The sequence below is a fragment of the Agrobacterium sp. OT33 genome (genome assembly GCF_017313365.1).
In the GTDB taxonomy this organism is placed as follows: domain Bacteria; phylum Pseudomonadota; class Alphaproteobacteria; order Rhizobiales; family Rhizobiaceae; genus Agrobacterium; species Agrobacterium rhizogenes_A.
Genome location: NZ_JAFLMZ010000005.1, coordinates 57,672 through 469,030 on the forward strand (window position 1 = coordinate 57,672; position 411,359 = coordinate 469,030).

The 411,359-nt window shown below is 60.4% G+C and carries 361 protein-coding genes (1 of these 361 only partly in view); 171 read left to right on the forward strand and 190 right to left on the reverse strand.

Features of this window, described 5'->3' with window-relative positions:
• The 4 genes from JZX88_RS13230 to JZX88_RS13245 form a co-directional block, all read right to left on the reverse strand.
• Window positions 1–163, reverse strand: the 5' portion of a protein-coding gene (locus tag JZX88_RS13230) for an LTA synthase family protein (protein ID WP_206913843.1). Its footprint begins 1,433 nt before the window's first position; only the first 163 of its 1,596 coding nucleotides appear in the window; it begins with the start codon at window positions 161–163; the stop codon falls past the left edge of the window.
• Window positions 164–224: 61 nt separating this feature from the next.
• Window positions 225–1,016, reverse strand: a complete 792-nt coding sequence (locus JZX88_RS13235) for an SDR family oxidoreductase (protein WP_206913844.1) — start codon at window positions 1,014–1,016, stop codon at window positions 225–227.
• A 13-nt stretch (window positions 1,017–1,029) separates the two neighbouring features.
• Window positions 1,030–2,400, reverse strand: coding sequence for an aminotransferase class I/II-fold pyridoxal phosphate-dependent enzyme (locus tag JZX88_RS13240; protein ID WP_206914045.1), 1,371 nt, complete (start codon window positions 2,398–2,400; stop codon window positions 1,030–1,032).
• Between the two features lie 38 nt (window positions 2,401–2,438).
• Window positions 2,439–9,881 (reverse strand): type I polyketide synthase, encoded by a 7,443-nt coding sequence (locus JZX88_RS13245; RefSeq protein ID WP_206913845.1) that lies wholly within the window; start codon window positions 9,879–9,881, stop codon window positions 2,439–2,441.
• Between the two features lie 252 nt (window positions 9,882–10,133).
• Here JZX88_RS13245 and JZX88_RS13250 point away from each other — a divergent pair, with 252 nt between their 5' ends.
• The 5 genes from JZX88_RS13250 (at window position 10,134) to JZX88_RS13270 (ending at window position 15,272) form a co-directional block, all read left to right on the forward strand.
• Entirely contained in the window at window positions 10,134–10,460 is a 327-nt protein-coding gene (locus tag JZX88_RS13250) for a hypothetical protein (protein ID WP_065116780.1), read from the forward strand.
• Between the two features lie 131 nt (window positions 10,461–10,591).
• Complete coding sequence (locus JZX88_RS13255) at window positions 10,592–11,755, forward strand: hypothetical protein (protein WP_206913846.1); 1,164 nt, start codon at window positions 10,592–10,594, stop codon at window positions 11,753–11,755.
• Between the two features lie 73 nt (window positions 11,756–11,828).
• Window positions 11,829–12,974: a DKNYY domain-containing protein gene (locus JZX88_RS13260; RefSeq protein WP_206913847.1), complete on the forward strand. Its 1,146-nt coding sequence runs from the start codon at window positions 11,829–11,831 to the stop codon at window positions 12,972–12,974.
• Window positions 12,975–13,070: 96 nt separating this feature from the next.
• Window positions 13,071–13,262: a hypothetical protein gene (locus JZX88_RS13265; protein WP_206913848.1), complete on the forward strand. Its 192-nt coding sequence runs from the start codon at window positions 13,071–13,073 to the stop codon at window positions 13,260–13,262.
• A gap of 75 nt (window positions 13,263–13,337) precedes the next feature.
• A complete protein-coding gene (locus JZX88_RS13270; protein WP_246753479.1) occupies window positions 13,338–15,272 on the forward strand; it encodes a DKNYY domain-containing protein in 1,935 nt (644 codons plus the stop codon).
• Between the two features lie 40 nt (window positions 15,273–15,312).
• Here the strand turns inward: JZX88_RS13270 and JZX88_RS13275 are convergent, their stop codons facing one another.
• The 3 genes from JZX88_RS13275 to JZX88_RS13285 form a co-directional block, all read right to left on the reverse strand.
• Window positions 15,313–16,242, reverse strand: coding sequence for a hypothetical protein (locus JZX88_RS13275; RefSeq protein WP_206913850.1), 930 nt, complete (start codon window positions 16,240–16,242; stop codon window positions 15,313–15,315).
• Between the two features lie 144 nt (window positions 16,243–16,386).
• A complete protein-coding gene (locus JZX88_RS13280; RefSeq protein ID WP_206913851.1) occupies window positions 16,387–16,692 on the reverse strand; it encodes a hypothetical protein in 306 nt (101 codons plus the stop codon).
• Window positions 16,689–17,285 (reverse strand): hypothetical protein, encoded by a 597-nt coding sequence (locus tag JZX88_RS13285; protein WP_206913852.1) that lies wholly within the window; start codon window positions 17,283–17,285, stop codon window positions 16,689–16,691. Before JZX88_RS13285 ends, JZX88_RS13280 begins: the two co-directional genes overlap by 4 nt.
• A 352-nt stretch (window positions 17,286–17,637) precedes the next feature.
• Here JZX88_RS13285 and JZX88_RS13290 point away from each other — a divergent pair, with 352 nt between their 5' ends.
• The 3 genes from JZX88_RS13290 (at window position 17,638) to JZX88_RS13300 (ending at window position 19,112) form a co-directional block, all read left to right on the forward strand.
• Complete coding sequence (locus tag JZX88_RS13290; RefSeq protein WP_142857991.1) at window positions 17,638–18,075, forward strand: curlin; 438 nt, start codon at window positions 17,638–17,640, stop codon at window positions 18,073–18,075.
• A 58-nt stretch (window positions 18,076–18,133) separates the two neighbouring features.
• The gene (csgH, locus tag JZX88_RS13295; RefSeq protein WP_206913853.1) at window positions 18,134–18,529 is read left to right on the forward strand and encodes a curli-like amyloid fiber formation chaperone CsgH; all 396 of its coding nucleotides are present in this window, start codon (window positions 18,134–18,136) and stop codon (window positions 18,527–18,529) included.
• A gap of 169 nt (window positions 18,530–18,698) precedes the next feature.
• A complete protein-coding gene (locus JZX88_RS13300) occupies window positions 18,699–19,112 on the forward strand; it encodes a curlin (RefSeq protein ID WP_206913854.1) in 414 nt (137 codons plus the stop codon).
• Between the two features lie 47 nt (window positions 19,113–19,159).
• Here the strand turns inward: JZX88_RS13300 and JZX88_RS13305 are convergent, their stop codons facing one another.
• The 8 genes from JZX88_RS13305 to JZX88_RS13340 all read right to left on the reverse strand — a co-directional run bounded on the left by JZX88_RS13305 (window position 19,160) and on the right by JZX88_RS13340 (window position 27,369).
• Window positions 19,160–20,155 carry a hypothetical protein gene (locus JZX88_RS13305; protein WP_206913855.1) on the reverse strand — a complete coding sequence of 332 codons (996 nt, stop codon included), beginning with the start codon at window positions 20,153–20,155 and terminating at the stop codon, window positions 19,160–19,162.
• Window positions 20,156–20,338: 183 nt separating this feature from the next.
• Window positions 20,339–21,208, reverse strand: a complete 870-nt coding sequence (locus JZX88_RS13310) for a sugar phosphate isomerase/epimerase family protein (protein WP_206913856.1) — start codon at window positions 21,206–21,208, stop codon at window positions 20,339–20,341.
• A gap of 22 nt (window positions 21,209–21,230) precedes the next feature.
• Window positions 21,231–21,902, reverse strand: a complete 672-nt coding sequence (locus JZX88_RS13315; RefSeq protein ID WP_206913857.1) for a nucleoside triphosphate hydrolase — start codon at window positions 21,900–21,902, stop codon at window positions 21,231–21,233.
• Window positions 21,903–21,931: 29 nt separating this feature from the next.
• Window positions 21,932–22,780, reverse strand: a complete 849-nt coding sequence (locus tag JZX88_RS13320) for a TIM barrel protein (RefSeq protein ID WP_206913858.1) — start codon at window positions 22,778–22,780, stop codon at window positions 21,932–21,934.
• A 1-nt stretch (window position 22,781) separates the two neighbouring features.
• Window positions 22,782–23,777: an ABC transporter permease gene (locus JZX88_RS13325; RefSeq protein ID WP_046801277.1), complete on the reverse strand. Its 996-nt coding sequence runs from the start codon at window positions 23,775–23,777 to the stop codon at window positions 22,782–22,784.
• Window positions 23,774–24,790 (reverse strand): ABC transporter permease, encoded by a 1,017-nt coding sequence (locus tag JZX88_RS13330; protein ID WP_142842016.1) that lies wholly within the window; start codon window positions 24,788–24,790, stop codon window positions 23,774–23,776. The genes JZX88_RS13325 and JZX88_RS13330 overlap by 4 nt, the downstream gene beginning before the upstream one ends.
• Entirely contained in the window at window positions 24,783–26,273 is a 1,491-nt protein-coding gene (locus JZX88_RS13335; protein ID WP_206913859.1) for a sugar ABC transporter ATP-binding protein, read from the reverse strand. The genes JZX88_RS13330 and JZX88_RS13335 overlap by 8 nt, the downstream gene beginning before the upstream one ends.
• Before the next feature lie 118 nt (window positions 26,274–26,391).
• A complete protein-coding gene (locus JZX88_RS13340) occupies window positions 26,392–27,369 on the reverse strand; it encodes a substrate-binding domain-containing protein (protein ID WP_046801275.1) in 978 nt (325 codons plus the stop codon).
• Between the two features lie 237 nt (window positions 27,370–27,606).
• Between JZX88_RS13340 and JZX88_RS13345 the strand changes: the two genes are divergently transcribed.
• The 5 genes from JZX88_RS13345 to JZX88_RS13365 all read left to right on the forward strand — a co-directional run bounded on the left by JZX88_RS13345 (window position 27,607) and on the right by JZX88_RS13365 (window position 34,324).
• Window positions 27,607–28,686, forward strand: a complete 1,080-nt coding sequence (locus JZX88_RS13345) for a LacI family DNA-binding transcriptional regulator (RefSeq protein WP_206913860.1) — start codon at window positions 27,607–27,609, stop codon at window positions 28,684–28,686.
• Between the two features lie 117 nt (window positions 28,687–28,803).
• Window positions 28,804–29,130, forward strand: coding sequence for a tetratricopeptide repeat protein (locus tag JZX88_RS13350; protein ID WP_206913861.1), 327 nt, complete (start codon window positions 28,804–28,806; stop codon window positions 29,128–29,130).
• A 164-nt stretch (window positions 29,131–29,294) separates the two neighbouring features.
• Entirely contained in the window at window positions 29,295–31,178 is a 1,884-nt protein-coding gene (locus JZX88_RS13355) for a sigma-54-dependent Fis family transcriptional regulator (protein WP_206913862.1), read from the forward strand.
• A gap of 156 nt (window positions 31,179–31,334) precedes the next feature.
• Complete coding sequence (locus JZX88_RS13360) at window positions 31,335–32,408, forward strand: 2,3-butanediol dehydrogenase (protein ID WP_206913863.1); 1,074 nt, start codon at window positions 31,335–31,337, stop codon at window positions 32,406–32,408.
• A gap of 113 nt (window positions 32,409–32,521) precedes the next feature.
• The gene (locus JZX88_RS13365; RefSeq protein WP_142857972.1) at window positions 32,522–34,324 is read left to right on the forward strand and encodes an NAD(P)/FAD-dependent oxidoreductase; all 1,803 of its coding nucleotides are present in this window, start codon (window positions 32,522–32,524) and stop codon (window positions 34,322–34,324) included.
• A gap of 114 nt (window positions 34,325–34,438) precedes the next feature.
• Here JZX88_RS13365 and JZX88_RS13370 read toward each other — a convergent pair whose 3' ends face one another.
• From JZX88_RS13370 to JZX88_RS13385, 4 genes are all read right to left on the reverse strand, one after another.
• Window positions 34,439–36,025, reverse strand: a complete 1,587-nt coding sequence (locus JZX88_RS13370; RefSeq protein WP_206913864.1) for an ABC-F family ATP-binding cassette domain-containing protein — start codon at window positions 36,023–36,025, stop codon at window positions 34,439–34,441.
• Window positions 36,026–36,205: 180 nt separating this feature from the next.
• On the reverse strand, window positions 36,206–37,996 hold the full coding sequence (locus JZX88_RS13375) for an ABC transporter ATP-binding protein (protein WP_206913865.1): 1,791 nt from the start codon (window positions 37,994–37,996) through the stop codon (window positions 36,206–36,208).
• Between the two features lie 462 nt (window positions 37,997–38,458).
• On the reverse strand, window positions 38,459–39,448 hold the full coding sequence (locus tag JZX88_RS13380) for a tripartite tricarboxylate transporter substrate binding protein (RefSeq protein WP_065116801.1): 990 nt from the start codon (window positions 39,446–39,448) through the stop codon (window positions 38,459–38,461).
• Window positions 39,449–39,624: 176 nt separating this feature from the next.
• Window positions 39,625–39,963 carry a GCG_CRPN prefix-to-repeats domain-containing protein gene (locus tag JZX88_RS13385; RefSeq protein WP_065116802.1) on the reverse strand — a complete coding sequence of 113 codons (339 nt, stop codon included), beginning with the start codon at window positions 39,961–39,963 and terminating at the stop codon, window positions 39,625–39,627.
• A gap of 185 nt (window positions 39,964–40,148) precedes the next feature.
• Between JZX88_RS13385 and JZX88_RS13390 the strand changes: the two genes are divergently transcribed.
• Complete coding sequence (locus JZX88_RS13390; RefSeq protein ID WP_142842009.1) at window positions 40,149–40,349, forward strand: hypothetical protein; 201 nt, start codon at window positions 40,149–40,151, stop codon at window positions 40,347–40,349.
• Between the two features lie 6 nt (window positions 40,350–40,355).
• Here JZX88_RS13390 and JZX88_RS13395 read toward each other — a convergent pair whose 3' ends face one another.
• The 4 genes from JZX88_RS13395 to JZX88_RS13410 all read right to left on the reverse strand — a co-directional run bounded on the left by JZX88_RS13395 (window position 40,356) and on the right by JZX88_RS13410 (window position 45,869).
• A complete protein-coding gene (locus JZX88_RS13395) occupies window positions 40,356–41,417 on the reverse strand; it encodes an ABC transporter ATP-binding protein (protein ID WP_206913866.1) in 1,062 nt (353 codons plus the stop codon).
• Window positions 41,414–43,645: an iron ABC transporter permease gene (locus JZX88_RS13400; protein WP_206913867.1), complete on the reverse strand. Its 2,232-nt coding sequence runs from the start codon at window positions 43,643–43,645 to the stop codon at window positions 41,414–41,416. Before JZX88_RS13400 ends, JZX88_RS13395 begins: the two co-directional genes overlap by 4 nt.
• Window positions 43,646–43,730: 85 nt before the next feature.
• On the reverse strand, window positions 43,731–44,756 hold the full coding sequence (locus tag JZX88_RS13405) for an ABC transporter substrate-binding protein (protein WP_046801267.1): 1,026 nt from the start codon (window positions 44,754–44,756) through the stop codon (window positions 43,731–43,733).
• Window positions 44,757–44,870: 114 nt separating this feature from the next.
• Complete coding sequence (locus JZX88_RS13410) at window positions 44,871–45,869, reverse strand: ABC transporter substrate-binding protein (RefSeq protein WP_206914046.1); 999 nt, start codon at window positions 45,867–45,869, stop codon at window positions 44,871–44,873.
• Between the two features lie 240 nt (window positions 45,870–46,109).
• On the opposite strand from JZX88_RS13410, the gene JZX88_RS13415 reads away from it, so the two are divergent.
• Together JZX88_RS13415 and JZX88_RS13420 are read left to right on the forward strand one after the other, a co-directional pair.
• Entirely contained in the window at window positions 46,110–46,856 is a 747-nt protein-coding gene (locus tag JZX88_RS13415; protein WP_046801265.1) for a response regulator transcription factor, read from the forward strand.
• The gene (locus tag JZX88_RS13420; RefSeq protein WP_206913868.1) at window positions 46,853–48,970 is read left to right on the forward strand and encodes an ATP-binding protein; all 2,118 of its coding nucleotides are present in this window, start codon (window positions 46,853–46,855) and stop codon (window positions 48,968–48,970) included. The genes JZX88_RS13415 and JZX88_RS13420 overlap by 4 nt, the downstream gene beginning before the upstream one ends.
• Window positions 48,971–48,994: 24 nt before the next feature.
• Here the strand turns inward: JZX88_RS13420 and JZX88_RS13425 are convergent, their stop codons facing one another.
• The 13 genes from JZX88_RS13425 to JZX88_RS13485 form a co-directional block, all read right to left on the reverse strand.
• The gene (locus tag JZX88_RS13425) at window positions 48,995–49,606 is read right to left on the reverse strand and encodes an ankyrin repeat domain-containing protein (protein ID WP_246753480.1); all 612 of its coding nucleotides are present in this window, start codon (window positions 49,604–49,606) and stop codon (window positions 48,995–48,997) included.
• A 125-nt stretch (window positions 49,607–49,731) separates the two neighbouring features.
• On the reverse strand, window positions 49,732–51,543 hold the full coding sequence (locus JZX88_RS13430; RefSeq protein WP_206913870.1) for an ABC transporter ATP-binding protein: 1,812 nt from the start codon (window positions 51,541–51,543) through the stop codon (window positions 49,732–49,734).
• 4 nt (window positions 51,544–51,547) lie between these two features.
• Window positions 51,548–53,332 carry a gamma-glutamyltransferase family protein gene (locus JZX88_RS13435; RefSeq protein WP_206913871.1) on the reverse strand — a complete coding sequence of 595 codons (1,785 nt, stop codon included), beginning with the start codon at window positions 53,330–53,332 and terminating at the stop codon, window positions 51,548–51,550.
• A gap of 21 nt (window positions 53,333–53,353) precedes the next feature.
• Entirely contained in the window at window positions 53,354–54,226 is an 873-nt protein-coding gene (locus tag JZX88_RS13440; RefSeq protein ID WP_206913872.1) for an ABC transporter permease, read from the reverse strand.
• 10 nt (window positions 54,227–54,236) lie between these two features.
• On the reverse strand, window positions 54,237–55,184 hold the full coding sequence (locus JZX88_RS13445; RefSeq protein ID WP_006311351.1) for an ABC transporter permease: 948 nt from the start codon (window positions 55,182–55,184) through the stop codon (window positions 54,237–54,239).
• Between the two features lie 67 nt (window positions 55,185–55,251).
• On the reverse strand, window positions 55,252–56,760 hold the full coding sequence (locus tag JZX88_RS13450; protein WP_174030039.1) for an ABC transporter substrate-binding protein: 1,509 nt from the start codon (window positions 56,758–56,760) through the stop codon (window positions 55,252–55,254).
• A gap of 79 nt (window positions 56,761–56,839) precedes the next feature.
• The gene (locus tag JZX88_RS13455; protein WP_174030037.1) at window positions 56,840–57,640 is read right to left on the reverse strand and encodes a FadR/GntR family transcriptional regulator; all 801 of its coding nucleotides are present in this window, start codon (window positions 57,638–57,640) and stop codon (window positions 56,840–56,842) included.
• 137 nt (window positions 57,641–57,777) lie between these two features.
• The gene (locus tag JZX88_RS13460; RefSeq protein WP_206913873.1) at window positions 57,778–58,644 is read right to left on the reverse strand and encodes an aldose 1-epimerase; all 867 of its coding nucleotides are present in this window, start codon (window positions 58,642–58,644) and stop codon (window positions 57,778–57,780) included.
• Complete coding sequence (locus JZX88_RS13465) at window positions 58,631–59,818, reverse strand: mandelate racemase/muconate lactonizing enzyme family protein (protein ID WP_206913874.1); 1,188 nt, start codon at window positions 59,816–59,818, stop codon at window positions 58,631–58,633. Before JZX88_RS13465 ends, JZX88_RS13460 begins: the two co-directional genes overlap by 14 nt.
• 43 nt (window positions 59,819–59,861) lie before the next feature.
• A complete protein-coding gene (locus JZX88_RS13470) occupies window positions 59,862–61,586 on the reverse strand; it encodes an ABC transporter ATP-binding protein (RefSeq protein ID WP_206913875.1) in 1,725 nt (574 codons plus the stop codon).
• Between the two features lie 8 nt (window positions 61,587–61,594).
• Window positions 61,595–62,719, reverse strand: coding sequence for an ABC transporter permease (locus tag JZX88_RS13475; RefSeq protein WP_110759621.1), 1,125 nt, complete (start codon window positions 62,717–62,719; stop codon window positions 61,595–61,597).
• 9 nt (window positions 62,720–62,728) lie between these two features.
• Window positions 62,729–63,715, reverse strand: coding sequence for an ABC transporter permease (locus tag JZX88_RS13480; protein ID WP_206913876.1), 987 nt, complete (start codon window positions 63,713–63,715; stop codon window positions 62,729–62,731).
• Between the two features lie 121 nt (window positions 63,716–63,836).
• Window positions 63,837–65,786 carry an ABC transporter substrate-binding protein gene (locus JZX88_RS13485; RefSeq protein WP_142857954.1) on the reverse strand — a complete coding sequence of 650 codons (1,950 nt, stop codon included), beginning with the start codon at window positions 65,784–65,786 and terminating at the stop codon, window positions 63,837–63,839.
• Between the two features lie 302 nt (window positions 65,787–66,088).
• Here JZX88_RS13485 and JZX88_RS13490 point away from each other — a divergent pair, with 302 nt between their 5' ends.
• From JZX88_RS13490 to JZX88_RS13500, 3 genes are read left to right on the forward strand one after another with little or no spacing between them, the layout of a single operon-like run.
• Window positions 66,089–66,808: a FadR/GntR family transcriptional regulator gene (locus JZX88_RS13490; RefSeq protein WP_065116820.1), complete on the forward strand. Its 720-nt coding sequence runs from the start codon at window positions 66,089–66,091 to the stop codon at window positions 66,806–66,808.
• Window positions 66,809–66,861: 53 nt separating this feature from the next.
• Complete coding sequence (locus tag JZX88_RS13495) at window positions 66,862–67,743, forward strand: SMP-30/gluconolactonase/LRE family protein (RefSeq protein ID WP_206913877.1); 882 nt, start codon at window positions 66,862–66,864, stop codon at window positions 67,741–67,743.
• Between the two features lie 29 nt (window positions 67,744–67,772).
• Window positions 67,773–68,669, forward strand: coding sequence for a dihydrodipicolinate synthase family protein (locus JZX88_RS13500; RefSeq protein WP_174033641.1), 897 nt, complete (start codon window positions 67,773–67,775; stop codon window positions 68,667–68,669).
• A gap of 208 nt (window positions 68,670–68,877) precedes the next feature.
• Here the strand turns inward: JZX88_RS13500 and JZX88_RS13505 are convergent, their stop codons facing one another.
• From JZX88_RS13505 to JZX88_RS13540, 8 genes are all read right to left on the reverse strand, one after another.
• Window positions 68,878–70,530 carry an OFA family MFS transporter gene (locus tag JZX88_RS13505; RefSeq protein ID WP_206913878.1) on the reverse strand — a complete coding sequence of 551 codons (1,653 nt, stop codon included), beginning with the start codon at window positions 70,528–70,530 and terminating at the stop codon, window positions 68,878–68,880.
• 114 nt (window positions 70,531–70,644) lie between these two features.
• Window positions 70,645–70,986, reverse strand: coding sequence for a formate dehydrogenase subunit delta (locus tag JZX88_RS13510; RefSeq protein ID WP_206913879.1), 342 nt, complete (start codon window positions 70,984–70,986; stop codon window positions 70,645–70,647).
• Between the two features lie 66 nt (window positions 70,987–71,052).
• Window positions 71,053–73,935, reverse strand: coding sequence for a formate dehydrogenase subunit alpha (gene fdhF / locus JZX88_RS13515; RefSeq protein WP_206913880.1), 2,883 nt, complete (start codon window positions 73,933–73,935; stop codon window positions 71,053–71,055).
• Between the two features lie 4 nt (window positions 73,936–73,939).
• Window positions 73,940–75,496, reverse strand: a complete 1,557-nt coding sequence (locus JZX88_RS13520; RefSeq protein ID WP_206913881.1) for an NADH-quinone oxidoreductase subunit NuoF — start codon at window positions 75,494–75,496, stop codon at window positions 73,940–73,942.
• Entirely contained in the window at window positions 75,493–75,972 is a 480-nt protein-coding gene (locus tag JZX88_RS13525) for a formate dehydrogenase subunit gamma (protein ID WP_065116827.1), read from the reverse strand. Before JZX88_RS13525 ends, JZX88_RS13520 begins: the two co-directional genes overlap by 4 nt.
• A 103-nt stretch (window positions 75,973–76,075) precedes the next feature.
• The gene (locus JZX88_RS13530; protein WP_174029995.1) at window positions 76,076–77,011 is read right to left on the reverse strand and encodes a LysR family transcriptional regulator; all 936 of its coding nucleotides are present in this window, start codon (window positions 77,009–77,011) and stop codon (window positions 76,076–76,078) included.
• A 108-nt stretch (window positions 77,012–77,119) separates the two neighbouring features.
• Entirely contained in the window at window positions 77,120–77,836 is a 717-nt protein-coding gene (locus JZX88_RS13535) for an aspartate/glutamate racemase family protein (protein WP_206913882.1), read from the reverse strand.
• 22 nt (window positions 77,837–77,858) lie between these two features.
• Complete coding sequence (locus JZX88_RS13540) at window positions 77,859–78,488, reverse strand: flavin reductase family protein (RefSeq protein ID WP_142857941.1); 630 nt, start codon at window positions 78,486–78,488, stop codon at window positions 77,859–77,861.
• A 130-nt stretch (window positions 78,489–78,618) separates the two neighbouring features.
• Between JZX88_RS13540 and JZX88_RS13545 the strand changes: the two genes are divergently transcribed.
• Entirely contained in the window at window positions 78,619–79,296 is a 678-nt protein-coding gene (locus JZX88_RS13545) for a GntR family transcriptional regulator (protein ID WP_065116831.1), read from the forward strand.
• 9 nt (window positions 79,297–79,305) lie between these two features.
• Here JZX88_RS13545 and JZX88_RS13550 read toward each other — a convergent pair whose 3' ends face one another.
• The 7 genes from JZX88_RS13550 to JZX88_RS13580 form a co-directional block, all read right to left on the reverse strand.
• Entirely contained in the window at window positions 79,306–80,313 is a 1,008-nt protein-coding gene (locus JZX88_RS13550; protein WP_206913883.1) for an ABC transporter ATP-binding protein, read from the reverse strand.
• On the reverse strand, window positions 80,310–81,293 hold the full coding sequence (locus JZX88_RS13555) for an ABC transporter ATP-binding protein (protein WP_206913884.1): 984 nt from the start codon (window positions 81,291–81,293) through the stop codon (window positions 80,310–80,312). Before JZX88_RS13555 ends, JZX88_RS13550 begins: the two co-directional genes overlap by 4 nt.
• Complete coding sequence (locus tag JZX88_RS13560) at window positions 81,286–82,779, reverse strand: amidohydrolase family protein (protein ID WP_206913885.1); 1,494 nt, start codon at window positions 82,777–82,779, stop codon at window positions 81,286–81,288. The genes JZX88_RS13555 and JZX88_RS13560 overlap by 8 nt, the downstream gene beginning before the upstream one ends.
• Complete coding sequence (locus JZX88_RS13565) at window positions 82,779–83,972, reverse strand: amidohydrolase family protein (RefSeq protein WP_206913886.1); 1,194 nt, start codon at window positions 83,970–83,972, stop codon at window positions 82,779–82,781. The genes JZX88_RS13560 and JZX88_RS13565 overlap by 1 nt, the downstream gene beginning before the upstream one ends.
• A 5-nt stretch (window positions 83,973–83,977) precedes the next feature.
• Entirely contained in the window at window positions 83,978–84,925 is a 948-nt protein-coding gene (locus JZX88_RS13570; RefSeq protein WP_206913887.1) for an ABC transporter permease, read from the reverse strand.
• Window positions 84,926–84,943: 18 nt separating this feature from the next.
• Window positions 84,944–85,912: an ABC transporter permease gene (locus JZX88_RS13575; RefSeq protein WP_142841969.1), complete on the reverse strand. Its 969-nt coding sequence runs from the start codon at window positions 85,910–85,912 to the stop codon at window positions 84,944–84,946.
• Between the two features lie 261 nt (window positions 85,913–86,173).
• Window positions 86,174–87,739, reverse strand: coding sequence for an ABC transporter substrate-binding protein (locus JZX88_RS13580; protein ID WP_206913888.1), 1,566 nt, complete (start codon window positions 87,737–87,739; stop codon window positions 86,174–86,176).
• 159 nt (window positions 87,740–87,898) lie between these two features.
• Here JZX88_RS13580 and JZX88_RS13585 point away from each other — a divergent pair, with 159 nt between their 5' ends.
• Window positions 87,899–89,413 carry an amidohydrolase family protein gene (locus tag JZX88_RS13585; RefSeq protein ID WP_206913889.1) on the forward strand — a complete coding sequence of 505 codons (1,515 nt, stop codon included), beginning with the start codon at window positions 87,899–87,901 and terminating at the stop codon, window positions 89,411–89,413.
• Window positions 89,414–89,609: 196 nt separating this feature from the next.
• Here the strand turns inward: JZX88_RS13585 and JZX88_RS13590 are convergent, their stop codons facing one another.
• The 7 genes from JZX88_RS13590 to JZX88_RS13620 form a co-directional block, all read right to left on the reverse strand.
• Complete coding sequence (locus JZX88_RS13590) at window positions 89,610–90,677, reverse strand: porin (protein WP_110759548.1); 1,068 nt, start codon at window positions 90,675–90,677, stop codon at window positions 89,610–89,612.
• Window positions 90,678–91,107: 430 nt separating this feature from the next.
• Window positions 91,108–93,282 (reverse strand): bifunctional diguanylate cyclase/phosphodiesterase, encoded by a 2,175-nt coding sequence (locus JZX88_RS13595; protein WP_206914047.1) that lies wholly within the window; start codon window positions 93,280–93,282, stop codon window positions 91,108–91,110.
• 232 nt (window positions 93,283–93,514) lie between these two features.
• Window positions 93,515–94,450 carry a 2-hydroxyacid dehydrogenase gene (locus tag JZX88_RS13600; protein ID WP_206913890.1) on the reverse strand — a complete coding sequence of 312 codons (936 nt, stop codon included), beginning with the start codon at window positions 94,448–94,450 and terminating at the stop codon, window positions 93,515–93,517.
• A 23-nt stretch (window positions 94,451–94,473) separates the two neighbouring features.
• Window positions 94,474–95,205, reverse strand: a complete 732-nt coding sequence (locus JZX88_RS13605; RefSeq protein ID WP_065116843.1) for an amino acid ABC transporter ATP-binding protein — start codon at window positions 95,203–95,205, stop codon at window positions 94,474–94,476.
• On the reverse strand, window positions 95,186–95,845 hold the full coding sequence (locus JZX88_RS13610) for an amino acid ABC transporter permease (RefSeq protein WP_065116844.1): 660 nt from the start codon (window positions 95,843–95,845) through the stop codon (window positions 95,186–95,188). The genes JZX88_RS13605 and JZX88_RS13610 overlap by 20 nt, the downstream gene beginning before the upstream one ends.
• On the reverse strand, window positions 95,842–96,546 hold the full coding sequence (locus JZX88_RS13615; RefSeq protein WP_142841963.1) for an amino acid ABC transporter permease: 705 nt from the start codon (window positions 96,544–96,546) through the stop codon (window positions 95,842–95,844). The genes JZX88_RS13610 and JZX88_RS13615 overlap by 4 nt, the downstream gene beginning before the upstream one ends.
• A 68-nt stretch (window positions 96,547–96,614) precedes the next feature.
• Window positions 96,615–97,418 (reverse strand): transporter substrate-binding domain-containing protein, encoded by an 804-nt coding sequence (locus JZX88_RS13620; RefSeq protein WP_110759544.1) that lies wholly within the window; start codon window positions 97,416–97,418, stop codon window positions 96,615–96,617.
• Window positions 97,419–97,714: 296 nt separating this feature from the next.
• Between JZX88_RS13620 and JZX88_RS13625 the strand changes: the two genes are divergently transcribed.
• Together JZX88_RS13625 and JZX88_RS13630 are read left to right on the forward strand one after the other, a co-directional pair.
• The gene (locus tag JZX88_RS13625; protein WP_003505663.1) at window positions 97,715–98,035 is read left to right on the forward strand and encodes a hypothetical protein; all 321 of its coding nucleotides are present in this window, start codon (window positions 97,715–97,717) and stop codon (window positions 98,033–98,035) included.
• 157 nt (window positions 98,036–98,192) lie between these two features.
• Window positions 98,193–99,215, forward strand: a complete 1,023-nt coding sequence (locus JZX88_RS13630; protein WP_174033616.1) for a LacI family DNA-binding transcriptional regulator — start codon at window positions 98,193–98,195, stop codon at window positions 99,213–99,215.
• A gap of 148 nt (window positions 99,216–99,363) precedes the next feature.
• Here the strand turns inward: JZX88_RS13630 and JZX88_RS13635 are convergent, their stop codons facing one another.
• The 7 genes from JZX88_RS13635 to JZX88_RS13665 all read right to left on the reverse strand — a co-directional run bounded on the left by JZX88_RS13635 (window position 99,364) and on the right by JZX88_RS13665 (window position 106,391).
• Window positions 99,364–100,392, reverse strand: coding sequence for a proline racemase family protein (locus tag JZX88_RS13635; RefSeq protein WP_206913891.1), 1,029 nt, complete (start codon window positions 100,390–100,392; stop codon window positions 99,364–99,366).
• A 10-nt stretch (window positions 100,393–100,402) separates the two neighbouring features.
• Window positions 100,403–102,112 carry an aconitase X gene (locus JZX88_RS13640; protein WP_206913892.1) on the reverse strand — a complete coding sequence of 570 codons (1,710 nt, stop codon included), beginning with the start codon at window positions 102,110–102,112 and terminating at the stop codon, window positions 100,403–100,405.
• Between the two features lie 112 nt (window positions 102,113–102,224).
• On the reverse strand, window positions 102,225–103,466 hold the full coding sequence (locus tag JZX88_RS13645) for an FAD-binding oxidoreductase (protein ID WP_206913893.1): 1,242 nt from the start codon (window positions 103,464–103,466) through the stop codon (window positions 102,225–102,227).
• Window positions 103,466–104,188, reverse strand: coding sequence for an amino acid ABC transporter ATP-binding protein (locus JZX88_RS13650; protein ID WP_110759535.1), 723 nt, complete (start codon window positions 104,186–104,188; stop codon window positions 103,466–103,468). The genes JZX88_RS13645 and JZX88_RS13650 overlap by 1 nt, the downstream gene beginning before the upstream one ends.
• Window positions 104,181–104,834 (reverse strand): amino acid ABC transporter permease, encoded by a 654-nt coding sequence (locus tag JZX88_RS13655; RefSeq protein ID WP_065116851.1) that lies wholly within the window; start codon window positions 104,832–104,834, stop codon window positions 104,181–104,183. The genes JZX88_RS13650 and JZX88_RS13655 overlap by 8 nt, the downstream gene beginning before the upstream one ends.
• Window positions 104,835–104,846: 12 nt before the next feature.
• Window positions 104,847–105,512, reverse strand: a complete 666-nt coding sequence (locus tag JZX88_RS13660) for an amino acid ABC transporter permease (protein ID WP_065116852.1) — start codon at window positions 105,510–105,512, stop codon at window positions 104,847–104,849.
• Window positions 105,513–105,584: 72 nt separating this feature from the next.
• Complete coding sequence (locus JZX88_RS13665) at window positions 105,585–106,391, reverse strand: transporter substrate-binding domain-containing protein (protein ID WP_142857917.1); 807 nt, start codon at window positions 106,389–106,391, stop codon at window positions 105,585–105,587.
• A gap of 372 nt (window positions 106,392–106,763) precedes the next feature.
• On the opposite strand from JZX88_RS13665, the gene JZX88_RS13670 reads away from it, so the two are divergent.
• Window positions 106,764–107,801, forward strand: a complete 1,038-nt coding sequence (locus JZX88_RS13670; RefSeq protein ID WP_206913894.1) for an Ldh family oxidoreductase — start codon at window positions 106,764–106,766, stop codon at window positions 107,799–107,801.
• 281 nt (window positions 107,802–108,082) lie between these two features.
• On the opposite strand, the gene JZX88_RS13675 is transcribed toward JZX88_RS13670, so the two are convergent.
• The 3 genes from JZX88_RS13675 to ftsZ all read right to left on the reverse strand — a co-directional run bounded on the left by JZX88_RS13675 (window position 108,083) and on the right by ftsZ (window position 111,208).
• Window positions 108,083–109,048 carry a dihydrodipicolinate synthase family protein gene (locus JZX88_RS13675; RefSeq protein ID WP_174029965.1) on the reverse strand — a complete coding sequence of 322 codons (966 nt, stop codon included), beginning with the start codon at window positions 109,046–109,048 and terminating at the stop codon, window positions 108,083–108,085.
• 108 nt (window positions 109,049–109,156) lie between these two features.
• Window positions 109,157–109,855: a GntR family transcriptional regulator gene (locus JZX88_RS13680; protein WP_065117103.1), complete on the reverse strand. Its 699-nt coding sequence runs from the start codon at window positions 109,853–109,855 to the stop codon at window positions 109,157–109,159.
• Window positions 109,856–110,245: 390 nt separating this feature from the next.
• Window positions 110,246–111,208 (reverse strand): cell division protein FtsZ, encoded by a 963-nt coding sequence (gene ftsZ / locus JZX88_RS13685; protein ID WP_003521714.1) that lies wholly within the window; start codon window positions 111,206–111,208, stop codon window positions 110,246–110,248.
• Between the two features lie 379 nt (window positions 111,209–111,587).
• Here ftsZ and JZX88_RS13690 point away from each other — a divergent pair, with 379 nt between their 5' ends.
• Window positions 111,588–112,031: a response regulator gene (locus JZX88_RS13690; protein ID WP_206913895.1), complete on the forward strand. Its 444-nt coding sequence runs from the start codon at window positions 111,588–111,590 to the stop codon at window positions 112,029–112,031.
• A 470-nt stretch (window positions 112,032–112,501) separates the two neighbouring features.
• Here the strand turns inward: JZX88_RS13690 and JZX88_RS13695 are convergent, their stop codons facing one another.
• The 9 genes from JZX88_RS13695 to JZX88_RS13735 form a co-directional block, all read right to left on the reverse strand.
• Window positions 112,502–112,648, reverse strand: coding sequence for a DUF1127 domain-containing protein (locus tag JZX88_RS13695; RefSeq protein WP_065116857.1), 147 nt, complete (start codon window positions 112,646–112,648; stop codon window positions 112,502–112,504).
• Window positions 112,649–112,857: 209 nt separating this feature from the next.
• A complete protein-coding gene (locus JZX88_RS13700) occupies window positions 112,858–113,460 on the reverse strand; it encodes a hypothetical protein (protein ID WP_065116859.1) in 603 nt (200 codons plus the stop codon).
• A 4-nt stretch (window positions 113,461–113,464) separates the two neighbouring features.
• Window positions 113,465–113,737, reverse strand: a complete 273-nt coding sequence (locus tag JZX88_RS13705; RefSeq protein ID WP_206914053.1) for a hypothetical protein — start codon at window positions 113,735–113,737, stop codon at window positions 113,465–113,467.
• Window positions 113,738–113,970: 233 nt separating this feature from the next.
• The gene (locus JZX88_RS13710; protein ID WP_206913896.1) at window positions 113,971–115,344 is read right to left on the reverse strand and encodes an alpha-glucosidase/alpha-galactosidase; all 1,374 of its coding nucleotides are present in this window, start codon (window positions 115,342–115,344) and stop codon (window positions 113,971–113,973) included.
• 22 nt (window positions 115,345–115,366) lie between these two features.
• Entirely contained in the window at window positions 115,367–117,034 is a 1,668-nt protein-coding gene (locus JZX88_RS13715; RefSeq protein WP_206913897.1) for an ABC transporter ATP-binding protein, read from the reverse strand.
• Window positions 117,035–117,046: 12 nt separating this feature from the next.
• The gene (locus tag JZX88_RS13720) at window positions 117,047–118,183 is read right to left on the reverse strand and encodes an ABC transporter permease (RefSeq protein WP_142857905.1); all 1,137 of its coding nucleotides are present in this window, start codon (window positions 118,181–118,183) and stop codon (window positions 117,047–117,049) included.
• A gap of 1 nt (window position 118,184) precedes the next feature.
• A complete protein-coding gene (locus tag JZX88_RS13725; protein WP_065116863.1) occupies window positions 118,185–119,192 on the reverse strand; it encodes an ABC transporter permease in 1,008 nt (335 codons plus the stop codon).
• 144 nt (window positions 119,193–119,336) lie between these two features.
• Entirely contained in the window at window positions 119,337–121,424 is a 2,088-nt protein-coding gene (locus JZX88_RS13730; RefSeq protein WP_206913898.1) for an ABC transporter substrate-binding protein, read from the reverse strand.
• A 104-nt stretch (window positions 121,425–121,528) separates the two neighbouring features.
• Window positions 121,529–122,995 (reverse strand): alpha-glucosidase/alpha-galactosidase, encoded by a 1,467-nt coding sequence (locus JZX88_RS13735; RefSeq protein WP_206913899.1) that lies wholly within the window; start codon window positions 122,993–122,995, stop codon window positions 121,529–121,531.
• Window positions 122,996–123,192: 197 nt separating this feature from the next.
• On the opposite strand from JZX88_RS13735, the gene JZX88_RS13740 reads away from it, so the two are divergent.
• Together JZX88_RS13740 and JZX88_RS13745 are read left to right on the forward strand one after the other, a co-directional pair.
• Complete coding sequence (locus JZX88_RS13740; protein WP_142857899.1) at window positions 123,193–124,086, forward strand: AraC family transcriptional regulator; 894 nt, start codon at window positions 123,193–123,195, stop codon at window positions 124,084–124,086.
• A gap of 73 nt (window positions 124,087–124,159) precedes the next feature.
• Entirely contained in the window at window positions 124,160–124,627 is a 468-nt protein-coding gene (locus JZX88_RS13745; RefSeq protein WP_206913900.1) for a hypothetical protein, read from the forward strand.
• A gap of 11 nt (window positions 124,628–124,638) precedes the next feature.
• Here the strand turns inward: JZX88_RS13745 and JZX88_RS13750 are convergent, their stop codons facing one another.
• The 3 genes from JZX88_RS13750 to JZX88_RS13760 are packed head-to-tail and all read right to left on the reverse strand — an operon-like array spanning window position 124,639 to window position 129,195.
• Window positions 124,639–125,550, reverse strand: coding sequence for an EamA family transporter (locus tag JZX88_RS13750; RefSeq protein ID WP_206913901.1), 912 nt, complete (start codon window positions 125,548–125,550; stop codon window positions 124,639–124,641).
• Window positions 125,547–127,949: a PIG-L family deacetylase gene (locus JZX88_RS13755; RefSeq protein WP_206913902.1), complete on the reverse strand. Its 2,403-nt coding sequence runs from the start codon at window positions 127,947–127,949 to the stop codon at window positions 125,547–125,549. Before JZX88_RS13755 ends, JZX88_RS13750 begins: the two co-directional genes overlap by 4 nt.
• 19 nt (window positions 127,950–127,968) lie before the next feature.
• Window positions 127,969–129,195 (reverse strand): ROK family transcriptional regulator, encoded by a 1,227-nt coding sequence (locus JZX88_RS13760; RefSeq protein WP_206913903.1) that lies wholly within the window; start codon window positions 129,193–129,195, stop codon window positions 127,969–127,971.
• Window positions 129,196–129,443: 248 nt separating this feature from the next.
• Here JZX88_RS13760 and JZX88_RS13765 point away from each other — a divergent pair, with 248 nt between their 5' ends.
• Genes JZX88_RS13765 through JZX88_RS13790 form a run of 6 tightly spaced genes read left to right on the forward strand, consistent with a single transcriptional unit; the run spans window position 129,444 to window position 135,956 of the window.
• On the forward strand, window positions 129,444–130,709 hold the full coding sequence (locus JZX88_RS13765; RefSeq protein WP_065116871.1) for an extracellular solute-binding protein: 1,266 nt from the start codon (window positions 129,444–129,446) through the stop codon (window positions 130,707–130,709).
• Window positions 130,710–130,726: 17 nt separating this feature from the next.
• Window positions 130,727–131,668 (forward strand): carbohydrate ABC transporter permease, encoded by a 942-nt coding sequence (locus JZX88_RS13770; RefSeq protein WP_065116872.1) that lies wholly within the window; start codon window positions 130,727–130,729, stop codon window positions 131,666–131,668.
• Window positions 131,665–132,507 carry a carbohydrate ABC transporter permease gene (locus JZX88_RS13775; protein ID WP_142857892.1) on the forward strand — a complete coding sequence of 281 codons (843 nt, stop codon included), beginning with the start codon at window positions 131,665–131,667 and terminating at the stop codon, window positions 132,505–132,507. The genes JZX88_RS13770 and JZX88_RS13775 overlap by 4 nt, the downstream gene beginning before the upstream one ends.
• Before the next feature lie 4 nt (window positions 132,508–132,511).
• The gene (gene argH, locus JZX88_RS13780) at window positions 132,512–134,026 is read left to right on the forward strand and encodes an argininosuccinate lyase (RefSeq protein ID WP_206913904.1); all 1,515 of its coding nucleotides are present in this window, start codon (window positions 132,512–132,514) and stop codon (window positions 134,024–134,026) included.
• Window positions 134,026–135,066 carry an ABC transporter ATP-binding protein gene (locus JZX88_RS13785; RefSeq protein ID WP_142857888.1) on the forward strand — a complete coding sequence of 347 codons (1,041 nt, stop codon included), beginning with the start codon at window positions 134,026–134,028 and terminating at the stop codon, window positions 135,064–135,066. The genes argH and JZX88_RS13785 overlap by 1 nt, the downstream gene beginning before the upstream one ends.
• Complete coding sequence (locus JZX88_RS13790) at window positions 135,063–135,956, forward strand: carbohydrate kinase family protein (protein ID WP_065116876.1); 894 nt, start codon at window positions 135,063–135,065, stop codon at window positions 135,954–135,956. The genes JZX88_RS13785 and JZX88_RS13790 overlap by 4 nt, the downstream gene beginning before the upstream one ends.
• 15 nt (window positions 135,957–135,971) lie before the next feature.
• Here JZX88_RS13790 and betC read toward each other — a convergent pair whose 3' ends face one another.
• Together betC and choX are read right to left on the reverse strand one after the other, a co-directional pair.
• Window positions 135,972–137,486: a choline-sulfatase gene (betC, locus tag JZX88_RS13795; RefSeq protein ID WP_065116877.1), complete on the reverse strand. Its 1,515-nt coding sequence runs from the start codon at window positions 137,484–137,486 to the stop codon at window positions 135,972–135,974.
• A 14-nt stretch (window positions 137,487–137,500) separates the two neighbouring features.
• On the reverse strand, window positions 137,501–138,454 hold the full coding sequence (gene choX / locus JZX88_RS13800; RefSeq protein ID WP_206913905.1) for a choline ABC transporter substrate-binding protein: 954 nt from the start codon (window positions 138,452–138,454) through the stop codon (window positions 137,501–137,503).
• A gap of 94 nt (window positions 138,455–138,548) precedes the next feature.
• On the opposite strand from choX, the gene JZX88_RS13805 reads away from it, so the two are divergent.
• Window positions 138,549–139,445, forward strand: coding sequence for a LysR family transcriptional regulator (locus JZX88_RS13805; RefSeq protein WP_065116879.1), 897 nt, complete (start codon window positions 138,549–138,551; stop codon window positions 139,443–139,445).
• Between the two features lie 30 nt (window positions 139,446–139,475).
• Here JZX88_RS13805 and JZX88_RS13810 read toward each other — a convergent pair whose 3' ends face one another.
• From JZX88_RS13810 to JZX88_RS13835, 6 genes are all read right to left on the reverse strand, one after another.
• Window positions 139,476–140,927 (reverse strand): aldehyde dehydrogenase, encoded by a 1,452-nt coding sequence (locus tag JZX88_RS13810; RefSeq protein WP_206913906.1) that lies wholly within the window; start codon window positions 140,925–140,927, stop codon window positions 139,476–139,478.
• A gap of 16 nt (window positions 140,928–140,943) precedes the next feature.
• On the reverse strand, window positions 140,944–141,666 hold the full coding sequence (locus JZX88_RS13815; protein WP_206913907.1) for an ABC transporter ATP-binding protein: 723 nt from the start codon (window positions 141,664–141,666) through the stop codon (window positions 140,944–140,946).
• Window positions 141,659–142,387, reverse strand: coding sequence for an ABC transporter ATP-binding protein (locus JZX88_RS13820; protein WP_206913908.1), 729 nt, complete (start codon window positions 142,385–142,387; stop codon window positions 141,659–141,661). Before JZX88_RS13820 ends, JZX88_RS13815 begins: the two co-directional genes overlap by 8 nt.
• Window positions 142,384–143,292 carry a branched-chain amino acid ABC transporter permease gene (locus JZX88_RS13825; protein ID WP_206913909.1) on the reverse strand — a complete coding sequence of 303 codons (909 nt, stop codon included), beginning with the start codon at window positions 143,290–143,292 and terminating at the stop codon, window positions 142,384–142,386. Before JZX88_RS13825 ends, JZX88_RS13820 begins: the two co-directional genes overlap by 4 nt.
• On the reverse strand, window positions 143,289–144,161 hold the full coding sequence (locus tag JZX88_RS13830) for a branched-chain amino acid ABC transporter permease (RefSeq protein WP_206913910.1): 873 nt from the start codon (window positions 144,159–144,161) through the stop codon (window positions 143,289–143,291). Before JZX88_RS13830 ends, JZX88_RS13825 begins: the two co-directional genes overlap by 4 nt.
• Window positions 144,162–144,231: 70 nt before the next feature.
• Entirely contained in the window at window positions 144,232–145,446 is a 1,215-nt protein-coding gene (locus tag JZX88_RS13835) for an amino acid ABC transporter substrate-binding protein (protein WP_206913911.1), read from the reverse strand.
• Window positions 145,447–145,580: 134 nt separating this feature from the next.
• Between JZX88_RS13835 and JZX88_RS13840 the strand changes: the two genes are divergently transcribed.
• The 3 genes from JZX88_RS13840 to JZX88_RS13850 all read left to right on the forward strand — a co-directional run bounded on the left by JZX88_RS13840 (window position 145,581) and on the right by JZX88_RS13850 (window position 147,201).
• Complete coding sequence (locus JZX88_RS13840) at window positions 145,581–146,453, forward strand: helix-turn-helix transcriptional regulator (protein WP_206913912.1); 873 nt, start codon at window positions 145,581–145,583, stop codon at window positions 146,451–146,453.
• A 162-nt stretch (window positions 146,454–146,615) separates the two neighbouring features.
• Complete coding sequence (locus tag JZX88_RS13845) at window positions 146,616–146,918, forward strand: type II toxin-antitoxin system RelE/ParE family toxin (protein WP_206913913.1); 303 nt, start codon at window positions 146,616–146,618, stop codon at window positions 146,916–146,918.
• Window positions 146,911–147,201, forward strand: coding sequence for an addiction module antidote protein (locus tag JZX88_RS13850; RefSeq protein WP_206913914.1), 291 nt, complete (start codon window positions 146,911–146,913; stop codon window positions 147,199–147,201). Before JZX88_RS13845 ends, JZX88_RS13850 begins: the two co-directional genes overlap by 8 nt.
• On the opposite strand, the gene JZX88_RS13855 is transcribed toward JZX88_RS13850, so the two are convergent.
• Genes JZX88_RS13855 through JZX88_RS13870 form a run of 4 tightly spaced genes read right to left on the reverse strand, consistent with a single transcriptional unit; the run spans window position 147,202 to window position 151,101 of the window.
• The gene (locus JZX88_RS13855; protein WP_206913915.1) at window positions 147,202–148,017 is read right to left on the reverse strand and encodes an ABC transporter ATP-binding protein; all 816 of its coding nucleotides are present in this window, start codon (window positions 148,015–148,017) and stop codon (window positions 147,202–147,204) included.
• Entirely contained in the window at window positions 148,014–149,054 is a 1,041-nt protein-coding gene (locus JZX88_RS13860) for an iron chelate uptake ABC transporter family permease subunit (RefSeq protein WP_206913916.1), read from the reverse strand. Before JZX88_RS13860 ends, JZX88_RS13855 begins: the two co-directional genes overlap by 4 nt.
• Window positions 149,051–150,094 carry an iron ABC transporter permease gene (locus JZX88_RS13865; protein ID WP_206913917.1) on the reverse strand — a complete coding sequence of 348 codons (1,044 nt, stop codon included), beginning with the start codon at window positions 150,092–150,094 and terminating at the stop codon, window positions 149,051–149,053. Before JZX88_RS13865 ends, JZX88_RS13860 begins: the two co-directional genes overlap by 4 nt.
• Window positions 150,091–151,101 (reverse strand): iron-siderophore ABC transporter substrate-binding protein, encoded by a 1,011-nt coding sequence (locus JZX88_RS13870; RefSeq protein ID WP_206913918.1) that lies wholly within the window; start codon window positions 151,099–151,101, stop codon window positions 150,091–150,093. Before JZX88_RS13870 ends, JZX88_RS13865 begins: the two co-directional genes overlap by 4 nt.
• 220 nt (window positions 151,102–151,321) lie before the next feature.
• On the opposite strand from JZX88_RS13870, the gene JZX88_RS13875 reads away from it, so the two are divergent.
• Window positions 151,322–153,442 (forward strand): TonB-dependent siderophore receptor, encoded by a 2,121-nt coding sequence (locus JZX88_RS13875; protein WP_206913919.1) that lies wholly within the window; start codon window positions 151,322–151,324, stop codon window positions 153,440–153,442.
• A gap of 201 nt (window positions 153,443–153,643) precedes the next feature.
• On the opposite strand, the gene JZX88_RS13880 is transcribed toward JZX88_RS13875, so the two are convergent.
• Window positions 153,644–154,537 (reverse strand): AraC family transcriptional regulator, encoded by an 894-nt coding sequence (locus tag JZX88_RS13880; RefSeq protein WP_201101294.1) that lies wholly within the window; start codon window positions 154,535–154,537, stop codon window positions 153,644–153,646.
• A 217-nt stretch (window positions 154,538–154,754) separates the two neighbouring features.
• On the opposite strand from JZX88_RS13880, the gene JZX88_RS13885 reads away from it, so the two are divergent.
• Window positions 154,755–154,931, forward strand: a complete 177-nt coding sequence (locus tag JZX88_RS13885; RefSeq protein ID WP_142857854.1) for a hypothetical protein — start codon at window positions 154,755–154,757, stop codon at window positions 154,929–154,931.
• 145 nt (window positions 154,932–155,076) lie between these two features.
• Here JZX88_RS13885 and katG read toward each other — a convergent pair whose 3' ends face one another.
• A complete protein-coding gene (gene katG / locus JZX88_RS13890) occupies window positions 155,077–157,248 on the reverse strand; it encodes a catalase/peroxidase HPI (protein WP_206913920.1) in 2,172 nt (723 codons plus the stop codon).
• A gap of 210 nt (window positions 157,249–157,458) precedes the next feature.
• On the opposite strand from katG, the gene JZX88_RS13895 reads away from it, so the two are divergent.
• The 7 genes from JZX88_RS13895 to JZX88_RS13925 all read left to right on the forward strand — a co-directional run bounded on the left by JZX88_RS13895 (window position 157,459) and on the right by JZX88_RS13925 (window position 164,087).
• Window positions 157,459–158,364 carry a hydrogen peroxide-inducible genes activator gene (locus JZX88_RS13895; protein WP_206913921.1) on the forward strand — a complete coding sequence of 302 codons (906 nt, stop codon included), beginning with the start codon at window positions 157,459–157,461 and terminating at the stop codon, window positions 158,362–158,364.
• Window positions 158,365–158,414: 50 nt separating this feature from the next.
• Complete coding sequence (locus JZX88_RS13900) at window positions 158,415–159,416, forward strand: LacI family DNA-binding transcriptional regulator (protein ID WP_206913922.1); 1,002 nt, start codon at window positions 158,415–158,417, stop codon at window positions 159,414–159,416.
• A 172-nt stretch (window positions 159,417–159,588) separates the two neighbouring features.
• Window positions 159,589–160,623, forward strand: coding sequence for a sterol desaturase family protein (locus JZX88_RS13905; protein WP_206913923.1), 1,035 nt, complete (start codon window positions 159,589–159,591; stop codon window positions 160,621–160,623).
• Window positions 160,620–160,931 carry a MocE family 2Fe-2S type ferredoxin gene (locus tag JZX88_RS13910; RefSeq protein WP_206913924.1) on the forward strand — a complete coding sequence of 104 codons (312 nt, stop codon included), beginning with the start codon at window positions 160,620–160,622 and terminating at the stop codon, window positions 160,929–160,931. The genes JZX88_RS13905 and JZX88_RS13910 overlap by 4 nt, the downstream gene beginning before the upstream one ends.
• A 75-nt stretch (window positions 160,932–161,006) precedes the next feature.
• Entirely contained in the window at window positions 161,007–161,951 is a 945-nt protein-coding gene (locus tag JZX88_RS13915; protein ID WP_206913925.1) for a substrate-binding domain-containing protein, read from the forward strand.
• Between the two features lie 58 nt (window positions 161,952–162,009).
• On the forward strand, window positions 162,010–163,215 hold the full coding sequence (locus JZX88_RS13920; protein ID WP_206913926.1) for an NAD(P)/FAD-dependent oxidoreductase: 1,206 nt from the start codon (window positions 162,010–162,012) through the stop codon (window positions 163,213–163,215).
• Window positions 163,215–164,087: a sugar phosphate isomerase/epimerase gene (locus JZX88_RS13925; protein WP_206913927.1), complete on the forward strand. Its 873-nt coding sequence runs from the start codon at window positions 163,215–163,217 to the stop codon at window positions 164,085–164,087. Before JZX88_RS13920 ends, JZX88_RS13925 begins: the two co-directional genes overlap by 1 nt.
• 2 nt (window positions 164,088–164,089) lie before the next feature.
• Here the strand turns inward: JZX88_RS13925 and JZX88_RS13930 are convergent, their stop codons facing one another.
• From JZX88_RS13930 to JZX88_RS13940, 3 genes are all read right to left on the reverse strand, one after another.
• On the reverse strand, window positions 164,090–164,968 hold the full coding sequence (locus JZX88_RS13930) for a DUF3313 domain-containing protein (protein WP_206913928.1): 879 nt from the start codon (window positions 164,966–164,968) through the stop codon (window positions 164,090–164,092).
• 104 nt (window positions 164,969–165,072) lie between these two features.
• Complete coding sequence (locus JZX88_RS13935) at window positions 165,073–166,410, reverse strand: HAMP domain-containing sensor histidine kinase (protein ID WP_110759465.1); 1,338 nt, start codon at window positions 166,408–166,410, stop codon at window positions 165,073–165,075.
• Window positions 166,407–167,081: a response regulator transcription factor gene (locus tag JZX88_RS13940; protein WP_065116902.1), complete on the reverse strand. Its 675-nt coding sequence runs from the start codon at window positions 167,079–167,081 to the stop codon at window positions 166,407–166,409. The genes JZX88_RS13935 and JZX88_RS13940 overlap by 4 nt, the downstream gene beginning before the upstream one ends.
• Before the next feature lie 186 nt (window positions 167,082–167,267).
• Between JZX88_RS13940 and JZX88_RS13945 the strand changes: the two genes are divergently transcribed.
• Window positions 167,268–168,416, forward strand: a complete 1,149-nt coding sequence (locus JZX88_RS13945) for an efflux RND transporter periplasmic adaptor subunit (protein WP_206913929.1) — start codon at window positions 167,268–167,270, stop codon at window positions 168,414–168,416.
• A gap of 1 nt (window position 168,417) precedes the next feature.
• Window positions 168,418–171,570, forward strand: a complete 3,153-nt coding sequence (locus JZX88_RS13950) for an efflux RND transporter permease subunit (protein ID WP_206913930.1) — start codon at window positions 168,418–168,420, stop codon at window positions 171,568–171,570.
• A gap of 290 nt (window positions 171,571–171,860) precedes the next feature.
• Here the strand turns inward: JZX88_RS13950 and JZX88_RS13955 are convergent, their stop codons facing one another.
• A complete protein-coding gene (locus tag JZX88_RS13955) occupies window positions 171,861–172,403 on the reverse strand; it encodes an NUDIX hydrolase (protein ID WP_065116905.1) in 543 nt (180 codons plus the stop codon).
• Between the two features lie 113 nt (window positions 172,404–172,516).
• On the opposite strand from JZX88_RS13955, the gene JZX88_RS13960 reads away from it, so the two are divergent.
• Both JZX88_RS13960 and JZX88_RS13965 read left to right on the forward strand, forming a co-directional pair.
• Entirely contained in the window at window positions 172,517–173,161 is a 645-nt protein-coding gene (locus JZX88_RS13960) for a DUF47 domain-containing protein (RefSeq protein ID WP_065116906.1), read from the forward strand.
• Window positions 173,161–174,165: an inorganic phosphate transporter gene (locus tag JZX88_RS13965; protein WP_065116907.1), complete on the forward strand. Its 1,005-nt coding sequence runs from the start codon at window positions 173,161–173,163 to the stop codon at window positions 174,163–174,165. The genes JZX88_RS13960 and JZX88_RS13965 overlap by 1 nt, the downstream gene beginning before the upstream one ends.
• 78 nt (window positions 174,166–174,243) lie before the next feature.
• Here the strand turns inward: JZX88_RS13965 and JZX88_RS13970 are convergent, their stop codons facing one another.
• The 5 genes from JZX88_RS13970 to JZX88_RS13990 form a co-directional block, all read right to left on the reverse strand.
• A complete protein-coding gene (locus tag JZX88_RS13970; RefSeq protein ID WP_065116908.1) occupies window positions 174,244–176,586 on the reverse strand; it encodes an EAL domain-containing protein in 2,343 nt (780 codons plus the stop codon).
• Window positions 176,587–176,778: 192 nt separating this feature from the next.
• Window positions 176,779–177,882, reverse strand: a complete 1,104-nt coding sequence (locus JZX88_RS13975) for a hypothetical protein (RefSeq protein WP_206913931.1) — start codon at window positions 177,880–177,882, stop codon at window positions 176,779–176,781.
• Window positions 177,883–178,208: 326 nt separating this feature from the next.
• Entirely contained in the window at window positions 178,209–179,795 is a 1,587-nt protein-coding gene (locus JZX88_RS13980; RefSeq protein WP_065116909.1) for an ABC transporter substrate-binding protein, read from the reverse strand.
• A gap of 77 nt (window positions 179,796–179,872) precedes the next feature.
• The gene (locus tag JZX88_RS13985) at window positions 179,873–180,853 is read right to left on the reverse strand and encodes a mannonate dehydratase (RefSeq protein ID WP_065116910.1); all 981 of its coding nucleotides are present in this window, start codon (window positions 180,851–180,853) and stop codon (window positions 179,873–179,875) included.
• 67 nt (window positions 180,854–180,920) lie between these two features.
• Window positions 180,921–181,634, reverse strand: a complete 714-nt coding sequence (locus JZX88_RS13990; RefSeq protein ID WP_077767880.1) for a FadR/GntR family transcriptional regulator — start codon at window positions 181,632–181,634, stop codon at window positions 180,921–180,923.
• A gap of 206 nt (window positions 181,635–181,840) precedes the next feature.
• Here JZX88_RS13990 and JZX88_RS13995 point away from each other — a divergent pair, with 206 nt between their 5' ends.
• From JZX88_RS13995 to JZX88_RS14010, 4 genes are read left to right on the forward strand one after another with little or no spacing between them, the layout of a single operon-like run.
• Window positions 181,841–182,869, forward strand: a complete 1,029-nt coding sequence (locus JZX88_RS13995; protein WP_065116911.1) for an ABC transporter permease — start codon at window positions 181,841–181,843, stop codon at window positions 182,867–182,869.
• Entirely contained in the window at window positions 182,866–183,765 is a 900-nt protein-coding gene (locus tag JZX88_RS14000) for an ABC transporter permease (RefSeq protein WP_065116912.1), read from the forward strand. The genes JZX88_RS13995 and JZX88_RS14000 overlap by 4 nt, the downstream gene beginning before the upstream one ends.
• A complete protein-coding gene (locus JZX88_RS14005; protein WP_142857822.1) occupies window positions 183,752–184,597 on the forward strand; it encodes an ABC transporter ATP-binding protein in 846 nt (281 codons plus the stop codon). The genes JZX88_RS14000 and JZX88_RS14005 overlap by 14 nt, the downstream gene beginning before the upstream one ends.
• Complete coding sequence (locus JZX88_RS14010) at window positions 184,594–185,331, forward strand: ABC transporter ATP-binding protein (protein ID WP_065116914.1); 738 nt, start codon at window positions 184,594–184,596, stop codon at window positions 185,329–185,331. Before JZX88_RS14005 ends, JZX88_RS14010 begins: the two co-directional genes overlap by 4 nt.
• Window positions 185,332–185,623: 292 nt before the next feature.
• Here the strand turns inward: JZX88_RS14010 and JZX88_RS14015 are convergent, their stop codons facing one another.
• Window positions 185,624–186,478 (reverse strand): glycosyl transferase, encoded by an 855-nt coding sequence (locus JZX88_RS14015; protein WP_206913932.1) that lies wholly within the window; start codon window positions 186,476–186,478, stop codon window positions 185,624–185,626.
• 303 nt (window positions 186,479–186,781) lie between these two features.
• Complete coding sequence (locus JZX88_RS14020; RefSeq protein ID WP_206913933.1) at window positions 186,782–187,519, reverse strand: prolyl oligopeptidase family serine peptidase; 738 nt, start codon at window positions 187,517–187,519, stop codon at window positions 186,782–186,784.
• Between the two features lie 389 nt (window positions 187,520–187,908).
• Between JZX88_RS14020 and JZX88_RS14025 the strand changes: the two genes are divergently transcribed.
• The gene (locus tag JZX88_RS14025; RefSeq protein WP_206913934.1) at window positions 187,909–189,975 is read left to right on the forward strand and encodes an ATP-dependent helicase; all 2,067 of its coding nucleotides are present in this window, start codon (window positions 187,909–187,911) and stop codon (window positions 189,973–189,975) included.
• Between the two features lie 47 nt (window positions 189,976–190,022).
• Here the strand turns inward: JZX88_RS14025 and JZX88_RS14030 are convergent, their stop codons facing one another.
• The gene (locus JZX88_RS14030) at window positions 190,023–192,194 is read right to left on the reverse strand and encodes a TonB-dependent siderophore receptor (RefSeq protein ID WP_206913935.1); all 2,172 of its coding nucleotides are present in this window, start codon (window positions 192,192–192,194) and stop codon (window positions 190,023–190,025) included.
• Window positions 192,195–192,464: 270 nt separating this feature from the next.
• Here JZX88_RS14030 and JZX88_RS14035 point away from each other — a divergent pair, with 270 nt between their 5' ends.
• From JZX88_RS14035 to JZX88_RS14080, 10 genes are all read left to right on the forward strand, one after another.
• Window positions 192,465–193,289, forward strand: coding sequence for an ABC transporter ATP-binding protein (locus JZX88_RS14035; RefSeq protein WP_246753481.1), 825 nt, complete (start codon window positions 192,465–192,467; stop codon window positions 193,287–193,289).
• Entirely contained in the window at window positions 193,286–194,329 is a 1,044-nt protein-coding gene (locus JZX88_RS14040) for an iron ABC transporter permease (protein WP_206913936.1), read from the forward strand. Before JZX88_RS14035 ends, JZX88_RS14040 begins: the two co-directional genes overlap by 4 nt.
• Window positions 194,326–195,366, forward strand: a complete 1,041-nt coding sequence (locus JZX88_RS14045; protein ID WP_206913937.1) for an iron ABC transporter permease — start codon at window positions 194,326–194,328, stop codon at window positions 195,364–195,366. Before JZX88_RS14040 ends, JZX88_RS14045 begins: the two co-directional genes overlap by 4 nt.
• A 7-nt stretch (window positions 195,367–195,373) precedes the next feature.
• Window positions 195,374–196,336 carry an ABC transporter substrate-binding protein gene (locus tag JZX88_RS14050; protein WP_206913938.1) on the forward strand — a complete coding sequence of 321 codons (963 nt, stop codon included), beginning with the start codon at window positions 195,374–195,376 and terminating at the stop codon, window positions 196,334–196,336.
• A 98-nt stretch (window positions 196,337–196,434) separates the two neighbouring features.
• Complete coding sequence (locus tag JZX88_RS14055; protein WP_110759671.1) at window positions 196,435–197,331, forward strand: MurR/RpiR family transcriptional regulator; 897 nt, start codon at window positions 196,435–196,437, stop codon at window positions 197,329–197,331.
• A 191-nt stretch (window positions 197,332–197,522) separates the two neighbouring features.
• On the forward strand, window positions 197,523–198,092 hold the full coding sequence (rfbC, locus tag JZX88_RS14060; protein WP_206913939.1) for a dTDP-4-dehydrorhamnose 3,5-epimerase: 570 nt from the start codon (window positions 197,523–197,525) through the stop codon (window positions 198,090–198,092).
• Between the two features lie 2 nt (window positions 198,093–198,094).
• On the forward strand, window positions 198,095–199,150 hold the full coding sequence (gene rfbB, locus JZX88_RS14065; RefSeq protein WP_206913940.1) for a dTDP-glucose 4,6-dehydratase: 1,056 nt from the start codon (window positions 198,095–198,097) through the stop codon (window positions 199,148–199,150).
• Window positions 199,151–199,154: 4 nt separating this feature from the next.
• Window positions 199,155–200,048: a dTDP-4-dehydrorhamnose reductase gene (rfbD, locus tag JZX88_RS14070; protein WP_206913941.1), complete on the forward strand. Its 894-nt coding sequence runs from the start codon at window positions 199,155–199,157 to the stop codon at window positions 200,046–200,048.
• The gene (gene rfbA / locus JZX88_RS14075; RefSeq protein WP_065116926.1) at window positions 200,045–200,911 is read left to right on the forward strand and encodes a glucose-1-phosphate thymidylyltransferase RfbA; all 867 of its coding nucleotides are present in this window, start codon (window positions 200,045–200,047) and stop codon (window positions 200,909–200,911) included. The genes rfbD and rfbA overlap by 4 nt, the downstream gene beginning before the upstream one ends.
• 126 nt (window positions 200,912–201,037) lie before the next feature.
• Entirely contained in the window at window positions 201,038–201,901 is an 864-nt protein-coding gene (locus JZX88_RS14080) for a glycosyltransferase family 2 protein (protein ID WP_206913942.1), read from the forward strand.
• Between the two features lie 9 nt (window positions 201,902–201,910).
• Here the strand turns inward: JZX88_RS14080 and JZX88_RS14085 are convergent, their stop codons facing one another.
• Complete coding sequence (locus JZX88_RS14085; RefSeq protein WP_206913943.1) at window positions 201,911–202,825, reverse strand: NAD-dependent epimerase/dehydratase family protein; 915 nt, start codon at window positions 202,823–202,825, stop codon at window positions 201,911–201,913.
• A 30-nt stretch (window positions 202,826–202,855) separates the two neighbouring features.
• On the reverse strand, window positions 202,856–205,906 hold the full coding sequence (locus JZX88_RS14090; protein ID WP_206913944.1) for a glycosyltransferase: 3,051 nt from the start codon (window positions 205,904–205,906) through the stop codon (window positions 202,856–202,858).
• Window positions 205,907–206,447: 541 nt separating this feature from the next.
• Between JZX88_RS14090 and JZX88_RS14095 the strand changes: the two genes are divergently transcribed.
• Window positions 206,448–208,211, forward strand: coding sequence for an ABC transporter ATP-binding protein (locus tag JZX88_RS14095; protein ID WP_206913945.1), 1,764 nt, complete (start codon window positions 206,448–206,450; stop codon window positions 208,209–208,211).
• Window positions 208,212–208,291: 80 nt separating this feature from the next.
• On the opposite strand, the gene JZX88_RS14100 is transcribed toward JZX88_RS14095, so the two are convergent.
• Both JZX88_RS14100 and JZX88_RS14105 read right to left on the reverse strand, forming a co-directional pair.
• Complete coding sequence (locus tag JZX88_RS14100; RefSeq protein ID WP_206913946.1) at window positions 208,292–209,062, reverse strand: IclR family transcriptional regulator; 771 nt, start codon at window positions 209,060–209,062, stop codon at window positions 208,292–208,294.
• A 114-nt stretch (window positions 209,063–209,176) separates the two neighbouring features.
• On the reverse strand, window positions 209,177–209,986 hold the full coding sequence (locus JZX88_RS14105; protein WP_206913947.1) for an ABC transporter ATP-binding protein: 810 nt from the start codon (window positions 209,984–209,986) through the stop codon (window positions 209,177–209,179).
• 128 nt (window positions 209,987–210,114) lie between these two features.
• Between JZX88_RS14105 and JZX88_RS14110 the strand changes: the two genes are divergently transcribed.
• The 6 genes from JZX88_RS14110 (at window position 210,115) to JZX88_RS14135 (ending at window position 215,113) form a co-directional block, all read left to right on the forward strand.
• Window positions 210,115–210,918 (forward strand): ABC transporter permease, encoded by an 804-nt coding sequence (locus tag JZX88_RS14110; RefSeq protein WP_065116932.1) that lies wholly within the window; start codon window positions 210,115–210,117, stop codon window positions 210,916–210,918.
• Between the two features lie 32 nt (window positions 210,919–210,950).
• Entirely contained in the window at window positions 210,951–211,940 is a 990-nt protein-coding gene (locus JZX88_RS14115) for an ABC transporter substrate-binding protein (RefSeq protein WP_206913948.1), read from the forward strand.
• 62 nt (window positions 211,941–212,002) lie between these two features.
• Window positions 212,003–212,752: an SDR family NAD(P)-dependent oxidoreductase gene (locus JZX88_RS14120; protein ID WP_065116934.1), complete on the forward strand. Its 750-nt coding sequence runs from the start codon at window positions 212,003–212,005 to the stop codon at window positions 212,750–212,752.
• An 8-nt stretch (window positions 212,753–212,760) separates the two neighbouring features.
• Complete coding sequence (locus JZX88_RS14125) at window positions 212,761–213,447, forward strand: DUF4286 family protein (protein WP_174029861.1); 687 nt, start codon at window positions 212,761–212,763, stop codon at window positions 213,445–213,447.
• 9 nt (window positions 213,448–213,456) lie between these two features.
• Window positions 213,457–214,305, forward strand: a complete 849-nt coding sequence (locus JZX88_RS14130; protein ID WP_206913949.1) for a fumarylacetoacetate hydrolase family protein — start codon at window positions 213,457–213,459, stop codon at window positions 214,303–214,305.
• A 22-nt stretch (window positions 214,306–214,327) separates the two neighbouring features.
• Entirely contained in the window at window positions 214,328–215,113 is a 786-nt protein-coding gene (locus tag JZX88_RS14135; protein WP_206913950.1) for a 2-keto-4-pentenoate hydratase, read from the forward strand.
• 78 nt (window positions 215,114–215,191) lie between these two features.
• Here JZX88_RS14135 and JZX88_RS14140 read toward each other — a convergent pair whose 3' ends face one another.
• Window positions 215,192–216,097 carry a LysR family transcriptional regulator gene (locus JZX88_RS14140; protein ID WP_206913951.1) on the reverse strand — a complete coding sequence of 302 codons (906 nt, stop codon included), beginning with the start codon at window positions 216,095–216,097 and terminating at the stop codon, window positions 215,192–215,194.
• A gap of 185 nt (window positions 216,098–216,282) precedes the next feature.
• On the opposite strand from JZX88_RS14140, the gene JZX88_RS14145 reads away from it, so the two are divergent.
• The gene (locus tag JZX88_RS14145) at window positions 216,283–217,338 is read left to right on the forward strand and encodes an aldo/keto reductase (RefSeq protein ID WP_206913952.1); all 1,056 of its coding nucleotides are present in this window, start codon (window positions 216,283–216,285) and stop codon (window positions 217,336–217,338) included.
• Window positions 217,339–217,387: 49 nt separating this feature from the next.
• On the opposite strand, the gene JZX88_RS14150 is transcribed toward JZX88_RS14145, so the two are convergent.
• On the reverse strand, window positions 217,388–218,338 hold the full coding sequence (locus JZX88_RS14150) for a bile acid:sodium symporter family protein (protein WP_206913953.1): 951 nt from the start codon (window positions 218,336–218,338) through the stop codon (window positions 217,388–217,390).
• Between the two features lie 334 nt (window positions 218,339–218,672).
• On the opposite strand from JZX88_RS14150, the gene JZX88_RS14155 reads away from it, so the two are divergent.
• The 3 genes from JZX88_RS14155 (at window position 218,673) to JZX88_RS14165 (ending at window position 220,296) form a co-directional block, all read left to right on the forward strand.
• The gene (locus tag JZX88_RS14155; protein ID WP_110760009.1) at window positions 218,673–219,272 is read left to right on the forward strand and encodes a superoxide dismutase; all 600 of its coding nucleotides are present in this window, start codon (window positions 218,673–218,675) and stop codon (window positions 219,270–219,272) included.
• A gap of 104 nt (window positions 219,273–219,376) precedes the next feature.
• Window positions 219,377–219,712: a ferredoxin FdxA gene (fdxA, locus tag JZX88_RS14160; RefSeq protein ID WP_065116941.1), complete on the forward strand. Its 336-nt coding sequence runs from the start codon at window positions 219,377–219,379 to the stop codon at window positions 219,710–219,712.
• A gap of 11 nt (window positions 219,713–219,723) precedes the next feature.
• Window positions 219,724–220,296 carry a flavin reductase family protein gene (locus JZX88_RS14165; RefSeq protein WP_206913954.1) on the forward strand — a complete coding sequence of 191 codons (573 nt, stop codon included), beginning with the start codon at window positions 219,724–219,726 and terminating at the stop codon, window positions 220,294–220,296.
• A 31-nt stretch (window positions 220,297–220,327) separates the two neighbouring features.
• Here JZX88_RS14165 and JZX88_RS14170 read toward each other — a convergent pair whose 3' ends face one another.
• Entirely contained in the window at window positions 220,328–221,257 is a 930-nt protein-coding gene (locus tag JZX88_RS14170) for an AraC family transcriptional regulator (protein ID WP_161991759.1), read from the reverse strand.
• Between the two features lie 93 nt (window positions 221,258–221,350).
• Here JZX88_RS14170 and JZX88_RS14175 point away from each other — a divergent pair, with 93 nt between their 5' ends.
• Window positions 221,351–222,100, forward strand: coding sequence for an SDR family oxidoreductase (locus JZX88_RS14175; protein ID WP_206913955.1), 750 nt, complete (start codon window positions 221,351–221,353; stop codon window positions 222,098–222,100).
• 63 nt (window positions 222,101–222,163) lie between these two features.
• Here JZX88_RS14175 and JZX88_RS14180 read toward each other — a convergent pair whose 3' ends face one another.
• The 6 genes from JZX88_RS14180 to JZX88_RS14205 form a co-directional block, all read right to left on the reverse strand.
• Window positions 222,164–222,958, reverse strand: coding sequence for an inositol monophosphatase family protein (locus JZX88_RS14180; RefSeq protein ID WP_206913956.1), 795 nt, complete (start codon window positions 222,956–222,958; stop codon window positions 222,164–222,166).
• A complete protein-coding gene (locus JZX88_RS14185; protein ID WP_206913957.1) occupies window positions 222,946–223,842 on the reverse strand; it encodes a glycerophosphodiester phosphodiesterase family protein in 897 nt (298 codons plus the stop codon). Before JZX88_RS14185 ends, JZX88_RS14180 begins: the two co-directional genes overlap by 13 nt.
• A 47-nt stretch (window positions 223,843–223,889) precedes the next feature.
• Complete coding sequence (locus JZX88_RS14190; protein WP_065116947.1) at window positions 223,890–224,756, reverse strand: ABC transporter permease; 867 nt, start codon at window positions 224,754–224,756, stop codon at window positions 223,890–223,892.
• A complete protein-coding gene (locus tag JZX88_RS14195; RefSeq protein WP_142858044.1) occupies window positions 224,753–225,607 on the reverse strand; it encodes an ABC transporter permease in 855 nt (284 codons plus the stop codon). The genes JZX88_RS14190 and JZX88_RS14195 overlap by 4 nt, the downstream gene beginning before the upstream one ends.
• Window positions 225,607–226,647 carry an ABC transporter ATP-binding protein gene (locus JZX88_RS14200; protein WP_206913958.1) on the reverse strand — a complete coding sequence of 347 codons (1,041 nt, stop codon included), beginning with the start codon at window positions 226,645–226,647 and terminating at the stop codon, window positions 225,607–225,609. Before JZX88_RS14200 ends, JZX88_RS14195 begins: the two co-directional genes overlap by 1 nt.
• An 83-nt stretch (window positions 226,648–226,730) precedes the next feature.
• Complete coding sequence (locus tag JZX88_RS14205) at window positions 226,731–227,960, reverse strand: extracellular solute-binding protein (protein ID WP_206913959.1); 1,230 nt, start codon at window positions 227,958–227,960, stop codon at window positions 226,731–226,733.
• A 145-nt stretch (window positions 227,961–228,105) separates the two neighbouring features.
• Between JZX88_RS14205 and JZX88_RS14210 the strand changes: the two genes are divergently transcribed.
• The 5 genes from JZX88_RS14210 to JZX88_RS14230 all read left to right on the forward strand — a co-directional run bounded on the left by JZX88_RS14210 (window position 228,106) and on the right by JZX88_RS14230 (window position 234,793).
• Window positions 228,106–229,254: an ROK family protein gene (locus JZX88_RS14210; RefSeq protein WP_206913960.1), complete on the forward strand. Its 1,149-nt coding sequence runs from the start codon at window positions 228,106–228,108 to the stop codon at window positions 229,252–229,254.
• A gap of 206 nt (window positions 229,255–229,460) precedes the next feature.
• Window positions 229,461–229,967: an RNA polymerase sigma factor gene (locus JZX88_RS14215; protein ID WP_174029833.1), complete on the forward strand. Its 507-nt coding sequence runs from the start codon at window positions 229,461–229,463 to the stop codon at window positions 229,965–229,967.
• 85 nt (window positions 229,968–230,052) lie between these two features.
• Window positions 230,053–231,021 (forward strand): FecR family protein, encoded by a 969-nt coding sequence (locus JZX88_RS14220; RefSeq protein ID WP_206913961.1) that lies wholly within the window; start codon window positions 230,053–230,055, stop codon window positions 231,019–231,021.
• 119 nt (window positions 231,022–231,140) lie between these two features.
• Window positions 231,141–233,570, forward strand: coding sequence for a TonB-dependent siderophore receptor (locus tag JZX88_RS14225; protein WP_206913962.1), 2,430 nt, complete (start codon window positions 231,141–231,143; stop codon window positions 233,568–233,570).
• Window positions 233,570–234,793 carry an MFS transporter gene (locus JZX88_RS14230; RefSeq protein WP_206913963.1) on the forward strand — a complete coding sequence of 408 codons (1,224 nt, stop codon included), beginning with the start codon at window positions 233,570–233,572 and terminating at the stop codon, window positions 234,791–234,793. The genes JZX88_RS14225 and JZX88_RS14230 overlap by 1 nt, the downstream gene beginning before the upstream one ends.
• A gap of 57 nt (window positions 234,794–234,850) precedes the next feature.
• Here the strand turns inward: JZX88_RS14230 and JZX88_RS26375 are convergent, their stop codons facing one another.
• Window positions 234,851–236,833, reverse strand: a complete 1,983-nt coding sequence (locus JZX88_RS26375; RefSeq protein ID WP_206913964.1) for a phosphatase PAP2 family protein — start codon at window positions 236,831–236,833, stop codon at window positions 234,851–234,853.
• Between the two features lie 233 nt (window positions 236,834–237,066).
• Window positions 237,067–238,347 (reverse strand): ABC transporter substrate-binding protein, encoded by a 1,281-nt coding sequence (locus JZX88_RS14240; protein ID WP_142857754.1) that lies wholly within the window; start codon window positions 238,345–238,347, stop codon window positions 237,067–237,069.
• Window positions 238,348–238,541: 194 nt separating this feature from the next.
• Here JZX88_RS14240 and JZX88_RS14245 point away from each other — a divergent pair, with 194 nt between their 5' ends.
• Genes JZX88_RS14245 through JZX88_RS14270 form a run of 6 tightly spaced genes read left to right on the forward strand, consistent with a single transcriptional unit; the run spans window position 238,542 to window position 246,676 of the window.
• Window positions 238,542–241,064: a hypothetical protein gene (locus JZX88_RS14245; protein WP_206913965.1), complete on the forward strand. Its 2,523-nt coding sequence runs from the start codon at window positions 238,542–238,544 to the stop codon at window positions 241,062–241,064.
• Between the two features lie 13 nt (window positions 241,065–241,077).
• Window positions 241,078–242,172 (forward strand): glycoside hydrolase family 88 protein, encoded by a 1,095-nt coding sequence (locus tag JZX88_RS14250; RefSeq protein ID WP_174029821.1) that lies wholly within the window; start codon window positions 241,078–241,080, stop codon window positions 242,170–242,172.
• Window positions 242,169–243,521: a glycoside hydrolase family 28 protein gene (locus JZX88_RS14255; RefSeq protein ID WP_206913966.1), complete on the forward strand. Its 1,353-nt coding sequence runs from the start codon at window positions 242,169–242,171 to the stop codon at window positions 243,519–243,521. The genes JZX88_RS14250 and JZX88_RS14255 overlap by 4 nt, the downstream gene beginning before the upstream one ends.
• Entirely contained in the window at window positions 243,521–244,627 is a 1,107-nt protein-coding gene (locus JZX88_RS14260; RefSeq protein WP_065116957.1) for an ABC transporter ATP-binding protein, read from the forward strand. Before JZX88_RS14255 ends, JZX88_RS14260 begins: the two co-directional genes overlap by 1 nt.
• Before the next feature lies 1 nt (window position 244,628).
• Window positions 244,629–245,624, forward strand: a complete 996-nt coding sequence (locus JZX88_RS14265) for a carbohydrate ABC transporter permease (protein ID WP_020808843.1) — start codon at window positions 244,629–244,631, stop codon at window positions 245,622–245,624.
• A 2-nt stretch (window positions 245,625–245,626) separates the two neighbouring features.
• Window positions 245,627–246,676, forward strand: coding sequence for a carbohydrate ABC transporter permease (locus JZX88_RS14270; RefSeq protein WP_110759992.1), 1,050 nt, complete (start codon window positions 245,627–245,629; stop codon window positions 246,674–246,676).
• A gap of 249 nt (window positions 246,677–246,925) precedes the next feature.
• Here JZX88_RS14270 and JZX88_RS14275 read toward each other — a convergent pair whose 3' ends face one another.
• The 10 genes from JZX88_RS14275 to JZX88_RS14320 all read right to left on the reverse strand — a co-directional run bounded on the left by JZX88_RS14275 (window position 246,926) and on the right by JZX88_RS14320 (window position 257,490).
• Window positions 246,926–247,972, reverse strand: a complete 1,047-nt coding sequence (locus JZX88_RS14275; protein ID WP_206913967.1) for a LacI family DNA-binding transcriptional regulator — start codon at window positions 247,970–247,972, stop codon at window positions 246,926–246,928.
• A 206-nt stretch (window positions 247,973–248,178) separates the two neighbouring features.
• On the reverse strand, window positions 248,179–248,964 hold the full coding sequence (locus JZX88_RS14280) for a TIM barrel protein (protein WP_206913968.1): 786 nt from the start codon (window positions 248,962–248,964) through the stop codon (window positions 248,179–248,181).
• An 8-nt stretch (window positions 248,965–248,972) separates the two neighbouring features.
• Window positions 248,973–249,983 (reverse strand): Gfo/Idh/MocA family protein, encoded by a 1,011-nt coding sequence (locus tag JZX88_RS14285; RefSeq protein ID WP_206913969.1) that lies wholly within the window; start codon window positions 249,981–249,983, stop codon window positions 248,973–248,975.
• Between the two features lie 10 nt (window positions 249,984–249,993).
• On the reverse strand, window positions 249,994–250,890 hold the full coding sequence (locus JZX88_RS14290; protein ID WP_065116962.1) for a sugar phosphate isomerase/epimerase family protein: 897 nt from the start codon (window positions 250,888–250,890) through the stop codon (window positions 249,994–249,996).
• 46 nt (window positions 250,891–250,936) lie between these two features.
• Window positions 250,937–251,845 carry a substrate-binding domain-containing protein gene (locus tag JZX88_RS14295; protein WP_206914049.1) on the reverse strand — a complete coding sequence of 303 codons (909 nt, stop codon included), beginning with the start codon at window positions 251,843–251,845 and terminating at the stop codon, window positions 250,937–250,939.
• Window positions 251,846–251,996: 151 nt separating this feature from the next.
• A complete protein-coding gene (locus JZX88_RS14300) occupies window positions 251,997–252,938 on the reverse strand; it encodes a sugar ABC transporter substrate-binding protein (RefSeq protein WP_142857734.1) in 942 nt (313 codons plus the stop codon).
• 282 nt (window positions 252,939–253,220) lie between these two features.
• Window positions 253,221–254,249, reverse strand: coding sequence for a LacI family DNA-binding transcriptional regulator (locus JZX88_RS14305; protein WP_142857732.1), 1,029 nt, complete (start codon window positions 254,247–254,249; stop codon window positions 253,221–253,223).
• Window positions 254,250–254,758: 509 nt separating this feature from the next.
• Entirely contained in the window at window positions 254,759–255,964 is a 1,206-nt protein-coding gene (gene pcaF / locus JZX88_RS14310; protein ID WP_206913970.1) for a 3-oxoadipyl-CoA thiolase, read from the reverse strand.
• A gap of 126 nt (window positions 255,965–256,090) precedes the next feature.
• Window positions 256,091–256,786, reverse strand: coding sequence for a CoA transferase subunit B (locus tag JZX88_RS14315; protein ID WP_206913971.1), 696 nt, complete (start codon window positions 256,784–256,786; stop codon window positions 256,091–256,093).
• Window positions 256,783–257,490, reverse strand: coding sequence for a 3-oxoacid CoA-transferase subunit A (locus tag JZX88_RS14320; protein ID WP_206913972.1), 708 nt, complete (start codon window positions 257,488–257,490; stop codon window positions 256,783–256,785). The genes JZX88_RS14315 and JZX88_RS14320 overlap by 4 nt, the downstream gene beginning before the upstream one ends.
• Window positions 257,491–257,629: 139 nt before the next feature.
• Between JZX88_RS14320 and JZX88_RS14325 the strand changes: the two genes are divergently transcribed.
• Complete coding sequence (locus JZX88_RS14325) at window positions 257,630–258,391, forward strand: IclR family transcriptional regulator (protein ID WP_142857725.1); 762 nt, start codon at window positions 257,630–257,632, stop codon at window positions 258,389–258,391.
• Here JZX88_RS14325 and JZX88_RS14330 read toward each other — a convergent pair.
• On the reverse strand, window positions 258,361–259,290 hold the full coding sequence (locus JZX88_RS14330; RefSeq protein ID WP_206913973.1) for a helix-turn-helix domain-containing protein: 930 nt from the start codon (window positions 259,288–259,290) through the stop codon (window positions 258,361–258,363). The two genes, JZX88_RS14325 and JZX88_RS14330, sit on opposite strands and share 31 nt — an antisense overlap.
• Window positions 259,291–259,407: 117 nt before the next feature.
• Here JZX88_RS14330 and pobA point away from each other — a divergent pair, with 117 nt between their 5' ends.
• Window positions 259,408–260,580 (forward strand): 4-hydroxybenzoate 3-monooxygenase, encoded by a 1,173-nt coding sequence (pobA, locus tag JZX88_RS14335; RefSeq protein WP_206913974.1) that lies wholly within the window; start codon window positions 259,408–259,410, stop codon window positions 260,578–260,580.
• Window positions 260,581–260,780: 200 nt separating this feature from the next.
• Here the strand turns inward: pobA and pcaQ are convergent, their stop codons facing one another.
• Window positions 260,781–261,722, reverse strand: coding sequence for a pca operon transcription factor PcaQ (gene pcaQ / locus JZX88_RS14340; RefSeq protein ID WP_206913975.1), 942 nt, complete (start codon window positions 261,720–261,722; stop codon window positions 260,781–260,783).
• Between the two features lie 94 nt (window positions 261,723–261,816).
• On the opposite strand from pcaQ, the gene pcaD reads away from it, so the two are divergent.
• From pcaD to aroQ, 12 genes are all read left to right on the forward strand, one after another.
• Window positions 261,817–262,614: a 3-oxoadipate enol-lactonase gene (gene pcaD / locus JZX88_RS14345; protein ID WP_206913976.1), complete on the forward strand. Its 798-nt coding sequence runs from the start codon at window positions 261,817–261,819 to the stop codon at window positions 262,612–262,614.
• 3 nt (window positions 262,615–262,617) lie between these two features.
• Complete coding sequence (pcaC, locus tag JZX88_RS14350) at window positions 262,618–263,052, forward strand: 4-carboxymuconolactone decarboxylase (RefSeq protein WP_206913977.1); 435 nt, start codon at window positions 262,618–262,620, stop codon at window positions 263,050–263,052.
• Window positions 263,049–263,789, forward strand: a complete 741-nt coding sequence (pcaH, locus tag JZX88_RS14355) for a protocatechuate 3,4-dioxygenase subunit beta (protein WP_077984025.1) — start codon at window positions 263,049–263,051, stop codon at window positions 263,787–263,789. Before pcaC ends, pcaH begins: the two co-directional genes overlap by 4 nt.
• Window positions 263,790–263,791: 2 nt before the next feature.
• Complete coding sequence (pcaG, locus tag JZX88_RS14360; RefSeq protein WP_174033426.1) at window positions 263,792–264,412, forward strand: protocatechuate 3,4-dioxygenase subunit alpha; 621 nt, start codon at window positions 263,792–263,794, stop codon at window positions 264,410–264,412.
• A 13-nt stretch (window positions 264,413–264,425) separates the two neighbouring features.
• Window positions 264,426–265,487 carry a 3-carboxy-cis,cis-muconate cycloisomerase gene (locus JZX88_RS14365; protein WP_206913978.1) on the forward strand — a complete coding sequence of 354 codons (1,062 nt, stop codon included), beginning with the start codon at window positions 264,426–264,428 and terminating at the stop codon, window positions 265,485–265,487.
• A 370-nt stretch (window positions 265,488–265,857) separates the two neighbouring features.
• Window positions 265,858–266,526 carry an amino acid ABC transporter permease gene (locus JZX88_RS14370; RefSeq protein ID WP_142857712.1) on the forward strand — a complete coding sequence of 223 codons (669 nt, stop codon included), beginning with the start codon at window positions 265,858–265,860 and terminating at the stop codon, window positions 266,524–266,526.
• Between the two features lie 10 nt (window positions 266,527–266,536).
• Window positions 266,537–267,187: an amino acid ABC transporter permease gene (locus JZX88_RS14375; RefSeq protein ID WP_065116979.1), complete on the forward strand. Its 651-nt coding sequence runs from the start codon at window positions 266,537–266,539 to the stop codon at window positions 267,185–267,187.
• Between the two features lie 39 nt (window positions 267,188–267,226).
• Window positions 267,227–268,066 carry a transporter substrate-binding domain-containing protein gene (locus tag JZX88_RS14380; RefSeq protein WP_206913979.1) on the forward strand — a complete coding sequence of 280 codons (840 nt, stop codon included), beginning with the start codon at window positions 267,227–267,229 and terminating at the stop codon, window positions 268,064–268,066.
• Window positions 268,067–268,101: 35 nt separating this feature from the next.
• Window positions 268,102–268,938, forward strand: coding sequence for a transporter substrate-binding domain-containing protein (locus JZX88_RS14385; RefSeq protein WP_206913980.1), 837 nt, complete (start codon window positions 268,102–268,104; stop codon window positions 268,936–268,938).
• Window positions 268,939–268,967: 29 nt separating this feature from the next.
• Window positions 268,968–269,726: an amino acid ABC transporter ATP-binding protein gene (locus JZX88_RS14390; protein ID WP_065117116.1), complete on the forward strand. Its 759-nt coding sequence runs from the start codon at window positions 268,968–268,970 to the stop codon at window positions 269,724–269,726.
• Window positions 269,727–269,796: 70 nt separating this feature from the next.
• Window positions 269,797–270,666: a shikimate dehydrogenase gene (locus tag JZX88_RS14395; protein WP_206913981.1), complete on the forward strand. Its 870-nt coding sequence runs from the start codon at window positions 269,797–269,799 to the stop codon at window positions 270,664–270,666.
• Entirely contained in the window at window positions 270,663–271,106 is a 444-nt protein-coding gene (gene aroQ, locus JZX88_RS14400; RefSeq protein ID WP_065116982.1) for a type II 3-dehydroquinate dehydratase, read from the forward strand. Before JZX88_RS14395 ends, aroQ begins: the two co-directional genes overlap by 4 nt.
• Here the strand turns inward: aroQ and JZX88_RS14405 are convergent.
• A complete protein-coding gene (locus JZX88_RS14405; RefSeq protein ID WP_065117118.1) occupies window positions 271,081–271,773 on the reverse strand; it encodes a TetR/AcrR family transcriptional regulator in 693 nt (230 codons plus the stop codon). The two genes, aroQ and JZX88_RS14405, sit on opposite strands and share 26 nt — an antisense overlap.
• Window positions 271,774–271,895: 122 nt before the next feature.
• Here JZX88_RS14405 and JZX88_RS14410 point away from each other — a divergent pair, with 122 nt between their 5' ends.
• Window positions 271,896–273,797, forward strand: coding sequence for a bifunctional sugar phosphate isomerase/epimerase/4-hydroxyphenylpyruvate dioxygenase family protein (locus JZX88_RS14410; protein WP_206914050.1), 1,902 nt, complete (start codon window positions 271,896–271,898; stop codon window positions 273,795–273,797).
• Between the two features lie 60 nt (window positions 273,798–273,857).
• On the opposite strand, the gene JZX88_RS14415 is transcribed toward JZX88_RS14410, so the two are convergent.
• Window positions 273,858–274,151 carry a putative quinol monooxygenase gene (locus JZX88_RS14415; RefSeq protein WP_174029786.1) on the reverse strand — a complete coding sequence of 98 codons (294 nt, stop codon included), beginning with the start codon at window positions 274,149–274,151 and terminating at the stop codon, window positions 273,858–273,860.
• A 404-nt stretch (window positions 274,152–274,555) separates the two neighbouring features.
• Here JZX88_RS14415 and JZX88_RS14420 point away from each other — a divergent pair, with 404 nt between their 5' ends.
• The 7 genes from JZX88_RS14420 (at window position 274,556) to JZX88_RS14450 (ending at window position 282,853) form a co-directional block, all read left to right on the forward strand.
• On the forward strand, window positions 274,556–274,693 hold the full coding sequence (locus tag JZX88_RS14420; RefSeq protein WP_206913982.1) for a hypothetical protein: 138 nt from the start codon (window positions 274,556–274,558) through the stop codon (window positions 274,691–274,693).
• A gap of 139 nt (window positions 274,694–274,832) precedes the next feature.
• Entirely contained in the window at window positions 274,833–276,653 is a 1,821-nt protein-coding gene (locus JZX88_RS14425; RefSeq protein WP_206913983.1) for an ABC transporter ATP-binding protein, read from the forward strand.
• 41 nt (window positions 276,654–276,694) lie between these two features.
• Window positions 276,695–278,230 carry an ABC transporter substrate-binding protein gene (locus JZX88_RS14430; RefSeq protein WP_174029782.1) on the forward strand — a complete coding sequence of 512 codons (1,536 nt, stop codon included), beginning with the start codon at window positions 276,695–276,697 and terminating at the stop codon, window positions 278,228–278,230.
• Window positions 278,231–278,307: 77 nt separating this feature from the next.
• Complete coding sequence (locus tag JZX88_RS14435; RefSeq protein WP_037092271.1) at window positions 278,308–279,231, forward strand: ABC transporter permease; 924 nt, start codon at window positions 278,308–278,310, stop codon at window positions 279,229–279,231.
• A gap of 6 nt (window positions 279,232–279,237) precedes the next feature.
• A complete protein-coding gene (locus JZX88_RS14440; RefSeq protein WP_206913984.1) occupies window positions 279,238–280,086 on the forward strand; it encodes an ABC transporter permease in 849 nt (282 codons plus the stop codon).
• Window positions 280,087–280,091: 5 nt separating this feature from the next.
• A complete protein-coding gene (locus JZX88_RS14445) occupies window positions 280,092–281,825 on the forward strand; it encodes a M14 family metallopeptidase (RefSeq protein WP_206913985.1) in 1,734 nt (577 codons plus the stop codon).
• 203 nt (window positions 281,826–282,028) lie between these two features.
• Window positions 282,029–282,853 (forward strand): AraC family transcriptional regulator, encoded by an 825-nt coding sequence (locus JZX88_RS14450; protein WP_110759970.1) that lies wholly within the window; start codon window positions 282,029–282,031, stop codon window positions 282,851–282,853.
• A 79-nt stretch (window positions 282,854–282,932) separates the two neighbouring features.
• Here JZX88_RS14450 and JZX88_RS14455 read toward each other — a convergent pair whose 3' ends face one another.
• Window positions 282,933–283,307, reverse strand: a complete 375-nt coding sequence (locus JZX88_RS14455; RefSeq protein ID WP_065116987.1) for a hypothetical protein — start codon at window positions 283,305–283,307, stop codon at window positions 282,933–282,935.
• Window positions 283,308–283,649: 342 nt separating this feature from the next.
• On the opposite strand from JZX88_RS14455, the gene JZX88_RS14460 reads away from it, so the two are divergent.
• The 11 genes from JZX88_RS14460 to JZX88_RS14510 all read left to right on the forward strand — a co-directional run bounded on the left by JZX88_RS14460 (window position 283,650) and on the right by JZX88_RS14510 (window position 296,563).
• Window positions 283,650–284,822, forward strand: coding sequence for an ABC transporter substrate-binding protein (locus JZX88_RS14460; RefSeq protein ID WP_065117121.1), 1,173 nt, complete (start codon window positions 283,650–283,652; stop codon window positions 284,820–284,822).
• Window positions 284,823–284,941: 119 nt separating this feature from the next.
• Complete coding sequence (locus JZX88_RS14465; protein ID WP_206913986.1) at window positions 284,942–285,805, forward strand: branched-chain amino acid ABC transporter permease; 864 nt, start codon at window positions 284,942–284,944, stop codon at window positions 285,803–285,805.
• Window position 285,806: 1 nt separating this feature from the next.
• Complete coding sequence (locus JZX88_RS14470; protein ID WP_206913987.1) at window positions 285,807–286,814, forward strand: branched-chain amino acid ABC transporter permease; 1,008 nt, start codon at window positions 285,807–285,809, stop codon at window positions 286,812–286,814.
• Window positions 286,811–287,575: an ABC transporter ATP-binding protein gene (locus JZX88_RS14475; protein WP_080842971.1), complete on the forward strand. Its 765-nt coding sequence runs from the start codon at window positions 286,811–286,813 to the stop codon at window positions 287,573–287,575. The genes JZX88_RS14470 and JZX88_RS14475 overlap by 4 nt, the downstream gene beginning before the upstream one ends.
• On the forward strand, window positions 287,556–288,272 hold the full coding sequence (locus JZX88_RS14480) for an ABC transporter ATP-binding protein (protein ID WP_206913988.1): 717 nt from the start codon (window positions 287,556–287,558) through the stop codon (window positions 288,270–288,272). The genes JZX88_RS14475 and JZX88_RS14480 overlap by 20 nt, the downstream gene beginning before the upstream one ends.
• 272 nt (window positions 288,273–288,544) lie before the next feature.
• A complete protein-coding gene (locus JZX88_RS14485) occupies window positions 288,545–289,360 on the forward strand; it encodes a MurR/RpiR family transcriptional regulator (protein ID WP_065116991.1) in 816 nt (271 codons plus the stop codon).
• Window positions 289,361–289,566: 206 nt separating this feature from the next.
• Window positions 289,567–291,483 (forward strand): 5-dehydro-2-deoxygluconokinase, encoded by a 1,917-nt coding sequence (gene iolC, locus JZX88_RS14490; RefSeq protein ID WP_206913989.1) that lies wholly within the window; start codon window positions 289,567–289,569, stop codon window positions 291,481–291,483.
• Window positions 291,480–293,306 carry a 3D-(3,5/4)-trihydroxycyclohexane-1,2-dione acylhydrolase (decyclizing) gene (gene iolD / locus JZX88_RS14495; protein WP_206913990.1) on the forward strand — a complete coding sequence of 609 codons (1,827 nt, stop codon included), beginning with the start codon at window positions 291,480–291,482 and terminating at the stop codon, window positions 293,304–293,306. Before iolC ends, iolD begins: the two co-directional genes overlap by 4 nt.
• Before the next feature lies 1 nt (window position 293,307).
• The gene (gene iolE / locus JZX88_RS14500; protein WP_206913991.1) at window positions 293,308–294,216 is read left to right on the forward strand and encodes a myo-inosose-2 dehydratase; all 909 of its coding nucleotides are present in this window, start codon (window positions 293,308–293,310) and stop codon (window positions 294,214–294,216) included.
• Between the two features lie 191 nt (window positions 294,217–294,407).
• On the forward strand, window positions 294,408–295,220 hold the full coding sequence (gene iolB / locus JZX88_RS14505) for a 5-deoxy-glucuronate isomerase (RefSeq protein WP_206913992.1): 813 nt from the start codon (window positions 294,408–294,410) through the stop codon (window positions 295,218–295,220).
• 215 nt (window positions 295,221–295,435) lie between these two features.
• Window positions 295,436–296,563, forward strand: a complete 1,128-nt coding sequence (locus tag JZX88_RS14510) for a Gfo/Idh/MocA family protein (protein WP_206913993.1) — start codon at window positions 295,436–295,438, stop codon at window positions 296,561–296,563.
• Between the two features lie 161 nt (window positions 296,564–296,724).
• Here JZX88_RS14510 and JZX88_RS14515 read toward each other — a convergent pair whose 3' ends face one another.
• From JZX88_RS14515 to JZX88_RS14525, 3 genes are all read right to left on the reverse strand, one after another.
• Window positions 296,725–297,687, reverse strand: a complete 963-nt coding sequence (locus JZX88_RS14515; protein WP_206913994.1) for a 2-hydroxyacid dehydrogenase — start codon at window positions 297,685–297,687, stop codon at window positions 296,725–296,727.
• 360 nt (window positions 297,688–298,047) lie between these two features.
• Complete coding sequence (locus JZX88_RS14520; RefSeq protein ID WP_065116998.1) at window positions 298,048–299,070, reverse strand: LacI family DNA-binding transcriptional regulator; 1,023 nt, start codon at window positions 299,068–299,070, stop codon at window positions 298,048–298,050.
• Window positions 299,071–299,203: 133 nt separating this feature from the next.
• Complete coding sequence (locus JZX88_RS14525) at window positions 299,204–299,713, reverse strand: MarR family winged helix-turn-helix transcriptional regulator (protein WP_206913995.1); 510 nt, start codon at window positions 299,711–299,713, stop codon at window positions 299,204–299,206.
• A 79-nt stretch (window positions 299,714–299,792) separates the two neighbouring features.
• Here JZX88_RS14525 and JZX88_RS14530 point away from each other — a divergent pair, with 79 nt between their 5' ends.
• The 3 genes from JZX88_RS14530 to JZX88_RS14540 all read left to right on the forward strand — a co-directional run bounded on the left by JZX88_RS14530 (window position 299,793) and on the right by JZX88_RS14540 (window position 303,317).
• The gene (locus tag JZX88_RS14530) at window positions 299,793–300,593 is read left to right on the forward strand and encodes a creatininase family protein (protein ID WP_206913996.1); all 801 of its coding nucleotides are present in this window, start codon (window positions 299,793–299,795) and stop codon (window positions 300,591–300,593) included.
• 113 nt (window positions 300,594–300,706) lie between these two features.
• Window positions 300,707–301,840 (forward strand): GTP-binding protein, encoded by a 1,134-nt coding sequence (locus JZX88_RS14535; protein WP_206913997.1) that lies wholly within the window; start codon window positions 300,707–300,709, stop codon window positions 301,838–301,840.
• Between the two features lie 484 nt (window positions 301,841–302,324).
• The gene (locus tag JZX88_RS14540; RefSeq protein WP_206913998.1) at window positions 302,325–303,317 is read left to right on the forward strand and encodes a WD40 repeat domain-containing protein; all 993 of its coding nucleotides are present in this window, start codon (window positions 302,325–302,327) and stop codon (window positions 303,315–303,317) included.
• Between the two features lie 228 nt (window positions 303,318–303,545).
• Here the strand turns inward: JZX88_RS14540 and JZX88_RS14545 are convergent, their stop codons facing one another.
• The 3 genes from JZX88_RS14545 to JZX88_RS14555 form a co-directional block, all read right to left on the reverse strand.
• Window positions 303,546–304,727, reverse strand: a complete 1,182-nt coding sequence (locus tag JZX88_RS14545) for an MFS transporter (RefSeq protein ID WP_206913999.1) — start codon at window positions 304,725–304,727, stop codon at window positions 303,546–303,548.
• A 205-nt stretch (window positions 304,728–304,932) separates the two neighbouring features.
• Window positions 304,933–305,580: an outer membrane protein gene (locus JZX88_RS14550; protein WP_065117004.1), complete on the reverse strand. Its 648-nt coding sequence runs from the start codon at window positions 305,578–305,580 to the stop codon at window positions 304,933–304,935.
• 532 nt (window positions 305,581–306,112) lie between these two features.
• The gene (locus tag JZX88_RS14555; RefSeq protein WP_065117005.1) at window positions 306,113–306,400 is read right to left on the reverse strand and encodes a hypothetical protein; all 288 of its coding nucleotides are present in this window, start codon (window positions 306,398–306,400) and stop codon (window positions 306,113–306,115) included.
• Window positions 306,401–306,669: 269 nt separating this feature from the next.
• Between JZX88_RS14555 and JZX88_RS14560 the strand changes: the two genes are divergently transcribed.
• The 3 genes from JZX88_RS14560 (at window position 306,670) to JZX88_RS14570 (ending at window position 309,654) form a co-directional block, all read left to right on the forward strand.
• Window positions 306,670–307,848 carry a hypothetical protein gene (locus JZX88_RS14560; protein ID WP_206914000.1) on the forward strand — a complete coding sequence of 393 codons (1,179 nt, stop codon included), beginning with the start codon at window positions 306,670–306,672 and terminating at the stop codon, window positions 307,846–307,848.
• A gap of 109 nt (window positions 307,849–307,957) precedes the next feature.
• Window positions 307,958–308,599: a DUF1007 family protein gene (locus tag JZX88_RS14565; protein WP_110759957.1), complete on the forward strand. Its 642-nt coding sequence runs from the start codon at window positions 307,958–307,960 to the stop codon at window positions 308,597–308,599.
• Window positions 308,593–309,654 carry a nickel/cobalt transporter gene (locus JZX88_RS14570; RefSeq protein WP_065117008.1) on the forward strand — a complete coding sequence of 354 codons (1,062 nt, stop codon included), beginning with the start codon at window positions 308,593–308,595 and terminating at the stop codon, window positions 309,652–309,654. The genes JZX88_RS14565 and JZX88_RS14570 overlap by 7 nt, the downstream gene beginning before the upstream one ends.
• An 85-nt stretch (window positions 309,655–309,739) precedes the next feature.
• Here JZX88_RS14570 and JZX88_RS14575 read toward each other — a convergent pair whose 3' ends face one another.
• The 4 genes from JZX88_RS14575 to JZX88_RS14590 form a co-directional block, all read right to left on the reverse strand.
• Window positions 309,740–309,967: a hypothetical protein gene (locus JZX88_RS14575; protein WP_110759956.1), complete on the reverse strand. Its 228-nt coding sequence runs from the start codon at window positions 309,965–309,967 to the stop codon at window positions 309,740–309,742.
• The gene (locus JZX88_RS14580; RefSeq protein ID WP_174029750.1) at window positions 309,954–310,646 is read right to left on the reverse strand and encodes a GNAT family N-acetyltransferase; all 693 of its coding nucleotides are present in this window, start codon (window positions 310,644–310,646) and stop codon (window positions 309,954–309,956) included. Before JZX88_RS14580 ends, JZX88_RS14575 begins: the two co-directional genes overlap by 14 nt.
• 294 nt (window positions 310,647–310,940) lie before the next feature.
• Window positions 310,941–311,636 (reverse strand): tellurite resistance TerB family protein, encoded by a 696-nt coding sequence (locus tag JZX88_RS14585; RefSeq protein ID WP_065117011.1) that lies wholly within the window; start codon window positions 311,634–311,636, stop codon window positions 310,941–310,943.
• A 109-nt stretch (window positions 311,637–311,745) separates the two neighbouring features.
• Window positions 311,746–312,384, reverse strand: a complete 639-nt coding sequence (locus JZX88_RS14590; RefSeq protein WP_065117012.1) for a 2-dehydro-3-deoxy-phosphogluconate aldolase — start codon at window positions 312,382–312,384, stop codon at window positions 311,746–311,748.
• A 172-nt stretch (window positions 312,385–312,556) separates the two neighbouring features.
• On the opposite strand from JZX88_RS14590, the gene JZX88_RS14595 reads away from it, so the two are divergent.
• The 3 genes from JZX88_RS14595 (at window position 312,557) to JZX88_RS14605 (ending at window position 314,980) form a co-directional block, all read left to right on the forward strand.
• Entirely contained in the window at window positions 312,557–313,045 is a 489-nt protein-coding gene (locus JZX88_RS14595; RefSeq protein WP_065117013.1) for a CYTH domain-containing protein, read from the forward strand.
• On the forward strand, window positions 313,029–313,937 hold the full coding sequence (locus JZX88_RS14600; RefSeq protein WP_174029746.1) for a CHAD domain-containing protein: 909 nt from the start codon (window positions 313,029–313,031) through the stop codon (window positions 313,935–313,937). Before JZX88_RS14595 ends, JZX88_RS14600 begins: the two co-directional genes overlap by 17 nt.
• 101 nt (window positions 313,938–314,038) lie before the next feature.
• Window positions 314,039–314,980 carry a rhodanese-related sulfurtransferase gene (locus tag JZX88_RS14605; protein WP_206914001.1) on the forward strand — a complete coding sequence of 314 codons (942 nt, stop codon included), beginning with the start codon at window positions 314,039–314,041 and terminating at the stop codon, window positions 314,978–314,980.
• Window positions 314,981–315,094: 114 nt separating this feature from the next.
• Here the strand turns inward: JZX88_RS14605 and JZX88_RS14610 are convergent, their stop codons facing one another.
• Window positions 315,095–317,338, reverse strand: a complete 2,244-nt coding sequence (locus tag JZX88_RS14610; RefSeq protein WP_206914002.1) for a bifunctional diguanylate cyclase/phosphodiesterase — start codon at window positions 317,336–317,338, stop codon at window positions 315,095–315,097.
• A 257-nt stretch (window positions 317,339–317,595) separates the two neighbouring features.
• Here JZX88_RS14610 and JZX88_RS14615 point away from each other — a divergent pair, with 257 nt between their 5' ends.
• Together JZX88_RS14615 and JZX88_RS14620 are read left to right on the forward strand one after the other, a co-directional pair.
• On the forward strand, window positions 317,596–317,919 hold the full coding sequence (locus JZX88_RS14615; protein ID WP_206914003.1) for a putative toxin-antitoxin system toxin component, PIN family: 324 nt from the start codon (window positions 317,596–317,598) through the stop codon (window positions 317,917–317,919).
• Window positions 317,920–318,028: 109 nt separating this feature from the next.
• Window positions 318,029–318,307, forward strand: coding sequence for a hypothetical protein (locus tag JZX88_RS14620; RefSeq protein WP_206914004.1), 279 nt, complete (start codon window positions 318,029–318,031; stop codon window positions 318,305–318,307).
• Between the two features lie 32 nt (window positions 318,308–318,339).
• Here the strand turns inward: JZX88_RS14620 and JZX88_RS14625 are convergent, their stop codons facing one another.
• The 9 genes from JZX88_RS14625 to odc2 form a co-directional block, all read right to left on the reverse strand.
• A complete protein-coding gene (locus tag JZX88_RS14625; RefSeq protein ID WP_110759951.1) occupies window positions 318,340–319,119 on the reverse strand; it encodes a MetQ/NlpA family ABC transporter substrate-binding protein in 780 nt (259 codons plus the stop codon).
• Window positions 319,120–319,152: 33 nt separating this feature from the next.
• The gene (locus JZX88_RS14630; protein ID WP_065117018.1) at window positions 319,153–319,821 is read right to left on the reverse strand and encodes a methionine ABC transporter permease; all 669 of its coding nucleotides are present in this window, start codon (window positions 319,819–319,821) and stop codon (window positions 319,153–319,155) included.
• Window positions 319,811–320,851, reverse strand: a complete 1,041-nt coding sequence (locus JZX88_RS14635; protein ID WP_371741141.1) for a methionine ABC transporter ATP-binding protein — start codon at window positions 320,849–320,851, stop codon at window positions 319,811–319,813. Before JZX88_RS14635 ends, JZX88_RS14630 begins: the two co-directional genes overlap by 11 nt.
• Window positions 320,852–321,221: 370 nt before the next feature.
• Entirely contained in the window at window positions 321,222–321,851 is a 630-nt protein-coding gene (locus JZX88_RS14640; protein ID WP_142857658.1) for an NAD(P)H-dependent oxidoreductase, read from the reverse strand.
• 301 nt (window positions 321,852–322,152) lie between these two features.
• Window positions 322,153–323,532 (reverse strand): GH1 family beta-glucosidase, encoded by a 1,380-nt coding sequence (locus JZX88_RS14645; RefSeq protein WP_206914006.1) that lies wholly within the window; start codon window positions 323,530–323,532, stop codon window positions 322,153–322,155.
• Window positions 323,533–324,095: 563 nt separating this feature from the next.
• Window positions 324,096–325,391: an MFS transporter gene (locus tag JZX88_RS14650; RefSeq protein WP_065117022.1), complete on the reverse strand. Its 1,296-nt coding sequence runs from the start codon at window positions 325,389–325,391 to the stop codon at window positions 324,096–324,098.
• Window positions 325,392–325,480: 89 nt separating this feature from the next.
• Complete coding sequence (locus JZX88_RS14655; protein ID WP_206914007.1) at window positions 325,481–325,882, reverse strand: MarR family winged helix-turn-helix transcriptional regulator; 402 nt, start codon at window positions 325,880–325,882, stop codon at window positions 325,481–325,483.
• A 475-nt stretch (window positions 325,883–326,357) separates the two neighbouring features.
• Window positions 326,358–326,927 carry a GNAT family N-acetyltransferase gene (locus JZX88_RS14660; RefSeq protein WP_065117025.1) on the reverse strand — a complete coding sequence of 190 codons (570 nt, stop codon included), beginning with the start codon at window positions 326,925–326,927 and terminating at the stop codon, window positions 326,358–326,360.
• A gap of 192 nt (window positions 326,928–327,119) precedes the next feature.
• Complete coding sequence (gene odc2 / locus JZX88_RS14665; protein WP_110759942.1) at window positions 327,120–328,253, reverse strand: ornithine/lysine decarboxylase; 1,134 nt, start codon at window positions 328,251–328,253, stop codon at window positions 327,120–327,122.
• Window positions 328,254–328,792: 539 nt separating this feature from the next.
• Here odc2 and JZX88_RS14670 point away from each other — a divergent pair.
• Window positions 328,793–329,686, forward strand: a complete 894-nt coding sequence (locus JZX88_RS14670; protein ID WP_065117027.1) for a LysR family transcriptional regulator — start codon at window positions 328,793–328,795, stop codon at window positions 329,684–329,686.
• Between the two features lie 253 nt (window positions 329,687–329,939).
• Here JZX88_RS14670 and JZX88_RS14675 read toward each other — a convergent pair whose 3' ends face one another.
• The 7 genes from JZX88_RS14675 to gap all read right to left on the reverse strand — a co-directional run bounded on the left by JZX88_RS14675 (window position 329,940) and on the right by gap (window position 340,206).
• Entirely contained in the window at window positions 329,940–330,893 is a 954-nt protein-coding gene (locus JZX88_RS14675) for a substrate-binding domain-containing protein (protein WP_065117028.1), read from the reverse strand.
• A gap of 72 nt (window positions 330,894–330,965) precedes the next feature.
• The gene (locus JZX88_RS14680) at window positions 330,966–331,967 is read right to left on the reverse strand and encodes an ABC transporter permease (RefSeq protein ID WP_206914008.1); all 1,002 of its coding nucleotides are present in this window, start codon (window positions 331,965–331,967) and stop codon (window positions 330,966–330,968) included.
• 52 nt (window positions 331,968–332,019) lie between these two features.
• A complete protein-coding gene (locus JZX88_RS14685; protein WP_206914009.1) occupies window positions 332,020–333,543 on the reverse strand; it encodes a sugar ABC transporter ATP-binding protein in 1,524 nt (507 codons plus the stop codon).
• 194 nt (window positions 333,544–333,737) lie between these two features.
• The gene (locus JZX88_RS14690) at window positions 333,738–334,361 is read right to left on the reverse strand and encodes a TetR family transcriptional regulator (protein WP_206914010.1); all 624 of its coding nucleotides are present in this window, start codon (window positions 334,359–334,361) and stop codon (window positions 333,738–333,740) included.
• Between the two features lie 104 nt (window positions 334,362–334,465).
• The gene (locus tag JZX88_RS14695) at window positions 334,466–337,600 is read right to left on the reverse strand and encodes an efflux RND transporter permease subunit (protein WP_110759937.1); all 3,135 of its coding nucleotides are present in this window, start codon (window positions 337,598–337,600) and stop codon (window positions 334,466–334,468) included.
• 11 nt (window positions 337,601–337,611) lie between these two features.
• Window positions 337,612–338,823, reverse strand: coding sequence for an efflux RND transporter periplasmic adaptor subunit (locus tag JZX88_RS14700; protein ID WP_077768025.1), 1,212 nt, complete (start codon window positions 338,821–338,823; stop codon window positions 337,612–337,614).
• A 375-nt stretch (window positions 338,824–339,198) separates the two neighbouring features.
• On the reverse strand, window positions 339,199–340,206 hold the full coding sequence (gap, locus tag JZX88_RS14705; protein WP_206914011.1) for a type I glyceraldehyde-3-phosphate dehydrogenase: 1,008 nt from the start codon (window positions 340,204–340,206) through the stop codon (window positions 339,199–339,201).
• Between the two features lie 177 nt (window positions 340,207–340,383).
• Here gap and JZX88_RS14710 point away from each other — a divergent pair, with 177 nt between their 5' ends.
• Window positions 340,384–341,013 carry a TetR/AcrR family transcriptional regulator gene (locus JZX88_RS14710; protein ID WP_206914012.1) on the forward strand — a complete coding sequence of 210 codons (630 nt, stop codon included), beginning with the start codon at window positions 340,384–340,386 and terminating at the stop codon, window positions 341,011–341,013.
• An 18-nt stretch (window positions 341,014–341,031) separates the two neighbouring features.
• Here JZX88_RS14710 and JZX88_RS14715 read toward each other — a convergent pair whose 3' ends face one another.
• From JZX88_RS14715 to JZX88_RS14725, 3 genes are all read right to left on the reverse strand, one after another.
• Complete coding sequence (locus JZX88_RS14715) at window positions 341,032–342,537, reverse strand: sensor domain-containing diguanylate cyclase (RefSeq protein WP_142857636.1); 1,506 nt, start codon at window positions 342,535–342,537, stop codon at window positions 341,032–341,034.
• Between the two features lie 167 nt (window positions 342,538–342,704).
• A complete protein-coding gene (locus tag JZX88_RS14720; RefSeq protein ID WP_206914013.1) occupies window positions 342,705–343,529 on the reverse strand; it encodes a bifunctional allantoicase/(S)-ureidoglycine aminohydrolase in 825 nt (274 codons plus the stop codon).
• 286 nt (window positions 343,530–343,815) lie between these two features.
• Window positions 343,816–344,862 (reverse strand): class I SAM-dependent methyltransferase, encoded by a 1,047-nt coding sequence (locus tag JZX88_RS14725; protein ID WP_161991754.1) that lies wholly within the window; start codon window positions 344,860–344,862, stop codon window positions 343,816–343,818.
• A gap of 316 nt (window positions 344,863–345,178) precedes the next feature.
• On the opposite strand from JZX88_RS14725, the gene JZX88_RS14730 reads away from it, so the two are divergent.
• Window positions 345,179–347,173: a bifunctional diguanylate cyclase/phosphodiesterase gene (locus JZX88_RS14730; protein WP_110759932.1), complete on the forward strand. Its 1,995-nt coding sequence runs from the start codon at window positions 345,179–345,181 to the stop codon at window positions 347,171–347,173.
• A gap of 18 nt (window positions 347,174–347,191) precedes the next feature.
• Here JZX88_RS14730 and JZX88_RS14735 read toward each other — a convergent pair whose 3' ends face one another.
• Complete coding sequence (locus JZX88_RS14735) at window positions 347,192–348,268, reverse strand: Ldh family oxidoreductase (RefSeq protein ID WP_206914014.1); 1,077 nt, start codon at window positions 348,266–348,268, stop codon at window positions 347,192–347,194.
• Window positions 348,269–348,359: 91 nt separating this feature from the next.
• Entirely contained in the window at window positions 348,360–351,083 is a 2,724-nt protein-coding gene (locus tag JZX88_RS14740; RefSeq protein ID WP_206914015.1) for a DNA translocase FtsK, read from the reverse strand.
• A 376-nt stretch (window positions 351,084–351,459) separates the two neighbouring features.
• Here JZX88_RS14740 and JZX88_RS14745 point away from each other — a divergent pair, with 376 nt between their 5' ends.
• The 10 genes from JZX88_RS14745 (at window position 351,460) to JZX88_RS14790 (ending at window position 359,187) form a co-directional block, all read left to right on the forward strand.
• A complete protein-coding gene (locus JZX88_RS14745; RefSeq protein ID WP_206914016.1) occupies window positions 351,460–353,067 on the forward strand; it encodes an ABC transporter substrate-binding protein in 1,608 nt (535 codons plus the stop codon).
• Window positions 353,068–353,076: 9 nt separating this feature from the next.
• The gene (locus JZX88_RS14750; RefSeq protein WP_206914017.1) at window positions 353,077–354,066 is read left to right on the forward strand and encodes an ABC transporter permease subunit; all 990 of its coding nucleotides are present in this window, start codon (window positions 353,077–353,079) and stop codon (window positions 354,064–354,066) included.
• Window positions 354,063–354,893 (forward strand): ABC transporter permease, encoded by an 831-nt coding sequence (locus JZX88_RS14755; RefSeq protein WP_206914018.1) that lies wholly within the window; start codon window positions 354,063–354,065, stop codon window positions 354,891–354,893. The genes JZX88_RS14750 and JZX88_RS14755 overlap by 4 nt, the downstream gene beginning before the upstream one ends.
• On the forward strand, window positions 354,890–355,693 hold the full coding sequence (locus JZX88_RS14760) for an ABC transporter ATP-binding protein (RefSeq protein ID WP_206914019.1): 804 nt from the start codon (window positions 354,890–354,892) through the stop codon (window positions 355,691–355,693). The genes JZX88_RS14755 and JZX88_RS14760 overlap by 4 nt, the downstream gene beginning before the upstream one ends.
• Window positions 355,690–356,475, forward strand: a complete 786-nt coding sequence (locus tag JZX88_RS14765; RefSeq protein WP_206914020.1) for an ABC transporter ATP-binding protein — start codon at window positions 355,690–355,692, stop codon at window positions 356,473–356,475. Before JZX88_RS14760 ends, JZX88_RS14765 begins: the two co-directional genes overlap by 4 nt.
• 3 nt (window positions 356,476–356,478) lie before the next feature.
• Window positions 356,479–357,597 (forward strand): alanine--glyoxylate aminotransferase family protein, encoded by a 1,119-nt coding sequence (locus tag JZX88_RS14770; protein ID WP_206914021.1) that lies wholly within the window; start codon window positions 356,479–356,481, stop codon window positions 357,595–357,597.
• Window positions 357,598–357,761: 164 nt separating this feature from the next.
• Entirely contained in the window at window positions 357,762–357,950 is a 189-nt protein-coding gene (locus JZX88_RS14775) for a hypothetical protein (RefSeq protein WP_065117047.1), read from the forward strand.
• A gap of 105 nt (window positions 357,951–358,055) precedes the next feature.
• Entirely contained in the window at window positions 358,056–358,502 is a 447-nt protein-coding gene (locus JZX88_RS14780) for a helix-turn-helix domain-containing protein (protein ID WP_236773684.1), read from the forward strand.
• A gap of 14 nt (window positions 358,503–358,516) precedes the next feature.
• Window positions 358,517–358,921 carry a VOC family protein gene (locus tag JZX88_RS14785; protein WP_004438893.1) on the forward strand — a complete coding sequence of 135 codons (405 nt, stop codon included), beginning with the start codon at window positions 358,517–358,519 and terminating at the stop codon, window positions 358,919–358,921.
• 56 nt (window positions 358,922–358,977) lie between these two features.
• Window positions 358,978–359,187: a hypothetical protein gene (locus JZX88_RS14790; RefSeq protein ID WP_371741143.1), complete on the forward strand. Its 210-nt coding sequence runs from the start codon at window positions 358,978–358,980 to the stop codon at window positions 359,185–359,187.
• Between the two features lie 165 nt (window positions 359,188–359,352).
• On the opposite strand, the gene JZX88_RS14795 is transcribed toward JZX88_RS14790, so the two are convergent.
• The gene (locus JZX88_RS14795; RefSeq protein WP_206914023.1) at window positions 359,353–361,164 is read right to left on the reverse strand and encodes an IlvD/Edd family dehydratase; all 1,812 of its coding nucleotides are present in this window, start codon (window positions 361,162–361,164) and stop codon (window positions 359,353–359,355) included.
• A gap of 522 nt (window positions 361,165–361,686) precedes the next feature.
• Here JZX88_RS14795 and ytfQ point away from each other — a divergent pair.
• The 5 genes from ytfQ to JZX88_RS14820 all read left to right on the forward strand — a co-directional run bounded on the left by ytfQ (window position 361,687) and on the right by JZX88_RS14820 (window position 367,144).
• Window positions 361,687–362,646 carry a galactofuranose ABC transporter, galactofuranose-binding protein YtfQ gene (gene ytfQ, locus JZX88_RS14800; RefSeq protein WP_065117051.1) on the forward strand — a complete coding sequence of 320 codons (960 nt, stop codon included), beginning with the start codon at window positions 361,687–361,689 and terminating at the stop codon, window positions 362,644–362,646.
• Window positions 362,647–362,847: 201 nt separating this feature from the next.
• Window positions 362,848–364,371, forward strand: coding sequence for a sugar ABC transporter ATP-binding protein (locus JZX88_RS14805; RefSeq protein WP_206914024.1), 1,524 nt, complete (start codon window positions 362,848–362,850; stop codon window positions 364,369–364,371).
• The gene (locus tag JZX88_RS14810; protein WP_174030143.1) at window positions 364,371–365,414 is read left to right on the forward strand and encodes an ABC transporter permease; all 1,044 of its coding nucleotides are present in this window, start codon (window positions 364,371–364,373) and stop codon (window positions 365,412–365,414) included. Before JZX88_RS14805 ends, JZX88_RS14810 begins: the two co-directional genes overlap by 1 nt.
• Window positions 365,411–366,391, forward strand: a complete 981-nt coding sequence (gene yjfF, locus JZX88_RS14815) for a galactofuranose ABC transporter, permease protein YjfF (protein WP_206914025.1) — start codon at window positions 365,411–365,413, stop codon at window positions 366,389–366,391. The genes JZX88_RS14810 and yjfF overlap by 4 nt, the downstream gene beginning before the upstream one ends.
• Window positions 366,392–366,409: 18 nt before the next feature.
• Window positions 366,410–367,144, forward strand: a complete 735-nt coding sequence (locus tag JZX88_RS14820; protein WP_065117054.1) for a FadR/GntR family transcriptional regulator — start codon at window positions 366,410–366,412, stop codon at window positions 367,142–367,144.
• 59 nt (window positions 367,145–367,203) lie between these two features.
• On the opposite strand, the gene JZX88_RS14825 is transcribed toward JZX88_RS14820, so the two are convergent.
• From JZX88_RS14825 to JZX88_RS14835, 3 genes are all read right to left on the reverse strand, one after another.
• On the reverse strand, window positions 367,204–367,641 hold the full coding sequence (locus JZX88_RS14825) for a YqaA family protein (protein ID WP_142857611.1): 438 nt from the start codon (window positions 367,639–367,641) through the stop codon (window positions 367,204–367,206).
• 96 nt (window positions 367,642–367,737) lie between these two features.
• Entirely contained in the window at window positions 367,738–368,007 is a 270-nt protein-coding gene (locus JZX88_RS14830; protein ID WP_065117056.1) for a hypothetical protein, read from the reverse strand.
• Window positions 368,004–369,110 carry a GTP-binding protein gene (locus JZX88_RS14835; protein WP_206914026.1) on the reverse strand — a complete coding sequence of 369 codons (1,107 nt, stop codon included), beginning with the start codon at window positions 369,108–369,110 and terminating at the stop codon, window positions 368,004–368,006. Before JZX88_RS14835 ends, JZX88_RS14830 begins: the two co-directional genes overlap by 4 nt.
• 350 nt (window positions 369,111–369,460) lie before the next feature.
• Between JZX88_RS14835 and ugpB the strand changes: the two genes are divergently transcribed.
• The 4 genes from ugpB (at window position 369,461) to JZX88_RS14855 (ending at window position 373,638) form a co-directional block, all read left to right on the forward strand.
• Window positions 369,461–370,771 (forward strand): sn-glycerol-3-phosphate ABC transporter substrate-binding protein UgpB, encoded by a 1,311-nt coding sequence (gene ugpB, locus JZX88_RS14840; protein WP_174030141.1) that lies wholly within the window; start codon window positions 369,461–369,463, stop codon window positions 370,769–370,771.
• Between the two features lie 69 nt (window positions 370,772–370,840).
• Window positions 370,841–371,722, forward strand: a complete 882-nt coding sequence (ugpA, locus tag JZX88_RS14845) for a sn-glycerol-3-phosphate ABC transporter permease UgpA (protein WP_065117059.1) — start codon at window positions 370,841–370,843, stop codon at window positions 371,720–371,722.
• Between the two features lie 9 nt (window positions 371,723–371,731).
• A complete protein-coding gene (gene ugpE / locus JZX88_RS14850) occupies window positions 371,732–372,580 on the forward strand; it encodes a sn-glycerol-3-phosphate ABC transporter permease UgpE (RefSeq protein WP_174029690.1) in 849 nt (282 codons plus the stop codon).
• Window positions 372,580–373,638 carry a sn-glycerol-3-phosphate import ATP-binding protein UgpC gene (locus JZX88_RS14855; RefSeq protein WP_206914027.1) on the forward strand — a complete coding sequence of 353 codons (1,059 nt, stop codon included), beginning with the start codon at window positions 372,580–372,582 and terminating at the stop codon, window positions 373,636–373,638. Before ugpE ends, JZX88_RS14855 begins: the two co-directional genes overlap by 1 nt.
• Window positions 373,639–373,709: 71 nt before the next feature.
• On the opposite strand, the gene JZX88_RS14860 is transcribed toward JZX88_RS14855, so the two are convergent.
• Window positions 373,710–374,153, reverse strand: a complete 444-nt coding sequence (locus tag JZX88_RS14860; protein WP_206914028.1) for a glyoxalase superfamily protein — start codon at window positions 374,151–374,153, stop codon at window positions 373,710–373,712.
• 211 nt (window positions 374,154–374,364) lie between these two features.
• Window positions 374,365–375,063, reverse strand: a complete 699-nt coding sequence (locus JZX88_RS14865; RefSeq protein ID WP_206914029.1) for an OmpW family protein — start codon at window positions 375,061–375,063, stop codon at window positions 374,365–374,367.
• A gap of 203 nt (window positions 375,064–375,266) precedes the next feature.
• Between JZX88_RS14865 and JZX88_RS14870 the strand changes: the two genes are divergently transcribed.
• Window positions 375,267–375,452 (forward strand): hypothetical protein, encoded by a 186-nt coding sequence (locus JZX88_RS14870; protein WP_206914030.1) that lies wholly within the window; start codon window positions 375,267–375,269, stop codon window positions 375,450–375,452.
• Here the strand turns inward: JZX88_RS14870 and xylA are convergent.
• The 5 genes from xylA to JZX88_RS14895 form a co-directional block, all read right to left on the reverse strand.
• Window positions 375,436–376,746, reverse strand: coding sequence for a xylose isomerase (xylA, locus tag JZX88_RS14875; RefSeq protein WP_065117063.1), 1,311 nt, complete (start codon window positions 376,744–376,746; stop codon window positions 375,436–375,438). The genes JZX88_RS14870 and xylA overlap by 17 nt on opposite strands.
• Before the next feature lie 236 nt (window positions 376,747–376,982).
• Window positions 376,983–378,437, reverse strand: a complete 1,455-nt coding sequence (gene xylB, locus JZX88_RS14880; RefSeq protein ID WP_206914051.1) for a xylulokinase — start codon at window positions 378,435–378,437, stop codon at window positions 376,983–376,985.
• A gap of 103 nt (window positions 378,438–378,540) precedes the next feature.
• A complete protein-coding gene (locus JZX88_RS14885) occupies window positions 378,541–379,563 on the reverse strand; it encodes a LacI family DNA-binding transcriptional regulator (RefSeq protein ID WP_206914031.1) in 1,023 nt (340 codons plus the stop codon).
• A gap of 358 nt (window positions 379,564–379,921) precedes the next feature.
• The gene (locus JZX88_RS14890; protein ID WP_110759911.1) at window positions 379,922–381,505 is read right to left on the reverse strand and encodes a DHA2 family efflux MFS transporter permease subunit; all 1,584 of its coding nucleotides are present in this window, start codon (window positions 381,503–381,505) and stop codon (window positions 379,922–379,924) included.
• Between the two features lie 21 nt (window positions 381,506–381,526).
• Window positions 381,527–382,738, reverse strand: a complete 1,212-nt coding sequence (locus JZX88_RS14895) for an HlyD family secretion protein (RefSeq protein WP_065117067.1) — start codon at window positions 382,736–382,738, stop codon at window positions 381,527–381,529.
• A 160-nt stretch (window positions 382,739–382,898) separates the two neighbouring features.
• Between JZX88_RS14895 and JZX88_RS14900 the strand changes: the two genes are divergently transcribed.
• The 7 genes from JZX88_RS14900 (at window position 382,899) to JZX88_RS14930 (ending at window position 392,450) form a co-directional block, all read left to right on the forward strand.
• Window positions 382,899–383,585 carry a TetR/AcrR family transcriptional regulator gene (locus JZX88_RS14900; RefSeq protein WP_065117068.1) on the forward strand — a complete coding sequence of 229 codons (687 nt, stop codon included), beginning with the start codon at window positions 382,899–382,901 and terminating at the stop codon, window positions 383,583–383,585.
• 162 nt (window positions 383,586–383,747) lie between these two features.
• The gene (locus JZX88_RS14905; protein WP_142857602.1) at window positions 383,748–384,494 is read left to right on the forward strand and encodes a TerC family protein; all 747 of its coding nucleotides are present in this window, start codon (window positions 383,748–383,750) and stop codon (window positions 384,492–384,494) included.
• Window positions 384,495–384,596: 102 nt separating this feature from the next.
• Entirely contained in the window at window positions 384,597–384,974 is a 378-nt protein-coding gene (locus tag JZX88_RS14910) for a hypothetical protein (RefSeq protein WP_246753482.1), read from the forward strand.
• Window positions 384,975–385,127: 153 nt separating this feature from the next.
• A complete protein-coding gene (locus JZX88_RS14915) occupies window positions 385,128–386,900 on the forward strand; it encodes an SLC13 family permease (protein ID WP_110759909.1) in 1,773 nt (590 codons plus the stop codon).
• 210 nt (window positions 386,901–387,110) lie between these two features.
• Window positions 387,111–388,568, forward strand: coding sequence for a glutamate--tRNA ligase (gene gltX / locus JZX88_RS14920; RefSeq protein ID WP_206914032.1), 1,458 nt, complete (start codon window positions 387,111–387,113; stop codon window positions 388,566–388,568).
• Window positions 388,569–388,820: 252 nt separating this feature from the next.
• The gene (lysS, locus tag JZX88_RS14925) at window positions 388,821–390,320 is read left to right on the forward strand and encodes a lysine--tRNA ligase (RefSeq protein ID WP_059759522.1); all 1,500 of its coding nucleotides are present in this window, start codon (window positions 388,821–388,823) and stop codon (window positions 390,318–390,320) included.
• A 390-nt stretch (window positions 390,321–390,710) separates the two neighbouring features.
• Window positions 390,711–392,450: a patatin-like phospholipase family protein gene (locus JZX88_RS14930; RefSeq protein WP_206914033.1), complete on the forward strand. Its 1,740-nt coding sequence runs from the start codon at window positions 390,711–390,713 to the stop codon at window positions 392,448–392,450.
• Between the two features lie 159 nt (window positions 392,451–392,609).
• On the opposite strand, the gene JZX88_RS14935 is transcribed toward JZX88_RS14930, so the two are convergent.
• Window positions 392,610–393,548, reverse strand: a complete 939-nt coding sequence (locus JZX88_RS14935) for a hypothetical protein (protein WP_246753483.1) — start codon at window positions 393,546–393,548, stop codon at window positions 392,610–392,612.
• Between the two features lie 285 nt (window positions 393,549–393,833).
• Between JZX88_RS14935 and JZX88_RS14940 the strand changes: the two genes are divergently transcribed.
• From JZX88_RS14940 to JZX88_RS14960, 5 genes are all read left to right on the forward strand, one after another.
• Complete coding sequence (locus tag JZX88_RS14940) at window positions 393,834–394,724, forward strand: metal ABC transporter substrate-binding protein (protein WP_161991751.1); 891 nt, start codon at window positions 393,834–393,836, stop codon at window positions 394,722–394,724.
• A complete protein-coding gene (locus JZX88_RS14945; RefSeq protein WP_305853124.1) occupies window positions 394,721–395,629 on the forward strand; it encodes a manganese/iron ABC transporter ATP-binding protein in 909 nt (302 codons plus the stop codon). The genes JZX88_RS14940 and JZX88_RS14945 overlap by 4 nt, the downstream gene beginning before the upstream one ends.
• Window positions 395,610–396,470 (forward strand): metal ABC transporter permease, encoded by an 861-nt coding sequence (locus JZX88_RS14950; protein WP_110759904.1) that lies wholly within the window; start codon window positions 395,610–395,612, stop codon window positions 396,468–396,470. Before JZX88_RS14945 ends, JZX88_RS14950 begins: the two co-directional genes overlap by 20 nt.
• Window positions 396,467–397,321: a metal ABC transporter permease gene (locus JZX88_RS14955; protein WP_206914035.1), complete on the forward strand. Its 855-nt coding sequence runs from the start codon at window positions 396,467–396,469 to the stop codon at window positions 397,319–397,321. The genes JZX88_RS14950 and JZX88_RS14955 overlap by 4 nt, the downstream gene beginning before the upstream one ends.
• Before the next feature lie 109 nt (window positions 397,322–397,430).
• Window positions 397,431–397,604, forward strand: coding sequence for a DUF1328 domain-containing protein (locus JZX88_RS14960; protein WP_003499086.1), 174 nt, complete (start codon window positions 397,431–397,433; stop codon window positions 397,602–397,604).
• A gap of 56 nt (window positions 397,605–397,660) precedes the next feature.
• On the opposite strand, the gene JZX88_RS14965 is transcribed toward JZX88_RS14960, so the two are convergent.
• On the reverse strand, window positions 397,661–398,392 hold the full coding sequence (locus JZX88_RS14965) for an SDR family oxidoreductase (RefSeq protein ID WP_206914036.1): 732 nt from the start codon (window positions 398,390–398,392) through the stop codon (window positions 397,661–397,663).
• A 202-nt stretch (window positions 398,393–398,594) separates the two neighbouring features.
• On the opposite strand from JZX88_RS14965, the gene JZX88_RS14970 reads away from it, so the two are divergent.
• Entirely contained in the window at window positions 398,595–399,362 is a 768-nt protein-coding gene (locus JZX88_RS14970; RefSeq protein ID WP_065117079.1) for an IclR family transcriptional regulator, read from the forward strand.
• 105 nt (window positions 399,363–399,467) lie between these two features.
• Here JZX88_RS14970 and tal read toward each other — a convergent pair whose 3' ends face one another.
• A complete protein-coding gene (gene tal, locus JZX88_RS14975) occupies window positions 399,468–400,433 on the reverse strand; it encodes a transaldolase (RefSeq protein ID WP_065117080.1) in 966 nt (321 codons plus the stop codon).
• Window positions 400,434–400,738: 305 nt separating this feature from the next.
• On the opposite strand from tal, the gene JZX88_RS14980 reads away from it, so the two are divergent.
• Window positions 400,739–401,725 carry a sugar-binding transcriptional regulator gene (locus JZX88_RS14980; protein ID WP_065117081.1) on the forward strand — a complete coding sequence of 329 codons (987 nt, stop codon included), beginning with the start codon at window positions 400,739–400,741 and terminating at the stop codon, window positions 401,723–401,725.
• Between the two features lie 235 nt (window positions 401,726–401,960).
• Here the strand turns inward: JZX88_RS14980 and JZX88_RS14985 are convergent, their stop codons facing one another.
• Together JZX88_RS14985 and JZX88_RS14990 are read right to left on the reverse strand one after the other, a co-directional pair.
• Complete coding sequence (locus tag JZX88_RS14985) at window positions 401,961–402,833, reverse strand: bifunctional helix-turn-helix domain-containing protein/methylated-DNA--[protein]-cysteine S-methyltransferase (RefSeq protein WP_174033312.1); 873 nt, start codon at window positions 402,831–402,833, stop codon at window positions 401,961–401,963.
• A 217-nt stretch (window positions 402,834–403,050) separates the two neighbouring features.
• Window positions 403,051–403,533 (reverse strand): DUF2244 domain-containing protein, encoded by a 483-nt coding sequence (locus JZX88_RS14990; RefSeq protein WP_003523126.1) that lies wholly within the window; start codon window positions 403,531–403,533, stop codon window positions 403,051–403,053.
• Between the two features lie 37 nt (window positions 403,534–403,570).
• Between JZX88_RS14990 and nth the strand changes: the two genes are divergently transcribed.
• Window positions 403,571–404,353 carry an endonuclease III gene (gene nth, locus JZX88_RS14995; protein ID WP_206914037.1) on the forward strand — a complete coding sequence of 261 codons (783 nt, stop codon included), beginning with the start codon at window positions 403,571–403,573 and terminating at the stop codon, window positions 404,351–404,353.
• Here the strand turns inward: nth and JZX88_RS15000 are convergent.
• Entirely contained in the window at window positions 404,315–405,052 is a 738-nt protein-coding gene (locus JZX88_RS15000; protein ID WP_206914038.1) for a sulfate transporter family protein, read from the reverse strand. The two genes, nth and JZX88_RS15000, sit on opposite strands and share 39 nt — an antisense overlap.
• A 301-nt stretch (window positions 405,053–405,353) precedes the next feature.
• Here JZX88_RS15000 and JZX88_RS15005 point away from each other — a divergent pair, with 301 nt between their 5' ends.
• Window positions 405,354–406,187, forward strand: coding sequence for a MurR/RpiR family transcriptional regulator (locus JZX88_RS15005; protein ID WP_110760012.1), 834 nt, complete (start codon window positions 405,354–405,356; stop codon window positions 406,185–406,187).
• A 117-nt stretch (window positions 406,188–406,304) separates the two neighbouring features.
• On the opposite strand, the gene JZX88_RS15010 is transcribed toward JZX88_RS15005, so the two are convergent.
• The 5 genes from JZX88_RS15010 to JZX88_RS15030 form a co-directional block, all read right to left on the reverse strand.
• Window positions 406,305–407,879: an FGGY-family carbohydrate kinase gene (locus tag JZX88_RS15010; protein ID WP_206914039.1), complete on the reverse strand. Its 1,575-nt coding sequence runs from the start codon at window positions 407,877–407,879 to the stop codon at window positions 406,305–406,307.
• Window positions 407,880–407,939: 60 nt separating this feature from the next.
• On the reverse strand, window positions 407,940–408,659 hold the full coding sequence (locus JZX88_RS15015) for an HAD family hydrolase (protein ID WP_206914040.1): 720 nt from the start codon (window positions 408,657–408,659) through the stop codon (window positions 407,940–407,942).
• 7 nt (window positions 408,660–408,666) lie between these two features.
• Window positions 408,667–410,151, reverse strand: coding sequence for a mannitol dehydrogenase family protein (locus tag JZX88_RS15020; protein WP_206914041.1), 1,485 nt, complete (start codon window positions 410,149–410,151; stop codon window positions 408,667–408,669).
• A gap of 57 nt (window positions 410,152–410,208) precedes the next feature.
• Complete coding sequence (locus JZX88_RS15025; protein WP_080820605.1) at window positions 410,209–410,985, reverse strand: L-iditol 2-dehydrogenase; 777 nt, start codon at window positions 410,983–410,985, stop codon at window positions 410,209–410,211.
• On the reverse strand, window positions 410,982–411,359 hold a 378-nt coding region (locus JZX88_RS15030; protein WP_206914042.1), incomplete at its 5' end, for a TOBE domain-containing protein. The genes JZX88_RS15025 and JZX88_RS15030, both read right to left, overlap by 4 nt.

Consider the following 411,359-nt stretch of genomic DNA (forward strand, 5'->3'; position numbering starts at 1 on the left):
TCTCGACAAGAAAACGACGACGACTCCGAACCTGAGAATATTTCCTGCGCGCTTCCGCGGGCAATGCGAAACGGTCTGTGGCATATACCACCAAAGCAGCCGCGGCAAAGCATAGCGATGTCAGCAGAAATGGATGATCTTGAGGCGTCAATGAAATGCCCATGAGAGATGTCGTTCGGTCATATCGGTGTCCCTGATTGCGAAAATAGTCACTGATTTTCCGGTCAGCATTTCGTTGCGTGAAGTGAAACAGACCGCTTCAGCTGCCAGTACAGCACAGGTTTGATGAAGCTGCCCAGCATAGCCAAAACCTTCAGCTTTAAACCAAAATGGACTTCCCGCCTGCGGCGGGAGATGCCGTCGAAAATCTGCCGGGCAACGGCTTCTACAGGCCAGGGACCTGTGTTTCCCATCAATGCCTTGGCGAGCGGCGGCCTCTTCGGCAGCTCATTCTGAAGCTGCGGCGTGCAGGTATCGGGCGGGAAACTTATGCCGATGTAGATTCCGGCACAGACCTCGCTGCGAAGGCTCTCGGCAAATGCGGCCAGGGCCGCTTTGGAGGCGCAATAGGCGGAATATCCCGGGATACCAATAAAAGCGGCGGCAGAGGAAATCATCATGATGTTTCCCCTGCCACGACTTTTCATCCCGGCGTAGATCGCTCTCACGGCATTGACCGTGCCTGAAAAATTGATGTCCATCTGCATTTCAAAGTGCGAAGGAACCAGTTCTTCAAAAAAAGCAGGCTCAACGACACCGGCCGACGTGATCAGTAGATCGCAAACACCGAACCCGCGCTCGCATTGTTCGAAAGCCTCGCGGAGTAGATCCATCCGCCTGACATCGGCCGAAACCGCATTCACCCTGCCCGGTCCAACCTGCCGCAGGTTTTCACAGGCGATGCGGAGCGCATTTTCATCTCTGGCGACGAGCGAAACGTCATAACCATTCAGGATGCACAGTCGGGCGATCTCCAATCCGATGCCACTCGAACCACCCGTAATGATCGCGTGCATATTCCACCCCGCCTCAACGATTTGCGACGATGCGCTGCAGCTCATCCAGATTCAGGGACGCGGCTGAGATGTTTTGTGCGACAAGCTCTTCGAGAAGCTTTGCAGTTGTTTCAACGGCACGGCAGATCTGCTCTTCCGTGTGTTCAGCCGTCAGAAAGAACCGGATTCTGGCCAGGCGTTCAGGCACGGCGGGATGAATAATGGGCAGCGCATTGATACCCGCTTCAAAAAGGCGATTGCTCAATTCCACAGCGCGCAAAGAATCACCGACAATGACCGGAACGACCGAAAAGCCGGCACTCGTACCCGTATCCAGTCCCCTGTTCTTCGCCGTATCGAGAAACAGCTGTCCGTTACGGTAAATCTGACGGACGCGCTGAGGCTCCTGCCGCAAGACAGCCAGGCTACCAATCGCTGCGGCCGCCAAAGGAGGGGCTAAGCCGACGCTGTAAACGAAACCGCCTGCGTGCCCTTTGAGAATTTCCACCAGAGCCCCGTTTCCGGCGATATAACCACCACAGCTCGATGATGTTTTCGACAGCGTTCCCATCCAGATGTCGATTTCCGTCGGGTCGATACCGAAGTGTTCAAACGTTCCCCGCCCCTGCGCTCCCAGCACACCAAGCGCATGCGCCTCATCAACCATCAGCCAGAAAGGATATTCATCGCGAAGACGCAGTATGGTCGGCAGATCGGCAATGTCACCGTCCATGGAGTAAACCCCCTCGACGATCACAAGGACATTTCGATAGTCCTGCGCGGCGCCGGAGAGGATGCGCTCCAGATCGGCCATGTCATTGTGCTTGAAAACCAACCGCTTCGCGCCGGATAACTGCGCACCCGTAAGCGCACTGTTGTGAATGAACTCATCATGAATGATGAGGTCCTGCGGCGTCATAAGGCAGCTTATGGCTGAAAGATTTGTCAGATACCCGCTTACAAAACAAACGGCTGCCTCAACGCCGTAATTTTCCGCAATGGATTTCTCCAGCTCGACATGCAACGGCCTCTCCCCGGCGACCAATCTGCTTGCCGAAGAGGAAACTCCAAACTGTTGAATGGCGCGTCTTACCGCCTCATGAACGTCCGGATGAGTGTTCGTTCCCAGATAATCATAGGACGCGAAATTGATCAGCTTTCGACCATCTATCATGGTCTCCGCTCCGGCAGCGATGTCATGCGAGCGATGGAAGGGGTTTTTCACGCCCGCAAATTTCGCAGCGGCCTTCTGTATCTGAAGGGACTTATAGGCAGGATGGTCTTCAAAAGCCCCACGCACCTTTTTCTGCGGCGGTGCATTTTTTTCCGTGGTTCTGAGATCGCGTTTCTTCTCGACCTTGCCACGCTGCTCACGCAGCTTCTCCAGCATCCCTGCCGAGAGCATCGGTTTGGCTCCACCACGACCTGAACCGTTTCGTGTGCTCACTGGACGGCCTCCGGAATCTTCTGAACACCATGCCTGTTTGCCAGCCCCTCCAGCAAATCATCAACGGCATCGTCGTTCGTATCCTGGGGTTGGCGACTCAGCAACTTTTCGCGAAGCTTCCCAACAATCGCACCAACCGTCGTGTTGTCGGAAATGCTGCTCAACGGGAGATCAATCCCGGTTTTCTGCTGAAAACTCGTACCCAGCTCCATAGCCATCAAACTATCCAGACCAATATCCCTGAGGACCTTGTCCGGGGTAATGTTGTTTTCAGCCATTTTAAGGATCGAGGCCAGTTCCGCCGCGATCAGCGAGTGCAGAATTACCTCCGCATCCTCAGCGGATTTATCGGCAACCATCGAATAGAGATCTATCTGCTCGCCAACGGCAACCTGCTCGTGCATCTGACTATTCGAAATTGCCGAAAACAAGGGTTGTTTCACGGTCTTCAAGGTTCCAGCCGCAGCCCAGTCGATGTCGGCAATCATCACCGTGGCACCGTCGACATCCGCCGGCATGACAACGAGATATTCCTCTACAAAACGCAAGGCGTCGCGCGCTTTCAGCGCCGTCTTGCCGATCCGCTTGGACAACAGCTCGTTCACCTGCGTATTGCGGGCCAGGAACCCCGTATCCGCTATCGCGCCGAAACCAACGGCCAGGGAGGGCTTGCCCCGCAGGCGACGGGCCCGTGCAAGGCCTTCCAGATACCCGTTTGCGGCGACATAGTTGGATTGCCCCGGGTTCCCGACCATCGTGGTTGCGGACGAAAACAGCAGGAAGAGATCAAGATCGTCTCCCTCGGTCAGCTTATCCAGAAGCACGGCACCTTCGACCTTGGTGTGCACCACAGGCCTGTTACGTTCGCGGCTGAGATTTGAAATCAACGCATCATCCAGCACCATAGCAGCGTGTACGATGCCCTTCAAAGGGGCCGCTTTTCGCAGATCCGCCAGCAAAGCACGAAGTTGCGTCTCATTGGTAACATCGCAGGCATGGACTGACGCCTCGATCCCCATCTCCTGCCAGCGTGCAATGGCATCGCGCGTATCGTCATCCAGAGTGCCGCTGCGCGTTGCGAGAGCCAGATGCGAAGCACCCTTCTCCGCCAGCCAATTGGCCGCCTCAAGTCCAAAACCGCCAATGCCGCCGATGACGAGATAGGTACCGGGCAAAACACGGAAATCGGGCCGACGCCCCTGCAACACGGCTTCTCTTCCGCGTGCCGGCGGCGTAACGAGAATCTTGCCGATATGACCGGCGCTTTGCATCAGCCTGAAAGCCGTGGAAATCTCGTCATGGGAAAAGGCTCGGTAAGGTAGCGGCTTCAGCGCGTTTTGCGCAAAAAGAGCCGAAATTTCCTCGAATATCTTCGAGGTGATATGCGGTGCCTCCACCAGCAGCTGATCGGCGTCGATGCCGAAATAGGAGATATTCTTGCGGAACGGTCGCAAGCCGATCTTGCGATCGGCATAATAGTCGCGTTTTCCAAGCTCCAGGAAGCGTCCGAACGGCTTCACCAGTTCCAGACTGCGTTCCATGGCCTCCTGGAAGAGAGAATTGATGACGACATCCACGCCCAGACCGTTTGTCACGCGCAGGACATCATTGAAAAACTCGAGGGAGCGAGAATCGAAGACAAAGTCGACGCCGAGGCTCGCCAGCAAATTCCGTTTTTCCACGGTGCCGGCCGTGGCGATAACCGTCGCACCCCTGAATTTCGCGATCTGCAAGGCAGCAAGTCCGACACCGCCCGCAGCACCATGGATGAGGACCGTCTCGCCGGCACGTAAACCCGCAAGCTGCACAAGCGCATAATAGGCCGTCAGGAATGTAACAGGCAGCGTCGCGGCCTCGACGAGTCCGATGGTGTCGGGAATACGCGTCACCCCCTTTTCAGGGACGACGACATGGGTCGAAAACGCATTCGGCCCGATGCCCATCACCCTGTCGCCCGGGCCGACATGATGCACATCGCTCCCAACCGACAGAACTGTTCCGGAAAACTCCATGCCGATCGTGGCGCCTGCAAAGCCGTCCTCGAGCGCCTCTTCCGGCAGCATCCCCATGGCCCACATGACATCGCGGAAGTTCAGGCCTGTTGCCGAAACTTCCACAACGACATCACCGGAGCCCGCGACCGGCAGGCTGTTCTCCTGCCACTCGATGGTCTCGATGCGGCCGACCGTGCGCTGTACGATCGAAGCAGCCTGGAATGTCTCTGTATGCTGCTTTGACCGTTTAAAGGGACCGGACACGACCCTTAGCGGCTGCCATGATCCATCGACGGCATCATGGAGCAGTTCGTTTTCACCCTGCGCCTGCAATGTCAGAAATTCGCGCCAGAGCTTCTCGGTCAGCGCGCCGCCGGCAACATCGATCGTAACGACGTCGATCTCGTCATATTCGTTTTGGAGAACCCGTGCGAAAGTCCAGACCGCGTGGGCAACCGGATCGACGCAGGTTCCATTCGTCGGCGCGCCGCCCGGAGCGACGATAATCAGCCGCGGCGGATATTTCCAGGCTCCCGCAGAGCAATGCCGCAGGGTTTCAGCCATGTCGCCCAGAAGACAGATATAGTCCTGAAGGCTCGACGAATGGGTCGCCGGCGCAGAATGATCCGGCAGAACCAGTATGATATCGAGCTCACCGGAGCCCAGTTCGGCCAGGGCATCCTGCAAAATCCCAGGGGTCAAATCCGGACCGCACTCAAGTTCGACGTGCTTGCCTGCCTGCAGATCAGGAAACGGCGTGTCTTTCGGCTTGATCGTCAAAAGGTTTTCACGCGCCTGCAACGGCCGGGATTCATTGATGCCGATTTCACCGCGAGCCGTCAGGATGGCCAGTGATCCATCCTCGAAATCCGCCCGAACAACGGCGCCATCGGCAAAACCGAGTTCGCCGATCCGGCCCAGCATCTCCTCATTGGAAAGCATTTTTCCAACCGGCAACTCCGACAGAACGCTCTGCCTGAACCACCCTTCTTTCAGCCCGAAGACGAAATCCGCAAGCGAAGCGTATTGATGCTCGACAAAACAAAGCTCGGCGCCCGCCTTTGCGATTGAAGTCAGTGCCGAATTCAACGCTTCGCTGTCTTGCAGACGTCCGAGGAGAAAACCGTTGGCACTGACGACAAAATCGACACATCGGCTCAAACCATCGGCATCACAATCCACGACATCGACCCGCGGATTTTTCGCAAAACCTGTCGCCAGATTGCTCTTCAGATTCTCGTCGTCTTCAACGATCACGAGCTTGGCGTCATAACGTTCGGCAAGGGCTGCAAGCCGCGTGCTGACAGCGACCGAAGTCGCACCTACTTCAGCGATCACCAGCCCCTGGCGATCCGGAGCAGCCTTCTCCAGGAAGGCTTCGACCAGATGGCACGCTTCATCAATGCGTTTGCGCGCAATCGCCGTTCCGTTCCGGAAATGATCGACAGTCGCTTCAGGAACGTCATAGCCCGCCAATTTCGCGCGGTCTCCATCTGCCAGCAACAGATCCAGACTGTTCATGGCAAAATGATAGGCGTCGTTGACGAGGATGGCCGCAGGGCTGATTTCGGGAGATTCCGCAATCAATTCGCGAATGATGTCGGCAAAAGCCGGCAGCCCCGGATCGGAAGCAAGCACCCAGCGTTCTTCTTCAAATGTCGCCAGCCCGCAATCCTCGAGAATGAAGAAACAGTTAGCGAGATAAGACCTGAACGACCGATGCTCATCCAGAACAGATGCATCAACACTGCCGAAAGCCTTCTGGACCTTTTGCGCTATGTCATAAGACGCGCGATAGACCGCGGCATCCAGCACAAGGACCGAGACGGCGGTTTCGGCCGCTTCGTACTGGGGAACGAGGCCAGGCAAAAGCGCATCCTGAGCCGAATTGCGCGAGCTGATTATCCGCTCATAGTGGAAAGAGACAGTTTCGAGGTTGTGATGCACTTTGAGGAATGTGCGTCTGAACCGGCAGTCATCCAGACTTGCAACGAGTTCACCGTTTTCGTCCATCAGTTCCACGCGAATTTTCAATGAAAACGGCGAGGCCCGCAATATCTCAATCTGCGCCGAACGTATGTCAGCCATATCCGTTCGCGATCGGATTGCGCCAAATCTGACCGGAATATAGGGCGCACCGGACAAGTCGCCCGTCAGATCGGCGAACAGGGCGACAAGACCATGAAACGCCGCGTCAATGGAAATCGGGTTGAGGTTGTAGGAAAGATAGGGATGGGCAGGTTTGCCCGCTTCGAAAAGTTGCACATGAAGCTTGCGATCAGGCAAGACACTAACATTTTCCAGAAGCCTGAAGTCAACGCCGTAATCCAGCCCGAACTGCCGCGCAGTCCTGTAGGCGGCTCCGCCGTCAATTGTCCGGGCTTTTGATATCTCGGCGCCCGATTGAGCAATCTGACGCGCAAACTCCGCGACCGGCCTGCGAATACGGCCTACGGCATGAACGCTCCAGTCGTCTTCGCTCAGATATTCGCGGGACCGAATTTCAATTTGGCCTGTTTCGGGCGAAATCACGGTGGAAAGTTCCGCCAATCTGTTTTCGTGCAGCTCCAGCGGTCGAATAATTTCCAGATTTCTTAATTCCACATCCGACGTCGCGAAAAATTGCCGTGCCGCCTGCACGGCGATTTCTATGAAAGCGCTGCCCGGCAGAATGGACTTCCCGTCAACAACGTGCTGCGCGAGGTCGGGAAACAGGTTCGCATCGATGTGGTTCTTCCACGATGCGGCATTGGGGTCCGTGCGCCATCCCAGCAATGTGTAAGCCGCGTCGGCATCGCCGCGACCGAACAGGTTTAGGTTATCGGAGGTGGCCTGCACTTGCAGGCGCTGCGGCTCAAAAGGCAGAGGTGGCAATGCGACATCGGCATGACGATGGCAAACATCATCCGTCCAGACCGAAGCGCCGCAGGATACGGCCTGCGCCACGATGTGAGGCAGAGGATTGGTGCTCAGCGCCGGTCGTGTCAATGTCGGCAGGATGGAAACCGACACACCCGCCTGACGGGTATTCTCCGCCAGATAGGAGGAAAGGATCGGGCGAGGACCGATTTCGATGAAGAGATTGCATCCCTGTTCAAGCGCTTCCGCCGTTGCGTCCGCAAAACGAACGGCATCCCGGACATTTCTCCACCAGTAAACAGCATCGAGCTTATCACCGCTTTCGATCGTCCCGGTAACGCTGGAGATGAACTTTATGTCGCCGGACCGGGGCTGGTAAGCCGGGATCTCGGCAAGAAAGGCATCCCGCTCACGATCAATGATCGGATGATGAAATGGATAATCGATATCCAGGATGTGGACGGGAATGTGCTCCTTGCGGCCAATATCCTTGAATGCTTTTATTTCAGCGACAGGACCGGAAATAGTGACCGAGGAGGACGTGTTGATCGCGCCGACCTCAATTCCCGACAGGCCATTCCTGCGTGCAACCTCTAGCGCCCTGTCCGCAGACAGAGCGACAGCAGCCATTTTACCTTCGCCGGCAAGCGCGTGCTGATGGCGCGATCGAACGGCAACAACCGCAACTGCGTGTTCAAGAGAAAGTACCCCCGCGCAATAGGCGGCCGCGATTTCACCAACCGAATGTCCGAACACCATCCAGGGCTTGATGTTTCGGCTGATCAAACGATCTGACAGGGTGGCCTGGATGGCAAACAGGAGGGCCTGGGCAATCCTCGTGTCCGGTAGCGAAGCGGCAAGATCCTGCGACACGAACAAGGACACCAGATCGACGTCAAACCACGGCTTGAAAGCCGCGCAAATCTCGTTGAAGCGATCGAAGAAATCGCGGTCGTATCGGTAGGCGTCCTGTGCCATGCCGATCCATTGCGAACCATTTCCGGAAAAGGCGAAGGCAATCCGGGTTTCTCCGGCAGGAGCTTCCCCAACGCGGCCCAAGCCGGTCGAGGATCCCGCCAGAAACTCCTCGGCACCTTTGCGAACGACATCGGGGTCTTCACTATCGACTGCGAAACGATGTTTATGGCGCGTTCTGTTCAGAGCCGATACGGCGACAAGTTCGTGGCGATCCGGACGGTCGCCTTTCAACTCCTGAACATAATTTTCAAGCAGCCCCTCAAGGGCTGACCGCGTTTGTGCACTCACCATAAAAGGCCCGGAAGGCAAGGTACCTGCATCAGAAACCGCTGCTTTTTCGGGATCAGCAAGTACGATATGCGCGTTGGTTCCACCGAACCCAAAGGAATTCACGCCGGCAAGGCGCCGCCGTTGTCCACGCGACAATGAGTGACCAGATCGATTGATCTCGACGTTCAACCCTTCGAAGTCAATTTCGGAATTCAACTCGGGGGCATGGAGCGAGGCAGGAAGAAAATCATGCTGAAGCGCGAGAGCGGCTTTTATCAGACCAAACATTCCTGAAGCGGGTTCCGAATGACCAACATTCGATTTTACGGATCCCACCAGCAGTCTCTGATTTCGTTTTTGCCCCAGTTCCGTTCCGATTGCCCACAATTCGGCCGGGTCTCCGACTTTCGTCCCCGTGCCGTGACCTTCGATAAAAGCGAGGTCATTTGGATCGAGATCATGACGCCGATAAACGTCACGCAGAAGCGATGCCTGCATCTCGCGCGATGGCAATGAAATGCCGTTTGTCCTCCCCGCAGAGTTCAATCCCGTCGCGAGGATAGTCGCATAACTACGGTCCCGGCTGGATCTCGTCCTTTCCGTTGTTCGCAGGACGACGACCCCTCCCCCCTCCGATCGGACATAACCCTGACCGCCCTCACCATAGGCCCGGCACAATCCTTCGGGAGACAGCATGCGCGCTTGTGAAAAGCCAACAAAGGAAAAGGGGTGCGCGAGAACATTCACGCCGCCGACAATCGCGGTGTCGATCTCACCGCTCTGGAGCGCACGGACGGCCTGGTCCAGTGCGACAAGGGAGGACGAACATGCCGTATCGATCGTCAGACTAGGCCCGTTCAATCCGAATACGTGCGAGATGCGGTTGGCAATAATCGACAGGGTATTGCCGGTCATAAAATACGGGCTGCCGGAAGCGGGGTCCTCGACAAACGTATTGCCGGAATCCAGGCTCGATGCGCCAATATAGACGCCAACGCGCTCCTGCTGCAGCATGGGAATGGTGAGGGAAGCATCCTCCAGGGCGCGCCACGCAAGTTGCAAAATCACGCGCTGCTGCGGATCCATATATGTGGCTTCGCGGGCAGTCAGATTGAAAACTGCGGGATCGAAATCATAGACATCCTCGATCACGCCGGCAGCGAACGTATATGCCTTTCCTGGTGTACCGGCGACGGGATGCCAGAAACGGGCATGACTCCACCTGTCTTCGGGAACGCTGGTTACAACACAACGCTCATCCTTCAACAATTGGAATAACTCGTCTACGTTCCGAGCTGACGGGGTGCGGACGGATCGCCCAATAATATCAACTGACATGCCTTACTCACAATCCTAGATAGCCTGAATGCAACAAAGCTCCCTGTTGATCAACCCAATATCAGCAAATTCACTGGTAATAAGGTATCCAATGTATATGACAGCAACGCCGCCCCGCAACTCACGCGGCATCCCTCCCGAAATACATCTGAAAATCAGCTTGTCCGGTCATCGGCCACGCCGCATCTCACTTGATTATAAGCTGTAAAGCACACCGACTTCACACTTTAAACAGCAAGAAGCGGGGAGAGAATGAACTGGAACTATCTGCAACAGCACTGGGATTGGGCGGGCCACATCGTCGAAGCCCTGTTTATGGCTGCGATTGTCGCCATGATCGTCCGGATTTTTCTTTCATGGCGCATATCGTGGATCGTCGGCCTGGCCTTCGCTGCCGGACATTTTCACGGCCGCGAAAAAAGAGACTACGAAGTGTCGGTCCACATGAAGCCGCCCCATCTGGAAGGGTATTACTTCTGGCGCTGGTCGTGGGACGGGGCGACGGATTTCTGGCCCACCGCGATCATCTGTTTTGCGCTTATTTTCGTCGTTGTGAAAAATTCCGCTGGACCTCGATGAGTTGCGTTCCTTTTTAGCGAGCACGCCGCAAGAATAAGAATTCATAGACTAAAATCGAAAGTTGTATCGTTCCAGCATTTATTGCACGGTGGGCAGAATTATCTCATTGCTGATTTTTGGCCGGGGAGCGGATGGTACGCGAAGAGATATGCCGTTCTTTTGCCTGTGCGATTGTCGTGGCGTCGGTCGTGGTTACGATATTCGCCGGAACAGGTTTTGCACAGGATAACAATGGCGCCGTTCAAAAAGCCGTCCCGGCGACGAGAACATTCGATTTCTCAGCGCCCGCCCTCAATCTTGAAGGCACGGTTCCCCAGGATGCTACGGTCGAAACCGTACCAATGAGCCCGACGGAACCTGGCACAATCGGAAATTTGAAGGTCATTGGAAAAATCAGTTCAGGTTCGTCCGACCCGAAAATCGAGACGACCTTTGTCGGCTACGATCTGCAGGCACCCTCGGCGGCGTTCCGGATTTGCACGTACCAGGCAGACACTGCCGGATACACAACACGCGCCTCAAAGGTCGCATCGGACCTGACAGAAGCCATGCTTCTGGGTACCAGGGATGAAAACGGAAAACCACATAGCGCGCTCATCAGCTATTGCTTTTCACGCGGAAAGCAGGTGCTGGGTATTAATTTCATTGCAGGTGTCAGCAACGCGGCGGATGCCGACGCCGCTTATGATCTGGTAGTTCGAGCTGACAAATACGCTGCTGCGTTCATTGGCAGTCTTTCATGGGAAAACGGCGAGGAATCGAGCTTTGGACAGGAGCTGCAATCGGTTCCTGTTCGGATAGGCAACCAGCAAGTCACACTCCACATCCCGAACCAGTGGGACATCCCGATCAACGATTTTCACGGCCCTCTGCCGGCCGAGCTGCATATGATCAGGCGCAAGGGTGGAAAAGATGTCGGTCTGGTGTGGCTCTTCGTTCAGGACATGAAGAAGAAACCCGACCTCGAAATGACCGGAGCGACAATCGTGAGGGATTACTTTGTCAGGCAGACACCCGACACACATCCTCCGGTACTGGTATCGAGCGAGGAGGACGCCACATTGGCGGAACAGGGGATTCCCGCACGCACCTTCCGGTTTTCAGTGGAAAACAAAAATGGTCAGGACAGCGGCGAAATCGAGGCGACCGTCATATGGCGGAATGGTCGCCTGCATGTCCTCACGCTCTGGTCAGCTTGGTCGTCCGTTGCCGATGAAAACACGTTCTTCTCGCGTCTTCCGGGTCTTACTGTCTACGATATCGTGCGGCAGGCCATGGTAACGACGCAGCAGTAAGATTCTGCGCGCCGGTTTGCGGGCAGGCAACCTGCGGCGCTCGGACAATGTCGATATAGGGAGTGCGGACGCATTGACTGAGCGATTTGATCATCAGGTTGGGTCCACTTCCGTACCCGTCATTCCCTATGACACATTCGAAGCCGCCGCTCTGTTCCTTGCAACGGGGCGCTCGCCGGAAGAGGTGCTGCCGAAACTCGGCCTGACAGCCACGGAATGGGATAGGCTGCATGACGCCTACAAGTGGTTTCCCTATTCCCTGGGGGACGATTCCAGACGACATTATTTCGGCGGGCTTGACGATGGCGCGATCTGCAGGCTTGTCCTGCCGCCGCGATGGCAGATGGAAGGCGGGGACAAGCCCGATCTGCGCTCGACAGCGTTTGTTCGCGACACCGTGCGCCACAATCCGTATATCGGACCGTTTATCGATTGCGGCTGGCCCTTGACATGGATCGCATCGCACCCCGAGGCGACGCTGTGCTCTTATACACACGATGGTCGCACCGTATATTTCAACGGCGAGCCGCTGGCTGACCGTAACGGTAACCGGATCAGAGTGGATGTTGCCAGCTTCAAGGCGGTCGGAGGGCGCTGGTTATACGACAAGGGCCATGTGTATGGCCAAGGCAGGTATGGCGTATATCACAGGGCCTACTGGTTTGTGGTCGAGGGGGCGGATGCCGCGACGTTCGAAGCGCTGAACCTGCGTTATGCCCTCGATAAAAATCAGGCCTATTACATTACCGGCAAGACACTCCGAACCAGAAGTCCCGGGGCTTTCGAGATCATACCCGATGTCAGGCTGAACTATCGTGACAACAGCTGCGACCTCCTTCACGATGACAGCCACACAGCACGGGACCGCGAGGCTGTCTACTTCTACGGTGCCCGCCTAGGGGGCGCAAAGCCCGAAGGGTTTCGACACCTGGGGCATGGCTACGCGAAGAACAATGAAAAGGTCTGGTATCTCGACGAAAAGAAACTCATCCAAGGCGCAGACGCCGCGACCTTCACAGTACCCGGCCCTGGAGAACCTGATGTGAAGGGCCTCACAAGCGGCCATTTCGTCACCGACCGCCATCGTCCGTATGTTCGCGGTGAAGCGCGTGACCCGATCGAGTGGTTCGAGGCCTGGCGATCGTTCTTCGAGGCGAGACCGGATATCAGGGACTGGTGGTGGCACAAGATCGAGAAGGCCTTTGCAGCTTCAAGATGAGTTCGGCGGATCAGCAGGAACCTTCCGCAATGGGGGACAATCAGCATCTCAGGATGGCTTTCGGATTCGACCAGAAGAACGCAGGAATGTGCATCAATGAAAATCAATATGACCAAGAGGGAAGCGATGTTCCTGTTTTTGCCCTTGTCAGCGCTGGCGACCACGGCCGTTTCCTGGTTGGCTGGCGTCTACAGCTTCTCCTGGTTTGTAGGTATTTTCGCTATTTTCGTTGGTGGGAGAATGTTCATACGCAACCACGTAACCATTACCGACAGAGACGAAAAATAAGGCAAGATAGACAGGCGGACTGGCTGGGAACCATGGCCGGCATTGACACCGTAGATCGGAGCGGACTTGAGCGAAATGAAGCTGACTGAACTTTTTCCCCTGCCCTATGCCCATTGGTATGCGGCCACTCTTTTTGCCGAAGCCGGATATGCTGCGTCGCAGATATTCGATCGTCTCAGCATCGACCCCGCGCGCTGGCAACGGTCCAGAGAGCGCTATGGCCAGCTCCATTACGCCAATACAAGTTGGGTCGCGGCTGCGTTCGGGCGGGACGGGCTTCCCGAACCCGAACAGGATCGGGCGCTTTTCCAGCATCTGACAGCGAATGACGGTATCGGCCAGCCCGTAACAGAACCCTTCGGCATGCGCAGGGAGCTTGCGGTTTTGCGGCGCGCAGTCGAAGCCAATCCCCGTATCGGTCCCTTCGCAAATGTCGACTGGATCGCGCATTATATCGGAGAAAGACGCTTCCCAACCATCCGCTATGTCCACAATGGCCATCAGGTCCATGTCGATGGCGCACCGATCCGCGACCGCAAGGGCGTCCCGCTGGCCGGGATCGACCCCTTCACCTTTCGACAGCTCGGTGACCGCTGGTTTTGCGACGACGGACATGTCTACGGCCAGGGCGAGACGCCAACGAAGCTCTTCTGGTTCATAGCCCGTGGCGCCGATCCGGACAGCTTCACCGTACTGAACCAACGTTATGGCGCCGACAGGGCCGCCGGTTACTACATTACCAACCTGCGCCTTCCCACCGAGGAGCCGGGTACATTCGGGATCGTCGGTTATTATTACGGCAGGGGCCAGAAACCGGGTATCCATATCGAAGAGAGCCACTACGCAAAAGACAGCCGCAAGGTCTATGCCTACGGCGTCGCGATCGAAGGCGCGGATGCAGCCAGTTTTCATTCCATCGGCGACGAAGGCAGATATTTCGCCGACAGCAAGCATATCTATTGGCAGAAGAGCCCCGTTCCCGATGCGGACCGCGAGAGCTTTGTCTGCGCATCAGAAGCGGGCCAATATCGCGCTTACGACAAAGAGAGGCCCTATTATGCCGGGCAACCTCAATCCGTTTCGGCTGAATTCGAGCCCTGGAGCGATTATTTCGAGGCGCATCCGGAGATCATCGACAGCTGGTGGCATCGGGAAAAGGCGCGGCGAGAAGCAAGCCCGGCCGTCGTGGATGAGCCGGTTTCGGTCGGCGGCCCCTATTATAGCGACGGAAGCAGGGTACTGGTGAGGCCACAACGCCCGCAGGACAGCGAATGGGTATCGCTCGATCATTTCGACCACGACAGTTTTCGACACATTATCGATGTATTCGGACGGGATCGACATGGTCTTCGCTATTTCTCACCCGGCCTCGAACGCTATGGGCATGAGCCTGTGAAGGGAGCCGACGCGGCAAGCTTCGAAAAGCTCGACGGACCCTGGTTCAAGGACAAGCGGCAGGCCTATTACATTGATAGCGACGCCCCGATGCCGGAGCTTGCCGTCGTCAAAGCCGATATGGCGAGCTTCGAGGTGCTGGGCGACGCCTATGCCCGCGATGCGAAAGGGCTGATCGTTGAAGGCGTGCGCAAGCGCGGCATCGATAATCCCGCCGCCGTGGAAGCACTCGGCCGCTCTTTCGCCCGAATGGGCGACATTCTGCTTTATCGCGGCAAGCCCGTCACCAGACCCGGCAAGGTCGACCCTGCCACGGCGCGCGGTGTCCATGACCAGCTTCTGATCGACGCAAAGGGCGAGATGCTGTTCGGCGGGAGCTACCGCAAGATGATTCCGGGAATTGACCCCGCCACGTTTAATTTCCTCAACCGTGTGTTCGCCGTGGATATGCGCCATCTTTACGCAGTGACCGATACGGGACTGCTGCGGATGCCGGATATCAATCCCAGCGAAGTCCAGGCTGCCGGCCTTTACGCTATCCGGGTCGGCAACACGAAGTTCCATATTTCCGGCGGCGCCATGCGGCAGTCTCCATTTGAGGAGATGAGCGGATAAATGGTCGCCACCCTGTCGGCCGATATTCCATGGCAGCCCTTCAATAATGGAGGGCAGCGCGTGTAGGGGCTATAGCCGTAAAGCGTGCGGCGCTGAAATCGTGAAGGCACCGGGGCGCGTCTTGCAACTTGTCGGCGCTAAGGCGAAAATCGCTCTTTGCAAGCCGGTAGAGACAACCACCTCGCGCAAACACCAGATCACCACCGTCCCACTCGGCCCAATCCGTTTCCGGCAGGTCAAGGAGCAGCATTCCGTCCCGATCAACCACGCGGCAATCCAGCCCGTACCACGCCTTCTGGCTGCGACCGATCGAGTGGAGAATCATCTGGAGCCGCCGGCCATTCGCGCCTACCTTTTCGAGAACACGTGATTTGCTGAAGCTGTAAAGGGCCGAGGCATTCAAACCATTGGTCTGACCCTCGCCATGTTCAGCCACCCGCCAGCCTTCGCGCTCACGCATATAGCCGTTGACGGGCTCGTCCTCTCCCCGGCCCGACCATTCTCCACACGGTTTGACGTGCATCCCCCGCTTCAGCCTGAATCCTTTGGCCAGCTGGAAGCTGGCATCATCGCCGATTGAATGATTGAGAAGCAGCGTTTTCTCGCTCTCGAAAATACCGCCGCCGCCCCAGGCGTCCCCCTTCGGCCACAGCGCCAGGGCCGTGAAAAATGGAGGCTTCGATATGGCCGTCCAGCTTCCGTATGGCGCGCGGTTGGTGGCAGCGAAATAGACCAGCAGCTCACCAGATGGAGAAAGATCGCAACGTCTTTCGTAAATCCGCCCTTTCAACCATTGCCCATGTTCAAACATATCGTTGCGCAGGTCCCAACGAATAAGCTGTACCTGACGGCTTGGCCCACGACGAAATATGACACCTGTTCTCGCTGACCGCGCCAGGATCGCATATAGTCTCGGCGCAGCGGGCACGCCGGCTTTCTCCGGAGCGGAACTACCTGTCTCGACGGTCAATGGAGCTGCACCCTTCCGACAATATTTCTGCCATTATAACTGCCTCGACACCGCCGTCGACCGCCGATGCCTCGACTGAACGCACAACTTCATCACGCCGGAAGCGGAATAGACAACGCTCTTACCCGAAACCTTGAATGCGGCTCAATTCAGCAGCACCAGGACCGTTCCTGCACAAAGGGAAAACAATCCGAGAGAAAGGCTGGGAATGATCAGCGCCGCACGTTGATGGCCTCGGATTTTCATCGCGATCGCGAGAATTTGCGCGACAATAAGCACAGGTATGCCTGCTCTGTAGGAGATGTCATAAAGCCCGAGGATCAGATTGCGTCGCGCCGGGTCGGATGGCCATTCCGCAAAACCAAGCGCCAGAGGCGACAAATACCAGACCGCGCTGAAGACAAAGGCAACAACCGTGGTAGCGAAGAGGAATACTGTCACCGACCTCATTTGCTGTCCTGAATAAAGGCCTCAATCGCGGCTTCCGACAACCCGATAATGCGGCCGGCAGCAAATCGCTGCACGGAAAAGGCGCTTTCGTCGCGGTTTTCGAAAGCCAGATCAAAAGTAGAAGAAAATATCCGTGCCCATCCCTCATCATACACGGTACCACCGACGTGGATTATGCTCATTGATGGCCAGTCGACCTGTTGTCGGGTCTCCGGGTCAATGACCATGGCACTGCCGACGCGAATCTCCCGTGTGACAAACATCCCAGACGCATGGCCTGAAACGGGTTCCAGCCTGAAACTATAGGTGCCGCCCTCGGGATAGACGAGTTCTACGATCGACGCCGGTGAAGAAACTTTAACCCGGAATTCTTTTTCGTAAGCGTTCGCACTGCCTTCGGTCTCCAGCAAGCGCCAGTCGCGGCCGGAAATCGGCCGGGCGGCAACGATAACTGCACCACCCTTTGTAAGCATCGGCTCGTCGACAGCGATACGCAAACGGGTCGATAGCTGCTGTTCGCCCGCATGGCCAATTGTGCTCAAGGCCGTAATCCCAGCAACCAAATGAACCAGGCCGATAAATACCTTGGACAATAAACCTCCCGGTCCCGTCAAAAGTGATCTAAGTCCGCTGCCATATAATCGTCGATCATTGACACCGCAGCAAGCCTGAAGAATTTCCCGGCTCATGCTGTGATCACCATGACAGACTGGTTGCGGCCAAAGGATCATGCATGGCATTCCGGCTGCTCTCCCACGCTGATTAAGGACGACCGAAAACAATCGACTGAACGTCACCTCAAACTGGCCCTTGAAAACCACGACGCAGGCGCCGCTCCCCCGCCAATGAACCCCGACTGAATAATCTCTTCAGCTTCCGTTCCAGCGGAACCGTCTAGAACAAAGACGTTCAACCGCGGTCTTATCCGCCTGAGGAGACACAGTCATGATCCGGAAGTCTTTCATTGCAAGTGCACTCGTCGCTCTCGTTGGCATCGCCGCCGCGGCACCCGCCATGGCCAATGATGTGCGCATCGAACAATATGGCTGGTCCAACTCTGCCGGTGGCGCGCAGGAAGGATATGGCAACCGGATCCGCACCTATCAGGACGGCGGTTATAACCGGATTGTCGGCCACCAATATGGTCGCCACAACCTTTCGGCAGTCGGTCAGGAGGGGCATGACAATTACGGCTCCTCCTATCAGAACGGCAGCCGCAACGTGGCGGGCATCGGGCAGTTCGGCTCCAGCCACACCACCATCCTTACCCAGGACGGCAATGGCAACATCGCCGCCGGTGTTCAGGTGGGCCGGGGCTGCAGCGCCAATGTGAGCCAGGGCGGCAACGACAATGTCGCGGCCTTTGTGCAGGCCTGCCCTTAAGCAGCCATGCGCGGTGATGTGAAACGTTGTTGAGATCAGATCATCTGGGAGACTTGCCATGCCCGATAACATCAGACATCCGCGCCGCCTGACGGCAGTCCTTGCGCTGGCACTGCTTCCTTTCGGTGCCGTCGCGGCCATATCGACCGCAAAAGATGCGACCGATGGGCAGTTTTGCGAGATCAAGGCAACACCGCAGGCCGGCATGATGAGGCTGGAGGCCCTTGCCAAGGGTGGCACCGGTGCCGGTGGAACCTACAACTTTCACGTCGAAAAATCAGGAAACGGCGGCCGCTCCGCCATCAATCAGGGTGGCGACTTCGAGGCCGCCGCCGGACGATCGCAACTGCTGAGCTCGGTGACGCTGGATGCAAAGGGAGCCCGCTACAGGGCGGTGCTGGATCTTGTGATCAATGGCAGAACTTTCAGTTGCAGCAGGCAGGCCGGCGACTAGCCTGCCGGCATGTCGTGGATTTCCCACCAGAGAGGGCGCCGGTTCAGGCGCCCTTTTTCTTGATCGTGCCGGAACGACTGAACAACGTGTGAATGGGCAATTCCGGTCGGGTTCAGTTGCGGGATGCGACAGTGGATCATCGGCACGGCGCTGACAGATGGAGATCAGGATGACCCGCAACATATTGAAACTTCTCACCGTCACTCTGCTTGTCGGCGCCCTTGCGCCCGTGGGATTTGCAGCGCCCGCCCATGCCGGGGGCCGGATCTCCTTCAACCTTGCGCCCGGTAACGCGGCAGATGGGGACCATCTTTCAACGGGGCTGCGCGCCTATTCGCTCTATCGTGGCTTAAAGGATGCCGACATCCGGCAGCTGGGCCGGGGCAATGCGGCGGGCATCGCCCAGAATGGCAGCGGCAATCTCGGCTTCATCCGGCAGCGGGGCGACGGTCACGCCGCAACCTTGCAGCAGAATGGCAACAACAATGCCTATGGCATTTTCCAGTATGGGCGCAACACGCAGACCAATGTGGTGCAGGATGGCGATAACGGCAGCGGCTTGACCTTCAGTTATGGCTGGTGAGGCAGCCCAAGGGCGGATTATCCCACCGTGTTTCGGCCGGAGCGGGCTCAATCCGCCAGGGTGGCCAGAACCTCTCCCTCTCTGCCCTGCACGAGGCTGCCGGGCGATACCGGTCGGGGATCGGCATCGGGCAGAGGCGGGCTGAGCAGCCAAGCCGCCGGATAATCTTTCCGAAGGTGCCGGGGATTATAGCGAACATGGGTTCCGGCCGCATGGCGGCGGGTTCCGAGCATTGCCTCCTTTGACAGGACAGCACCCTTGATCTCGTGGAGTTTTCGTTCGTCATCAAGGGCAATCGTCGCATCGGAGAGATCGAAATTGTCGACGTGAACGGTCCGGTCCCGTGGCGTATCGAGAACCCATCTGTCGAAATCGACGAAGCCGTCGATATAGACATTGCCGGTGGAAGCGCGCAGGGACGTTCCTTCCGGCAGGGTGATGCCATCAACGACATTGCCATCGGCAAGAATGCATCTGCTGAAGGCGGATATGCCGCCATCGGCCCGCAGATCGAATTCCACCGGTCGGGTCGCGTCGCAACGCCAGCCGCTCTGGGTGGTTACGCCATTACCGGTTATCCGCATGTTGTCGGGGGTGAAGCCGACGGTTTCGTAGTTGTCGTTGGTTTTTATCGCGATATAGCGGGCGATTTCGACGGCATCGATATCCGCAACGCGCACGGGATGCGGAAACACCGCGCGGCTGAAGGCATCCCTGTTATTGGCAATGGCCAGTTCGAGTTTCGTGCCTTCGGGCATATCGATCTGGCCAAGCCGGGTTGGTTCAAGCAGTTCCGGCCGGTAGTTTGCCGTCCTCTCCCTGTCATAGGCCCGCATCTCGAGCCAAAAACCGGCGATCTGCCACAGGGTGAAAACCGCGATGGCGGTCACCAGCCCATAGGGCAGGATCACCGGGCGCTTCCAGCGGCCGCTCGCGTATCGAATGAGCAGCCCCAGCGTCCAGACGGCCCAGACAAGGGTCGTGGCAAGAAGGAAGGCAACAAGAAGCACCGCTTCGACGGACGGGAGTGCGACAGGGATCATGCGAATAATGGCCTTGGGCGGATCGTTTCCGATCCAGGGGTGTCCCGGAGCTTTAGCGCATAAGAGGTGTTTTCTTCAACTCGCGGATTGCGATCTCTCCCAGCCGCCGGCGCTCATGCCTTATCCCTGCGAGACCAGGCGGCGCCATATGGCGGCCGCATGGTCAGCGCGACTTGACGGACATCAGCCGCCGAGGACGAAACGGGAGAATGCCAGGGAGTTGCGGGCGTCCTCGTCCATTCTGGCGATATCGGCGCCATTGCTCAGATCACGCCACACCTTGATATCAGAACCGATGGTGCCGCCGGTCTTGACGAAGGGTTCCATGACGACGGCACCGGTGTAATTGATATCACGCAGCGCAAGGCCGATTTCCTGCCAGGGCATCCTGCCTTTGCCCGGAACACGGCGATTGCTCTCGCCGGTGTGGAAGTGACCCAGCAGCGGGCCGGCCGTGCGGATGGCTTCGCCGAAACTGTCTTCCTCGATGTTCATGTGGAAGGTATCGAGCATGACCTTCACATTGTTCTTCCCGACATCCTTGACGAAGGCGACGCCTTCGGCCGCCGTGTTGAGCACGTGGTTTTCAAAACGGTTGAGGACTTCGATGCACAGGTTGATGCCGAGATCATTGGCGAAATCCGCAATGCCGTGAATGCCCTCGACACCACGCGCGTAATCGCCGGGCTTGTCGACCGGCTGCGAATAATCGATCGGCCAGTAGGAATGCAATGCGCCGCCGATGGTGCGGATGTCGAGCTTGGCGACATTGGTCAGCGTCCGTTCAAAAAACGCCTTGCCCGCTGCGCGCACGGCCGCATCTTCCGCCGACAGGTTCTTTGATTTCGACGGGCCGATGCCGGCGGTGAGGATGATGCCGTTATCCTTCGCGCTCTGCTTGATAGTGGCGAGTTCGGCGTCGCTGTATTCGTTGATATGGTGGGCGGCGACTTCGATGATATCGAAACCGAGTTTGGCGACCTTTTCGATATAGGGGCCGAACTTGGCGCTCCACTCATGTTCCCAGTAAGAATAATATATGCCGTGTTTCATGGGGATTTCTTTCATTTTTGTTTCAATTGGTTAGGATGTGCCCGCTTCCCGGATTGCCGATGCGAAGATCGGGTTCGGTGCTCGTCGAGATGATGAAACGGCCGTTCGGAAGATCGTTCTCCTCGACCTTCCGGTTGATCTCGTCCTCGGCAAGACCGAAGCCCAGCCAGCGGTTTCTCAGCCGCGCACGCAGATCGTCCTCGCCGACATCGACGAAAACCGTCAGATCGAAGATCGGCTTGAGGCGGTTCCACGGCGACTGGCCGGCGAGGAGATAGTTGCCTTCACAGACGATGATATCGACGGATTGCGGGATCAGCCGGCCGCCTGCGCGGGCGATTTCAATCGCCCGGTCAAAGACCGGAACGGCGATGACATCATCCTCATTGGCCTTGAGGCGCTCGAGCGTGTGCCGCAATCCGTGGGCATCGAACGTATCGATGGCACCCTTGAAGGGACGGCGGTTCATCTCTTCGAGCACGGCATCGTCATAGTGATAACCATCCATCGGGAAAAGCGCGGCGGGCTCGCCTCCGCCGGCGTTCAACACATCCACCACACCTTCGGCAATGGTCGATTTTCCCGATCCCGGGGCGCCGGCAATCGCGATCATCACACGTCGGCCCTTTGCCCTTTCCAGACGCTGGAGGGCCAAGCCCGCAATCTCGCGGGCATTATCGTCAATTGTGCTCAAGGTGTTCCTCGCCCCGATAATGATTGCGGTCAGAAAATCCGGTATTGGCTTGCCTTGTCGCGCAGGAAGGCCAGCCCCTTGTCGAGGACCTCGTCCGCGCCTGAAGCAACCGGCCGCCAGGTGGAAATCGCACCCGCCATCTCCTGCGGCATCGCGGCAAAGCTTTCGAGCGTCAGCACACCCTTGAAGCCAATCGCCGCGAGTGCGGCGAACACCGCGTCCCAGTCAACGTTGCCGAAACCCGGCGTGCCGCGGTCGCTTTCCGACATATGCATGTATTTCAGATGGTTACGGGCAACGATGATGCCATTGGCGATGCCCTTCTCTTCCATGTTCATGTGGAAGGTATCGAGATGGACAAAGATATTGTCGGCACCGATACGCTCAACCAGCGCCACGGCCTGCTCGGCTGAGTTGACCAGATGGTTTTCGTAGCGGTTGACGGCCTCGATCCCGAATTGCAGGCCAAGCGTCTTCGCGTGGCCGGCAGCCTGACATAGCGCGCGTGTCAGATTGTCGTATTCGGCCTGCGTCGGCGGAAAACCCGTGCGCTCGCTGGTGCCGCCATAGGTAACGCCGGTCAGCGCTTCCGCCCCCATTTCGGCGGCCTTGTCCAGCGCGGCCTTCAGATGCGCGACGGCTGCTTCCGGGCGGACGGAGGCCCAGGCGGGCTCCGGCAGAACCAGCGAGCAGACAGCCCGCAGACCGTATTTCTCCAGCAGGGCGCGGGTATGCGCCGTATCGACGGATGGGAGATCGACAAGCGGAATCTCGATGAAGTCCTGCCCGTAATCCGCAGCACCGGCAATGGCCCGCCTGGCGCTTTCGTGATCCCAGTTGAGGGACCACATCATTGCGTGAACACCGAAGCCTTGCACGTCATACCTTCTTTCTGAGAGATGCGAAGTAACCTGAAAACAGGCCGCGCGCCGCCATGACGACAATCATCAGCACACCCCACAGCGCCGTTGCCAGATGCTGGTTGGCGCCGAGAAGGTTGAGCCCGGACGACAGGAGCTGCAGCACGATCAGCGCGACGAAGACGGGCAGCACACGGCCGAAGCCACCGAATGGATTGATACCGCCGAGGAACGCCGCCAGCACCGTGATCAGCAGGTAGGATTCACCGTGTCCCACACGCACCGAGTTGAAGCGGGCAAGCATGATGATGCCGGCGACGGCACACATGAGACCCGAGAGCGTGTAGACGAGCACCTGGATCTTGCGGGTATTGAGACCGGAATAACGCGCCGCCTCGATATTGGAGCCGATCATCAGCAGACCGAAACCGAGCTTCGTGCGGGTCAGGAGCACATGCCACAGCCCGACGCAGGCGATGAAGATCAGCAGCGGAATGGGCAGCCCGAAAAGCGTGCCGTGACCGAGCGGCGCCATATAGGCCGGAAAACCGGATACATCGCCGCCACGCGTCAGGAACTCCCCGAGCCCGCGCAGGAAAATCATCATCGACAGGGTGACGAGGATCGGGTGCGCGCGGGTATAGGCAATCGCCGCGCCGGTCATGGCGCCGGCAGCACCACCGGTGGCAAGGGCGGCAAGGCAGGCGAGCAGGAAGGCGCTCGGCGGTGCGTCCACGCCGCCGTGGGCCTGCAGCACCCAGGCTGCCGCAAGCCCCGACAGATTGGCGGCAAAGGTGACGGAAAGATTGATACCGCCGGTCAGCAGCGGCAGCAGCATCGCCAGTGTCAAAAGACCGAGCTCCGGCAACTGAAAGGCGACCGAACCGAATGTGGCGAGCGACAGGAAATTATCCGCCAGCGTCCCGAAGATGAGCATGACCGCGACAAATGCAATCACCGGCCCGGCCATGTCGGCACCGAAAATCGCGTTGAATTTCCGAACGAAGCTGCTCATCGCTGCGCACTCCCCTTTTTAGCGGAGGTCCGCAAGGCTGCCGGCAGCAGCTTGTCGAACCGGGTGGAGGACAGCGTGATTGCGATGAGAATGATGGCGCCGACGATCATCTTGAATGCAAAGGGAGACACGCCCATCAGATTGAGGCCGTTCTGGGTGATGGACACCATCAACACCCCGAGCACGCAGCCGATGACCGAACCCTTGCCGCCGCCAAGCCGCGCGCCGCCAAGCACGGTGGCAGCAAGAACATCCAGCTCGCGGCCATAAAGCGCGTTGGGCACGACCTCCTGCGCGTAATGCGCCTGCATGAGCCCGGCAATGCCCGCCATCAGGCCGAGCCAGCCGAAGGAAATATAATGCATGGCGCCGATATTGATGCCGAAGCGGCGTGCGCCTTCCGGATTGTCACCGAAAGCATAAAGTTTGCGGCCGACCGTGGTGCGAGAAATCATGAACCAGGTAGCGAAGCAGCAGAGGATCATGACCACGACCGGCAATGTCAGCTCGACCCAGGAACCGTCCGGCATCTCGCGCTCATAAAACACCACGCGGGTCGAAAGCCATTCCGGCAGATCGTAGATCGACACGCCCTTGGTGAAGAACATCAGCAGGCCGAAGAAGATGTTGAAGGTGGAAATGGTCGCAACGATGGAAATGATATTGAGCCGCCAGACCAGAAAGGCGTTGACGAAGCCGAGACCAAGGCCGACGGCGCCGGCAATGATGAAACCTTCGGCCCAGTTGCCGCCGCCGAGCGCATTGAGCGCCAGCACCGTGACATATTGCACGACGGAAGCGGCAACGGCGAAGGAGATGTCGATACCGCCCGAAATCAGCACGACAAGCAGGCCGACCGCAAAGATGATGTTGACCGCCGAGACATTCAGCACATCGAAGGCATTGGAGATGGTGAGGAAACGGTCGGTTGCAAAAGACAGGCCCGTGCAGAGCAGCACCATGACCACAAGCAGCGTGAATTCGGTCGTATGTCCGAGGATGAGCCTACGCATAGATGGCGGACTCCAGTTCGGTAAGCGACACATGTCGCGGATCATGGGTGGCGTGGAACCGGCCTTCGACCATGTGAATGATCCTGTCCGTGTTGAAATAGACTTCCGGCGGTTCATCTGAGATGACGATGATCGACAGACCTTCGGCCGCGAGCTTGCGGACGATTTCGAAGATGCCGGCACGCGCGCCGACATCGACACCCACGGTCGGCGCATCCAGAATGAGGATTTTCGGCCCGATCGCCAGCCACTTGGCAATGGCGACACGCTGCTGGTTTCCGCCCGAAAGCGTGCGGATCGGGTCTTCCGGCAGGCCGATCTTGACACCGAGCGCTGAAATCCAGCGGGAAACCACATCCGCCTTTTTCGATGGCGAGATAAGGCCACCCGTCAGCAAACGGTCCAGCGAAGCCATGACGAGATTGTCGGCAATCGACTGGGGCTGATTGAGACCAAGCGCCAGCCGGTCTTCGGAAAGATAGGCGACGCCGGCCCGGATCGCATCCCGGTTGGAGTGGAAATTCACCTTCTTCCCATCGATCAGGATTTCACCCGATTGCGGCCGATGCATACCGAAAAGGGTCAAGGCCAGTTCGGTGCGCCCGGCTCCCAGCAGGCCGGTAATCCCCAGCGTTTCGCCCTGCCGCAGATCGAAAGACACATCTTCAAACTCACCGGCGCGCGTCAGTCCGCGCACGGAGAGAACAACGGGCTTGTCATCGTGATCGGCAGCTATGACGGCGCTGTCGAAATTGCGGCCGGTCATCAGTTCGGTCACCCGTGACTGGGTCATGCCTTCGACGGGAAAGACACCGACAAGCGACCCATCGCGCAGCACGGTGATGCGGTCTGAAATCTCAAGCACTTCCGCCAGCCGGTGCGAGACGAACACAACCGCAACACCGGAGGCGGAGAGATTGCGGACGATGTCGATCAGGTAGTCCGTTTCCGATTGCGTCAGCGACGCGGTGGGCTCGTCCATGAAAACGAGGCGCGCTTCCCCGACCAGTGCGCGGGCAATCGCCACGATCTGACGCTGGGCAATGGGCAGTTCCTTCAGCGGACGGTGAAGGTCGATCTCGACGCCGAGCCGGGCCAAAGCCTTCTCGGCCGCTTTTGCGATCGCGCCCTTGTCGACCAGCCCGTATCTGCCGTTCACCGCGTACTGAAAGCCGATATTTTCCGCCACCGACATTTCATCAAACAGCGCCAGATCCTGCCAGATCACCTGAATGCCAAGCGCTTGCGCAAGCGTCGGGGTCATTGCGGCTATCGGCTTGCCGTCGAAATACAGTTCAGCATCATTTTCCGGCGTATAAACGCCTGTTATGACCTTGATCAGCGTGCTTTTGCCACAGCCGTTTTCACCGGCCAGGCAATGCACTTCACCGGGATTGACCTCGAAAGAAACGCCTTTCAGGGCGCGCACGCCGCCAAAGGTGACTTTGACATTCTTGAGGGACAGGAGCGGTTCTGCGCTCATGATGGCGTATCTCTCCTTTCGCCGCGAAAATATCGCAGACGTGGCGCTCGGCATATTTCTTGGGATGGGCGTCGCGCGAGCATTCCGTCTCGCGCGACGCCTGCGGCTCCGGGGAGGATCAGAGGCCCATGGAAACGAGCTTGTCGATGCTTTCCTTGTCGATCTTCAAAAGCTGATCGACGACGATGGTGTTACCCTCGGGATTGATGGTGCCGAGACCTTCGATATTGTCACCGGCTTTGGGCGTTTCGCCCTTGGCGATACGGTCCGCGAGCGTGATGAAGACTTCACCGGCCTGTTTCGGGTTCCACATGAATCCACCCGTCAGCGCCCCCGATTTGATCAGCTTGGCGCCCTGCCCCGGCGAAAACGGGCCGATGACGAAGACCTTGCCATCCTTGCGCCGCTCTTCGACGGCACGCCCGGCACCGATCGGTCCCTGCGAACCGAAGGCGAGGAAACCGCTCAGGTCGGCATTGGCGGACATCAGATCGAGCGCCGTCGACCGGCTCTTGTCGAGATCTTCGGCGACGCCGTAGCGATCGCCGACGAGCTTCATGTCCGGATAATTGGCCTTGATATAGGCGATGGCGGCATCGGCCCAGGCATTGTGAAGCGGCACGGTGAGCGAACCGACGAAGACGGCATAAGAACCCTTGCCGCCCATCTTTTCCGCCAGAAGCTTGCCATGCGCTTCACCGAAGCCCTTGGCGGAAGCCAGTTCGAAATCCCAGTCGGCGCCAAGCTGTTTGGGCGATTCATGGGTGATGACCTTGATGCCGGCGGCCTGGGCCTTCTTCAGCACCGGTTCCAGCACCTTCGCATCATTCGGCACAACGCCAATGAAATCGACTTTCTGGGCGATCAGGTCCTCGATGGCACGAACCTGCAGGGCCGGGTCGGCGCTGGTCGGACCAACCATGAAACCGTCGACGCCGAGCTTCTTGCTCTGTTCCTTGATGCCAGCTTCCATGGCGTTGAACCACGGAATACCGCCGATCTTGACGACGACGCCAACCTTCGGCCCTTCGGCGAAGGCCGCGGATGAGAGCAGCGCAAGCGACAGGCCGAGCGCCGCAGCAATAATTTTCTTCATGATGTTCCTCCTCAAAAAATCGGCAAACGAAATCCGCCGCAGCCAGTTTTTCCCTACCGCGCTTCAAATCTCTCATCTCGCTTATTCGAGACTCTCCCTTGCCACTCCCATAGCAACCATCCTGCACAATCGATATTGCCAAACTGCACAATCGATGGTGCAATAACCATATCACGAAGCTCCCTTCCGTCAAGGGGATGCGTGCTCTAATAATCGGAATCAGCTGGGGAGATCGAAGTGACAGGCATAAGTTCCAAGAAAGCCACCATTTATGACTTGTCGCTCTTGTCTGGCGCATCAGCCTCGACAGTGAGCGCGGTGTTGAATGGATCGTGGCGCAAGCGGCGGATTTCGGAGGAAACCGCAGACAAGATTCTCTCGCTCGCCAAGGCACAGCGCTACACCACCAACCTGCAGGCCCGTGGCCTCAGGAGCTCAAAATCCGGTCTCGTCGGGCTTCTGGTGCCGGTTTATGACAACCGGTTCTTTTCATCCATGGCGCAGACCTTCGAGGGGCAGGCACGCAAACGCGGCCTGTCGCCGATGGTGGTTTCCGGGCGGCGCGACCCCGAGGAGGAACGTCGCACCGTCGAGACGCTGATCGCCTATTCGATTGATGCCCTGTTCATTGCCGGCGTCACCGATCCCGATGGCGTTCACCAGGTCTGCGCCCGCGCAGCCCTTCCCCACGTCAATATCGACCTGCCCGGCAAATTTGCGTCGTCCGTCATTTCCAACAACCGGCACGGCGCGGAAATCCTGACATCGGCAATCCTTGCCCATGCGGCAAAGGGTGGGTCGCTCGGTCCTGACGACGTCATCCTGTTCGGTGGTCATGACGACCACGCCAGCCGCGAGCGTATTGATGGCTTTCATGCCGCGAAAGCCGATTATTTCGGCGTGCAGAGTGGTGACGATATCGAGATCACCGGTTATTCGCCGCGCATGACGGAACTGGCCTTCGAACGCTTCTTCGAGCGCAGGGGCCGTCTTCCCCGCTGTTTCTTCGTCAATTCATCGATCAACTTCGAAGGGCTGCTTCGTTTCATGGGGCGTCACGACGGGGAAGCGTTTGGCGACATCGTCGTCGGCTGTTTTGACTACGACCCCTTCGCGTCATTTCTTCCTTTTCCCGTTTACATGATCAAACCCGATATTGCGCAAATGCTCGAAAAAGGGTTCGAACTGCTGGAAGAGAACCGCGCAGAGCCCGAAGTCACCATTATCGAACCGCAGCTCATTCCCCCGCGCACCGCCCTTGAAGGGCCGCTTGATGACATCTGGGATCCGGTCGCGGTACGCCGCATAGCAAGGTGAAACACTCCGCTCCATCAGCGGAGGATTCTTCCGCAGAGGCGCCAATCTTCGCTTGACCTCAACCGCGCTTGACGTCGTATCGATTTGCATGAAGCCCACCATTGCAATGGAATGACGATGATCGAAAAGCTCCTGAAGATGCTGGAAGACGGTAAAGATGCCCCTCTCCTGCGCTTTTCACTGGCAAAGGCCCAGATGGCCGCGCGGCAATTCGACGATGCGGCGCAGCATCTGCGCGAGGCGGTTCATCAGGACCCCGACTACTCGGCCGCCTGGGCGGCACTTGGCGAATGCCTTATGCATCTCGGAGATGACGACGGTGCGATTGCCGCGTGGACTGACGGCAGCGCGGTCGCCATGAGAAAAGGAGACATCCAGGCGAAACGGCAGATGGACGTCCGGCTTCGGCGTGCGCAATCACGGCGCCTCAACAATGCCAGCTAGGTCGCCACGCCGTCATGTCGCAGAAATGACGCACCTTCCGGCAGGCATAAATCCTTCCGTGCGACCTCTTCGCCGCCCGGTAGCCGGAAGATTGGCCAGTTTCCATAAAACTGGCTATGATCGCGGGAAAATCACGGGAGGCGGTCGTTGAGGGCCGGTGGTTTATGGGCTTTTCGGATCACGTCAGGGAAATCGAAAACGTTGGGCAAGGCCGAAATACCGGCCGGGATGCCGTCGTCCTTGAATCCTGGCGGCGCTGTCTGGAAACCTACCAACTCGATCCTGCCAAGGCCCGTGAGGCGGTCATCGTTTCCGCGACATGCCTGCGTGAGCATCGCCAGCAGGCCGAAGACCTCGTGCACATTGCCCGCTCTGGTCTGGAGCGGCTTTACCGGCAGGTGGCCGAGCAGAATTACGTTCTGCTGCTTTCCGACCGTCAGGGTGTCACGGTCGAATTCCTGGGCGACCCGTCATTCAACAATAATCTGCGCAAGGCCGGGCTATATCTCGGCTCGGAATGGTCGGAACCACGGGCCGGCACCTGCGCCGTCGGCGCCTGCATCGCCACCGGCGAAGCGCTGACCATCCACCAGACCGACCATTTCGATGTGACGCACACGCCACTCTCCTGCACCGCGGCACCCATTTACGATACGCAGGGTGCACTGACGGCAGTGCTCGACATTTCGCTGCTCAGTTCGCCGATCCTCAAGACAAGCCAGAACATGGCGCGCCATCTAGTCTCTTCCACCGTCCGCAGGATCGAGCTGGCCAACCTGATGGCCAGCAGCCGCCACGATCTGGTGCTGCGGTTTGCCGGCGCACCGGAATTTCTGGATGTCGATCCTGAAGCGGCGCTGGCGGTGGATGGTTCCGGCCGGATCACCGGCATGACGCACGGCGCCGCCCGCCTTCTTGCCGCATCTCGCGGGCTTGACTGGCGAATGCCGGAGCGTCTTCTCGGGCAGCGGGTGGAGGCGTTTTTCGAGGCGGACTTCGATGAACTTGCCTCCCTCACACGGTCAAGCCTTCCGCAGGACAGACGCATCATGGTGCGCGACGGAACGGTGCTTTATGCCCACGCAATCGAACCGCAGCACCGGCGGTCGGGCGTACCGCTTGCACGGGGCAAATCCCTGCCGGTGACGGAGCGGATCGGAGGCGACGGGCCGGCAATTCGAAGCCTCAGGCGGAAGGTGGAGAAACTCGCACCGGCGAAATTGCCGATCCTGCTGCAGGGACAGACCGGAACCGGCAAGGAACATTTGGCCCGCATCATTCATGACGCCAGCGGCGTTTCCGGCCGCTTCGTCGCGGTCAACTGCGCCGCCATTCCCGAACAGCTCATCGAAAGCGAATTGTTCGGATATCTGCCGGGTGCCTTCACGGGCGCTCTGGCGAAAGGCCGCAAGGGGCTGGTGGAAGAAGCGCAGGGCGGAACACTTTTTCTCGACGAAATCGGCGACATGCCCTTTGCCGCGCAAAGCCGGCTGTTGCGCGTTCTGGCGGAAGGCGAGATTCTTCCCGTCGGTGGCTCCACGCCGCAGAAGGTGGACTTCAGGGTTATTTCCGCCTCCCATCGTCCTCTTGGCGACATGGTGCTGGCCGGCGCGTTCCGTGAAGATCTCTATTACCGGCTAAACGCGGCAGTCCTGACGCTGCCGGCGCTCGGCGAGCGCGATGATTTTCCGTGGATTCTCGACAGGATACTTGAAAAACACGGAATGCCCGGTCGCCCGCTCACGCTTTCCGACGCTGCCCACGTGATAATCCGTCATCACCGCTGGCCGGGCAATATACGCGAGCTGGACAATGCGATCGCCTTTGCCGCAGCCCTTTGCGACAACGGGCTGATTACGGTGGAAGATCTTCCCGAACAGCTTGTCCCCGCCTCCTCAATGCCCATGATCGACAGCCGCGGTACCGATCTTCACGCACTGCTGGCCACCTGCAACGGCAATGTATCCGAGGCGGCCCGGCGGCTCGGTATCGATCGCACAACCCTGCATCGCCGCATGCGGCGCCTGGGGATGGGAAAACCTCACTGAATGTGAGGCACATGCCACAGCTGTAGCGCCACAGCTGTGGCGGAACGGGAAACAGGTGTTTCCGTAAAAGCCCGCGATTTCGGGGTTCCGGCGTAAAGGCCCTTCTGGCACGGGCATTGCTCCTTTTCTGGCATCGACAGCCATCGAGGAGGAAACATGCGCGCGCTCAGATTTCACGCAGCCAAGGATTTGCGGATCGAAGACATTCCCGAACCGAAGCAGCCGGGACCGGGACAGGTTCTGGTCCGCAACCGCTTCGTCGGCATCTGCGGAACGGATCTGCACGAATACAGCTATGGCCCGATCTTCATACCCACCGAGCCGCACCCTTTCACCGGCGCTCATGGCCCGCAGGTGCTGGGCCACGAGTTCGGCGGCATCGTTGAAGCCGTCGGCGAAGGCGTGACCTCGGTAAAGGTGGGGGATCGCGTATCAATCCAGCCGCTCGTGATGCCGCGATCCGGCGACTATTTCGCCGATCGTGGCCTTTTCCATCTCAGCACGCAACTTGCGCTGGTCGGCCTCAGCTGGGATGGCGGCGGTATGGCGCAGGCGGCGCTCGTGAACGAATACAATGTCCAGAAGATTCCCGACAGCATGACGGATGAAGAAGCGGCGCTGGTCGAGCCGTCAGCCGTCGCCGTTTATGCCTGCGACCGCGGCGGTGTTACCGCCGGCAACAGCGTGCTGGTGACGGGCGCTGGCCCGATCGGCATGCTGACCCTGCTGGCGGCCCGTGCGGCCGGGGCTGCGCAGCTTTTCGTCTCCGATCTCAACGATGCGCGTCTTGAACTTGCCCGCAGCGTCATTCCCGATGTGATCACGATCAACCCCAAACGCGACACTGTCGGCGATGTCGTCCGCTCGGCGACGGAAGGACATGTCGGCTGCGATGTGGCCATCGAATGTGTGGGGAATGAACATGCGCTCAAGGCTTGCGTCGATGCGGTGCGCAAGCAGGGCGTCGTGGTTCAGACCGGGCTGCATCCCCACGAAAACCCGGTCGACTGGTTTCAGGTGACATTCCGCGACCTGGAGATAAAGGGTTCCTGGGCCTATCCCACCCACTATTGGCCAAGGGTCATCCGCCTTATCGCATCCGGCCTGCTACCGGCGACGAAGATCGTCACCAGGCGCATCACGCTCGATACGGCGGTTACGGAGGGCTTCGACGCCCTTCTCGACCCCGCCGGCACGCATCTGAAAATCCTGATCGACCTTTCGAAATAGGCTTCGGCCTGCGCGTGCCGGGAAGAGGAGCCCGGCCTGTGCAGGCCCGCAAGTCTCGAAGCGGCGATGTCGCCGCTTCACGATCCAGACCAAGCACCATGGAGGAGATGAATATGCTTGATGTCAGCCCCGCGACAAAAATCGACACGGTTCTTTCCAAACTCGGCAAGGCGCTCGAAAGCGGCGACATAGACTCCGCCGTCAACCTGTTTCAGGCCGATTGCTATTGGCGCGATCTGGTGACGTTTACCTGGAACCTGAAGACGCTGGAAGGCCGGGAGCAGGTCCGCGACATGCTCGCAAGCCAGCTTTCCGCGATCAAACCCTCGGGTTTCGCACAGGATGTGAAGGAGCAGGCCTCGGAAGGAAACGGCGTCACGGAAGGCTGGTTCGAGTTTGAAACGGCGCTCGCCCGCGGTTATGGCCACATCCGCCTCAAGGACGGCCTGATCTGGACCTTGCTCACCACCATGAGCGAACTGAAGGGCCACGAAGAACCGAAGGGCATTCGCCGCCCGATGGGCGCGGAACACGGCCACGACCGCAACCGCCGGACCTGGAAGGAAAAACGCGAGAGCGAGGCCGCTGAACTCGGTTATTCGGAGCAGCCCTATGTCGTCATCATCGGCGGCGGACAGGGCGGCATCGCCCTTGGCGCGCGCCTCCGCCAGCTGGGTGTACCGACGATCATCATCGAGAAGAACGAAAGGCCGGGCGACAGCTGGCGCAAGCGCTACAAGTCGCTCTGCCTGCATGATCCGGTCTGGTACGATCACCTGCCCTATATTCCCTTCCCGGAAAACTGGCCCGTCTTCACGCCGAAGGACAAGGTGGGCGACTGGCTGGAAATGTATACGAGGGTGATGGAGCTGAACTACTGGGGCTCCACCACCTGCAAATCCGCGCAATATGACGAGGCGACGGGCGAATGGACCGTCGTGGTTGATCGTGCGGGCAAGGAGGTCGTATTGCGGCCGAAACAGCTGGTGCTGGCGACCGGCATGTCCGGCAAGGCCAATGTGCCGAAATTCCCCGGGCAGGATGTCTTCAAGGGCGACCAGCAGCATTCTTCGCAGCACCCGGGTCCGGACGCCTATGCCGGCAAGAAGGTGGTGGTGATCGGCTCCAACAACTCCGCCCATGATATATGCGCCGCACTCTGGGAGGCGGGCGCTGACGTCACCATGCTGCAACGCTCATCCACCCATATCGTGAAATCGGACTCGCTGATGGACATTGGCCTCGGCGATCTCTATTCCGAACGGGCGGTCGCAAGTGGCATGACGACACGCAAGGCCGACCTTATCTTCGCCTCCCTGCCCTACAGGATCATGCACGAATTCCAGGTTCCGGTTTACGACCGTATCCGCGAACAGGACGCCGATTTTTATGCGGCACTGGAGAAAGCCGGTTTCATGCTCGATTTCGGCGATGACGATTCCGGGCTCTTCATGAAATATCTGCGCCGTGGATCGGGTTATTACATCGATGTCGGCGCCTGTGACCTCGTGATCGACGGTTCGATCAAGCTGAAATCCGGCGTCGACGTCTCCCACCTCACCGAAAATGCCGTGGTCCTGAAAGACGGCACGGAACTGCCGGCCGATCTGGTGGTCTATGCAACCGGTTACGGTTCGATGAACGGCTGGGCGGCCGATCTGATTTCGCGCGAGGTGGCGGACAAGGTCGGCAAATGCTGGGGTCTTGGTTCCAACACAACCAAGGACCCAGGACCATGGGAAGGCGAACAGCGCAACATGTGGAAGCCGACACAACAGGAAGCCCTGTGGTTCCACGGCGGTAACCTGCACCAGTCCCGGCATTACTCGCAATATCTCTCACTTCAGCTGAAGGCGAGGCAAGCCGGCCTGAAAACCCCCGTATACGGTCTTCAAACACCACATCACCTGTCCTGATTCCACCCACAGGACCTTTGGGGCGAAGTCGTCCATATCAGGCGGCAGCGGCGATTTTATCGCCGCTGCCGCGCATGGCCCATCATTTCCAGCCTCCACATGGAAGAACAGACCTCACGGCCGCCCAAGGGTAAGCCGTCGGTCGATGCCAATCTTGCCGAGAAACGCTTCATCATGGCTGACAACCAGGAGCGCGCCGTCATAGGCCCGCAGGCCGGCCTCGACGGCCGCAATGGAATCGATATCCAGATGGTTCGTCGGTTCATCGAGGATCAGCAGTTGCGGCGGCTGCGGACCACAAAGAACGCAGGCGAGACCTGCGCGCAGCATCTGGCCACCCGAAAGCGTTCCGACAACCTGCAAGGCGGCGTCGGCACGAAACATGAAGCGGGCAAGCGCTGACCTGCAGGCATTCTCCCCGGCCTGCGGGTTGAGGTGAAGGAAATTGTCGCGGATCGACAGCTTCGGATCCAGCAGGCTGACCTGCTGGTCCAGAAAGACAGACCTCACACCGAGGTGGACCGTCCCTGACAATGGCGGCAGTTCCTTCCTGATCACGGAAAGCAGCGTGGTTTTTCCCGATCCGTTCGGGCCTGTCACGGCCACGCGCTGCGGGCCGGTGATTTCGAAGGACAGATCGGTAAATACGGGCTGTTTTCCCGAATATCCCGCGGTCAGGTTTTGCAGGCTCAGCACGGTCCTGGTCTTGTGCAACCCGCTGGGTGGCAGGGTGACAGTAAGGTCCTGAAGGACTTCGATCCGCTGTCGCGCCGTCTGCAAACCCTCGGTCGCTTCGGCTTTCAGGCGACTGGCGAGGTTGGCATTGTCGCCGCTGGTCTTCTCGGCTCGCCTTTTCATGCCGCCGGCGGCAATGCGGGGCATATCCCCCTTTGCCGCTTTGGCGGCGCCCTTTGCGTCGCGCCGGGCCTTGCGTTCCAGTGCCTCCTGCGACCGACGTTTTACCTCGGAAAGGCGCTTCTCGGCGCTGGCGAGATCCTGTTCGGCGGCGGCCAATTCCAGCGCCTTTTGCGCGCGGTAATGGCTCCAGTTGCCGCCATAACGGGTTGCGCCCAGCGTCGTCATTTCGACGATCGCATCAAGTGTATCGAGAAGTTCCCGATCATGGCTGACGACAATCGCTCCGCCACGCCACCCCCTCAGAAAATCGGCAACGAACAGACGACCGTCACGGTCGAGATTGTTGGTCGGTTCGTCGAGGATCAGGAAGTCCGGGGCGGCATGGATTTGGGCTGCAAGTGCCGCCCGTGTGCGCTGCCCGCCGGACAGTGCCGAAAGCAGCGTTGACGGCGAAGCGTCCAACCCGACCGCAGCCAGCGCATCGGCAATTTTTTCCTCCAGCATCCAGTCAACGTCGCCAAGCTCTTCGAGTGTGGCCAACCCCGCCTGGGCGCTGGAAAGAACCTTGAGCGCCGCACGCGCGTTGAAAAGATCCGCGACGGTCTCCCCCGGCATGACCTGCACGATTTGCCTGAGAACGCCGATTCTGCCGGAGACGGAGACCGTGCCGGAGAACGGCGACAATTCACCGGCAATCAGCTTCAGAAGCGTGGTCTTGCCGACGCCGTTGCGCCCGACAAGCCCGGCCCGTTCGGGACCGAAGCGAAGATTGATATTGGAAAAGAGCGGATGACCGTCAGGCGTGGACCATGAGAGGTCTGAAAGGGTGATGGAACAAGGCATGGATATGGTTTCCCCTGATGACAAGGCGTTGCGGCTTTGTGATCGGGTTGAAATCCATGGTTCACCATCCTGTTGGTATTGCGGAGAGAACGCTACTAATGAAAAAAAGCGGCGCGTTCGTGGCACTGGTTTGAAGTTGCGGATGAAACGCCGGAGGATGAACTCCGGCGTCTCGTTGTTTCAGGCCACCAGGCCCTTGGTCAGTTCCAGCGCCTGCCGCTCGAACAGCCGGCGGTAGATGCCGTCATTGAGGCGGATAAGCGCCTGATGGTCGCCTTCTTCGACAATCTTGCCCCTGTCGAACACCAGCAGCCGGTCCAGCGCCCTGACGGTGGAGAGCCGGTGCGCGATGACCAGCGTCGTGCGGCCAACCATCAGCCGTTCCATGGCCTGCTGGATCTGCACTTCGCTTTCGCTGTCGAGGCTCGAGGTGGCCTCGTCAAGGATCAGAACCGGCGCATCGGCGAGGAATGCACGGGCAATGGCGACGCGCTGGCGTTCCCCGCCCGAGAGCTTGACACCGCGTTCGCCGACCATGGTTTCATATCCTTTTGGAAGGGACATGATGAACTCATGGGCACTGGCCTGTTTTGCCGCCTGCTCGATTTCACGCCGCGAGGCACCCGGACGGCCATAGGCGATGTTTTCCGCCAGCGTGCGGTGGAACAGGATGGGCTCCTGCTGCACGATGGCGATCTGGCCGCGCAGGCTCGATTGCGTCACATCGGCAATATTCTGCCCGTCGATGCGAATTGCACCCGACCTGATGTCGTAGAGGCGCTGGATGAGCTTGACGAAGGTCGTCTTGCCCGAGCCGGAATGGCCGACCAGCCCCACACGTTCACCCGGCTTGATGGTGACCGAGAAGTCATCATAAAGCGGAGTGGGATGCGCGCCATATTGGAACGTGACGTGATCGAAGACGATCTCGCCCTTGCCGATGTCAAGCCGCGCGGCATCCGGCCTGTCTTCGACGCCAAGCGGCATCTTGTCCAGCAGCACCAGCTCTTCCATATCGTTGACGGCACGTTGCAGGTTGCGGATATCCTGCCCCACGTCACGCAGATAACCCTGCAGCACGAAGAACATGGCGAGCACAAAGGTGATATCACCCGGCGTCGCCAGCCCCTGTCGCCACATGATGAGGCCGGTGCCGAGAATGCCGGCCTGCATGGACACCATCATGAAGCTCTGAATGGTACCATTCAGCGTGCCGCGCCGCCATGTTCTGCGCGTGCGGTTATCCCATTTCACCAGCACATGACCCAGCCGCGTTTCCTCCCGCGTCTCGGCACCGAAGGCCTTGACGACCGAGTTGCAGCTGATGGCATCCGCCAGCGCGCCGCCAAGCCTTGTATCCCAGGCATTGGCAAGCCGCGCCGCAGGCGACACATAACCCATGGAAAGAGCCACGGTGACACCGACATAGATCAGCGAGCCCAGGCCGACGATGAGGCCCATGACCGGCCAGTAGCTGCCGAGCACGATGGTGGCGCCGACCAGCATCACCAGCGACGGCAGAAGGGCGATGAGCAGCAGGTCGTTCAGCGAATCCAGCGCCCACATGCCGCGCGTGATCTTGCGCACCGTGGAGCCGGCAAAGCTGTTGGCATGCCAGTCTGTGGAGAAACGCTGCACCTTGTGGAAGCCGTTATTGGTGACGTCAGCCATGGTTTTCAGCGTGAGCCTGATGATGCCGTTAAAGATGAACCAGCGCAGCACCACGCTGGTAAGACCAAGCGACACCACGATGACAAAGGCGTGCAGCGCCTTGTCCGCACCGTTGCCGCCGGCGATGGCATCAACGATCTGACCGGAAAAAACCGGTACCATGACTTCGGCCAGCGTGCTGGCAATGACCAGCACGATGATGAAACCCACCAGTGCCGGCCGGTGGCTCCAGTGGTGAAAAACAAAGCCGAGCACATGACGATAGGCATCGGCGCGGAAATCGAGCTTCTTGCGAGACATTTTAACCAGCACGGCGCCAGAAAATCGGCAACCGGTCCTCAAAACGGAAGTTGGATGGCACAGCCCGGACGGGAGACGGAATGATCCCGTCAGATCAATCGGGCCATGAAGGAAAAGCCGCATGTCGGGCGCGCGCAGGGCGGGCCGCGAATGGATATGACCTAGTGTCGGGTCATTCCCTGCGGGAGGATTTCGGTGAATGCTGGTGTCATGCAACGCCTCCCTTTGTTTGATCTGACGCGGTGATACGTTTTGTAGCTGAGTGATTTGAGCTTGCCAAGCCGATTTTTGCAACCTTGTGGCAAGTGATGCGGAAACGACACATTGGCCGATGCGACAGGCCCGTCTCAGGACGAGCCATGATGGCAGCTTCGGCTATGGGTATTCAGCAGCAGGTGATACTGCGCGCCCCAGAACGGCGCGCGCAGCACAGTATCAACGGACCGGGGTTATCGTTCCCGATCAGTCCATCTGGACATTTGCATCCTTGACCACCGGTTCCCATTTGGCGATTTCGGCGGCAACGTGGCTTTTCAGCTCATCGGGTGACGAAGCGACGATCTTGGCGCTGAACTCCGCCATGCGCGCGGCCACGTTCGGATCGGCAAGCGCTTTCTTGGCGGCGGCATTCAGCTTGTCGATCGCTTCGGCCGGTGTGCCTGCCGGCGCAAAGAGCGCATTCCAGGTATAGGTTTCATAACCCGGCACGGTCTCGGCAATGGTCGGCAGGTCCGGGAAGGATGAGGCACGCTCGGCCGTGGTTACGCCAAGTGCCCGCAACGTGCCGGACTTGATGTGGCCTGATGACGACGGCAGATTGTCGAACATGATCGAAATCTGGTTGCCGAGAAGATCGTTGAGCGCAGGACCAGCCCCCTTATAGGGAACATGCTGCATGCTGACACCAGCCATGCTCTTGAACAACTCGCCTGAAAGATGCAGCGGCGTGCCATTGCCGGAAGAGGCATAGGCATATTTGTCCGGCTCGGCCTTGAGAAGCGCAATCAGTTCCGCAACGCTGTTGACATTGAGCTTCGGATTGACCACCAGCACATTCGGCACCACCACCAGCAAGGACACCGGGGCGAAATCCTTTTCCGGATCGTAAGGCTTTGTTTTGAGGATGAGCGGGTTGAGCGCATGGGTCGCAACCGTGCCCATCAGGATCGTATAGCCGTCTGGCTCGGCCCGCGCGACACGGTCGGCACCGAGATTGCCACCGGCACCGGCAACATTTTCAACGACGATCTGATGGCCAAGCTCATCGCCCATCTTCTGCGCGATGACGCGCGCCACCACATCGGTGGAGCCGCCCGCCGCGAAAGGCACGACCAGTGTAATGGTCCGATCGGGAAAACCTTCGGCGCTCGCCGTCATTCCCAGCATGCAAAAAGAAGCTGCCGTGGCGGCAAGCTTCAACACCATACGCCGTTTCGAAAACCGGTAATTCATGAACCCTCCTTCAACATGGCCTCCCCGCCATGCCGGCATAGTAGCTCAAATGCCCTTGAGAGCAAGCCGTGGGCGCCGCGGCCGGGAAACCGGCGCCAGGAGGATATCAGACACACGGGCCTGAAGCCGCGCCCCAACGGGAAAGGCCCTCCCGGTTAAGGAAGGGCCTTATCTTGTTACCAGCGATAATAATCGCGACGGTCACGCCATTCACGGTGTTGCCGCCAGTCGCGGCGGTCTCGCCGTTCCCGCCATTCTCTGCGGGCCTGACGTTCGCGCCATTCGCGGCGACCTTCCCAGCGGTCGCGCCTGTCCCAGCCACGCTCGTAACGCGGCGGACCATTCGGACGGCAATATCCGCGCGGCGACAGATGAAAGCCGCGTCCGCAGGCATAGTCGACGGTCTGAACATTGGATGTCGCGGGTGCCGATGGCTGACCCACGGGCATGGCGTTCGCGCCGGTGCCGAACAGGGCGCTGAGAATCATTCCTGCGCCAAAAATCATCTTACGCATGTCATCTCCCTCCTTATGGGATGGGGGGATTTAGCGCTCCGGCGGGTGAACTGCGGCTGAATGAATCTGGGTGTTTTCGTGGCAGGAAATCGCACTTCATGGCGAGGATGAGGCCACGCAGCCTGACGCATGGTTGCAGCCGCGTGATTTTGGCCCTAGGTCTCAAGGCGACGGGGAGACAGCGATTGGACATCAATCAGGACGAAAAGCACGATCCGAAGCCAGCGGGCAGACGCCCGATCTGGCCATGGCTGCTGCTGGGGCTTTTCACGCTGCTCGGCATTCACCTCTATATGGAGGTGAATGCCGCAATCGACGATCTCGCCCGCACCTGGAGCGACCTCGTGCAGCTGTTCTGGTGGATCGTGCCCGATCCGCAGGACTGACGCCCGTCAGGCCTGGATCAGCGCAATGCCGCGGTTCTTAAATCCGAGGGTGACATCGCTTTGCGGCGGCAGGCTGGTCTCGACCGCATGGTCGACGATGAAGAGCGTGCCGATATCGGTCTCGACTTCATATTCGACATGACCACCGAGATAGGCGCTGTGCAGCACCCGGCCGGCAACCCCTTGCCCTCCCGGCTGGCCAATGGCAATCGAACCCGGGCGCACGGCAAGCTTGGCCGGACCGGGCCGGGCATTGCGCGCCGAAACGCGATGATCGATACCGCCGACGCGAATCAGCGCATCGGGCCCCTCAATGCTGATCACCTCGCAGCCAACGACATTCGCCTCGCCCATGAAGTCGGCGATGAAGGCGGAGGCCGGGGCTTCGTAAAGATCGCGCGGTGCACCCGACTGGGCGATCTCGCCATCCTTCATCACGATGATCCGGTCGGAAACCGCCAGCGCCTCATCCTGATCATGCGTCACATAAACGGCGGTAAAACCGAGCCGCTGCTGCAATTCGCGAATTTCGGTACGCACCCGGCGGCGAAGGCGGGCATCGAGGTTGGAAAGCGGCTCGTCCAGCAGCAGCACCTGCGGTTCCAGCACCAAAGCGCGGGCAACCGCGACGCGCTGCTGCTGGCCGCCGGAAAGTTCGGCGGGCAGGCGGTGGCCCATGCCGGCGAGGCCGACGAGCTTCAGCCCCTCTTCCGCCTTTTCCCGTGCTTCCGCCTTGCGCAATCCCGAGGATTGCAGGCCGTAGGCGACATTATCGAGCGCCGTCATGTGGGGGAAAAGCGCATAGGACTGGAAGACCATCGAGACATCGCGCTCATTGGCAGGCAGCATGGTCACATCCTTGTCGCCGATGAGGATGCGGCCGCTGGTCGGATGTTCAAGACCCGCCAGCATACGCAGCGTCGTCGTCTTGCCGCAACCGGAGGGACCGAGCAGGGTTACCAGCGTGCCGGGCTCGATGGTGAGCGACAGGTCGGGAATGGCGGTGAAGGCGCCGAAGGTCTTGCGGACATTCTGAAAGGTGACGGAGCCGGGTTTTACGGAAATCATGCGGTTTTCTCCTGGGCAAGAGGAACGGAGGAAGCGGATGGCAGGCCGGCGACGCGGTTTTCGCGCCGCAGGCGTCGCTCACCAACAATGAGCTGGAAGCCGGTAATGACGGTGATCATCACCACGATCAGCATCGAGGAATAGGCGATCGCCACACCATATTCGCCGTTCTCGACAAGGCCGACGATGTAGGACGTCGCCATGTTGTACTGGGCGCTGACGAGGAAGATGACGGCGCTGATAGAGGTGATGGCGCGCACGAAGGAATAGACCAGTGCGGCGGTGATCGCGGGTCTCAAGAGCGGCAGGATGACCTTGCGGATGGTGCGGAAACTATTGGCCCGCAGCGTCAGCGAGGCCTCGTCGAGGCTCTTGTCGAGCTGGCTCATCGCCGCGATGCCGCCGCGCACGCCAACCGGCATGTTGCGGAAGACGAAGCAGGCGATGAGGATGAGTGCCGAACCGGTCATTTCCACCGGCGGCAGGTTGAAGGCCATGATGTAGCTGACGCCGATGACCGTGCCGGGAATGGCAAAGCTCATCATCAGTGCGAATTCGAAGAGGTTCCGCCCGGCGAATTTCTGCCGCACGATGATATAGGCGGTCAGCAGGCCAACGGCAGCGGTGAGCGGCGCCGAAACCAGCGCGATCTCCATCGTCGTCCAGAACGAGTTCCAGGCAACGCCCGTCCAGGCAATAGAGCCGTTAGAGAAGCTGACGGAAAAGGCGCGGATGTAGTGATCGAAGGTCAGGGAATTATCGAGACCCCAGGTCTTCACGAAACCGCCGACAAGGATCATGCCATAAACGACGATGGTGAAGACCATCCACGGCACGACGATGGCGTGAACGCCGATGGACAGGCCGCGCGGCAGGGCGATATGCGCGCCGCTGTCGCCCTTGCCCGTCACCGTGGCGAAATTCTTGCCTGCCAGCCAGAAACGCTGGGCAAGGAAGGCCGAAAGCGTGAAGCACAGGAGGATGATCGCCAGAACCGCGGCGCGGGAGGGATCATTTTGGGAGCCGACGACGGCAAAGAAGATTTCCGTCGACAGCACGCCATGGGTGCCGCCAAGCACCAGCGGATTGCCGAAATCCGCCATGCTCTCGATGAAGCCGATCAGGAAGGCATTGGCGAGACCGGGCTTCATCAGCGGCAACGACACTCGCCAGAAGGTGCGCCAGCGGTCGGCACGCAACGTCTGCGAGGCTTCTTCCATCGACGGGCTGACACCTTCAACCACGCCGATCAGCACCAGAAACGAGATGGGCGTGAAAGAAAGAACCTGTGCGATCCAGATGCCGGTCATGCCATAAAGCCACCGACCCGGCTCGATGCCGAAAAGATAGGAAAGCCATTCGGTGACGACGCCGGCGCGGCCGAACAGCAGCGTCAGCGCAAGGCCGATGACAAAAGGCGGCGTGATGATCGGCAGAACGGTGAGAAGCCGCAGGCCTTTCTTGAAGGGAAAGCGCGTACGGGTGGCGATCAGCGCAAAGCCAAGCCCGAGCACGGTCGAGCCGAAGGCGGTCATAAGGGCCAGAAACAATGTGCGCCAGGCAACGCCGCAACGCTCTTCACCCGTGACGCAGCGAAGGCTCCAGATGCCGGGATCCTTGATATTGCGGATAAAGCCATCGGCATTGAAGGAGCCGTCGAAATCCTGAACGGAGGCGATCAGCATGCTGCCGATCGGATAAAAGACAAAAACCGCAACGAGGAACACCAGAACGGAAATGGCGCCGACGACAAAGGCGTCGCCTTTCATGACGCCACGTTCGGCAAGTCCGAAGGCAAAGAGAAGCACGAAGACGAATGACATGACGACGGCACCCGCCCCCATGGACGCCTGACCATCGGCAAGCATGCCGAAGAGGTTTTCACTCACCGTCCAGGTCCAGCCGGTAAAGCCGATCGCCAGCCCCTGCAAGGCAAGGAAAACGAGACCGGCAGCACCGATAAAGGCAAGCAACCCGCCCCGGCGCATCGGATCACGCATCGGCCGGACAAGGCATGCGGCGAGGAAGAAAAGAACGATGCCGACAAGCCATGGTTTTCCATAGGACAGTATCTGCAGCACGCCTGGCGCATTGCTGGCGGTGGAGAAAAATCCGGACAGCCAGCGGAAGCTGAAAAAGCCGCCTTCGATGCGATACCAGGGGAGAAGAATGAGGGCAAAAGCCCCGAGCGCCAGGACGATGTCCAGCCTGCGATTGCCACGTGTCATGGCCGACCTCGCTTATTTCATGCCGATGAAAGAGTGGCGGACACCCCGGCTTAAAAAGCCGGGATGCCTGTCGCCGGAGTTAAGATCAGTTGGCGACTGCACCAACTTCGCGGTCCCAGCGCTCCAGAAGCGCCTTGCGCTTGGCCGGGTCGCCATAGGTCTTGAAGTCGTAGTCGATGAGCTTGATGTCCTCGAACTTCGGCGCTTCCTTCGGCACTTCCGCCGTCTTGTTGGAGGGAAGCTGGAAGGACTTGGCGTCCTTCATGCGCGACTGCACTTCCGGCTTCAGCGCCCAGTCGTACCAGGTCTTGGCATTGTCGAGGTTACGTGCGCCCTTGATGATCGACATGGAGCCGATCTCGTAACCCGTGCCTTCGCAAGGCGCGATCGACTTGACGGGGAAGCCTTCCGCCGTCTGCGCCACCGCATCATGCATGAAGACGATGCCGAGCGCCGTCTCGCCACGCGCCGCCGCCTTGACCGGTGCGGAACCCGACTTGGTATATTGCGAGATGTTGACGTTGAGCTTCTTCAGATAGTCGATCGCCTGATCTTCACCCATGATCTGCGCGAGCGAGGCAAGCGCGGTATAGGCGGTGCCTGAAGAGTTCGGATTGGCGATCTGGATTTCGCCCTTCAGTTCCGGCGCCAGCAGGTCGGCCCAGCACTTCGGCTCCTTGTAACCCTTCGACTTGAAGATTTCCGTGTTGTAGCCCCAGCCCAGCGCACCGGCATAAACGCCGACAGTCCTGTAACCGGTGCTTTCGGCCTGTTTCACGGCCCAGTCCTGCAACTGGTCGAGCATCGGCGACTTGTATTCCAGCGTCAGGTTTTCCGAGGCCGCCTGCATATGCGGATCGCCGGTACCGGCCCACCAGATATCGGTCTTCGGGTTGCGGGCTTCCGCGCGCACCTTGGCATAGGTTTCACCAGAAGACAGGCGCACCATATTGACCTTGATATCGTGCGACTTTTCAAAATCGCCCTTCATCTGTTCGCAGATCACGACATCGGCCGAGCAGATGAGGTTCAGTTCGCCCGCCGCCTGCGCGGAAACGGCGCTCAGTGCCGTGCCGGCAAAAAGCAGGGTGGAAAGTATTGTCAGTCGCATGGTTATCCTCCTGTAGCTTGCGTCTGAATTCCTGGGCACGCGCGGACATGGCGCTGCCGGTCGCGGCGCTCTGCGGCGCGCACGCTGTCTTTTGGGATGTCGGTTTTCTGACCCCTACTGGGTCTGGCTCGGGTGGATTTCGCTGTCGAAGCGGCTCAATAACCGACTTCGCTCTTCAGGCTGGCCAAAAGTGGCAAAGTCGTAATCCACCATCTTGATCATCGATATATCGGGTGCCGTCAGCGGCAATGTCGCCCGGGCATTGGAAGGCACCTGGTTCTGGCCGGCCGCAGCCCCGGTCGCCTGCCCTTCCGGGCTCAGCGCAAATTCCACGAAATCCTGCGCAAGGGCCGTATTGCGGTTGCCCTTGACGATGCTAACCGCCCCGATCTCGTAACCGGTGCCTTCGCAGGGAGCGACGATGACCAGCGGAAATCCTTCGATCTTCTGGGTCACCGCGTCATGCATGAAGGAAATCCCGATCAGCACCTCGCCCCGTGCCGCCGCCTTGACGGGCGCTGCACCCACTTTGGTATAACCCACGACATTCTGGTTCAGTTTCGTCATGAAACCGAAGGCCTCCTCCTCGCCAAACAACTGGACCAGCGTGGCGAGCATGGTGAAGGCGGTGCCGGAATAGTTCGGATTGCCGGTCAGGATATGGCCGCGATAAATATCCTTGGCCAGATCCTTCCAGCATGTGGGCGCCGGCAGATTGTTTCTGGCGAGCAGTTCAGAATTATAGGCAAAGCCCAGCGCCCCGGCATAAATGCCGGCGGACCTTGATCCGGACATGGCATAAAAATTCTGCGCCCAGGGCAAGAGATCCCGAGGATGCAGCGGCTGATATTCGTCCAGCAGCCCTTCCGAGCCGGCCTGCAGATGGGTATCACCGGTGCCGCCCCACCAGACGTCGACTGTCGGGTGGGAGCGTTCGGCACGAATCTGGTCGAGAATTTCGCCTGTGCTCCTGCGAACCATCGAAATCTCAAGGCCGCTTTTTGCCTCGAAAGCCCGCTGCATGGCCACGCACCAGGCTTCGTCGACGCCGCACAGGACGTTCAACTTCGGCTCGGCCATGCCATGCCCTGCGCCGCACAGCCATAAAGCCATGCTCGCCGCAAGTGCGGTCAATCGTTTCACTTAAAGCCTCCCTGCCTGGAACCTCCCCGTTCCAGTCTCCACCAACAGCATGTCACATTCGGCCCGTACCGCAATCGAAGAATGGTTACCAATCTTTCACCGCACCGCCGAACAAGATTACAGATATTACAATTATGACAGGGGAGATAACCAGCGAGCCTTTGAAGATCGCCGCAGCCGCGCCTATGATGACGGCGGGAGGAAGATGCAGTGCTTAATCAGAAGGTTCGCATTCTGATCGTCGAGGACGATCCTGATATGGCCGAGCTTATCTCGGACCTCGTCGAGGCCGAGGGCTGGCTGCCCACCTGCGCCCGCTCCGCGGAGGAAGCGGACGAGATACTGGCGCGGGACAGGATGCAGCTGGTGCTCGTTGACCATAATCTGCCCGGCACATCCGGCCGCACCTTCGCCCAGCGGCTACGCGGCAAGGTCGATAGTGATATCGGCATTGTCATGGTCACAGCCGCCGGCAGCGCCGCCGACCGGGTTCTCGGTCTGGAAACCGCCGCCGACGATTATGTCGTCAAACCCTTCGAACCCATCGAACTGACGGCGCGGATCAAGGCCGTTCTGCGCCGGACGATCCCCTCGCTGAAACAGGAGAAGGACAGCGAGCGTGATCATGGCCGCACGGCGCTTCGCCTCGGTGACTGGGCGATCGATCTCGATGCCCGCCGGGCCGTCTGCCTCGCGGATCGCAGCCGCACGCTGACCAGCGCCGAATTCGCGCTGCTGGAAATTCTCGCCGAAACGCCCAACCAGCCCGTCAGCCGCTCGCAGATCCTCGACCGGCTGGGTTCGGAAAGCGACCGCTATATCGACCGCAATGTCGATGTGCTGGTGCTGCGGCTCAGGCGCAAGATCGAGATAAACCCCGACCTGCCGCGCCATATCAAGACACGGCGCGGCAAGGGATATGTGCTCCATACCGATGAGGGCGAGCTTTCCCCGTGATCAGCCGTTCCTTCCTTTCCTCGATTGCCTTTCGCCTGCCCTTTGCGATCGTCTTTACCTGCGTCCTCGTCTTCAGCCTGTCGGCCATCGCCATCTATGGCCTGCAGCGCGCCCGCGATGAGATGGCGGCCTATGGCTTGCAGGCCTTTTCCAGTCTCGCCAAGGCATCGCTGGTCTCGCGGCAGGTCTCCGATCTCGTCTCCAGCGCACCTTTCCTGATGAATGCCGCCTCACCCTATCGCGTTTCCAGCGAAAGCCGCTCCGTCGTCCAGCAGGTCGACCTGCTGCTGGAAATGACCGGGCCGGGCAGCGGCGAGCGGGCAGTGCGTGGCTTTGCGAGCGAACGCATCGTTGAACTGCTCCAGCTTATCCGGGCGCAGACGCTCGATCTTGCGAAGGATGCCGATGCCGCGCAGGCGCACAAGGCGGAAGCGGCGGCGGCACTGGGCGAAATCGCCACCGGTCAGGGCATCCTCGACCCGGAGCTGCGCCGGCGCATGAACGGCATCGTGCAGGCCGCCTCCGCATCCGACAGCCTTTTCCAGCTGGGCGAACTGCGCCGCCGCTACGTGGCGGAAACCACGGCGCGCCAGCAGGGTTATCCCGGCGAGCGCCTGCCCGTGGCCGAAATGCAGCCCTATGAGCGGGTCTTCGAAGCCCAGAGCCGTTATCTCCTCGAAATGTTCGCCATCCGCGCCTCGGTCTCCCGCCTTCACACCGTATCGCGCGATCTTTCCCATGTCACGGAAACCCAGGGCGATGCGGTTGCCCGCAGCCTGAACGAAGACCTGATCTCCACCTCCGATGCGCTCAGTCGCCTGCTGGTCATCGTGGCCGTCGCCTCCCTTCTGGTTCTGGTGGTGGCGATCCTCTCCATCCGCTCGGTGATGCGGGTGTCACGCGGGATCGCCGCGCTCTCCAACGGCATGAATGCGCTTGCCAAAGGCGAAAAGGATGTCGGCCCGCCCTCCTATAGCGGCTCGGAAACGGAGCTGATCCGCCTGCTCGATGCATTCCGCGCCTTTCATGACAGCGTCGACCGCGTCTCGCGCCTCAGGCGCACGGCGGAAGCGGCGGCCCGCACCATCCGCTCCACCTTCCGCAACATGAATGAGGGCATAGCGCTGTTTGATGCAACCGGCCGGCCGATCACCATGAACCGCCGCATCATCGAACTGGTTGGACGCTCCGGCTCGTCGCGCAAACTGCCGATCCGCCGGTTTGTCGAGCCGGTCCCGGAAATCGATCCGATGCTGCTGCCCTTCGAGAGCGAAAAGGGCGAACTGATGGAGCGCGCCGTCGTGCGCCACCGCACCACGGACGAGCGGGTGATCGAAGTATCGATGTCGCGCCAGCCGGATGGCGGCATCGTGTTGCTTGCCCGCGATGTCACAGCACTAGACCGGCAGGAGGCGGAAGCCGTAAAGGCCCAGCGGCTGGACGGCATCATGCGCATGACCCACCAGGTCAGCCATGAGGTGGGCAACATGATCGGCATCATCACCGGCAGCCTTGGCCTGCTGGAGCGCGAGGCGGGCTTCAACGACCGCCAGAACCGCCACATCGCCCGCATCCGCAAGGCGGCGGATCGCGGCCGGTCTCTCGCCAGCAGCATGTTGACCATCGGCAGCCAGCAGCCGATCCATCCAAGCTCAATCAATGTCGCCAACCTGCTGCGTGGCATGGCCGATATTCTCGAGATCGCGGTCGGCCCCAAATGCCGGATCGCGCTCAACCTCGATGACAATCTTCCCACAATCCCGCTCGACCCGGCGCTTTTCGAGCAATCCATCCTCAACCTCTGCCTCAATGCGGCGGCCGCCATGCCTGATGGCGGTCTGATCTCGATCGAGGCGGCCTGCGAGAAGGATGCACTGGTGATATCGGTCACCGACGAAGGCATTGGCATGACGCCGGAGGCGGTGGACAAGGCCTTTGAGCCCTATTTCACCACCCGTGGGGACCATGGCGGCGCGGGCCTTGGCCTTGCCATGGTCTATGGCTTCGTGCGCCAGAGCGGCGGCGAGGCGCATATCAGTTCGAAACCGGGTGAAGGGGCGAAGGTGCAGCTGACATTTCCGGCAGGCACCGGGCTGGCGCAGAGGTCGGCATAATACCGGCGTTACAAACCCGGGCGATCAGTCCTTCGCGCCGGCGGCCTCCAGCAGTGCAACGATTTCCGTCAGCCCTCTTCCGCGGGCATGGGCAAGCGCGGTCCTTCCATCAAAATCCTTCACCGCAACGTCAGCACCACCGGCAAGAAGCGACCGGACGATCCGCTGCGATACCGCGCCGCCATCTCTCAGGATTGTGACTTCAAGCAGGGCCGTCCACCCGAGCCGGTTGACGTGATCGACATCCACACCGGCTGCAAGCAGCATATCGACGGCTTCGGGATGTCCCTTTTCGGCAGCCGGAATGAGCGCCGTGCCGCCAAAGCGGTTGGTGCTTTCAAGATTTGCACCCTTTTTCAGGATCATCCGCAGAATTTCGGTTCTGCCCTGTGCACCCGCCACCAGAAAGGGGCTGTCTTCGATATTGTCGCGGGCATCGACATCGGCACCGGCCTCGATAAGCAGGCGTGCCGCCGGCACATCATTTTGCCACACCGCAACCAGCAGAGGCGTCTGGCCCTGCGCGTTCCGCTCTTCGGTGGCGCCACGGCTTTTCAGCAGTTGTTCAAGCCGCACGCGATCCTTCGCCGTTACCGCTTCCAGAACGGAAGCCTGAGCATTTGCGCCAAGGGTCATCATCAGCACTCCACATAAAACCAGTCGTCGCATCACCACCTCGAAAGAATGCCGGCACCGGTGGTGCGGGCAGCACCATTATTCCAGACGACCGGCATTCGCTTCAAGACCCGCTTTTTGCCGCCTCAGGCCACCTGCACGAAATGGCCGGGTGAAACGGTCCTGTAAGTGCGCTCCGGTGTTTCATAACCCATTGCCCGTATGGGGCTTTTCAGCTCGTCATTGGAAACGCTGCGTCTTATACCGCGCCGCGCCGGATCGGGCACCGGCACCGCCGCCATCAGCTTTTTCGTATAGGCATGTTGCGGATTGTCGAAGACCGCCGCCCGCGGGCCGATTTCGACGATCTCGCCGAGATACATCACCGCCACACGATGGCTGACGCGCTCCACCACTGCCATGTCATGCGAGATGAACAGGAAAGCGAGGTTGAGGCTCTGCTGCAGGTCGAGCAACAGGTTGCAGACCTGCGCCTTGATCGAGACATCGAGCGCCGAGACGCTTTCATCCGCAACGATGACCTTGGGATCAAGCGCAAGCGCCCGGGCAATGGCGATGCGCTGGCGCTGGCCGCCGGAAAACTCATGCGGGTAGCGGCCGGCCATATCGGCCGACAGGCCAACCTTTTCCAGGAGATCGGCGGTTTTTTCCTTCGCCTGTCTCGTGGTGCCCAGCCTGTGCTTGATGAACGGTTCGGAAATCGCCGTGCCCACCGTCATGCGCGGATTGAGCGACGAGAACGGGTCCTGAAAGATCATCTGGACGGATTTGCGCATGTTGCGCAGGCCGGTGGTATCGAGCCGCATTATATCGTAGCCATCGAGCGATACATCGCCGGACGACGGCTCCACGAGGCGCATGATCGAGCGGCCCGTGGTGGATTTTCCGCAGCCGGATTCACCGACCAGCGCAAGCGTCTCGCCCTGAAACAGATCGAAGGAGACGTTTTCGACGGCATGAACCGCACCCGTCTGCCGCGCCAGCAGGCCGGAGCGGATGGGAAAACGCGTGACAAGGTTCTTGACCGAGAGGACCGGCGTCTGCCCGCTCGCCACGGTCTCAGCCACCTCCTGAGGCTCGGTTGAAAGACCGGTTTTCATGTCGAGCACCGGAAAACGCGTCGGCCATTGCCGGTCGCGCATCGAGCCGAGCTTCGGCACCGCCGAAAGCAGCGCCCGCGTGTAGGGGTGCTTGCCGCGTTTGAATATCTCATCGGTCGGCCCGGTCTCGACCTCGTCGCCGCGATACATGACGATCGTCCGGTCGGCGATTTCGGCCACCACACCCATGTCGTGGGTGATGAAGAGGACCGACATGCCCTCCTCTTCCTGCAGCAGCTTGATGAGATCGAGGATCTGGCCCTGAATGGTGACGTCGAGCGCCGTCGTCGGCTCATCGGCGATCAGCAGCTTCGGCCGCGAGGCGAGCGCCATGGCAATCATTACCCGCTGGCGCATGCCACCGGAAAACTGGTGCGGATATTCGTCAAAACGGCTGGCCGCATTGGGAATACGCACCTTTTCCAGAAGCCGCACCGTCTCCGCCCGCGCCTCCTGTTTCGAAAGCCCCTTGTGCCTGATGAGGACTTCGGAAATCTGGCGGCCGATAGTGAAGATCGGATTGAGCGAGGTCATCGGCTCCTGAAAGATCATCGAAATATCGTTGCCGCGCACGCCGCGCATCTCCTTTTCGGAAAGCGCCAGCAGATTGCGCCCATTGAGCAGCACTTCGCCTTCGATCCGGCTGGAGGAAGGCGCAAGCAGACGCATGAGCGACAGGGAAGTGACGGACTTGCCGGAACCGGATTCGCCGACAATCGCAACGGTTTCACCGGGCGCAACATCGAAGGAGACGTTGCGCACGACGCTTTTCCATTCGTCATCAACGAGAAAGGACGTGGTCAGGTTACGGACGGAGAGGACGGGTTTTGTTTCCATGGTCTCACCGCCCCACCGCATAGGCCTGCATCAGCCGCGGCGTGGCGGCCGCCCGCAGCAGGCCGTCCGCATCCCGCCTTGCTGCTGTCAATCGCCCGACCGACCAGGCATCGGCAACCGTGACCCGGTGGCCGCGACGGCGAAGCTCATCGAGCGTCGCCTCACCCGCTGTGCTTTCCACCATGATTTCACCCGGCGAGCTGGTGCGCGGATAAAACGAGCCCGGAAAATGCGAGGTGTGGAACAAAGGCATGTCGATGGCCGCCTGCAGGTTCTTGCCGTGATGGGCATAACGCAGGAAGAAAGGCAGTTGCCACTGGTCCTGCTGATCGCCCCCCGGTGTGCCGAAGACCATCGAGGGCCGCCCCTGATGCAGCGCGAGCGAGGGCGTGAGCGTGGTGCGCGGGCGTTTGCCCGGCGCGAGCGAGGTCGGCAGGCCTTCCTTCAGCCAGAACATCTGGGCGCGGGAATTGAGTGCGAAACCGAGGCCCGGCACGACCGGCGACGATTGCAGCCAGCCACCCGACGGCGTGGTGGACACCATGTTGCCCCAGCGGTCGATGACGTCGATATGCACCGTGTCACCGCGCTTCTCCGTCAGGTGCGACATGGTCGGCTCGTAGACGGTGCCCTTGCCGCTCATCTCGGCCAGCATCGCCATGGTGGCGTCCACCTGATTTTCGTATCCGGGCACGGTGCCGGGGCGCAGCTCCAGCGAGGCCTCGCGGCCGATCAGCGCCCGGCGTCCGGCATTATAACCCTCGGAGAGAAGATATTCCGTTGGTATCTGACCAAATTCCGGGTCGCCGTAATAGACCTCACGGTCGGCAAAGGCGAGCTTCATGGCCTCAACGATGGTGTGGATGAAATCAGGCCCGGACGGGTCCATCGCTGCAATGTCGAAGCCCTTCAGAAGCGCAAGCGATTGCAGCAGAACCGGACCCTGTCCCCAGGCGGGCGTCTTGGCAATCGTCCAGTCGTGATAATCAAGCGTCTGTGGCGCTTCGACGGTCGCGCTCCAGCCGGCCATATCCTGCGCCGTCAGCACGCCCTTGTGCCGTGTGCCACTGGCATCCATGACTTCCGTCGTCTTTACGTAACTGTCGATAGCTTCCGCAACGAAACCCCGGTAGAAGGCATCGCGCGCCGCCTCGATCTGGTTTTCGCGGCCGGTGCGCGCTTCGGCTTCGGTGACGATCCGCTGATAGGTCGCAGCCAGAACCGGATTACGGAAATTGGCGTGAGGCTCGGGTGCGGCACCACCCGGCAGCCATGTCTCATGCGAGGTCGGCCATTCCTTCTCGAAGAAATCGGCCAGCCCCTTGATGGTGGCGGAGACACGCGGCAGCGTTGGATGCCCCTGCTCGGCATAATAGATGGCGGGTTCCAGCACGTCGCGCACGCTCATCGTGCCATAATCGCGCAGCATCAGCATCCAGCCGTCGAAGGCACCGGGGATGACGGTGGCCAGCAGCCCGTCGCCGGGGATCAGTTTCAGCCCTTCCGAAGTGTAATGTTCGATCGTCGCACCGCTCGGGGCCGGGCCCTGTGCGCAGATGACTTCGACCTTGTCCTTCTGCTTCGAATAAAACACGGCCGGCATATCCCCGCCCGGACCGCAGAGATGCGGCTCGACGATCTGCAGCACGAAACCGGTGGCGACGGCGGCGTCGAAAGCATTGCCGCCCTTTTCGAGGATGGCCATGCCAACGGCCGAGGCGATCCAGTGCGTTGAGGTGACGACGCCGAAGGTGCCAAGGATTTCAGGGCGTGTGGTGAATTCAGTCATTCCGATATTCCTTGTAAAAAATCATGCTTCGCGCGGATCGAGCGCGTCACGCAGGCCATCACCCAGAAGATTGAAACCGATGACGACGAGGAAGATGGCGATGCCGGGCCACATCGTCATCCATGGCGCCTGGCTGAGGAAATTCTTCGCGGTGTTCAGCATTGAACCCCAGGAGGGCGCCGGCGCCTGCTGGCCAAGACCGAGGAAGGAAAGGCTCGCCTCCGCGATGATTGCGGTCGCCACCGTCAGCGTCGCCTGCACGATGATAGGGGCAAAGACATTCGGCAGGATGTAACGGGTCATGATGTCGATATGGTTGAGGCCGATGGACCTCGCGCCTTCGACATAATCCTCCATCTTGACCGCCAGCACCTGCCCGCGCGTCAGCCGCACGAAGATCGGCATGGCGGAAAGGCCGATGGCGATCATCGCATTGGTGAGGCTCGGGCCGAGGAAGGCGGCGAGCGCGATCGCCATGATCAGGAAGGGCATGGCGAGCAGCGCTTCGGTGATGCGCGAGATGATCATATCCACCCAGCCGCCGAAATAGCCCGAAATCAGGCCGAAGGGCACGCCGATGACCACCGCGATCATCACCGAGACGACACCTGCCATCAGCGAGGCGCGCGCGCCATAGATCATGCGCGAAAGAATGTCGCGGCCGAGATCGTCGGTGCCGAGCCAGTGGGCCGCCGATGGCGCCTTGCGGATGGCCGACCAGCTGGTCGCAACCGGGTCGGCAATCGGCAGGATCGGCGCGGCTATGGCAAGCACGGCGAAGAACAGCACGATGATCATGCCAACAAGCGCCGACTTGTTGCGCTTCATTTTTTTCCAGGCGCGGCTTTCCTGCCGTGTCGCCGATACGGATAGGTTTTGATCGAGAACGGTCATGATATCAGCCTCAGATCGTCGCCCTGAGGCGGGGGTTGAGCAGGACATAGGCAATGTCGGCCAGAAGGTTCATGAGAATGAAACCAACTGCGGTGCAGAGCACGATGCCCTGTACGACGGCATAATCGCGGGTGAACACCGCATCGACCGTCATCTTGCCAAAGCCGGGAATGGTGAAAATCTGCTCCGTCAGGACCGCGCCGGCCAGCAACTCGCCGAAGAGCAGCGCCAGCAGCGTGATGACCGGCAGCAACGCGTTGCGGAAACTGTGCGACAGGATGATCTCGCGCGGCGAAAGCCCCTTGGCCCGGGCGGTGCGGATATAGTCGGAACTTAAAACCGCCACCATCGCCGAACGTGTATGACGCATCAGCGTTGCCGCAAGCGCGTTGCCCAGCACGAAAGCCGGCATGATCATCGTTTCGATGGAACGAACAGGGTCGACGAAGATCGATTCATAACCGGATGCCGGCAGCCAGCCGAGCTTCACCGACACCAGCAGGATCAGCATGATACCGAGCCAGAAATTCGGGATCGACAGGCCGGAAAGCGCCACGATATTGGCCGTGTAGTCGATCCACGTATTCTTCTTGACGGCGGCCAGGATGCCGATGGGAATGCCGATAACCATGGCAAAGAACATCGCCATGACAGCCAGCTGAATGGTGACCGGCAGCTTCTGGCCGATCAGTTCCAGCACCGGCTGGTTGGTGCGCAGCGAGATGCCGAAATCACCCGTCACCACGCCGCCCAGCCAGTTGAGATATTGCAGTGGAACGGGGTCATTGAGGCGATATTTTTCCCGCAGGAATTCAATCGTCGCGGGATCGCGTTCCTCACCCGCCATGGCAAGAACCGGATCGCCCGGCAGGAGTTTCTGCAGCGAGAAAACGAAGATGGAAATGATGAGAAGCGTCGGGATCGCGACCAGCAGTCGCTTGCCGATGTAAACAGGCATGGCATTGCCCCCGTTTGAGTCCGGTGCTGGGGGCCGCACGGCAAGCCGTGCGACCTGTTCAAAGCTGTCAGTCCTTGGAAACGCCGAGAAGGCGGATCATGCCATCGGGCGATGGCGCCCAGCCCTTGACCTTGTTGGAAATGGCATAGGCATAGGGCTGGTGGCCAAGATAGATGATCGGCATGTCATCGTTGAGGATGACGCTTGCGGCATCGTATTTTTCCTTGCGCACCGCATCTTCGGTCGAGGCGCGGGCCTCGTTCAGCAGCTTGTCGACTTCAGGATTGCAATATTTCACATCGTTGATGCCGCCCTTGCAGGTGACGAACTGGTGCAGGTTGCCATCGGGATCGATACGCCCCGACCAGTCGGAACGGCTGAGCTGGTAATTGCCCGCGGTCTGTTCGGACAGCAGCGTGGCAAATTCGGTCGCCTTCAGGGTGACGTTGAAACCGGCCTCGGCCACCATGGACTGGATGACCTGCATCATCTGCGTCTGCGTGGTGTTGTTGGCGTGCTGAAGCTCGACGTCGAGCTTCTCGTAACCCGCCTCCTTCATCAGCTGCTTGGCCTTGTCGATATCGCGCGGCGGTACCGGCAAGCTCTGGTTGAACCAGGGGCTCGTCGGCGGGAAGGCCTGATTGCCACCCTTGGAGGTGCCTTCAAAGACGATCTGGCCGATCGCCTCGCGGTCAATGGCATAGGAAAACGCCTGCCGCAGTCGCTTGTCCTTGCCGAGTGGATTATCCGCACGCGCGCCATTGTTCATGTTGACATACATGGCCATGTAACCCGGCCCGATTATATCGGCATAGGTCAGCTTGGCGTCGTTCCTGACGGATTCCGCATCGGACGCCGAAATGCGTTCGGCAATATCGAGGTCGCCGGCGCGAAGGTTTGCAAGCTTCACGGTTGTATCTGGGATCGGCAGATAGACGACCTTGTCGACGAGGACCTTGTCCTTGTCCCAATAGTCAGCGAATTTCTCGAGCACGATACGGTCCTGCTGGATACGCTCGACAAATTTGAACGGCCCGGCACAAACCGGTTTCGAACCAAAATTCGCGCCCAGTTCCTTGGCCGCCTTGGGTTCAACGATCATGCCGGCGCGGTCGGAAAGCTGCGCCAGCAGGGTAACGTCGGGCGTCTTCAGCGTGAATTTCACCTCCAGCGGTCCCGTCGCCTCAACCTTTTCGACCGAGGAGAGCTCGCTTTTGCGGCGCGATTCCGGCAGCGTCATATTGCGCTCGATGGTCGCGACCACGGCAGCCGCATCAAGCGTCTCGCCATTGTGGAATTTGACACCATCGCGGATTTTCATGGTCAGCACCTTGCCGCCTTCGGACCATGCCCATTCGGTGGCAAGCTGGGGCACGATCTTCATGTCCTGCGAGATGTCCACCAGCTTGTCGCACATCGCGGTGTAGACGATGCGGCCAACGAAGGTGCGCGATTGCGCAGGGTCGAGTACATCGGCATCGTCATTGAGGCCGATGCGCAATTCGGACGATAGCGCCGGTGCGGCGAGCAATACGCTGGCGAGCAGCGCCGCAGTCAGTGTCTGGATCTTTTTCATGTTCGTTCCTCTGGTCTGGTTATTTTGACTTTTTTGTCATTGGCCGCCCCTTCCGGGACGACAGTTTTCACCCGTGGCCTCAGGAGGCCTCGGTCAGCGAATTATCAGCCTCAGCCGCATTGCCCTCCCCGGTGTCTTCCTCCAGAAAGCCGAGCGAGGTGGCGCGGATCAGCCTTTCCTGATGCATGAGAAGATGCTGGCGCATGGCTTCACCGGCGCGCGCCGGATCGCGGTCGGCAATGGCTTCGACAATGGCCATATGCTGTTCGAAAGACGCCCTGCCATTCGTGCCGCTGCGCCGGGCAAGCTCGCGGATCGACTGCCATGCATCGTCCTGGCGAATGCGGTTGACGACATCGAAGATCGACAGGAAAAGCTTGTTGCCGGCGCTCTGGGCGATCTGGCGATGGAGCGAGCCATCCCATAATTCCTTGGCGTCGGCATCCGTGCTCTGGCCGGTCTTTTGAACAAGCGCACGCATGCGCTCCACCTCGGCCGGTTTGGCGCGCATGGCCGCAAGCTGCGCCAGCTGCGGTTCTATGCGCAGGCGCACTTCCATGATTTCCATGAAATCCGTTCCGGCGACCAGTTCCGTGACCTGGGCGGACCAATCATCCGGTTTTTCACCCACAAAGGTTCCGGCCCCCTGCCGCCGCCAGATCAGACCTTCGGCTTCCAGAACCTCCAGCGCCCGGCGGATCGAACGGCGGCCGACGTTAAAAGTCTCCGCAAAGGCCCGTTCCGTCGGCAGACGCCCATCCCTCGCGAGGTGATTCGCCTGAATATAGTCACGCAACCGCGCCAAGGCGTAGTTGGAATTGTCGTTAGGGCCTGCTGCCACGCCGCACCATTTGTCTGAACCAATCTGATATTGGTTCATTTGGTGAGAAATTTTTGCCGACGTCAAGCGCATTTTTGAGCGACGATTTTTCACGCTCAAAATATGGGCATGTGGCGTTTTTTTTTGAAAGTAAAGTGCGGCGCATGCGCATGACGTTTTCACGCGCCCTCTGCTCCTCAAGGCCCGATGGAAAGCTGGATGCGTCCCGACAGACGCTCGCCGGGCGGGATGATCCTGCCACCAAACACTTCCCGCTGCGTCTCAGGCAGGCCAAGCGCTCCGGCGGCCATGGACACTGGTTCTAGGCAAAGATAGCGGTCCATGCGGTGAACGGCGAGATGGCCGAAAACGGGATCGGCCTCGATCCGCAGCGAAAACCTGTCAAATTGCACATGCGCATTTGACCAGTCGGTGTAATGCAACGTGTATCCCGTTGCAGTGGGAATGGCGGCGTTGTGGCGAGGGACTGCCGGCTGGCCGGTCGGCACGTTCTGCGGGTCCAGCGGATATTGCAGCCTTGCGTCCGTGCGCGCGTCACAGCCAAGGCCGGCGGCCAGATAGGGATGCCAGCCCAGCGCCATCGGCGCGGGCACGTCCGCCAGATTGGTGATCGACAGGCCCACGGTGAGGCCGGCGTTTTCCAGCAGAAAAGACTGTTCGGCGCGGAAGGAAAAGGGCCATTCCCCGTCAGCCTCATAGTCAAGTAACAGCCGTACCCGATCTGAATCCAGGTCGGAAATCTCCCATGCGCGCCGGTGAGCAGGTCCATGCATGGCATCCGGCGCGAGCGCGGGATGTGGCAGGAGGTCATGGCGAACGCCGGTATGAACGAAGGAGCCGCCATAAAGCCGGTTGTGATAAGGAAACAGCGGGTATGCGCCGGCGCGCGGCCAGTTGAGCGGCTCGAAACCCTCCTCACCCGTCGGCACCAGAATATCGCCGTGGTCCGCATGGTGCAGATGGGTCATCCTGCCGCCCCATGCGGGTCGCAGGCGGGCCGAAAGAGGCCCGCAGCTTATCGCAACCGTTTCAGGCGAAGGCATAGGATCCGTCAGGACGTTTTGGTACCCGCCTCTGCCAGTGAACATAACCATCTTCCTGCATGGCTTTTTCATCCATCTCGACGCCCCAGCCGGGACGATCTGGCCTCAGTTCCAGATATCCGTCCTTCGGCAGATAGGGGTCAACGACATAACGGGTTTCATCCTCGCGTTTTTCCAGATCGGTGCCGCCATAAACGTAGCATTGCCCTTTCGGCAGCCGGTATTCGAGAATACGGAAATTCTGCTGGGCGGCGGAAAAATGCACGTTGACGGCGGTGGCGAGCGGCCCCATCGGGTTATGCGGCGCGATGCTGACAAAATGGGCTTCCGCAAGCGTAGCGATGCGGCGCATCTCCGAAATGCCGCCGACGACGCAGATGTCGGGCTGGATGATATCCGCACCCTTTACCTGAAGAAGACGCAGGAACTCATTGCGATTATAGAGGCTTTCGCCCGTTGCCAGCGTGCAGTTAAGCCCCTGTTTCAGGTCTCCCCACATCTCGATGTTTTCCGGACGCAAAGGCTCTTCGAAAAACAGCGGATCGTAAGGGGCAAGCGCGTTGCCAAGCTGGCGGGCGGCCGCGGGTTCGAAAATCTTGGCATGGGCGTCGAAGGCGATATCGTAATCGGGCCGCACGGTCTCGCGAAGCGAGCGGAAATATTCGGCCGAACTGCGCACCACCTCGCCCCAGCGATGGGCGTGGATATCGAGGCGCCACGGGCTGAGCTTGAAAGCCGTGAAGCCCCAGTCCTCGTTGAGACGGTCGAACTCCTCCTTCGCCGCAGGCGCATCCGGGGCCGTATAGACACCGGCATAGACCTTGATGCGGTCGCGCACTTCACCGCCCAGCAGTTTGTAGACCGGCACCCCCGCCGCCTTGGCGGCAAGGTCCCAGAGGCAATGGTCCAGCGCCGAGATGGCCGAAAGGCCGAGCGCGCCGGGCGGAAAACGGTTTTGCTGCAGAAGGAGATTGTAGAGATATTCAACCCGCGTCGGGTCCTGCCCGGCAAGGAAGCCGTAGAGGTAATCCAGAAACGGCGGCAGGGCGAGATCGGGGCCGTGATTGTAACATTCGCCCCAGCCGGTCAGACCGTCATCGGTATCGAGAGCGACGACAACGCGGGGGCGGTCCTTGTCGCGGGTGACGAATACCCGCATGCGATCGATTTTCATGCTTTAGTCTTCCTCATGAATGGCAGAACGAACAGGCCCGGCACTATCGCGCGACGGCCCCGTTCTTGACTTCGGATGGTTCGACGTAGCGGAATCTGCGGGTGCGATCCCGGTCGCGCGGGTCCGGGCGCGGAATGGCGGAAAGAAGCGCCTGCGTGTAGGGGTGATCCGGCGCGTTGCAGACCTTTTCCGCCTCTCCCATTTCCACCAGCTTGCCGCGATACATCACCCCGACGCGGTCGCACATGTAGCGGATGACGCCGATATCGTGGCTGATGAAGATGTAAGCGAGGCCAAGCTCGTCCTGCAGCCGCATGAGCAGATCGAGCACCTGGAACCGCACCGAAACATCCAGCGCCGAGGTCGCCTCGTCAGCCACGATGATGCGCGGCTTCAGCGTGATGGCGCGGGCGATGCCGATGCGCTGGCGCTGGCCGCCCGAAAAGGCGTGCGGGTATCGCTCACGCCCGGTCGGGTCGAGACCCACCTGCTCCATCAGCGCGCAAACGCGCTCATCCAGTTCCCTGCCCCTGGCAATGCCGTTGACCAGCAACGGCTCGCCGATCACCTGCGCCACCGTCATGCGCGGATTGAGTGAGCCGAACGGGTCCTGAAACACCATGCGCAATTCGCGCCGTGCGGCTTTCAGCTCGGCACCTTCGATTTTAGCCAAATCGACCACCGTGCCATCCGCCCGACGATAGCGCATTTCGCCGCCGGTCGGATCGTAAAGGCGCATGATGGAGCGGCCCATCGTGGTCTTGCCGGAACCGCTTTCGCCGACAATGCCGAGTGTCTCGCCGGGCAACAGCTTGATCGAGACGCCATCCAGCGCCTTCATCTCGCCGAAATGCATGGAGAGGTCGTTGACCTCGAGAATGGGCGCTGCGGCAAGATCGAGCGGCGGACGGGCAAGCCGGATTTCGGCTTTCTGCTCCAGTTTCAGCACCGAGCCGATCAACATGCGGGTATAGGGGTCCTGCGGATTGTGGAATATCTCATCGACGGTGCCATATTCCTTGGCGACGCCGTGATGCATGACCAGCACGTCATCGGCAATCTGCGCCACCACGCCCATATCGTGGGTGATGAACAGCACCGCCATGCCATGCGCCTTTTGCAGCCGCGATATCAGGTCGAGGATTTCGGCCTGCGTCGTCACATCGAGCGCCGTCGTCGGTTCGTCGGCGATCAGAAGCTGCGGTTTGCAGGCCAGCGCCATGGCGATCATGGCTCGCTGGCGCATGCCGCCCGAATATTGGAAGGCGTAACGATCCAGCGCCTTTTCAGGGTTAGGGATTTCCACCTGCCGCAACAGCTCGATGGCCTCGGCCCGCGCCTGCGCCTTGCTCATCTTCAGATGCAGCCGCAGCACCTCGGTGATCTGGTCACCCACGGTGTGCACGGGTGAAAGCGACGACATCGGCTCCTGAAAGATCATCGCGATATCTGCGCCGCGCACCGAGCGGATCGCCCGGCTACGCGGATCGAGCTTTGCCAGATCGAGAGACGTGCCATCGGCGCGGTTGAGGATGATCGACCCGGACGCAATGCGGCCGGGGCTGTCGATGATCTGCAGGATGGAGCGGGCGGTGACGGATTTGCCGGAACCGCTTTCGCCGACGACGCAGAGCGTCTTGCCGGGATCGATGGAGAAAGACAGATCGTTGACCGCCCGGAAAACGCCGTTTCTGACCGGAAATTCAGTGACCAGATTGCGGACTTCAAGCAGCGGCTTGGCTGGCTTCATGGAGAGAATGTCGCTCATCCGGGGCCTCACTTGTTATAGGGATCGGCTGCATCGCGCAGACCGTCGCCGAGCAGATTGAGCGCCATGACGGCAATGACGACCGCCACACCGGGCAGGAACAGCCAGGGTGCGGTTGCTATCGAGCGGATATTCTGCGCCTCGCGAAGCAAAACGCCCCAAGAAATCGTCGGCGGCTGGAGACCGAGACCGAGGAAGGACAGCGATGTTTCCGCAAGGATCATCGCCGGAACCGCAAGCGTGACCGAAGCGATGATATGGCTCGAAAAACTCGGCAGCATATGGCGGAAGATGATGCGCCCTTCCGGCACGCCATCCAGCCGCGCTGCAGCCACGAACTCTTCGGTCCTCAGTGACAGGAACCGGCCGCGCACGACACGGGCAAGCTGCGCCCAGCCGGTCAAAGACAGGATGATGGTGATCATCATATATTGCAGCGTGGCGGGCCAGCCCTGCGGCAGGGCGGCGGCCAGCGCCAGCCAGATGGGAATGGTGGGAAGCGAGAGCACGAAGTCGATCACGCGCTGCATGACGAAATCGATGCGGCCGCCGTAATAACCTGAAATGCCACCGAGAACGACGCCGAGCAGCAGCGAGAAGAACACGCCGACAAGGCCGATGGACAGGGAGACCTGCGCACCCTGCACCACGCGGCTGAAGACATCGCGCCCGAGACGATCCGCGCCGAAGAGGAAGAGCGGACGTGTTTTATCGGTGGAGGCCAGCAGATGGATATCCGTGGTGAACAGGCCGAACACGGAATATTCGTAACCGCGACCGAAAAACTGGACCGGGATTTTCTTGGCCGTATCTTCGACGAACACCGCCGCCAGTGTCTCGGGATTGCGGGTCAGCTTCAGCGGATAATAATGCAGTCCGAGCGAAAAACCGTCGGTCGTATCGATGAAGTGGACACGCTGCGGCGGGTGGAAGGTGGCGCGGGCATTCTGCAGCACCGGATCGTTGATGGCGAAGAAGCCGGGCACCAGCGCGACGATATACATGGCGATGGTGATGAACAGGGCGGCCATGGCCAGCTTGTGGCGCTTGAAGGCCCACCAGATGAGCTGCCACTGCGAGGCGACGGCGGCGCGGTCCTGCCGGGCATTGGTGGTCATGGTGATATCGCTCATGGCGCCCTCCTATTCGAGACGGATGCGCGGATCGACCAGCGCAAGCAGGATGTCGCTGATAAGCGAACCGATCAGCGTCAGCGCGCAGATTAACAGCACGAAAGCGCCGGCGAGATACATATCCTGCGCCATCAATGACTGCAGAAGCAGCGGTGCAGCCGTCGGCAGATTGAGGACGATGGCGACCACCACGGAACCCGAAATGAGATTGGGCAGCAGCCATGCGATGGTGGAGATGAACGGGTTGAGCGCAATTCTGAGCGGATATTTCGTCAGCAGCTTGAACTCCGACAAGCCTTTTGCCCGCGCGGTGGTGACATAGGGCTTGGGCAATTCATCCAGCATATTGGCGCGCATGACGCGGATCAGGCTTGCGGTGGATGACACGGCAAGGATCGTCACCGGCAGCCAGATATGGGCCATGAGGTCCATCATCTTGGCGATGCTCCACGAGGCGGTCTCGTATTCTGCGGAAAACAGGCCGCCGACATCGGCCCCGAACTCCACCGCCGCGACATACATCAGCACCAGCGCCAGCAGGAACGAGGGTATGGACAGGCCGAAGAAGGAAAAGGCGGTGAAGAGATAATCGCCGATCGAATATTTGCGCACGGCGGAGAAAACACCGATCGGAAGGGCGATGGCCCAGGTGGCGAGAAGGCTGGCGACGGCGAGAACCAGCGTCAGCGCCATGCGCTCCCAGATGAGGCCGGAAACCGGCTGCTGCCATTCGAACGAAATGCCGAAATCGCCGCGGCTGACGATGCCCCATATCCATTTCAGATATTGCACGATCATCGGGTCATCGAGGCCGAAGCGTTCGCGCAGCTGCGCCGCCGTATTGTGGTCGATGACCTCGTTGGAGGCCGCCAGGGTGGCGATATAGGTCGTCACATAGTCGCCGGGTGGCAGCTGGATCAGGACAAAAGCAAGGAAACTGACGGCAAACAGGGACGGTATCATCCACAGCAGGCGTTTTACGATAAAAAGCAGCATGTCGTTCTCGCAATCACATTGTGCCGCACGCGCCGCCTCCCACGAAGGAGACGGGCTGCGGGTGGTCGAAACAACCTGAGAAGCGTCGCCGCGTTACGGCAGCGACGCCCATGTGGCGATGTCAGCTTGTGAAGGTGAACTGTTGCGGCAGCGCCGGGCCGGGATTGGGCCATGTCCAGCTGTCGGGTTCCGTTTCCGGCACATTGCGCAGATTGTTGCGGATGATACCGAAACCACCCACGGCGAGGCAAAGACCGATCGTCTCGAACTCTTCCGCCGCAATGTCGAAGATCTCCTTCATCTTCTCACCGCGCTTGGCAAGGTCGGCCGTGGAGCGCGCCTCATCGAACAGCTTGAAGCGCTTCTTCTGGCTTTCCGGCGGCTCCTCGCCCTTCTGGCCATTCGAGGTGTACCAGAGCGCCCACGGAATGGCGTAACGCGACCCCTGCGGATGGAAGGCAAAGAAATCGCGCGGATCGAGCATCGGATCGAGACCGCCGGGACCGGGCCAGACCGCCGCATCATGGGCATTGTCATCGCCGCGTGTATAATAGAGCGCACGTTCGATGGTGTTGACCTTGATGTCGACGCCGATCTGCGCCCATTGCGCCTTCACCAGCTCCAGCGCATCGACCAGATCGGGATAGAGCGTCGGGATGACGTCGATCGAGAAGAAGACCGGCTGGCCGTCAGGCCGCAACCGCATGCCGTTGCCGTTCTTCTTGTCGTAACCGGCCTTGTCGAGAAGATCGTTCGCCTTGTCCGCATCGTATTCGGTGAATTGCCGCGCCAGCTTTTCATTGTACCAGGGATGTGTCGGGCGTGGCCCGGCCTGATATCCTTCGCTCTGCCCGAAATAAACGATGTCGATAATTTCCTGCCGGTTGAGCGCGATGGACAGCGCCTGACGGAACGACTTGTCGGCGAACATCTTGCGCATCGCCGGGTCTTTGTGGGTGATGTTCAGGTAGATCTGGCACTGCTGAGAAGCAGAAGGCACCAGCGTCAGCAGGCGGTAGTCCCCCTTTTTCATGTTCTGCGACAGGGTGGGCTTGTTGGCGAGAACGCTGATATGCCGCTCCTGAATGTCGATCTTGCCCGAAATCACGTTCAGCATCAGCGATTCGACATCCTGCGAAATGCCGAAGTTGATTTCATCGATATAGGGCAGCTGGTTGCCTTCGGTATCGACCTGCCAGAAGTAAGGGTTGCGGGTCATGACCACCCGTGTCGCGCCGCCGGAATAGGGTTCTTTCACCACCCAGGGGTCCAGCGTCGGCTTGTCGACATTCGACCAGCGGGATGGAATTTCGATATCGCCGCATTTGGCGCGGAACAGTTCCGTCCAGCTCGATACGCCCGCAGCCTTCACATCGGCATCCAGCGCCGTGTTGTATTTCGGCAGGAACTTGCTGCAATAATGCTTCGGAAACAGCGTCGGATGCTGGCCGAGCGGCGTGGCGAGGTTTTCCAGATAGAGCGCATTCGGCGCCGCGAATTTGAACTTTACCGTGAAATCGTCGATCTTTTCGACATCGACCGCCTCACCCGCAACGGAAAGCTGGGCTGGCGTGGCGCTGTAAAGCTCCTTGTTCTTGATGCAGTCCTCGATGGCGAATACCACGTCATCTGCCGTGAAGGGGTGGCCGTCCGACCATTTCGCACCCTCCAGCAAATGGAAGGTGAACTGCGAGGCATCGTCGTTGACCTCCCATTTCACCGCAAGGTTCGGCAGAACCTCGGTGAAATCCATGTTCCAGCGAACCAGCCCCTGATTGCCGACCATGCGCAGGATGCCGTTATGGTCCGACGAGCCGCGCAGGCCGCGGCGCAATGTGCCGCCATAGGTGCCGATCTTTTCATGGGGTGTCACCACCATCGGATTTTTCGGCAGACGTTCGGCCAAAGGCGGCAATTTGCCGTCCTTTACCAGCGCCTCCAGTTCCGGCGCCTGTTTGCCGGTGGCAGCCATGGCCGAGGTCCCGATGACGGAGAGGGCGGCGACGCCCCCAAGCCCCGCCATGAAGGTCCGGCGCGTCACGCCCAATGAAAATGCATCGCCATCGCGCATCGATTATCCTCCCAAAAAATCACCGGCAGCGAGACGGCTTTCACCGAACCGCAACGGCCCTCCCGGCCAGCCAGCACGCCGATCCTCCATCGGCAGGGGCAGACCATATGGGCGTTTTCAGATGATTACAAGTATTGACAGATTTTTACATATTTTTTATTCGTAGACCGGTTTTCAGGATCAGGCTTGAAGAAAAAATCGGTTAGGACAGCCCCCTCGCTCACAAAAACCCCGGTATTTCTGTTGCGATTGAAATGCAGGAAACCCATTAACTTCAGCGATTTGCAACGGAAGGGCTGCTGATGGACAATCAAACCGCATCTGCCGCCGCTCGAGGCGAGACCAGGCTGAGCGACATCATCTACGAAAAGATCATCGGCATGATTTCGGACGGGCGGTTTCCCGTGAACGAAAGGCTGCCATCGGAACAGAATCTGGCGTCGTTGTTCGGCGCATCCCGGCCGGTCGTTCGCGAAGCCCTGGAGCGGCTGCGAAACGACGGACTCATCGTCTCCCAGAAGGGGTCCGGCTCCTATGTGCGCCAGCAGCCGGATTCGTCCGTGTTGCAGCAGGTGCCTGTCGGCTCGCTTGCCGACGTGCAGCGTTTTTTCGAGTTCCGGTCCGGTCTTGAATCGTCGGCGGCCGAACTTGCGGCGCGCAACTGGCAGGCCGCCGACAAAACCCGCATCGAACAGGCCATTGCGGCGCTGGAACAGTGTCTGGAGCGCAACGATCTTGGTGCGGAGGAAGACTTCGCCCTGCATGAAGCCATTGCCAAAGCGAGCCATAACCAGTTCCACATCACCGTGCGGATCTGGTTCAAGCCGCATTTCGCGATCGGCCAGTCGGTGACACGCAGCCTCAGCCTCAAGCGCACGCCGCAACATGTGCGCGAGGTGCAGAACGAACATACCGCAATCGTGGAAGCGATTTTTGCGCGGCGGGAACAGGCTGCGCATGACGCGATGAAAGACCACATCCTGAAGGCCCGCGCCCGCATGTTTCAGGGCGTCGGCAGCTAGAACCTTTTCCGCATTTCAAAGGGCAAGCCATACAGGGCGATGGAGAATAATCAGTGAGCCAGCCGCGTATCATCGAACCGAGACTCCGCTCCCTCATCGACACGCCGTTGAAGGTCGGCGAATCACCGGCATGGGATGAACGGACCGGCAATCTGTGGTTCGTCGATATTCTCGCCCCCGCCATTTTCTGCCTGCATCCGGGCGGCAAGCTCGACAGATACGACATGCCCGCCCAGGTGGGGTGCCTCGGTCTTTGCGACAATGGCCTGATCGTGGCGGGCCTGAAGACCGGCGTGCATCTTCTTAATCCCGCAAGCGGAAAACTTGAACTTCTGTGCGACCCGGACGAAGGGCGGCCCGACAGCCGCCTCAACGACGGAAAGGTTGGCCCCGATGGCCATTTCTGGGTCGGGACCCGCGATGAGGCCGCCATACAGACAGGCAATGCGCGGCTCTATCGCGTCGCGCCGGATGGCGGCGTCGAACGCATCATCGATGGCGACATGTTCACGTCAAACGGGCTTGCCTGGAGCCCGGATGGCAGGCGCATGTATCATTCCGACAGCAGCGGGCTGATGTATCAGGCGTTCGATTTCGATGTCGCGACGGGCAGGCTCGGTCCGGCCGAACGTCTTCACGATTTCGCGCCGGACGAAGGCAGGCCGGATGGCGCGGCGACCGATTGCGAAGGCTGTTACTGGAGCGCCGGCGTTCAGGCCGGACGTCTCAACCGCTTTTTGCCGGACGGCGAACTGTTCGAGATCTACAGGCTGCCGTTCAAGGGGCCGACCATGCCGTGTTTCGGCGGCCCGGATCTCAAGACGATCTATCTGACAAGTCTCGTCACCGAGACGGACGGGATTTCCACGCCAGGCACGCTTGTTGCCTTTGATGCGCCTGTCGCGGGGGCAGCCGTACACAAGTTTTCCATCTGAAGACGCTTTCATCTCAAGGAAACCAGTTGATGACGACATTTGATTTTCGCCAGGCCCTGCACGGCATCTCCGGCGTTCCCGTAACAGCTTACGAGGCAGGCGGGGAAGTCGATATCGGTGTCACCACCGAGGTCTATGCCCGCGTTGCGCGGGCGGGTATCCACAACATCGTTGCCGCCGGCAATACGGGTGAATTCTACGCCCTGACGCCGGACGAGATTCTCAGCGTCTACGAAGCCGCGATAAGAGGCGTTGACGGCAAAGCCCCGGTCACGGCGGCGATTGGACGCTCGCAGCGCGAGGCACTCGCCATGGCACGCCGGGCAAGGGAGATGGGCGCATCCGCCGTCATGTCCCATCAGCCGGTAGACCCCTTTGCGGCACCGCAATCGCAGATCGACTATTTCATCGGCCTGGCTGACGGCAGCGAGCTGCCGCTGGTGGCCTATGTCCGCGCCGACGGTTTTTCGGTCGATGACATGGTGAGGCTTGCCAGCCACCCGAATGTCGCAGGCATCAAGTTCGCGACGACCGACATCATGCTTCTGTCGCGCGCCATTGCCGCTTCCGATCCGAAGGGTGCTCTTTATGTCTGCGGTCTCGCGGAAAGCTGGGCGCCCGCCTTTTCGGCGGTGGGCGCGCGCGGCTTCACGTCCGGCCTCGTCAACGTCGCTCCGCAATTCTCGCTGCAGGTTCATGAGGCCCTGACATCGGGCGATTTTTCAGCGGCACGCAAGATCGTTGAAAAGATCGAGCTCTTCGAACGGCTGCGGACGCGTTACCGCAACGGCGCCAACGTGACGGTGGTGAAGGAAGCCATGGAAATACTGGGCCTCAGGGTTGGCCCGGTTCGAGCCCCGGGACTTGCCCGTCTGGACGAACAGGATCGTCAAACGCTTGAAGGCCTGCTCGCCAGCTGGCGCTGACGGACGCATCGCCCGCAAGCCAGATGTTTTCGATGCTGGATTTGAACCTACCCTGAAAATCGAAGTTTTTTGCAAATATCGAGGGCGGCTCACCGGACATGGTCGAGCCGCCCCCTTTTATGACCTGATCAGGTGACATGCCGGCCATGAGCCGGCATGTGCTTCCCGCGTGGCGCACTGATCCGCGCCATCCGAACGGGATGGTCGCTCAGCCGAACAGCGCCAGACTGCTCTTCACCGTGACCCATACGCCCCAGAGGAGCGGAATGCCGACGGCAGCCCAGGCGAACGCCGCCTTGGTGTCCAGCCCGCCGCGCCCGATGCCGAAGGAGCCTGTCGGGCCGGCATTGGCGGCAGCGGTCTTCGCCTGAAGCGCCGCCACTTCCGCATCCGCCATGAACCATTTGTCCGATAGCGGCCTCACCAGCGCATTGGCCACGAGACCGAGCGCCAGCATACCAGCCAGGATATACATGGTGCTGGTATAGAGCGCCGGCCCGGGCGCGACACCCGCCGCGATCTGCGCCTCGCGGATATAGTTGACGACGACCGGCCCGGCGATGCCCGCTGTCGCCCATGCCGTCAGCAGGCGGCCGTGGATAGCACCCACGAACTGCGTGCCGAAGATATCGGCGAGATAGGCCGGAATGGTCGAAAAACCACCGCCATACATGGACAGGATGATGCCGAGCGCCAGAACGAAGAAGGCCTTGGACCCCATCGTCGCAAGCGTCGGCGCCGCCGCATAAAGAATGATGCCGAGAATAAAGAAGCAGAAATAGGTGTTCTTGCGGCCGATCCTGTCGGACATCGACGCCCAGAAGAAACGCCCGCCGATATTGAACAGCGAAAGCAGCCCGGTGAAACCGGCGGCAATGGCCGCGATCTGCGCCTTCTGCCCGGCATCAAGATCCGCAAAACCCACGCCCGGCAAGCCGATCAGCGAGCCCGCGAAGATTTCCTGCAGCATCGGCGAAGCCATGCCGATAACACCGATGCCGGCCGAGACGTTCAGGCACAGAACCGCCCAGATCAGCCAGAACTGCGGTGTCTTGTGCGCGTCGCGCAGATGCACGTGGCGATGGGTTATCATCGCGCTCTTGGCCGCCGGCGCCGTCCAGCCTTCCGGACGCCAGCCGGCCGGCGGAATGCGGTAACCGAAGGCACCGGCCATCATGAAGGCGAAATAGATCAGCGCCATGACGACGAAAGTCTGCCAGACGCCGACGGAAACATCCGTCTTGAAGGTGTTCATCAGGATATTGGCAAGCGGCGCACCGATCATCGCCCCACCGCCGAAGCCCATGATGGCCATGCCCGTCGCCATGCCGCGACGATCCGGGAACCATTTGATCAGCGTCGAGACCGGCGAGATATAACCAAGGCCGAGACCGATACCGCCGATGACACCCGCACCCACCCACATGAGCCATAATTGATGCGTCATGACGCCAAGTGCTGCAACCAGAATGCCGCCGCACCAGCAGCAGGCGGAAACGAAACCGGCCTTGCGTGGTCCCACCCGTTCCAGCCAGCCGCCCCAGATTGCCGCCGAGCAACCCAGAAGCACAAAAAACAGCGTATAGATCCAGCCAAGATCGGCCACGCGCCAGTTGCACTGCGTGGTAAACAAAGCGCCGACAAGGGTGAGACTGGAGCAACTGGGGTCCGTCGCCGGCAGGGCCTTGGACAAGGGCAGCCAGAAAACACTGAAGCCATAGGCCATGCCGATGCACAGATGAATGGCCAATGCTGCCGGCGGCACCAGCCAGCGGTTAAATCCGGGTTTTGCTATGATCCGTTCGCGGTCCAGAATTCCGGCCTGCACCGGTTCTCCCGCAGATACGCCTGCTACTGCCATCGACATTTCCTCCCTCGTGGATGTCTGGACAAATTTCATACGCCCCATATGGCAGGGCGAGACCGCCGAATGCTCTCCCATGCGGCAATAGGTAAAGGCGGCCCCTCGCCGCGTTCAGTGTCTGGTTTCGGGAATACTCGGTTCGGACAGGGACTCACCCGCGGCCGGCCCCTTGCCTCCGGGCGCACCGTTGGCATCCTCCCCAAGCCCCACCGCATCGGCGGTGGGTGTTCCGGGTCTCTTGATCTCCGCTGAGGCTGCAATCACCAGCGGCAGAAAATCGCCGGCTCCGGCATCCACGATCTCGAAAAACCGGCGGCGCATGCGCGGTTCCCAGAATTTATTGATGTGGGTGGCGACACCGTCAATGCGGACATCCTCCGGCTGAGACAGGAAAAAAGTCGCGATCTGGTTCGCCATTCTCACCAGTTTTTCGTCGGTGTGATTAAGCAACATACTGTTCCCCGCGCCGCCTGCCGGTCGGCGTCCATGTTTCAAGTGGCCGGGGCACCCCGGCCCCGATTATTCGGCTGCTTCCAGCTTTCCTGCGATCCGCCGCGACCGGCGGCCCAGCGCGTCATATTCCTCCTGCCATTCCGTCGGCCCGTTGGAAGGTGATATCTGCACGGCGGTCACCTTGTATTCGGGACAGTTGGTCGCCCAGTCGGAGAAGTCGGTGGTGATGACGTTCGCCTGCGTGCCAGGATGGTGGAAGGTCGTATAGACCACGCCCGGCGCTACGCGGTCGGTGATCAGCGCCCTCAGCGTCGTGTCTCCGGAGCGGCTGGCAAGCTTCACCCAGTCGCCATCCTTGACGCCGCGCTGTTCGGCATCATGCGGGTGGATTTCCAGCCGATCCTCCTCATGCCACACGACGTTTTCCGTGCGCCTCGTCTGCGCGCCGACATTGTATTGCGACAGGATGCGGCCGGTGGTGAGCAGCAGCGGGAAGCGCGGACCGGTACGTTCGTCCGTCGCCACATATTCGGTGCGGATGAACTTGCCCTTGCCGCGCACAAAACCGTCCACATGCATGATCGGAGACCCCTGCGGGAACTTCTCGTTGCAGGGCCACTGCACCGAACCGTTCCGCTCGAGATAATCATAGGAAACGCTGGCGAAACTCGGTGTCGTCGCCGCAATTTCATCCATGATTTCCGACGGATGTGCATAGTTCCATGAAAGCCCCATGGCCTGCGCCAGCTTCTGTGTCACCTCCCAGTCGGCAAAACCGTTCTTCGGCGACATGACCCGGCGCACGCGGTTGATGCGGCGTTCGGCGTTGGTGAAGGTGCCGTCCTTTTCGAGGAAGGTGGAACCGGGCAAAAAGACATGCGCATAATTCGCCGTCTCGTTCAGGAAGAGATCGTGCACCACAACACATTCCATGGCGGCAAGACCGGAGGACACGTGTTTCGTGTCCGGATCGGACTGGAGAATATCCTCGCCCTGAATGTAGATGCCCTTAAAGCTGCCATCCACGGCAGCGTCGAGCATGTTGGGAATACGCAGCCCCGGCTCGTTGTTAAGCTTCACGCCCCAGAGTTTCTCGAAGATGTCACGCGTGGCATCATCGGAAATATGCCGGTAACCCGGAAGCTCATGCGGGAACGAGCCCATGTCGCAGGAGCCCTGAACGTTGTTCTGCCCGCGCAGCGGATTGACGCCCACACCGGGGCGGCCAATATTGCCGGTTGCCATGGCCAGATTGGCAATCGCCATGACCGTGGTCGACCCCTGGCTGTGTTCGGTCACGCCAAGGCCGTAATAGATCGCACCATTGCCGCCCCGGGCATAAAGGCGGGCGGCCCCGCGCAGTTCTTCCGCCGGAACACCGGTGAAACTTTCGGTTTCTTCCGGGCTGTGCTGAGGCTCGGCAACGAAAGCAGCCCAATCCTCGAATTCCGACCAGTCGCAACGCTCGCGGATGAAGGCCTCGTTGAACAGGCCTTCGGTGACGATCACATGTGCAAGCGCCGTCAGCACCGCCACGTTGGTGCCAGGCTTCAACGGCAGGTGGAAGGACGCCTCCACATGCGGGCCGCGCACGAGATCGATACGGCGTGGATCGATGACGATCAGTTTTGCGCCCTGCCGCAGCCGCTTTTTCAGCCGGGAACCAAAGACCGGGTGCCCGTCCGTCGGATTGGCACCGATAACCACGACGACGTCGGAATGCTCCACGCTGTCGAAATTCTGCGTTCCCGCCGAGGTGCCGAAAGCCTGACCGAGACCATAGCCCGTGGGTGAGTGGCAGACGCGGGCACAGGTATCGACATTGTTGTTGCCGAAACCGGCACGGATGAGTTTCTGGACGAGGAAGGTTTCTTCGTTCGTGCAGCGGGATGAGGTGATGCCGCCGATGGATTCCCGGCCATATTGGCCCTGGATGCGCTGAAACTCCGACGCGACATGGGAGAAGGCCTCTTCCCAGCTGACTTCCCGCCATGGATCGCTGATCTTTTCGCGGATCATCGGGTTGAGGATACGGTCCCTGTGGGTTGCATAACCATAGGCGAAACGGCCCTTGACGCAGGAATGCCCGCGATTGGCCTGCCCGTCCTTCCACGGCACCATGCGCACCAGCTCTTCGCCGCGCATTTCCGCCTTGAAGGAACAGCCGACACCACAATAAGCACAGGTTGTGACCAGCGAATGTTCCGGCTGGCCGATCTCGATCACCGATTTTTCCGTCAGTGTCGCGGTGGGGCAGGCCTGCACGCAGGCGCCGCAGGAAACGCAGTCGGAATCAAGGAAGGCCTCATGCGCGCCGGGTGACACGCGGCTTTCAAAACCGCGCCCTTCGATCGTCAGTGCAAACGTGCCCTGCACTTCCTCGCAGGCGCGCACGCAACGCGAGCAGACGATGCATTTGGAAGGATCATAGGTGAAATAGGGATTGCTTTCGTCCTTCGGCATCCAGCGGGCATTGAGATCGCCATCACCGGTGCGTGCCTTGACGTGGTTGTCACCTTCATAACCGTAGCGAACATCGCGCAGGCCCACGGCACCCGCCATGTCCTGCAATTCGCAATCGCCATTGGCCGCGCAGGTCAGACAGTCGAGCGGGTGATCGGAAATATAAAGCTCCATCACACCCTTGCGAATCTGCTTCAGCCGCTCCGTCTGCGTATGCACGACAAGACCGGCGGCGACAGGCGTGGTGCAGGAGGCGGGAGTGCCGTTGCGGCCTTCCACCTCGATAAGACAGAGCCGGCAGGAGCCGAACGCATCCACCATATCGGTGGCGCAGAGTTTCGGCACGTCGATACCCGCTTCGCGTGAGGCGCGCATGATCGACGTTCCCGCCGGTACGGTGACCTGCCGCCCGTCGATGGTGAGCGTCACCATGTCCGTTGCGCGGGATTTCGGGGTTCCGTAGTCGAATTCAGAAACAAGAGCCATGGTCTTACTCCGCCGCTTCAACACGTGGGATGGGGGCAAAATCATCAGGGAAATGCCGGAGCGCGCTCATGACGGGATAGGGCGTAAAGCCGCCAAGCGCGCAAAGCGAACCGAACTTCATGGTCTCGCAGAGGTCTTCAAGGAGCGCCGTATTTTTCTCCCGCTCGATGCCGAGCGCGATCCTGTCGACCGTCTCGACGCCGCGCGTGGAGCCGATGCGACAGGGCGTGCACTTGCCGCAGCTTTCGACGGCGCAGAATTCCAGCGCGAACCGGGCCTGATGCAACATATCGGCGGTATCATCGAAAACCACGATGCCGGCATGTCCGATAAGGCCGCCAGCCGCCGTAAAGGCTTCATAGTCGAAGATCGTGTCGAACAGCGAAACCGGGAAATAAGCGCCGAGCGGACCACCCACCTGCACCGCCTTGACGGGACGGCCGGTGATCGTGCCGCCACCGATATCATTGACCAGCTGCCCGAGCGGCAGGCCGAAGGCGGTCTCGTAAAGCCCGCCATGCCGGATGTTTCCGGCAAGCTGGATGGGGATCGTGCCATGCGAACGGCCAACGCCGAAATCGCGGTAGAAAGCCGCACCCAGATCCATGATGACCGGAATGGAGGCCAGCGAAATCACATTGTTGACGACGGTGGGTTTTCCGAACAGGCCCTGCAGGGCAGGTAGTGGCGGCTTGGCGCGCACGGTGCCGCGCTTGCCTTCCAGACTATTGAGAAGCGATGTTTCCTCGCCGCAGACATAGGCGCCGGCACCCATGCGCACTTCGAGATCAAAGGCCCGCCCGGAACCGAGGACGGAAGGCCCAATGATACCATTGCGCCGGGCGATTTCGATCGCCTGCTCCATGACCTTGATCGCATGCGGATATTCCGAGCGCGTATAGATGAAGCCCTTCGTCGCGCCGACGGCGAGGCCGGCAATCGCCATGCCTTCGATCAGCACGAAGGGATCGCCTTCCATGATCATGCGGTCGGCGAAGGTGCCGCTATCGCCCTCGTCCGCATTGCAGACGATATATTTCTGGTCGGCCACCGCATCGGCAACGGTCTTCCATTTGATGCCCGTGGGGAAACCCGCGCCGCCGCGTCCGCGCAGGCCGCTTTCGGTCACCTGGGCGACGATGTCGAGCGGCGCCATGGCGACGGCTTTTTCGAGGCCTTTCATGCCCTGATAGGCGCGATAATCCTCCAGCGACAATGGATCGGTGACGCCGCAGCGCGCAAATGTCAGACGCGTCTGGCTTTTCAGGAACGGGATGTCCTTTGTCGGCCCGAGACAGAGGCGATGCTCGCCGCCAGTCAGAAAATCCGCATCGAAAAGCGAGGCGACATCGCCGGCCTTGACCGGCCCGTAGGCGATGCGGCCATGGTCGGTGCGCACTTCGACCAGTACTTCGAGCCAGAGCATGCCGCGCGAACCGTTGCGGACAACATGCACATCAAGATTGCGGCTGGCCGCTTCCCGGGCAATGGCGTCGGCCACGCGGTTTGCGCCAACGGCAAGCGCGGCGGAATCGCCGGGAACAAAAACGGTGACACTCATCGGCGCGCCTCCGTCAGGATGTCGCCAAGACAGTCCTCGTCAAGGCGGGCATGGACTTCGCCGTCCAGCATCAGGGCCGGCGCCTGCGCACAAAGCCCGAGACAGAAAACCGGTTCCAGCGTGACGGAACCGTCAGCGGCGGTTTCGTGCCAGTCAAGGCCGAGCCGGGACTTGATGGTATCCGCCAGAGGCTCGCCACCCATCGACTGGCAAGCCTCGGCGCGACAGAGCTTCAAGACATGTCGGCCAGAAGGATGATCACGAAAATCGGGATAGAAGGTTACGACGCCATGCACCTCCGCCCGCGACACGTTCAGTGCGGAGGCGATGATCTGCTTGGCGCTTTCAGGAATGTAGCCGAATTCTTCCTGAACCGCGTGCAGGATGGGCAGCATCGGCCCTTCGAGGTGAATAAAGTCGTCAATGACCGCGGAAACACGGGCCGCCTCATCTGCGGCAACCGCCTGGATATTCATAAGCCAGTCCTCCCAAACCGACAGGGGCAAGGATGGCGGGCGGGACATTTTCAGCCCTTTCGCAGCCCCTGCATTGGCGGCAAGAATGGCGAGAGCGGCAGGATCAGGTCAATAAGGTGTTTCCGTCGCTCGATAGGAATTTCCTATCAAAAGCCAGCTCCGCGGCGCGCTGCCGCGCCTCGTGAAGAAGCGCTGAAACCAGCGGCGTATGCGGTTCGCGGTAAGTCGCAATCAACCCCACGAGATGCTCGGCATCGGGCTCGATGATCGGGATCATTTTTATCTGTTTTGGAAATCCGAATGATTCCGCTATGTTACGCGGCATTATTGAAGCCCATTGTCCGGTTCGAATATGAGAAAAAAGCACGATCATCGAATTGGATTCGAGTGTTGGCTTCACCTCCACACCCGCTTCCGCCATGTGTTTGTTGATGATACGGCGGTTCTGCATGTCCGAAGTCAATAGGCATAGCCTAAGACCGGCAACCTGCCTCCAGGTAACGCTTTCCTGATCGGCCAAAGGTGTTCCGGCCGCTGCGATCAGGTGATATCGCTCCGAATAAAGCGGCACCGTCGTCACCCGCCCCAGCGGCTCATTGTCGAGATAGGTGATTCCCGCGTCGATCTCGAGATTCTCTATCTGCCCCAGCACCTGAAGCGAGGTGCGTGACGTTACCGAAAATGTCACGGCGGGATGGCGGGCCTGAAACGGCTCCGTCAATCGCGGCACCATGGCAAGCGCGGTGGGAATGACCGCAAGGCGGATATGGCCGGCCAGACCCTTGCGGGCGGCGCGCATTTCCTCACGCATGGTGCGCGTATCGGCAACGATGCGGCGCGCCCATTCCAGCACACGCTGGCCCTCCGGCGTCAGCCCCTGATAACGGGCGGCGCGCACCACCAGAACGACACCCAGCTGATCCTCCAGTTGCCGGATCGCCGCCGAGAGGCTGGGCTGCGAAATACCGCATTCCTCCGCGGCCCGCCCAAAATGCTCCGCGCGCGCCAATGCGATGAAAAATTCCAGCTTGTCGATCATGCGTCCTCCCCGCAGCGCGCGACCCTTGCGAAGGCGGCGCGCGGGAGAACACTAAAGCGAGGAGCGCAAGCCCGCAAATGGCTGCGGCCGTTTTCCCATAAATCAGGCTTAGGCGACGAGCTCTATTCCCTTGATACGCGGATAATCATAGGCGTTGACCTTCGAAGTGCTGTAACCGGCCCCCACCAGCGCCTCCGCCAGTTTCACCGCCGCCGTAACGCCGTCGATAACAGGCACGCCGGTTGCCTCGCGCAGCCTGTCGCACAGAGCCGACATGCCGGCGCATCCAAGGATGATCGCTTCCGCCGCATCCTCCTTCTTGGCCGCTTCGATCTCGCGGATCAGCATCAGTTCGGCGGCGAGAGGGTCTTCTTCGAGACCAAGCACCGGCAGATTGATGGCGCGAACCCTGCGGCAATGCCGCTCCGCCCCATAGTTGCCGACAAGGTCCTCGATGATGGGGATCGAACGCGGCAGGGTGGTGATGATGGAAAATCGGCGGCTGATCGTCATGGCCACCTGCACGGCGGCCTGGCAGATGCCGATGACCGGCCCGCGCGCGACTTCGCGGGCCGCATGCAGTCCCGGATCGTCAAAGCAGGCGATGACATAGGCGTTGACGCCCAGCTGTTCACCCTTGCGGATTTCCTGCAGCAGGCCCGGAACGGCCAGCGCCTCATCCGCTCCACCTTCGATACTGACGGGCGTATCGACGGGATTTGCAGCGGAAATTTTCGTATCCATGTGTTTGACGCGCAAGGCACTGTCGAGCGCCTGCGCCGTCATCGAGGCCGTAGAGTTCGGGTTGATCAGGCGAATATGCATCGGGGTAAGCCTTTCAGGACCTTCACGCGCCATCTGGCTTGATGAAGTCGGTAATCGCTGGCGCCTTGAGGACGAACTGGCGGTCCGAAGTAATGTAATTGTCGGCGTGAAGACGTGCGATCGGCTGGTAGCGGTCCGGATCGACATAACGCCCCTCTTCATCGAGGCAATCCTTGTGCACATGCATATGCACAACCTCACCCAGAACCAGCGTGCGGCGCGGATAATCGATCAGACGCTCCACCCGACACTCGAAGGCGCAGGGTGATTCCGCCGCAAAGCTTGCATCGATCTTGCTGCAGGGGGTCGCGGTCAGCCGCGCCATGGAAAGTTCGTCCACCTCGCTGTCGAAGCCGAGGCCGCAGACGAGCATCTGTTCCGACAGGGCCATGTCGACCATGTTGATGACGAATTCGCCGGTGCGGCGAATATTGACCATCGTGTCCTTCTCCTCGCCCGTCACCCGCGGCTGGATACCGAGGACGACGATCGGCGGATCATGGGAGAAAACGTTGAAAAAGCTCATCGGCGCCGCATTGTTGTGGCCGGCAGCCGAACGCGTCGTGACGAGCGCTATCGGCCGGGGACCGATAAAATTCGTCAGCAGACGGTAACGGCTCTGCGGCTCGAGCGTGGTGAAGTCGAATTCCATGACAACTGCCCTGTTTATAGTACACAATATTATTTCAGATTGTTGACAATCTTGCAACCAAAACTCTGTTGAAACGGTTGACTTTTTCCACCGCATCACGCTTCTCTACCCACAATGGAGAGCGAAACCGATGACCGAACAAAACGGCCAGTCCACGCAACAAATTGTCGAGAAAGTCTGGCTGTCGATCGCCGAACGACGGCTTCGCCCGGGCGTGCAGCTGAAGGAAGAACAGCTCGCCACGATTTTTGGCGTCAGCCGCGCGCGCATCCGCCAGGCGCTTTCCGTGCTGGAGCGCGACGGTCTCGTCACCATCGTTCCCAATCGCGGCGCCTTCGTTTCCAAACCCTCGGTCGAAGAGGCGAGAGACGTGTTCTTCGTGCGCCGCACGGTAGAACAATGCGTTGTTGAGCGGCTTTGCAAATCCACCACCAAGGCCGCGCTGAAGCGGCTTCGCGACCACGTCGAAAAGGAGCGCGTGGCCAACGCTCACAACATCACCACCGACATCATCAAGCTTTCCGGCGGCTTCCACCTGCTGCTTGCGGAAACGGTCGGTTCCGATTTCCTGTTCACCACCATGCGCGACCTCATTTCGCGTTCCTCCCTCATCACTGCCGTTTACCGCAACACGGACCGCTTTAACTGCGGGCCCGACGAACATGCGGAAATTGTCGACGCGATCGCCAATAACGACCCGGCGAGGGCCACGCATCTGATGACCCATCACCTCGAACATGTGGAAGCGGAACTCGACCTCAGCGAAATCCGCGACCTTTCCCATGATCTGCGGGCGGCACTCGCCTGACCTTGCGGGTCAGGCGCGCTCCCGTTCCTGCGTCAACACCTCTTCATCCTCCACCAGATGACATGCAACGCGTGTGCCGCCGGCAAGCGTGCGCACCTGCGGCACCTCCGCCGAACAGCGCGCCGTTGCAAGCGGGCAGCGCGGATGGAAGGTGCAGCCCGAGGGCGGCCTGAGCGGGCTTGGGACTTCGCCTGCCACCAGTTCCCGGTCGCGGCGCGGGGCCTCGATATTGGGAATGGTCTGCAGCAGAAGCTGCGTATAGGGGTGACGCGGGCGGGCGAACAGCTCCTCCGTATCGCCCTCCTCCACGATGCGACCGAGATACATCACAGCGATACGGTCCGACATGTGGCGAACCACGCTCATATCATGGCTGATGAAGAGATAAGTCAGCCCCAGCTCGTCCTGCAGCCGCCGCATCAGGTTCAGCACCTGCGCCTGCACCGATACATCAAGCGCGGATGTCGGTTCGTCACAGACCAGAAACTCCGGCTCGCTTGCCAGGGCACGGGCAATCGAAATACGCTGGCGCTGGCCGCCGGAAAATTCATGCGGGAATTTCTCGCCGTCGGAGGCAGAGAGGCCGACCGTTCGCAGCAGCTCTTCCACCCGCTCCATTGTCTCTGCCCGGGTGGGGCGCAGTTTCAGCTCGCGGATTGGCTCTGCAATGATGTTCTTCACCCGCCAGCGCGGATTGAGCGAGGCATAGGGATCCTGAAAGATCATCTGCGCCGAAAGCGGCGCATCCTTCCGCCCTTTGGCAAAACGAAATTCGCCGGCGCTTGGGCGGAACAGCCCCGTCACCAGCCGCGCGACGGTGGACTTGCCGCAGCCGCTTTCGCCGACAATGCTGAGACAGCCACCGGCTGGCACCGTAAAATCGATGTCGTTGACGGCCTGCACGAACTGACGGGGTTTGCGCTCGATGACACGGTTGAGCCACGGGGCGGAAACATCGAAGGTCTTGGTCAGACCCTTCACCGTCAGTGCGGGTGTTTTTGTCACCGAGGTTTTCATGCTGTTCCTCCTGCATTCATCCAGCAGGCGCTTGCGCTGCTGCCCTGCGTTTCCAGTTCCGGGCGCTCGCGAAGACAGCGGGGGCCGGCAAAGCCACAGCGCGGATTGAAGGCGCAGCCCGGCGGGATCGCATCAAGACGCGGCATCGCCCCGTCGATCTGGTTGAGCCGCTCCACCCGCGCGCCGAGCGAAGGGATGGAGGCCATCAGGCCCTGCGTATAGGGATGTTTCGGCACATGCAGAACCTGCTCGACCGGCCCGACCTCGATCAACCTGCCGGCATAAAGCACGGCAACGCGGTCGGCGGCTTCGGCGATGACGCCCATATCATGCGTGACCAGCATGACCGCCGTCTGCTTCTCCTTGCACAGCCTGCGCAGCAGCGAAATGATCTGCGCCTGGATCGACACGTCAAGCGCCGTGGTCGGCTCGTCGGCAATGATGAGCTTTGGCGAGGCGGCCAGCGCCAGTGCGATGACGACACGCTGGCGCATGCCGCCGGAGAACTGGTGCGGATAATGATCGACGCGATCTTCCGGAGACGGAATGCCGACATCTTTCAGGAGTTGAATCGCCCGCCCCCGCGCTTCTTTCCTGGAGAGCGGCAGATGCTGGCGGATCGTTTCGACCAGCTGTGCGCCAACCGTAAAGAGCGGGTTGAGCGAGGTGAGCGGATCCTGAAAGATCGCACCGATCTCGCGGCCGCGAATGCCCTCCATCGCCCTGTCGTCCAACTTGTCGATACGCCGCGACCCGAGCCATATCTCGCCCTCGGCGATGCGGCCGGGCTTTTCCAGCAAGCCCTGTATCGCAAGTCCGGTCATGGATTTTCCGGCACCGGATTCGCCGACGACGCCGAGGATTTCGCCGGGGCGGATCGACAGGCTGACATCCGAAAGGGCGGTCACCGTGCCTCTGCGGCCCGGAAACTCGACTTTCAGATTGCGAACGTCGATAACCGACTGGTTCATGTTATCCATTGGCGTCAACCTCCACCGGGTAGCTCGGGGGAAAAATTTCCGAAACGGGCGGATTGGCCCAGCTTCGTTCGGGATATTTCGCGATCAGCCCATCGAACTGCGCCTGCGCCTGAACGCGGGCTTGCTCCATGTCGATATTCGCGACCTGCCTTGAGCGCATTGACAGGCGGCCATCAACGAAGACCGCGCGTGTGATCTTGCCCGAACCGCCGGTAACGATGGTCGTAATCGGATCGACGCTCGGGGCCATGACGGTATCATCGAGATCAAAAACCGCGATATCGGCGCGGGCACCCTTTGAGAGATGTCCGAGATCGGTACGGCCCAGCGCCCTTGCGCCACCGATCGTGGCGGCGTCGAACAGATCGGCCGAACGGACCCTGTCGGGCACGCCATCACTGATGCGGCAGGTGATGAGCCCGACCAGAAGGTTCATCAGCATGTCGGCCGGTGCCGTGTCCGTGCCCATCGCGATGTTGATGCCACGCTGCCGGCACGACGAAAACGACGACAGCTTGCTGCCACCTCTGGCCGACACCAGCGGACAGTGGACGATGGAAACGCCATTTTCAGCGTAGAGCGCCAGATCTTCGTCCGTCGCATTGGTGGCGTGCGGCGCGACAAGGCGCTCACTGAGGAGACCGGCCTTGGCCAGCCACACGGGCGCCGTGGAGCCATGAAGGCTGCGGACGGTATCGACCTCCATCGTGCCCTGCGCCATGTGCAGACGGAACTTGCATCCAAGATCACGAGCGGCTGCATCGGTTCTTTGCAACAGGGCGAGCGTCGATGTCTCGACCCGATCCGGCGCGAGCATGCCGCGCACGAGATCACCATGCCGTCCGCTCTGTCTTTCGATGAAGGACACCGCATCCTTCAGCCCCTGAAAGCCGCGCTCTTCGTCAAAGACAGGCACCATGCGCCCCGGCTCTTCCAGCACCATGCCGCCGGAGCGGTATGCGGGGCTGAGATAGACGCGCAGGCCGAGTGCGCCGGCAGCATCGGCCGCAGCCTCGAATTCGGCAACGGTTTCGCCCCATTGCCGGTAGAACAGGGAAGCGATGGGCGCTGCCGTGGTGATGCCGTTGAGAAGCAGCTGGCCGAAAGCGAAACGCTTCTGGAAGGCCAGTTCCTCCTCGGAATACATCTCGTAAGGACCGGCCTCAACATAAGATCGCGGCCAGACCCGGCCCTTGGCCCAACCGGGGTAGTGATCGATCCCCAGGATCGTCGTATCGAGATCGGAAAGCGCATCGAGATCGATCAGGCCGGGGCTGATGAGGGCGTTGCCGAAATCGACGCGACGGGCGACCTCGCCGGGAAAACCGTGCCCGACGAAGAGAATCTCACCATTCTCGAAGACCACCTCGCCGTTTTTCAAGAGCCGGTGTGATCCGTCCTTGTGTCCGACAACCCAGCTTGCGGTAAGCAGCGTGCGACCCGACGGACGTTCGCCAAGCGCGAGAGATTGCAAAGCGGCGCTCATCACGGCGCCTCCACGATGGCTTTGCCGTTTCTGGCGGTGACGCGGCCGCCTTTGACGACGAGCGGCCGGGGCGCGATATCGACAACGGCATGGGCGAGCGTTTCGCCCGTAAGCAGCGTGAAATCCGCGGCGCGGCCTTCCTTCAGGCCATAATCACCAAGCCCCATGACATCGGCTCCGCCCTGCGATACCACATGCAGCACATGGGCAAGCTCGATATCCGAGCGCAGGCCGTTCTTCATGCCGATGATCTTTGCCCGGTCGAGCATGTCCGGCTGACCCCATGGCCCCCAGGTATCGCGAATGCCGTCGCAACCACCGCCGACACGCACGCCCGCTTCCTTCAGTCGCATGATCGACGGCACATTTACCGAAGGCGCACCGGTCGTCAGGATCGCCACGTCGAGCCTTGCAATCTCTTCGATCAGCTTGCCGACCCGCAGGTAATCATTCATTCCCAGTGCAAAGGCATGGCTGATCGCAACCTTGCCTTCCATACCATTGGCCCGGATACGCTCGAAGATCAGCTCCATGGTGAAGGCGCCGAGATCGGCAGCCTCATGCAGATGGATGTCGATCGGCACGCCGTGCTTGACCGCAAGCGCAAAGAGAATATCCAGCTGGCCTTTCGGATCGCGGTCGATGCCGCATGGATCGATGCCGCCAAGCACTTCGCAGCCCTGTTTCAGGGCCTCGTCCAGAAGCTCCACGGTGCCGGGCATGACCATGACGCCGGATTGCGGGAAGGCGACGACTTCGATGTCGATGATGCCCTTCAGCTTCTCGCGGGTCTCCCAGATGCCCTCCACAAGCGCCAGGCCATGGGTCGGGTCGATATCCACGTGGCTGCGAATATGGGTGCCGCCGTTGGCCGCAAGGCCGATGGCGTGGCGCATGGACTGGCGGTGCGGATCGATGCCGATCTGTGTCCGGTTTTCGCGTTCAAAGTCGATCCGCTGGCGCAGGATCGCGGCGCGATTATTAACATGCCAGGGCATGCCCCATGTCGTCTTGTCGAGATGGGTATGGGCATCGATAAGGCCGGGAACGGCAATCGCGCCATTTCCCTCTTCGACCGGCATGCCCGGCTCGGCCTCGAACTTTCCGAAACCGGCTATCTTTCCCTGCCTGATCAGAATGTCGCAGGTATCGCCCGCCATGGGCCTGATGTTGCGGAGCAGAAGATCGTGCATGGAACTCACCTCAGTTTCGGATTGAGCGCATCGCGCAGCCAGTCACCCAGAAGGTTGACGGTGACGACGAGCAGACAGAGCTGGAAAACGGGAAACAATACGATCCACCACGAACCCGAGAACAGGAACTGGTTGCCGATGCGGATCAGCGTTCCAAGCGAAGGCTGGCTGGGCGGCATGCCGATGCCGAGGAAGGACAGCGTCGCTTCGGTGAGGATCGCCATGCCGAAATTGAGCGTGGCGGCAACCATGATCGGTGTGAGCGTATTGGGCAGGATATGGTTGGCCATGATGCGACGGGCGGGAACGCCGATGAGTTTGGCCGCCTGCACATAATCCTTGCCGGTTTCGACGATGGCCTGCGCGCGCACGGTGCGCGCATATTGCACCCAGGCGGAAAGGGCGATGGCGAAAATGAGCACGGCGGATGCCCCCACCTCGCGCAGACTGTCCGGCAACATCTGCCGTACCACCGTCGAGACGAGGATGGCCACCAGAATTGTCGGGATGGAGAGTGTGATATCGCCGATCCGCATCAGGAGACTATCGGCAAAGCCGCCGAAATAACCCGCGACCAGTCCGGCCGTCATGCCGATGACCAGCGACAGCGCCACGGAAGCGACACCGATGACGATCGATATGCGGGTGCCGTAAAGAATGGCGGAGAGCATGTCCCGCCCCTGCGTGTCGGTGCCGAGCAGATAGGGCCATTCGCCGCCCTCCTGCCACACCGGTGGCAACTCGGCCTTCCACATGTCCAGTGAAGCGCCGTCATAGGGGTTTTGCGGCGCGATCAGCGGCGCGAATATGGCAGCGAGGATCAGGATTGAGAGGACCAGCGCACTGATCTTCGCCGATTTGCTGCGACTGAAGGACCAGTAGAGATCGCTGTCGCGCATACGGCTGAAAAGCGACCGGCGGGTGGGTTTTGCCATTTGTGGAAGGTCTGTCATGAAACCGGCTCCCTTCGGTTAACGCGCGGTGCGCAGACGCGGATCGATCACCGCATAGGCAATGTCGACGAACGTGTTGAGAACAACGAAGATGAAGGAAATGATGCAGAGATAGGCGGCCATGACGGGAATATCGAGAAACGTCACCGCCTGTATGAACAGCATGCCCATGCCCGGCCACTGGAACACCGTTTCCGTGATCAGCGCGAAGGCGATGAGCGAGCCGACATTCATCGTCGTCAGCGTCACGACAGGCATGAGACAGTTGCGAAGCGCATGGCGGAAATAGATACGCCAGCGGGGAATGCCGCGGGCCCGCGCAAACTTCACGAAATCGGAGCGCAGCACTTCCAGCATCTCGGCGCGAACCAGACGCATGACGAGCGTGATCTGATAAAGCGAAAGCGCAATGGCCGGCAAAATGATGGCTGCACGCCCGGAGGACGTCAGCAACCCGGTGGACCACCAGCCGATCTGCACCACATCTCCGCGACCGAAGGCCGGCGCCCAGCCAAGCGACACCGAAAAGACGAGAATGAGCAGAATACCGACAACGAAACTCGGCAGGGAGACGCCGACGATCGACAGGAACTGCAGGCCCTCCGTATACCACTTGCCGCGCCTGATTGCCGTCAGCACCCCAAGCGGCAGACCGACGACCAGCGACAGGACGGTGGCGACAAGAACAAGCTCCAGCGTTGCCGGAAACCTCTCCGCTATCAGCGGCAACACCTGCTGGCCGTTGCGATAGGAAACGCCGAAATTGCCCTCTGCCGCATCTTTCACAAACCGAAAATATTGCGTCGGCAGGCTGTCATTGAGGCCGAGGCGCTCACGCAGGGCCGCCCGATCCTCCTGCGAGGTCTGTTCGCCGACCATCAGCTCAACGGGATCACCCGCAAGCCGGAAAATCAGAAATGCGATAAGCGCGACGGAAAGCATGACGAGCACGGCATTTCCCAAACGCTTGATGATGAAAACCAGCATGGTTACCTCTCGGATGCGAACCCGCGCCACAAGGCGTGCCAGGTTCGACCATTCTCTTCCAGAGACAGGGTAGAGCTTTCGCAACGATGCGGCGATGCCGCGCGCCTGAACCCGTCACATTGTCGACAATTGCACCGGCGGAGGATCGCGTTTCGGCCGTCCCTGTTCGTGAGCATCACGGTTTCAACGGCTGAGGCGAGCTGCGCCGGAAAGGCTGGAAAGGCGTTCGGCGACAGGCCGACGCCCTTCCAGCGTTCTGCATTAGTTGTCGAGCTGTGTCAGCCAGTGACGCGGCTTGTTATCGGCACGGAAGTCGACGCTCTTGACCTTTCCGAGCATGGCCCATGCAATGGGCTGCTGATGCAGCGGAACAAGCATGGTTTCATCCTTGGCGATTTTCAACGCGGCTTCTTCAAGCGCAAGACGTTTGGTGTTGTCCTGTTCCTGCGCTGCCTGATCGACCAGCTTGTCGATCTCGGGGTTCGACCAGCCGCCATAATTGGAGACGCCCATCGCACCCTTGCGGGTCGACAGGATCTGCGACAGGAACGAGAAGGCATCGAGCGTCGGCTCGTTCGCCCAGCTGAGATTGAAGACATCGGCCTTGCCGCCATTGCGCTTGGGCGACTGCACGGAGCGCGGTGCAATGTCGATCGTCGGCTGGAAACCGCCGCGCTTCAGCATGTTGGCAACGCCGGAGCAGATATCTTCCTCGTTGATGCTTTCATCATTCATGCAGGTATAGGTGAAAGCGAGGTTCTTCATGCCCGCATCGGCAAGCAGCTTCTGTGCTTTTGCCGGATCGGCGGGCTCATAGGTATCGAGCGACTTGGCATAACCGGCGATTTCAGGCGCGATGAGCGAGCCTGAAGGTCTTGCAAGGCCGCGCATGACCTTCTTGTTGATGAGATCGCGATCAAGCGACGCCTCAAATGCCTGACGCACACGCAGGTCATTAAACGGGTTGGGCTTGCCGTCTTCCAGCTTTTCACGGCGGTTGAAACCGATGAACAGCGTGCGCAGTTCGGTGCGCTTCTTCACCGTGATATTGGCTGAGGATTCAAGCCGCGGCAGATCCTGGATCGGCGCCGAATCGATCAGGTCGATTTCGCCGGAAAGCAGCGCTGCAACACGGGTCGCGGCCGAGGCGATCGGCACGAATTCGATACGGTCGAGATTGTGTTTTTTCTGGTCCCACCAGCCGTCATTGGCAACAAGAACCGTCTTGCTATCGGGCACGCGGCTTTCGAGCTTGAACGGCCCGGTGCCATTGGTGTGCATCGTCGTATAACCGTCGACCTTGGAGGCGAAGTCGGTCGGCTTCTCGCTATTGTTATCTTTCAACCACTTGGCGTTGAAAATGAAGATATTGGTGATGTCGTTCAGGAAAAGCGAGGTCGGTGCGGTGACGTCGAGATCAACAGTGTAATCATCGACCTTCTTCACGCCGGCAAAGACCGGAATATTGCCGCGCAATGGCGAGGTGGCATCTGAAGCGCGCGTGAAGGAAGCGACCACATCATCAGCGGTGAAATCCGAGCCGTCATGGAACTTCACACCCTTGCGCAAGGTGAAGCGCCAGGTCTTTCCATCAACGAGTTTCCACTCCGTCGCCAGCGCTGGCTCGATCTTGAAGTCCGGCCCGTAACGGACAAGCCCTTCATAGATGTGGTTGAGGAAAGCGAGGTTGGAGGTGGAAGGCACCGAATACGGATCGAGCGAATAAAGATCGGCGCGGCTACCCCAGCGCAGGGTCTCTGCGCTTGCGGGAGCGGCAATGGCGGCGGCGGCCATGGCGGCCAGGACAAAACTTCTAATTCGGGACATTTGATCCCCCCTTTTTATAGGTCGTTGGAAAGCCGGCTGGCGGCTGAGCAAGCGGAGTATTGTTTTGCTGCGGCTTATTGTCAATAATATTGTTGACAATTATCGTATTCAAAATTTGGAAATTCTGGATACCGACTGCAAACATATGGGAGAAGGCGAATGGGAAATTATCTGCTGCTGCATGGCACGATCGTCACCGTGGATCGGGAAAGACGGATTATCGAGGATGGCGGCCTTGCCATTCAGGATGACCGCATCGTTGACATCGGCACGGCCGGGGAACTCGCCGCACGTCACTCCGACAAGCAGATCATCGAGTGCCGGGGCAAACTCATCATTCCCGGCCTGATCGATGCGCATGGCCATGCCGGGCATGCGCTGATCCGCAGCATTGCCGCCGATACCAACGCCATGTGGATGAAGGTGGTGACGCCGACCTATTATCATTATGTCACCCGCGATTACTGGTACGCCGACGGCCTGGTCTCCGGCATCGAGCGGCTACGCGCCGGTGTGACGACCGGTGCCAGCATCATCACCTCGATGCCGCGCGCCGACGATCCCGTCTTCGCCATCAACCATGCCCGCGCCTATGAGGAGATAGGCCTTCGCGAAATCATCTGTGTCGGCCCTTCCGGCCTGCCATGGCCACATGCGGTCACCCGATGGGAGAGCCGTTCGCCGGAGCGCCGCCATATCAGCTTCGAAGAGATGATCGAAGGCAGCGAGGCAACCATCGATGCCCTGCACGGCACGGCGGATGGCCGCATCAGTGTCTTCCTCACACCTTTCACCATCGTTCCGTCAGTGGAGCCCTCCAATGCTTCGACGCCAGATCAGGCGGTGAAACTGACGGAAAATGACCGGGTGCAGGCGCGCCGAATTCGTGAAACGGCACGAAAAACCGGCGTCAGGCTGCATTCGGACGCTTTTGCCGGACAGATCCGCATGGCGTATCAGGACAAGGAAAATGCGCTGCTTGGCCCTGATATCCATCTCCAGCATTGCTGGGGCATCTCGCATGACGAGATCGACATTCTGGCTGAAACCGGAACTCGCGTTACGCACGCACCGCCCGGCCGGGCAACGCCAATCATGGAAATGATGTCGAAAGGCATTCGTGTTGCCATCACCACCGACGGCGCAGCCCCTAGCCGCCATTTCGACATGTTGCAGACGGCGCGTCTGGCGCAATTCACTCAGCACCTGCTGCACAACCATGATCGTTACCTGCTGCCGCCCGGCAAGATATTCGAAATGATCACCATCGACGCCGCCCACGCCATCGGCATGGAGGACGAGATCGGCTCGCTGGAAGTCGGCAAAAAAGCCGACGTCGTCATCATCGACATGCGCAAACCGCATCTGATGCCGATGTGGATGCCGGTGCACCGGCTGGTGCATCAGGTATTGGGCAGCGATGTCGATACCGTCTTCGTGGACGGTAAAATGCTGATGGAAAACGGCCGGGTTCTAACGACGGATGTCGATGCGGCCATCTCCTTCGGGCAGCAAGAAGCGCTGGCCCTCGCCGCCCGCGCCGGTCTCGAAGCGCATATGCACGACCCGGGTTGGGGCCAACTGTTGCGGACCTTCGAAGAACCTGTCCACCCTCCCCGGCCACCGGAGCCGGCGGCTCACGGGCAACAAGGCGGCATCGGCCACGACGAATAATAAAGAGCCAGCATCCTTCCGATAGCGCAAGTGGAAGTGCCGGAAACCTTTCGCAGAAACAAAAACTCCCCGGCCTGGAGGGGTCCGGGGAGCGAAACTGGCATTCATTGCCAGAACTTTGACTGGAGCTAGTAACTCACCCGTTCGGAAACGGGGTGGATCTGAGTTGTCTAACCCGGTTTATGCTTTTTGGTTATTAGAACGCGCGCTGCAGGCGAACGAAACCGGTCCAGCTGTCGCCGCCGCCATTTACACCCTCGGTGCCGTCTACGTCCTGGTAGGTAACCGAAACGAGCGTGGAGAGACCGGAAGTGATCTTGTAGCCAGCAGCTACGCCAGCGCGCCATGCATTGCGATCGCCAACGAAGTCGTTGTTAGCGCCAAGGTCGATCTTGCCGAAGTACTGGAAGCCGGGGGTGATGGTCAGCTTGTCAGTTGCCTTGATGGAGTATTCGGCAGCAACCGTCCACTCGGACTCTTCGTAATAGTAGTTGGCGCCGGAAGCCCAGGCACCGGAGATACCGAGCGTGCCCGGACCGAGGTCAGCCGTGACGATTGCACGGATTGCACCGTTTTCCTGGTTCGTGTCGTAACCGCCGAGCAGGTTGGCCTTAACGCCACCGAAGTTGGCGCCGATGATAGCGCTTACGCCAATATCATTCGTCAGGGGCTTGAACGAAGAAGGCGCCTTGCGAACGCCGAGTTCGGAAGTGCCCTTACGGTCGCCTTCCAGTTCCTCAACGGCAGCGCCAACATAGAAGGAGCCGGCGTCGTAGGTGTAACGGATGGCGTTCAGACGGGTGCGGTTGGAGCTGAGCTGGTCATATTCGCCAGAGAGACCGTCATCCCACCAGTTGTAGTAATAACCGACCTTCAGGCCGCTCAGTTCGATGAAAGCCTGGTCGAGAATGGCACCCTTGCTGGTGTCGTTGTCGGCTTCGGCACGCAGACCGATGTAGCCGCGCAGAGCGCCGAGCTCGGTGTCGGTGCGGGTGTCGATGTTGAACTGACCGCGCGTGAACGAATCCCAGTCAGACGAACCGGACTTGTTGCGGCCGAAGTCGGTCTGGAAACGAACGTAACCGTCGAACTTCAGGCAGGTTTCGGTGCCGGGGATGTAGAAGAAACCCTTGCCGAAAGCGTCGCAGACGCGAACATATTCCATGGGCTCGGGCTCGGCAGCGACGATGGCGTCAGCGGCCTGTGCGCCGGATACTGCTGCGAGAGCCGCAGCGGAGCCGATCAGAAGGCTCTTGATGTTCATTTGTAATCTCCAGTCAAAAATTTTTCAACGAATGCGCAAATTTGAGGGCTGGTCTTTCCCTGCCGCCCGCTTCCCTGCGCTGATTCAGCAAATGACAGAAAGTGCCGCGGACTCGCAATTCAAATCGGCAAATTGCAAATACAATAAAAGTACACAATTGGATTAAGTAGTAATATTGCAACAAATCAATAGTTTAAAATATAATAATTTCGTTATTTATTTTCAATAAACAGAATTTATTACTCAATTAAAATAATCGACAATGCAAATTTTATTTATTACGAAAGAATATTATTGCCATAGAAAACGGCGCGCACGCCGCGCCGGCACCCGGAACGGTCAGGAAACAGGTCGGGATTGTTGGGAAAGTCCGGCCAGGAATATTTCCGAAGGCGGATAAGCCTCCGGAAAAAGACCCGCCAAAGCGGGCCTATTGCGGATCGATGGAGGAGCCGGTGGGGAAGGTCGTCATCTTCCCCAGCATGTCGCCGATCGCTTCCGCCTCCACCGCACGGCTGAAATAATAACCCTGCCCGTAGGGGCAGCCGGCAGCGCGCAGAAATGCCGCCTGCTCGGCGGTTTCCACGCCTTCGGCGATGACATCGATGCCAAGCGAGCCGGCAAGCTGGATCATGATCGAGACGATGGCGCTATCCTTGGTCTTTTCCGGCAGGTGGGTAAGGAACGAGCGGTCTATCTTCATGCAGGAAAGCGGGAAGGTCTTAAGCATGCCGAGGCAGGAATACCCCATGCCGAAATCATCCAGCGCCAGGCTGACACCCATCTGCTTGATGGCGCGCATGATCCGCACCGATGTTTCCACGTCCTGAATGATGAGCGTCTCGGTGATTTCGATTTCGAGCAGCGATGGCGAAAGGCCGGTTTCCCTGAGCACAGACCGGATCTGCTCCACAAGGCCGCCCTGAAACTGCCGGGGCGAGATATTGACCGCCATCTTGACGGGCGAAAGACCGGCCGCAACCCAGGCCTGAGCCTGCCGGCAGGCTTTTTGCAGGATTGTTTCCCCAAGTTCCACGATAAGGCCGGTTTCTTCCGCAAGGCCGATGAATTCCGAAGGCCCCAGCAGCCCCTCCACCGGGTGCTGCCAGCGCACCAGCGCCTCCACCCCGCTGATGCGGCCGCTGAGAAGGTCGACCTGCGGCTGGAAATGCAGGACAAATTCATCCCGCTCCACCGCCTTGCGCAATTCCTCTATGCGCGTGAATTTCTTCCTCAGGTCCTCCGCCATGCGCGGCGTGAAGGTGGCGATGCCGTCGCGGCCATTCCGTTTGGCCTCATACATGGCAAGATCGGCGGCGGCGACGATTTCCGCCGTGCTTTCCCCGTGTTCCGGAAAAAACGCCATGCCGATGCTGCAGGTGACCTTGATATCGTAATTGCCGATGCGCAACGGCTGCGAAACCGCCGCCCGGATACGCTGCAGACGGCTTTCGAAACCATCCTTCCGCCTTTCCAGGATGATGACGAATTCGTCTCCGCCCACCCGCAGCACGAGATCGTGGCGGCTGAGGCTGTGGGCGATGCGCTCCGCCGTTTTCGAAAGCAGCGCATCGCCGACGCTATGGCCGAGCGTATCGTTGATCTGCTTGAAATTGTCGAGGTCAAGAAAACCGATGCCGACTTTCCGCTTCGCCTTTGCCGCCGCTGCCAATATTTCGGGCAGCCGGGTATCGAGAAAACGGCGATTGGGTAGCCGGGTCAGCATGTCGTGATCGGCCAGAAAGGCGATATGTTCGGCTGCGCGCTTCCGGTCTATTGCCAGCCCCGCCATGCGTGCCGCAGCCCCGATGAACTCCACCAGCGCGGCATCCGGCTGCCGGCCCGCCAGCATGCACCAGACGAAACCATGCGCGCTGCCTTCGCTGGCGGGAATATCGAAGCTGAGAGCCGTATTGTCGGCTGGACAGCCAAGGGTGCCGGGATCGCCGACGGTGGAAATGAGCGCCGTCAGACCCGCATGCTGCGCCAATGCCGGCGAGGCATAGACGGAGGGCTCCCCTGCCGCCGCATCAAATACCCGGACAGCGCAGGCAAGCCCGGTCGCAAGGTTTTCAATGGCCTTGACGAATTCCTCGAGAAAGTCCTCGATCCGCGCCGCCGCAACAATCATTTCCAGAATACGCGCCTGCGCCTGCAGCAGCCTTTCCGAGGCCTTTTTCTGGGTTATGTCCCGGGAAGCGCCGACCACGCCGATGATCCTGCCGCTCTTGTCCCTCAGCGGCACGCGCGACATCATCAGCCAGCGGTCGATATCGCCGCGCATGGCGCGTTCCTCATAACCGAGATCCGGCTCGCCGGTGCGCATGACCCGCGCTTCGGTATCGGGAATGCCGGCACGCCGCGCAGCCTCGCCGTGAATGTCATAATCGGTGAGACCAATCAGCTCCTCGACGCTGTCGAAGCCGTTTTCGGTCACGATGGCGCGGTTTGCGAAAAGAAAGCGGCCTTCCAGATCCTTGGCATAGATGAAATCCGGCACATGGTCGATCATCGCTTCCAGAAGCACATGCCGATCGGACGGGTTGGTGTTTTCAGTCGTTGCAGGAGAGACAGACGGTGCTGCGCCGCGCTTCGTTCGCGACATCCGGTTCTGCACGGGTGTCTTCGGGCCTTTGGAACGCACCTCTCCGCCTCATCGCTTTATAAGGAAGCAGAATAGTAGGATTATACATATTATATAAATATGAACGGCAGGCCGGAATTAGGGGCGAATGGCTGCCCTTTTGCAGGCTAAATCAGGAACAGCCGACAGCACGAATCGAAACGGCGCGGATAAAAACCGCGCCGTCAGATTGAAGGCTTAGATGGAGGGGATGTCAGACCACCGGGGTCGGCAGCTCCTTGCCGGCAAAATGTGCGTCGAGATTGGCCAGAACGAGATCGGCCATGGCGCGCCGCGTCTGGTGCGTGCCGCTGCCGACATGTGGGGCAAGCGTGACGGTGTCGAAGGCGAAAAGCGCTTCCGGCACACGCGGTTCATCCTCGAAGACATCCAGCGCCGCGCCGCCGATCGTGCCGTTCGAAAGCGCCTCGACCAGCGCCTTTTCATCCACCAGCGAACCGCGCGCCACATTGACGAGCACACCCTGCGGTCCAAGCGCCTTCAGCACATCCGCATTGACGATATGGCGCGTTTCGGCGGTGGCAGCGGCTGCGATAATCAGCACGTCGCAATTGGCGGCCAGCGCTTCGATGCTGTCGTGATAATCATAGGCGACATCGCGGCGGTTTCTGGCGGTATAGGAAATCCGCGCATCGAAACCTTCAAGCCGCTTTGCGATTGCCTGGCCGATGCGGCCGAGGCCGAATATGCCGTAACGGCGGCCGGCAACGCGGGTGGAAAGCCCCATATCGCCCTTCAGCCATTGGCCTGTGCGTACATGCTGGTCCGCCTGCGGCAGCTTGCGCGCCTGCGCCAGAACCAGACCGAGCGCGAGGTCAGCGACATCGGCCGTCAACACGTCAGGCGTATTGGAAACGCGGAAACCGCGCCGTTTGGCATCAGTGAGATCGACCTTGTCGAAACCGACACCGTTGATGGCGACGATTTCAAGATTGGGGAGTGCAGCGCCAATATCCGCCGGCAGGCCGATATGGCCACCGGTGACGACGCCGCGGATCGCGCCGCCTTTTTCAGCAAGGAACGCCGCCTTGTCTGCCGCTCCGAACAGGCGATGCACGGTGAAGCGCTCGGCGAGTTCCTGTTCCAGTGCCGGGATGAGCGGGCACAGTTGCACAATTTCAGTGGTCATGGACTTTCCTTTGCGCCGGTGAACTACTTCACATCGGCCTTGACGAATTGCCGGAGTTCCGGCGTTTGCGGATTGGCGAAGAGTTCGGACGAGCGGCCCTGCTCCCAGATCTTGCCCTTGTGCATGAAGATGGTTTCGGTCGCCACGCGGCGCGCAAAGGCCATTTCGTGGGTCACGAGAATCATGGTCATGCCGCCCTTGGCGAGGTTTTCCATGACGGTCAGCACTTCCTCGGTCAGTTCAGGATCGAGCGCCGAGGTCACCTCGTCAAACAGCATCACCTTCGGCCGCATGGCGAGCGAGCGGGCAATCGCCACACGCTGCTGCTGGCCGCCGGACAGCTGGTCGGGATAGGAATCGAATTTCTCCGAAAGGCCGACGAGTTGCAGAACCTCGCGGGCGATATCCCTGGTTTCCGATTTCGCCACGTCCTTGACGATGCGCGGCGCGAGCATGATGTTCTCACCGACCGTCAGATGCGGGAAAAGATTGTAGCTCTGGAACACGATGCCGACATCGGTGCGCAGCTTGCGCAGCGCCTTGGCATCTTCGCCGATCGCATGGCCGGCGATTTCGATGCGGCCCGAATTGATCTTCTCCAACCCGTTCATGCAGCGCAGCAGCGTGCTCTTGCCCGAGCCCGAGCGGCCGATGAGGGCAAAGACTTCACCGCGACCAACCGTCAGCGACACGCCTTTGAGGACTTCCAGAGCGCCAAAGCTCTTGTGAACGTTTTCAACGATTACTTCCGGCATGAAGCCTCCTTTCCAGCCAACGCGACAGCTGGGACAACGGGTAGCAGACGATGAAATAAAGCACGGCCACCGCGACGAAGACGCGGAACGGCTGGAACGTGGCATTGTTGATGAGTTGCCCCGCTCTCGCCAGTTCGACGAAACCGATGATCGATGCGATGGACGTATTCTTGACGACCTGAACGGCAAAACCGACGGTCGGCGGCAGGGAAATGCGGATCGCCTGCGGCAGGATGACGTAGCGATATTGCTGGGCGCGGGTGAGCGCCAGCGATTCCGATGCTTCCCATTGCTGCTTCGGCACCGCCTGGATACAGCCGCGCCAGATTTCGGCGAGATAACCCGATGTATAGATGGTCATCGATGCGCCGGCGGCAAAGAGCGGCGGCAGTTCCAGCCCGGCAAGGCTGAGGCCGTAATAGGACAGGAACAGGATCATCAGCACCGGAATGCCCTGAATGACCTGGATATAGGTGCCGGCGGCAATGCGCAGCAGCTTGTTATCCGAGGTGCGGGCAAGAGCGATGAAAAAGCCGACGATACCACCGCCGATAAGCGCAATGATCGTCAGTAGCACGGTCCATTGCAGGGCGGTCAGCAGGAAGCCGAATTCGTTCCAGCCGAAAGTTCGAAGAGTCATGACTGCACCTCCGGCAAAGCGGTCATCGTCTTGCGGGCGACACGGCGGCCAAACAGCCACATGCCGATAAGGGCAAGGATAAGCCGCAGGCTGAGCGCCAGCGCCAGATAGATGAGCGTGACGACGATATAGACCTCGAAGGAGCGATAGGTCTGCGATTCCACGAAGGCTGCGGCAGCCGCAAGCTCATGGGTGGAAATGGCCGAACATATGCTCGATGCCAGCATCATCAGCACGAACTGGCTGCAGAGCGATGGATAGACCTTGGCGATGGCCGGCACGATGATGACGTGGCGATAGATCTGGTATCTGGTGAAACCAAGCGCTTCGCCCGCCTCGATCTGCGACTTGTGCACCGCCTCGATGCCGGCGCGGATGATTTCCGTCGAATAGGCCGCGAGATTGATCGTCATGCCGATCAGCGCCGCGGTATCCGCCCCGACGCGAAAGCCGAGACCCGGAAGGCCGAAATAGACGATGAAAAGCTGCACCAGGAACGGCGTGTTGCGGATCACCTCCACATAACCGTCCACGATGATGCGGACGATGCCGCCCTTGATGGAGCGCAGCGAGGCCAGAAGAATGCCGAAAGCGCAGCCGAGCACGATGGAGAGGACCGACAGCTTGATCGTCAGCCATATGCCGTTCAGAATTTCATTCTGATACTGGGCGAGCGCGCCGAATTGAAAAGTGTAGGACATGCGTCACTCCGTTGACATTTCCCGGTCCGCCGGAAATTTTTCTCCGGCGGACGCGTTGAAAGGCTCAATCAGAAGCTTGGCAATTGCGGCAGCGGACGACCGGTCCACTTCACCGAGATACGGTCGAGATCGCCCGACATCTTCATGAGGTAGATGGAGGTGTTCAGCCACTGGCGCAGCTCGAAATCCTCAAGCTTCGTCGCCATGGAATTGCCCTGCTGGAAGAAGGTGAAACCAACCTGCAGACCGGCTTCCGGGCGCTGTTTGATGATCGCTTCGCCAACCGTGGACGGCAGGGCGACAGCATCGACCTGGCCGGCAAGCAGTGCCTGGGCGCTGGTGGAATCGTCTTCGTAAACGACGATTTCGAGACCTTCGACATTGGCCTTGCGCAGCGCGGTTTCCTGCGAAGAGCCGCGATTGACCGAAACGCGCTTGCCCTTGAGGCTGTCGAGATTTTCGAACTTCTGGTCCTTGCCCGAGATGATGTCCATGTTGAAGGCGCTGTAAGGCTGCGTGAACATGACGGTCTTGGCGCGCTCGCCGGTCGGCGCAAGCGTTGCGACAAGGAAGTCGACCTTGCCGGTCTGAAGGGCCGGAATGCGCGCAGGCGGCGTCAGCGGCACAAGCTCAACCGGCAGCGACAGATAGGTGCCGATGAGGTTGGCGACATCCACGTCATAACCGGAAGGATTGCCCTTCTCGTCCACCATGCCCATCGGCGGAGCGCCGGTCAGAACACCGATCTTGACCTTGCCGCGCGCCGTGATCTCGCTGAGCGAGACAGCATGGGCGGATGTGCTGGCGGCGAGCGTTGCTGCGGCAACACCGACGGCAACGGTGATGTTCTTCAGAAATCTGGATATGCTCATGGTTTCTCCTCCAACCTTTTAAGTGGCTGCCCAAAGCGGAACAGCGATCTTGCACAAAGCGAAAAATGTTCTCGATAACATTTCACCGCGATTGACAAAAAACTCCTCCCAAGAAACCGCGAAAGCTCAAAACCATGTGAATTCTCCTTAAAATTCAACAATTTTGGCTGGTTATCGATTTTCCTCTTGTCGACACCGTTTCACGTTCTTGGCAGGATCAATAATGCATGTTATCGGTATCATTGCAAGTCCGATCTGCAGAACTGTTGCATCGGACATTCATTCGGGAGGAAACCATGTATACACGCTCGGCAATTTTCGAAGGCAGGATCCACCCCGGCCGGGAGGAGGAGTTTTTCCGCATCGTCGAGGAAAAACTCCTGCCGGTCTGGAAACGCATGCCGAATGCGCAGGCCGTGCGGGTGATGCGTACCGAGCGCACCGACCCGGACGCAGCCTCAATCATCATGGTGCAGGAAATCGACTATCCTTCGATGGAAGCCGTCGAGGAAGCGCTGGTCTCGCCGGTCCGGCTGGAAGGCCGGGTGCTGACGGATGAGATGATGAGCATGTGCGACGGACGTTTTTACCATCTGGTCTATAGCCGCGTCGCATAAATCCGGTGCACGCCGCATTGATCCGCAATCATACGGCGTGCTTTCCCTTGATATCTTCGTGTATGTCTTGTCCTGAAACGGTTCGAATTTAGGGAGACATGCTTTGGTGGAGCGCACGCCCTTGGCCGCAGCGTTAGTCACGTCAAAAAAAGCAACCATGAGCGACGTCTCGAAACTCGCGGGCGTCTCCAAGATGACCGTTTCGCGGGTGCTGGCCGATCCTGCCCTGGTGTCGGAAGAGACACGCCAGAAGGTCATGAAGGCCATCGAGAAGCTTGGCTATGTGCCGGATCGAATCGCCGGTTCGCTCTCTTCCCGGCGCACCAATTTCATCACCGCCATCCTGCCGACGCTCACCAACTCCAACTTCGCCGACAGTGCGCAGGGGCTGGCCAAGGCGCTGCGCGCGGCCGATTACCAGTTGCTGATCGGTTATACGATGTATGACCTGCAGGAAGAGGAGCGCGTCATCCGCACCATGATGGAGCGCCGCCCCGATGCCATCGTCGTCGCCGGCACGGTGCATACCAAGATGGCGAGCGAAGTTCTGATGCGCGCCGGCATTCCGATCGTGGAAATCTGGGATGTCCCTGAACACCCCATCGACCACGCGGTTGGCTTTTCCAACTACGAAGTGGGAAGAAACGCCGCCAAATATCTGATATCGCTTGGTTTAAAGCGCATAGGCGCACTCGGCTCCCGGGCTGACGGCGCCGTGAACGACTGGCGCGGCGAAAGCCGCCTTGTCGGGTTTGCGGCAGCGTTGCGCGAAGCCGGCATTTCCGACGATCTCATCATCCGCGAAGGCAGCGCGCCAGTCTCCTATGATCACGGGGCAAAGACGCTCGGCTCCCTGCTCGCAAAGGCGCCCGATGTCGAAGGCATTTTCGCCGTCTCCGATATTTCCGCCGTCGGCGCGCTGATGGAATGTCACCGCCGCGGCATTGCCGTGCCCGATCAGGTGTCCATCCTCGGTTTCGGCGATTTCGATATCAGCCGCCAATGTTACCCGGCGATTTCAACGATCCGGGTCGACGCCCAGATGATCGGCCGCAGGGCCGGCGAATTGCTGCTTTCGATACTGGAGCCGGAAAAGGATGCCGCTGTTCCCGAAGGCGCGCGGGTGGATGTCGGGTTCGAGCTGATCGTGCGGGAGACGACAAGGCGGCTGGGTGGTTGATCCATTCTCTTCCCTCATTCCTGTGCTTGTCACAGGAATCCAGCCGACGCGCGTCTGCGCGGCGGGGAGAGACTTCCCAGCCCAAGGACTTGGGCTGGCTGGATCCCTGTGACAAGCACAGGGATGAGGGAGAAGAGACGTGTTCTCCCTACCTCGCACCCCAGGTATCTGTCAGCCGATACCCCTCCGGCCATGGATCGGACGGATCAAGCATATGCTGGTGGATGCCGGTGACCCAGCCGCGGCCGGAGATTTCCGGCAGGATGGCCGGGCGGTCGCCGACCGTTGTGGTTCCGAGGATGCGGCCGGTGAAGGTCGAACCGATCAGCGACACCGCCGTCAGCGTTTCGCCTTCCTTCATTTCGCCGCGTGCATGCAGCACGGCCATACGGGCCGAAAGCGCCGTGCCGGTGGGGGAGCGATCCACCTTGCCTGGCTGGATGGCGACGGCCGCCCCTGCCCTGAGGCCTTCGGCCGTGCGTTCCACCTTGCCGGCGAAGAGGCAGAAGGAAAAATGCCGCCAGTCGGGATTTTCGGGATGGTCGAAACCCAACGCCCTGTTGGCGGCATTGGTGATGCGCACGCCGAGGCGGGCGATCTCATGCGCCTCTTCCGGCTTCAGGCTGAAACCCATCGCTTCGGCATCCACGATGACGAAGCTGTCGCCACCATAGGCGGTGTCCACCTTCAGCGTGCCGAGACCTTCGACCTCAAGCTCGACATCGAGCTTTGCGGCAAAGCTCGGCAGGTTCTGCACGAAAATGCGCTCGGCCTTGCCGTTGCGGCATTCGGCGCGCACCTTCACCAGTCCGCCGGGCGCTTCCAGCAGCATATGGGTTTCCGGCTCCTGCATCGGCACGATGCCACCATCCAGCAGCACTGTGGAAACGCAGATGGAATTGGAGCCGGACATGGGCGGCGTATCTTCCGGCTCCATGATGATGAAGGCGGCATCCGCGTCAGGATGTTTCGGCGGCACCAGCAGATTGACGTGGCGGAACACGCCGCCGCGCGGCTCGTTGAGCACGAAGTTGCGAAGCGTCTCATCACGGGCGATGAAGCGGCTCTGTTCCCAGATCGTCTCGCCCGGCGGCGGCTTCACCCCGCCGACGATCACATCCCCCACTTCACCTTCCGCATGGGCGGAAATCACATGAACTGTCTTGATACTGCGCATTCAGTTCTCCTCATGAAAGCCAGACAGGAAGGCGGGATACGGCACGGCCGGTCAGCGCGCTGTCGACGCAATCGGCAAGGCTGCCGAAGCGCACCGCGCGGCCGCTGAGGCCGGGGCCATAATGGGCGTATTTGCCGGAATTGGTCATCAGCGCACGGGTCTTCGTCGGAAAGACCGGCTCGGAAATCGAACACCAGCAGAGATCCGGCAGCACCTGCACGCCGCTGTCCTTCAGGCTCTGCAGCGTGCCGTCCTGCACGGCCGCATCGATGACCTGCTGACCGGCGGTGACGATGACGGCGACATCCGCATGGCGTTTGCGGCCATTAAACACGGCGGCAAGGGCGCGGCACTCCTCCAGCGAGGCATGCGGGCTGCCGATGGCAACCAGCTGCACCTCTTCCGGCCCCTCGTTCAGAAGCGACCAGCCGGCGGCCATATCGGCGAGCGAAATGGTCACGGTCCCGGCGGTTTCGCGCGGCGCAAGTCCCGCTTCCGGCGTCACACCCTCGATATGCAGCATGGGCGAGGCGGAGGTGGTGCCAAAGGCGGCGCAAAGCGCTTTCAGATCATCCCGCGACGGTTTTGCAGCTCCAAGACCACGCAGCAACGGGATGCAATCCGGCGCGGCCTTGCCGGCGAGATAACCGACGAGCGGCCAGAAGGCGTCATCGATGCCGGCTGGCAGGGCCACATCGACGATGCGCTGCGGCCGGCGGTTTTCTTCCAGATACACCCCCGAAAGCGGCGCCCTGCCCGTCATAGCAATGCAGAGATCGAGGAAATCCGGGTGCTTTGCGGTGCGGGCACCGAGCACCGTATTGGCGAAGATCACCGCATTCGATTCGGCCCAGCCGATCGATTCGCCGGCACTTGGCGCGCTGTCGAGCAGATATGGCGAACAGGTGAAGGTGGGGCGACAGCCCATGCGCACATAGGCATCCGCCAGCCTTGCGGCCGGATCGCCGAAATCCTCCGGCACGCCCTGCGCCCGCCAATGCGCCTTGTCCACCGAAATGGCGTTCATGGTGGTTGGAACCCGCACCTTGCCGCCCATGTCAGCCATTTTTTCAGCAAAGGTGAGGTTGGCAGGGCTGGCATAGATACAGCCATCGATATGGCCCTGCGTCACATCGACAAGCGTCGACGCCCCCTGCTGGGCGGCCATGGCGACGATGATGCGCATGGCCTGCCGCGCGGCAATGCCGTCGCGCCCTTCCAGCATTGCGCCATCCTCGTCCTTCAGGTCGAGATGGGCCGTCGCCGGCGGCGCGATGGCAAGCGAGATACCGTCGGCCTCAATGGTGTTCTCGTTGATGCTGACATGCGCAGCATGCGAGAAGCGGGCGAAATTATCCGCATCAAGGCGGACGACCGGCAGAGCACTGTCGAACATTTCCGCCGCAACGAGGGCACCAAGCGTCAGGACGTCTTCAGCCTCGCAGAAAACCAGCGCCGCGGGCGCACGGCCGGTGAGGATGAGATCGAGCAGCACGCCGGAACCGGTGCAAGAGCCACGGCTGGTCGGCATGAACAGCACGCCGCCGGTGAGACAGATGCCATGCAGCGGGTGATGCACATCGATCACCTTGCCGGTGGCGGGATCGACCCCGCCCCAGAAGCTCAGCGCCTCGGTGGTGGCGATGACCTTGCCTTCGGCGGCACCGGCCAGAATGCTGCGCGCCTCAGGGGTAGTGACTGGCGAAACGGAAGAAGGCATCGAAAATCTCCCAGAAGCATTTCCAGTAAACCTGCGTAGCGGTTTGACGCCCGGAAAATGCGTGAAAAAAGAGCTGGAGAATTTTTGCGTTTCGGGGAAAAGCCAAAATTCTCTAGAAACGTTGCGGCGAAAATGCCCCTGCATCGATGGCGGGCTTTTGGCCCGTCAGAAGATCGGCGACGAGGCGGGCCGTGCCCGCCGATTGCGTCAGCCCCAGATGCCCGTGGCCGAAAGCATAAACCACCCGCGCCGTGTGCTGCGCTTGCCCAATGGCCGGCAGGCTGTCCGGCAGCGAGGGGCGGAAGCCCATCCACTGCTTGCCGCCTTCGGTTTTCAGGCCCGGCAGAAAAGCCTTCGCCTTGGTCAAAAGCGCCTCGGAACGGGCGAAGTTGGCCGGAAGCTCCAGCCCGCCGAGTTCCACGGCACCGCCAACACGGATGCCGGAAGAAAGCCGCGTGACGACGAAACCGTGGCCGCCGAAAGTCACCTGCGTGCGCAGATCGAAAGCACCGGAAGGCAGGGTGGTATTATACCCCCGTTCCGTTTCCAGCGGAATTTTTTCACCAAGCGAGCGGGCGATGCGGTGCGAGAAAGCCCCGGCCGCCAGCACCACCCTGCCGGCCTTGCGGGTTCGGCCATCATGGCTCACCACCTCAACGCCGTCTTCCAGCGGCCTTAGCGAAGCGATATCGAGGCATTCGATACGGCCGCCAATGCTGCGGAAATGCTCGGCCAGCGCCAGCGTATAAAGCTTGGGATCGGCGATGGAAAACCAGCCGGGCGTAAAGGTGCCGCAGGTAAAACGCGGCGCGATGCCGGGCTGTATCTCGGCCATCTGTTCGGCGTTCAGATGCCGGAACTCGATGCCGTGGCGTTCGCGTGCCTTCCAGCCGGCAAGCGAGCCTTCGAATTCCGCCTCGCTTTCATAAACCTGAAGGTTCCCCTCCTTGCGCAGCATCGCAATCGTGTCCGTCTTTTTGAGAAACGGCTCCAGCTCCGCTTTGGAAAGGTCCATCAGCGCCGTCTGCGCGGCGGTGGAATGCTCGACTTTCGATGCCGCGCAGGCGCGCCAAAAGCGGAACATCCACGGCGCGATCTTCAGCGCATAGGCCGGCGGCACGCTGAGCGGCCCCAGCGGATCGATGAGCCATTTCGGCGCTTTCCAGAGAATGCCCGGCGATGCAAGCGGCAGGATATCGGTGAAGGCGAAGGCGCCGGCATTGCCGGCCGAAGCGCCCGCCGCCGGTCCCTCGCGATCGATGACCGTGACCGAAAGACCGCGACCCTGCGCGGCGATTGCCGCCGAGAGGCCGACAACGCCGGCCCCTATGACGATGACATCATTTGCAGGCATTACCGCACGCTCGCCAGGAACTTCTGGGTTTCGGCATGCTGCGGCGCGCCGAACAGCTGGTCCGGCGTGCCGATTTCCGCCATCACGCCCTGATGGAAGAAGGCGACGCGGTTGGAGACATCACGGGCAAACGCCATTTCATGGGTGACGCAGATCATCGTCATGCCTTCATCCGCCAGCATCTTCAACGTATCGAGCACTTCGCCGACCAGCATCGGGTCGAGCGCCGAGGTGACTTCGTCGAACAGCATATATTCCGGCGACATGGCAAGCGCGCGGGCAATCGCCATACGCTGCTGCTGGCCGCCCGACATGCGGTTCGGATAGACCTTCAGCTTCTCGGCAAGGCCCACATGGGTCAATTGCTTGACCGCGATCTCCTCCGCCTGCTCCTTGGAGATGCCAAGCACCTTGCGCGGCGCCAGCATGACGTTTTCAAGCACGGTCAGATGCGGAAAGGCGTTCCATTGCTGGAAAACGATGCCGACCTTGCGGCGCAGCTTGTTGAGGTCGGTCGATTTGGCATGCACTTCCGTGCCGTCGATGACGATCCTGCCGCTGTCGATCGGCTCGAGGCCGTTGATGCAGGTGAGCAGCGTCGATTTGCCGGAACCGGAACCGCCGATGATGGTGACGACCTCGCCCTTGTTGACGGTGAGGTTGATCCCTTTCAGAACCTCCAGCGGGCCGAAGGATTTGCGGACGTTTTCGATCTCAATCATTGGGGGACCACCGTCTTTCGAGATACCCGCCGAAACGGGCGATGGGGAAGCTGATAAGGAAGTAGATGGCGCCGCAGATCATCAGGATGGTCAGCGGTTCCTGCAGGCGGGTAACGAGGATCTGCGAGGCGCGCAGAAGCTCGATAAGGCCAAGCCAAAGCACCAGGGCCGAATCCTTCATGACACCGAGCGTCAGTCCGATCCAGGACGGCAATGAGACGCGGGTGGCGAGTGGCAGGACGATGTAGCGCATGTCCTGCGACCATGTCATGCCGAGCGAGCGGCAGGCGCGGCGCGTATTGGACGGCACGGCATCGATGCCACCGCGCACGATCTCGGTGCAATAGGCTGCCGTATAAAGCGACAGCACCACGCAGGAGGTGGTGAATGGCGGCCAGCCGAGCTTGGCGATCGACTGGAAGGCATTGCCGAGAACCAGCTGGATGAGCAGCGGTACGGAGCGGAAAATATCCAGCACGAAGGTCAGCGGCAGCGACCAATAGGGACCGAACTGGAAACGGATGATACCGAAGATGATCCCCATCAGGGTGCCTGCCGTGACGGCGACGGCGGTGACGGCAAGCGTCATGCCGGCACCCTTGGCCAGGAAGGCGAGATCACTCCAGGTGAGAGCGGTTTCAAACATGGCGCACCTCTCTCAGTAACGGAACAGACGCCAGGCCAGCAATCTGGCGGCGAGCGTGACGATCTTGGCGATCACGTAATAGATGACCGCGGCGAGCGCGAAGAATTCAAAGGTGCGGAACGAGCGCGCATTGAGCGCCTGCGTGACGCCGGCGAGATCCGTGTTCATGCCGACCGTGACACCGAGCGAGGTCATGAGGATCGCCCAGACCATCTGGTTGGTGGCCGGCAGGAAAGCCACGCGCAGCATCTGCGGCAGGATGATCAGCCGGAAGGTCTGCATCGAGGTCATGCCAAGCGAACGGCCCGACCGCGTCTGCGTATCCGGTATGGCTTTCAGCGCACCGCGGAAATTCTCTGCCAAATAACCGGCATTGTTGAACGCGATACCGACCAAAAGCGCGGTATAGGGGCTGAGGTGGATGCCGAAATTGCCAAGCCCGAAATGGGCCATGTAAATCTGGAACAGTGCCGGCGTGTTGCGGGCAACCTCCACCCAGACGGAGGCCAAAGCGCCGAGAACGCGGTTGCCGGACAGCCGGAACAGCGTCAGCAGGATGGCGAAGGTAAGACCGATCACCATCGACAGAAGGGCGATCTGCAGCGTTACCACCGCACCGTCCAGAAGCTGCGGCAAAGCCTTCAGCGCCTGATTCCAGTGGAATGTATAGTTGAACATTAAGCGTCCCGCCTTTTCAGAAACGATCAACGGCGCGATCATTTTGACCGCGCCGTTTACGAAAAGTCCTGATTAGCGATAAACGCCGTTGACGGTGAGCGAGGGAACTTCGCCGCCAACCCATTTTTCATAGAGTTCGGCGTAACGGCCGGTGCGAACCTGCTGGTTGATGAAGAGGTTCAGGTAGTTGATGAAGCCATATTCGTCACGGTTGGTGAAGAGCGCGACGTAATCGATATCGTAGGGCGCCTTGCCGACGACCGAGATACCGGCGAACTTGCCGCCCTTGACGTTGGACTGCGCAACCGTGGAGGTGGAAACGGTGGCGTCGATCTGGCCCTGGCTCAGCGCGAGGAAAACGTCGGCCTGCGTCTGGTAAGGACGGAACTCGCCGGTTCCCCACTCCTTGACCGACTTTTCAAGCGCGATGGCTTCGAACGTGCCGGCGGTTGCGCCGACCGTCTTGCCCTTCATGTCCTCGAAGGACTTGATGCCCGACTTGTCGTTGGCGGTGACAGCCATTTCGAAAGCGAAGTAAGGCACGGTCATGCCGACCGTCTTGGCGCGCTCCAGCGTATCGGAGGTCGAGGCAACACCGACATCGACGCGGCCCGACATCAGTGCCGGAATACGCTCGGGGAACGGCGTTTCGACGATTTCAGCCGTGACGCCGAGCGCCTTGGCGAGATCGTTGCAATAATCGACGTCGAAGCCGATGGGATTGTTTGCGTCGTCACGCGAACCCATGGGCGGGAAATCGAGCACGACGGCGCAACGCAGCGTACCGGCGGAAATGATGTCGTCGAGCTTGTCGGCCTTGGCCGGCGTGATAACGGAAGTAGCGGCCAGAAGGCCGGCGATGATGACCGATTTTTTCATTCTTGATTTGCTCCCAGAATTTGGTCCGCCCTTGAAGGCGCGGTCACTATTTCCCCATGGGGCCGATAAATCAACATAAAAATACAACTAGTATACAAAAAGAATTTTGCAGATGCGAACAATGGGGATTTGCCATGCGAGCGGAAAAGCGGGCTCATGGCGGAAAGACTCTTTTCAGCCCAATGACTTGGAGCAACACCCTTGCTGCGGTGGGCGCGGCAGTGGGAAACAGGAAAAGGACGCCGTAAAACCGTTGGCGCTGAATGCGGATTTACAATTTCGCGAGCGGTTTCCGAAAAGACGATTGCAATAGGGAGTGCTTTGTATACTTTATGTATTCAAGATGTGCGAACCGATATCAGAGGGAACATGATGAGCGACACCACCACCCTGACCATTGCCGCGCTTTCACAGCGGGTCGAAGAAATTTTCCGCAAGGCGGGGCTGAATGATGTGCAGTCGGGAGCGCTTGCCCGCGTCATCACCGCCGGTGAGCGCGACGCCTGCAAATCACATGGTATCTATCGCATCGAAGGCGCCCTGCGCACCGTGAAGGCCGGCAAGGTGAAGCCGGACGCGATACCCGACGTGGCCGGGGACGACGGCACGGCGATTGTCAAAGTCAACGCCAATGGCGGCTTTGCCAATCCCGCCTTCGAACTGGGCCTGCCGGTTCTTGTCGAGCGGGCGAAACGTTCGGGCATCGCAGCTCTTGTCATCAATGACTGCACGCATTTTTCGGCGCTCTGGCCTGAGGTCGAGGGGCTGACCTCGAATGGTCTCGCCGGGCTGGTAATGTGCCCGAGCTATTCGACCGTCGCCCCCACCGGCGGCATAAAACCGCTGCTTGGCACCAATCCCTTCGCTTTCGGCTGGCCACGCAAGGACACCTCCCCTTATGTCTTTGATTTCGCCACTTCGGTTGCCGCGCGCGGCGAAATCGAACTGCACCGGCGCGCAGGCAAATCCCTGCCGGAAGGCTGGGCGCTGGATGCCGAAGGCAAACCGACGACGGACCCGGAAGCCGCGCTTGCCGGCTCCATGCTGCCTTTCGGTGGCCACAAGGGATCGGCGATCGGCACCATGATCGAACTTCTCGCCGGCATCATGATCGGTGACCTGACGAGCCCCGAAGCCCTCGAATTCCTCGGCACGACAACACTTGCGCCGACCCATGGCGAATTGATCGTCGCCTTTTCACCCGAAGCTTTCGCCAGGGGCCGTCCGGGCGATCCTTTCCTGCGCGCGGAAGTGCTGTTCGACGCCATCATCGGCCAGGGCGCCCGCCTGCCCTCCGGCCGCCGTTTTGCGGCCCGCGCCAAATCCGAAAGCGAGGGCATTACGCTTTCCGCCACTGAAATAGCGGGTCTGGATCGGTTGCTGGAGAAGGGTCTGGACGCGGTTTCCTGACCATTTGGATGTGGAAATGAAAAATGGCGCGATTGCGGGCCTCATAGCGACAACGTCACTCAGCGGCTTTTGCGACTGCATAGCATCCCCGCTCCGTCACCCCGGACTAGATCCGGGGGTCAGCGCGATCAAGTCCTTGATCGCGGGAGACTCTTTCACGGCGCAGACGCGCCGTGGCTGGATGCCGGATCTGGTCCGGCATGACGGAGGAAAGGCATCAAACCTCATCACATGCAAAAAAGGCCCGCAGTTGCGGGCCTTTTTTTCGCAGCAGCGATATCTCAGGCCGCCTTGCAGGTCTGAACGGCGCCTGGAAGCTTGCTCCAGTCGGCATACCAGCTGTTGAACAGCTTGAACTGTGCCTCGACATAACCGCGCTGGCTGTCCGTCAGGGCATCGGTTTCGTTGAAGTGCAGCGTGTATTCCCTGTCGCCCTTCAGCACCATCATGTGCTTGAAATAGAGAACCAGGTCCGGACCTTCATCGAAGGAGGAGAGCACGGCCAGCGCCTGCTCCAGTTCCAGCGCGCGGACGCGGGCATCCGCATCGCCCTTGGCGGCGGCCTGCGACAGCTTGCAGAGGTGAATGACTTCCTTCGGTAGAACATTGCCGATGCCGGTGATGGCGCCGGTTGCGCCGCAATTGACGAAGCCGTGGAAAACGGCCGTATCGACGCCGATCATCAGGGTTACTTCATCATCACGGCTGGTGATGTTCTCGGCCGCATAACGCATGTCGGCCGGGCCGCCGAATTCCTTGAAGCCGACAAGGTTCTTGTGCTCGGCGCGCAGGGCAAAGAAGAGATCGGCGCGGGTGGCAAAGCCGTAATAGGGGCTGTTGTAGATAACCGCCGGGATATCAGGCGCAGCCGACAGGATGGCCTTGAAATGCGCCTTCTGGGCGGAGATGACCGAACCGCGCGACAGGACACGGGGAATGACCATCAGGCCCCTGGCGCCAACCTTCTGGGCGTGGGCGGCATGTGCCACGGCCGAAGCGGTGTTGACCGCGCCGGTGCCGACGATCACAGGAATGCCGGCCTTGACCAGGCGCTCCACGCCTTCCATGCGCTGCTCGTCGGTGAGCAGCGGCCAGTCGCCCATGGAACCGCAATAAACGACGGCCGACATGCCATCTGCAATGAGTTCCTTGCCCTTGCGCACAAGCGCATCGAAATCAGGGGTGCGATCCGCCTTGCAGGGGGTCATCAATGCGGGAATCACGCCGGAAAAAATGCTGGCCGTCATTATTAGCTCCTAAGGGACATGTTTTCAGGAATGGACGCAGCTTCGCGCCACCCTTTCGACAAGGACATTACTATCTTGTATTTTATTTGTCGACAAGAAATCGACAAGCTACAGATTTATTTCCAGCCGCTCGTTTCGCACCAGCAGTTTCTGCACCTGCTGCACGATCTGTTCGGCATGTTCCCGTGCCAGTTTTTCAGAAAGGGCGATGTCGCGCGCGGCGATGGCGGCGATCATCGCCTCGTGGTCATCGACGAAACGCCTCGGCAGACGATCCTCATAAGACTGGTAATAAAGCCGCAGAATGCGCCGCCCCTCATCCAGCAGGCGTTTGAACAGGCTGGTGAAATAGGGATTTCGACCGGCCTCGGCGATGGACAGGTGAAGGGCTGCGTTGGTGGAAATCATCGCCAGCGCGTTCTGCTCCTCCACTGCGATGGCGAATTCCGCATTATGGGCGCGAATTTCGACCAGATCCTCCGGGCGATGATATTGCGCGGCAAGCTGGGTGGTGACGCGATACATCAGCACCAGCGCATCGAAATAGGTGTGCATGTTGAGGAAATCGATATTCGACACCATGGTCGAACGGTTCGGCAACGTATCGATCAGCCCCTCACCCGAAAGCCGCACCAGCGCCTCTCGGATCGGCGTGCGCGACATCTTGAACCTTTCGGCAAGCTGCACCTCGTCGATGGGGCTACCCGGCGGCAGCACCAGATCGAGAATCTCGTCGCGCAGCAGATCATAGACCATCTTCACGCCGGAGCCGCGCTTGCGCTCGGCAGAAGCAATTATATCCGTCATCATCAAATCCCTCTTGTCGACATAAAGAGTACTATTATCTTTTTTCCCGATCAACGCCGCGCTTCGGCTATGCCATCCCGAATGGCGGAATAATTGTTCAAAAACAACAAAAAGCCGTCGCGAAAATTGCCCGCGACGGCATCAAACATTCATTTTGTGACGTGGATGCTGTTTATGAGGCACGGCCGCTTGGGAAGCTGCGCCCGATCCGGGGAGCGAGGAGCACGCCTCTTGTTTCTTCTCCCCGACCGGGGAGAAGGTCGCGGCAGCGGAATGAGGGGGCAAGGGTCATGAGATACGGCAACGTTGCCCCCTCATCTGACCCTCCGGGCCATCTTCTCCCCGGCGGGGAGAAGAAACGCGCGGCAATGTCCCACCTCAAACGAGCCCTCAGTTGCGCAGGCCGGTGGCGACGACGGAAATCTTGAAAGCACCGTCCAGCGTGGGATCGAAGGAAGCGCCCATCACCACATCGGTCTCTTCGCTCACCGCCTCGCGCACCAGCGTCATCGCCTCGTCAATCTCATAGAGTGTCAGGTCGTTGCCGCCGGAAATGGAGACCAGCGCGCCACGCGCTTCCTTCAGCGAAGGCTCGCCGAGCAGCGGATTGGCAATGGCCGCAGCGGCGGCTTCAGAGGCGCGTTTTTCGCCCTTGGCCTGCGCCGTACCCATCAGCGCCCGGCCGCCGTTCTTCATGACGTAGCGCACATCGGCGAAATCCAGATTGACCAGGCCTTCGCGCAGGATGAGATCGGTGATGCAGCGCACGCCAAGCGACAGAACCTTGTCGGCCGTCTTCAGTGCGTTTTCGAAGGTGGTTCCGGCGTCAGCGATGCGTAGCAGGTTCTGGTTGGGAATGACGATGACGGTATCGGCAGTGTTGAGCAGGTTGGCAAAGCCGTATTCGGCGGCCCGCATGCGGCGCGCGCCCTCGAAGCTGAAAGGCAGCGTGACGACACCGACGGTGAGGATGTTCTTCGCCCGGCAAGCTTCCGCAATCACCGGGGCAGCGCCCGTGCCCGTACCACCGCCCATGCCGGCGGTAATGAAGCACATGTCGTAACCGCTCAGGTGATCCATGATCTCGTCGAGGGAATCGATCGCCGCCTGCCGGCCGACCTCGGGATCGGCGCCCGCTCCAAGCCCGCCTGTCAGCTCGGAGCTGAGCTGCACGAGCCGCGGCGCGTTGGTTTTCTTCAGCGCCTGCGCATCCGTGTTGGCGGCGATGAAATCCACCCCGCCGATGCCCTCGGCAATCATGTTGTTGATCGCGTTGCCGCCACCACCACCGACGCCAACGACGGCGATATTGGGCGTGTTGCGGGCAATGGTGGCGCGCGGAGACTGGGTCATCGTCTTATTCTCTTTCTAAACTCATAGGGTCCCGCGCCGTTTTTGACCGCGGCACGCGAATGATCGGCGGCGTTCCCGCACTTCCTTCCTGGCGCACGAAGGAGGCTTTAACGCGTTGAATTTGCATATAAGCCTTATCGGCCGATTGCGGCCAAAAGACTTGTGCTCCAGCGGCGAAAGATGCGCTACGGCAACGTTCTCCCACCCTTCCCCCGGATGAAAACCAAACCGAATCAACTGCTTCGCTATTGAATGGTGATAGCCGAAAAGGCACGCCGTTTACACTCCATTCACTATGTTTATCTCAGTTTGGAACGAGTTGTGCCGACAAGTGTTTGCTTGCCGACAGCGCTCAGGCGCACAGAATGGAGGCAGGCATATGTTGGCAGACGTCTTGCAAAGCGAACCGGGTTTCCGCACGGAACAGCCACGGGTGCTGATCGTGGAAGACGAGTTCCTCATCGCCATGGATATCGAGGATTCCATTCTGCAGGCGGATGAAGATGCAAATGTCATCGGCATCGCCAACCGGCTGGATGAGGCCGTGGCGCTCGGCAGTCGCGCCGATATCGCCTTTGTCGACGTCAACCTGGCCGACGGCCAGACAGGCCCCGAGATCGGCCGGCGGCTTTCGCAGGATCACGGCGTGGTGGTGATCTTCATGACGGCAAACCCGGAAGTGGTCGTCAATCTCGGTATCGGCGCCGGCGTGATCGCCAAGCCCGTTCCGCAGGATGCCGTGGAACAATGCCTCTCCTACGCACTTGCCAAGCGCGCCGGCACACACGCCATAACGCCGATAGGCATGATGGCTTTCGACTGAGGCGATACCCAAAACTGAGGCTGAAAACAGAAAAGCCTGCCGCGGGAGGAGGTGCGGCAGGCTTTCTGAAAAGATGAACAGCGATATGGGAGGAGGAAAACCGCTGTCCCCGGGGCAATCCTTTGGGAGGAGGAGTAGGATCGCCCGCATTACCAAAAGGATGTGGGAGGAGGTACATCCGTTTCGATGATTGGAAGATAGCATTTTTCTGCGCATTTCACAGGCACAAGCTTGCAGCACAGATATGCACTAAGCGCATGGCGAATTTTACGCGCCGAGACATGGATACCGCACGTCACATTCCTTGCCGTGACGCATGCGCCCGAGGCGGCACAAGTCCAGAATGATGCGGCGACCCGAAAGAACCCTGTTGCGGGCCTGAAAAACGGCAAAGGGTTTGAATGACGCCCAAAAACAAAAACGCCCGCGAAGCGGGCGTTTGGGCATTCAAAAGCGACTGTACCGTCTTATTACTTGCCGATTGCGGCGCGGGCAACGCTGGTGATCTGGCTGCGATCAATACCGAGATCGTGCAGTTCACGGGTGCTCATGCGGCCCAGTTCGTTGATGGTCTGACGATATTTGCGCCAGTTGTTAAAGCTGCGTGCTACGTTCATGACATGACCCTTTCTGAGGTTTAGGTGACGTCAGTAACGTTTTCGTTCCGGCGTCCTTTGATGCCCCCTATATGCGCTTTCTCCTGCCCAATGAACAGGCAGAATAAGGCAATCCACCCATGCGCCAGACGCAAGGGTTCCCCGTGGCGGTTTGCGGCGAAAAAGAAACCTGACTGAAATTCAGACGGTTCGCCGGCCATGCGGCCGTCTCAGAACTTGTAGCGGACGCCGAATACATTGGCGTTTGTGGCGCCCTTCATATTGCCCAATGTTTTGCCACCGCCGGAGCGGTGGTGCAGACGCCAGAAAAATTCCGTCGAGGAATCCTCGCTGAAGGACACGTTGATTTCCGGCCCCAGATAAAACAGGACATTGGCATTGCCGTCGTCCTTGATTTCCTGTTCGCGCTCGCGGCCCGGCTGCGCATCCGTGACAAGGCTGAGGCCGGCGGTAAAGCTCGGCGTGATGAACAGCCGCTCTCCAAGCCTGATCTGCTCGTAACGGGCGACCGGGCCCGCCCAGACCTCGCCGGTGAAGCCTTTACCAAATCTGGCGGCAATGCCGATCTCGCCGCCCAGTTTTACATTGCCGATGCGGTAGGGATAAAACTGGTAGCCGCCCCCGATAATGGCGTTTCTTTCATATTCCACGGGAATGAGCGCCGCACTTTTCAGCATGTCTTCCTTCGTCATGGCGCCAGCGAAACCGAATATCGCCTCGCTCGTCTCCGAAGCCATATCCTCAGACGCGAAAGATGATGTCGCGGCCAGTGCGATCATGGCCGTCAAAGACAGACGTGCTGCAATATTCATTTTGCTACTCCTGAACAAAGCCCGCTTTTACCCAGCCGTCCTCATAGGCATATTCCCGGAAGGCGAACATACCGTTACCGAACACAATTAATTCAACTTGTCCGGAAATGGCCGGAAAACCGGCGTTTTCTCCCGCATTAGCGCAAGAACCGCCGGAATCGGTGAAGCGCGAAAACAGGGAGCGCCGAGCCGATGGTGAGCAGCGCCAGCAGTTGCGGCCAGACCACAGCCCCCCCGGAAGTGCTTGCAACGGCGGCGGGAACAGGATCAGCAGCATGCCGAATTACGGCGTGGAGCCGGAAAGCCCGGCGAAATCCAGCCTCTTGGAGAAGATGCCACGCGAAATGGTCATGAGATTAGGTGGCGGGATGGATATTGCCGATAAAGGCTCCCGCCCCCTGCGCGACAAAACGGGATCGATCATGCCCGATTATTGCGTCGCTGGAATGCGTGTCAGCGAGACCGTACGCTTACGCAGCAGCCTTCGGTCCGCCGCCGACTGTCGGCAGTTTACACCGCCCGCGCCCGCTTCACCTCCACCTGCGTCCACTCCGGCAGCCAGTCGCGATGGGCGACAAGAAGATCGTCCACCAGCGACCATATCTGGTCGAGATCCAGTTCCGCCGCCGTATGCGGGTCCATCATCGCCGCATGGAAGATGTGCTCGCGGTTTTCGCTCATCAGCGCCCGCACCGTCAGTTCCTGCACATTGATATTGGTGCGCATCAGCGCGGTCAGCTGCGGCGGCAATTCGCCGATGAAGGTGGGCTGCACGCCGTTATGATCGACGAGGCAAGGCACTTCCGCCGCGCAATTGGCCGGCAGCGAGGTGATGCAGCCATTGTTGCGCTGGTTGCCGTAGATGACGGAGGGTTCGCCGGTCCAGACGGAATTGATGATGGAAGAGGCATATTCCTTTGATGGCTTCACCTCGATCTTGTCGGCAGAACGATAAGCCGCCGCCTGACCCTTCCAGCGCTCGATCTGCTCGATGCAGCGCTTGGGATATTCATCAAGCGGGATGCCAAATTTCTCGATCAGGTCTTCGCGGCCTTCCTTGATGAAATAGGGCGTATATTCGGCGAAATGCTCGGAGCTTTCGGTGACGAAATAACCGAGCCTTGTCAGCATCTCGTAACGCACCTTGTTGGGGCAGCGCGGGTTCCAGCCGGGTTTTGGTGCACGGCCTTCGCGGTAGCCGCGCACGAGATCGGGATAAAGGTTCCTGTAGCTGCCATCGGGCTGGCGGTGCTCGAACTCCAGGAAAAACGCCATGTGGTTGATGCCGGCCGAACGGTAGCGGATTTCCTCATAGGGAATATCAAGATCATGGGCGAGTTCCATGGCGGTGCCCTGCACGGAATGGCAAAGACCCACCTGCCGGATCATCGGGTATTTCTCGGCAATCGCCCAGGTGTTGATCGCCATCGGGTTCACATATTGCAGCATGATGGCGTTGGGGCAGACGGCCAGCATGTCCTCGCAGATCTTCCACAGATGCGGCACGGTGCGAAGGCCGCGCATGATGCCGCCGACACCCAGCGTATCGGCAATGGTCTGGCGCAGGCCATATTTGCGCGGCACCTCGAAATCGGTGACCGTGCAGGGCTCATATCCGCCGATCTGGAAAGCGACGACGACGAAATCGGCACCGGCAAGCGCCTTCTTCTGGTCGGTATAGGTCTCGGCCTTCGCCTTTGCCCCGAGCGTCGAAATCAGCTTGTTGACGACGATGGCGCTTTCTTCCAGCCTTTCACGATTAATATCCATCAACGCGATGGTGGCGCCGGAAAGCGCCGGACGCTGCAGCACATCACCGATGATGTTCTTCATGAAAACAGTGGAACCTGCGCCGATAAATGTGATCTTGGGATCTCTTGCCATTTCTACCTCCGGCATTTGGCATTCAAGCGATTTCGAAGGCGGCTCGTACAAGCCGCTGAGTATATTCGGTTTTTGGGTGAGTAAGAACGTCCTCGACAGGGCCTTCCTCGACGATCCTGCCGCTTTGCATGACGATGACGCGGTGGCAGAGCGCGCGCACCACCTTCAGGTCATGCGAGATGAACAGGTAGCTCAGGCCTCGCTCGTCCTGCAGCTTGCGCAGGAGATCGATGATCTGCGCCTGCACGGAAAGATCGAGCGCCGAGGTCGGCTCGTCGAGAAGGATGAATTCCGGCTCCAGCGCCACGGCGCGCGCAATGGCGATGCGCTGGCGCTGGCCGCCGGAAAATTCGTGCGGGAACCGTGAGAGGATGTTGCCGGGCATGCCCGCCGCCTCCAGCGCATCGCGCACCCGCTCCAGTCTTTCGGCCTTGGTTTTGCCAAGACCGTTGATGATCAGGCCTTCCTCGATGATCTGGCCGATGGTCATGCGGGGATTGAGCGAGGCGAAAGGGTCCTGAAAGACGATCTGCATACGCGAACGCAGGGGCCGCATTTCGGCGCGGGAGCGGCCATCGACCCTCTGCCCGTCAAAGACCACCTCGCCGCCCACCGGCTCGTTCAGCCGCAGCAGCGACTGCCCGAAAGTGGTCTTGCCGGAACCGGATTCACCAACCAGCCCCAGCGTCTCGTGCCGCCTGAGGGTCAGGCCGAGGCTGTCGACGGCGATCAGCTCTTTCAGCTCCGGTTTGAACAGCCCGCCGTAACGCATCATGAAGGAAACGCGCACACCGCTTGCCGTCAGCAGCACACCGGAATTTTCCGGCAGCGGCTTTGCGGTGCCATGTGGTTCGGAGCCGAGCAGCTTTTTCGTATAGGGGTGATGCGGCGCTTCGAAGAGCTTTTCCGTGGTGTTGTGCTCGCGCATCTCGCCATGCTGCATGACGTAGACGTAATCGGAAAACTGCTTCACGATGGTCAGGTCATGGGTGATGAGGACCACGGCCATGCCGCGCTTCTTCTGAAGATCGCGGATGAGATTGAGGATCTGCGCCTGCACCGTCACATCGAGCGCGGTGGTCGGTTCGTCGGCAATCAGCACGTCCGGATCGTTGGAGAGCGCCATGGCGATCATCACACGCTGCCGCTGGCCGCCGGAAAGCTGGTGCGGATATTGCTTCAGCCGCGCTTCCGGTTCCGGTATCTGCACCTGCCGCAGAAGATCGAGCGCCCTCGCCTCGGCCTGCTTCTTGCTCAGTTTCGAGTGCACGCGGATCGCCTCGACGATCTGGCTACCGATCGTATAGATCGGGTTCAGCGAACTCATCGGCTCCTGAAAGATCATCGAGATGCGATTGCCACGCAGTGCCCGGCGCTGGCGGCTCGAAAACTTCAATATGTCATCGCCGTTGAACCGCACTGTCGCGGATTTCGAAACGGAAGCCCGCTTCGTCAGAAGGCCCATGACGGTGCGGGCCGTCACCGATTTCCCCGAACCGGATTCGCCGACGATGGCAATCGTCTCGCCCCGGTAGAGCTGGAAGGAAATGTCCTTCACCGCTTCGACAGTGCCGTGCTCCACCTTGAAGCTCACGGCGATATTGCGGGCGTCGATGATGGCGTCGTCGTTGCGATTATCAGCATCGAAGCGGATCGCGGGGGCGTATGTGTTGTTCTGGCTAGCTACCATTTTACGCTCCTCTCAATAGGGATCGACGGCATCGCGCAGGCCATCGCCCAGCGCGTTGAAGGCGAAGACGGTGACCAGCACGAAACCGACCGGTGCGAGAATCCACGGATAGGAACCGATGACGGAATAGGTCGCGGTATCCTGCAGCATCAGCCCCCAGGAGATGAGCGGCGGCTTCACCGCAAAGCCGAGGAAACCGAGGAAGGATTCGAGCAGCACGACGCTTGGAATATGCAGCGTCACGGCGACGATGACATGGCTCATCACATTCGGCAGGATATGCTGGAAGATGATGCGCCGGTCGGTTGCCCCGACGGCAATGGCCGCCCGCACATAATCGATACGTGCCAGAGCCAGCGTCTTGCCGCGCACCTCCCGCGACATCTGCGCCCAGCCGAGCGCCGACATGACACCGACCACAAAGACAAGGAACACGGTGGTTGGTGCGGTGACCGGGATGAGCGAGGTCAGTGCGAGATAAAGCGGCAATTGCGGGAAGGCGAGCACCACCTCCACGAAACGCTGCACCCAGGCATCCAGCGGCCCGCCGAAATAGCCTGATATCAGTCCGACACTGGTGCCGATGACGGTGACGATGGCCACAACGCTGAGCGCGATGGCAAGCGAGATACGCGAACCGTAGATGGCGCGCGACAGCACGTCGCGTCCGAATTTATCGGTTCCGAGAAAATGCACCGGCTGGCCCTCCGTCGAGCCGAAGAAATGCCGGCTCATCGGAATGAGACCCAAAAGCCTGTATTCCGCGCCTTTGACGAAGAAACCGAGATAAACGGGATTATCGTAATCCGGCCCGACGATGGGCTGGAAGGTGACCGGATCAAGCTCTTCCGTTTCGGCAATGGCATAGACGCGCGGCGCGAGGCTGATATTGCCATCCTTGTCGCTGAACCGAACCACCTGCGGCGGCGAAAAGCTGCCATGGGTTTCGAGCGGGTTCATCGGCGCGAAGAAATCCGCAAAGACGGCAATCAGGATCAGCAGCACCACCAACACCAGCCCGACCATGCCGGTGAAGGAGCGTCTGAGACGACGCCATACCAGCGCGAGATAGGACTCATTACCCTGCGTGCCACGTTCAGGCTTGGGAGTGACGGCGGTTTCGTTTTTCACTTCGTCAAACGCCATCATCTCAGGCCCTCCCGAATTCGCGAACGCGTGGGTCAAGCATGGCAAGCAGCATGTCGGCGATGATGTTGCCGACGATCAGCGTCGCGGCCAGCACCATCATGAAGGTCGCGGTGACATAGACGTCCCCCACCGCCATGGAACCGACGATGGCCGGACCGACGGTCGGCAGCGCGAAGATGATGGCCGTCTCGATTTCGCCACTCAACATGTAGGGCAGTACGACGCCCTGATACATGACCAGCGGGTGCACGGCATTCGGCACCGCATGGCGCATGATGACCGCACCTTCCGAAAGCCCCTTGGCGCGGGCCGTCTCGACATATTGCGCATTCAGCGTATCGAGCAGATTGCCGCGCATCACCCGCATATTATAGGCCAGCCCACCGAAGACGGCGATGGCGACCACCGGCCAGACATGGCTGACGAGATCGACGAATTTGCCCCACGACCACGGCGCACCGCCATATTGCGGCGAGAAGAAGCTGCCGATCTCCGACACGTCGAAATGAAACACCATGAGATAGACGAGGATCAGCGCCATCAGGAAGCGCGGGATCGTCATGCCGAGGAAGGCGACGGTGGACAGAAGATTATCGACCCAGGAATATTGCCGCGTAGCCGCCCAGATGCCGAAAGCGATGCCGAGAATGGATGCGAAGATGTGGCAGACCAGCGCCAGCGCAATGGTGCGCGGCAGGCGTTCGCCAACCACATCGGCAACCGGCTTGTTGTAATAGAAGCTGTAACCGAAATCGCCGCGGGTGACGATGCCGCCGATCCAGTTGAAATATTGCACGACAAGCGGCTGATCGAGGCCGTGTTCGACACGATAGGCCTGCGCCTGCGCTTCCGCCTGTTCGAAGGACGCGCCGCCCTGGTTCATCAGCTGCGAGCGGATGTAATCGGCATAATCGCCGGGCGGCGCCTGAATGATGGCGAAGGTCACCACGCTCAGGATCAACAGCACCGGAATGGCGGATGCTACGCGTATCGTCAGAAATCTCAGCATCGAACGGTCTTCCTCGGTTTGGATGGGCCGTGTGTCTCCGGCCGCGCTTCACGCGCGACCGGTACCGGGTGTTCTCCGGGAGGAGTTCTTCAAGTTTCGCATTTTCCGGACGTAAAACCGCTACGCACTTTTACTGGAAATGCTTTAGTTGATCGGGCCGCCCTCGCCCGGCTTGCCGGGAAGCTGTTCAGGGAAAAGTTCGTATTTGCCCTGCTTGTCGGCCGCGACCCACAGGCGTTCGCGGATGATGGCGTCTTCAGCCCAGTTGAACATGAAGATCGGCGTACCCTGCGGCACATTCGAGAAACGCTTGTTGACGATGAGTGCACCGGGATATTCGGTGAGACCAATCGTATAGAGGTTCTGCGTGTAGACCTTCTGATATTGCTTCATCAGCTCGGCCCGTTCGGCATTGTCCTGCGAGGAGATGAATTTCCGCACCAGATCGGCCATCTCCTTCTCGAACGGCATCAGATCCAGCTCCTTGCCTTCGGGCGAGCGGTGGTTCCAGCTGGTGCGCGGGCCGACAGGGGCAAGCTGCTCGGTATTCTGCACCACGGATGAAAGCTCGGTGGAGTTGCGCCGCACCAGCCAGTCGAACTGCCCGCCATAATGGGCGGCATCGCGCTGGTTGGAATCGAGGCTGTTGATGACAACGCGCAGGCCGAGTTTCGCCATCTGGCCGACGAGACCTTCCGCAAGGCTCTTGTCCGTCGCATAGCCGTTATTGACGAGAAGGGTAATTTCGACGTTGCGGCCACCAAGCGTTTCCTTGGGGAAATTCAGGAAGCCATCGCCATCGGTGTCTTTCAGGCCGATCGAGGCAAGTGCTGCCTTGGCGGCCTCGAGGTTGAAGGGATAATAGACCGTGGAGGCGCGATCATAAAAGCTGGTGCCCGACGAAATGCCGCCCGGATAGATCGCCGTGAACGGCCCCTTCACCAGCGAGTCGCCGATCGCCTTGCGGTCGAGGGCCGATGTCACGGCCTGACGGAATACCTCGTTGCGGTTCAGTTCGCGGATCGCCTGTCCGCGCTCATCCGGATTGCCCCAGCCATTGGCGGAAAAATTCATCTGCAGATTATAGCCGATAAGCCGCGGCCCAAAGGCAAGGCGGGCCGGCGCATTGGGATCGGCGGCGCGCTTCAGCGAAGCGACGAAGTTTTCCGGCTGTTCGAGATTGGAGAAATCGCCCGATCCAGCCACTGCCTGCACATCGCGGTCCGCCCAGGTGGAAAGCTTGTAATGGACCTCGTTGAGGTAGGGCAGCTGCTGGCCCTTTTCATCGACCTTCCAGTAATAGGGATTGCGCCTGAGCACGATAATATCATCGGGCCGATAGGCGACCGGCACCCATGCGCCCATCACCGGCATGTTCATATATTCCGGCGGGAAAGCGTTCTTGAACTGGTTATAGGTGTTCTTGGAATATTTCGGATGCTGCGGTTTGAGAATATGCGACGGCCCGGGGCAGAAGCTCGGATAGGCCATGGTATAGAGATACTGCTTGGGGAAGGCCGCCTTGAAGGTCCATTCGACGGTGTAGTCATCGATCTTTTTGAGCGTCGTTCCCTCACCGAAAGCCTCGGGCGATGCGCCGCCGCCAAGCGGTGAAACATTGGGGTCGACGACCGCATCTTCCCAGTAGAACATCACGTCATCCGCATTGAAGGGCTCGCCATCCGACCACTTGGCACCTTTAACCAGATGCATCGTCAGCTTGTGACCGTCCTCGGACCATTCCCAGCTTTTGGCCAGATTGGGCAGCGGTTCGGTGTCCTTGGCATCCACCTGGAAAAGCGGCGCGGTGCGCGTCAGGCATTCGGAAAGGGCGATATCGATGCCGCCCCAGCCCTGGCTCTGGCCGGCAATGTAGTTCCAGCCCTCCGGCCGGCCACCAACCACATGGCGCATGGTGTCACCATAAACGCCGGCGCCATCAGGCATGTTCGCGGCCTTATAGACCAGCGGCTCTTCCGGCAGGCGCTCCTTCAGCGGCGGCAGCTTGCCGGTCTTTTCAAACCTCTCGCTCACCCAGTCGGGTTCGCTATAGCTCGGCAGCGCCTTGAATTCGAGGATCGAGTCGCGCGCGACATAATTGATCTTGCCTTCGGCCGGAAATTGCGGCGGCTCGGGCGGCGTGGTGGTCTCGAAGGCATTCGCATTAAGTGCGATCATCGAAACACCAAGTCCCAGTGCCGAGATGATACCGATCCTGCGTTGAAGTAACATCGTCATTCCTCCCAAATGGCAGCTCTTCGACCGCCCACCCTCTGTGATCGTTGCGACCGGACGGCGAACTCCCTTTCGCCGCCGGCCTGTTCCCATGCTTTTCCTCAAACAGCCTTTTTCAGCGCCGATTTTTCGGCCCGCAATTCCTCGATGGAACGCACGTTGCGGCGCGCAGCCCCCGCCCAGTCACGGGTCTTGACGCTGGATTTGGCAAGCCGCTCCTTCGCCGCAGGCACGGCATCGGCATATTGCGGCAGCCAGCGCGCCTGCGCGACGACCATCTCGTCCACCATCTGCCAGACCTCTTCCGGCGTCGCGACGGCGCCGACCAGCGGGTCATGCAGTACCGCGAGCTTCAGCAGATCGATATCGCCGCTCACCGCCGCATGCACAGACATGCGCTGCACATTAATCGAGGCCATGCAGGTGGCAGCGCAGGCTTCCGGCAGCGTGATGCCCGACACCATGTTGATGCCGAAACGGTCGACGAAGCCGGGCGACTCGATGATGGCGTCGGCCGGCAGATTGCTGATGACACCATTGTTCTTGAGGTTGAAATGGCCGCGATAAACGCGTCCCGTCTCCAGCGCCTCGAGAATATGGCTGGCATGTTCGTTGGAGCGCTTTGCCGGATCGATGGGCTTTGCCGCCGAGGCGAGAAACTGCGGAAATTCGGTTTCGAACCAGTTGCGCGTTTCGGTGGAGTGGCGCAGATACCCGCCGGTTTCGCCGTGGATCCAGTCGGACATGTCGATCCAGCGGGCGATCTCTTCCGGCCGCTTGCGATACCACGGCAGATATTCCGAGAGATGACCGTTGCTTTCGGTCGAATAAACACCGAAACGCTTCAGCACGTCGATGCGTAACTTCTCCTGCTGCGAGAAGACCGGATGCGCCTCGAAGGCGGCGACCAGCTCTTCCTTGCCGATCTTGCGGCCGTTGAGCCTCAGATCGATGAACCATGTCTGGTGGTTGATGCCTGAGCAGATGTAATCCAGCTCGGACACGCTTTTGGCGCCGAGAATTTCGGCGATCTGTTCCGCACCATGCTGCACGCCGTGGCAGAGACCGACCGTATCGACCTTGCCATATTCGATGGCCGCCCAGGTGTTCATGGCCATGGGGTTGGCATAGTTCAGGAATTTTGCACCTGGTGCCGCGACCTCGCGGATATCCTTGCAGAAATCCAGAATGACGGGAATGTTGCGCTGGCCATAGAGGATGCCGCCGGCGCAGATCGTATCGCCCACACATTGGTCGATGCCGTATTTCAGCGGAATACGGATATCATCGGCATAGGCTTCCAGACCGCCGACCCGCACGCAGCTGATGATGTATTTCGCGCCCTCCAGCGCCCGGCGGCGATTGGTATCGGCCGTCACCTTCACGGGGAAACCATTGGCCTCGACGATCTTTTCGAGGATAGCCTTGATCATATCGAGATTGTGCTGGCTGATATCCGTCAGCGCGACCTCGATGTCGCGAAACTCCGGCACGCACAGGAGATCGGTGAACAGTTTTTTCGTGAAACCGACGCTGCCTGCGCCAATAATAGCGATTTTGAAACTCATAACGCCACCTCTGTTGCAAATCGAACGGGTGAAACGGGCCGAAGGATCGTGAAATGGCGCTGCAGAAAAATACCCGTAAGAATCCCGGAAATCCGGCCTTCCTCCCAATTTTTCAGCAGCAATATCCCGCTGGCTGTCTCCTCGGATCGGGATTATGCGTATAAAGACGGATAGGACCAGAGAAGGATTATGCTTTCATGGGTAATTTTGTGCTGCGTGATTTGATCGATCAGGGACCCGGCATGCGCACCGTCTCGCTCCCGCGCGGCCGCCAGACGCTGCACACCATGCCGACCAGCAGCGGTTATGAAATCCGCCGCGGCGGCAATTATGACTGGGACGGGCGCAAGCGCGGCCAGACGCCTTTCACGGTGCTGCAATATTGCATCGGCGGACAGGGCAACCTGCGTTACGAGAACCGCCATTATGTGGTGAAGCCGGGTGAAACCCTGCTGCTGCTGATCCCGCACAATCACCGCTACTGGCTGGAAGACGGCAAGGAATGGGAGTTCTTCTGGATTTCCATGAATGGCGAAGAGGCCCTGCGCATTCACCGCAACATCCTCGCCGTCACCGGCCCGATCCTCAAGCTGCAGTCCGAAACCGTCGATCACCTTGCCGAATGCTGCTCGCGCCTCGTCAATGGCGCGGAGACGCCGGGCGCCGCCTCCGCCGTCGCCTATGAGGCGGCGATGACGCTTTATGACGATGTCTTCGGCTCGCACCCGTCTTTCGGCGGTGAATATCGTACCCTGCAACAGGTGTTGAGCTATATAGACAGCCACCTCGGCGAGCGGCTTTCGGTCAGCGACCTTGCGGCGGTGGCCGGCCTCAGCCGTGCGCATTTTTCCCGCATCTTCACGGCGAGCGAAGGCCTGCCGCCGGCTGAATTCGTGCTGCAGCGGCGATTGCGGCGGGCGGCAAAACTGCTGACCACGGCCGGGAATATTCCCGTCAAGGAAGTGTCCGTGCTGTGCGGTTTCGAGGACCCGAACTATTTTTCCAAGGTCTTCCGCAGGCTCTATGGCACCAACCCCAGCGAATTTCGCACCACCGGCATGTATGCGAGTGTTCGGCAGGACGGAAGCTGAAAAACCAACTTCCTTTTGCCACGTTTCAGGCGATTAAGAATGAGGGGAACAACCTCTTTGGAGACCGGCTGAGGTGAACAGCAAAATCCGCACGATCCTCGTCTTTCCAATCAGGGCAATCATCGTATTTGCCCTGATCCTCGACGGCATTTTCCGGCCGCTTTACCGGCCCATTATCAGGACCATATCCGGCCTGACATTCATCAGGCGACTTGAAAGCCGGATTGCCGGCTTGCCGCGTCTCGCCATCCTGCTCTGTCTTGCCGTGCCCTTCGCCATTGCCGAACCCATGAAGATCGTCGGCCTTCTCCTGATTGCCCACGGCGCAATCAAGACCGGGATCGGCCTGACGATCCTTGCCCATCTGGCAACCTTCCTGATCGTCGAACGCATCTATCACGCGGGCAGGGAAAAGCTCCTCACCTATGCCTGGCTCGCCTGGATCATGCGTTATGTGCGCTTCGCCCGTTCCTTTTACGATCGCGCCAAACTCGCGACCTTGAACTGGATCCGACTGAGGGTCATGGAATTCCAGAGGTAGGGGCGTTTCCGTTATTTCCGGCGGCGCAGCGTCTTGAGGACATATTCCACAAGTGCGGTGGACTGCAACGAAACGAGGATGATGGCAATGCCGAGCACGACACGGGTTTCCGGCACCTCATCAAACAGGAAATATCCGACAGCCGTGACGAACAGGATCGAGAGATAGCTGACGGGTGCGAGAACGCTGGCATCGGCGATACGGTAGGCCCGCAGGAAGCAATATTGCCCCATCTGCGCCAGAAGCCCGATGGCCAGCAGCGGACCCCAGTCGAGCGGCGCAACCGGCTTCCACGTCCAGATCGCCGGAACGGCGGTGATGACGGCAAGGCCGACGGTATAAAACACCATCATGACCGTGGTGTTTTCCTGCCGCAGCGCCCGGGTCTGGATCACGGCAAGTGCGCCGAACACCACCGACACAAGGACGGCAAGCACGCCTGCGTTAAACTCCGCCCCACCCGGCCCGATAACGACGAGCACGCCAGCAAACGCAAGACAGGCTCCGGCCCAGCGATATCGGCTCACCCTTTCACCGAGAAAGGCAACTGCCATCGCCATCGTCACCAGCGGTCGGGAAAAGCCGACGGCGTTGACGGTGGCAAGCGGCAGCAGGGTGATGGCGATGAAATTGCTGGTAAGCGCAATGGCGTTGCAGCAGATGCGGAAAAGGTTGCGCCAGGGATATTTGACGCGCAGCATCTCCATCCGATGCCGCCAGATGAGCGGCAGGATAAAGATGAGGCCGATCATGGCCCGGATGAAGACGAGCTGGAAGGCGGGATAGGTAACGCCCTGTGCCTTGACGAGCGCCGTCATTCCACCCGAAACGAGGGCCATATCCAGAAGCAGCCAGCCGACACCCGCGCGCGTATCCGTTTCGCGCGGGTTTCCCCGTTTTTCGCTTTGCCCGTGGCCATTCACGCCGGCTGCACAAGATTGGCCATGAGGCGGAAGGCCCCCGGCACCAGCTTGTCCATCTGGTGATGCAGCACGAGGCTGGTATGGGTGTGCCTGCCCTTGCCAATGACACCCGAGACCAGCGCGCCCTTCAGCGGCTGCTCATCGACATCATGCATGGCCAGCAATGGCTCATAGACATCATCCCAGCGCGATGCGAAATAAAGCCCGCGCTCCTTGTCCCAGCCCGCCCAGTCGGCGGCATCGATGACATTGGGCCCGGCAAGCAGCGGATGGTCGGGCAAGAGCATGGTCACCTCCGCCTTCGGGTCCGTTACCCGCCAACGCAGCGACGGTTTGCCGATTTCAAGACGCCGGACCGGCGTTGTCTCCGGGTTCCATCCGTCGGTCGGCCGGTGATAGAGCGTGACCAGATGGCCGCCGTTTTCGACAAAGCGATGGAGCTTCTCCGTCGCGGCAGTGAGATCCCTGCGGATGCCGAAGGCGAATATGCCGACGACGATTGTCGTGAAAGACGAGAGATCGCCGCCGAGCGCCTGCGCGTCGAGTTCGGTGACATCGAGACCCATGCGCGACATCCATGAGCCGACCCGGTCCGCACCTCCGCCGACATAACCCATCCGCGCGCCCTTGGGCAGCTTCAGGTCCAGCGACAGGATTTTCATGACGGACGGGGCGAGAAACCGCACCCGGCCAATATGCGGATAGGCGATGGGGGTGATCTGGAAGGCCGGCTGCGACCCGGAAATCGCCTCAAGCTGTGCAAGCCCCGCCGCGCCCTCGCCCGTGCGTTCGGCAATCCAGTCGTCTCCCGATTTTTGCACATTCCAGCCGCCGGCGCTCCTGAATGACAGCGGTGTATCCGCGCCTTTCACGAGGGCCTGAAACACATGTGTGTCCCGGCCTTGTCCCAGCGGAACGAGAAAAGCATCCGGCGAAAGCGTGAGCGACTGCGCCGGCGTAACGAAAAACGGTTCTTCCAGATCGAAGAAGGCGCAAACCTCCCGCCCTTCAAGCGTTGCAGCCACACGCACGAAACCATGGCCGTTGCCGCCTGCCGCTTTCCAGTCCGGCTGATAGAGGCCCGAGACAGCCGCGTTTTGATCGGCCGCGAGGGAAAAGACAACCGTCTGTCCCAACGAGCTGATGGACGACGACACTCCACTCGGAAGGACCGGTGTTACCTTGACATCGAATTCGGCTGCCCGGTCGGAAAGCTCCACATAAAGTGACGTTTCCCCGCCCGGAACGATCTCCGCCGGTTCGGCATAGGCCCTCTCGAAAAGATCAAGCGCCGTCAGAATGGCAGCATCGACCTCGGCCCGCTTGCGCGTGATCCTGTGGCCGTGCAAGTCCGTGAATTCGATTGCCGCGGCTTCATCCACCTTTTGCAGAAGGGCTGCCGCATCCAGCAGCGATCTGGTGATTTCCCGCGTATCGGGAAAGGCCGCAATCGCCCTGGTGATGGCCTGTTCGGCCTCGACCAGCGCTTTATGGGATTCGGCATCCAGCCCCGCAACGCCAGCAAGGGCGGCAAGCGTCGATGGCAGGTTGTCGAGGATCGATCCTTCTTCTCGATTGGCGGCGTCAGAGAGTTCGAGATGAAGCGGCCAGAGTTCCTGCGCCCGCTTCGGCCAGTGCCCCATCCCCTGCGAGGCATGGTAATAACGCGACCATTCGCCGATACGGTCATATTCGGCACCGGTCGCCTGCTCCCTGCCGGCCGCATTGATCGTCAGTGTCGTTTCCGGCGGCGGCACTTCGTCATCATAGGTATCGCCACCGCCCGACCATGCCGGGAGGTAGAACTTCGCCACCTTCCAGGGCTTCAGCCCCTCGGAGAAATGTTCAGGGTAAGCGGAAGGATCGGCCGCCAACGCAATCGCGCTTCTTGCAGCCCGCGTCATGGCGCGGTGATGCCCATGCTGCCCCGGCACATCGAGAAATGTCGGAATGACGATATCGGGCCGCTCCTTGCGATAGGCCCGCACCAACCGCTCGACGATGCGCTGCTGCCCCCAGCGGCCGAAGGTCTGGTCGCCATCCTTGGAGAAGCCGAAATCGTGGATCATATCCGCCGGTCCGTGGCCGAGCCAGCTTATGTCGGCATCGATGACACGGGCGGCCTCTTCGAGTTCCCGCGAGCGAATGACGCCGAGCGCCCCCAGCCTCTCCGGCCCCAGCGCGTTCTGCCCGCCCTCGCCGCGTGTCGAACAGGCGATGATGATCCGAATGCCGAGTTCCATGCGGAAATAGGCAAGAAGGCCGTTCTGCTCATCATCCGGATGCGCGCCGGTATGCATGACGGTGGCCGTGGATTTCAGCGCGCTCAGCTTGCGGTGCAGGCGAACGAGCCAAGGATCGGCCATCTGCCGTTCGATGCGTTCGCGGGGGGTAAGCATGGGCGGTCTCCTCCAATATTCAGCCCGGCGCCTGTGTTGCGGCTCCCGGGGATGTCTCCAGTTTTGGTGTGACGATGTCGAACAGCGGCAGTGCCGCAGCGCCAAGGGCGGCGGTCAACTGCCCGGATTTGCCATGCATGACGCGCGGCAGTTCCCGCTGCCGCCGGCTTGCGACCGAGGTCGGCAAATCCCCCATGCGCTGAATGATGTCGCTGATGATGACCTCCGGCAGCGCGCCACCGAGGATGACCGTCTGCGGATCGAGAATGTTCTCCAGCATGGCGATCATCGGCGCGAGATGGGCCGCCGCGTCGTCGATCCACTCTGTCACGACCGGATCGCCGGCTTTGAACAGGGCTTCAAGATCGCCAAGTTCCGTATCGGCGATACCGGCATGGCCGAGCTTTTCCTTCAGCACATAAACGGAAGCATAGGCCTCCAGGCAACCTTTCTGCCCGCAGGAAGGGCAGGCCCTGCCCTGCGGCGATACGGTGACATGACCGATTTCGCCGGCGTTTCCGAATGCGCCGCGATAGGGCGCGCCATCCTGAATGATGCCAAGACCGATACCGACGCCGAAATAGATCATGCAGAAATTGGGGATCGCCAGCCCCGCACCAAACAGGCGTTCCCCGACGGCTGCGGCCGTCGCGTCATTTTCCACCACCACCGGCTGGCCGCAGGCATCGCTCAGCATCTGGCGGGCATCGATCCCGCCCCAGCCGGAAAGGGTCGTTGGCCCGACCGAGGTCATGCCATCGATCTCGAAGGGACCGGGCATGACGACGCCGGTGCCGAGCAGCCTGCAACCGAGATTTTTCGCGACAGCCGCGTGCTCGGCGGCGAAGGTCTTGAATATGGCCTCCGGCGTGGTGTCCGTGAGCGGCGTGACGCGATGGGTACGCAGCACGCCGGCCAGATCGAGGCCAACGGTGACCATATGGTCGGCGGCGATTTCTACGCCGATCGTCGCGCCGCCATCCGGATTGACGGCGAACTGGATCGGCGGCTGGCCCCTGCCGGTGCGGCGGCGGCCGAGTTCCTTCAGCAATTCCTCGCCCACCAGCTCATCGACGATGTTGGCGACTGCCTGGGCTGTCAGATGGGTGATCTTGGCGATCTGGGCGCGGCCGAGCGAACCGTGGCGCCTGACGAGGTCGAGGACGACTCGCCTGTTATGCTCGCGGCTCCGCTCAGGATTTTTTCCGATTGCTACGGGATAGGCATCCACCGTGTGCACCGTCATCTCTTCAATTTCCCCGTCCCTTGGAAAATTCATAACGTCCAAATGACGATAAGCGCAATATAATAATTCAAGTAAATTATCTTATTGACAAATGCCCGTGTTCGGAGAACCGTAGAGAACGACCGGGGGTCAGGCTCGCATGGGGGATGGGACACGAAAATTCCCGTTGCCGGCCGAATAAGTGAGCGCGCGCGAAAGCGCGGATAAAGGGAACGATCGCTCCGCATCCGGAAGACCGGACGGAGAAAATGGAGGGTTACATGCGCAGGGCAACTCTGTTCGCCGGCTTGGTCGCCGGTTTCAGCACATTTGCATTCAACGCCGCCCAGGCGGTTGAAATCGAATATTGGCAATATGTCTTCGACACACGCGTAAAAGCCATGGATGAGCTGATCGCGGAATTCCAGAAGGCCAATCCTGACATCACCGTCAAGCAGGTGACCTTTCCATACGCCGATTACCAGACGCGCGTCATCGCCGCCAATCTTTCCGGCAAGGGTCCTGATGTGATGCAGCTGTTCTATGGCTGGCTGGACAAGTTCGCGGCCGGCGGCATCCTGCAGCCACTGCCGACCGACACCTTCCCGCATGACAAGATCGAAAGCGAATTCTTCCCGATCGTCAGCGCCATGAAGCGCGGCGACGATTATTACGGCCTGCCGACGGCGGTTCGTTCGCTGGCGCTTTTCTACAACAAGAAGCTCTTCACCGAAGCGGGCCTTGACGCCGCCAATCCGCCGAAGACGCTCGACGAATTCGTGGCGGCTGCGGAAAAGATCGCCAAGCACGACGCCGCCGGAAACCTGACGGTCGCCGGCTCGACGCTCGACATGGGCGGCCAGGATCACCAGTGGTGGCGTGAAGTCCTCATTCGCCAATATGGCGGCGAGCCCTATACCGACAACGACCAGAAGGTCACCTATAATAGCGAGGCGGGCGTTCAGGCGCTTAAATTCTACACCAGCCTGCAGCTTGAAAAGAAGATCGGTCAGGTGGGCTTCATGGATGAGGGCCAGGCCGCCTTCCGCGCCGGCAAGGCCGGCATGACCATCGACGGCACCTTCCGGCTGGGCTCGTTCCGCACCATCAAGGATTTCGAATGGGGCGTGACCGAACTTCCCACCAACGACAAGAACATCCGCTCCAACTATGCGAGCTATTTCGCCAACGGCATCAGCGCCAAGACGACGGGTGAAGAGCTTGAGGCGTCCAAGAAGTTCCTCGCCTATATCTCTTCCCCGGAAGCCATGGCGATCTGGCTGAAGACGGTGGGTGAACTGCCGGCACGCCGCTCTGCGGCCCTGACCGAAGAAAACCTTAAGGACCCGATCTACGCACCATTCCTGAAGGGTCTGGAATATGCCCATACGACGCTGTTCATGGACGAAGCCGCCCAGCGGCAGAACGCCATCGACATGACCAACCGGGTGCTTCTCGAAGGTCAGTCGGTCGAAGATTCCATCAAGCAGGCCGCCGAGGCCGAGCAGGAAATCATCGACGCGGCGAAACCCTGAAAACCGCAGGTCCAACCATGACAGCGATAGATCAACAGGGGGCGGCATCCGGCCGCCCCGGCGGCTCCTTTGGAGATCGCCTTTCCATGCGCACCAAACGGCTTTTGTGGATCTGGAGCTTTCTGGCGATCCCGATCCTGTTTTACAGCGTCATCCGTTTTTACCCGACGCTGCAGGCCTTCTACCTGTCCTTCACCAACTGGGACCTGCTCAGGCCGGCAAAGTTCATCGGCATCGCCAATTACGTCAAGCTGTTCAAGGACCCGCAATTCTGGAAGGTGTTCAAGAACACCTTTGCCTATCTTATCGTCGGCACGCCGATCAGCCTCGTTCTGGCTTTCGTCATCGCATTTTATCTGGACCGGGTGCGCATTCTGCATGGTTTCATCCGCGCGCTTTATTTCCTGCCCTACCTGACCACGGCTGCCGCCATGGCCTGGGTCTGGCGCTGGTTCTATCAGCCGCCGCCCATCGGCATCATCAACGACGTCCTCGGCATGATCGGCATTCCCCAGCAGCCCTTTATTCGCTCCACCGATCAGGCGCTTTATTCGGTCATGGTAACCGCCATCTGGGCTGGCCTCGGTTTCCAGATCATCATCTTCATGGCCGGGCTGCGCGCCATTCCGACGACATTTTACGAAGCCGCCCGCATCGACGGGCTGGGTGAATGGGCGATCCTGCGCAAGATAACCTTGCCGCTTCTGAAACCCACCACCGTTTTCCTCGTGGTGTTTTCCTCGATCGGCTTCCTGCGCATTTTCGACCAGGTCTATAACATGACCACCAATGATCCGGGCGGCCCGCTCGGCTCCACCAAACCGCTGGTGCTGATGATCTACCAGACCGCGTTCAACTCCTATGCGATGGGCTATGCCGCTGCGCAGACGGTTGTCCTGTTCACCATTCTTCTCGTCGTATCGCTGATCCAGCTCTGGGTCCTGAGGGAAAAGAAATGAGCGAAGCCTCGCCACTCTCCCACGCCCGTATCCGCCCCGGCCGCATTCTCGCCTGGACGCTGCTGTTCATCGGCGGCCTGATCATGGTTTCGCCGCTGCTCTTCATGTTCGCGACCTCGTTCAAGACGGCGGATCAGGTTTACGATCTACGTCTCATTCCGGCTGCGCCGACGCTTGCAAACTACATCACCGTCATGGCCGACGGCCGTTTCCTGCGCTGGTTCTTCAACTCGATGCTGGTTGCGGTCATCGTCACCGTGTCCAACTGCTTCTTCGACAGCCTCGTCGGGTACACGCTGGCGAAATTCGAGTTCCGCGGCCGTTACTTCATCTTCCTCGCCATCCTCTCGACGCTGATGATACCGACAGAAATGCTGGTCATTCCCTGGTATCTGATGTCCAGCCAGCTGGGCTGGCTCGACAGCTACTGGGGCATCATGTTCCCGGGCATGATGACGGCCTTCGGCACCTTCCTGATGAAGCAGTTCTTCGAGACGGTTCCGAACGACTTCATCGAGGCAGCGCGCGTCGATGGGCTCAACGAATTCCAGATATGGTGGAAGGTCGCCCTGCCGCTGGTGACGCCGGCGCTCTCCGCACTCGCGATCTTCACCTTCCTCGGCAACTGGACAGCCTTTTTCTGGCCGCTGATCGTCACGACAAGCAAGGAACTCTACACCCTGCCGGTCGGTCTTTCGAGCTTTGCCGTGGAACAGCAGATCCAGTGGGAAATGATCATGACGGGCGCAGCCATTGCGACCATCCCTACCCTCATCGTCTTCATCGTCCTGCAACGCTACATCGTGCGCGGTGTGATGCTGGCGGGCCTGAAAGGATAATATCATGGCCGATATCAACCCGCGCCAGTCGGATACCAGCAAGTTTCCCGACCCTGTCTACAAGGAAACCGTGCTGCGCCCGCTTTTCGACGGCGCCAAGAACCACCATGTCGACGGCTTCCGCCGCATAGACCGCGCTCATCTGGTCATGCTGCGCGAAACCGGCATTCTCGATGCCGAAACAGCGGCCAAGATCGCCGGCGCGCTTGAGGATATCGACAGGACCATCGAGCCCTCCGAGCTCGTCTATACCGGCGAAGTCGAGGATTTTTTCTTCCTGATCGAGAAGGAGCTGAAAGCCCGCATCGGCGTCGATGTCGCCGGCCGCCTGCACACGGCCCGTTCGCGCAACGATATCGATCACACGCTGTTCAAGATCGGCCTGAAGGACAAGATCGACACGCTCACCGCCAAGGCGCGGGTTTTACTGAAAGCGCTGATCGATGCCGCCGAGCGTAACCAATCCACGCTGATCGTGGCCTATACGCATGGGCAGCCGGCCCAGCCCACCACCTTCGGCCACTATCTTTCCGCCGCCATTGAGGTGCTGATCCGGGATATCGACCGCTTCGCGGAGGCGCGCCGCATCGTCGATCTTTCGCCGATGGGCGCTGCCGCCATCACCACCTCGGGCTTTCCCATTGATCGTGCACGCGTTGCCGAATTGCTGGGCTTTGCCGCGCCCTTACGCAATTCCTATTCCTGCATCGCCGCCGTGGATTATACGACGGCAACCTATGGCGCGATCGAACTGATGTTCCTGCATCTCGGCCGGCTCATTCAGGATTTCCAGTTCTGGACGAGTTTTGAGGTCGGCCAGATCTACGTGCCGAATTCGCTGGTGCAGATTTCCTCGATCATGCCGCAGAAACGCAATCCGGTGCCGATCGAACATCTGCGCCACCTCGCCAGCCAGACCTTCGGCCGGGCGCGGACCGTGCTGGATGTGATGCACAACACGCCCTTCACCGACATGAATGACAGTGAGGGCGAGACGCAGGGCATGGGTTACGAGGCCTTCACTTCTGCCGGCCGGGTTCTCGATCTTCTTGCCAGCCTCGTTGGCCAGATCAGCATCGATCCTGAAAGGGTCGACCAGAACATCCGCCGATCCTGCATCACCATCACGGAACTGGCGGATTCGCTTGTCCGCATCGAAGACCTGTCGTTCCGCCAGGCGCATGAAATTGCCGCAACCGTCGCCAAAAGCGTCGTCGCCCTGAAGGGCGACCTGCCGAATGACGGTTACCAGCCATTCCTTAGGGCATTCAGTGAACTGACAGGACGCGAGACCGGCATCGACGAGGACAAATTCAGGCAGATCGTCTCGCCGGAACACTTCGTCGCGGTGCGCGCCCGTTTTGGCGGCCCGGCACCCGAACCCATGCGGGAAGCGATTGCGGCATACCGCGACAGGCTCGGCGCTTTTGATGCGGAAGCACAGCGGTTCGCCGATCACGAAGCGGCGAAAGCCGCCGAACTGGCAGAGAAATTCACCGCCCTGACGGGAGCGCGATAATGGCGACAATCGAACTCAATCAACTCGTGAAGCGCTACGGCAAGGTCGAAGCGGTCAAAGGCATAGATCTCGCCATTGAAGACGGCGAGTTCGTCGTTTTTGTCGGCCCTTCCGGCTGCGGCAAATCCACCACGCTGCGCATGATCGCCGGGCTGGAAGAGATTTCCGATGGCACGCTCAAGATCGCCGGTAACGTCGTCAATGAGAAAGAACCGAAACAGCGCAACATCGCCATGGTCTTCCAGAACTATGCGATCTATCCGCATATGACGGTTCGCCAGAATATTGGTTTTGGACTTTACACATCAAAGCTCGACAAGACGGAAAAGAACCGCCGCATCGAAGAGGCCGGCCGGGTGCTGGGGCTTGAAGCCCTGCTCGACCGCCGTCCCGCGGCCCTGTCGGGCGGCCAGCGGCAGCGCGTCGCCATCGGCCGCGCCATGGTGCGCGATCCCGCAGCCTTCCTGTTCGATGAGCCGCTCTCCAATCTCGATGCGCAGTTGAGATCGCAGATGCGCATTGAAATCAAGCGCTTGCACCAACGTCTTAAGACGACAACCGTCTACGTCACCCATGATCAGGTGGAAGCCATGACCATGGCGGACCGTATCGTGGTGATGAAGGACGGCCATATATTGCAGGTCGGCACTCCGACGGAACTTTACGAAACACCCGTCGATATCTTCACCGCCCGCTTCATCGGCAGCCCCTCGATGAACCTGCTGCGAGGGACCAAAACAACCAGCAGCGTTGCGCCCTCCGCCAACGGTGAGCTTCTGATCGGCGTCCGGCCGCATGATCTGCTGGTCGGCGAGAACGGCGCTGCACAGGGAACGTTTACACTTGAGGGAACGGTAACGGCGGTCGAGCCGCTGGGGCCGGAGACGCTCGTGCATCTGGATACGGACACCACCTCGGTGATCGCCACGGCCAGAGGCAAATCCATTCCCGCTGTCGGCAGCCGGTTGCAATGCCAGGCGGCAACAGGCGCGCTTTATCTTTTCGATGCGAAAACGGAAAAGCTTCTGGGTCGCGCATGATGACAACAGAAAAAACAGCCGTCATCAGCATCGGCCGGATCTATTGCGACCTCATTTTCACCGGGCTCGATGAATTGCCTGTGCTCGGCCGGGAACTGTTTGCCCGCGACATGGAAATTGCCGCCGGCGGCGGCGCCTTCATTGCCGCCGCACATTTTGCCCATATAGGCCGCCCGGTTGCGTTGCTGGCAAGGCTTGGCACCGATACGTTTTCGCGCGATATCGGTGAGAAAATGGCAAAAAGCGGCGTCGACCTGCAGTTTCTGGAACATGCAACAGATGCCGGACCGCAAGTCACGGTGGCGACGGTGGTCGGTCAGGACCGGGCATTTCTGACGCGCCGCGCCGGTGCCGCCCGGCCGTCAACGCTGGATGCCGCCTTTGCGTGGAGCAAGGCGAGACATCTGCACATCGCCGAATTCGCTACCCTGCACGAGATTCCCGATCTGGTCTCACGCGCCAAGGCGAGCGGATTGTCCGTTTCTCTCGATCCAAGCTGGGATGCAGCGCTGATCTACGACAAGGGCCTGCTCAGGGCCTGTGCGGGCGTCGACGTGTTTTTGCCCAATCTCGAAGAGGCCGAAGCGATCACTGGTCATTCTGACCCGGAAACCGCGATCCGCGCCCTGGCAGAGACGTTTCCCGTCGTGGCCTTGAAAGGCGGCGCGCAGGGCGCGTGGGTTTCCTCTCAGACGGGGCTGCAGCATGTGGCGGCCCAGAAAGTCCCGGTTATCGATACGACCGGCGCAGGCGATGCCTTTAATGCCGGTTTTCTGGATGCGTGGCTTCAGGGGCAGGACGAACAGCGATGCCTCAAAGCCGGGGTCGCTGCGGGCAGCCTTGCCGTGCAGGCGGCAGGCGGTGCACCGAGGGTGACCGCCGCCGCTTGAGGCATCCCGCCTGTTTTACTCGCCACGCGGAAAACGCTGGTTTTCCTCCAGCACGTTGAGGTCCATGTGGTTGCGCATATAGCGCTCCGAGGCTTTCTGCAGGGGCTGGTAATCCCACGGATAATAGGCGCCGTTGCGCAGCGCCTTGTAGACCACCCAGCGTCGCGCCTGGCTTTCGCGAACGGCGGCGTCGAACACCGGCAATTGCCAACGCCGGCCAATCTCGGCGGAAAGCGATGATAGCACATCGCTGAAAGCAGGATCGCCGGCAAGGTTGGTGCGCTCTTCCGGATCGGCCTCGAGATCATAGAGCAGCGGCGGATCGGCCTCGCAGACCGACAGCTTGTAGCGGCCGTCCCTGATGGCGACGAGCGGTGCGATGGAGCCTTCGGCGGCATATTCCATCGGCACCGGGCCACGCCCGCCGGTCCCGTGAGCCAGCGCCGCCAGATCTTCGCCATCCGTCCAGCGTTTGAGTGACGTAATATCAAGCCCGGCAAGTCCACACAGCGTCGGCGTGACATCGAGTGTCGAGACAGGGGCATCGATCAAAGCCGGCTGCCAGCCGGGTGCGGCCACCATCAGCGGCACACGGGCGGACCCCTCGAAGAAACACATCTTGAACCACAGGCCACGCTCGCCCAGCATATCGCCATGGTCTGACAGGAAGAGGATGATCGTGTCCTCCTCCATCCGCGTCGCCTTCAGGACGTCGAGAATTTCGCCGACCTTTTCGTCGATATAGGAGATATTGGCGAAATAACCGCGTCGTGCCCGGCGTATCTGCTCGCCTGTGATCTCGAACGCCCCGTGATCGCAGGCTTCCAGCAGCCGTTTCGAATGCGGGTCGTGTTCATCGAAGGAAAGCGCTTCCGTCTCTGGCTCGAGCGCCGGGCAGTCTTCATAGAGGTCCCAGAATTTGCGCCGCGCCACATAGGGGTCGTGCGGGTGGGTGAAGCTGACCGTCAGACACCACGGCCGGTCGTCAAGGCGGCGCGACAGGTCGTAAAGCTTGCGGGTGGCGTTATAGGCCACCTCGTCGTCATATTCCATCTGGTTGGTGATTTCGGCGACACCCGCGCCAGTCACCGAACCGAGATTGTGATACCACCAGTCGATCCGCTCACCCGGCTTGGTATAATCGGGTGTCCAGCCGAAATCGGCGGGATAGATATCCGTCGTCAGGCGCTCTTCGAAGCCATGCAGCTGGTCCGGGCCGACGAAATGCATCTTTCCTGAAAGGCCGGTGTAATAACCCGCCGCCCGCAGGTGATGCGCATAGGTCGGGATATCGGAAGCAAATTCGGCGGCATTGTCGTAAACCCGCGTGCGGCTCGGCAATTGCCCGGACATGAAGGAGGCGCGGGCCGGCGCGCAGAGCGGGCTTGCCGTATAGGTGTTGGCGAAGCGGACGGACCGCTTCGCCAGTGTTTTGAGATGGGGTGCGTGAAGAAAATCGGCCGGGCCGTCGGGAAAAAACGTTCCGTTGAACTGGTCGGCCATAAGGATCAGGATATTGGGACGCGGCATTTCCACTTTCCGGCTTAGAGACCAAGCTTGCCTTTGACGGCGTCCGCACCCGGCTTGCCATCCAGCGTGGTAACGCCCTGCAGCCAGCCATCCAGCGCCTGCGGATTGGCCTTCAGCCATGCCGCTGCCGCAGCTTTCGAATCCTCGCCGCCGAGAATGGAGCCCATCAGGGTATTTTCCATGCCGATATCGAATTTCAGGTTCTTGAACAACGTCGCCGCATTCGGGCATTGCTGCGGCCAGCCGGTGCGGGCGAGCGTATAAACTTCCGCGCCGCCGAAATTCGGACCGAAATAGGCGTCGCCGCCGGAGAGATAGGCGATATCGATCTTCTCATTCATCGGATGCGGCGCCCAGGCGAGGAAGACCACCGCCTTCTTGTCCCTGCCCGCCCGTTCCACCTGCGCCAGCATCGCCTGTTCACCGGATTCGACGAGCTGCCAGCCCTTCAGGCCGAAATCATTGGCGTCGATGATCTTCTGGATATTCTGGTTGGCCGGTGCACCCGGCTCGATGCCGTAAATCTTGCTTTCGAACTCATCGGCATGTTTGGCGAGATCGGCGAAATCCTTGACGCCCTTTTCCGCCATATAGGCCGGCACTGCCAATGTGAACTTGGCGCCCTCAAGGTTCTTCGTCATCACCTCGGCCGCCTTGGCGGCATTCAGATCGTCCACGAAGGATTTCTGCGCCGGCATCCAGTTGCCGAGGAAAACGTCGATCTCGCCGTTTTTCATCGCCTGATAGCCGATCGGCACCGACAGTGTCTTGACGTCAGCCTCATAACCCAAGGCATCCAGCAGCACGGAGGCAACGCCATTGGTGGCGGTGATGTCGGTCCAGCCGGGATCGCTGAGCCGGATCGTCTTGCAAGCCGCGTCATCGGCCGCCTGAAGCGGGGTGGAGAAGGCCGCCACGGACAGAAAAAGACCGGCGGCGATGCGATGCAGATGAGAAATGGTTTTCATTGCGGCTCCCCTTTTATCAATCCAGTTTATTGAACACCACGTTGCTTTTGCCTGTGAAGCGGGTATTTTTCGATAGTTGATATAAGGAATTTTAATGTCAGACCGGCCGCTTGACCTGGGATGGATGCGCATTTTCACCGAGGTTGCCCGCCGCGGCAGCCTGACGGCGGCGGCTGCATCCCTGCGGCTGACGCAGCCGGCCGTAAGCTATCAGATTCGCCGGCTGGAGGAGGAACTCCGCGTAGCGCTCGTGCAGCGCAGACATCGCGGCATCGAACTGACGACGGAGGGTCAGAGGCTGTTCGAGATCGTCTCGCGCAATGTCGACGCCATCGACCTTCTGGCGCAGCAGCTTCGCCGGACGGAGGAGCGGCAGACCATCCGTCTGCACACGGACTATGCCTTCTCGTCCCTGTGGCTCATCCCGCGTATGCACGGATTTCGTGCGCTCAACCCCGACATCAACATCCAGATCGTCGCCACGCAGGATCCACTCGGCCAGGGCAAACACGACAGTGATGTGATGGTGATTTTCGGCACGCGGCAGGAGGCGGGCGAAGGAGCGGTATTGCTGCTTTCGGAAAAGGTCACGCCGGTCTGCTCGCCGGCGCTCCTGGCGGAAACGCCGGCACCGGCGGGCGTCGCTGATTTTTCACGCCATAAACTCATCCACCTCGAAAACACCTCGCAGGCGCACTGGTTCGACTGGGCTGCCTATTTCAAGCATTTTGGCGTGCATCGCGGTGCCGAGCATGATGGCGGCGATATCAGCTTCAACAATTACACCATGGTGGTGCAGGCAACCATCGGCGAACAGGGTTTCGCGCTCGGCTGGGCCGGGCTGGTCGATCCGTTGCTCGAGGCCGGTGTTCTGGTGACGGCCGGCCCGAGCCTTGATGCACCGGGACGCGGCTACTGGCTGATGCGGCCGAAAAGCAGCGACAGCGCGGTGAGAAAACTCACCGGCTGGCTGATCGACGAGCGACGATAACGCCGCCCGCCAGCCTGTACCGTTTGCGGTTCAGATGGGATAGTGCAGCGGCCCATCCTGCAGCGTGACCCAGCGTAGTTCGGTGAATTCCGCAATGCCCGCCGTACCGCCAAAGCGGCCGTATCCGGAGGCCTTGACGCCGCCGAAAGGCATCTGCGCCTCATCGTGAACAGTCGGGCCGTTGATGTGGCAAATGCCGCTTTCGATGCGGGCGGCAATGGCAAGCGCCCGCGCCTGATCCCTGCCGAAAATCGCAGCGGAAAGACCGAACTCGGTTTCGTTGGCGATGCTCACGGCCTCGTCGATGCTGCCGGCCCTGATGATGGAGACGACGGGACCGAAGCTTTCCTCGGCGTAAAGCCGCATGGCGGGCGTGACGCCATCGACGGCGATCGCATCCACCATCGTGCCATTGCCGCCGCCGCCCGCGACCAGCCGCGCGCCCTTGGAGACGGCATCATCCACCAGCGCCCGGATGCGCGATGTCGCTTCGGCGCTGACCAGCGAGCCGAGCGGTGTTTTGCCCTCGCGCGGATCGCCGGCCGTGAGGCTCGAAGCCTTTTTGGCGAAGGCCTCGACAAATGTATCGGCAACGCTGTCGAGCACGATGATGCGCTCCGTCGACATGCAGATCTGGCCCTGGTTCATATAAGCGCCGAAAGCAGCAGCCGCGACAGCCGCGTCGATGTCGGCATCATCAAGCACGATGAACGGCGCCTTGCCGCCCAGTTCCAATAGCGTCGGCTTCAGATAACGGCCGGCCGTTTCGGCAATCACCCGGCCGACGCGGGTCGAGCCGGTGAAATTCACGCGTCTAACGGCGGGGTGCGCGATCAGCGTATCGACGATCTTCGCCGCATCTTCCGGCGCATTGGAGACGGCGTTGAGCACACCCTTGGGCAGACCCGCCGAAGCGACGGCTTCTATGATCAGCGCATGGGTGCGCGGGCACAGTTCCGAGGTCTTCATGACAACCGTATTGCCGCAGGCCAGCGGCGTGGCGATGGAGCGCACGCCGAGAATAACAGGCGCATTCCACGGCGCCATGGACAGGACGACACCTGCCGGCTGACGCAATGCCATTGCCATGGTTCCCGGACGGTTGGAGGGGATGATCTCGCCCTTGATCTGGGTGGTCAGGCTTGCCGCCTCCACCAGCATGTCGCTCGCCAGTTTGACGTTGAACCCGGCCCAGGCGTCGGTCGCGCCAATTTCGTCCTTCATCGCCTGGGTAATATCAGGCCCGGCGGCGAGAAGCGCCTGCGCGGCAGCCAGAAGCAGGCGGCGGCGTTCACCGGGCGGCGTTGCCGACCAGACGGGAAAGGCCGCCGCCGCGGCATCGGCCGCACGGGTGGCGTCCTCTACCGTTGCTGCCGCCGCGCTGGTCGCCACATCGCCGGTAATGGGGTTGCTGCGTTCGAAACGCTTGCCGCTTACGGCCGGGCAATGATCGCCGCCGATGAAAAGATTGACAGTCTGCATGGTCTTTCTCCTGAGTTCAGACAATGGCGGCGGTGGTGCCGCCGAGAAACGCCCGTTGCACGGCGGGATCGGCGGACAGGGCCTCAGCCGTGCCTGCCCCGACGATCCGCCCTGCTTCCAGCAAATAACCGCGATCGGCAAGCGCAAGGCTTTCGCGCACATTCTGCTCCACAAGCAGAATGGAAAGGCCGCTCTTTTTGATCTCCGCCAGGGCGGCAAAAAGTTCCTGCGTAACGATGGGCGCAAGGCCAAGGCTCGGCTCGTCCAGCAGCAGATAGTCCGGTGCCGACATCAAAGCACGCGCGATGGCGACCATCTGCTGTTCGCCGCCGGACATGGTGCCGGCAAGCTGCTGCCGCCGCTCCGCAAGGCGGGGAAACAGTGCGAAAATATGCTCTCGTGTCGCCTTTTCCGCTGAACGGGCATGGCGGGGATTGGCCCCGAGACGGAGATTATCCTCCACCGTCAGCGCCGCGAAAATTCCGCGCCCCTCCGGCACCAGCGCCACGCCCCGCTCCACGATCTGATGGGCGGGAACAGCGGCAAGCGACGAACCGTTGACGCGCACGCCTCCGGAGGCCGGAGCCACCATGCCGCCGACCGCTTTCAGCAGTGATGACTTGCCGGCGCCATTGGCACCGAGCAGCACCACCGTTTCGCCCTTGGCAACATTGAGCGATATGCCGTCAACCGCGAGATGTTTGCCGTAACGGATTGTCAGTGCGTCTATTTCAAGCATGTGCCGCTCCCAGATAGGCGGAAATGACCTGCGGATCATCAAGCACCACGGCCGTCGGTCCGTCGGCGATCTTGCGACCGGCCGCCATGACCACGGATCGCGGGCAGAGTGCGCGCACGGCGGCCATGATATGTTCGACCAGCAGGATCGTCGTACCCTCGGACGCCAGCCGCCGGATCAGCGCTATTCCTTCCTGCAGCTCCGTGGGGTTAAGGCCCGCAAGCCATTCGTCGAGAAGCAGAAGCTTCGGTTCGCCCGCCAGCGCACGCGCCAGTTCGAGCCGTTTCTGGTCGATATAGGTGAGATCGCCGGCCGGCATGGTTTCCCGTCCGGCAAGACCTATTCTTTCAAGGCAGGCCCGCGCGACCTTCTCTGCCTCGGGACGCGAAAGCCGCTTCGGCCCGAACATGGCCGATACGGCAACGTTTTCAAGCAGGGAAAGCGACGGCAAAAGCCGCACGAGCTGGAAGGTGCGCGCCACGCCGGCGCGCGCAATCACATCCGGCCGCCGGCCGGCAATCTCCTGCCCTTTCAGCCGGATCGACCCTTCGGTGGGCTTCAGCGCCCCGGAGATCAGGTTCATCAGCGTCGTCTTGCCGGAGCCGTTCGGCCCGAGCAGCCCGATGACCTCGCCGGCCTCGATTGTGAGGCCAAGGCCATCCACCGCCTTCAGCCCGCCGAAGGTCTTGCGGATATCGGTGATTTCGAGAACGGCGCTCATGCGGCTTTCTCCTTTTTGCGCAGCTTCTCCAGCGCCGCCAGCACGCCATCCGGCAGAACAAAGACGATGAGGATGAAGAGAGCGCCGAGAATGATGGAAAAATGGTTGGGGAAGTTGGCGCCCAGCCACTCGAACAGCAGGAACAGCGGCACCGCACCGAGAATGGGTCCCCAGCGGCGTGTGGCTCCGCCAAGCAGGGCCATGATGACGGTGAGGAACGATACCTGCGGATTAAAGACGATGGCCGGCTCGATATAGACCCAGCGCGGGGCTTGAATGGCGCCGACAAGCGTGATGATCGTGGCGGAAAGCACGAAGAGCGTCAGCTTGGTGCGGGCGAGATTGATGCCCGCATGGGCGGCCACGACCTCGTCGTCACCGATTGCCTTCAGCGCCAGTCCGAGCTTGCTGCGGTCGATCAGGATCGCCAGCAGAAGGGTGACGACAGCCAGCGCCAGCAATTGCCAGAGCACATGCTGCGGCTCCAGCGGCAGGAAGATATAGCGCCCGAGCGTGCCGGTGACATTCACCTCGTACCAGGTGATGAGCTGGCGGATGAGTTCGGCAAGACCGAAGGAAAAGATCACGAAATAAATGCCCGCGACGCGCAGTGTGGAAAGCCCGACGACAAGCGCCAGCGCCGCGCCGACAAGGGCCGCGCACAGGAGCACCAGCGGCCATGGCAAAACCTCGCTCAGCACCGCGACCGTATAGGCCCCGACACCGAAGAAGGCGACGGTGGCGAGCGAAATATAACGGGTCGGGCCGGAGAACATCGCCCAGGCGGAGGCGAGCGTCGCATAGCCCAGCAGGCCGATGATGACGCCGACGCCATAGGCATCGAAAAAGAAGGGGGAAAGCGCCAGCAGTGCAGCTGCGGTAAGGCCGATGAGAAGCGGAATCATTTGCCCCTCCTTGCGAAAATGCCTTCCGGACGCCAGAGCAGCACCACGAGGAAAAGCAGATAGGTGGCGGCAAGCGTGAGGCCGGGATCGACATAAACGAGCACGAAGGTTTCCACGAGACCGAGCAGCAGGCCGGCCACCAGCGCGCCAAGCAGATTGCCGACACCGCCCATGATGACGACGACAAGCGCCTTCATGGTGAAGACCACGCCATAGGAGGCGGAAAAGGTCTGGTACATCGAAATCATCACCCCGCCGGCCACGGCGAGTGCGCCGCCAAGGGCAAAGCCGATCGAGGCCACACGGTTCACATCAATGCCAACCAGCGGCGCGGATTTGGGCGCAAGCGCCACCGCCCGCAGGTTGAGACCCCAGCGGCTGTGGGTGAGCGCCAGATAAAGCCCGCCACCGATCGCGACCGACAGGCCGAAGGACAAGAGCCGGTTGAGCGCCACGGTCGTGCCGAAGATGTCGATGCCTTCGGCAAGGTAGGAATAGGAATGGTAGTTGCCGCCGAACGCCACAAGCATGATGCCCTGGATAACGAAGAGCAGCCCGAAGGTCGCCAGAATGGAATCGACTTCCAGACGGCCGGAGCCGCCCGAACGGCGCACCAGCGGCCGCATCATGACCCGATAGATCGCGAAAGACAGGGCGTAACCGAGCGGCACGATGATGAACAGCGACAGGAGCGGCGACAGGCCATAGCTGGAAAACAGCACGAAGGCGATGAAGGCAGCCGCAATCAGCACTTCGCCATAAGCAAGGTTCATGATGCGGGCGATGCCATATTGCAGCGAAAGTCCAAGCGCGATCAGCGCATAGGTCCCTCCCAGCATCAAGCCGAAGATGAGGGTGGATAAAAACAAGGAAGTGTCTCCAGTCTGGAACATGGCGGAAGCCTGCCGGCCGGGGTTCACGGCCCCGGCCGGCAAAGGCTCACCATTGCGGCTTCGGAATGACCGGCTTTGCCACGCCTGAACGGTCCGCCGGCGCAATCGCCACAAAGCGGTCACCCTGCCATTGCCCCGCCCACCAGAGCTGCCGAAGCTGGTTGTCCTCAAGCTTGACCGGGCCGATGACGGTGTCGAAGCTTCCCGTCGAAAGTTCATTTGCCACCGCCGCCTTGTCGAGGCCGACACGCTGGATGGACTGGGCCAGCATTTCGAGGCTCGCATAGGTGATGGCGCTTGCCCAGCTGTCCGGCTTGGCGCCGATGAAGGCCTCGTGGCGCTTGAAATAATCCTCGATCCTGTCGCTGCTGCCATCGACGCCGCCGATGCTGATCACGCCTTCCTGCTTGCCATCGGAGACCTTCGGGAAGATCGGGAAAGCACCGCCGACGCCGACATAAAGGACCTTCGGGTTGAACTTCGCCGTCTGCGCCTGTTTCGTCACCGCAAAACTGTCGGGCGGATAGGAAAATGCAATGAAGCTGTCCGCACCGCTCGCCGCCGCCTCGTTCACAAGTGCTGCGAAATCCGAAGTGCCAACCGGATAGGTCTTGTCATAGGCGAGTGTGAAACCCGCTTCCTTCAGCGCCGGCCGTGCGGCCTTGATGAGATCGATGCCGAAACCGTCAGCCACGGAAATCACCGCGACCTTGTCATTGATCTGGCCGGCATCGCGCGCCGCTTTCAAAACGTCGGCCAGCGCGTTGGCATAATCATGGCCGCCGCCCAGCATCCAGAAGCTCTTTTTCCAGCGCGCGGCAAATTCGGGCGCCTTGTCGGTCACGCCTGTGACCGCAAGCTGCGGATAACCGAAGCGCTCATAAAGCGGTGCGACGGCCAGATTGAAGCCGGTGCCCCATGGCGGCAGAATGAAATCGACCTTGTCCTGGCTGGCCAGACGTTCGGTGAACCGCACCGCATCCTCGGCCGAGGAACGGTCGTCATATTCGACCACTTCCACCGGCAGGCGCTTGCCATCCGGCAAAGTGAGACCGCCGGCATCGTTGACCTCCTTCACCCACAATTTGTAGTTCGGAATGGTGGTGATGCCAGCACCCGTGGCATTGGCGCCGCTTTTTGAAACGGCATAACCGATCTTCACCGAGGTACGGTCCTGCGCATTGGCAACACCGAAAGATACCGCCGACAGGGCAGCACCGGAGAGCAGGCAGAACAGCGTTCTGCGCTTCAGACTATTCATGATGTTCCTCCCAAAGCGCCTTATCGGGGTTGCCGTTCTCCTCAAGGTTTTCCCCTGCGCTGAGCAAAGTTTAGCAATGACAGCCGCATATAAAATGCACTAATGTAGCGCATTATTGTACTTTTGGAGGTTGAATGCCGCTGCAAAGCCAGATTGCCGGCAATCGCGTGGAGATTACGGCGCGCACCCTCGCCTCGACGCTGCGCCTATCCGAATTCCGACTGGAATCGGATAGCGCCCATCTGCTTCTCCTTTCCGCCGGTGAAGCGGAAATTCTCCAAGGTGACAAGACGCTGCCGGTCGTAGCACCGGGACTCGTCTGGCTGCCCATCGGCCCCGCCGGTCGGCTGCGGCTGAATGCCGGAAGCCGTGGATCGCTGCTGAGGACGAGCGAAATCGGGCTTGCCCATGCGATGCCCACCGGCACGAGCGCCAGCGCCGTGCGCAACATATTGCAGCGTGTTCTGACGCAGGCGCCGGCGGAAAGAGACCGGCAGGAGCTGGCGGGTTATCTGGAGACCATCGCCAGCGAAAACGTCCGTGCGACAACCGGTTCGGACACGATCATCGCCAGCCTGCTCTGCATCACCCTCATCCGCATCTGCCAGCACGCCATCGCCGATATCGCCGCCGCCATCTCCACCCCCGGCAGCCTCACCGAACGTTTCGTCCTGCTGGTGAGCCAGCACAAGCGCGACCAATGGGGCGTGGATGATTATGCTAGATATCTGAGCGTGAACCGTGAACGCCTGGGATTTGCGGTGCGCAAGGCCACGGGGCTTTCGCCGCAGGCCTATATTCACCGGGAGTTGCTGTCCGAAGCACGCGACCTTCTTCTGAACTCATCACTGCAAGTTGCTGAAATCGCGTTTCGATTGGGCTTTCAGGACCCCGGCTATTTCAATCGCTTCTTCACCCGTAACGAGGGCACGTCTCCCGGACGTTTCCGCCGGGCCGCAATGCGAATGCAGAACGTGCCGCCGCCATCTTATGCGGCCTGGCCGTGACGGCTTGGCATAAGGGTGTAACGTCAGCAGCTTATTGCTGTCCATTGCAGTCGGGCAACCTTCCTGTGCTGCCAGACCGGCAACATCTTTCACCTACCCGATTTCAGTTTTCAATATTCCATCTTCCCATTCTGTAACTTATAAATTACAGTCTCAAATACAATGCAGCTAAAGCAATCTGCAACATTTCAAAAATGGTTTGGCAAACTGAAGGATGAACGGGGCAAGGCTCTGATTACGTCCCGCCTGAACAGGCTTTTCTTTGGTCATGCAGGCGACGTTGCTCCCGTTGGCAATGGCATCAGCGAATTGCGCATCCATTATGGGCCAGGCTATCGGGTTTATTTCGTAAGGTCAGGCGATGTCATTATCGTTCTCCTTTGTGGCGGGGACAAGAGCACGCAGGAGAAGGACATCAAAGCCGCAAGGCAGATTGCGGCGCAATGGAGTGATGACGATGAGTGAGAAATTCACGAACTTTGATCCCGCCGAACACCTCAGGAGCGATGAAGCCATTGAGGTGTTTCTGGAGGATGCGTTCGCAACCAATGATGCGGCATACATTGCAAATGCGCTTGGCGTCATCGCGCGCGCAAAAGGCATGACGCAGGTAGCGCGTGAAACCGGACTTGCCAGAGAGCATCTTTACAAGTCGCTCAGCGAAACGGGAAATCCGACGCTTGAAACGACGATAGCCGTCCTCAATTCCCTGGGTTTTCAGCTCACCAGCAAACACAAGGCGGCATGATCAGCACCTGACGTCATCCCCCACCACCCGGTGCCGCCCGATCGGCAGCATCATCGGCTTGCCGGAGGTCGGATCTTCGATGACCCGGCTTTCGATGCCGAAGACGTGGCGCACATTCTCTTCCGTCAGCACCTCTTCCGGCGTGCCGCAGACATGCAGCTTTCCGTCCCTCATGGCGACGAGATGGTCAGCATAACGGGCTGCGAGATTGAGATCGTGCAGCACCATGACGATGGTGGTCTCACGGGCATAGTTGAGGTCCGTCAGAAGATCGAGCACTTCGACCTGATGGCTGATATCCAAAAAGGTCGTGGGCTCATCCAGCAACAATATGTCGGTCTGCTGGGCCAGCGCCATGGCGATCCAGACCCGTTGCCGCTGGCCGCCCGACAGTTCATCCACCGGCCGCTCGGCAAGGTCCACCGTATCGGTGGCGACGAGGGCTGCGGCAACCGCTTCGTCATCCTGCCGCGACCAGCGGGCGAAAAGGCCGTGATGCGGGTGCCGGCCACGACTGACGAGATCGGCAACGACAATGCCCTCCGGCGCTATCGGCGACTGCGGCAAAAGGCCCATGCGCTGCGCCAGTTCCTTCGAAGGAAGCCGGTGGATCGACTTGCCATCAAGCAGGACTTGCCCGGCGCGGGGCGTGATCAGCCGCGACATGCTGCGGAGAAGTGTGGACTTGCCGCAGGCATTGGCACCGACGATGACAGTGATCCTGCCGCGCGGAACGACGAGATCCAGCCCGTCGATGATGAGGTTTTCGCCGTAGCCGGCCGAAAGGCCGTTCACGGAAAGGGAGTGGCCGGTCATAACGAGCCTCCGCTGCGGTTGACCCGCACGATAAGGTAAATCAGATAGGGCGCGCCCAGCGCGCCGGTCACGACGCCGACCGGGTATCGACCCGGCAGCAGGAACTGGCCGCAATAATCCCCCACCAGTACCAGCACCGCGCCGACAAGTGCGGCGGGAACGAGCAGCGAGCCGTTGCTGCCGACGATACGAGCAGCGATCGGTCCCGACAGGAAAGCGACAAAGGCGATAGGTCCCGAGACAGCCGTTGCAAAAGCGATCATGCCCACGGCGGCGATGATGACGATGATGCGCGTTTTCCCAACCCGCACGCCGAGTGCGGCCGCGGCATCATCGCCGAGCCGCAACGCCTCCAGATCGCGCGCGCGGCTGATGAGCAGCCCGCCGAACAGGATGAGCGCGATGAGGAGCGGCGACGTCTGGGCAAGTTTGGCGCCGTTGACACTGCCCGTCAGCCAGCGCATCGCCTCCTGCAGCGTCCAGGCGGGCGCGACGGAGAGAATATAGGCGATGAAACTTTCGAGCATGGCGGAAACGCCGATACCGACAAGGATAAGCCGCGTTCCCGCCACGCCGTTGCGGAAGGACAGGAGATAGACCAGCAGCGCAATGCCAAGACCGGCGAGGACGGCAAAGACCGAGACAAGCGGCCCGTTCAGCTGCAGCACGACGATGGCGAAGACGGCGGCAGCGCTCGCGCCGGAACTGATGCCGATAATATCGGGACTGGCAAGCGGGTTGCGCAGCATGATCTGAAAGGCAACACCGCCCAGCCCGAAACTCAGCCCGGCCAGCACCGAAAGCAGCGCACGCGGCAGGCGCAATTGCCCGACGGTGAAGCTGACACCGGCAATATCCTCGCCAGCCAAGACGCGGATCACCTCACCGGGCGGCGTAAAGGATTGCCCCAGCATCAGCGTCAGGGCGAATGCGGCAATCAGCAGGACCGACAGGACGGCAATGACAAGGCGACGCCGGCGCTGTCGGGCGTGGCGGTTCAAGACAAGTGTGTCGATGACGGCAGCATGCATGGTCATAATTCACGCACCCGCTGGCGTCTGACGATCCAGATGAAGAACGGTGCGCCGACCAGCGCGGTAACGATGCCGACATCGAGTTCCGACGGCCGCGCGACGATGCGGCCGACAATATCGGCGGCAAGCAGCAGGCAGGCGCCGCCAAGCGCGGAAAACGGCAGCAGCCAGCGATTGTCGACACCGACAAGCAGGCGGCACAGATGCGGCACCACCAGCCCGACAAAGCCGATTGGCCCGCAGATGGCTGTGGCCGCACCGCAGAGCAGAATGGCGCCGAGGGAGGCCACGGCTCTGGCGACAGCGACATTTTCACCAAGGCCAGCGGCGAGCTCGTCACCCAGTGCCAGCGAATTCAGCCTGCGCGCTGAAAGCAGGCTGATGGCGAAACCGGCGGCGAGAAACGGCAGCACGGTCTCGATGCGCTCGAAGGTCGCGCCGCCGACACCGCCGATCTGCCAGGCGCGAATGCCGCCGGCAATATCGCTGCGCGGCAGCACCACGGCGATGACCAGTGACGAGAAGGCGACGGATGTGGCGGCACCGGCAAGCGCCAGTTTCAGCGGCGTGGCCCCGCCGCGCCCGAGCGAGCCGACGACATAAACGAACACGGCAGAAATACCTGCGCCAACAATCGCGGCAATGATGAAGGCCTGCGAAGACGCAATGCCGAACCAGACGATGGCAATGACGACGGCGAGCGACGCACCCATGTTAACGCCGAGAATGCCGGGATCGGCCAGCGGATTGCGGGTGACGCCCTGCATGATGGCTCCCGCCAGACCGAGCGCGGCCCCGGCCAGAAGCGCAAGCACCGTGCGCGGCAGGCGGACCGCGACGGCCGCTTCCGCAACCGTCTCAACCCGGCCGGCAAGCGCCGCCGTAATATCGGCCAGCGATACGTCACGCGTGCCGATGGCGACCGAAAGCGCGCAAAGGACTGCAAGAAGCGCCAGCACGATGCCAAGCCAGAACATGCACCTGCGGCCGGAGCGGCCGGCATATGGCAGGGTGGGAGCGCCGTCGGCCCCAGGCGTTGTCATTGCGGTTTCCCGGCGGATTTGTCCGCCGCTTTCGCCAGAAGATCGGCATAGTCCTTCAGCACCCAGGAAATCGACAGCGGCGTGGGATTGGACGCTGTTCCGAGCGGATCGCGCCCCAGCATGACGATGGCATCATGGGAAACGGCCGGCATGCGGGCCAAAAGCGGATCGGCGCGCATGGCATCGAACAGCGGCTTGCTGCCATAGGTCACGACAATATCGACATCGTCGAAGGCATCGACACGCTCGGCGCTGACGCCGGCGGCGAATTGTCCCGGCTTCGTTGCTTCCACGACGCTTTTCGGCGAGGCAAGCCCGAGATCGGCGAAGAACTTCACCCGGCTGTCATTGGCGGTGTAAAAATTGACGACGCTGAGATTGGTGGCATCGAGATGGGTGACGAACATCGCCGACTTGCCCTTCAGCTGCGGATGGCCGGCGACCACCTCGGCAATCTCCGTCTCGATGCGTTTGATCAGCGCTTCACCTTCCGCAACCATGCCAAGGCCGGCGCTGTTCAGCCGAATCATCTCGCGCCAGTCCGTCGCCCAGGGGGACACGGGATAGGCGACCACGGGCGCGATCTGGCTCAGCGTATCGTAGTCAGACTGGCTAAGACCGGAATAGGCCGCGAGAATGACATCCGGCTGCGTTGCCGCCACGGCCTCGAAATCGATGCCATCGCCCTCGTCAAACAGAACCGGTTTGTCCGCCTTGAGTTCGGTGAGCCGCTTTGCCACCCAGGGCAAGAGGCCATCGCCGTCATCATCACCGAAATTGGCGGCAGCGAAACCGACAGGCACGACGCCGAGCGCCAGCGGCACCTCATGGTTTGCCCAGGCAACAGTGGCGACACGCTGCGGCTTCTTCGCAATCGTCGTCGTACCGAAGGCGTGCTTGATAACGATGGGATAACTCGTCGCATCATCCGCCAAGGCCATATTTGGCGCGATTATCGACAGAAACAGCACAAGGGCCGGCACGAGGCAGCGGAACGGACGAAGCATGACGAAGCTCTCAAAGGTTCAAAAGTGGACTTGAACTCTCAGCTTCACATGTCCCCGTCAAGCCTGAGGAAGAGATGCCGCCCGAACAGCGGTGAAATTTCCGGGGTTTTGTACAAAACCGTAAAAAGTTACAATACCGGACAAACTTTCTCAAGTTATTGGCGCTTCGAGAGTGGGCCGTGGAAGCGGCGATAGGGACATCAACTTCTGGAACGCACCAATGAATATCGAAATCGAAGGCAGAAACCGCAAAACCGCGCGACGTCGTTACCGGGATACGGCCCTGCTTGCCTGCACGGCGCTTGTCGCCACCCTGCCCGGCCCCCTGCTGGCGCAGGAGGCTGCCAATACAAGCGGCAGCACGGTTCTGGAACGGATCACCATCGACAGCGGCGACAATGACCAGAAGTCCATCGTCGCCACCCGCACCACGAGCGGCAGCAAGATGGCGACCGATATTCTCGATACGCCAGCCTCGGTTTCCGTCATCACCGCCAAGGAAATGCAGCAGCGCGGCGTGCAGACCGTGGAAGAAGCGCTGCAATATACCGCCGGCGTGACCACGGATTTCTATGGCTCCGACGATCGTTTCGACTATTTCAAGATTCGCGGTTTCGACGCCTATACCTATCGCGACGGCCTGACGCTCGGCCGCCCCTTCGGCGCGCTGCGCGAAGAAACCTATGCCTATGAGCGCGTGGAAGTGCTGAAGGGCGGCAACTCCACCACCTTTGGCGTCTCGGATCCCGGTGGCTCGGTGAACTATTCCACCAAGGTGCCGAAGCGCACCCGTTTCGGCGAAGCTTATGTCACCGGCGGTTCCTACAGCCGCGCCGAAACCGGTTTTGATTTCGGCGACAACATTACCAGCGACGACACGCTTTCCTATCGTCTGACCGGCAAGCTCAGAAATGCCGATGCGGAATATGACTATTCCCGCGATGACGAGAAATTCTTCATGGGCGGCCTGACCTGGCGTCCGACCGATGTCACCAGCCTGACCGTGGTTTACGACCACCTCAACAAGGATGGCGTTCCCGGCGGCGGCGGCCATCCGGTCGGTTCCCATTTTGACAGGAGCCGTTTCTTCGGCGAACCGGATTACAATTATCGCGGCACCAACCGCAATTCGGTCAGCGTGATGTTCGACCACGATTTCGGCTCCGGCCTGACGTTGAGTTCCAATGCGCGCTACAGCAAGACCAATACCGATTTCGGCTACGCCTATATCGCATCCACGCCGACTAACGGTTCGACCATCGCTGACCGGGCCTTTTTCGGCAACGACACCGAAACCGAAAACTTCCTGATCGACACACGGCTGCAATATGACACGACGTTCGAAAATGTCGAAAGCCGCAGCCTCGTTGGTGTCTTCTATAACGACTACACATCCGGCAGCAAAAACTACTTCGGCGCTGCGCCGAGCATAGACTGGATGAACCCGGTCTATACCGGCGCGCCCTCCTCGGTGCCGCTCTATGCCAGCTCGCTGACGGACCAGAAAACCAAGGCGATCTACCTGCAGCAGGACCTGACCTTCTTCGACAGGCTGATCGTCAGCGCCGGCCTGCGCAACGACTGGATCGACACCGACCAGACCAACCGGCTGAACGGCACGACGGCGAGCGGCGACATCAGCGAACTGACCAAGCGCATCGGCGTGTCCTACAAGATCACCAATGAGATCGCGCCCTATATCAGCTACGCCGAATCGGTGGTGCCGGCATCGGGCCTCACCGTTGAACCGGAGCGCGGCGAGCAGATTGAGCTTGGCATCAAATACCGGCCGGAGGCTTTCCCCGCCCTGTTCACCGCCTCGATCTACGACCTGAAGAAAAACAACATCACCGTCACCAGCCCGATCACCAGCCTGCCGACCACGATCGGCGAAGTGCGCGTGCGCGGCATCGATCTGGAAGCCAAGGCGGAAGTCACCGACAATCTCAGCCTCACGGCGGCCTATTCCTATCTCGACGCGGAAATCACCGAAAACGGCACGGGCGGCAATGTCGGCAACCGGCCGCAATTCGTGCCGGAACATCAGGCCTCGCTGTGGGTCAACTACACGCTCGCCGGCAACGACCACTTCGGCGACATGACCTTCGGTCTGGGCGGCCGCTACACAGGCGCTTATTATTTCGACAATGCCAACAAGGTCTCGACCGGCAGCAGTGTCACCGTGGATGCGGCATTCAGCTACAAGATCCAGGAGACCGCCTCACTGGATGTCAACGTTTCCAACCTCTTCAACGAAAAACACGTTGCTTATGGTGGTTTCGGCGCTGACTTCTACAATCCCGGCCGGGCGTTTTCCGTCACCCTGCGCAAGACGTGGTGAACTTCAGTATTCGTAATGTATTTCAGAGTATTATGGATATTTCCTAACTCTAAACATCATCCTCGGGCTTGTCCCGAGGATCTAACCACATCGCATCAAGTCAGAAGGCAGCAGATCCTCGGGACAAGCCCGAGGATGACGTAGAGCAAGGTCTGTGGAATTGCGCCCAACCGCTTCGCGTAAACGGCAAGGCGCGCCCGTTCATAGCAGCCTGTGCATGCGCCGCCAGGCGGCCGGCGTATCACCCACCGAGTGGCGGAAGGCCTTGGTCAGATGGGCCTGATCGGAAAAACCAAGCTGCGCGGCGATATCGGCGACGGTCAGATCACCTTCCAGCAGAAGTTTCTGGGCGGCATTGATGCGCCGCTCCAGCTGCCATTGCAGCGGTGTCTTGCCCGTGGTCTGGCGAAACACGGTGGCGAACCAGCTTTCGGAAAGCCCGACAATATCGGCCATTTCGGCAACCGTCATGCGGTCGTCACCGCGCTTTTCGACGCGGGCGAGCAGCCTGTTCATCTGTGCCTGCGTCAGCCTGCCATTGGCCTGCTCGGGTGTCGGACCGGGAATATCCAGCAGCCCCGCAACGATCCCGCCGACAAGGCTTTCGGCATAAAGCGGATGTTTGGCAGGCTCGGCCAGTTCATCGACAAGCAGGCCTGCCAGCGTTTCCACCGCACCGATATCCTGTATCTCGACGGGACGGCGCAACGCCGTCATGGCCGCAGAGCCACCGACCGCCGGCGACAGGAAGCGCAAAAGCCGGTCTTTGTGGATATGCAGGTTCAGATGGGAAAAACGATGCGTGGCATTGCTGCTCGTCCACATCGGCACGCCGGCCGGCACATAGACCGCCCGCGTCATCGGCCGCGAATGCTGCGAAAGCTCGCCATCGCGGTTGGAAATCCTGATCCGTGACGAGACATCGTTGAAGAAAATCATGATGCGGGGATCGGCGGCAAGATAATAACCCTTCGCTCCCATCTGGCTTTCGGCCTCCCAGAACGCGCTGACCAGCCCGTCAAACTGGCGCCATTTGACCGGCGCAGTAACGCTGATCCCTTCCGTGTGCCAGGTCATGGAATGCCAGAAACTCAATGCGGTTACCGTCCGGTTGTCGAGCCGAGGTTGGGGACGCGGGAAGCGGCAAGCGCCGCAACAGACATCGCGCCCCTTCGCCAATAACATGACTTATCAATTCATGTTAATAGCAAAGATCGTTATAAAGAGAAACATTCGCCTGCGCGGCAGTTCTGGAACCTCCGCCCGCACCGCCCGTTAAATCCATGACAGGACCTCAACACGGGAGATGAACATGGATCGCAAGAAGGAAGCGGGCGATTTTGCCGACAAGAAACGCGAGGAACAGGGCCACGGCGTCATCGTTGCCGGGCCGGATGCGCATGAAAATGAAAAAGGCGGCAAGGCCCCGTCGGGGAAAGCCGAAAAACCAGACGCTGACCGGCCGGTTTCATCATCCGACCGCCGCTGAAAGCTCCCTGATCTCGACAGGCGCCAGCATCATTATTGGGCTCACACGCAACGACAACGTGGCGTATGGATTGCTTTGACAAGGTCAAAAAACACCTCCCCGATCTCTCGGGGAGGTGTTGCCTTATTGGGCAGTCCCTTTCCGCTCAGACGAGGTCGAAACGATCGGCGTTCATCACCTTCGTCCAGGCGGCAATGAAGTCGCGGACGAATTTTTCCCTGCTATCGTCCTGCGCATAAACTTCCGCATAGGCGCGCAGGATGGAGTTGGAGCCGATTACGAGGTCGACACGGGTCGCCGTATATCTGGCCGCACCGGTCCTGCGGTCACGAATCTCGTAGAGATTGTTGCCGGTCGGAACCCAGGAATAGGCCATGTCCGTCAGCGTCGTGAAGAAGTCCGTCGTCAGTGCGCCGGGCTTTTCGGTGAAGACGCCATGGGCGGCACCGCCGTAATTGGCACCGATGACGCGCAGACCGCCGATGAGGACGGTCAGTTCCGGCGCTGTGAGGCCGAGAAGCTGCGCCCGGTCGAGCAGCAGTTCTTCGGGGCTGACAACATAGTCCTTCTTGATCCAGTTGCGGAAACCATCCGCCAGCGGCTCCAGCGGTGCAAAGCTGTCGGCATCCGTCTGCTCGGCGGAAGCGTCACCACGACCGGCCGCGAAAGGCACGGCGATGTCGAAGCCGGCTGCTTTCGCCGCCTGTTCCACACCGTAATTGCCGGCGAGAACGATCACATCCGCGATGCTCGCGCCGGTTTCACGGGCAATCGGCTCAAGAACCGAAAGCACACGGGAAAGACGGGCGGGCTCGTTGCCTTCCCAGTCCTTCTGCGGCGCGAGGCGGATGCGGGCGCCATTGGCGCCGCCGCGCTTGTCCGAACCACGGAAGGTGCGGGCGCTGTCCCATGCGGTCGCAACCAGATCGGCGACCGGCAGGCCGGAAGCGGCGATCTTCGCCTTGACGGCAGCGACATCGTAGCCTGTGGAACCGACAGGGATCGGGTCCTGCCAGATCAGGTCTTCAGCCGGAACATCCGGGCCGATGTAACGGGACTTCGGCCCCATGTCGCGATGCGTCAGCTTGAACCAGGCGCGGGCGAAGACGTCAGAGAAATGGTCCTGATCGTCCTTGAACCGCAGCGAAATCTCGCGGTAGATCGGATCGACCTTCAGGGCCATATCGGCATCGGTCATCATCGGGATGGTGCGGATCGAAGCATCCTCGACGTCGACAGGCTTGTCTTCCTCGGCGATGGTGATCGGCGCCCATTGCGAAGCACCGGCGGGGCTGTGCGTCAAAGTCCATTCATGCTTGAACAGCATGTCGAAGAAGCCGTTGTCCCACTTGGTCGGTTCGCTCGTCCAGGCGCCTTCGATGCCCGATACCACGGTGTCACGGCCAATGCCCCGGCCCTTGGTGTTGATCCAGCCAAGACCCTGATATTCCGGGCCTGCGGCTTCCGGATCGGGGCTGAGATTGGCAGCACTGCCATTGCCGTGCGACTTGCCGATGGTGTGGCCGCCGGCGGTGAGAGCCACGGTTTCCTCGTCGTCCATGCCCATGCGGGCGAAGGTCTCGCGCATCTGCGCCGCCGTCGCCAGCGGATCGGACTTGCCGTTGACACCTTCCGGATTGACGTAGATGAGGCCCATCTGCACGGCGGCAAGCGGGTTTTCCAGCGTCTCGGGCTTGCTCACGTCGCCGTAACGGCCATCGCTCGGCGCCAGCCATTCTTTCTCGTCACCCCAATAGGTGTCCTTTTCCGGCGCCCAGATATCTTCACGGCCGAAAGCAAAGCCATAGGTCTTCAGACCGGCAACGTCATAGGCGATGGTGCCGGCGAGCGCGATGAGGTCGGCCCAGGAAAGCTTGTTGCCGTATTTCTTCTTGATCGGCCACAGCAGGCGGCGGCCCTTGTCGGTGTTGACGTTATCCGGCCAGGAGTTGAGCGGTGCAAAACGCTGGTTGCCGGTGTTGGCGCCACCACGTCCGTCCGTCACGCGGTAGGAACCGGCGGCATGCCAGGTGACGCGGGCCATCATGCCGACATAGCTGCCCCAGTCGGCCGGCCACCATTCCTGGCTGTCGGTCATCAGGGCGCGCAGATCGGCCTTCAGGGCCTCGACGTCGAGCGTCTTCAGGGCTTCGCGATAGTTGAAGGAGGTGCCGAGCGGGTTGGTCTTGGTATCGTGCTGGTGCAGAATGTCGAGGTTCAGCGCATTCGGCCACCATTCGGTTACCGATTTACCGGAGGCCGTATTGCCTCCGTGCATGACAGGACACTTGCCGGCCGGTTTTGAAGTTGCGTCCATTTCGCCCTCCGATGGGTTTTACAATTAAACGAAATAATCAATTCGACATGTGCAGCATTCCGAGCCAGAACCCGAGGCAGGTCATGGAAAACCGTGCGGCGGCGCTGGTGATCTCTCACAGCTACAGCTTCTTTCTGTCATGAAGATGACTAACAGCCGGGTTCCATAATTTCCAATTGTATATTCTAAAGGCTGCGATATGCTGAGCTTATGATTGCGCTCTCCATGAAACATCTTCGTTATTTCGACGCGCTCGCCAAGATCGGCCATTTCGGACGGGCGGCGGAAGCCTGTGCGATTTCCCAGCCGGCGCTTTCGCTGCAGATCCGCGAACTGGAAGAACTGATCGGCGCGCCGCTCGTCGAACGCGGCAGCCGCCAGATTCGGCTGACGACGCTTGGCGAGGAATTTGCCGAGCGCACCCGCTCGATCCTGCGGTCGGTGGATGAGTTGCAGGATCTGGCGCGCGCCGGCCAGGGCCCGCTCAGCGGCCGCCTGCGCATCGGCGTCATCCCCACCGTCGCACCTTATCTTCTACCACAGGTCATCAAGACGCTCACGGGGCATTATCCGGAACTGGAGGCGCGCCCACGCGAGGCGGTGACGCAGAAGCTCATCGAGGATCTTCTGGAGGCGAAGCTGGACATGGCGATCGTCGCCCTGCCCGTCTCGGAACCGGCGCTGGAAGAAGTTCCGCTGTTTTCGGAGGAATTCATTCTGGTGCGGCCGATGGAGGATGCGGGCATGCCGGTGCCAAGCGCCGACAAGCTCAGCGAAATGCGCCTGCTGCTGCTTGAAGAAGGTCATTGTTTCCGCAATCAGGCGCTTTCCTTCTGTAGCACGACCAATGCGCCGCCACGCGTCCTGATGGAGGGCAGCTCGCTCTCCACCCTCGTGCAGATGGTCGGCGCCGGCATCGGCGTCACGCTTATTCCGCAGATGGCGGTCGATATGGAAACACGCCAGTCCACGGTTTCGGTCTTCCGGCTGGCGGAACCGCGCCCGTCGCGCACCATCGGCATGGTGTGGCGCAAGAGAAATCCGCTGTCTGCGCAGTTCAGCCATATTGCCGAGATTGTCCGCGAATGCGGTCTCCAGAAACTTGGCATCGCCTGATCCATCTGCGGTAGAATCCGACAGCCGCGCCACCAGCAGGGAATCCGAATTTGAGCAGGCCGAATTATCGCGATATCGCCCGTCTTGCGGGTGTCGGGACAGCAACCGTCGAGCGGGTGCTGAACGGGCGCGGCGGTGTTCGCGCCGAACTCGTGGAAAAGGTCGTCATCGCCGCACGGGAACTGGACTATCCCCGCACCCTGCCGGAAACCCATCGCGGGCTGCTGCGCATAGAAGTGCTGATGGTACGCCCCGAAACCACCTTTTACCGGCGGCTCTCCAGAGCCTTCGAAAGAATTGCCGCAACACTCGATCCTCTTGTCGTCGTTCACCGCAGCTTTGCCGAGGAAATGAAGCCGGAGGAGCTGGCGAGCCGCATCATCACCGCCGGAGAAGCCCGCGCCGGCCTGATCCTCGCCATCCCGAGCAGCCCGGCGGTCAGCGCCGCGGTCGAGGCGGTGGTGGCGCGCGGCGTGCCTGTCGTGCACGTCGTAACGCGCGCCTCGGCGGAAAAAGGTGAATTCATCGGCATCGACAATGGCGCGGCGGGACGGACGGCGGCGCATTTCATCACCCGCATGGCGCGCCGGCCCGGCCCGGTCATCGCGCTCTGCCATCCGATCTATCAGGTTCACCGTGACCGTATCAGCGGCTTTTCCGACTATTTCCGCGATCATGCAGGCGAACATGGCTTCGAGTGGCTGGGTTTTACCCGCGATGACGAATATTACAGTGCCGAGACCCTGCGCATGGCGCTGGATCTCTATCCCGACATGGCCGGCCTCTATAATGTCGGTGGCGCCAATTCCGCACTGATCGACGTTCTTCGCAGGCACCCACGCGGCGGCGAGATATTCTTCGTCGGCCATGAATTGACCGATTATACGCGCAAGGCCCTGAATGACGGCATCATGGATATCGTGCTGGATCAGGCCCCCGAGGCGCAGGCCCGTCGGGCGCTGGACCTCGTCCTTCGCCGGATCGGTCTTACCGATATCGAGCCCGACAGCGCGCCCATCCGCTTCGTTACCATCACCGCAGAGAGCCTTTGATCTGATTTGATCAAGGAAGGCTTCGGCATTCACAAACCTCCCTGCTAATTTGCGTCAGGGAGGAAAGCCGCAGATCGCAGGGAGCGACGGGCGGCCAAGGCGTGCGAGCGCCCTCCTTCATCGTGAAAACTTGCACGGGCGTGTCAAACGCGGGCGCCCGAAGGAGAGCGCTATGGACGATCTGAAATATGGAACGCGCAACAAGCGCGGCGACTGGGCGCCCAACCAGCCGGTGGAAACGGCCCCGCTCTTCGCTTTCCCGCCGCGCCTGATGGCGATACTGAAGTGGCTGCCGCATTATTTTTTCCCGTGGAATGCGATCTTCGCACTTTCGGCTGTCGCCTATTGGGCCTTTGTCATTCCGCCGGTCGAAACCATGGCCACGCTCGGCATCGGCTGGATCGCCTGGCTTTACGCAGTCAATGCGGTCTCCGTTTTCCTCTTCTACGGCGGTTTCGAACTCCATCTCTACATCCTCAAGCGGCAGGAAAACCGCTTCAAATATAACGGCAAGTTTCCCGCCGAACAGAAGAGCAAGGCCTTCTGGTTCGAGAGCCAGAACCTCGACAATATCCTGCGCACCTTCCTTTCCGGCGTGACGATCTGGACCGCCATCGAAGTGGCAATGCTGTGGGCCTATGCCAATGGTTATGCGCCCTGGCTCAGCTTTGCCGAAAATCCGTGGACGCTTGCCATCGTGGCGCTTGTGGTGCCGATCATCCACGAATTTCACTTCTTCTGCATTCATCGGCTCATCCATGTGCCGCTGCTTTATAAATGGGTGCATTCCGTCCACCACAATTCGGTGAACCCGTCGCCCTGGTCGTCGCTCTCCATGCATCCGGTCGAGCATCTGCTCTATTTCGGCACGGCCTTTTATCACCTGATCCTGCCGTCCAATCCGGTCCTCATGCTCTATCAGTTGCACTATGCGGGTTTCGGCGCGATCCCCGGCCATGTCGGCTTCGACAAGGTCGAGGTCGGCGAGGACAAGCTGGTCGATAGCCATGCCTATGCGCATTACCTCCACCACAAATATTTCGAGGTGAATTACGGCGATGCCCTCATTCCGCTCGATCGGTGGTTTGGCACCTGGCACGACGGTTCGGCGGAAGGAGAGGCCCGCATGCAGGAACGCTATCGCAAACGCAAAGAAAAACTCGCGGCCCGCAAGGCGCGCAACACCATCGGGGAGGCAGCCGAATGAGCTGGGTTTCAGCCTGCAAACTGGACGACATTGAACAGGAAGGCGCGATCCGCTTCGACTACGCCGGACGCACCTACGCGATCTATCGCGGGCCGGATGACAGCGTTTATTGCACCGCCGGCCTGTGCACCCATGAGGCGATCCATCTTGCCGAAGGGCTGGTGATGGATTTCGAGGTGGAATGTCCCAAGCATTCCGGCGCCTTCGATTACCGCACCGGCGAAGCCCTGCGGCTTCCCGCCTGCGAGAATCTGAAGACCTATCCGGCGCAGGTGGTGGACGGCGAAGTACGCGTCACCATCGGCTAGGCCGGGCTTTCGAGCAGGCCCGAAAGGGCCTCCGGAATGCACACGGGCGGCCCGGCGCCCCAAGGGAGGACAAACATGAAATCCATCTGTACCGTGGCCGCTCTGGCGGTCCTTTTCGCCGGCACGGCGTCGGCCGAGACCATCGGCGTTTCGATGCAGAGCTTCGACAATAATTTCCAGACTTTGCTGCGCGAAGGGCTCGGCGCCCGGGCATCGGAGGTCGACGGCGTCAAGATCCAGGTCGAGGACGCGCAGGCCGATATTTCCAAGCAGCTCAACCAGGTCAATAATTTCATCGCCGCCGGCGTCGATGCGATCATCGTGACGCTGGCGGACACCTCGGCCGCACCCGGCATCAGCGATGCCGCCGCCAAGGCAGGCATTCCGCTCGTCTATCTCAATCTCGAGCCGGACAATGTCGGCAAGCTTCCCGAAAAGCAGGCCTATGTCGGCTCAAGGGAAACCGATGCCGGGCGGCTGGCCGGCGAAGCGGCCTGTTCGCTGCTCAAGGAAAAGGGAAAGGCGGCGGATGCGCAGGCTTACATATTGATGGGCGACCTTGCCCATCAGGCATCGCGTGACCGTACCTCGTCCTTTAAACAGGCGCTCGCATCCGGCGATTGCAAGGCCGTCACCATCGCCGACGAACAGTCGGCGGCCTGGACACGGACAAACGCCATGGACATGACGACGAACTGGATCACCGCCGGACGTCCCATCGACGTCGTCTTCGCCAATAATGACGAAATGGCCATCGGCGCGGTGCAGGCGCTGAAGGCGGCAAGCGTTTCGATGGATGATGTCATCGTCATCGGCATCGACGCCACCCCGGACGGGCTTGCCTCCATGGCCGCCGGCGATCTCGACGCCACGGTGTTCCAGAACGCCAAGGGGCAATCGACAAGTGCGCTCGATGCCGCCGTCGCCCTGATGCGCGGCACGCCGGTCGACAAGCAGGTCATGGTGCCTTTCGAACTGGTGACGCGGAAGAACATGACCGACTACGCCAGCCGCAACTGACCCTCCCCCAGCCGGTGCGCCCTGAAAAAGCGCGCCGGCCCCTTCTCACGGAGACATCATGGACGCAATCGTCATCATCGGCGCCGGCGAAGCGGGAACCCGTGCCGCCTTTACTTTGCGTGAAACGGGCTTCGACGGCGATATCACGCTGGTCGGCGCCGAGCCGCATCCGCCCTATGAACGGCCGCCGCTTTCCAAACCGCTGGAAGCTGCGGTGCGGATGAAACCCATCTGCGCGGAGGGAGCGCTGGAGGCCGCCCGTATCGCCTATCTGCAAGGCGTGTCGGCCAGCCGTATCGATGCGAAAGACCGCCTGGTGATGCTCGATGACGGGCGGACACTTGGCTATGACAGGCTGCTCCTCGCAACCGGGGCGCAGCCGCGAACACTCGCCTGTCCCGGTGCCGAACAGGCGCTCAATTTCCGCACCCATGCGGATGCGGAGGCGATTTTCTCCCGCGCCGATAGCGGCGCACGGATCGCGATCATCGGCGGCGGACTGATCGGAATGGAGCTTGCGGCGGTGCTGCGCGGCAAGGGGCTTACGGTCAGCGTTATCGAAGCGGCGGCGCAGCCGCTCGGCCGGGCGGTTCCGCCGCGTTTTGCCGAAAAGATACATGCGCGCCATCGCGATGAGGGGGTGCATTTCCATCTGGGTCAGGGCGTTTCGGAGATTACGCCGGAAGCAGTCCTGCTCGCCGATGGCGGGCGCGTGTCCGCCGATATCGTCGTCTCCGCCATCGGTGTCGTGCCCAATATCGCTCTGGCCGAAGCGGCGGGGCTTGTGACCGGTAACGGCATTCTGACCGATGCCTTCCTGCGCACCAGCGATCCCCACATCTTCGCGGCCGGCGATTGCGCGGCCGTCTCGCAAGCCGCCGGCGGGCATATCCGGTTCGAAAGCTGGCGCAATGCCCGCAGCCAGGCGGAAATCGCCGCGCGCAACAGTCTCGGCGCAAACGAGGCTTTTACCGCCCTCCCGTGGTTCTGGTCGGATCAATATGATCTCGGCCTTCAGGTCGCGGGCCTGCCGCAGCCGGGACATCAAGGCGTCATCCGTCCGCTCGGCGATGGCGAGCTGGAATTCTTCCTTGAGGACGGCCAGCTTGTCGCAGCAGCAGGGCTGGGTATCGGCAACAGCGTCGCGAAAGACATAAAACTGGCCGAGATGCTGATTGCCGCCGGTATCAGCCCCGATCCGGCGGCGCTTGCCGATCCCGGCCTCAACCTCAAGACATTGCTGAAAAGCGCGCGGGCAGCCTGATGCAGAAGCTGCTCGTCTTTCAATCGCTCTGGGCCATGGAACGGCTAAACGGCAATGGCCCTGAACCCGGCCTTGAGGAAAACATGGCCCGGATCGCCGAAGCCGGGTTTGACGGGATCAGCGCGCATTGTACCAACCGTGCGGATGTGCGGCGTCTCAATGAAGCGATCCGTGGCACTGGCCTCAGGGTCGAAGGCGTGTGCTTTCCACGCAGCGTCGACGACCTGCGCCACACGCTGGAACTGGCGCAGGAATTTCCGGTCAGCCATATCGATCTGCAGGCGGATATCCGCCTGCGCCGGGTGGAGGACTGCCTGCCGCTGCTGGACGGCTGGATGCGGCTTGCCGAAGAGGCCGGCGTTCCCGTCTACATCGAGACCCACCGCAACCGCATCACCAGCGATCTCCTATTCACGCTGGACCTGCTCGAGCAGCGACCCGATCTGCCGCTTCTCGCCGATCTCTCCCATTATCTCGTTGCCCGCGAATTCGCCTTTCCGGTGGAAGACGAGAGCCACAGGCAAATCCACCGCATCCTTAATAATGCGCAGGCCTTTCACGGACGCATCGGCTCGTGCGAGCAGATCCAGATCGAGATTTCCTTTGCCCATCACCGGCCATGGGTCGATCTGTTTCTGGACTGGTGGGACTATGGGTTCCGGCACTGGCGATCCCGTGCGCCCGATACTGCCGAGCTGGTCTTCACATGCGAACTCGGCCCTCGGCCCTATGCGATTACCGACCGGGACGGCAACGATTCCACCGACAGATGGGCGGAATCGCTGTGGCTGAAGACGATGGCGCAGTCATTATGGGCGCAGGCCGCCCGTTCCGCCAACACGGCAACGGCGGGTGCGGATGAGACCTGCTGATCCTATCGCGAAGCGGCCTTTGCCTGTTTGTCCGTCCAGTCTGGCGGTGCGCCGAATTGATCGGCTACCATGCCCTGCAATCCACGCGACCGGCCATAGGCATCGCACTCGGCATATTTCGGCTTGCCGCCGAGGGCCGAGCGCATACGGTGGCCGGACGGGATCGAGATATCCAGACCTTCGGAGGTCTTGCCGGTGACGAGGATACGCGCGAAATAATTGGCAAAGTTGGAGGCAAGCCCGTAGGCATCGCCGATTTCCGAAACACGGGCATTGTCGGTGAAGGAATTGGCACCCTTCGACCAGACGGCTGCCGCGCGCTGGACACCGGTGCTGTCTACCGCCTCCGCCTCGACCGCCAGGCCGCCGAGCCCGACGGGCAGACGCGGCACGCCGACCGGCAGGACAAAATTGCTGCCGAGCGACACCGCCGTCGAAACACCGGCCATGGTCTTGTCGGTCGGCACCAGATCGGTGATGACGGTACGCACCGTCATATCCGCCGGCTGACCGAGCGCGGCGATCCGGTATCTGTCGCTGAGCGCCACGCAGATGGCGCGATCGAGCGCATTGGACACGAGCGCGCGGTCCTTTTCCGAAGTGACCCGCGACGAAGCGGTGAAGGAAAAGGTGGTGGGCACGATGGCGACGGTTTTGACCGCCGCCAGTCCCTTGGCATCCACGAAGGTTCTGGTCTTGGTGAACTTGCCCTTGGCGGGGCTGAGCTGGGCATAGGATGTCAGCGTGCCGCCCTCCTGCAGCGGAACGGAGGCACAGCCGGACATGATGAGGGCAAAAGGCAAGGTGGCGAAGGTGGCGCTGCGGCTGCGCGCAACTTTGCTGCCGCTGGCCGTGACGAACGGATTCCGCTGGTGTTTCATCGCATGTGCTCCGGTTGGAAAGATTTCCTGTGCCCCGCACGCTACGACAGCTAAAATTGCGGCAGCATTACAATCGCGGTCCGCAGGCACTGCAAAAATCGCGATCAGAAGCAGAGCCGGAACGTGCTTCCGAAGGCGGAACTTTCCAGAAGGACACGTCCATTGTGATCGGCGACGATCTGCTTGACGAGACTGAGACCGAGACCTGCTCCCGTGCTTCGCGGCGTTACGCGATAGAATGGCTCGAATATCCGCTCCTGCTGGTCCTCGGCTATGCCCTGCCCTTCGTCGGAAACCGCGATCTCGCCATTGGCAAGAACCGACACATGGATCATTCCCCGGTTGCCGCCGTGATCAATGGCGTTGCGCACGATATTGCTGACGGCGCGCGGCAGGGCGAACGGGTTACCCTGCATCTCGTATCGCGCAATCCGGGTATCGAAGGCAATATCGTAACCCGCAGACAGCGCCAGCGGCGCAAGATCGGCAACGACAGTGCGGGCGATCTCCACCAGGTCGACCGTCTCCCACCGGTCATGCACCTGATCGTTCCGCTCGACCGCCAGAAGCTGTTCCGTGGTTTCGCCGAGCCGTGCGACATCCTCCATCAGCCGCTGCCGTTCCGGCCCATCCGGCAGGCCCTCTATCCGGGTCTGCATGATGGCGATCGGTGTTCTGAGTTCATGCGCCGCGTCGATGAGAAAACGCTGGCGTGCCCGAAACTGCTGCTCGAGCCGTTCGAGGATGCTGTTGAAGGATACGATCAGCGGCACGACTTCCCGCGGCACATCCTCGACGGGCAGCTTCGCGCCCGCCCGGCGCGGATCGATCTCCGGGGCTTTCCGGACGACGGAACTGAGACCGGCGAGCGCCTGGCGCACGATGCGGGGCACGGAAAAGAACACCGCAGGCAGGATAACCGCCAGCAGCGGAACATAGATCGGATAGGTGCCGAAAAGAAGTGTCAGAAACGACGCGCTGATATGGGAGGTTCCGCCGAACATGACCCTCAACGGGCCAGATGCCGTGTCGAGACTTTCAGACAGCGCGACCTCGGATATGCCGGCACCGCCGCGAATATCGGCATCCACCATCAGATGGGCGTAACGCGATAGCTCGGCATAGACCGGCGGCACAGCGCCATAGGTCACGGACTGGCCATCCAGCGTCGAAGCAACGAACCAGAGTTCTTCATTCTCCGCCTTGAGAGCCTTCAGCGCCGGCCCCTCGGTGATGACGAGCCCCTTCTGCGGATCGAGCGAAAGCGACTCGTCGAGTGTCGAAGACAGGTCCTCCCAAAGCCCGATATTGGGAGAGACCCGCATCACCCCGTAAATGCAGAGGCCGACGATGACGACCGCGATCATGGCGGAGACAACGATGCTGAGCTGCCAGCTCAATTGCCACCACAGGGACGGATTGGACTTGCCCTTCACCTTCATGCCTCTTCCTTCAGCAGATAACCGATGCCGCGGATATTATGCACGCTCACCCCGGCCGATACGTCCAGCAGACGCTTGCGCAGCCGCGATATATGCGCGTCGAGCGCATTGGACTGAATCTCCTCCTCGTAGTTATAGACGGCCGCCTCGAGCGTGGAGCGCAGCACGGATTTGCCTTTGCGTTTCGCGAGCGCGACGAGGACAAGAAGCTCGCGTCTTGGCAGATCGAAGGGAGCCGAATTGATCGTGATGCTGAGATGCAGCGGGTCGATCACGATACGTCCGGCGGTGATCTGGGCCGGCGCGAGGTTTGCCGGCCGTCTCAACACCGCACGCACCCGCGCCAGAAGCTCACCGACGAGAAACGGCTTGCCCAGATAATCATCGGCGCCGCCGTCCAGCCCCGCAATGCGCTCCTCCGGTTCGTTCATCGCCGTCAAGAGGATGATCGGCGTATCGACACCGGCGCGGCGCAGTTTCGGGATGAAGGCAAGGCCCTCCCCGTCCGGCAGGCGGCGGTCAAGCAGGATGGCGTCATAGACATGCTGGCGCGTCAGCTCCATCGCATCGCCAAGCCACATCGTGTGGTCGATGACGATGCCCTGCTTGCCGAGCGTTGCCGACAGCGCATCCGCCATTTCCTTTTCATCTTCGATCAACAGAAGTCTCATGGATCACCGTCCCTTCGCCATCCGTTGTCTGCCAGAAAGGTTGCGGCAGTATTGCGGCAACAGGAGCGGTTCAGGGTAATGCTGCTGCAATTATGGCCCCCTATCCAGACATCATCCGCCTGAGAACAGGCGACATGACCGCTCGGCGAGCGGCCACAGAGAAAGCTTTGCCTGGAAGGATTGATTATGTGGGTAAAGAAAACCATCAAAACCGGCATCGTGCTTGCGGGCTGCGTTGTCGTCGTCACCGCTCTCGACACGGCGCGCGGCAGCGTCGATGCCAATGAGCGCCTCAAGGGCATTGTCGAAGCCGCCACCATGAGCCCGGCCGGCATTCCGTTCGAACTGGCGGCCTCGGAAACGGCGAGAATCGCCGCACGCCGGATGGCGGAAAAGCTCAGCATCAGCGGCGAGCTTCAGCCCGTCAGCCGCGTTGCGATCCGCGCCCGCGAGGCTGGAAAGATCCTCGACATGAACGTCCGGGACGGACAGGCGGTAAAGGCGGGCGATGTGCTGGTGCGCTTTGAAACCGACGATCTGCAATCGGCGCTGCTGCAACGGCAAAGCGACCGGGATGCGGCCGAGGCCGAATTGACGCTGGCGATGCAGGCCCTGACGAGGACGGAACAGCTTGCCGCCAAGAACATTGCATCGGCCGAACAGCTGGACAAGGCGAAAAGCGATGTGGTGGTGAAAACGGCAAGGGTTCAGAGCCTTTCGGCACAGGCCGATATCGCCCGCCTCGCCCTGCGCAATGCGGAAATCCGCGCGCCTTTCAGCGGCACCGTCACGCGCCGGCTGGCCGAGGCCGGCGCGCGCATCGGCGCCGACGGCGAGCTTCTGACGCTGGTCGATACAAGCGTTCTGGAGGCGAAGGTCCTCGTCGCCACCCGCGACATTCCGCGTGTTGCGCTGGGCCAGACAGCGGAACTGGAGATCGACGGCATCAGCGGCCAGACCGTCCCGAGCACCGTCGAGCGCATCAGCCCGGTTGCCGAAGATGGCACGCGTTTCGTCGCCGTCTATCTGCGGCTTGTCAATCACGACGGGCGGCTGTGGGGCGGGATGTTCGCCAGCGGGTCGATCCTCGTGCGCGAAAAAAAAGATGCGCTCGTGGTCCCCGCAATAGCACTGCGCAAGGATGAAACCGGTTATCACGTTCTGAAAGTCCTGGATGGCCATCTCCGCCGCCAGACGGTGGCGCTTGGATCACGCTGGAACGACGGCAGCCTGATCGAGGTCGCCGCCGGGCTGAAGGATGGCGAAACAATCCTGACCGCTCCGCTTCCGGAATTGCAGCCCGACATGGCCGTGACCATAGACAGGGCAGGCTGAGATGTTCCTGACCCGCATATCCGTTTCCCATCCCGTCTTCGCCACCATGATGATGGTGGCGCTTCTGGTCATGGGCATGTTTTCGCTGCAGCGTCTGGGGCTGGATCAATATCCCAATGTCGACGTGCCCGTCGTGGTGGTGGTCACCACCTATCCCGGCGCGACGCCGGAGACCGTGGAAACCGAAGTGACACGCCCGGTTGAGGATGCGCTGAACGCCATCGGCGGACTGGATGAGATCACCTCGACCTCCTACGAAGGGCGCTCGGTGGTCGTCGTGAAGTTCAAGCTCGAGGTTCAGGCTGCGGCCGCAGCACAGGAGGTGCGCGACAAGGTCGCCGCAATCGAGACGAATTTGCCGGAAGAGGCCAAGAAACCGGCCGTCTCCCGTTTCGACCCCGCCGCTGAACCGATCCTGTCGCTGGCAATCAGTTCACCGTCGCTGGATGTGCCGGCGCTCACCGCCCTTGCCGATCAGAAGGTGGTGCGCCAGCTGACCACGGTTGCGGGTGTCGGACAGGCAACCCTGGTCGGCGGCCGCAAGCGGCAGATCGACGTTGCGATAGACGAGACGCGCATGCGCGCGCTCGGGGTGGGCATCAACGAGGTGGTGAACGCGCTGCGCACCGGCAATGGCGACAGCCCGGCCGGCAGCATCGTCGATACCGTATCCGAACGAACCATTCAGGTTCAGGGCCGCATCAGGGAGCCGCAGGCGCTGCTGGACATGGTGGTGGCGAGACGAGGAGGTGTGGCAATCCCGCTTCGTGACGTCGCCACGGTTTCCGAAGGCGCAGCCGATGCCGAAAACCGCGCGCTTTATAATGGCCGCACAGCCCTTGCGATCGACATCGTCAAGGTTCAGGACGCCAATACCGTGCAGGTGGTCACGGATGTGAGGAACCGCCTCGATGAACTCAATGCCGAGCTTGCCCCGCACAATGTGCAATTGCGCATTGTCACGGATACCTCCACGCCCATCCGCGAATCCGTCGATCAGGTGCAGATGACATTGATCGAAGGGGCGGCGCTCGCCATCGCCATCGTCTTCCTGTTCCTGAACTCCTGGCGCAGCACCGTCATCACCGGGCTGACACTGCCAATCGCGATCATCGGCACACTCGTCGTCATCGATTTTCTCGGTTTCACCCTCAATACCCTCAGCCTCCTGGCCCTCACCCTCTCCATCGGCATTCTGGTGGATGATGCGATCGTCGTTAGGGAAAACATCACCCGGCATCTGCATATGGGCAAATTCCATATCCGCGCCGCACTCGACGGCACCAACGAAATCGGGCTCGCGGTGGTCGCGACCACCGCCACCATCGTCGCGGTCTTCCTGCCGGTCGCCTTCATGGACGGCATTGTCGGCCGGTTCTTCTACGAGTTCGGCGTGACGGTCTCAGCGGCGGTGCTGATCTCGCTCTTCGTTGCCTTCACCCTTGACCCGATGCTTTCGAGCGTCTGGTACGATCCGGATACACATCCGGACACAAAACGCGGCCCGGTCGGGCGGCTGGTCGCCCGTTTCGATCGCGGCTTCGAATGGCTGGCCGAGCGGTATCGACGTCTGATCGGCTGGACATTGCGCCACCGCCTCGCCACCCTGCTCACCACATCAGGCATCTTCCTCGGCAGCCTGTTCATGGTGCCGCTGGTCGGCGTGGAATTCGTGCCTGATACCGATGAGGGCCGTTTCCAGGTCACCGTCACGGCACCGGCGGGCTCTTCCCTGGACTACACGACGGCGAAGGTGCGACAGGTCGAAAACGCACTGAGGGAATTTCCCGAGGTCGAGACGCTTTATTCCACCATCAACACCGGCGGCGCGGCGGGCAAACAGCGCGGCGCGGTACTGGTCGGGCTGGTGCCGCTGGCAGCGCGCACGCAAACACCCGCCACGCTGGCCGAACCGGTCCGCAAGCGCCTTTCGGCCATACCGGGCATAGAGGTCGCGATCCTTCAGAACGGTCTTGGCGGCGGCGAAAGCCCGGTGCAGATCAGCATCCTCGGCGACGACCGCGCCGTTCTCGAAAAAATCGCCGCCGGTCTGGTGGACGACATGAAAAAAATCCCCGGCCTCGTGGATGTGAATTCCAGCGCCCGCAACGTCACCTCGGTGCTTTCCGTGCGCCTGAAACGTCAGGCGGCGAGCGATCTCGGCATATCCCGCTCCGATCTCGCCACCGCACTCTCTCCCCTCATCGGCGGCGAGGATGTGTCGACATGGACGGATACGGACGGCAACAGCCACGATATCGTGGTGCGCCTGCCCGGCGAACGGCGTTCCGACGCCACAAGACTGGGCGAGCTGATGATCGCAACCGGCCGCATCGCGTCGAATGGCGCACCTGAGATGGTGCATCTCGATCAGGTCGCGGAGATCGGCACCGTGCCGGCGCCCGCCGAAATCCGCCGCATCGACAATCGCCGCGAAGTGCTGGTTTCGGCCAATATTGCCGGCCGCTCGCTCGGCGAAGTGATGGAGACCGTGCGAAACCTGACGGCCGCCCGCGATCTGCCCGACGGTTACCGCATCCGCTTCGGCGGCGAGGCCGAGACCATGCAGGAGACCATCGGCCACATGGTCAAGGCGCTCATCATGGCGGTTATCTTCATCTATATCGTGCTTGCCTCGCAATTCGGCAGCTTCCTGCAGCCGCTCGCCATCATGGCCTCGCTGCCGCTCTCGCTGGCCGGCGTCCTTCTGGGCCTGATGGTGGCCGGCAGCACGATCAACATGTTCTCGCTGATCGGCTTCATCATGCTGATGGGCCTCGTGACCAAGAACGGCATATTGCTGGTGGATTTCGCCAACCGCGAGAGGAAGCGCGGGCTTTCCCTCAACGAGGCTCTGGCGAACGCCGGCGTCATCCGCTTCCGGCCGATCATCATGACGACGCTTGCGATGATCTTCGGCATGATCCCGCTCGGGCTCGCAATCGGCGGCGGCGGCGCTCAGCGCGCGCCAATGGCGCATGCGGTGGTCGGCGGCCTCATCAGTTCCACCCTCCTCACCCTGATCGTCGTGCCGACCATCCTCTCCTATATCGACAGCATCGTCAGGCGTTTTGCCCACCTGATGCCGAAAGCGCCTGACGATGCGGAGAAAGCGGAGCACCCGGCCCACCCCGGTGAGGTGCAAGCCGGGTGAAGACACCCGCGTTTTGCATGGAATCCGGCCTTTGACGGAAAAAGCGGCAAGGCTTTTCCCGTCAAAGGTGGCGAAGGCTGTCACCGAAGCAGAAGGATGGTGGCCGGCCCGGCCAGAAGCACGGCAAAAACGATAATGGGATGGATGTAACGGGCAAGAAGCCGCAGGGCGGCACGACATAAACGCATAATACACCTGACGAAACGCATCCGGTGAAACTGGGCATGTCGTATTGCCCCGGCATTACAGCGTCAGGTTCGGGCGCCGCTCACGGGGAACAGGGCAGCCCGTTACGCCCCCTCGCCCGTCCGGCCTTTCCTTTTGCCCCTGGGCCTGAAATCGACCAGCAGCGATTTCAGTTCGATATCGCGGACCCGCCTTGCCGCCTCATCCGGACGCACCCATTCCAGCAGGCGCTCACCACGCTCCTTGAAACTCGTTTCCGCGCCCGTCACCTCGATCTGGAACACATCGACGACGCAGGGAACGACATCGCCATTGTCGAGCATCTTCAGATAGGTATAGCGGCCGACCGCTTCCTTTCTTACCCGGCCGCGCACGCCGGCCTCCTCCCACGCCTCGATCGCCGCCGCCTCATGCGGTTTCTTGCGCTTCATCGGCCAGCCGCGCGGAATGATCCAGCGCCTGCTGGTGCGCGAGGTGACAAGCAGGATTTCAACATCGTCCCCGTTGCCACCATAGCGAAAACACAAGGCGGCATATTGCTGCCGGAAAGCGCCGGTGAACAGCTTTTCGGGAACGGCAGCGAGTTGCTGAAGTAATGTCAGGGCGCGCGCCGGGCGGGCTTTCCGGCTTTTTTTGGAGGATTTCATATCCGTTGATAGTGCTGATTTTCCGGGTTGCATCAATGCCCCGCCTGCATTTATGACAGTTTTATGACAATTACCCCCCACAACATAAATAGCGCCATTGAGGGCCAATTCGCATGATGAGCATTTTCCGCAAGCTGATGCCGCGCGAAGACCGTTTTTTCGACCTGTTTAGCCAACATTCGGAAACGGTCGTCAAAGCGGCTGCAGCTCTGGACCACCTCTTGAGCGGCATCGACGTCGAGAGAAACTGCGACCTTATCGTTTCCCTCGAAGACCAGGCGGACGGCATTACCCGCGACGTGCTGCTTGCGGTGCGACGCAGTTTCATAACGCCCTTCGACCGTGGCGACATCAAGGACCTCATCCAGTCCATGGATGACGCCATCGACATGATGCACAAGACGGTAAAGACCATCCGCCTCTTCGAACAGAGCGAATTCGACCCGCTGATGAAAGAGATGGGCCACGAGATCGTGCGTGCGGCAAACCTGATTGCCGAAGCCATTCCGCTTCTCGAAAAGGTGGGCACCAACGCGCAGCGCCTGTCGGCGATTGCCGAAGAGGTCACCCGCGTCGAAGGCCGCTCCGACGATCTTCATGATCAGGGACTGAAGGACCTTTTCCGCCGCCACGGTGCGGCCGGTGACGCCATGGCCTATATGATCGGCAGCGAGATCTACGGCGAACTCGAAAAGGTCGTCGACCGATTCGAGGATGTGGCCAACGAAATCAGCGGCATCGTTATCGAGAACGTCTGATGGATGTCGCGCTTGCCCTGCCGCTGCTTGTCGGCCTCATCGCCATCGCGCTGTTCTTCGATTTCCTGAACGGTCTCCACGACGCCGCAAATTCCATCGCCACCATCGTCTCCACCCGTGTGCTGCGCCCGCAATATGCGGTTGCCTGGGCGGCCTTCTTCAACTTCATCGCCTTCCTGTTCTTCGGCCTGCATGTGGCGGAAACGCTCGGCACCGGCATCATCGATCCGGCCATCGTGTCGCCGCAGGTCATCTTCGCGGCGCTGATGGGCGCGATCGTCTGGAACATCGTCACCTGGATTTTCGGCATTCCCTCAAGCTCGTCGCACGCGCTGATCGGCGGCCTCGTCGGCGCCGGACTGGCGAGAGTGGGCTTCGATTCCATCGTCTGGTCGGGCCTGCTGAAGACTGTCGGCGCAATCTTCATGTCGCCGGCGATCGGCTTCTTCCTTGCCCTGCTTCTGGTACTCGCCGTATCCTGGCTGTTCGTGCGGCAGACACCCTTTGCGGTGGACCGCACCTTCCGCGTCATGCAGTTCATCTCCGCTTCGCTTTATTCGCTCGGGCATGGCGGCAACGACGCGCAGAAGACCATGGGCATCATCGCCGTGCTGCTGTTCAGCCAGGGGCATCTGGGCGAGAGCTTCTACGTGCCTTTCTGGGTGGTGATTTCCTGCCAGTCGGCCATGGCGCTCGGCACGCTGTTCGGCGGCTGGCGTATCGTGCATACCATGGGCTCCAAGATCACCCGGCTGAACCCGATGCAGGGCTTCTGCGCCGAAACCGGCGGCGCGCTGACATTGTTCGGCGCGACATGGCTCGGAATACCGGTCTCCACCACCCACACGATCACCGGCGCCATCGTCGGCGTGGGGGCTGCCCGCCGCGTCTCCGCAGTGCGGTGGGGGCTTGCGGGCAACATCGTCATCGCCTGGATCGTGACCATGCCGGCGGCGGCGCTGATCTCCGCTGCCGTTTACGGACTGACATCGCTGTTCGGCTGACAGGTTTCCTCCACCCGAACGCCATTCCCCTGGAAAACAGGGGCGGAACCCCAACCCGGGGGCCGCCCCTGTCTCGCGTCAAACGGAATATTTCTTGCGCGTGGTGGTGCCCGCCGCCTCGGCAGGCGCCACATCCGGCTTGCCGAAGAGGTAACCCTGCGCCTGCGCGCATCCTTCATCGACAACCATGCGATATTGCGCATCGGTTTCGATCCCCTCCGCCGTCACCGGCAGGTCGAGGCTCCGGCCAAGGCCGATCACGGCACGCACGATGGCGCGGGCGTTGTCGTCGTCGCTCATGGCGGCGATGAAGCTGCGGTCGATCTTTATCTTGTCGAAGGGGAAACTCTGGAGATTGCTGAGGGAGGAATAACCCGTGCCGAAATCGTCCATGACAATGGCGACACCCAGCGCCTTCAGCTGGTTGAGGATGATGAGCGTCGCCTTGCGATCCTTGAGAAGGGCGGCCTCGGTGATTTCCAGTTCCAGCCGACCGGGCGAAAGGCCCGTCTGCATGAGGACGGTGCAGACGACATGGCCGAGATTGGCCAGGGAAAACTGCAATGGCGAGACGTTGACCGCGATTTTCAGATGCGGCGCCCAGGTGCTTGCCTGACGGCAGGCCTCGCGCAGCACCCATTCGCCGAGCGAGATGATGATCCCGCTTTCCTCGGCGATGGGGATGAAGATATCCGGCGAGACGACGCCCCGCGTCGGGTGCTGCCAGCGCACCAGCGCCTCGTAACCGACGACCTGCCCACATTCGACGGACAGAACCGGCTGGTAGTTCAAAAGCAGCTCGTTGCGATTGATGGCGAGCCGCAGATCCGTCTCGAGCTGGCGGCGCTCACGCGCCTCCTGGTCCATCAGCGGATCATAGAAGGCCAATATGCCACGCCCGCCCACCTTGGCGCGGTAAAGCGCCAGATCGGCGGCATGCATGATGCTTTCGTCATCCTGACCGTCACGCGGAAAAACCGCAATGCCGATGCTGACGCCGACGGAGGTCGGATCATTGGCGACATTCATTTTCAGGGCGAACATGCCAAGAATGGTCTCGGCAAGCAGCCGCGCTTCCTCCGCCTTCGTATGCCGGGCCGTCAGTATGACGAATTCATCGCCACCGAGACGCGCGACCACATCGCCCGCCCTTGCGCATTCATGCAGAATACCGGCGACTTTTTTCAGGACCCGGTCGCCCTCGGCATGGCCGAATATGTCGTTGACCGCCTTGAACCGGTCGAGATCGAGCGCCAGCAGCGCAAATTCGTCCTCCTCGCCGCAATTGTCGATCTGCTGGCGAAGACGCGTCTGAAACATGGTGCGGTTCGCGAGCCCCGTCAGCATATCGTGACGCGCGAGATATTCGATTTCCCGCTGCGCCTCACGCTTTTCGGTCAGGTCGCGAATGGCCATCACCTCGCAGGGGCGGCCACGATATTCGATGGTGCGCACGGCAAGCTCGAACACCTGCGGCCGGTCGGCCCGCTCACGGATCGCCTCCACCGGCGTGGGGCGCGGCAGATAGGCGGGCTGCCCGTCGGCAGCCTTGAAGAGATCATCGGGATTTTTCCCGATGAGGAATATCTCGTCATTGCCGAGAAGTCCGGCAAAGCGGGTGTTCAGTTCGACGATACGGCCATCGCGCACGACGGCAAGACCATCCAGCGTCGCATCGACAAGGCCTTTCAGATCGACAAGGTAACGATCCACCAGAGCCGCGGTGGCGGTGGCGCAGAGGATAAGGAAGGTCACGCCGGAAACGGCGCCAATCATGATCAGTCGGGCAAGGCTGTCGGGATCAGGACCGGAAACGGACGGATCGGGCGACAGGACCGTGGCCGAAACGGTGGTGAAATGCAGCGCGCAGATCGCAAGGATCGAAGAAGCGGCCGGAATGACGATGCGCTGTTTCCAGGTACCCGGACGCCGGAACAGGAAAAACGCCAGAAGAAAGAACACCCAGGTAACGGCAAAACCGCCCATCACCGGCCCCCAGCGATAGCTGATGGTGGCGGCGACATCCATTCCCGCCATGCCGACAAAATGCATGACGGCGACGGACACCGTGACCAGCGTGCCCACGATGACGGGGCTGTGGGCTGCCAGCGAGCGGACCCTGAGCGCCAGCCAGAAACCCAGAACCGGAAGAACCGCCGAAAGAGCCGTGAAGGAAAAATCAAACCCGATGGGAACCGGGCCCTTGTAAGCGAGCATGGCGACGAAATGCGTGGCCCAGACGCTGAGGCCGGCGGCGAAGGCGGCGATCAGCACCCAATAGGGCTTGCGACCGGCCGGGCTTTCTTCCGCGCGCAACAACAGGTGAAAAAAGGCGAGCATGCCCAGCAGGCAGATCAATGCCGCAAGAAGCACGATCGCATGATCGTGCTGGACGGCGACGCATTCCAAAACCGTGAACATGGTGCACTCTCCCAGCCTCTGAAGAACCGCTCACGATCGCACTATGGAAGTGGTTTATTTATAAATCTCTAATGCAACTATTGATAAATGTCTCCATCTGCGCGGCACGGCAGGGGGAAAAGCCCGAGGGCCGACGCGACAGGCTGCAGGGCTTTGCGCGTCGGCCTTGACCGGGGTTTATAGGGCAGGCCCTTATTTCCAGCTTCGATAGTCGGCAGCGGTGCATCCGAAGGGCGCCGGGCCATCGGAGAAACGCTCCTGCAGACGGGCGCATCCCCACTCGTTGAGCGCTGCCGGCAGCATGTTGTTGATGTCCATTCCCGGCGAGTTGAATTGCGACGGAGCGCTTGTGACATACCATAGCCAGTAACCGAAGACGGCGACGACTATGAGAACCACGATTGCGGCGAAAGTTCCCAGTCTGCGCAGGAGGCCTGGCCCCTTCCTTGTCGCCGCGTCCACGCTGGAGGCGCCTTCCTGTGCCTGATCCGCAACCATTGGTGCAATCGATGCGAGAGCCTGCGCCCTTTCCTGCTCCGACAGGTCAATCCGCTGCAGCTGGTCGTCGAGCAGGACGGGCAGCGCGGTTTTACCGTGCCAGACCGCCAGCGCGACATCGTGTTTTCCGGTGTGGCCAACGACGACGGGAATGCGGCCCCTTTCCAGATGAGTGAAGGACTGCCGCTTGGTCTTGCCCTCCCTCACCGTATCGGCATAGGTCACGAAAAGGCGGCTGCGCTTTTCAGCCACCGCCGTCAGCGCAACCGGAATAACGGTCAAAGGTGCGGGCTGCCGCAGCTGCAGACGAACCCTGACGACCCGGATAAGCGCAAACAGCATCGCAAGACTGCCGAAACCAAGCAGGGCAACGAATACACCGAGCGTGATGATACGGTTCCAGAGCATGTCGAGGCCGAGGGAGATCGTCGCGAGTTCCGGGTTCCTGGCGGAAATCACCAGTCCGGTTTCGTAGTCACCGGAATGGAAGTCGACGAACATCACCTCGACATCCTTCTTGTAGCTCACGCCGGCATGTTCATAGGAAAGATCCGCCTCGCAAGTCGTGAAGATCGCCTTGCGCGTCTTGCAGCTGCCGGTGATATCGCCGCTTTCGATCTCCAGCGGATCCTTGCTGATCTGATAATCGCGCAATATGCCCGGACCTTCGGCCACGAGCATGACGGCCAGGATCGCCACAAGCACCGGAATGGAGAAATAATAGGCCGCCGGCACCGAAATGACGCCACGTTTGAGGCTGAGCGGCCGCGACGGAAGTTTTATCTGTGCAAGGTTCATGATCGCCAACGCATCTTTCGGGATGTTGGTGAGCGGAGTCTGCGACTCTCGCCCAGCGGAAAGGATAGTCAGCGGACGGTCTAATCCGATGAAGTCCTTGAGAAAACCCCTGAAATCTTGGGATGACGACGATAATCGCCTGCTGCGAAAGGGTTTGTGGACCCGGAAAATGCCGGAGGAATAACAAGGCGGATATCGCCAGGGTTGTCGACACGCAAAAATCGCATGAAAAACAAAGACCTACCCTAAGGTGTCGGGATATGGCCGCCAATAAAAACGGGCGGTAAAACCGCCCGTCACAGGTTTTCAGAGGCTGTGGTTTGCCATTAGTCCTTCGTGACCTTTTCCAGCCGGGTCGTCTGGCTGGGGTGACCCACATAGTCCTTCACGCGCGCATTCAGCACGATCGGCTCGAATCTCTCGAACATCGGCAACACCGCCGGCTTCTGGGCGACGAACATTTCCTGCATCTGGGTGTAGATTTCTCCGCGCTTCCTGGCATCCGGCTCCAGCGAAGCCTTTGCCGTCAGGGCGGTCAGTTCCGGAATGTCCCAGGCCGAGCGCCAGACGAAATTGCCGGCATTGTTGGCGGCCAGCGAGTTGTCGGGGTTGCTGGAGAACTGCTCCATCGAGCCCAGCACATTCGGCATATAGGCGCCGGTCTGCGGAATGAGCAGATCGAAATCACGCGCGCGGTGGGCGGCAATCACGTCCGAACCGTTACCCTGCTGGATATTGACCTTGATGCCGATCTGGCTGAGCGACGCCTGGATCGCGGTGGCGAGATCGATGCGCGGCGTCTGCGCAATCGTCTTCAGATTGAGCGTAAAGCCGTTCTCATAACCGGCTTCCTTCAGGAGAGCCTTCGCCTTGGGCACATCAAGCTTCCAGTCCGGGCTCGGAATGGCGTATTCGAAGTTTTCCGGCACCGGCACCGTACGCGCCCGGCCGTAAGGACCCATGATGGTCTTTTCCATGCCCTTGTAGTCGATGCCATAGGCAATCGCCTCGCGGACCTTGGGGTTGGACAAAGGCTCCTTGCCGGCATTCATGGACAGGACGTAGAAGCCACCCGTCGGCACGCGCTGGATCTGGAAACCTTCCTTGTTGTTGAAGGTCGCAAGGTCGGCCGCCGTCAGCGCGCTGGCGATGTCGATGTCGCCACGCTCCAGCATCAGGCGCTCCACCTGGCTTTCCGGCACATGCCGCACGATGACGCGACGCATCTTCGGACTGCCGGCCACGTAATCCTTGTTTGCCTCAAGAATGATGATCTCATTGGGTGACCAGCGATTGAGCGTAAAGGGACCGGAACCGGCGGAATTGGTTCTCAGCCAGCCATTGCCCCAGTCGTCATTGGTTTCATGTGACTTCAGCTCCTTGCTGTCGACGACGCTGGCAATGACCATGGCCAGACGATAAAGCAGCAGCTCGGACGTCGTTTCACCGGAAAGCTCGATGCGCACCGTTTTTTCATCCGGCGCGCTCACCAGCTTGTCGACATTGTCGGCATTATAGCCAACGCGCTTGAGGTTGGCTGCAGCCGCCTGGTTCATCTTCAACAGCCGGCCGAGCGAATAGACGACATCTGCCGAGGTTACCGGATTGCCCGAGGCGAAATTGGCCTCGCGCAGATGGAAGGTGATGCCCTTGTCATCTATCTCCCAGCGCTCGGCAAGCTGCGGTGAAACCTTGCCCGAACCATCGACCGAAATCAGGCGGTCATAGAGGTTGGACATGATTTCGTTGGCTTTTCCTTCGGTGGCCTGATGCGGGTCAAGCGACAGCACCTGGGCCAGCGAGGTTCCGATAACGAGCTGGTCGTTGGGTGTCTTGGCCAGGGCCGGCGCGGCCTGCACCAGCATGGCCCCAAGGGCCGTGGTGAATGCGAGACGGATCAATGATTTTCTCATACCTGCTCCTCCTACAGATCGGTAATTCATGTTTGGGAAAAAGCCGCGACGCAGCGGGGCGTCGCGGGCCGGAATGGTCAAAGATGTTTGTTATCAAGCGCTTCGATCAAGGCGGCGATATAGCCGTAGCAGAAGGCGAAAGCCACGCCGACGGCATCGCGCCCGGCAATCGTCGGCACATGGTCGGGCATGATCATGTAGCGATAGCCGAGTTCGTGATAAAGCTTCAGCGACCGCACCATGTCCATGTCGCCCTCATCGGGGAAAGTCTCCATGAAGGAGAGTTTGCCGCCGCTGATATTGCGGAAATGGACGTTGAAGATCTTGTCGCGGCTGCCGAACCAGCGGATGATGTCATCGATCTCCTCGCGCGGATTGTCGAGCATCTCACCGATCGAGCCCTGGCAGAAATTCAGGCCGTGATAGGGGTTTTCGCGCATCTGCACGAATTTCTTCAATCCCTCGACAGTGCCGAGCACACGCGTGACACCCTTGTAACCCGGCGGGGTGTAGGGATCATGAGGGTGGCAGGCGAGACGCACCTTGTTGCTTGCTGCAACCGGCACGACGCGTTCGAGGAAATAGTCGATGCGCTCCCAGTTCTCGTCTTCGGACAGAACGCCGGCGAGACCCGGAGCGGCGTCATGATCGGCCTTGTCCCAGCGCCATGCCTCATTGAGCGAGCCACCGCGTCCCCGTTCCATCTCGGTGCGTGGAATGCCGATGAGGTTGAGATTGTATTTCGCCGCGGGAATACCGGCCCGGGCGATATTTTCGATCATCGTGCAGACGGCATCAATCTGCCGGTCACGCTCAGGGCCTGCAAGCAGGATATCGGGATACGACGCCTGTTCGATGGGGCGGGACGGCAGCGGCAGCTGCACCATGTCGAGGACAAGGCCAAAGCTCTCGACCTTGTCGCGGTGGCGCTCGAAGTCCTCAAAAGTCCAGCTCTCGGGCTTTCCGGGTGGATCAGCATTGATATTCTTGACGCCGAGCTGCGCCCAAACCTTAAAATCCTCGTCATCGCGCGCAGCAACCTGGGTGCCGACATACATCGATTCTCTCCTCTCTCCATGCAAGTCATCATATGACATCGCATGAAATAAGATGAGTGTCGAGATGCTATTGCGCTTCTGAAAGCAACCTGTATCGACGCTGGCTGGCAAGCATATGTTCGCGCATGGCTTTTCGCGCCGCATCGGGATCCTGCTCGACGATGGCGCGCAGGATTGCCTCGTGCTCGGCCTGCACTTTGCGAAGATAATTCGCGTCACCGGTTTCCGGCAGCGTCGGGAACTGCCCGCGCGGTATCGAGCGCGAACCGAACTGGCGCAGAGCCTCCAGATAAAAGCGGTTATTCGTGGCGATCGCAATGGCCGTATGAAACTCGTAATCGGCATCGACGGTGGTCTCACCCGCATCGATGGCGCGGGCCATTTTCCGGTGCGCCGCAGAGATTGCAGCCTCCTGCTGGGCTGTGCGGCGATAGGCGGCGATTGCCGCCGCCTCCCCTTCCGTCGCAAGCCGGAACTCCAGCATCTCTAGCGTTTCCGCAATGGTGCCGACTTCGGATTGCGTCAGTTTTACGCCGGCCCATTCGCTGGTATTGCTGACGAAAACCCCCTTGCCCTGGATGGGAACGACATAGCCGGCGGAACGCAAATCCGCGATCGCCTCACGAACCACGGTACGGCTCACGCCGTAGCTGCGTTCAAGCTCCGGTTCGGTGGGAAGTTGATCACCGTTTTTCAGTTTTCCACTGCGAATTTCTGCGCTGAGATTATCGATGATCTGTTGCGCCCGTCTCTCCCGCGGCCTCGCCCTGTCGCCCATCATGCCACTCTTCCCTCTTGCAGAATACGAATCCCTTCGCTACTCATATGATGACATGGCAGCACGTCATATGTTTTCATGTTAGCTCAGGGAGGAGTTGGGATGAAGTACCATCAAGAGTTTTTGCAATGGAGAATTGCGCGTCTTCGGCGAGCGGCTTGCAAAGGCACCTCCATTGACGGCCTTCTTAGAGGGAAGTGCGACCAGCAATGACGGAAATCTCTTTGCGCGGGCTTGGACATCGTTTTCTGCAACTGATCGTCAGCCTCTTCATCCTGCTCTGCATCACCTTCATCATCGGCCGGGTAATGCCGACCGATCCGGTCGGAGCGATCGTCGGCGAACTTGCCGATCCCAAGGCCTATGAGGCCATGAGGGCGCGGCTCGGTCTCGATCTGCCGCTCTACCAGCAGTTCTTCATCTATCTGCGCGGCCTGCTGCATGGCGATTTCGGCATCGCAATCCTGACCGGAAATCCGGTGACCCGGGATCTGGCGCAGGCATTTCCGGCCACATTCGAACTCGCAACGCTTGCGATCATCATCTCCACCATCGTCGGCGTGCCGCTCGGCCTTGCCGCCGCGCTCTTCCGCGACACCTTCATCGACAAGTTCGCACGCGTTTTTGCACTGGTGGGGCATTCGATACCTGTCTTCTGGTTCGGCATCGTCGGCCTTGTGATTTTTTACGCCAGTTTCAATCTCGTCGGAGGACCCGGCCGTGTCGATGTTTTCTACGAGGGGCTCGTAGAGCCGAAGACAGGATTGATGCTGGTCGACAGCCTTCTTGCGGGCGAGACCGAAATCTTCTGGAACGCGCTCTCGCACATCATCCTGCCGGCCATCATCCTTGCCTATATGGCCATGGCCTATATCACCCGCATGACACGCGCCTTCACCCTTGAACAGCTCAGCCAGGACTACGTGATCGCCGCGCGCGCGAAGGGTGTCAGCCCGGCGCGCACGATAACCCGGCATGTATTGCCCAACATCGCCGTGCAGCTCATCACCGTTCTGGCCATCTCCTATGGCAACCTGCTGGAAGGCGCCGTGGTCACCGAGATCGTGTTTTCCTGGCCGGGTATCGGCCAATATATGACGAACGCGCTGCTTATCGGCGACATGAATGCCATCCTTGCCGCCACCATCGTCATCGGCTTCATCTTCATGCTGCTCAATTTCCTCGCCGATCTGGCCTATACCACGCTCGATCCTCGCACACGGGAGGTCGCACGATGACCGATATCACGCATGACAATGCCGCTCGCGGCCGCAGCGCCCTGTCGCGCATATCGACCACCACGGCACGGACACTGCGAAAGCTCGGCGACGAACCGCTTGGAATGTTCGGATTTGCCATTCTCGCCATCCTGGTTCTGGTGGCTATTTTCGCGCCTCTCATCGCCCCCTTCGACCCCGCCCAACAGGCTCTCGAAAACGCGCTTCAGCCTCCCAGCTGGGCTCATCTGGCCGGCACGGACGAATTCGGCCGGGATATTTTCAGCCGGCTGGTTTATGGCACCCGCATCACTATCCAGACGGTGCTGTCGGTCTCTGTCATTGTCGGTCCCATCGGCCTTGCCATTGGCGTCATGGCCGGTTTCTTCGGCGGGCGAACCGATGCCATCCTGATGCGTGCGACCGATATCGTCCTGTCCTTTCCCTCGCTCGTGCTGGCATTGGCCTTCGCGGCCGCCATGGGTGCCGGTCTCGGCACGGCAATCATCGCCATCTCATTGACGGCCTGGCCGCCCATTGCGCGTCTTGCCCGCGCGGAGGCCCTTGTCGTGCGTAATACCGATTACGTTGCCGCCGCGCGCCTTTACGGGGCATCGCCGTTGCGCATCCTGTTCCTGTATATCGCGCCAATGTGCATTCCCTCGGTTATCGTCCGGCTGACGCTGAACATGGCCGGCATCATCCTGACCGCCGCGTCGCTCGGCTTCCTTGGTCTCGGGGCGCAGCCGCCATTGCCGGAATGGGGAGCGATGATCTCCAGCGGCCGCAAATTCATGCTCGATTACTGGTGGGTCGCCGTCATGCCCGGCATCGCCATCCTGCTGACGAGCCTTGCCTTCAACATCGCCGGCGATACGCTGCGCGACCTCCTGGATCCGCGCCATGCCCGCTCCTGACAGTTCCCCCATTCTTTCGGTTCGCGACCTCAATGTCCGCTTCGGCCGCAACACCATTCCGGCTGTCTCCAACGTGAATTTCGACGTCGGCCGGGAAAGGGTCGGCATCGTCGGTGAATCCGGCTCCGGAAAATCCACCACCGGCCGGGCTGCCATGCGGCTCCTGCCGAAAAGCGCCACGGTGACGGCGGAGCGGATGGATTTCCTGTCCGAACCGTTGCTCGACAAATCCGAACGGCAGATGGGCGCGATCCGCGGCAGCGAGATGGCGCTGATCATGCAGGACCCGCGTTATTCGCTGAATCCGGTGCTGCCGATCGGAAAACAGGTGGCGGAGGCGGCCGAACTGCATCTGGCACTGACCGGCAAGGCGGCCAGAGGCGCCGCACGCGACATGTTGCTGCGCGTCCGCATCAATGATCCCGACCGCGTGATGGGGCTCTATCCTCACCAGATTTCAGGCGGCATGGGACAGCGTGTGATGATTGCGATGATGCTGCTCGCAAAGCCGAAGCTCGTTATCGCCGACGAACCGACATCCGCGCTCGACGTCAGCGTCCGCAAGGATGTCCTGCTGCTGCTGGACGAAATGGTGCGGGAAAACAACTCCGGTCTGATCCTCATCAGCCATGATATCCGCATGGTCGCGGCCTTCTGCGAGCGCGTGCTGGTCATGTATGGCGGGCGCGTCGTGGAAACGCTGACGAAGCTCGAGGATGCGCAACACCCCTATACGCGCGGCCTGATCGCGGCGATGCCCGATCCCCGCAATCCGGTGCGGCGTCTCAAGGTGCTGGATCGTCAGGCAATCGATGCGGAGGTGATGCGATGATCACGGTAGACAAGCTCGACGTCGTCTACGGCGCAAAGGAAAACCGCAATCACGTCGTGCGCGGCGTCAGCCTGCGGGTCAATAAAGGCGAGACGCTCGGCATTGTCGGCGAGAGCGGTTGTGGCAAGTCGACCTTGCTGCGGTCTCTGGCAGGGCTGGAGGCCGGTTGGACCGGCTCGATCAGCTTTGACGGCAAACCGGTCGGCAAGGTGCGCAACCGCGAGGAACTGAAGCTGGCGCAAATGGTGTTTCAGGACCCTTACGGCTCCCTGCATCCGCGCCACCGCATCGGCCGGGCGCTTGCCGAACCGATCCGCGCCATGGGACTTGGCGACGGCTGGTCGAAAGTCGCCTCTGCCCTGCAACAGGTCGGCTTGCCGGCACATTTCGCCGAGCGCTTCCCGCATGAACTGTCCGGCGGCCAGCGCCAGCGCGTGGCAATCGCCCGCGCCCTGATCCTCGAGCCGCCGATCCTGCTGCTCGACGAGCCGACATCGGCGCTCGACGTCTCGATTCAGGCGGAAATCCTGAACCTGCTTGCGGACCAGCGTGACGAACGCAACCTGACCTTCGTTCTCGTCAGCCACGACCTCGCGGTGATCGCCCATATGTGTGATCGTGTGCTGGTCATGCAAAACGGCGATTTTGTCGATGAGCTGACCAAGGCCGATCTTGAGGCGGGCATTACCCATGCGGCCTATTCAGGCGAACTGTTCGAAAGCAGCTTTCTTTGAAACCGCTGTCGAGAGGAGTAGAATGACCTGAGTGAGAGGAGATCACCCACAACCAGATGTCTTGAACAGGTCCGCTTTCTATTCAAGCTCATATCCTGACGAACAACATTATTGCATTGGGCTTGCCAATACAAATCCTTGAGTTGTGAGAAAGCGCGCACCATCGAAGCGCATATATTACTGTATGGACTAGCACCCCGAGCCAAACTCATTTCGTCAAGGCGTGGTCTTCAGCACCTGCCCACAATTCAGAAATTACCCGGTAATCTTGCGCGGGTCGGGCGAAATCTCTCTATTCGCGCCAGTGATCCTCAACCCATTCTACCGGGCGCATAAAATGACGTAGAAATTGAAAGGGACGCTTTCTACGAAAGCCATAATCGATAAATGCTTTCAGATGCTGTCTCAGCGTAGTGCCCTGGCGACCCGCCCATCCGCCACGGATAGCATCTTCAGGCAGGATTTCTCCGGGAAAAATGACAATCCTTGCACCCGTTGGGAGTCTGGCAGGAATAAAGAAGTTTAGCGGAAAGGGAAGCAAACACTGAAAACGAAAATGACGAATCCACTTTCTTGGGAAAAACTTGATTCCGCCCGGGGCTTCACGCGTGACAAATCGCTGTTCATATCCATATTTCTCAGCCAAACCAACAGGATCGGCGGCGAACTTTGTCTGGATGGGAACAAGCTTTCCGACCGGAAAACGATAAACGGAGGTCTGCCCCAGACGTTCGAACGGCTTTGCGGCATTTCGGGCCAATATCACGTCCTCGGGACTACCGAATGCGAAGAATCCGTCCAATGAACCGGTTACAACCAGATCCAGATCCAAAAAAAGCACTACCCCCGATAGCGATCCCAACTTTGGCCCCCAAAGGCGTGACTTGGGCCATATACCGCGTCTTGTTTGCGGAATTTCATAGTCGATAACGGGAAGGTCTTCACACAGGACTTCGGAACGAATTCCTTCGCGATTGTCTGTAAAACAGGTAAATGTAAATGGTGGCGTTATATTTCTCGCCACCATGGCATAAAGCCGATTGACATAGGGCGCACCATATTTCGTACCCCAATTTATGCAAATTATCTGCTTAATCACGTAGCGGTCCAGAAAACGAATTTGCCAGAATATTACAACGACGGGCATAAGAGCGTTGCTTTGGTCTTAGACACGATTTCCCTCGAGGTCAATTGTGCTGAAAGCCCTCGTTAATTTCGACGTTGCCGAGTTTCTAAGATGCTCCAGATTTTCTGAGGCAGCTTCGTTAAACCAAGCGCAGCCGATCTCCGTTTTCATCCGAAAACAGATGAATGTAGTCCGGCGCCGATACGCCTTGTGAGAAATGCTACGGGGTGGAGACCACAGGGTTCTGACAAAAAAATCTGCCCCGCGGCGCCAGCGCTGGGTGGAACCGGCTATAGCAGCCGTAAAATAGCGGTCAGCCCGAGTTCACGGACCTGAAGGTGCTTTCTCGCCGGCCAGCTTCTGTTCAAGCAGCCATGCCCACATGGCCTCGTCCTTCAGCACTTTCACCTCGACAGCTTCGTGATCCGTATCCTCGAACACCGTAAGCCGTACATTGCGTTTCAGTTCCTGAAGGCGCTGCACAAGGGCCACCGTGTCGGAAAGTGGTATCACCGCATCATTGGTGCCATGAAAGGCCCAGAAAGCCGTCTTCTCATTGGTGCGGTTGAGGTAATGCCGGATGCCGCCGCCGGCGATCGGCACGACGGCCGCGAAGGTGTCCGGAAATTGCTCGGCCATGGACCACGCGCCAAACCCGCCCCGGCTGTAGCCGATCAGGTAGATGCGGCTGCGGTCCACCCGATGATCAGCCACCACGGACTGCAGAGCGGCCGCGACGCGCTCGATCGGATAAAGCAGTTCCTCGCTCGGGTTTTGCGGCGAAAACACCAGAAAAGGAAAATCACGCCCCTCTTCGACCATTTTCGGCAGGCCGCTCCTTCGCAGCTTTTCAATGTCACTGCCGCCCTGATCACCCCCATGCAGCCAGACGACGAGGGGATAGGTTTTATCCGAACCGGAATAGTCCTTTGGCGTATAGAGCAGGTAATTGATATCCGAGGCGATTGTGACATCGGATTTCATGGCCTTCTGTTCAGCCGCCGCAAATGTCGAACTGACTAGAGCGGCAGCGGCGATCAGGCAGAATTTCAGATGTTTCATGGTGTGGTCCTCCCGACAGACAGGCCTCCTCCTGAGGCATGGTGATTGAACTCGTGGCCGCCGGGTTGGTTCAGGGATTTTCGAAGCGATATGAAAAACACGGCGGCAGCGAGAACGAATGTTTATATATTTCAACTAAATATGAGATTTTCCTATCGAAAATCCTGTTATCGCGACAAAATCGCATCCACCCTGCCCACCGGCTGCCGGGCGGACGTTTCGGCTTCAAGGGCTGGAACAACACGTTCAGCCTTTGTTCTGGGTTGCTGTTTGAGTCTTTGCTAATCATTGCGACAACAGGGCAAACATGGCGAGCGGCAGCACAGCCGGCCGGCACTTTGCCCCAAGACCTTCGTCGGACGGACAACCACATATCAGGGATTGCAGGCATGGCGGTTGCCTATCTGGAAAAGTTGAATGAACAGCAGCGCAAGGCGGTGGAGCACGGCGTCGGGCTGGCGGAAGGACAGACGGCCGGCCCGTTATTGATCATTGCCGGCGCCGGTTCCGGCAAGACCAATACGCTTGCCCATCGCGTCGCGCATCTGATCGTGAATGGCGCCGATCCCCGCCGCATCCTGCTGATGACGTTTTCAAGACGCGCCGCCTCTGAGATGTCGCGGCGTGTCGAGCGGATCTGCAAATATGTCATCGGCGGCAATTCGGGAGCGTTGACCGATGCGCTTTCCTGGTCTGGTACATTTCACGGCATCGGCGCGCGCCTTTTGCGCATCTATGCCGAACAGATCGGCCTCAATATCGATTTCACCATCCACGACCGCGAGGACAGCGCCGACCTGATGAACCTTGCCCGGCACGAACTCGGCTTTTCCAAGACCGAAAGCCGTTTTCCGACGAAGGGGACGTGCCTCGCGATCTATTCGCGCGCGGTGAATTCCCAGACGCCGCTGAAGGAAATCCTGCGCCAGCATTATCCATGGGTCGCCAGCTGGGAGAGTGAACTGAAAGAGCTGTTCGCAGCCTATGTCGAGGCCAAGCAGGTCCAGAACGTGCTCGATTACGACGATCTCCTGCTCTACTGGGCGCAGATGGTGAGCGACCCCGTTCTGGCGGACGATATCGGCAACCGCTTCGACCATGTGATGGTCGACGAATATCAGGACACCAACCGGCTGCAGGCTTCGGTGCTGATGGCGCTCAAGCCCGGTGGCCGCGGTCTGACCGTAGTGGGTGACGATGCGCAGTCGATCTATTCGTTCCGCGCGGCGACAGTGCGAAACATCCTCGATTTTCCCGCTTCTTTCAGCCCGGCAGCCGATATCATCACGCTGGACCGCAACTATCGCTCGACGCAGCCGATCCTGGCGGCCGCCAATGGCGTCATCGATCTGGCGCGTGAACGGTTTACCAAGAACCTCTGGACCGAGCGGCAGTCGCTCGAGCGCCCAAAACTCGTGACGGTGAAGGACGAAACCGAGCAGGCGAATTTCATCATCGACCAGATCCTTGCCAATCGCGAGACGGGCATGACACTGAAACAGCAGGCCGTGCTGTTCCGCACCTCCAGCCACAGCGGCCCGCTTGAGGTGGAACTGACCCGCCGCAACATTCCCTTCGTCAAATTCGGCGGCCTGAAATTCCTCGACAGCGCCCATGTGAAGGACATGCTGGCCGTGCTGCGCTTCGCGCAGAACCCGCGTGACCGCGTCGCCGGTTTCCGGCTGCTGCAGATGTTGCCGGGCATAGGACCGAAGAAGGCCGGCAATATTCTCGATGCGATCGCGACAGACCCTGAGCCGCTGCTTGCCCTTGCCGAAATTCCGCCGCCACCGAAGACCGGCGACGACTGGACGGCTTTCACGCAATTGCTGATGGGGCTGCGGCAGGGGCAAAAAGGCTGGCCGGGCGAGATCGGGCAGGCACGGCTGTGGTATGAGCCCCATCTTGAGCGTCTCCACGAGGATGCCGATACCCGCAAGGCGGATTTGCTGCAACTCGAACAGATCGCCAGCGGCTACGCCTCACGCGAACGTTTTCTGACCGAACTGACGCTCGATCCGCCCGACGCCACCAGCGACCAGGCCGGCGTGCCGCTTCTCGACGAGGATTATCTCAGCCTGTCGACCATTCATTCGGCAAAGGGCCAGGAATGGCGAGCCGTCTTCATCCTGAACGTGGTGGATGGCTGCATCCCCTCCGATCTCGGGGTCGGCACCACACAGGAGCTGGAGGAAGAGCGCCGGCTGCTTTATGTCGCCATGACGCGCGCCAGGGACAGCCTGTCGCTGATCACGCCGCAACGCTTCTTCACCGGCGGACAGAGCCAGCAGGGCGACCGGCATGTCTACGCCGCAAGAACCCGCTTCATACCGGCAACCCTGCTGCAGTTTTTCGAAGCCACCACCTGGCCAGTCATCTCAGCCGCCGCCTCAGAACGCAGCGCACAGCAGATCCGCATCGATGTGGGTGCGCGGATGCGGGCGATGTGGAAATAAAAGCGGGGTATTCACCCCGCTCTTGGCAAGGAATGTCTGCCCTGCTGTCAGAACTTCACGCTGGCCGTCAGGCTGATGTTGAAGGGTTCGCCCACAGCATTGGCATAGCTGGTGGAGCCGATAGACGAGGTATAATAGGTCTTGTCGAAGATGTTCTTCAGATTGAGCTGCAGTGTCACCGGCTTTTCCAGCTGCAGCGTATAGGTGGCGAAGGCGTCGAAGACCGCGTAACCCGGCAGATAATAGGAATTGTTGTTGATGCCGGGACGCTCACCCACCGCCCGGATGCCACCGCCGATACGCAGCGTATTGCCGCTGGGTCCGATTTCGCCGGCATCATAGGCAAGGAAAAGCGAACCGGTGTGGCGGGCCACATTCGGCAGGCGCTTGCCCGCATAGGTGGGATCCTCAAGTACGAGCGCATCCGTATAGGCGTAGCTTGCGATCAGATCGAGATCGTCTGTCAGGCTGCCGGCAATATCAACCTCCACGCCGCGCGAGCGGACGAGGCCGGCGGCCTTCACCGTCGAGACACCGCCGACATCTTCCGAGTAGGCGACATTGCGCTTGCGGGCGTTGAACAGCGCGATATTGGCGTTCAGTCCGGCAAAAAGATCGAACTTGGCGCCAACCTCGTAAGAAATCCCCTCTTCCGGATCGAGCCCGCCATAATAGGCCCCGATCGAAGATTGCGGACGGAAGGTCTTGGCCACATTCGCGTAAAGCGAGGCATCCGGCGTCAGCTTGTAGACAAGGCCGGCATTGGGGATGAGTTCGCCACCATTCTTCTCGGTATTGACGACGAAGGGACGGCCCTTGCCGGCGTAGATGTCGTAATACTGGTAACGCAAGCCGCCGACAGCAATCCACTGATCGCTAAGATGCAGGGCGTCCTGCATATAGATCGAGGCGGTGGAGAGTTCTTCCGTCTGGTCGCTATCGACTGCCCTGACCGTGGTGCAGGCCGGCAGCTGGCCATAAACGGGATTGTTGATGTTGAAATTGGTGGAATTCGCGCATCGAAGCATGTCTGTGCGCAGGGTATCGCTGTAATCATAGGACGCGCCGAACAGCAGGTCGTTGCGTAGCCCGCCGATTTCGGCCTCACCCGTCAGATCCGCACGCACCGCATGATTATAGATGGTGGAATATTGCGTTGCATCGGCCCGTCGCGTCACCTGCCCCGTGCTGGAATTATAACCCATCACGCGCGCCTGATTGTCGGAATATTCGTTGCGGCTATAGGCGTAATTGAGCGAAAGTTTCCAATCATCGGACAATTGCCGGTCTATGGCGATGCTCGCGAGATCGGATTTGCCGTCGGTGATATTGTAGGCCTCATCCAGCCTGAGCCGTCGGCTGACATTGATGGCACTGCCGGTCGCGGGATCGAAGATCGTACCGCGATCGAAGGGCACGCTGTAGTCCTCGTGCATGTAGGACACGGTGACATCGGTGTCCTCGCCGCTCCATTTCAGCGAGGGAGCAATCAGCCAGTTCTTCTTTTCTCCGAAATTGCGCCAGTAATCGCTGTTTTCTCCCTGGCCGATCAGGCGATAGGAAAAATCGGTTCCGGCAATCGGGCCGGTAACGTCAAAACCGCCTGATGTGCCATATTTGCCCGCGCCATAGGCGGAAAAGCGCGAATAGGCCTCTGCCGTAAACGTGTCTTCCGGCTTCTTCGTCACGACATTCACCATGCCGCCGGGATCGAGAATGCCATAGAGCGTCGAAGCCGGCCCCTTCAGCACTTCCACCCTTTCGGCCGTATCCTTGAAGGAATGCGGCAGTGCCGTCTTCAGCCCGTTGACGAGGATGGAACCGTCGCGATTATCGCCGAAACCACGGCGGATGACGGCATCCTGCGTGCCGCCCAAGGTATTCGACTGGGTGACGCCGCTGACATTGGCCAGCGCATCATCCAGCGAACGCGCCTGCTGGTCGCGCAGTACCTCGCTCGTCACCACATTGACCGATTGCGGAATATCGAGGATCGGCGTTTCGGTGCGCGTCGCCGTGCCCGTCGTCACCGGCTGATAGCCGCGCGCGCCTTTCTTGACATCGGCATTGACGGTTATGGTTTCGAGTACGGTCGTCCTGTCGGCATCTTTCTTCGGCGTTCCGTTCTCCTGCGCAAAGGCAGGCAGAGCGACCCCGGCCAGAAGAAATGCCAGCAGCGCCCGCGAGCCCACCCGAATGATCATCGAACCGTCATGCATCCTGTTTGTCCCCGACTGTCCCAAATCGTCATCGCGACGATGCACCGCTCTTTCAATTGATGAATGTAGTAGTCAACTTTTATTTCCGCAGAAAGCAGGCAAATGCCACGGTTCGAAGGCGGATATTCAGGTATCGACGCTTGCAATCTGGTGCGCCGCCGCCGCTTTCCCGGCAAATCGACCCGTAAAAACCGCTTTTTCGCGGCCCATATACTTGACTACTACAGTCATCAATAATTCTGGTGGCGGTTCATTCGAACGGGGACGATCTTGAGCAGCGGCGACACATTTCCAGGTACGGACACAAGGCTCGCGGCGCAGGCCGTCGAGCTTGCCTATGGCGACCGGCCCGCACTGACGGAGATGTCGCTCGATATCGTACCGAACCGTTTCACCGTCCTGCTCGGCCCGAACGGCTCGGGAAAATCCACGCTTCTTTCCGCACTCGCCCGCCTGCACAGGCCGACCCGTGGCCATATCCTTCTCGACGGCCGCGACATCTTCCGCCACCCGACACGGGATGTGGCAAGGCGGCTCGGCATGTTGGCGCAGCAGAACCACACACCGGAGGGGCTTTCGGTTTTCGATCTCGTCGCCCGCGGCCGCTATCCCCATCAGGGTTTTCTGAAACAATGGAGTAGTGACGACGCCCGCGCGGTGGAGCAGGCATTGTTCGTGACCGGCATGTCCGAACTGGCGGAAAGACCGGTCGACAGCCTTTCCGGCGGTCAGCGGCAGCGCGCCTGGATTGCCATGGCGCTGGCGCAGCAGACGGATATCATTCTGCTGGACGAACCCACGACCTATCTGGATCTGCACCACCAGATAGAGGTGCTGGACATGCTGGCCGGTCTCGTCACGCACCATAACCGCACGATCGTGGCGGTGCTGCATGACATCAATCTTGCCCTGCAATATGCGGACCACCTGATCTTCCTGAAGGATGGCCGGCTGCGGCACCGGCTGGAGACGGCCGCAGCCTGTGATGCCGAAATCATCGCGGATGTGTTCGACATGCGTGTCACCCAGCTTACACATCCGACAACGGCCCGGCCGGTGTTTCTTCCCCTGCCCGGACGGACCGGCGCGGCATGATACCCGGCACCGCAAACAATACCCTGCCGACCTTGCAGATGCGGGCCTATGGCCGTGCACTTTCGGCAGCGCTTTGCCTGCTGCTGGCGATACTGCTTCTGACACTGGCACATATTGCCACCGGCCCGCGCCCGGTCGCACCCCATGTCCTGCATGACCTGATATTTTCCTACGATGCCCGCAATTTCGACCAGCAGGTCTTGCTGCGACTGCGCCTTCCACGCCTGCTGGCGGCGCTGCAGGCCGGCGCTTGCCTTGGGGTGGCCGGGCTTCTGCTGCAGACACTGCTGCGAAACCCGCTCGGCGAACCGCATATTCTCGGCCTGAACGCCGGCGCAAGCCTTGCCGTCGTCGCAGCCACGGTCACACCGCTCGGGCTGATCGCCACGCCAGCCCTGCGGCCATTGCTGGCGGCCACGGGAGCGGGCGTCAGTTTCTCCCTCGTTCTTCTCCTCGCCTCGTCCGGACGACAGGGACTGACACCCGCAAAACTCATCTTTTGCGGCATAGCGCTTTCCACGCTTGCGGGAACGCTGACCTCCGCCATTCTCATACTCAATGAAGAAACATTGCAGCAGATGCGCTTCTGGCTGGTGGGCGACACGGCCGGTGTTTCGATGACAATAGTAGCGGCGGCCCTGCCTGCAGCCGGCATCGCACTTATCCTTGCCATTGCCGTGGCTCCGCAGCTCGATCTCCTGACGCTCGGCGATAGCGCCGCTGCAGCCCTTGGCGTATCCGTCCGCGCAACCCGGTTACTGGCGCTCGCCTCCATCTCGCTGTTTTGCGGCGCGGCCATCGCCACCGTCGGTCCGATCGGTTTTGTCGGGCTTGTGGTGCCGCCGCTCGTCGCGCGTCTCAGGATCGGGCGGCTTCTGCTGGCCATTCCACTTGCGGCGCTCGGCGGCGCGGCCCTGCTGATCGCCGCCGACCTTGCCGCCCGGCTGATCCTCCTGCCGAAGGAACTGCCGACGGGTGCGATGACCGGCCTTGTAGGCGCACCGATCTTTCTCTGGCTGGTGCGCAGGGTGCTGAAATGAACCGTTATCAGGTCGTCCGACTGGGGCGCTTTTCCGTCCGCTTCATGCCTTCGCGGCTCACCATTCTGCTGGCACTTTTCCTCTGCCTGATGCTTGTCGCCCTGTGGTCGCTCACCGCCGGCAGCCAGCATATCCCCGCCTCGGCCCTGTGGTCGCTTGTGATCGCAACCAACACCGATCCCGTCATGACCGACGCAGCCGTGGTTCTCGACTTCCGGCTGTCGCGACTGGCGCTTGCGATGGTGGCCGGCGCCATGCTCGGCATTGCCGGCGCCATCATGCAGGCCACGACCCGTAACGGTCTTGCCGATCCCGGCCTGCTCGGCGTGCGAGAAGGCGCATCGCTTGCCGTGCTGGGCTGCGCGTTCCTGCTGCCCGCCCTGCCGGTGGTGTTGCGCCCCGCTGCTGGCATCGCAGGGGGGATGGCGAGTGCCGCGTTCATTTTCAGCCTTTCCGGCCCGACCTCGCGCCTGCGCTTCGTGCTGACCGGCATCGGCTTTTCATGGTTCTTGTCAGCTTTGCTGCTTATCCTTATGGCATCGCTTGATATTCGCAACCTGCAAACAGCGATGATCTGGATGGCGGGAAACCTGCAGGGGGCAAACTGGACCGCGGTTCGGATTCTGGGCGCTATCCTCATTCTCGCCATTGGCCTCCTGCTTCTGGTCGCCCGCAGCGCCGATGCACAGGCACTCGGCGACAATGCCGCAGCCGCACTTGGTGTCTTGACACGCCCGCTTTCCGCGCTGCAGGTCACGCTTGCGGTCATCCTCACAGCGTCCTGTGTTTCCTTCACCGGCAGTATCGGCTTTGTTGGCCTGCTTGGCCCGCATATCACCCGGCTTTTATTGCCTGGCAGCTCCTATGCCGGATTGGTCGTCGGGGCGGGACTGACGGGCGCAACGCTGGTGGCATCCGCTGACACCCTTGCCCGCACCGCCTTTTCACCGCTGGAGCTGCCGACCGGAATCGTTCTTTCCGCCATCGGCGCGCCCACCCTTCTCGTCCTCCTCTGGTTTCACCGGCATCGCCTATAGGTCTTCCATGCGCAAACCACTTCTCGTCCTTCTTTCAGTCGCCGGGCTATTTACCGCCCCAACCATGGTCCATGCAGACGAAATCACCCGGACTTTTACCGACGATCTCGGCCGGAATGTTTCCATTCCCGCAAAACCGAAACGCATCGTGACCTTGCACGATATCGACCTCACCATACCGCTGATCGAACTTGGCGTGATGCCGGTGGGCAGCCACGGCCGCATGGGTGCGAACGGCAAACCCTATCTACGCTCCAGCGCGATCCTGACAGGGATCGACTTCGACAATAGCGACATCGCCTATATCGGCTCCATCAATGCCGATCTGGAAGCGATCGTCGCCCTCAAGCCCGACCTGATCCTCACCGAACCCGACCGCCCGACCGCCATCGAAAAACTGGAACGGATCGCCCCCACCGTCGCCATCGACAATACCAGGGATGGTGCGCCGCATATCTACAAAGTGCTTGCCGAACTGACCGGCACGGAACAGCGCCTCGCCATTCTGGACCGGCGCTACCAGGCGCAGATCGAGGCGCTGAAGGCTTCGGTCGATACCGGCACCATCACGGTTTCGGTGTTCCAGCCACTCAACGGCAAGATCAGCGTCTACCACACCTATCGGGCGCTGGGGCGCGTGCTGCGCGATGCGGGCTTCCGTTTCCCGGCCATCATCGACGACATACCGCAAGGCGATCGCATCGAAATCAGCGCCGAGCGGCTGCCGGAACTCGATGCCGATATCATCTTCGATCCCTATCGTTCCGATACAGGCGCTTCGCCGCAGGCGGAAATCGACATGATGGAAGCCGTGATGCCCGGCTTCTGCAGTTTCCTCAAGGCCTGCCGCGAGGGCCGTTACATTCTCCTGCCACGCGAGGAAGCAATTTCCAATTCCTATGCCGCGCTCAGCCTCATGATCTCCGCCGTCCAGTCACATTTGACCGCGCGGCCAGCAACAAGAGATTAAAGGAACAGGACCGACGCCAACAAAAGCGCTTGCCTCCAGGCTTCGCACACTGCTAATCCGAGAAGAAGAGTATGAAACTCACCTTCACGGAAATACCCATGGCGGCTGGCGAAACGCAGACTTCAAGGCTTCGGCGCATCGACCGGTTCGGCGATCAATTGCGCAAGCGCCGTGATCGCCTGTCACCCGGCCTGCTTGCCGTTGCCGAATATATTGATGGCCATCGCCATGCAGTCCTCGGTAAATCGGCGCTGGAAATCGGTTTCGAGACCAATACGTCAGATGCGACCGTCATCCGCGCCATCCAGGCACTCGGTTTTCAGGGGCTGGTCGATCTGAAGGAGACGCTGGAAGCCTATCTCGGCGTGACGGACTCGCCGGTGGAAAAGATGGCGGCCACGACCAAATCGATGTCGGGCAATTCGGATGCCGCCATCGACTTCGTTCTTGAAAACCAGAAAAACACACTGGAAATGCTCGCCAACGCGGAAAACCGAGAAGCCATGGCCGCCGCCGTGCGGCTTCTTTCGCAAGCCCGCGGCATCGGCGTGCTCGGCATCGGCGCCTCCGGCATCATCGCCACCTATGCGGCGAGGTTGTTCCAGCGCTCGGGCGTCCGCTCCTATGCGCTCAATGCGACAGGCATCACGCTCGCCGAACAGCTGCTCGATCTTGAAAACGGTCACGTCCTCATCATGCTGCTGCACGGCCGCGCCCACCGCGAAGCCCAGACCGCCATCGCCGAGGCAGGCCGTCTCGACATCCCCATCATCATGCTGCTTGGCCAAGAAGACAGCGTTCTCAAGAAACACGCCACCGCCTGCCTCTTCCTGCCCCGCGCCAAAAACGAGGGCGTGGCGCTGCACGCCCCTTCCCTGATCGCGATGGAAACCCTCGCACTCGCCCTCTCCGGCGCCCGACCGGACCGGAGCCTGGAAACCCTGGAGCGGCTGGTGGAGCTGAGAACGTCGATCAGGCCGCATAAGCGGGTGTAGCTTTTGGAGTTCTTCCGGACACGCCGTCGCCCTCCAGAAATGAAAAACAGGCAGTAAGCCAACAATCTTTCTACATGTTGTTCGATGGAGATTCCGTCGCTCTTGTGTGAGCCATCAATAAAGCGTTATTGACTGTCCCTACCGATAAAGCCATATCACCCTGAGTAGGCAGACCAGACAGGATCCGCATAGTGCAACTAGAAACATTCTCGATACCAGGCTTGAAAAAGATAATCCCGGCCCGTTTCGGCGACAGCAGGGGTTACTTTAGCGAGGTTTTCAAGAGGGAATGGTTTCGCGAAAATGTAGCGGATGTAGAGTTCGTGCAAGACAATGAATCCCTCTCCGCACAGGCCGGAACCGTCCGAGGGCTTCATTTTCAGACAGAGCCTTTTGCACAGGGCAAGCTCGTTCGCTGTATTCGGGGAAGGCTGCTGGATGTTGCTGTGGATATCAGGACGGGCTCACCCACCTTCGGACAATGGGCCGCTGTCGAGCTCTCGCCCGAAAATGGCGAGCAGCTATGGGTTCCGGCGGGATTTGCGCACGGTTTCATGACGCTCACTGACGACACGGTCATCGCATACAAGGTGACGGCCCCCTACAGTGCAGCCAACGACCGCGGCGTTAAATGGGACGACGTTGCCATAGGGATCAATTGGCCGAATCTGGAGGGATGTATCCTTTCCGACAAGGATGCCAAGCAGCCGCTTCTGTCCGAATTGCCTGAATATTTCACTTACCAAAACACTGGGAACTGATGATGCGCGTTCTTGTTACCGGCGGTGCCGGATTTATCGGCTCGGCTCTCGTACGTTATCTCGTAAGCGAAGTTGGCGCGGATGTTCTCACTGTCGACAAGCTGACATATGCGGGAAATCTGGCTTCCCTCAAACCAATCGAAAATGCACCCAATCACCGCTTCCTTCAGGCCGATATATGTGACCGGACGGCGATGAGTGAGGCATTCGCGACATTCCAGCCGGATTACGTGATGCATCTGGCCGCCGAGAGCCATGTCGACCGCTCCATAACCGGCGCCGCTGATTTTATTCAAACCAATATCAACGGCACTTTCACGATGCTGGAGGCAGCACGGCAATATTGGAGTAGCCTTGCGGAGGACGCGAAGGCGAATTTCCGCATGCTGCATGTTTCAACAGATGAGGTTTACGGCTCTCTCGGGGATGATGGTCTTTTCGAGGAAACAACGCCTTACGACCCGTCGTCGCCATATTCCGCTTCGAAGGCCGCCAGCGATCATCTCGCCACAGCTTGGCAACGCACCTATGGCCTTCCGGTTGTGATTTCCAACTGCTCCAACAATTACGGACCATTCCATTTCCCGGAAAAGCTCATTCCGCTGATCATTCTCAATGCACTGGAAGGCAAACCGTTGCCGGTCTACGGAAACGGCGCGAACATCCGCGACTGGCTTTATGTGGAAGACCATGCTCGCGCCCTGTGGCTTATCGTTCAAAAGGGCCTCGTCGGCGAGAAGTACAATGTCGGTGGCAGGAACGAGCAGAAGAATATCGATGTGGTGAACTGCATCTGCTCCATTCTCGACGAGTTGCGCCCGCAACCTAAGCCCTATGCCGAGCTCATCAAATATGTGACGGATCGTCCCGGCCACGATGCCCGCTATGCCATCGATGCGACCAAGCTCGAAACCGAACTCGGCTGGAAAGCGCAGGAAAATTTCGCCACTGGCATCCGCAAGACCGTGGAATGGTATCTCGACAATGCGTGGTGGTGGCAGCCGCTGCGCGAGGGTGTGTACTCCGGAGAGCGCCTCGGCGTTCTGACGAAAGGCTGATTGAATGCGGCTGGCGGTTACCGGCAAAAATGGACAAGTCGTCAGCGCCCTTCGGAAGTTGGCGCCTGCCGATCTTGAAATCGTGACCTTGGGAAGACCCGAACTCGATCTCGCGCAGCCGGAAACTGTGTCGCAAGCGCTGCATGAGGCAAAGCCCGATGCCTTGGTTTCCGCCGCAGCCTATACAGCGGTGGACAAGGCGGAAAGCGAAAAGGACATTGCCTTCTCCATCAATCGTGATGGCGCAGCGGCCTTAGCAAAGACCGCACATGATCTGGGAATCCCGATCATTCATCTATCAACTGATTATGTTTTTGACGGCGATAAAACCACGGCATATGTTGAAAGCGACCCTCCCGGCCCTCGCTCCGTCTACGGCCAATCGAAACTAGAAGGCGAGAAGGCCGTCGCCGCGGCGACTGGCAATCATGTGATTCTGCGAACCGCATGGGTCTATTCAGAGTACGGCAACAACTTCGTGAAAACCATGCTTCGGCTGGGAGAAAGCCGTGACGAGATTAATGTGGTAGCGGACCAGTTCGGGTGCCCTACCTCCGCAAATGACATTGCCGAAGCCACAATCAAGATAGCGCGACGGCTTTCACAGGATTCCTCAATCCGCCTCCGCGGTATTTTTCATCTGGCCGGTGCAGGTGAAACCAACTGGGCGAACTTCGCAAGGAAGGTATTTGCGTTTTCTGCCGAAAATGGCGGGAAGCCGGTTGTCGTCACCGATATCACGACGGCGGAATACCCCACCGCCGCCCGAAGACCTGTGAACTCCCGGCTTGATTGCAGCAAGCTGGACGAGGTTTATGGAATAAGACTGCCGGACTGGCAAAAATCAACGCGCGCGGTCGTTTCCACCTTGGCGCAGATCAAAAAGGAACAACCATGAAGGGCATCATTCTGGCCGGCGGCAGCGGCACGCGCCTGCATCCCATGACACTGGCAGTCTCGAAGCAGATCCTGCCGGTCTATGACAAGCCGATGATCTATTATCCGCTTACGACGCTGATGCTCGCGGGAATTCGTGAAATCCTGATCATTTCAACCCCGCATGACATGCCGCTCTTCCAGAACCTTCTTGGTGACGGATCGAAATGGGGGCTTTCGATTGACTATGCGGTTCAGCCCAGCCCCGATGGACTAGCGCAGGCCTATATGATCGGTGCGGATTTCGTGGCTGGTTCGCCATCCTGCCTCATCCTGGGTGATAATATATATTATGGCCACGGATTGCCGCAGCTTCTGCAAGCCGGCACAAGCGTTAACGATGGCGCCACGGTTTTCGCATATCATGTGAATGATCCGGAACGGTATGGCGTAGTTGATTTCGATAGTGAAATGCGCGCGATGTCGATCGAAGAGAAGCCTCTGAAGCCAAGGTCCAACTGGGCGGTAACCGGCCTTTATTTTTATGATGCAGATGTTGTCGACATCGCTGCCAATCTCAAACCTTCCGCACGTGGCGAATATGAGATCACGGATGTAAACCGAACTTATCTTGAGCGCGGCAAACTTAAAGTATCGATTATGGGAAGAGGTTATGCATGGTTAGATACGGGCACGCCGGAAAGTCTCCTCGAGGCCGGTGAATTCGTGCGGACACTGGAAAAAAGACAGGGCTTCAAAATTGCGTGTCCGGAAGAAATTGCCCTGAGCAAGGGCTTCATCACGAAATCCGAGTTCTCAGCACTCGCAGAAAATGCCGGCAAAGGTGACTATGGCGTTTATCTTAGGAGACTCGCCTCCTCGTAAATGCGCCTGAATATGCTTCCGATTCAAGTGAAGTAAAGCGAACCGCATTACCGCCCTCTGCTACAGCAGCTCATCAAAATGTGCCGAGTCGATGCAGGATGGCGCGCCTGATCTCTGGAGTCAAAAATGGCTAGTTTGTCGCTCTCGGATGTAACGGTAATCTCTGTTTGTTATAAGAGTGATGCGCTCATAGCAGACATGATCGCGTCTGTCCCCGAAGAGTCACCAATAGTTCTCGTCGACAACGGAAAAACGAATAGTTTTGCGGACCTCCCTTCCCGTAGAAACATCAAGACTGTTCAGTTGGAGGACAATCAGGGCTTCGGCCGCGGCTGCAATGCGGGCGCGGCGGTTGCGCAGACACCGTGGATCCTGTTTTTAAACCCTGACGCCCGATTGACTGCAGGTGCTATTGAAGCGTTGCTGGAGGCTATCGATCGTCACCCGTCAGGCGTCGCATTTAATCCACGAATTTCCAACTCAGACGGAAGTGAATATTTCAAGCGACGGTCTTGGTTATTACCACGCAGCCGCTACATGAAAAAGGGCTGGCCCGCAGCGGATACCGTCGTTCCCGTTTTGAGCGGGGCTGCATTTTTTGTTTCAAAGCAAAAATTCGACCTGGTGAATGGCTTTGATCCAGTTATCTTTCTTTATCACGAAGACGATGACCTATCATTGCGTCTTGCAAAACTAGGGCAACTCGTATTTGCGCGCGATGCCCTTGTTTCCCATGCCGCGGGGCACTCATCGGGTCGATCTCCAGAAATCGCTCGGCTCAAAGCATTTCATATGGCGCAATCGAAAATTTATACTGGTATCAAGCACCAGCGGCCACTTCCAAGGCTTTCGACCTTCGCTCAAGCCCTAGCGCTGATCATGTCGCCCAGCGCTCTATTCTCAGCCCGCCGGCGGGCTAAGGCCGCCGGATTTCTCAAGGGTGCAGTCGAGGCTATCAAATCACCTATCATGAAGCGAACGAGCGTGTAATTGCAATGGCTATTCGTGTTCCTTCAACCACGACCAGACGCCGGCAATCCCTTCTCTCAAACCTATCTTTGGCTCCCAGTCAAAATCCATCCTTGCCCGCTCTATGTCGAGAACGGATACCGGAACGTCGAGGCTTCGATGAGGCTTATAGACTATTGGAATGGGATTACCCGTAATCTCCTGTACGATTTCCGCAATGTGGAGAACGGAAGTCCCTGTTCCGCTACCCCCATTGTAGACGCCGACCCTGTCACTGAGCAGCGCCGTAACACATAGGCCGCTAAGGTCTTTGACGTGAATATAGTCGCGAATCGTGGAGCCATCTCCCCATATCTCGATAGGCTGGTGTTTCAGGGCAAGGTTGAGATATGTGCCTATTATCCCCTGGACACCCAAGTTACCCTGATAAAGACCGTAAGGATTGGAAGCTCGGATCACAACAGGCCGTAAACCGGCCTTGGTCTCATAAAGTTTGAGATAGGATTCTATCGCAACCTTCACCACACCGTACGAACATATCGGATCAAGTATATGCCCCTCGGGAATTGGGACTTCCTGTGGCTTTCCGTAGACAGTCCCACCCGACGATAAATAGAGAATGCGGGTTACATTGCATGCTGCCATATCCTCAAGAAGGCTTAGGGTTCCGAGAAGATTCAGCTCAACATCCTTGCCAGGATCCTTATCGCCCGTGGACGGCACCGTCCCGCTGATGAGATGCGCCACGGCGCCGACATCCACCAAAAGCTCACGCATCAGCTGGCTATCAGCCAATTCTCCTGAAACATACTGTACGCCTGCCGGTAGCGGACGACCAGGAAGACGGCTTCTTCCCAGCACCTTCACCTCGTGTCCCGCAACTACCAAATCTTCGACAAGATGGTAGCCGATGAACCCACTGCCGCCGAGAACCAATATCTTCATAAAAAGCCTATCACCTTAATGCTGCCAAAGTCATTTCCTTGGGAGCACCGAACGATAATGATCGATGTACTCGCCAGCGAGCACATCAATATCATATGTCGCTCCAAGGATCTGCGCTTTCTCGCTAAAGCCGTCACGGACATCTTTCTCCAAGATTTCTTCCATGGCGTTGATCAATTCAGTGACAAATCGGTCATTATCACTGTCATTCGCGATTATGATTCCTGCTTGCTGGCCATCGATCTGTGACATTGCTTTGATCTCACCGACATCTGTCGACACGCAAGGGACCCCAACTTGAAGTGCCTGTATCAAGCATAGGGGATAAGATTCACCTGGAAAGCGTGTCGGTATCAGAGCGACGTCGCTGATACGGTAAAGACCATAGATTTCCTTAACAAAACCAAGGAAATGAATAGTCGGGTCCGTCGTTGCCAAGAGCTTGGCATCGTCCGTGGCTGGCCCTTCGCCCACCATAAGCATCGCCATTGGGACATCAGGTCGCCGCTCCCGCAATAAGCGATATGCCTTGACGGCCTCCACCCAGCCTTTGCCTTCAGCCCCTCGCGCAACAAGCGAAAATACGACGGCATCCTCTGCCACACCCAGCTGAGCACGCGTTTTGGGAAACGCTACTTCATCAACAGGCATCGCATTTTTAACTTTCACGAATTTTTCTTTGCCTATCTGCAGAGTATCGAACGGCCCCAGGTTTCGATCAGCAGTATAGGCGAATTTATCAATTTTCCTGCTCCAGCGGTCGATCCTACTCGTCGAAACATCCATCGCCTCATAGGAGCCGTGCAGTGTCGAAATAAAGGGAGCGGAAATGCCTTGTCCGTCGAGCAGGAACCCCTCAACGTTGGCAACATGCGAATGGACCACCGATATTCCTGCATTCGTGATGAAATTATCTATCCCCATGTCGCGAACCGCATTGGCTGTATAAACAGGGATACCAGGATCGAGCATACGCCGCACGTCTTTATGATCGTCCGCATCGTGCATCTGAAGAATGGAAACCATTACCCCCTTGCGGCGAAGTGCATTCGCGAGATGAATCGGAAATATTTCTCCACCGCCGAACGAAAAGCCCAAAATGCCGACCAAGACATGAATATGTTCACGCGGGACCGTGCTAAGGTTTTGGTAATTCACCAGTTTTTGAAATTCTTCAGTCTGAACTCCAGCACCTTTTGAGACGCTACGACAGACATCGATAAAGCGTTTGAGGGTACCATCTGGAATCTCCCATCGTTTCTTCAACGATGTCATCAGTCGCGCATATTCTTTATAATATTCTGGCTTCGATTGGGCGCTGCTACCGGATGTATTGCTATCGTGAATACGGAAATAGCTGACAGAACTGGGCTCGTATGCGATCTGTCCACCCGCTGCGATAGCCGAATAGAGGTACCAGTCGCCCATGATTTTGTAACTTCTGGCCTCTTCCCAGACCTGATCGGAAATCTCAAAACGCCGCCAGAGGCTTCCTCCGACGTTGGCAATCACATTTTTGACGCCAAAGCCGCCGCGAAACCACTCGGCTGCCGGACGAGTCAGGCGCGCTTCCCAGATCCCTGGCTCACTATCCTCACGGTAATGATCCAGCCCGGCAAAATACTCTCCCTGACTATTCGCAAATTGGATTCGCCCGAACGCCATCATCACGCTTGGGTCACGAAATGCATTGATCATTCTTTCAACGAAAGTCGGCTCGCAAAAATCGTCACTTTCGCAAATCCAGACCAAATCACCCTTCGCCAGCGAGTGACCCTTCTGCCATTGACGGAACACATTTCCGGAGTTCTCGGTATTATAGACAGCTCTGATACGCTCAGGGAAACGCTTGACATATGAGTCTATTACCGAACGACTGTCGTCACTGGAGCAATCATCAAGAACCAGAACATCGATAAGCGGATATGTCTGCGACAGAATGCTGTCCAGACGTTGGGGAAGATATCGCGCGTGGTTAAAGTTCGGCACGATCGCAGTCACCCTCACGCCGGTCTGGGCGCTAATACTGGAGCGGCTCGCCGCGATAATCCTGTTTGAAGCAATTCTCTGATAATAGTCGAGGCAGAACTGATCGACCTTGCGCGACAGCAACATCGGGTCACGCTTTTCAGCCGATTTCAGAAACCGTTTGCGTCTTCGAGTACTGAAGGCACTGACTTCCGACAAGGTGTACAACAAACGAGCATAAATCAAACGCTTCAGAAACTTTGTCAAAGAAGCCCGACTCATCCAGTTGTTGCGCTGAAGCGCATCAACTTTTCCCGAAATCTGATCAATATCCTTCATCAGGATTTCGGCCCAGTGAGCCTGTTCGAATTCGACACGTTTGAGGACTGGTTCGGACGCTTGAATATCCTGCGAAAAGACGCCGCTCATGCTCACATCATCGACCGGCCGATCCGACGCGACACCGATCATATACATCGGCGACTCGATACCTGCAGTAGTTGCGCCGTTTCCAGAGTCCGTTTCAAAAAACCGCGTAGCTTGGTTTTCAGATGCGATCATTGACCCAAAACCAATCTTCTGACCATGCATCGACACATGAGCAAAATATTGTCCCAGCAGCTCGTTAAATTCGGTCTTTAAAAGCTCCCTGACGTGAAAGGGATTAACCAGCCCAGTCGCGACAGTGTAGGCGTACTTTTCCGGAGTGGAAATGATCAATATTCCATCAGCGCGCAGAACGCGCTTGATCTCCTCCATAAAGCGATCATGGGCCTCGATGTGTTCAAGCGTTTCAAAGGAAATGACGACATCCACCGAAGCCGACGGCAAGGGAATGTCTTCACATGATCCAACCTTGAAGGAAATATTATCGGCTTTGTACTTCGACTGTGCGTGACGGACCGCTTCGTCTGAAATATCCACGCCAATCACGGACCGGGCAGTTTCCGCAAGAAGTGCTGTACCGAAACCTTCACCGCCTGCGATATCGAGAACGTCTTTGCCTTTGACAAAATTTTTCGCCAAATGATACCGGTGCATATGCTCAAGGTAAATATTCCCACCAATTGTGGGTAGATAGCGTTCGCCGGTGAAATCAAGATCGTCGGTCATATTTTTCCTCGGCAAAATGCGTAGCTGATTATGTTTTGAGGCGGATATCCTATTCTCAGGCTCAAGTCGAGACAATGATCCAGCCACTAAAAACCAATGGCTTTATACGATGTGATGACTCGGACGTTCCGACGAGGCGCTTACTTCCCGACGCCTACGTCAACTGCTAGACACCTCAAGAATGTGTTTCGGCATGGAATATTGACCCCTCTGGCGGGGGGGGGGGGGATGATCGCGCACATCCCGCGAGCAGGGCCAACGCGCCGATATTGACAGACAGAATGAGGAAGACTATTTCCTAGCCGCTAATGTAGGCCACACATGGATTCGAATGGAGGCTTTTCGTCCTCGCAAACGCAAGTCGTTGCCGGACTATCTTGATCCGTGTTCCGTACATCTCCGTACAGCACGGATTGATGATGTAACAAGGTGAATACGAGTGACATGCTGACTAGGTGACACTACAATTGCCTTTGCCATGGGGCGGTGAGCAGGTCTTGCTTTGGAACGTTATTTATCTTGAATTCGCAAGGATATTGCAGTGATCGGATCATTTTTGTCGCCAGACGACAAAAAGCTGTTAACGCGGCTATTTAAGGAAAACTTCAAAAAACACGTTGGCTGGTATTCTGCGGCAATAGCAGCGATGCTCGTTGTCGCTGGTATGACATCTCTCAGCGCGTGGATAATGCGTGATATCGTCAACAGCGTCTATCTGAAGCAAGGTTTCGATGTCGTCCTTGAGATTGCGTTTGCAGTGGCAGCTATCTTCATAGTGAAGGGCCTCGCTACCTTCGTGCAGAGCTACTATCTCAGCAAAGCTGGCAACAGCATCGTCGCCGAGCAGCAACGCAAGATTTACGATCGACTTCTGAAGCAGGGCGTGTCCTTTTTCCAAAACCTCCCATCTTCCGAACTGCTCGTTCGCGTCACCTACAACGCCCAAGCTGCCCGCAGCGTCATCGACACGATCGTCACATCCTTCGTCCGCGACCTCTTCTCCCTCCTCGGCTTGATCATCGTGATGTTTGCCCAGAATTTCCTTCTGAGCGCGATTTCAATGATTATCGGTCCGTTAGCAATCTTCAGCGTTCGTCTCGTGCTGCGGCGCGTCCGAAAGATCATGGAGGCGGAACTTGCTTCGTTGGGCGAAATCGTCAACGTCGTCCAGGAAACCAGCATCGGCGTGCGAGTCATAAAGGCTTTTTCCCTGGAAAAGCTGATGGCACAACGCATGAACAAAGCGGTTTCCGATGTCGAGCAGCGGGCCAATGGCATAGCCAGACTGGAAGCCGCGACCAGCCCAATCATGGAGACCCTGTCTGGCCTTGCTATCGCTGTGGTAATTGCAGTTTCAGGTTACACCGTACTCGAAAAAGGCGGTTCCCCCGGCGATCTGATGGCCTTCATTACAGCCCTTCTCCTTGCCTACGAGCCTGCCAAACGACTTGCGCGCATGCGCGTGCAGATTGAGGGCGGGATGATCGGCGTGCGCATGATGTTCGAGGTGCTGGACGCCCCGCTAACGCTAACCGAAAAGAAGGATGCAGTCCCGCTTCCCAAAGCAAGCGGCGATGTCGAGCTTAAGAATGTCAGCTTCGAGTACGTGCCCGGCCAGCCTGTTCTCAAGGACATCAGCGTCCTCTTCGAAGGCGGTAAGATGACGGCGCTGGTTGGCCCCTCAGGCAGTGGCAAGTCGACGATCATCAACCTCATGATGCGTCTTTACGATCCACAGAACGGCTCCGTTGAAATCAACGGCATGAATCTGCGCGATGTTTCCTTTGCAAGCCTGCGCGAACATGTTTCTTACGTCGGTCAAGAAACATTCCTGTTCTCCGGGACGATCAAGCACAACATTTCCGTCGGCCGCGATAACGCGACAGAGGAAGAGATCATTGCGGCAGCAAAGGCTGCGAATGCGCATGATTTCATCATGAAGATGCAGGACGGATACAACACTAGGCTGGGCGAGAACGGCTCTGGCCTGTCGGGCGGCCAGCGCCAACGTGTGGCAATTGCGCGCGCAATGCTTCGGGACGCGGATATCCTGATCCTCGATGAAGCGACCAGTGCACTGGATTCCGAATCCGAGGCTCTCGTGCGTGATGCGCTGGAACGCCTGACGCTCAACAAGACATCCATCGTCATCGCCCATCGCCTTTCCACAATCAACCGCGCCGACAAGATCGTCGTCATGGACAATGGTGAAGTGGCCGAACAGGGAAGCCGGCGTGAATTGCTGGCGAATGACGGTCTTTACAAGCGGCTTCACAGCATCCAATTCGACGCAGACGTCGCTTGACACCAAAATAAAACGGGCGGCCATCGCCGCCCGAATTTTTTTTCAGCGGCCCATATTTGAGCGGAGAAGAGCCAACTTGGCTACCAGGCGATTTCCATGTCGCTTGCGGCCCTCGCCAGGAGTGGCAATATCTCCGCCACGCGCTCATCCGTGAGACGCGTTAGCGGTGCCGCAACACTCATGGTTCCGACGACCTCATTCCCTTGGCGGATGGCGACAGCAATTGCTCCCACTCCCTCCTCGGCCTCGCCAACTGCACGGCCGTAGCCGAGACCTGCAACGGCATCGAGCTCCCTATTGAGCGCCTCGATTGTGTTGATAGCGTTAGCGGCCTGCTGGCCGGGCTGGCCTAACCCTGCTTCGAGTGCGACCCTGAGCGCCCTCTCCCGTTCAAGGCTCGCAAGCCATATTTTACCATTTGCCGTCGCATAAGGCACGATGCCGGCGCTCATATCGGGTTCGAACACGAGGCCCGAGCGGCGGCCGCGGGCGGAGCCGACCCAGACGAGCGTATTGTTCTGCACAGCCGTCAAGCGAACAAGCTCGCGCGTGCGCTCCGCCAGTGCATTGAGGATCGGTTGGCGCAGATCCGAGACCTGCAGCCGCGTCAACTGTTTCTGGCCCACCAACGCCATGCGCATGGTCAGCGCGTAACAATCGCTCTCAGGACTCTGCCACGCCCACCCATTCTCTATTAGGGAGGCAAGGATGCGGTGGCATGCACTTTTTGGTATATCGAGTTGATGAGCGACATCGGATAGCTTGAGCGGTTCCTCGGCCAAGGCGAGGAGCTCCAGCATGGCGATCGTCCGCTCGACGCCGCCGCTTGGTACATTGATCGTCCTGTCCATTTCATTCTCCAGTCGCATATGCCTCGCCAATTTTCATCAAAAGGCGATGCCTCATTAAGAAGATACGGGGCCATTCTCCCGTCGTTCAACGGCTGGACAAAAGGCCCCATCGTGTCAGACATGGCGTTGCAAAATTCCACGTGACAGAAAAATCTCGGTAATTTCTTCGGATTTTTCGATGAATTCCGGCTCGCGACGTGCCGCCAGACCCCTCGGCCGCGGCATGTCAATCATCAACATCCTCTCGATCCGTCCGGGCCTCGGGGTCATGACAATGACGCGATCCGCAAGAAGAACGGCTTCATCGATGGAATGGGTGATGAAGACCACCGTCATCCGGTTCTTCAACCAAAGCGCTTCCAGATCGATACGCATCTGTTCACGTGTCAGCGCGTCCAGTGCCCCGAAAGGCTCGTCCATCAACAGCAGACGCGGCTGAAGCAGCAAAGCACGGGCGATTGATGCGCGCTGTTTCATCCCGCCTGAGAGTTCGTGCGGATATCTGTCGGCGAACTCCTTCAATCCGACGGATTCGAGAAGCGCCAGCGCGTGCGGTCGCAGCTCTTCCCGATTCCGTCCGGTCATTTCGGCAGGGAACAGCACATTATCGATGATCGTTCGCCAGGCGAGAAGCACATGGTTTTGAAAAACGATACTCATTCCAGGTGGCGGCTCCTTGGAGACATCGCCAAAAACAGAAATCTGGCCGGTGCTGGCGTGAGAAAGGCGCGAGATCAGTCGCATCATCGTTGATTTGCCGCAACCCGACGGGCCGACGATCGCGACAAATTCGCCGTCACCAATAGTGAGGTCGAGCTTTTCCAACGCCACGATGGGCGCGTCCGGATGGCCAAAATATTTACTCACACCCTCCAGCAAAACCCCTGGCTCATAACCGGTCCTGTCTTTTTTCCTCTGCAACATACGTTCCTCCCGCTGTATTCCGTCTCCTGTCCCTTCCGAAATAGCACTTGACGAAACATCAGTCCATATGGAACATTGTTCCAATAATACAAAATTGCCCGTGATTGGCGGGCAATTCGGGAGGAAGCATGTTTTCGAAAGTCATTGGTGCCGTCAAAGGGCAGGCCCATACGGTTGGCAGCCTCGTGGGCGCAGGCATCGTCTGGGAGATCGCAGTACGCCTCCTGAGTGTTCCGGAATATATCCTGCCGACGCCGAGCAAGGTCTTTGCGGATCTTTATAATAACGTGCCTGTTGTGTTCACCGCATCGCTTTATACACTGCAGCCCATGGTGCTCGGTTTCCTCGTCGCCGTTGTGATGGGCACGCTGCTCGCACTGCTGGTCGTTTATTCCCGCGCATTCGAAGCGATATTTTATCCCCTGCTGGTGATCCTCCAGATCATCCCGAAGATCGCCATCGCACCGCTTTTCATCATCTGGGTCGGCTTCGGTCTGCCTTCGAAGATCCTGCTGGTTTTCCTGCTTTCCTTTTTTCCGATCGTCGTCAACTCTATCGTGGCGTTCAAATCCATCGAACCCGACGTCTACGATCTCGCCAAGAGCTATCGCGCCGGACGATTGAAGATTTTCTGGAAGGTTGAACTACCCGGTGCCCTGCCCTCGCTTTTCGCCGGCTTCAAGGTGGCTGCGGCACTGTCTGCGACGGCGGCCGTGGTGGCGGAGTTCGTCGCCTCCGACAATGGACTTGGCTACCTGCTGCTGAACTATAACGGCAACATGAACACCAGCATGACCTTCGCCGTCATCATCGTGCTCAGCCTTCTTGGCCTGCTTCTTTACGGCATCGTGGAACTGATCGAGCGCTTCGCGATCCCCTGGCACGTTTCTCAGCGCCGTGACGACTTTACCGTCGCGAAAAGCGCGACCTGAATTCGACATTCAATTAAAAACGGGAGGATAAAATGTTCAATATAATGAAAAAAAAGCTTTCGGGCGGCGTGATCGTGCTCGCCGTGGGTCTGGCGGGCATTCAATCGGCTGCGGCTGAGGACAACGTGACGCTGCGTCTCAATTTCCTTTTGAGCGGTGTCCACACCATCTTTTATTATGGCGCCGAAAAGGGCTTCTATAAGGAGGCCGGCATCGATCTGCATATTGGCGAAGGCCAAGGCTCGGCGCGCACGGTCCAGTCAGTCGCAACCGGCGGCGACATGTTCGGCATTGCCGATGGCGGCAGCGTCATTGCCGGCGCTTCGAAAGGCGCACCGGTCAAATCCGTGCTCGGCCTGCTCAACACGTCTCCCTACGCGATGACGTTTCGCGCGGATTCCGGTGTGAAGTCCATCAAGGATGTGGAGGACAAGACGGTCGCAGCTAGCGCCGGCGAGGCTTCGCTCGCTCTCCTACCCGCCGTCTGGAAAAAAAACGGCGTCGATGCGTCCAAGGTCAACATTCTGAATGTGGATGGCCCTGGCAAGATTATCGCCATCATGCAGGATCGTGCGGCAGGTATTCTCGGCGGGCTTGAAAACCAGGTCGTGGTTCTGAATTCCAAGGGCCTGGAGCAGAAAGTGTTCTCCTTCGCAGAGCTCGGCGTCAACACGCAAGGCCTGACTATCATCACCAATACCAAGCTGGTCGACAGCAACCAGGATCTGGTCAAGCGCTTCGTGGCCGCATCGCTAAAGTCTATCGAGGCAGCCAAGGCTGATCCCGACGCTGCCGTTGCAGCGGCAGTGAAAGAAAAACCGACTGGCGATCCCAAGCTTCTCAAAGAGCAGCTCGAAATCTCGCTCAAGCTTTTACCGTCACCATCCGCGCCATCCGCGCCGCTCGGCGAAATGGCCGCGGCAGACTGGCAGCAAACACTCGATCTGATGAAGGAATATCAGGACATCAAGACCGATATGCCGGCAGACGCCTTCTTCACCAACAGCCTGATCGCAAAATAACGGCAGGCGCAGGAAGCCCGGTGAATTCTACCGGGCTCGATGCGCAAGAATGGTTTTCAAACATGTCCACACATTATGATCTTGAAGGCCGGGTGGCGGTCGTGACCGGCGCTGCGGGCGGCTTCGGTGCCGCCATCAGCCAGCGCCTACGAGACTGCGGCGCAACGGTGGTTCATTGGGATCTGCCGGGCGCCTTAAAGGACGGTTCCTTTGGCGACCTGCCGCATGCCGGTGTCGATATCAGCGACGCAAAAAGCATAGGGGCGGCTGCCATCAATCTGCAACGGCAGTTCGGCAGACTTGATATTCTCATCAACAATGCAGGTATTGTCGGTAGCGTCGCTCCCTTATGGGAAATTCCCGTCGAGGAATTTCGCCGGATCATCGACATCAATTTATTTGGCTCCTTTTTGGTCTGCCGCGCTCTGGTGCCACTGATGATCGAGACGGCGAAAAAAAACCGTTTCGGCCGCATCATCAATGTTGCCTCCATCCAGGCCAAGGAAGGCATGCATCAGGCAGCTGCCTATAGCGCCGCCAAGGCCGGCCTTGTGGCCATGACCAAGAGCCTTGGCAAGGAGCTCGCAACGGCTGATATTCTCGTCAACGCCATCACCCCCGCCGCCTCCATGACGGCGATGAGCATCGATGCGCCGAAGGAACGGCTGGACGATATTCTCTCCCGCATCCCCATGCGGCGTTTTCTCGAACCCGCCGAGGTCGCCAATATGGTGGCCTGGCTCTCTTCTTCCGAATGCAGCTTCTCAACCGGCGCGGTTTTCGACCTGTCCGGTGGTCGCGCAACATATTGAGGGAACCAATGTCTCTTTTGGGAAAAGCCGTCGTCGCCATCTGGAACGACATCTTGCCGGAAGGCCGCGAAAATTTCATTGAATGGCACAATCGCGAACATATTCCCGAGCGGGTATCGATACCCGGTTTCCTGCGCGGACGCCGCTATATCGCGCAACAGGGAACACCCGAATATTTCACGCTCTATGAGGCAGCGGATGCGCAGGTACTGGTAGGCCAGCCCTATCTAGACCGGCTCAATAATCCCACCCCCTGGACAAAACGTTCAACCACTGACTTCCGCAACACGACACGCGGTGTCTGCAACACCGACTATTCTTATGGGTGCGGTGACGGCGGCTTCATCGCCACTTTTCGTTTTGATGCGGCCGAGGCCGACAGGGCGACAATCCGATCGATGCTGGCCGAGGCTCTCTGCGAAACCGGCAAGCTGAACGGCGTCAGCGGCGCCCATTTGTGCATTGCAGACAATGGCGCAAGCAGCCTCGAAACCGCCGAACGCAAAGGCCGGCAGGTTGGCGTACCCAACTGGATCATCATGATCGAAGGCGGCTCGGCCTCTTCCGTCTCCGGTGCTTCAGACAGCTTGGTACAACACCTCTCCAGAACCGAGCTCATCGGCCTCGCGGAACCTGGACTTTATCGCCTTGAATTCGCACTCAGCGAAAATGCCGTTCAGCAATCAGCTGCATAGGAAAACCCGATGAAATTTCTTCGTTATGGTCCCATCGGCCAGGAAAAACCCGCAGCGCTCGATGCGGAGGGTAACATCCGCGATCTTTCTTCCGTCGTCGCCGATATTGCTGGGCCGACCCTCTCACGCAGCTCCCTTGAAAAGCTGGCGAAAATTGATCTTTCGTCGCTTCCGGCCGTATCATCGGATGTCCGGATCGGTCCCTGCGTCGGTGCTGTCGGTAATTTTGTTGCGGTCGGCCTCAATTACATCGACCATGCGCTGGAAACGAACACGCCCATCCCCGAAGAGCCGGTGCTTTTCAACAAACACACGTCCTGCATTTCCGGCCCGAATGATCCGATCTACCTGCTAAAGGATTCGGAAAAGACTGACTGGGAGGTAGAGATCGCCTTCGTTATCGGTGAGCCCGCCTATCATGTGCGGGAAGAAGATGCGCTCTCCGCCATAGCGGGTTTCTGCGTCTGCCATGACGTCTCCGAGCGCGCCTTTCAGATAGAACGCGGCGGCCAATGGACCAAAGGCAAAAGCGGACCGACATTCGGTCCTCTCGGACCATGGCTGGTCACGCCGGATGAAGTCGGCAACGTGCAAAATCTGGGCCTGTGGCTCGACGTCAACGGCCAGCGCATGCAGACCGGTTCGACGTCCAAGATGATTTTCCCGATCGCGACGCTTGTTTCTTATATCAGCCGCTTTATGCGCCTCATGCCGGGCGACGTTGTCACCACTGGCACGCCGCCCGGGGTTGGCCTTGGAATGAAACCGCCTGTCTTTCTAAAAGCCGGCGATGTGGTCGAACTCGGCATTGATAGCCTTGGCACACAGCGTCAAATCGTGACAGCATTCGACGTGTAAGATCGTCAGGAGACATGAGTGAATGACAGCAATCGAAAAACTGGCTGAAAGCTTCACCACAGCGAGTCGCGAGGTCACGAAGATTTCTCTGGCGGCGGTTCAGGGCGAGGACCTCATTCCCACCACCCTCGAAGAGGCTATGGCGGCTCAGCGGGCTTTTGCGAAAAACTGGGCGAAACCGGTTGCCGGCTGGAAACTGGCGATCCGCCCGGATGGCGAGGCCATCGGGGCGCCCATGTTCGATTGCGTTCGGGTCGACGAAACCAACGTCGCTTTTTTTCCTCAAGATGGCACCGAAGGCATCGAGATCGAGATCTGCTTTACCCTTTCCGCCGATATCCCGGCCGCGACCGAAGGGTCGCTGACCAGGGACGACCTGATAGGATTTATCGACAAGGTCCACCTTGGCGCTGAACTTCTTCGCTACAGGCTGGTGGAAAAAAATCAGGTGCCGTTTCCGCTTTTTCTCGCGGATCGCCTTGCCAACCACGGCTTTGTCATCGGTCCGGAAGTGGATAGAGGCATCGTGGATGTCTTTGCCGGAAATGGCGAGAACTTGCCGCAGCTCACCGTTACCGAGGGGCAGTTATCGTTGTTCGATGCTACAGTAAAGCATCCGAATGGTGATCCGCTCGCGCCGCTGGTCGCCTTTGCCAATGCGGCATTCAACACAGGGGGGATGCTCAAGGCAGGCAATGTCGTGACGACGGGCAGCCTTTGCGGCGCGATACCGAACATGCTTGCCGGCAAGACACACATAACGCTGAAATCGGTTGGTGCCTTCACGCTGTCCGGTCCGAGGCCATAGGCGTCCGGTCCTCCGGATGCTCTTTTTTCGGCCGCCTGCCGCCTTCATCCCGCCGCGACTTCCGATGCCATCGAAAGGTCATTTCACCCGCCCGTATTCGCCCAGAAAATCGAGCAGCGCCCGGATGCGCGCTGGAAGAGGTCCGCGCTGACCGACATAAACGGCATGAAACATCTCCGTCTCGCCCGTATCGAGGTGATCGAGGACCGATATGAGCCGGCCGGCGGCGATATCCTCCCGCACGGTGAAGGCAGCAAGGCGAACCAGACCGACACCGGCAAGGGCAAGACGGCGAAGGCCCTCGCCATCACTGACCTGCACGCGCCCGGTCGCCGGAATGACGGCGGTCTTTCCGCCGTCCCGCAACGGCCACCCCTCGACTGACCGGATATAGCCAAATCCGAGGCGATTATGATCCTCCAGATCGGCGATGGTTTGCGGCACGCCACAGCGCTCCAGATAATCCGGGGCTGCGGCGATGATCATCCTTGTCTCACCGAGTTTCCGGGCGACGAGAGTTGAACTCTTCAGCGGCCCGGCACGCACCGCGACATCCATGCGTTCCGCAAGAAGGTCGACCGCCAGATCCGTCTGGACGATATCGAGCGTGATACCCGGATGAAGCGCCAGAAACCGTGGCAGGACGGGCGCAAGAATATGCGTTGCATAGGAAGCGCTGGTGTTGATCCGCACGCGGCCGACAGGCTGTTCGCCCCGACCGGCGGCGCGTTCGGCCTCTTCGAGATCGGCGAGGATGCGGGTGGCCCTTTCATAGAAGGCGCAGCCCTCCGGCGTTATCTGAAGCTGCCGGGTGGAACGGTTGAGCAGACGCGCGCCAAGGCGGCCTTCCAGCCGTGCGATCAGCTTGCTCACCGCCGAAGGCGTCATGTTTGCCGCGGCGGCCGCGCGGGAAAAACCGCCGAGTTCGACGACCCGCACGAAGATTTCCATCTCCCCTGCCCGGTTGATCTCCAGTCGCGCCATGATGACTTCATCTCACAAGTGATAGTATTTTCGGCATTCTATTTCATTGAAGAGCGAGCGTCTATCTTCAGACAGCGATTGAAACGCATCGCAATCTTCATCTGCCAGATCATGACGGGATGGACAGAGCGCGGCGCGGCCAGAGCCCCGTCCGCGACCATTTCGAAGCAACAAAGGAACGCTCCATGGAATATCGCCATCTCGGCCAATCCGGCCTGAAAGTGCCGGTCTTGAGTTTCGGCACCGGAACCTTCGGCGGCTCCGGCCCGCTCTTCAGCAACTGGGGCAATTCAGACGCCACGGAAGCCCGGCGCCTGATCGATATTTGTCTGGAAGCCGGCGTCAACCTGTTCGATACCGCCGACGTCTATTCCAATGGAGCATCGGAGGAAGTGCTTGGCGAAGCCGTTAAGGGAAGGCGCGACAGCGTTCTGATCTCAACCAAGACCAGCCTGCCGATGGGCGACGGGCCAAACGAGGCCGGATCCTCCCGCTTCCGGCTGTTGCGCGCGGTGGATGATGCCCTGCGCCGCCTAAAGACCGACTATATCGACATCCTTCAGCTCCATGCCTTCGATGCCTTCACGCCGGTTGAGGAAGTGCTGGCGACGCTCGATACGCTCGTCCGCTCCGGCAAGGTGCGGTATACAGGTGTCTCGAATTTTTCAGGCTGGCAGATCATGAAATCGCTTGCCGTCGCGGACCGATATGGCTGGCCGCGTTATGTGGTCAATCAGGTCTATTATTCCCTGATCGGCCGGGATTACGAATGGGATCTGATGCCGCTCGGCGCGGATCAGGGTCTTGGCGCAATGATCTGGAGCCCGCTCGGCTGGGGACGGTTGACCGGAAAAATCCGCCGCGGCGCGCCGCTGCCCGAAGGTAGCCGCCTGCATGAGACCGCCAGCTTCGGCCCGCCGGTGGAGGATGAACATCTCTACCGCGTGATCGATGCGCTCGATGCTGTCGCGGAAGAGACGGGCAGAACGGTGCCGCAGGTCGCCCTCAACTGGCTGCTCAGACGCCCCACTGTTTCCACGGTAATCATCGGCGCACGCAATGAGGAACAGCTTCGCCAGAACCTCGATGCCGTGGGATGGGAACTGACATCCGCACAGGTGGCGAAGCTGGACGAGGCCAGCGAGACGACTGCTCCCTATCCGCATTTCCCGTATCAGCGCCAAGAGGGCTTTGCCCGGCTTAATCCACCGGCCATAACACGTCAGACTATGCCGCTCTAAGGCAGCGTCAGGCCGCCTGAATTACAGGCGGCCCGACAGATATGGAGATTCAGCCGGCTTCGTTGGCGGAGCCTGCGTCCACCCGGCCCGAAAACCAGTTCGCCAGAACCGCGCCGGAAATATTGTGCCAGACGCTGAAAATGGCGCTCGGAACCGCGGCGAGAGGCGAGAAATAGGCCGTGGCGAGTGCGGCGCCAAGGCCGGAGTTCTGCATGCCCACCTCGATCGCAATGGCCTTGCGTTTGGCGAGCGACAGGCCCGTTGCCTTTGCCGCGAGATAACCGAGGAGATAGCCAAGCCCGTTGTGCAGCACGACGACAGCGAAAATCATCAGTCCGGACTGGGCGATCGCGGCTTTTGATCCTCCCACGACGGCCGAAACGATGAGGACGATGCCGATAACGCTCACAAGCGGCAGTGCCGGAACGGCGGTCTTGACGAGGCCGGGCAGGAGTTTCTGCAGGGCAGCGCCGAGGGCGAGCGGAACCAGAACGACCTTGACGATGCTGAGGAACATGGCCCAGCCATCAACGGGCAGGAACTGGCTCGCAAACAGCCAGACGAGGAATGGCGTCACCAGCGGCGCGGCAAGCGTGGTTACCGAGGTGCAGGCAACGGACAAGGCGACATCGCCCTTGGAGAGATAGGTCATGACGTTGGAAGAGGTGCCGCCCGGGCAGCAGCCAACCAGAATGACGCCAGCGGCGACTTCCGGCGGCATGGGAATGATCCGGGTCAGCAGCACCGCCAGAAGCGGCATGATGAGAAACTGGCCGAGTACGCCGATCGTCACATCGAACGGCCTTTTGACGACCTCCTTGAAGTCATCGACCGAGAGAGTGAGCCCCATGCCGAACATGATGATCGACAAAAGTGTGACGATCCACGGTGCAATCTGTTTGAACGTATCCGGAAAGAAAAAGCCAAGCACGGCGAACAGGATGACCCAGGCGGCGAAGGTCTTGCCCACGAAAGCCGAAACGGCTGCCAGCGTTTTCATGTCTATACTCCCAAAATGAACACCTGACCCGTCTAGTCGCCGGGCTCGCTGTGTCAAGGCCACAACGGACTTCAACTGCCGGCATACGGACCATTTGGAAAAATCCGGGTGCCGATACGGAGGCAAGCGGGCTTTTGACGATGTCTAATCGCAATCCCTGCCCCACCCACTATCCGGGCATGGCAGAAAATAAGTCCGGCATCCGATATCCACGTCTTCACCCCTCAAAATACCTCTTGACCTCAACCAAGGTTGAAGTTCTAGAAGTGGTGTCACCTTGTTTTCGCAAGGCTCTTTCCATGCTCTTGAGCGAACAGTTGACAAAGGATACCCCATGGCTTTCCAGCTTCCCGATCTCCCCTATGCCCATGATGCGCTGGCCCACTCGGGCATGTCCGAGGAGACGCTGAAGTTTCATCACGATCTCCATCACAAGGCCTATGTCGATAACCTCAACAAGGCGATATCAGGTACCGAATGGGAAAAAAGCAGCCTCGAGGACATCGTCCGCGGCACCTATGAGAAGGGCGCGGTGGCGCAGTCCGGCATCTTCAACAATGCCTCCCAGCACTGGAACCACAATCTCTTCTGGGAGATCATGGGGCCGGGAAACCATGCCATCCCGAAGGCGCTGGAAGACGCGCTGACGCAATCCTTCGGTTCGGTATCGCTGTTCAAGCAGAATTTCGCCCTTGCCGGCGCCTCGCAGTTCGGCTCGGGCTGGGCGTGGCTGGTGGTGGATACCGACGGCACGCTGAAGATCACCCGCACCGAAAACGGGGTCAATCCGCTCTGCTTCGGGCAGAAGGCGCTTCTTGGCTGCGATGTGTGGGAACACAGCTATTACATCGATTTTCGCAACAAGCGTCCGGCCTATATCGAGAACTTCCTCGACAATCTGGTGAACTGGCAGGCAGTGGCCGCCCGCCTCTGATCTGAGCCCCACCGATCCGGCCGGCCCCGCTGCCCCGGGCGACTGGCCGGATCAGGCGCAGCCGGACAGCCGCCGTCCGGCTGCAACTCCATTCGAGCATTGCCATGCCCTATGTCGTCACCGAAAACTGCATCGCCTGCAAATATATGGACTGCGTGGAGGTCTGCCCGGTCGAATGTTTCTACGAAGGCGAGAACATGCTCGTCATCCATCCCGACCAATGTATCGATTGCGGCATCTGCGAACGCGAATGTCCTGCGGCGGCAATCCGGCCGGATACCGAGGCGGGGCTGCATGTCTGGCTCGACCTCAACCGCCACTATTCCGGCATCTGGCCACGCGTGCATCAGAAAAGGACGCCGCCTGACAATGCCGACATCATGAATGGCGCTGCGGCCAAGTTTTCCATTTTTTCGAAGAATCCGGGAGCGGGCGGTTAGCCCGGCACTGCATGTCTCATAATCTCAGGCTGATCGATGGCGGTGTCGTCAATCACGCGCATATCCCGCTGAAAGCCTCGGCCTCCCCGGCGATCTCACCGCGTGAATTCAAGGATGCGATGGCCGGCCTCGCCTTTACCGTGGCTTTGGCCGCCGCCGCCCATGCCGGAGAGCGGATCGGGCGAACGATCACCTCCTTCATGCCACTCAGCGCGGAGCCGCCGCTTCTGATGATCTCCATCGACGCCAGCAGCCGCATGGTCGATCTCATCGCCGCAAGCCGGCGCTTCTCCGTTTCGGCGCTGGCCAGAGGGCAGGAAGAGGTTGCCGACGTGTTTGCCGGAAAGGGCAACCTGCCAGACCGGTTTTCCGTTGGCGACTGGGATCTCTGGCCTTCGGGAAACCCGAGGCTTGCAGATACGCTGCTATCCATGGATTGCGAACTCGTCGGCTCCATCGATGCCGCCGACCACATCCTGTTCGTCGGGGCCATCATCGAAGTGACGTCTGATCCGACGCGCAAAGCCCTGCTCTGGAGTGAACGCTCCTACACCGGCACGGAGGAACGCGGAGCCAACTCCTGAAGGGTTTCAGGCGTTGCCATGAGGGCAATAGCTAGAGAAAAGCCGTGGAATGGGGATGATCGTCATTGTTTGCCCGGGCAAAGCTTCCCGGAGCAACGCCCATTCTCCGGCGAAACGCGGTGCTGAATGCGCTGGCGGATTCATAGCCGATTTCATCGGCAATGCGGTCGAGCGATTTTACCCCGCGCAGGAGCGCATCTCTCGCAAGCGCCATCCGCCACCGGGCGAGATATTCGATCGGCGCGCAGCCCACCATGTCAACGAAACGCGCGGAAAAGCCCGAACGCGACATGCCGGCGATTCCCGCCAGTTCCGCAACCGTCCAGCCCACGCGAACATCTTCATGCATCGCCGATAATGCGCGGGCAAGGCCGGGTAAACGCATTGCCTTTACCAATCCCGCGGGAATTGCCGCATTCCCCACTCCCGGCCGGCGCAGCGCTTCCACCAGAAGAACTTCCAGCATGCGCCGGATGATCAGTTCCTTGCCTGGATCCTCCCCGGCGCATTCCTCTGACAATAGCTCGATCAGCCGCGCCAGCCGCGATGCGCCTTTCTCCGCCGCCGGCACGTAGATCATTTCGGGCATCAGTGACAGCAGAAGTGAAGCATTGATGCGTTCGAACCGGAAGCTTCCGCCCAGCGCGACAAAATCAGGCGCCCCCTCCTGTTCGCCATGGCGGACAGCCCGATCCTGCGGTTCGACGGGGACGCACTCGACATCGGTCTCGCTACAAAGCGAAAAAGCGGGCGTTGTGGGCAGAAGCAGGAAATCTCCGCATATCAACCTGAGAGGAGCTCGGCCTTCCATCATCACCCATGCGGCACCGGCAAGGACGAGCGCGAAACCCGGCGCATCATGCGGACGATAGCGCACTCCCCATCTGCCCTTGCCGGAAATCGGCTTGGAGACGGCGGCGCTGGGTCGCAAAAGGTCGACGATATCGCTGAGAGGATCCATGTTTGGACGATCAATAACAAATAATAGCCATTTGAGCATATATCATCCAGTTCAGCCCGTCTATCTCCTGCACATCAACAACGGAGATTTACCATGACCAACACCATCCTCATCACCGGCACGTCGTCGGGTTATGGCAAAGCGATTGCCGAACTGTTCCTCGCACGCGGCTGGAACGTCATCGCCACCATGCGGCGTCCAAGCGCCACCCGCTTTGCTGACGATACCGGCCGGTTGCGCGTGCTGTCACTGGATGTGACAGACGAGCATAGCATTGCAGCAGCGATCGATGCGGCCGGCCCGATTGACGTCTTGGTGAATAATGCCGGCATCGGTATGGTCGGCGCCTTTGAGGCTACGCCGATGTCGGCGGTGCGCACGATCTTCGACACCAACAGCTTCGGTGTGATGGCCATGACACAGGCCGTCATCCCGCAGATGAGAAAACGCCAGTCCGGCATGATCATCAACGTCACGTCCAGTGTTACGCTTGCTTCTTTCCCGCTTGCCGCCGCCTATACCGCCAGCAAGCAGGCCATTGAGGGATTTACCGGTTCGCTCACGCATGAACTGACGCATTTCAACATTGGCGTGAAGCTGGTCGAGCCGGGTTATGCCCCGACAACCAGCTTCACGAACAACGCCATTCTGCCGCTTGAGCAGCTGCTTCCCGAAGATTACATGGGCTTTGCAGGACCAATTCTCGAGACTTTCTCCCAACCGGCTTTGACCACCCATGAAAGTGATGTCGCCGAAGCGGTTTGGAGCGCGGTGCACGACACCTCGGGACAGCTCCACTTTCCAGCGGGCGCGGATGCCGTTGCTCTCGCCCGCAAACACTGAACTTCAGAAAGCAGCGGGATGCCGAGTGTCTGAAGAGCACCCGGCCTCTGCTTTTCAGAAGATTCACGCGGGCTCCGCAGGCACTTTTCCCCTGATTTCCGGCCACAGCCCTTCCGTCACCGCCATCAGCGCCGGCGTTGCGGCGGCGACCCAGGGGATACCGCTGCCAGAGCGCGTTCCGATACGGACATCGAGACCCGCTTCCCTTGCGAGAACGACGCCGCCGGCGATATCCCACATGGTCGTCAGCTTCTGCAGATGGCCGTCGAAGATGCCGCGCGCGGCAAAGGCAAGGCCGATCGATGTCGAGCGGATGGATTCCACCACCCAGCCCGCATGCCGAAGCCCGACGTTAAGGGCCGCCACCTCTTCCGCATCGGCAGCGGCGCTATCGCCCAGCGACATGACCTGCACATCCTCGAAGGGCACATGGCGGGCAAGCGGCTTGCCGTTCAGCATCAGCCCGGTTCCATCCGCCGCCGCATAAATGTCCTTGAACACCGGCATGGCGACGACGCCGAGTTCCGGCCGGCCGTTGCGCACGAAGCCGAGGGAGATGCCCCAGAGCGGCGAACCGCGCAGGAAATTGGCGGTGCCGTCGATGGGATCGATGATCCAATAGGCGTCATCGGCAACGCCGCCCATTTCTTCCCCCAGCACCGTTTCTCCGGGAAAGGCCGCCGCCAGACGGTCGCGCACCAGCTTTTCGACTGTGGTATCGGCTTCCGAGACGAAATCCTGAAAACCCTTCGTCCGGGTGGCGATGCCGTCGCGCGCCTCGAAAAAGCGAAGGGCAAGGCCCATCGCTTCCTCGACTATGGCGACCGCGCTTTCGAGACGCTCGCTCATCGTGTCCATGCTCTGCCCGTCTCGCCGGCGCCGGCCTTCAGCCAGTTGGTGAAGGCTTCGACTTCATCGGTCTGGACCGCGCCGACGCCCGCCCCGGCGAGAGCACCCCAGACGGCTTCGGGATTTGAAAGCGCCCGCGTATCGTTGAAATCAAGGCAATGGGAAACGTCGAGCGAGTTGATCCAGAGGCGGATATTCTGGCGCTCCATCTCGGCACGGCCCTCGGCCAGATCGGCAATATCGGTAAATTTCACCTCGATCATCGGCGCCTTCAAGGCCTCGATCCGGCGCAGATCCTCGGCAAACTTACCCTTTCTCACCGGGAACATCGGCATATGCGGAATCTTGCCGAACCAGTCGGTCGCCAGCACTTCGAAATGGCCGGCCTCAGGATCGATATCGGTTTTCACCAGCACCTGATCCTCGACGCCAAGCCGCAGCACGGTTTCCATGACCTGTGGCAGATCGCGGGTGAATTTGGTGTCGATATTGACGGTGATCCTGCCGCGCGCCTCTTCCAGCAATTCCTCCAGCGTCGGCACGCATTCATCGGTCACGCCAGCCGCATCGCCGCCCGCGCCGGCCTTCAGCTTCGCTGCGCGGACCACCTCGAAAGGCAGCGCGCTCACGGTGCCCTTGCCCGTCGTGGTGCGGTCGAGCGTTTCGTCATGAATGACAACCAGCCGGCCATCGACCGTCGCCTGCGTGTCGATCTCGATCATCTCGACGCCAGCGGCAACCGCGGCGCGGACGGAGGCGAGCGAGTTTTCGGCGGTGGCGCTCCAGAAACCGCGATGGGCGATGGTGAGGATGGCCGGATTGTCGCGTGAGCAGAGCGCAAGCACATTGCAGGCGGTGGAGGTCTTTCGGGAGGTGGCAAGGGTCTGGTGCATGATTTTCACTTTCGGACGTTGCAATTACCGGGGTTTGGCTTCCCGGATCAGATTTTCCCCATGCCCGCCGCCATCAGATCGTCGCGCAGGATGCGGCCGGCGATGATGAAGACGATGAGTGCGGGAAGAAGCAGGATGAAGGAGACGATGGAGGCGAGCGGCAGCTGCATCGAATAGGGGTCGAGATACATGTAGAGCTTGATCGGCAGCGTCTCGACAACAGGCGCGCCGACGATGAAGGACTTGTCGAATTCCTCGAAGCTGCCGATGAAGGACATCAGCCCGCCGGCGAGAAGGCCCGGCACCGCCAGCGGCAATATGATGTGCAGGACGATGCCGATTGTTCCCGCGCCGAGCGAGCGGGCGGCATGGATGAGATCGTCTGGAATGGTCTCCAGCGCCGCCGTCATCAGCCGGATCATCAGCGGCAGGGTGCCGACGATCTGAACGAGAATGACCCCGGTTACTGAATAGGCAAGGCCGAAGAGAAGAAACACCTGCCCGATGCCGACGGCGACGACCAGCCCCGGAATGATGATCGGCGCCAGAATGAAAATCTCCACCAGCCGTTTCAGCCGGAAGGGAAAACGCGCCATGGCCCAGGCCGTGGGTAACGCGATGGCCGCCGTCAGGAAGGTGACGACGATGGCGATCAGGATACTGTTGATCGCGGCGCGGATGAGGCTTGCATCGCCGAGAATGCCCGCCCAGCGCGCCGTGGTGTAATGCTCCGGCACAACAAGCGGCGGCGACCAGCCATCGGCGATGCTCCAGAGGAACATCAGAGCCAGCGGCACGGCGATGGCGAGCGTCAGCGCGCCATAAAGACCGATGGAGACGAAAATCCTGTCCTCCGGCGTAAAGGCACGGCGGCGGGGAGTGATTGTAGGTTCAATGGTGATAGCGCTCATCATGCGTCTCCGCGGGTTTGGCCGGGGCCGATGCGGGATGTCAGCGAATAATAGAGAATGAGGACGGAGACCGCGAAGAGGCTCAACACCATGCCCATGGCATAGACCTGATTAAAGCGGCCCTGATTGAACTCCTGGATCATCAGCACCGAAAGCGGCCGGGCCGTCGGCGGGCCGACGATATCGGGAATGGCATAGGAGCCCATGGAGCCGATGAAGGTCAGAAGAATGGCGGCGGTGATGCCGGGCATGGCGAGCGGCACTTCCACGAAGAAAAATGTCTTCAGCCGCGACGCGCCAAGCGTGCGGGAGGCATAACGTATATCCTCGGGGATGGCCGCAAAGGCGCTGGTGATGATCAGCGTCATGAAAGGTATCTGCTTCCAGACGCTGGCGAGAATGACGCCGATGCCCCAGTCATCACGCACGAGCTTGGGCAGTTCGAGCCCGAGCGGCGCGACCAGCCGGTCGAGGAACCCGCCCCTTTCGAAAACCACGATCACCATCAGGCCGACGATGATGCCCGGCACCGCCATCGGCAGCTTGTAAAGGCCGCTGAACAGTTTTCGCCCGAGAAAGCTCTTGCGGATCAGAAGCGCCAGTGGCACCGAAACCGCAAGCGAGACGATGACGGGCATGACGCCGTAATAGATGGAGGTCGTAAGACCACGGATCATCGACGGGCGGGTGAAAATCCGCTGGTAGAACATCAGCGTGAAGCTGCCATCCTCCTGCCTGAAACTGCCGACCAGCGCCGACAGCAACGGCCCGCCGAAAAAGACCAGAAGATACCCGACACCCGGCAAAAGCAGGAATAGAAGCTGGGCACGCCTGTTTCGAAGGAGCCCGGCCATCATGCCGCCTCCCCCGCCATCCTGTCATCGAGAAGATGGACCGAACCGGGAAATTGCAGGGCGACCCTATGCCCGGCATCGATCAGAGTTTCAGCACCGGACTGGCTGATCCGGATATGGCGGCCGCTGATCTCGACCGTATAGAGCGCATTGGCGCCCATGAAGGAAACGGCGGAAACCGTGCCCTCGCCGGCCTGATCGGCGCGGATCTGGATGTTTTCCGGACGAACGGAAATCTGGACACTTCCGGCGGCAACCCGGTCAAGCGTCACGGACTGCCCCCAGGGCAATTGCGCCTGCTGGCCCTGCGCGGAGACCGGCAAAAGATTGGTCTGGCCGAGGAAGCCGGCGGTAAAGGCGTGTTTCGGCGAGCGGTAAAGCTCAAGCGGCGTGCCGATCTCGACCACCCGGCCGGCATTCATGACGACGATCCGGTCCGACATCGCCATGGCTTCGGCCTGATCGTGTGTAACATAAAGGCTGGTGGCGCCGATGCGGCGGTGAAGCTCGGTCAGCTCATGGCGCAGCGTATCGCGAAGTTTGGCATCGAGATTGGAAAGCGGCTCGTCGAACAGAAGCAGGCTCGGCTGCATGACAATGGCCCGCGCCAGCGCCACACGCTGCTGCTGGCCGCCGGACAATTGCCGGGGCATGCGATCCACCAGACCGGCGAGGTTGCAAATCTCCAGCGCATGGGCGATGCGCCGCGCCCGCTCGTCCTTCGCGACCTTCTTCATCTTCAGCCCGAAGCCGAGATTTTTGGCGACCGACATATGCGGGAAAAGCGCATAGGACTGGAACACCATGGCGATGTCGCGCGCCTCCGGCGGCGCCTGATCGATGCGTTTGCCACCAAGGTGGATTTCACCGCCCGAAGGCTGGCTGATGCCGGTGAGGATGCGCAAAAGCGTGGACTTGCCGCAACCGGAAGGGCCGAGAATGGTGACGAATTCGCCCCGCTCCACGGTGATCGATACGGGATGAAGCGCCCGGCTTGCGCCGTAATCCTTGCTGATATTGCTGATCTCGAGTTCACTCATGGCGAGCCTCCCTCATATTTTTGACCAAGGCTATCCGGACCGTGCAGCCACTTGCGGCACACGATCCGGCAATCCTTGTCGCGTTACTGGTTGAGGACTTTTTCATCGAGCGCTTCGGCAAGCGCTGTCGACATGTCCCAGAAAGCCGGCAGCGACAGGCGCGGATAGACACTCTGCGGCAGCACATGCTCCTGCACCGCCTTCGGCATCAGATCATTGGTGACATCGGCGCGTGGAGAGCGGGAAGCCTTGTTTTCCAGCTTCCAGAGCTGGAATTCCTTGCTCATCGCCATATCGATCAGCAGCAGCGCCGAGGCGACGTTCTTGGCGTTGGCCGGCACGAACATGGCGTCGCCAGAGCCGACCTGGCCCTTTTCCAGAAGCGTGATGCGGAAACTGTCAGGCAATTGTTTGGTGCCGAGGAAGCTCATGACCTGGTCTTCCCAGACCGTGCCCATGTGAAGCTGCTGGTTGTTGATGAGGTTGAGCGTGTCGGCATTGCCGTTCGTCAATTCAGCCACGGCCAGAAGACGGCGGTAATAGTCCCAGACAGGCGTAAGGCACTCGGACTCCATGGCCCAGTCCTCGGCCTGCTGCAGCGTCTGGTTATAGTCGGTGAGCTTTGCACGGCAGTCGCCGGTGAGATAATTGAGCGCGACCGAATAGATGAAACCGCCGCCGGAACCGCCCTTGGCCGGCAGGGTGACGCCAAGCCGCTTGGGGTTCTTTTCGGCCCAGACCAGCAGGTCCTCGAAGCTCTTCGGCACATCCTCGGCTTTCACGAAGGCAGAGTCATAACCGATAGCCGTCTGGTTGAGATGCACCAGCGGGAAGCTGCCACCATGCGGCTTGCCGAAGACGGTCTCGGCCATTTCCGGATTATAGTTGGCCATGTTCGGCAGAATTTTCGTCAGCGCAATATTGCCGACAACACCCTTGGCGGAAAGAAGCGGATAGCTGCCGCCACCGGCGAAATAGGCATCGACGGGCGAATCCTGCCCTGCCGCCTGTACCGCGATCAGCTGCTGGTTCGCCTGATCGCCCTTCACGTCGCTATAGGCGACCTTGATGCCATACTTGGCTTCGAAACGGTTGATCAGCTCCTTCCAGGTATCGGCGAAACTGCCGGCGAAATTATACATCGTCACCGCACCCTCGGCTTTGGCGGCGGGAACGACGATCTCGTAGAAATTGTCGCGCGTGACCTTCGACAGATCGAAGTCGAGGTTTTTCATGTTGCTGTCTGCCGAAAGGCACGGCGCTGCCGTCGTCGCCAGCGCAAGCGCGGCGATCGCAAGAAATTTCATGCGCATTGAATGGTTCCTCCTGAGGACCCGTTGTTGACCGGCCCCTTATTAATACACTCTAAGTGTAATATTTGTGACAGTCCAGTGAAAAATGCTGTCGCAAACCAATGCCCCATGTTGCCGCCGCTTCGCGCAGCCGTTATCCAAGGCCATGACAACAGATCAGACGCCGCACCAGACCTTTGACCGCCAGCCGCTTGCCAGCGAAAACGAGCGCCTCATTCTGGATATCGTGCGCCGCCACGGCCCCATTGCCCGTGCATCGATCACCGGCCACACCAACCTGACGCAGCAATCCGTGCACCGGTTGATCGAAGGCCTGCTGGAGCGTGGGCTTCTGCAAACCGGCGCGCCGCTCAAGGGCACGCGCGGCCAGCCGAGCCCCACCATCGAGCTGGTGCCGGAGGCGGCTTATTCGCTCGGCATTTCCATCAACACCGACTCCGTGGTGATCTGCATCGCCGATTTCCGCTGCGACGTCGTCGTCGAGGAAAAGCTGAAGATGCTTCCGGAGGACCGCGAGGAGACGCTGGCGGCCTTGTCACAGGCCCTCGAAAGGCAGCTCTTGGAACACGGCATCCCGCGCGAGCGCCTGCTTGGCCTCGGTTTTTCCATGTCCGGCTTCTTCGTGTCGGAGGACCGCGCCTTCAATGCGCCGGAGCCCCTGCGCGACTGGTCGCTGATGGACCTGAAGCCGATCCTTGAGAAACGGTTCCACCTGCCGGTCTGGCTGGAGAACAACGCCACCACGGGCGCGATCGGCGAAAGCCTTCGCGGTGTCGGCTCCTGGTGCCAGACCTTCGCCTATCTGTCATTCAACTACGGTTTCGGTGGCGGACTGATCCTTGGCGGCCAGCCGTTTCACGGCTTTCATGGCAATGCCGGGGAATTCAGCGGCATATACAGCCCGGATGAATCGCCCAAACGGCCGGCGCTGCAATATCTCATCGCCACGCTCCAGAAAAACGGCGTCGACATCCACTCGATCGAACCGCTTTATCAGCAGTTCGACCCCGCATGGCCGGGCGTCGAGGAATGGCTGGCGGAAACCATGCCGCAGGTGGACAGGCTGGTGGCGAGCCTGATCGCGGTCCTCGATCCGCAGGCCATTGTCTTCGGCGGGCAATTGCCGCGCGCGCTCGGCCAGATGATGATCGAACGCACGCACATGCCCTCCCAGCGCGAACATCGTTATGGTGTCGGGCCAAAGGAGGCGAAGCTGGTTCTCAGTGAAACCAAGGGCGATCCATCCGCCATCGGTGCTGCGCTGCTGCCGCTCAGGGTGCGCTACTTCCTTTAAGGGGCGGGCCAGACAAGCTGATGTAATCCCGCAACAATCATCACGGAAACGTGAGCCTGATCCGCCCCCCGGTTTTTTACCGGTTGGCAGCCGGCGCCGGAAGGCAGTAAATATGACAACAACAATCATGTTTATTGCGACATGATGCGGTGCGCCTGTCCCTCGCCCGCCTCATGCGCCAGGCCGATACGCCACCGGGTCGATTGATGAGCAAAGCCCTGTTTGAGGTTCTTGATGCCAAGGAAGAAAACCGCCTGATGCGGTTTTTCCGCCGGCGCCTGCAGAACCGGGAAGACGCCGCCGACGCCATGCAGGAAACCCTGCTGCGGGCGCTGGAAGTTTCTCATGCGACGCTGATCGACAATCCGCAGGCCTATCTCTTCCAGATCGCCCGGTCGGTCGCCCGCCTGACGGTCATCCGCCAGTCGCGCGAGCGGCCGTTATTTGCCCCTTACGAGACGGGTTTTGCCGTTGCCTGCGAGGAACCCGGGCAGGAACGGATTGTCGCCGGCCGGCAGCATCTCGTCCTGATGGCAGGCGCCATCGAGGCCCTGCCGACGCGGTGCCAGCAGGTTTTCGTGCTGAGCCGTCTGCATGGCCATTCCAATGGCGAGATCGCCGCCCGTCTCGGCATTTCCCGCAACATGGTGGAAAAACACATCATCAAGGCGCTGCTGCACTGCCGTCGGATCCGCGCGGAAATAAAAATGTAAACCGGCATCAGGTGTTCGCATCCTTTTTCACTCTATAAGGGAAAAGGAATAAACATCGGCACGCAACAAAACGGCAGATCAGGACATGAACGAACGCCCGTACGGCCTGAAGGATGGCGGCCTGACCGATGACGGTCTGGCCGAAGAGGCGGCGCTGTGGGTGGCGCGCATGCAATCCGCAGATGCGACGGAAGCAGAGCGCGAGGCGTTTCATGTCTGGCTGCGGGCCGATGCCGCCCATGCTAGCGCCTATGAGGACATGCAGAGCCTCTGGGGCGAGCTTGGCGATATCGAGCTTGCGCCGGCTGAACAGCCAAAAAGGCGCGGGCCACGCCGGGCGGCGCTGGCGGGTGTGGCCGGTCTCTGCATGATCGGGCTTGCGGCGCTGTTTGCGGAGAACAGCGGGCTTAAGGACCGCTGGCAGGCGGATTATTACACCGAAATCGGCGAGACGCGGGTGCTGGCGCTGGAAGACGGCAGCCGCATCAGCCTGAATACCGACACGGCGATTGCCGTGCACTATTCGCAAGACGAGCGGCGCATCACCCTTCTTCGCGGCGAAGCCTATTTCGATGTCACGAAGAACCCGGAGCGCCCCTTCATCGTCACGGATGGATCGTTGACGGCCAAGGCGCTCGGCACCCATTATTCGGTGCGCGCCGGCAGCGGCGCGCTGCCGCAGGAAGTGCAGGTGGAGGAAGGCCGCGTCGAGGTGACGACGGATACCGATGTCGCCGTTCTCACGCCCGGCGAAACCGTCACGCTTGACGACAATGGCAGGCTGGTGCGCGCCCGCAAGGATGTTGCCAACAGCATGGCCTGGCGGGAAGGCAAGCTCGTCTTTTCCGGCCAGCCGCTACGCGAGGTTCTCGATACCCTCTCCCAGTATCGCCGGGGCCGCATCGTCATTCTGGATGAGGCGGCGGCAAGGCAGCACGTATCCGGCATATTCGACCTGAAGGATACCGATCAGGCCCTGATCATTCTCGAAGAAAGCCTTCCCGTTTCGGTGTCACGGCTTTCGAACATGCTGGTTTTTGTCCGCTCGCGATAAAAAGTAACTTTTTTACGGCTCCGACGTCAGGAGGCAGCCCGCCTTTTCACTCTAGGCAATCAGTACCCGTTTCGGCTTGCGCCGGGACGGCTTGAGATCATGAGTTGAGAGGGAAAGACATGAATTTGGGCAAGCAGGCACGCGGCTGGTTCTGGCTGACGACGACGGCGATCATCGGGGGCATCGTCGCGGCAGGTCCCGGCGCCACCGGCGCCAGAGCGCAGACACCGCCCGCCGCAAGCGGTGCGCCCGCAACGGTCACGGTCTCCATTCCCGCCGGCCCGCTGGAAAACGCCATCCTGACCTTCGGCCGTCAGGCCAATCTGCGTATGGTCTATCCCTCCGCCATCACCAGGGGCCGCAGCACGGCGGGCGTCAAGGGCACGCTCAGCGTCTCGGCCGCCGTCAGCGGGCTTCTGGCCGAATCGGGGCTGAACTATAGTCTGGCCGGCGGCAACACGGTCCGCATTTTCGATCCCGCAAATCAGGCCGGAGAGAGCGGCGGATCGGCCGCCGCCGGCACCACCCTGCTCGCCCCCATCACCGTGCAGGGCAACGGTCTGGAAGGCGCCAGGGGCGTTTTGGAGAGCAAGGGCTATGTCGGCAAATCCGGCCGCACCGCCACCAAGACCGACACGCCGATTGCCGAAACCGCCCAGTCGATCACCACCGTCAGCCGCAAGCAGCTCGATGACCTGAAACCGCAGAACCTCTCGGAAGCGTTGAACTACACGCCCGGCGCACGCATCGGCCAATATGGCGCGGAACCGCGTTTCGACGCCTTCAAGGTGCGCGGCACCGATCTCAGCACCACCGGCATCTTCCGCGACGGGCTGCGGCAGGTCAGCAGCCAGAACGGCAGCGCCCGGCTGGAACCCTATGGCGTGGAAGCCGTCTCCATCCTGCGTGGACCTGCCGCCTCCATCTATGGCGCAAGCAGCTCCGGCGGCATTGTCGACATCATCTCGAAGCGCCCGACGGAGGAGACGCTGCGCGAGGTGGAACTGCAATATGGTTCCTTCGGCCGCGTGCAGGGCGCCTTCGATCTTTCCGGCGCCGTCGACGATGAAAAAACCATGCTTTACCGCCTGACAGGCCTTGCCCGCGACGGCCGCAACGAAATCAGCGCCATCAAGGACGACCGGCTGTTCATCGCGCCCGCCTTCACCTTCCAGCCGGATGCCGGCACCAAACTGACGCTGCTCGGCGAATATATGGACAGCACCACCGGCGGCACCTGGGGCTACATCAACAAATATGGCGCCAGCGGCACCTCCATCGGTGCGACATCGGTCTATGGCGGCGATTCCCGCTTTAATGATTTCGAACAAAAACAATGGCGTATCGGCTATGAGTTCGAGCACGAAATCAACGACAACGTCACCTTCTACAGCAAGGCGCGCTATTCCGCCCTTTCGGCCGACCAGCAATGGGTGTTCGACAGCTGGCCCGGCATCACCATCGAGGAAAATGAGGGCGTTTCCGCCGACAATTACCTGAAGACCGAATTCGACACCGGCCCGGCAAAACACACGCTGCTGACCGGCATCGACTTCAGCCACATGTCCTACACCTCGAAACAGGGCGGCGGTCCGGACCTGTTCACCGACACCTACACCTATACGCCTGACGTATCGCTGATCCTGACGCAGCGCATGAACACGCTGGGCATCTATGCGCAGGACCAGATCGAGCTTGACCGCTGGCGCCTGACGGCGGGCATCCGCCACGACTGGCTGGACACCGAATATCAGGCCCAGACCGTCGGCGCGGCGACGGCTCCCACCTATGACGGCGATGAAACCAAAACGACGGGCCGCGCCAGCCTCGGTTATGTCTTCGACAGCGGCGTGATGCCCTATGTCAGCTACGGCACCTCCTTCGTCGCCAATCCGGGCGTCATCATCACCTCGGGAACGGTGACGGGGCAGGCGCAGCCGACGGTCGGAAAGCAATATGAACTCGGCGTCAAATACGCCCTGCCGCAATATAATGCCCTGCTGAGCGCCGCCTTCTTCAATCTCGATCAGGACAACGCCACGGTCTACGAGACCTCCTCCGGCATCAACCTGCTGCGCCAGCTCGATCTGCGCTCACGCGGGGTGGAACTGGAAGCCACGGCCTCGCTCGACAATGGCTGGAGCGTCATCGCCTCCTATTCCTATAACGACGTTGAAATCACCAAGCTGACATCGGAAACGGTGGGCAAGCAGCTCAATTCCTCGCCCTATCACACCTTCTCGCTCTGGGCCGATTACGAGTTCCAGGATGGCGCGTTTGAAGGCCTCGGCATCGGCGCGGGCCTGCGTTATGTCGGATCGAGCTTCGGCGACAACCAGCACACGCCCATTCTCGACAATGAGGCCCGCACCTTCGTTGATGCTTCGCTGCGCTACGATCTCGGCAAGGCCCTGCCCTCGCTGGAAGGCGTGAAGCTGCAGATCAATGCCACCAACCTTCTCGACGAGGTGAAACAGGTCTGCACCACGGGCTTCTGCTATTATGACGAAGGCCGCAAGGTCGTCGGCAGCATCCGGTACCGTTTCTGATGTTGCAGCAGAACCCCGTCGCAACAAAGCCCTCGCCGGCCGCCGTCTTCGTGGCGGTCGGCGGGCTTTATGTCGGCCAGAGCGTGATTGGCGGGCTGACCTTTCTCGGCCTGCCCGCCGTGCTCAGAACCGCCGGCCTGCCGCTGGACCAGATCGGCCTGCTCTATCTCACCGTTCTGCCCTGGGCGCTGAAATTCCTGTGGTCGCCGCATGTGGAGCGTTACCGGCTGCCGCCGGTCGGCAGGAACCGCTCGCGGGTGATCGTCGGTGCCGGCATCATCACCTGCGCCTGCGGCCTCGCGCTGCTTGCCTTCACCGGCCCTTCGCCGGTTTCCGTTGCCATCGCCATCCTGTCGGTGATCGCGCTGGTGACGGCGACCGTCGACATCGCCTGCGACGGCTACGCGGTCGAAACGCTGGCGGCCGAACATCACGGCTGGGGCAATGCCGCGCAGGTGGGCGGCTCCTATCTCGGGTCGGCTATCGGCGCGGGCCTGTTTCTGGTGCTGGTGGAACGCGCCGGCTGGATGAGCGCCACGCTGGTCATGGCCGGACTGATCATCCTGCTTGCCCTGCCCTTCCTGTTCGGCCCGGCGGCAAGAACGGTGGCGCAGACCCGGGATCACCTGCCCTCGATCGGAAATGCCCTGCGGCGGCGTGAGGTGCGCACCGGCCTCCTGGTCGCGGCCGTTTATGTCGCCGCGCAGAAATGGGGGCTGGCCATGCTCGGCCCGTTTCTGGTCGATTACGGCTTTGATCTCGCCACCATCGGCGCGCTGAACGGTGTCGGCAGCATGATCATCGGTTTTGCCGGTGCACTGCTCGGCGGCACGCTGGTCAGGCTTTACGGCGCGTCGCGGGTTCTGCTCGTCGCCATCTTCGTGCAGACGGCGCTGCTTTGCGTCTTCGCCTATTTCAGCGTCCACCGCGATGTCTCGCAATGGGTGGTCATGGCGGTGGCGGTGGCAAGCTCGTCGGGCATCATGTCCATCGGCTTCGTCGCACTTTATGCCTGTTTCATGGGCTGGTCCGATCCACGGCAGGCCGGGGTCGATTTTACCCTGTTCCAGTGCATGGATGGCATCGTCAGCATGGCCGGCGGTCTGGGGGCCGGCGCGATCGCCGAAAAATTCGGCTATCAGGCCTCCTTCGCACTGGCCGCCATCGTCTCCCTGCTCGCCGCACCCGTCATCTTTCTGCTGATGCGGCGGCAGCACGCCTGAATAAAACCCCGCCGGGCGCAACGTCTTCAACCGCGCCCGGCAGAACCTTGCATCGGCCTATTCGACCACCACCGACAGTGCCGAGCCGGTATAGACCGGCCGCACCTTCACATTGCCCGCATCTATCGTGGCGAATGTTCCGGTCAGGCCGTTGGCGGAGATCACGTCGAGCCGCGTGCCGGCTGCCGGTGCGCCGCCGTCAAAAACGAGCTTCAGCGCCGCGCCTTCCAGCACCGCATTGCCCTTGATCCGCAACGCAGCCTTCTGCGGATCGACCGCCAGCGTGCCGCCCGACTGCGCATAATCGCCGCCGATGACGGTATCCTGTTCTCCCGCAAGCGAGAGCGTGCCGCCGCTGACCAGCACGCCGCCGGTTCCCAGCGCATCGGCAGACGATGCCACCAGCGTTCCGTCCCTGACAATCGTGCCACCGCCATAGCTGTTGTGGCCGCTGAGCGTCAGCGCGCCGCTACCGGATTTGACGAGGCGTCCCGCCCCGGCAATATCGTTCGTCCAACTGTCTGCCGCATTAAAGCCGCCGGCTGCGGCATCCATGGTCACCTCGACATCGCCGTCAAACGCGCCGTAGCCACCGGCGGCGGCCACCAGATTGATACGGCCCCAGCCGTTGCTGTCATCCAGCAGCGGATAACCGGCCTCGATGCCGGTGGAAAACAGCACGGCGCGGCGCTCTGCGGCGTCGAGATAAGGCAGGCGCGTTTCCAGCAGGACCTCCGCCCCCTTCGGCACCACCATCGCCGCATCGCCCGCGGCCTTGTCGCGGCTGAAGGAATAGGTCATGCGCCTGCGATAATCCGCCCCGTTCTTCGCCGCATCGGCAAATTGATCGACATCCGGCTTTGCGCCATGGGCGAAATCGATGAGCGACTGACCCTGCGGCAGACGTTTGGCGAAATAGGCCTGCAAGGCCTCATGCGCGGCCTTCTTCACCTCCGCATTTTTCGGGTCCTGCAACATGGCGGCGGCCATGGCGGTCGCGGTGATGCGGCCGCCGATCACGTCGAGCGGCGAATGCATGCCGGCGACGATGCGGCTTTCACCGAGTTCGGAGGCCGCCGTCAGCAGTTCGGAAAAACGCTCCGGCACGGCATAGGCATAGGCGATAGCGGCAAGATAGGCGGCATTGGTGTGCCCGCTCGGAAAACCGCCATCCTTGGCGCGGCCGCGATTTTCACGGGCATATTTCAGCGCCGGCACGATGACGCCGGCGTCGCTGTCATGGCTTTCGAATGAACGGTCGCCGATCGTTTCCTTGCCGGTCTCGATCACCTCGCCCTTGGCGTTCATGCGCCAGGGCCGTGGTGTGGAATAGAAATATTTCGCCGGCGATGTCGTGCCTTCCGGGCCACGGATCACCTTCATGAAGGCGACGAAATCCTTCAGCTCGCTATCGGCCGCACCCGCCTCGGTGCCCTTGTCGTCCTCCTTGCGGGTGATGACCTCGTTCGGATCGAAATCCGAAAGCGTATGATTGATCGTCGTCGTCGCGCCCGCGCCTTCGCGATACCAGTCGGCAAGCGGGCCCATGCCGTCGATGACGCTGTAACCCTGTGAACGGCGATCATTCATATAGGCTTCGAAAGCGGCAGCGCGCGTGCGGTTTTCACCGGTCACGGACAGCACGTAACGCATGTTTTCCTGCCAGACGGCGGGATCGACGATCTTCACATGGCTGAAATCCGAGGGGCCGTCGCCATTGGCGCCACCATCCGCCCATTTCTCATCGCCGAGCGTCCAGATACGGTTGAAACCCGAGAGGATTTCGATGATCGGGTTGTCCCGGTCGTCATAGGCGCGGACGTCCTCGCCCTTCTCATTCTTGCCGGTCTGGTTGCGATAATTGTCGGCGAGCGGCAGCGGATAGGTCGCGGCAGGTTCCGGCACCGTGATGGCGTAGCCCTGACCTGCCGGTCCGGTGCGATCGAATGCTTGCGCGCTCGGGACAAGAACCAGCAATGCGACGGAGGCAAGCAGGGTCGGGCGTGCGGACGGAAAAGACGACATCTTCAGTTTGGCCATGACGAATCCTATGATTTGCAGCGATTGACGCGTGACGAAAACAGGCGGCGCGGCTTCCCGCGCGCCTCGTCATCAGGTTTAAACGGAGCGTATTTCAGTTTTTCGATGGTGCTGATCGAGACAGCATATGCGGCACTATCCGCCCAAAAAAGGCGGAGAGATATGCCCGGAGACCGGCTCCGGGCATATCGTTCGATGCTTGGCTCTTCCGGCAAAGCCGGAATGGCCGCCCCTTATTTCTTGACCGCAACGGCCTCGTTGATCTTGGCGACGTCATCTTCCAGAACCTTGTAGGTCTGGTCGAGCGTCAACTCGCCGACGATCAGCTGGCTCATGCGCTGCACGATCTGCTGATACATGGCGCTGCCGCCCTTGGCGCGTTCGAAATCGCGGGCCGCCTGCGGCACGTTCTTCTTGTTGTCGAGGAAGACCTTCATCGCCGCCTTGGCGTCCTCGCTTTTCAGCTTGTATTGCGGATCGACGATCTCGGCACCCGTCAGGATAACGTAGTTTTCAGCGATTTCCCGCTGCACCTTCTCGGAGCCGAGGAATTCGACGAAATGAGCGACATCTTCCGGGTATTTGGTGCGCTTGAAGCCGACAATCGCGGTGCCGCCGGGCATGGCGTAGCATCCGGCATCGCCGCAGGGCGCATTGATCGCCGTCCATTCGAAACTGTCGCCGATCTTGTTCTGGAACGGATTGACCATCCAGTTGCCGGCCAGATAGGTCACGACATTGCCGTTGACGAACTCGTCACCCATGTTCTTGTACTGCGAACCGCCGGCCGCACCCCACATTTCCTTGGGGAAGCTGCCATTCTGCGTCCATGAATAGATATCGGCGATGTATTTCTTCGCCGCATCGTCCGGGAAGCTGAACTTGCCGTCCTTCACATAGCTCGAACCATAAGCAAAGGCGCCGCCGGAAAAGCGGTGGCCGGAACGGTCCATGGTGAAGGGGATCTGCACGCCGGTCGCCTTGGCGACACGGGCGGAAGCCTCGACGATCTCGCTGAATTTCGCGGTCGGGCCGGGCAAGGGCTCACCCGCCTGCTCGAACAGGGTCTTGTTGACGAAGGGCAGGTTCAGCGTCTGCGACGCCATGTAACCGTTGATCGACTGCGGATCGTTGACGTTGGGCAGACGAAGCTGGTTGAGGCTCGAACCATGCAGTTTCGCGAAGGCTTCCGCATCTTTCATGTAAGGCCGCATGTCGAGATAATAGGGCGCAAGCTGCCAGTCGGTGATCTTGGCAATGTCAGGACCTTCGCCGACCGCCAGCTGCACCGGCAGCTGCTTGGAAACGGCGTCATACCCCGAGGACACAAAGTTGATCTTCACGCCCGGATTGGCCGTTTCGAACTCCTTGCTGAGATCGGCCATGCGCTGCACGTAACCCTGGTCGTCATCCGTAAAAAGGAAAGTGATCGTGCGGGTTTCGGCCTGCGCGGCCGCAAGACCGGCGACGGAGGCAATTACCAGGGCGCTGACGCCCGAAAACAATTTCATCATGCTCATCCTCCCAATGAAAATATTTTCACAAATCGAATAGAAGCTCCTCTGCTTAATTCGATTTATCCTGTTTTGCGGCTTGACAGAATAAACGTCAAGCTGTTTGTTTTACATAAATCGCACAAATCGACGCGAAAAAGCGAAAATCGAATTGTGAAAATAATTTCATAAAGATCGAAGGGAGGCGATCCATTATGACGGATGGACCTTTGGCGACGGATGCGTCGCAGCCCACATATACCGTCGCCGACGGCGAGACGGTGACCGCGTGGATCGTTTCGGATCTGGTGGAGACGTCGTTTCCGGGCACACCCGCGCCGGCGGAAGACCGGGTCAATTACCGTTTCATCAATGGTTTCGTCGATGTCGGCGACCTTCCCTGCCGCAAAGCCTTCCAGCAGACCATGATCGGCCGCGACATCGCACCCGAGACTGGCTTTGCGGTGTCTCACCTCAACCTGCCGGGTTCCAACCGCCGCGTCGAATTCACCGGTTTCTGGCATGTTCCCACCCATGTGCAGCGCTGGCTGAAGGGGACGTTCCGCAGCGATGCCGCCAGAAAGGCGCATTTCCGGCTGCGCACCTGCGGCGGCGTCCGCATCTGGGTGAACGGCGCTGAACAGGTGCGTTTCGAACCCTTCATCCGCAATGTCGAAACCAACAGCGACGTGACACTCGACCTTGCAGCCGGCGACAACGAGGTGCTGCTGCTCTGCGAGGATCTGGCCGAACGCGACATCATCTGGTTCTTCGAGCTTGAGGTTATCGATCCGACGCCGCTGACAGTCGTGTTGCCCGTGCCGCTCGACCGCGAGGAAACGAAGCGCCTTGCCGCGCTGGTGCGCGATGTTCGCCCGGCACGCGACGTGTTTTGCGGCACCGACCTCGAACTGGTTTTCGGAGCACCCCCTGCAAGCGACCTGCCCGTGCACATCGCGGTGAAAAGCCATGGGCATGAACGCGCGGCGCTGGCGGAAGTGGATACCGTGCTGAAGGCCGGGCAATCCACGCTGACAATCCCCGGGACGACAGGCATTTCGGACGGATATCACGGCGTCAGGATCACCATGGGCTCGGGTGCGGGAACGGTCACCCGCGTCATCGACGCCGCCTTCATGCATGATATCGCGCCGGAAGCGCCCAATGCCGATATCAACGGGCGAAAAAAGGCCGCCCTCTCCTTCAGCGCCCGTTTCGGCGCATGGCGCATCGGCCGGGCGCTGGCGATGGTCGCCACCGGCAGCGATGACTTCAACACCATCGGCGGCATCGTCGATGCGACGCTGCGCTCCATCGACCGGCGCGAGGACTGCTCCGATTTCGTGATGATCCCGCTGCTCTGGCTGGTGCGCGCCCATGGTGACCGCCTGCCAACTGAAATGCGGGCACGGATCGACGCCTCGATCCTTGGCTATCGCTACTGGGTGGACGAACCCGGCAATGACGTCATGTGGTTCTGGAGCGAGAACCATGTTCTCTGCTTCCACACCAGCCAGCTGCTCGCCGGACACTATCTGCCCGACGCCGTCTTCACCGCCTCCGGCCGCACCGGCAGAGAACAGGCCACGCTCGCCACCGACCGGCTGGAGCGCTGGTTCGACAGCGTCGAGGCGCATGGCCTCGCCGAATGGAATTCGGCCGCCTATTATCCCGTGGATTTCATCGGCCTTCTCGCCATCGAACATTGGGCCGGACCGGAGCTTACCGCCCGCGCCCGCCACCAGCTCGATCTCATTTTCGAGATGATCGCGTTGCATACGCTCGGCGGCGTTCCCTCCGGTTCGCAAGGCAGAGCCTATGACAAGGAGCTGCGCGCCGGGCCGCTGACGGAACTGGCGCCCTTCGCCGAGGTCGCCTTCGGTCAGGGCTGGCTCAACAACGGCGTCGCTTCGCTGCCGATGTTCTGCTGCGGCGATTACCTGCCACCGGCACATCTTGCCGCCCTTTCCCAGCTGGAAAGCGGCCGCATGGTCGAGGCGCGCTACGCGCAGGGGCTGGAGCCCGGCAAGCTCGTGCTGTTCAAGAACGAGGCCGCCCAGCTTTCCACCGTTGTCGACCACAAGACCGGCCGCAAGGGCCACCAACAGCACGTCATGGATATCAAACTCGCCGGCCATCCCATGGCGCGGCTCTGGGTCAATCATCCCGGCGAAGACGATCCGTGGGGCACCCAGCGCCCCTCCTATTGGGCGGGAAGCGGCATCCTGCCACGCGTGGCGCAGCATCGCGATCTGGCGATGATGATCTTCGATACGCACGATCACCGCAACGACTGGACCCATGCCTATCTCGGCCGCGACGGGCTGGACGAGGTGCTGATGGAAGGCAACTGGCTCATCACCCGCTCGGGTCGCGGCTTTGCCGCGCTTTATGCGACGAACGGGCTTCAGCCCATCACCGCAGGCGCCACCGCCAATCGCGAAATCAGATCGCCCGGCCGCCGCGCCGGCTGGGTCGGCATCATCGGCTGCGGGGATGTCGCGGAATTTGCCCGTTTTCGGGAAAAAATCCTCGCCACGCGGGTCGCCTTCGATGCCGAAAGCCGCCTGCTCTCGGTCACGCCGCCGGGCGGGCCTGAGCTTACCCTCACCTGGGACGGCGCATTCACCATCGGCGGGCAGGCCATGGCCTTCGACCACGACCAGCCCCAGCCCGAAATCACCTTCGACAGTGCCGACCCCGCATCGGGTGGCGCCGCGCAACCATTCTACTCCTAAGCGGAATTGACAGATGAACCAGCCAAGCATGGAAAAAGACACTCTCAGGACGACGATCGACAATGTCGCCGCCGCCTTCAGCCGCCTCAAGGGCATTCAGGAAGGTCTGGTCAGCGGCAGCTCCGATGGCAAGATCCAGTTCGACGAGTGGGACTGGGAAGTGGGTGTGGGCCTTTACGGCTTCCTGCGCCGGGCGCTCGCCGCCAACGACCGGAAGGCGCTTGACGACCTCGTGACATGGTATGGCTGGCAGATCGAGCGCGGCCTGCCGCCGCGCCAGATCAACAGCTCCGCGCCGATGCTGCCGCTCGTCATCCTCACCGAACATGTCGACCGGCCGGATTTCCGGGCGCTGGTGGAAGACTGGGCCGACTGGCTGGTGCATCAATTGCCGAAAACCGAAGATGGCGGTTTCCAGCATGTCGTCAAGGAGCGGCTGAACGAGGGTGAACTCTGGGACGACACGCTGTTCATGGCATGTCTGTTCCTCGCCCGCGCCGGCGTCGTCTGCAAACGCCAGGACTGGATCGACGAGGCGGTCTACCAGTTCATGGTCCATACGCGTTATCTGTCGGACCCCGTCACCGGGCTCTGGTATCATGGCTGGACCTTCAACGGCCGTCACAATTTCGCTCATGCCTTCTGGGCGCGCGGCAATTCCTGGATCACGGTTGCCATTCCCGAACTTTTCGAACTGGTACCGACGCTCGGCGAAAAAGACAAACGTTTCCTCGCCAATGTGCTGGCAAGCCAGGTGCGGTCGCTCAGGCAATATCAGCGCGAGGACGGCATGTTCCACACACTTCTCGATGACCCGACCTCGCCGGTCGAGACATCGGCAACGGCGGGTATAGCCTATGGCATTCTGCGCGGCATCGAGGCCGGCATTCTCGGCGAAGAGAACCGGCCGCATGCGGAACGGGCGCTGAAGGCAGTGCTTGGCAATATTGACGACGAAGGTGTCGTTCACGGCGTCTCCGACGGCACGCCCATGGGCCATGATCTCGAATTTTACCGCCGCATTCCCAATCTGCCGACGCCCTATGGGCAGGCGCTGACGATGCTGCTTTTGATCGACGTATTTCTGAAGAGGCCGCAGGTATCATGAGTGTTCAGCCTGACATCACCATCACGGCCGGCGGCCATGACGCCACGGCCGACATCCAGCGGGCGATCGATACGGTTTCGGCAGCGGGCGGCGGTCGCGTGTCGCTTCTGGCCGGTCGCCATGTCAGCGGCGGCCTCCAGCTCAAGACCGGCGTGGAACTGCACCTTGCCGAAGATGCGGTGCTTGCCCCCATTTCAGACTATGAGGCCTATGCCCATACAACGGTTTCGGTGATCGCCGAGGAATCCAATCGCGGCATGATCATTGCCCGGGGCGCAAGCGACATCGCCGTCACCGGCCCCGGCCGGATCGAGGCCGGCGGCAAGAACTTCATCACCGGCGATGACGAGGCGATGGGAACCTATATCCCGGCGGCACGGCGTCCACGCGTGATGGTGCTGGAAGCCTGCCGCAACGTCCGTCTTGAAAACCTCTTCGTCAGCGGCTCGCCCATGTGGACGCTGCATATGGTCGATTGCGACGTTCTCAATTTCCGCAATCTCCGCATCGAAAACGACCGCCGCCTGCCCAATACGGATGGCATCGTGCTGGATGCCTGCCGGCGCGCGCTGATCGAGGATTGCTTTATCTCGACTGCCGATGACGGCATCTGCCTGAAGACCAGCGCCGGGCCGGACGGCAAGGCGGTCGGTGTCTGCGATGATATCACGGTTCGCCGCTGCACCGTTTCCAGCGTCAGCTGCGCCCTGAAGCTCGGCACGGAATCCTTCGGCAATTTCACCAATGTGGTGTTCGAGGATTGCAAGATCGTCGAGTCCAATCGCGGCATCGGCCTTTTCTCCCGCGATGGCGGCGCCATGCGCAACATCCGCTTTTCACGGATCGAGGCCGAGTGCCACGAAACGCCGGGCGGCTTCTGGGGCTCCGGCGAGGCCGTGACCGTCACCGTCGTCGACCGCCGCCCCGAGCGTCAGGCCGGCAGCGTCGACAATCTGATCGTGGAAGATCTGAGCGGCTCCATGGAAGGCGCGATCAACCTCGTCGCCACGTCGAAGGCCGGCATCCACAATGTCAGGCTGGAGCGCATCACGCTGGCGCAGCAGCCCGGCAAGCTCGGAACCGGCCTGCAATATGATCTGCGCCCCACCAATGCGGATATTGCGCCAAGCCCCGATGCCGCCGGCCGCGCCAATGCCTGGACGCGGGATGCCGAAGGCAGGATCGTCGGTCTTCAGGATTACCCCGGCGGAATGCCGGCGGTCTATCTTGCCGGCGTGGAAGGATTTGCGGCGCATGATGTCGCCATTAAAAGAACGACGCCCTTGCCCGAGGGCTGGAACAGCCAAGAGATCGTCGCGACGACGAACTTGTCCGAAGGGAGCAGGTAATGGGAAGTCTTAAACTGGAAAACCTCAACAAGGCCTTCGGCGCCGTTCATGTGCTGCATGACATCGACCTCGATATTGAGGACGGCGAGTTCGTCGTTTTCGTCGGCCCCTCGGGCTGCGGAAAGTCGACGCTGCTGCGCATCATCGCCGGCCTTGAGGATGTCACGTCAGGCACCATCGGCATTGGCGGGCGCGATGTCAGCGCGCTGTCTCCCGCCGAGCGCAAGATCGCCATGGTGTTCCAGTCCTACGCGCTTTATCCGCATATGAGCGTGCGCAAGAACCTTGCCTTCGGTCTGGAAAACCTGCGATTCAAGCGGGCGGAAATCGAAAGCCGCATCAACGAAGCGGCGCGCATGCTCGCCATCGAACCCTATCTCGACCGCAAGCCGAAGCAGCTTTCCGGCGGCCAGCGCCAGCGCGTCGCCATCGGCCGCGCCATCGTGCGCGAGCCTGACATCTTCCTGTTCGATGAGCCGCTGTCGAACCTCGATGCGGCGCTGCGCGTGCAGACGCGCGCCGAAATCACCCGCCTGCATCGCGATATCAAGACGACGATGATCTATGTCACCCACGATCAGGTGGAAGCCATGACCATGGCCGACAAGATCGTGGTGCTGCGTGCCGGATGCATCGAGCAGGTGGGCAGCCCGCTTCAGCTTTTCGACAATCCGCGCAACCTCTTTGTTGCCGGCTTCCTCGGCTCGCCGCGCATGAACATGCTGAAGGGCACCATCACCAAGGGTAGCGACGGCAGCATCGCCATCGACGCCGGTTATGGCGTCTCCCTGCCCTGCCTTGTCGACCCGGCAACCGTCAGCCCCGGACAGGCGGTTCTGGCGGGCATCCGCCCTTCGCATTTCACCATCACCGACAATGCCGGCCTGCCCTTCGAGGTGCAGTATCACGAAAGCCTCGGCACCGAGACCTATCTCTACGGCAACCTCCAGGGCGAGAAAGAGCAGATCATCGTGCATCAGGCCGGTCATTTCGCCCCCGCTTCCGGCTCTGTGCTGAAGATCATGCCCGCGCGGGAAAAGGTGCATGTCTTCGATCCCGTAACGGAACTGGCGCTGCCGCGCCTCGGCAGCGAAGGGAGAGGTTAGCATGGCCAATCCGACGCTTGCGAGACTGTCCGACCGTGCGCTCGATGCCGTGATGGCGATCGCCGAAGTGCCGCTCAACTTCATCGAGCGGCTGATCGGCAAAAGGCGCATGCCCTATATTTTCCTGATGCCGAACCTCGTTCTCTTCGGCATCTTCACCTTCCTGCCGATTGCGATTGCCGTCGGTTACGCCTTTACCGGCGGCACCGAACTTCTCATCACCGACCGCCCCTTCGTCGGGTTGGAAAATTTCGGCAAGCTGCTGGACTGCCAGAGCTACATGGACCCCGGAAGCTGCCGGGAATCGCTGTTCTGGACAGCGATCTGGAACACGCTGTGGTTCGTCGGCTTCAATGTCGTCGCCACGCTGCTGGTCGCGCTCATCACCGCCCTCATCCTCAACCGGGCGATTGCCGCGCGTGGTTTCTTCCGCGCCATGTTCTTTTATCCCGTCCTGCTGTCGCCTGTCGTCATCGGCCTCATCTGGAAATGGTTCCTCGACCGCAACGGCCTGCTGAACGCCTTTTTCCAGATGCTCGGCGTGCCGCCGGAAATCTTCCTGCTGGATGTCGGCTGGTCGCGGTTCTTCGTCGTGGTGGTCTCGGTCTGGTTCCATATGGGCTTTTATACGCTGATCCTGCTGGCCGGCCTTCAGGCCATCCCGAAGGACCTTTATGAAGCCGCCGCCATCGACGCCGCCTCACCCCGGCGCACGCTTTTCCGCATCACCCTGCCGCTTCTCGGCCCCAACCTGCTCGTCGTGCTCATCCTTCTGATGATCAGATCGGTGCAAATATTTGATGAAGCTTGGGTTCTTACCAACGGCGGCGGACCGGGAACGGCCAATACATTCGTCGTTCAATATATCTACCAGATGGCCTTCGGCAGCGATCTGAGGCTGTTCGGCCTCGCATCCGCCGCATCGGTTCTGATGGGTCTTGTGCTTCTCGCACTCACCCTCGTGCAGCTGCGCCTCGGCAAAAAGATGGAGTCCTGACCATGTCCAACGCCGTCTCCTTCCTCACGCGCACCCGCCGCCCCGGCCGGATCGGCCTCACCGATATCCTGTCCTGGGTCTGGCTCATTGGCGGCACGCTCGCCGTCCTCATCCCGGTCGTCTGGGCCGCCATGTCTTCGCTGAAACCGGAAGCCGAAATCACCCGGTTTCCGCCGAGCCTTCTGCCGCGCGCCGCCGTGCAGGTGGAGGTGCCAGGTTACGACAAACAGCTCAGCCTGTGGAAAGCCACCATCGATGGTGTGGAGCGGGAAATGGCCATGGTCCGCCGCGTTGGCCTCAAGGCCCAGATGGTCGATCCGGCCAATCCCGGCCCGCCGGTCAGCGTTGACACACGGGAAATAACGCCCGTCCAGAAGCTGACCATCGCGACGGAGAACTTCACCGATCCGCTGACCCGCTTCAGCTTCCTGACCTTCCTCAAGAACTCGGTCTTCGTCACTTTCGTGGCGACTATCCTGACGCTGATCGTCAATGCCATGGCGGCCTTCGCGCTGTCGAAATACCGCTTCCGCGGCGAGAAGGCGATTTTCGTGCTGATCATCTCCACCCTGATGATCCCGCTCACCGTCGTCATGGTGCCAGCCTATCTCGTCATCGTTGGCGTCGGCCTCGTCGACAATCTCTGGGGCGTCATCATCCCTACCGTGGCCACACCAACCGGCGTGTTCCTGCTCAGGCAATATATGCTGACCATTCCCGATGAGCTGATCGAGGCGGCCCGCGTCGATGCGGCAAGCGAATTCCGCATCTTCTGGCGCATCATCCTGCCGCTGACGGCGCCGGCGCTTGCGGTTCTCGCCATCTTCTCGGTTCTCTGGCGCTGGAACGACTTCCTCTGGCCGCTGATCGTTCTCAGCAGCCGCGAAAACTTCACGCTGCAGGTGGGGTTGAACGCCTTCCAGGGCGAGTTCTCGGTGCAATGGCACTATATTCTCGCCATGACTTTCCTCAGCCTGGCACCTGTTACCGTCGTATTCCTTTTCCTGCAGCGCTACATCACGACAGGCATTGCCGGCACGGGGATGAAGTAAAGGGGATTATGGACACTCGCGTTGAAACCCTAACTTCACCGTTGGCTTGGTGATGTCACAGGTGCTCCTTTCACCCCGTCATCCCGGCCTTGAGCCGGGATCCAGCCAGCCCAAGTCTTTGGGCTGAAAGGAGTCTTCCCGTCGCGCGGACGCGCGTCGGCTGGATTCCGGCTCAAGGCCGGAATGACGGGAGGAGAGCTAATCGCCCTAAAGACATATGGCCACGAGCCCCGGAGGCGTTGGATCACCCTACTTCGGTGGCGGCGCGATGCTGCCCCTTAAAACCAGCCGACAGCCGAGTTCCAGCCGGTGCGCCGGGCGCGTCGGATCGGCCGCCACAAGCCGCTGCTCCAGCAGCGAAAGCGCCGCGCCGCCCAGCCGGTCGGCCGGCAGCTGGATGGTGCTGAGCGGCGGCGCGCTGAAGGCGGCCGGCATGATATCGTCGAAACCCAGCACCGAGACATCATCGGGAACCCGGATACCGGCTTCCGTCAGCGCCTTCAGACAGCCGAGCGCCAGATTGTCGGCGGCGCAGAAAATGGCGGTAGCGTTTCTGAGCGGGTATTCCTCGGCCAGCAGGCGGCGAATGGCGATCTCGCCCCATTCCGGCTCATAACTCTCCACCTCGATGACCATATCGGCCGGAACTGTCAGGCCAGCCGCCAGAAAGGCGTCGCTATAACCGTCATAACGGCGGCGGATCGTCGTGCGCCCCTTCCAGGTGATATGCAGGATATTGCGGTGCCCGAGCGACAGCAGATGCTCAATACCGAGACGGGCGCCAAAACGGTTTTCGGCCGTCACCGTATCGACGATCATGGCCGGGTCTTCGCCATTGATCAGCACCACCGGCCTGGAAAGCGCGGACAGCGCCTCGACCAGCTGCGACCTGTCATCATTCAAGACCACGATACCATCGACATTGTCGGCATCGGCAGCCTGCGCCACAGCGACCGGATCAAGCCGGCTCGTCGCGCTGACATAGGGAACGATACGAATACCGCGCCGCTCGCATTCGCGACGGAAGCCGTTCAGCATCGTCCAGCTGACCATGTTGAGGTCGCTCTGCGGCGCGGCATCATTGGTCATGGCGAGCAGCACCACGCGCAGGGTGGCGATAGTCGCCTTCTGCCGGCGGTTTTCAAGGTAACCAAGCGTGCGGGCCGCCTCCAGCACCCGCTCGCGAACCTGTGCGGTCAAGGGTGCGGTGCCATTGAGGGCATGCGAAGCGGTACTCAGCGAAACATTCGCCTCCCGCGCCACGTCCTTAAGCGTCGTTTTCCTGTCTATTTTCATAAAGGGGAAATTCAACCACTCTTCTTCGGACGGTGCGGGCAGAAAGCCTGCCTCACGCAGTCGATCTGAAGAATACCCGTGCCCGTTTGCTGCTCTCTAATCTGCGGAAGACTACAGCATCATCCGTAAATGCGGAATTGATTTCTTTGGGTTTTTAATCCCCCGCAAGAAACGCCGCCCGCGGCGAACCCCGGGCGGCAAGGCGGTCAGAGCGCCTGGGAGATATGGTCGATGCTGCTCTCTACGGCAGCGGCGGGGTCTTTCAGGTCGTGCACTTCCGTCGCGAAGGGTTCGAAGCTGTAAGGTCCCCTGTAACCGGCCGCCTCGAGCGTCCTGATCTGGGCGATATTCTCCAGCCGGTCGCCGCCATCCACCAGAACGCGGTGGGCGTCGAGCATGTCGGCGACGGAGACGGCGGGATCGATCACGCCGGAAATGTGGACCAGTCCCGTTCGCTCCGGGAAGAACTCGGTCTCGCCTGCAAGGTGATGATGGAAGGTGTCGTGCACCAGCCTGTAGACATCGCCGCCACCGGCCGCATCGATGGCCCTGATCGCTTCGGCCTTGGTGCGCAGCGACGAGATCGGGAAACCGAGCGGCTCGACGAAACCGATCAGGCCGCGTTCCTTAAGGATCGGCTTCATGGCCTTCAGCGCCGTGACGAGATCGTCAAAGGACACTGCCGTGCCGTCATTGAGCGGGCACATGACCAGCGCTTTCGCGCCGCTTGCCGCCGCATAATCGGCCATCGCGACGGCCCGCGCAGGCAGGTCGCCCGACCAGACGTTGAAGGGGTAGAGCGCATTGATCGAGATGATCGTCACGCCCGCCTTTTCGGCTGCCGCCTTTACCGCGGCCGGATCCACCGTGCCGACGATATCAGGCAGGTCGTTGCGGATTTCGACTTCGGTGAGGCCGAGTTCGCGGGCCGTCGCAAAGAACGCCTCAAGGGAAAGCTTCGGCGCGGTGATGTGGTTAATGGCAAAACGCATGAAAGACCTCACTGATAAAGGGCGGGACGGGTGGGAAGCTCGATTGCGACGGCTGCCCCGTCCTTCTCCTGCGCGGCCACGCAGGCGTCGGAGGTGATGGCGGCCACGTAGCCGTCCCAGGAATTCGGTCCCGATGCCGTACCCTTTGCCGCCGCGTGGATGAAGTCCTGCAATTCCACATCATAGCTGGCGATGAAGCGATCCTTCCAGTCGGTGAGGATATCATTCTGCAGCTTGGCGCCGAGGCGCGTCTGCACCGACATCGGCTCCGGCAGGCTGGCAATGCCGTCCTCGCCCACCACCTGGCACTGGATATCGTAGCCGTAGTGGCAATTGACGAAGATTTCGACGTCGATGATCGTGCCCTTCGCCGTTTCCAGAATGACGATCTGCGGGTCCTTCAGCCGCGCATGGCTTCTGGCCGCCGAACGGGGGAAGAGAACCCGTGCCGAAACATAGTCATCGTCAAGCAGCCAGCGCAGCACGTCGATCTCATGGATCATCGTGTCATGGATCGCCATGGGCGTGACGTACTGCTCCGGAACCGTCGGGTTGCGGTGGGCGGCGTGCACCATGATCGGCGCGCCGATCCGGCTGTCCACCGCCTGTTTCAGCGCCACGTAACCGGCATCATAACGGCGCATGAAGCCCACCTGAACCAGCCGTTTGCCATGCGCCACTTCGGCGTCGACGATGCGTCTTGCGCCTTCGGCCGTTGTCGCCAGCGGTTTTTCGCAGAAGCACGGCTTGCCGGCGGCAATGGCCGCCAGCACATATTGCTCATGGGTTGCGCCCCATGAGGTGACGAGCACGGCATCCACATCGGGCGATGCGATCAGCTCTTCGCCGGTGGCGAACACGACGGCATCCGGGGCGATGTCGTTTTTGACCGCCTCGGCCGAGGCGCGGTTGACGTCGCTGAGCGCAACGATCTTCGCGCCGCCCAGAACCTTGTTGATACGGCGGGCATGATCACGCCCGATTGCGCCGGTGCCGACGACACCAATTTTCACAGTCATCTGAAAAACCTCATTTCCAGTATTTGGCGACGTATCGCCGGGTTTCGCTGAGCATGAACCGCGCGCTTTCATCGACACGATCTTCCCAGGCAAAGACGCAGTTCGACAGCACGCCATCGAATTTCATGTCGGCGAGCGTCGCAAAGAAGGTCTCCCAGTCGATCTCGCCCTGGCCGAAATCCGTGTGCTGATGCACCCTCACCTTGGAGCCGGGCGGATTGACGATGTAACGCAGCTGCGACGACTTGTTGTGGTCATAGGTATCGGCAAGGCGCACATGCACCAGATGGCCCTCGGTCGCGCGCAGGTTCGCCACCATGTCCGGCCCGTAAAAGAACGTGTGCGGCGCGATGAAGGATGCCTTTACCGCCTTGGAATTGATGGTCTTGATGATGTCGATGGCCGGCGCGATCTCCTCGAGCCAGTCTTCGGGATGCGCCTCCAGCGACAGCACCAGCCCTTCCCGCTCGAGGATCGGCACCAGAATATCCATAGCGCGGAAGAACTGCGCCTCACAGGTTTCCGGGCGATGCAGGCCGGAACGGTCGTTAAGGCTGCGCTCCGGCGAGCCGCCACGGCCGAATTCCGAAACGAACATCGGGCATTCCATCTCGACGGCAATCTCGATGGCGCGTTTCCAGTTGTCGATCGCCACCTCCCATTCGTCCGGATAGGGGCTTGCCCAGCGATACATGGGTTGCAGCGTCGCAAGGCCGACACCATGGTCCTTCAACGCCTTTTTGAATTCGGCGACCCGTTCGGGATAGACCTTCGGCCTCGTCCACCAGGAGAGAAAATCCGGACGCGGCGAAAGTTCGACGTATTCATAACCGAGGTCTGCGACCTTGCGGCAGGTTTCGGCCAGGGAGAGGTGCCGGAACATGTGGGGATCGAGCGTATGTTTCATGGCTGTTTCCAGTGGAGTGATAGATGGACCGGGGCCAAAGCCCCGTCTATTTCGCGTAAGCGGACATGTTTTCCGGGGTGACGAGTTCGAACGGCACCCAAAGCGTCTTCTCGGTGCTTTGCCCGGCAGCGGCCTTCACCGCCGTCTGAACCGAGACCTCGCCCTGCTTCGTAGCATTCTGGTAAACGGTGATATCGAGGTCTCCGGCCTGCATGGCGGCAAGACCGTCCGGCGTGGCGTCGATGCCGGCAATGGCGACATCCTTCATGGAAACGCCCGCTGCCTTGAGGGCCTGCGCGGCGCCTATCGCCATTTCATCATTATTGGCGATGACGGCATCGAACTGGATGCCCGCCGTCAGCCAGGAGGAGACAAGGTCCTGCGCCTGCGTACGGCTCCAGTTCGCTGTCTGCTTTTCGAGGATTTCGATCTTGCATTCCGGTTTGGAAAATACCGTTTCGACATCCTTGGTGCGCACCAGTGCCGCGTGGTTTTCCAATGGTCCCATCAGGATGACGGCCTTGCCCTTGCCGCCCATCAGCTTGCAGGCGGCTTCAGCTTCCATGGTGCCGGAATCGAGTTCGTTGGAACCGACAAAGGCCGTTCCGTCAGGCAGGCCGGTTTCCAGTTCGGCCGGCGGATGGTTGACATACACCAGCGGAATTTTTGCGGCTGATGCGGCCTTGGTGATTGCGGCGGTGGCGTCGCCATCCACGGCATTGACGATGATCGCGTCGACACCATTGGCGATGAAATTCTGCACCTGATTAAGCTGCTTCGACGGATCAAGCTGGGCATCCTCAACCAGAAGCTCGATGTTTTTATCGCGTCCGGCCTCGGCCCTGATACCGTTGAGCAGGATCGTCAGAAACGGATTGTCGAAAGACGTCATGGACACAGCGATACGGGTCTCGGCAAAGGCCGGTGTCGCGAAAATGCAGAGTGCCGTCGCCATCAATAGTTTCTTCAAGGTTTCCTCCCACGGAAATCGCTGCTGGTTGCTTCATGTCGTGTCGCCGGAGCCGGCCATCCTGCCGGCTCCGGCGCGTTCGGCCTGCCCGGCGGCACTCCCCGGGAGCGGAGAAGCCGCCTGGGCAAGGCCAAGGCTAGTTCTTGGCCTGATAGTTTTTGAGGTTGTCAGGCGTCACCAGTTCGAAGGGTACGAAGACCTTCTTGTCCACCGCATCGCCCTTGGCGAGTTTCAGCGCCGCATCCAGCGCCCCCTTGCCCTGGCCTGCGGCGTTCTGGAAAACGCTCACATCCAGATCGCCCGCCGCCATGGCGGCAAGCGCGTCCTGCGTGGCGTCGATGCCGGCGATGATGACGCTGTCCATCGACCGGCCTGCCGCCTTCAACGACTGGATGGCGCCGATGGCCATCTCGTCATTGTTGGAAATGACCGCATCGAACTCGACGCCGGCTGAAAGCCAGTTGGTCATCAGGTCCGAGCCCTGCGTGCGCGACCAGTTAGCGGATTGCTCCTCGACAAGCTTGATGAAGCTGCATTCGGGCGTAGCGACGACATCCTTGATATCCTGGGTGCGCATGCGCGCCGCCTGGTTGGAAAGCTCGCCCATCATCACCACGGCCCTGGCTTCCGTCTTGCCCGCTGCCTTCAACAGCCGGCAGACTTCCTGCGTCTGCAAGGTGCCCGACTGTTTTTCATCGGAGGCGACGAAGGCCTGCTTGTCCGGCAGGCTGTCGAGATTGACCGGCTGGCGGTTGACATAGACAAGCGGAATACCGGCGGCGGCAGCGGCCTGCGAAAGTGCTACGGTCGCGTCCGTATCGACAGGATTGACGATGATGGCATCGACGCCGGCGGCGACGAAATTCTGCACCTGGCTCAGCTGCTTGCCGACATCGTTCTGCGCATCCTCGACCTGCAGCGACACGCCGCTCATGCCCTTGGAATAATCAATCATGCCGTTGCGCAGCACGGTCAGGAAATTATCATCGAACAGGGCCATCGAAACCCCGACGGTCTGCGCCGAAGCGCCCGTTGCCAGCATGACGGCGAAAGCTGCAATTGCGAAATGTCTTTTCATGTCGTTCTCCTCCAAACCCCTTTGAAAAGAACCGGTCGAGCCGGCCTGAGCGCATCGCGCCGCCACCGCCTTCCGGCAAAAGCTGGCCTTCGCCGCGAAGGAAACCCGCAGCGTCAAACAGCCTTGAAATAATCTAATGTCGCGTGGGTCCGGCCTCCTGCCCGTTCCGCACGCAGGCCAAGATTTCCTAGTCCGGCCCCGGCGTCAACGCGTCAGGGACCGCCGAAACCATCAAGCCTGATAGAAACGCGCGCCGGATTTATGATGGAATCCATCAAACCATCAAAGGCTCTCAGGAACCCACAGATGCGCAGGCACAAAACGCTGTCCCGGCGTTTCCGCCATGCCGTGTTCGATGGTGTGAACCATGGTGGCCAGAAGGTCGGCGCATAGCTCGCGTAACGGTGTCTGGAAAACGCCGCTGATGCGCCTTTCCAGCAGCGCCTGACGGGATTCGGGCGTCAGTTCATTCACGAGGCAGACGATGTTTTCGTGCCGGTTTTCCTGCTGCAGCGCCTCGATCACCCCTTCCATGCCACCGCCGATGCAATAGATGCCGACGAGATCGCGGTGCTTGGCGATGGTGTCCATGACAAGCTCATAGGTCAGGCGACGCGTTTCCAGCGTGATGAGGGCATCCATCACCTCAAATTCCGGCGCATATTCCCGCATGTAGCTGCGAAAGCCGGTTTCGCGCAGCGAATGGCCGTGGAAACGGTGCCCGCCCAGCAGCAGAAGCACCTTGCCCCTGCCGCGCGCCAGCTGCGAGATCATCCAGGCTGCCGTGCGCCCAACCTTCATATTGTTGGCGCCCAAATAGGCCTCCCGCACGCCCTGAGCAAAATCGGACAGCAGCGAAAAGGTCGGTATACCCTTGGCCTTCAGCGCCTCGACAGCGGCCGTGACATCGTGATGGTCCGGCCCCGTGGCGGCAACCGCCTGCACGCGGCCCTTCATGCCGGTCAGCAGCGCCGCAAGTTCTCCCGGCTCACCGGACTGGGCGAATTCGATGCGCAGGTTGAGGTGGCGATCGCGGATGTTGCGCGCCGCAAGCTCCAGCTCATCGGCGAAGGTCTGGTAAAAGGCGTGCCGTTCTTTACGCAGTATGATGCCGAGACTGTAGGACGGCATATCGGCCAGCATACGCTGGCGAATGATGTTGGTGGCGTGGAAACCGATCTTCTCCGCCGCCTCGAACACCCGCCGCGCGGTCTCCTCCCGCACCGGCAGGCGGCCGTTCAGCACCCGGTCGACGGTGGCGACGCTGACGCCGGCGGCTTTTGCGACATCGGTGATGGTTGGACGCTTCATGCTGGCTCCCGCAGGCGGAAAGATTTCCGTCATATCTCGCAAAACATGTCACGGATGATGATGGAATCCAATATGGCGAAGGGATATGGCTGGGAGCGTCATGGGAAAAATTCCGACCCGCCGCCGCTTGAACAGTGCCAGCTTTGCTAGTCCATCACGACTGCCACTGCGACTAGTCTATCCCGCCTCCTCCCTCATCCCTGTGCTTGTCACAGGGATCCAGCCAGCCCAAGCCCTTGGGCTGAAGGCGACTCTCCGCCGCGCAGATGCGCGCCGGCTGGATTCCTGTGACAAGCACAGGAATAAGGGGGAGTAGGTGGGCTGGGTGGTATGGGCCAACGCAAGCAAATCGTCGGCCAGCGGCCTGAACGGCCCAACCACCGTCATGAAACCGCGGCAGCGACATTCATACCCATTTAAGGGGGCATTCGCACCGTTTTACAGCAACATCCGCACCGTATCGCGACGGCACTCGCCGCGTATCCCGATACCGAATGCCGCTTGTCCCGTCAGACCCGCTCCAGCACCACGGCGATACCCTGCCCGACGCCAATGCACATGGTGGCGAGCGCAAGCCGCTTACCGGTCAGCGCAAGTTCAAGCGCCGCCGTGCCGGCAATGCGGGCACCCGACATGCCGAGCGGATGACCAAGGGCGATCGCGCCGCCATTGGCATTCACCCGCGCATCGTCATCGGCAATGCCAAGCTGGCGAAGGGTCGCAAGGCCCTGGCTGGCGAAGGCCTCGTTGAGTTCTATCACGTCAAGCTGTTCCTGCTTCAACCCGAGCCGTGCCAAAAGCTTGGCCGAGGCAGGGGCCGGGCCAATGCCCATGACGCGCGGCGGGACGCCGGCGGCGGCACCGCCGAGAATGCGGGCAATCGGCGTCAGACCGTATTTCTTCGCCGCTTCCGCTGAAGCGATGATGAGCGCGGCGGCACCGTCATTGACACCAGACGCATTGCCCGCCGTCACCGTCGCGCCATCGCGCCTGTTGACCGGCTTCAGCTTTGCCAGTGCTTCGAGACTGGTCGCACGCGGATGTTCGTCTCTGGAGACGACAAGCGGATCGCCCTTGCGCTGCGGGATCGTCACCGAGACGATTTCCTTGTCGAGACGGCCATTGGCCTGCGCATCCGCCGCCTTCTGCTGGCTGCGAACGGCGAAAGCGTCCTGATCCTCGCGGGAAACCTGATAATCAATCGCGACGTTATCCCCGGTTTCCGGCATGGAATCGACGCCATATTGCGCCTTCATCAGCGGGTTGACGAAACGCCAGCCGATGGTGGTGTCATAGATTTCGGCATTGCGCGAAAAGGCGCTTTCGGCTTTCGGCAGAACGAAGGGCGCGCGGCTCATGCTTTCCACGCCGCCGGCGATCATCAGTTCCGCCTCGCCCGATTTGACGGCGCGGGCGGCCGCAATGACGGCATCCATGCCCGAGCCGCACAGCCGGTTGATCGTCGTTCCGGTCACGGAAACCGGCAGGCCGGCAAGCAGCAGCGACATGCGCGCCACATTGCGGTTATCCTCGCCCGCCTGGTTGGCGCAGCCGAAGATCACATCCTCGATGGCCTCCCAATCGACGGAGGCATTGCGTTCCATCAGCGCCTTCAGCGGCACCGCGCCAAGATCGTCAGCGCGAACCGAGGAGAGCGCGCCGCCGAAGCGGCCGATGGGCGTGCGGATATAATCGCAGATATAGGCTTCGGTCATCGGTCTTTCCTTAGAGCGTTTCAAGTCAAAAGCGGTAACGCTTTTACGTCCGGACAACGCGTAAAATCAAAGAGATAGATCGGTTTGGCGATTCGAAAAAAACCAAAACGATCTGGAGTTCTGGCCTCAAAGTTCCGGCGCGACGAGATCGGTTACCTCGCCATCCACACTGAGCGGCGCTCCGGTCATGACCTGCAATTCCTCAAACGTCATCGCCGGCAGTTTTTCACGCAGCACGAAACGGCCATCCACCACGTCGATCACCGCATGGCTGGTATAGATGCGGGTGATGCAGCCAACGCCGGTCAACGGAAAGCTGCATTTTTCCACCAGCTTCGGTTCGCCGTTCTTGGTCACATGTTCGGTGATGACGAAGACCTGCTTGGCGCCATGCACCAGATCCATGGCGCCGCCAACGGCCGGCACGCCCTTGGAGCCGACGCGCCAATTGGCGAGATCGCCATTCTGCGCCACCTGATAGGCGCCGAGGATCGCCACATCCAGATGCCCGCCGCGCACCATGGCGAAGCTGTCTGCATGGTGGAAAAAGGCGGCACCCGGCTTCAATGTCACGGCCTTCTTGCCGGCATTGATGAGGTTCCAGTCCTCTTCACCTTCCGGCGGTGCCTCGCCGAAATTGAGAATACCGTTTTCGGTATGGAAAATCGCCTGACGGCCGGGCGGCTGGTAACGCGCCACCATTTCCGGAAAGCCGATGCCGAGATTGACATAAGCGCCATCCTCGATGTCCTGCGCCGCGCGCCATGCGATCTGGGCGTTGGAGAGCTTGATGTCTTCGCGGGTGTCGATGGTCTGGGTCATGCGTAGGCTACTCCCGCACGAATGAGGACTTCTTCCTGTTGCGGATCGGGAATTTCCACGACGCCGTTCACGAAAATGCCGGGCGTGACGACATGCTCCGGATCGATTTCACCGGCGGCGACGATCTTCGAGACCTGCGCGATAGTGGTCTTCGCGGCCATGCACATCAGCGGGTTAAAATTGCGCCCCGCCTTGTTGTAGGTGAGGTTGCCATAGGTATCGCCAAGCTCGGCCTTGACGATGGCGAAATCCGCCTTCAGCCAGCGTTCCTGAACGTAAGAGCGGCCGTCGAATTCCGCGATAACCTTGCCTTCAGCCAGTTCCGTGCCGAAACCGGTCGGGGTGTAGAAGGCCGGAATGCCGGAACCGCCGGCGCGGATGCGCTCGGCCAGCGTGCCCTGCGGCACCAGTTCCAGCTCGATTTCACCGGCCAGATAGCGGTCTGTAAAGGCGCGCGGATCGGAAGAGCGCGGGAAGGAGCAGATCATCTTCCTGACCATGCCGGCATCGATCATCGCGGCGATGCCGATGCGGCCATTGCCGGCATTGTTGTTGATGACGGTCAGGTTCTTTGGTCCCCTGTCGATCAGCGCGTGGATCAGTTCGATCGGCGCACCGGAGCCGCCGAAACCGCCGATCATGATCGTCGCACCGTCACCGATGCCGGAAAGCGCCTCTTCGGCGCTCTTGATTGTCTTGTCCATTCTCAAAACCTCCATCCAGCCGAGCGGATGGAACCGGCAAGGCTGCGTGGCCATGAGGTAAGGCCGAAATCGCCTCGACGGCAAGGATTTTGTGCGTTATATGATTTTTGTTCGTATATCGCACAAATGGAGCTTGGGCATGGCCGTCAGCGAAAGAGACATGATGGGCGGTCTCGCCAAGGGATTGCGGGTGATCGAGGCTTTCAGCGCCGAGCGACCGCGCCTGTCCATCTCCGACGCCGCCGAGATCGCCGGGCTGGACCGGGCAACCACACGCCGCTGTCTGCTGACCCTTTCGGAGCTTGGTTATGCCGCTTACGACGGCAAGTTCTTCACCGTCACGCCGAAAGTGCTGCGGCTTGGCACCGGCTGCCTCGCCACCATGCCGCTGCCGAAGATCGTCCAGCCGCTCATCGACCGTCTTTCGGAAGAGATCGGCCAGAGCACGTCGGTTTCGATCCTGGACGAGACCGAAATCGTTTATGTCGCCCGCGCCGCGCAACAGCGGGTCATGTCCATTGCGCTGATGCCGGGGTCACGCCTGCCTGCCTATTGCACCTCCATGGGTCGCGTTCTGCTTTCCGCACAAACACCCGAGCGGCAGCGCGACATTCTCGGAGCTTCCCGGCTGGTTGCCCGCACGGAAAAGACGATCACCGACATGCAAGCCCTGCTCACCGAAATAGAGGTGACCGGCCGTCGCGGTTATGCGCTGATTGATCAGGAAGTGGAGATTGGTCTTCGCTCCATCGCCGTGCCGCTGAAAAGCGTGCGTGGCCAGACGGTTGCCGCGCTCAATGTCGGGCTTGCCGCTTCAGTCGCCTCAATGGAATATCTGGTGGAGCGTTATCTGCCGGCGCTTCTTTCCGTTCAGCGGGAATTGGCGCGAATGCTGGTCTGAGACTGAGACGGTGTCAGCCGCGCGCCCATATCACCCATTTTGCGCTGTTCCTCCAGCCGCCAGGCGCGCGGCGTCATGCCGGTTTCCCGCCTGAAGAAGCGGTTGAAATAAGCGGGATCGGCAAAACCAAGCCCTTCGGCGATCATCTGCACGCTGGAAACCGTGAAGACCAGTTCCTGCTGGGCGATCTCGATCTGACGCTTAGCGATTAGCCGCTGCAAGCTGAGGCCGGAAACAGAACGGACGAGCCGGTTGAGATGGGTTTCTGAAAGGCCGAGTTTCCTTGCGTAAAACCCGGCTTTTTGCGGCTCGCGGATATGGCGGGCGATCAGCGACAGCAACCGTTCGAAACGTTGCTCGGCAAGGCCCTCGCCGCTGGTTTCCAAAAGCGGTCGCGCCGCCCGTGAAAGAAGCGCAACCACGGTGGCGAGCTGGCCTTCGATCATCGCATCGCGACCGATCTCGCGCGCCTCATATTCCGCGGAAATCCGTTCAAAACCACTGCGTAGGCATTCTCCCTCAGCAAAATCCCGCAAGGGCAGAAGCACTGGCTGCTGGAAATTCCGCAGCAACAACGCCTGCACCGACGCCGGCAGCGCCCCCGGCAGCATGGTGACAATCATCCCGCCAATATCGCGTGAGAAGCGGAAGCCATGTTCGAAACCCGGCGGTACGATGATGGCGACCGGCGGGCGGATAGGCTCAATGCGGCCATCCAGCAACGCATCACCCTCCCCGCCAAAAATGTACAAGATTTGCAGAAAGGCGGCATGACGGTGCAGGCCGATTTCAAAGCGGTGCAGGCTGCTTCGCGAAAAAAGCGTCTCGCAATGAAAGCGAAAATCGGTGCCTTGCAAGGCTTCCTCGCCATAAAGCCCTTCATTGGCAGCCGCCCGCATCTCACCCCACTCCTGCGCCTGATGGTCGGATTGTGCAATTTACGGACCGGAAAGTCCATTGAGCTTGCGACCCGCCTTGGTCAGTTTCTTGACCGGAGACAAGTTCGGGAGGAAATAATGCGTACACAGGTCGTCATCATCGGCTCCGGCCCATCGGGGCTGCTGCTTGGCCAGCTTCTGGCGGGAGCCGGCGTCGAGACCGTCATTCTCGATCGGGTCAGCAAGGACTACATCCTCGGCCGTGTTCGCGCCGGCGTGCTGGAAGAAGGCACCGTGCAGCTGATGGAAAAGGTCAGCGCGGATGAGCGCCTGCGCCGCGAGGGCCTGCCGCATGACGGTTTTTCGCTGACCTTCGACGGCCGAGACCACCGCATCGATCTGTTCGATCTGACGGGTGGCAAACGCGTTATGGTCTATGGCCAGACCGAGGTGACGCATGATCTGATGGATGTGCGCGAGGCGGCGGGCCTCGTCACCATCTACGACGCCGGAAATGTCGAGCCGCATGATTTCGATGGCGAAAGCCCCTATGTCACCTATCAGAAAGACGGCGTAAGCCACCGGATCGATTGCGATTTCATCGCCGGCTGCGATGGTTTTCATGGGGTGAGCCGCAAATCCGTGCCGCAAGGCGCGATCAAGGAATTCGAGAAGGTCTATCCCTTCGGCTGGCTCGGCATTCTCGCCGATGTGCCGCCCGTCAACCACGAACTCATCTATGCCAACCACCCGCGCGGTTTTGCCCTCTGTTCCATGCGCTCAAACACGCGCAGCCGTTATTACATCCAATGTTCGCTGGAGGACCGGCTCGAGGACTGGAGCGACGAGCGCTTCTGGGATGAAATCCGCCGCCGCCTGCCGGAAAACCATGCGGATGTGATGGTCACCGGCGCGTCCTTCGAAAAATCCATCGCACCGCTTCGGTCCTTCGTCAGTGAACCCATGCGGTTCGGACGGCTGTTTCTGGCCGGCGACGCCGCCCATATCGTGCCGCCGACCGGCGCCAAGGGCCTGAACCTTGCCGCCAGCGACGTGCATTATCTGAGCGAGGCGCTGGTCGAGTTTTATCGCGAAAAATCTGAAGCCGGCATCGATGCCTATTCGCAGAAAGCGCTTTCCCGCGTCTGGAAGGCCGTTCGTTTCTCGTGGTGGATGACGACGATGATGCATCGTTTTCCCGATACGGGAGATTTCGGCCAGCGCATTCAGGAGGCGGAGCTGGATTACCTCGTGCAATCGCGCGCCGCCTCGACAGCGCTTGCGGAGAATTATGTCGGGCTTCCTTATTAGGGGCTGCCAGAGACACGCGGCTTTTATCTCTACCGTTTCCACACCCGTCACCCCGGACCCGATCCGGGGTCCAGCGCGATCAAGTCCTTGATCGCAAAAGACTCCTTTCTCACGGCGCAGACGCGCCGTGGCTGGATTCCGGCTCAAGGCCGGAATGACGGAGGAGAGCTTCTCAGGCTTTTCCGACCCTCACCCTCATCTCAAGAGCCAGCCTCCACCCTCCCATCCAGCAACTCGCCTGCCGCCTCGCGAATAGCCTGCATCAACAGCGACAGCGGCAACGAGGGCTGCGTATCGGCCCGGACCGTCAGCCCCACCGGCCCGCTGGTATCGCCGGTTTCAACCGGCAGGATCGCCAGAATACCGTCCGTCACATCCGCCGCCACCACGCCTTCGGAGATGATCCAGATCGCATCGCTGGTGCGCAGGAAGGCGCGGCCGAAGGCGTCCGACACGGTTTCGATGCGGATCGGCAGGGCCGGAACGCCGTTGGCGATCAGGAACTGCTCGACGACAGGGCCAATCACCGATTGCCGCGTCGGCATCAGCACCGGATATTCATGCAGGTGGTCGAACACCGAAAGGCCGGGTGATAAAAGCGGGTGGCCGGCGCGCACCACGAAGCGCACCTTTTCAGAATAGAGATGCTCGAAGGAAAAGCCCGCCATTTTCTGCGGCGCGGCAAGACGGCCAACGACGAGGTCTAGATCGCCGACACGCAGCTGCTCCAGCAGAACGGCGTTTTCGCCCGTCACGATCTTCACCGGGCTGCCGGTCCTTTCCGCCAGAAAACCGACCATCGCCTGCGGCATGATCCGCACCGAAACCGTGGGCAGGGCGCCGACCCGCACCGGCGGACCGGCCCGCGCCGCCTCCTGCGAGACCGAATCGACCGCCTGTCGCAGCGCCGTCATCGTCGCGCCGGCATGGCGCAGAAAGACCTCGCCATAACGGCTGATGCGAATGCCGCGCCCTTCCCGGTCAAACAGCGAGACGCCAAGAATCTCTTCCAGCTCGCGGATGGTCTTCGTCACCGCCGGCTGGCTGACATGCAGGATTTCGGCGGCGCGGATGACGCTTTTCTGCCGCGCCACCTCCACGAAAGTCTGCAGGTGGCGGAACTTGATACGCTGGTCGACCATCGCTTGTATAATCCACAGGTTATGATTTTCATCGATAATGTCATTTTACTTAACCGGAACCGGCTTGCAATATCCCCGGCAGGAGGAGCACATCATGCATTTTCTGCGCTGCGGCGAGACCGTGATCCATTATCGCGTCAAGGGATTGGACACAGGCAAGCCGGTCATCGCCTTCATCAATTCGCTCGGCACCGATTTCCGCATCTGGGATGCGGTCACCGAAGCGCTTGGCAATGATTATGCCTATGTCCTGAACGACAAGCGCGGCCACGGGCTTTCCGATGTCGGAGGCGCTCCCTATTCCATCGACGATCATGCCGGTGACCTGATCGCGCTTCTCGATCATCTCGGCGTCAAAGGCGCCATCATCTGGGGCCTGTCGGTCGGCGGACTGATTGCGCAGGGGCTTTATGCCCGCCGTCCCGATCTGGTGCGCGCACTCGTGCTCAGCAACACCGCCCACAGGATCGGCACGGCCGAAATGTGGAACGCCCGCATCGACAAGATCGCCGCCGACGGCCTCGCCTCGCTGGTCGATCCCGTCATGGAGCGCTGGTTCACGCCAGCGTTTCGCCAGCCTGACAATGCTGCCTATGCCGGTGCGCGCAACATGCTTTCGCAGCAGCCGGAAGCCGGCTACAGCGGCACCTGCGCCGCCATCCGCGATGCCGACTTTACCGATGAAGCGGGCCGCATCGCCGTGCCCACACTCTGCGTCGCGGGTGATCAGGACGGCTCGACACCGCCGGAACTGGTGCGGTCGCTGGCCGATCTTATCCCGGCAAGCCGCTTCGTCACCATTGCCGGCTGCGGACACATCCCCTGCCTTGAACAGCCGCTTGCCTACACACAGGCGGCCTCCATTTTTCTGAAGACCTTGCCGGAGCATTGACCGATGGCGGACCATATCGACAAGAATGAACGTTTCGAACAGGGCATGAAGACCCGCCGCTCGGTGCTGGGCGACGCCCATGTCAACCGGGCGCAGGCCATGACGTCCGGCTTCGACCAGCCATTCCAGCAGCTCATCACCGAAGCCGCCTGGGGCACGGTGTGGTCCGGCAATCACTGGACGAAGCGCGAGCGCTCGATGGTGACTATCGCCCTGCTCGCCGCACTCGGTCAGGACGAGGAACTGGCCATGCATGTGCGCGCCACCGCCAATACCGGCGCCACCGAAGCCGATATCCGCGAGGCGCTGCTGCATGTGGCGATCTATGCCGGCGTGCCCGCCGCCAACCATGCTTTCAAGATCGCCAAGCTTGCCCTGGCCAGCATGAAGGCCGATAGTTCCCTTGATAATTCTGGCGATGGGGAGGAGACGAAATGAGCAACCAGCCGCCCGAAACCGGGCCGTTCTTCGCACGCAACCGCGATATTCATCCGCTCGCCTATGCGCCCGGCTACAAGACCTCGATCCTGCGCTCGCCGCAGCGCGCGCTGATTTCGCTGGAAGGCACGAAAAGCGAGATCACCGGCCCCGTCTTCGGCCATGGCATGTTGAACCCGCTGGATAACGACCTCATCCTCAACTATGCCCGCCCCGGCGAAATGCCGGTTGGCCCGCGCATTCTGGTGCACGGCCGGGTGCTGGATGAGCGCGGCCGCGGCGTGGATGGCGCGCTGGTGGAGTTCTGGCAGGCCAATGCCGGCGGTCGCTATCGCCACAAGAAGGAAAGCTACCTCGCCGCCATCGATCCGAACTTCGGCGGCGTTGGCCGCACGATCACCGATGAGAATGGTTATTACTGGTTCAAGACCATCCAGCCGGGTGCTTACCCCTGGCCGAACGGCGTCAATGACTGGCGGCCGGCCCATATCCATTTCTCGGTCTTCGGCCACGGCTTTGCCCAGCGGCTGATCACCCAGATGTATTTCGAAGGCGACCCGCTGATCTGGAAATGTCCCATCGTCAAGACCATTCCGGATGAAGATGCTATCAAGCGGCTGATCGCGCCGCTGGACATGAATGCGACGCTGCCGATGGACATGCTGGCCTATAAGTTCGATATCGTCCTGCGCGGTCGCCGCTCGACCCTTTTCGAAAACCGCATGGAGGGCAACTGACCATGGTTCAGCCGCTCAACTATTTCAAGGAAACCGCCTCGCAGACGGCGGGACCCTATGTGCATATCGGCTGCACGCCCAATTTCGTCGGCATCGAAGGCGTGTTTGAAAAGGATCTGGGTTCCGGTCCGCTTTATAACGACAAGGCGCGCGGTGAGCGCATCAGTGTGCGCGGCACGGTTTATGACGGCGCGGGAATGCCGCTGAAGGACGCCCTGATCGAAATCTGGCAGGCCGATACGGACGGTTATTACAACAGCCCGAGCGAAACACGCGGCAAGGCCGATCCGAATTTCATCGGATGGGGCCGTTCGCCCGGCGACATGGATACGGGTGAATTCATCTTCGAAACCATCAAGCCGGGCACAGTGCCGTTCCGCGATGGCCGGCCGATGGCACCGCACATCACCTTCTGGATCGTCGCGCGCGGCATCAATATCGGCCTGCAGACCCGCATGTATTTTCCGGAAGAACAGGAGGCCAATGCGGCCGATCCGGTTCTTGCCCGCGTCGAACAGAAGAGCCGCATCGCCACGCTTGTCGCCCAAAAGGAGGAAGGCAACGTCTATCGTTTCGATATCCGCCTTCAGGGCGAAGGCGAAACCGTGTTTTTCGATATCTGAGCGAGACGGAAGAATGAGCCTTTCCCCTTTCGAACATCCGTTCCTGTCCGGCCTGTTCGGCGACAGCGAGATTGTCGAGCTGTTTTCGGCGAGAGCGGATATCGACGCCATGGTCCGTTTCGAGCTGGCATTGGCCGAGGCGGAAGCGGGAGCAGGCCTCATCCCGGAAGATGTGGCGGAAACGATCGTTTCGGGGCTTGCCGACTTCGCCGCCGATATGACGGCGCTTCGCCACGGCGTCGCAAAGGATGGCGTGGTGGTGCCGGAACTGGTGCGGCAGATGCGGGCGGCAGTCGCCTCTCCAGCGGCGGAGAAGGTGCACTTCGGCGCGACCAGCCAGGATGTCATCGATACCAGCCTGATGCTGCGGTTGAAGGCGGCGGCGGAAATCATTGCCACCCGGCTTGGCCACCTCATTGATACGCTCGGAGACATCACCTCTCGCGACGGCCATAACCCATTGACGGGCTATACCCGCATGCAGGCCGCCATCGGCATCACCGTCGCCGACCGGGCGGCGAGCTGGATCGCGCTGCTGGAGCGCCACCTGCTGCGGCTTGAAACCTTTTCCCGGAACGGCTTTGTCCTGCAATTCGGCGGCGCGGCCGGCACGCTGGAAAAGCTTGGCGACCATGCCGCTGCCGTGCGCACCGATCTTGCAAAGCGCCTCGGCCTTGCCGACAGGCCGCAATGGCAGAGCCAGCGCGACGGCATTGCCGAATTCGGCAATCTGCTGTCTCTCATCACCGGCGCGCTCGGCAAGTTCGGCCAGGATATCGCACTGATGGCGGAACTCGGCGCCGAAATCCGCCTCTCCGGCGGCGGCGGCTCCTCGGCCATGCCGCACAAGCAGAATCCGGTGAATGCCGAAACGCTGGTGACACTGGCACGCTTCAATGCCGTGCAGATCTCCGCGCTGCACCAGTCGCTTGTCCATGAACAGGAAAGGTCAGGCGCGGGCTGGATGCTGGAATGGATGACACTGCCGCAAATGGTGACGGCAACGGGCGCTTGCCTGCTGATCGCCGAACGCCTCGCCGGACAGATAGACAGGCTGGGTGCGGGCGAAGACTAGCCGGCAAACCTGACGGTTTTCGCTCTGGAATCGGCATCCCGAACGCCTCCCGCCGCCTCTTCGGCGGCGGCGTCGCCGTGCCTTGAAAAAGCTTGCGAATCCACGCATTAGCCATTGATAACACAAGACTTTCTCAAAAATGACAGATGCATAAAAAACAGCTTTTCAGCTGCTTTTTAACCGGCCGAAGCGCTTGACACAAAAATGAACTAACTGGTACAAACAATCTTGTCGACGCCATGCCGCGAGCGAGGAGAAAGAACCCTCGGGGCAAGGCCAGACGAATGGAGGGCTTTGGCGCCGAAAGGCTTCCAGGGCGATGCGGACAAGGCGGAACGCCTGTCCGGACCCGCACGGGTTGGGAGGAAGAATGTCTTACAGTCTCGATTTTTCAGCGGTCCTCGACCAGCTGCCGGAGCTGCTTTTGGCCTGTCTGGCAACGATCGGCCTTGCCATTGCCGGCATGTCGCTGGCAACCGTCATAGGGGTATTCGGTGTCATCGCCCGCCGTTCACGGTTCCGGCTGCTGCGCGGTCTCGTCATCGGTTTTGTGGAAGTCATCCGCAACACGCCGTTTCTGGTGCAGATATTCTTCATCTTCTTCGCCCTGCCGCAGATCGGCATAAGGCTCAACCCCACGGTTACCGCCATCATCGCGCTGGCTCTCAACGGCGGCGCCTATGCCATTGAAATCATTCGCGGCGGCGTCGATTCCATTCCAAAAGGCCAGGTGGAGGCGGGACTGGCGCTCGGCCTGCACCGCGCACAGATCTTCCGCCACATCATCCTGAAGCCGGCGCTGCGGGCGGTCTATCCCTCGCTCACCAGCCAGTTCATCATGCTGACGCTGACCACTTCCGTCTGCACCTCCATCGCCGCTTACGAGCTTACCTCGGTGGCGCAGAAGATCGAGGCGGACACCTTCCGGTCGTTCGAGGTCTATTTCTCGATCACCCTGCTCTATCTCGTCATCTCCTCGCTGATGATGGGCGTCTTCTCGCTCATCTCCCGCGCATCGTTCAGCTATCCGGTCAAGTGAGGAAAAGACAATGGCTTCCATCGGTCCCAACGAACTCTTCTTCCTGCTGCAAGGCCTGAAATGGACACTTGCCCTGACCCTGATCGGTTTCATCGGCGGCGGCGTCTTCGGCCTGTGTGTGGCGCTTGCCCGCGTCGCCGATAACGTGGCGATCCAGCGGGCCAGCACCGGATACATCGCCGTCTTTCAGGGCACGCCGCTCCTGATGCAGCTTTTCGTGGTCTATTACGGCGTGGCGCTCGCCGGCCTCAATGTCGATGCCTGGATTGCGGTCGCCATCGCCTTTACCCTGCACGCCAGCGCCTTCCTCGGCGAAATCTGGCGCGGCGGCATCCAGGCGGTGCCGAAGGGCCAGACGGAAGCCGCCAACGCGCTCGGCCTGCATTACCTGTCGCGCATGAAGGACGTGGTCCTGCCGCAGGCCTTCAAGATTTCGCTGCCGGCCACCATCGGCTTCCTCGTGCAGCTCATCAAGGGCACCTCGCTTGCGGCAATCGTCGGTTTCGTCGAGCTGTCGCGGGCGGGCCAGATCGTCTCCAACCAGACGTTCCGCCCGCTCACCGTCTTTGCCCTCGTCGGCATCATCTATTTCCTGATCTGCTGGCCGCTCTCCCTGTGGGGCGCCGGCGTCGAAAAGCGGCTACAGGCCGCGTCCCGCTAGTCAAAATCATCTCATCAGCTTTGTAAGGAGGAGCAAAAGATGAAAACCACCAGCATGAAATTTTCACGTCGCACCCTCATGGCGCTTGCCGCGGCAGCGGTTGCGCTGCCCTTCGTCGCACCGGCCGACGCTTTCGCCGGCACGGTGGAGGAAGCCAAGGCCAAGGGCAAGGTCGTCATCGGCATTCAGGGCGACAACTCGCCCTGGGGCTTCGTCAATTCGAGCGGCGTGCAGGACGGTCTCGATGCCGATATCGGCAAGGCCTTTGCCGACTATCTCGGCGTCAAGGTCGAGTTCGTGCCGCTCGCCGTGGCAAACCGTATCCCGGCGCTTTTGACCGGCAAGGTCGACGTGCTTTTTGCCACCATGGGCATGACGGCCGAACGCGCCAAGACAATCCAGTATTCCAAGCCCTATGCCGGCAACGTCCTTTCCGTTTATGGCCCCAAGGACAAGAAGATCGCCGGCTATGACGATCTGACCGGCATCGCCGTCGGCGTGCCGAAGTCCAGCGCCATGGATACGGCGATCACCGCCGGCGCCGGTTCCAAGGCCAACATCCTGCGTTTCGACGATGACGCCGCCAATATTCAGGCGCTGATTTCCGGTCAGGTCGAAGTGGTCGGTGGCAACCAGTTTTATGGCGACCGCCTGAACACGGCGGCCGAAGGCAAATATGAGCCAAAATTCGATCTGACGACGCTTTATAACGGCGCCGGCACCCGTCCGGGTGAAAAGGACTGGAACGAGACCATCAACACCTTCCTCGACAAGATCAACTCGGATGGCCAGCTGGCCAAGATCTATGACAAGTGGATGAAGCGTGACGTGCCGGCCTTCCCGGACAGCCTGCCCGACATTCCGTTCACCGTGAAGTGAGCATCAGGCGAGGCTGATATCGGGAGGAGCAACCGATGGGAATTTTCAACAACCGGACAGGTTGGCGGACAGCCCTTGCAGTCGGATTGGCAGCGCTGCTGCCAATCCTGACACCCGCAGGCGCGGATGCCAGAACGCTGGAAGAGGCAAAATCCAGCGGCAAGGTGATTATCGGCATCCAGGGCGACAATGCGCCCTGGGGCTTCATAAACTCCACCGGCGTCCAGGAGGGCTACGATGCCGATCTGGCAAGGGGGTTTGCGGATTATCTCGGAGTGAAGGTGGAGTTCGTGCCGCTTGCGGTCGCCAACCGCATTCCTTCGCTTCGCACCGGCAAGGTCGACGCCCTATTCGCATCGATGGGAATGACGCCGGAACGCGCGAAAAATGTCCAGTATGCGCAGCCCTACGCGCATAATGTCATGTCGGTTTATGCCACCAGGGACAGGAAGATCGCCAATTTCGACGACCTGACGGGGATGACCGTCGGCGCGCCGAAATCCAGCCCGATGGATACGGCCCTGACCGCCGGTGCGGGCAGCAAGGCGAATATCCTTCGCTTCGATGACGACGCCGCCACCATTCAGGCGATCCTGTCGGGCCAGATCGAGGCGATCGGCGGCAACCAGTTCTACGGCGATCGTCTCGCCGCAGCCGGCGGCAAGGACTACGAGGTGAAGTTCGATCTCGTGACCCTTTACAACAGCGCCGCCACGCGTCCCGGCGAAAAGGACTGGAACGAAGCGCTGAACGCCTATCTGGACAGGATCAAGGCCAATGGCGACCTCGAAAAAGTCTATGCCAAATGGATGAAGCGGCCGGTGCCGCAATTCCCGGCCTCGCTTCAGGACATCCCCTACACCGTCAACTGAAACTGCTGCCAAGCATGAAGGAAAGTTCCATGCCGCAATCCGCCGCTCAGGCTCCGCTGATCGCCCTTGAAGGGGTTGGAAAGTGGTATGGAGCCTTCCATGCGCTCAAAAACGTCAACATGACCGTTCGCAAGGGTGAGAAGATCGTTCTTTGCGGGCCGTCGGGTTCGGGAAAATCCACCCTCATCCGCTGCATCAATCATCTGGAGGAAATCCAGGAGGGCAAGATCACGGTCGAGGGAACCACGCTTTCGGATTCCAGCCGCGCCATCGATGCGGTGCGCCGCGAGGTGGGCATGGTGTTCCAGAGCTTCAATCTCTTCCCGCACAAGACCATCATGGAAAACTGCACGCTCGCCCCCATGCGGGTGAAGGGTGTCTCCAAAGCCGATGCGGAGGCGACGGCGCGCAAATATCTGGAGCGCGTGCGCATTCTCAATCAGGCGGACAAGTACCCCGCCCAGCTTTCCGGCGGCCAGCAGCAACGCGCGGCGATTGCCCGGGCGCTGTGCATGGAGCCGAAAGCCATGCTGTTCGACGAACCGACCTCGGCGCTCGATCCGGAAATGGTGAAGGAAGTGCTCGACACCATGATCGGCCTTGCCCGCGACGGCATGACGATGATCTGCGTGACCCATGAAATGGGTTTTGCCCGGCAGGTGGCCGACCGCGTGGTCTTCATGTCGGAAGGCGAGATCATCGAGGAAGGCCCACCGGAAGAATTTTTCCGCGACCCCAAGCACCAGCGTACCCGCACGTTCCTCGGCGAAATTCTCGCCCACCATTGAGGTTCGCGCGCTCGCAGACAGGCGGGATTGTCCCGCCTCTCCCACCCCGTCCGATGAGCGACCCGTGATCATGACAGAGAAAACCGCATTCAAGGTCGGCCTGATTGGCGCCGATATCCAGCTTTCCAAATCGCCGGCGCTGCATATGCGCGAGGGCGCCGCCCACGGCCTCGACTATTCCTACGAACTGGTGGATGTCTCCGCCCGCAAGCTGCCGCCGAGCGCCCTTCCCGACCTGCTCGACGAGCTGGAGGCGCGCGGTTTTGCCGGCACCAACATCACCCATCCGTTCAAGCAGGCGGTTATCGCCCACCTCGATGAGCTGTCCGACGATGCCCGTATGCTGGGCGCCGTCAACACCGTGGTCTTCAGGCATGGCCGCCGTATCGGCCACAATACCGACTGGTACGGTTTTTACGAAAGCTTCGTGCGCGGCCTGCCGGATGCCAGGCGTGACCGGGCGCTGCTGGTCGGCGCGGGCGGGGCTGGCGTGGCCGTGGCCCATGCGGCGCTGAAGCTCGATATAGCCCATCTCGATATTTTCGACCGTGACCTTGCGCGTGCGCGGCAGCTGGCCGGCGAACTGAACGCCCGTTTCGGCAAGGGCCGCGCCTTTGCCGTAACAGACCCGGCGGCCTCCCTGCCCTTCGCCGATGGTCTGATCCATGCAACGCCCATGGGCATGCCCGCCCATCCCGGCATGCCGGTTGCGGCCGCTCTCATCGAGCAGCGGCATTGGGTGGCCGATATCGTCTATATGCCGCTCGTCACCGAATTGCTGGCGGCGGCGGCGAAAAAGGGCTGTCGCACCCTGCCCGGCGGCGGCATGACCGTGTTCCAGGCCGTCGGCGCATTCCGCCTCTTCTGCGGCCGCGAGCCCGATGCAGAGCGCATGACGGCGCATTTCACCGAACTTTGCATGGCCGAGGGCGTGGCATGAGCCTTTTCACTGTTTTGAACGGACCCAATCTCAACCTGCTCGGCCAGCGCCAGCCGGAAATCTATGGCTATGAGACCTTGGCCGATATCGAGACCAACTGCCGCACCGTCACGGAAGCCGCCGGTCATGCGCTGTTTTTCGCCCAGAGCAACCGCGAATATGAGCTGATCGACTGGATTCACGAGGCGCGCGGCAAATCATCCGGCATCGTCATCAATCCCGGCGCCTTCACCCATACGTCGGTGGCGATCCTCGATGCGCTGAACGCCTTCGAAGCACCTGTCATCGAAGTGCATATTTCCAACATCCACAAACGCGAGGTCTTCCGCCACCATTCCTATGTCTCGACCCGCGCCGAAGGCGTCATCGCCGGCCTTGGCATCGAAGGTTATGAGGTGGCGCTGCGCCACCTCATCAATCGCCTTTCCCGATCCGCGTAATATGCTCGGGCCTCAAGACATAGCGCAGCAACATCTCCGCCACATGCGCGGACAGCGCTTCCTGGCCGGCCTCGCTAAAAAGCGTGTTGCCAAAATTGAACGAAAAGGTCTCGGTATTCGAGACGTTATAAAAAGACAGGGCGCTGATCTGCCAATGCAGTTCAAGAGCGTCCAGTCCGGGCCGGAACAGGCCGGCATCCTGCCCGCGCTTCAATATTCGGCGCATGATTTCAATGGCTGGCCGGTTGACGTCGCGGATCGCTTCGGAAACCCTGATATGCCTGCCGTGGTGAATGTTTTCCGTCATCACCATCCGCACGAAAGCGGGGTTGCGGCGATGGTGCTCGAAGGTAAACCGACAGAGCTTCTCAAGCGCGGCGACCGGCTCGAGATCATCCAGCTCAAGACTGCCTTCGCCGCCACGCACCTGCGCATAGGCCTCCTCCAGAACGCGTTTGTAAAGGCCTTCCTTGTCGCCGAAATAATAATAGATCATGCGCTTGGACGTGCGGGTGCGCGCCGCGATTTCATCGATGCGGGCGCCGGAAAGGCCGTTCTGCGAAAACTCCTCCATGGCCACCGAAAGAATGTCGCGGCGAACCCCTTCCGGATCGCGCTTCGCCTGCCGGCTGCCTCGGGTTCCGTTCGAAGTCGCGCTTTTGGTCATCATCCATTCCATCGGTGGGGCGGCCGGCTTCCGGTCACGCCCTGATTATTAACCAATCAGTACATAAGGCTGAAAAGGAAGGCAATATGGCGAGCTATGACACGATAAGACACGGCATGCCAATGCGCACATCCATTGCAACCGTATCGATCAGCGGCGAATTCCCCGAAAAACTGGCGGCCATCGCCAAGGCGGGCTTTTCCGGCGTTGAGATTTTCGAAAACGATTTCCTGACCTATGACGCCTCGCCGCGCGACGTGAAGGCGCTGGCCGCCGATCACGGTCTGGATATCACCCTGTTCCAGCCGTTCCGCGATTTCGAGGGCATGCCGGAACCGCACCGCACCCGCGCCTTTGAGCGGGCAGAGCGAAAATTCGATATCATGGGCGAACTCGGCACCGACCTGATGCTGATCTGCTCCAATGTCTCGCCGGTCTCGCTTGGCGGCATCGACCGCGCGGCGGCCGATTTCCATCAACTGGGCGAGCTTGCGGCGAAACATGGCGTGCGCGTCGGTTACGAGGCGCTGGCCTGGGGCCGCCATATCAGCGATCACCGCGATGCCTGGGAGGTGGTGCGCCGCGCCGACCACGCCAATGTCGGCATCATTCTCGACAGTTTCCACACGCTGTCGCGCAAGATCGACCCCAATTCGATCCGCTCCATTCCCGGCGACAAGATTTTCATCGTGCAGCTGGCCGATGCGCCGCTGATCGACATGGACCTGCTCTACTGGAGCCGCCATTTCCGCAACATGCCGGGCGAAGGCGATCTGCCTGTCGTGGATTTCATGCGCGCCGTCGCCGCCACCGGCTATAGCGGCCCGCTGTCGCTGGAAATCTTCAACGACCAGTTCCGTGGCGGCTCGGCCCGGCTGCTCGCCGAAGACGGGCACCGTTCGCTCGTCAACCTCATGGATCAGGTGCGCCGCCTCGAACCCGATATTCGCATCGACGTGCCCGCCATGCCGGAACGGGTTGAGACGCAAGGGGTGGAATTCGTCGAATTCACCACCGCGCCGGAGGAAAAGGCCCATCTGGAGACCCTGCTCGCCACGCTCGGCTTTGAAAAAACCGCAAGGCATCGCAATCGCAATGTCGATCTTTATACGCAGGGCGATATCCGCATTGTCATCAATACCAGCGATGACGGCGACAGTTTCGCCGGTGCGTCCTATTCCATCCACGGCACCAATGCCTATGCCTTCGGCCTGAAGGTCGATGATGCCGGGGCAGCCCTTGCCCGGGCGGAAGCGCTCGGCGCACCGACCTTTGCCGAACCGCGCAAATCAGGCGAAGTCGCCGTTCCCGCCATTCAGGGCGTGGGCAACGGCGTCATCTATTTCCTCGATGCCTCGCCGGCGCTCGCCTCCATCTGGGACAAGGAATTCGTCTCCACAGGCAGCCCGAAGGCACAGGGCGATGCCGGGTTGACGCGGATCGATCATCTTGCGCAAACAACGCATTACGATGAAATGCTGACCTGGCTTCTGTTTTACACCTCGCTGTTTTCCACCCGCCGCACGCCGATGGTGGACGTCGTCGATCCCGGCGGGCTGGTGCGCAGTCAGGCGATCGAAAGCGTGCCGGCACCGCATTTCCGCCTGACCATGAACGGTGCCGACAATCGCAAGACCTTCGCCGGCAAATTTCTGGCCGAGGGTTTCGGCACCAGCATCCAGCACATCGCGTTTGCCACCGACGATATCTTCGCCACCGCAAAAGCCTTGCAGGCGCGCGGTTTTCACGCCCTGCCGATCTCGCGCAATTATTACGACGATCTGGAAGCCCGTTTCGGGCTGGAGCCGGAATTTTCCGATGCGCTGAGGGCCGCCAGCATTCTTTATGACCGCGACGATAATGGCGAATATTTCCAGATCTACAGCCGCACCTTCGGGGAAGGTTTCTTTTTCGAGATCATCGAAAGGCGCGGCGCTTACGGTGGTTATGGCGCGATGAACGCACCCTTCCGCATTGCCGCGCAGCGACGCCTTGCCCCGCCGGTCGGAATGCCGAGGGAATAGGTATCGTCACGATACGATCAGGCCGCAGCCGGCAGGAATGTCGCTGCGGCCAACCCGTATTCAAGCCAGTGTCGTTATCTCATAATCCCGTGGAATGGCGGCGGTGGCCGTGAACCACTCCGATGCCCGCGTCCGCTGCTGATGGAAATCAAAGGCGGCGCGATCGGCAAAAAGCTCCTCCACCCGCCAGACCAGAGGATCGTCGGTCCGGGTGACATCGAAGGAAATGCAGCCTGGCTCCGCTCTTGTCAGACGAAGATGTTCGGGAAGATGGGTTTCCACAAGCCGGATATCCTCCACCGATGCGCAGCGCAGGAAGCCGGACAGTCTGACCGCAGCCGTTCCATTCGTCATATTCTCTATCCTTTTTCGGTGATCCATATCCGCCTTCTACGACGAGAAGCAGCACAATCATCTACGCTTGCGGACATCAAGACAAAATTCGCCCGCCAATCCCTCCGCAGTCCGCTCGGGGGCCTGATCCGGGCGGATTTGCAACCGTTGAAATCAATGGAGTCTCGAGAAAAACACGAGGATGATTTCGTGTGTGGCGAGATTGCGTACATCCATATGCCCGGCGGGCCAACCGGCGGCGCCCGCCCGGAAACACGCTGACGTTCATCTCGCCCTCGCCCCGCGCCCAAAATAAATGCACCTGCGCATTTGTAGAGCAGTACACAAAAATTGTTCAACACTCTGGACATGATTGTCCGGTTTTGTTAGCTTTTTTGTAAAACAAGGGTGGGGAATACAATTTCATGCACATCATCGATTCCGGGGCCGATGCCGCGCGTTCTGCCGGCACCGACGCGGTTGCTTTCAGGGCCGGAAAAAGATCGCAATATCCGCGTCCGCCAGCCGTATCCGATGTGCATCGCACCCTCAAGGTGGCGTGAGACACCATGCGCTTTTCCGCGACATTCACCGCCTCCCGCGCAGCCCTGCATACCGAGCCCTTATTCCACGCCCTTTGCCCTTCCATAATTCAGATGGCCGCGCCAGAATTGCCGCGCACGCCAAGCCGGAGACGCTGACATGACTGCCGCAAACCGCAACGCCCTCCTCTCGGTCGAAGGCCTGAGCGTCGAGTTCGGTAATAGCCGCGTCGTGGACGATATCTCTTTCAGCGTGGAGCCCGGCCGGACCGTGGCGATTGTCGGCGAGTCCGGATCGGGAAAATCGGTCACCTCGCTGTCCACCATGCGCCTTGCCGATATGATGGGCGCGACCTACCCCACCGGCAAGATCCTGTTTGAAGGCAGGGACCTGCTGAAGACGTCGCAAAAGGAGATGCGCGCGATCCGCGGCAAGGAGATCGCCATGATCTTCCAGGAGCCGATGACCTCGCTCAACCCCGTCTTCACCATCGGCGACCAGATCTGCGAAGTGCTTGTGCTACATGAAAAGATGGGCAAGCAGGCGGCGCTGGCGCAAGCACAGACGCTGCTCGAAATGGTGCGCCTGCCCGATGCGGCCGAGCTTCTGAAACGCTATCCGCACCAGCTGTCCGGCGGCATGCGCCAGCGCGTCATGATCGCCATGGCGCTCGCCTGCCGGCCGAAGCTTTTGATCGCCGACGAGCCCACGACGGCGCTTGACGTGACCATTCAGGCGCAGATCCTCAATATCATGCGCGACCTGCAGAAGAAGCTCGGCATGGGCATGGTCTTCATCACCCATGATATGGGCGTGGTGGCGGAAATGGCCGATGACGTCGTTGTCATGTGGAAGGGCAAGAAGGTCGAGGAAGGCCCGGTGAAGGATATCTTCGCCAACCCGCAGCACCCTTACACGCGTGCCCTGCTTTCCGCCGTGCCGCGCCTCGGCAGCATGGAAGGCGAAGAATTTCCCAAGCGCCTGCCGCTTACCGTGCTGCAGGACGGCCAGCCGGTGGTGATCGGCGAGGAGCGTGTGCAGAACACCGCGAAATATGACGCCAAGCCGCTTTTGTCGGTCAAGGACCTGTTCGTGCGTTTCGATATTCGCAAGAACCTGTTCGGCAAGGCGACACACCGTTGCAGCGCCGTGCAGAAGGTCAGCTTCGATATTCACGCCGGCGAGACGCTGGCGCTGGTGGGCGAGTCCGGTTCCGGCAAATCCACCATCGGCCGCACCATTCAGCAGTTGCAGACCGCAATATCAGGCGAAATCGCCTTCAACGGACGCAGCTATTCTGAAATGTCGGCGGCGGAGCGCTTCCGCATGCGCCAGGAAGTGCAATATATCTTCCAGGACCCCTTCGCCTCGCTCGATCCGCGCAAGACGGTTGGGTTCTCAATTGCCGAACCGATCAACACCCACGGTTTGATCAATGATCAGAAGGCGGTACGCCGGCGGGTGGATGAATTGCTGGAGCGTGTAGGCCTCAGCTCCGAACATGCCGCGCGTTATCCGCACGAGTTTTCCGGCGGCCAGCGCCAGCGCGTCTGCATTGCCCGCGCGCTGGCTTCCGATCCGAAGCTGATCATCGCAGACGAGGCGCTCTCGGCGCTCGATGTCTCCATTCAGGCGCAGATCATCAATCTGTTCATGGATTTGCAGGCCGAGCGCGGTCTTGCCTATCTCTTCATCAGCCATGATATGGCTGTCGTGGAAAAGATGAGCCACCGCGTCGCCGTGCTTTATCTTGGCCAGATCATGGAAATGGGCAGCCGCCGGCAGGTGTTCGAAACGCCGACGCATGATTATACCCGCCGGCTGCTTTCGGCCGTGCCGGTCGCCGATCCGACCATCGAGCGCCGCATCGCCATGATCGAGGGAGAAATACCCAATCCCGTGCGCCGTGTCGGCGATGAGCCGGCCATTCTCGCCCATGAGGAAATCAATCCGGGCCACTTCATCGCGAAGAGCGCCTGAATAACAACCAGAACCGCAACCATCTGAAGAGGAACAGGTAGATGACAATGATAAAGAAGGGGATGACGACAACGTTCGTCGCACTTGCCATGGCCGCCACGGCCTTCACCGCCGCACCGGCTCTCGCCGCCGGCAAGATGACCATTTCCAGCCCGCAGGACCCGGGCAGCTGGGACCCGATCGACACCTTCCTCGTACAGTGGGCGGCCGTCGCCACCAACATCTTCGATGGCCTGACCTATCGCGGCCCGGACCTGAAGGTTGTGCCCGGCCTTGCCGAATCCTGGGAAGAGCTGGATGAAGGCAAGCGCATCCGCTTCAAGCTGCGCCAGAACGTCAAGTTCCACAATGGCGAGCCCTTCAACGCCGCCGCCGTCAAGTTCACCTTCGAGCGCCTTCTTGGTGAACAGGGTGCCAAGGGACCGCAGCGCTCCAACTATGTCGCCATCGAAAGCGTCGATGTCATCGACGATTACACCGTCGACATGAAGCTGAAAGCGCCGGATCCGGTGCTGCTGACCAAGCTTGCCGGTTATGGCGGCATGATCGTTCCGCCTGCCTACATCACGGAAAAGGGCGAGGACAACTTCAACCTCAACCCAGTCGGCACCGGCGCATTCAAATTCGTTTCCTACGCGCCGAAGACCAATATCAAGCTGGAAGCCAACCCCGATTACTGGGGCGGTGCGCCAAAACTTTCCGAGCTTGAATATCGCTTCATCGCCGAGCCGGCGACCGCCGTTGCCGAATTGCAGGCCGGCCGCGTCGACCTCGTCATTCCGCCCACCATCCCGATCGGCATGATCCCGGTCATCGAAGGCGATTCCAAACTTGAGATCGTCAGCGTTCCCGGCCCGACGGTCGATGCGCTGCGTTTCAACACCCGTGACGGCATTACCGCCGATCCGAAGGTGCGCAAGGCGATCATCATGGCCGTCGATCGCGGCACCATCGTCAAGTCGATCCTCGCCGGCCAGGCATCGGAAATCGCAAGCTTCCAGAGCGCGCTGTCCTTCGGTTACGATCCGGAACTGAAGCCGCTGCCTTACGATCCGGAAGGCGCGAAAAAGCTGCTTGCGGAAGCCGGCGTCAAGGCAGGCGCGGCGTTGCAGATCGATATCCGCGGCAATGACGCGACGATGAACGAGGTGGCGCAGGTCATTTCCAGCTACCTCTCCATGGTCGGCATCACCGCCACCATCAAGCCCTATGAAACCAACGTGCTGCTGAACGACATCATCCCGCAGGGCAAGACCGGCGCGATGTTCCAGCAGAAATGGGGCGGCTGGACCTTCGATTACGACAACACGGCCTATTCCATGTATCACTCCGGTGAAAAGTGGAACCCTTACGACAAGGACGAGAAGCTGGACAAGCTGCTGGAATCCCAGCGTCCGCTGACCGACCGTGCCGAGCGCGAAAAGATCCTCAAGGAAATCGGCAGCTATACCGCCGAACGCGCGCTGGAAATCCCGCTTTACAACACCAATGCCATTTACGGCATCAACAAGCGGGTCAAGGGTTTCGTCGCACCGCCGGATAACCGCCTGAAGCTGACCGACGTCACCGTCGAATAATCAGGCTGGTTTTCTGATCAACACACCTTGCCCGCCGCAATGCGGGCAAGGCCGGGTCTCTCTTCAAGGTAAAAAACGTGGCCGGTTTCCTCATCAAGCGATTGCTGCAGGCGATTTTTGTCGTCATCGCCATCACCCTTCTCGTTTCCTTCGCCATTCGCCTCACCGGCGATCCGGCTGTCACCATGTTCCAGGGCGGCGGCAGCATGACGGAAGACGATCTGGCGCGCATCCGCGCAGCACTCGGCACCGACCGGCCGTTCTTCGTGCAATATTTCAGCTTCCTGAAGGGCCTCGTGACACTCGATTTCGGCCGCAGCTTCACCGGCAGCACGCCGGTCTCGCGCCTCATCGCCGATGCCCTGCCCGCCACGCTTTTGCTCGCCTTCATCTCGATGGCGGTGTCGATCGCGCTCTCCATCCCGCTCGGCATCAAGGCCGCAACCTCGCGCGGCAAGACGGCCGATCAGGTGATCCGTATCTTCTCGCTCATCGGCCTGTCCTTCCCGAATTTCTGGCTCGCCACCATGCTGGTGCTCTTGTTCTCCATCACGCTCGGCTGGCTGCCGCCAAGCGGCATGGGCGGTTTTGCAAGCTACATCATGCCCGCCGTCACCATGGGCGTCATCCTGACGGCCACCAATGTCCGCCTCGTGCGCACGGCCATGCTCGATACGCTGCGCTCGCAATATGTCATGGTGGCGCGCGCCAAGGGCCTCAGCGAAAGCAAGGTTCTCTACAAACACGCGCTGCGCAATTGCGCCATTCCGCTCATCACCTATTTCGGCCTGCAATTCGGCGGGTTGCTCGGCGGCATCGTCGTCATCGAGCGCGTCTTCAACTGGCCGGGCCTCGGCACGCTGGCCTTCGATGCGGTCGGCGCGCGTGATTATCCCGTGCTTCAGGCCGTCATCACCGTTCTGTCGCTGATGATCGTCGGCATCAACCTTCTGGTCGATATCGCCTACGGGCTTGTCGATCCGCGCATCCGCACGGAGTAAGTGACGATGGCTGCCAAAACCTCGCGTCTCGCGCGCTTCACCAATCTCGAATTCGTCCTCGGCGCGTTCCTCACGACAGTCATCTGCCTTGCCGTCATCTTTTCCGACGTGCTGTTTCCGGGCGGTGCGGACAAGATCGACCTGATGGCCCGCCTTGCCAAGCCCTTCGCCAATGCCGCCCATCCGCTCGGCACCGATCCGCTCGGGCGTGACGTGCTCGCCCGTGTCGTCGCCGGCGGCAAGATTTCGCTGCTGGTCGGTTTCACCTCTGTTATCGGCGCGGTCATCTTCGGCGTCGCGGTCGGCCTGGTCGCCGGTTATTATCGCGGCTTCTGGGATATGCTGGTCATGCGCTTTGCCGATATCCAGCTCGCCATGCCCTTCATTCTCTTGGCCATCACCTTCATCGCCATTGTCGGCGGCAGCCTCACCAACACCATCATCCTGCTGATCGTGTCTCAATGGGTGCAATATGCCCGCCTCGTGCGCGGCTCGGTGCTGACGCTTCGGGAACGGGAATTCATCCTTTCCGCCCGCGCCATCGGCGTGAAGGACTGGCGTATCATTCTCCAGCACCTGCTGCCGAACCTTATCGGCCCTGTCATCGTGCTGATGACGCTGAATGTCGCCAACAACATCCTCTTGGAAAGCAGCCTCACCTTCCTCGGCCTCGGCGTTGATCCGACCATCCCGAGCTGGGGCGGCATGCTGGCGGATGGCCGCACCTATCTGCAGACCGCATGGTGGGTCAGCGTTTTCCCCGGCCTTGCCATCCTGCTGACTGTGCTTGGCCTCAACCTTCTCGGCGACTGGCTGCGCGACAGCCTTGACCCAACAGGCAGAACCTCGAGGTAATCCAGATGAGCCAGATTTTCGACCAGACCTTCGAGCGTACTCTGGATGCCCTCGTCAGCCGCGCGACACCCGGCCAGTCCTTCGAGGCATGGACCTTCGACGACGCCAAAAGCCGCCGCGAGGCCGAAGAGAGGCTGAAGAAAAAGGGCGTCAGCGCCCGCATCCGCAGCGCCTATAAGCCACTTCTCTTCACCTTTCTGGAAGAGATCAATCTGGATGGCGTCGACACCATCGAGGTGCGTTACCCCGTGCACGCCAACGCCCCCGCCAACCGTTTCCGGCTGGAGGCCTATCCGCTGGCCGCTCTGGTGGGCGATGCGAAGATCGATTTCATCGCCCGCGACGACGACGCCTTCCATTATGACGTTACGCTGAGCCGCAACGGCAAGCAGGAAACCCTGAAGGTTCTGGCCCCAAACCGGGTTCATACCGATATCGTCGGCGAAACCAATGTCTCGCCAACCGGCTGGTTCCGGCCTGCCGGCGATGCTGCGGGCGAGCGGCTGGAGACGGATTACGAGCGGCTTTTCGAAACGGCGATCCATGCCGTCGCCAACCACGGCTGGGGCGATGAGGAGCCCTATTTCGAAGAACTGAACATCCGCGTCGCGCATCCGGCCGAAGATTTGGCCCTCTCCGTCGGCGATGAGGTCGTCAGCCTGCGTGAAGCGCTGCATGAGGATTTCTATTTCTCGCTCCTGGAATTCTTCCAGAAGAAATCCGGCCGCCCGCTGGGTGATCGGGGCCTGAAGCCTGGCCAGATCGTGCCGGAGATCGTCAAGAGCGCCGGCGAAGTCTCGCTGCGCATCGAGTCCCGTGCGCTCACCACCGCCTTCCTCGATGGCGGCGAGCAGCCGATCGATACGGCCCGCGAACCGGTCGCGGCAGGCCAGCTCGTAAAGCTGCTTGAAGAGATCGGCGGCGAGACCTTCGACGCCCGCTCACGCTCCGGTCGCGTCCTTGCCGCCCGTTACGTGGCCGGCAGCGATGCCGCCGTAATGGTAAGCGGCGGCCAGCACCCCAACGAGACGACAGGCATCGTCGGCGCCATCCGCGCCGCCCGCAAGCTCGCAGACCGCAAGGGCGCTCATTTCACCATTTCACCACTGGAAAATCCTGACGGCTACGCCCTGCACCAGCGCCTGCGCGTCGACAATCCGCGCCACATGCATCATGCCGCGCGTTACACCGCTCTTGGTGATGACCTCGAATATCGCACCCCGGAAAATTCGGGCGCGCATCTCAACGAGAAGGAAATCCGCTTCAAGGCGCAGGAGATGAGCGGCGCGCGCCTGCATGTGAACCTGCACGGTTATCCCTCACACGAGTGGACCCGGCCTCTATCCGGTTATGTGCCGCGCAATTTCGCCATGTGGACGCTGCCGAAAGGCTTCTTCCTCATCATCCGCCACCACGCGGACTGGGAAAGTCAGGCGGAAGCCCTGCTCGACAAGGTAACCCGCCATCTGGGCGCCATTCCAGGACTTCTGGACTACAATAATCGCCAGATCGCGCTTTATGAAATCCACGCCGGCGAAACCGGTTTCCGCATCATCAACGGCTTCCCGTGCCTGTCCTCCATCGACGACCGCCACACCGTGCCGATGACGCTGATCACCGAATATCCCGATGAAACCATCTACGGCGACGATTTCATCACCGGCCATACCGCGCAGATGGAAACGGTCCTCGCCGCCTATGAGGCATGGCAGGAGATTGTGTCGCCGCAAATCGCCTGACGCCGCCAGACGGAACGGCCATGCCAGCGTGTTCACCTTCGGGCGCGCTGGCAACCCGTTAATTTGCGAGAGGCGGCGCATAAGGCCGACAATGTTCGGATGTCTCCTGTATTGTCGGCCTTATGCGCGACAACAAGTCAAACCCGATCAAGCATGAAGCGGAACGGTTTTGCATGGTGCGGGTGTGAACCACAGGAGACCCCATGCCCGCTCTGGACAAGCTCATCTGGCAGATCGAAACCGATCTGCATAAAAACCTGACATTGACGGTCCTGTCCGACCGCTGCGCCATCAGCACGCATCATATGTGCCGGTTGTTTCAGCTTTCCACCGGTCTGTCGATCATGTCCTATGTCCGCGCGCGCCGACTATCCGAGGCGGCCAGAACCATCGCAGGGTGCGATGCTGACATCCTCACCGTCGCGCTCGGTGCGGGATACGGGTCCCATGAGGCGTTCACACGAGCCTTTGCGAATTATTTCAACACATTACCGAGCATTGTTCGCAAGGCCCGATCAACCTCGTCCCTTGATCTCATGGAGCCATTCAAAATGAAAAAAGACATGTTCGTCGACGTCCAGCCGCCGGAAATACGCCGGCGCGACGCCTTTATGGTGGTCGGCCTCAGCACCACCTGCTCGCTGGAAAACAACGGCGCCATTCCGGCGCTGTGGCAGGCCTTCAACATGCGGGAAAGCGACGTCGAGGAGGCGGTGGCCGGGGCTGCTTACGGCGTCTGCAGCGTTGCCGATGAAGCCGGAAACTGCACATATCTCGCCGGCGTCAGGGCGCTGAAGAAAACGCCGGGCATGGATCATGTCGAGTTGCCTGCGCAATCCTATGCGGTTTTTGTCCATAACGGCCACGTCTCGGATCTTCCCGGAACGGTCTATACGATCTGGAACAAGGCGCTGCCCGATGCCGGATTGAAGACCGCTCCCTCTCCCGATTTCGAGCTTTATGACCGGCGCTTCGATCCACAAACAGGGCGTGGAACCGTGGAGATCTGGGTTCCGATCATAACCTGAGGCACAAACTTGTGACCATGCATGCTCCAGCCTCGCCTTGGAGCATGCACTGCAACCCCGCTGCGAAAATGCGGTGAGCCTATTTCGTCGTCGTGGCGGCGGCGAGCTTCTGATCCCGCTGCTTCTGCAGCAGCTTCTTTCCCTTGCTGAGAATATGCAGATTGGCTGCGTCGAGCTTGTTGTAACCCGCCTGAATAATATCGATATCGGCAACGTGGCCGATCGCCGCGAGCTTGTACATGACGTCGCCGACGGCCAGATCGATGGCTGGAGCCGGTGTGGATGCGGCATCCTTCAACGCCGCCTGAATATCTTCCGCCGTTCCGCCCATGGCATGATAGAGCGTGAGCGCCTTGCGCAGGAATGCCTCACGACGCTCGATCCTGTTGTTGAGCATATTTTCTCCAATGCGATTTCGCATCAGCTCAACAGCTTTGTTCTGATATTCACCCATCAAGACACCAAGTAAAGTTCAAAAATATGCTTCGAGAGACTACGAACAATCCCCTTCGAACTGGTTAAAGTCCCGGGTTTTCGCCTCCCTGCAAGCACTATTCCGCACCGGGTTTGCCCGAAGCTGTCTTCACCTCACGCCATCGCCGGCGGTCGCCGGTTTGAGAATCGCCGGGCGGCGCTTAATGTCCGATCCGGTATGGGGCAGAGCGGAATGACAGGGTATTGATAACCGTCAGGTTATTTATTACCCCCCTTATTTCATTTTACTTTGGCCACGGCACTCATCAATCTGGCAGCCTGGATCGGTGGATGGGAGCCACGGATCAACTGGGAGGAAATCATGAAACTACGGATCACCGCCGCAATCGCGGCCATCTGCTTCAGTACTGCCGCTTATGCCGAGACGATCAAGGTGGGCGTGGTCGGTCCGTTCTCCGGCCCGTTTGCGCTGCAGGGCAAGAATTTCAAGGCCGGCATAGACGCCTGGTTCGCCCTTCACGGCAACAAGATCGGCGATGACACGGTCGAGGTCGTCTATCGCGATGTGCCGCAGGCCGATCCGGCGCAGTCCAAGGCGCTGGCGCAGGAGCTGGTGGTGAAGGAAGGCGTGCAATATCTCGCCGGCTTCTATTTCACTCCCGACGCCATGGCCGTCACGCCTTTGCTGAAGCAGGGCAATGTGCCGATGGTCATCATGAATGCCGCCACCTCGGCCATCGTGACGAAAAGCCCCTATGTGGTGCGCACCTCTTTCACCACCTGGCAGACCTCCACCCCCATCGCCAAGGTGGCGTTTGATGGCGGCGTGAAGAAGGTCATTTCGCTGGTCAGCGATTACGGCCCGGGCGTCGATGCCGAAAACGCCTTCAAGGCGGCCTTTACCGCCGCCGGCGGCGAGGTGGTGGAAACCATCCGCATGCCGCTCTCCACCAATGATTTCAGCCCGATCATGCAGCGCGTGAAGGACTCCGGTGCGCAGGGCGTTTTCGCCTTCCTGCCGTCGGGCCCGACGACACTCGGTTTCGTCAAGGCTTTCAACGATAACGGCCTGAAATCCGCAGGCGTCAAGCTCTTCGCGCCGGGCGATCTGACGCAGGAATCCGACCTGCCGGCGCTTGGCGAAGCCGCACTCGGCATGCAGACGACCTTCCATTACGCCGTCTCGCATGATTCCCCTGAGAACAAGACCTTCGTGGAAGCCGCCGCCAAGGCGATCGGCAATCCCAAGGAACTGTCCTTCCCCGCAGTCGGCGCCTTTGACGGCATGTATGTCATCAGCAAGATGATCGAGGCGACCGGTGGCAAACAGGATGCGGAAAAGGCGGTGGACGCGGTGAAGGGTCTTTCCTGGACAAGCCCGCGCGGCCCTGTCAGCATCGATCCGGAAAGCCGCCACATCACGCAGAACATCTATCTGCGCGAAGTGGCCAAAGCCGATGACGGTAGCTATTACAACAAGGAAGTCCAGACCTTCGAAAAACAGGGCGATCCGGGCCTCGCCGCCGCGAAATAACCGGCGACACGGGCCTCGCCGCCACAATGGCGGCCATTCTTGAAACGGTCGAACCGCCCCTATGGCGGTTCGGTTCCGGCCCGGACGGGCGTTGTAGCACCGGGAGGAGTTTTTTCAACATGCAGACGGTCTTCAGCATCCTCATCGATGCGCTTGCCTATGGTATGGTCCTGTTCATCATTTCCATCGGCCTTTCAGTGACGATGGGGCTGATGCGGGTGGTCAATCTGGCGCATGGCGCCTTCGCCATGATCGGCGGTTATCTCGCCTCCTATGCCGCGCATGGCCTCGGCCTCAGTTATGCCGTGGCGATCCTCGTCGCCATCGTCGGCACCATTGTCATTGCCATTCCGCTTGAGCGTTTCCTCTATCGCCGCATCTATGGCGCGCCGGAGCTGACGCAGGTGTTGATGACCATCGGCATTACCTTCTGCATCATCGGCATCGCCAATTTCGTCTTCGGCCCAACGCTGAAGACCATTCCGCTGCCGCAGCAGCTGGCCGGCCCCACCGATCTCGGCTTCCGCACCATCGCTACCCACCGCATCTTCGCCATTGCCTGCGGTCTGGCCGTGGCCGGCGCATTGTGGTTCACCTTCGAAAAGACCGCCTTCGGCATCAAGCTGCGCGCTGCTGTCGACAATGCCGCCATGGCGGCCGCGCTCGGCGTTCGCACCGAGGTTATCTATGCCGTCAGCTTCGCCATCGCCGTCGGCCTTGCCGCCATGGGCGGCGTCATCGGCGCTGAATTGCTGCCGGTCGAACCCTACTATGCGCTGCGTTATATGGTGACTTTCCTCGTGGTGGTCTCGGTCGGCGGCGCGGGCTCCATTCCCGGTGCGCTGATCGCCTGTCTGCTGCTCGGCGCCATCGATACGACCGGGCGGTATCTCGCCCCCGAATATGGCGAATTCTTCTTTTACCTGGCGGTCATCGTGATCATCACCTTGTTCCCGCGCGGCCTTCTCGGAAGGGCGAAATGAGATGGCGGTGCTCATGAACGACGTGACTGAAACGGCAGACACCCCGAAGGCGCGCTCGCCGCTGCGCACGCTTGCGGGGCCGCTCCTCATCATTGCCGCCGCCATTGCCGGTTATTACCTGTTTCCGGATAATCTGGCGCTTCTGACCCGCATCATCGCCATTGCGCTGCTCGTGCTGTCGATCGATCTCGTTACCGGCTATTGCGGCGTCGCAACGCTTGGCCATGCGGCGCTCTTCGGCGCGGGCGCCTATGCCGCCGGCATTGCCGCCGCCCATTTCGAGATCACCGATCCGCTTTTGATGACCGTGATCGGCGCGGGCGCGGGCGGCGCGGCCGGTCTGGTCTCCGGCACGGTTCTCCTGCGCGCCCATGGCCTGCCGCAGCTCGTTCTTTCCATCGCCGTCATCCACCTGTTCCATGAGGCGGCCAACAAGGCATCCGGCTGGACGGGCGGTAGCGACGGGCTTGCCGGCGTTTCCCCGGACGCGCTGTTCGGCACCTTCGAATTCGATCTTTTCGGCCGCACCGCTTATATTTACGGCGTCTGTCTGCTGCTCGTCGTCTTCCTCGCCCTCAGGGTCGTGGTCAATTCGCCCTTCGGCATGTTGTGCCGCGGCGTCAAGCAGGACAGCATCCGCATTCAGGCCATGGGCGGCGCCGTCAACGGCACGATTTTAAAGATGTTCGTCATATCGGGCATCGTCGCGGGCATCGGCGGTGCGCTCAACGCCATTTCCACCCAGGTCGTCGGCCTCGACAGCCTCAGCTTCACGCTTTCGGCCGAAGCACTGGTCATGCTGGTACTCGGCGGCGCGGGTTCGCTTTATGGCGCGCTGATCGGCACCGTCACCTTCATGTGGTTCGAGGATGTCGTTTCCGCCGCCAATCCGTTCCACTGGCTCACCATTGTCGGCCTGCTGCTGATTGCCGTCGTGCTTTTTGCGCCGCGCGGGCTTTATGGCGCGGGTGAGCAGATCATCGCGCGCATCCGTGGAGGTCGCAAATGAGCGCCATTTTCGAAGTCTCCGGCCTCAAGAAAAATTTCGGCGGCCTCGTCGTCACCAACAATGTCTCGCTGTCGCTTTCGCCGGGAGATCGCACGGTGCTGATCGGCCCCAATGGCGCCGGCAAGACCACCTTCGTCAATCTCGTCACCGGCAACATCAAGCCCTCGGCCGGCACCGTGCGCATCGCCGGCGAGGATGTGACCGGCCTCAGTGCCAGCCAGCGGGTGAAACGCGGCCTTGTGCGCTCCTTCCAGGTCACAAGGCTGTTTCAGGATATGACGCCTGAAGAACACGTGGCGCTTGCCATTCTCCAGCGTGAAGGCAAGACCGGCCGGATTTTCGGCCGTTACCGCGCCATGCCCGCGGTCATGAGCGAAGCCCGCGACATTCTCGGCACGCTTGGCCTTCTCGCGCTTGCCGAAACCCGGGTGCGTGAAATCGCCTATGGCCAACAGCGGCTGATCGAGATCGCGCTTGCCATGGCGCTTCGCCCGAAAATCCTGCTGCTGGACGAACCAGCCGCCGGCGTGCCTTCCACGGAAACGGCGCGCATCGAACAGGCGCTCGACCGGCTGCCCGCCGATCTCGCCATATTGATGATCGAGCACGACATGGATCTAGTCTTCCGCTTCGCCAAACGTGTGGTGGTGCTCGCCGCAGGTGCGGTCATCTTCGACGGTTCGCCTGAAGACGTCACCAGCAATGCGGAAGTCCGCCAAGCTTATCTGGGAAGTTACGCCGATGCCCGCAGCGCCGCTTGAAATCGTCAACCTCACCGCCGGTTATGGCCCCACCCGCGTCATCGAGGGCCTGTCGCTTTCCGTGCCGTCGGGCTCGCGTTTCGCGGTTCTCGGCCGCAACGGCGTCGGCAAGACCAGCCTCTTCGCCACGCTGGCCGGCCAGACGAAACGCTTTGCCGGCGATATCCGTCTCGGCGGGCAGGACATCGCCGCTTTGCCGAGTGCCGCCCGCGCCAAAGCCGGCCTCGGTTACGTGCCGCAGACGCGGGATGTCTTCCCGACGCTGACCGTCGAGGAGAACCTGTTCGTCGGCCTCAAGACCCGGCCGAAATCGGCCATCGAGGAAGCCTACACGCTGTTTCCGCGCCTGAAGGAGCGCCGCCGCAATCTCGGCTCGCAACTTTCCGGCGGCGAACAGCAGATGCTCTCCACCGCCCGCACCATTCTCGGCCAGCCGCGCGTGCTGCTGCTCGACGAACCGCTCGAAGGCCTCGCCCCCGTCATCTGCGAAGAACTGATGGCCGCCTTTTCCAAACTCGCCCAATCCGGTGAAATGACCATTCTTCTCGTCGAACAGCGCATCCAGATGGCCATCGACTTCGCCGACCACGCCATTATCATGGAACGCGGCCGCATCGTCTGGGAGGGGCCGTCCAGCGATCTTGCGGAGAACCCGGATATTATCGATACGCATCTTGGGGTTGGCGGGCTGCACTGAGCCAACGCATCACCGTTGCGCGTTCATATATATATCTCCGTCATACCGGCCTTGAGCCGGTATCCAGCCACCCCAAGTCCTGGGGTGAAAAGACTCTTCGCTCCGCGCAGACGCGCGCCGACTGGATTTCGGCTCAAGGCCGCAATGACGGAGGGTGACCGATCACACAAAGCCCCCGCCGTCTCATTTGCCCTTCCTCAAAAAACCCAATGGAATAAAAATTCCACTGCAGTTAAAGTGCACACGATTTCAGTCTGCACAAAGGAACGACAATGACGGCAATCGAGGCGCCAGAATCCGTAAAGGCTTTTGAGGAGCGGCTGCTCCAGGTCGCGGAGGGTTTGCCGAAACGATTGCGGCAATGCGCCGATTATGTCGCTTCCAATCAGGATCGCATCGCCGTTTCCACCGTCGCCGAAATGGCGGAAGGGGCTGGCGTGCAACCTTCTGCCTTCATGCGTTTTTGCCAGATCATGGGCTTTTCCGGCTTTTCGGAAATGCAGCGGCTGTTCCGCGATTCCTATGTCGGCGGCTGGCCGGATTATGCCACGCGGCTCGACCATCTGCGTGAGAAGGGCGATGAAAGCGCATCCGGCCTGCTTGCCGAATTCGTGGAGGCCGGCCGGTCCTCGCTGGAAATGCTGCTGAAATCGGTCGATACACGCCAGCTTGACGAGGCGGTTTCGGCTCTGGCCGGTGCGCGCACCGTGCATATTGTCGGATTGCGGCGGTCTTTCCCGATTGCCAGCTACCTTGCTTATGCCTTCGAGAAGATGAAGGTGCCGGCGGTTCTGCACAGTGCGGTCGGCGGGCTCGGCAATATCAGCGCCATTTCCCGTGACGACGCGCTGATCGCGATCACCTTTTCCCCCTATTCCGCCGAGACGCTGGAACTGGCGGAAAACGCCCGCGCCAACGGCATTCCGGTCGTGGCGCTCTCCGATTCCGCCGTCAATCCGCTGCGCAAATCCGGCGCGACGCTGCTAACCGTCACCGAGATCGATTTCGGCGCGTTCCGCTCGCTTTCCGCCACGCTCTGTCTGGCCATCACGCTCGCCGTGGCTGTGGGAACTCGCAAAACAGCCTGAATATTTTTATTGAAAACGGAAAAAATAGAATTTATGATCCAAATCCATGAAACGGACATTCCATCGTCGTCCGTCTCGTGACGGATGACAGTGGGCGGAGGAGGCTCACCGGAGCGGGATGGCGAAAGATGCGGGCGGCTTCGCCCGGTGTCGCTCCAAACATGTGAGGCAGGCCGCCACGACAGGCGGCCCGAAGGAGGAACCTTTTGAAAAAACTTGATCTTATCACGATCGGGCGCTCGTCTGTCGACCTGTACGGTTCGCAGGTCGGCGGCCGTCTGGAGGACATGGCCTCCTTTGCCAAATATATTGGCGGCTCTCCCACCAACATCGCAGCCGGTGCCGCACGCCTCGGGCTCAACAGCGCCGTCATCACCCGCGTTGGCGATGAGCATATGGGCCGCTTCATCCGCGAACAGCTGGTGCGCGAAGGCGTTGACGTGCGCGGCGTGAAGACGGACCCGGAGCGGCTGACCGCGCTGGTGCTGCTCGGCATTCGTGACCAGAACCAGTTCCCGCTGATTTTCTATCGCGAAAACTGCGCCGACATGGCGCTCAGCGAAGACGATATCGATCCCGCCTTCATTGCCGAGGCAGGCTGCATCTGCGCCACCGGCACGCATCTGTCGCATCCGAAGACGGAAGCAGCCGTGCTGAAGGCGCTGAAACTCGCCCGCGAAAATGGCGCGAAGACCGCGCTCGATATCGATTACCGGCCCAATCTCTGGGGTGTGGCCGGCCATGGCGATGGCGAAAGCCGTTTTGTCGAATCGCAGAAGGTCACCGCCAAGCTGCAATCCACCCTGCATCTGTTCGACCTGATCGTCGGCACGGAGGAGGAATTCCACATCGCCGGTGGTTCCACCGATACGCTGACCGCGTTGAAGGCCGTGCGCAAGGTTTCGAACGCGACGCTGGTGTGCAAGCGCGGGCCGATGGGCGCTTCGGTTTTCGCCGGCGAAATTCCTGCCAGCCTCGACGATGGCGAGACGGGCGAAGGTTTTCCGATCGAGGTCTTCAACGTTCTGGGTGCCGGCGATGGCTTCATGGCCGGGCTGTTCCGCGGCTGGCTGCGCGGCGAAGACTGGCCGACGACGCTGAAATACGCCAATGCCTGCGGTGCTTTCGCCGTCTCCCGCCATGGCTGCACACCGGCCTATCCGAGCTGGGAAGAACTGCAATATTTCTTCAAGGCCGGCATTCGCAACAAGGCGCTGCGCAAGGACGAGGCGCTGGAACAGGTGCATTGGTCCACCAACCGCAAGGGCGACTGGGACACGATGCGCGTCTTCGCCTTTGACCACCGCATGCAGCTGGAAGCCATCGCCGACGAGCTTGGCGTCAAGCACGAGCAGATCGGCGCTTTCAAGAAACTCTGCCTTCAGGCCGCGCAGCAGGTTGCCGGTGGTGAGGCGGGTTACGGCATTCTTTGCGACGGCCGCCTTGGCCGTGACGCCCTGTTTGCCGCCAGCGGTTCCGGCCTCTGGATCGGCCGCCCGGTGGAATGGCCCGGCTCGCGCCCGCTGACGCTGGAACCCGATCTCGGCAAGGATTTCGGCGGTCTTTCCGAATGGCCGCTTGAAAATGTCGTCAAGGTTCTGTGTTTCTATCATCCCGACGATACGGATGAGATGCGCGCCGCGCAGGAAGAGACCGTCATGCGTCTGTTCCAGGCAACACGCCGCAACCGGCTGGAAATGTTGCTGGAGGTCATTCCCTCCAAGGTCGGTCCGACCGACGACCTTACCGCCGCCCGTATCATCGAGCGTTTCTATGAGATCGGCGTCTATCCCGACTGGTGGAAGCTGGAACCGATGAAGACCCGCGCCGCGTGGAAAAACGCCTGCGACGCCGTGCATCGCAACGATCCTTATGTGCGCGGCATCGTCGTTCTCGGTCTAGACGCGCCGCAAAGCGAGTTGGAAGAAAGCTTCCGCCTTGCCGCCGGCTTCGATCTGGTAAAAGGTTTCGCCGTTGGCCGCACGATTTTCGCGGATGCCGCCCGCAACTGGCTCGGTGGCAGGATGACCGATGAGGAAGCGGTCAGGGATATGGCGCAGCGCTATACCAGCCTGTGCCGCATTTGGGATGAGGCGCGCGCCAAAAAGGGAGAGGCAGCGTGAAGACAATCAGATTGACGGCTGCGCAGGCCATGGTTCGTTACCTGGCAGCGCAGATGAATGAACACGGCGAAACCTATATCGCCGGCATGTGGGCCATTTTCGGCCATGGCAATGTCGCCGGCATCGGCGAGGCGCTTTATGGCATCCGCGACGAACTGCCGACCTATCGCGGCCAGAACGAGCAATCCATGGCCCATGCGGCCATTGCCTATTCGAAGCAGCTGCGCCGCCGCCGCGCGATGGCGGTCACCTCCTCCATCGGCCCGGGTGCCGCCAATATGGTAACGGCGGCTGCCCTTGCCCATGTCAACCGCCTGCCGGTGCTGTTGATCCCCGGCGATGTCTTCGCCAATCGCGGCCCCGATCCCGTGCTGCAGCAGCTGGAAGATTTCGGCGACGGCACCATGACGGTCAATGACTGCTTCCGCCCGGTCAGCCGTTATTTCGACCGCATCATGCGGCCGGAACAGTTGCTGACAGCGCTTCCCCGCGCCATGCGCACCATGACGGACCCGGCCGATTGCGGCCCCGTCACGCTCGCCTTCTGCCAGGATGTGCAGGCGGAAGCCTATGATTACCCCGAGAGTTTCTTCGAAAAGCGTGTCTGGCGTCAGCGTCGTCCTGAGCCGGATGTCGTGGAGTTCGAAGAAGCGGTCGCTGCACTTAAAGCAGCCAAGCACCCGATCATCGTTGCCGGCGGCGGCGTGCATTTTGCTGGCGCAACCGAGACGCTGAAGCGCTTTGCCGAAACCCATTCCATCCCCGTCGTCGAAACGCAGGCCGGCAAATCGGCGCTCGCCTGGGATCATGATCTGAATTTCGGCCCCGTCGGCGTCACCGGTGCGGAAAGCGCCAATATCATCAGCGAGAAGGCCGATCTGGTCTTCGGCGTCGGCACACGTTTTCAGGATTTCACGACAGGTTCATGGGCATTGTTCAAGAACCCGAACCGTAAAATTCTGGCGCTCAACGTTCAGCCCTATGACAGCGCCAAGCACGATGCGATCAGCCTGACGGCGGATGCGAAGATCGGGCTTGAAAAGCTCTCCGCAGCGCTTGGCAGCCACCGTTTTGCGGCCCCGGATGCCGGTCTCAAGGCTGCATGGTTTAAGAAAGCCGATGCCGATACGGCGGCACCGGGCGAAGACCAGGTCAACAGCCTGCCGACAGACATGCAGGTCATCGGCGCGGTGCAGCGCCAGTCGCGTGACAATACCGTTGTCATGTGCGCCGCAGGCACCATGCCGGGTGAGTTGCATCAGCTGTGGAAATCCAAGCTGCCGCTCTCCTATCACATGGAATACGGCTTCTCCTGCATGGGTTACGAGGTTGCCGGGGGTCTCGGCATCAAGATGGCGGAACCGGACCGGGACGTGATCGTCATGGTCGGCGACGGCTCCTACATGATGATGAATTCCGAGCTTGCGACATCGGTCGCCATGGGCGTCAAGATCACGCTCGTCATCACCGACAACAGGGGCTACGGCTGCATTAACCGCCTGCAGATGGAAACCGGCGGCGCGGAGTTCAACAACCTCTACGCCCACACCAACGTCAACCCCATCGCCATCGATTTCGTGGCCCATGCCGGGTCGATGGGTGCGGATGCACGCAAGGTTTCCACCATAACCGAGCTGGAAGAGGCGCTTGCGGCGGCCCGTGCCTCCAGCCGCACCACCGTCATCGTCATCGATACCGATCCTTACCCGACGCCGCAGGCCGGCGGTCACTGGTGGGATGTCGCGGTGCCTGAAGTATCCGACCGCGCCGAAATCGGCCCGGCCCGCGCCCGTTATGAAAACCATCTCAAGGAAAGACAGTAAGATGATCCGTTACGGTACCAACCCGATTGCCTGGTCCAACGACGACGACCGCACGCTGGGCGCGCATATCAGCCTCGAACAATGCCTCGATGAAACCGCCAAGATCGGTTTCGACGGCATCGAGAAAGGCCACAAATTCCCGACGGAGCCGGAAGGCCTGAAGGGTGTGCTTTCGCCGCGCGGCCTCTCCTTCGTCTCCGGCTGGCATTCGCTGAACCTTCTGACCGACGACATCGAATCCGAAAAGAAGGCGATGCAGCCGGCGCTTGATCTCTTGAAGGCCATGGGCTCCAAGGTCATCATCGTCTGCGAGACCTCCAATGCCATCCATGGCGATGACAACAAGGCGCTGGTCGACCGTCCGCGCCTTGCAGCCGAGGACTGGGCCAAATTCGGCGCGGGCGTCGAGGCGCTGGCCGCCTTTGCCGCAGAACAGGGTATCACCCTCGTTTATCACCACCACATGGGAACGGTGGTCGAGAGCGAAGAGGAAATCGATCTCCTGATGAAGCATACCGGTCCGAAGACGCATCTGCTGCTCGATACCGGCCATTGCCTGTTCGGCGGCGGCGATCCCGTGCGCGTCGCGCAGAAATATATGGGCCGCGTCGGCCACATCCATGCCAAGAATGTGCGCCCTGCCATTGCCGATCAGGTTCGCGGTGAGCGGCTCTCCTTCCTCGAAGGCGTTCGCCGTGGCGTATTCACCGTGCCGGGCGATAGCGAAGGCGGCGTCAACTTCCCGCCGGTGCTGAAGGTGGCGGCCGAGCATGGCTACAGCGGCTGGCTGGTGATCGAGGCGGAACAGGACCCGGATATCCGCAACCCATTCGAATATCAGAGCCTCGGGCTGAAATCGCTGAAGGCTTTTGCGCGCGAAGCAGGGCTGGACAAAGCTCAGGCTGCTTGAACTGAGCAAAGGAAGGCGGGCGGCCTACCCCATCCGTCATTCCGGCCTTGAGCCGGAATCCAGCCAGCCCAAGTCTTTGGGCTGAAAAGAGTCTTCCCGCCGCGCGGACGCGCGTCGGCTGGATTCCGGCTCAAGGCCGGAATGACGAGATGGCATGAATTATCGTACTGCTCACAAAAAGGAACACCACCATGACCTCACTTCTGCGCAAGCCGGTCGCGACCAGCGGCAAGGTGCATGATATCACGCCCCAAAGCGCGGATTGGGGTTATGTCGGTTTCGGCCTCTACCGCCTGAAGCCGGGCGAGACGGCGGCGGAAAACACCGGCGATACCGAAGTCATCCTCGTGCTGGTCGAAGGCAAGGCGACGATTTCCGCAGGGGATAAGGACTTCGGTGAACTCGGCGACCGCATGAATGTGTTCGAACGCAAGCCGCCGCACTGCGTCTATGTCCCGGCCGGCTCCGAATGGTCGCTGACTGCCACGACCGATTGCACCGTCGGCGTCTGCACCGCACCCGGCGAAAAAGGCAGCCGCGAGGCGCAGCAGATCGGCCCCAATGGCGTGCAGTTCACCGAGCGTGGCAAGGGTGCCAATACGCGTTACATCTTCCCCATCGCCATGGAAGAACGCGATGTGGCCGACAGCCTGCTGGTAACGGAAGTCTTCACGCCGTCGGGCAACTGGTCGTCCTATCCGCCGCATCGGCATGATGAGGATAACTACCCCAATATGACCTATCTGGAAGAGACCTATTATCACCGGCTCAACCCGGCGCAGGGTTTCGGCTTCCAGCGCGTCTTCACCGAAGATGGATCGCTGGACGAAACCATGGCGGTGTCGGACGGCGATGTCGTGCTGGTGCCCAAAGGCCACCACCCCTGCGGCGCGCCCTATGGTTATGAGATGTATTATCTGAACGTGATGGCCGGGCCGATGCGTAAATGGCGGTTCAAGAACCACCCGGATCATGACTGGATTTTCAAGCGGGATAATCCCTGAGACGCACGACGTCCCTCATTCCTGTGCTTGTCACAGGAATCCAGCCGACACGCGTCTGCGCGGCGGGGAGAGACTTCACAGCCCAAGGACTTGGGCTGGCTGGATCCCTGTGACAAGCACAGGGATGAGGACAGAGGGGCTTTGTTTCGCCTGCCACATTTCAATAAACGCTCAATACGTTGATTTCATTCTAAAACTCTCGGGAGGAGAATAGCATGGCCGCTCTTGGCGTGGGCCTTATCGGCACCGGTTACATGGGCAAATGCCACGCGCTGGCGTGGAACAACGTCACGAGCGTCTTCGGCGATGTGGAACGCCCCCGCCTCGTGACGCTAGCGGAAGTAAACCCCGAGCTTGCCGCGAAGAAAGCCGCCGAGTTCGGTTTTGCCCACTCTACGGGCAACTGGCGCGACCTGCTTTCCAATCCCGAGATCGACGTCATCTCGGTCACTACGCCCAACGCCTTCCACCCGGAAATGGCGATTGCCGCCCTTGAGGCCGGCAAGCATGTCTGGTGTGAAAAGCCGATGGCGCCCGCCTTTACCGATGCGGTGAAGATGCGCGATGCCGCCCGCCGTTCCGGCAAGGCGGCGGCGATGGGCTACAATTACATCCAGAACCCCGTCATCCGCCATATCCGCCGCCTGATCGACGAAGGCGCCATCGGCAACGTCTATCACGTCCGCGCCGAAATGGACGAGGACTTCATGGCGGATGCCACCCAGCCCTTCTACTGGAAGAGCGAGGCCTCTTCCGGTTACGGTGCGCTGGATGATTTTGCCGTGCATCCGCTGTCGCTTCTCTATGCCCTTTTCGGTCATGCCGAAAGCGCCATCACGGACATGGTGAAACCTTACGAGACCCGCCCGCTTGCCGGTGGCGGCAACCGTGCCGTCGAGACGCACGATCTTGCCAGCGTTCTCTTAAAGCTAGAAGGCGGCATTTCCGCCGTGCTCATTGCCAACCGCTCCGCCTGGGGCCGCAAGGGCCGCATCGCCATCCAGATTTATGGTTCCACGGGCTCGATCCTGTTCGATCAGGAGCGGATGAACGAGTTCCAGCTTTACACCACGGATGGACGCCCGGAGGAGCAGGGTTTCAGAACCATCCTCACCGCGCCGCACCACAAGCCCTATGACCGCTTCATCCCCGCCCCCGGCCACGGCCTCGGCTTCAACGACCTGAAGGTGATCGAATGCCGCGAACTGATCGCGGCAATCGAGGGGAAAAAGGCGCATATCATCGATTTCGAGGAAGGCCTGAAGATCGAGCGCAGCATCCACGCCATGGCTAGGTCGTTTGCCGAAGGGCGATGGGTGGGAAGCGCGGAGATTGCGGAATAGGACGCCGACAAAGGGCGAAACGTATCTTCCGTCATGCCGGACTTGATCCGGCATCCAGCCACGGCGCGTCTGCGCCGTGACAGGAGTCTTTTATGATCAAAGACTTGATCATGCTGGACCCCGGATCAAGTCCGGGGTGACGGTGTGTGGAGGTTCCGGCCTCACCCCTTAACCGGCGTTTCCGGCACCGGCGTCAGCACCTTGCCGTCCCTGAACCAGCCGAGAATATTGTCGGCCACCAGATCGGCCATGGCGTTGCGCGTCGGAACCGAGGCGGAGGCGACATGCGGCAGCAGGGAAACGTTCGGCAGCGACAGGAAGGCTTCCGGCACCTTCGGCTCGGCATAGAACACATCCAGACCGGCAGCACCCAGGGCGCCGCTCTTGAGCGTCTCAAGCAGCGCATCCTCATCGACGCTGGAACCGCGCCCGACATTGATGAACACGCCGTCAGGTCCAAGCGCCGTCAGGATTTCGGCATTGATCGCCTTATGCGTTTCCGGCGTGCCGGGCACGATGCAGATCAGGACATCGACCGCTTCCGCCATCTCCTTCAGCGAGCCGTAATAGGTGTAGGAGAGGCCATCCCGCTTGCTGCGGGTGTGGTATCCGATTTCCACCTTGAAGGGCTCCAGCCGTTTGGCGATTTCCTGGCCGATGCGGCCCATGCCGAAGAGACCAACCTTGCGACCGCGCAGCGAAAACGGCGAGAGCGCGAACGGGCCTTCGCCAACCCATTTGCCGTCACGCAGCCAGGTCTCGGCCTGATAAAGACGGCGCACGGTGTTGATCAAAAGCGCAATCGTCGTATCCGCCACCTCGTCGTTCAGCACATCGGGCGTATTCGTCACCACGATGTTGCGCGTGGCGGCATGTTTGGCATCGACGCCATCATAACCCACGCCGAAATTGGCGATGATCTCAAGCTTCGGCAGCGCATCGATCCACTTTGCGTTGACGACGCCGGAAACGGCGATGGCATTGACACGCTCCGCCGCACCATCAGGCAGAACCGGCTCGGTACCGGCAGGCACGGCCACGATCTCGACCTTGCCTTCGAGGCGTTCGAGAACGCGCGGGTTTATCTTGCCGGGAACGAGAACGACGGCCTTTTTGTCAGACATGAGCGGATATTCCTCCTGATAACATTCCGATAGCCGGAGCGGGCTTCAGGCGAACCGCTCGCCATCCCACTCCTCTGGGCGGCGATCTTTTCAAACAAAGGCGGCCGTGAAAAGGGCAATAAGGGGATGCTATGGGGGCAGACGGAAGTTTCATGCCGATTTTTTTGCGGCACCCCTCACCGTCATGCCGGACTTGATCCGGCATCCAGTCAGCCCAAGTCCCTGGGCTGAGAGAGCCTTTTCACCGCGCAGACACGCGGTGGCTGGATTCCGGCTCAAGGCCGGAATGACGGAAGAAGGAAACATCGCGAACAACCAGAAACATGCAGCCTGCCGCATCCATATTCCCGGGCGATATATTCAAACCCGCGGCCGCACCGGCCCGGTCGATTGCCGGATACGCATTTCCGGCTTGATGAGGTGAATGCCGTCAGGCTCGTGGCTGCCCGCCAGCCTGTCCAGCAGCGCGCGGGCCGCGAGACGCCCCACCTCGGCCTGACCGTTGGAAACCGTGGTCAGCGCCGGCGTGGCAATCGCCGCCTCTTCCAGATCGTCGTAGCCGGTGACGGAAATATCGACACCCGGCACCAGACCGGCGCGGGAAATGCCGTTCATGAGACCGATGGCGACGAGATCGTTCCAGCAGACGGCGGCGGTCGGCTTCTGCGGCAGTGAGAGGAAATGCACGGCGGCCTCGAAACCGCCCTGCTTGGAGCGCGGGCCGGGAATGCGCAGGTTCGGATCGACCTCGATACCGGCCTTGCGCAGCGCATTAACGTAACCCTGGTAACGGTCACGGCCGGTCGAGGTCTGGTCGGTGCCGCCAACCATGGCGATGGTGCGGTGGCCGAGGCTGATCAGGTGGTTGGTAGCAAGCGAAATACCGTAGCTGTCGTCGCCGCGATAGGTCGGCATGTCGACGCCGTCCATGGAGCGGGCCACGAGGATGGCGGGCATGCCATTTTCTTCGGCCAGCGTCATGTCCTCGATCGGCGTGCCGATGGCCGGCGACATGATGATGCCGTCGGAACCGAGTTGCAGCAGCGTTTCGATGAAGGTGCGCTGTTTTTCCACCGAATCATAATGGTTGGAAAGAATGAAGGTCTGGCGGCTGCGGTCCAGCTCGCTTTCGATGGCTTTGAGGATTTCGCCATAGAACGGATTCATCACATCGTGGAACACCACGCCGACAATGCCGGAGCGCGAAGTGCGCAGGCTGGCGGCGCGGCGGTTGTAGATATAACCCAGCGCCCGCGCCTGGTCCTTGATCTTGTCGCGCGTATCGGCGGCCACCAGCGGACTGTCGCGCAGGGCAAGCGAAATGGTGGCGGTTGAAAGACCGAGGCTTTCGGCAATGGTGGACAGTTTGACCTTTTGGGCCACGGCATTCCTCCCCAAACGCGTGTCAGCGACGGATGTCCCTGTTTAAATTGCAATTAAACAATTTAAACAAAATCCGCAACCCGTTTAAGGAATCCCCACAAAACCAACGGTTCTTTTAAAAATTTCAACAAAATTATTGAAGATTGCCGTCGATGACCTTCAGAAGTTTAACGATGTTTCGCACATCCTTGGCTGAAAGCCCCTCTACGGCCCTTGAACCACAATCGGCAATCGAGACGTTGATGTGTTCGACGCTTTTCAGGCCCGCTTCGGTCAGCTTCACCAGCGTCACGCGGCCATCCTCGTCGTCACCGCTGCGCTCCACGAAACCCTGGGCTTCCATGCGGCCGATGGTGCGCGTCATGGTCGGCGCCTTGACGCCAAGCTTCTGGGCGATCTGGCCCGGTGTCAGGCTGCCTTCCTGCGCCAGCGCCAGAATGACGCCGTCTTGGCCCGCATAAAGCCCGCTTTCGGCCAGGCTGTGACTCAGCGCCGTGCGCATGGAACGGGCGGCCTGGGTGATGGATTGCGCCAGTTCCTCGGGGTTGAAATTCTCATCCCTTTTTTTGGCGTCCTTTGATTTTTTGCCGCCTTTTTCCTTCTTGGCGCTTTTGTCCTTATGCCCGGATTTGTCCTTGCTCATATGCGAGTGCCTTTTACCCTGTGGCGGAACCGATATATGTTGCTGGAAATCCTTAACGAATGCACGCGCGGACTGCCAGATGCCAAACTCATACACGCATTATCACGACGAAAACGTAACAGACCCGCATCTTCGCGCAACAGGTGCAATTTCCGTGCTGCCGCTCGGCGCGCATGAGCAGCACGGGCCGCACCTGCCCTTCGAGACCGATACGCTGATTGCCGAAGGCATCGCCGCCCGTCTCGCCGCCGCCCTGCCCGGCCATCTGCCCGTCTCCTTCCTGCCGGCGGAACCGGTCGGATATTCCATCGAACACATGAATGTGCCGGGCACGAAGACGCTGCGATACGATGAGGCCATCGAGCGCTGGCTTGGCATCGCCGAGGCGGAATATAACAAGGGCGTGCGCAAATTCGTGATGCTGAACGCCCATGGCGGTAATTCACCGCTGATGACCATCGTCGCCACCGAGGCCCGCGCCCGTTTCGGCATGCTGGCGGTCGCCACCAGCTGGACCCGTTTCGGTGTACCGGCCGATATCGTGAAGCCGCAGGACAAGGCGGTCGATATTCATGGCGGCGATATCGAAACATCGGTCATGCTGGCGCTTCACCCCGAGCGCGTGGCGATGCAGAAAGCCGCCGACTTCCCTTCCCGCCAAAGCGATTTCGCCAGCCGCTTCAAACACCTGCGCGCCTATGGCCCGCATGCCTTCGGCTGGCTGATGAGCGATCTGAACCCGGACGGCGTTGCTGGAAACGCCGCCGCCGCGACCTCGGAAAAGGGCGAAAGGCTGATTTCCCATGCCGTAAAAGGCCTTGTCGAACTGCTTGAAGATATCCACGCTTTTGACATAACGTTATTTCATAACAAAATTTGAGTGACATGGCCGAATTCGGCCAAAATCTCTTTGAACTGCCAGGACGTCGCGCCTATATGGACGACGACACATCTTCCTGAGGCTTGACGGCCTCTCTCCACGCGGGGTTTTCCATGACCGAAACAGCTATAGCCAAGCCCATTCCAGTCACCGTCCTGACGGGATATCTCGGCGCCGGCAAAACGACGCTTCTCAACCGCATTCTCTCCGAGAACCACGGCAAGAAATACGCTGTCATCGTCAATGAATTCGGCGAGATCGGCATCGACAACGATCTGATCGTCGAGTCCGATGAAGAAATCTACGAAATGAACAATGGCTGCGTGTGCTGCACGGTGCGCGGCGACCTGATCCGCGTCGTGGAAGGCCTGATGCGCCGCCCCGGCCGTTTCGACGGCATCATCGTCGAGACGACAGGTCTTGCCGATCCGGTTCCGGTCGCCCAGACCTTCTTCATGGATGACGACGTGCGCGCCAAGACCGAGCTTGACGCCGTCGTTGCCCTCGTTGACGCCAAGCACCTGCCGCTGCGCCTGAAGGACAGCCGCGAGGCCGAAGACCAGATCGCCTTTGCCGATGTCGTCGTCGTCAACAAGACCGATCTCGTTTCGCCGGAGGAAGTGGCCCGCATCGAGGATATCGTGCGCGCCATCAATCCATCCGCGCGCATCTACAAGACGACGCGGTCCGGCGTCGATCTCGCCCGAGTTCTCGATCAGGGCGCCTTCAATCTGGAACGCGCGCTCGAAAACGATCCGCATTTCCTCGAGCATGGCCATGAGGATCATGTCTGCGGCCCCGATTGCGACCACAATCACGATCACGATCACGGCCACGGCCACCATCATCACGACCATGACCACGATCACGGGCATCATCACCACGACCATGGGCATGACCATGGCCACGACCATCACCACCATGGCGCGGTTTCGTCGATCCATGACGTGACGGTGCAGTCGGTCTCACTGCGCGGCGGCGAGATGAACCCCGAACGGTTCTTCCCGTGGATCCAGAAGGTTACCCAGACCGACGGCCCGAACATTCTGCGCCTCAAGGGCATCATCGCCTTCAAGGGCGATGCCGAGCGTTACGTCGTGCAGGGCGTGCACATGATCATCGAGGGCGACCACCAGCGCCCGTGGAAGGAAGACGAAAAACGCGAAAGCCGCCTCGTCTTCATCGGCCGCGAACTGGACCGCGAGAAGCTGGAAAAGAGCTTCAACGCCTGCCTCGCGACGGCCTGATCCTTATCCCTCCGTCACCCCGGCCTTGCGCCGGGGTACGGCTGCGTCCATCATCCGTCCGACGCGCGTTCTTCGACACGGTACATGGCAGTTGCAAATCACTGATACTCCCGTGCTCCGGGCTCACCCCCCTCTGTCCTGCCGGACATCTCCCCCTCAAGGGGGGAGATCGTCCCGTGGCGAGGTTTCGCACCTCTCGACGATCGAGAATGAAGTGACGAGAGAGCGTCTTGCCGATCTCCCCCCTTGAGGGGGAGATGTCCGGCAGGACAGAGGGGGGTGAGCCCGGAGCGCAGGAGTATCAATGATTTTCAACTGCCGTGTAGGGTGTTTCCTCTACTACAAAGCGCTCTATCTCCTTGATTTCACGAATCGTCCGAACGTAAAAGCGGTTCCGCTTTTGCCGGAAATGCTCTAGAACCATGCCAGCCAGCGGGAATGACACCCCCGCCCATCCGACACAGATACGAAAGACCGATGCCCCATGCCGACTGTTGCCCCGCTTGATATCGAAGGCCACGTGGTCTCGACCCATTTTCTCGGCGACATTCCCCTGTTTGCCACCGCCGCCGGCACCATTCACCGGCTGGATGGCGGCGAGAAGGTGACTGAGGCGCATGAGGGGCTTCTGACCTGCGTGCGCGATCCCTACAGCGCCACGCTGCTTTCCGGTGGCGAAGACGGACGCGTGCTGCGTATCGGCCATGACGGCAGCATCAGCGAACTCGCCAATGTGCCGCGCAAATGGGTGGGCGTCGTGGCCGGCGGGCCGCAGAAGGCTGTCGCTTATGGCGTCGGCAAGTCCAGCTTCGTCCGGCTGTCGGACGGCACGGTCAAGGAATTCAAGGAAGAGCGCACGGTGGAGGCGATCGCCTTCGCGCCCAAGGGCCTGCGCATTGCCGTTGCCCGTTATAACGGTGTGACGCTGCATTGGGTGGCAACCGCGGGCGATCCCGTCGATCTGGAATGGAAGGGCGCGCATACCGGCGTCACCTTCTCGCCCGATGGCAAGTTCCTCGTCACCACCATGCAGGAAAACGCCCTGCACGGCTGGAAGATGGAAGCCACCAAGGGCGGCATGGAAGCACGCCACATGCGCATGACGGGTTACCCCGCCAAGGTCAAATCCGTGTCCTGGTCGGCAAAGGGCAAATGGCTCGCCTCCTCCGGCGCGCCGGCCGCCATTGTCTGGCCGTTTGCCGGCAAGGACGGCCCGATGGGCAAGGCTCCGGAAGAACTCGGCAGCCGCGCCAACATCATGGTCACCAATGTCGCCTTCCATCCCGTGGAAGACGTGCTCGCCATCGGCTTCATCGACGGCATGATCCTCGGCGTAAGGCTCGCGGACGGCAAGGAAGCCCTGCTGCGCCGCCCCGGCAAGGGCGCCATTACCGGCATGGACTGGAGCGCCACCGGCAAGCTGCTCGCCTTCGCGTCGGAAGCGGGAGATTGCGGGATCATCGATATTTCGGCTTGAGGGATGGACGGTCGCGTGGCGGCCACTCATTCCGCGGCCAATCTCCCTCCCCTCATTCCTGTGCTTGTCACAGGAATCCAGCCAGCCCAAGTCTTTGGGCTGAAAGGGGTCTCCCGCCGCGCAGACGCGCGTCGACTGGATTCCTGTGACAAGCACAGGAATGAGGGTCATCCGCTATGTCGCCGCCAGACAAGCCTTTGTGCAAGATTGCCGCCCCCCCTGCATACCCTACTCCCCCACCTGCCGCCGCGTCAGGAACAAGAGCAGCAGCGCCGCGCCGGCACCGACCGAAGCAAGCCGGATCGAGGTGCCGAAACTTGCATATTGCGACACGAACCCCATCAGCGGCACCGCAAAAAGCGCCGCGAGGAAGATGGAATTCATGTAGAGCGCCGTCGCACGGGCGGTGCGGCCGCGTGCGAAACCCTGCACGAAGGTGAGGCAGGTGCCGGCGCAAAGCCCGTAATAGGCACCTTCCAGCGCCGCACCCGCGATCATGGCCGGCAATGTGGTGACCGAGGCGATGACGTTGAAGGCGACGATGGCCATCACCGCTGAAACGCCCAGCAGCAGGCGGGCGCTGAAGCGGCGCATCATTCGCGGCGCAAGCAGGATGAACAGAACCTCCATGGCGCATTTGACACTGAGCGACAGGCCCGGCACGTAATCCGGCAGGCCGACCTCGCGCACCAGAAATATCGGTAGCGCCGAGGCGCACAGGGCATGGGCGAAAGACATGCAGAAGCTGGCCGCAGCCGCCAGAAGCAGCGGCAGGTTGCGCCGCGCGTCGCCGTCGTTTTCCGCCCGCCGCTCCATCGGGCTGGTCTGGTCTCGCGGCACCACCGCAAGGGCAAGCCCGCCCCAGATGACCGCCATCAGCATGGCATTCGCGAACACGGCCCTTGCGCCGGCAAGGTCGAAGATCAGATAGGCGGCGGCGGGAATCAGCATCCATGCCAGCGACACCATCGTGCGCAGGAAGGCGTTATAGGCGGCCGTATCCAGCGCCTGCACCCGGCCATGATAGCGGCCGTAACTGAATATGAGCGTGCTGGCGGCGTTGGAAAGCCCCATGCCGGTCGCCGTTATCGCCACCAGCAGCGCCAGATGCCCGAAACTCGCCGCTGCGGCCGCGACAAAAGCGCCGCACACGGAAAGTATCAACAGCGGCCTCACCCGCACCCCGGCATCGACACGCTCACCATAAATACGGCTGGCGGCAATCGAGGCCAGCGCCGCCGTCACGCTGTAAAACCCGACCGTGGCCGGCGGATGGCCGAGCACCTGGATGATGTAGAAACCGATAAACGGCACAACGGCCGCATTGGTGCTGCCGGCAATAAAAACCAGCAGGGCGATCATATAGGCCTGACGATCGAACGCGCCCGGCGACGTGCTTTTCTGTAGCATGGGAATCGACTGAAGGCTGGGAGGCGGGACGGAATGACGGCGACCACCATCACACCAAAACGGCCCGCTGTTCAAGCCTGCCTTGAAAGGCAATGTGCGTTTTCGCCTTCGGCGGAACGTCCGCTGGATTGATGCCGGATTTGCCGCATCAGGCGCACGGGGCGTCGCAACGTTGCGCCGCCCCCTGTCGAAAACGGAATAACCGTCAGAATTTCACGCCAAGACCAACCTTGACGACGTGTTCGCTGACATCGCCGGTCGAAGTGATGGGACCGGTATGGTAGGTTGCCTTGCCGAAGTCGTTGTAGCGATATTCGACGCGTCCGAATAGGTTGTCGGTGAAGGCATAATCGATACCAGCGCCAACCGTCCAGCCGTGCAGGACCTTGCTGTCCTCGCCGAACGGCGCTTTGACTTCGCTGTCCGTCGCGGTGTAGCCGGCGGCGGTATAGATCAGCGCACGGTCGATGGCGTAACCGGCGCGCAGGCGTGCGGAGCCGTTCAGACCTGCGGAAACCTCGCTGGTGACGATGGTCTTGTCCCCCCAGGCGTAACCGAGATCGCCCTCGACACCGAGAATGACGGAGGGGGCAACTTCGAAATTATAGCCCGCGAAACCGGAAAAACGGCCGCCGTCAAACTCATGCTCCGTGGTGACGCCGAAAGTGGTCGACTTAACCCGGTTCCAGCCGTAACCCGCGGAAGCGCCGACATAAACACCATCCCAGGAAAAGGCGGGCGCAACGTCGTTGACGACGGGCGCGGCCGGAATGTCGCTGACGGCGTCGGCGGCAGCAGCCACGCCGGAGAGGGCGCCGAGCAGGCCGAGCGCGAGAAGAGATTGTTTCAACATGCGATAGCTCCTTGAAAATTACATCCCGTCACCTGCGGGCTGCGAATATTTCGCGACCAGAAGCGCAGCGTAGCGACGGGGTTAGCGCACCCGCAGATTGAAGAACATCGTGGTTAAAATCACGTAAACAACCCAGATCAAAAAGCCCTGATGGAAGGTATTCCTGTTAATATTTATAATATTTACCAAATATAAATTAGAATTAACGCAGATGTTCACGAGCGACCCATCCTGATGCGCAGGGGCTGTCACCACATCAAAAAACCATCATGAGTAGCGGCCATCCGGTACTTTTGTGCACCCGGCCCGCGTTGGCGGCGCGGACAAAAAGAGAGGGCCGCAAGGCCCCCTTCCAGTCATGCGTTGCGCCGTTTATTCTGCCGGAAATGCCGTGCGTCATACACTCGCAACTCGAGGATCATTTCCGGTTTATACCCGGGCGCACCGTGAGCGTCGAAAATCCCTGTAGATTTTCGAGCTGTTGCGAAAGAGCGGAATGGCTGGAAGCCCGGCCATCCCGCTCCCGTTTCAGTTAGTGCCGACGCTTCTTGCCGCCGTCATTCTTGTTGTCGATGACATCGACGGAGGTCCTGTTGCCATTCAGCAGGCCGTTCAGGATACCCGTCTTGTTGCCGTTCAGAATCCCGTTATTGGACAGGATGCCGCTGACGCCGAGATCGATGCTCGGCGAGACGACGACAAGTGCGCCACCCTTGTTGCTGTTTCCAGACAGGATGCCGCCCAGAAGGCCGCCGGCATTGGCCTGACCAACGGAAGCGACAGTAAGAATGGCGGCTACACAAGCAAACTTTGCAATCATTTCTCTCTCCTCTTTGTTTGATCACGCCATCTGGCGTAACCGGACTGTATATTTAGAGGATTCTAATTCAAGCAAAGCCTAATATTACAATAAATAATTAACGCTAATACTTGTGATTTTAATAGAATTTTACATTTCCCGTCATTGCCGGGACTATTTGCAATTCGATGTCGCCCGTCAAGCTGACTGTCACGACAGTAACGCTCCACGGAGAACTTTGTTAACCATCCAAATATAAGATATTGCTTAATTAGAGACCGGAGATGCGAATGCGGCTGGGGGGATATATCGCGCTTGTTCTCGGCCTTGCCTGCGCCTGCGGCGTGCGGGCGGGAGAGAGCGCCGACGAGCATAATGTCACCTACAAGTCCGGCATCGCCTATGACAGCAATTATTTCGCCGACACCAACCGGCTGAGCGCGATTTCGCTGCGCGCCGGCTTCGGGCTCAATGGCAAGGTCGCGCTGGAAGGGGCGGAGCTGCGATATTCGCTCGAACACGAGGAGGTTCGCCTCCCCCGATACCGTTTCGCCAATGAACACAACACCATCGCAGCGCTGGGGTTGACGAGACGCTTTTCCGAAAAGCTGGAATGGGCCATCGAGCTGCGTGGCACGCGCAGCGATGCCGGCGATATCTTCCTGCATCTGCCCGAGGAGGACATTGGCTACCGGCGGCTGGATCACAAGCTGGAAGCCTCCTCCCGGCTCGGCATCCTTGCCCTTGGCGGCAAGAACACGCTGACGGCCGGCCTTGCCAGCCTGATGAAAGGCAAGGCGCGGTTCCGTCCGGCCTATTTCATGCCCACCCGGCTGGAGGCCAATGAAGCGCTGTTGTCGCTGAAGGCCGAACACGAGCGGCCGCTGGCCGGCGGCGAGGCGGGGCTCACCATTGCCTATGACCGCCTCGCCGTCCCGCAGGGTCAGCGGGAGAAATACGAGCGCTTTCAGGCCAGCACGCTGCGCGGTTCGCTGGCCTATGGTTACAGGTTCTCCGAGCGTTTGGCGGTTCTGGCCGAGGCGGGCCTCACCTCGATTTCCGGCGACGAGATCAGCGACACGGTAAAGCGCACGCGCCCCTATCTGCGGGCGGAAGCGGAGATGAAGGCCAGCGAACGCATCGCCTTCGGCATCGGCTTCTCGCAGGATTATGCGCTTTTCGACCCGGACGACCCGATCGCCGAATTTCATCGCCGCTGGCAGTTCGTCATGAAAAGCAGGCTCACCGAGAAAGTGGGGCTGGACCTTGCGCTGCAGCGTGTCCACAAGGACTGGATCTATTATAATTACGACAGCAGCGAACGCAGGCTGGTGGCCACGCTGTCCTTCGACACCGGCAGGAACAGCAAGCTGGAAGTGGAGTTCAACCGCCTTCTGCATGGCGAGCGCGACAGCGATTTCGCCTATAGCGGTTCCAGCGTCACCTCGCGCTTCAGCGGCACATTCTAGGACCGACCGGCGGCCGCGCAAAGGATGAAACAGCGCATCAGGTCGAAATTCGGTCCCAATTTCTGCTAGAGTCGGGCCGTCGAGATTCGAGCGCAGGACAGACCGGATAATGAACAGACGATTTTTGCTTCTCGCGGCCGGCCTCGCCTGCGTTCCCGTCGCGGCATCGGCGCATCCGCACATCTTTGCCGAAGCGCGCATGGAAATCGTCGAAGGACCGAACGGCACCATTCAGGAAGTGCGCAATATCTGGCGTTTCGACGAGATGTTCTCGGCAAGCGTGGTGATGGATTACGACAAGAACGGCGACCTGAAGCTGGACAAGGACGAACTGGCCGAGATCGGCACCACCGTGCTGGAATCGCTCGCCGAATATTCCTATTACACCTTCATCACCGCCAATGGAAAACCGGTGGAGTTTGGCAAGCCGGATGCCATTCACGTGGACTACAAGGACCAGCAGATCCTGATGTTCTTTTCCGTGAAGCCCAACAAGCCGCTTGCGGTCAAGGGCAAGCTCAGCTTCGGCGCCTGGGATCCGACCATGTATACGGCAATCGATTTTGCCAGGGACGCCGACATTGCCACGGAGGGCAAGGATCTGAATGCCTGCAAGCACCATGTCGTCCGCCCCGACCCGGACGAGGTGATCTCGCAGAACCAGAGCTCGCTTACCGACGCCTTCTTCAACGACCCGACCGGCACCGACATGACGAAGCTCTTCGCCACCCGGCTGGAGGTGTCATGCTGAGCCGCAGCGGCCGTCTGGCCGGGCCTCTGGCCTTCGTGGCCATCGGCCTGCTTGCCCTTGCCGGCGCGGCACATGCGCAGTCGCCGCTCGGCATCGGGTCTGCCGAGCCGTCCTTTTCCGTCGGCGGGCCATTCGCGCCGCTGATGCAATGGATCAACGTACACCAGCAGATGTTCTACCGGGCGCTGACCGGCGCGCTGAAGGCCATGCGCGAGGATGGCTGGGCGCTTGGCTCGCTGATCGGTCTTTCCTTTGCCTATGGCATTTTCCACGCCGCCGGCCCCGGCCATGGCAAGGCCGTCATCTCCTCCTACATGATCGCCAATGAAACGCAGCTGAGACGCGGCATTCTCATCTCCTTCGTCTCGGCGCTCATTCAGGGGGCGGTGGCCATCGGCCTGGTTGGCGCGGCCTGGCTCGTGCTGCGCGGCACGTCCATCACCATGACCAGGGCGACACAGGCCATGGAGATCGCCAGCTTCGCCATGGTGGCGCTGTTCGGCGCCTGGCTGCTGGTGCGCAAGCTCTGGTCGCTGCGCATCCGGCGCGAACCCGTCGCCGTCTTCGCCACGGCGGGGGAAACATCGGCCGGCAGAGCCACCGGCATGGGCACCGGGCTGCGGTTCCAGGGAAAGCCGGTTTTTGCCGATCACGACCATGATGGCACGGGCGACCTTTGCGCCGCCTGCGGCAAATCCCATGCGCCCGATCCCATGCTGTTGAAAGGCAAGAACTTCAGCCTGCACGAGGCCTGGTCGGCCATCATCGCGGTGGGGCTCAGGCCCTGCTCGGGCGCGATCATCGTCATGAGCTTCGCGCTTCTGAACGGGCTTTATCTCGGCGGCGTCCTTTCCGTGCTGGCCATGTCGCTCGGCACCGCCATCATGGTGTCGCTCCTTGCCATCATGGCGGTATCGGCCAAGGGCCTTGCCGTGCGTTTCGCCGGCCCCGGCAGCCGCAAGGCGGCCGGTATCAGCCACGCGATCGAGATCGCCGGCGCGCTGTTCGTGCTCCTGATGGGCCTGATGCTGCTCGGCGCGTCGCTGCAGTTATAACGCGTTTCCCGTAAAAGCGCGTGGCGGGCTTACGCCCGGAAATGCGCCACGGCAAAGGCCCGGAACCTCCGGGACCTGAAGTGCGCTAACCGTCGCGGCGGCGCTGGTAACGCGCGCGCAGCCAGAACAGCAGGAAAAAACAGAGCACCGCTACAGTGCCGAAGGCAGCCGCAAGCCAGGGCGAATAGTCGCCAAGCCACAGCATGATTTTCGGCATGACGAAGAATACCAGCCCGAAGCCCAGGATGATGAGGGCAGCGGCAATGGCCGGCGAGCGATCCTTCCTGCCGGCAGGTTTTTCAGGCGCTGGCATCGGCAAGCTCCGCACGAATATCCTCAAGCTTGCGCTTCTGCGCGCCATCGGCTGCAAAATTCTCCGGCGCGAGCCAGATTTCAAAGGCCCTGCCAATCAGCGGCCATTCGCCGTCGATCATCGAAAACCATGCGGTATCGCGGTTCTGCCCCTTCGAAATCATATGCTGGCGGAAAACGCCCTCGAAGGTGAAACCATACCGCTTCGCGGTGATTTTCGACGGCTCGTTTTCATTGTGGCATTTCCACTCGTAGCGGCGATACCCCAGATCCTCGAACACATGTTTCGCCATCAGGTAATGCGCTTCGGTGGCAAGCGGCGAGCGCTTCATTTTCGCGCCATGGGCGACAGAACCCACCTCGACCACGCCATTGGCGGGATCGGGCCGCATGTAGCTTGCCATGCCGACGACATCGCCGCTGGCATTTTCCACGAAGACCAGCGTGACCCAGTTGAGCTTCTGGCCCGCGCCGACCAGCCAGTCGCCAAAGGCATCGGCATCGGGAAAGGCGTTTTGCGGGAAATATTTGAGAAGCGCATTCACGCCCTCGCCGCCAAGTGCGGTCCAGAGCTTTGCAAGATGTTGTTCGCGATCAAACGGCTCGGCGGTTACATAACGGCCCTTCAGCACCACCGGCTTAGGCGCCGGACATCCCTTGAAATCACTCAGATCGCGCATTCTCTTCCCCATTGTCTGGGGACAGGATTAGGGCAAGCGGGGCGGGATGACAACCGGGAAGTGGGGTATTGCGGCGGTGGCCGCGTTTCCGCTTTGGTGGGTGTGGTTCCCCCCTCTGCCCTGCCGGGCATCTCCCCCTCAAGGGGGGAGATCAGAAGGAGGCGCTCCCACCACTTCATTCGCAAACGTCGAGAGAGGCGAGGCCTATCCGCTTGTCGATCTCCCCCCTTGAGGGGGAGATGCCCGGCAGGGCAGAGGGGGGTGAGCCACACCCACCGAGACCAGACGCCTACCTCAAACCTTCGCCGCCACCACAGTCGCCTCGATGTGATCCACCAGCGCATCCGGAAGCCCCAGGCGCCCGGCCAGAAGATCGAGATAACCGCGCTCCGCCCGCGTATCGGCCTCGATGGCAAGCCGCGAGGCGGTGTAGAGTTCCACCTTCTGCTCCTCCGTGCCGGCAGCGGCCACCAGCGCGTCTATGTCGAGCGGGTCGGCCAGTTCCTTTTCCAGAAAACGCTCCGCTTCCGTATCGAGGCCGGAGACCTGCACCTTGTCCATGATATTGGCGCGCTCCTTCTCGTCGATATGGCCGTCGGCCTTGGCGGCGGCGATCATCGCCTGGATGAGTTTCAGCGCGAAATCATTGGAAAGGGCCGGTGATTGCGGGTGAAAGGCGGAATCGGCGGGCGGGGCGAGAAGCTCCGGCTCGGGTTTCGGCGCGGCTTCCGGGGCCTGCCCGGACTTGTAGTTCTTGTAGGCGAGGTAACCGAGGCCGGCGATGGCGGCGACACCGCCGATGGTGGCGACATTGCCCGCGAGCTTGCGGCCGGTCTTGGTGCCCAGAATGGCGGCGGCGAGCGCACCGGCTTTCAGGGGATTGTTCCTGGCGATATCGGCGGCCTGCCCGGCTCTGTCACGGACGCTTCCCGAAAGGCCCGGCACCTGCGAACCGAGGAATTGTTCAAGAAGCTTCTTGGCGTCGAACATCAAAATCTCCTGTAGAGGTCAAATCTACAGGGGGAGATAGGAAGCCGTGGGCCGAATACAAATGTCAAACCCGCTCACGCCTTCGTGAACGGGTTTGAAGCCATGCGGATCAGGCGCGCAGTGCGGCCGCTTCGGCAGCAAGCTTGGTGATGCCCGCCCAGTCGCCCGTCGCCACCAGTTCGCGCGGGGCAACCCAGGAGCCGCCGACGCAGACGACGTTCGGCAGGGAGAGGTAATCGTTGGCGTTCTTCAGCGAAACGCTGCCGGTCGGGCAGAAGACCGTGCCGGCGAGCGGCGAGGACAGCGCCTTGAGGTAAGGCGCGCCGCCGGCCTGTTCGGCGGGGAAGAACTTCAGGACCTTGTAACCCTCGTCGCGCAGCGCCATGACTTCGCTGGCGGTGGCGGCACCGGGAAGCAACGGCACCTTGGAACCGCGCGCGGCTTCCAGCACGCTCCTGTTGATGCCGGGGCTGACGATGAAGGTGGAGCCCGCTTCGGCTGCCGCTTCGAAATCCCGGGCGTTGAGAATGGTGCCGGCGCCGACATTGGCGCCTTCCACTTCCGCCGCAACCGCGCGGATGGCATCCAGCGCCGCCGGCGTGCGCATGGTGATCTCGATTGCCTTCAGGCCGCCTGCGACCAAAGCGCGCGCCAAGGGCACGGCAGACGCGGCATCATCCACGATCAGCACCGGAACAACCGGCTGAAGTTTGAGGATGGAGAGAAGTTTTTCGGAGTCCTGGGCCAAGATGAGCCTCCCTTGCGCGATTGAAACGATTGAAATCCGGTTTACCGATTAGCCTGCCCCGGCTTTGATGTCGAGGCGTGGCAAGGCCATTTTTTATACAGATACTTCAATCAATTCGCTTCTTCATGAAGCCCTCTTGCGATAATCTGGCGCCGCAGTTTGCGGAGACAGCATGGCCAAGGAAATCGAACGGAAGTTTCTTGTTGCAGGCGGTGAATGGCGCAATGAGGTGACGCATAGCATGGCTTTCCGGCAGGCCTATGTCGCTTCGCTGGAAAATCGCTCCGTCCGGGTCAGGATCGTCAACGGGCATGATGCGACACTGACCATCAAGATCGGCGCCAGCGCGCTTGTCCGCGATGAATATGAATATTCCATCCCCCTCAAAGACGCGCAAGAGCTGATGGCCAGCGCGCCGGGCGTGGTGATCGAAAAGACGCGTCACACGGTTGATCATGGCGGCTTCACCTGGGAAATCGATGTTTTCGAAGGCCGTTATCAGGGGCTGGTGGTCGCGGAAGTGGAAATGAACGACGAGAATGCCGATCCAGACCTGCCCTCCTGGCTGGGCAAGGAGGTGACGGGCGACCGCCGCTTTTCCAACCAGTCGCTCGCCATGGACTGTCCGAGTGGAGGCTTGCCGGATGCCCTTCAGAATTGATCCGAAGAAGCCCTTCGGCGACGAAATCCGCCGTGCCGGGCTGGAACTGATCGAGGACGCGATCACCATCCTGCGCGACCAACCCTCGGGTTCGCATGAGGCCGTGCACGATGCCCGCAAGCGCTTCAAGCGGCTGCGGGCGCTCTACCGCCTCATCCGCAGGGCGGCGCCCGATTTCAGCCGCGCCGAAAATGCCCGTTTCCGCGATATCGCCCGCTCGCTCGCCTTTGCGCGGGATGCGACGGCGCTGGTGGAAACCGCGGAATATCTCGAGGCTTTTGCGCTTTCCGATACACAGGGCGAGGCATTACGGTCGATCACGGCAATGCTGCGCGAGCGCCGCGACGATGCCCTTGATCATGAGGCCGGCCTCGATGAGGCGATTGCGGCGGCCATCGCCGGCTGCGAGGCGGGACGCGAGGAGCTGGAAGCCCTCTCCCTGCCGGGCGATCTGAAAAAGACGGCAAGGCTGGTGAGGACCAGCTGGGCGAAACAGAGAATGAAAGCGCGCAAGGCGCTTTCCGATTGTCACGACCAGGCGGATGTCGAACATTTCCATGAACTGCGCAAGGCGGGACAGGCCTATTGGATGCATCTCGGCCTGCTGCGCCGTCTCTGGCCTTCCGCCATGCGCGCCAAGCGGGCCGATACCAAGCGGCTGGTCGATATTCTCGGCCATGAGCATGATCTCTCCATTCTTGCCGCCGTCGCCGACCGGGAACCGGAGCGTTTCGGCAATGGCGAGCGGCTGGCGCTTCTTCTCGATGCGATCATCGAAAGGCAGCAGGCGCTGCGCAGCGAAGGTCTTGAACTGGCGAACGAGGTGTTTTCCGAATCCGCCCGCACCGAAAGCCGCATTGTCGGCCTCTTGTGGCGGCAGGCGGCGAAATAGGCGGGAGAACCCGTGAAATCCCGGGATTTGACGATTTTCAAAATAGCGCTCCCCGCCGATAAATATTGCTTTGCAGCGGCCGTCGCTGTATTTCAGCGCCCATGACCGACACGACCATTCTCCCCCGCCCGGAAGTCTCTGGCGATTTCCTTGTGGCCGCACTTTACCATTTCGCCCGCCTGCCGCGGTTCGAGAGCCTGCGCGAGCCGCTGTTCGAGCTCTGCCGGAAGAACGGCGTCAAGGGCACGCTGCTGCTCGCCGCCGAAGGCATCAACGGCACGATTGCCGGGCCGGATGCGGGCATTCACGCCGTGCTCTCCTTCCTGCGCGCCCAGCCGGAATTTGCCGTGCTGGAGCACAAGGAAAGCCGCGCCTCGCACATGCCTTTCGTGCGGTTGAAGGTGAAGCTCAAGAAAGAGATCGTCACCATGGGCGTGCCGGACATCGATCCGAACCGCATCGTCGGCACCTATGTCGACCCGCGGGACTGGAACGCGCTGATTTCCGACCCGGATACCATCGTCATCGATACCCGCAACGATTACGAGACCGCCATCGGTGTCTTCAAGGGTGCGGTCGACCCGAAGACCAAGACCTTCCGCGAGTTTCCCGACTGGGTGAAGAACAATCCCGGCCTGCACAACAAGCCGAAGATCGCCATGTATTGCACCGGCGGCATTCGCTGCGAAAAGGCCACCGCCTTCATGAAGGAACAGGGTTTCGACGAGGTCTATCACCTCAAGGGCGGCATCCTGAAATATCTGGAAGAGGTGCCGGAACAAGAAAGCCTGTGGGAAGGCGCCTGCTTCGTGTTCGATGAGCGCGTCTCGGTGGTGCACGGCCTTGCCGAAGGCGATCACCAGCTCTGCCATGCCTGCCGCAATCCGATCACCCCGGAAGTGCGCCTGTCACCCAAATTCGAGGAAGGCGTTTCCTGCCCGAGCTGCTACGATGAGCGCAGCGAAGAGGACCGCCAGCGTTTCCGCGACCGCCAGCAGCAGATCGAACTGGCGAAGAAGCGCGGCGAACAGCATCTGGGATAAGGCAGGCGGCTTTCACGGAGGGCGGCGGAACCGGTCGGTCTCGCCCCTCGACCTCCTCCCCGGCGGGGAAGAGAGAAGCGGGATACGCTATCGGAGCGCGGAAACCGCCGCCGCTCAGGCCCCTGCCCGAAGCGCAAACAGCGGCGCGGCCTGCCCTTCCACCATGGCGGTGATTTCTTCGGCGGCCACCGGTTTCGAGAACAGGTAGCCCTGCAATTCGTCGCAACCGCACAGATGCAGGATAGCCGCCTGTTCTTCGGTTTCGATGCCTTCCGCCGTCACGGGAATGTCGAGTGACTTGGCCAGCGCCACCGTTGCCTGCAGCATTTCCAGCGACCGCCCGCCCTTTTCCAGCGCCATGACCAGCGACCGGTCGATCTTCATGCGGTCGAAACCGAAGCGGCGCAGATATCCGACACTCGCAAAACCGGCACCGAAATCGTCGAGCGCAATATGCAGGCCAAGCTGCTTCAGCTTGTCGATCGCGGCACTCGCCCGCTCCGGATGCTGGATGAAATAACCTTCCGTCATTTCCAGTCTCAGCCTTTCGGGCGGCGTCTGCGTGGCGTCGAGAATATCCGCGACATGGCCGGAAAATGCCGGATTGCGGAACTGCACCGGCGAAATATTCACGGACATCTTGATGGATGGCCATTGCCGCGCCGTCTCACACGCCTTGCGCAGCACCATGAGGCCAAGCCGGTCGATGAGACCGCTGGTTTCGGCCGCTGCGATGAAGATATCCGGCGGCACGAAACCATGCCCCGGCCTCTGCCAGCGCGCCAGCGCCTCCACCCCGGTGATGCAACGCGTGGCGGCGCTGACGACGGGCTGATAGACCACCGAAATCTCGTCGTTCAGGATCGCGCAGCGAAGATCGGCCTCCAGCTGCAGCTTTTCCACGCGCAGCGCATCCATCTTCAGCTCGTAGGAAACGTAACGCCCGCGACCGTTCTCCTTTGCCTGATACATGGCCATGTCGGCCCGGCGCAACAGTTCCTCGCCATTGATGTCGCCCGCCCGCGACATCGAGGTGCCGATGCTGCAGCCGATGCTCGCCACCCTTTCACCGATGCTGAAGGGTTCCGTGAAGAGTTCGAGAAGGGCCAGACAGAGCTTGCGGCCTTCCGACCAGACGTCGTTGCCCTGAATGGCGATGGCGAATTCATCGCCGCCGAGCCGCGCCAGCACCGCCCCTTCCGGCACCAGGACCTTGAGCGCCGCCGCCACGCCCTTGATCAGCCGGTCGCCGGCGGCATGGCCGTAGGAATCGTTGATTTCCTTGAAACCGTCGAGATCGAGGTAAAGCAGCTTGATATCGGTCTTGTCGTGCCGGGCCTTGTCGACCATGCGGTTCAGCTTTGCAAACAGGCCGGCGCGGTTGCTGAGACCGCTCAGCCGGTCGCGCAAGGCTTCCTCGCGCGCCGCCGCCTCATCCGCCTTCAGCCGGTCGAGCGCGGCCGAACCGATGATGAGGAGCACCAGAAAGAACGCTCCGGCAATGCCGAGCGCGGTGAAGACCACCGGCCGCGCCTCATGGAAACTGACGTCTCCCGGCAGGTGCGAGCGCCATACGAGCCGCGCCAGCACATCGCCCAGCGGATTGACGATATCCACGTGATTGTCGGCAGGCCCGTCGCCATATTGCAGTTCCAGACCATCGATGACGTAGTTGCGGGCAAGCTTGTCCACTGTCGCCTGCTTCAAGTGACGGGCGAAGATCAGATAACGCCGTTCCGCACCCACCGACGGCAAAACGCCGGACTTGAGCCGAACCAGCGCGACGCCCGCGGCAGCGACACCGTCACCGGTCCTGACGAAACCCGTGGCCTGCGAGGTGATACCGGGCCGCATGGCCTGCACCCGCTCGATCATCTCCTTCAGGCCAGCGGCGAAATAGGCGTCATACGCCCATTTGGCCGGCTTGCCGTTCTGATAGGCCATCAGGACCTTGCCGTCTTCATCCAGGACGACGGCGGTATCGAAGAGATCGTTGTTGACCGTCATGTCGCCGTAATTGCTGGCTATCCAGTCGAACCTGTCAGGTGCATAGACATATTCGGCGGCATCGTCCCAGGCGGCATAGTCATTGAGCGTTGCGCCCAATTGCTCGCGGAAGGTGACCAGAGCGCCCGCCGTGGTCTCGCGTGAGCGGGCATTGTCAAGCAGGTTCGCCTTTTCCCGGACCTGACTGAGGGCCGACAGCACCAGCGCGGTGACGATGATAAGCACCAGCGCGAAAGTGGACAATACGACGCCGACGGCGGTTCTACGCCCGACCGGCAAATAATCCCCGATGTTTCGCGGTGCAATCCGCATAAATTCCCCTTCGAAAGCATCATCTTGCGAAGGAAACATTCAGAAGCCGTTAAACGGCATTGTGGCGGCGCCCCAAAAAACAACGGGTATAAAACGACAGTCCGCCCGCAACCCTGAAAAATCCTTCCCTGAAATGCCGGGGGTTTTTCATCAAAGACGGATTTTCCACCGTGTCGAAAAGAAAAAACCTCCCCCGCGAACGGGAGAGACTGTCATCTCGTCACTCTCAGGGTCTACGGAGGTCACCTTGCCATTCAAGGCTTGACGTGACATCATATACGATATCATATCTAGCTATGATCGTCGTTGATGCGAATGTCGTGCTTTCAGCTCTGCGATCATCGCGGGGAGCGTCCCATATACTTTTGCGAGAGCTGCTCGCCGGAAACGTTGAATTTGCCGTGTCGCCCGCAGTGGCGCTGGAATATGAAGACGTTCTGAAAAGACCCGGCACGCTCGGCATCGCACCTTCGATCAGCGGAGACGATATCGACACCGTGCTGGACGCCATGTTCAGCCAGGCGCACCTCGTTGCCCCTGGTTCAGGTTCAGGCCATTTCTGCGAGATCCGAAGGACGACATTTACATTGAGTGCGCCCTTACAGCCGGCGCGGAACTGATCGTCAGCAGTGACAAGGACTTTCAGCACCCGGCAGTCACAGCATTTGGCCTGTCGGTCATGAGAGCCGGCGATTTTATTGCCCGGCACAGAATAAGGAGACAGCAGGAATGAGCACCTACCCCCTGAGATTGGCAGACCATGTGATGGAAGAGGCCAGACAGGCGGCTGCGGAGGATAACGTATCGCTGAACCAATTATTGTCGGCGTTTATAGCCGATGGCATCGGCCACCGGCGCGCGATCATGAATTTGCAAAAACGAGCCAGCCGCGGAAATATCGATGCGGCGCTTGCCGTGCTGGATCGCGTTCCCGACGCCGAACCCGATGAGGGCGATGCGCAACCGGCTACAGCGTCCTCCCCGCGCAAAAAAAGGGCGGCTAAATAAGCCGCCCTCATTAACGCGAATTGAGACGTCCCTTACCAGGACGGGATGACTGTGCCGTTATACTTTTCCAGAATGAAGGCCTTCACTTCCGGGCTGTGGTAGGATTCCACCAGCGTCTTCACCCACGGCTTGTCCTTGTCCTGCGCACGGACGGCGATGATGTTGGCGTAAGGGGACTTTTCGCTTTCGATCGCGATGGCGTCCTTCTTCGGGTTGAGGCCCGCTGCCGTGGCATAGTTGGTGTTGATGACCGAAGCGTCGGTGTCGTCAAGCGAACGCGGCAGCTGGGCAGCATCAAGTTCGACGATCTGGATGTTCTTCGGGTTTTCGGTGATGTCGGCAGGCGTTACCTTCAGGCCGGCTTCTTCCTTGACCTTGAGCACACCCTTGGAAGCGAGAACCAGAAGCGCACGGCCGCCATTGGTCGGGTCGTTCGGAATGCCGATGGTCGCGCCGTCCTTCAGCTCGTCAAGGTTCTTCACCTTCTTGGAATAAACGCCCATCGGGGTGGTGATGGTGGTGCCGACGCTGACGAGATCGAACTTGCGGTCAGCGATCTGGTTGTCGAGGTAAGGCTGGTGCTGGAAGGAATTGGCCTGCAGCTCGCCATCATTCAGCGCCTGGTTCGGCACGACATAATCGGAGAATTCGATGATATCGATATCGAGGCCCTTGGCGGCCGCGATCTTCTTCACCTGTTCCATGATCTGCGCGTGCTCGGCGGGGGTGACGCCGATCTTGATGGTCTCGGCCAGCGCCTGACCGGCGGTGAAGAGAGCGGCGAGCGAAGCCGCGAGGATGAGTTTTTTCATGGGTGTCTCCTTGGGTTGTTATTATAAACGCAGTTAATTCTTGCGGGTCCGCTTGTCGAAGCTGCGCGCCAGCCGGTCGCCGGCGCTCTGCACCAGTTGCACCAGCACGATCAGCACCAGAACCACGGCCAGCATCACGTCAGGCATGAAGCGCTGGTAGCCATAACGGATGCCGAGATCGCCCAGCCCGCCGCCGCCGACAGCGCCGACCATGGCCGAATAACCGATGAGGCTGACAAGGGTGAGCGTGAGCGCCAGCGTGATGCCGGGCTTTGCTTCGGCAAGCAGCACCTTGGTGACGATCTGCAGCGGTGTCGCACCCATGGCGCGGGCGGCTTCGATCAGACCTTTGTCCACCTCGCGGATTGCCGCCTCCACCAGCCTTGCGATGAAGGGCACGGTCGCGACCGTCAGCGGCACGATGGCCGCACTGGTGCCGATCGACGTGCCGGCCACCAGCCGGGTGAAGGGAATGATCGCCACGACAAGAATAATGAAGGGTGTGGAGCGCGCCGCGTTGACGATGAGGCCGAGAATACGGTTGGTCACAGGTGCTGGAAACAGTTCGCCCTTGCCGCTGGTGGCGAGGAAAACGCCCATCGGCACGCCGATGATGGAGCCGACGATGCCAGCGACCGCGACCATATGCAGGGTTTGCAGCAAGCCCTTCAAGAGAAGGTTGAAGATCATATCAGGCGACATAACCGAGCACCTCCGTGTGAAGACCGGTTTCCGCATAAAAGCGGCCGGCGCGGGCCGTGACTTCCGCCGAGGCCGGATAGGAGACCACCAGCGAGCCGAAGGGTTCGCCGGAAATTTCCTCGATGGTGCCGGCAAGAATGTTCACGTCAGGGCCGATTTCAGCGACCAGACGGGCCGTCAGCGGCTGAAACGCCGTTTCGCCGAAGAAGACGAGACGTACCAGAACGCGGTCGCCTTCCGCCGCCTGCGGCTTCAGACCCGAAGTGACCCAGTGCGGCAGCTTCACGCCGACCGAGGACGACAGCAGGCTGCGGGTCGTCTCGTGTTTCGGCGTGGTGAAGATGTCGAAGGTCGTGCCTTCCTCGACGATCAGGCCCCTGTCGATGACAGCCACCTGTGAGGCGATGGTCTTCACCACCTCCATCTCGTGGGTGATGAGCAGCACGGTCAGGCCAAGCTCGGCATTGATGCGCTTCAGAAGCTCGAGAATGGACTGCGTCGTTTCCGGATCGAGCGCCGAGGTCGCCTCGTCGGAGAGGAGCAGCTTCGGCTGGGTGGCAAGCGCGCGGGCAATGCCGACACGCTGCTTCTGGCCACCGGAGAGTTCCGCCGGATAACGCTTCGCTTTGTCGGAGAGCCCGACGAGATCGAGCAGCGGTCCAACACGGGTCTCGATTTCCCTTTTGCCCATGCCTGATATTTCGAGCGGCAGAGCCACATTGTCGAAAGCGGTGCGCGAGGAGAGAAGATTGAAGTGCTGGAAGATCATGCCGACGGAACGGCGCAGCGTGCGCAGGCTCTTTTCATCCAGCGCCGCGACATCGACACCATCGACGACCACACGGCCGGACGAGGGTTTTTCAAGGCCGTTGGCGAGGCGGATAAGCGTCGACTTGCCGGCGCCGGAGCGGCCGATGATGCCGGTGATGGAGCCTTTCGGCACGACGTAATCGATACCGGCAAGGGCTGCGAAGCCGGGCTTGCCATCGGCACCGCCGAATGTCTTGGTCACGCCTTCAAACGTGACCATCGGGTCGTTGACCGCCCCTTCTGGGGCCGCCTGTGGCCGGGTCGCGGGCGGTGCCGCGGATGATGGAAAACTCATTGTAAACTCTGGGAAAACGCGTGACGGATCGGGTCTCAAAAAATCCTGCTGCGGCACGAAACCGCTCTCTTCATGCAGCCTAGGGGCACATTCGATGACAGCTGATTTTCCGGGTCATTTCGTCAGGCTTTCACTCAGAAATGCCGGGGATCGGCAATTCGATGGCGCATACTTGCCCGCAGGCGCCATCTTTTAACAGGGATGTTTTTTCAATTATCTGAAAAGAGAGAAAAAATCTACCGCAAAGCCGCCTTGGCGACCCTGCGGCAGTCAAGCTTTTGCGATTGCGCGACGATCAGACGCGGCTGACGAACTCTTCGGCCGGGCGGCGAACCTTCTTCAGGTTCACCAGCCAGTCGCCATCGGGCTGGCGATAACCCAGCGGCAGGATGGTAACGGAGCGCAGACCCTTTTCACGCAGGCCCAAAATTTCATCGAGCTTCGCCGGATCAAAACCTTCCATCGGGGTGGAATCAACGCCCTCGAAAGCCGCCTGCGCCACCGCCATGCCGAAGCCGATATAGGCCTGACGGGCGGCATGTTCGAAATTCACCTGCTGGTCGCGCTGCGGATAGGAGGTGAGCAGCATCTGACGATAGGCTTCCCAGCCTTCATTCCTGATGCCACGTTCTTCATTGACCAGATCGAACATATGGTTGATCCGCTCTTCGGTGTAGTTGTCCCACGCCGCAAATACCAGCAGATGCGAACCATCGGTAACCTGCGCCTGGTTCCAGGCGATCTCGCGGATCTTGGCGCGCACCTCAGGATCGGTGACAACGATCACCTCGAAAGGCTGAAGACCGCTGGAGGTGGGGGCGAGCCGCGCCGCCTCGACGATGCGCTCGACCTTGTCTTCGGACACCGTCTTGGAAGGGTCCATTTTCTTGGTGGCATAACGCCAGTTGAGTTTTTCGATAAGCATGTTCGTTTTCCCTTGGGAGGACCAGCCCGCCCTGCCCCTTGGGCGACAGAACGGGCGCTACGCTTCGTAGCCTGTCTGACATAGGCGACGGGCTGGCGGGCACAAGCAGGCACCGCCAGGTAACCGATAAAAAAGTTTGGGAAACTGATAATAAGGGGACGGAACTTTCGAAGTTGCTCTCCGTCATCCTCGGGCTTGACCCGGGGATCCATCAATACGACCCGATCGTGGATCCTCGGATCAAGTCCGAGGATGACGAACGAGAGGTCGGTGCTTTGACGCAATCACGCCATGGGTAGGTTTACCCCTTCACCACACCATGGTTGCCCTTCGGGAAACCCGAAGCCAGCGCGCTGTACCATTTGCCGCTGTTCTTCAGCGTACGCACCTGCGTGTCATAATCCACATGCACGAGGCCGAAGCGCATGCGATAGCCTTCGGCCCATTCGAAATTATCCATCAGGCTCCAGGCGAAATAACCACGCATCGGGTAACCGTCGCGGATGAGATCGGCGACGATGCCGAGGTGTTCGGCATAATAATCGAGACGTGGCTGGTCATTCACCTCACCGTTTTCGATGCCCATATTATAGCAGGCGCCATTTTCGGTGATGTAGCATTCCGGCAGGTCGTAACGCTTGTAGAGCGTCTCGACCAGCGACTGCAACGCCGGCGCATAAACCTCCCAGCCGATATCGGTCTTCACATCGCTGACAGCGGGAGCCGGTGTGGTGGCGGGGAACTCCGTACCCGGCGTCGCATCGTGCGCAACGCGCATCGGCGTGTAATAATTCAGGCCCCACCAGTCGAGCTTCTGGCTGATGATGGCGAGGTCCTCCGCCTCCACGACGGGCATGCGGCTGCCCAGCGCTTCCATCATCTGCGCCGGATATTCACCCTTGAAGACCGGATCGAAAAACGCGCCATTGTGGAACTGGAAGGCCCGTTCGGCCGCTTTCAGATCAGCTTCGCTGTCGGAAGCGGGAATGACGGAATGGGCATTCAGCACCAGTCCCACCGGCACTTTCGGCGCGACATGGCGCGATGCCTCGACGCCAAAACCATGGGCGAGATTAATGTGGTGCATGGCGGCAAGGGCTGCCTCCATGTTGCGCTCGCCCGGCGCGTGAATGCCGTAGAGATGGCTGAGCCACACCGCGCACCACGGCTCGTTGAAGGTCGCCACCGCATCCAGCCGGTCGCCGAGGCGGGCCATGACGGTCTTGGCATAACGCTGGAAGGCATGGGCGGTGGAACGCGAGGCCCAGCCGCCGTCGCCCATCAGCGTCAGTGGCAGATCCCAATGGTAAAGCGTCGCATAGGTCTTGATGCCGCGCGCCTTGCAGCCATCAACGAGGCGATCGTAAAAATCGAGCCCCTTCTCGTTGATCGGCCCGAAACCGTCAGGAATGATACGCGGCCAGGCGATGGAGAAACGATAGGCCTCGACCCCCATCTCCTTGATGAGATCGAGGTCTTCTTCCCAGCGATTATAATGGTCGCAGGCGATATCGCCATTGTGCCGCCCGAAGACATGGCCCGGCATGTTGCAGAAGGCATCCCAGATGGAGGGTTTGCGACCATCCGCCTTGGTCGCACCTTCGATCTGGAACGAGGCGGTTGCGACGCCGAACAGGAAATCGCCGGGAAAACGGGCTGCAAGCGCTTTGGGATCGGTCATCGGAGAGGCCTTCTCATATCCATCGAGCGTGAAAAGATGAACAGCGGTTTAGACCATGTCGGCCAGCAGGTACAGCCGGAGCCGTTGAAATCTACAACGTTTCAGAATGGGAGGTTAACAAGTCCAAAGCGCTTTGCGCATGGAAATTCACCGCGGCGGCAAAGCAGCGGGGGGCGGGACATCGGTCCGGCAAATGCGGATGGAAGGGGAGTGTGGGGGAAGTCGTGCATTTGCCGGACCGCATCTTTTGGACCGTGATACCGGCCCGCTTTGGTCAGGGTATTGTCACGGCACCTATCGGATCGGTCCCTCCCCGCTTCTGGCATTGCGGGGCGCCTTTCCGAAACATGGCCTGCCAGAACCATGCTTGTCGATGCCGGCCTCCGGTTCGCGAAGGGCGCCGCGCGTATCGCCCTTCCTTACCGGTTGCGGGAACAATGATGCGGCCGAACGGGGCAACGGGGAAAAGCGGGGAGCAATTTTGCGGCAAGTGATTGGGCGAAAAGAGGCGGCGGCGGAAAATCATCCGCCGCCGCCCGCATTGTCCAATCGATGGGTAGTGGTCACGCTGCCTGCGGCGCAAGGTTGGCGGAGCCCGGCTTTCTGAGCAGCAGCACCGAGACGGCGGCAATCATGCACATCAGACCGGCAATCTGCAGCGCGGGCATATAGGTGTCAAAGTCGCTCTTGAAGAAACCGGCGCCGAAGGCGGCGGTGGCGGCACCCAGCTGATGGCCGGCAAAGACCCAGCCGAACACCAGCCCCGCCTTTTCGCGGCCGAAATTCTCGGCGGCGAGCTTCACGGTCGGCGGCACGGTCGCCACCCAGTCCAGCCCGTAAAAGACGGCAAAGACCGAAAGCTCCACGAAGCTGAACCCGGAAAAGGAGAGATAAAGCAGCGACAGGCCACGCAGACCATAAAACCAGAACAGCAGGAAACGATTGTCGAAACGGTCGGAAAGCCAGCCGGCGAAGATGGTGCCGAAGAAATCGAAAATGCCGATAACCGCCAGCGTACCCGCCGCCGTGACGGCGGCCATGCCGAAATCACCGCAGATCGAAATCCAGTGGGTCTGGATGAGGCCGTTGGTGGAAAGGCCGCAGACGAAGAAAGTACCGAACAACACCCAGAAGACCGGGTTGCCGGAAACGCTTTTCAGCGTCAGTATCGGCGATACCAGCGTTGCGAGGAACCTGTGATCCTGCCTGGGCGGGTGCGTCACGACAGTCTCGCCATAGGCTGGCAGGCCGAGATCGGCGGGGTGGTCGCGCATCAGAAGCAGCACGAGGATCATGGCGACGGCAATCACCGCGACGGAAAGTGTCAGGGCTGTCCGCCAGCCATAGGCTTCCGTCAGCGCCGCCAGAAGCGGCAGAAAAACCAGCTGGCCGGTGGCGTTGCTGGCCGTCATCAGGCCGATCACCAGCCCGCGGCGTTTGGAAAACCAGCGCGTCGCAACCGTGGCGCCCAGCACCAGCGCCGTCATGCCGGTTCCGACGCCAATCACCACGCCCCACAACAGCAGCAATTGCCAGACCTCTGTCATGAAAAACGAGGCGACGATGCCGCCCATGATCAGCGCAAGCGCCGTCGACACCACCTGGCGGATGCCGAAATGGTTCATGAAGGCGGCGGCAAAAGGCCCGAGCAGGCCGAAAAGCACCAGCCGGACAGCCATGGCGGAAGAAATATCGGCGATATCCCAGCCGAATTCCTGATGCAGCGGCTGGATCATCACCCCCGCAGAGCCCATGGCCCCGGCGGTGGCCAGCATGGTCAGAAAGGTGGTGGCGGCGACCAGCCAGCCATAATGCAGGTTTCTGCCGGCCATCCAGCTGGCAAGGCGTGTGGAGAGCATGTTCAAGGTCCCTTTCCCGTGGCCTTCGGCCGAGTCTTGCGGGTATATACCCGATTTTACGGGCAGATACCCGCTTCATGATCAAAAAATTACAGGGCGGCGAGCAGTTCCTGCAATTGCGCGGTCTTTTCCGGCCCCAGCCGGGCCTCGATCTCGTCCTGAACGCTGTCCCAGAGCGGTGCGCCCGTCTTCAGGATCGCCTGCCCCTCCTCCGTCACGGTCAGCATCGCCTCCCTATGGTCCTCACCGTGGCCAATCGCCACCAGCCCCATGCGCGCCAGCACCCTGGCATTGCGGCCAACGGTGGAGCGATCCAGCTCCACCCGCGCGGCAAGATCGGTGAGCGAGACCGGCGCAGTGCGATTGATGTTCCGCAACAGGCTGAACTGGCCGATATTGACGCCAAGCGGCGCCAGCGCCTCGTCATAATAGGACGAGACCTTGCGGGATGCTTTGCGCAACAGAATGCAGTGGCAGCTATCGTTTGGCATTTGTCTCGGGTATATACCCGCAAAATCGCAAGAGCAAGAGGCGTTCGGGAAAATTGTCGGCGGGGAAGGTTACGCCGCATGGACCATGGGGTGGAAACGACAAAGACCGGTTTCTTGACGGAGCGACCGCTGGCAAAGCCGTGGCAGCTCTCCTGCGCAATACCGAACTTGTCCCATTGCTGTCCGGTTCAAATTTCTGGACAAGGCACAAGACTCTCATTCGAATAGGCTTTCAGGATTTTCGCCTTAACCGGACACGAAAGAAGAGCGGCGTCGTCCGATGAGAAGGAAAGTTATACCAATTGCGCCGACGTCATCCTCGGGCCTGTCCCGAGTATCTGCCAACGCATTGATTTTATTAGACGTGGTTAGATCCTCGGCACAGGGCGGAGGATGACGTCAGAGTTGGCTGCTAGCCTGCTCAGCAGACTAAACCCCGGCCTTTCAGCCGGGGAATGATATCAACGGATATCGCTCAGGCCGAAAGCCGGCGGCCGTTTGCCACCAGAAGACCGGCGGCGCCTTCCAGCCAGCCGGCTTTCAGCTCCAGCGCCAGGAAACGGCTGCGCTCGAACGGGCCCGGCATGATGAGATGCTGCGCCTTGTCGGCGAAGAAGCCGAAACGTTCGTAATAGGGTGCGTCGCCAACCAGAAGGATGGCGCCATGGCCGCGTCTGGTGGCTTCGGCGATCGCCGCGCGCATCAGTGCCGAGCCGATGCCCTTGCCCTCATGGGCGGCATCGACGGCCAGCGGGCCGAGCAGCAGCGCTTCGACGGCACGGCCTTCACGCGAGATGCCGGCTTCGACATTCCACAGGCGCACCGTGCCGATGACATGGCCGTCCTCATCGCGGGCGACCAGCGCCAGGCCCTCGGCCGGAATGCGGCCGGCGCGCAGCTTTTCGGAAGACTTGCGGCGGCGGCCGGCGCCCATGGCGCGGTCCAGCAGGTTCTCACGGGCGACGACATCGCCCGGATTTTCCTGATCGACATGAAATGTCTGCGGTGTGAAAAATGCCCGTACCGAATTCAAAAGAGCGGCCATCCTTGGCCTCCCGTCACACTACCGCCCACACGCGGCCCTTGATAAAAATTGGTGGAGCCGTTCCGGCCCGCCGACACGCTTTCCTCGGCTGGAAGAGGTGCAGCAAGCAGGGATTTGCGCAACAGCACAATCGGCAGGGCCGGAACGGAAGCTTGGTCGAGACGCCGCCCTTTTCAGCAGGCGGCGTTCGGATCAGATGACGTAAGCCTTCAGCGGCTCGAAGCCGTTAAAGGCAACCGCCGAATAGGTCGTCGTATAGGCGCCCGTGCCTTCGATCAGAACTTCATCGCCGATGGTCAGAGAGACCGGCAGCGGGTACATGTTCTTTTCATACAGCACGTCGGCGCTGTCGCAGGTCGGACCGGCCAGAACGCAGGGCTGCATCTCGTCCTGATCGCGTGTCGTGCGGATCGGGTAACGGATAGCCTCGTCCATCGTCTCGGCGAGACCGCCGAACTTGCCGATGTCGAGGAACACCCAGCGGTGGTTGTCATTGTCGGACTTGCGCGACACGAGAACGACTTCCGCCTTGATGACGCCGGCATTGCCGACCATGCCGCGGCCCGGCTCGATGATCGTCTTCGGGATCTGGTTGCCGAAGTGCTTGCGCAGCGCCGTGTCGATCGCCTGGCCGTATTCTTCGGCAGCCGGGACGTCGCGCAGGTACTTGGTCGGGAAACCACCGCCCATATTGACCATCTGCAGGTGGATGCCCTGCTTGGCCAGCGAAGCGAAGACGCGCTTGGCATCGGCAAGTGCGGCATCCCATGCGTCGAGATTCATCATCTGCGAGCCGACATGGAAGGACACGCCGTAGGATTCGAGGCCGAGCTGATGCGCGTAGACGAGAACGTCGACAGCCATCTGCGGCACGCAGCCGAACTTGCGAGAGAGCGGCCATTCCGCACCTTCGCCATCCGTCAGCACGCGGCAGAAGACGCGCGCGCCGGGAGCGGCACGGGCAACCTTCTCGACTTCCTCATGGCTGTCCACGGCGAAGAGATCGATGCCGAGCGCGTAAGCGCGGGCGACATCGCGTTCCTTCTTGATGGTGTTGCCGAAGGAGATACGGTCGGCCGTCGCGCCGGCATCGAGCGCCATCTGGATTTCAGCCACGGAGGCGCAATCGAAATTGGAGCCGAGCGAAGCGAGCAGCTTCAGGATTTCGGGAGCCGGATTTGCCTTCACGGCATAATAGATCGCGCTGTTCGGCAGGGAATGCCGGAACGCGTTGAAATTGTCGCGCACGACGTCGAGATCAACCACAAGGCAAGGGCCTTCGGGACGTCGGGTCTTGATGAAGTCGAGAATGCGTGCAGTCGTCATCGATATATTCCCTATAAAACCGACTCCGGAAAAAAATCCGAAGGACAAAGGACGCTCGAGATATGCATTCGAATCAGCCGGTGGAGGCGCAGAATCGATAGCATACGCTCAAGGCGCGAATGTGAACGATGCCCTGCCAGAGCATCATTCGGCTTTGTCTGCCATGGATTGGAGGGAATGACCCGACCGCACTTCAGGCAATGATGGTGTGCCTCTTTAGTACCCCGGCTGATGGAGAGCCGGCAGAGAACCAGAAAGGCCCGCACCGTCGTTGCTTCGTATGTCCTCGCATTTTCCGGTTGGCCGGAATAGCGACTGGAGGGGTTAGTTCCAGGTACCTTACCGAGATCCTCACCACATCGAGGACCCGGCGGACACACATGGGCACGTGCGACTTTGGGCAGCACGGGAGATAAGAATATTCGCCGTCATAATCAAGAGGATTTTTTCACCAGATAGCGGATTTTTTCAGCAACCATTTTGGGGTTGAACAGTCCTCCTTCAGCGTTCAATTATATGGAACGAACCGGAGGATTTTCATGGACACGCTGACCCGCATCCGCGCCTTTATCGATGTCGTCGAAGCGGAGGGTTTTTCCGCCGCCGCGCGCAAGACGGGGCGATCCAAGGCGCTTCTGTCCAAATATGTCCGGGAACTGGAAGACGATCTCGGCGCGCTGCTTCTCAACCGCACGACAAGGCAGTTTTCGCTGACCGAGGCCGGGCACACCTATTACCGCACCGCCTCCGACATTCTGAAGGAGATCGACAACCTCGCCGATCTGGTGCGCGAGAAGAATGCCGATCTCAAGGGCAAGCTCCGGATTTCGGTTCCGCGCACCTTCATCGATGCCGATGTCGGCCAGAGCCTGATCGATTTCGCCAAGGAAAATCCGGAGCTGTCGCTGGAAATCGTCGCCGAGGACCGGTTTGTCGACCTGATCGAGGAAGGTTTCGACCTTGCCGTCCGGATCACCCGGCTGGAGGATTCGGGCCTGATCGCCCGCAAGCTTTCCGATTTCCGCGTCTATGCGGTGGCGACGGCGGATTTCGTGGCGCAGCACGGGCCGCTCGACGGGCCGCAGGACTTCTCCCGTGTTCCCTTCATCATCGACACCAATACGCGTTTTCACAATACGGTGCGCTATCTCGAGCCGGATGGCGGTTCGAATTCGGTCACCATCAGCGGGCCTATCGAGGTCAACAGCCCCCAGGCGACGCTGCGCGCCGCCCGCGCCGGCCTCGGCATCGCCATGGTGCCTGACTTCATCGCCCGGCCCTATATCCAGTCCGGCGAGCTGGTGACGCTGTTCGACGATTATATTTCCAAGGACCGCGGCATTTACGCGGTCTATCCGCATCGCCGCTACCTGCCGGCCAAGGTGCGCAGCTTCGTGGATTATCTTTCGGCGTGGTTCAGGAAGAACGGGTGAAGAGTGGAGAGCCGGATGGCTTTCACCGAGCGCCCCTCCGTCATGCCGGACTTGATCCGGCATCCAGCCACGGCGCGTCTGCGCCGTGAATGAGTGTTTTACGATCAAGGACTTGATCGCGCTGGACCCCGGATCAAGTCCGGGGTGACGGTGTGCGGATGCAACGGCCTCATTAAAACCTGATCTCGGCAAGGTTTTCCGCCCGCCTAAACGCCCGCCTTGCAGCGGAAGTCGTACGGCCGCAAGCCGCGTATCAGAACGGCGAATCCGGGAAGTAGAACTGCTCGGCATTCTCCTTGGTGATCAACGTCGCGTCGAGAATATAATTCCCGGCAACCGGCACCTGATCGTAAAAATGCCCGGCCGTCAGCTGCATGGCTGTCGCCACCATCGCCGGCGGATAGAGCACATCGACCGGCACCAGCTTGTCGCCATCCATGACCTTCTTGATCATGTCCTTGGAGCCGGCACCCGCGACGATATACTGGATATCGGTGCGGTTCGCCTGCTGGATCGCTTCCAGCACGCCAATCGCCATGTCGTCATCCTGGCACCAGACCACGTCGATTTTCTTGTATTTGGTCAGATAGTCCTGCATCACGCGGAAGGCGTCGTCGCGGTTCCAGTTGCCATATTGGCGGTCGAGAACCTTGACGTTCGAACCGGCGATGCCCTTGTCGAACCCATCCTGACGCTGCTGGTCGATGGGGATCGGCAGGCCGCGAATGACCACCACTTCCGCATCCGGCGTGGTCTTCTTGATGTATTCGCCCGCCACCTGGCCAAGCGCCGGGTTGTTGCCGGCAACATAGAGATCGCGGATGGAATTGTCGTTGACGCTCGGCGCACGGTCAACAAGCGCAACGAAGGTGCCCTTGTCCTTGATCTCCTTGATGGCGTTGACCAGCGGATCGGGATCGGAGGGCAGCACGACCAGAGCGTCCAGCCCCTGCACCGCCAGATCCTGCAGCGCGTTGGCCTGATTGGCGGCATCCGGCGATGTCTTGACGATCACATTAAGCCCCGGATGCTCCTGCATCAAAAGCTTCGCCACGCGCTCGGCATGATAGACGACACCGGCCGTCCAGCCGTGGTCGGCGGCCGGAATGGAGACGCCGATGGTGACCTTCTTGTCCTGCGCATGGGCCGAGCCCGCCAGCACCGCAGCCAGCGCGGCAAAGGCCACGCCGATGAATTTTCTACGCATAGTCTCTTTCCTCCCAAGACCGGGGCGTTCCTCCTTCAACCGCACCTGCCCCACATGGCGCGGCGTGATACGTCACCTGCGGCTGAGCGAGCGCTGCACCAGCATGGCGATGATGATGATGGCCCCCTGAATGGCGCCGATCAGATATTCGCTGACGAAGTTCGACAGGATCATGATGTTGCCGACGATCTCCAGGATGAAGGCGCCGCAGATCGTGCCCCAGATGCGCCCCACCCCGCCGCGCAGCGCCGTGCCGCCGACGACGACGGCGGTGATGGCCTGCAGCTCCCACAACATGCCTGTGGTGGCCGAGGTGGAAGCGAGGCGCGGCACATAAAGCAGCACCGCCACCGCAACACACAGCCCCTGCACGACATAGGCGATGGTGCGAACCCGGGCGACCGAAATGCCGGAATAACGCGCCACATCCTCGCTGGAGCCGACCGCAGTCAGATGCCGGCCGTAACGGGTGCGGTAAAGCACGAAGGCGGCGATGGCGGCGGTCACGAAAATCACGATGACCGGCACCGGCACGCCCAGCACATTGCCGAAATAGACCGGGCGATAAAGCGTCTGGATTTCCGGGTTGCGCAGCGTGATGGCACCGCCCTGCGACAGCCATGTGGTCAGCCCGCGATAGATGCCCATGGTGCCGAGCGTGGCGATGAAAGGCTCGATGCGGCCGATGGTGGTGATGAGGCCGTTCGCCAGCCCGCAGGCCGCGCCGATGGCGAGCGCCAGCGCCATGGCGGTGAGCAGCATCAGAAGCGGACTGGCGATGACGCCGCTGTTCATGAACAGGATCATCAGGCTGGCGACGAAAGCCACCATGGCGCCCACAGAAAGATCAAGCCCGCCCGAGGTGATGACGTAGGTCGCGCCAAGCGCGATGATGGCGATGAAGGCGCTGCGGGTGACGACGTTCAGAAGATTGTCGATGCCGATGAAATTGGGATTGGCGATGGTGCCGAGAACCAGCAGCAGGGCCAGCGCCACGAACGGCGCCACGGCACGCAGATCCCAGTCCTTCGAGGTCTTCGGCGTCTTGCCGGTGTCAGTTGCGGCCTCGGTCATGTTTCCCCTCAATTGTCTTTTCTTCAGGCCATATCTTTCGAAACCCGCAGCCTCAGGCGGGTTCCTGCGTGTGAACACCGGTCGCCAGCGCCACGATGTCGTTTTCGGTCATGCGATCCCCCGTCACCTCACCGACGATCCGGCCGGAACGCATCACCAGAATGCGGTCGCAGATGCCGATCAGCTCGGGCATTTCCGAGGAAACGACGATGATCGAACGCCCCTCCTCCGCAAGCCCGGCGATGAAGCGGTAAATCTGCTCCTTGGTGCCGATGTCGATGCCGCGCGTCGGCTCGTCGATGATGACGATGGACGGATCGAGCAACATCATTTTGGCGAGCAGCAGCTTCTGCTGATTGCCGCCCGAGAGCTGACCCGCCAGCAAATCCTTGCGGCCGGTGCGGATGTCGAAATCGCGCACCGCATCATCAAGCGCCGCCGTCTCGCGGCGGGTGTCGATCTGGAACAGCCGGCTGAATTTCTTCAGCGAAGCAAGCGTCAGATTGATGCGCAGATCCTTGGCAAGCAGCAGTCCCTTGCCCTTGCGATCCTCGCTTAAGTAAACGATGCCCGCCTTCAGGCTGTCTTCGGGCTTGGCGAAAGTGACCGCGCGCCCAAGATGGCGCACCGTTCCCCGCCCGGCCCGCAGGCCCAGCACGCCCTCCATCAGCTCCGTCCGGCCGGCTCCGACCAGACCGGCGAAACCGAGGATTTCGCCCTTGCGCAGGCGAAAACCGGCATCCTGCGCATAACCGGGAACGTTAAAATGCTCCACCTCAAGAACCGGCTCACGCTCCCCGCCGGCATTGCGGTCGGGATAGAGCTTGGCCACATCGCGCCCCACCATCAGCCGCGCCATATCGGCCGGCTCCAGCTCTGATGCCGGATGCGAGGCGACGAGCCTGCCGTCGCGCAGCACCGTCACCCGGTCGGCGATCTCCTTCACTTCCGGCAGACGGTGCGAAATATAAAGCACGGCCACGCCTTTCGCCCTGATATCGCGGATGACATTCAGCAGCGCATCGGTTTCGATGGGCGTCAGGCTTGCGGTCGGCTCGTCGAAAATCACCACGCGATGCGGCACCAGTAGAACGCGGGCGATCTGCACCAGCTGCCTTTGGGCAATCGACAGGCTGCCGACGATGGCGTCGGGATCGATCGTGCCGCCGAGATCGCCAACGGCCTTGCGGGCGCCGTCGCGCATGGCGCGGTCGTCCACAACAGGACCTTTATGCAATTCGCGGCCGAGATAGATATTCTGCGCCACCGTCAGATCCGGCGCCAGCAATATTTCCTGATGCACGAGAACGATGCCGCGATGTTCGGCATCCACCGGCCCGCCGAGCGCAACGGCTGCGCCATCGATGAGGATTTCACCGCCCGACGGCTTTTCATTGCCCGCCAGCAGCTTCATCAGCGTCGACTTGCCGGCGCCGTTCTCGCCGATGATGGCGTGCACCTCGCCGGCGCGCACCGCGATCTCTATATCCTTCAGAACCTGAACCGGCCCGAAGGATTTCGACAGCCCGACGGTCCGGACAAGGGCCGGGGCTGAAGTTTCGTCAGCAAAAGCCATGCGCCGTCACCGACAGCCGGTGAGAACGGACGGTTTTTGCCCCTCGATTTTCCTTGAAGCGACCATGAGCGAACTCCTCCCAAAGCTCGGAGAAGAAGCTAACGTCCGTTTTGAGGTACGTAAAGCAAATTTCGCTCGTCTTTTAGAATACACTGAAATTTGAAGGATGCGTCCCGGCCAAACGGCGGATCGGATCAGGGATTTGCGGAGCGCTTGAAACCTTTCATGAGGCTGTGCACGGCCTCGCCGCCCTCCTTTGCCAGATCGAAGCGCTTGCCGAACAGCAGCCAGTCGGAGCAGATGCCTTTCAGCAGCCAGTAGAGCGCCCCGAGCGCCGATTCCGCCGTCCAGTTGTCGTTGAAGGCACCTTCCGCCTGCGCCCGTTCGAAAGCCGCTTCCAGCCGCTCCTTGTGGTAGCGGTCCAGTTCCTCCTGCGCATGCAGGACAGGCGCGAACTCGTCTGAATAGCTGGTGCGCAGGCTGATGGTCATGATGCGCTGGCGTTGTTCGTCCTGCGCCAGAAGCGCCAGCCACTTGCAGGCCGCCTCCTCGATCTTGGCCAGCAGGGTCAACCCCTTGAGATCAGGATCACCGAAATCGAGCAGATCCGATTCGGGCAAAGCGACGGATTCGTATAGACCGATGAAAAGGTCGGTCTTGCTGGAAAAATGCCAGTATATCGCCCCGCGCGTCACCCCGGCTGCGGCCGCCACCTCGTCCAGCGAGGCGTTGGCCACGCCCTTCTTGAAGAACACACGCTCGGCAGCGGCAAGGATCGCCTGACGGGTCTCTTCTGCCTCGGCCTTGGTACGGCGCATTCCGATGTCTCCTTCCAGTCGTGGCACGGCGCTTTCGCACCGTGCCTTTTCTTGTCGTGCCGGGCTGTCATTCACATGAATATGGCACGGCCTTCACATCCGTTTTATTCCGCCGGCGATACGGCGTCAGCAGCAATCTCATTCTGCTTCTTCCGATCCCCGAAAATCTTCATGACAAAGACGAAGAAAACGGGAACGAAGAAGATCGCAAGGATCGTCGCCGAGATCATGCCGCCAAGCACGCCGGTGCCGATGGCGTTCTGGCTCGCCGCGCTGGCACCTGACGCAATTGCCATCGGCAGCACGCCGAGCGAGAAGGCAAGCGAGGTCATCAGGATCGGCCGGAAGCGCAGATGCGCCGCCTCCACCGTCGCATCATAGGTGGATTTGCCCTCCGCCCGCAGATCCTTGGCGAATTCGATGATCAGGATCGCGTTCTTGGCCGAAAGCCCGATGATGGCGACGAGGCCGACCAGGAAGTAGACGTCGTTCGGCATGCCGCGCAGCATCACCGCCGCCACCGAACCGATGACGCCGAGCGGTACCACCAGCATGACGGAGAGCGGGATGGACCAGCTTTCGTAAAGCGCCGCCAGAAGCAGGAAGACGAACAGCACGCTGAGGCCGATAAGCGCCGGCGCCTGCGAACCCGACTGGATTTCCTGCAGCGACTGACCGGTCCATTCGAAACCGAAGCCGCTTGGCAATTCGCCCGCCAGACGCTCCATTTCGGCAATCGCATCACCCGAGGAGTAACCGGGTGCCGACTGGCCGCCGATACGGATCGCCGGATAGCCGTTGTAACCCACCACCTGCGAGGGACCGCGCACCCACTCCACCGTGGCGAATGAGCTTACCGGCACCATGCCGCCATTGGCGTTGCGGACGTTGAGGTGCAGCAGGTCCTCGGTCTTCATGCGCTGCCCCTGCTCCGCCTGCACCGTCACGCGCTGCATACGGCCGGCATTGGGGAAGTCGTTGACGTAGGACGAGCCCATATTGGCGGAGATGGTGGCGTTGATGTCGCTGAAGGTCACACCGAAGGTATTGGCCTTTTCGCGGTCGATGATGAGATTGACCTGCGGGGAATCCGGCATGCCTTCGACACGCAGGCCGGCCAGAACCGGGCTTTTCTGCGCGGCCGCCATCAACTGCGCTCCGGCGGCGCTCAGCGCCGTCTGTCCGGCACCCCCGCGATCCTGCAGGCGGAAGGTGAAGCCGCTGGAGTTACCGAGACCCTGAATGGGCGGCGGCGACAGCGTGAAGGCCATGGAACCCGGCAGGCCCCAGAGCTTGCCGTTGATGCGCTGGGCGATGGCGGATGCGGAATCCTCCGGCCCACGTTCGCTCCAGTCCTTCAGCGTCGCAAAGGCGAGACCGGCATTCTGGCCGGAACCGGAGAAGGAGAAGCCCGAAACCGCAATCACGCGATCGACCGCCGGTTCCGCCAGGAAGATCTTTTCAATTTCCTGGATGGATTGCAGGGTGCGTTCGCTGCTGGCTTCCGCCGGCGCCTGAATGTCGACGATCAGGTAACCCTGGTCCTCATTGGGCAGGAAGGAGCTGGGCAATTGCATATAGGCCCAGCCGAGACCGGCAAGCAGCGCCGCATAAATGACCATGAAGCGGCCGGAACGCTTGATGATGCTGCCGACCGACGAGGAGTATTTGTGCGAGGCCTTGTCGAAGCCGCGGTTGAACCAGCCGAAGAAGCCCTTCTTCTCATGGTGCCCGGCCTTGATCGGCTTCAGGAACGAGGCGCAGAGCGCCGGCGTGAGCGACAGCGCAAGGAAGCCCGAAAACAGGATGGAGACCACCATGGTCAGGCTGAACTGCTGGTAGATGATGCCGACGGCGCCGGGGAAGAAGGCCATGGGCACGAACACCGCCGTCAGAACCAGCGTGATGCCGATGATGGCGCCGGAAATCTGGCCCATCGCCTTGCGGGTCGCCTCCTTCGGCGACAGATGCTCTTCCGCCATGATGCGTTCGACATTTTCCACCACGACAATCGCGTCATCGACGAGGATGCCGATGGCGAGAACCATGGCGAACATGGTGAGAACGTTGATGGAGAAACCCGAGACATACATGATGGCGCAGGTGCCGAGCAGCGCCACGGGCACCACCAGTGTCGGAATGATGGTGTAGCGGATGTTCTGGAGGAAAACGAACATCACCACGAAGACGAGAATGATCGCCTCCACCAGCGTGTTGATCACCTTCTGGATCGAGATTTTCACGAAGGGGCTGGTGTCGTAGGGAATCTCATATTCCAGACCCGGCGGGAAATACCGCGACAGTTCCTCCATGGTGGCGCGCACGCCGTCGGAGGTCTGCAACGCATTGCCGGTGGGCGACAGCTGCACGCCGATGGCCGCACTGGGCTTGCCGTTCAGGCGGCTGGAAAAGGCGTAGCTTTCGCCGCCCACTTCCACCCGCGCCACATCGCGCAGCCGGACGGACGAACCATCCGGATTGGCGCGCAGCACGATGGCGCCGAATTCTTCCGGCGATGTCAGCTGGCCCTGCACGTTGACGGTGGCCGAAATCTGCTGGCCTATCGGATTTGGCGACGCGCCGATGCGACCCGCCGCGACCTGCGAATTCTGCGCCTGAATGGCGCCGATGACGTCGGACGAGGTGAGGCTGAGGCCGAGCATCTTGTCCGGGTCCATCCAGATACGCATGGAGCGTTGGGTGGCGAACAGCTGGGCGCTGCCGACGCCCGGCACACGGCGCAATTCGCCAAGCACGTTGCGGCTGAGATAGTCACCGAGACCGATGGCATCGGTATTGCCGTCAACGGAGGTGAGCGCCACCATCATCAGGAACGAGGTGCCGGCCTGTTCGACCCGCAGGCCCTGCTGGGTAACCGCCTGCGGCAGACGCGGCTGAACGCGGGCGATGCGGTTCTGCACCTCGACCTGCGCTTCACCGATATTGGTGCCCGGCGCGAAGGTGACGTTGATGGAAATGCTGCCTGACGATTCCGAGGTCGATTCAAAATAAAGAAGACCCGGAACCCCGTTCAGCTCTTCCTCGATGGGACGCGTGACGCTCTGGTAAATGTCCTCGGGCGCGGCACCGGGGTAGGTGGTCGCAATCGAAATCTGCGGCGGCGCCACATTCGGATATTGCGCAATCGGCAGCATGGGAATGGCGAGCAGGCCCGCCAGCATGATGAAGATTGCGACGACCCAGGCAAAAATGGGCCGATCGATGAAAAAACGTGCCATGAAATCGGTCCTTATTGCTTGGCGGCCGGGGTCTCAGACGAGGTCTCGGCCGAAGCCGCGCCCTCGTTGCCGGCGGCAGCGACATCGGGCTCCGCAGACCATGGTTCTGGCTTCACCTTGGCGCCCGGCGCGGTTTTCTGGAAACCTTCGGCAACGACGCGGTCGCCATCCTTCAGGCCTTCCGAAATCACCCAGCGGTCGCCGATGGAACGGCCGACGCTGACCCGACGCTGTTCGACCGTGTCTTCGGCATTCACGACAAGCACGCTCGCCTGCCCGCCGGCATCGCGCTGCACCGCCTGCTGCGGCACGGCGAAGGCCGCCTTCTGGATGCCCTGCTGGATCTGGACACGGACATACATGCCCGGCAGCAGATCGCCGTTCGGGTTGGGGAATTCGCCGCGCAGCGTCACCTGACCGGTGGTTTCATCCACCGCCGCTTCGGAAAACAGCAGCCGACCGGAAACGGGATAACGGCTGCCGTCATCGAACAGCAGGTTGACTTCGGCCTCGTTCGGGCCGGTCATCAGCTGGCCATCCTGCAGCGCCTTGCGCAGGCGGATGAGATCGGCGGCGGGCTGGGTAAAGTCGGCATAGATCGGATCGAGCTGCTGGATCGTCGCGAGATTTTCCGAACCGGTGGCGCTGACGAGTGCGCCTTCGGTGATGCGCGCCCGGCCGATCATGCCGCTGATGGGTGCGGTGACATTGGCATATTGCAGATTGAGCCTGGCTTCCGCGACGCCGGCCTCGGCAACGGCCACTTCGGCATCCGCCTGCGCCAGCTGGGCGATGGCATTGTCAAATTCCTGCTGGGAACCGACGTTGGAACGGCGCAGCTGCTGCTGCCTGTCGGCCGTCTGCCGCGCCTGCAGCTGTGCCGCCTGCGCCCGGCGCAACGTGCCTTCGGCGCTGTCGACGCGCACCTGGAACGGCGCGGGGTCGATCCGGTAGAGAACGTCGCCTTCCTTCACCAGCGAGCCCTGCTCGAACACCCGCTCGACGATGATGCCGGAGACGCGCGGGCGTACTTCGGCAAGCCGCGTCGGCGCGATGCGTCCCGGCAATTCGTTGGTGATGGGCAGCTCTTCCTGCTTCACGGTCACGACCTTGACCGCGCCGGGCGGCGGCGCGCCAGGCGCAGAGGCCTGCTCGTCGCTACATCCGACCAGAACGATGCCTGTCAACAACACCGCTACGATCTGCCCCAATCTCTTCGCCATACTGCGCTCCGAATCCATAAAAAAGGTCACATTTACATACATACTAAGACGTATGTAAAATTCCGGCAATAAAATTGTTGCGGCGCAACAGCGCTCTCACGCGCTTGTGAAGATGCGTGCAAACGGATGGAGATTGGCAGAATGACGGAGCGAAGCAGGGGGGCAAGGGTCCATATCAGGTGGCAGCCGGAGACGGACGGAAGACCCGGAACCGATGAGAGTCCCCTGCCCCGCCGCACCAACGGCTGCCCAAAGCATCCGCAACCTTCCGCTCTTGCCGATGCGGGGCAGATCCTCGGGACAGGCCGATGATGACGCCGGGAACCGGAACGCGTCTCGACGATGGAGGCTACCCAGTGACAGCGCGTAAACCGTTTATCCGGCCCGGAAGATATGTGCCGCCATGTCAAGGCAGCGGCAGGCATAACCCCATTCATTGTCGTACCAGGCGACCAGCTTGGTAAGACCGCCTTGCGTCTGCATTCCGGCCAGCGCATCGAAGATCGAGGAATGCGGATTGCCGCGCATGTCGGTGGAGACGACGGGTTCGTCGCAATAGGCGAGAATGCCGCGCATGTCGCCCGCCGCCCGTGTGCGGATCATCGCGCAGATATCCCCGTAGGAGACGTTTTCCCGGAGCCGGCATGTCAGGTCGATCATGGAGACGTCGGATACCGGCACGCGCACCGCCAGACCGTTGATCCGCCCGTTCAGTTCCGGCACCACCCGGCCCACCATGCGCGCAGCGCCGGTCGTTGCCGGAATGATGTTTTCCAGAATGCCGCGGCCGAAACGCCAGTCCTTGCGGGCGACGCCATCCACCGTGTTCTGGCTGGAGGTCGTCGCATGAACCGTCAGCATCAGCGCCTCTTCGATACCGAAGGCATCGTTCAGCGCCTTGGCGAGCGGCGCGACGCAGTTGGTCGTGCACGAGGCGTTCGAGACGATGGTTTGCCCGGCATAGCCGCCAGCGTTGACCCCCATGACGAAGACCGGCGTATCGTCGTCCGGCGGCGCCGAGATCAGAACCTTGCCCGCACCGGCGGCAAGATGTCCTTCCGCTGCCTTTCTGGTCAGGAAGAAACCGGTCGATTCGATGACGACATCGACGCCGACGCCGGCCCAGCCGATTGCACCCGGCTCCCGCTCGCTGAAGGCCCTCACCGGCCTGTCATCGATGACAAGCGCGTTTTCCGATGTCGCCACCCTGCCCGGGAAACCGCCATGCACGCTGTCATATTTAAGCAGGTAAGCGAGATGGTCGATCGGCAGCAGATCGTTGATCGCCACGATCTCGACATCGCCCCGCGCCATCGCGGCCCTTAGAACCGTCCGGCCGATGCGGCCGAACCCGTTAATGCCGATACGGATTTTGTCAGTCATCGATTGTCCTTTTAACCGAGAAGGAAAGGCGGGCATTCCCCGCCCGCGCAGCCTGAAGGGCACGCCGCGAATACGCGTCGCAACCCTCCCCGAAGGGATTGTTTTCCCTGCCGCTTATTTTTATACTAGACCGCACAAAAATACGGCGCAACGAATTTATTGCGAAACGGTACAAAAATGAACGAGAAGTCCGCCAGAGGGCGCCCCCGCCAATATGACACCGACGCCGCACTGGGCGCAGCCCTCCTCGAATTCCGCCGCCACGGCTATACCGCCACCTCGCTCGACCATCTGTCGGAGGCAACAAAAATGGCGCGGCCAAGCCTTTACGCCGCCTTTGGCAACAAGCGCGCCATCTATCTCAGGGCCATCGCGCATTATATCGCGGAGAGCGGAAAAAGCCGCCACCACGCGCTCTTTGCCGCCCCCTCGCTCGCAAAGACGCTCGATGACTATTTCATGATGATCGTCGCAATCTATTCGCAAGGGGATGATTACCCGCTCGGCTGCCCCGTGCTCAGCGTCATCACCGGCGAAGCGACGGCCGATCCAGTGATGGGAGCGGAACTCTCCGCCGCCCTCGGTCGCACCGATGCGCGGTTCCGCGAGCGGATCACGGCGGCGCGCGACGACGGCCAGCTGCCGCCCGACACAGACATTGACGCCGTTGCCGACATGCTGGCGGCCCTGCAGCACAGCCTTGCGCAACGCGCGCGCGCCGGCGCGGCGCGGGCGGACCTGGAGCGTATTGCCCGCAGCAGCATTGCACTGGTTCTCAGGGCGGCGGGTGCTGGTCCAGCACCCTAACCGCTTCCACCTGTCCGTTCAGAACAGGCGCTTCAGCGGCGTGGTTTCCGACTGCGGGCAAGGCTTCGTCGTATCGCTATTATCGGCGGGCCGGTTGCGAAGGGCCGCATAATAGGCGTTCTTCTGTTCGTACATGTTCATATCGGCGCGGCGCACCAGCGATTCCATCGTCTCGCCGGCCTCGCTGGTCGCCACCCCCAGCGACAGGCTGAGCGGCGCGCTGGAATAGAACTGGTTGTTGATCTTCAGCAGTTCATAAACCGTCTCGACCATAGCCGCGGCGATCTGCCTGTCGGCGCCCGGGAGAAGGATGGCGAACTCATCCCCGCCGATGCGCGCCGCATGGTTCGGCGCAGTCACCACACCGTTCAGCACCTCGCCCACACGCCGCAACAGGGCGTCGCCGGCATCGTGGCCAAGCTTGTCATTGGCGTCCTTCAGGCCGTTGAGATCGATGACAATGGCGGAAACCGGCCTGAGCGCACTGCGCTCCAGCCGGTTCAGCTCGTCCGAATAGAAAGCGCGGTTGTGCAGCTTGGTCAGCACGTCGTGCTTGCCGAGATATTCCAGATAGGCTTCCGCCTTCTTGCGCGCGGTAATATCCGTCAGCGCCACCTGCACCAGCGACCAGTCATGCTCATGGCCGGGGAAGACGGAAAAATGCAGGAGAACATGCCGCTCCGAACCGTCAAGCGCGTAATTCACCACCTCGCGATGGTGGGTGAGATTGCCATTCCAGAGCTCCATCAGCTGCTCCCGGAACGGCTTTTCCATCTCGCCGCGGAAAATATCGCCGAGCCGCTGCAGCAGCACCTGCCGGTCCGGCGCGCAGAACAGGTCGAGTGTCGCACGGTTGACGTCGATGACGCGGATTTCGCTCATGCATTGCCGCACGAATTCGGGATGCACATCCATGAACACCCGGAAATCGACAATGCCGCGATCCCTGACCTCCTCGATCAGCCGCCGCACGCGGCTGAAATCCTCCACCCACAGCGAGACCGGGGAATGCTTGAACATGCCCTCGGCATAACGGCGGTTGAAAAGCTCCTTGCGGCGGGCCTCCTCGCGCTCCGTCACATCTTCCGTGGTCAAAAGCAGCCGGCCAAGCGTTTCTTCGTGGCCGGGTATGACCGCGCCGCGCAGCTGGATATCGAGCCGCCTGCCGCCGATCGAATAATTCACCGCATTGCTGGTAAATTCAGTCCTGCCCGCCCAGAGTTCGGAAAGCTCGTTCACATGGCTTTCGAGCATGTCATCGCGAAAAATCCGGTGGAGATTATCGACCAGATGCGCCTGGTCGCGGGCCTCGAACAGTTCCAGCGTCCTGGCATTGACCTGGATGACGCGGATTTTCTGCGAGCAGGCCGCCACCCGCGATAGATCCTCCAGAAGAAATGCCCTGATATCCTCGACGCCCTGCGCCCGCCAGATATCGAACTGGCCCTTCACTTCGCTGAAATCCTCGATCCACATCGCCACGGGCGCAAGATTGAAGACATTGGTATCGATCGTCTCACTCATACGGGCAGTCTTCTCAAGGGTAGATGCGGGAGGATGCCAAATGATGCGGCACGGCGACGGCCATCCGCATATCAGGATTTATTAGGGATATTCGATTTAACGCAAGCATTTATCGCGCAAGCCGCCGGATTGCGCGATAATTCATGGATTTCGCCGATGGATGCCGCTTACCAGAGCTTCACGTGGCGGTTGACATCCTTGTAGAGCAGGTAGCGGAACCGGCCCGGTCCGCCCGCATAACAGGCCTGCGGGCAATAGGCGCGCAGCCACATGAAGTCGCCCGCCTCAACTTCCACCCAGTCCTCGTTCAGCCGGTAGACCGCCTTGCCCTCCAGCACATAAAGGCCGTGTTCCATCACATGGGTTTCCATGAAAGGAATGGTCGCGCCCGGCTCGAAGGTGACGATGTTGAGATGCATGTCGTAACGCACGTCTTCGGGATCGATGAAGCGCGTCGTTGCCCATTTGCCCTCGGTATCGGGCATGGCCGACATGGCGATCTCATCCTCATGCGAAAAGATCGCCGGCGGCGGCGCAAGCCCGTCAACCACCTGAAACGCCTTGCGAACCCAATGGAACTTGACGGGTGCCTTGCCGGAATTTTTGACCTGCCAGGAAGAACCGGCCGGCAGGTAAGCGAACGAGCCCTCCCGCAGCGCATGTTGCGCGCCCGCGAACGTTACGGTCATCTCGCCTTCGACGACGAAGATCGCCGCCTGCGCCCGCTCGTCCGGCTCCGGCCGCTCACTGCCGCCACCGGGCTGCACTTCAACGATATATTGCGCGAAAGTCTCGGAAAAACCCGTCATCGGTCGGGCGATGATCCAGGCCCGCGTGCCGGTCCAGTGCGGCAGCACGCTCGTCACGATATCGGACATCACGGTCTTGGGAATGACCGCATAGGCGGTCTTGAAAACAGCCTTGCTCGACAGCAGTTCCGTCTGCCCCGGCAGACCGCCCATATCCGAATAATATCTCTTCATTTCAGCCATTCCATTCTGCAACGCATCAGGCGCGGATTCTTAAGGCCGCGACGGGGTTTAATCAAATGGTTATTGGCGAAGGGGCGAGTGACGGAATGGGGCACGACGTCGCCCCGCCTTTCTTCTCCCCGCCGGGGAGAAGGTGGCTCGAAGGGTCGGATGAGGGGGCAACGTCAACGATAGACCGCACCCTCGCCCCCCTCATCCCGCTGCCGCGACCTTCTCCCCGACGGGGAGAAGAAACACGCGGCACGCGCTCGTTCCCACGAAGGAACAACGGGCGCGGCTTTCTATCTCACGCCTTCTTACGCATCGTCGCATAAACGATATTGTGGTTTTCGCCGAAGAACACCTCCGCCTCGATACTTGCAGGATCGGCGCTGGCATTGACGATCCGCCACATATCCGCCTTCGAGCGCAACAGCAGCGCCCAGTTCATGAAGGTCTCCATATAGCCGTCGACGACGATATCCTCGGAGAAGTTGGCAAAGAGGAACATGCCGCCGGGCTTGAGCATCTCCATGCAGCGCCGCGTCAGCTTGATCGCCACGCGGTCGTTCAGATAATCGTAGAGGCCGGCGGCATAGACCAGATCGAAGGTGCCGAGTTCCTGCGTGCGTAGGACGATGTCACGCACCGAACCGTCGATCGCCTCGACACCGCGGCCACCGAAATCGCGGGTGACGGAACCGACGCTGAGGGGGTCCTGATCGAGCGCCACCCAACGCCGCAGCTTCCCCTCCTTCAGCGCGACCGAAGCATCGGCCTCGCGCAGGTGACCGGAGGCGATGGTGAGGATTTCCGTCTCCGTCCCGTGCCGCGCGGCGGCCTCATCGACGAAACGTGTCAGCAGATCCCGGCGCTCGCGCACGGCAACCGAGGAACTGGCATCCCTTGTATAATCGTAAAGTGCCGCCCCGAGCGGCGAGGCGTTCGCCACCAGCTCGGCAACGCTGTCGTGACCATAGATGAAATCGAGCAGCTGGGCATCGCCCGAATACCCCCTCGGCTTTTCGAACGACCACCGGGTGAAGGGATCTTCGAGAAACCGTTCCGAAACGGAGTGATTCTGCACCAGCGGAATCAGTTCCGCCCACACGCTTGAGTGGAGTTTATCTCTTAGACCATGCAGTGCGCCCGCCGTTCGATGTATTATCTCACGTGCTGAAACGCCATTGTCGAATTGCTGCTGTGCCAATTCGAGAATGATGGCCACCTCTGCTTTCGCAACTGCGAAATGCTCATCGAATGTTTCCGTTCTGCGCGCAAAAATCTCTTTTGCGACAGTATCCGGGGTGATCAGACTTGCCCCGTCCAGATTTTTCTTCTTTACCCGCACCACTTCAGCCTCCAGTATTAACACATTGTTAACTATACGTTTCTGGGAGACGGAAGGCCACTCGCTTTCGATTTTTGAGCGGTGTAGGGATAGATTAGTACATTAGCGTATTTTTTTGGTCACACTCTTGGGCAGAGGAGAAAGCAAATACGCGGTTTAGCGAAACTTAATGTTGCGAACGTATGATGCGTTCTTCCTTTCCATGTTCTGCCAAGGCATCGGCAGAGATTGGCAGGAACCCGCACCGGGCGCGAAAGCACACGGAAAAGTGGAATAAGCAGTTACTTGATAAAGTATACGCAACACTATGGGAAAGTGCATGAGGCACACATTGGGAGAGGTGGGTGGACAGCAGGATGATCGGCGGCCGGACTCCCGGTTTTCTGATGAGCTTCTTGCCCTCTACCAGCAGGAAGGCGAACGCAGCCGCCGTGGCTCCATCCGACAGGGCCTCTGGACGGCCGTTTTCATCTATCTGCTGTTTGCCATCACCGACATCATTCTGATACCCGATGTTGCTCTTTACGCCATCATCGCCCGCCTGCTCGTGGCCCTGTCAGCACTGCTGACGCTGGAAATACAGCTGCGCAGGGGCGCCAGCACGTCAGCGCTGGACCTCACCTGCGCGGCGGCGCTGGTGATGGGCTATATCGGCTGGCTGCTGCCGTCGCTCTTGACCGACAATCTCGAAAACATGTCCTATTACATGGTTTTCGGGACGATCTTCATGATGGGCGCCAACCTGTTCTTCACGTTCCGCTTCCATCTGTCGCTCGTGTCTTCCGGCATCATTCTCGTCACCTATTTTCTGGCGGTGATGCAGTTTCCCGAAGATGTGTTCTACAAGCTGGCCTTCGGCACCTTCTATATTTCCTGCTTCGTCTTCACGTCCTATGTGAACTGGAACCTGAACCGGGAACGCTATCACGTCTTCCTCAACGGACTGGAAGCCAAGGCCCAGCAGAAGGCGGCGGATGAACGCGGCCAGGCGCTGCTGCGGCTTTCGAATACGGATTCCCTGACGGGCCTGCAAAACCGCCGCTCCATCGACCATCATCTGCGCCTGCTGTGGGACAACTGGAGCAAAAAGGAGGAGGGTTTTGCCGTTCTCCTCATCGATGTCGATTTCTTCAAGAAATATAACGACCGCTACGGCCACCAGGAAGGCGACAAATGCCTGGTGACGGTGGGCAACGCACTGCAGGACGCAATCTCTGGACAGGGTGCCTCCATCGGCCGTTATGGCGGTGAGGAATTCATCGTGCTCGCCCCCTTCCGCTCCAAACAGCAGGTTGGCGAGCTTGCCGAAACGATCCGCCACACGGTCGAGGACCTGTCGCTTGCCCACGACCAGCGCCGGGACGGCACCTTCGTCGTCACCGTCAGCATCGGCGCCTCCTTCACCCGCCCCAATCCGGACGGCAAGCTGGAGAAGATCATCAACGAGGCCGACCGCGCGCTCTATATCGCCAAGGGCAATGGCCGCAACTGCATGAAGCTGTTCGATCCGGACGATCCGCAAACCAGCGACGAGACGGAAAACATCGCGGCTCTTCTGAAGATCGCCATTGCGGAAAACCTCATTTCCCTCGTCTACCAGCCGATCCTCAATGTCTCGACCAATGAAACGCCGGGCGCCGAAGCGCTGATGCGGCTTCGCCTGCTTGACGGCAGCGCCGTCTCGCCCGGCGTCTTCATCCCGATCGCCGAGCGTACCGGCACGATCATGGAACTCGGCCTCTGGACCATCAAGACCGTCTGCAAGCAGATCCTGGCCGATGACCGGGTGGGCGTGGTCAGCGTCAACGTATCCCCCATGCAGCTGAAAAATCCGGGCTTTGCCACCTCGGTTGCGGCAATCCTCGTCGAGGCCGGCATCGCCGGCAACAGGCTCGCCTTCGAGATCACCGAAGGTCTGGATATGGAGATGCATTCGGATGTGCTGCGCTGCCTGAACGACCTGAAAACGCTCGGCATCAACATCTGGCTCGATGATTTCGGAACGGGTTTTGCCGGCCTTTCCTGGCTGCGCATGACCGATTTCGACACCGTCAAGATCGACCGCTCCTTCCTGCACGACAGCAACACGCCGCGCGGCCGGGCAATGCTGCAGGACATGATCCGCCTCATCCGCAATCGCGGCCACAAGATCCTTATCGAAGGCGTGGAGACGGAAGAGCAGCTGCGGCTGGTGCGCCAGCTGGAGATCGATTATGCGCAGGGCTATTATCTCGGACGCCCGGTTGTCGCCGAAAGGCTGGGGGCGGCGAGAGCCCCCTATCCGCGTCCGAACATGCTGCTGCGTCCCGCCTGACGGGCCGTAGCCCCTGCCTTAATGATAGGCGGGCGGCACGATCGAGAATTTCGACGCCAGTTCGGAAAAAGCCGTGCGGGTAACGGGATCGACAGGCGCGCCTTCCCTTTCCCGTCTTGCCGCCACCGCCCATTCCCGGTCGCCCGGCGCCATGACCTTGCAGTCCTGCCGCACCGGCGAGCCGCGCAGCACTTCGAGATAACGTTTCATGCCCTCATCGAACACTTCGCGTTCAAGGAAGGCTTCCGGCTTCAGCGCCAGAACGAAGGCTCCAAGGCCACGCGGCGTGGAAAAATCAGGGCCGCCCATGGGATCTATATCGAAACTGAGCTTCATGCCGCTGAGAACAGCGCTGAAAATCTCCACCATGCCCGCCAGTGCCGCCCCCTTGAAGCCGAAAGCGCCACCGAGCGGTGCCAGCATTTCAACGGCATGGGGGTTCTGCGTGTCGATGCCGTCACCGTCAGATGCGACACCATCAGGCAATTGCTGTTCGAGGCTGCGGTAAAGCAGAACGCGATTATAGGGCACGGCACTGGTGGCCATGTCCAGCAGCCAGGGCATGTCATCCGCCGCCGGTACACCCACGGCAATCGGATTGGTGCCGTGAAAGCGCATCGCGCCATCATGAAGGCGCACGAAACTGTCGGAATTGCAGAAGGCAAGGCCGATATAACCCTTCCGCGCCGCCTCAAGCGCATAGGCGCCGGCGGGGCCGAAATGCGAGGAATTGCGGATCGCCACCGCGCCGATGCCGAATTTTTCGGCCAGCGCCATGGCATTGTCCATCGCCGCATAGGTGGCGCGGGCGCCGTGGGCATGGTCGGCATCGATCGTCTCCACCGCGCCGAAGCCGGAGACGCGGCGGATCTGCGGCCGCCGATTGAGACGTCCGCCTTCAAGGGCGGTGATGTAATGGGCAAGCAGGCGCACGCCGTGGCTGTCGACGCCGAGCCTTGTGCCATGCATCATGGCGCGGGTTGCGGCATCGGCCGTCTCGTCATCCGTGCCGGCGGCGAGGAAGACGCTGCGGCAGAACCGCTCCAGCTCATCCAGCCTTGCAAGAACGGCGACGTTTTCATTGCTGTGCGACATGCGGGGAACCCTCCCGATTCCAGAATCCATGCCGCACAGGCTATTCACGGAGCGCGTTTTTGCAATCGAATATCGCGTCCCGAATAATCAATCAGTCGTCCGCGCCCATCGCATCATAGGGATCGCGCTCACCGGCGATGATGGCGCGCTTGCCGACATGGTTCGCAGGGCCGACAATGCCTTCCTGCTCCATGCGCTCCACCAGCGAGGCGGCGCGGTTATAGCCGACCGACAGGCGGCGCTGGATATAGGAAGTCGAGCACTTCTTGTCGCGCATCACCACCTTGACGGCCTTTTCATAGAGATCGTCGCTGTCGTCATCGCCCATCGAAGTCTTGTCGAAGACAGCCGTATCCTCTTCCGCCTCTTCATCCGCGTCTTCAGTGTCTTCGGTGACGGTGCCGAGATATTCCGGCCGGCCCTGGGTTTTCAGATGCGCCACGACCTTTTCCACTTCCTCATCCGATACGAACGGGCCGTGGACACGGGCGATGCGGCCGCCGCCCATCATGTGCAGCATATCGCCCTGGCCGAGCAGATGCTCCGCGCCCTGTTCGCCAAGGATGGTGCGGCTGTCGATTTTCGACGTCACCTGGAAGGAGATGCGGGTCGGGAAGTTCGCCTTGATCGTGCCGGTGATGACATCGACCGAAGGACGCTGCGTGGCCATGATGAGGTGGATGCCGGCGGCACGCGCCATCTGCGCCAGGCGCTGGATCGCCCCTTCGATCTCCTTGCCCGCGACCATCATCAGGTCGGCCATCTCGTCAACGATGACGACGATGTAAGGCATGGCCGTAAGGTCCATTTCCTCCTGCTCGTAAACAGCCTCGCCGGTGGCGCGGTCGAAGCCGGTCTGCACGTTGCAGAACACCGTTTCGCCCTTGGCGCGGGCAGCGGCTGCCCTTGCATTATAACCGTCGATATTGCGCACGCCGAGACGCGACATCTTGCGATAGCGGTCTTCCATTTCGCGCACGGCCCATTTCAGCGCCATGACCGCCTTTTTCGGATCGGTAACAACCGGCGTCAACAGATGCGGAATGCCGTCATAGACCGACAGTTCAAGCATTTTCGGATCGACCATGATCAGGCGGCACTCTTCCGGCTTCAAACGGTAGAGCAGCGACAGGATCATGGTGTTGATGGCAACCGACTTGCCGGAACCGGTGGTGCCGGCGACCAGCAGATGCGGCATCTTCGCCAGTTCGGCGATGACGGGTTCGCCGCCGATGGTCTTGCCGAGGCAGAGCGCGAGCTTCTGGCGGGTTTCGGCATAGTCGTTCGCTTCGATCAATTCGCGCAGATAGACCGTTTCGCGGACCGGGTTCGGCAGTTCGATGCCGATGACATTGCGGCCGGGCACGACGGCGACACGGGCCGAGAGCGCCGACATGGAGCGGGCGATATCGTCAGACAGGCCGATGACGCGCGAGGATTTGACGCCGGGGGCGGGTTCGAACTCGTAAAGCGTCACGACCGGGCCGGGGCGGACATCGATGATTTCGCCCTTGATGCCGAAATCCTCAAGCACGCTTTCCAGAAGCCCGGCGCTCTGTTCCAGCGCTTCGGGCGTCATGGTCGTGGTCTGCTGGACGCGGGCTTCCTGCAGGAGATCGATGGAGGGATATTGATATTCTCCCTCGGCAAAGACCGGCGCTTCGCGGAACATCGGCTGCGAAGCCTGGATGGGTGCGCGTGGCGTGAAGCGCGGCTCTGCCGTTATTCTTTCCGCCGGCTGGGCCTGCTCGACAGGCAGCTGCGGCTCGATGACCACAGGGGCTTCCGCCACCGGCGGCTGCACGATTTCCTGTTCAACGACCGGAATAGTGGCGGGGACGACGGCCTGACGCACACCGATTTCCCGATAAAGCCGGATCGCCGAGCCACCCGGCACCGTGACGACAGGCGGTTCCGACGACAGCACGACAGCGGCGGCCGGCAACACGGAAACAGGCTGCGCCTGCACAGGGTTCGTCAGAGCGGGATTTACGGGTAGCGGCCCAAAATCGGCGCGCAGATAGGCGGGAACGGTCTCGCCGGCATCACCCGGCAGATCGAGCGTCATGACTTCCCAGAAAAGCTCGTCCGGCAGATGCGCGGCAAAGGCGGGAATGGACGCACCCGGCGCAACGGCCTGGGCGGCAGCGACCGGCATCTCGGCGGGTTGCGGCTGAAAAGCGGAGAATATCCGCTGCTGCAACGGTGCGTCCGCCACCATGGGCGCGGTCGTGCCGGCATGGGCCGGCGCCTGAGTGACGGCAGCGGCTTCCTCCGCCTGCTTGCGGGCAAGCTCCAGCCGCAATTTATAGGTCAATGCCCTGGCACCCCGCGCATCCGGCGGCTGCGGCAGGAACGGCATGCGCGGTGGCGGCACACGCTGCTCCGCCGGCTTTACGACTGGCGCAGAAGGGGGAACCGCTTCCGGCTGCACGGCCTGCTGCTGCATCACGGCCTCCGGCTCCGCCGTTTCAGGCGGAACGACAGCAACCACGTCGTCCTCGGGAATATTGGGGGTCTCGACCGGCATCCGCCGCGCAAAAGCGCTTTCCGGCGTGCGGGTGAAACGGACATTCGGGCCAAGCACGAAAGCATTCTGCCAGCCGGGCATCTCCGCACGGCCTTCAATGGCGTCGGCTGCGCTGACGTCGGCATTCGGCCGGGGTGCGACACCAACCTTCGTCACCATTGCCTGCTGCGCGGCAGACGGCTGGTCGCCGGCATGACGAGCCTTCTCGCTCCCCTCCCCTGCGCTATTGGACGAATTCTGGAATCTGGATCGGGAGAAGCTCATGGCAGCGTGCACACTCATCATAAACGTACATATTTCGGTCTCCCTGAAATAAAAAATAAAGGTTAATTACCCCTTTCCAAACGGGCTGCCGCCGGCAGATTTTCGCGTGACCGGAAGGTATGCAGAAGCACCTCCCACCGCCGCAGGCGATGATCAAATCATTGATTTTTATTTCTTAAATCGTCTTTTTTCGGAGACTTTCAGCCATCCCAGCAACGGGGAAAAGCAGATTGCCGCCGGTAAAGCATATTGTTTCTGCAAATGCGCCCGCAACGTAAAATCATTGCTGTAAAGGGCGCGAATTAACGTGGACACTGCCGAGGTTGCAGTCTTAAGATCGGCGTGCCGCGGGCCAAGCGGAAAAGCCCGCCTCGCCCTCATTTCCGGAGTGAAATTCATGTCGCCTGTCCAGCTTTCCCGCCGCTCGCTTCTCAAGACCTCGCTTGCTCTTGCCGCAACCACGGGACTGGCGGGAATTGCCGCAGCACAGGAGAAATCCGGCGGGCGGCTGATCGTCGCGGCCGATTCGGAGCCGAAAAACCTCAACCCGGCCATCGTCGCCTCCAATGGCGTGTTTTATATCGCCAGCAAGATCGTCGAGCCGCTGGCGGAAGCCTCCTTTAATGGCAAGGACGGGCTGGAGCCGCGGCTTGCGACCGAATGGCAGGGATCGGATGATGGCTTGAGCGCCACCTTCAAGCTGCGCGAAGGCGTGACCTGGCATGACGGCAAGCCGTTCACCTCGGCGGATGTGGCCTTTTCGGCGCTTTCGGTGTGGAAACCATTGCAGAACCTCGGGCGGCTGGTCTTCGCCAATCTTGAGAAGGTGGAAACGCCTGATGACCACACGGCCGTCTTCCGTTTTTCCAAGCCGACGCCGTTCCAGCTCATCCGCAATGCTTTGCCTGTCGTCACCAGCGTCGTGCCGAAACATCTCTATGAAGGCACCGATATCGCCACCAATCCGGCCAATACCAAACCGGTCGGCACCGGGCCTTTCGTTTTTGCCGAATACAAACCCGGCGAATATTACCGCCTGACCCGCAACCCGAATTACTGGGGCAAAGACCAGCCGCAGCTCGAGGAAATCATCTATCGCGTCCTGCCGGACCGTGCGGGGGCAGCCTCAGCGCTGGAAGCGGAAGAAATACAACTGGCCGCCTTCTCCGCCGTGCCGCTGGCCGATCTTGCCCGCATCGCTAAACAACCGGGCATCAAGGTAATCGCTGACGGCTACGAGGCGCTGACCTATCAGCTGGTGGTGGAAATCAACCACCGCCGCAAGGAACTGGCCGACCTCAAGGTCAGAAAGGCCATTGCCCACGCCATCGACAAGAAATTCGTCATCGACAAGGTGTTCCTCGGTTATGCCACGGCATCGACAGGTCCGGTGCCGAAAAACGCCCCTGAATTTTATACCGGCGATGTGGAGACCTATGATTTCGACGTCGCCAAGGCCAATGCCCTCTTGGATGAGGCAGGTTATGCGCGCGGACCCGATGGCAAACGTTTTGCGCTGAAGCTTCTGCCTGCGCCCTATTTCAACGAAACCAGACAATTCGGCTCCTATCTTCGACAGGCGCTTCAGGAAATCGGCATTGATGCCGAGCTGGTCAATAATGATGCCGCAGCACACCAGAAGGCGGTCTATACCGACCACGCCTTCGATCTGGCCGTTGCTCCCCCGGTGTTCCGTGGCGATCCGGCAATCTCCACCACGATTCTCGTGCGCTCCGGCATTCCAGCTGGCGTCGGCTTCTCCAATCAGGGCGGGTATGAGAACAAGGCGCTCGATACGCTGATCGACAAGGCGGCGGAAACCGTGGATACGGCTGCGCGCACCGCGCTCTACAAGGACTTCCAGAAACAGGTTACAGCCGATCTGCCGCTCATCAACGTCGCCGAATGGGGTTTCATCACGGTGGCGCGCGACACCGTCAAACATGTCGCCAGCAATCCGCGCTGGGCGGTTTCCAACTGGGCGGATACCGCGGTCGATAGCTGAGGCCGCGCCGTGAAACGTGCGACGTCTTTGCTGCGGCGAAGGGCGATCAGCGCCATTCCGGTGCTGCTGATCGTTCTCATCTTCACCTTCGCCCTGCTTGAAAATGCCTCCGGCGATGCGGTGGATGCCTATCTCGTTTCCATCGGCGGCGGCGATGCCGGGCTGCGGGATGCGCTGCGCGAGCAATATGGCCTCAACGGCTCGATGCTGGCCCGTTTCTGGCTTTATGCCAGTTCGGTGCTGCGGCTCGATCTCGGCTGGTCGCTTGCCTTTGACCGGCCGGTGCTGGGGTTGATCCTTGAGCGGCTGCCGAACACGCTTTTCTTGATGGGTAGCGCCACCGCTCTTGCCTTCATCACCGGCACCACGCTCGGTATCGTCGCCGGCGCACGCCCTGGCGGGTTGACCGACCGGGTGCTCTCCGCCTTGTCGCTCACGCTTTACGCCACGCCCGGTTTCTGGCTCGGCCTCGTGCTTGCCATCGTCTTTGCCGTGCAGCTTCGCTGGCTGCCGACGTCAGGCATAGAAACCATCGCCTCGGGCAAGCAGGGCTTTGCACGGGCGCTGGATATTGCCCGCCATCTCGTACTGCCGGTCGCCAGCCTTGGCCTCATTTATCTGGCGCTGTTCCTGCGCGTCATGCGCACCGCCATGGCGGCGGTCTGGCCGCTGGATTTCGTGCTGTTTGCCGCCTCAAAGGGGCTTTCCAGACGGCGCATCGTGCTGCGCCATGTTGCCCGCAACGCGGCGCTGCCGCTCATCACTGTGCTTGGCCTGCAGGCCGCAACCATGCTGGGCGGCAGCGTGGTGATTGAAAGCGTCTTTGCCATTCCGGGTTTCGGCCGGCTGGCGCAGGAGGCCGTCAGCGGTCGCGATACGCCGCTTCTGATGGGCATCATCCTCACCAGCGCCGTCTTCGTCATCCTCGTCAATCTCGCCGTCGACATTCTCTATTCCATTCTCGATCCGCGCATCGGCAGCGGGGAGAATGCGGCATGAATTTCGCTCTCCGGCTCCTGCGCAATTTCGAAGGGGTGACGGGCACCGTCATCCTGACATTGCTGGCGGTGATTGCGCTCTCCGCTCCCCTCCTGTTTCCCGGCGATCCGCTGGCGATCGTCGGCGAGCCGCTGATTGCGCCCTTTACGGATGCGGCCCTGCCGCTTGGCACCGACCGGCTGGGCCGCAATGTGCTGGCCGAACTTGCCCATGGCGCGCAGGCCTCCCTGCTCGTCGGCATGGGTGCCGCCGCCGCAGCACTTGTTTTCGGCACCGTCATCGGCACGATTGCCGGTTTTGCCGGCGGCCTTGTGGATGAGGCGCTGATGCGCGTCACCGATGCCTTCCAGATCGTGCCGAATTTCCTGCTGGCGCTTGCCTTTGTCAGCACCATCGGCCCCTCGATGCCGACAGTCATTCTGGCCATTGCGCTCGGCGCGTGGGCGGATCCGGCGCGGTTGATGCGGGCGCAGGTGCTGAGCATCCGCGAGCGGGACTATGTGCAATCCGCCCGCGCCATCGGCATGCATCCGCTGGAAATCGCCTTCCGGCAGATATTGCCCAATGCCCTGCCGCCGGTTCTGGCGCTCGCCGCCATCATCGTTGCCGCGGCCATCCTCACCGAGGCGGCGCTCTCCTTCCTCGGGCTTGGCGATCCCAATATCGTCACCTGGGGCACGATGATCGCGGAAGGACGCAACGTGCTCCGCTCGGCGGCGTTCCTGTCCGTCATCCCCGGCATCGGTCTGCTGGTGACCGTGCTCGGTGTCTATCTTTTCGGAGAAGGCATCAACCGGGCAATGGCGACGAGGAGGCAGGCGCCATGAGCGGCAACGCCCTTTGCCGGATTGACGATCTCAGCGTCCGTTACGCCGCGACCGATGCACCGGCGCTGCGCAAGGTTTCCCTGACGATACGGCAGGGGCAGCGGCTGGCGATCATCGGCGAAAGCGGCTCGGGTAAATCCACGCTCGGCAAGGCGATCGCCGGGCTTCTGCCGCAGGTGGCGCGGGTCTCGGGCGATATTTCCTGGAGCCGCGAAAGCGGCCTTTTCACCGGCAGGCCGGTGCCGGGGCGCGATATCGGCACGGTCTTTCAGGATACCGGCGCGACGCTGAACCCGGTCCTGACCATCGGCGAACAGGTGGCGGAAGGCGCGGTGCGCCATCTCGGCCTCTCATGGAAGGCGGCGCGCGATCTTGCCCGCGATCTTCTGGAAAAGGTGCGGCTGCCGCATCCCTCCCATCTGCTCTCCGCCTATCCGCACCAGCTTTCCGGCGGGCAGAGGCAACGCGTGGCGATTGCCGCGGCCATCGCGGCGCGCCCTTCGATCCTGATTGCCGACGAGGCGACGAGCGCGCTCGACACGGTAACCCAGGCGGCCATCGCCACCCTTCTCGATGATCTCGTGCGCGAGGAAGAAAGAACGCTTGTCTTCATCACCCATGATATCGGCCTTGCCTCCAGCCTTGCCGACGACATCGCGGTTTTAAGCGCCGGCGAGCTGGTGGAACACGGCCCGGCGCGGCGGGTGCTTTCCGCGCCCGCGCATGCCTACACCCGGGCGCTGCTTGCCGATTACCTCGATCTTTCGACCCCGCCGCTCGTCAGCGAGGCCGCGCCATGAATGAAACCCTTCTGAGCGTGGACGGCCTTTCCAAGACCTATCGCACCGGCGCAAGAACGGTGACGGCGCTCTCCGATATCTCATTTTCGCTCAAGCGTGGCGAGACGCTGGGCCTTGCCGGTCCCTCCGGCTGCGGGAAATCGACACTGGCCCGCATCCTGATGCGGCTGATCCCCGCCGACGAAGGCTCGGTCCGTTTTGAAAAACGCAACTGGTTCTCGCTTGGCGGCAGCGCATTGCGCACCGCCCGGCAGCAGATGCAGATGGTGTTTCAGGATACGCATGGCGCCTTCAACCCACGCGCCACCGTCGAGGACGCCATAGGCGAGCCGCTGCGCATTCACCGCATCGTTCAGAGACGCGAGCGCCCGGCGGAGATATGCCGCCTTCTCGAGCGTGTTGGCCTGCCCGCCGCCTATGCCGGTCGCTCCGTCTTCGAGCTTTCGGGCGGGCAGAGGCAGCGTGTGGCGATTGCCCGCGCCATTGCCCTCAAACCGTCGCTTCTCATCATGGACGAAGCGGTGTCGGCGCTCGATGTTTCGGTTCGCCGGCAGATTCTCGAACTGCTGGTGGAAATCCAGCGGGAAACGGCAATTTCCTGTATTTTCGTTTCCCATGATCTCGCCGTCATCCGCGCCGTCTGCCACCGTGTCGCGGTCATGGAGGCGGGTCGGATCGTTGAAATCGGCGGGACCGGAGCGATCATTTCCGCGCCGCAATCCTCGACCGCCAGAAGCCTGATCGACGCCGCACCGCGGCTCATCACCACCATGCAAGGATAAGACATGCCCGCCCCGGATTACGCATTGCTCCTCGACCCGCCCGCTTTCCCCGCCGAGCGTTACGCCGTGCTGGCCGACCGGCTGGCGGCCCTGATGGGCACAAAAAACGATGTGCTGCTGATACAGGCGGAAGCCGTGCTGGCGCTGGAAGCGGCGGCGACAAGTCTTGCGCGGCCGGGGCTGAGGGCGCTCAACATCGTCACCAGCCCCTATGGCGCATGGTTCGGCGGCTGGCTGGAACGGGGCGGCGCGACGGTGCGCAACCTGACGGCCAGCCCGGCAAAGCCGGTGACGCTGGCCGAGGTGGAACGGGCGCTGGATGACGGGCCGGGTTTCGATCTTCTCGCCATCGTGCATGCGGAATCGGCAAGCGGCATTCTCAACCCCCTGCCCGCCATTGCCGCGCTGGCGCAAGAAAGAGGCGTTATCACCCTGGTAGATGCCGTCGCCTCGATTGGCGGCCATGCCTTCGAGGTCGACAGGCTGGGCATTGATATCGCCGTCATCGGGCCGCAGAAGGCGCTGGCCGGCCCGGCCGGCATATCGGCCATTTCGGTCAGCCCAAAAGCATGGCAGCTGCTTTCGCACGACAGGGCACCCACCAATTCCATGCTCTCGCTTCTCGACCAGAAACAGCTCTGGCTGGATGCCGGCCGTGGCGCGTTGCCCGGAACGCCGGCGCCGCTGGAATTTTACGCGCTGGAGGCCGCGCTCGACAGGATCGAGGCGGAGGGTCTGCCAGCCGCCAATGAGCGCCACGAGCGCGCAGCGGCGGCCACCCGTCATGGCATCAGGGCACTCGGCATCGCCAACTGGGTGGAGGAAGCGCATTCCTCAGCCCTCGTTTCCACGGCGATCCTGCCGGATACTATCGAAGCCGGAGCGTTTCTCGCCGCTATATCCAGAGAGCATGGCGCGGATATTTCCGCCGGCGTCGGCCCCGGCGCGGAACGGCTGATAAGGCTCAACCACACCGGCCGGCGCGCGCATCCGCAGGCGGTGAAAGCCAATATCGCAGCCGTCTCAGGTGCCCTGAAAAACCTCGGCCATGCCACCGATACCGATTCCGCGCTGGAAGCGGCCGAAAAGAGCTATTCCGAGGCCGCTTCGAAAGAGGTTTGAGGGCACCGACAAATATTCATTGCGTGAAATCCGGCACCGGTGAAACGCCAATCACGACATTGTTGTTAAAAATAGTAGACAAATTCCGTGGCCAATCTTGACGAAATCATGGCAACGCGCGAAACTTAACACACCGTTAACTCGCGTGAAGAAGGGAACTGGCCATGGTAGCAGGGTTCAACATGCTCTCCTTTGACCTCTTTGGCATTGGCCGAAGAATGCCCGTCGTCAATGAGCGGGTGGAGACCGAGTTTCAGGACAAGACACCGCGCAGACCGGACGACGAACCGCATGATGACGACCGTGACCAGGAATATGAACTGTTCTTCTGGTCGCTTTATCCGGTGATCTAAATCACCCGCAGCGGCTCGACGGCATGAACCTTGCCAAGGACGGCAGGTTCATTCAATGATTGCCGCATGCCGTCTGGAAATGAAAAGAACTCTGCAAACAGAGACTTGTTGCTCCTGCGCCGCCTGCTGCGCGCCAGGGATCATATGGACGCGGCACCGCATGAGGCATGGCCCGTTTCACGCCTTGCAAAAGTCAGCGGTGCCTCGCAGGCGCATTTTGCAAGATCGTTCCGCGATGCCTTCGGCATACCCCCTCACCGCTATCTGCTGACCCGCCGGGTGGAGCGCGCCGTGGCGCTTTTGCGCGACACCGACCTTCCAGTCATCGATATCGCCCTGCAGACCGGCTGGAACAGCATCGGCACATTTGGCCGCGTCTTCCGCGATGTAACCGGGGAGAGCCCGAGCGAAGTGCGGCGACAGATGCGGCTTTCGCCTGCCGATCTCGAGCAGGTTCCCCATTGCTTCGTCAGCGCCGCCCATCGCCCCCATCTCACAATCGCAGTTTCGGAGAAGCGCCGACAGGCGAAAGGCGGTAGGCACGGTGAGTGAAAGGGAGATAGCTCATGAAAAATGGTGTTCAAGTCGTCGGGCTTTACGTTCATGACCAGGACGAGGCGCTGCAATTTTATGTCGAGAAACTTGGATTTCGTGTGCATACGGACGCACGCAACGGCGATTATCGCTGGCTGACCGTGCAGCATCCGGACCAGCCGGATTTCCAGCTCGGCCTGTTTCGGCCGCAGGCCCCAACCGTTGACGAGGCAACGGCGCAGGATCTGAACGAAGCCGTGGCCAAGGGCGCCATGCCGCCTTTGGTTCTGGTGGTCGAGGATTGCCAGAAGGCCTTTGACGCCATGCACAAGCGCGGCGTCGAATTCACCCAGGAACCGATCACGCGTTACGGCTCGGTGGATGCGAGTTTCCGCGACCCTTCCGGCAATGGCTGGAAGCTCGTTCAGGCCCGTTGAGGCAACCGTGTGTCACATTCCATCATGGATGCTTTTTCTCGGGGGCGACTTTGATCTTGCAAAAATGGATAAGGCAGAGCCATCGGTGGCTGGGCATTCTGCTGACCGTCACCATTCTGGCGAACTTCGCTTCGATGGCTTTCGGCCCGACACCACCGGTGTTCGTTTATGCCCCGCTTCTTCCGCTGACCTTGCTTGTCTTCAGCGGGCTGTACATGTTCTTCCTGCCTTATCTGGGAAAGCCGCTCTCCCCCTCGAAGGAGTAGGCGGGCGGGCAACGAGGCGCTGTATGCCTCACACATCGGGAACATTGCGGCGGTTTTGAAAACCGGTGCTTCATCGATGCCTGAAAATATTTCAGCCCCGGGACGACGCCCCGGGGCTGATTTTTAGCTGATTTTTAAAAGCGGCCGGCCGAAACGGCCTTGCCTTTAGTGGTTGTCGCGCGGCAGGCCCTTGGTCTGGGCGATGCGCTGGTACTTGACCGCCGGCTCCAGAACCGCGCCGGTTTCCATTTGGCTGACGATACCGCGCTGGATTTCCTGCCATGGGGTCTGGTGGTCCGGGAACTTGTAGCCGCCCTCAGCCGACAGCGCCTCGTAACGCTTGGCCAGTTCCTCGCCGGAAATCAGGATATCCGCCTTGCCACGGCCCACATCGATGCGGACGCGGTCGCCCGTCTGCAGGATGGCGAGACCGCCGCCGGCCGCCGCTTCCGGGGAAGCGTTGAGGATGGACGGGCTGCCCGACGTGCCGGACTGGCGGCCATCGCCGATGCAGGGCAGAGAATTGACGCCTTCCTTCAGAAGATAATCCGGCGCGCGCATGTTCACCACTTCCGCCGCACCCGGATAACCGATCGGACCGGCGCCACGCATGAACAGGATGGTGTTGGCGTCGATCTTCAGCGACGGATCGTCGATGCGGTGATGGTAGTCCTCCGGACCATCGAACACCACGGCGCGGCCTTCGAAGGCTTCCGGATCATCAGGGTTGGAGAGGTAACGGTTACGGAATTCTTCCGAGATCACGCTCGTCTTCATGATGGCGGAGGAGAACAGATTGCCGCGCAGCACGCGGAAGCCGGCGCGCTCCTTGAGCGGCTGCTCATAGGGGCGGATGACCTTCTCGTCCTCGATGATCGCGCCACGGCAATTGTCGCCGATGGTCTTGCCGTTGACGGTCATGGCGTCTTCCATGATCAGTCCCTGCGTCATCAGCTGGTTGACGACTGCGGGCACGCCGCCGGCATGGTAATAATCCTCGCCGAGATATTCACCTGCCGGCTGCAGGTTAACGAGCAGCGGCACGTCTTCGCCATAGGTCTGCCAGTCATCCACGGTCAGCTCGACGCCGACATGGCGGGCGAGACCGTTCAGGTGGATCGGCGCGTTGGTGGAGCCGCCGATGGCCGAATTGACGCGGATGGCGTTGATGAAGGCATCCTTGGTCATGATGTCTGATGGCTTCAGGTCTTCCTTGACCATTTCAACGATGCGCAGGCCGGTGAGGTAGGAAACTTCCTGACGGTCACGGTAAGGGGCCGGGATGGCGGCGGAGCCGGGAAGCTGCATGCCGAGCGCTTCGGCCAGCGAGTTCATGGTCGTTGCGGTGCCCATGGTGTTGCAATAGCCGGTGGACGGCGCCGACGAAGCGACGAGCTTGACGAAGCCCTGATAGTCGATCTCGCCCTTCGCCAGAAGTTCACGTGCCTTCCAGACGATGGTGCCGGAGCCGGTGCGTTCACCACGGAACCAGCCGTTCAGCATGGGGCCGACGGAAAGGGCGATGGCCGGAATGTTGACGGTGGCCGCCGCCATAAGACAGGCAGGCGTGGTCTTGTCGCAACCGATGGTCAGCACGACGCCATCGAGCGGATAGCCATAAAGCACTTCCACGAGACCGAGATAGGCAAGGTTGCGGTCAAGGCCCGCCGTCGGGCGCTTGCCGGTTTCCTGGATCGGATGGACCGGGAATTCGATCGCGATGCCGCCGGCTTCGCGGATGCCTTCACGCAGGCGGTTTGCCAGTTCCAGGTGGTGACGGTTGCAGGGCGAAAGATCCGAACCGGTCTGGGCAATGCCGATGATCGGGCGGTCGGACTGAAGCTCGGCCTGGCTCAGACCGAAGTTCATGTAACGCTCGAGATAAAGTGCGGTCATATCCGCATTGGCGGGGTTGTCGAACCACGCGCGCGAACGAAGTTTGCCCTGGGTTGCAGGCAGATTGTCGGATTTGGTCATGATGCAGGTCTCCAGCCGGAAGTGGCCAACGGTAAAATATTACGAAATGCGACAAGCTTATGTTGTGCGCAAGGAAAATGGAATCAGCTTTCGGAGATCACGCATAACCGACAGAGCCGGTCCAGACGAGTGGATCGGGGCCCTTCTTCGGCTTTAGCCGAATATTTTTCGGCATTTACGACGACAGCGGCATTGCGCAACGGTCTCTCCCTCCCTGCCTCTCCGGGTGGCGGCTGGCCTTTTGGCGCCGCACTCCGTTTCAAGCCAATCTATTTATTTGTATTACTATTAGATGTCATCTCTGCCTGTCAAGCCGGATCGGGGCCCGTTTCCGGTGTGTTTTCAGAGAGAAAAAAGACGGAAGAGATATATACAAGTCATTGATTCATTGGATTTTAAGGTAAAATCCCGATCAAACTGACATCGGGCAAATTGTGGGACCGGTAAAAAACCGCTTTTCAAGAGTATTACTATATGCTCATAGTGTCGGCGTCACGCTGACATCATCTCTGGGAGGATAAGATGAGAAAAGCTCTTGCGGCATTCACTGTCGCTGTTTCCGCATGCCTTGCATCCAGTGTTTCCGCACAATCGCTTACCGTCGGCTTCTCGCAGATCGGCTCGGAATCCGGATGGCGCGCGGCTGAAACCACCGTCACCAAACAGCAGGCCGAAAAGCGCGGCGTCACGCTGAAATTCGCCGACGCACAGCAGAAGCAGGAAAACCAGATCAAGGCCGTTCGCGGCTTCATCGCGCAGGGTGTCGATGCGATCCTGATCGCGCCCGTTGTCGCCACCGGCTGGGACGCCGTGCTGAAGGAAGCCAAGGAAGAAAAAATCCCCGTCATCCTGCTCGACCGCCAGATCGAGGCACCGGATGATCTTTACCTGACCGCCGTGACCTCCGATCAGGTGCACGAGGGCAAGGTGGCCGGTGACTGGCTGGTCAAGGATGTCGGCTCCAAGGATTGCAAGGTGGTGGAATTGCAGGGCACGACCGGCTCTTCGCCCGCCATCAACCGCAAGAAGGGCTTTGAAGAGGCCATCGCTTCCCACGCCAATATCAAGATCGTGCGCTCGCAGACGGGTGACTTCACCCGCACCAAGGGCAAGGAAGTGATGGAAAGCTTCATCAAGGCCGAAGGCGGCGGCAAGGATATCTGTGCCGTCTACGCCCATAATGACGACATGGCCGTCGGCGCCATTCAGGCGATCAAGGAAGCCGGCCTGAAGCCCGGAACCGACATCAAGATCGTCTCCATCGACGCCGTGCCCGACATCTTCAAGGCCATGGCGGATGGCGAGGCCAATGCGACGGTGGAACTGACACCCGATATGGCCGGCCCCGCCTTTGACGCGCTCGAAGCCTATCTGAAGGACAAGAAGGAACCGCCGAAGTGGATCCAGACGGAATCCAAGCTTTATACGGCATCCGATGATCCGATGAAGGTCTACGAGGCGAAGAAGGGCCTGGGGTACTAAGCCCTGTTTCGTGAGGGACGGCGCATGGTTTGCGCCGTTTCTTTCTGCTGAGGAGAGCGAAACCTCTCCGATTCAGTCTGCAGAATGATCGCGTATGGAGCGAGCGCGTGCCGCCTGCTTCTTCTCCCCGAGGGGGAGAAGAAAACCGCCGCTCCCGACGCGATCACTTCACCGAGACCCATTTCGATACGGAACTGCTCAATGTCCGAAACGGCACCACTTCTGGAAGCACGCGCCATCGGCAAATCCTTTCTCGGGATCACAGCGCTCGATGGCGTCGATTTTTCGCTCGGGCGCGGTGAAATCCACGCATTGCTCGGCGAAAACGGCGCGGGCAAATCGACGCTGATCAAGATCCTCACCGGCGTTTATCACCGCGACAGCGGTTCGATCTTTCTGGAAGGTAGCGAGATTTCGCCCACCAATGTCGGCGAGGCGCAGGCGCTCGGCATCGGCACGGTCTATCAGGAAGTAAACCTTCTCGAAAACCTGACGGTTGCCGAAAACCTGTTTCTCGGCCGCCAGCCGCGCCGCTTCGGGCTGATCGACCGCAGCGCGATGCAGAAGAAATCGCAGGCGCTGCTTGGCCAATACGGGCTTTCCATCGACGTCAACGCGCTTCTCTCCAGCTATTCCGTGGCCATTCGCCAGATCATCGCCATTGCCCGCGCCGTCGATCTTTCCGGCAAGGTGCTGGTGCTGGACGAGCCGACCGCCAGCCTTGATGCCCACGAGGTCGAGATGCTGTTCGGCGTCTTGAGAAACCTGCGCGCACGCGGCATCGGCATCGTCATCATCACCCACTTCCTCAATCAGGTCTATGATATCGCCGACCGGGTGACGGTGCTGCGCAACGGCCGCCTCGTCGGCACCCGCGATATCGGCAGCCTGCCCCGTTCCGAACTGATCTCGATGATGCTCGGCCGCGAGCTTCAGCACATCACCCATGAACATCAGGCAACAGAAGATACGGTTGCCGAGGGCGAGCCGCCGATCCGTTTCGAAGGTTACGGCAAACGCGGCAGCATCGCCCCCTTCGATCTCGGCATCCGCCCCGGCGAAATCGTCGGTGTCGCCGGGCTGCTCGGTTCGGGCCGAACGGAAACAGCCTTCCTGTTGTTCGGCATCGACCGGCCGGATACCGGAAAGGCTGTCATCGACGGCCAGACGGTGGCGATTTCTTCGCCGGAAGCCGCCATCACCGCCGGTTTCGGTTTCTGTCCGGAAGAGCGCAAGACCGATGGCATCATCGGCGACTTTTCCGTCACCGACAATATCGCGCTGGCGCTTCAGGCCCGGCAGGGTTGGGCCCGGCCACTGTCGCGCCGGCAGAAAGCGGAACTGGCCGAAAGCTTCATCAAGTCGCTCGATATCCGCCCGGCCGATCCCAACCGGCCGATCAAATTCCTGTCCGGCGGCAACCAGCAGAAGGCCATTCTGGCGCGCTGGCTCGCCACCCACCCCCGGCTGCTGATCCTCGACGAACCGACACGCGGCATCGATATCGGCGCGCATGCGGAAATCCTGAAAATGATCGAAAAACTCTGCAGCGAAGGCATGTCGCTCGTCGTCATCTCTTCGGAACTGGAAGAACTCACCGCCGTCGCACACCGTGTCGTCGTGCTTTCAGACCGCCGTCATGTCAGCGAGTTGAAGGGCGGTGACGTGACCGCCGACAACATCATGCGGGCGATTGCCGATGCGGCGAAAACGGAGGCGGCATGATGGCAGCAGTGACACGACGCCTGAAAAGGCTTGCGCCGCAGCTTGCCGCGCTCTTCATCATTCTGGCAGCGATAACAATCCTTTCGCCTGGTTTCCTGCATGTCTCGTTCCAGAACGGCCGGCTCTATGGCAGTCTGGTGGATATTCTGGTGCGTGCCGCACCGGTCGCGCTTTTGACCATCGGCATGACGCTGGTCATCGCCACCAAGGGCATCGACCTTTCCATTGGCGCCGTCATCGCCATCTGCGGCGCGGTCGCGGCCACGCTCATCAGCAATGGACATTCCATTCCCTCGGTCATCGTCATCTCGCTTGCGGTGGGCATTGCCTGCGGGTTGTGGAACGGCGTGCTGGTCGCCCTTCTCGACATACAGCCGATCATCGCCACGCTGATCCTGATGGTGGCAGGGCGCGGCATCGCCCAGCTTATTACCGAAGGCGTCATTCTCACCTTCAACAATGACAGCTTTTCCGCCATCGGTTCCGGCTCGTTCGCAGGCATTCCGCTGCCGGTCATCATCTGGGTTGCGGCGGCGCTCACGATCGGCCTTCTGGTGCGCAAGAGCGCGCTCGGTTTCCTGATCGAGGCGACCGGCATCAATCGCCGTGCCGCAGCGCTGGCCGGGGTGCGAGCCCGCTTCCTCTTGTTTTTCGTCTATGCGGTTTCCGGCCTCTGCGCGGCCATCGCCGGCATGATCGTCACCGCCGATATTCGCGGCGCGGATGCTAACAATGCCGGGCTGTGGCTGGAGCTGGACGCGATCCTTGCGGTGGTCATCGGCGGCACCTCGCTGAATGGCGGGCGTTTCTCCATCACCGCCTCGCTGATCGGCGCGCTGATCATCCAGACCATCAACACCGGCATTCTCGTCTCGGGCTTCCCGCCGGAATTCAACCTCATCATCAAGGCTGGCATCATCATGGTGGTGCTGACGCTGCAATCACCGGCGATCATGGCCGTCCTCGGTTTCGTGAAAGCGCCGAAGCCGCACGTCAAACCGACGGCCACCAATGGCATGACCAAGGAAGGAACCGCGCGATGATCCACAGCCGCAACCTGCCCTTCCTCACCACGCTGACGATCTTCGTGATCGCCTATCTTCTCTGCGTGCTGCAATATCCGGCGATCCTGTCGACACGGGTGATCGGCAATCTCTTGACCGACAATGCCTTCCTCGGCATCGCGGCCGTCGGCATGACCTTCGTCATCCTGTCTGGCGGCATCGATCTTTCCATCGGTTCGGTCATCGCCTTCACCAGCGTCTTCGTCGCCGTCATGGTCGGCACCTATAATATCCATCCGCTGCTGGCCTTCGCCATCGTGCTGGTGGTCTCGACGCTGTTCGGCTGCCTGATGGGGGCGATGATCCGTTTTCTGTCCATCCCACCCTTCGTGGTGACGCTGGCCGGCATGTTTTTGGCGCGCGGCGCGGCTTACCTTATCTCCACCCAGTCAGTGCCGATCTCGCATCCGTTCATCGATGCGATACAGGGCTTTTATTACCGTTTCCCCGGCGGCGGCAGGCTGACGGCGCTGGCCATACTGATGCTTCTCGTCTTTGCCGCCGGCATGCTGATCGCCAGCCGCACCCGCTTCGGCGCCAATATCTATGCGCTCGGCGGCAATCCGCAATCGGCGGAGCTGATGGGCGTGCCGATCGGCGCGACGACCATCGGCATTTATGCGCTGTCCGGCTTTCTCTCCGGCCTCGCCGGCATCGTCTATACGCTCTACACCTCTTCGGGCTATTCGCTGGCGACGGTGGGCGTTGAACTCGACGCTATCGCCGCGGTGGTGATCGGCGGAACCTTGCTAACTGGCGGCACGGGGCTGGTGGCAGGCACCTTCATCGGGCTCCTGATCCAGGGCTTGATCCAGACCTACATCGTTTTTGACGGGACGCTTTCCTCCTGGTGGACGAAAATCGTCATCGGTGTGCTGCTTTTCGTCTTCATCGTGTTGCAGCGCGCAATCATCTGGTATTCAAACAGGAGACTGGCCGGGCCACACCCGGCATAACCACCAAGGGAGGCTTGCTTGGGGCTGCTCGAAACGACGATAAGCGGGCGAAAACGCCGGAACAGCCACGCCCATGTGGTCTCCGAACTCGGCAGCGCCATCGTCTCGGGCAGAATTGCCGAAGGCTCCCTGCTGCCCAATGACGCCGAACTCTCCATGCGCTTCGGGGTCTCACGCACCGTGCTGCGCGAAACCATGAAGACGCTGGCGGCGAAGCGGCTGGTGGAGCCGAAAGCAAAGGTCGGTACCCGTGTCCTTGATCGTTCCAGCTGGAATTTCTTCGATCCCGACGTGCTCGGCTGGCGCTGCGAAGCCGGCATAGACGAGGAATTCGTCACGCATCTGGCAGAAATCCGGCTGGCGCTGGAGCCGGCAGCGGCAGCAGCAGCGGCCCTACAGGCCTCCAATGACGATATTGTTTCGCTTTACGTCATCGCTGCAAAGTTCGACAATCCGAAACACACGCCGGAAAGCATCGCCAAGGTCGATCTCGAATTCCACCTTGCCGTGGCGCATATGTCCGGCAATCCCTTCATGCGCTCGGCAAGCGGGCTTATCGAAGCGGCACTCGCCATTTCCTTCCAGCTTTCGTCACCTGCGGCCTCACCCGGCACCATCGCCGAAATTGCGTCGAACCATCTGCGCATCGTCCACGCGATTGCCGCACGTGATGCGGATGCGGCGGTCAAAGCCATGCGCCACGTGATCGAGGTGGGCAAGGACCGGACGCAGAAGGCGATCAAGGCGCCCTGAAGAGACTGCGCTCCCCTGTCTTCTGAAACGAAGAACGGGCCGCAACACCCTGAAGACAATCAGAGAAAATTCAGCGTCACCAGCGCCAGCAAGAGGTAGCGCCCGACCTTGGCGATGGTGACCAGCAGCAAAAAGACCGGCAGCGGCTCTTTCATGATGCCGGCCGCAACCGTCAGCGGATCGCCGATCAGCGGCGCCCAGCTTAACAGCAGCGACCACCGGCCATAACGCCGATACCAGTTCTGGGAACGTTGCAGCGCGGCCTCGCCAACGGGAAACCAGCGCTTATGCCTGAAACCCTCGATGCCACGGCCAAGCAGCCAGTTGACGAAGGAGCCGGCGACATTGCCGGCACTGGCGACGGCCACCAGCAGCCACACCGGCTGTGACTTCAGGAGGATGAGACCGGCCAGCGCCGCCTCCGACTGCATGGGCAGAATGGTCGCCGCCACAAAGGCGGTCAGAAACAAACCCGCATATACCGCCAGATCGGCCATTTTCCGCCCTTCATCATCAGCGAATCCCACCCTGCCCCTGAAGTGCCGGATGATGGCGCGCACCGTCAAGCACGCCTGGACATCACCGACAGGATATCAGGCTGAATTTGCCGCGATGGCACGCACAATGTCGTCATGATCCACTTCCACCAGCCCCTTGTGGATGGACAATTGCCTGATATCGCCGGATGCCGACAGGATGACGATCACCGTTTCGCGCGGCGGGCAGTCCGGCAGGGCGCAGGACAGCTCGCTGACGGTGACGATGTCATCGGCATGCAGATTTAACAGGTTGCGCGCCCATTGTTTCAAAAGCCGGGCCTGCGAGACGATCGCCGAGCCGCTGCGCGCAAGGGGATTGTTCATGAAGCACCCTTTCGCCTCGCCTGCGAGGCCAATGTATCGAAAAGATCGCGGATTGGCTGTTGCGGCATATCCATGCCGATCAGCACGAGACGGGTTGCACGGTTGCCATCCGGCCAGCTTTCGAGCCTTGCCAGCGGGTAAAGCCGGTGCTGCACGGCATGGGCAACCACCGGCCGATCCGGATCGTCCGTCGCCTGAAAAATACCTTTCAGCCGTAGCAGGCCGGAATGCACGTTGCTGGTGACGAGTTCGAGAAAGGTAACGATCATCTGTGGCTCAAGAGCGCCGTCGAAAGTGAGGTCAAAGGCCTCGACGCCAGCACCATGGCGGTTGATATCATGGGCATGGTCGGCATGCAGGCTCAGCCTGTCGGCCGCCAGCCATCCCGGCACATCCTCCGGCTTGCCGCGCAGCGAGTAATTCTTCGTTGCAAAAAGCGACATGAGATCGAAGTCGGCCGCATTGCGATCGTGCAGCAGGGCGGCGGGATTGAGGTCGGCAAGGCCTTCGCGGTCCATCATCGACCTGTCGGCAAGGTCGGTTTTCGTCAGGACGATATGGTCGGCAAAGGCAAGCTGTTTCCAGCCTTCGATGAAACTGTCGAGCATCGCCCGGCCGGAGGTGACGTCGAAGACAGTCACCACACCCGAAAGATGAAAGTGCCGGGCGACGATATGGTCACGCAGGCCAAGCGCCGGTGTGCCACCGGCAATCAGGCTGTTGATGATCGGCGCGGGATCGGCAAGTCCCGTGGTTTCGATGACGACACGCGATATTTCCGGTATCATCCCTTCGAGAAAAGCCTGATGCAGTTCGTAAAGCGAAGTGCGGATATCGCTGGTGGCGGTGCAGCAGATGCAGCCCGTGGTGGTTCTGAAATAGCGCTCAGACCCCGTGTGTACCAGACCGTGATCGATGGGCACCGACCCGAACTCGTTGACGATGACGGCTGCGTCGCGCATGGCCGGCTCGGTCAGAAGCTCGTTCAGCAGGGTAGTTTTGCCTGCGCCGAGAAAACCGGTGAGCAGGGTAACCGGCACCGTTTGCACGGGTGACGCCACAGGCGGATCGCCGCTTTGCTCCCCCGCCTTTTTCCGCTTCATTCCAAACACGGCCTTACCTTCCCGCAGCAAAATTTCAAAAGGACTTACTATGTTATGTAATAACATATCAATATCACTCACAACAAATTGCACGCGCGCCTGGCCGCCCCGCCTCAGCTGCCTTTCATGCCCGGTGTCCGCGAGCACACGAAAAAACCAAGGCACCTTCGAAATGGAATAATAAAACCGTTTCCTTCACTTTCGTTTTAATCGTTCCACGTTCTCTTGCATTTTCGTTAGAGTTCGCTTTTAATCAGATCGCTAATACGGAAAAGATCGCCCGCAGCCGTATCGAGGAGGAACGACTGCAATAAGGGGCTGTATCTTTTACTGTTTTCATAACGGGAGGAATCGCCTTGAAAAAACTCAGCTACCGCCTTGCTGCGGCATCCGCGCTTTCGTTTTTTGTCACATCGAATGCTTTCGCTGCGACGGAGATCCAGTGGTGGCACGCCATGACCGGCGCCAATAACGAAGTCGTGGACGCGCTTGCCAAAGAGTTCAACGACAGCCAGAAGGAATACAAGATCACGCCCGTCTTCAAGGGCACCTATCCCGAAACGCTGAATGCCGGCATCGCCGCCTTCCGCGCCAAGCAGCCGCCGGCCATCATTCAGGTCTTCGATGCCGGTTCGGGTGTGATGATGGGTGCCGCGGGCGCCATCAAGCCGGTGGCGGATGTGCTGAAGGAAGGTGGCTATACCTTCAACAAGGACGAATATCTGGCCGGCATCGTGGCCTATTATTCCAAGCCTGACGGCACCATGCTGTCCTTCCCCTATAATTCGTCCTCGCCGATCCTTTATTACAACAAGGATGTCTTCCAGAAGGCCGGCCTCGACGCCGCCAACCCGCCGAAGACATGGCCGGAAGTCTTCGAAGCCGCAAAAAAGATCAAGACCAGCGGTGCCGCGCAATGCGGTTTCACCTCCACCTGGCTCACCTGGATCCAGACCGAGAACTTCGCCGCCTGGAACAATGTCTCCTATGGCAGCAATGAAAACGGCCTTGGCGGCACCGATGTGAAGCTCGCGGTCAATGCGCCGCTCTTCGTCGAACATTTCCAGGCGATTGCGGATCTTGCCAAGGACGGCACCTTCCGCTACGGCGGGCGCACCTCGGAAGCCAAGCAGCTGTTCATGTCCGGCGAATGCGGTATCCTGACCGAATCCTCCGGCGGTCTTGGCGACATCATCAAGACCGGCATGAATTACGGCATCGGCCAGCTTCCCTATTATGAAGGCCACGGCCCGCAGAACACAATTCCGGGCGGCGCCAGCCTCTGGGTGTTCGGCGGCAAGAGCGAAGCCGAATATAAGGGTGTGGCGGAGTTCTTCCATTTCCTTTCCCAGACCAAGATCCAGGCACGCCTGCATCAGGTCTCCGGCTACATGCCGGTGACGATCGCGGCCTATGAGGAAACCAAGAAGTCCGGTTTCTACGACAAGAACCCTGGCCGCGAGACCCCGCTTTTGCAGATGATGGGCAAGCCGCCGACAGAAAACTCCAAGGGCGTTCGTCTCGTGAACCTGCCGCAGGTGCGTGACATCATGAACGAGGAGTTCGAAGCGATGCTGGCCGGCAAGCAGGACGCCAAATCCGCGCTCGACAAGATCGTGGAACGCGGTGATGCGGCCATCAAGCAGGCCGCCGGCAACTAAACGATCCCTGTCTCCGCCCGCATCCCTCACCCGGTGCGGGCGGCGTTTTCATGTCATCAGGAGATCGCCGTGCAAAGCGTCGTATTCCCCAACAAGATCCTGCCCTACCTGCTGGTCGCGCCACAGATCATCCTGACGGTGATCTTTTTCTTCTGGCCCGCAAGCCAGGCGCTCTACCAGTCGACCATGCGCGAGGACGCCTTCGGGCTGAACAGCAACTTCGTCGGGCTGGCCAATTTTTCCGCCGTGCTATCGGATGACAGCTACCTCAACTCCCTGCAGGTCACCGTCATCTTCAGCGTGCTGACCGCGCTCGTCTCCATGGGGCTGGCCCTGCTGCTGGCGACGGCGGCGGACCGGGTGGTGCGCGGCAAGGGCTTCTACCGCACCATGATGATCATGCCCTATGCCGTGGCGCCTGCTGTCGCCGGCATGTTGTGGCTGTTCATGTTCAATCCGGCCATGGGCACCTTCTCCTACATCCTGCGCCGCAACGGCATCATGTGGGACCCGCTGCTCAACGGCAATCAGGCCATGCTGCTCGTTGTCGCCGCCGCCGCATGGAAACAGATCAGTTACAATTTCCTGTTTTTTGTCGCGGGTTTGCAGGCAATTCCCAAATCGCTGCTGGAAGCGGCCTCCATTGACGGCGCACGCGGCTCGCGGCGCTTCTGGACCATCGTTTTCCCGCTGCTCGCGCCGACCACCTTCTTCCTTCTGGTCGTCAACACGGTCTACGCCTTTTTCGACACCTTCGGCATCATCCATGCCGTCACCGGCGGCGGCCCCGCCAAGGCGACCGAAACATTGGTCTACAAGGTCTATAATGATGGCTTCGTGAACCTCAATCTCGGCTCTTCCGCCGCGCAATCCGTGATCCTGATGGTGATCGTCATCGCGCTCACCGCCTTCCAGTTCCGCTTCGTCGAGAAGCGCGTGCACTACGGCTGAGGATCGCCCATGATTGAAAACCGCCCTGTCGCGCGCGTGATCGCCCATCTGATGCTGGTTCTCGGCATCATCATCGTGGCCTTCCCGATCTATTACACCTTCGTCGCTTCTTCCATGACGTCGACGGATATCATCCGCCCGCCCATGTCGCTTCTGCCCGGCGACCATCTGAGCGCCAATTACGCCGAGGCCATGGTCGGCGGCGTCGAAAGAGTGGTCGGCGTCAGCCTCGAGCGGCTGCTGTTCAACAGCTTCGTCGTGGCGCTCGCCATTGCCATCGGCAAGATCGTCATCTCGTTCCTGTCGGCCTTCGCCATCGTCTTCTTCCGCTTTCCCTTCCGCATGGGTTTTTTCTGGATGATCTTCATCACGCTCATGCTGCCGGTGGAGGTGCGCATTTTGCCCACCTACAAGGTCATCGTTGACCTCGGGCTGATCGACACCTATGCGGGGCTGACACTGCCGTTGATGGCATCTGCGACGGCGACGTTCCTGTTCCGGCAGTTCTTCCTGACCATTCCCGGCGAGCTGGTCGAGGCGGCGCGTATCGACAATGCCGGCCCCTTCCGCTTCATGCGCGATATTCTGCTGCCGCTGTCGAGAACCAATATCGCCGCCCTTTTCGTGATCCTGTTCATCTATGGCTGGACGCAATATCTCTGGCCGCTGCTCGTGACCAACGACGCCAAGATGAACACGATCATCATCGGCCTCAAGCGCATGGTGGATTTCACCGATGCTTCGACGCCCTGGAATTATGTGATGGTGACGGCGATCCTCGCCATCATCCCCCCGATTATCGTTGTGGTGCTGATGCAGCGCTGGTTCGTCAAAGGTTTGGTGGAGACCGAGAAGTAATGGCAAAAATTGCGCTGAAAGACGTCCGCAAGATCTATGGCGGCAATGTCGAGGCCATCAAGGGCGTGTCCATGGACATCGCCGACGGCGAAATGATCGTGCTGGTCGGCCCCTCCGGCTGCGGCAAATCCACCCTGCTGCGCATGATCGCCGGGCTGGAGGGCATTTCGGGCGGCCAGATCGTCATCGGCGACCGTGTCGTCAACGATCTCGAACCCTCCGACCGTGACATCGCCATGGTGTTCCAGAACTATGCGCTTTATCCGCATATGACGGTGCGCCAGAACCTTGCCTATGGCCTGAAGAACCGCAACACGCCGAAGGAGGAGATCGAGCGGCGCATCACCGAAGCGGCCAAGGCGCTGGAGATCGAGCCGTTCCTGGAGCGCAAGCCGCGCCAGCTTTCCGGCGGCCAGCGCCAGCGCGTGGCCATGGGCCGCGCCATCGTGCGCAAGCCGGCGGCCTTCCTGTTCGACGAACCGCTCTCCAACCTCGATGCCAAGCTGCGCGTGCAGATGCGGGTGGAAATCCGCCGCCTGCAACGTTCGCTCGCCACGACAAGCGTTTATGTGACCCATGACCAGATGGAGGCCATGACGCTCGCCGACCGGCTGGTGGTGCTGAACGCCGGCCGCATCGAGCAGATGGGCACGCCGATCGAGCTTTACGAAAAGCCGGCGACCACTTTCGTCGCAACCTTCATCGGTTCGCCCTCCATGAATCTTCTGGCGCACGGCACGGCTTCGTCCAATGGCTCCACCGGCTGGTCGGTGAACGGTGTTGCAGCACCGCAGACCGTCGCCACACTCGGCATTCGCCCGGAAGACATCACGCTTGCCACCGAAGCCCCGGCCGACGCCGCCTTCACCGGCACCGTGCAGGTGGACGCCGTGGAACTGGTGGGCGCGGAAAGCTACGTGCACGGCTCCTTCGCCGACGGCACCACCATCGTCTTCCGCGTCCACGGCCGCTCGCAACTGCGTATCGACGAAACGCTGAAGATCGCCGCACAGGCGAAGGATTTCCACCTGTTCGATGCGTCGGGCAAGCGAATCTGAGACATCCGAGCGTGATCGGCACCCGCCTTCCGGCGGGTGTCCGTTCACCTCTGAAAGCTTATCCGGCTATTTCACCACACCAGCTCCACCTGCGGCCGTCCGTTCGAGGTTTTCTCCACCGTGCGGCCAGAGGCATCGACATTGCAGTGGACGCGCTGCCGGAAGGCGGAGAAGCTTTCGAAGGTCACGACGTCGACCGGGTCATCGAGATGCAGGGTGAGCCGGTAACGCTCAGGATCACCGCCGAGTGACTGAACGCCGAGCACGGAGGCAACGAAAGGCTGACCGAGATAGAGGCCTTCCACTCTCGAACCCAGAAGATAGGGATTGAAGGCGGGGCGGTTGCCGGCTGCCGCGTGCAGGGTGTTCCAGTCGCGGAAGCCATATTGCGCGGCGATGAGTTCCAGCGCCTTGGAGTGGGTGATTGTCTGCCCCTGTTCCTCAAGAGCGATGCGCAGGCGTTTTGCCTGTTCTTTCAGCCCCTCAAGCGCGGGAAGCGGTTTGGACACGTTCATAACGGTTCTCCAACATTGACATGCCGAATTTTCCGAAGGGGGTCCGCGTTGCCATCGACGACATGCAAAACATGGGGATGACCGTTATCAAGGATAAGAGCTTCACCAGGGGCATAAATGCCTGCGGACGGCCGGGGCTCTCTGCCCGTGGCCGTCCGTATAACTCAGAACGGGCCGCCCGTCAAAGGCGGCGCTGAAGCGCGCCCCGGGATCAGAAGCGATAGGTGATACCGGCACCGATCAGCCAGGGATCGAGCCTGGCCTTGCCGCTGATCGGCGTGCCGCCCAGTTCGGCGGTCCAGTCGGTCTTCAGGAAGATTTTTTTCACGTCGAAGTTCACGCCCCAATGTTCGTCGAGCATATAGTCGAAACCGACCTGCACGGCAGCACCGAGCTTGTTCTTGACGTCAAGATTGCTGAAACCGGGCTGTTCGGACTGGTTGTAGAACAGCGAATAGTTCACGCCCGCACCGATATAGGGCTTGAAGGCGCCGAAGTCGGTGAAGTGATATTGCAGCGTCAGCGTCGGCGGCAGCAGCCATGTCTTGCCGACCGGCGTGCCGGCCAGCACGCCCTCACCGTTGATCTTGGCGTAGGTGGTGCCGAGAATGAGTTCAGCGGCAAAATTCGGCGTGAAGAAATAGGTGATGTCGAGTTCCGGAATCACCGTATCCGAATAGGAGAGGCCGGCACCCGGCACACCATCGACGCTGCCGCTGTCATTGGTGATGACGCCGAGACCGCGCACGCGCAGCATCCACGGGCTTGCCGCCGCAATCGCCTCTTCGGCGGTGGGCGCCGGGGCGGCCGGGGTCAGATCGGCGGCCATGGCATTGGCCGATACCAGCATCGCCGCAGCGCTAACCGCGACGCCGGCAAGCAAGGCGGTTCTTTTGTTCCTGTTCGTCATTCCATCTCTCCTTTAGCGCAGCCTGAATCCGTTCGGACATTCCCCAGGGCGCGTCTCACCTTCTCGAACCGGCGCATCGGAACTTGCCGATGCCGCAGCCGTCACCGGGCAACCCAGAAACCGGCTGATGACGGCTGGCTGCGAATCCTCGGTGCCACGACCGTCACGGCCACTATGGCGAAGGGCGGGAGACACCGATTGAGATGGATCAAACCGTTACGGCATTGACCAATGCAGAGGACGTACGGCTGGAGATTGTGACAATTGCGCAACAACAGGAGGCGGGAGACCGGCGCAAGATCGCCATGGACAGCGCACAAAAAAGGCGGGAGATGATCCCCCGCCCCGGCTTTTCAACAATGGACTTGCGCGTCAGACGTAACGATTGACGACGTTTTCCAGATATTCCTGACGACCGGATTTCGGCTCGGGATTGATATCCTCCCGCTCCACCAGCGCGGTAATTTCGTCGAGCTTCAATTCGCCGCGCAGCATCTTCTGGGCCTCCGGCGAATCCCACTTGGCATAACGCTCCGCAAGCGGCTTCGACAGCGCGCCGTCCTCGACCATCTTCGCCGCCGCCTTCAGGCCCCGGGCGCAGCAATCCATGCCGCCGATATGACCGATCAGCAGGTCCTGCGGATCGAGCGACTGGCGACGCAGCTTGGAATCGAAATTGGTGCCGCCATTCTTGAAGCCGCCACCGGCAAGCACGTGGTAATAGGCGAGCGCCATTTCCGGCACGTTGTTGGGGAACTGGTCGGTATCCCAGCCGGACTGGTAATCGTTGCGGTTCATGTCGATGGAGCCGAAAATGCCGAAGGCATTGGCCATGGCCAGCTCATGTTCGAAGGAATGGCCGGCAAGGATGGCATGCCCCTGCTCGATATTGACCTTCACTTCCTTTTCCAGACCGTTCTTCTGCAGGAAGGCGTAAACGGTGGCGACATCATAGTCATACTGGTGCTTTGTCGGCTCCTGTGGTTTCGGCTCGATCAGGATCGTGCCCTCAAAGCCGATCTTGTATTTATATTCCACCACCAGATTGAGGAAACGGCCAAGCTGGTCAAGCTCACGCGACAGATCGGTGTTGAGCAGGGTTTCGTAACCTTCGCGGCCGCCCCACAGAACATAATTCGCGCCGCCGAGCTTCTTGGTGGCATCCATGCAGGTCTTCACCGTGGCGGCGGAGAATGCAAAGACATCCGGGTCCGGATTGGTTGCCGCACCGGACATGAAGCGGCGGTTGGAGAAGAGGTTCGCCGTGCCCCACAGCAGCTTCACGCCGGTCTGGGCCTGCTTTTCGGCAAAATAATCAACGATCTCGTTGAGGTTCTTCGTGTTTTCAGCAAAGTTTTTGCCTTCCGGGCGCACATCGGCGTCGTGGAAGCAATAAAACGGCGAACCGAGCAGCGAGAAGAATTCGAAGGCCACATCGGCCTTCAGCTTCGCCGCCTGCATCGTATCTTCGAACCATGGGCGCAGGAACGTCTGGCCACCGAAGGGGTCACCGCCCGGCCAGGTGAAGGTGTGCCAGTAGGCCACCGCGAAACGCAGGTGATCTTCCATGCGCTTGCCGGCGACGATCTCATCGGGGTTGTAATGGCGGAAGGCCAGCGGGTTGGTGCTGTCGGGGCCTTCATATTTGATCTTGGCGATGTCGCCGAAGAAACCTGTGCTCATGGTGATCCTCCTTGGTGGGTTTAGATGGTGTTCTGAAATTTCAGGGTCGGCGTTTGTCGCTCACCCCCCTCTGTCCTGCCGGACATCTCCCCCTCAAGGGGGGAGAACGACACGCGGCTACGTCTTGTCCTCACGCGAGGTTGAAGATGGAGCGAGAGATACCGTCCTGCCAATCTCCCCCCTTGAGGGGGAGATGCCCGGCAGGGCAGAGGGGGGTAAACCACACACTCCGCATCTCAATGCGAAAGCGCCCGAATAGCCGGATAAAGCGCATGATACCGCCGATAAGCCTCCTCATAGGCCCCAGCCAGATCAGCCACCGGCTCGATCGTCCGCGCCGTCTCCGGCTGCGAGCAAACCGCCACCGGATCAGCCCCTGTCGCGGCGATGAGGCCAAGACGGGCCGCACCGAAGGCCGCGCCGAAATCGCCCTCTGCCGGAATATCCACCGGCACGCCGAGCGAGGTGGCGATCGAGGCCAGCCAATAGGCCGAACGCGAACCGCCGCCGATGGCGGTGACACGCGAAATCGAGGTGCCGGCAGATTTCAGCGCTTCGAGATTGTCGCGGATGGCAAAGCTGACACCTTCCAGAACGGCCTGTGTCAGCGCCTTGCGGTCACTTTCATGCGAAAGACCGATGAAGGAGCCGCGAATGGCTGCGTCATTATGCGGGGTGCGCTCGCCGGAAAGATAGGGCGCGAAGGTAACGCCGGTCGGCGCAAGCAGCGTTTCGCCGAGCTCGCCGGTCAGATCGGCGGCGGATTGCCCGGTGAGGCGCGAATACCAGTTCAGCGCATCGGTGGCGGAGAGGATGACGCCCATCTGGTGCCAGGTGTTGGGCAGCGCATGGCAAAAAGCATGCACGGCGCTTTCCGGCTTCGGCAGATAGGAGGCATTGGCGGCGAAGAGCACGCCGGATGTGCCGAGCGATACGAAGGCATGGCCTTCCTTCACCGTGCCCATGCCGCAGGCGGAAGCGGCATTATCACCCGCACCGCCGGCCACCACGGTGCGGCCGGAAATGCCCCATTCGGACGCGAGTTCGGCGCGCAGCACGCCCGCCTCATCCGTGCCTTCCACCAGCGACGGCATGTGTTTTTCATCAAGGCCGGTGGCGGCGAGAAGTTCGGACGACCATTTGCGCGCGCCGGTATCGAGCCACGAGGTGCCGGCGGAGTCCGACATTTCCGAGATATATTCGCCCGTCAGCCACAGACGGAGATAATCCTTCGGCAGCAGCACCTTCGCCACTTTCGCGAAGATTTCAGGCTCGTTCTTCGCCACCCAGGCAAGCTTTGGCGCGGTGAAGCCAGGGAAGACGATATTGCCTGTTATCTTGCGGAAACGCGGATCGGCGTCGAGTGCGGCAGCCTCGGCATGGGAACGTGTGTCGTTCCACAGGATGCAGGGGCGCAGCACCTTGCCGGCCGCGTCGATCAGCGTCGCGCCATGCATCTGGCCGGAAAGGCCGATGCCCCTGACGGCGGCAAGCTCCTTCGGGAACTTCTGCTTCAGGCCGGCAACGGCGGTTTTCGTGGCGGCGATCCAGTCCGCCGGGTCCTGTTCCGACCAGCCGTGATGCGGACGCGAAACCTCCAGCGAGCCATTGGCCGAACCGACAATCTTCTGATCGCCATCCATCAGCAGGGCTTTGACGCCTGAAGTGCCAAGGTCGAGACCGAGATACATGTATTTCTCCATTCCGGCGCTCCATGCGCCACTTTCAGCGTTTTTTAAAAGTCACCGCATTTCCGGATGGAAAACCGGCGGCCACTTTTCCTGGAAATGCTTGTCAGGGCAGATTGTCCCTGAGGAATATGTCGATACGGATACGTTCCTGCGCAGCGATGACCGCCTGGCCGTCCGCACGTGCCTTCAACACGCGGATGGCGCTGCGCACCTCGTGGCCGGCATCCTGATTGAGCACGGCGTCAAGCACGCCTTCCCGCAGCGCATTGGCGGTGTTTTCCGTCAGTTCGTGGGCAATGACCGACAGCGGCCTTTCACCGCCGGCTGCTCGCAGCGCCCGGATGAGGCCGCGATTACCGGCGCCGAGGCTGTAGATGCCTGACAGTGCGGCATTGCCGAGCGCTCCGGCAACCAGCGCCTCGACGGTTGCCGGGTCATCCTTGCCCTCCAGCACCGGCAGAAGCCGCAATTGCGGAAATTCGGCTTCGATGACGGCACGAAACCCTTCCAGACGTTCGCGATGGTCACGCACCAGCATGGAGCCGGCGACAACAACGATATCGCCGCCATGGCCGGAGAGGAAGCGTCCCAGCAGGCTCGCCGCCGTGCGCCCGGCCGCAACGTTGTCCACGCCGGCATAGTGGTCGCGGCGCGAGCCGGAAAGATCGGAAACCAGCGTCACCGTGGCGATACCGTCTTCCGCCAGCCGGTCGGCGGCTTGCGCCACATCCTCGGAATCGGTGGCGACGAAGGCAACACCAGACGGTTTTTCCCGCCGCGCCACTTCCAGCGCCTCGGTCAGCGCGGCGGCATTGAAGGGCGGCACCTCGATGATGCGGATCGCCGTGCGTTCCAGATGGGCACGGGTGGCGGCGGCCCGGACCTCGGTGCGAAGCGTCGCCATGAAGGAATTGTCGTTGCCCGGCAGGATGAAGACCAGCGAATAATTACGGCCCTTGGCCAGATTGGCGGCGGCGATATCGCGCACATAACCAAGCTCGGCAATTGCCGCCTCCACGCGGGCGCGGGTGGCGGCGTGGACGCCCGGACGCATGTTCAGCACCCGGTCGATGGTGGCGAGGCTGACGCCCGCGCGCTCGGCAATATCATGGACTGTCGGCTTCATGGCGCCTCCCCCTTGCCCTTGAATATCCAGCTTTGGGGCCGAGGTAAACCGAAAAATGATGTACGTACCTCATATTTCGTGGAAAGGCGGTATCGGGTTGGCGGCTCTTGGTGAAACGGTGCTGCTTGTTTCTTCTCCCCGAGAGGGAGAAGGTGGCCCGAAGGGTCGGATGAGGGGGCGACGCCAGCGATAAACCGCACCCTCGCCCCCTCATCCCGCTACCGCGGACTTCTCCCCGGCGGGGAGAAGAAATATGCCGTGCCCGCTCGCCCCATAGCCACTGCGCCAGCAGGCAGACAAAAAAGGGGCCGTCATTTCCGACGGCCCCAGCTCTGCGGTGGATGGGAGGGGATTTTTATCAGTGCGCCGCGTCTGGCGGCGGCGCTGCCTTGGGTTTCTGGATCAGGATCGTCATGAAGATCAGGCTGCCGAACAAAAGCGTCAGCGCGAAGAACACATCCGCGAAAGCCAGTATCCATGCCTGCTGCGAGACCATGCCGACCAGTTTCTTGATCGCGACGGAAGCGCCGTCCAGCCCGTAGGAATCATAGTTGGCGCCGACATTGTTCAGCCATTCCAGCGCCTGCGGATTGGAGTAGCTGATATGTTCCGCCAGCCGCACATAATGATCATCGGTGCGCTGCGACAGCATGGTGTTGATGACCGCAAGGCCAACCGCGCCACCGAGGTTACGGGTGAGGTTGAACAGGCCGGACGCATTGCGGATGCGGGCGGGCGGCAGCGTGCCGAGCGCGATGTTGTTGATCGGCACCATGCACATCATCAGGCCGAAACCGCGCAGGATCTGCGGGATCAGCAGTTCATAGAAGTCCCAGTCGGTCGTCACATAGGTCATGATCCATGTGCCGCAGCCGAAGCTGATGAAGCCGATGGCCATCATCGCGCGCGGATCGAGCTTGGTGGAGACCTTGCCGGCGATCGGCGCGGTGAAGAACATGGCAAGACCTGACACGAACATGGTCTCGCCGATCATCAGCGCATCATATCCCCTCACCCGGCCGAGATAGAGCGGATAGAGATAGGTCAGCCCGTAAAGCCCGATACCCATGACGAAGGAGAACAGCGAGCCGATGGAGAAGTTGCGGTCCGTGAAGGCGCGGATATCCACGACAGGGAATTCCACCTTGAAGGCACGCCAGAAGAACACGACCGCGCCGATGACCATGGCGACCGTTCCCAAGACGATATGCTCGTCGTTGAACCAGTCCTTGTTGTTGCCCTCTTCCAGCACATATTCCAGCGAGCCGAGGAAGACGGCCATGGAGATCAGCCCCCACCAGTCGAACTTCTTCCAGAGCGACTTTTCCGGCTTGTCGAAATCGATCAGGCTCCAGGTGAGGATCGTGACGATGATGCCGGGAATGATGTTGACGAGGAACAGCCAGTGCCAGGAAAAGGCATTGGAGAGATAACCGCCAACCGTCGGGCCGATGGTCGGCGCAAGCGTTGCGACGAGACCGATGATCGGCGAGACGACGGAGCGCTTCGACGGCGGAAAGATGGTGAAGGCGGCCGCAAAGACTGACGGGATCATGCCGCCGCCGATAAAGCCCTGGATCGCACGATAGACGATCATCTGGTCGATATTGGTGGCGGTGGCGCAGAGCGCGCTCGAAATCGTGAAACCGGCCGCACAGGTGGCAAACAGCACGCGCGTGGACAGGATGCGCGCCAGCGTGCCCGACAGCGGGATCATGATGACTTCGGCGATCAGATAGGAGGTCTGCACCCAGGCGATCTCATCCGAGCCGGCGCCGAGGCCGGCCTGGATTTCCGCCAGCGAGGCGGAGACGATCTGGATATCGAGAATGGACATGAACATGCCGAAGACCATCGCGAAGAACGCGATGAGTCTGCGCCTGTCCATCGGGGGATCGGCGGGGATGGACGCCCCGCCCGTACCGACAACCGTAGCCGCCATGATCTTGCCCTCAACGAAGCCTTATTTGGCCTGCGGGTTGGCTTGCGCCGTTTTCGTGGTTTCCGGCGCCGTGCGGGTATCGACATCGACAACGACACTGAGGCCCGCGCGGAGGTTATGCTTTTCAAGGTCTTCCCTGGAGAAGACGATACGAACAGGCACGCGCTGGATAACCTTGGTGAAGTTGCCCGTGGCGTTTTCCGGCGGCAACATGGAGAAGACCGAGCCGGAGCCGGGCGAGATCGACTGCACCGTGCCTTCGATCGTCGCATCGTCAAAGGCATCCACATGCACGCGCACCTTCGAGCCGGGCACGACGCGGGCAAGCTGCGTTTCCTTGAAATTGGCGTCGATATACAGCTCGTTCATCGGCACCAGCGAAGCCAGACGCTTGCCGACCGAAACCAGATCGCCCGTCTGAACCGCCAGATTGCCGATGACGCCGTCATAAGGCGCCTTCAGAACCGTGAAGGAAAGATCGCGGGCCGCCTTGTCGCGGGAAAGCTGCAGCGAGCGAATGGTGCTCTCCGCTTCCTCACGCTGGGCGCGCAGAAGCTCGACATTGGCCTTGGCCGAGGTAATGGCGGCATCGCCGGCCACGGCATTGGCCTTGGCCTGATCCAGCGCCACCTGGGCATTGTCGGAGGCGGCGACCGTGCCGACATCCTTGGCCTGCAGCTCGCTGGCGCGCTTCTGGGTGATTTCAGCGCCGCGAAGGGCGGCATCCAGCGAACCCTTCTGGGCAACGGCCTGCTCCAGCGATGCTTCCCCGCCGACGATCTGCGCGTCGATGCGCTTCAGCGACAGTTCCTCGGTGCGGATCTGCGCCTCGGCCTGTTCCAGGGCAATGCGGTAATCGCCGTCATCCAGCGTCACCAGCGGATCGCCCGCCTTGACTTCCTGGTTTTCGACCACATTCACCTTGGCAACGTAACCGGAAACCTTCGGCGCGATGACGGCGATGTCACCTTCTATATAGGCATCGTCAGTCGATACCATGAAGCGGCCGTCGATCCACCAGTTGTAGCCATACCAGCCGGCACCGGCGAGAAGCGCGATGGCGATGACCGGCAGAAGCGGCGAACGCTTCTTCTGCTTCGGCGCGGGCGTGGCCTGGGGCTGCTGCGGCGGGGCCTCTGCCGGCTTTGCGGGAGAGGTCTCGGCCTTGGCGGAAACATCCGCCTCTTCCGCATCGTTGACGGCGCGAACCGCGCTATTCTTCTGGGCCGACATGAGAATGTACCGTGATAGATTGAAGAAAGTTTTTCGAACTGAACCGTTCGGTTCGATTGACATAATCTCTTTCCTGACACATATCAAGTGTTATCGAACCGATTGGTTCGACGTCTGGTTAATTTTTTTTACGCCATTGCAGTGCTAGGAGGCGATAACGATGGCAGGGGAAGACATGGATATGGAAGCGGACACGGAAACGGGCTGTCCCGGAAATCCCGCCGGGCGTTTTGCGGCGGGTGAGGATCCGGCAAAACGCGAACAGATTCTGGCGGGCGCCTGGCGTGTGTTCAAGCGCAAGGGCTTCGATGCCGCCAGCATGAACGACATTACCCGGGAAGCGGGCGTTTCCAAGGGCACGATCTATGTCTACTTCTCCAACAAGGAAGATCTGTTCGCCGCCCTCGTCGACCAGCATCGTCAGGAATTCGCCACCTCCATGCGCAACATTCTGGCCGGCACCGAAGAGGTGCGCGAAGGCCTGAAGCAGTTCGGCAAGGCCTTCGCCAACAAGATGATCTGTTCAGACATGGTCCCGGCCATGCGCTCTGTCATCGGCGTCATCGACCGCATGCCGAAGCTGGCGCAGCGTTTCTTCATCGCAGCGCCCAACAATGTCCGCACCGTGCTTCAGGATTTCATCGAGCACCATGTGGCGCTCGGACACCTGAAAGTCGACGATGTCGAGCTTGCCGCGCGGCAATATATAGAGCTTTCCACCGGCACCTTCTTCAAGCTGCGCCTGTTCGGGGAGATCGATGGCCCGGTTCCCGAGGAGGAACTGGACCGGGTGATCACCAGCGCCATCACGGTATTCATGGCCGCTTACGGAACCAACAGGGCCTGACTTCATTCAGCAACGGCATCAGCGCCGATACGCGGTCTGCGCGAAATTTCGATGAAATCTTGCGTGGCGGAGCCTTCATCTCCTTGTTTCTCGCGTATTGCGCTATAAATTCCACCCGCCGAATGTTTCGGCTGGCCTGTTGCTGAAAGGAAATTCCCCCTGATGGAGTCCGTTCTCCCGCTTCTGTCTGATCCCGCCGCCTGGGTGGCGCTTGTCACCCTGGTGGTCATGGAGGTCGTGCTCGGCATCGACAACCTGATCTTCATCTCGATTCTGACCAACAAGCTGCCGCCGGAGCAGCGCGAAAAAGCCCGCAAGATCGGCATTGGTCTTGCGCTCATCATGCGCCTCGGCCTGCTCGGCACCGTCGCATGGATCGTGCAGCTCACCACGCCGGTCTTTGAGGTTTTCGGCCACGCCTTCTCCTGGAAGGACATGATCCTGATCGCCGGCGGTCTCTTCCTGATGTGGAAGGCGACCAAGGAAATCCACCACAATGTCGATCCTGAAGACCACAAGGAGGACATGGTGGGCGGCCCGGTGGCGATGGGCTTCAGCGCCGCCATCGGCCAGATCCTGCTGCTCGACCTCGTCTTTTCGGTGGACAGCATCATCACCGCCGTCGGTATGACGCCGCATCTGCCAATCATGATCGTTGCCGTCGTCGTCGCCGTCGCGGTGATGCTGCTCGCCGCAACCCCGCTCGCCAACTTCATCGAGCGCAACCCCACCATCGTCATGCTGGCGCTCGCCTTCCTGATGATGATCGGCACGACACTGATTGCCGAAGGCATGGGCTTCCATGTTCCGAAGGGTTACGTCTATGCCGCCATGGCGTTTTCGGCGCTGGTGGAACTGCTCAACATGCTGGCCCGCAATGCGCGGCGAAAGAAAAAACAGCCGCACTGACGGCCGCAACGACTGGCAGGGCCCGCCGCATGCGGGCCTTGCACCACCAATCCCGGACAAAGCGTGGCCGACATCCCGCCCCCCCCCGGAGGGGAAGAGAACATGGCTTTCGTCATCAAAGCGGAAATCTCAAATCCCGACGCGGAAACCTTCGCATTCGCCGCGCAAAAAACCATGTATGGCGGCAAGACCATAACGGAAGGCGACACCGTTTTTCTGTTTGCCAGTGAAAATGAGGGCGGGCATGGTCTCCTCGCGCGCGGCACGGTGACAAGCGCCCAGGCAGTTGCCCGCAAACCCGGCATCGCGCGACAGACACCCCGGGGTCGATCTCACCATAAAACGAACCGCAACCGCCCTGCATCCGCTGGGTCGTGCGGAACTGCGCGATTTCCGCGACTGGCACGACGGACAGCCCGGAACCGAACTCAATTTCAAGCTTTACCGCCAGGCGACAGACAAGGTCGTCGGCATCTCTGACGGCGCGGCGCGTTATATCGACGCTTTTTTCAGACAATGAAACGATATGCGCCTGTGGGGGAACTCCCGCCGCGCACTTGCGTTGATGGATACGCCCCTTACAAAAAAGCAGATACGATTCCATTTCCCCGCCTGCGAAAGTAACCCGCACAGATGACGACAGACCAGATTCTCGCCTTCACCGTCATCGCCGGCATGATGGTCGCGTTCATCTGGGACAGGCTGCGCTACGATGTCGTCGCCTGCAGTGCGCTGCTCGTGGCCGTGGCACTCGGCGTCGTGCCTTTCGAGAAGGCCTTCTCCGGTTTTTCCGACGATATCGTCATCATCGTGGCCAGCGCGCTGATCGTCAGTTCGGCTGTCGCCCGCTCGGGCGTCGTCGATATGACGATCAAGAAATATTTCCCCGAAATGCACTCCAAGAGCCTGCAGCTCGCCTTTCTGATGATCGTCGTTGCCGTCATGTCCGCCTTCATCAAGAATATCGGCGCGCTCGCCATCATGATGCCGGTTGCCTTCCAGTTCGCCCGCAAATCCGGCAGCCCCGTCTCCTATTATCTGATGCCGATGGCCTTCGCCGCGCTGCTGGGCGGGTTGATGACGCAGATCGGCACCTCGCCCAACATCGTCGTCTCGCGGCTGCGCGAGGAAATGACCGGGCAGAGTTTTTCGATGTTCGACTTCACCCCCGTCGGCGCGGGACTGACCGTCATCGGCATCATCTTCCTGACCTTCGGTTACCGGCTGCTGCCGGTGCGCAACCGCCAGCAGGCATCGGTGGAGGATATTCTCGACCAGTCGGCCTATACCGCCGAAGCCACCCTGCCCGCCGACAGCACCCACGCGGAAAAGCCGCTGCGCGAATTGCTGAAACAGGCCGACGGCGATGTGATCGCCAGCACCATCCTGCGCGGACCGCGGCGCATCTCCCCCTTCCCCGACGTGACGCTGAAGGCGGGTGACACGATTCTTCTTGAAGGCAGCCCGGAGGGGCTGGACCGCATCGTCTCGCAGGCGAAGCTGCTGCTTTCCGGCAAGCCGCTGACGGAGAACGGCCAGAAAACCACCGATCTCATTTCCATGGAAGCGGTGATCAGCAATGAATCGGTGCTGAGCGGCATTTCCGCGCGCGAGCTTTCGCTCTCCTATACGCGCGGCGTCAATCTGATCGCGGTGAGCCGGCGCGGCCAGCGCGTCAGCCAGCGGCTCTCCGAGCTGACATTGCAGGCGGGCGACGTCATTCTTTTGCAGGGCAGCCGCAAGAACCTGCCGCAGGTATTGCAGGAATTTTCGCTCTTGCCGCTGGCGCAGCGGGAAATCCTGCTGGGCGTGCAGCGCCGCGCGCTTTTGCCGGTCATCGTGCTTGCCGCCGCCATGATTGCCGCCGGCAGCGGGCTGGTGCCGGTCTCCGTCGCCTTTTTCGCCGCCGCCTTCCTGATGATCGTGGTCGGCGCCATCCCGCTCACCGAAGTCTATAAATCCATCGACGGGCCGATCCTCGTCATGCTCGCCGCCCTCATTCCCGTCAGCGACTCGCTCCGCACCAGCGGGGCGAGCGAACTGATCGCCGCCTGGCTCGGCCAAGCAGCGCAGGGGCTGCCGCCCTTTGCGGCGCTCGGCATGATCCTGCTCACCGCCATGGCGGTGACGCCCTTCCTCAACAATGCCGCCACCGTGCTGGTCATGGCCCCCATCGCCGCCGGTTTCGCCACCACGCTCGGGTTTCGGCCGGAAGCTTTCCTGATGGCGGTGGCGATCGGCGCCGGCTGCGATTTCCTCACCCCCATCGGCCACCAGTGCAATACGCTGGTCATGGGCCCGGGCGGCTACCGCTTCAGCGACTATCCGCGACTTGGCCTGCCGCTGTCGATCATGATCGTCATTGCCAGCATTCCGATGCTGCTTTACGTCTGGCCGGTCAACTAGGCGCGGCTCGCCTCGGGGAAGACGGCGCAAGCTCCTTATTTCCTTGACGCCTGCGGCATAATATGGCCTAAGCCGGAGCCGAACGGGAATGTGCAAAAGGCGCTTTATTTGTGCCTTTCGACATGATTTCCTGCCGCATCCAAACGAAAACTTCGTGATATACGGGTGAAACCACCCATATTTCAGCCACGTCCACGACGAGTGAATTTCATGACCACTTCCGGCGTTCGCGTCCGCATCGCACCTTCCCCCACCGGCGAGCCGCATGTCGGCACCGCCTATATCGCGCTGTTCAACTATCTCTTCGCCAAGAAACACGGCGGCGAGTTCATCCTGCGCATCGAGGATACCGACGCCACCCGCTCGACCCTCGAATATGAGCAGAAGGTGCTGGAAGCCCTGCGCTGGACCGGCCTCACCTGGTCGGAAGGCCCCGATGTCGGCGGCCCTTACGGCCCCTACCGCCAGTCGGAACGCAAGGCCATGTACTGGCCCTATGCCGAGGAATTGCTGGAAAAAGGCCATGCCTTCCGCTGTTTCTGCACGCCCGAGCGGCTGGAGCAGATGCGCGAGGCGCAGCGCGCCGCCGGCAAGCCGCCGAAATATGATGGCCATTGCCTGAACCTCAAGGCCGAGGAAGTTACCGCCCGCGTTGCCGCCGGCGAGGCCAATGTCGTGCGCATGAAAATCCCGACCGAAGGTTCGTGCGATTTCCATGACGGCGTTTATGGCGATGTCTCGATCCCCTGGGATTCGGTCGACATGCAGGTGCTGATCAAGGCCGACGGCATGCCGACCTATCACATGGCCAACGTCATCGACGACCATCTGATGAAGATCACCCATGTGGCGCGTGGCGAAGAATGGCTGGCCTCCGTGCCCAAGCACATCCTGCTTTACCGTTATTTCGGCTGGGAACAGCCCACGTTCATGCATCTCTCGCTGATGCGCAACGCCGACAAGTCGAAGCTTTCCAAGCGCAAGAACCCGACCTCGATCTCCTATTATTCCGCGCTCGGTTACCTGCCGGAAGCACTGATGAACTTCCTTGGCCTGTTCTTCATCCAGATCGCCGAAGGCGAAGAACTTCTGACCATGGACGAGCTGGCGGCGAAGTTCGATCCGGAAGCGCTGTCCAAGGCCGGCGCCATCTTCGATATCCAGAAGCTGGACTGGCTGAACGGCCGCTGGCTGCGCGAGAAGCTCTCCCCGGAAGAGTTCATTGCCCGCACGCTGGAATGGGCGATGGAAAATGCCCGCCTGACCGAAGGCCTGAAGCTTGCCCAGAGCCGCATTTCGAGACTCGGCGAATTGCCGAACCTCGCCGGCTTCCTGCTGGCGAGCGATGTCGGCCTGACGCCGGCTTCCTTTGCCGGGCTGAAGAGCAAACCGGAGGAAATTCACGAGATCCTCACCACGGTTGCCGCAGACCTCGAGAAGATGCCTGACTGGAACGTGGAAGCGATCGAGGCCGAGTTGCGCGATGTGGCCGAACGCACCGGCAAGAAGCTGCGCGTCGTGACACCGCCGCTCTTCGTCGCCGTCTCCGGTTCCTCGCGCTCGCTGCCGCTGTTTGACTCGATGGCGCTGCTCGGCCGCTCCGTGGTGCGCCAGCGGTTGAAGATGGCGATTGCCGTTGTGGCCACGATGGTTGGCAGCGGAAGCTGATAGTTATGTGCTGGCGGTGACGGCAGCATCCTAGAATACGGCCCTCTGCCTGGGGCTCATCCCCCTCTGCCCTGCCGGGCATCTCCCCCTCAAGGGGGGAGATCGACAAGTGGCTGACACCTTGCCCATGGAACGGGCGGGCGCGGCATCTGATCTCCCCCCTTGAGGGGGAGATGCCCGGCAGGGCAGAGGGGGGTGAGCCCAGAACGCAAAGGCCACCCGCAACGAACAAGCCCGCTAAAGGCGAACACAATGAACGACAAGACGACCGAAACCACCGCCCTCTCCTCCGACGCAACAGAAGTGCGCCGCCAGAAACTCGCGCTGCTGCGCGAACAGATCGGCGATGTCTATCCGGCGCATTTCCACCGCACGCTGACCAATGCGGAGCTGGCGGAAAAATATGCCGATATCGAAGCCGACGTCGAAACCGGCGATACGGTGACGGTGGCCGGTCGCGTTTATTCCTCGCGCAATTCCGGCATGTTCATGGATATCCATGACGCCTCCGGCAAGGTGCAGATCTTCTCCCACAAGGATACGACGCCGGAAGCGGCGCGCAACCTGCTGCCGATGATCGATATCGGCGACATCATCGGCGTCACCGGCAAGGTGCGCCGCACCAAGCGTGGCGAGTTGACGATCAATGCCGAAGAAATCACCATGCTGACGAAGTCGCTGCTGCCGATGCCCGAAAAGTGGCACGGCGTCTCCGACATCGAGCTGCGTTACCGCAAGCGTCATCTGGACATCCTCTCCAACGAGGAATCCAAGCTGCGCTTCCTGCAACGCTCGAAGATCCTGTCCGGCATACGCCGCTTCATGGAGGCCGAAGGCTTCCTCGAAGTGGAAACGCCGATGCTGCAGACCATCTATGGCGGCGCGACGGCCGATCCGTTCAAGACCTTCCACAACACGCTGAAGATGGACATGTATCTGCGCATCGCGCCGGAACTGTTCCTGAAGCGCACGCTGGTTTCGGGCCTGACCGACAAGGTCTTTGAAATCAACCGCAACTTCCGCAACGAAGGCGTTTCCACAAGGCACAATCCTGAATTCACCATGATGGAGTGCTATTGGGCCTATGCCGATTACGAAGACATCATGGGTCTCGTGGAGCGGCTGTTCGAGACGCTGGCGATTGCCCTGCACGGCACGACCGAAGTGGAATTCCAGGGCCAGACGATCTCCTTCAAGGGCCCGTTCAAGCGCGTGCCGATGCCCGACGCGGTGAAGGAAGCGACCGGTATCGACTTCCTCGCCATCAAGACCGACGAAGAAGCCCGCGCCGCCGCCAAGGCCGCCGGTTTTGCCGTCGAGAAGGACTGGACCTGGGGCGAATGCCTTGCCTTCATCTTCGAAGAAAAGGTTGAGGGCACACTGATCCAGCCGAGCCACGTCACGCATTTCCCGAAGGACATCTCGCCCTTCGCCAAGGAAGTGCCGGGCGAACCGCGCCTCGTCGAGCGTTTCGAAAGCTATTGCAACGCCTGGGAAGTGGGCAATGCCTTCTCCGAACTCAACGATCCGGAAGAGCAGCGCCGCCGCATGGTGGAGCAGCTGGAACAGGCGCACGCCCGCGGCGAAAAGGACAAGCAGCTGGACGACGAATTCCTCGACGCCATCGACCAGGGCATGCCGCCCGCCGGCGGCCTCGGCATCGGCGTCGACCGCCTGATCATGCTGCTCACCAACGCCCCGTCGATCCGCGACGTCATCCTCTTCCCGGCCCGCCGCAACAAGGCGGATTGATCGGACGAAACCGGGGGCGGCCTCACGGCCGCCTTCCACTCCCCGATTTTCTCGCGAGTGGCGAAGGGGCGTATTTTCTTGACGTCATCCTTGGGCTTGTCCCAAGGATCTAATCACGTCCAACAAAATCAATCCGTTGCAGATCCTCGGGACAGGCCCGAGGATGACGTCGGAGAGTGTGGCGAGGTTTCGCCCCATTTATCTGCCGGTTTTCCTCTCCATAGATAGACCCCGCAAGTAACTACCCGGCTTTCAGTGAACGGATCGCCTAGGTTTATTTAACTTTCAGTAGAATATACTGGCGGCATAACCTCAACCTGTGATACCCATTCTTCATCATTCGCATTGTGTTTGACGGCTTTCGATCAAGAGCCGCCGGGGGAGATACGCATGCCTGAGAATGAGCTTCCCAAATACCAGCCCGATATGTTTGCAACGCCTGAGAAGGAATGCGACGTGGTGATGAAGGGGGGCATCACCTCCGGTGTCGTTTACCCCTATGCCGTTCTGGAACTGGCGCGCCGGTATCGCTTCCGCTCGATAGGCGGCACATCGGCCGGGGCGATTGCCGCCGCTTTCGCGGCAGCGGCGGAATATTCCCGCACCGTCAGGGGCGATCCTGACGGGTTCATCCGCCTGCAGGCCCATTGCGATACGATACCGTCCATTCTGGGCAGGCTTTTCCAGCCGGAGCGCCGTTTTCGCCCGCTGATGCGTTACCTGTTATGGGCGCAGGCCGGCGGCTGGCCCGGCAAGGTACTGGGCCTGCCCTTGGCTTTTCCGCTCGCCTCGCTGGCGGGCATCGTCATCGGCGCCGGCCTGTTATGGGCCATGGGTGGCAACTACGCCGGGTCCGTTCTCGGCGGGTTTGTCGGACTGGTGGCAGCGATCCTCATTCAGGTCCTGTGGCTGGTTTTACACCGGTTGCCGCAGGAAGGCTTCGGTTTCTGCTCGGGGCTGACGGTTTCGGGCGCGGATGTTCCCGGCCTTACGGACTGGCTTCACGCATCGATCCAGGACATTGCTTTCGGCAGCCAGGCCGCGACAGCGCCGCCTTTGACCTTTGGCGATCTCGTCGGCGACGACCCGGAAAAGCCGGTCATCAACCTGAAGATGGTCACGACGAACCTGTCGATGCGGCGGCCGCACACGCTACCGAACACCAATCTCATGGTGGCTTACGACCCGAAGGAATGGGGCCAGCTGTTTCCCGCCGGCGTGATGAACTGGCTGAAGCAGATCGCAACGCCGGGCGGCCCCTTTCCCGAACTCAAGGCTTTTCCGGAGCCCGACCAGTTGCCAGTCATCATCGCGACGCGCATGAGCCTGAGTTTCCCGGTCCTGTTCAAGGCCATTCCGGCCTATACCAATGATCGCGGCACGCTTGATATCGTGCGACGTCTCAGTGGCGACGCTCGGCCCGTCATGAAGGCGAAAATCTGGTTCTCCGACGGCGGGATCAGCAGCAATTTTCCCATTCACCTTTTCGATGCCCTGCTTCCGTCACGTCCCACCTTCGCACTCAGCCTCGATGAATTGCCGAAACCCATCGCCGCCAGCATGAAGCGCGTGACTATCCCGCAGGCGGCGGGCGAAGGGATCGGCGTGCCCGTTCACAAGATGGAAAAAATGAGCGGCTTTCTCGGCAGTATCCTCAGTTCGGCCAAGGACTGGCAGGATCAGTCTCTCGCCACCATGCCGGGCCAGAGGGAGCGCATCGCCCGCGTCTTTCTCAACGAGGAGGAAGGCGGGCTGAACCTCACCATGCCGCCGGAACGCTCGGCAAAACTGATGAGCTACGGCCTTGAGGTCGGATCGCTCTTCGCCAATGGCGCGCTGGATTTTGACGAGCATCGCTGGCGCCGGACGCTCGTTGCCTATGACAGACTGGAAGACGCCGTGTTTGCGACTGAGCGCCTGTGGAAGGAAGGCAAATACGAGGACTGGCTGACGGATTACATCGACGAGATCAAAAGCTACGAAGCCGTGACAAAGGGGGACCGGGAAAAGCTGATCGCCCGAATTGCCGCCTTCGCCGCCCTGTCTCAGAGCTTCTCTCCGGCCATCGCCAACAAGCGCAGGAAGTTTCCAAATCCGGCTGGCCGTTTGCGGATCGGACCAGACGTCTGACCGGTTCGGCCACCAAGGTCTCAGCGACGACGTGAAGGAAAGGGCAGCCCGGCCCTTCTGGAACATATCCAGTAAAGGTGCGCAGCGGTTTTATGCCCGGGAAATGCCGAAAACAAAGGGACAGAGCACGTCCGACCATCCGTTCGGACCGGATGTGCCCTAGTGCCCCGAGGCCTTTTTATCCGCCGCCGGTTCGTCCGCCGGCGCAGTTTCGGAAGCGGCCTTCTCCTCCGCCGCCTGCGCGGTCGTCGAGCCTTTTCCGAAAATCAGCGATTTCAGATAGGTCAGGCTGAAAATGCTGCCGCCATCGGCTTCCGGTGTCGAGGTCAGAAGCTCATCGGTGCCGGGTTCGCCATGGGCTTCGGGAGCGGCGGTTTCACCATGTGCTTCCGCACCGGCCCCGCCCTCATCCGTTTCCGGCGCAGCGCCGTGGCCGCCGGCGCCGTCGTCCTTGCCTTCACCGTGACCGGCCGCCCCTTTCGCAGCCTTGCCATCATGGCTTTCGGCAGTGGCGTCCGAAGCCGGCGTCGCGCAATCGGCGGTGTCGCTGAGGCTCGCGGCCATGAACTCGGCATCTTCCAGCGGCAGGTCGATGCGCAGCCCGTAAAACTGGCCGCTGCCATTGGCCGCGCCGTCATAATAAAAGGCCGAATAGCGCTGGGCGTTGGCGCCCTCGGGAATCTTGGCCGGATCGGGAATGAAGACGACCTGTGCGGCAATGGCCCGGCCACGCATTTCCGAGCGCAATTGCGGACCGTTTCTGTCAAGTACCGAAACCTGAACCAGATCGGGCCTCTGCCTGTCGTAAACCGCCCTGGCAACGCGAAGCGCGGTTTTCAACCGCTCGGTGCCATCGCCCCCTTCGGTGCGGATGAATTTGCGCACCCATAAGGAGCCGTTCTTGCGGATGTTGACTGTCTGGACCGCGTCGCAGGAAAGCCCGTTGGTGGAGGCATAGGATGGGCCAAGCAGCCGCTCGCTGCCGATGAACACGGCAGCAGAACCGGTCGCACCCGCCAAAAGCAGGATCCCGCCTCCGATCATAACGAGCTTGCGCGAAAACCGCATTCGTCCGAATACAGCTTTCACCCGCAACATCCTGCCATTCAGTACCCCGCCTATCGCCCTCACCCCGGAACGTGGCTCAAAGCATGAGCAAGACACGCGGGATAAAGCTCGCAACCTCGTTGTCCGAGCCTTGCGATAGTGCCGCTTTCTCATTGAAAAAAGTTTAACCCCTCCGGCTGAACACCGGCAAAAGCGCACCATTTTCGGACATTTTCAAACGCCGCTAAATTGCGAATGATTTGCAATAGCGTTGACAAGCGTGATTTTATAACAGATGGTATTGCGAATTAATCGCAACAAAGATTGGTGACAGACGTGAACTTCCCAAAAATCCGGCACGCCCTTTTCGCTTTTTCGCTTTTCCTTCCCGCCGCCGCCACCGCACAGGAAAAACCGACGGTGGTAACCACCTTCACCATCATCGCTGACATGGCGCGCAATGTGGCGGGTGACGCGGCCGAGGTGGAAAGCATCACCAAGCCGGGTGCTGAAATTCATAACTACCAGCCGACACCGCGCGACATCCTCAAAGCCCGCAAGGCCGATCTGGTGCTGCGCAACGGTCTCAATCTGGAATTGTGGTTCGAGAAGTTCCTTGCCAACCTTTCCGGCGTGCCGAGCGTGACGGTGAGCGAGGGTGTGGAACCCATGGCGATCAGCGGCGGCGCCTATCAGGGGAAACCCAATCCGCATGCCTGGATGTCGCCCGATAACGCCTTGATCTATGTGGAAAATATCCGCAAGGGCCTGACCGAGATCGACCCCGCCCATGCCGATGTCTATGCCGCCAATGCCAGGGCCTATTCAGACAAGATCAAGGCCACGGTGCAGCCGATCCGCGACACGCTGTCCGTCCTGCCTGAAAACAAGCGCTGGTTGGTAACCAGCGAAGGCGCCTTCTCCTATCTCGCCCGCGATTTCGGGCTGAAGGAACTGTTCCTCTGGCCGGTCAATGCCGACAGCCAGGGCACACCGCAGCAGGTGCGCGGTGTCATCGATGCCATGCGCGAGCATAATATCCACGTCATCTTCAGCGAAAGCACGGTTTCCGCCGATCCGGCCGAGCAGGTGGCCAAGGAAACCGGCGCGGCCTATGGCGGCATCCTCTATGTGGATTCGCTGAGCGAGGCGGACGGCCCGGTGCCGACCTACCTCGATCTGCTGCGGGTGACGAGCGAGACCATCGCAAAAGGCCTGTCATCATGAGAATGGGCAGTAAAAAAGCAGCCGGCGGCCTTACGGTTCAAAATGCGACAGTGACCTATCGCAATGGCCACACCGCTTTAAGACATGCCAGCTTCTCCATCCCCCGCGGAACGATCACTGCACTTGTCGGCGTCAATGGCGCCGGCAAGTCCACGATTTTCAAGGCGATCATGGGTTTCGTGCCGCTGGCCGCCGGTTCCGTCTCGATCTTCGACCTGCCGGTGAAGGAAGCGCTCCGGAAAAACCTCGTTGCCTATGTGCCGCAGCCCGAGGAAGTGGACTGGAGCTTTCCGGTGCTGGTGGAGGATGTGGTGATGATGGGCCGTTATGGCCACATGAACTTCCTGCGCATCCCCTCGAAGCGCGACCATCAGATGGTCGAGGAGGCGCTGAAACGCGTCAACATGCTCGACTATCGCAAAAGGCAGATCGGCGAACTTTCCGGCGGGCAGAAGAAGCGGGTGTTTCTTGCCCGTGCGCTGGCGCAGGAAGGCCAGGTCATTCTGCTGGACGAACCCTTCACCGGCGTCGATGTGACGACGGAAGAACAGATCGTCGCGCTTTTGAAGGCCTTGCGGGACGAAGGCCGGGTCATGCTGGTCTCCACCCATAATCTTGGCAGCGTGCCGGAATTCTGCGATCGCGCCGTCTTCGTCAAGGGCACCGTGCTGGCGTCAGGCAAGACCGAGGATACGTTCACCGAAGAGAACCTACAGAAAGCCTTCGGCGGCAGCCTGCGCCACTTTATCCTTGGCGGCGCAGACCTGCATGACGATGCCGATCCGCGCCGGCTGAAGGTCATTACCGATGATGAGCGGCCCTTCGTGATCTATGGCAAGAATGGCCAGAACGGGCACGATCCCGAGGCTCCGAAAGAAAAAGTCGATGATAAACAGCCTTCTTGAGCCTTTCACCTACGGCTACATGCTGAACGCCATCTGGGTCAGCGCGCTGGTTGGCGGCGTCTGCGGCTTTCTGTCGGCCTATCTGATGCTGAAGGGCTGGTCGCTGATCGGCGATGCGCTTTCCCATGCCATCGTTCCCGGCGTGGCCGGAGCCTATATGCTGGGTCTGCCCTTTTCGCTCGGCGCATTCCTCTCCGGCGGGCTTGCCGCCGGCTCCATGCTGTTCCTGAACCAGAAAACGCGGCTGAAGGAAGACGCGATCATTGGCCTGATCTTCACCTCGTTTTTCGGGTTGGGACTGTTCATGGTCTCGCTCTCGCCCACCTCGGTGAATATCCAGACCATCGTGCTCGGCAATATTCTCGCAATCACTGCCGAAGATACCATCCAGCTCGCGCTGATCGGCGGCATCAGCCTGCTGGTGCTGGCGCTGAAATGGCGCGACTTCATGGTGGTGTTCTTCGATGAGAACCACGCCCGCACCGTGGGGCTGAAACCGGAAGTGCTGAAGGTGATCTTCTTCACCCTGCTTGCCGCCTCCACGGTTGCCGCTTTGCAGACGGTCGGCGCCTTTCTCGTCGTCGCCATGGTGGTGACGCCGGGTGCCACCGCCTATCTCCTGACCGACCGTTTCGAGCGGCTGATCCTGATGAGCCTCATCATCGGCGCGGCCACCAGCTTCGTCGGCGCCTATCTCAGCTATTTCCTCGATGGCGCCACCGGCGGCGTCATCGTCGTGCTGCAGACCGCGATCTTCCTTGCCGCTTTCGTGTTTGCGCCCAAGCACGGCCTGCTCGCCTCCAGAGCCAAGGCCCGCAAGGCGCTGGGGGAAACGCCATGAGCGAATATCTCGAACTCGCCATCCTGCCGTTTCAGCTGCCCTTCATGCAATATGCCTTCGTCATCACGCTGATGATCGCGGTGCCGATGGCGATGCTGTCCTGTCTTCTGGTGCTGAAGGGCTGGTCGCTGATGGGGGACGCGGTTTCCCATGCCGTGCTGCCGGGCGTGGTGGTTGCCTATATCGTCAACATTCCGCTTTCCATCGGCGCCTTCATCGCCGGCATGATCTGCGCGCTCGGCACCGGTTTCATCAAGGAAAACAGCCGCATCAAGGAAGATACGGTGCTTGGCATCGTCTTTTCCGGCATGTTCGGGCTGGGACTGGTGCTTTACGTGAAGGTGCAGAGCGACATGCATCTCGACCACATCCTCTTCGGCGACATGCTGGGCATCGCGCCGTCAGACATGCTGGAAACCGGCCTGATCGCGCTTTTCGCCACGCTGTTCCTCGGGCTGCTGCGCAAGGATCTGCTGGTCAATGCCTTCGATGCGCAGCATGCAAGGGCGATCGGGTTGCCGGTGCGCCTGCTGCATTACGGTCTGTTGATGGTTCTGTCGCTCACCGTGGTCGGGGCGCTCAAAGCGGTGGGCATCATCCTGTCAGTCGCCATGCTGGTGGCGCCGGGCGCCATCGCCTTCCTGCTCACACGGCGCTTTTCCGCCATGCTGCTGGTGGCCATTGTGGTGGCTGTCGCCTCCTCGCTGGCGGGCATATGGCTGAGCTTCCTGATCGACAGTGCGCCGGCCCCCACCATCGTGCTGTTCATGAGCCTTGCCTTCATTGCAACCTTCATCCGCACCACCTGGATGGCAAAACGGGTGGATGCCGCACGCGAAAGGCAGGTCTAAGCAACGATTTTTGCGGGCGAATGGAACATTTTCCCTTTTTGCGCGTCATTTTCCTGAGTTTGCGGCAAGGCGGCAAACTCAGGAAAATTAAAGCGAAAGGGGAAGCTCCATGCTGAAATGGGCTCTTATTTTCTTCGTCATCTCTTTGATCGCGGGTGTATTCGGCTTTACCGGTATTTCGGCAGCGGCGGCGGGCGTGGCCCGAATTCTGTTCTTCATCGCCGTGGTGATCTTCCTGGTCTTCCTCGTGCTTGCACTGATGGCCGGAAGCGCGGTCGTCTGAATGAAAAAAGGCGACCGGTTTGTGCCGGTCGCCCTTCCTCTATTGCGTAAAAACCTTCAGCCCGTCCAGCCGCCATCGATCACGTGAATCTGGCCGGTGGTGAAACCTGCCTCGTCCGAAGCGAGATAGGTGACGAGGGCTGCGATTTCTTCCGGCGTGGCGATGCGTCCCATCGGCTGGCGGGCGATGAAATCCGCAAGCGCCTGTTCATAATTGCCCGTGGCCCGCAGGCGGTCATGCAGCGAGGGGCTATCGACCGTGCCGGGGCAAATGGCGTTGCAACGAATGCCCCTTGTGACGAAATCGGCGGCAATCGCCTTTGTCAGGCCCACCACGGCGGCCTTGGAAGCCGTATAGGCGAAACGGTTCGGCACGCCCTTCACGCTTGATGCCACCGAAGACATGTTGACGATCGCGCCCTTGCTCTTTTCCAGCATGCCGGGCAGGAAGGCGCGGCAGGTGCGATACATGGCCTTGGCATTGAGATCGAAGGAAAAATCCCAGTCCTTCTCTTCGCAGTCGAGAATGGTGCCGGCATGTACGAAACCGGCGCAGTTGAACAGCACGTCGGCATGGCCGATATCGGCCGCGAAGTCCTTGACCCCTTCCCCGTCAAGCACATTCAGCACCCGGGTTTCCGCGCCCTTGAGGGTCGAAAGCGCCTGCTCGTTGATATCGGTAGCGATGACCCGCGCGCCCAGCGACACGAACCGCTCCGCCGCCGCCCGGCCGATACCCTGACCGGCGGCGGTGATCACCACTGTCCGGCCGTTAAAATCCTGCACCATGAATAGCCTCCCGCTAAGGCGCGGCCACCCTTTCCGGATCGGCCGCTGAATTTGGATGATCTCAAATATGGATCGACAATTCATATGTAAACGCGGTATTCATATGGCGTCAAGCAAACTTGCGCGGTTCAACGCTACCGGACAAGCCTAATTTCAGGCGGACCTCTCAGCCGGCGACCATGCGAACCATCATCGAGGCCAGATGACCGACGACGACAGCGAAAGATACCGCGCTCCCGCCCTCGACAAGGGCCTGGACATTCTCGAACTTCTGGCCCGCACCGATGGCGGGCTGACGCAGATCGAGATCGCCAAGGCCGTTGGCAAGAGCCCGAACGAGCTTTACCGCATGCTGGACCGGCTGGTGCGCCGGGGCTATGTGCAGCGGCTTGAGGGGGATCGGTTTTCGCTGACGCTGAAGATGTTCGGGCTGGCGCATTTTCACGCGCCGATCCGCCGGCTCGTCTCTTTCGCTGCCCCCGTCATGCGTGATTTTTCCGCCAGCGCCGAACAGGCCTGCCATCTGGCCGTTTATGACCGCGGCAGCGTGGTCGTCATTGCCCAGCAGGAATCGTCCACCTATTGGGCCATGTCCATGCGGGTGGGGGCGCAGATGAGCCTGTTTCACACCGGCTCTGGCCATGTGCTGCTCGCCTTCCAGACCGACGCGCAGCGCGAGATCATGATCACCGAGCAGGTGCGCGGCAGCGGCGAAACCGTGCCTTCCGACCTCGCACAGCGGCTGCGGCAGGTGCGCAGCAACGGTTTTGAATCCATGGACAGCCTTCAGACCGCCGGCGTGCGCAATATTTCCGCCCCGGTGCTGACGCTGGACGGGACGGCGCTCGCCGTCATCACCTGCCCTTACATCACGCCGCTTGGCGGCAGGGCGCCCACAAGCGAGATGTGCGAAACTCTGATCCGCGATGCGGCAAGACGCATCTCCGAAGTGGTGACGGGAAATATCTGAAACGGACAAAAAAACGCGACCGGCAGGGACCCGATCGCGTTTTGAGTGACTGGAGATTTATATCTCTTAAACGTCGGGGGAATGCGGATGGTTCCCCCTTTTCTGTCAGGCCGCAGCCAGCGTCAGTTCCTTGCGGACCATTTCGCGCAGCGTCACCAGATCCTTGGCGAACAGGCGGATGCCTTCCGAGAGCTTCTCGGTCGCCATCGCGTCTTCGTTCATTGCCCAGCGGAAGGCCTTTTCGTCGAGGGACTTCAGCGGCTCGGGCTTGGCATTGTCAGGCGAAAGCTTGCGCTCGAGCTTGCCGGTGTCCTTGTCCAGCTCTTCCAGCAGCGCCGGGCTGATCGTCAGGCGGTCGCAACCGGCCAGCGCTTCGATTTCGCCGACATTGCGGAAGGATGCGCCCATGACGACGGTGCTGATGCCATTGGCCTTGTAGTAGTTGTAGATGCTACGCACCGAAACCACACCCGGATCGGTCTCGGCGGTGTAGTTCTCGCCGGTCGACTTCTTGTACCAGTCGAGGATACGGCCGACGAAGGGCGAGATGAGGAAGACCTTGGCTTCCGCGCAGGCAATCGCCTGGGCCTGCGAGAAGAGGAGCGTCAGGTTGCAGTCGATGCCCTCGGACTGGAGAACCTCGGCCGCCTTGATGCCTTCCCAGGTGGAAGCAAGCTTGATGAGGATGCGCTCGCGCTCGATGCCGCGCTCCTTGTAGGCGGCAATGATGTGACGCGCCTTGGCGATGGAAGCTTCCGTATCGAAGGAGAGGTCGGCATCGACTTCAGTCGAAACGCGGCCCGGAACGAGGCCGGCAAGCGCCGCGCCGACGGAAATGGCCAGACGATCGGCAACGGCGGCAACAACGGCGTCGGACTGGCCGCCCTGCTTCTTGCCCCATGCGACGGCTTCCTTCACCGCATCGGCAAATGCCGGGGTGCCGAGTGCCTTCAGGACGATGGTGGGGTTGGTGGTGCAATCCACCGGCTTCAGGCGCGCAACCGCCTCGATATCGCCGGTATCGGCAACGACCGTGGTGATGGCGCGAAGTTGTTCGAGTTTGGACGTCATATCGAATGATCCTTCATGATCTCTTGAAAACTTGCTCAGCCGTCATTTCGTTCCCGCACCATGGGTGCGCCCAAGGCCGAAATCGCGGTTTGTCCGGCTCCGACTATCGCAAGCGGCATGGTCGAAAGTCAAGACATTTGCGCATCGCAATTGACATAAGTTTCACGCCTGCGATACTCGGCCGCATCGGAGCGGATGGTGAAAAATGTGAGTGGTTTTCGCCATGAATCCCGCTCGAACGATAAGAATGTCGATGAAGACGATGTCAGTCCGCATCGAAATGACATCGTCTTCATCGACCAAGAATGGCGGAAACCGTGGCGAAACTGAGAAGAGAAACCCATACGGCCTATTCGGAAGCGGCTTCGCTGAGGCTGCGCGCCGCGTGGCTCTATTATAATCAGGGCCTGACGCAAAAAGATGTCGCCGAAAAACTGGGGATCAGCCGCTCGACCGTCATCCGCCTGCTCGACGAGGCGATGAAACGTTCCGAAGTGCAGATCTGGATCAATGAGGGCATCGAGGATTTCGTGGCGCTGGCCGGCCAGCTGGAGGCGGCCTACGGGCTGGACGAGGCCGTCATCATCCCCTGCCCCGGGAAGGCGAGCGCCGAAAGCACCGCCAAGGCCGTTGGCCTGGCGCTTGGGCAATTCCTCTCCGAGGTGGTGCCGAACGGCGCCACCATCGGCGTCGGCTGGGGCCGCACCATGACCGCCTCGCTTTCCAGCTTCCGCCCGCCGCGCCGGGAAAATTGCAAGGTCGTCTCACTGCTCGGCGGCATCGTCGCCGTGCACCAGACCAACCCGCTCGATTACACCTGGCGGCTGGCAAGTGCGCTCGGGGCCGAATGTTACATGTTTCTGGCGCCGCTCCTGGTGGATTCCGTCGAGACGAAACGGGCGCTGATCGAAAAATGCGGGCTCGCCACGCTTTATGATCTCGCCGAGACGCTGGACCTCGCCATCGTCTCCTGCGGCGATATCGGCCCGCATTCCACCTCGCTCTCCGAAGGCTTCATCTCCAAGGAGACGCTGCGCGAACTCGTCGATGCCGGCTGCGTCTGCGACACGATGTTCAATTTCATCGATGCGGAAGGCCGCTCCGTCGATCATCCCATCAACCAGCGCGCCATGGCGATCGATCTCGATACGCTGCGCAAGGCCAAACACATCGTGCTCGCCTCCGGCGGCGCCCATCGCGCCGTTGCCATCCGCGCCACGATCAAGCGTATCGGGTGCAATACGCTGATCACCGACGAGGCGGCGGCACGGGCGTTGATGGAGCTGGTCTAGGCTTCATCAGGCCGTTCGCGGGCGGACCTCACAAACACCGCCGTCACCCTCGGGCTTGTCCCGAGAATCTGCAGCGTATTGATTTTATTCCACGTGACTAAATCCCCGGCATCGGCCTCCGCCGGCCCTGCCCTCACACCCCTCGTCCATTTCTCCGGCCAGGCCAAAGAACGATCATGCGACGGCGCATCTTCCACGGTGGGTTTTGAGGTGAAGCTGGAACGGTCGGCCAAACTCAAACCTTGCCCGTTTCCCAGCCGAGCATCGCCCGCTTGCGGGTCAGGCCCCAGTGATATCCCGTCAGCGCCCCGCTTTTGCCGACGGCACGGTGGCAGGGAACAACGAAGGACACCGGGTTGGCGCCGACGGCAGCGCCAACCGCACGGGAGGCGGTGGGCTGGCCGATATCGCAGGCGATGTGCGAATAGGTGACGGCGCGGCCCATCGGGATTTTGAGGAGGCTTTCCCAGACGCGCACCTGAAAATCCGTGCCGAGCAACACGACGCGCAGCGGCCTGTCCGCCGACCAGAGCGACGGCTCGAAGATGCGCGCGGCATAAGAGGCGGTCGCTTCGCGATCCTCGACATAATCCGCATTCGGCCAGCGGCCGGCCATGTCCTCGAAACAGGCCCGTTCCTCACCCGGATCGGCAAAGGCGCAGCCGGCAAGGCCACGATCGGTCACCATGACCAGCGCAAGACCGAAGGGCGAGGTGTGGAACCCGTAACGGATCGTCAGCCCGCCGCCCTTCGCCTTCCATTCGCCGGGTGACATGGCCTCATGGGTGACGAACAGGTCGTGCAGGCGTCCCGGTCCCGACATGCCGACCTCGATAGAGGTTTCCAGCAGCGGCAGGTCCTCCTCGCGCAACAGCCGCTTGGCATGATCGAGCGTCACGGCCTGCAAAAAGGCCTTGGGCGAAAGGCCGGCCCAGCGGGTGAAAGTCTTCTGCAATTGCGTCGGCGACTGGCCGAGCCTTGCGGCAATGGCTTCGAGGGAGGGCTGCTCGCGATAATCCAGCGTCAAAAGCTCGATAACCCCGCGCACCGTATCGTAATCCGTTCCGATGGGGGTGATGTCTTCTTTCAGCGTAATATTGGCGTTCATCGCAAATCTCCTAACGGGTAGGAGAAAACCATTAAAGCGACTTCGTCTCCACCCGTTTCTTGCGCCGTACTCAGTTTCTACCGTCATACCGGCCTCGAGCCGGTATCCAGCCAGCCCAAGTCCTTGGGCTGAAAGGAGTCTTTTCCGCCGCGCGGACGCGCGTCGGCTGGATTCCGGCTCAGGGCCGGAATGACGGAGGGAGAGCTGGATTATCCTCTTACATCCGCCGCCTGACAGTCGCGAGCGCGCCGCCGAACGCTTTCGCGAAGCTCTCCCGGTCATCCGGGTTGAGAAACGAACCGATATCGGTCGCCCGCCCCTCGCCCGTCACATGCATGGAGACGATGCCGATCTCGTCGTGCCGCCTCACCCTGAAACGCGCCCAGAAGGGATTGAAGCGATGTTCCACCATCCGCCCGGCCGGAGAGAATTTGCGGATAGACAGGCTGGTGCGCGAGACGCTGACCTCTTCCCGCGCCTTCGCCGCCCGGTAGTTGGCGCGGAAGGCGGCATAAAGCAGCAGGAAATCCAGCCCGAAGAACAGGCCGACCGGCCACGCCCCGGTGGCGAGGAAAAAGCCGCCATAGACAAGGCAGGCAAGCCCGGAGAAAAGCAGGAGCAGCCGGAAACCCCTTCTGCCAAGCGAACGGTGCGGAACGAGTTCCGCCGCGAAAATCGGCTGGTCGTTGAGCGTATCCACGTTGCTTTCCTCAGGGCGGGCTGGCTATAGATAGTCCATGACAGTCGCCAAAAAACGATCCAGCACCCAAACATTGAAAAAGTCAAATCCGGCATCCGTGCGCAAGCCGGCGCGGGTGAAAACGGCCTATTCGAAGGACGAACTCACCGAGATCTTCCGCCGCTTTTCCATTCAGCGGCCGGAGCCGAAGGGCGAGCTGGAACATACCAATCCATTCACCCTGCTGGTGGCCGTGGCGCTTTCCGCGCAGGCGACTGATGTGGGCGTGAATCGGGCGACCCGGGCGCTGTTCAAGGTAGCCGATACGCCGGAAAAGATGCTGGCGCTCGGCGAGGAAGACCTGATCGGTTATATCAAGACCATCGGCCTTTACCGCAACAAGGCGAAAAACGTCATTGCCCTGTCGCAGATGCTGATCGACAATTTCGGCGGCGAGGTGCCGAAAACCCGTGAGGAACTGGTGACCCTGCCGGGCGTTGGTCGCAAGACGGCCAATGTGGTGATGTCCATGGCCTTCGGCGTGCCCACGCTTGCGGTGGATACGCACGTCTTCCGCATTGCCAACCGGCTCTGTCTTGCGCCGGGCAAAACCCCTGACGAGGTTGAAGACCGGCTGATCCGCATCATTCCCGAACAATATCTGTTCCATGCCCATCACTGGCTGATCCTGCACGGACGTTATTGCTGCAAGGCGCGCAAGCCGGAATGCGAGCGCTGCGTGATCGCCGATATATGCAAGTCGCCGGAAAAGACCTTCGATATTCCGGCGCCGCTGGTCGAATTACCCGCGCAGCTGTTCGGTGCGACCGGCGGCGAATGAAGGATCACGCCGGCTGACGGCCTTGTGCAGATGCACCATCATCGAGGCGGCGAAAAGCGGCGTCAAAAGGTTGAGGAACGGCACCGCCAGAAAGGCCGCGATCACCAGCCCGGCCATGAAGACGGTGGCGCGGTGTTTTGAGCGGAACTGCCGGGCTTCCTCGGGCGAGCGGAAACGCATGGCCGCGAATTCGAAGAATTCCCGGCCGAGCAGATAGCCGTTCACCAGAAAAAACGCGATGAGATTGACGCCCGGCACCAGAAGCAGCAGGAGCGCGATGAGGTTGCCGGCAATGACGACGCCAAAGAACTTGATCGATGACAGCACGGCTTCGCCGACGGGCATCGCCTGACCGGGCGGATCGTCGGGATAGGTCTTTTTTTCCACCACCTCGGCGACATCGTCGAGAAACAGGCCGGCAATGACGGCGGTGACGGGCGAGATGAGCAGTGCCAGCGCCAATGCCAGCCCGATGCCGGCAAAAATGGCGAAAACGAAGGTCAGCCAGCCCGCCCAGTCCGGCACGCCGGGTATCAGCGTATCGATCCACGGCAGCGCGAAATAGATGAAAATGGAGCGGATGGCGAACCACAGCGCCGCCAGAACGAGAAGCGTCAGCCCCAGCACCTTCCAGAACACCGACCGGGTCTCGGCGGCAAAGAGATTTTGAAATGCCAGCCGCGCCGCATCAAAAATCATTCGGAACTCCCCTGAACCTATCCGCGTTTAAAACCTTCGACCAAACGACAGATAAGAACTGGCCCTCCGCTCTGCAAGACAGAGGGATATGGCGCCAAACGTCTGAAATTAAACCGGAGATGGAATTTCCCTTGAATAAAAGATATCTCTAAAATATAATAATCCATCTATGATAATTCGCATTCCGGTCCGGTGGAGGACAAGGCCGGAAAAGCTCGCCCCCACCGTCAAATCGCGGTTCGCACGCCTTTTTGCGGGGCGCGCGGATGCATCATCGTTCAATAAAGACAATAAAGAGGCGTTGGTGGAAAAGCTGTTGTTGAACCTGACCCGTGCCATGAAGGCAGGCACGCCTTCCGAGCGCAAGATCGCCAAATATCTGATCGAGCATCTGGACGAATTGCCCTTCGAAACAGCGCAGACGCTGGCCGCCAAGCTCAGCCTGAGCCCGATGACGGTTGGACGTTTCCTGCGATCGCTGGGATACCGGCAATTCAGCGATATCCGCGCCGATCTGCGCCATGCCGAAGAAACGGCCGGTGCGGACCAGCCCGCCATGATCGACGGTGACGAGCGCCAGCCCAATCCTTTTTCGCAACTCCTGTCGCAGCAGATTCAGGCCATACAGGCCGCTTTCGATATGACAGCGCAACCGATCTGGCGTCTTGCGATGAGCGAAATCGCCGCCGCCGCCGATGTTTTCCTGGCAACGTCCCCGGAAGGTCGCGGCGCCACGCGGCACTTCCATGGACGGCTGCTGGAATGCCGCGGACATGTGCAATATCTCGGCAGCGACAGCGCCGCCTACGTGGCCCTTTGGGATTTCGATCCCGGACAGACACTTCTCGTCATCATGGATTGCGGCGGCAGTCTCGCACCGCTTCAGCACCTTGCGGCCACCGCCCGCAGGAGCGGCTACCGGACGCTGCTCATCACCACGCGGTTTTACGAATGGGGACCCGAAAGTGCCGATCTCTGTCTTGCCATGCCACAGGCCCAGAACGGCGGACAGGGCCTGCTGCAACTCGTCTCCCTCCTGGAATTCACCCTTTGCGCCCTTAACGCCGGCGCCGATGACAGCGGCAGGGCAAGGGCAAAGAACCTGACGGCCCTGAAGCGTTCGTTACGCAGTTGATTGCGCTTTGCGAGCGATAGGGATCGAAGGATCGAGCGGTTGCCCCAGGTTTCTTCTCCCCGGCGGGGAGAAGAAATGCGCGGCAACCGTCAAAGCCTGCCACTACCCTTTAGAAAATCAGAGGCTTTCCAGTTCCTGGCGATGGCGATGCATGGCGAGAAACCGGCGATAATCCCGCTCGTAATGCGCGGCGAGCGCCGGATTGCCGGAGATTTCGGCATTGCCCGGATACATGGCGCCCCCCGCCGCCGCGAGGTTCGCATGCACGCCGCCGGCTGTCGCCGCCGTCATCGCCGTGCCGAGCAGCACGGCATCGGCCGTGGCGGGAACCACGATACGCTTGCCCGTCACGTCAGCATAAAGCTCCATCAGCAGCGGGTTCTTCACATGCCCGCCGGTGACATGCAGGCTTTCCACCGCATAACCGAAGCGTTCCATGGCATCGAGCACATGACGCGCGCCGAGCGCGATCGCCACGGCCGTGCGCCAGTAAAGACGGCAGAGACTGTCGAACGACGTATCCAGCGTCAGCCCGCTGATGACGCCGGCCGCATGCGGATCGGCAAGCGGCGAGCGGTTGCCGTGGAAATCCGGCAGCACATGCAGCCGCTCGGCAAAGGCCGCGCCCTCGAGCGCGCGCAATTCCGTCACCCGCGTCACGATGCGGGCATGCAACGCCGTATCCGGCTCACCGCCCGCCGCATGCATGCGCACGATATGGTCAAGCAACGCGCCGGTGGCCGATTGTCCACCCTCCACCAGCCAGTGGCCGGGCAGGATCGCCTGCCAGTAGGGACCCCAGAGACTATGGCCCGGCATCGGCTGCTCCGACATGGCGACGAGGCAACTCGACGTGCCGGCGATCAGCGCCACATGCCTGCCCACATCCGCAGACAGGCAGCCGCCCAACGCACCGAGCGCGCCGGCATAGGCGTCGATCATGCCTGCCGCCACCTGGCAGCCGGTATCAAGACCGAGCTCGGCGGCGGCCTCGGGCGAAAGCGGGCCGATGCTGTCACCCGGCATTACCGTGGTTTCGGGCAGCCCTGCCCGCTCTCTCAAATCGGCAAGGCCCGCCAATTCGAGATAATCCGCCTGCCAGCCCGGATTCTCCTGCGCCAGGAAATTCCACTTCGCCGTCTGCGTGCAATTTGAGCGCTGCGCTGAACCGGTCGCCTTCCACGTCAGAAAATCCGCCAGATCGAAAGCGAAGGACATGCGCGACCAGCTTGCCGGCATATGCCTCTTCAGCCACATCAGCTTCGGCATCTGCATTTCCGGGGAGACGCTGTTGCCGGCGAAATCCAGCACCCGGTGGCCCGAGGCCGTCAGCCGGTCGGCCTCGCCTATCGCCCGGTGGTCGAGCCAGACGATGGTGTCGAACCGGTCGTCCCCGGTAACGGAAACCGAAACCGGCTCGCCACGCCCATCGCGGATGACCAGCGAGCAGGTGGCGTCGAAACCGATGGCGGCAATGCTTTGCGGCGACACACCGGCCTCGGCAAGCGCCGCCCTCACCACGATGCAGACCGCTTTCCATATGTCGGTGGAATCGTGTTCGGCGTGGTTTTCCTGCGGTCTCTGCATCAGGATCGGATGGGTGGAGCGGGCAAGCAGCCGGCCAGCCGGATCGAAAATGCCGGCCCGGGCGCTGGCGGTGCCGACATCGACAGCGACGAGATTTTGACGCATCAAGACTGCAATTCCATCCCTTGCGCAACGACCTCCGGACGGCAGCAGGCAGAGTCCCGCTCAGCCTGCATCGCGTTCCGCCCGCCTGTCAAAACCGCCCTTCCCCAGATAATGGCCGACAAGTTGGACCAAATCCGGCATCGCGTCAAACACGGCATCCGCCCCAAGCCCGGCGATCTTTTCACGGAATGCGGGAAAGCGCGCGTGCGAACCGCCGGTGAAGGCAAAAACGCCCATGCCGGCTGCTTTTGCCGCGGCAATACCGGCCGGGCTGTCCTCGATCACGATGCAGTGACGCGGATCGGCGCCCATCTGGCGCGCCGCATGCAGGAAGAGATCGGGTGCCGGCTTGCCGTTCTTCACCATGGTGGCGCTGAAGACATGCGGCTCGAATTTATCGATCAGCCCGGTCAGCCCCAGCGAATAACGGATGCGTTCCGGCTGGCTTGAGGAGGCGACGCAGCGCCGCAGCGGCAGGAGCCTGTCCAGCGTTGCGGCAATGCCGTCAATCGGCCGAAGCTCGGTGCGGAAACGCTCGAACAGCGTCGCCCGCATATGGTCGAGGAAATCGATATCCGTTTCGACACCGTAATCCTCGAACAGCGTCGCCGTCATGCTGGCGACGCTGCGGCCGAGAAAGCGCTCATAGGCCTCTTCCTCCCCCATCGTCACTCCAAGATGGGAGAGCATATCGAGAAGGACGGAGATGGAGACCGGCTCGCTATCGACGAGAACGCCGTCGCAATCGAAAATCAAAAGAGGCCCGGTCTCGTCTTCCATCTCATGGTCACTTTTCAGCCAGCTTGTCATCCAGATAAAGCTGCAAGGTCTTCGCCGTGCCTTGTTGCCACAGCGTCTTCAATGCATGGGCAAAGCGTTTACGGAAAAGCTCCGATTCGGCAACTGCTCCGAAGATATCCTCAAGCGCGAGAAAGGCCATCGGATCGTCCTTGGCCTTGATCGCCGCCGCCTGAAGGCGCTCGGCGCTGGCATCGTTGAAGGCGATTTCCCTGCCGCTGTCGGAGGTGCCCTGGAAATAACGGCACCACAGCGCCGAGACCAGCGAAAGGCCGACGATATCCTCGCCGCGCGCCAGCCGGTCGGCGGTGGAAGGCAGGATGAATTTCGGCTGGCGGTTGGAACCGTCCTGCGCCAGACGCGGAATGGTGTCGCCGATTTTCGGATTGAGGAAACGCCGTTCGATCAGCCCGAAATAATCGGCGAGATTTGTGTCGGGAACCGGCGGAATGACCGGAATGATCTCTTCATTTTCAAGCTTTGCCAGAAATGCCCGGATCAGCGGATGTTCCATCGCCTCATGCACGAAATGAATGTCGAGCAAAGCCGCCGGATAGGCGATTGCCGCATGGCCGCCATTGAGGATGCGGATTTTCATGTGCTCATAGGGCGCAACATCGGAGACGAACTGCACGCCGGCCTTTTCGAGCGCCGGGCGACCGGCGGGAAAATTATCCTCCATCACCCATTGCTTGAACTCCTCGCAGAAAACCGGCCAGTTGTCCTCGATGCCGAAATCGTCGCGGGCGATAGTGCGTTCGCGCTCGCCGGTAGCGGGCGTGATGCGGTCGACCATCGAATTGGGGAAAGCGACGTTTCCGCCGATCCAGTTGGCGAAGGCCGGATCGGACAAGGCCGCCAGCCCAACCACGGCGTTTTTCGTGACCTTGCCATTATGCGGAATGTTGTCGCAGGACATGACGGTGAAGGGTTGCAGCCCCTTGTCCCGCCGCGCCTTCAGCCCGGCGACGATGAAGCCGAATACGGTTTTTGGCGAAGCCGGGTTCTTCCCGTCTTCGGCAATCGCCGGATGCTGCGGATTGAAGGAACCGGAAGCGTCGATGAAATAACCGCCTTCGGTAATGGTCATCGAAACGATGCGGATTTTCGGATCGGCCAGCGTGTCGATGATGCGCTGCGTATCGCCGACTTTCAGAATATCGATCATCGGCCCGGTGACGCGCGCGCCGGTACGGTTATTGTCCTGTTCCACGACGGTGGTCAGGAAATCCTGCGCCGCAAGCTTTTCGCGCATCACCGCATCCGACGGCAGCACGCCCGCACCGATGATGGCGAAGTCATGGTCCGCACCCGTATTGAACAGATCATCGAGATAGACCGCCTGATGGGCGCGGTGGAAATTACCGACACCGAAATGCACGATGCCGGCGGACAGATCGGCCCGAGAGTAGGCCGGAACCGCCGCGGTTTTTCTGGCTTCGTCAAGCGTTGCGAGGGAGAGTTTGCATGTCATGTCACGATCCTCGAAAGGGAAACGTTGTTCGTGCCGGTCACCGGGAAACCCCGGTGGTCAGCTCATCCAGTTGCCGCCATCGACATTGTAGGTCTGGGCGACGATGTATTCGGCTTCATCAGAAGCAAGGAAGATCGCCATGCCGGTCAGGTCTTCGGCACGGCCCATGCGGCCGAAAGGTACCGCCTCGCCGACCAGCCGCTTCTTTTCACCGGCCGGGCGGTTTTCATATTTCGCAAACAGCGCATCCACACCGTCCCAGTGCTCGCCATCGACCACACCGGGCGCAATCGCATTGACGTTGATGCCGTGTTTGATGAGATCGAGACCCGCCGATTGCGTGAGGCTGATGACGGCAGCCTTGGTGGCGCAATAAACCGCCACCAAGGCCTCACCGCGCCGGCCCGCCTGACTTGCCATGTTGATGATCTTGCCGCCTTTTCCCCGAGCAATCATTGTTTTTGCGGCGGCCTGCATCATGAACAGCGTGCCGGATACGTTGATCGAAAACAGCCGCTCGTAGCTCTCGCGTTTGATCTCGACAATCGGTGCGAGGTCAAAGAGTGCGGCATTGTTGATGAGGATATCGAGCCCGCCGGCCTGGCCTTCCACGGTGCGGATGGCGGTGTCGATGGAATGCTGTTTGGTCACATCGAGTTCGACGGCATAGGCGTTCTCGCCGATCTCGCGGGCAGTCTTGCTCGCCCGCTCGAAATCGATATCGGCGATGGCGACCGTCGCACCCTCGCGCAGATAGGCTTCGGCGAAGGCGCGGCCGATACCGCGTGCCGAGCCTGTTATCAGCGCGGATTTGCCCTCCAGTCTCCCCGTCATATTGCGACACCCTTGTCATCAAACCTGTGTATCTTGGTCTCGTCGGGGGTGATGAAGACGGTATCGCCATGCCTGCATTCGAATTCGCCGTCAGTGCGGGCGGTGATCGGTCCAATGCCTGTCACCTCGAGATGCAGGAAGGTATCCGATCCGAGATGTTCGGCGACCGTCACCTTGCCCTGCCACAGCCCGCTTTCCTTCGACAGCAGCAGATGCTCGGGCCGCACACCGGCGGTGGTGGCATTCTTGCTGCGGGCAAAGTCGCCGGTGATCAGGTTCATGCGCGGTGAGCCGATAAAGCCGGCGACGAAGAGGTTGGCGGGGGTGCGGTAAAGCTCCATCGGCGAACCGACCTGCTCGATATTGCCGCGGTT

Coding starts and splice junctions, on each gene's coding strand:
- JZX88_RS13235 (WP_206913844.1), bottom strand. CDS start 1,016: ATGCACGCGATCATTACGGGTGGTTCGAGTGGCATCGGATTGGAGATC.
- JZX88_RS13240 (WP_206914045.1), bottom strand. CDS start 2,400: ATGCTCTCGGCAGGGATGCTGGAGAAGCTGCGTGAGCAGCGTGGCAAG.
- JZX88_RS13245 (WP_206913845.1), bottom strand. CDS start 9,881: ATGTCAGTTGATATTATTGGGCGATCCGTCCGCACCCCGTCAGCTCGG.
- JZX88_RS13250 (WP_065116780.1), top strand. CDS start 10,134: ATGAACTGGAACTATCTGCAACAGCACTGGGATTGGGCGGGCCACATC.
- JZX88_RS13255 (WP_206913846.1), top strand. CDS start 10,592: ATGGTACGCGAAGAGATATGCCGTTCTTTTGCCTGTGCGATTGTCGTG.
- JZX88_RS13265 (WP_206913848.1), top strand. CDS start 13,071: ATGAAAATCAATATGACCAAGAGGGAAGCGATGTTCCTGTTTTTGCCC.
- JZX88_RS13270 (WP_246753479.1), top strand. CDS start 13,338: ATGAAGCTGACTGAACTTTTTCCCCTGCCCTATGCCCATTGGTATGCG.
- JZX88_RS13280 (WP_206913851.1), bottom strand. CDS start 16,692: ATGAGGTCGGTGACAGTATTCCTCTTCGCTACCACGGTTGTTGCCTTT.
- JZX88_RS13290 (WP_142857991.1), top strand. CDS start 17,638: ATGATCCGGAAGTCTTTCATTGCAAGTGCACTCGTCGCTCTCGTTGGC.
- csgH (WP_206913853.1), top strand. CDS start 18,134: ATGCCCGATAACATCAGACATCCGCGCCGCCTGACGGCAGTCCTTGCG.
- JZX88_RS13300 (WP_206913854.1), top strand. CDS start 18,699: ATGACCCGCAACATATTGAAACTTCTCACCGTCACTCTGCTTGTCGGC.
- JZX88_RS13305 (WP_206913855.1), bottom strand. CDS start 20,155: ATGATCCCTGTCGCACTCCCGTCCGTCGAAGCGGTGCTTCTTGTTGCC.
- JZX88_RS13310 (WP_206913856.1), bottom strand. CDS start 21,208: ATGAAACACGGCATATATTATTCTTACTGGGAACATGAGTGGAGCGCC.
- JZX88_RS13325 (WP_046801277.1), bottom strand. CDS start 23,777: ATGAGCAGCTTCGTTCGGAAATTCAACGCGATTTTCGGTGCCGACATG.
- JZX88_RS13330 (WP_142842016.1), bottom strand. CDS start 24,790: ATGCGTAGGCTCATCCTCGGACATACGACCGAATTCACGCTGCTTGTG.
- JZX88_RS13335 (WP_206913859.1), bottom strand. CDS start 26,273: ATGAGCGCAGAACCGCTCCTGTCCCTCAAGAATGTCAAAGTCACCTTT.
- JZX88_RS13340 (WP_046801275.1), bottom strand. CDS start 27,369: ATGAAGAAAATTATTGCTGCGGCGCTCGGCCTGTCGCTTGCGCTGCTC.
- JZX88_RS13350 (WP_206913861.1), top strand. CDS start 28,804: ATGATCGAAAAGCTCCTGAAGATGCTGGAAGACGGTAAAGATGCCCCT.
- JZX88_RS13355 (WP_206913862.1), top strand. CDS start 29,295: ATGGGCTTTTCGGATCACGTCAGGGAAATCGAAAACGTTGGGCAAGGC.
- JZX88_RS13360 (WP_206913863.1), top strand. CDS start 31,335: ATGCGCGCGCTCAGATTTCACGCAGCCAAGGATTTGCGGATCGAAGAC.
- JZX88_RS13365 (WP_142857972.1), top strand. CDS start 32,522: ATGCTTGATGTCAGCCCCGCGACAAAAATCGACACGGTTCTTTCCAAA.
- JZX88_RS13370 (WP_206913864.1), bottom strand. CDS start 36,025: ATGCCTTGTTCCATCACCCTTTCAGACCTCTCATGGTCCACGCCTGAC.
- JZX88_RS13375 (WP_206913865.1), bottom strand. CDS start 37,996: ATGTCTCGCAAGAAGCTCGATTTCCGCGCCGATGCCTATCGTCATGTG.
- JZX88_RS13380 (WP_065116801.1), bottom strand. CDS start 39,448: ATGAATTACCGGTTTTCGAAACGGCGTATGGTGTTGAAGCTTGCCGCC.
- JZX88_RS13385 (WP_065116802.1), bottom strand. CDS start 39,963: ATGCGTAAGATGATTTTTGGCGCAGGAATGATTCTCAGCGCCCTGTTC.
- JZX88_RS13395 (WP_206913866.1), bottom strand. CDS start 41,417: ATGATTTCCGTAAAACCCGGCTCCGTCACCTTTCAGAATGTCCGCAAG.
- JZX88_RS13400 (WP_206913867.1), bottom strand. CDS start 43,645: ATGACACGTGGCAATCGCAGGCTGGACATCGTCCTGGCGCTCGGGGCT.
- JZX88_RS13405 (WP_046801267.1), bottom strand. CDS start 44,756: ATGCGACTGACAATACTTTCCACCCTGCTTTTTGCCGGCACGGCACTG.
- JZX88_RS13410 (WP_206914046.1), bottom strand. CDS start 45,869: ATGGCTTTATGGCTGTGCGGCGCAGGGCATGGCATGGCCGAGCCGAAG.
- JZX88_RS13425 (WP_246753480.1), bottom strand. CDS start 49,606: ATGACCCTTGGCGCAAATGCTCAGGCTTCCGTTCTGGAAGCGGTAACG.
- JZX88_RS13430 (WP_206913870.1), bottom strand. CDS start 51,543: ATGGAAACAAAACCCGTCCTCTCCGTCCGTAACCTGACCACGTCCTTT.
- JZX88_RS13435 (WP_206913871.1), bottom strand. CDS start 53,332: ATGACTGAATTCACCACACGCCCTGAAATCCTTGGCACCTTCGGCGTC.
- JZX88_RS13440 (WP_206913872.1), bottom strand. CDS start 54,226: ATGACCGTTCTCGATCAAAACCTATCCGTATCGGCGACACGGCAGGAA.
- JZX88_RS13445 (WP_006311351.1), bottom strand. CDS start 55,184: ATGCCTGTTTACATCGGCAAGCGACTGCTGGTCGCGATCCCGACGCTT.
- JZX88_RS13450 (WP_174030039.1), bottom strand. CDS start 56,760: ATGAAAAAGATCCAGACACTGACTGCGGCGCTGCTCGCCAGCGTATTG.
- JZX88_RS13455 (WP_174030037.1), bottom strand. CDS start 57,640: ATGAACCAATATCAGATTGGTTCAGACAAATGGTGCGGCGTGGCAGCA.
- JZX88_RS13460 (WP_206913873.1), bottom strand. CDS start 58,644: ATGCCTTCGCCTGAAACGGTTGCGATAAGCTGCGGGCCTCTTTCGGCC.
- JZX88_RS13465 (WP_206913874.1), bottom strand. CDS start 59,818: ATGAAAATCGATCGCATGCGGGTATTCGTCACCCGCGACAAGGACCGC.
- JZX88_RS13470 (WP_206913875.1), bottom strand. CDS start 61,586: ATGAGCGACATTCTCTCCATGAAGCCAGCCAAGCCGCTGCTTGAAGTC.
- JZX88_RS13475 (WP_110759621.1), bottom strand. CDS start 62,719: ATGAGCGATATCACCATGACCACCAATGCCCGGCAGGACCGCGCCGCC.
- JZX88_RS13480 (WP_206913876.1), bottom strand. CDS start 63,715: ATGCTGCTTTTTATCGTAAAACGCCTGCTGTGGATGATACCGTCCCTG.
- JZX88_RS13485 (WP_142857954.1), bottom strand. CDS start 65,786: ATGCGCGATGGCGATGCATTTTCATTGGGCGTGACGCGCCGGACCTTC.
- JZX88_RS13490 (WP_065116820.1), top strand. CDS start 66,089: ATGGACAATCAAACCGCATCTGCCGCCGCTCGAGGCGAGACCAGGCTG.
- JZX88_RS13500 (WP_174033641.1), top strand. CDS start 67,773: ATGACGACATTTGATTTTCGCCAGGCCCTGCACGGCATCTCCGGCGTT.
- JZX88_RS13505 (WP_206913878.1), bottom strand. CDS start 70,530: ATGGCAGTAGCAGGCGTATCTGCGGGAGAACCGGTGCAGGCCGGAATT.
- JZX88_RS13510 (WP_206913879.1), bottom strand. CDS start 70,986: ATGTTGCTTAATCACACCGACGAAAAACTGGTGAGAATGGCGAACCAG.
- fdhF (WP_206913880.1), bottom strand. CDS start 73,935: ATGGCTCTTGTTTCTGAATTCGACTACGGAACCCCGAAATCCCGCGCA.
- JZX88_RS13520 (WP_206913881.1), bottom strand. CDS start 75,496: ATGAGTGTCACCGTTTTTGTTCCCGGCGATTCCGCCGCGCTTGCCGTT.
- JZX88_RS13525 (WP_065116827.1), bottom strand. CDS start 75,972: ATGAATATCCAGGCGGTTGCCGCAGATGAGGCGGCCCGTGTTTCCGCG.
- JZX88_RS13530 (WP_174029995.1), bottom strand. CDS start 77,011: ATGATCGACAAGCTGGAATTTTTCATCGCATTGGCGCGCGCGGAGCAT.
- JZX88_RS13535 (WP_206913882.1), bottom strand. CDS start 77,836: ATGCATATTCGCCTGATCAACCCGAACTCTACGGCCTCGATGACGGCG.
- JZX88_RS13540 (WP_142857941.1), bottom strand. CDS start 78,488: ATGGAATTCGACTTCACCACGCTCGAGCCGCAGAGCCGTTACCGTCTG.
- JZX88_RS13545 (WP_065116831.1), top strand. CDS start 78,619: ATGACCGAACAAAACGGCCAGTCCACGCAACAAATTGTCGAGAAAGTC.
- JZX88_RS13550 (WP_206913883.1), bottom strand. CDS start 80,313: ATGAAAACCTCGGTGACAAAAACACCCGCACTGACGGTGAAGGGTCTG.
- JZX88_RS13555 (WP_206913884.1), bottom strand. CDS start 81,293: ATGGATAACATGAACCAGTCGGTTATCGACGTTCGCAATCTGAAAGTC.
- JZX88_RS13560 (WP_206913885.1), bottom strand. CDS start 82,779: ATGAGCGCCGCTTTGCAATCTCTCGCGCTTGGCGAACGTCCGTCGGGT.
- JZX88_RS13565 (WP_206913886.1), bottom strand. CDS start 83,972: ATGCACGATCTTCTGCTCCGCAACATCAGGCCCATGGCGGGCGATACC.
- JZX88_RS13570 (WP_206913887.1), bottom strand. CDS start 84,925: ATGACAGACCTTCCACAAATGGCAAAACCCACCCGCCGGTCGCTTTTC.
- JZX88_RS13575 (WP_142841969.1), bottom strand. CDS start 85,912: ATGCTGGTTTTCATCATCAAGCGTTTGGGAAATGCCGTGCTCGTCATG.
- JZX88_RS13580 (WP_206913888.1), bottom strand. CDS start 87,739: ATGTCCCGAATTAGAAGTTTTGTCCTGGCCGCCATGGCCGCCGCCGCC.
- JZX88_RS13585 (WP_206913889.1), top strand. CDS start 87,899: ATGGGAAATTATCTGCTGCTGCATGGCACGATCGTCACCGTGGATCGG.
- JZX88_RS13590 (WP_110759548.1), bottom strand. CDS start 90,677: ATGAACATCAAGAGCCTTCTGATCGGCTCCGCTGCGGCTCTCGCAGCA.
- JZX88_RS13595 (WP_206914047.1), bottom strand. CDS start 93,282: ATGTCGCGAACGAAGCGCGGCGCAGCACCGTCTGTCTCTCCTGCAACG.
- JZX88_RS13600 (WP_206913890.1), bottom strand. CDS start 94,450: ATGACCACTGAAATTGTGCAACTGTGCCCGCTCATCCCGGCACTGGAA.
- JZX88_RS13605 (WP_065116843.1), bottom strand. CDS start 95,205: ATGCCGGAAGTAATCGTTGAAAACGTTCACAAGAGCTTTGGCGCTCTG.
- JZX88_RS13610 (WP_065116844.1), bottom strand. CDS start 95,845: ATGACTCTTCGAACTTTCGGCTGGAACGAATTCGGCTTCCTGCTGACC.
- JZX88_RS13615 (WP_142841963.1), bottom strand. CDS start 96,546: ATGTCCTACACTTTTCAATTCGGCGCGCTCGCCCAGTATCAGAATGAA.
- JZX88_RS13620 (WP_110759544.1), bottom strand. CDS start 97,418: ATGAGCATATCCAGATTTCTGAAGAACATCACCGTTGCCGTCGGTGTT.
- JZX88_RS13625 (WP_003505663.1), top strand. CDS start 97,715: ATGTATACACGCTCGGCAATTTTCGAAGGCAGGATCCACCCCGGCCGG.
- JZX88_RS13630 (WP_174033616.1), top strand. CDS start 98,193: ATGAGCGACGTCTCGAAACTCGCGGGCGTCTCCAAGATGACCGTTTCG.
- JZX88_RS13635 (WP_206913891.1), bottom strand. CDS start 100,392: ATGCGCAGTATCAAGACAGTTCATGTGATTTCCGCCCATGCGGAAGGT.
- JZX88_RS13640 (WP_206913892.1), bottom strand. CDS start 102,112: ATGCCTTCTTCCGTTTCGCCAGTCACTACCCCTGAGGCGCGCAGCATT.
- JZX88_RS13645 (WP_206913893.1), bottom strand. CDS start 103,466: ATGCCTGCAAATGATGTCATCGTCATAGGGGCCGGCGTTGTCGGCCTC.
- JZX88_RS13650 (WP_110759535.1), bottom strand. CDS start 104,188: ATGATTGAGATCGAAAACGTCCGCAAATCCTTCGGCCCGCTGGAGGTT.
- JZX88_RS13655 (WP_065116851.1), bottom strand. CDS start 104,834: ATGTTTGAAACCGCTCTCACCTGGAGTGATCTCGCCTTCCTGGCCAAG.
- JZX88_RS13660 (WP_065116852.1), bottom strand. CDS start 105,512: ATGTTCAACTATACATTCCACTGGAATCAGGCGCTGAAGGCTTTGCCG.
- JZX88_RS13665 (WP_142857917.1), bottom strand. CDS start 106,391: ATGAAAAAATCGGTCATCATCGCCGGCCTTCTGGCCGCTACTTCCGTT.
- JZX88_RS13670 (WP_206913894.1), top strand. CDS start 106,764: ATGAGCGACACCACCACCCTGACCATTGCCGCGCTTTCACAGCGGGTC.
- JZX88_RS13675 (WP_174029965.1), bottom strand. CDS start 109,048: ATGACGGCCAGCATTTTTTCCGGCGTGATTCCCGCATTGATGACCCCC.
- JZX88_RS13680 (WP_065117103.1), bottom strand. CDS start 109,855: ATGACGGATATAATTGCTTCTGCCGAGCGCAAGCGCGGCTCCGGCGTG.
- ftsZ (WP_003521714.1), bottom strand. CDS start 111,208: ATGACCCAGTCTCCGCGCGCCACCATTGCCCGCAACACGCCCAATATC.
- JZX88_RS13690 (WP_206913895.1), top strand. CDS start 111,588: ATGTTGGCAGACGTCTTGCAAAGCGAACCGGGTTTCCGCACGGAACAG.
- JZX88_RS13695 (WP_065116857.1), bottom strand. CDS start 112,648: ATGAACGTAGCACGCAGCTTTAACAACTGGCGCAAATATCGTCAGACC.
- JZX88_RS13700 (WP_065116859.1), bottom strand. CDS start 113,460: ATGAATATTGCAGCACGTCTGTCTTTGACGGCCATGATCGCACTGGCC.
- JZX88_RS13705 (WP_206914053.1), bottom strand. CDS start 113,737: ATGCTGCTGATCCTGTTCCCGCCGCCGTTGCAAGCACTTCCGGGGGGG.
- JZX88_RS13710 (WP_206913896.1), bottom strand. CDS start 115,344: ATGGCAAGAGATCCCAAGATCACATTTATCGGCGCAGGTTCCACTGTT.
- JZX88_RS13715 (WP_206913897.1), bottom strand. CDS start 117,034: ATGGTAGCTAGCCAGAACAACACATACGCCCCCGCGATCCGCTTCGAT.
- JZX88_RS13720 (WP_142857905.1), bottom strand. CDS start 118,183: ATGATGGCGTTTGACGAAGTGAAAAACGAAACCGCCGTCACTCCCAAG.
- JZX88_RS13725 (WP_065116863.1), bottom strand. CDS start 119,192: ATGCTGAGATTTCTGACGATACGCGTAGCATCCGCCATTCCGGTGCTG.
- JZX88_RS13730 (WP_206913898.1), bottom strand. CDS start 121,424: ATGTTACTTCAACGCAGGATCGGTATCATCTCGGCACTGGGACTTGGT.
- JZX88_RS13735 (WP_206913899.1), bottom strand. CDS start 122,995: ATGAGTTTCAAAATCGCTATTATTGGCGCAGGCAGCGTCGGTTTCACG.
- JZX88_RS13740 (WP_142857899.1), top strand. CDS start 123,193: ATGGGTAATTTTGTGCTGCGTGATTTGATCGATCAGGGACCCGGCATG.
- JZX88_RS13755 (WP_206913902.1), bottom strand. CDS start 127,949: ATGCTTACCCCCCGCGAACGCATCGAACGGCAGATGGCCGATCCTTGG.
- JZX88_RS13760 (WP_206913903.1), bottom strand. CDS start 129,195: ATGACGGTGCACACGGTGGATGCCTATCCCGTAGCAATCGGAAAAAAT.
- JZX88_RS13765 (WP_065116871.1), top strand. CDS start 129,444: ATGGAGGGTTACATGCGCAGGGCAACTCTGTTCGCCGGCTTGGTCGCC.
- JZX88_RS13770 (WP_065116872.1), top strand. CDS start 130,727: ATGACAGCGATAGATCAACAGGGGGCGGCATCCGGCCGCCCCGGCGGC.
- JZX88_RS13775 (WP_142857892.1), top strand. CDS start 131,665: ATGAGCGAAGCCTCGCCACTCTCCCACGCCCGTATCCGCCCCGGCCGC.
- argH (WP_206913904.1), top strand. CDS start 132,512: ATGGCCGATATCAACCCGCGCCAGTCGGATACCAGCAAGTTTCCCGAC.
- JZX88_RS13785 (WP_142857888.1), top strand. CDS start 134,026: ATGGCGACAATCGAACTCAATCAACTCGTGAAGCGCTACGGCAAGGTC.
- JZX88_RS13790 (WP_065116876.1), top strand. CDS start 135,063: ATGATGACAACAGAAAAAACAGCCGTCATCAGCATCGGCCGGATCTAT.
- betC (WP_065116877.1), bottom strand. CDS start 137,486: ATGCCGCGTCCCAATATCCTGATCCTTATGGCCGACCAGTTCAACGGA.
- choX (WP_206913905.1), bottom strand. CDS start 138,454: ATGAAAACCATTTCTCATCTGCATCGCATCGCCGCCGGTCTTTTTCTG.
- JZX88_RS13805 (WP_065116879.1), top strand. CDS start 138,549: ATGTCAGACCGGCCGCTTGACCTGGGATGGATGCGCATTTTCACCGAG.
- JZX88_RS13810 (WP_206913906.1), bottom strand. CDS start 140,927: ATGCAGACTGTCAATCTTTTCATCGGCGGCGATCATTGCCCGGCCGTA.
- JZX88_RS13815 (WP_206913907.1), bottom strand. CDS start 141,666: ATGCTTGAAATAGACGCACTGACAATCCGTTACGGCAAACATCTCGCG.
- JZX88_RS13820 (WP_206913908.1), bottom strand. CDS start 142,387: ATGAGCGCCGTTCTCGAAATCACCGATATCCGCAAGACCTTCGGCGGG.
- JZX88_RS13825 (WP_206913909.1), bottom strand. CDS start 143,292: ATGATTCCGCTTCTCATCGGCCTTACCGCAGCTGCACTGCTGGCGCTT.
- JZX88_RS13835 (WP_206913911.1), bottom strand. CDS start 145,446: ATGAATAGTCTGAAGCGCAGAACGCTGTTCTGCCTGCTCTCCGGTGCT.
- JZX88_RS13840 (WP_206913912.1), top strand. CDS start 145,581: ATGCCGCTGCAAAGCCAGATTGCCGGCAATCGCGTGGAGATTACGGCG.
- JZX88_RS13845 (WP_206913913.1), top strand. CDS start 146,616: ATGCAGCTAAAGCAATCTGCAACATTTCAAAAATGGTTTGGCAAACTG.
- JZX88_RS13850 (WP_206913914.1), top strand. CDS start 146,911: ATGAGTGAGAAATTCACGAACTTTGATCCCGCCGAACACCTCAGGAGC.
- JZX88_RS13855 (WP_206913915.1), bottom strand. CDS start 148,017: ATGACCGGCCACTCCCTTTCCGTGAACGGCCTTTCGGCCGGCTACGGC.
- JZX88_RS13860 (WP_206913916.1), bottom strand. CDS start 149,054: ATGACCATGCATGCTGCCGTCATCGACACACTTGTCTTGAACCGCCAC.
- JZX88_RS13865 (WP_206913917.1), bottom strand. CDS start 150,094: ATGACAACGCCTGGGGCCGACGGCGCTCCCACCCTGCCATATGCCGGC.
- JZX88_RS13870 (WP_206913918.1), bottom strand. CDS start 151,101: ATGCTTCGTCCGTTCCGCTGCCTCGTGCCGGCCCTTGTGCTGTTTCTG.
- JZX88_RS13875 (WP_206913919.1), top strand. CDS start 151,322: ATGAATATCGAAATCGAAGGCAGAAACCGCAAAACCGCGCGACGTCGT.
- JZX88_RS13885 (WP_142857854.1), top strand. CDS start 154,755: ATGGATCGCAAGAAGGAAGCGGGCGATTTTGCCGACAAGAAACGCGAG.
- katG (WP_206913920.1), bottom strand. CDS start 157,248: ATGGACGCAACTTCAAAACCGGCCGGCAAGTGTCCTGTCATGCACGGA.
- JZX88_RS13895 (WP_206913921.1), top strand. CDS start 157,459: ATGATTGCGCTCTCCATGAAACATCTTCGTTATTTCGACGCGCTCGCC.
- JZX88_RS13905 (WP_206913923.1), top strand. CDS start 159,589: ATGGACGATCTGAAATATGGAACGCGCAACAAGCGCGGCGACTGGGCG.
- JZX88_RS13910 (WP_206913924.1), top strand. CDS start 160,620: ATGAGCTGGGTTTCAGCCTGCAAACTGGACGACATTGAACAGGAAGGC.
- JZX88_RS13915 (WP_206913925.1), top strand. CDS start 161,007: ATGAAATCCATCTGTACCGTGGCCGCTCTGGCGGTCCTTTTCGCCGGC.
- JZX88_RS13920 (WP_206913926.1), top strand. CDS start 162,010: ATGGACGCAATCGTCATCATCGGCGCCGGCGAAGCGGGAACCCGTGCC.
- JZX88_RS13925 (WP_206913927.1), top strand. CDS start 163,215: ATGCAGAAGCTGCTCGTCTTTCAATCGCTCTGGGCCATGGAACGGCTA.
- JZX88_RS13930 (WP_206913928.1), bottom strand. CDS start 164,968: ATGAAACACCAGCGGAATCCGTTCGTCACGGCCAGCGGCAGCAAAGTT.
- JZX88_RS13935 (WP_110759465.1), bottom strand. CDS start 166,410: ATGAAGGTGAAGGGCAAGTCCAATCCGTCCCTGTGGTGGCAATTGAGC.
- JZX88_RS13940 (WP_065116902.1), bottom strand. CDS start 167,081: ATGAGACTTCTGTTGATCGAAGATGAAAAGGAAATGGCGGATGCGCTG.
- JZX88_RS13945 (WP_206913929.1), top strand. CDS start 167,268: ATGTGGGTAAAGAAAACCATCAAAACCGGCATCGTGCTTGCGGGCTGC.
- JZX88_RS13950 (WP_206913930.1), top strand. CDS start 168,418: ATGTTCCTGACCCGCATATCCGTTTCCCATCCCGTCTTCGCCACCATG.
- JZX88_RS13955 (WP_065116905.1), bottom strand. CDS start 172,403: ATGAAATCCTCCAAAAAAAGCCGGAAAGCCCGCCCGGCGCGCGCCCTG.
- JZX88_RS13960 (WP_065116906.1), top strand. CDS start 172,517: ATGATGAGCATTTTCCGCAAGCTGATGCCGCGCGAAGACCGTTTTTTC.
- JZX88_RS13965 (WP_065116907.1), top strand. CDS start 173,161: ATGGATGTCGCGCTTGCCCTGCCGCTGCTTGTCGGCCTCATCGCCATC.
- JZX88_RS13970 (WP_065116908.1), bottom strand. CDS start 176,586: ATGTTCACGGTTTTGGAATGCGTCGCCGTCCAGCACGATCATGCGATC.
- JZX88_RS13975 (WP_206913931.1), bottom strand. CDS start 177,882: ATGAACCTTGCACAGATAAAACTTCCGTCGCGGCCGCTCAGCCTCAAA.
- JZX88_RS13980 (WP_065116909.1), bottom strand. CDS start 179,795: ATGAGAAAATCATTGATCCGTCTCGCATTCACCACGGCCCTTGGGGCC.
- JZX88_RS13985 (WP_065116910.1), bottom strand. CDS start 180,853: ATGTATGTCGGCACCCAGGTTGCTGCGCGCGATGACGAGGATTTTAAG.
- JZX88_RS13990 (WP_077767880.1), bottom strand. CDS start 181,634: ATGATGGGCGACAGGGCGAGGCCGCGGGAGAGACGGGCGCAACAGATC.
- JZX88_RS13995 (WP_065116911.1), top strand. CDS start 181,841: ATGACGGAAATCTCTTTGCGCGGGCTTGGACATCGTTTTCTGCAACTG.
- JZX88_RS14000 (WP_065116912.1), top strand. CDS start 182,866: ATGACCGATATCACGCATGACAATGCCGCTCGCGGCCGCAGCGCCCTG.
- JZX88_RS14005 (WP_142857822.1), top strand. CDS start 183,752: ATGCCCGCTCCTGACAGTTCCCCCATTCTTTCGGTTCGCGACCTCAAT.
- JZX88_RS14010 (WP_065116914.1), top strand. CDS start 184,594: ATGATCACGGTAGACAAGCTCGACGTCGTCTACGGCGCAAAGGAAAAC.
- JZX88_RS14015 (WP_206913932.1), bottom strand. CDS start 186,478: ATGCCCGTCGTTGTAATATTCTGGCAAATTCGTTTTCTGGACCGCTAC.
- JZX88_RS14020 (WP_206913933.1), bottom strand. CDS start 187,519: ATGAAACATCTGAAATTCTGCCTGATCGCCGCTGCCGCTCTAGTCAGT.
- JZX88_RS14025 (WP_206913934.1), top strand. CDS start 187,909: ATGGCGGTTGCCTATCTGGAAAAGTTGAATGAACAGCAGCGCAAGGCG.
- JZX88_RS14030 (WP_206913935.1), bottom strand. CDS start 192,194: ATGCATGACGGTTCGATGATCATTCGGGTGGGCTCGCGGGCGCTGCTG.
- JZX88_RS14040 (WP_206913936.1), top strand. CDS start 193,286: ATGATACCCGGCACCGCAAACAATACCCTGCCGACCTTGCAGATGCGG.
- JZX88_RS14045 (WP_206913937.1), top strand. CDS start 194,326: ATGAACCGTTATCAGGTCGTCCGACTGGGGCGCTTTTCCGTCCGCTTC.
- JZX88_RS14050 (WP_206913938.1), top strand. CDS start 195,374: ATGCGCAAACCACTTCTCGTCCTTCTTTCAGTCGCCGGGCTATTTACC.
- JZX88_RS14055 (WP_110759671.1), top strand. CDS start 196,435: ATGGCGGCTGGCGAAACGCAGACTTCAAGGCTTCGGCGCATCGACCGG.
- rfbB (WP_206913940.1), top strand. CDS start 198,095: ATGCGCGTTCTTGTTACCGGCGGTGCCGGATTTATCGGCTCGGCTCTC.
- rfbD (WP_206913941.1), top strand. CDS start 199,155: ATGCGGCTGGCGGTTACCGGCAAAAATGGACAAGTCGTCAGCGCCCTT.
- rfbA (WP_065116926.1), top strand. CDS start 200,045: ATGAAGGGCATCATTCTGGCCGGCGGCAGCGGCACGCGCCTGCATCCC.
- JZX88_RS14080 (WP_206913942.1), top strand. CDS start 201,038: ATGGCTAGTTTGTCGCTCTCGGATGTAACGGTAATCTCTGTTTGTTAT.
- JZX88_RS14085 (WP_206913943.1), bottom strand. CDS start 202,825: ATGAAGATATTGGTTCTCGGCGGCAGTGGGTTCATCGGCTACCATCTT.
- JZX88_RS14090 (WP_206913944.1), bottom strand. CDS start 205,906: ATGACCGACGATCTTGATTTCACCGGCGAACGCTATCTACCCACAATT.
- JZX88_RS14100 (WP_206913946.1), bottom strand. CDS start 209,062: ATGGACAGGACGATCAATGTACCAAGCGGCGGCGTCGAGCGGACGATC.
- JZX88_RS14105 (WP_206913947.1), bottom strand. CDS start 209,986: ATGTTGCAGAGGAAAAAAGACAGGACCGGTTATGAGCCAGGGGTTTTG.
- JZX88_RS14110 (WP_065116932.1), top strand. CDS start 210,115: ATGTTTTCGAAAGTCATTGGTGCCGTCAAAGGGCAGGCCCATACGGTT.
- JZX88_RS14115 (WP_206913948.1), top strand. CDS start 210,951: ATGTTCAATATAATGAAAAAAAAGCTTTCGGGCGGCGTGATCGTGCTC.
- JZX88_RS14120 (WP_065116934.1), top strand. CDS start 212,003: ATGTCCACACATTATGATCTTGAAGGCCGGGTGGCGGTCGTGACCGGC.
- JZX88_RS14125 (WP_174029861.1), top strand. CDS start 212,761: ATGTCTCTTTTGGGAAAAGCCGTCGTCGCCATCTGGAACGACATCTTG.
- JZX88_RS14130 (WP_206913949.1), top strand. CDS start 213,457: ATGAAATTTCTTCGTTATGGTCCCATCGGCCAGGAAAAACCCGCAGCG.
- JZX88_RS14135 (WP_206913950.1), top strand. CDS start 214,328: ATGACAGCAATCGAAAAACTGGCTGAAAGCTTCACCACAGCGAGTCGC.
- JZX88_RS14140 (WP_206913951.1), bottom strand. CDS start 216,097: ATGGCGCGACTGGAGATCAACCGGGCAGGGGAGATGGAAATCTTCGTG.
- JZX88_RS14145 (WP_206913952.1), top strand. CDS start 216,283: ATGGAATATCGCCATCTCGGCCAATCCGGCCTGAAAGTGCCGGTCTTG.
- JZX88_RS14150 (WP_206913953.1), bottom strand. CDS start 218,338: ATGAAAACGCTGGCAGCCGTTTCGGCTTTCGTGGGCAAGACCTTCGCC.
- JZX88_RS14155 (WP_110760009.1), top strand. CDS start 218,673: ATGGCTTTCCAGCTTCCCGATCTCCCCTATGCCCATGATGCGCTGGCC.
- fdxA (WP_065116941.1), top strand. CDS start 219,377: ATGCCCTATGTCGTCACCGAAAACTGCATCGCCTGCAAATATATGGAC.
- JZX88_RS14165 (WP_206913954.1), top strand. CDS start 219,724: ATGTCTCATAATCTCAGGCTGATCGATGGCGGTGTCGTCAATCACGCG.
- JZX88_RS14170 (WP_161991759.1), bottom strand. CDS start 221,257: ATGGATCCTCTCAGCGATATCGTCGACCTTTTGCGACCCAGCGCCGCC.
- JZX88_RS14175 (WP_206913955.1), top strand. CDS start 221,351: ATGACCAACACCATCCTCATCACCGGCACGTCGTCGGGTTATGGCAAA.
- JZX88_RS14180 (WP_206913956.1), bottom strand. CDS start 222,958: ATGGACACGATGAGCGAGCGTCTCGAAAGCGCGGTCGCCATAGTCGAG.
- JZX88_RS14185 (WP_206913957.1), bottom strand. CDS start 223,842: ATGCACCAGACCCTTGCCACCTCCCGAAAGACCTCCACCGCCTGCAAT.
- JZX88_RS14190 (WP_065116947.1), bottom strand. CDS start 224,756: ATGATGAGCGCTATCACCATTGAACCTACAATCACTCCCCGCCGCCGT.
- JZX88_RS14195 (WP_142858044.1), bottom strand. CDS start 225,607: ATGGCCGGGCTCCTTCGAAACAGGCGTGCCCAGCTTCTATTCCTGCTT.
- JZX88_RS14200 (WP_206913958.1), bottom strand. CDS start 226,647: ATGAGTGAACTCGAGATCAGCAATATCAGCAAGGATTACGGCGCAAGC.
- JZX88_RS14205 (WP_206913959.1), bottom strand. CDS start 227,960: ATGCGCATGAAATTTCTTGCGATCGCCGCGCTTGCGCTGGCGACGACG.
- JZX88_RS14210 (WP_206913960.1), top strand. CDS start 228,106: ATGACAACAGATCAGACGCCGCACCAGACCTTTGACCGCCAGCCGCTT.
- JZX88_RS14215 (WP_174029833.1), top strand. CDS start 229,461: ATGAGCAAAGCCCTGTTTGAGGTTCTTGATGCCAAGGAAGAAAACCGC.
- JZX88_RS14220 (WP_206913961.1), top strand. CDS start 230,053: ATGAACGAACGCCCGTACGGCCTGAAGGATGGCGGCCTGACCGATGAC.
- JZX88_RS14225 (WP_206913962.1), top strand. CDS start 231,141: ATGAATTTGGGCAAGCAGGCACGCGGCTGGTTCTGGCTGACGACGACG.
- JZX88_RS14230 (WP_206913963.1), top strand. CDS start 233,570: ATGTTGCAGCAGAACCCCGTCGCAACAAAGCCCTCGCCGGCCGCCGTC.
- JZX88_RS26375 (WP_206913964.1), bottom strand. CDS start 236,833: ATGGCCAAACTGAAGATGTCGTCTTTTCCGTCCGCACGCCCGACCCTG.
- JZX88_RS14240 (WP_142857754.1), bottom strand. CDS start 238,347: ATGATGAAATTGTTTTCGGGCGTCAGCGCCCTGGTAATTGCCTCCGTC.
- JZX88_RS14245 (WP_206913965.1), top strand. CDS start 238,542: ATGACGGATGGACCTTTGGCGACGGATGCGTCGCAGCCCACATATACC.
- JZX88_RS14250 (WP_174029821.1), top strand. CDS start 241,078: ATGAACCAGCCAAGCATGGAAAAAGACACTCTCAGGACGACGATCGAC.
- JZX88_RS14255 (WP_206913966.1), top strand. CDS start 242,169: ATGAGTGTTCAGCCTGACATCACCATCACGGCCGGCGGCCATGACGCC.
- JZX88_RS14260 (WP_065116957.1), top strand. CDS start 243,521: ATGGGAAGTCTTAAACTGGAAAACCTCAACAAGGCCTTCGGCGCCGTT.
- JZX88_RS14265 (WP_020808843.1), top strand. CDS start 244,629: ATGGCCAATCCGACGCTTGCGAGACTGTCCGACCGTGCGCTCGATGCC.
- JZX88_RS14270 (WP_110759992.1), top strand. CDS start 245,627: ATGTCCAACGCCGTCTCCTTCCTCACGCGCACCCGCCGCCCCGGCCGG.
- JZX88_RS14275 (WP_206913967.1), bottom strand. CDS start 247,972: ATGAAAATAGACAGGAAAACGACGCTTAAGGACGTGGCGCGGGAGGCG.
- JZX88_RS14280 (WP_206913968.1), bottom strand. CDS start 248,964: ATGCGTTTTGCCATTAACCACATCACCGCGCCGAAGCTTTCCCTTGAG.
- JZX88_RS14285 (WP_206913969.1), bottom strand. CDS start 249,983: ATGACTGTGAAAATTGGTGTCGTCGGCACCGGCGCAATCGGGCGTGAT.
- JZX88_RS14290 (WP_065116962.1), bottom strand. CDS start 250,890: ATGAAACATACGCTCGATCCCCACATGTTCCGGCACCTCTCCCTGGCC.
- JZX88_RS14295 (WP_206914049.1), bottom strand. CDS start 251,845: ATGGCGACGGCACTCTGCATTTTCGCGACACCGGCCTTTGCCGAGACC.
- JZX88_RS14300 (WP_142857734.1), bottom strand. CDS start 252,938: ATGAAAAGACATTTCGCAATTGCAGCTTTCGCCGTCATGCTGGCAACG.
- JZX88_RS14305 (WP_142857732.1), bottom strand. CDS start 254,249: ATGAAGCGTCCAACCATCACCGATGTCGCAAAAGCCGCCGGCGTCAGC.
- pcaF (WP_206913970.1), bottom strand. CDS start 255,964: ATGACCGAAGCCTATATCTGCGATTATATCCGCACGCCCATCGGCCGC.
- JZX88_RS14315 (WP_206913971.1), bottom strand. CDS start 256,786: ATGACCCAGACCATCGACACCCGCGAAGACATCAAGCTCTCCAACGCC.
- JZX88_RS14320 (WP_206913972.1), bottom strand. CDS start 257,490: ATGGACAAGACAATCAAGAGCGCCGAAGAGGCGCTTTCCGGCATCGGT.
- JZX88_RS14325 (WP_142857725.1), top strand. CDS start 257,630: ATGGCCGTCAGCGAAAGAGACATGATGGGCGGTCTCGCCAAGGGATTG.
- JZX88_RS14330 (WP_206913973.1), bottom strand. CDS start 259,290: ATGCGGGCGGCTGCCAATGAAGGGCTTTATGGCGAGGAAGCCTTGCAA.
- pobA (WP_206913974.1), top strand. CDS start 259,408: ATGCGTACACAGGTCGTCATCATCGGCTCCGGCCCATCGGGGCTGCTG.
- pcaQ (WP_206913975.1), bottom strand. CDS start 261,722: ATGGTCGACCAGCGTATCAAGTTCCGCCACCTGCAGACTTTCGTGGAG.
- pcaD (WP_206913976.1), top strand. CDS start 261,817: ATGCATTTTCTGCGCTGCGGCGAGACCGTGATCCATTATCGCGTCAAG.
- pcaC (WP_206913977.1), top strand. CDS start 262,618: ATGGCGGACCATATCGACAAGAATGAACGTTTCGAACAGGGCATGAAG.
- pcaH (WP_077984025.1), top strand. CDS start 263,049: ATGAGCAACCAGCCGCCCGAAACCGGGCCGTTCTTCGCACGCAACCGC.
- pcaG (WP_174033426.1), top strand. CDS start 263,792: ATGGTTCAGCCGCTCAACTATTTCAAGGAAACCGCCTCGCAGACGGCG.
- JZX88_RS14365 (WP_206913978.1), top strand. CDS start 264,426: ATGAGCCTTTCCCCTTTCGAACATCCGTTCCTGTCCGGCCTGTTCGGC.
- JZX88_RS14370 (WP_142857712.1), top strand. CDS start 265,858: ATGTCTTACAGTCTCGATTTTTCAGCGGTCCTCGACCAGCTGCCGGAG.
- JZX88_RS14375 (WP_065116979.1), top strand. CDS start 266,537: ATGGCTTCCATCGGTCCCAACGAACTCTTCTTCCTGCTGCAAGGCCTG.
- JZX88_RS14380 (WP_206913979.1), top strand. CDS start 267,227: ATGAAAACCACCAGCATGAAATTTTCACGTCGCACCCTCATGGCGCTT.
- JZX88_RS14385 (WP_206913980.1), top strand. CDS start 268,102: ATGGGAATTTTCAACAACCGGACAGGTTGGCGGACAGCCCTTGCAGTC.
- JZX88_RS14390 (WP_065117116.1), top strand. CDS start 268,968: ATGCCGCAATCCGCCGCTCAGGCTCCGCTGATCGCCCTTGAAGGGGTT.
- JZX88_RS14395 (WP_206913981.1), top strand. CDS start 269,797: ATGACAGAGAAAACCGCATTCAAGGTCGGCCTGATTGGCGCCGATATC.
- aroQ (WP_065116982.1), top strand. CDS start 270,663: ATGAGCCTTTTCACTGTTTTGAACGGACCCAATCTCAACCTGCTCGGC.
- JZX88_RS14405 (WP_065117118.1), bottom strand. CDS start 271,773: ATGACCAAAAGCGCGACTTCGAACGGAACCCGAGGCAGCCGGCAGGCG.
- JZX88_RS14410 (WP_206914050.1), top strand. CDS start 271,896: ATGCGCACATCCATTGCAACCGTATCGATCAGCGGCGAATTCCCCGAA.
- JZX88_RS14415 (WP_174029786.1), bottom strand. CDS start 274,151: ATGACGAATGGAACGGCTGCGGTCAGACTGTCCGGCTTCCTGCGCTGC.
- JZX88_RS14420 (WP_206913982.1), top strand. CDS start 274,556: ATGCACATCATCGATTCCGGGGCCGATGCCGCGCGTTCTGCCGGCACC.
- JZX88_RS14425 (WP_206913983.1), top strand. CDS start 274,833: ATGACTGCCGCAAACCGCAACGCCCTCCTCTCGGTCGAAGGCCTGAGC.
- JZX88_RS14430 (WP_174029782.1), top strand. CDS start 276,695: ATGACAATGATAAAGAAGGGGATGACGACAACGTTCGTCGCACTTGCC.
- JZX88_RS14440 (WP_206913984.1), top strand. CDS start 279,238: ATGGCTGCCAAAACCTCGCGTCTCGCGCGCTTCACCAATCTCGAATTC.
- JZX88_RS14445 (WP_206913985.1), top strand. CDS start 280,092: ATGAGCCAGATTTTCGACCAGACCTTCGAGCGTACTCTGGATGCCCTC.
- JZX88_RS14450 (WP_110759970.1), top strand. CDS start 282,029: ATGCCCGCTCTGGACAAGCTCATCTGGCAGATCGAAACCGATCTGCAT.
- JZX88_RS14455 (WP_065116987.1), bottom strand. CDS start 283,307: ATGGGTGAATATCAGAACAAAGCTGTTGAGCTGATGCGAAATCGCATT.
- JZX88_RS14460 (WP_065117121.1), top strand. CDS start 283,650: ATGAAACTACGGATCACCGCCGCAATCGCGGCCATCTGCTTCAGTACT.
- JZX88_RS14465 (WP_206913986.1), top strand. CDS start 284,942: ATGCAGACGGTCTTCAGCATCCTCATCGATGCGCTTGCCTATGGTATG.
- JZX88_RS14470 (WP_206913987.1), top strand. CDS start 285,807: ATGGCGGTGCTCATGAACGACGTGACTGAAACGGCAGACACCCCGAAG.
- JZX88_RS14475 (WP_080842971.1), top strand. CDS start 286,811: ATGAGCGCCATTTTCGAAGTCTCCGGCCTCAAGAAAAATTTCGGCGGC.
- JZX88_RS14480 (WP_206913988.1), top strand. CDS start 287,556: ATGCCCGCAGCGCCGCTTGAAATCGTCAACCTCACCGCCGGTTATGGC.
- JZX88_RS14485 (WP_065116991.1), top strand. CDS start 288,545: ATGACGGCAATCGAGGCGCCAGAATCCGTAAAGGCTTTTGAGGAGCGG.
- iolE (WP_206913991.1), top strand. CDS start 293,308: ATGATCCGTTACGGTACCAACCCGATTGCCTGGTCCAACGACGACGAC.
- iolB (WP_206913992.1), top strand. CDS start 294,408: ATGACCTCACTTCTGCGCAAGCCGGTCGCGACCAGCGGCAAGGTGCAT.
- JZX88_RS14510 (WP_206913993.1), top strand. CDS start 295,436: ATGGCCGCTCTTGGCGTGGGCCTTATCGGCACCGGTTACATGGGCAAA.
- JZX88_RS14515 (WP_206913994.1), bottom strand. CDS start 297,687: ATGTCTGACAAAAAGGCCGTCGTTCTCGTTCCCGGCAAGATAAACCCG.
- JZX88_RS14525 (WP_206913995.1), bottom strand. CDS start 299,713: ATGAGCAAGGACAAATCCGGGCATAAGGACAAAAGCGCCAAGAAGGAA.
- JZX88_RS14530 (WP_206913996.1), top strand. CDS start 299,793: ATGCCAAACTCATACACGCATTATCACGACGAAAACGTAACAGACCCG.
- JZX88_RS14535 (WP_206913997.1), top strand. CDS start 300,707: ATGACCGAAACAGCTATAGCCAAGCCCATTCCAGTCACCGTCCTGACG.
- JZX88_RS14540 (WP_206913998.1), top strand. CDS start 302,325: ATGCCGACTGTTGCCCCGCTTGATATCGAAGGCCACGTGGTCTCGACC.
- JZX88_RS14545 (WP_206913999.1), bottom strand. CDS start 304,727: ATGCTACAGAAAAGCACGTCGCCGGGCGCGTTCGATCGTCAGGCCTAT.
- JZX88_RS14550 (WP_065117004.1), bottom strand. CDS start 305,580: ATGTTGAAACAATCTCTTCTCGCGCTCGGCCTGCTCGGCGCCCTCTCC.
- JZX88_RS14555 (WP_065117005.1), bottom strand. CDS start 306,400: ATGATTGCAAAGTTTGCTTGTGTAGCCGCCATTCTTACTGTCGCTTCC.
- JZX88_RS14560 (WP_206914000.1), top strand. CDS start 306,670: ATGCGGCTGGGGGGATATATCGCGCTTGTTCTCGGCCTTGCCTGCGCC.
- JZX88_RS14565 (WP_110759957.1), top strand. CDS start 307,958: ATGAACAGACGATTTTTGCTTCTCGCGGCCGGCCTCGCCTGCGTTCCC.
- JZX88_RS14570 (WP_065117008.1), top strand. CDS start 308,593: ATGCTGAGCCGCAGCGGCCGTCTGGCCGGGCCTCTGGCCTTCGTGGCC.
- JZX88_RS14575 (WP_110759956.1), bottom strand. CDS start 309,967: ATGCCAGCGCCTGAAAAACCTGCCGGCAGGAAGGATCGCTCGCCGGCC.
- JZX88_RS14580 (WP_174029750.1), bottom strand. CDS start 310,646: ATGCGCGATCTGAGTGATTTCAAGGGATGTCCGGCGCCTAAGCCGGTG.
- JZX88_RS14585 (WP_065117011.1), bottom strand. CDS start 311,636: ATGTTCGACGCCAAGAAGCTTCTTGAACAATTCCTCGGTTCGCAGGTG.
- JZX88_RS14595 (WP_065117013.1), top strand. CDS start 312,557: ATGGCCAAGGAAATCGAACGGAAGTTTCTTGTTGCAGGCGGTGAATGG.
- JZX88_RS14600 (WP_174029746.1), top strand. CDS start 313,029: ATGCCCTTCAGAATTGATCCGAAGAAGCCCTTCGGCGACGAAATCCGC.
- JZX88_RS14605 (WP_206914001.1), top strand. CDS start 314,039: ATGACCGACACGACCATTCTCCCCCGCCCGGAAGTCTCTGGCGATTTC.
- JZX88_RS14610 (WP_206914002.1), bottom strand. CDS start 317,338: ATGTTTCCTTCGCAAGATGATGCTTTCGAAGGGGAATTTATGCGGATT.
- JZX88_RS14615 (WP_206914003.1), top strand. CDS start 317,596: ATGATCGTCGTTGATGCGAATGTCGTGCTTTCAGCTCTGCGATCATCG.
- JZX88_RS14620 (WP_206914004.1), top strand. CDS start 318,029: ATGAGCACCTACCCCCTGAGATTGGCAGACCATGTGATGGAAGAGGCC.
- JZX88_RS14625 (WP_110759951.1), bottom strand. CDS start 319,119: ATGAAAAAACTCATCCTCGCGGCTTCGCTCGCCGCTCTCTTCACCGCC.
- JZX88_RS14630 (WP_065117018.1), bottom strand. CDS start 319,821: ATGTCGCCTGATATGATCTTCAACCTTCTCTTGAAGGGCTTGCTGCAA.
- JZX88_RS14635 (WP_371741141.1), bottom strand. CDS start 320,851: ATGGTCACGTTTGAAGGCGTGACCAAGACATTCGGCGGTGCCGATGGC.
- JZX88_RS14640 (WP_142857658.1), bottom strand. CDS start 321,851: ATGCTTATCGAAAAACTCAACTGGCGTTATGCCACCAAGAAAATGGAC.
- JZX88_RS14645 (WP_206914006.1), bottom strand. CDS start 323,532: ATGACCGATCCCAAAGCGCTTGCAGCCCGTTTTCCCGGCGATTTCCTG.
- JZX88_RS14650 (WP_065117022.1), bottom strand. CDS start 325,391: ATGCTCTCCACACGCCTTGCCAGCTGGATGGCCGGCAGAAACCTGCAT.
- JZX88_RS14655 (WP_206914007.1), bottom strand. CDS start 325,882: ATGCCAAACGATAGCTGCCACTGCATTCTGTTGCGCAAAGCATCCCGC.
- JZX88_RS14660 (WP_065117025.1), bottom strand. CDS start 326,927: ATGGCCGCTCTTTTGAATTCGGTACGGGCATTTTTCACACCGCAGACA.
- odc2 (WP_110759942.1), bottom strand. CDS start 328,253: ATGACGACTGCACGCATTCTCGACTTCATCAAGACCCGACGTCCCGAA.
- JZX88_RS14670 (WP_065117027.1), top strand. CDS start 328,793: ATGGACACGCTGACCCGCATCCGCGCCTTTATCGATGTCGTCGAAGCG.
- JZX88_RS14675 (WP_065117028.1), bottom strand. CDS start 330,893: ATGCGTAGAAAATTCATCGGCGTGGCCTTTGCCGCGCTGGCTGCGGTG.
- JZX88_RS14680 (WP_206914008.1), bottom strand. CDS start 331,967: ATGACCGAGGCCGCAACTGACACCGGCAAGACGCCGAAGACCTCGAAG.
- JZX88_RS14685 (WP_206914009.1), bottom strand. CDS start 333,543: ATGGCTTTTGCTGACGAAACTTCAGCCCCGGCCCTTGTCCGGACCGTC.
- JZX88_RS14690 (WP_206914010.1), bottom strand. CDS start 334,361: ATGCGCCGTACCAAGGCCGAGGCAGAAGAGACCCGTCAGGCGATCCTT.
- JZX88_RS14695 (WP_110759937.1), bottom strand. CDS start 337,600: ATGGCACGTTTTTTCATCGATCGGCCCATTTTTGCCTGGGTCGTCGCA.
- JZX88_RS14700 (WP_077768025.1), bottom strand. CDS start 338,823: ATGGCGAAGAGATTGGGGCAGATCGTAGCGGTGTTGTTGACAGGCATC.
- gap (WP_206914011.1), bottom strand. CDS start 340,206: ATGACTGACAAAATCCGTATCGGCATTAACGGGTTCGGCCGCATCGGC.
- JZX88_RS14710 (WP_206914012.1), top strand. CDS start 340,384: ATGAACGAGAAGTCCGCCAGAGGGCGCCCCCGCCAATATGACACCGAC.
- JZX88_RS14715 (WP_142857636.1), bottom strand. CDS start 342,537: ATGAGTGAGACGATCGATACCAATGTCTTCAATCTTGCGCCCGTGGCG.
- JZX88_RS14720 (WP_206914013.1), bottom strand. CDS start 343,529: ATGGCTGAAATGAAGAGATATTATTCGGATATGGGCGGTCTGCCGGGG.
- JZX88_RS14730 (WP_110759932.1), top strand. CDS start 345,179: ATGAGGCACACATTGGGAGAGGTGGGTGGACAGCAGGATGATCGGCGG.
- JZX88_RS14735 (WP_206914014.1), bottom strand. CDS start 348,268: ATGTCGCACAGCAATGAAAACGTCGCCGTTCTTGCAAGGCTGGATGAG.
- JZX88_RS14740 (WP_206914015.1), bottom strand. CDS start 351,083: ATGATGAGTGTGCACGCTGCCATGAGCTTCTCCCGATCCAGATTCCAG.
- JZX88_RS14745 (WP_206914016.1), top strand. CDS start 351,460: ATGTCGCCTGTCCAGCTTTCCCGCCGCTCGCTTCTCAAGACCTCGCTT.
- JZX88_RS14755 (WP_206914018.1), top strand. CDS start 354,063: ATGAATTTCGCTCTCCGGCTCCTGCGCAATTTCGAAGGGGTGACGGGC.
- JZX88_RS14760 (WP_206914019.1), top strand. CDS start 354,890: ATGAGCGGCAACGCCCTTTGCCGGATTGACGATCTCAGCGTCCGTTAC.
- JZX88_RS14765 (WP_206914020.1), top strand. CDS start 355,690: ATGAATGAAACCCTTCTGAGCGTGGACGGCCTTTCCAAGACCTATCGC.
- JZX88_RS14770 (WP_206914021.1), top strand. CDS start 356,479: ATGCCCGCCCCGGATTACGCATTGCTCCTCGACCCGCCCGCTTTCCCC.
- JZX88_RS14775 (WP_065117047.1), top strand. CDS start 357,762: ATGGTAGCAGGGTTCAACATGCTCTCCTTTGACCTCTTTGGCATTGGC.
- JZX88_RS14785 (WP_004438893.1), top strand. CDS start 358,517: ATGAAAAATGGTGTTCAAGTCGTCGGGCTTTACGTTCATGACCAGGAC.
- JZX88_RS14795 (WP_206914023.1), bottom strand. CDS start 361,164: ATGACCAAATCCGACAATCTGCCTGCAACCCAGGGCAAACTTCGTTCG.
- ytfQ (WP_065117051.1), top strand. CDS start 361,687: ATGAGAAAAGCTCTTGCGGCATTCACTGTCGCTGTTTCCGCATGCCTT.
- JZX88_RS14805 (WP_206914024.1), top strand. CDS start 362,848: ATGTCCGAAACGGCACCACTTCTGGAAGCACGCGCCATCGGCAAATCC.
- JZX88_RS14810 (WP_174030143.1), top strand. CDS start 364,371: ATGGCAGCAGTGACACGACGCCTGAAAAGGCTTGCGCCGCAGCTTGCC.
- yjfF (WP_206914025.1), top strand. CDS start 365,411: ATGATCCACAGCCGCAACCTGCCCTTCCTCACCACGCTGACGATCTTC.
- JZX88_RS14825 (WP_142857611.1), bottom strand. CDS start 367,641: ATGGCCGATCTGGCGGTATATGCGGGTTTGTTTCTGACCGCCTTTGTG.
- JZX88_RS14830 (WP_065117056.1), bottom strand. CDS start 368,007: ATGAACAATCCCCTTGCGCGCAGCGGCTCGGCGATCGTCTCGCAGGCC.
- JZX88_RS14835 (WP_206914026.1), bottom strand. CDS start 369,110: ATGAAGCGGAAAAAGGCGGGGGAGCAAAGCGGCGATCCGCCTGTGGCG.
- ugpE (WP_174029690.1), top strand. CDS start 371,732: ATGATTGAAAACCGCCCTGTCGCGCGCGTGATCGCCCATCTGATGCTG.
- JZX88_RS14855 (WP_206914027.1), top strand. CDS start 372,580: ATGGCAAAAATTGCGCTGAAAGACGTCCGCAAGATCTATGGCGGCAAT.
- JZX88_RS14860 (WP_206914028.1), bottom strand. CDS start 374,153: ATGAACGTGTCCAAACCGCTTCCCGCGCTTGAGGGGCTGAAAGAACAG.
- JZX88_RS14865 (WP_206914029.1), bottom strand. CDS start 375,063: ATGACGAACAGGAACAAAAGAACCGCCTTGCTTGCCGGCGTCGCGGTT.
- JZX88_RS14870 (WP_206914030.1), top strand. CDS start 375,267: ATGGATCAAACCGTTACGGCATTGACCAATGCAGAGGACGTACGGCTG.
- xylA (WP_065117063.1), bottom strand. CDS start 376,746: ATGAGCACAGGTTTCTTCGGCGACATCGCCAAGATCAAATATGAAGGC.
- xylB (WP_206914051.1), bottom strand. CDS start 378,437: ATGTATCTCGGTCTCGACCTTGGCACTTCAGGCGTCAAAGCCCTGCTG.
- JZX88_RS14885 (WP_206914031.1), bottom strand. CDS start 379,563: ATGAAGCCGACAGTCCATGATATTGCCGAGCGCGCGGGCGTCAGCCTC.
- JZX88_RS14890 (WP_110759911.1), bottom strand. CDS start 381,505: ATGGCGGCTACGGTTGTCGGTACGGGCGGGGCGTCCATCCCCGCCGAT.
- JZX88_RS14895 (WP_065117067.1), bottom strand. CDS start 382,738: ATGTCGGCCCAGAAGAATAGCGCGGTTCGCGCCGTCAACGATGCGGAA.
- JZX88_RS14900 (WP_065117068.1), top strand. CDS start 382,899: ATGGCAGGGGAAGACATGGATATGGAAGCGGACACGGAAACGGGCTGT.
- JZX88_RS14905 (WP_142857602.1), top strand. CDS start 383,748: ATGGAGTCCGTTCTCCCGCTTCTGTCTGATCCCGCCGCCTGGGTGGCG.
- JZX88_RS14910 (WP_246753482.1), top strand. CDS start 384,597: ATGGCTTTCGTCATCAAAGCGGAAATCTCAAATCCCGACGCGGAAACC.
- JZX88_RS14915 (WP_110759909.1), top strand. CDS start 385,128: ATGACGACAGACCAGATTCTCGCCTTCACCGTCATCGCCGGCATGATG.
- gltX (WP_206914032.1), top strand. CDS start 387,111: ATGACCACTTCCGGCGTTCGCGTCCGCATCGCACCTTCCCCCACCGGC.
- lysS (WP_059759522.1), top strand. CDS start 388,821: ATGAACGACAAGACGACCGAAACCACCGCCCTCTCCTCCGACGCAACA.
- JZX88_RS14930 (WP_206914033.1), top strand. CDS start 390,711: ATGCCTGAGAATGAGCTTCCCAAATACCAGCCCGATATGTTTGCAACG.
- JZX88_RS14935 (WP_246753483.1), bottom strand. CDS start 393,548: ATGTTGCGGGTGAAAGCTGTATTCGGACGAATGCGGTTTTCGCGCAAG.
- JZX88_RS14945 (WP_305853124.1), top strand. CDS start 394,721: ATGAGAATGGGCAGTAAAAAAGCAGCCGGCGGCCTTACGGTTCAAAAT.
- JZX88_RS14950 (WP_110759904.1), top strand. CDS start 395,610: ATGATAAACAGCCTTCTTGAGCCTTTCACCTACGGCTACATGCTGAAC.
- JZX88_RS14955 (WP_206914035.1), top strand. CDS start 396,467: ATGAGCGAATATCTCGAACTCGCCATCCTGCCGTTTCAGCTGCCCTTC.
- JZX88_RS14960 (WP_003499086.1), top strand. CDS start 397,431: ATGCTGAAATGGGCTCTTATTTTCTTCGTCATCTCTTTGATCGCGGGT.
- JZX88_RS14965 (WP_206914036.1), bottom strand. CDS start 398,392: ATGGTGCAGGATTTTAACGGCCGGACAGTGGTGATCACCGCCGCCGGT.
- JZX88_RS14970 (WP_065117079.1), top strand. CDS start 398,595: ATGACCGACGACGACAGCGAAAGATACCGCGCTCCCGCCCTCGACAAG.
- tal (WP_065117080.1), bottom strand. CDS start 400,433: ATGACGTCCAAACTCGAACAACTTCGCGCCATCACCACGGTCGTTGCC.
- JZX88_RS14980 (WP_065117081.1), top strand. CDS start 400,739: ATGGCGGAAACCGTGGCGAAACTGAGAAGAGAAACCCATACGGCCTAT.
- JZX88_RS14985 (WP_174033312.1), bottom strand. CDS start 402,833: ATGAACGCCAATATTACGCTGAAAGAAGACATCACCCCCATCGGAACG.
- nth (WP_206914037.1), top strand. CDS start 403,571: ATGACAGTCGCCAAAAAACGATCCAGCACCCAAACATTGAAAAAGTCA.
- JZX88_RS15000 (WP_206914038.1), bottom strand. CDS start 405,052: ATGATTTTTGATGCGGCGCGGCTGGCATTTCAAAATCTCTTTGCCGCC.
- JZX88_RS15010 (WP_206914039.1), bottom strand. CDS start 407,879: ATGCGTCAAAATCTCGTCGCTGTCGATGTCGGCACCGCCAGCGCCCGG.
- JZX88_RS15015 (WP_206914040.1), bottom strand. CDS start 408,659: ATGGAAGACGAGACCGGGCCTCTTTTGATTTTCGATTGCGACGGCGTT.
- JZX88_RS15020 (WP_206914041.1), bottom strand. CDS start 410,151: ATGACATGCAAACTCTCCCTCGCAACGCTTGACGAAGCCAGAAAAACC.
- JZX88_RS15025 (WP_080820605.1), bottom strand. CDS start 410,985: ATGACGGGGAGACTGGAGGGCAAATCCGCGCTGATAACAGGCTCGGCA.